Raw genomic sequence first — 461,373 nt, 5'->3', positions numbered from 1 at the left:
CCGGGGTTTATGTTGCCCACGCCGGGGTTGAAGAATGTGCTTCCGTTTTATAAGTATGTGAACTGGATCTTCCCGGTGAGCCGTAAACTCTTTCCAAAATATTTCTGCACCCTGGCAGAGGTGGGGCAGGCGATGATCCATACGGTGACGGTGGGCACTGAGAAGAAGATATTGGAGGTGCCTGATATTGTTGCGCTGGCGCACGCGTAGAGGGAATGCAGTTTAAACCGCAGAGACGCAAAGGCGCAAAGTTAAACGCAAAGCTAACTTTGCGTCTTTCTTTGCGCCTCTGCGGTGCAAATGTATTTTACTTCTTCTCCGGCGCGTCCCACGCCGGCCTGGAGATGCCATTCAAATCCCACACGACTTTACCATCGCGCAGCGTAAGCTCACAATCAAATTTCTGCGTACCCTGGAATTTGGCCCCACTGGAATCGATGAATCCATATTTTCCCGTCAACACACTAAATACCGCCACATCGGCGCCGGCACCGGCCGTGAGGTGACCGAGGTCATCGCGGTGGATCACTTGTGCGGGAGCCCAGGTAGAGGCTTTGATAACTTGTTGCAGGGGCATGCCCATGCTGAGAAACTTGGACATCACGTTCAGTTGGTCCTTCATGCCGGCGTTCATGCTGCCGGTGTGCAGGTCGGTGCTGATGGTGTTGGGATAGAAGCCGCTCTTCAATGCGGGTATGGCTTGCACGAAGGTGAAACTTCCGCCGCCATGGCCCACGTCGAACACAATGCCATTGCGTTGGGCTTCCACTACGAAGGGGAGTATTTTTCCATCGGGGCCCACGATCGGCTGGCGTCCGGCCAAGCGCGCAAAAGTATGCGTGAAGATGTCGCCGGGGCGGAGGTGTTTCGTGAAGAGTTCCTGGATACTCAGGTTGGGGATGTGTCCGCCGAAGTCCACGATCACGGGCACGTTGGCGCTCTTGCCGGCTTCTACGGCGCGATCCACCGGATCCCACTCGGCACCGGTGTAGTGCGCGACCTTAATGCCGACGATCTCGCGGTGTTGTTTCACCACCATGGCTGTCAGCTTGGCGTCCATGTCGTTGAGGTTTTGTTCGTAGGGGCCACCGCGCATGCCTTCGCCCACAATGTTGAGGAAGGAAAGCACGCGGGTCTTCGAATGGGCGATGACGTTTGCCTTAAAGGTGTCGAATGTTTTCCACCCGGCACCGCCGCAATCCACCACCGTGGTCACACCGGCCCGAAAAGTAAAACCATCCGGAGGAAGCGCTTCGAATCCGTCGCCCAGGTAATGATTTTCCTGGGTGCCGAAGAAGTTGTGCGAGTGAATATCGATAACACCGGGCGTGACGTACATGCCCTTGGCGTCGACCACCTGCGCCGCTTTCTTGGCGTCGATGTTCTTGGCAACCAGGGCGATCTTGTCGTCCTTGATGGCCACGTCCATGATGTCGTCGATATTGTTCTTCGGATCAATGACATGCCCGCCTTTGATCAATAGGGTATAGTCTTGTGCCTGCGCCGATAAGACCAAACAAAGCACGGTTAAAAGGGATAGAATATATTTTCGATGCATGTCGGTTTGATGTTTAGGTTCGTAGTAATAAAACTTCCTCCGGAGGATAAGATTAGATATAGGCGATGCAGTCAATTTCCACCAGCGAGTCGCCGGGAACACCACCGTATACGGCCACCGTTGTGCGCACCGGGGGTTTGTCGCCAAAGCGGCCTTTGTAGGCTTCGTTCATGGCTTTGTAGTCGTTGAGGTCGTGGAGGAATACGCTGCACTTCAGCACTTTCTTCATGGACGATCCGGCGGCGATAAGCTCTTTCTCCAATTCGTCCAACACGTGTTTGGTGTGGGCAGTGATGTCGCCTTCGAAGTGGGCGCCTTTGCCGGCGATGAATACCAGGTTGTTGAACTTGGTGGAACCAGAGAAGAGCGGTACGTCCTGGTCGTCTTTCACCACGTTGAACACTTCTTTTTCCGGTGTTGCGTCAGCTTTGGCTGAGGCGATGCCTAATCCGACAAGGCCGGCTGCGGAAGCAAACAATTTTTTGAGGGTCGATCTTCTTTGTTCTTTCATTTTGGGTATTGTTTAAGGTTAAATTAAAACTATCTGAAACTATTTCTTCGGAAGCTTTTTACGAACGGCAGTCACCTCGTCGGTTTCTACGGCGCTGGCCTTGTTGCCAAAATTCTGGCGGATGTAGGTCAGCGTCTTGGCCACGTCTTCGTCGCTGAGGAAGCTGTGCTGGGGCATGGCGTTGACAAAGGTTTCGCCATTCACTTCAAGGTTGCCTTCCATGCCATTCAGTACGATGCCAATCAGCCGTTTTTTATCACCGTTCACCCACTCGGTGTTGATCAGCGGCGGGAATCTTCCGGAGGCTCCCTTGCCGTTCTTCTGGTGACACGTGGCGCAATAGGTCTCGTAGATTTTTTGGCCGCCCACAGCCTTTCCTTTGTCGAGGTTGTCGTTGACCGGGTCCGGATTTCGGATGTTGGAGGCTGATTTGCGTTTCTCCATATCCGCCAGGTCTTCGGTGCCAAACTTGTCTTTGTCGCCTTTGTACAGGATGCGCCAGATCTTTCCTTTCTCCGTATCGGAAATATACAACGAGCCGTCGGGACCTTCGGCAATGCCCATGGGACGATAGACCGCGTCGCTCACATCCACCACCGGGTCAACGCCGGCAAAGCCATCGGCAAACACTTCCCACTGACCGGTCGGTTTGTTGTCTTTGAACGGAACAAACACGATGATGTAGCCCGACTGCGGATAAGGCGCGCGATTGGTAGAGCCGTGAAACGCAATGAACGCGCCTTGTTTATACCGTTCGGGATATTGATTGCCTTTGTAAAAATACAAATCGTTGGGCGCCCAGTGTCCGGGAAAACCCATGAGTGGTTTTTGGAATTGGTCGCAGCGCCCGATCGAGTCGCCGTTGCCGCCATATTCGGGGGACAGTACTTTCTTTTCTTTCAATTGATCATAATAGCAATACGGCCATCCGAAGTCAGCACCCTCGGTCACTTTCAGGAACTCTTCTGCCGGCAACACGGCGCTTTGCCAGGGTGAGTAGAGGTTGGGCCAGAGTCTCAACAAATCGTCGCGGCCGTGCATGACGAGGTAGAGATTGTCGTCCATCGGGTTCCATTCCATGGCCACAACGCTGCGGATACCGGTCGCGAACTTGATGCCGTCTTTTTGTGTCTGGCGCGGTTTGTTCTCATCAAAGCGCCACACGCCGCCGTGCAGATCCAGTTGCGGGCATGGGTCCTGACCGGGATTTTGTGGTGTCCGGTTCATGATCTGGCAGGAGTTGGAGGGCGCACCAAAGGGCACATAGATATGGCCGTTGTTGTCGAAGCAAATGGGTTTGGCGATGTGTTCGTGCGAGCCGTGTTCATGATCGTCGATCACAATGGTTTCGATGGAGTCTTCGGGGACCATCTTACCGGGCGTCAATTTGTAGCGATACACGGTGAGTTCGGAACTGAGATAGAGATAACCCTTGTGGACGCGCATGGCCGTGCCATACGTCCTTTCTTTTTCATAGCTCCCAAACTCTTTGATGCTGTCGGCTTTGCCGTCGCCGTTGGTGTCGCGCAAGACGACGTTGCGGGCATCGGGTTTGGAGAAGCGCGACTTCACATAGATGTCGCCGTTGTCATTCACGGCGAGTTGGCGGGCACGGCCTCTTAAGCTATCGACCACCACCACAGCCTCGAAGCCACGGGGGAGAAAGAGGCCTCCGTTGTCGGGGTCGCCGGGGGGAAGTTTGTCTTTGCAGCGTGTGAGTGTGAAGACGAGAAACAAGAAAAGGATCACGTTGAAAGGCCGGCTGCGGGTTAACGTCAGGATCATGCAGGATGGGGGGTTTGGTCTGGGATGGCTATTCAAATAAGAGGGTTCCAAATCGGTCGTATTCATGAAAGTTGGAGCCTTTCACCATGCTGGTGTGGCGCCAGGCGTAGTAAGTGGCTCCGTTGTCGTAGTCGATGCGATAGAGGTTCGCGCGCCAACGGTCGCCGGGTTTGGGGGTGCCGCTCACGAGCGGGCCCAATAACCGGAAGGGAATGAAAATCTCGGCCGTCCAGCTTTTGACGGACGCGCTGGTTTTTTTCTCACCGCCTTGAGCGCTGGTGGCGTGTTGAGTTTTGCGCTCGTCGGCATAATGCCAGGGCTGCCATCCCATGGCGCGTCCTTTGAAATTGGGGACCAGGATGGGCAACTCATAGTTCATGGGCGAGAGCTCGTATTCAAAATAAACCGGCATGCTTTGATCGGGCCAGAGGAACACCTCCACCACATCTTCCTTCCACAAACCGACAAAGTCTTCTGTGAGCGTGGTGGTGAGTTTTTGATCTTCACAGACAAAAAGAAAATACACGCCTTTATCGGAATACAACACCTTGGCCCGTGTGGGCATGGATTTGCCGGAGGGTGATTCTTGCACGGTAACGGGTATCCACGCCGCGCCGGCCCATGCGGGCGCGGTGCCTTCACCGTTGACCTTGAAATCGGCAGTCTTCTTCACCACGATCGTTGCCGAATCGGCGACGGGGCGAAAGGCGAAGACAACACGATGACAACCGACAAGCAATACAAAAAGGAGAAGCCTGTTCATCATAGTGTGCCGTCGTTCGCTAGGCGGAAGCTTTTGATAATTCTTCCTTGAGACGCGTGGCCACGATCTTTTCCTGGCCGGGCTTCAGCATGAACACCGTCACGTTGATGGCATTCTCGCCGGCATTGCCCACTTCGATCGAAGGGGAGCCGGCGCGCAAAGCGTCCTTCAGCTCTTTGTCGGTGGTCTTCACTTTCTCTTTATCCCATGCGATGCGCAGGGTAGGGGTATGGTTGCCCAGGGGCGGAACATGGATTTCAGTGGTCACCCCGTTGAGCGGCTTCACGGCGTTTTGGACGACGGCGATCGCCGTTTCCCATTCTTTCCATTCTTTGTCGTGGTCGGCGTTCACATATTTTTCCAGGGCCACATACATGCCGAGGATCTCTTCTTTATTTACTTTCATACCGCGCCCGATAGTCGAGCCGCGGGGAGCCATGTGCAGGCGGGCTGCAGCGATCAGGTCTTTCTTGCCCATCAGGATGCCGGCGCTTTGAGGACCGCGCATGGCCTTGCCACCGGAGACGACCACGAAGTCGAAGCCCATGTCGTTGAAGCGCCACAGGTTGCTCACGGGTGGAACGTCGGCAGCGATGTCGATAGAGGTAGGGACACCATACTTCTTTCCGAGGGCCACCCATTCTTCGTGCTGAATCTTGCCTTTGTCGGCTTCGATGTTCAGGAAGTGCATAACGGCGGTGCGTTCGTTCACGGCCTTGGCCACGTCTTCGGCGGTCTCTACTTGTATGATCTTACAACCCGTGTTGGTCAAGGCTTGGTTGTATCCAATGTCATGTGCCTTCTGGCAGATCACTTCCGATTTCATGCCGGTGTATTCCAGGTGGGGAAGTTGCGGCACTTTCTTTTGGTCCATACCGGTGAGGATACCCGCCAATCCCAGCGTCATTCCCGAGAAGGCTCCCGAGGTGACGACAGCGGCTTCGGAATGGACCAGTTTGGCGATGCGTTCGCCCACTTTGTCCTGCACTTCGTCCAGCATGCAGAAGTCTTTGGCGGTGCCCGTGATGGTGTCCAGCACTTCGTCGTGCATGAGCGAGCCGGTCATAAAGGTGAGGGTGCCCGCGGCGTTGATGAAGGTGCGAATGCCAAGCTCTTTATAAAGATCGCGCTTGGGAGCCTGCTTGGGTGTGCCGGCAACCGTGAGCGTGGGAAGGGACGTGGCAGCAAACAGCCCGCCAAGCAGGGGAAAGCCGGAAAGGCGTTGGATGAGTTGTCTACGATTTAACATATAGGTTTAGTGGTTAGGACTTGTCAAGAACGAAAACGACAGAATCGTACTGTCACGACGAATATAAATATTCTGCTGTGGAATTGTCCCACATTACTGTGCCGAATCGCCCGAATATTTTTTGTGCGGTAGGAAAACAATTTCCAATCGATTTAAAGAAATGTGCACACGCACACACCGAACGCTGGTAAGGAATCCTGTATCGACAAAAGTCGAAGCACAAGGATATAAAGTGCAGGCCGAAATCTCCTGCGCCTCTGCTGTCTTTCTTCGCTTGCCGAAGCTTTGCGGAAGGCGAGACGGTTAAATGTATTTCTCACACATGCACACGCACAAAGAGAACGGTACCAAATTTCTACTGCGCATTCATCCCTTTAAAAAAAAATTATTCTCCCCGCTATTTGAATTCGTGCGAAACATGAATAATGTTATATCCGAAATTCAATCCCTACATATGAAAAGATCTTCCCGTCTCGCGCACCTGCTTTTAGTGAGCCTCTTCGTGCTCATCACACAAACCACCTTTGCCCAAAAGGCAAGAGTGCTCATCAACCACCTCGGCTACGAAGCCACCGGCCCGAAACACGCCGTCATACAAGGCCAAGCCTCCGACGAGGTGACTGCCTTTTCTATAAAAGACTACACCACCAACACCCCGGTCTTTTCCGGCAACGCTACCAAGACCGGCCCTGTGAAAAAATGGAAGGACTGGCACTTCTGGACCATCGACTTCGACGGCGTGACAAAAGAAGGTACCTACATCATTGAGTGTGCCACCAACAGCGGCGCCATCCAATCCTTTCCGTTTGTCATCCAGAAAGACCTGTTGGAACGGAACACCCTGTCGAACGTCGTGTATTATTTCAAAGGCCAACGCGCTTCAGGCTTGCTCGACAAAGCCGATCGCAACGTGAAACTGGAAGACACCGAAACGCATGTCGACGCACATGGCGGCTGGTATGATGCTACCGGCGATTATGGCAAGCACTTGTCGCACCTTTCCTTCTCAACCTACTTCAACCCACAGCAGATCTCACTCTCCGTGTGGAGCCTTTTCAGAACCTATGCCCTCATGGATGCCCGCAACGATGTAGCGTTCAAACAATACAAGCGCAAGACCCTGGACGAAGCCATGTTTGGCGCCGATTACCTGGTGCGGGTCAAAAACCCGAACGGGTCTTTCTATCGCTCGGTGTCGGGCCCCGGTCCGGAGAAGAAGCCGGAAGACCGCAAGATCGGCAAAGACCACAAAGGCTACGCCATCAAAACCATCGAAACAAAAGACAAGACCAACTACGGCAACATCGAGAGTGTTCAGAACCAGGCAACCTATGAAGTGAGCTATCGCGCGGGTGCCGGTGTATCGATTGCCGCGCTCGCCATGGCCAGCACGTACCCGGTTTCGGGCGATTTTACCTCGGCCGACTATTTGAAGGCAGCAGAGGACGCGTTTGCTTTTCTGGAGAAGAACAACGTGGCGTATACAAACGACGGCAAAGAGAACATCCTGGACGACTATTGTGCCTTGATGGCCGCCACAGAACTTTATAAGGTCACCAAGAAACCCGTCTATAAACAAACGGCCGACAAACGCGCCAAAAACCTGATGGACCGTCTCACCACCACGGGCACCTATAAAAACTATTGGCGCGCCGACGATGGCGTTCGCCCGTTCTTTCACGCCGCCGACGCAGGACTGCCTGTGGTATCGCTCTTAAACTATCTTCCTGTCGCCGATGACGCAGCAAAGAAAAGGGTGTTGGAAACGGTGCGGAAGTCACTCGCGTTCGAATTGGAAGTGACCCGCGAGATCAACAACCCTTTTGGCTATGCACGACAACTCGTACAAAACAAGGACGGCGTAAAGCGTACTACTTTTTTCTTTCCACATGATACCGAAGCAGCGCCCTGGTGGCAAGGTGAAAATGCGCGCCTTGGATCGCTTGCCACAGCAGCCCGTCTGGCAGCACCCTACTTTAAGGACGATGCCGTTTTCCACAATCAACTACAGACCTACGCCTGGAATCAACTCAATTGGATTCTCGGATTAAATCCATATGATGCCAGCATGCTGCAGGGAACCGGGCGCAACAACATTGCGTATATGTTCTTCGGGACGTATCAATACACGAATGCGCCGGGTGGTATTTGCAATGGTATCACCGGGGGCTTTGAGGATGAGGATGGGATTGATTATGATTTGAGCTATCTGAAGACCGGGAAGGATGATGATTGGCGTTGGGCGGAGCAGTGGTTGCCGCATGCGGCGTGGTATTTGGTGAGTACGGCGGTGCGGTAGTGGGGGAAGGATGTTATTAGCTGGTGTTGGGAATGATGGGTGAAGCTGATGTTGTTGGAGAAGAACTCCAACAACGGCGGAGGGATGTTATTGGCTGGTGTTGGGAATGATGGGCGAAGCTGATGTTGTTGGAGAAGAACTCCAACAACGGCGAAGGGATGTTATTGGCGGTGTTGGGAATGATGGATGAAGCTGATGTTGTTGGAGAAGGACTCCAACAATGGCGTGGGATGTAAAATATAAAATCATGGAAGATATAAAAATTGCTACAGCTCAGTTTGAGAACCGGAGTGGGGATAAGGATTATAATTTGGATGTGATCGACCGGTTGTGTGCGAAGGCGGTGGGGCAGGGGGCGCGGATGGTGGCGTTTCATGAGTGCTCGGTGACCGGCTATACGTTTGCCCGGCATTTGTCGCGGCAGCAGATGTTGGATCTGGCTGAGTATATACCGCAGGGGCCTTCGATAGAACGGCTTCGGGCGATTGCGCGGAAATATGATATTGCCGTGCTGGCAGGTCTGTTTGAAAAGGATGAGGATGACCAACTGCACAAGGCATATGTGTGTGTGGACAAGAATGGGTTGGTGGCCAAGCATTGGAAGCTACATCCTTTTATCAATCCCAATTTATTGCCCGGTGAAGCCTACACGGTGTTTGAATGGGGAGGATGGAAATTTGGTGTGCTCATTTGTTATGACAACAACATTGTCGAGAACGTGAGGGCCACCACATTGCTGGGGGCGCAGGCGATCTTCATGCCCCACGTCACCATGTGCACACCCTCGACGCGCCCCGGCGCTGGCTTTGTCGACCCAGCCCTCTGGAGGAATCGCGAAAAAGATCCCACGTCACTGCGCTTGGAGTTCGATGGCATGAAGGGCAGAGGCTGGCTCATGAAATGGCTCCCGGCACGCGCCTACGACAACGCTGTCTACGCCGTGTTTGCCAACCCCATCGGCATGGACGACGACCAGCTAAAGAACGGCTGCTCCATGATCCTCGACCCCTTTGGCGACATCCTCACCGAATGCAGAACGTTAGGCGATGACGTCGTGACAGCAACGTTAACCCCAGAGAAACTTACACAAGCCGGCGGCTATCGGTATATCCAGGCTCGCCGCCCTGATCTTTATCGCGACATCATCGGAAAGGAGCACACACCCTTGCAGCGCGTAGTGTGGCTGAAGCCGGAAAAGAAGTAGAACAGGGAAGTACTTCGCACGTTCGACAAAAGCACGTCGTTCCGCAGGCACGCACTTGCTCTGGCTTCGCACGATTTCAAGGAACCCCGTGGAAGGCTCACTAGATCTGTGCTGCATTTGAAGCGGGCGTGGCGCACTCGGTGTTTGCCGGCTTTCTTTTTACGGAAGTACTTCGCACGTTCGACAAAGCACGTCGTTCCGCAGGCACACACTTCCTCTGGCTTCACGCGTTTTCAAGGAACCCCGTGGAAAGCTCACTGGATCCGTGCCGCATTTGAAGCGGGCGGGGCGCATTCGGTGTTGGCCGGATTTCGTTTTATTCTGTGCGAAGCTTATCCAGTTTCACTGCATTCGAAACTCGGGATGTCTTGAACTGCGGGCGTAGGTTTTTAGAAAATTTGTGCCTGCGACATGACGTGCGGTTCGGCGCACATTGGATGTGCGGTGCTGCATTTGAAGCGGGCGTAGTGGATTCGGTGTTTGCCAGGTTTCGTTTTATTCTGTGCGAAACTTATCCGCGTTCATCGCATTCGAAACTTGGGATGTCTTGAACTGCGGGCGTAGTTTTTTAAAAAACTTGTGCCTGCGACATGACGCGGTCCTTGCCGTCTTCGACATGACAGCGTCCTTGCCGCCTGCACATCAGGCCTTGTCCTTTAAAGCATGCTCCAAATAAATCCTAAAAGAAGTACCGATATCCCGCGAACTCTCCACGGTAATTCTGCCCGACATCTTTTCCACCTGGAGTTTTGCGAGATACAGACTTAGTCCCTTTCCGGAAGCATGCGGGTGAAAACGTTGAAAAGGTTTGAATAATCTTTCGTGATAGCGCTTCATGTTAATGCCCAGTCCATTGTCGCGCACTTCGATCACGGCACAGCCGTTTTCGGGATATGAACTTAACCAGATCTCCGGCGGGCGGTCGGGCGATCGGTATTGAATGGCATTGGAGATGAGGGTCTGCAGGATGTAGTTGACCCGGGCCTGCACGGCAAAGACCGTGGGCATGCGACTGAAGTCTTTGCGTATAGTCACTCCGTGCTCGCGGATGTGGTCGTCCAGCAATGCCAGGATCTGGTGGGTTTCGGTTTCGAGGCTCACATCTTCGCGCACGTGAAATTTGTTCTGCCGTTCGTCCACAATGCGGTTCAGGTCGCGGATGATGTGGTCGAGGTTCAGGACGGATTTCTCCATGTGGTCCAGCAACTCCCGTGTGTCCAGGTCGCCGGTGTTCAATTTTTGCAGTTCCAGGAGACCCAGCATGCTGGCCACGGGGCCGCGAAGATTGTGGGAGATGGTGTAGGAGTATTGCATCAGCTCCTGGTTGTAGCGCGCCAGTTCTTCGGTGATATCGGTCAGGTCGTTGTCTTTTTTGTCGAGCAGTTGACTGAGGATATAGCGCTTGCTTTCCAGTTGCTCGTTTTGGGCTTCGGCCTGGCGTTTGGCGGTGTTCAGTTTTTCGATCAGCTCCTCATTCCTCCGCTCGTAGGTCTCCATCATCCTTTTCAGAAAACCGACGCCGATCACCACAAAAAAATAAAGGCAGAAGTAGATCACGTTCGTAAAATAATAATCGGGTTCGGGATGACCGAGCTGATAGTAACCTACGCCAAAGAGGTTGTGTATGGGATCGAAGAAGAACAGGCCCAGAAAGCCGATCAGCATATTGATGATCAGGTGGCGGCGCTCACGAAAATGGAAGACCACAAAGGGAATAATGGCCATGACCAACATCGCGGCCCGTGGTTGATAGAACAGGCTCATGGCTTCTTCACCACCGGGGGTGAGTTTGCGCAGGAGGGTCATGGTCAATGCGCCGATGACGGCGTTGAGCGTGAGCAGGTGCCGGCTCAAGGTATAGTGTCCCGCTTTGTTGATCCAGGGGAGAAAGGCATTGAACAAGGTCATAAAGATCAGCACCAGGAACCCCGGCTCGAACGGATGGGTCGCGACGGTAGCGGCCGTGAGCAGTCCCGCGATGGCCGCCAGGATAAAGGCCATGCCGTTGGTGTTGATGATGGTCCGGTTCTTCCAATGCGGGAAGCGGGGTGAGGTGCCGTACCAAGCGATGTTCTTAAAGAAGGTGAGTGGTGACATGGTTACCGCGTTACTTCAAACGTTCGGCATCCTTCCGGATCCGATCCTTGGGCATTTCTAATCAAAAATAACTGAAAAAACGCTGGCGTTTGCATGCCGCCCGCAGGGAAGTTGGCGCAGCATCCTAAACCAACGCACCGCGCAGAAACACAAAACCAGGAAGCGACGTACGCCGCCCCCTGGCCTAGGATAAAATACAACAACGGTTGGCTGGTTTTTACTTCGTGAAGGCAAAGGTAAAATGACCGCTCAATCCGTCCGTTCTCCCCCCGGTGGGAGGAGCGACGGTGAAATCGAGCGACAAGTGTTTTTCGTCTACGGTGAAGGTCATGGTCTTGCCCGAATCGAATTGCAACTCGGTCTGGGCGTCGTTGAATTTCCATTGACCCGTCACTTCCGTAAAGGCATAACCGCCATTGGAAATAACAAACGTACCCGCAAAACCATTCGCTTCCTTCTTGGTGAACAGGATGGCAAAGCCGGCATAGCTGTCGGACAGGTCACCGTCGGTGCTGTTGGTCACCGTGGGATGCGTCCACGCCGTGGAGGTCAGGGCGTTCACGTTTTTTTCAAAAGCACTTTCCGGGTCGTCACTGTGGCAGGCGGCGAGCATCGCCACCAGCAACAGGGGAAACATTGTACGTAAGATCTTCTTCATGTTCGTTAAGGGTTAGGGGACCTTTAACCCGAGCCGGCGCCTGAGCAGCGCCGGCCGAGTAGGTGGGGTTTAGGCTCCCGGTTTGGTTTAATCTTTGATGAGCTTCACAACGCCATGTTTGTCTTTGGCCGTCACGCGCAGCAAGTAGAATCCTTTTTGCAGCGACGATACATCCAGTAACAAGCCTTCGGCAGTGGCTTCAGTCTGTTTCAGTAGGAATAGTTTTCCACTTGCGTCCATCAACTCCAGCACCAGGTTGCCGTGCCATTCGCTGCTCAGCAGTACATGGGCGGTGTGTTGTACAGGGTTGGGATACACCTTCAGACCTTGGTCAAGAGGTCGCTCTGTGCCCAGGATGTTGTTCACCGTCACGGTGAGCGTGTCTTTCAACACGGCGCCGTTGCTGTCGGTGATGGCGAAGGCGAGCTTGGTTTCGCCAACGGCCATGGGCTTCACAATGAATTTGTCGTCAGCGGCAAACACGTTGGCAATGGCCTCGTCGCCGGTCGATACGGTGAAGGTGAGCGCATCGCCATCCGGATCGGCAAAGAAGGTGGCCAGGCTTTGTTCGTCAAACGAACCTTTGCCATTGTAGCTCAGGTCGTGCGTGGTGCCTGCAAACTTCGGTGCGCGGTTGGTATTGTCAACCATCACGTTGACGGCCACCGTGCGGCTGGCACCAAATTCGTCTTTCGCTTCGAATACAAATTCATGCGTGCCGGCGTCGGTGTAGTCCGGTTTGTATTGAAGGGTCAATACATTGTCGGTAACCGAATACGTCAGCCTGGGATAGGTAGCCGCGGCCGTCACTGTAAACGTGTTGTCTTCCGGATCCTTCACCGTCAGGGTCATGTCCAGTGTCTCCATTTCTGCAACAGACTTCATCACGGTGGGCAAGCCGGTAAAGAGCGGCGCCTGGTTCAGGTGCAGTTGCAGGGGAATGGTGACCACGGATTTGTAGGGATCGTTGGAACGTACCACGAGGTCTGCCTTCTGATCACCTTCCACCGCGGGGGCTCCGATAAACTTCAGGTTCACGGAGTGGCTATCGTCTGCTGTCAGCGTGCCCGACGTTTCGTTTTCAATGAATACCCAGGCCGATGACTCGTAGTTGGCTTCGGCTGCGCGCACAACCCATCCAAAGTCATGGAAGTCGGCATACGGATAGGTTTGAAGGTCGGCCCAAACGCCTTCACTCAAAAACATAAAACGGTTTTCCGACAGCTCCGAATTCTTCACAAAGCCTTGCGGGTGTTGCAGTTCCATGGGGAAGGTCAGGAGCACATAAAAATCTTCGTTCGGAAGGATCCGCTGTGCTTTGTCCAGGGCAATGGTGATCCATTGGCCTCCGCCCGGAGGCGGCGCGTTGAAGGTGGCGTTCATTTTCAGCAATGAAACCGCATTCACCACGGTCGTGCCACCGGCCCGGATCTCGACCTCGATCGTGCCCGTCGTCAGTTCCGTGGGACGGAAATAGGTTTGCACGTGCGTGAGGTTGAAGCCCTTGTCGCCGCCGTTAAAGCGGGTCGACGAGGTGAATTCCTCAGCGCCGCTAAACCCGAGATAGCCATCGGCTTTCTCCGCTTCCTCAAATTGGAAAACGCGATTGAAGTCGGTCGCATCCAGCGGTGCAACCTCCAATGGCGCGCTCTCCGTCGACAATACTGCCGCCTTTGCACGCAGCACGATGGCTTCGCTGCTGGCGGTTGTCACGGTTTGAGGGGCGCGTTTGTAGTCGATGCTCAGTTCATATTTCAGATCAGACTCTCCGGCGGGGTTGCCAAGCGTGACGGTGCGTTCTGCTGTTTCAGTGGGCAGGTTGAACGATACTTTCACGGGCGCTTTGTCGACATCGAGTACAGGTGGTTTGACCACGGTTCCCGTCACCGGAATTTTATAAGAATCGGTTTCCGTAGTGATCACCACGTTGTCGGTGAGGGTTGCCACGCTGCCATCGGGAGCGATGTCAACGCGCATGTGCACGGTTTGCTCGGGCAGTATGGCGGGCAGAGCACCGAGCCATTCCACCGGGGTCCACTCGGGGCCCCACATGCCGTTCACGAGCACTTCCAAGGCCATGGTGCCGTCGCCGCTTTCCATGACAAGGCTGTTCAGGTTTAGGCTGGCCGTGCCGGTGTTGCTGACGGTGAACTCTTTTTGATAGCCCATCGGTCCGGTTGAACCGTCGTCGTAGGGGATTGTGTAGGCCATCACTTCTCCGAAGTCGATCACCTCATCCGCGGTGAACGTGGCTTGTCCCAGCACGGTAAGGGTCACCGGCTTGTCCAGGCTTTCGCGGTTGGGCGCGTTGGAGTTGATGTGCAGGGAAGTCTTGTATTCGCCGGCAAACAAATTGGTGGCGTCCAGTGTCAGCGTGCCGTTCAACGTTTTGCCGGCAGGGAGCGTGCGCTTCGTGGCGGGGCTCAACACATAGGCCAGGCCTTCTTCGGGGATCTCCAGGTTGTGATAACCCGAGATCTGTACGCCCTCGGTGCCGGTTTTGTTCTCCACCCCAATCGAAGCGAATTGCGATACCATCTCGGGCATACCGGTGTTGTGGTATTGATATTTGATGCTTCCGTTCTTGTAAAGAATAGCTTGCACGGAAACGGGATCACCCATGCCAAAGGCGTTGGTCATGCGCTCGTAGGAGATGATGATTTTATCATCGTAGACCTTATAGAAAATGCCCGACGTTTCCGGGTTGTAGTAGGTGTCAAATCCACCCGGTACCCAGAGGGGAGCAATCACATTGTTCGGCGCGTCGGCCGTGGGCAGGCTTTGCGACCAGAAGGCATTCGGTTGGCCGGCATCAAAGCTGATCACACCGTTCAGACCGATGTATACCGATGTATAATCTTCGCCGTAAAATTTAAACGTCCATCCCAGATCGACTTTGGTCCAGTACTTCGAATCATCTTCCGAATTATAAGCAGCATCTAAGTCGACGGTCTCACCTTTGCCGACCAGGTCAACCCATTGGTACGCGGGTCCTGCCTCGTCTTTCGAGCTTTTCCACGTATAGGTGTTGTCGGGGATGGTGGTGGACGTCACGGCAACTTCAGCGATGTTGGTGATGGCCCATTCCGAGCCGCTCACGGCCACTTCGAGATCCGCCGCACCGGTGTTCTTGATGCTGAAGGGGAGGGCTTTTGTTTGGCCGTGATCCAACGTTTCGTTTACCGCCGTAAGGTCTACCGTGATCGCAGGCGCTGCCACAACGCTGCCGCTAATGCTTATCGTGCTCTTGCTGCCGTCGGCATAGGTGATGATGACCTTGTCCGTTAGCGAGCTTCGGAGTGTTCCCGTGGGGATGTTCACTTGATAGATCGCAGCATGTTTTGGCGTCAGGGTCATGGCCGAGGGGCCGGTCAGCGTGAACCGCCCGAGTTGAACAACCGCGCTGGTAATTTGCAGGTTGGCCGTGCCCTCGTTGCGCACCACAAACTGTTCCGACCGGATAGCGCCCTTGAAGACGTTGCCAAAAGCAATCGATGTGGTCGATACCACGGGTTTCGCATGGCCTCCCGAGGTGATGTTCAGTTTCACATTGGCCGTGACGGCGCCATTGAACGGATCATTGTTGACGAAGGTGATGTTCTTGTCGATAACCCCTTCATATAAGTCTTTCGTATCCAACGTCAGGACCACGTCTTCCGATTGACCGGGCATGATGATGCCCGAGCCATTTTCCACACTGGAAATAATGCTCGGCCCCGGATAATCCAATCCGAACGCCATGCCGTCCTGCCAGGGGAAGGGGTGTTCCCAATCGACAAACAAAATGCCGTCCTCTTTGGCACGGTCCTCAACCAGCACGGCAGCAGCAAGCATATAATTGGGATCATCGTTCACATCGTTGTAATACATCCGGATGTTACCGTTGTCAAACAACACGATCTGGAACGTCAGGGGATCAAACATCTCGCCTTCGTTCACGTGATCATATTGCACCACCAGGCGATCGGCTTGTTTTTGGTAAAATACTTTTCCGCTGTTCAGGTATTGGAAGTGTAAGCCGGTTGCGCAGATCATGGCGATGGGGCCATAGGAATCGTGCAGGCGTGGCGTATTCACTACCGGCACCGTGTTGTCCAGCGTGATCATCCCCATGGGGGTGATGTACACTTTGTTGGTCTTCTCGGCATAGAACGGGAAATCGAAATCCAGTCCCACTTCGTAATGATGGTTTCCTGCTTTTTTGAAATAGGATGTGATGTCTGTACCGGTACCCGAAATATCGGTCCAGGCATACGCAATAGGATTCGGATCGTTCACACTATTGTGCTTCGCATAGCCGTAGGTGTGATAGGCCTCGGGCCAGTCTGCACTCACGCCTTTGCTATCAAATCCTGGAATAAAATATTTCAATGCGAACTTGCCGGTGTTCTCCACGTTCACGGTGGCCTTCGCTTGGTTGCCAAGGACCAGGTTGTCGATGGTCTGGGTAACAGGAGTGATCTTGATCTTGCTCGCCTCCGTGCCCACACCAAACAACACGACGGTATAGGTGTAGTCACCCGAGGTCAGGTTAAGCGTGGCATTGACGTTGCCCGGCCCTGTCGGCGTAAAGCGTATCAACAAATCCACTTGATCACGCGCAGCAATCTGCCACGGCGCGCCGCCCACGATCTCGAACTGCGGATCGGACAACGTTGCCGTCGGTCCTTCGAGGTTGCCATAGCCGGCGTTGCTGATGGTCAGCGTCATTTCTTTTGCCTTACCATAGAACACACTTCCAAAATCCAACAAGTCGGTCGACTGCAGCACGGGCGCTTGTCCTGTAACCGTGAGGTCAACCGGGATGCGCAGCTCTTTTGTTTTGCTGTCGTTGGATTGGAGAATGAGGTTGGCGGCATAGCTGCCGTTCATCAGGTGCGATCCGTCGGCGGTCAACAACACGTCGGAAGAAGTGTGACCTTCCAATTCGCCCTCGGCGGGTTCAAGCGTCAGGTATTTGCCAAGATCTTCGCTATACGACGTAGCCACCGTGGCCCATACATAACGGTCGTCATGAAGGGTCTGGGGCAGTGATGCCCAGGTGGTGCCCAGGTCAAACGAGATCAGGCAATTGGCAGCGTAGGAGGTGTTCTGAGCCTCAGCCAAACCCAACGGGTAGAGAATGCCCGACGGTACATGGAACACGATCCAGAACGTTTCGCCTTTCTCGAAGAAGAGCTGCTCCGTGAGTTGGATCACCTGGTTGTCGTCATACTCCGATTGGGGCATGTTGTATTCCTGTGCCAGCACCAGGTTCTTTTTTGTAGGAGACTCACCTTTGTAGATCTCTACGATGATGGGACCATTTTTGGGATTTTGCCGCAGCCACATTTGCGCGTGGGTCAGGTTGAACCCGGCATCGTCCATCACCTGGAATTTTGTCGCCGACGAATTGGTCAGCGTGGTGTCGGTCTCACCGATCATGTAGATGGGCCAGTTCCAGCCGTAGCTGATCTCGGCGCCGTCAAAGGCCATCGTCGACACTTTGTTCTGGTGAGCCGATGCGGAGCGCGCACTGCGACGAACCAGCGTGGCCGTGCTCGCGGCTTTTACTTTCGAGACCACGGGATAATTCAAACCGGTGGCCAGGAAGGTCGTGTTATGTTCCTTGTTGCGCGTGATACCCGACCAACGCAGAAAACCTTCGCCGTTGTTTAAAAGCTGTAGCTGATGCGTTGCCGACGTGCCATTGCTGGCGTCGATGGAAAGGCTGATCGCTTTGCTGTCGTCGTCAACAGCGATGACGGGTCCGTCGTTGGTGGTGCTGGTCGCGACGTTGGAAAGCACGGAAGCGTTGCCCCACCGGTCGATGGCCACCACGCTAAAGTAATACGTTGTGAGACCGGACAAATCGGTGACCTCTAGCGTCACCGTTTCGCCCACAGCATGTTTGCTGGGCAACGATACCTTGTCGGCCTGGCTTAGGTTGCCTCCCATGAATGGGCTGGTTTGATAGTAGACGGTAAAGCTCACCGGCCGCCCGTCATCTTCGTCTGCGGGGACTGACCACGAAAGATTGGCCGATTCCTGCGCCATCGAAGTGATCTTCAAATCGGCAATGGCTGCGGGAGCGATCTTGGCGTCGTTTTGGATGATCAGCTTGGCATCCGTAAGACCCGCGCCAAGCAAGCCGGCGAAATCGGGGTTGTAGCTGTCGATGTCGACTACACCGGTCACGATCTTGTTGCGCAGTTCTTCAGGCGTCATCTGGTGCGTGCGGTTGGCCAGCGCCAGGGCGGCGATACCCGACACGTGCGGGCAAGCCATCGAGGTGCCTTGCAGGTAGCCGACCTTGTTGTTGGGCAGCGTGCTCAACACACCGCTCGTTCCACCGAGATCGGTATTACCACCCGTTGAGGTGACATCTGTCCATGTGCCATAGTTGGAATAATAAGCACGCTTAAAATCGGGACCGATCGAATTCACGGCCAACACGCTGGGGTGATAGGCCGGGTAAAAAGGTTGATCCGTATTGCTGTTGCCCGAAGCAAAGATCACAATGCCACCCTTCATTGGGCTGCCTGGATAATTGCCGGCTTCCGCGATAAAATAATCAATGGCATCAAGCACCGACTGATCGTAGGAGTCGGGACTGGTATAGCCCCAGCTGTTTTGCGAGATCACCGCGCCGTTGGCAGCCGCATATACATAAGAGCTCTCAAAGCTGCCGCCACCTAATGTCTGTAGTGACATCACCAGCGCACCGTCTTTATTTCCCGTTCCACCGGCCACACCGGAGACCGCGAAGCCGTTGTTGTTCACTGCCGCGATCGTACCGGCCACGTGAGTGCCGTGCAACTGCGCATCGATCTGTCCGGTGTTGTTGTCGAAGTTCCAGCCGTGGATGTCGTCGATGTAGCCGTTGCCATCGTCGTCCACGTTGGGTGCGCCGTTGGCTTCAGCTGTGTTGGTCCAGACGTTGTCCGCCAAGTCTTTGTGCGCAATGTCGACACCCTGGTCGTGAATGGATACGATCACGTCGCGTTTGCCGGCCGTGACCTTCCACGCTTCAAACAGGTTCACATCGCAACCCACGCTATACCCGCCCTGGCCGGTGTTGTGATAGTGCCACTGCGAGGGCAGGTAGGGGTCGTTGAAAGGCATGGCGTCCATGGGCGACACGGGGTTGCCTTTGGCTTCCTGCACCTGGAAAGGGCTCACCACTTTTTGATGATCCACTTCCGCCAGCGCGATGCCGCTCACTTTTTTGTAGACGGCTACGGCGTCCTTGGGATTCGATTTTTCGTCGATCTCCACCACATACCACAGGTCTAGTCCGTGTTTGTGCAGCTTCGATTCGATCTTTGCATTGTAGGGAAACAACCGGTACATATTTTTTGCGCCGGTGCGTTGCGCCGCGACGTCAAGGGGTTGAATGCCTGTGCTCAGGGTGGTGCCGGGCCGCAGACGCGACTGGCTCAGGGTGGCGGCCATCTCGGGAGTGAGCTTGACCTTCACCATGCCCTGACGGACACTCTGCTGGTACACCTGCGACCACCCTGCGGTGGTACAGAACAGGAGCATTCCCAACAGGAGAATCCTTCTCTTCATGGTTCGTAAATAATCTGTCATAGGTTTAGGTTAGGAGTTTAGGTTAATGAGCTTAGGGTAATGAGGTTTAGGTATAAGGTTTAGGTTAATGAGTTCTATCGTTTCTTTTTGTCGCCTCCCGTGAGCCGGTCCATAGCTTTCATGATTTTCGTGAGGGCGTCCTGCTGTAGCTTGCGTTGTTTGATGAGGTTATGGATCTTCTCATCGTCAGAGCCCTGGGTGGCGCGAAGGGGCTCTTCGGGGATTTTGGTCTTGCTCCGCTTGGTCATCGGTCCGGTGGCGTTGGTTTAGGTAGGAGCAAGTACGAATAACGGTTTGAAAAGAAAATGAAGACCCGTTGCTACAAAATCACTACAACAGGGCTTTTTTCATCCTAACAAAATCACTACAACATCGAAATCAGGGGAATTTTGAGGGTCCGGTGGACATCGGGAATTTTACCCGGCCTTGTCGATCTGCGACAGGAAGGTCACCAGGTTGTGTTCGGTGCCGGTCAGATTTAGTTTTTTGCGCAACCGCGTGCGGGCCACGTCAATGGATTTGGCGTTCTGGTGGGTGATGGCCGAAATCTCCTTTGTGGTCATGTTCAGCTTTAAAAAAGCGCAGAGGCGCACTTCGTGGGGGCTGAGGTCGGGGAATTTTTCGTGCAGGCTTTTGTAGAAATGCTCGTGCACTTGCTGGAAACGGACTTCAAACTCCTGCCACAGTTCAGGTTGCAGGTTCGACTGCAGGTCGAGCACTACCTTTTGCAAGGGCCCCTGCAATTCCGGGCCCACCTGCTGCTTGATGTCCAGCACCTTTTCCGAAATGGTGTTGATCAACTCATTCTTGTTGAGCAGGTACATGATGTTCGTGGCCAGTTCCTTGTCCTTTAGCACCAGGTCATTCTGCAGGTTGATCTTTTCCAGCTTCAGGTGCGCCTGCTCCAGTTCCGAGCGTCGCGTTTTATTGCGTTGCAACACAAACAGCAGCGACACGATGACCAGCGACAACACCAGCACCGCAGCGCCCGACCAAAAGTAAAGCTCCTTCTCTTTCTGTTGTGCCTGCAGTTGACTTTGCTTGCGGTCGAACTCGAACTGCATTTCCAACTGCGCGATCTTGCGCGTGCTTTGCTCGTTGAAGAGGCTGTCGCTCATGCGATGACTCAACTCCAAGGCCTCCAATGCTTCCTTGTGACGGTTCTGGTCCTTATACAATCCATAGAGCAGTCCCGACGCAGAGCTCACCGTCTGCCATGCCGAAATGCGTTGGCCAATGGCGATGGCGTCTTTCAGATAGCGTTCGGCAACGGCATCGTCGTTCATGTGGTCGAGATAAAAATTTCCCAGGTTGTGGCTGGAGCGTGCCATGCCCAGCAGGTCGTGGTTTGCTTTTCGAACCTCCAGAGCCTCGTTGTAGCGTTGAAAGGCGAGCGCATTGTTGCCTTGATCGCGTGCCTCCGTGCCCTGGTTGTTCAACACGTCGGCCATGATCTCATAGTCTTTCATTTCCCGGCTCAACGCCAGGGCTTCGGCATAATAGCGCGTGGCCTTTTCATATTCCCGGGTCTCGTCGTAGACGATGCCGATGTTGTTGAGCAGGTTTGCTTTGCGCAGCATCCGCTTGCTGTCGTGGGTTGCGTTCATGGCGGCGAAATGATCCAACGCCTGCAGGTAGTATTTCAAGGCTTTGGCGTGGTCGCGCTGATAATAATAAATGCTGCCGGTGTTGCCATAGGCCACCGCCTGCCAGTAGCGATCGCCCATTTTTTCAGCGAGCTGTATCACGGATTGATAGACCTCCAGTGCCCGCGAGTAGTTTCCGAGGTGTAGAAACGTCTTCGCCTGCGAGGAATAGGCGCTGGCCAGGGAGGAGTCGGAGTTTAGTTTTTTGGCGAGTTGGATCGATTCGTCGGCGTATTCCAGGGCTTGGAGGGGATCGGTGTTATAGAGTCTGTCGGCCAGGGCGATCGTGATCCTCAGGCGCTCTTCGGGGTTGGTGGTGTTTTGCAAAGCATTGCGCAGGCTGTCTGTGGGGGAGGTGGCCCAGGCGGAGGTTGCCATCCAGAACAAGAAAAAGACACAAGCCGGGCGCACCATTGCGGGTCAACATTTGGATTAGGAGGTTCAATTTGCGAAAATATTTTAAACCGCAAAGATGGAAAGGGCGCAAAGTTTAAAGGCAAATTCATTTTGTGCAGGGACAACGCCGGCCCTCCGGCCAGTGGGATTGGGCTGACGCGACCGGCCAAAAGCTTGCGGATAGAAACAATTTGGTTACTATCTTTGAATAACCATGTGATGCGGGGATCGTAGGGAAAGACGACATGGCAATGGCACACGCCAGCCTAACCCAGCGCTGCGATATGTATAAAGACCAGGAGATAACCGTTACTATTTTTCCCTTCGAGAGCCTGACCAAAGCCGACGGCCAGGATATTTTCTGCAAGACATTCTACACCGATTTGCTCACCGAACTCTCGCGCTTTCGCCAGTTCGGGATCGTCGGCGGGGAGTCGGGCCAGGCCCCGGGCGATCATTCGGATTATGCCATCAAGGGATCTTTCCGTTTTCAGGCCGACACCTTGCGCATCAATGCACAACTGCTCAACAACACCACCGGGCAGGTGGTCTGGGCCGAGCGCTATGAAGGTGACCAGGATTCCATCGTGGCCCTCGAGGAAGATGTGTTGACGGCGATCGTGTCCACCCTTCAAATGCAATTGAACACCGACGTCCTGGCGCGCATCCGCAAGAAGGATCCGCTTCAACTCTCGGCCTATGAGCATTGGCTCATGGGCATGGAGGAAATAAAAAAAGGGACCGTGGAAGCCGACGGCTATGCCCGGCAGCACTTTGAACACGCCATCGCCATCGATCCGCTCTACTCACTGGCCTATTCCGGCATGTCGCTCACCTATTTTAACGAATGGAGCTGCCAGTTGTGGGACCGCTGGGACATGTCGCACAAAGGCGCTTATGACTGGGCGCAGAAAGCCATCGAACTGGATGAACAAAATTATGTGGCCGCCCTCGTGCTGGGAAGGGTGCACCTTTACGAAGGCGAATATGAAACCGCCGAACACTATCTGCGCCGCGCCCTCCGCCTCAACGGCAACGACGCCGACACGCTGATCCAAATTGCTTCCTGTCTTGTTTTTTTAGGCCATGCCGATGAGGCCGCCAGCCTGTTCGACAAAGTCATCCAACGAAACCCTTTGTATGCCGAACTTCACCGCCACGTACACGCCCACATCGCATTAGAACAAGGCGACTTCCAGCGGTGCATTGCCCTGGGATCGACCCAGAAGGCGCCGTGGGTGGACTTTCCGAACATGATGGCCGCAGCTTACTACGCTGTCGGCGATCTCGAAAAAATGCACCAGAGCTGGCAAGCCTTCCTTAGCGAATTTCAAAAGAAAATAGTTCACGGCGCCGAGGTCGATCCGCAACAGGCGTTGCAATGGGTCATCAACGTGAATCCCTATAAAGGCCGCTCGCGCATGGAGCCGTTCTGGAAATTTATCAGTGGGAGCGAGGTGTCCTTTTCTTCGCGGGTGTTCCAGAAAGTAGTGCCCACCGTTCTCAAAAATAGCTTTTTTGAAGAGCATGGTCTTTGGCAAATCACCTATGAGGGACACACCATTCGCCTGGCCGCGGCAAAGGGATTCCAGGACCTGGCCACGATGCTGAAGCACCCGGGAAAAGAATTTCATTGCACGGCCCTCATGGGAAGCGGATTCGCCACAACCCCCGAGTTCGTGTTCGACGAAAAGGCGCGCCGGTCGTATCAGCAACGTATCCAGGAACTGCAGGAAGAGATCAGCCTTTCCGAAAATAATAACGATCACGAGCAACGCGCCAGGCTAAGCCGCGAGTATGAACACCTGGTCGAGCACTTGTCGGCATCGATCGGCATCAAAGGACGCATACGGAAAAGTCATGATTCCATAGAGAAGGCCCGCTCGGCCGTTACCTGGCGTATCCGCAATGCGATACAGAAGATCGCGGGCGCTCATCCGGCCCTGGGTAAACACCTGTCACGCTCGATCAGAACAGGTCTATTCTGTCGCTACACCCCGGAAAAGGAAGTGCCGTGGACGTTTTCCGGAAAATAAATTCAAGTTTTTTTCGTGTCCTCCCAATGTAAGTTCAAAACTTACGCCCTCCAGTTGTAAAAATAAAAGTCATTATGCCAACCCCCCTCGAAATTTTACTGGACCCCGTTTCCCTGATGCTGTTGTCTATGTATGCCGCCCTCATGATCTGGGAAGCGGTTTTCCCCGGAAGAAAGCTTCCGCATGTGAAATATTGGAAGCTGCGGGGAATCGTCGTCTTTATTTGCTTCTTCTATTTCACCACCTACCTGCCGATGTTCATCACTCCCTACCTGGAACCCTTTAGATTTTTTGATCTCACCGGCTTGGGGGCTGTTGTGGGCGGAGTTGTGGGGGTGCTCCTCTATGAGTTCGGCGTTTTTGTTTGGCACTATTCCCTGCACCGATCCGACTTTCTGTGGAAGACCTTCCACCAAATGCATCACAGCGCCGAACGGCTCGATACCTATGGTGCCTTTTATTTCAGCCCGTTCGACATGATGGGCTGGGCTGTCCTGGGCAGTATATGCTTCGGCCTCGTGGCGGGCCTTTCTGCGCAGGCCACCACGGTCATGGTACTGGGCACAAATTTCCTCGGCATCTTCCAGCACGCCAATATCAAAACACCTCAATGGCTGGGCTATATCGTTCAACGACCCGAGAGCCACAGCTATCATCATGCGCGTGGCATTCATCGCTCCAATTACTCGGACCTTCCCTTGTTCGACATCATTTTTGGTACGTTTAAAAATCCCAAAGACTTCGAAATGGAAGTGGGATTCTATCACGGCGCCTCCGCCCGCATCTGGGACATGCTGCGGTCGAAAGATGTGACGCAGCCCGAATAAGATTTCGACGGCCGCCTAAGCTTCAGCGGAGGGCGGTGAGTAGATTTAGAGACGACGCCATCAATGCTCACAAAAAAAAAGAGGCGGTCCTTTTAAGACTGCCTCTTTTTTTATCGAAGAATGAAGATCATCGTCAGCTACCTTCCTCATCACTCCGCACGACATGGAAGATCCGGTAGGCATCGATGTTAAACATCTCATTGGAATTATTGCGTTCGGCCCTTTTGGTTTCTTCTGAAATGATATACTTGTCGTTATAATAGAATTCTTGTGACTCACCATTCACCGTAGAGGCCTTTTTCTTGAAACCGGCTTTGGCAAGTTTACTTGCGAACTCGCTTCTTCCCACCGCCATCATGTTGTACTCCTCCACGTAGGCCAACTCGCTGTTGTCTTCAAAAAGCTTTATGGCGATCTTCAGTTTTTCGTTCGAGAAGAAATAGCCGCTTTCCTCTCCGGTCCATTCATAGTTGATGGAGTTCAAATAGCTGACCATGGAGTCCTTCGGCACATTGCCTTCCAGGATGGCGATGAGGTGGCCGATCGTGAGGGTGTCGGAAGGGACATTTACATACGCTTTCAAGTCCTTCACATCCGTCACCACCTTGGCCAATGCCGGATGCTTTTTGGAGTAGACCACATCCACAATGGCGCCTTCATAAAGATCGTTGAAGTCGGATCCGCTCACGCTTTCTTCAAATTTGTGCTGGCGGTCGAGACTATCCGCGTAGATCACGTTGATGCTATACGTGGTGTTGCTTTTAAACCGTCGTGTGGTCGTGGTGGCTTTGCCGCCCACGATCTTGCCCTTGGTGAGCCGGCCATAGGCCGCCAACTCATCATCCTTTCGCGACGATTGGTGAAAGACCAGCACGAACACGAGCACAAAGGCAGGCAACACAGCAAAGGGCGAAAGTTTGCGCAAGGGCGGAACCTCTTCGCCGGGTTCAGGTTTCGACGTCAGATCATAGATCGATTGGAAATCGCCAAGGGCCAGAAACAAGGCCCCGAAAAACAAGAAGCCTGCCGCAAAGCTGTAAAACATGTCGTGACGTTCGTAAACATCAACGGGGATGAGCGCATAGAACGTTACGGGAATGAGAACGCTCAACGCTGTAAAAATGATCCTGCCTAAGCTCATTGTCTGGAAGGGTTAAGACTGACACTGGAACCGTATATATGGAAATCGAATTTTACAGAATCGGCTTTTGCTGTTTTGAAGTTCACGTTGGCCGATAGCGTGGGCTCTTCGCCGGTATACGTTCCGGTGAGAACAATATACTCTCTCGCCTTCACTTCCTTGGGAAAAGCGATATCATCCAGGAAGGCAACGTTTGTCGACTGGACATCGATCCCTTCGTAGACCCCGGCTTCGCCGATGTTTTGCACGACCGCAAGAAACTTTCCCTCCTGATAAGCAGAGCTCACGGTTTTGAGTACCGGGTTGGGGAATTCGTGCATTTCGCTGAGCACGGCCTTCCCCTTACCGGGAATGATTTCGAAACCGTCAGCATTATATTCATTGTCTGTGTACAGGGTTTTCAACAAGTCGGCCTTCTTCACCCGCACCGTGTCGGAACGATGTAAGGTGTCGCTGGAAAACATTTCAAGCAGTCTCAAATCAAAGTTGTCGTATTTGAAGTTCTGGTCGTTCCGGAATAAAAAAAGAATAGAGTTCTGATCGCTGCTAACCACTTTAAGATAAAAAGGACTGTTGCTGGCCTTATCCAGCATGTCGTAATATTGAAACGGACGTGGCGAAGCGATGGCTTTGGCGAGGCCTTCATTTTTGTCGGCCATGTAGCGTTCCTGGCTTTTGCCTCGCTGGTAGCTATTGACCTTTTCGGAGATCGAAAAGATGATTCCTCCGGCAAGGATTATAAAGAATAGCGCGAACGTATACCACGGCGTCTTCTCCTGGAAGGGCAACGCATTCAAAACGTTCTCCAGCTCCGTCGTTGGTTTGTATAAGTTGCTGTCGCCGGGTTTTCGGAGTGCCCATATTTTGCCGATCCCGAAAAAGGGGATCCAGAAAAGATGAAAATACCGCTGGCGGCGTTCGATGGTGAATTGCTTGTCAAGTTCGGGAGGCAGACCCAACTGCGAAGGCTTGCAAGCATTGAGTAAAAAAGAGTTGTGGCCAAAAACGATCATGTGATTTTAGATTAAAGCGAAGCAAAAATAGCCGACCGCAATGGGCGCCTTCCGGCAAAATAGCGCATAGACATGCGGTTGTAAGATTTGAGAAAAAAATGTGAAATGTGTATAGGTTTTGGGTGGATAGTGACCGCAGGAAATGACAAAAACCTGAAAAAAGCGTTTCAAACACCGGTGAAGTGTCACCGGCTCCAGCGTTGGACTTCCAGGTATTCTAACAAAAATGGATGGATAAGAGTGAGAAATGCCCAACGATAGAGAAATGCCCGAAATTGATGTTTATACAACTGTCGTCAGGCAAAAAATCATTTCCATGCGGCCTTTGAAATCAAACGGGTTTGTGACGCTATAGCACATCCCTGTTTTCCGGCATTTTGTTGGGCGTCATGAAACCACTACTTTGGTCAAATAAACAGGCTTAGCATTCCGTGACCACCATTTTGCGAGTGATAACACTCGTTTTTTTGACCCTCTGTATCTCCACAGGATATTCACAAACCATCTACCACCACAATGTCTTTTGGGGGAGGATTGCGCTGGGGGATAAGATCACTGACCGCCTGAGGACCGAACTATGGTTCCAACACCGCAGCCAGAGCGCGGATGAGTCGTCCAACATCTTTCAGGCGCCACAGTACAATAGCTACTGGCTTTGGTTCAACTATCACGTCAGCGACAACCTGAAAGTGTCCCTCTCGCCCTTCGGCTATTTCGAGACCTACACGCTCTACACCAAGCCCTCCGATTTGGAGCGCCCGCCAGTAAAAGAGTTTCGCTACACGGTGCGCCTCGAACACGAACAGAAATTCCGCTTCTTCAACTACAGCAACCGCTACTCCATGGAGTACCGCGTACGCGACCTCACCAACACCGGCGACTACGAGCCCAACTGGCGCTTCCGCTACATGGCGCGGCTCGAAAAACCCATCAAAGCCGCCTGGCTCAAAGGCAAAAACCTGAGCCTCATTGTCTACGATGAAGTGATGCTGCAATTTGGCAAGGCCGTGCGCCACAATCCCAATGTCTTTGATCAAAACCGGCTCTATGCAGGGTTCAGCTACGGGATCGCCAAAAACATTAAGGTCACGCCGGCTTACCTGTTCGTGATCCAACAACGCAACTCCGGCACCGAATTCGACTATGTCAACACTTTGTTTGTCGTGCTCGCTTTCGATAATTTGTTTAGCCAATTCAGAAAGCAGGAGCAGCATCCGAAACCGCCGCAAGGTTAAAGTAAAAGGGCGCAATTTGATCGGTTGTGCTTGCGACACGCGAAGTACTTAGGCGCGTTCTGCAAAAGCACGTCGTTCCGCAGGCACAAGTTTCCTCGATCTTCGCACTTAACCAAGGAACCCCGCGGATGGCTCGTTGAATCTGTGTGGTGATGCATTTGAATGGGGGGCGCCGCATTCGGTGTTTGCCGGGTTTCGTTTTAGTTCGTGCGTCCGTTATCCAGTTTCAGTGCTTTCGAAACTCGGGATGTCTTGAACCGCTGGCGTAGGTTTTTAAAAAACTTGTGCCTGCGACATGACGAAGGACTTCCGCACATTTTGTAAAAAGCTCGTCGTTACGCAGCGAAAATACTCCCCCCACATCTTTGTTGGTTGCTCCTGCGGCTGATGGTAGCCCTGATAGGGTATCCTGTATTTCTTACGGATTTGGTTGACCCTGGTTATGACTTTTCAAATCTGGATTTTCCGTTTACGCCCCAATTTTGTCCGTTTCGGTTAGTCTTCACTTCCGGCCCATACGCAAAGCGCTCAACTTTGCCCCGGTAAGCAGTTAGTGGCTTGCTAAAAATGACGCTAACGACAGTATCACATACCCAATTAAACTCATCATGAAAAAACTCATCATCTTTTCTTTTGTCTTGGTCTCTTCCTCCAATTGTTTTAGTCAAAGTTTCACCAAGGATCTTTTCAAGCGGTTGAGCTTCGGGGTCAAGGCCGGAGTAAACTACAGTAATTTTGCAAACGCCGATTTTGAAACCGACGGCTTGGTAGGATTCCATGCAGGTGGTTTGGTCAACTTCAAATTGAACGAGCGTCTGTCCATTGAAGAGGAGTTCCTATTTTCCTTGCAAGGCGCAAAACTGAAAGGAGTGCTGAATGACACGGAAAGTATAAAACTGTATTACATGACCGTTCCCATACTTTTAAAGTATCGCACCAACTCAGGCATCTACTTCGAAGCGGGTCCGCAGGTAAGCGCGCTCATGAAAGAAGACCTTGATAAATCACTAGTAGACGGTCAGTTTGCAAAGAAACTGGACTTCGGCGTAACGGCTGGATTAGGCTTTCAAGCAAAGAACGGCTTGGGCATCGGTGCAAGATACGTGGCCGGTCTGTCGGATGTAGGCGACTTTCAATCGTCGATTGTGAAAAATGATTTCCGGAACAGCACGGTGCAGGCGAGCGTATTTTATGTATTCTGATACCCGCATATTGCATTTGTTGTCACGAAAAAAATCTCACGTTCTATAGCGAGTCCCGGCGTGTAACCGGGACTTTCTTTTTTTTTTTTTTGACCGGTCTTTGTATCCCGATCAACCTTCCAGAATCTTCATGAAATAGGGGGAGTCGTTCCACTTGATCCGTTTGTATTTGTGATTTTCTTTCAAGGCTTCCGGCAGACATTTCCAGATCACCTCGCTCATTTTTTCCAGCAAGAGCTTGCGCGTAAACGAATCACTCACCACCAGGCTGATCTCCCGGACGGGCACAGGCTCTTTGAAGGTCTTGCAAAAACCTTCCTGCAATTCGTGCCTCACCGACAACCACGGCACAATGGCAAAACCCAACGAGGCACGGACCAGGTTCTTCAAGGTCTCGATCGAATTGATCTCATACAGCGACTGCTCTTGTACTTTCTTCTTTCCCCGGCTGCAGATGTCGAGCAGCTGTGCATTGAAACAATATTCTTCCTGCAAGAGCAGCAACTCCAATTTGTCTTGTTCACGCAGGTGATAATTTTTCTCTTTAAGCCCCGGATGGTGTGGGTAGAGATAGGCCACAAATGGCTCCTGGAACAAAGGAAATTCCTTGAGGTTGGGATTGCCCGTAGGAGTGGACATGATCGCCACATCAACCCGGCCGGTCTCCAGGCTTTGCATGAGCTCGTAGGTGGAGGCCTCCCGGATCGCAAACTTCATTTTGGGCATGGCCCGCTCCAGTTGGCGGATAAAGAGCGGCACAAGATAAGGCGACAGGGTCGGGATGATGCCCACGTTCAGCGTTCCCTGCAGGTCGTTCTTTTTGTTGACGATCAGGTTCTGAATGCTGTCGATCTCCCGCAGCACCTTCTTTGCCTTCTCGATGATCTCTTCCCCTGTGGGCGTAGGGGTGAGGGGCACGCGAGACCGGTCGAAGATCTTTACCCCGATTTCGGTTTCGAGATTCTTCAACTGGATGGTCAACCCAGGCTGGCTCACGGCACACAATTCGGCCGCCCGCGCAAAGTGCCGTTCCTGGTCCAAAGTAACAATGTATCGAAGCTGCTGCAGCGTCATGGATTATAAATTTTATTTATGATGACGTAAAATTATTAATTTGATTTATCATGCGCAAGCCGCCACCTTTGAGCCATCAACGACGTAAAACATCACAAAACAAAACTAAAATCCTTATGAAATTTACACGCAAAGCTCAAGCACAATGGCAAGGTACTGGCAAAGACGGTCTTGGAAGCCTGACCACCGATAGCACCGTATTGAACAAAACACAATACTCCTACAAGACCCGATTCGAGAATGGTGCAGGCACAAATCCAGAAGAACTGATCGGAGCAGCCCACGCCGGCTGTTTCACCATGCAGCTGAGCTTCCTCCTGGACGCCGCGGGCTACAAGGCCACGCAACTGGATACTGAAGCGCAGGTTGTATTTGAAGATGGAAGCATCACCCAGATCAATTTAAAACTGACAGGGAAGGTGGACAAGATCGATGCCGCTACTTTTGAAGAAATCGCACAAAATGCAAAACGCATTTGCCCGATCTCCAAAGCGCTGAATGCGATGATCACATTGTCGATCGAATTGAAATAACGAATAAAGTACCCGGAAAGAAGCTGCTTTCGAATAGGAAGCGGCTTTTTTTGTTGTGATGGGGCTACGACCGGGGGCTATCGCCGGAGAGCCATTTCAGGAAGTGCGGAGTCTTCTCTTTGCTGACGGTGACGCTTTCCTTCAGCGGGACCGACACGTTCACCCAAAGCTTTCGTCCCAAGTGATTGGACACATCGACAATCGCCTCACGGTTGACCAGGATCTGGCGGTTGGCGCGGTAGAAATTCTTTCCGGCGATCTTCTCCAATTCTTCCAGGGTTTTGCCGGGGAAGTAGACCTTGCGGTCGAACGTGACCAGGTGAACCACATCGCCCTCCAGGTAAAATACGGCGGTGTCCTGGAGTTTGATGGGAAGGATCTTTTCTTTGTAGTGCACCAGGATCGCGGATGTGTTTTCCATTCCCCGTGTTTCGAACAACTTCATGATCTTCTCCAGCGGCAACGACTCCTGGCGCGGGGTCGATTTTGTTATCCTGTAAAATTTCTCCAACGCTGCACCAACCGATGATGACGTGAAGGGCTTCAATAGGTAATCGATGCCATTCGCTCCAAAGGCAGTCAGGGCATGCTCATCATAGGCCGTGCAAAAGATAACCGGCACGTTGATTTTCGTGGCCTTAAAGATCTCAAAGCTCAGCCCATCGCCCAACTGAATGTCACTGAAGATCAGGTCGGGCGCTTCATGCTTTTGGAAATATTGAACGGCGTCCTTTACCGACAGCAGTTTTGCTGAGATCGCAATGCTCGTGTCGAACTGCTGGATGGTCTCCGCAAGATCATCCGCGGTGAGTCGCTCGTCCTCTATGATTACTACCTTCATCGTCTAATAATTTTATCGTTACCGCAAAACAAGTTTCGGTTTGCGTAATGTGAATTTCGTCTCCGCTCAACAGCCGGTAGCGTTCCGCAAGATTAGGTAAGCCCTGTCCCGTAGACGGCTCTTTAAAATGCCGGGATTGAAGATTGTTGATGACTTTGATGTAGCCGCCTTCAACGACGATCTGGATGTTCAGCGGCGACTCTTCCGTCAGGTCATTGTGTTTGATGGCATTTTCCAGTAGAGCCTGCAACGAAAAATGAGGAACATATTTTTGCCGGGTGATCTCCAGCGGTACGTCGGCCTGGTAGGTCAGCGCCTTGCCAAAACGCACGCGCTGCATTTCTATGTAATCCCAGCAAAGCTGAAGCTCGTCCTCGAGCCTGACGATCCGGGCGGCGGGGTTGGAAAGGGATGCTCTTAAGAAGTTGGCCAAATGCACCAGGTAGGTTTCTCCTTGCCTGACATCCTGTTTATACAGGGTTTTAACCGTGTTCAGCACATTAAAAAGAAAATGAGGATGGATCTGTTGTTTCAATACCTGGTTCGCCGTCTCGCTGATGATGGCCTTTAATTCCAGATTCTCAAATTCCGACTGGATCTTGGCCTGTTGCAGGAAATTGTAATGGTAGAGCAGGATGATGAAGGTATTCATCAACCAACTGGAGAGAACAATGATGGCCATAAAGGAACGATCTGTCCAATGAAGCCGGTGATCGCTGGCAACGGGTTCAAAGAGGATCCAGATAAACAGATAAATAAATGGGCTAAGGGCATAGGACAACAGGTAGCGTAATTTCCTTTGCTTTCTGGTCAGCGTGATATAGGTATCGTGAGACGGCTTGAAACCCAAAACATAAATGTCGCCGATGCCGATCACCAGCATAATGACGGCCCCCATCACCGAAACGAACACGGCGCGAACGATATCCACCTTGGCAATGAGCAGGAAAATAAAACACACCGAGCAGATCACCCCCGTGGCCAGGAGATTTATCCGGATCAAACTTTTAAACGTCGGCTGATGTCCCATCTTTCCCTAATTGAATCACTGTCGCGCCGTTGAAAGATACCCCTTTTTCCAGGTCATACCAATCCCAGCGAAGCTTCAAAAGTGCCAGCAAACGATGACGAACAAAAAGACTTTATTCCCCAAACGGACAAATTCGCGGTTGAAACATTTTTGCTATCATTGCTGAAGTATACCAGGGCGAAGAAAATGGATCGTCGCGGGTTTCTGGATTATTTCAACGATGCAGGATTTTTTAAAAGAGTATTGATATATGAAAGCTTTGTTGATTTTTGGAATTTTAAGCCTTGCGGCATTTTCTTGTAACAAGCGAGGAAACCCACCGTTCGAAGAGACCCCCGAGGTTGATGCCAAATTGAAAAAGTACATACTGGATGGATTACGCAGGTATAATTCAGTAGAACCCCCCACAGACATTGGTATTTGGATAAGACCTGTATCCGTTGTGAGAAATAACAATGCAGTCTATAATTTCGGTGAAGTAAGCACACATTCCTCCAGAAGAAATTTATTTCTGTATGATGGGGGTGATATCGAAATACTGTCAGAAGAAGGTCAAATAGATGCCCTGAATAAGTTCTTTAACGAAAATGATTTTTTACCGGGTGAACGAAGTGACTGTTTGCGGCAAATCATAGAAATTGTGAATGAAGATACTAGCGTCACATTTTAAATTGAGTGAATTTGACAAAGTTTTCATCTCAGAAGCTAACGGCCCTATTGCTGTTGGAGGCTCTTTGTATTTTTTTGTTTAGATATCATCAACCCCAATGTGAACCCTGTATGGCGGGTACGGATTGCCCACCCTGTCTTTCATCCATCCAGATTGTAATAGCCGTCGTCGGAGGCGTCGGATTAATACTCTTGGTAGTGCTGGTAGCTTTAAAGGATAAACAATGAAGGTCAACAACCGCCTACCGCCAACCGCCGTTGTTGGTGTTCTTCACCAACAACCTTTTCGGCAATGCCACCCTCAATGCGTGCTCCCTTGCTGATATTTCGCCAACGACAATGCATTCCCCTCGTTGCTTGTTGGTGAAGAACACCAACAAGGGCGGCGGCCATCGTCGGAGGCGTCGGATTAATATTCTTGGTGGTGCTGGTAGCTTTAAAGAGTAAACAATAGAAGGTCAACCACCGCCGTTGTTGGTGTTTCACCAACAACATTTTGAACAACTCGCCGCCGTTGTCGGTGTTCTTCACCAACAACCTTTTCGGCTACGCCCTCACTTAATGTGTGCGCTCTTCCTGGTATTTCATCAACAATTCATCTCCTGCATCACTGAATTCATTCATCATAAACAAGGGACCATGACGTCGAATAGTTAAAGGCGTCACAATTCTGCCCTTTTACTTTTCAATGTTGAATTCTTTGGCTACATTAAATACGGCATTCGGCCAATCTGCATAGTGAACGTTCTGGTGCAAACAAACAGGGAGAAGAAATCTTGTGCCTGTCGTTGAGTGAAATGGGTTATCGGTCATCAGCAAGATCTATAGTTAAAGTCTTCGTCCTTGTGTCTATGTGTTGCTGCGGTGAGGCTCCGGCAGCGGAGCAATCCCTTTGGCATAGACAACTTTCAATTCTGCAACACAGGAATTGATACTGGTAAGTGCTCTTATGAACTACAAAACCTTACTGAAAGTGGAAGCCCTCCACTTCAGTTTCAAGGAAAGCGCGACAACGTTAGAAAAAATGCCTGATACAACAACTGCCCCCACCGATGCTTCCAACCCGGAATCCATCGCCTACATCATCAAACAATTGAACCCGAACTGGACCGACATCGACCAGGCGTTTTTATGGCCGCCCGATCTGTTCCTGGTTTGTGCCTTCATTCTGAAAAAGACAGGTGCCTACCGCATCATCGCCAGCAGCTATGCTTGCACCGACTATGAACGGCGATTCGGAAAGGCGTGTAAGCAATGGCTGGTAGCCATTCAAACCAGCATCACTACCGCTAAGGATATCGAGCTTCCCGCCGAGATTGCCGACTTCCGGACAGACCTGAAGGCATGCTGCGGCAGGGTGAAGTTCAATGAGCTGAAGGCGCTGACTTCGGATGGAGCAAAAGAATTAACCGAAAAATTGATCCTTGGATTGGCCTTGGCCGACCAGGCCTCTGCCGGCTTTGGCTTGCCCGGCATAAAAAAGCCGGAAACCAGCTTGGTCTATTTCATCGCCAACCTGTTGTTGGTTACCCAGGGATCGCTCACCTGCATTCCCAAGTTCGGCGGAGTAGTGGTTCCCAAAATGCGGACACCCCAAACCGGACTCACCATCCGTTCGCTCTCGCTCTACCTGGCTTACCTCGACACCGAAGTGGAGATCATGTGGCGCTCCGTGCCCTGGGTGAACATCGACCAGAATACCTTGAACGTGCTCTGCGTGCCTTGGCCAAGGGAAATCGACAACCACGATTTCCAAAGCCAGCCCGATACCTTCGAGACCTTGCGATACTTCGGCTACGATGGCAAAAAGCGGCAGGAGGAAGGCTTCCAATCGCTGTTGCAGATGTTGAAAAAAGTGAACACCGAACGGGGCAACGTGCATGTGCTGGTTTTCCCGGAATTGTCGCTGGAATACGACCAATACCAGTTGCTCCTCAAAATGTTAAAGGATGAATTCGAGCGAAAGAATTCCGACTGCGATGGCGACGGGGAAGCCGACGGTTGCCTGAGACATATGCCGATGGTGATTGGCGGCATCACGTTCGACAAGCAAGATTACAACGCGGTTGTGCTGGCGGTATATTTCTCTGGAAAGTGGTACAAGATGCTGCAAACCAAACATCACCGGTGGAAATTGACACGGAGTCAACTGATCCAATACGAATTGACCGGGAGCTTTACCGTGGAGCGCGAATGGGCCGAGCGGATTGCCATCGGGCAACGACGCTTGTCGTTTTTTTCACCAAACCCCTGGCTCACGCTTTGCCCCTTGATCTGCGAAGACCTGGCGCAGCTTGAACCCGTGTCGGAGGTGATCCGTGGTGTGGGACCGTCGTTGCTCATCGGTTTGCTTATGGACGGCCCGCAGATCATCGGCCGGTGGCCCGCCCGTTATGCCAGCGTGTTTGCCGACGACCCCGGCACCGCCGTGCTCACCCTCACGTCGATGGGCATGCTGCAAAGGAGTGTCCGTGCCGTTGTGAAAGATAAGAATACCACCAGCGTGGCCTTGTGGAAAGATCAATTGAACGGCTACAAGACCATCGACATCGTCGACAACCAAAAAGGCAGCACCGCGCTACTGTCGATATCGGCCTCCTACGCAGAAGAATTTTCGGCCGACGGCCGCAGCGATCATGGATCCGCACCCGTCTTCAAACTAGACAATGTATTTTACCCGGACGACGTCGTGCCAACCAAAAAGACAAACGACCACGGAACCCTCGACCCCATGTGGGTGGGCGACTGGAACGACTTGCGCGAGCTCACCAGTATCTCATTTGCACTGGATGCACTCATCACGTCCTATGGCGAACATTGGGACCTGATCGTGTTCCTTGCCAACCCCGACGAAGATAAAAAACCTTGGGGCACCAGTCAGTACAGTCCGCTATTGGACCTGGTCGTCAAATCGCACCTTCGCCCCGAAGAAGCTGGCATCAATCCCTCCGAGGAGGAGAAGGAAAAGAACGACCCCGACGAAACACCCAAGAAAAAAACGGGCATCACCGATTCCTTGCGCTGGGCTGTAGACGAGTTCAACTCGTGGAAAGCATTGCTGGCGGAATGGAAAATAAAAGCCGACGAGAAATTCAAAGACGGGGCAAAGCTCTCGGTCGAGGACAAAATTCAATTCAAGGTCGATTATTGGGAAGCATTGCGCGCCAAGGCGTTGGAAGACCTCACGGAAAAGCGCGGCGTGATCTCATCGACTTTTAAATCGATGAAATATGCCCAAAAGGACGAACTGAGAATCCGCCGGGCCGTCCCCCTGGCATTGATCATATCGCTGCACAACCGGATCGACAGCTACCGTGCAAAATACAAACGCCGCAACCACCTGATGCGACAGCTGTTTGAAAGGGTAGAGGAAAATGTTAATGAATTCTCTGCTTTTGGATGAGTGGTGATTGCCGGACGCCGGGTGCCGTTGTTGGCCGCCGTTGTTGGCCGCCGTTGTTGGTGTTCTTCACCAACAACATTTTTCGACAACGTCTCCCTCAATGGGTGTTTCTTGCTGATATTCCCCAACGATAATGCATTCCCTCTCGTTGCCTGTTGGTGAAGAACACCAACAAAGGCCGTGGTGATTGACTGTATTAAAATCTTCTGTTGGTACTGTCCGCCATATTTTTGATCTTGGGCAGTCTGAAGACTGATAGATAAATGAGAAATTTAGCATTATCGATATCCATTCTTATTCTCGCTTGCTGCAGCCGAACCGGAGGCGCAGCGTGGAAAGGCGGAAAAATAACTGAGCCTGGAACCTACGAGCTTGAGGATGAGAGCTTAAAGATCGAGGTGTATTTAGAAAGAAACTTTGTGAGATACAAGGCATACGACAACGAGGGGAGAACCGTCATTTCTTATGGATATAACATGAGTACGGTTCAAAGGTGGGCCTTCTATCTTGATGAACAAAGGAACTTTTGGGTTTTTAGCAGCGACATCGGCCATTCGGTTTGGAAGAAGGGAACGGCAAGTTCATATTTCCATGATGACATTGACCATGTGCTAACTCGTAGAGAGGTTCCTAAATCTGTGTACGATAATTGCAAAGAGTTTTTTCGGGACTAGGCACAGCTTCCGCCTGCCGCCGTTGTTGGTGTTCTTCACCAACAACATTTTGGCAACGTCTTCCTGAATATGTGCCCTTGGGGTAGCGAAGTGATGTGGGTAACAACTCCGTAAAATGAAAGATGAAATAGATTTTTTTAGAACGATTCGATCTAATATAGAAAACCATGGGAATCATGTGACTTTAGTGGCGGGTGGCCAGACACCAAGGTTTGCGTATACAATTGGATGTAGTGAAAGGTTTGGTGCCGAGCTTATCTTGGCCGGCGGGGAATTTTATTCCAAGAATGAAGTAACGGCGATAATCAAGCGAATGGTTGACGTGCTTAGAAATGGCGCGGAATGGCAAACCTTAAGCTTAAGCGTGGAGTCACTGGGCTCATTTTCACTTTCAATAACTCACGAGTCCTGGAGTAAAATAATGGCCTTGGGTGTGTTTGATTTTTATAAACAAGATGGAATTAAAGTCTTGCAAATTTTGCCGGATGAAGAGCATCATACACTTGATATTCCCGACATGTCAACACCATTTGACGCTGCCTCACAACCGGTTTGGCAATGGCTGGTCCGCGAATGGAATTACGCAGTACCTCGCAACGCTACCGTAGTGACCGACTTGAGCGTTCTGTTTGGTGAGAAGGCTACTGAAGTAATGCGATGGGATGAGGACGGTTGGGAAATATTTTCGGACGACCCCTCGAATATGGCAAAAGAAAATATGCGTGCATTGCCCTTGGCCATACTCATTGGAATTGATAAATCTCTGGAACCCGCAGTTTACCTGGAAGTTGGTAGGGGGTTTTACAGAGACCGTGTTGACCTTACTTGGAAAGATTGGGTGTGAACACTGTGGAGAATTTTGGAGTTGGGGAACACGGAAAGGCGAAAATACCTTATCACTTCGTGTTATTCCGCTCGATCTCCCGCAAGTTCTCCATCTTCTTATTTCGCAAGAACCCATTGATGTCCTCGAAGTGTTCCTTGATGCGCTTGTTGCCAAATTCGAACACCTTGGTAGCGAGGCCGTCCAGGAAATCACGATCGTGAGATACTAAAATGAGCGTGCCGTCGAAGGCAATAAGCGCTTCCTTCAGGATGTCTTTGGTCTTTATATCCAAGTGGTTGGTAGGCTCATCCAAGATCAACAGGTTCACCGGCTGCAACAACAATTTGATCATCGCTAAGCGTGTACGTTCCCCACCGGAGAGCACTTTCACCTTCTTCTCGATCGTCTCCCCTCCAAACATGAAAGCCCCCAAAATGTCTTTAATTTTCGAGCGCACATCGCCCTGCGCAATCTGGTCAATCGTATCAAAAACCGTAATATCTTCCTCCAGCAAAGCAGCCTGGTTTTGCGCGAAGTAGCCGATCATACTGTTATGCCCCAGTTGCATCTTTCCATCAAAATCAATTTCCCCCATAATGGCCTTCACCAGCGTAGACTTCCCCTCGCCGTTCTTTCCCACCAGCGCCACGCGTTCGCCGCGTGCGATGGTCACGTTGGCGTCGTTGAACACCACGTGGTCGCCATATTTCTTGGTCATGCCCTCAATGATCACGGGATAGTTTCCGGAGCGGGGGGCAGGGGGGAACTTCAGGTTCAATGCCGAGCTGTCCACTTCGTCCACTTCCACGATCTCGATTTTCTCGAGCATCTTCACGCGCGACTGCACTTGTAGCGTTTTGGAATAGGTGCCCTTGAACCGGTCGATAAATTGCTGGATGTCGGCAATTTGTTTGGCCTGGTCGTCAAATTGTTTTTGTTGTTGCTCGCGACGTTCCTTGCGCAGTTGCAGGTAGTGCGTGTAGTTGGTCTTGTAGTCGTAGATGCGGCCCATCGTCACTTCGATGGTGCGGTTGGTCAGGTTGTCGACAAAGGTTTTGTCGTGACTGATCACGATCACGGCCTTGGCGTTGTTGATCAAAAACTCTTCCAGCCACTGGATCGACTCGATGTCCATGTGGTTGGTGGGCTCATCCAGCAGGATGAGGTCTGGCTTTTGAAGCAGGATTTTCGCCAGCTCGATGCGCATCCGCCAGCCGCCGCTAAACTCGCTGGTGGGGCGTTCAAAATCCGAGCGGAGAAAGCCCAGACCGAGCAGGGTCTTTTCCACTTCGGCGTCGAAGTTGATCTCTTCGATGGAATAGTATTTTTCGCTCAGCTCCGATACCTGTTCGATGATTTTCGAATATTCGTCCGACTCATAATCCGTGCGCGTTTCGAGCTGCAGGTTCAGGTCGTCCATGGTTTTTTTCATGTCCAGGATCTTCGAGAAGGCTTTGGAGGCTTCCTGGAAAACCGTGTCTTTGTCCTCCGTCAGCAGGTGCTGGGGGAGGTAGGCGATGATGGCGTCTTTGGGGGCCGATACTTTGCCCCGCGTGGGTTTGTTCACGCCGGCGATGATCTTGAGCAGCGTGGATTTGCCCGCGCCGTTCTTGCCCATGAGGGCAATGCGATCGTTTTCGTTGATGTTAAAGGTGATGTTGCTAAAAAGGGCTGAACCGTTAAACTCTACACTGACCGCGTCAACTGAAATCATGATTTTGAAATAAGGGGGCAAATATATTATTAAATTGCCATCCCTTAAAATTGGGCGCCCGTGATATGATCCCCTTTTTGCTCATCATCGCCTTTATCATTGTGTTTTCCATCTTTTATAGCGGCCAACACCGCAAGAAAAAGGCGACCGGCGATTTTCCCCCATCCTGGAGGTTGGTTTTGGATGAGAAGGTGGGGTTTTACCGCAACCTGTCGGACGACGAAAAAAAGCGGTTCGAAAACGATGTCATGCGCTTCCTGGTCAACGTCCGCGTCACCGGCATTGAGACCACCGTCGACATCACCGACAAACTCCTGGTGGCCAGCAGCGCCGCCATCCCCGTGTTCGGCTTCCCGGAGTGGGACTACACGTTTTTGGACGAGGTGCTGCTCTACCCCGGCCACTTCGACCGTGACTATGACATCGGCAGCAAGGACGAGGCCATCCTGGGCATGGTGGGCAGTGGCAACCTGCAGGGCAAAATGATCCTGTCCAAGCCGGCCTTGCACGAGGGCTTCAGCAACAAGTCGGACAAACACAACGTGGGCATCCACGAATTCATCCACCTGCTCGACAAGGAAGACGGCAGCATCGATGGCATTCCCACCATCCTCAACAACAAAGCCTATGCGCGGCCGTGGCTGGACCTCATCCATGCTTCCATCAAAGATATTCTGAAAGGCAAGAGCGACATCGACGTCTATGGCGCCACCAACGAGAGCGAGTTCCTGGCCGTGGTGGGCGAGTATTTCTTCGAGCGGCCCGAGCTGTTAAAAAAGAATCATCCCGACCTCTACGCACTGCTCGCACAAGCCTTCCACCAGGACATGGCCGCAAAGCGTGACGTGCCCGCAAAAGCTACCATCGAACGCAACGATCCGTGTCCATGTGGAAAAGGGGAGAAGTTTAAAAAATGTTGTGGCGCATAACCGGAATCATCCAAAATAGTATCCCAGAATTAAGCCCTAGAAACGCAGATGACATTCTTAAAAGTATCCGGTCTTCGCATCCAAAAAGAAGAAGGCTTTGTGTTGAACGACATCAGCTTTTCGCAGGCGAGACTTCAAAAGATTGCCATCGCCGGCGAAACGGGCTCCGGAAAAAGCTCGCTCCTCAAAGCCATCGCCGGCCTGAACCAACCCGACGAAGGCGAAGTGTTGTTTAAAGGTGAGCGCGTGTTGGGGGCTGGCGAGAAGCTTGTGCCCGGTCATCCTGCTATTGGTTATTTGTCACAGCATTTCGAGTTGCCCAAGTCGTTGCGCATCGAACAGGTGTTGCAGTATGCCAACAAGATCCCGGACACCGTGGCCCACACGTTGTATGACGTTTGCGAGATCACCCATGTTCTTTCGCGCAAAACCGATCATCTGTCGGGCGGCGAACGACAGCGTGTCGCTCTCGCAAAGCTGCTCATCGGCTCACCGCAGTTGTTGTTGCTGGACGAGCCTTTTACGAACCTCGACATGGTGCACAAGAACATCCTGAAGTCGGTCATCGACGACATTGGCCACCGCCTCAACATCACCTGCATGCTGGTGTCGCACGACCCGGCCGACACGCTGCCGTGGGCCGACGAGATCATCATCATGAAAGACGGGCAGATCGTTCAAAAAGATTCTCCCCAAAACATCTACCGCCAGCCGGTGAACGCCTATGCCGCCGGCCTCTTCGGCACCTTCAATCTGCTGACACCATCCCAATCCGGCCGATTGTCGGGTAGCGCGAGGGATACCTCCCCATCGATCGCCCGTCCGGAAGACTTTTCCCTTTCCCGGACGGACAAGAAGGGTTGGCCCGGCGAAATCAAAACCATCCGTTTTTTTGGAAGCCACCGCGAGATCGTCGTGGCCCTCGCGGAAAATACCCTGACCGTGAAGGCGGCGGCGAATAGCGATTTTCGACGCGGCGAAAAGGTCTTTATCGTTCCCGCTCAACCCACCAAGGACTAGACTCCGATTCAAACCCCAAAAGCTGGCATTCCACAAGAAAATTCCTGGACCCGGAATGCTTGCCCTGCCTCGAAAATGGATAAATTCCTGGCTTGCATACCTTTGCTCTTTATGACGGATTCGAAGCAGGGAAAGATAAGTTTTAAACAAGCGATGTATCTGGCGCTGACGGTGCTGTGCATTTATTATCCCATTACAATTTCTGTCAGCATCCCCTTGGAACATTGGCGGGAAGGCATTCCTGGAAATTGGAACAATGTGCAATTCCTGGTGTTCCCCGCCGTGGTGAACTTTGTATTTTATGCTGTGCTCATCCTGGCCATTGATCGCATTATTGACGCCACCGAAAAGATCATCGGACCGGGCATACTTGAACTGCGGTTCAAAACCATTGCTTTGTCCATTGTCGTCGCCGTGGTGGCCGTGGTATTGTCACAACTTCTCTTCAAACTCAATGTCAGGTTCTGGTCCATGCTGGTGGAGTCGATGAACCAGAAGGAACTTCACCGGCTTGGCGGGCCGCCTCAGTTTAGATGGTGGAATGCCTTGAGGCGAACGAATACCGGGCTAACGATTGTGATTTCCATTTCCATTTTTTACCTGATCCTGAATCGTAAGTCGCATTTCAGGATGCGTCAGATGGAGATCCAGGCCGAGCAACTGATGAAGGAGAATGCCCTGGCGCAATTTGAGGCGTTGAAGAACCAGGTTAGCCCGCACTTTCTTTTCAACAGCCTGAGCATCTTATCTTCGCTCGTGCATGTGGATGCGAACCTTTCCGAAAAATTCATCGATCAGCTTTCCAAAGCCTATCGTTATATTCTTGAGCAGAAGGACAACGAAACCGTTACGCTAAAAACAGAGTTGGACTTCCTTAGCGCTTACGCGTTCCTGTTGAAGATCAGGTTCGAGAATAAGTTTGAGGTGAAGGTCTCCGTAACTGACCAGGAGGCAGAAAGGTATCGGATCGCGCCATTGACCTTGCAACTTCTGATCGAGAATGCGGTTAAGCATAATCGTATGTCGGAGAAAGAACCTTTGATGGTCACGATTTTGATTAAGGGGGATTACCTGGTTGTAGCAAACCCGGTCAGGCCCAGAGATGAGTTTGAAAGGGCCACATCGACAGGGATCGGTTTGGCAAATATTAAAAGTCGGTATCAGCTTCTTACCAAAAGTCCCGTGCAAACCGGGCAGGATGGGGAGTTGTTCACGGTAAAAATTCCGCTGCTATGAATGTCGTAGTGATCGAAGATGAGCGATTGACCGCCCAACGCCTGATTTCGTTGATAAGAAAGTACGATGCTTCCATCCATGTGCTGGCTCAAATTGCCTCCGTGGCGGATGCCATTTCCTGGTTCCAAACCAACCCGGCCGCTGCCGTTGATCTTGCCTTCATGGACATTCACCTGGAAGATGGCGACAGTTTTCAAATTATCAGCAAATTGAACCTGATGACCCCGATCATCTTTACAACGGCGTTCGATGACTACATGATCAGGGCTTTTAAGGTCAACAGCATCGATTACCTGTTGAAGCCGGTGAATTACGAGGAACTTGCTGCCGCGCTTGATAAATTCCGGTCTTTGCGATCCGGTAATGAACTCCAAACGAGATCAATGCAAGCAGATCTGAAGACCTTGATGAACCAGTTGAGCCAGCAAAATAATCCGCCGTTCAAGGACAGATTTATGGTAACGGTTGGGACGAAGATCCGATCGATCCAAACGGAAAGCATTGCTTATTTTTATCTGGAGGAAAAAACAGTTTTGTTGGTTACACATGACGGCACAACGCTCCCGATAGATTACAGTCTTGATAAGCTTATGCAGATCATCGACCCAAAACAATTCTTTCGGGTCAGCCGGCAATTTGTGGTGTCGCTGAAGTCGATCCAAATGGTACACACGATCTCGGCAGGAAAACTCAAGCTGGACTTGATGCCAAAAACAAAACAAGAAGTTGCTGTAAGCGGCGATCGGGTTGCAGATTTTAAGGAATGGCTGGGGAAAGATTGATCCCATTGGTCCCGATAGCTCCCGGGACGGGACGGGACGGAATCGCGTCTTGAAAAGCGGCATTCGGATCAGCCGATTGGTCGTTCAGGAAAGTCCGTTGGAATAACTGAGCTTTCATATTTAAGTTGCGTTGAGATCAAAAACGCAAAAAAGAAACTGAATATGATCGGAAGCTATATCAAAACATCGGGACGCAACGTAATGCGTAACAAGCTGTTTTCGGCCATCAATATGGTTGGCCTTGCCATCAGTATGTCCGTCGGGTTATTGCTGATCGCGTTCGTACTCGACCTGCGTTCGTACGACAGGTTCAACAAACAGGGTGCCAGGATCTATCGCATCACCAACGCAGTGACTTCCAATGGTGTTCAAAACGGAAAGTTCGGGACCACATCGATAAAGACCGGAAAACTTATCCGCGAGAAAATGACCGGCATTGAAGAAGTCGCCATTCTGCGCAGCGACTTTTCACAAGACGCGAAAGTTGGCGACAATGTTGTTCCGATCAAAGGCTTCTGGGCCGAGCCCTCGTTGTTCAGGATCTTTACCTTTCCGATGCTGGAAGGCAATCCCGCCACGGCGCTCAACGATCCTTACTCGATCGTTCTCACGGAGACCGCTGCCAGGAAACTTTTTGGCAACGAATCTGCACTCGGCAAGGCCATCAGATTCGATACCCTCGATTACCAGGTGACCGGTGTCATGAAGGATATTCCTTTCTTTTCGCATCTCAACTTCGAGGCGCTCGTGTCGTTCTCCACGGCTGAAAAAATCAATAAAGACGATCATCGTTTTGAGTCCTGGGCAAGTATGTATTCGAACTACGTGTATCTGCTTCTGCCCGAAAATGCCGATAAAGCCTCCATCCAGTCACAACTCGATGCCATGGCCCGGGAGGAGAATCGTCCCGATAGCTATCGGGACACGAAGATCCAACTTGAACTTCTTCCACTTTATGAGATCGTGGTCGGAGAGGAGCTCCATCGCCCCATGGGGCCCACGGGTCCGCACATGCCTCCCGTGGTGGTTTGGATACTTGGTGGCCTGGCGCTGGTGGTGATCTTGTCGGCATGTTTCAACTATTCCAATCTTTCGATGGCACGGGCCTTGCGTCGCTTTAAGGAAGTGGGTCTCCGCAAAGCGATCGGCGCCGGAAAAAGCCAGATCCGGCAGCAATTTCTCGCGGAGGCGATCATCATCTCCCTGGCGGCCCTGCTTCTTTCATTCCTGATCTTTCTCGTGCTGCGACCGCAGCTCATCAACATCGCTCCAGAGATGCAACGCATGGTGAAGCTGGAGCTCACGCCGGCTATGGTTGTCGCCTTTATCGTCTTTTCGATCGCCGTAGGTGTTATGGCCGGCTTTATGCCTGCGATATTCTTTTCGAAAGTCAGTGCGATCAATGCGCTCAGGAATGTGTCGTCGGTGAAAGTATTTGAACATGTAATCGTCCGGCGCGCCCTGGTGGTGATTCAGTACACTGTCACATTGATCTTTATAACCGCCACCGCGGTTGGCTATGTGCAGTATAAGAACATCCTGGCATTCGACCTGGGGTTCAAAACAGAACACATCCTGAACATTAACATGCAGGACAATAATCCCGAAGCCCTTCTCAAGGAACTAGGCGAAATGCCTGAGATCACCGGGCTCTCCCGGTCGTTGATCATCACCAGTGTGGGGAATGCCTGGGGTGGGTATATGAAATACAAAGATTCGCGCGACTCGGTGCTGGTCCTGACCAACCATGTCGACGAAAACTATTTGCCTTTGCATGAACACAAACTCGCCGCTGGAGGAAATTTCAGGTTCCGACCCACCACAGCAGACGCCGCCACGGAAGTGATCGTTAACCAGCAAGTGTTAACACGCCTGAACATCGGTGCCGGCGACCCCGGTAAAGCCATAGGGGAGGAGATCACCTTCAGTAGTTTCAATATACATGGGCGCAAGATGACCATAGTCGGCGTGATGAATGACTTTCACTATGGCAAGGTCGACAACCTCATCGAGCCGGTGGCCTTCATGTTTTGGACACCCGGCGACCGGGCCGTTGTCAATGCCAAAATACAAAGCACGGACCTGCCGGGGGCCCTGGCGAAGATCGAGTCGGCCTGGAAGAAGATTGATCGCGTTCATCCCTTTCAGGCGAAATTTTATGACGAAGCCATTGAAGAGGCTTACAGCGAATTTTCAGCGATGATCAAGATCATGGGCTTCCTTTCGCTCCTTGCCATTTCGATTGCGTCGATGGGATTGTTCGGCATGGTGGTGTTCACCACCGAGACCAGACTAAAAGAGATCAGCATCCGAAAGATCATGGGCGCCACCGCCGGCAGCCTTGTATTCTTACTGAGTCGCGATTTTCTATTGCTTCTCGCGGTGTCGGCGCTCGTTGCCCTGCCGGCGACATACGTCTTTTTTGAAAAGGTGGTGCTCACGAATTTTCCCTATCACACACCCGTGCAAATCGCCGAGTTGTCCGTTGGCTTGCTGATAGTGTTGCTCATCGCCATCCTGATGATCGGGTCGCAGACGATGAAGGCAGCAAGGAGCAATCCGGCGGAGGTCCTCAAGAGCGAATAGGAGACTGCGCATTCAAGGTTTTAACCGCAAGGACGCCCTCCGCGCCTTTGCGGTTCTGTGCATTTTTTCCCTCCGAGCCAGCACACACTCACCCACACTCTCACCCTCGCACTCCTACTGACTACTGGCTACTGGATTCTGGCTCCTGGATTCTGGCTCCTGACCTTTAAAGCCGTGGAAAATCTACACACCCCAGTCTCACTCCGGCATCCCATATCATCTTCAAAGCCCCGAATCAACAAAATACGGCCCGTTTTTACCGTTGACCGGAGAATTACAAACCGCGCATGCTTTTTGTCGCGCCGTTGTCGTTAGTTTTGCGGACCCTCTTATGAAAGAATCATTTTTTGAACTTGTTGAACGCTGCAAAGCGCTCCTGAACCGCCTTATCCAGCAATCGCTCCGCCATCAGCGGATCATTCGCTCCATACTATTTTTCTTTGCCGGCCTCTGCATCCTGGCCGTTTTGTTTGTGGCCATGGTTTGGGTTGGTGTCTTCGGCCACGTGCCCGGCCGCGACGAGTTGCGCGACATCCGTCACCAGGTGGCCACCGAAGTGTATAGCGCCGACAGTGTTTTGCTGGGCCGTTATTATCTCCAGGAACGCTCCACCGTGCCCGGCTCCGACATCCCCAAAAGACTCAAAAACGCTCTGATCGCCACCGAAGACGCACGGTTCTACCAACATTCGGGCATCGATACGCGGAGCATGTTCCGCGTATTGATCAAAGGCATTTTTTTTCAAAGTGAGTCCGCGGGAGGAGGAAGCACCCTGACGCAACAATTGGCCAAGAACCTCTATCCGCGCCAGTCGCACGTGATGTTCTCTTTGGCGGTGAACAAGATCCAGGAAATGATCATTGCCAGCAGGCTCGAGAGCGTCTATTCAAAAGAGGAGATCATCGTACTCTATCTCAACACCATTCCCTTTGGCGACAACGTCTATGGCATCAAGACTGCGGCCGAACGCTTTTACTCCACGCCGGTGAACAAACTCACCACCGACCAGGCCGCGGTGCTCATCGGGATGCTCAAAGCCACCCACACCTACAACCCGCGCTTGTTCCCTGAACGCGCCAAATTGCGGCGAGATGTCGTGTTGGCACAAATGGAGAAATACGACTACCTCACCAAGACGGAAGCCGATTCCCTGCAAGCCCTTCCGCTAAAGCTGCGCTACCAAAGGATCACCCACAACTCCGGTCTCGCGCCTTACTTCCGCGAATACCTCAAAGCTGAACTGCTGGCCTGGTGCCAGGATCATAAAAAGCCGGACGGCACACCTTATAACTTATATACCGATGGTCTGAAAATATACACCACCATCGACTCGCGCCTGCAGCGTTATGCCGAGGCCGCCATGAAGGCTCACATGAAAGTGTTGCAGACCCGGTTCGCTGGCCAGGTGGACAAGCGCAGTCTCAAAAGTGCCGCGGCATCCAAACTGAAGTCCCTTCCTCAATACATTTCCGAATCCGCCGATGGCCGTCCCGAAAAGGCGATCATGGCCGACCTGAAAAAAAGCGGCATGCGAAAGGTCTTCACCTGGGAGGGCGAACGGGAAATGAAAATGAGCGCCTACGATTCGCTGCTTCATCATCTCCAGTTTTTACAAACCGGCTTGCTGGCCACCGACCCCCGCACGGGCGCGGTGAAAGCCTGGGTGGGAGGGATCGACCACGAATTCTTTCAGTACGATCACGTTCGCGAAAGCACGCGGCGACAAGTGGGGTCAACCTTTAAGCCTGTTGTCTATGCGGCCGCCATCGAGCAGGGCGTGAGTCCTTGCGACTACACGTCGGCCCGCCGGACGGAATACACCAACATGGAGGGATGGACACCGGAAAATTCCAACTCGGAAACCTATGATCAGAAATATTCCATGGAGGGTGGTCTGGCCGGTTCGGTCAACACCGTGTCGGTGAAGCTGCTGGAAAAAGCCGGCATCCCCAATGCCATCGCCATCGCCCGCCGCATGGGAATTCACAGCGACTTGCCGGCGGTGCCGTCTATCGCGCTGGGCACGCCGTCTATTTCCATGATGGAGATGGTGGGTGCCTATAGCGTCTTTGCCAATGGGGGAAGCTACCGGAAGCCGGTCTATCTCACGACCATCACCACCAACCAGGGCAAGCGGCTCGATTCGTTTGGCAAGAACAACAAGTCCGAGCGCGCCCTGTCAAAAGAAACGGCCGAGATCATGCTGCACATGCTGAAGCGGGTGGTGAACGAAGGCACCGGCTCGGGGTTGCGTTCCAAATACGGGCTCAACAACGACCTCGCCGGCAAAACCGGCACCACGCAATCCAACGCCGACGGCTGGTTCATCGGCATCACCCCGAAACTGGTGATCGGCTGCTGGGTGGGAGCCGACGACCCGGCCATTCACTTCCGGAGCACGTCCATGGGACAGGGTTCGGCTACGGCCTTGCCCATCGTGGCCGGCATGCTGCAGCGCATGAATAAAGATCCCGAGCTCAGGGCCATCACCGGCGCGCACTTCCCGGCGCTGTCGCCCGAGTTGGCCGGTAAACTGGACTGCAGCATGTCACGTTCCGACCGCAACTTTTTCCAGCGTCTCTTCAAAACAAAAAAAGGCGTGAAGCACACCCGTTTTAAAAAATAATTTGAAAACAGAATGCCCTCCCGACTGTTTACATAAAACCCCCATTGTTGGGTGAATTCCAAAGCTTCGCGTGAGAAGATAAGGGTGCCACGCACTGGGGATCGTCTTTAGTATGCATGATTTTTATTTAGGCACTTCAATTGAAAAAAGAATGTCCCACCAAAAGCAGGAGGTTTTATGAAGGTGCATGGAAGAAATTATGAAGTCGACAACGTGACCGGACACAATCATGCAGGTCCGGCGGCCAACACGCCGGTGCGCCGGTTAACGGCCACCAGTATCATAGGCGATTCAGTTGAAAACACCAAGGGTGATCACTTGGGTCAGATCAACAACCTCATGATTAACATTATGAGTGGGAGGATCGAATATGTCGTGCTCGAATTCGGGGCCTTCCTCGGATTGGGGGGAAAATTGTTTGCCATACCGTTCGGCGAGCTGCACCTGAATGCGGACAAGGAATGTTTTGTCCTTGACCGTGACCGCGCCAGCTTCGCGGATATGCCGGGCTTTGATAAAATGCATTGGCCCGCCACGAACGATCACAGTTATTTTAACGATGTAAACAACTATTGGGGCCCTGTGATACAACCTTAGTTGATCGCCCCCAATTAATTCGTCATTGCGATGTGGAGCAGGTTCGCGCTTTTTCCGGGATAGGTTAAGGTAAGGAAAGGGCAGGGCCTTGCTCCCTCGCAATGACGTACTAATTCTATATCTTCGTGTTCTCCCTAATTCTTATTTGAGCACGAATGAAAACCCAATCCATCAAGTTCAAGGTTTCCGATAGCATCGGCGAAGTTTCGGCCATCCTGTTTCTCCCCGACAACCCGAAGGCTATCCTGGCGCTGGCCCATGGTGCCGGCGCGGGCATGACGCATGCCTTCATGGAGAAATTGTCCACTCAACTCGCCGATCGCGGCATTGGCACTTTCCGGTACAACTTTCCTTTTATGGAGAACAAGAAAAAAAGACCGGATGTGGCCGCTGTCGCGGAAAAGACGGTAGGCGCTGCGTTAGAGCGCGCGCAAAGCTTACTTCCCGCCGGGGTGCCGCTGTATGCTGCCGGTAAGTCGTTTGGAGGCCGGATGTCGGCGCGCTATTTGTCGGCCAACGACAAGGGTTTTGTGAAAGGCATAGTCTTTTATGGTTTTCCGCTTCACGCCGCCGGGGCTCCCGCAACGGAGCGGGCAGAGCACCTGGCAAGCGTAAAGATCCCCATGCTGTTTTTGCAAGGCACCAGAGACGCCCTCGCCGAAATAGGCCTCATCACGGAGGTTTGCAGCAAGCTGCCAACGGCCACGCTGGTGACTTTTGAAGGTGCCGACCATTCGTTCAAAAAAGGAAAAAAGGAATTCTTAGAAGAACTGGTGGAGGCGACGGATACTTGGCTGAAGAAAAAAGGCTAGGAATCGATTGCTGCTAACGCGAGTAATAACGGGCATCGGGCCGGAAGGCCAAAAACATTAAATCCTGCTTTTTAAGGGCAGGTGCAGGGTAGCGGCATTGTGTTTTGATTCGACAAACTCTTCGATGCTGTTGTAAAAGCGTAGTCTGTACTTGAACACGGTTTTGCTACCGATGGCTTTTTTAAATTCGCGGAGGCACTTTTTGTCCTCGATCCAATAGAGGGCCAATCCCTTTTCATGCGAGAAACCGGGCATGAACCTGAAGCCATTATGCTCCAGATTGTGCCGTACCTCGTTTTCGAAGTTTGACTTTCCTCTTAAATACACGGTGTTCCATTCCATAGTCATATCTCCTTCTGCAGGCTTTTCAGTATTTAAATGCTGCATTCTTCCGCCAGACAACACACCCTTCCGGAGAAGGCTTCTCCAGGGAAATTTTGTTTGTTTCTCGTTGTTTATCAGTAAGTTATACATAATTCGTTCTACTCTCAATACGCAAAGTTGCGGTGTTTAGTTTCGTTGTTGTGCAAACTATTTTGCGATTCTTTTGAAACCGGGAACCGGGCCATCGTTGAGAATTTTCTTTGGTTGGGAACGGTGCCATGCGTATAACTTGGAAATATTCCCTTATCTTTGCCCCAAGTTTTTATAATTATTAATAATGAAAGAAGGAACAGTAAAATTCTTTAATGAATCCAAAGGATTCGGATTCATCAAGGAAACAGCAACAGGACAAGAGTATTTTGTACACATCTCAGGACTTCTTGTCGATCAGATTCACGAAAATGATGAAGTCACTTTTGAACTCAAAGAAGGCAAAAAAGGCTTGAATGCGGTTAACGTACGTTTAGCCAATTAATAAGACATCATTCCAGTACAAAAAGCCAGGCCAACCGCCTGGCTTTTTTGTTTTTATTACTTTACCTAATTTCTGGTCCCAAAACCGCAATGAAGTCACTTGGCACACTCTTTCTGTTCTCCACCGTAATGTCTATGGCGATCGCGCAGGACTCTTCGCTTTATCGAAAGTACACCTTTACGGGCACGGCTGGGTTGACCATGCCCTACCGGATCTTGTATCCGGAAGGCTATGATCCGCTCAAAAAGTATCCCGTGGTCCTGCTGCTGCACGGCGCCGGGGAACGGGGCACGGACAACGAAAAGCAGCTTAAATGGGGGGCAAGTCTATTCCTGAAGCGGGAGAACCGGCGCACGTTTCCCTGCTTTGTGGTCGTGCCCCAATGCCCGGAAAACGACTACTGGGCCTCCGTCAAATTCCAACGTAACAAGCGTCCCTTCGACCTGGATTTCAATTATAAAGCTTACACGATCACGCACGCCCTGAAAACGGTGATGGAGCTTTTGGAGAATATGAAGGAGAACGAGGGCGTCGACAGGAAACGGGTTTATATTATCGGTCTTTCGATGGGGGGCATGGGCGCGGTGGAGGCGGTTTATCGTTATCCCCGAACCTTTGCCGGTGCCGTGTCCATTTGTGGAGGTGGAGACGTGAGGGCTTATTCAAAAGAGGCTTCGCGTGTTCCATTCTGGCTTTTCCACGGCGAGAAGGATGACGTAGTGGCCGTAGAAAACTCGAGACGGATGCGCGATCGCCTGAAAGAATTGGGTGCCGAAGTGAAATATACCGAATACCCGGATGTGGGCCATGAGAGCTGGATCAATGCATTTGCCGACACCGACCTACTGCCTTGGCTGTTTTTCCATAATCGATAGATACCTTATGACGCTACAACGCCCCGCCCATTCACCCACTCGTTCCAGATCCCTGTCCATGGGAGCATCACGAAGTGCTGGAGTACCGCTCAAAGCCTTTGTGCTTTGCGCGTTGATCATGATGACGGCTGGTTCGCTCAGTGCCCAACAAAAGGAGGGTATAAAACAAATTGATTTCACGAAGTCCACCCGTGGATACGAAGAACGCATTCGCGTCACACCCGATAGCGTGGTGGTGCGGATAGAGAATTTCAGGGCCGATGAGAAGGTACAGCAATCCGGAAGGAAGTTGGCGGCGAAAGAATGGCGTGCGTTGTTGAAGACTTTAAAAAATGTGCCCTTTCAAACTATCCCCGGTCTTCCCTCACCGGGCATGCAAAGGGCTTCCGACGCGGCGCTGCAAGGCACACTCCAGGTCACCACGACACAACAAACCTATGCGCATTCCTTTGACAATGAAGACCCCAACGCCAAACTCGTTCCTTTGTTGAAAGCCGTAAAGGCTTTAGGGTCTTCGATAAAACATCATTGACGATTCGTTACTGGGTTCCCAAAAACGAGTATCGAACACTAGCCCATCCGTTCTTCCCACCACGGTGTGTTGGGCAAATAACTATTAAGTCTGATCGCCTCACCGATGAGCGGTGTGGTCAACTTCTGTCCCAGGATGGCGGCCTGTTTTGTGGCGCGTCGTATGGGGTCGCGCCACGGGTGCACCGAAAGCGTGAACTTGCCCCAATGCACCGGCATGAGCACACGGGCCTGGAGGTCGACGGCGGCCTGCACCGTTTGTTCGGGCGCCATGTGGATGAGGGGCCACTTACGGTCGTATTGGCCACACTCCAACAGGGCGAGGTCGAAGGGGCCAAAGGTTTGACCGATCTTTTTGAACGAGTCGTCGTAGCCCGAGTCGCCGCCGAGGAAGATCTTGTGCGTAGGGGTTTGAAGAACGAATGACACCCACAGCGTCTTGTAGCGCGTGAACCCGCGACCCGAAAAATGGCGGGCGGGTGTGGCGGTGAGTTGTATGCCGGGAAAGATCGTGGCGCTGTCCCACCAGTCGAATTCCTGGATGTGGCTTTCGGTCACGCCCCAATAGGCCAGGTGGGAGCCTACACCGAGCGCGGTGTAGAATTTTTTGGTATGACGCTTTAGTTTGAGGATGCTGTTATAGTCCAGGTGATCATAGTGGTCGTGGGTGAGGATAACGGCATCGAGTTCGGGGAGATCGTCCAGTGAATAAGGCGTTTGAATGGGATATGCCTTTGTACCCGCAAATTGGACGGGCGAGGGGCGGTCGCTGAAGACGGGGTCCACCAGGATGGTTTTGCCTTCGATGCGGAGCAAGTAGGAGGAGTGTCCAAACCAGACCAGGGTGGGTTCGCCATCGGGGAGTGCCTTCAGGTCTGTGCGCACGGAGGGAAGGATCTGCGTGGGGCGGCGCTCGTCGTCGTGGAAAAAATATTCCTTGAACATCCGGAAATAGGAGATGTCGTCCGCCAGCATGGGAGTCTCCAGGATGTTCTGAAAGCCGTCGCCCTGGTATTGGGGAGATTTAAGGATGCGCTCCTGCCGTGGGCCGGAGGGTAGTTTGCCAAAGGGCTTTTGTTGCATAGCGAAAAGATAAAAATGCTAAAGACCACGACCGGTATCCCCGCTATCCGAAGATCTGTTCACCTTCACACCGGTCGTGACCTAGGCGATAAGTCGCAAAAGATACCGATAATATTTTGAGGGTATCCGGAGAAATTATCCGGGTGGTGCAACCCCGGGGTCTGTAACCCAATCCTTGGGCTAGCGTCTCAGAAAAAAATACGGAGGCCGGCTTCATTTCGACCCTGGGTCGATGAAACCTTTTCCACTTTTCAGAGTACTCCACCCAAATCCAACGGTCATGCTGAAAAATTACGTCCTGGTCACTTTCCGCAACCTGATGAAAAATCGGGTCTATTCTTTTATCAACATCGCGGGCCTTTCCATCGGCATCACCTGTAGCATCCTCATCCTCCTTTGGGTATTCGACGAACTTTCGTTCGATCGTTTCCATCCTAAGACCGACCGTTTGTTCCAGGTATGGATCAATGCCACCTTCGACGGCAGGGTCAATTCCTGGACGTCGGTGCCGCTGCCCACCTATGAAGGCATGAAGACTGGCGACAGCCACATCATCAATTCCGTCATCACCGACTGGGGTGGCGAGCACATGCTCACGGTGGGCGAAACCCGCATCGTGAAGCAGGGCTATTACGCGAGCGAAGAATTTCTGACCATGTTCGAATTTCCCCTCCTGAAAGGCGATGCCAAACAAGTACTGGCCGACGCCCATGCCATCGTGATCAGCGAAGCAACAGCCAAGGCGTTGTTCGGCGACACCGACCCCATCAACCAGGTGATTCGCGTAGACGATGAAGCCGACCTGAAAGTGACCGGCGTAGTAAAGAACGTGCCTGAGAATTCTACTTTCCAATTCGACTTCCTCTTGCCGTGGAAATACAACGAGACCCACCAATGGGTCAAAGACAATAAAAGCAACTGGGGCAACTATTCCTTCCAGGTATTTGTGGAACTCGACAAAGGCGAGAACGAGGTCCGTGTGGAAAAGGCCATCGCCGACATGCTAACCAAACACGGCCAGACGGAGGACCCCCGCGAATTTTACCTGCATCCCCTGGCGCGCTGGCGCCTGCACTCCAACTTTGAAAATGGCAAGGAGAGTGGCGGCATGATCGAATACGTGCAGATGTTCACCGTGATTGCCGTATTCATCCTGGTGATCGCCTGTATCAACTTCATGAACCTGGCCACGGCGCGTTCCGAACGGAGGGCACGCGAGGTGGGCATTCGCAAGAGTGTGGGATCAAGACAGTTCGAGATCATCTTTCAGTTTCTGGGCGAGTCGTTGTTCATTGCCTTCCTGGCGTTTGTCATTGCCGTTTTGCTGGCGGAATTGCTGTTGCCATTCTACAATGACCTGGTGGGAAAACATCTGCGCATCGCCTATGAATCGCCGCAGTTCTGGGTGTATGGCATCAGCCTGATCTTGTTCACCGGCCTGGTGTCCGGAAGCTATCCGGCGTTTTATTTGTCGTCGTTCCAGCCGGTGAAAGTGCTGAAGGGCAAAGTGCAGGTGGGCAAGGGCGCCGGCACGCCGCGCATGGTGTTGGTCGTGATCCAGTTCATGTTTTCCATCTTTCTCATCATCGGCACGCTCGTCATCTATAAACAGATCCAGCACGTAAAAAGCCGCGATATCGGCTATAGCCAAAAAGGCCTGATCACCGTGGACTACACCACCGACATCGGTAAGCATTATAAGACGATCAAACAGGAACTCCTGCAGTCGGGCGCGGTGAAGGCCGTGACGAAATCCAACAGCCCCATCACCCAGATCTATTCCAACAACTTCCTGAACTGGCCCGGCGAAGCACCGGACCGCCGGGTGATCTTTGCCACCATCGCTACGGAATACGACTACGTCAAAACCATGGGGATAAAACTGCTGGAGGGTCGCGATTTCTCGGAAGACTTCAAGAGCGACACCGCCGCCATCCTCGTGAACAAAGCGGCTATGGACATCATGCAACTCAAAGATCCCATTGGCACCAAGCTCGACTTGTGGGAAAAGAAAATGGAACTGATCGGCATTGTCGACAACGTGCTGATGGGTTCTCCCGACCGGCAGATCGGCCCCATGTTCATCGTACTGCAACCGAACTGGATCAGCGCCGTATCGATCCGCCTCGACGAAACAAAAGACATCAAGGAATCGCTGGCCCGTGTGGAGGCCATCTTCAAAAAATACAATCCCGCCTATCCGTTTGAATACACTTTCGTGGATGTGGAATTCCAGAAGAAGTTCACCAACATCAACATGATCAGCCGGCTGGCGAGCCTCTTCGCCTCGTTGGCGATCATCATCACCGGGCTGGGTCTTTTTGGATTGGCCGCCTTCACGGCCGAACAGCGCACCAAGGAGATCGGCATCCGCAAGGTGTTGGGTGCCTCGGTGTCCAGCCTGGTGGGCCTCATGTCGAGAGATTTTTCTCGGTTGGTGATCGTTGCCTTTGTGGTGTCGGCGCCGTTGGCGTGGTGGTTGTTGAACAGCTACCTGGAACGGTATCAATACCGCATAGAGATACCGTGGTGGGTGTTCCCCTTCACGGGCCTGATGGCCCTGATCTTTGCCTTGCTCATCGTGAGCACCCAGGCCATGCGGGCCGCGAGAAGCAACCCGGTGAATTCTTTGCGCAACGAATAAGTCTCCCGAATAACCCTGACGGTCACAGGATCTTCTTGACGCGCCCAACGATACCGTTGTCCAGGCGCACTTTGATGCCGTGGGGGTGGGTGGGGGAGTTGGTGAGGATATCCTTTACGATACCTTCCGTCAACGCGCCGGAGCGTTGATCCTGCTTTTGTACGATGGCCACCCGTTGACCGGGTTTGATGTTGACGCGGAGGGTGCCGTTCATGGGAAGTGAATTGTGCTTCAAAAATAGCAATCTGGTTTTGATTTTGTCAATGGCGGTGTGGGCGAACCAGCTGTTGAGTGATAGCCCCGAAGCATCACTTCGAGGAGGTGTTGCGAGGTTGCGCCATGAAAGTACGTGCTCCCAGATGGCGCATCTGTGGCGCAATTAGATCGTTGGAGGGTATACCCCGTGCTAAAGCCCGGGGTTACTCAGCTGCATGCTCGGGCTTGCTGGTAACGCCAACATTTAATACCCAAGTGAGTGCGATACAGTTAGGATAGATTTGAGTGAAGTATCAAGCGCAACTGAACTGAATACCCCCGGCCTTTAGGCCGGGGGTATCAAACGAACACGAACCGGGCTTTTGCCCTGACCTCTCTCGGGCTACCTATCGACACACGGTCTGGTGCGAACGCCCCCCATCGCCCTTCGCACGGGAGCAGCTGCACACTACAACACGTCGCACCATTCCTGAACCATTCCTCCGAAATATTGCCACTGTAAAACTTAATTCCCTTATCTTACCCATTGAACGTATCGCCAACATCCTGCCGTATTCTGGGGTTGGTCCGTTCATTTTATAAAACTATAACCAAACACATTCCATGATCAACAGACGAAAATTTCTCCATCAAGCCGGTGCGCTCACTACGGGAGCGCTTCTCGGTTCCAATGCCTTGCTCAACGCCATGCCCCGGGCCAGCCGTTACAAGATCGGCCTGCAACTCTATACCCTGCGCGACCCGATGGGGCAGGATGTGAAAGGAACCCTGCGCAAAGTGTCCAGCCTGGGTTATGAGGAGGTGGAGACCTATGGCTACAACTGGGGGAAGAACCACCAGTACCTGGGCTATACGCCAAAAGAATTCAAACAGATCCTGGACGATAACCACCTGACCACGTCCAGCGGTCATTATGACCTCGATAAATTTATCTTGCCCGGCGTGACGGACGATGATTTTAAACGCTATGTGGATCAATGTATTGAAGCCGCCAGCGTGCTGAAGCAGGAGACCATCGTGTGGCCCTGGCTCGACCCGCAGTTTTATAGCATCGACGGCTTCAAGAAAGTGGCGCAGAAACTGAACGAGATCGGCGAGCGAACCAAGAAGGCGAACCTGCAGGTGGCCTACCACAACCATAATTTCGAATTCATCGATCACGACGGACAGATCGGCTACAATATTATTTTGGACGAGACCGATGCCGCGCTGGTGAAGTTGGAGATGGACTTATATTGGGTGTCGCACAGTTCGCCTTTGAAACCGCACGAGTGGTTCCAGAAATATCCCGGGCGTTTTGTGGCCTGGCACTTGAAAGACATGGACAAAGTGAATCGCGATCTTCACACGGAGATGGGCAATGGCACCATCGACTTCAAAAGCATATTGCCAGATGCGCGGCTTGCCGGCGTGAAACATGTGTTTGTGGAGCAGGGAAACAACCTGAAAGCCGACCCGTTCGAGAGCGTGGGGCAGAGCATTGCTTATGTGAAGCGGGAACTGATCAAAAACGGAACGATGTAGAAGAGGTCGCCACGAAAGGACCTTATCCCCACGGAGATGAGGTCCTTTTTTGTGTCTTATTCTTTCGCTATTTTAACTGCCTGTATGTTTTCGCTCCGTAGCGATAACGGCGGTGGCGCAAAAGAAAATGAATAAAGTTCGTAAGATACATCCTGACTTCCTTTACCTTCTGGAGTTTAAAGAACAGAAGCTAATTGATCTATTCAAGGATCTTCGCGAATACATTCTCGAGATCTACCCCGATAGCAACGAGATCCTATATCACACCCACGCATTGACAACGGTGTTCTCTATTTCAGACAAATTATCCGATGCGTTTTGTATGCTGCCCGTCTACACCAATCACGTGAACCTGGGGTTTGCTAAGGGGACGTTGATCAAGGACCCACACCAGTTGTTAACGGGTACCGGAAACCTGATACGGCATGTTCCCGTGGAGACACCGAAAGGCTACAGGAACGCGAAAATTAAAGCGCTGGTAAAATCAGCTGTCGACTTTGCCATTCAGGACATGGAGAAGCCAACGGAATCGATCGGTAAGGTGATCTCTAAAATTAAGACCACCGGTAAAGAATAGGTTTTCTCGCATAGGCACGCTTCCGGCCGTCCTGAAAAAAAAACACCGGAAAGCCCCAAGTGGTGTGGGGCGATCCGGATCACCAACTATAACAAGATCGGCGCCCTGAGATGGAAGGTAGCCTCCCAAGCTGTTGCGTCGATCTTTATTTTATGATTTCAGGTTCTTTTCACAGGTATTCAATTTATCCAAATGCGTCTTCAGGCTGGGAAGCGTTTGGTTGATCCATTCCTTTAAGGTAGTGTCTTCTGTTTTGTCGTAGGTAGACTCAAAGTCCTTGATGGTCTTCTCGTGTTTTTCGGTCATCGTCTTGCACCATTGCTTGTCGAAGTCTTTCGCGTCTTGTTTCGAGAGGTCGTTCATTTTTTCCTTGGCGTCGTCTTTTTCCTCCAGTGGGATGGAGATGCCGCGTTGGGTGGCGAAATCTTTTAACTCGGTGAGCACTTTGGTATGATCGTCCACCAGCATGGCGGCGATGGCTTGCACTTCGGTGTTGGCGGAGCGTGTCTTGGCCAGTTCGGCCATTTTGATCTCGGCATAATTTCCGGCCACGGCGTCGGCCACAAAGTCGGCGTCTTTTTCGGAAGCCTTCGTATCGAATTTTTCGTCGTTTGCTTCTTTGGCGATCTCGGTGCTGTCGGTCTTTTTAGGACCGCAGGCGGTCAGGGCGACGCCGAGCGTCAGGATGGTGAGGAATTGCAGGGTTGTATGTTTCATGGATTGTGTTTTAAGTAAAAAAATGAAATTGGTTTACACTTCGGCAAATTGATCGCGATAGCGTTTCACCAGGTCGTGCGAGCCTTTGAGCAGCGCCTTCTGGCGGGCGACCAGGCCGAGCATGGAGGGTTCGAGGTCGGTTTCGTCCATCGCGTCGTTGTAGGCGCGTTGGGCGGCGTCTTCGCCAAATTCGCAAGAGGCGAGTGTGGCGTGAGCATCTTTTCCACTGAAGGTGGCTTTAACGTCCATCCAGGTTCTGTAGATCTTGCCGGCGGTGGTGGTGTCGGAGGCGGGTGAGCCACCAAGGGAAATCACTTCGGCGGAAAGTTCTTCCACATAATCGCTGCTCTCTTCGGCCATGCGCTGGAAGAGCGTTTTCAGATCGGCTTCGGTGATCTCGGTATTGTTGGAGGCTTTTTGATAGCCGGCGATACGGTCGTTATTGATCTTGATGAGGTCGTTCAATACCTCGATCGTTTTTTCTTTGGTTTCCATAGTGTTGTCAGTATTTCGTTTTAAATGCGCTATCTGTTTGGTAACCTGAATTGTAAAAATCATGCCACGCGGCAGAAGTCTGTCTCCAGCCAGCATTAAGGGGCATTTAAGGTTGGGCAAGTACGCAGCGGTTGTGGAAAAAGATCGCGGGTTTGGGTAGGGCATTCCCTAGGGCTGGGCGTGTTTCGGTGACCGGATGGTCTTATATTCGTTGTGCGCATGATCTGGGAGGTCGGGGGGAAAACTCTTTGCTACCCAACCGGGTTATCTTAGCGCTGGTTACGCCACGCTTGTTGAAGATTGAATCCATTTTTCGAGACGTATTGCATTGCTTATGGGTATTCGCTTTTGTTTGTTTTTGATCCTATGCGCCACCGTTCATGCATACGCCCAGTTGCCGGTGGGAACGACGACCATCGTGCCCCCCCAGGACACCACCAAAAAAGAATCACCAGTCTCGGTGCCCGCCGCCAATGATCAATCGTCGTCGCCACGCAGCTATGGCAACATTGTGAAGGCCAACACCGAGACACGCAAGGGCATTTTTACCATCCACAAAACCGATAATAACTATTACTTCGAAATTCCCGACAGTTTGTTGGGGCGCGACTTGCTGATCGTCTGCCGCATTGCACAAGGTGCCGCGGGGATTCGGCCGGAATACACCGGGTATGCCGGCGACCAGGTGAACAACACCGTGATCCGCTTCGAGAAAGGACCCAGTCATAAGTTGTTCCTGCGCCGCATCACTTTCGAGGAGAACGCCGGCGACACCACCGACGCCATGTACAACGCCGTGGTGCGCTCGAACCTGCAACCCCTGGTGGCAGCCTTCGGTATCGGCGCCTATGGTCCGGGCAACCGGAGCAGTGTGATCGATGTCACGGACTACATCAACGGAGACAATGACATTTTCTTTTTTAACTCCGCCACCAAGAAGACCATGCGGGTGGGCAGCCTGCAAAGCAACACCAGCTATATCAAAGACGTGAATGCGTTTCCCCTCAACCTGGAGATCCGCACCATAAAAACATATGTGAACAACGCCACCGACAATAACTTCACACTCGAACTAAACACCTCGGTCGTGTTGCTTCCCCGGAAGCCCATGCGCAAGCGCTTCTCCGATCGCCGCATCGGCTATTTCTCCGAACGCTACACCGACTACGACGCCAACCCGCAAGGCGTCAAGGTGGTGAACTACATCAAGCGGTGGCGGCTGGAGCCCAAACCGGAAGACGTGCAGAAATACATGGATGGCCAATTGGTGGAACCCCAAAAGCCCATCATCTACTACATCGACCCGGCTACACCAAAAGTGTGGGTGCCCTATCTCATCAAAGGGGTGAACGACTGGCGGCCGGCCTTTGAGAAAGCGGGATTCAAAAATGCCATCATCGCGTTGGAGGCACCAAATGCCAAAGACAATCCCAACTGGAGCCTGGAGGATTCCCGGCACTCGGCCATTGTGTATAAGCCGTCGTCGTTTGCCAATGCGGCGGGGCCGATCATCACCGATCCGCGGAGTGGCGAGATCCTGGAAAGTCACATCAACTGGTATCACAACCTGATGTCCATCTTACAAGAGTGGTATATGATCCAGTGCGGACCCAACGATCCGCGCGCCCAGAAGATGAAGTTCGACGACGACCTCATGGGACAACTGATCCGCTCGGTGGCGTCGCACGAAGTGGGCCACTCGCTGGGGCTCACACACAATTTTGGAGCGAGTGCGTCCGTGCCCGTGGAGAAACTTCGCGACCGCGAATGGCTGGCAGCCAACGGTCACACGCCGTCGATCATGGACTATGCGCGCTTTAACTATGTGGCGCAACCCCAGGACAGCGTAGGGGAGAGAGGCCTGATCTCGCGCATTGGCGTATACGACCTGTGGGCCATCGAGTGGGGCTACCGTTGGTTTCCCCAGGCCAAGACCGCCGACGAAGAACTGCCCATCCTGAACAGTTGGGCCAACGAAAGGCTGCGCAATGACAAACTGCGCTTCGGGTCCGAATTTGCCACGGGCGATCCACGCTCCCAAACCGAAGACGTGGGCGACAACGCCATGAAGGCCGGGGAATACGGCATCCGGAATTTGCAACGCGTAGTGCCCAACCTGATCCAATGGACCTACCAGCCCCACGAAGGTTACCGGAGTTTGCAGCGCATGTACACCGCCCTGACCAATCAATTCGATTATTACCTGGGCCACGCCATGACCTACATCGGCGGCGAATACGAAACCCTGAAATCCATGGACCAACCCGGGCCAGTCTACGAGACCGTGCCCGTGGAAATGCAACGCGACGCGATGGACTTCCTGGCGCGACAGGTTTTTAAAACACCTACCTGGTTGCTGGACACGGCCATCCTCACCCGGACCGGCCAATCGCCCACCACCATCGTCAGCCGCTCGCAGGACATGGTGCTGTCGGGCTTGCTCAGCAGCTCGAACCTCTCGAAGATCGTGACCTCGCAGGCGACCTATGGCCCCCGTGCTTACCAGCTCATCGATTTCCTCGACGACCTCGACGAAGGCATGTGGACCGAGCTGACCACGTTCGAGAGCATCAGCCTCTACCGCCGCAACCTGCAGCGCTCCTATATAGACCGCCTGCTGGAGTTGGCCACGTCCACGCGCTCCGACCGGGAGTATCGCGACGTAGCCCCCATCATCATTATTAAATTGGGAGAGATCCAGCAACACATCAAAAAAGGGATGCTCAAAATCAAAGACGTCATGAGCATCTACCACCTCCGCTACATCGACAACAAAATCACCGTAGCCCTAGCCGACAAACATCGCTGATCCGTCATATTTTTTTTCTTTCCGCCTGACTGCTTGCCCGCCGCGGAAGCCTCAGCGTAGGAGGGGCACCCCGGTAAAAACATGACCGTCGGGTTATAGACTTTTAACCAAACGTTAAACTATCTTTAATTCCACCGCCGGCATGGTAGTCATCCGGAGGATTGCATTATTTTTAGGCACCAACACCATATCCCCCTCATTCCACATGGAAACCCGTCGTGATTTTCTCAAAAAAGTAGCCATGCTCTCGGCCGTCGCCGGGACATTGCCGCCGTCGATCCAAAAAGCATTCGCCATCAACCCCGCACCCGGCACGACCTACCTCGACGCCGAGCACATTGTGATCCTCATGCAGGAAAACCGCTCGTTCGACCATTGCTACGGCACCTTGCAGGGTGTGAGGGGTTTTGAAGATCCCCGCACGATCCGCCTGCCCAACGGCAACAAAGCATGGCTCCAGACCAATGCGGCCGGCGAAACGTATGCACCCTTCCGCCTCAACATAAAAGACACCAAGTCAACCTGGATGGGTTCGCTGCCCCACAGCTGGACCAACCAAGTAGATGCCCGCAACGGCGGCAAATACGACCAATGGCTGCAGGCCAAACCTTCGGGTCACAAAGAATACGCCGACATGCCCCTCACCATGGGCCATTATACGCGCGAAGACATCCCGTTCTATTATGCCTTGGCCGATGCCTTCACGGTTTGCGACCAGAACTTCTGCTCGTCGCTCACCGGCACCACCCCAAACCGGCTTTACCTCTGGACAGGCACCATCCGCGAACATGCCCAGGCCTTTGCGCGCGTACGTAACGAAGAGCTCGACTATGACGTGCCGGCCAGTTGGACTACCTTTCCCGAGCGCCTGGAAGACAACGGCATCTCGTGGAAGATCTACCAGAACGAAATCAATGTGGGCGTAGGTTTTGAAGGCGAGCAAGATGATTGGTTGGCGAATTTCAGCGACAACCCGATCGAATGGTTCACCCAATACCATGTGAAATTCCACCCCGCCTACATCAAACACCTGCCCGACGCCATTGAAAAAATTACGCACGATATCGCGGAGGCCGAAAAAAAACTAACGGGCTTGTCGGGCGACGAAGCAAAAAAACTTTCGGGACAGATCGCCGAGGGCAAGCAAATGCTGGCACGCTACCGCGAGGACCAGAAGACGCTGACACCCGAAGCCTTTGCCAAAATTCCTGAACGCGAAAAAAGCCTTCATCGCAAAGCCTTCACCACCAACGTTGGCGACCCCGACTACCACACCCTCGAGAAAGTAAAATATGCCGATGGCAACGAAGTGCGCGAGATGCAGGTTCCCAAAGGGGATGTGTTGCACCAGTTCCGTGCCGACGTAAAGAATGGCACCCTGCCCACCGTGTCGTGGCTGGTGGCACCGACGAATTTTTCGGACCACCCGGGAGCACCGTGGTATGGATCCTGGTATTTGTCGGAGTCGATCGATATCCTTACCAAGAATCCGGAAGTATGGAAGAAGACCATTTTCATTTTGTGCTATGACGAGAACGATGGCTACTATGATCACGTGCCACCGTTTGTGCCGCCACACCCGACCAAACCCAACACCGGCAAGATGTCGCCCGGCATCGACGCCGCGACCGAGTATGTGACGATGACACAGGAATTGAAACACCGGCCCGCCAACGACAGCCGCGAAAGTTCCATTGGCCTGGGATTCCGCGTGCCGCTGGTGATTGCCTCGCCCTGGAGCCGGGGAGGAGCGGTGTGCTCGCAAGTGTTCGACCACACCTCGATCCTGCAATTCCTGGAAAAATTCCTGTCGCACAAGACGGGAAAGAAAATTACCGAGACCAACATCACCGCCTGGCGCCGGGCCGTTTGCGGCGACCTGAGTTCAGTGTTCACGCCCTACAATGGAGAGAATGTCACCCTGCCACCCTTTGTGGACAAGGAATCGTTTTTGGAAGGCATTCACAAAGCACAATTCAAAGGCCTCCCCACCGGCTATCAAAAACTGAATGCCGAAGAGATTGAAAAAATAAATCAGAGCGCTGCCAGCCCCTACATGCCGCAACAAGAAAAGGGCATGCGCCTATCGCGGGCGTTACCCTACCAGCTCTATGCGCAGGGCAAGATCAGCGTCGACAAAAAAAGCTTTGGCATCACGCTGGAGTCGCGCAAAGAAAAATTCGGCGAAGCCACCGCCGGCGCCCCCTTCCATGTCTATGCCCACGGCAAAACCTATCACGTCCGCGACTACGCCGTAGCCGCCGGCAAGAGCGTGGCCGACACCTGGCCGCTAACCGACTTTGACAAGGGTCATTACCATTTCCAGGTATACGGCCCGAACGGCTTCTACAGAGTGTTCGCCGGCGACGCGCAAGACCCGGCCCTGGAGATCACCGTCGAGTATTCGAAGAAAGGGAAAGACTTTACGGGAAATGTGGACGTGATGCTGGTAAACAAAAACACAAAGAGCGCCTACACCGTCGAGATAAAAGACCTGTCCTATGCCTATGGCTCCCAAGCCAAGACGGTGGCGGCAGGAGGGAAGGCCACGGTGGTGGTCGAGCTTGAAAAGACTTACGGCTGGTATGACTTTGGTGTGATCGTGAAAGAAACACCCTCGTTTGAACGCCGCTTTGCCGGTCGTGTGGAGACGGGTGTGGATGGGTTCACGGATCCTGTTATTGGCAGATAACGAGCGAGACCCACGTCATGTCGCAGGCACAAGTTGCATAAGGACCTACTCCAGTAGTTCAAGACATCCCGAGTTTCGAATGCAGTGAACCTGGAAAAGTTTCGCACTGAATAAAACGAAACCAGGCAAACACCGAATGCGCCCCGCCCGCTTCAAATGCATCGCCACACATCTAATGTGCGCCGAACCGCACGTCATGTCGCAGGCACAAGTTTTCTAAAAACCTACGTCAGCAGTTCAAGACATCCCGGGTTTCGAATGCAGTGAACGTGGATAAGCTTCGCTCGGAATAAAACGAAACCAGGCAAACACCGAATGCGCCCCGCCCGCTTCAAATGCATCGCCACACATCCAATGTGCGCCGAACCGCACGTCATGTCGCAGGCACAAGTTTTCTAAAAACCTACGTCAGCAGTTCAAGACATCCCGAGTTTCGAATGCGGTGGACGTGGCTAAGCTTCGCACAGAATAAACGAAACCTGGCCAACACCGAATGCAGCCCGCCCCCTTCAAATGCAGCACAGATCCAGTGAGCTTTCCACGGGGTTCCTTGAAAACGTGTGAAGCCAGAGGACGTGCGTGCCTGCGGAACGACGTCCTTTGTCGAACGTGCGAAGTGCTTCCGTAAAAAAGAACTCGGCCAACACCGAATGCGCCCCGTCCGCGTCAAATGCATCACCACACAGATTCAACGCGCTATCCACGGGGTTCCTTGGTCCAGTGCGAAGATCGATGAAACTTGTGCCTGCGGAACGACGTGCTTTTTTCCGAACGTGCAGCAGTACTTCTATGGGTTGCAGACACACCATTTTGTATCTTGCGCCGGCTGTTAGTTTAATGGCAAAACCATAGTCGAATGGGTTCGAATCCCACCGCTCTACCTGGGTAGTTTATGCCTGGCTAAAACCGATTATGTCACACCGTTCGAATCGGTGTACAGCTATTTTTCTTCAATACCATAATTCCCCATCGGTTTTAGAAAACCAAAAGGTCGTGCGGGACGGTGATCTGGATCTGTTTTCAGAATTACAAAAACGCCTGCTTGCAAAACTAAAACTATTTTACATACATTTACGTAATTAATCATCAGACATGAAAGGAACAAACCTGGGAGAGTTTGAGGAACTGGTGTTGCTCACCATCGCCACGTTGGTGAACGATGCCTACAGCGTCGCCATTTGCGACGAGTTGGAGAAGCATGCGGGGCGCGCGGCGAAGCTGGGTGTGGTGCATGCTGTGTTGAACCGGTTGGAGGACAAGGGGTTTGTGAAAAGCACATTGGGCGAAGCCACCAGCACGCGGGGAGGGAAACGAAAACGCTATTACACGGTGACCAACGGCGGCAAGGCAGCGCTGATCAAAGCCAAAGAAGTGCGCGACGAACTGTGGAACCGCATCCCTGACCTGATCCTGAAAAAAGCATGAAGCCTATAAACGACACGCGGCCACCCCGTTGGGCACAACGCCTACTGCATTGGTACTGCAAGCCCGAGTTGGCCGAAGACCTGGAAGGTGACCTGAACGAGTATTTTGAACGTAACGTGGTGGCCAAAGGGCCAAGGCGGGCGCGTTGGATCTACATCGCGGATGTGTTTAAGTTTTTCAGGTTGTATACGATACGAAAACCAGAATTTGTAAACCTCTTACTGCATTGGATCATGATTGGAAGCTACGTTAAAACCTCGGGCCGCAGTTTGATGCGGCATAAGTTGTTCTCGTTCATCAACATTGCCGGTCTGGCCGTGAGCATGTCGGTGGGGTTGCTGGTGATCGCGTTGGTGACCGAGCTTTTGTCGTTCGATGATTTTCATGCGAAGAAGGATCGCATTTACAGGGTGATCACGCACGACCAGCGGCTTGGCGAGCCGGCGATGGATCTTGCAACAACCTCGCTTGTTGCGGGAAAAAAAGTGGATACTTCCCTTTCCGGTATAGAAGACTTTACGCTGGTGCGGAATGGGTTTAGCGGCGACGCCAGGATAGGCGAGTCCGTTATCCCGGTGTCCGCGGTGTGGGCCGACGAACATTTTTTTAACATCTTTTCCTTTCCGTTGCTGCAAGGCAACCCGGCCACGGCACTGAAGGAACCTTACTCCCTGGTCCTTTCAGAGAAAATGTGCAAGACTTTATTCGGCGATGTGAACGTGTTGGGAAAGTCGGTGGTGTTCGACACAACAAACTATGTGGTGACCGGCGTGGTCAAAGACGTTCCGAAAAATTCGCATCTCCGATTCGACGCGCTGGTCTCCTTTTCGTCGGCGAAAGAGCATCGGGAAGAGGGTGGCAGCTTTAATACGTGGACCAACATTTACTCCATTTGTGCCTACGTGCTTCTCCCGAAAGACTCCGACCCTGCCGCATTCCAAGCAAACCTGGATAAACTAAGTGCCGCTGAGAATGCCCGCATTGAACATCGAACGATCTCCCTGCAGTTGCAACCTTTAGAAAATATAGTGCTGGGAAAGAAACTGAGCAACCAGATCGGCCCGGTGATGCGTCCTGTGGCTTTGTATTTTTTCGAAGGACTGGCGTTCATCATCATTCTTTCGGCGGGTTTTAACTACACCAACTTGTCCATTGCCCGGTCCATGCGCCGCACGCGCGAGGTGGGGATCCGGAAAGTGATGGGAGCGTTGAAACACCAGGTAGGATGGCAATTCATTGTGGAGTCAACGATCATTGCGCTGATGGCCTTGGCGATCGCGTTGGTGTTGTTCCTGTTTCTTCGTGTACAATTTCTTTCGCTGGATAGATTTTTGTCGGACCTGGTGTCGCTGGATCTCACGTCGCGCATGGTGCTTTACTTTGTGCTGATGGCCCTTGTCGTGGGGTTTGGTTCGGGGCTGTTGCCGGCGGTGTTCTTCTCGAAGATCAATGCCATACAGGTATTGAAGGGTTCGTCTGCGTTGAAGGTATTCCGGCACGTAAACCTGCGAAAGGCGTTGATCGTTGTCCAGTATTGTTTTTCGTTGATTTTTATTACCACCACGCTGATCGGGTACAACCAGTATAAAAGCTTTCTCACCTTTGACCTGGGTTTTAACACGGCGCACATCCTGAACATACGGTTGCAACACAACAAAGAAGAATTGATAAAAAAGGAATTGGCGGAGGTGCCCGAAGTAGGAGCCATTTCGGTGTCACGGATCGTGACCAGTCTGGGCAGCCTGCAAGGGGCCGGCATGAAATACAAGGACCTCAACGACTCCATCGTCGTGTGGCTAAATTATGTAGACGAGCAATACCTGCCTTTGCATGGGCATACGTTTCTGGCAGGAAAAAATCTGAAGGCCTTGCCGGATGGTGCCGAGGAAAGCGAAGCCGTGGTGAACGAGCAACTTTTGAAACGGTTCAATATTTCGCCACAGGATCCCGCCAAAGCTTTGGGAGAAATTATTCTGATCGACGAAAAGAAGCTGGCCATTGTAGGCGTTGTAAAGGACTTTCATTACGGCACGGTGGAAAATTCGATCGAACCGATGGCCCTGCGCTACAGCGCCCACGAACCCTGGGGCTACCTCAACGTCAAGGTGACGACGAATGATTGGCCCGCCACGCGCGCCCGCATTGAAGCTGCCTGGCAAAAGGTCGACAAGGTGCATCCCCTGGATGCGAAATTTTATGACGACCAGATCGAAGAAGCCTACCGCATGTTTGCCACCATGATCAAAGTGATCGGCACCGTGGCCTTCCTGGCGGTGTGCATTGCGTCGCTGGGGTTGTTCGGTATGGTCGTGTTCACCGCCGAAACGCGTTTGAAAGAGATCAGCATCCGCAAAGTGCTGGGGGCCAGCGAGGGCCGGTTGATCTACCTGTTGAGCAAGGGGTTTCTCTTTCTGTTGCTCCTGGCGGCCGCTGTGGCGTTGCCGTTTACCTATCTGCTTTTTGACAGGGTAGTGCTGGTCAACTTTGTGTATCATCCGCCTTTGGGATATGTGGAACTGGTGATCAGCCTCGTGTCCGTCACGGTGATCGCGCTGCTCATGATCGGCTCCCAAACCCTGAAGGTGGCCCGCGCCAACCCATCCGAAGTCCTCAAAAACGAATAACCTTTGCGCCTTTCCTTGCGTCTCTGTGGTAAAATTTGAACCGCTAAGACCCTCCCTCGCTGAAGCTTCGGCGGGCAGGCAAGCAGAGATACAAAGAAATGCGCAAAGTTCTTTTTGGATCCGCTTTCGCGAACTAAATTGCCCCCATGTTGAGGCGGGCGATTTGTATGTTGATCCTGGGAAGCATGGTGTTGCACTGTGCCGGCCGGCTTGGGCTGCTCTCGCACCTGTATGAAAACCGTCACCGCATCGCTTACACGATCGGCCTGATCACCGAAGTGCCGATTGCCATGTGTAGCAGTGGGTATGACTTCGACGCAGGGCTCACGATCCTTGAAAACGACAGCGCTGAACAGCCTAGTCAACATCTGTTTGTTCAGGCCCAGGAGATCATTCTTTTCATGCCTCCGGCCACTACCCAGCCGTCATTCTCGGAGATACCTTTTACAATGAAGGCCGTCACACCCTATTCGGGCCAGCTCTACCATACTGCGAACGCAGATATTTTTCATCCGCCCTGCCGCGGGTAATCCCCTTTCTTATTTATCCCGCAACCGTCGTGGGAAAATTCTGAATGGCCGTGAACGCGAATGCTTTCACGCTACATCCCCTTTTAGTTTCTAAACAAACCGTATAGCGCTTCGCTCACGTGGCGGCATGCGCATACGAATTATATCATCCGTACACCATGAAGACAAATCATTTCATCTCTATACTCTGCCTCATTTCTCTTTTCGTAACCGCTTGCAACTCGGACGACCCGGCGCCGGGCAACGAAGAGAAAGGCACGTTGACCTTGCATTTCGACAACGTCGTTGGCGACGAGGATCTGACGTTGAACACCACTTCGTATACCAACGCGAGTGGCGAGACCTTCAAAGTAACCGCCCTACGTTATTTCATCAGCAACATCTCGCTGAAGACCGTTGCCGGGGACGTGTATACCCTTCCCCAGGATTCCAGCTATTTCCTCGTTGACGAAGCCGATGAAGAAAGCCAGGACCTCGTGCTGAAGAATATTCCCGCCGGCGACTACAACGCCGTCACGTTCACCCTGGGGGTCGACAGCTTAAAAAGCGTTGCCGACGCCAGCGCCCGGACGGGTGTCCTCGCACCCGAGGCTAACGACATGTATTGGTCCAAGAACCAAGGCTACATTTTCTTTGACCTGGAGGGTACGTCAGATGTGATATCCGGTGCCGACAAAACGTTTGCCTATCACATCGGCGGCTATGGTGGTCCCAGCGCGGCGGAAAAGACTTTCAATAACCTCAAGAAGTTCAGTCTCACGTTCGGTTCTTCTCAAGCAGAAGTGCGCACGACCATCGCCCCCGAGGCCCATTTTTATATCGACATCCAGAAGGTGTTCAACGGCAACACGAAGGTGAGCCTGGCGGAGCATCCCGACGTGATGTTCACGGACTATTCAAAAATCATTGCCGGTAACTATGCGTCGATGATTGCGTTCGGACACGTGCACAACGATCCGAAACAGAATTAAAATTAAAAAGATAACAGCGGACCGGTCACTCCCCCGGGACTGGTCCGCGCTTCATACTTTAAATAACGAGATCCATGAAAAAGAAAGGAATTCTCACCCTCGTCAGTGCGCTCTTTCTCTGCGGGGCCCAGGCCTGCTCGATCTGCGGCTGTGGTGCGGGAAATTATTATCTCGGCATTATGCCACAGTACAGCAAGAATTTCATCGGTGTGCGCTATCGTACCTACAGCTTCACCTCGCACATCGGCGAGGGCTATAATCCCTACGAGGCCACCCAAGAGACTTTTCGCAGCGCCGAGATCTGGATGCGCTTTTATGTGACGCCACGCCTGCAAATCATTTCCCTGGTCAACTATAACTTTAACCGCCAGCTCGATCATGGCGTGACCAAAGACCTCCAGGGGTTGGGCGACATTCCCATCATTGCCAACTACAACCTGGTCAACACCAACAACCGCCCGCATTCCGACGAGCGTGTGTTGAATCACAACCTCTTTGCCGGAGGGGGTGTGAAGTTGCCGACCGGCAAATATCAATTTCAGGACGACCCCACCGAAGTTGCCAACGCCAACTTCCAACTGGGCACGGGAAGCGTCGACTTCCTGTTGACAACGCTGTATACGCTTCGCTATAAGCGCCTCGGCCTGTCGGTGGATGCCACCTATAAAATGAACACCCGGAACACGAACGACTATCGCTTTGGCAATCGCATCAACGGCACCACGTCGCTCTTCTATGTGCAGCAAATCAAATCGCTTGGCCTCATGCCCAACGCAGGCGTGTATTTTGAGGACTCTGGGAAGAACCAGCAATATGGCTTGCCCATCGACATCACCGGGGGACACGCGTATTTTGCATCAGCGGGAGTGGAGACGTATTATAAGAAATTGTCCGTGGGATTTAACTACCAGTCGCCGTTCTCACAATTTCTTGCGGATGGCCATAGCAAGGCGCATGATAAGATGACGGTGCATGTGACGTTTTTGTTTTGATCGACTGCTATCCATCATTAGGGGGTTGTCCACGTGCAAAAGCATGGAGGTTATGTTCCGTGTTTAAACTGCACTCTTAAAAAGTAAAAGGTGTTTAGGGGCACTCCGTTGATTTCACCGGGGTGCCATTTTGAATAATTTTTTTTGATTTCTCTTTTTGCCAATTCGAAGAGCCTCTCTTTGTATACTTCATTTTCTTTTCGCGCCGGAATAAAGTCTGACAGGTGAAAGTTAGACACGTTTCCTTTTTTGTCAATCACAAAGCGTATGTCTATGAAAGGATGGTAAAGAGCGAACGACGGCTTGCCATCTTGGCTCTTCCATTCCTCCCGATTGTCTTGCACTGGCAATGCAATGGAAAGATAGATGCCCTCAGCGGTGTCTACTTCTTTGCCGATGCAGGTGGGCTCCTTGTCGCAATCCCACGATATGATCGTATCGTTCGCCGCGTTAATCAAAAATAGGCTGTCGGCTTTATGATGCAGTCCTATCTTGAAATCTCGTCCATACTTTTCGCGTAACAGAAAGTCCATATAATCCTTGTAACATCCATCCGTTTGGCCTTCTATGTATATGCAACTCGCTAGTTCCAGTTGATAGGTAAGTCCCTGCTTTCTACATAGCGCCGCGAGTTCCTTCTCATATCGCAAGCGAGGGCTACCCATTCCGAAATCGATCACAAAATCGATGGTATCCCTTGCACGGATTTGGGCCCTTTTAACGGCATTGCGGCAAGTCGTATCACCTGCGCGAGTGTTTAGGAGATAGTTTAGGCGTGTCTGTAACAGGAATGTATCTTCCTGGATGTATTGCTCTCGCAGCGTAGGGAGCTGGTTCAGCGGTTTTATAGAAATCTGCCCAAAGGATTTTACGCAACAGACTATCGAAATAATTAAAATGCATCCCTTCATGAGCATTCATTGCATAATGGCTATTGTCGCTTAAAGGAGGGCGGGCCCGTCATCCGATTGCTAAGTTTTCAAACGCAACCGATGATCATAAATTGTGCAAAATTGTTTTGCCCTGATTATTCATGCCGCAACGCTTTCACCGGATTCTCCAAGGCGGCCTTCAAGCTGATCACCCCAATGGTGAGCAACGTCAGACCGACCAGCAACGCGACGGGTAGCACAAACATCATCCAACTCATAGGAATGCGGAAAGAAAAAGTTTCCAGCCAGGCATGGCCGGCAAAGTAGATCACCGGCGCGGCGAGACACCAGGAGAGCAAAAGGACTTTTAGAAAATCCTGTGCAAACAAGCCGAGGATTCTCGTCGCCGATGCGCCCAATACTTTGCGGATGCCCATCTCTTTTGTGCGCTGGGCTACGGAGAAGACGGAGAGGCCCAGCAAGCCCAGGCAGGTCACTACAATGGCCAGGGCGGTGAACACGCTGAAGATGTTTTCAAATTGGCGGTCGGCGTGGTATTGGCGGTCGAAGAAGTCGTTCAGGAAGAAATAGCTGAAGGGATGGTCGGGGAACGCTTTCGCATATTGCTCGCGGATGGCTTCCACCGCGGCGGGCATGTCGGTCGATTGGAGGTTGATCGAAAAATATTTCCAGGCCGACCATTGCGGGCGCATGTATAATATCGCGGAGTAGTCTTCCTTCAACGACACCTGGTGATGGTTGGCCGTGACGCCAATGATCTCGGCGTAGCGCTCGTCCGGTCCCCAGCCGAAAACAATTTTCTCGTGGAGAGCGTCTTTCAAATTCTGCAATCCCATGCGACGCACGAATTCTTCGTTCACTACAGCGCGTATGGCTTCGTGTTTGTCCTGCCGGCGGAAGGTCATCCGTTCGTCGTCGGTGAACAGGCGTCCTTCCAGGAGTTTAATGTTGTAGGTGGAGAAGAATGTCGTGTCGATGCTCATGATGGACGATCCGAAATAGTCCTGGTCGGGAGCATTCATACGCTTCATTCCCGAAAATTCGGTGATGCGTTGGCCGGGCACGTCGGCGGAGGCTGTCAGGTTGTGAACGCCGGAGAGTTGGGCGACGCCATTTTTAAAGAACGCGACCCGGTCATCGGCGGTGGAGTCGTATACGGCCGGAGCTTCCACCACCAGCAGTTGGTCTTTGGCATAGCCCGGGTCCTGCGACTGCATGTAGGACAGCTGGCGGGAGATGGTGAACGCGCCGGCGATGAGCAACACCGACAGCGTGTATTGAAAAGCGATCATCCCCTTGCGCAGCAATGTTCCGGAGGTGGACTTGATAAACTTTCCCTTCAACACTTGTACAGGCTGAAAGGAGGAGAGGACCAACGCCGGGTAAGCCCCCACCAGCACTACCCCTGCAAAGAACATGGCCGCAATGGCAAGCAGCTGGCGTCCACTGATCAGGCCGTCGCGAAACAAGACGTCGCCCATCGGTTTGTCGACCAGTTTTTCAAATAGCGGCCAACACAGCAATACCAATGCTGCGGCCAGGAGGAGGGCGAGCAGATTGACCAGCAACGCATCCATAAAAAATTGCCACATCAACTGCATCCGGTGTGCCCCCACCACTTTTCGTAAACCCACTTCTTTGGCGCGCTCCAATGCCTTGGCCGTTGAAAGATTGATGTAGTTGATCCACGCCACCACCAGGATGAAGACGGCAAGGATGGAGAGAAAGTACACCACGCGTTGGCTGCCATTGGTTGATTGCTCATTGTCGAGCTGTGAATCGAGGTGGATGTCGGCGATGGGCTGAAGCGAGAACAGCATGCGTCTGTCGCCGGTATTGAAGTCGTTGCCGAGGTACTTTTTCTGGAGTGCCGGAAACTTGGCTTCCAGTGCTTGCGGGTTGGCGCCGGGCGTCAGCAGGATATAGTTGTAGAAGGCGGACCACCCCCACAACGTGTAGCCGTTGCCAAAACTTTTCATGAGGGTGGGGAAGGAGATGAGGATGTCGAACTGCAGGTGCGAGTTTTCGGGAATGTCTTTTAACACACCACTCACTTTGAGAACCATCTCCCGGTTCAACCTCAACTCCTTTCCTAAGGGCGGCTCGGTGCCAAAATATTTTTGTGCCATCTTTTCGGTGATGACTACCGTGTTGGGTTCGGTAAGGGCGTTGGTGGCTGTTCCCGCTTGCAGGGGAAAGGAGAACATGGTGAGAAGCGGCGCGTCGGCAAAATAAACACGCTCCTCATTGAAGGCCACGAGTTCGCCGTTGGTAGCGACACGGGAAAATTCCAGGGAATTTGCAAAATAGGAGGTGAGCGACGACGTGAACAAGGAAGTCTTCACCATCCGGGCAAAGTCAGCCACTTCCGGGAACTCGGCCTTCAACGCCGGTCCCAGGGCGGGAGCTGCCGTCGCCGAACCGCCAACACGACTGGTGCCGTTGTAGAACTGTATCGGTACCCGGTACAGCTGTCCACGTTTCTCATGGAAAGAATCATAGCTTTCTTCGAATTGCACATACTGGTAAATGAGAAAGCACGCCGCCAATCCCACGGCCAGCCCGAAAATATTGATGAGCGAAAAAATCTTGTTACGCAACAGGTTGCGCAGGGCGACGAGGAAGTAGTTTTTTAGCATAAACGGTTTACTTTACCATGACGGGATTTCGAAGCGATGAAGATAAGCAAATATGGCGTCCATAAAAAAGAGCCAGGAATCAGAAAATTGACTGACTCCTGGCTCGTGCCTTTTGACAAACATTGGCTATCTCATTTCCTGGCCCTGCGTTTTAAATGCAGGGAGGCGAGGGATCAATTCAGCCGTGTTAGGACGACGGCTTTCTTATCGAGTTCCTCATCCACAAGGGTAAGCCCGCCACCATTCCTGATCTCGGCAAAGATTCTCTTTCCATCCGAAAAACGGAGCCCAGAGAATTGGAGATTGTCGTTTTCATCCACGCTCAGGGCATACACTTCGTACTCGCCGCTGGTGAGCAGCTTGGTGTAGCTGTGGGTATTGATGTCCACTTTGTAGAGGTCTGTACCGGTGCCGATATAGTAGTAGTGCGACGAGTGGGCAAAGACGCTGCCTTCTTTCAGGTGAGGCAAGTCGATGGCCTGCACCGTGTTGGTGTCCTCAAAAAACTCCCAGCTCATGCCGCCGTGGTCTGCGTCATAAAATGTCTCCAGGAAGAGGATGGAGTTTGGTTTCTGAATGCGGTAAGCTCCTTGCGACGAGGTCGAAAACATGAGTTTCACCATGCCCGCGGCGGGATTGTTGTCGTCCGACCATACGTTTTCAACGGTCACTTCACTGTTCGCGATCGTGGCCTTATAGATCGCTGCGGCCCCGGCCTCGGATGTGCCATTGATATAAAAGTGACCATTGTTGCCCAGCCAGAAGTCGCGATAAGTCCTTCCATCCACCGTGGCATCGAAAATGCCCCCGCCAACTTTTTTTATCCTCAAAAATTTATTTATACCCGTACCGTCATTGTCATAATTGTAAAGAAGGTTGCCGGCCTTATCGATGTCAGAGAACCACGCGGTCTGACCGGAGGGCAGATAGTCGGTACGTTTGATGTTTTGGGGATCGGTGATGTCGAGTTTTTTGATTTGGTCATACATCGGGTAATAAAGGTTGCCATCGCCGTCGGCCTTGACAAAGTTCTCACCCAGTTTCCAATTCTCCATATTCAGATCATAGTCCGTGAAATCAAAAACGGCGCCATCCGATTTCCTCACAAGCAGCGAAAAATAGTTTTTGTCATTGATCACGAATTTCCCCAGCATCACCAGGTAGTCGGTGTTGAGATGGATGATCTTATCCACATCGATAGAGCCCTCGCCTTCGCTGTAGTGTACTTCCTGCAGGTCGCCGCTGGTGTCGATCTTGTAGAGGGCGTTGAATTGTTGGTCCTGGGTGCCTTTTATGCGACCCCCGGTGAGACCGTTGGTGCTGCCGTCGATCAACACGAGCGTCTGGGCGTCGGCGATATCCAGGGCCGCGCCACCGGCTCCGGTTCCTTCATCTTTACTACAGGAGAATACCAGGCTGGTCAGGAAAAGGACGGGAAATGCATGTTTCAATTTTATCATAGAGATGTTTCTGAAGGGTAACTTGGGTTTTGATCTCGGAGGGATCGGTTTTTACAGGTTTAGGATGGTTTATAATTCGAGGTAAAACTCGCAGAATGGAGCTAACGAACCCGGAAAGAGTAGGAGCGGTGCCTACAGACGTAAGGTTGTAAACCATTTTTGATTTTTATGGCCCCGGTGGACAGTGGAGACGACCGGGGAGAGGCCTGCTGGCCATGTCTTGTGCGCTATGACAGACCCACCCCCCAAGCCCGACGACCTGCCTCTTTGATGGGACCGCAACAAGCCAACTGTCCAGCAGTGTCATCAAAGTCTGGAGTGGACCATGTGGATCCGTGTGTACCACATCCCATCGATCCTGCTTGCGGTCAAAGTACGAAAATCCGTATCTTCATCTATGCAATCCAAAGAACCCACCTTAGGCAACGGCAAGATCTGCTACCTCCAAATTCCGGCCGCAGACATCAAAAAATCGGCCGACTTTTACAAAGCCGCTTTCGGCTGGAACATCCGCCACCGCACCGACGGCGTCACGGCCTTCGACGATGGCGTCGGCGAGGTGAGTGGTGCCTGGGTACTGAACCGGCCGCCATCAACCACCGTAGGTGTGCTCACCTACATCATGGTAGACGACATTCATGCCACCATTGAACTCATCCTGGCCAACGGTGGGGCCATCGTGCAACCCATTGGAGGCGACGCACCGGAGGTCACGGCACGCTTCAGCGATCCCTATGGGAATGTGTTCGGAGTGTATCAGCAAGGAGAATAAGTTTCGCCAAGGAAGATTTCATTGAGCCTGCTCAATATCCCAGTGCGGCAGGATGTTTCTCGTTATATTTTTTTAGAAAGACATAGAATTTGATGCTCCTTTTCCCCCGGTAAGCATTAAACTCTTTCAGTAGCGCCGGATCGTCCGCGATCATTTGTTCGAGTTGGGATAGCGTGGCGTTGTGGAACGAACCGTCTTTGGTGTTCAGAATAAATTTCGCAGCACTTTGCCGGACGTCGTTGGCGCGCACCATGACTCGGTTCCCTGTCAACGCCGAAGAAGAGTGAGTCTTCAGGTAGTATACCAGGCACAGCGTCCCCATGATATTGATCTGCGCAAAGGGATTTTCACTCACATCCGCCCCGACAAGAACGTTCGTTGGGAATTTGCTCCGGTTTATGAAAATGCCACGACCGTCGGAGTACCCCCAAACGTCGTCCGGACGGAGATGAAGCATAGAGTCGCTCAAGGCCACATCGATGGCATTCGCTCTAAACAATTGAATGTAAAAATCACGCTGTCGGGGTATATCCGTGATGATATCTTCCGGTAAAATCGGATCGTTTTCAATGAAGTTGTAAAAGTTGAGGTATAGCCCCGGCGTGAAAACAGGTCTTGTGTCGGTTTCTTCGATGTCGATTTCTTCAGTGTCTGTTTCTTCTATGTCGGAATATTGCCCCTTGGCGATAAACGATAGGGTAACCAACAGGACAACGATTAACGGATAACGCATAGATTTTGATTTACCCAAAGATAAAGGATATCCCATGTCGACCAAACGGCGTCCAGGCCGTCGTAGTCATCATAGGCTTACTTAAAATACCGTATAGAAACAGCGTTAAGCAGATCCTTAGTTTGATAGATCTCTTGCCCTTTGATCACCGTTTCAACTTTGCGGACATCGCTGATGTTGGTCAGCGGGTTGCCGTCGATCACAATGATGTCGGCGGCTTTGCCGGGTTCAAGGGTTCCGTAGTTTTTTTCTTTGCCGGCCACCATGGCCGATTGCAGGGTGGCGATCTTTAACACCGCGGCGTTGGGGATGCCCGCGCGAACATAGTTTTCAAGTTCCTTGTGCAATACAAATCCCGGCGTATCGTCCGTACCCGGTACGATAACCACCCCGTTGTCGTGGAGCACTTTCACCATCCTGAGCATGTTTTGAAAAGACCTGGCATAGGTGTCCTCCATGCCCGCAGGCACTTCGAGCGCTCCACCGGATTTATACTCGCGTTGCAAGTCCAGCGGCAGGCGATCGACAACCGCCGCCATGGTCGGCACGGGCTTTCCTTTGGTCGGGATGAACATCGTTTCAAAAAAACTGATGGTGGGATCGATAACCGTTTTCCTGGCCACCAGTTGTTTGATAAAAGCTTGCACCGGCGCGCTGGTCAGGTCGAGTGACGCGGCGTTTTGTGCCACCGCATGAAAGCGCACGGGGGTGCGCGTGTCCAGGTCTTTGCCCAGGAAGTTGAGGAACACCATGTTCATGTGCTGGATCTCGTCATAGCCCGCGTCGATGGCTTCGCTGGCCAGCATGTGGGCGGGAATGTGGCCGCTCACGCGCAGGCCATTCCGGTGCGCTTCCGCAGCAATGGGCTTCACCCATTCGGGTTTCAGGGAGCTGTAGAGCTTGATCTGCGTGTAGCCCATCGTCTTGTATTTCTTGACGGCAGCGATCCCTTCCTCCACGCTGTTGATCCGCGCGCCCGTGGGCCCGGCATAGGGTCCGGCACCGTCAATGAAGCCGCATAGGGCTTGTATGCGGGGGCCAAGGACCAGCCCCTCGTCAATTTGTTTCTTCTCGTCCAGCAAGCTCTCGCTGTTGCCCATGTCGCGCACGTTGGTGATACCATTGCCGAGGTGCAGCAGCCCGTCGGTACCCTGACTGTAGTGCACATGCATGTCCCAGAGGCCGGGCATCACAAATTTCCCCTGGACGTCCACCACTTGAAAACCTTGGGGCACCGTCACACTCATGCCGGGACCCACCTGGGTGATGGTGCCGTTCTCGATCAGGATGGTTGAATTAGGTTGGGCGGTACCGCTTTTGGGGTTAAACAAAGTAGCATGGGTAACGGCCAGGCCACCCGAGACTTTCCTGGCGAGCTTTGTTTTCAGGTCTTTGTAATAATTTTGTTCAACGCCTTTCTGCACGACGAGCAGTTCTTCATTAAGGCCTTCATCGCCCTTGGGAACGATGGCAAACCAATCGCTGGGAAGGGCAAAAAAATTGCGCTGGCTGTCGAGCCAGACATACTGCGGCGTGAGGCCGGTTCCCGACAGTGATACAAGGCTCATCTTCCGGCCATCTTTCAATGTATGTTCCTGCAGTGCAGTCAATTTCTCGCGGCCCGCGGGTAGTAAGTTCACGCTGTGATCGGGGGTCTGAAAAAAGTAGGCATAAGAAACGCCGCCGCGCATCTTCAAGGGGATATACACTATGTCGCCCTGTATTTTTCGCTGTTCTTTTTCCACGGGGTTTTCCCAGGCGGCTATACCGTTTTGAATGTTGAAGGTTTCGAAGATGGGTTTCTTGAAGTAGTCCACACCTTTGGCATCCATCCAGGTCATGTAGCCCCGGTCGTTCAGGCGATAGTGGATCACTGTGCTGTCGCCCCGGCCGCGGTCGTTGAATTGGAACCATTCGGTGAAGGAGCCGTCGGCATTTTTGAGATGTTTGAAATGACCGGATTTTTGTCCACCCATCAAGATGGTCCATTGCAAAGTGTCGGATTGGGCGTGCGCGTGGCAAACCAAAGAGAGGCTGAACACCACGAACAGGGTTACACATTTCATAAGCGCTGGGGTTTATACGAAAGATAAAAAGAAAGATCCAACCTCATCCTAACGGATTCTTGTGATGGGGTGGCAACTCAAACCGAATTTGTATCTTCGCTCATGCTCTACAGGGAAACATTGCCTCCACCCGCGCTTTCGGACCTGGTCCGTTATTTCTGGAGCATAGAATCCGACGATGTCCCCACGGCTCCCGTCACCTACAGGCTCTTTGCGGAAAGCGCTCCCGGCCTGGTGTTCTTTTATCACTACAATGCCGGCCTGGTGAGTGGCATCACCCACCACCACCGCGACTTCGCCATGCCCGGCAAGCTGGGCATGATGGGCGCGTTCTTATATCCCTACGCCCTCCCGTTCCTCTTCCACGAATCGCCCCAGGCCCTGACCAACACCACGGTAGCGATCGCGGACTTCCTGGGAAGCGACGGAATATCGCTAAAGGACGAGATCGCGAATGCCGCGCACCACGATGCCCGCATCGCCGCCTTGTCGCGGTACTTGCTGCGAAAACTGAAATCACGCCAACGAGAAGCCAACGGATTATTTCAATGCGTTCAGCACATCGTCCGCTACAAGGGCGCCACAGCCATCGACGCCCTGGTGAGCGACCTTGGCATTTCCGGGCGCCACTTCGATCGCAAATTCATCAGCGCCGTTGGCACGTCACCCAAAGCGTTCTCAAGACTCATCCGGTTTCACTCCTGCCTGTCGCTCCGAAAAGGTAAAGACTTCGACAACCTCACCGCGTTGGCATTGGAGGCAGGGTACTACGACCAGTCGCACTTCATCCGCGACTTCAAAGCATTCTCCGGTCTCAGTCCAAAGCAATATTTCAACCTCAACGATCGTCACGCCGCCGACAACTTTATAAAGCTGAGCGCCTGACCACTGTCTTCAGCATGTCCGGTTTGTACAATTTTCCCGCCGGTCCCCCTGTTTACTTTGCTTCCATACTAAATCACAAATCACTATGGAAAAGAAAAGAGAAACCCCCGCGCCCGCAGGCTATAGCAACGTGTGCCTTTACCTGATGGTGGAAAGCGTCGAGTCGGAAGTGCAGTTTCTGCAAGCCGTCTTCGGGGCCCGCGTCAAAGAAGAATTGAAACAAGAGAATGGTTTCGTCCAGCACGGCGAAGTGAGCCTCGGCGAAACCGTCATCATGATGGGCCGCGCCCGTCCCGAATGGCCCGCTACCCCGGGAGCCAACTACGTCTTCGTACACGAGGTAGACGCCGTCTTCCAAAGGGCCCTCGCCGCCGGAGCCACCCCCCTGATGGAACCCGCCGACCGTTTCTATGGCTACCGCGAAGGCGGCATAAAAGATCCACAGGGAAACACGTGGTGGCTCGCCCAAGTGCTTGAAGAATTGTCGGTGGAGGAGATGCAGGCGCGCATGTTGAAATCCACAAAAAAGTAGGCCGACCAAAAAACCGGGCCGAAGGCCCTCCTTCGCTGAAGCTTCGGCGGGCTAGCGCAAAGCAAACTTTGCGTTAACTTTGCTGCTCGCCCGCCGAAACCTCAGCGAAGGAGGGCACTTTGTGCCTTTCTTCGCTCGTCGAAGCCTTCGCGACGGTGAGGCGGTTAAAACCTCAAATACAAATCATGGAGCACACCCCTCAACTGAACTCCCTCATCCAACACATCCGAAAATTCGTCCCCCTAACCGACGCAGACACCAAAACCGTCTCCACCTTCATCCAACCCAAAACCATCCCCAACAAAACCATACTGTCCCGCGCCGGCGAAATCTGTCACGAAAAATACTTCGTTGCCAAAGGCTGCCTCCGCCTCTTCATCCACACCGACGAAGGCAATGAACAAATCATCCAATTCGCCATCGACAACTGGTGGATGACCGACTACATGAGCTTCGAACTGCAAAGGCCCTCTACCTTCACCATCCAGGCCGTAGAACCCTCACAACTCCTGGTCATCACCAAAACAGACCTGGAAGAACTGCTGGCAAAAGTGCCAACTTTAGAACGCTATTTCCGCCTCATCGCCGAGCGCGCCTATTCCGCATCGCTCACCCGGATTCATTTTATCTACAACCAGTCAGGGGAGGAGCGCTATGGACAATTCTGCCGCCTATTCCCTGAATTTGTTCAACGCGTCCCGCAATACATGCTTGCGTCTTATCTGGGCTTCACCCCCGAATTCCTCAGCAAGATCAGAGCAAAACGGAAGGAGTGAATCGTTCTTGAACTAGATTAAGTTATTTCTCCTACCCGCCGCCGTTACTTTGTGTCAACAAAAAACAACAAAGTCACGCTTATGGAACCTAGAAAAAAATTCCAGGATGTCGATCCCGATGCGCTCAAAGCTATGCTCGCCCTGGAAAAGTACCTCAGCACCACGCAGTTATCAGTGCGTCACAAGGATCTCATCAAGATCCGCACATCCCAGCTCAACGGCTGTTCGTATTGCATCGACAAACACACCGAGGAAGCCCGCGCCAACGGCGAAACCGAACGACGCCTCTATAACATCACCTCCTGGAATGAAACCCCTTTCTTCACCGAAGACGAACAAGCCATCCTCGCCCTCACCGAACAAGTAACGTTCATCACGAACCGCGTATCGGATGAAGTCTACAACCGCGCGGTGAAATTGCTGGGAGAAAAATATGTGACGCAAGCCATGATGGCGATCGTCACGATGAATGCTTGGAATAGGATTGGGGTGACGACCAATTTGTGGCCGAGTTGAGGAAGGCAGTGGGGGTGGGGCGCATTGGGGTGCTGGTTCGTTTATGTGATGGGTCAAAAAAACTTGTTGGTGGGACACCAACAAGTTGGGTGTGGGGAAAATTAATGATGTGGAGCATCATTTTGTAGCCGGTAGCCCTGATGCTGTGCGTCATAGCAAGGTGAGCGGGTCACCGGAGGTGAGGAATGCATGGTGTGGGGCGCGTTGTGGTGCTGGTTCGTTTGTGTGTTGGGTCAAAAAAACTTGTTGGTGGGGACACCAACAAGTTGGGTGTGGGGAAACTTTAATGATGTGGAGCATCATTTGGGGCCAGTAGCCCTGATGCTGTGCGTCATAGCAAGGTGAGGTTGTTGCGACTTTGTGTGAAAGGGGGATGACGGAGGACAAGGAATTCGCGAGGTTGATGCTCATCACCACAAGTTTGGACTCACCGCTCGAAATGAGGGGTGCATCATGAAGTCCCAAAACGCCCACTTGTTGGTGTCCCACCAACAAGTTTTTTTAACCCGCCACACAAAAGAAATGAGCACCCCAACGCGCCAACGCGCCAAGGGTGCTCATCACATTCCAGTTTCACCATCACAAAAATGAACCCCAACACACCATCCAAACTCCTGGCTCCTGATTTATATCACTACATTCACAATCCTCCCCGGCACCACAATCACTTTCTTCGGTGCCTTCCCTTCGGTCCATTTCTGCACCACCTCCGAAGCGATCACCAGCTTCTCGATATCATCCTTCGGCATATCCAGTGCAAAGTTCATCTTCACGCGCACTTTGCCATTGATGGAGATCGGGTACTCAAAAGAGCTCTCCGTTAAATATTCTTCGTTGTATTGCGGGAAACTTGCATAAAGGATCGATTCTTTGTGTCCCAGCTTTTCCCACAATTCATCCGCAATGTGCGGGGCGAAGGGGGCCAGGGTGATCAGCAGGGGTTCGAGGATCGCGCGTTTGTTGCTCTTCATGCTGCTTAGTTCGTTGCTGCAGATCATGAACTCGCTCACGGAGGTGTTGAACGAGAAATGCTCGATATCATAGGCAATCTTCTTCAAGGTCTTATGCAAGACTTTCAACTCCTCGCGCGATGGCTCTGCATCACTCACGTTGATGTTGCCCTGGTTGTCGTGGAACAGGTTCCAGAAGCGGCGCAGGAATTTGAACACGCCGTCGATGCCATTGGTGTTCCAGGGCTTGGACAGTTCCAGGGGGCCGAGGAACATTTCGTACATACGCAGCGTGTCGGCGCCATAGCTTTCCACCATGTCGTCGGGGTTCACCACGTTGTAGTAGCGCTTCGACATCTTGTCGACTTCCGACCCGCAGATGTATTTGCCATCTTCCAGGATCAGCTCGATGTTTTTCAGGTCGTCTCTCCAGTTTCGGAATTTTTCCACATCCAGCACATCGCCATCCACGAAGGTGATGTCCACGTGCAAGGGGGTTACTTCGTATTGTTTTCTCAGGTTATACGACACAAACTTATTCGTGCCATTGATCCGGTAGGCCAGTTTGGAAATACCTTGAATATGACCTTGGTTGATCAGCTTCTTAAACGGCTCCTCCGGCGACACATAGCCCAGGTCTTTCATCACCTTGCACCAGAAGCGTGAGTACAACAGGTGGCCGGTAGCGTGTTCCGAGCCGCCGATATACAGGTCGACGTCTTTCCAATAATTGAGCGCTTCCTTGCTGGCGAAGACCTTGTCGTTCTTCGGGTCCATGTAGCGGAACCAGTACCAGCTCGACCCAGCCCAGCCGGGCATGGTGGTCAGTTCGTAGGGATGGCCTTTGTAGTTCCAGCCTTTGGCGCGGCCCAGGGGAGGCTCGCCGGTTTCGGTGGGCTTGTAGGCGTCGATCTCCGGCAGGGTCACGGGCAGATCTTTTTCGTCCACCAGTTTGGGGATGCCTTTGTCGAAATACACGGGGAAGGGCTCCCCCCAATAACGCTGACGGCCAAAGATGGCGTCGCGCATGCGGTAGTTCACTTTGCGTGTACCGATGCCCAAGGTCTCCACATGTTGCAGCGCCTTTTCAATGGCGTCCTGCCACGGCAAGCCGTTCAGCGAGCCGGAATTTATCATCTTGCCCGACTTGGGTTCGAAGTTGTCTTTGGTGATATCGCTCGTAGGGCCTTCCAGCACGTCGACGACGGGAAGGTTGAAGTGTTTTGCAAACGCATAGTCGCGTGTGTCGCTGCTGGGCACGGCCATCACGGCGCCGGTGCCATAACCGGCCAGCACGTAGTCGGCGATCCACACGGGCACCTTCTCGTGGTTGAACGGGTTGATGACATACGCTCCGGTGAACGCGCCGCTGATGCGTTTCACTTCGCTCATGCGCTCGCGCTCGCTTCGGTTCTTGGCCACCTCCACATAGTGGGTCACTTCTTCGCGCTGGGCGGGGGTGGTGATCTTGTCCACCAATTCGTGTTCGGGGGCAATGACCATGAAGGTCACACCATAGATCGTGTCGATGCGCGTGGTGAACACGCGGATGGAATCGTCGCCGGAGGCCAGCTTGAAATCCAGTTCACAACCCACCGACTTGCCGATCCAGTTGCGTTGCATTTCCTTGATCGGCTCGGGCCAATCGATCGTGTCCAGGCCGGTCAGCAACCTTTCGGCGTAGGCCGAAATGCGCATGTTCCACTGCAGCATCTTGATGCGTTCCACCGGGTAGCCGCCGCGTTCGCTCACGCCGTCTTTCACTTCGTCGTTCGACAACACGGTGCCCAGGGCAGCGCACCAGTTCACCATGGTTTCGGCCAGGTAGGCGATGCGGTATTTTTGGAGGAAGTTCTCCTTTTCAATTTCGTTGAACGCCGTCCATTGCGCGGCGGTGATCGTTGGCGTTTCATCATCGCAGACGGCGACAATGTTCTTGTTGCCGTGCTTCTCCAGTTCAGCCACGAGCTCCGTCATGGGACGGGCCTTGCCCACCTTGTTGTTCGCGGTCCGGTCATACCAGGCGTTGAACAACTGCATGAAGATCCACTGTGTCCATTTGTAGTAGGAGGGGTCGCTGGTCACCACTTTGCGGTCCCAGTCAAAGGCGAAGCCGATCTTGCTGAGCTGCGCCACGTAGGTGGCCATATTCTTTTCCGTGGTCACCCGCGGATGCTGGCCGGTCTGGATGGCATATTGCTCGGCGGGAAGCCCGAAGGCGTCGAAGCCCATGGGGTGGAGCACGTTAAAGCCCTTCAGGCGTTTGTAGCGCGTCACGATATCGGAGGCGATGTAGCCCAGCGGGTGCCCCACGTGCAGCCCCGCCCCGGAGGGATAGGGAAACATGTCCAGCACGTAGTATTTTGGCTTATCTGAGTGATTATCAGTTTTGTAGACGCCATTTTGCTGCCACTTCATCCGCCACTTTTCCTCTATGCGCTTGATCTCGTCTTTGCTGTATTCGGCCATCAGGTTATCGTTAAAGGCCCAAAAATAAGGATTCTGGCAAAAAGATGGTGTCGGAGGGCGTAAATGAGCGGGGAAACTTTGATGATTTTGAGCTGGAATCGCGGCGCCTCACCCTACCTTCGTTCGGTTAATTCGACCTTCCTGCCATCTAAATCCTGAACAATCGCTACATACCCCCACTCCGTAACCGCGGGTTCAGACACGATCGTGATGCCCCGCGATTTGAGATCTGCGATCAATACATCCAGCCGTTCGACCACAAGCCCTAAACGGGTTGTGTGATCTGGCTTCGTCACATTCTTTGACAGCGGATATATTTCGAGCGTCGGACCATCCGTAATACTCGCATAGTGGTGAGGGCCATTGCCGTGTTGGTGATAGTCGAACTGCATTCCCAACGTTGTGTAGAATTCGGCTAGTCCCTCCAGGTTATTGGTTTTGATGACAATTAAATTGAGTGAGGTCATGTCTTGTGATATTCTCCAAAGCTAAGAAGAAAGAGATACCGGGAGGGTTGCAAATGACTTGGAAACTTTGAAACGGCGTGTTGACCGCTAAGACTTCGTCGTAAATTTCTTATCATTGCGGTCCGAATAGAGACTGTAACCGCTGTTGTATGATGATCAGCTGCCAAATGCCCAAATTCACCATTTTGGTGATTGCCTTGTTATTTTTCGCTACCCCCTCATGGGCTCAAAAACAAGCCAATATCTTTTCCCTTTCAAACTACGAGCTTGACTTTGCCACGGGCACGCCTGTGCTGAATAGCGGCTTAGGATTGATCTCTACACGGAGCAAGGGCATGATTTGTGATGAAAGTGGTGCGTTGCTTTTTTATACCGACGGCTTTTCGGTGTGGAACAAAAATCACCAGCTCATGCCCAACGGCAGTGACCTGTTGCCTGCAACGTCGGTCACCACGCTTCAAAAATCCATCGTTGTCCCCAAACCCGGCAGTGCCAGTATCTTTTATATTTTTACCACCGATCCCTACAACGGGCAAACCACTTCTGGATTGTATTATAGTGTAGTCGATATAAGTCTGGCCGGCGGCCTGGGCGATGTGGTGACGAAGGGTGTAAGGCTGATCGTAAAAACGAACGACGAATTGAGTGCGGTGCTTCATGAAAATGGCAAAGACATCTGGGTGATGACCCATCAACACAATTCAGACTTGTTCTACGCCCTGTTAGTTACCGACGCGGGACCTTCGGCCTCCGTGTTCCAGCAGCACATGGGCCCAACCATTGGCTTGTCGTTCGGGCAAATGAAGTTTTCTCCCGATGGTAAGAAGCTTGCCCTGACCTACCCAATCGACAACCGGCAGGATATGATGATCGCGGACTTTGATGCGACTACAGGTGTTCTTACAAACCAGATGTTATTTTCGTTGCAAGATATCAATGGCGGCATGATCGGGCCTGAATTTTCTAGCGACGGCACGAGGGTTTACGTGGAGGGCCCATACACGGTGTTCCAATACGACGTTTCCCTGCCCACCTACACCGATATTCAGAATTCGCGGACCGCATTGAACACCGGCACGATCTACAATGTTATGTACTCGCTTCAACTCGGACCCGACGGAAGGATCTATGCCACTAAAGGCGCGGGTGGCAGCACAGCCAATTACCTGGCGGCAATCGATAACCCCAACGCACCAGCCAAAGATGTGTTGTTCAAAGAGAAGGGCGTATACCTCAATGGCGCGAGCTGCTTTGTAGTCTTCATGCCGAGTTTGATTCAGAGTTATCTCTACAAGACGAGTTTCGTAGCAGAGGGCCACTGCCAAAACGCGCCGACAACCTTTCGCATCACCAACCTGCACCAGGTGGAATCGGCCGAATGGTCGTTTGGTAATGGCGTCACATCCAACGCCCTGCAGCCGCTACCCATTACCTACACGCAGGCGGGAAAGTATACCGTCAAGCTCACGGTGTACTATAAGGGGAAACCCACAACCATCACACAAGACATCACCATTAAGGCGCAAACACCGTTTGACCTCGGCACGGACCGAATGGTGTGCCCCGGCTATAAACTTGTAGCCGACGATGGCTTTGCGGCCTATCAATGGAGCACAACGGAAACCAGTAAAAACATCGAGATAAATACCAGTGGAAAGTACAAATTGACGGCTACAAACGCAGACGGCTGCATATCCAAAGACTCCGTTCAAATCAACGTGGCGCCGCTTCCGGCCATCAGCCTGGCCGACACGATTCCACTCGCAGGCGGATCGGTGCTGCTGGACCCCGGCACGTTCAGCCATCAGGTATGGAGCACCGGCGAATCCACACCGACCCTTACGGTTACACGAGCCGGATGGTACTCGGTACTCGTAGCGAACGATTTTGGATGCCAGGCTGCGAAAAGTCTTTACGTGGATGACGGCGTACGGCTGCCCGATACGAACTCACCATGGACGTGGCTTAATCCACTGCCCACCGGCGCGACAGGTCTTGATGTTCAATTCGTAAACGAAAAGATAGGATTTATTGTGAGCAGTGGTGCCTTGCTTCGCACGACCGATGCAGGCGAGACGTGGGAAATTTATTCCAAAAAAGTGAAGGGCCGCCGCATGGTGTTCAAAAACCAAATCGGTTATGTCGTAGGCGATGCAGGGCAGATCTACAAGTCGACTCACTTCGGTGTCGGGTGGAATGCGCTGAAGCTAACCACTACCGAGAATTTCAACAGCATCACCGTAGTAAGCGACGATACCCTTCGCATAACCAGCAACAAGACGCTTTTTGCCTCTAATGACGGCGGCAAAACGTGGCAGAGCTATCCCGTGATCAACAATGCAGACGCATACTATACCGTGGTTAACGACGCTTTCTTTACCAGCGGAAAAGTAGGCCATGCTGTCTGTACTAATGGTACGATCAAAAAAACAAAGGACGGTGGCGTCACCTGGTACGCAACACTTACTTCGAATTCGATTCCATCGGACTTTTTTCGTGTTACGTTTGCCGACGCTAACGTGGGGTACGCAACGCGTGAACATAGCGATGTCTTTAAGACAACCAATGGAGGTGAAACATGGACGAAATTAACCGCCACCCTCGACGCCGCCTACACCCTGCAATTCACCAGTCCCAAAGTTGGCTTCATTGGTGGTGATGATGGCGCCATGCATAAGACGATCGATGGCGGCGCCACCTGGCAATGGATTGGCGACGGCAGAATAGATGCCAATGATATATACGGCATTTTCTTCCTCGATCTCGACCGAGGCTTTGCAACGGGTATGCGAGGTCGGATACTGAAAACCGTTAATGGAGGAAAAAGCTGGACACCCTATGCATTAACGTATAACAAAATAACGCAGATCGACTTCACCAGTGACCAAACCGGCTATGCCATTGCCGGAGGCGATCTAATCAAAACCGTCAACAAAAAAGATTGGCAGCGCATAAACGCGCCGATCAGCGGACAACGAACGGCCCGGTTTGACTTTCTAAACGACAACCTGGGCTTTGCTTCCGTAGGCTATTACGCCAACCGCCTCATGAAAACTACCGACGGAGGTAAGTCCTGGATACAGATTTATTACAATACCTATCTGTCGGGCGATTTTTCGACAATAAAATTTACGGATGAGAACACAGGTTTTATAAGCTGGGGGGGTACCACAACCCAGAAAACCACCGACGGGGGTGTCACCTGGAGAGCAGTAGCATCCGTGGGCCTGGCCGATTTACAATTTTTAAATGCGGACGTGGGGTACGCACGTACCGCTTCCTATTATCCTTCCGGGATATACAAAACCGTCAACGGAGGAGAAACCTGGACGATCGTAAAGGGAGGGGATACTGGAATCAACGCCCTTTGTTTTGTAGACGCGCTAACGGGCTATTATGTTGGCGAGGGGAATACAGTATTCAAAACAATGAACGGAGGCACCACATGGCAAAAACTGAATACGGAATATGCCGACTATGACGATGTCCATTTTGTATCGAAGGACTACGGCTATATCCTGGATGAATATGGCTACCTGCAAGTAACAAAGGACGGAGGTACCTCCTGGGCACACATTCCCAGCAGCTACTCGCAACTGCTCGAAGTGCAGGGCACGGACATTTATATTGCCGGCGAATACGGTGCTATCCTCACGTCGACCATAAGCTACGACGACGCACTACATCTTGACGACGTGTCAGTAACAGACGTGACGTTGTCCGGAGCAACGATACATTCAAAAATATTGTCCTACATGTCACTGCCACAGACCACCGTTACGCTACAGGTTGGCCGCGCGGCGGGCCTCTACGACCACACCTACAGCCTGGGACAGTATGCCGGTGTTCTGAATCAACCCCTTATCTACAACCTGCAGGACTTGGACCCCGATACGCGCTACTACTGCCGCATCACCGTCAGTGACGGCACCCGATCGATGTCCACATCGGAAACATCGTTTAGGACGTCAACCGTCACGGCCGTGGAGGAGACAGTGCAACATTTTGTATCGCTCTATCCCAATCCTGCATCGGGAACGGTCACCGTCAATGTAAGTGGTGCGTCTACGCCATTTGCGTATCAGGTATGTAGTGTAGTGGGACAACCGGTGCTCCAGGGCACGGCCACAAGCACGGTGTCCATAGATTTGTCCTCACTCAAGCCGGGATTATACTTGGTAACCGTTAGTCACCGCGGTGAAAAATCGGTTACCCGAATGGTAAAGCGGTAAAATCCCGAGAACAAACTACTAAAAGAATGGAGGCTCTCTCGTCAAAAGATGGCTTCGGCGGCCGCGTTAGTATGTGTGATCGTTAATCTGCCCAATCACATTGTCCAATTTGATCACCGTCGCCCTCAACATCTCGATGATCTCCTGCGATTGGATGCCGATCGCACTCTCATGGCTCATCAGTTGAACAAGGCCGAGTATCGTCGCTACGGGGCCTCTCAATTCGTGGCTGTTCTTAAATGAAATGATCTCCATTTTGCTCAGTTCTTCGGCGAGACGTCGTCGCAACTCGACGATCTCGGTAATATCAACCGCCGTGTTCAGGACTGTCTTTGCTTTTTGGTTCTCATCAATTTCCAGGACCGACAGCCGCACGATCGCATGAAGATAATCGCCATCCTTTTTCCGGATCCTGATCCTGCATTCTTTAAACAGCGCCAAAGGGTTTTCGACCAAAGAAGCATACGTCTTCAGCTGTGTTATTCGGTCTTCCGGATGGATTATTTTTTCAAACAGGTCATGACTCAAGGCCATGTATTCTTCCTGCGTGTAACCAATATGATCCTTCACCCAACTGCTGGTGCAAATCAATTCCCGCGTGGAGATATCGATAATGTTGATACTGATCGGGGCTACCTTCAATAGCTTTTCCAGCGCAAGATCCTTTTTAAATTCCATGACCGGGTGGGGGATGACCAGACAAAAAATGATTTAAACTAAGATAGCAGAAAAAAATCAGGATTGCAGGCGTCGAGAGAAGCAATTGGGGGAGGGGTCATTTTGATTTTATCATACACACCATCTCCTCATCCGACTTATACCATTCCACACACGGCGCGCCCATGGCCACGCGCGGGTCTTTCATCAGCGCATCGAACACATCTTTGATCGAATCGGTCTTACTCATCCAGTCGTAGACAGTGGCCGCGAGATATTCACCCTTTTCGATGGTAAGACCCATTTCACAATTGTACTTTTTTGACTCCCTCTGAAATTTCTCCGCCGCCATCGTGTAGTAGATCACGTCTTCGCCCTCCATCCAACTCACACCATAATAGGGCCGCTCAAGACCCTCGGGAAGCATCTCAATCAACGCATCGAAACTTTCTTTGATCCCCATCGGGAATGTGTGAACTCTATTGCCAAACAGGTGAAGGTCTTTTGGGAGAACAAATTTTTCCATGGTCGTACGATTTAGTTTTTACAAACGTAGCGACCTGCAATAAAAGAGGGCGAGGGTGATTGCGTCAATAGGCCAGGCTGAAAGCGACAATAAATCATCCCGTGAACGAACCAGAAAAGTGAGCTATCATTGCCTTTGCTAAAGCCCCCAAAGCCACTCTGCCTTTAAACTCCGAAGGAGTTCCCGAGCATAGCCCCCGGTGAAACCGGGGGTCAGCGTGTCAAGACATTTCAACCCTGAAAAGGTTACCTGACGCAACGACCACCCCTTGAATGAATCGTATCTTTAAATTATCGTGGGCACCAAATTGATGAGGACTTGGCGGCCCCCTCGGAAACCTCGGGCGGGCTATCCACTACAAGTCCGGCCACGCGCAAGTCCCACGCACTTCGGGCTTTCCGTTTCTATCCCTGGCCGGTCCCCGTTTAACGCGAGGGTTAGAGAATATGATTTGAACACGGAAAGGGAAGCCTGGATGGCAACAAATTTGCTATACTTGAAAGTAGATCAAGCCCCAAACCAGCGGCCGATATACCCATATTTTGACAGCAGCATGAAATACGTTTCATTATTTTTTATTACAGTAGTCGGGCTGGCTTGCGTACGTTGTGATAAGACCAGGAACAAGTCTCACGACAAATACTTATACCCGCAAGACCCAAAGCTTTCAAAATCAAACGGTGACCCCATCGACTCGTTAACACATTTTCTTCCGTCAGAAATAAAGTATGGGGACAGCGCGATCGAAACAAGGCTCGATAGTTTCCGGCTAAATTGGTACTCCTCTCAATTGTATCCCTCCAAGGAAAAGATACTATATAACTATTATCACGGGCAAAGCATTTACAGATTTACCTGGCTAAGGTCATTTCACGAGCCGGTTATTATTACGCTATCAAAAGAAGGTGACAGCGTTTGGTTAACGGTTAAAAAATTGGACAGACAACCGGACTTTATAAAAACGGTATATATAGCGAAATTTATGAAGACCGACTCGGTTGTGCAGCCCGATAGGCATGCGAGTCTTATCAAAAATGATAAGATGGAATTAACGTCAACAGACTGGAGAAACTTTGAAGAGCTTCTGATTAGCTGTGGCTACTGGAAGATGACGCCATATGACATCAGGAAACTTGGATTCGATGGCTCGCAATGGATCATTGAAGCGTCTTTCGAGGACAAATATTGGATGGTGGACCGGTGGAGCCCAAAAGGCTGCTTCAAAGAGTGTGGAGAATATTTAATAAAATTGAGCGGGCTTCAGGAGGACATTTATTGAGTGCCTACTATAACGCCCTCGGAAACCTCGGACGGCCCGCCCGTCACCGAACGTATGACTAACTCTCAGTTGAATGTACCGTGGGTACGTTCGGTCGGGCTATCCACTCCAAGTCCGATTCCGAGGGGCCCACGCACTTCGGGCTTTCCGTTTCTATCCCTGGCCGGGCAATGTTAATGTGTGATTATGAATTTTATAGAGTTTGCAAAAAAAAAGCAACTGGAGGAACATGGACATTCCACCAGTTGCTGATCATGCGTCACGCCACGAAGGATGCAGGCGCAGTGATTTTTTTAGATCATCTAAAGTTGCTCCCAGACCTTAATCAACAATAATCAATTGATGAACGCTTTTTGCGCTGCCTTTCTCGATCACCAATAGGTATACCCCCGAAGGCATAGCCGATATGTCGAACGTGTCGGCATAAGATCCCGAGCCTTTTGCGCCATTGGACAGATTCCTCACCGCCTTACCGGTGACATCGGTCAGGTAGATCTGTACATTGCCCGCAAATTCGTTCTCGTAGCTCACCGTTATATCCTTCGATGACGGGTTAGGATATATAGTTACCGCATCCTCTTTCAACAGCTCCTTCTCCGGCATGACGGCTTGCTTCGAGGTTTCGGTCGCGGCGACATGAAAGACTTTCGAAGATACGCGTTCGCCATTATTTACCGACGCGTATGCCGTATACTGGCCGGGTTTTAGCCCCGTGGCGTCAAATCGCTTGGTGCTTGAATTCAGCTCAAAGTTTTCGCCGGTTAGCCTCCAGGTATAACTTACGCCGCTCAACGTATCTTCGTAGTTGATGATATTTAAAGCGACGTCGTTGTCCTTCTTCAGAACCTCGATGTCTGGCAGGGGAGCAAAGCGCAATGCCGGCGTTTCAGTATCGGCAAGCATGCGTAAACTGGACGTGCAACTATTGTTCGCTTGTATTTTTGCCTTGAAAACAGATCCTGAAGCGGCTTTAAACCCTGGACGAAGTGTTATGGATGTCCCGGCAATGAAGTTGACCTCTGCACCGGAGGCGACAACGAAATCTGCCTGGTCTATTAATTTGTTCCAGGTTGGCGGTGTTACATTATTCCCGCTAAGAATCGTGGCGGAGGCTTTGAAGTCGCGTTTACGACCTGACACTATCGTTTTGTTCTGTAAATATTTGTTGTCTGGCATTATTTCCATGGTGGCTACTCCGTCGAAATTTGAAGTTCTTGGTATGACGTGCTTGGTATTACCAGGATTACTATAAATATCGTCGAATGGGGTTTGATTTAGTCTTACCAATTCGGCCTTTGCCCGGCTCACATTTTGATTATCGAAATAGTACAACCCATTTGTGCCGTTGATCAGAGCATCGTTTAGGGCGATAGAACTCACGGAGGGAACAAAATCAAACCGATCTCTGGTGATATAACCATCGACAGCTTTGGGGACGTTGGCAGACTGGTAGCCTCCGGGCGCAATGTCCCAGGGGTGTTGATCGAAGGTAAATGTACCCTCTTTATCCGTCGTTCTTCCTTTAGGAAGACAGGCAAGTGGGCCTGAGAACCAGATCTCAAGATCCGAAACTTTCGCAGTCGTATTTACGGGGGAAACCCAGATGTCGAAATAGAATTCAATGGCGCCGCACTGGCTTCCAATATGCGCATCAACAAACTGGTCTCCAATATTGACCGGAATGGCAGGTGAATCACTGGTGGTCTGCTGTGCACCATGATTACTTCCATTGATTAACGCAACATTTCGCGATTCTACCGGAAAGCCCGTGGTGTTCAAAAAGCTTTGAAAGCTCACGTACGCCGGGTTTGGCCCACCCGGGGCAAGATAGTGGCGAATAAGCATTTCCATAGCAGCCGGTGAATTATTGGCCTGAACGAGCGTGTTGAGATCATCGACCGTATAGGGGTCGCACCACTTGCAATCCTCTTCATCGAATATCTCTGACGGTAAGCCCCCTGCGCCAAAGGAAAATAAGTTGGTTAAATCCGTTAAAAGATCTGTGATTTCGACAAATTCTATGTCTGCAGCATCGGCGGCAAATTTTTGCATACCCAAGGGAATGTTGGCCCCTTTGTGTGGCGAATCAAAGGATACATATAAGCCTACTTCATGATCGATGTGCGCCGCGTCCATTTGCGCCAACGCGATGCGCGTAACAAGGCCACCCATACTTTCGCCCACGACAACATTTTCATAGTTGCCCGACTTTAATGAATTAATGTCGTTCAGAAGGGCCTTCAACACTTGAGCATTGTCTTCAATATAGGTGTTATTGTTTGCGAACTTTAGCAAAACAATGTCGTATCCGGCATTCATTAAATCTTCTGAAAGATTATTAAAATAAAGATTGTACATAGACGTAAAATCACTCGATCCCCCAAGCGGATTAAAACCTTCCACGATGATGACCGGGCGGTCCAGCACGCCATCACAGCCATTGTAAATTTCGTAGTAGCCATTGGGAACAGTCCGTGATCCCGCGCCGCCACCGCTGGTCACGGTGCCGGTCGTCGTGGCCCGTGGCTGCTCTAAACCCGTTACCTCGACTTTGCTATACGACAGTTGGGTTCCACTGTTTAGCAAAAGTTTGAAACGGATGCTATGCTCGCCGATGTTCTTATACTTGACTTTGACCACCTGTTCACTCAAGGCATAGCGCCGGTATCCCAAGCCGTCGCCAAAATCAATTTCCAGGCCCAGCGGCTTTTCCTTGCTGTTGCTGAAATATAGTTTTGGACTTAAGACGAAATTTGCCTCGCCGACTTTTACGGTGCCTTTCAAATTGGACACCGCCAGTAGCGTATGTCTCGCATAAGGGGCGTTTGCCTTTAGCTTGTTGCGCCCCATATCGTAATAACTAGAGATCAGTTCAGGGTCCAGATATTCACCCTCGATGTTGATAATCCCAATAGGTATCTGATCATGCGGGTAGGTGGTCAGCAACTTTTTTAAATCGGGTAATATGGATTTGCTGGCCGTTTCCGAAAGCTGCAGAGAACGATAGAGCTGCTTCCAGTCAAATGGACTGCTGATCACGAAGTCGTCTGGATTTTGATTGTCCATCGTTGACCTGATCATCCGGTCGGTCGAAATAAATCCCTTGTTCAGAATAAAGCCCGTCTTGCTGTATTGCGGATCAAACATGGCATTGTAAGGGGCCAGATCCTTGTAGGAAGTTTGCGCGTAGCCCGGAAGAAGGCAACCAACAAACAATAGCAAACCTAATCCAATCCCAGCCCTGGAGAGCCGAAAGGAATGGTTGCTGATGTTGCTTCGGTTTTCAACATGACGTGTGGCGACAAACCTTCCCGAGAGGCCGAGGCGCGTCGAAAAAAAATTCTGTAAAATTTGCATAATGGTTATGGAGTTAACGATGATTCACAACTAGGTTACGGAGGAATTACAAATAGCATTTCAAGTATACGTAATTTTTTATTTTGTTTGTGATTAAGTTTTTAAGAACAAAAAATAGTACCACCACAACGGTCGGGCGAGGGGTTTTCGTGGTATGTTGTGATCCCGACGCTCGGTCATCATCGCGCCCCTGGCTTCTCTTGACAATCAAAATCTTAAGGTAGTGGGTTAGGATCCAGGCTATTGGAGACGTAGCGGCCAAAAGACCAAATGCTTCCGGCAGCCTTCAAAAAATACACGCTGTCAAGTCGCGCCTTCAATAAAAACACCCGGCCATTTTCAGGAACCCATCGTCCGATCCTGCTGCTCTTCAAAGGCTTACACTAGTTAGGTCCGCAGAAACTATACACAAAATATTACAAGCAAAGTTCATCGGCACACCTGGACAGTCCATCGGCATACCGTCTTGGCGAAGGTGCACAACCCGTTTGCAAGAGCGGAAAACGAAACCCTGAATTTAGTTCCCATCCCAGACCGTCTTTTCCAGCCATACCTTACGTCGTTCCCGCGACACGGACCCAAGTTTTTTTTGTAAACCAGCATCTAAATCCAGCCATTCAGCGTTATACAGCCATTATCCGCTTGTGTTGGAGCCCAAGTGATAATGCCCTTAAATACTCAATTGCCTATGAATTGGCTTAGAAACGCCTTGAATCGCATCTTCCCACCCAAACCCGAGCTGATCCCGCAACCGGTGCGCGTACGTGCCTAGAGCCGTCACCGATTTTGTGACAGTTCAATCAATCACCAAAAAATGACAGGACGGATGACGCAGTTGGAGCAGAGCGATGTGAGTGTGTGGCAAGACATGTTTACATCCATCATTGAAGATGCAGATGCAAATATCTTATTGATCGATGAAGAGTTCAAGGTCATCAGCCTGAACTCCGGTTTCTATTGGATTTTCTTGGAGACCTATGGCATCGAACTCAAAAAAGGAAGCTCGCTGCTCAACGCCATGGAGCCCAAAAATCCACGGCTCACCCACGAGTGGAAAGAGCGCTGCATGATCGCCCTCAGCGGCACCCCCATCAAAGTAGAAGACATCTTCGAGATCGACGGCCGCAGCTACTACTGGGAGATCCATTTCAAATCCAGCGCCCGTCCCGACGGCTCGCAAGTCATTTCTGTTTTCAGTCGCGACATCACCGTTCGCAAAGCCTATCAACGCAAGATCATCGGCAACGAAGCCAACCTGCGGTCTATCCTCAATACCATCGAAGACAGCATTTGGCTGATCAACGCCGACTACGAGCTGATCGATTTTAATAAAGAGTTCTTTAGAAAATATAAAATGGCCTTCGGCGTTAAGTTGCTGAAGGGCGCCAACATACTGACCTTGCTCCCCGAAACCATGCCGGACCTGCGCGAAACGTGGCGGCTACGCTACGAGAGCGGGTTGAAGGGAAGACCGGGAAAATACTATGATACCTACCCGGTCGACGACAAGGAGTGGAGGACCTACGAAATTAAAACATACCCGATCGTGGAGAATGGAGAAGTAACAGGACTGACGGTATTTGCCAGGGACATCACGAACCAAACGCGTGCCGAGGACCTCTTGAAAAAACAGAACGAGGAACTGATCAAGATCAATTCCGAACTCGACCGCTTTGTCTACAGTGCTTCGCACGACCTGCGTGCGCCGCTCATGTCGGTGAAGGGCTTGCTCAACATGATCAAGCGCGACCCCGACAAAGCCAACACCGAACAATACCTCGCCCTGATCGAGCGCAGCGTGAACAAGCTCGACCATTTCATATCCGACATCATCCACTACTCGCGCAACTCGCGCATGGAGATCATGCCCAAGCGCATCGACTTCCACGAGCTGCTGGAAGAGTCCATCGAATCCCTAAAATTCATGGAAGGCGCCGAGCAAGTGAAAAGCATCAAAAACATCCAGGTGATGGCCCCGTTCTATTCCGACTACAGCCGCCTCCTGATGATCTTCAACAACATCATCGCCAACGCCGTCCGCTACCGCCACACCGGCCGCGGCAACTCCTTCCTGAAGATCGACATCATCGCCAACGAAGAAACCGCCCTCATCCGCTTCACCGACAACGGCGTGGGTATAGCAGAGGAATACGTCGACAAGATCTTCAAAATGTTCTTTCGCGCCAACGCCGACAGCAAAGGCTCGGGACTGGGCCTGTACATTGTGAAAGGGGCACTGGAGAAATTGAATGGCACGATACAAGTGCAGTCACGATTGGGGGAGGGGACGGAATTTACCATCGAGATCCCGAATGTCAGGGTTTCCGATTTGGGAGCGAACAGTTAGGAGCCAGAATCCAGAAGCCAGGAGCCAGAATCCAAATTCGGAATTCAGTAGTCAGTAGTCAGTATCCGCATTCAGTAAGTCATATCAATACTCAAGAGCTAAGGCTGGTCATTTTCATTTGACGCGCGAATAAGTGGGGCACACCCCCCACTCCGCACCCAGGCCTCACACCCACACTTCCTTCAGCATGTTCCACCAGGGCCTAAGCCTATCTTTGGCCTGGCATGGGTATGCGCGGATAGGGTTAAGCCCTGGTGGAACATGCGGGGCCCCCCGCGGCCCCGGAGCGGGGCTATGAAATGCCAAAGAGCGTGTGCACCACGCCATACTATCCCACCAAACGTTCAGCCAAGGTTCGGCGCACGCCCAGCTTAAGAAAAGATCAATGCCACCAAATTAACTCCCCATCAGGTTTTGAAATATTTACAATTCTGATCAATTTGGTCGTTGAAACATCCTTAAGGAGTGCACCAGGCATCGCCAGTACACAGATGTTGTGAGCAATGTTTATGACAAATAACACCAACGAATGCGATTATCATTGTCAATCTTGCTGGCTTTTATTTTAAACCACGGAACTTCCCAGCAACTGAATGTTAGCTATTGGACCTTCACCGAGGAAAATCAATCCATACACTACGTGACTTTTATCGATAAGGAGCATTGTCAATTGACATTTCCAGCCGGACATATGTTTCCTCCAAGGGAAGACTTTGACATGACCTACAAACGAAGTGGTGACACGATTATGTTTTCAGAGATTAAACGAAGGGGCGATTATGACTTGACTCACAAAGTAAGTGGCGACACGATTGTGTTTGCGAGGACTGGCCGGGATACGGCTAATTTTGCAGTAAGACTATTTTGTAATGCACGCTTTATTCTAAAGTCAGACAAGACCATGTATGACCTTGTTTCCGGCTACACCTACGTCGATAAAAAATCAATTAACTACAAATACACCGTTTACGCGATCGACGGGAAAATATTCAAACAAAGAACCACAAAGACGAGTTGGTTTAGTTCAATGAATATAAGAGACTACTGGAGGAGCCGCAGACTTAAAAGAAAAGTAAAACAAATCGATCCGGACAAATGTGCCATAAACATTGTGAGGGGTAAGGCTGCATACGACAAGTACGGACTCATTGGAATGAACGGGGTGATTGAAATCGAGCGTAAAGAGGTGCAATGAAAAACACGGCGGTAATTATCCTGGTGATCGTCTTCGGGCAGACCATTCAAGTCTCGGGGCAAACGATCAGTCACGCATCAGACGCTTGTGAATTAAAGTACGACAGCGCGCTGAGCAGATCGTATTATGTAACTGCAGATAGGATGCCGGACTTTAAGGGTGGTCCAAAAGCCCTAATAAAAGCAATAAACAAAAACTTGAAATGGCCTGGAGGACGCTGTGACATGGAGGGGACAGTCTTCGTGACCTGTATCATTGAAGCAAATGGAAAACTGACAAACAAAAGAATTTTAAAGGGACTTCTCGACGATAAATACTGTAACGCAGACAAGGAAGCCTTAAAAGTAATTGATCACTTAACGACCTGGACGCCTGGACAATGTGAAGGCAAAAATGTACCCGTTCAGTACGTAGTTCCCGTACGATTTAGATTCTAAACTGACGCCAACTATAAACATATAAACCCCGATGGATAAAATAATGACATTTGTCTTCGTATTTCTGGCAACCGCCAGCTTCGGCCAAAAGAAGCAAAAAGTTGATTTAGATTGGAAGATTGCGAAAGAGGAGAAACTCTCTTACTTGACCGTCATGAGCGACATAGACACCTCTTCCATAGAACTGAATTTTGGTGGTTTATTTAAATCATTTTCAGACAGCACGGGCAAAGGCATGTCCCAGGCAAAGGATTTTTTTAAAAAACTTAATGCTGCATTCAAAGGCGTGAATGTGGTTACAACATTAACGAACAAAGGAGGAGGTGTTATTGATATCGTAGCGGTTGCTAAACGGGATAAGAATGAATTTCAATCGGACACTACAGACAGCAAGCAAAACAGGATGATAAAAATGATGCAAGCCATGGGTCAGGGCGTTTTGCTCCGGGGTTCGGTTTATGAAACGGGGGGAATACACAGTTTCTGGACAAAGACCAATCAAAAGAATTTGATCTCAATATTTTTTGAGCTACCGACCAAGCCTGTTCAGGTGGGCGATACTTGGAAACTGGATGTTAATTTAATCTCCAACGATGAAAATTTTGACTGTGACAGCTCTTATAATCTCAATAAAGTAACCTTGGTGGAGATCAAGAAAATTCAAGGAGAGAATATAGCGGTTCTGAAATATGATATCGTACAGTACGTAAAAGGAAATTTTTCTATGTCGAAGTTGGGCAACGGGGGTGAGCAAACAGAAACAATGATGAAGTTAACACATCAAGCGCTTGCGGAGTTCTCCATTGACAAGGGGCGTTGGATTTCTTACGACGGCATTATGACGTTAGTAGCCTCGGGGGTCATGACGGCGAATAAGAAAACAAAATTCACGTTGATTAAAGTGTAATTGCAGTAATCAACAAGAGTTGTTTGTGAGCCAACCGTTAAATCAAGACACTTAACCAGGATAGATCACCATGACGTTAAAAGTTTGGACCATTAGCATTATTCTTTTGTCAATGGGGACCATTTCCTATGGACAAAAAAGCTCCGACAGAGTAAGCAATGAAATTTGCAAATGTCTCGAAATAAAGATCCCAATCATGGCTGAAAATGTTCATGTGAAGGACTCCATAAATGCTTGCCTTGGACAGGGCATGGCAACCGACATGGAGGGGTTAAGAAAAGAGTATAAAATGAAGGATGAAGGGATCACGGTAGAACAAATCGTAGCCATTCGAGATAGGCTTTGGAAAAAATTGGAAAAGCGTTGTGAAAAATTCAAGGAGATTCTGAATTTGTAGTTTGGTTTTTAAATAATGTAAAGATGAAGTCTTCTGGAAATTCAAAGAACCATAGCTTTGTCCCGCTCAAGCCGGCTACTGAGATATGAGAAGCACGCCATTTGTTTTAATCATTTCTGTCATCCTTTTCTGTGGATTCTCCAGCGCGCGCCGGCAAATCCAACAAATTGATCCGATTTCAGAATCAGTAGCCTTATTAAAGAAATATATCGCAGATAGCAAAAATGAAATGGTGAGTGTCAGAATAATCAATCAACACAATGGGACATACACGATTGCATCAACGCTGTGGGTGGGAACCGATAGTATAAGAGTACTTTCCTATATCATTGATATGACCGATGGAAAAAGCGACAAGATCCTCAATTTTTCAAAACAAGTTTTTTTATGGCAACTTGATAGAGCTTCTCACCCAATGAACTCGCCGGTATACGGCGGTCATCACCAAACCATCTCAATACAAAAGGGAGAGCAAGAGGCTGTATTTCGTACACTTTATGGACGGGCCCTTATGGACCTTTTGGAGGATGGGAAGTGAATAAACATCTGACCAATGCGCATAATTCATTGCCGAGGAGTTGAGTATTTGTAGGTTTAATTTACTAGCATAGCGCATAGCGTCGAATAAAACTTTGGCACACATGAATGGACAAAAAATCAAAGAACTATTTCCGTTGGGACTTATAGTAGCCGCGCTGATCTACACGGCAATGATTGTTTTGACGACTAATGTAATTTTGACACGTCAACATAGGATGGCCTATGGGCTGACAGCGATCGTCTTAGTAACCTATTTTCTGAATAAGCGGATTTCAAATATAATTCTCGGGGTGACGTTAGTGTTGGGGCTGCTAAACATCGTCGCCTTCACGCCAACAATTATGATCATCGGCGGCGGATTTAAGTTTGCGGCGCTGGACGCGGAGGTAATGTTGGGAATACAGCTATTTTCACTGTTGGTGTTCGTTGCATTTGTTTATGCGCACCGACGGGATTTTTCGGCATGGATAAATAAGGATGGACTATAAGTCACATGGATAAAGAAAGCGCCCCGTAATGATGGATGGATTTTCTAACGCGGTTACAATAAACGCCTCACCGGCCGAAGTATGGTCTGCTCTTACTGTGCCCGAACGAATGACAAAATGGATGGGGGATCCGGAGATGGGATTAGAGGTGCATGCCAGTTGGGGGATCGAAACACCGGTCCTTATTCGAGGATTTCATCACACAAAATTCGAGAATAAAGGCATTGTTCTTAAATATGAGAAGGAAAGAAGATTGAGCTATAGCCATTTGAGTTCAGTTTCCAGGCTTCCGGATAAGCAAGAAAACTACTCCATACTTGAATTTATCTTAACTCCGATTGAGAATCATACCCGATTGAACCTGACCATCGAAAACTTTCCGACTGACACCATTCGAAAGCATTTGGAATTCTATTGGAAAACGACGATGCTAACAATAAAGGAAAATGTGGAAAACGGCGGCGATGGCCGCCAACGAAGTGATAGTTAATCGCGGTAGCTTGGCATTCACCATTCTATTTAAGCGTTAGGATTGTACTAATGACACACTATGATGAAGCACTCTAAAACGGCATTCCTCTTATTTCTTGCTTTGTACCCATTGGTATCGTTTTGCCAGGACAATGAGCCAATTTTAAAAATCGGGCAAAAGATGTCAATACATTCCGAGGTCTTGAATGAGACCCGGGACGTATGGATATACCTGCCGCCCAACTATTCGGATAAATATTTTCAAGCGCAGCAATTTCCAGTGTTGTATGTCCTGGACGGCGACTTGAATTTCCATTCCTTGAGTGGACTCATTCAAATTTTAGGTTCCGGGATAAACCAGACATTTGTGGTACCTGAAATGATCATAGTGGCCATACCGAATACAAATCGCGTTAGGGAGCTCAATCCAACGCATTCAACAAAGGGAGTGGACGGTAAAGACTATGATTTTTTTCAGCCGAGTGGCGGCACGGATAACTTTTTGAAATTTATAACCAGCGAACTTGCCCCAAAAATTGAATCGACCTTTAGAACTTTTCCTTACCGGATCTTAATAGGTCACTCTTTCGGTGGACTTGCGGTCCTTCACGCCCTTTGCACCATACCGCAGGCTTTTAATGCCTATGTAGCGATCGACCCGAGTTTGTGGTGGGACAACCAATTGTTGCTTAAACAGAGACGTGACTATTTTAATACCGCAAATTTGAAGGGAAGGTCTTTGTACCTGGCGCAGGCGAATTCACTTAGGAGCTGGGATTCGAGTAACCCTCATTTTGAAGCCATAAAGGAATTCGCGACGTTTCTTGAGACACGAAATAAATCAGGCTTGCGATGGAAGTATAAATTCTACCCCGACGATGACCACTCATCGGTTGCGCTCATTAGCGAGTACGATGCCCTTAGATTTATTTTCGAGAAATACAGGGCCGACTATAGCACGATCTCCACGGCTGACCAGGTAAAATCACAATACCAGCAACTATCCCAAGAGTTGGGCGTTACGTTTTTGCCGCCTGAAAGGATAACCCAATTTTTGGGCAGCATATATCTGTCGCTTGGAAAATATGACGTGGCGCAAGGGTTCTTTCAAATGAATTTGGACAACTACCCGAACAGCTCTAGTGCGTTCGCGAATATGGGACAGTACTGGAAAAGTAGGGGAGATAAGAAGAAAGCCCTGGGATATTACGAGAAGTCTGTGAAAATATTTCCAGAAAACGAGGATTCGGTAAGTAATATTGAGAATTTGAAGAAGGATCTTGGCGGCGTGAAGTAGTCCATACGGGCGACGATTGATATGAACAAACTCCTGACACTGATAATCTTAGTTGCCATTTCGTGTTTACTCGCCGGGCTCTATGGAATACTTCACGACCAATTGACCTACACGATTTCCCCGGAATACTATACAAAATTCAAGTTTTACCAATTTGGTCTCATGGACCTGGGGAGCGAGGCGATCTTTCCAAATCCAAGAATAGAAGTCGCGGCAGTGGGACTGCGGGCAACCTGGTGGATGGGGATACCGATTGGAGCAGTCCTCGGACTTGTTGGACTAATCCACAGAGACTGGCGGACAATGCTTAAGGTGACGCTCAAAGCGTTTCTTATTACCGTTCTAATTGCCTTTGCCACCGGGCTTATCGGACTCGCCTATGGGCATATTTACCTGGCGAGCAAGCCAAGGGCAGAATTTGCAAATTGGTACCTACCCGACAACTTGGTAGATTTTGCAAGCTTCATCCAAGTTGGCTCCATGCACAATTTTAGCTATTTGGGCGGGCTGAACGGACTTATTGGCGGACTTGTTTACACGATTGTGCAATGGAGAACTGAAACAAATAAGAATAGAAGGGAAGACAATAAAGACCTTTGTAACTCCAGACCGGTAAATATTTTGATAATGAGACTAACAAACGTGATAATCATGTTCGTTACTATGGGTTCGCAGCAATGTTATGCCCAGCGAAGCTATGACTCTATCCTTTCCGTAAGACTCGCAGAGATAAAGGGTCAGCAAGCATTTGATAATGGCATTGTTCTTTATGATGAAGATTCCGGCTATGGGTCGACTTTTCCGCTCTGGGACGAGGCGATGGCGTTCTATCAAGACGATATGGTAGTCTTCAAAGGGAGAACTTACCGGGCGCTTCAAGACAGCAAAGGAAAGAGACCGTCAACTTCACCTCAACTATGGCAATTGGACAAAGAGCCTATGCCATATCTTTTCTTAAGAGATACGGCCAGGATAGAGGACCTTAGATCGTTGCTGAAATCGAATCATCCTTACATTCGAACGTATGCTTTGGGAGCGCTCGCCTATCGCAAAGCGGGCGGTCTGTTTCAGGTTGTTGTCGATAATTTAAAAGACACTACCAGGATGATGCAGATGACGAGCGATTTTGGATACGAGGTTTGTCCCGCCGACCTGATGTTGGAGTACACGATCAAGGAATTCAACAACGCTCAAAAGGATACTCTTAAAAAATTGATTTTGACCAAGTACACGCATTTGAATGTACTGGAAGAGATCTTAATTTTTCATAAGCCAGTGTTAGAAGACTATTCGTTGATCAAGTCAATGGTACGCAATGGTCTTAAAGATAAATTCGGACTTATCGCATTGTCCGCCTATTGCAAACCGGAGGACATTGAATTTATAAGAACTGGATTTGAGCTTGATCGCTTTAATGTTCACTATGGCGGCTATAAGGTCTTTTTCAAAGCCATTGAGAATTTCCCCGACAAAGCTTTCAAACAAGATTTAATCGCCTGTGCGTCGCGTGAAATGCAAGGCGATATTTGGATTGATGAATATTATGTTCGTGCACTGGCAAGCTACAAGGACCAGGAATGTCTTGCCGTTTTGAAAGAGCTTTCAAAGAAAGAAAATGGTGTCAGGATGGAAAATCTAGCGACAATATATAGATCCCTTAGAAGGCACTATTCTCCCCTATACGATTCGCTAATAAAAGAAATAAAAAATGAGATTGCGGAAAAAGATTTACTCGAAAGCAGGTTAAACTACATTGAGGAGAGTCCTTGGAACTACGAATGACTGCAATAGAGGAATTTGAATGCCCACCTTACGAAGAATTTGTGAAGCGCATGAGCTTGGTGGGAAAGTTGCCAATTTTTGTGGAATCGAAACAGAATGGATGTGCTGAATGAAATCATCCGCCTGGCAACGAAACTACCCCTTCGGCCTTGAACTCCTGATCTTCTGCCCCGGATACTTCTTAGGTTTATACATCTTGTGGTTCCCCTTCAAACTCTTAGCCCGCTCCACATCACCCTTCTCAAAATCAAGATACCTCGAAATCCCAAACGTCAGCTGCGCAAACATATCGCGTCGGGCGCCTGGCAGATCGTATAGGGTAGAGTTGGTGTTAAGCTTAGCAAGGTAAGCATCGGTCCGCGGATCAAATAACCCATAGTTCACCCGGAAATCAAACGACACCCGCCAGTGATCCGACACATCCCAGTCGGAGCGGAACCCTGCGGCAACAAAGACCTGCATGGGGCGGTAGTCCTGTTTGGAATTGATCACATAGTTGTCCACCGCCGGCACTTTCACGCCGTCATACTGCACTTCATAGTCCGGGGGTAGGATAGGGTACACGTTGGGCGAGAAGGTGAGTTTGGTGGCGCTGTGGGAAACCTCATCTTTTCCATCCAGCAGATACGATGCACTGATCGAGGCCACCGCGCTGAACTTGAAGAACGACAAATTGAGCATGTGCACTTTGATCGTCGCGGGAATGTTCAGATACTTCAGGTTGATCTTGCGAAGACCATCCTGCCCGCCTACGGTGTTGATAACATAATAATTTTGCCCGATGTTGATCAGCCCCGGGCTCACCATAAAGCCGAAGCGTTCATAGTCCATTCCGAAATTGACGCCGATGGGAGCGAACTTTAATTCGTAGCGGCCTTTGTATCGCGGATCGTTGTTGATACCCTGGTCGTTGCTAAAGGCGACGGAAGTGCCGGTGAAAACACCCAGGGACATGGAGTATTGTTGCGCCCACACGGACAGACTGCTGAAAACCAATAGACTAACGATACAAAACTTGCTCATTATGGGCCGCTGGTGATTAAAAAATGTCCTTAAAGTAAGCATTTAGGCTTTAATTGCGGCTAATCCAGCCGTTCATTGGTTTTTTGAGCTGTTAATTCGGCGTTAAAATTCTTTAAATTTTGCATTACTTCGCAACTGTTATTTTGCCTGACGAGACTGCATGAAAATACCCGCCCAGAATTTCTTTGCCGGCTATCGCTGGCGGACCAACCTGTACACCGCGCTAGCCCTTCGCCTGTTATTGGTCATGTTCCTGCTCAGCGTTTGCCGGGTGTTCTTTTACTTATTCAATATAAATTTCTTTCCCGACATGACCATCGCGAATTTCGTGCGGCTCATGGCGGGCGGCCTGCGTTTTGACCTGGTCACGGCGCTCTATCTCAACCTCCTGTTCATCCTGCTCATGATCCTCCCGGTCGATTGGCGTTTCAACCGCTATTATCAGCAGACCCTGAAATACATCTTCTTCGTCACCAATGGCGTGGCCCTGGCCATGAACGTAGCCGACTTCATCTACTACCGCTTCACCTTGCGCCGCACCACCGCCGATGTGTTTCGCCAATTCGACAACGAGACCAACCTCGCCGGATTGTGGATGCGCTTTGTTATCGACTATTGGTACGCCACGCTGTTCCTGGTGGCGTTGCTGGCGGTGATGGTGTGCCTCTATAACACCGTGAAGATCACCGGCCCTCAACTGAAGAACCGGGTCGCTTATTATACGCTGGGCGGCCTCGCCATACCCTTGATCGCTTTGGGTGTGGTCGGCGGCATTCGCGGCGGTTTTGGTGAAAGCACGCGCCCCATCACGCTGAGCAATGCGGGTGAATATGTGAAAGACCCCCGCGACATCAGCATCGTACTCAACACGCCGTTTGCACTCCTGCGAACGCTGGGCAAAACCAAGCTCGTGCCCCTGCACTATTTTTCGGATCATGAATTAGCAGACCTCTACACACCCGTACATCACCCGCACGACACTGCAGCCTTTCGTCCCGACAACGTGGTGGTGATCATCCTGGAAAGTTTCTCCAAGGAATTCTTCGGCTTCTTCAACAAAGATAAGGAAGGGGGGCATGGGGGGTACACTCCGTTCCTCGACTCGCTTATCCAACACAGCCGCACCTACGAATATTCCTTTGCCAACGGCCGCAAGTCCATCGACGGGTTGCCGTCGGTGGTGGCCAGCATACCTTCGCTGGGCGTGCCGTATTTTCTTTCGCCCTATTCGGGGAACCGGATCAACAGCCTGGCGTCGCTGCTAAAGGAGAAGCAATATCACACCGCCTTCTTTCACGGGGCGCCCAATGGATCCATGGGCTTTCAGGCCTTCATGAACATCGCCGGTGTGGAAGAATATTATGGAAAGACCGAATACAACAACGACGCCGATTACGACGGCATCTGGGGCATCTGGGACGACAAATTCCTGGAGTTCTATGCCGACAAGATGAATGAGTTCCAACAGCCGTTCATGTCGTCTTTGTTCACCGTGTCGTCGCATCACCCGTTCAAGGTCCCGGAGGAATACGAAGGTGTTTTCAAGGGCGGGCCGATGGTGATCCACAAATGCATCCAGTACACCGACTTTGCGTTGAAGAAATTCTTCCGGAAGGCGTCGGCCATGCCGTGGTACAAGAACACCCTCTTTGTCATCACCGCCGATCACACCTCATCCGAAATCGAATTTCCCGACGGCCGCACCGACCTGGGCTTCTACAAGATCCCCGTCATCTTTTTCAAACCCGACAACTCGCTGGCCGGCTATGACCAACAGCATATCGTTCAACAGATCGACATCATGCCCACGGTGTTGGGCTACCTGCACTATGATCAACCTTATGTAGCCTTCGGACGCGATGCCTTCCACGACAGTGAAGAGCCTTTTTCGTTCAACTATAAAGACAACGTCTACCAGCTCGTGGAGGGTGATCACCTGTTACAATACGACGGCAACAAGTCTGTGGGACTTTTCAATTTCAAAACGGATAAAATGCTGAAGACGAACCAGCTGGATCAGAAGCTTCCCGTACAGGATTCCCTGGAAACAAAAATGAAGGCCATTCTGCAACAGTACAATAACCGCATGATCGGCGATAGCCTCACGGTGAAAGCTTCGCCCATTTCAAAGCGATAGTATTTTGTAGACCGGTTGGATCAGGCCAGGTTGTGATAGACGTTTTGCACGTCGTCGTCGGCTTCCAGGGCTTCCACGCATTTGAGTACTTCGTCCTGTTGGTCTTCGGGTAGTTCTTTGGTGGTGGTGGGCACGTATTGGAGCTCAGAGCTTTTGGCTTCCAGGCCTTTGGATTCGAGGAATTTAGCCATGTGGCCAAACTCAGTGAATTTGGTGTAGACAATCGTGTCTTCATCCCCGCGCTCGATGTCCTCGGCGCCGGCGTCGATGAGGTCGAGTTCGTATTCGTCGAGGTTGAGTTTGGAGGGTTCGAACTTGAAAACGCCTTTGCGTTCGAACATGAAGGCTACCGATCCGGAATTGCCCATGGCGCCCCCGTTCTTGCTGAAGGCGAGGCGTATGTTGGCCACCGTGCGGGTGGGATTATCCGTGGCACATTCCACGACAATGGGCACACCGTGTGGTGCATAGCCCTCGTATACTACTTCCTGAAAATCCTTTTCCTCTTTTGAAGAAGCCCGGCGGATGGCTGCATCCACGCGGTCCTTAGGCATGTTCACACCCCGCGCGTTTTGAATACACATCCGCAGCTTGGGATTGTTCTCGGGCAAGGGCCCCCCATGTTTCACGGCGATGGCGATGTCTTTACCGATGCGCGAAAAAGCTTTGGCCATCCGGTCAAAGCGTGCGAACATCTTATGTTTTCGTTTTTCAAATACGCGGCCCATGGTTATTCGTTTTTTGAGTGTGGCAAAATTAGAGGAGATCGCGAATTAGGCAAGCCGCGTGGAAAGAGTTCTGTGAATTTATAGGTGTTCCGTGATTTCAGGCCACCGAAAACCACTAGGCGACCGCATCCCCAAAGCCCGTTCGGGCAGCTGTTCCGACGCAACGTTGTGAAGGTTTTATTGCAAGGAAAATTCCAATATTTAGCACATATCCTACATTATCAGCCACTTGCCCATGCCTAATCCTCCAAATAAAGGGCTGCAAGGCTAAAATGCTGTTTTTTAGTGCGGTAATGGCCAAAATAGAAAGTTACCTTTAAAGTTTCGGCAGCATACAGTTCAGAAATTTCTTTATTTTTGTCGGTCTACAGTTTGCGAATATGCGTTTTCGACGCCAAATCTTACTTTCTCTACTATTTTGTGCCCTAACCGGGCTCAACTACGGCCAAATCGTTCCGGTAATTACAGGTCAAAACCCTGACCCTGTGCCGGTTGATGAAGACCAACCCCTCGTTATCGACCTCGCCAACCTGGTGGTGGACGACGCCGACAATATTTACCCGGATGATTTCTCGCTGACCGTAAATGCGGGTACCAACTACTCCGTCAGCGGCACCACGATCACACCGGATCTCAATTTTAGCGGTCCTTTGCCTGTGAGCGTGGAGGTGAACGACGGGGCCAACGAAAGTGCTCCCTTCAACCTGAACGTGGTGGTGAATGCCGTGAACGATCCACCCACCATCACCGGGCAGACCCCGGATCCTGTGCCGGTAAACGAAGACCAGCCCCTCAGCATCGACCTCACCAACCTGGTGGTGGCAGACCCCGACAATACGTATCCGACTGATTTCTCATTGATCGTAAACGCCGGTTCCAACTACTCCGTCAATGGTACCACGATCACTCCCCAACTTAATTTTAGCGGCCCCTTGCCCGTGAGTGTGGAAGTGAACGACGGGACCAACGAAAGTGCTCCCTTCAACCTCAACGTGGTGGTGAACGCCGTGAACGATCCCCCCGACATCACCGGCCAAAATGTGATCAACACGGCGGAAGAAACGCCGGTGACCGTCCAGATCAGCGACCTCACCATTTCCGACCCTGATAATGTTCCCGCCGATTTCTCGGTCATCATCTCACCTGGTAGCGACTACACGGCCAGTGGCGATGTTGTTACACCAAATCTGAATTTTACCGGGATGCTCACCGTAAACATTCAAGTGAGCGACGGCGTCAACGTCAGCACCTCGTATCCCTTGAAGATCAACGTGACCCCTGTCAACGATACTCCAGTCATCACGGGCCAGAATCCGGTCTCCACCTTGGAGAATATTCCGTTCACCGTAGCCACGACGGACCTGATCATATCCGACCCCGACGATTCCTATCCTGCCGGCTTCACCACTTCCGTGCTGCCCGGAGCCAACTATCTTGCGGTGGGTAATCTCGTCACGCCGGCGCTTGGCTTTTCCGGAACCCTGATCGTAAAGGTCCAGGTAAGCGACGGTACTGCGTCCAGCAATGTCTTCGACCTGAATGTGACGGTCGGACCGGTCAACGATCCACCCGTGATCATCGGGCAGAACGCTGTCTCCATGTTGGAAGACCAGACCCGCACCATGGTGGTGACCGACGTACTCATCCTGGACCTGGACGATACCTATCCCGGCGGCTTCACCCTCACGGTGCTTCCCGGAACAAATTATGCCTTCGCAGGTAACGTCGTGACGCCCGCATTGAATTTCAACGGTCCCCTTACGGTAAATGTAAAAGTAAATGACGGTGATGCAGATAGCAGTCCTTTTGGTGTAGCGGTCACGGTGACGCCCGTGAACGACCCGCCGAGCATTACGGGACAAAACACGGTAACGATCAACGAAAGTCAAGCCAGGACGATCCAGTTTTCGGACTTGTTGGTAAGTGACGTAGACAATTCATACCCGACTGGCTTCACGTTGTCGGTAGCGGCCGGTGCAAACTATGCGGTGGCCGGTAACACGATAACGCCAAACGCTGGATTCTCCGGCACCCTTTCTGTGAACGTCAGCGTCAGCGATGGCGCCGCCGGCAGCGGGACGTTCCCGTTGCAGGTGAACGTTGTGCCGGTGAATGATCCCCCGGTCATTTCCGGTCAGAATGTGGTTTCCATGGCGGAAGATCAAAGCCGGCTCATCCAGGTAACGGACGTGCTCATCACCGATCCGGACGACACATATCCCGGCGGATTTACGCTCACCGTGTTGCCCGGCACCAACTATACTGCTTCCGGGAACACCATCACACCGGTCTTGAATTTTAACGGTACCCTTACCGTCAATGTGAAGGTAAACGACGGCGATGCGGATAGCCCTACGTTTGGTTTGTCCGTTACGGTTACACCGGTAAACGATGCTCCAGTCATCACGGGTCAGGTGGCCGTGTCAACGGCCGAGGATACACCGAAGCTCATCGCGTTGGCCAATGTTACGGTATCCGATCCCGACAACACAACGTTTACCCTGGTGGTCGAAGCGGGCACCAGTTATACTTTTTCCGGCAACACCATCACGCCGGCATTGAATTTTAACGGGACCCTTTCGGTGAATGTACATGTGAGTGACGGTACGGCGGTTAGCGCATCATTTCCGCTGCAGGTAACAGTCACCCCGGTGAACGATGTGCCCGTCATCAACGGCCAGGCAACCCTTTCCACACCGGAGGAAACGGCCTACACGATCCCCATCACAGCCCTGGCGGTGACCGACCCTGACAACGCTTTCCCTACAGGCTTTACGATGACGGTAGGAGCGGGGGCCAACTATACCTTGTCGGGCGCTACCGTGACGCCCGCCGCGAATTTTACCGGCATTCTGACCATAAATGTGCTGGTGAACGATGGCACCGCCAACAGCGCCGTGTTCCCGCTGAAGATCACGGTCACCCCCGTCAACGACCCTCCGGTCATCACGGCGCAGTCGCCGCTGACGGTGGCCGAAGACGGCTCCATTACCCTGCAACTGTCGCAATTCACCGTGACCGACATCGACAACACGACCGGCTTTTCACTCAGTGTAGGATCGGGATCAAACTATACCGTATCCGGCCTGACGGTTACTCCCGCAACAAATTATAACGGCCCCCTGACCGTACCCGTCACCGTGAGCGACGGAACAAGTTCCAGTGCCGTCTTCAATGCCAGCATCACCGTGACACCGGTAAATGATGCGCCACAGATCACGGGTCAGGTGCCGTTGACCATCGCGGAAGTCCAACCCATACCGCTCACACTCTCGCAGCTGACAGTGCTGGACCCCGACAACACCTATCCCAACGACTTCACGCTCTTCGTACTGGCGGGAGCAAATTATTCCGTTTCCGGAAATGTGGTGACACCGGCACCCAACTTCAGCGGTACGTTGCTGGTGAAAGTGTTTGTAAGCGACGGCACGGCAAACAGTCCGTTCTACAATTTGCAGATCTCGGTGAACGCAACGAACGATCCGCCGGTGATCACCGGACAGCAGGCCTTGGCAGTCAATGAAGACAATCCCATCACCATCGTGCTGGCCAACGTCACGGTGACCGACCCGGACAATACCACGGCGGATATGACGCTGACCGTATTGGCGGGAACAGGCTACACATTTTCCGGGAATACAGTGACGCCGTCGCTGAACTTCAATGGAACGCTTACGGTCAAAGTCAAAGTGAACGATGGCACGGTGGACAGTGCGCCGTTCAACCTGCAGGTGACCGTGAACCCTGTCAACGATCCGCCCGTGATCAACAGCCAGGGAACACTTTCCACGAACGAAGACACCCCGCTGACGCTGGTGGTGGCAAACTTCAACATCTCAGATCCCGATAATGCGTCAGGCTTTATTCTTTCGGTTGGGGCTGGCACTAACTATACGCTCTCGGGAACAAATCAAATCTCGCCGGCATCGAACTTCAACGGTGTGCTGACGGTGCCGGTAACCGTGAGCGATGGGACATCATCCAGTGGCACCTTCAACGCGTCCGTAACCGTGAAACCCGTGAACGACCCACCGACCATCACCGGGCAGGTGCCTTTGTTTACGATAGAGGACACGCCCCTGATCCTGGACTTTTCAAACCTGACGGTTAGCGATGTAGACAATACCTATCCCACCGGCTTTACGATGATCGTCACGGCGGGTGCCAATTATACGGTATCGGCGGGCCCGAAGATCACGCCGTCGTTGGATTTCAATGGTGTATTGACGGTGAATATACAAGTGTCGGATGGCGCTGCGACCAGCGCTGTTTTTCCGTTGAAGATCACCGTCACCGACGATGCGGACGCGCCGACCATCACCGGCCAAAACCCGGTGACCATAGCCGAAGATGCCACACGCGTGATTGCCTTCACGGACCTCAAAGTGACGGACGCCGACAGCAACTATCCCGACGACTTTAAACTCACCGTGCTGGCTGGCACCAACTACACAGCGGCACCGGATAATACCATAACCCCTGCGGCAAATTTCTCAGGAAACTTGGCGGTCAACGTGCGGGTGAACGACGGCACAGCCAACAGCAACGTCTTCCCGCTGCAGGTGACCGTGACCCCCGTCAACGATCCACCAAGCTTCGATCCGCTCAACAACATCACCATCACCGAAGACGCGGCGACACAGACCTTCACCATCCAAAACATATCCGCCGGTCCGCTCGAAGCCAGCCAGCAACTTTCGTTGACGGTGGTCTCTGACAATACAGCCCTGATCCCTCAACCCACCTTCACCTACAACGGAACAGCCACCACGGCAACCGTTGCGTTCAAACCACTGCCCGATGCTTTCGGTGTGGCCACCATCACGGTGAAGATACTGGACACAGGTTTTGCGGAGCATTCAACCACCTTCACCATCACCGTCAACCCGGTGAACGATGCACCAACGCTCAACCCGATCGCCTACGGGCCCATTTTGGAAGATGCCGATCTTCAGCTCATTCCGCTCGCAGGTATTTCAACGGGGGGAGGAGAGGACCAGGTGCTGACCGTTACGGCATCTACCAACAAACCCGAATTGTTCGAGATCCTGGAAGTAGTGTACACCAGTCCGCAAGCCACGGGGACGTTGAAGGTAAAAACAAAAGCCAACGCCAATGGCACGGCGCAATTCACGGTTCGTGTGCAAGACGATGGCCCGGGCACACCGGCGCCGAACGTCAACTTTGTCACGCAAGTCTTTAATCTCGCCATCACCCCCGTGAATGACCTGCCGGTGTTCACCTCACAACCCATTGTGCTGACCGAGGCCGGCAAGCCTTACGAATACATCGTGGAAGTGACCGACGTCGAGGGTGACGCCATCACGCTCACGGCACCCACCAAACCGTCGTGGGTCACGTTTACGTTGTTGGGAAATGGCAAAGCAAGACTGGCAGGCACGCCGCCGCTGACCGCCTCCGGCCCGGTGGACATCAAACTGCAGGCTAAGGATGGGTCGGCAACACTGGTGGACCAGGCCTACAAACTCGTAGTGAATTCGCGCCCGGTGCTAAAACCGTTTGCCGTGAGCACCCCGGAGGATACGCCCTATCCCTTCACGATCGCCCAGTTTGCCGCCGCCTATTCGGATGCCGACGGCAATCCCATTGTCGAGATTCAGATCACCCAACTTCCCCAGCGCGGCCGCCTGACCGTGAACAACGCACCGGTCGCGCAAGGCGACAAGATCTCAGCCGGTTTGTTGTCGACCCTGAAATACTTACCCCAACAAGACTCCACGGGAGCCGACACGCTGCGGTGGATGGCGAGCGATGGATTTCTCTATAGTCTTGCCGATACGCATGTGGCAATTGACGTAAAACCGGAGAACGATCCACCGGTCATCACCTTCATAGAATCGGATACCCTGAAGTACGAACTAGGCACCGAGGTGCCCGTAGCCTTCTCACCCCAATTCGACGCCTACGATCCCGATAAAGACGACCTCACAGGAGCAGAAATTGGATTCCGCCAGGAGAACTACCGGTTGCTGAACGAAATGCTCCTCTTCACCAACACCACCAACATCAAAGGCACCTTCAATCCAAACTCCGGCGTGCTGAGCCTCACAGGCAAAGCAACCGCCAGGGAATACAGGGACGCCATACGCTCCGTCAAATACAACTATATCAATGCGGTGGACATTATCCTGGATTCGCGTACCGTATACGTCACATTGACCGATGGCAAGAGCTTTAGCGAAACGAAGGACCGCGTCATTACCTTGATCTACAACTTCCGGGACCTGGACATTCCAACGGCCTTCACACCCAACGGCGACCAGGCCAACGAAACCTGGGTCATCTCTTCGGCCAACGGCACGGACCAATACCAGGATGCCGAGGTAAGCGTATACAACAAAAGAGGCACATTGCTGTTTCGTACACAGGGGTTCGACACGCATTGGAATGGAACATACAACGGCGAGGTATTGCCGGTGGACACCTACTTCTATACCATAGACTTGAAATTCAACAAGGTTCGCTATAAGGGGACCGTAACCATTTTACGCTAAGAAGAAATGGGAAGATTTTTACCGATCGTGCTTTTGTGTCTCACGATTTCCACGGCGAGGGCGCAGTACGTGCCCAACAGCAACCAGGGATTTCAGTTCATGTCCATGTTCAACCCGGCCTTTGCGGGCGTGGAGGGATACCAGGACCTGAAGCTGGGCTATCGCTATCAATGGGCCGGCTTTGGAAAAAATGCGCCGAAGTTTATTAACCTCGCCTATACGGTGCGCATCAAAGAACCGTTGGACCTGAACATGAACTCGACCCGCACGGGAACCGTCGATCCGCAGAAAAAGAACGAAGAGGTACCCGGCATCAAGAAGAGCATTCAGGCCCTGGGCATAAACGTGTTCAACGAAAACATCGGCGTCATGAAACGGCTTGGCGGTGGCATCACATATGCGTTTCACTACCCGGTAGGGAAAAAGGCCATGCTGTCTACCGGCCTCAGCGTGCTCATCGACAACACGAAGATCGACGTCAGTAAATTATACCTGGGCATAAACGCACAACCCGATCAGTTTTACCAGGACTTGGTGGCCAACGGCGCGAACCACACCAATCTCAATGTACGAGCAGGCATCATGGTATATGGGCCGCGCTACTATTTTGGGGTGTCATACTTGCCGCTGGTGAATTCTGTCCTCAAAACCTCGGAGGCAGCGTTTAGCGATCAGTTCTATAAAGGCTCGGCGCAAGCCGGCGTGTCCTTTCCCGTCAGCCCGGCCGTCGACATCAAGCCGAGTGTGTTGGTGTTGATGCAGGAAGACAATAAGTTTCTGATCGACTACAATGTGAAAGTATACCTGGAGCAGAAACTGTGGTTTGGTGTCACCTATCGCGATATAAAGAGCATTGTGGGCACCGTTGGGTTCAACCTGAATGAAAAGCTCGGCGCTTCGTATTCCTATGAAGTATCGTCCGGAGGCATGCAGCAGTTCAGCAGCGGAAGCCACGAACTGGTGATCGCCCTGCGGTTGAACAACACCAAGCGCCTCAGCCAGCAAATTTGGTGATTCAACCTGCGACCCTGGGGTTTTAAGGTGGAACACGTATATTTACGCCCCGTATGATAAAAGATAAAGTGTGGCTGTCTTCTCCTCACATGGGAGAAGCCGAAGCCAGGTTTGTAACAGAGGCCTTTGAGACCAATTGGGTCTCGCCCGTTGGTCCCCATATCCCAGCATTTGAAGAGGCCCTGGCCAAGTATAACAACATCCCCCACTGCGCAGCCCTCAGTTCCGGCACGGCGGCCATCCACCTGGCCCTGATCCTGCTCGATGTAAAACCCGGAGACGAGGTAATCTGCTCAAGCTTTACTTTTTCAGGATCTTGTAATCCCATTGCGTATCAGGGTGCTACACCCGTGTTTGTGGATTCCGAGACGTCGACCTGGAACATGGACCCGGCGTTGCTCGAGGAAGCCATCGCCGATCGTCGTCGCAAGACCGGCAGAAAACCCAAGGCTATCATCGCTGTGCACCTCTATGGCACTCCAGCCCGTATTGAAGATATTATGACCGTGGCCCGCCGCCACGAGATTCCCGTGATCGAGGACGCAGCCGAGGCTCTGGGAGCCACCTATAAAGGCAAGCGCCTGGGCACGTTTGGCGACTTCGGGATCTATTCGTTCAACGGGAATAAGATCATCACGACATCGGGTGGTGGCGCGTTAGTGTCGGAAAACGAAGCCTGGATAAAAAAGGCCCGGTTCCTGTCCACACAGGCGCGTGATCCTGCACCGCACTATCAACACAGCGAGATCGGCTACAACTATCGCCTCAGCAACATTTGTGCAGGCATTGGCCGGGGCCAAATGATGGTCCTGGATGAACGCGTGCGCCAACGGAGAGCAAATTTTGAATACTATACCCGCGAGCTTGGGTCTATTCCCGGCTTGTATTTTCTGCCAGAGCCGGAACACAGTTTCAGCAACCGCTGGCTCACCACGATGCTGATCGACCCGGCGGGTACCCATGGCGTTACCCGCGAAGACATTCGCCTGGCGTTGGAAGCCGCAAACATCGAAAGCCGTCCGCTGTGGAAGCCGATGCACGCGCAACCGGTGTTCAAAGATGCACCATCCTATGTCAACGGCGTGTCCGACAGACTTTTCGATCAGGGACTGTGCTTGCCTTCGGGATCCAATTTGCCCGTAGCCGACCGAAGCCTGGTGGTGGAGATCATAAAAAAGGTATTACAGAAAGCGTAGACCGGGCGTCTAGTCAAGAGGGTTGACCGCCATCGCATCGCCTGAAGCGTCTTTGGGTGGCATGGGCTCCACATCCTCTATGGCAACAGCATCCGCAAGCCTGAATTCGCCGATACGCGTGCGGCAAAGTGCCGAAAGGTAGGCGCCTACGTGCAGGGCATCACCAAAATCGCGGGCCATGCTGCGAATGTACGTGCCTTTGGTACACACAATCCTAAAATGAACTTCGGGTAATTGCATGCCCGTGATCTCAAATTCCCGGATCTCTATTTCTCGGGGTGTCAGTTCGATGGATTTCCCCGCGCGGGCAAATTCATACGCTCTTTTTCCGCCGACGCGGATAGCAGAATGTTGAGGAGGCAATTGTTGTAACACACCGGTCAGCGAGTGCGCGGCGGCCTGGATCATTTCGGGGGTGATGCCGCGGATGTCTTTTTGTTCCGACACTTCCGTCTCCAGGTCGTAGGAGGGCGTGGTTTGCCCGATGATGAAGGTGCCGGTGTATTCCTTCTCCTGTCCCATGAATTCTTCGATGCGCTTGGTCATTTTGCCCACGCAAATGATGAGCAATCCCGTGGCCAGTGGATCCAGCGTACCGGCGTGCCCGATCTTTTTGATTTTAAGCTTATAGCGCAGCTTGTTCACCACGTCGAACGAGGTCCACTTCAGGGGCTTGTTCACCAGCAGGATGCGACCCGGATCGGCAGCTTGCGCGTCCATGATCAAACGACGGTAAGACCAACCCCGAGGTAATACAGGATCAGGATGAGCGCGCCCGCCGCAATGCGATAGTATCCAAAGAGCTTGAAGCCGTGGCGCGTCAGGAAAGTGACGAACGATTTGATGGCCAGGATCGCTACCAGAAAGGCCACAATGTTGCCCACGGCCAGCAGGGTGATCTCATGCGAGCCAAATGTTCCGCCGCCTATATAGAACTTGAGAATTTTGTACCCGGTAGCAGCAAACATCGTGGGCACCGCAAGAAAGAATGAGAACTCTGCCGCCGATTTCTTATTCAATTTTTGAGCTAAACCACCGATGATGGTGGCTGCCGAGCGCGAGACACCGGGTACCAGGGAAATGATTTGAAAGAATCCGATTTTCCAAGCCGTGGGAAAGGTGATCTCCCGGTCGGGTGCATTTTCGCTTTCACGGAATATGTTGTCGACAAAAAGAAAGAAGACACCGCCTGCGACGAGCATATAACCTACCACGTCTACGCGTTCCAATAGCGCGTCGATATAGTCATTGAGCAGCAATCCCAAGACGCCAGCAGGAATAAAGGCCACGAGCAACTTGAAATAAAAAGGTAGCAGTTCTTTGAGGGTCTTTCCCTTCGGAAAGAATCTCCTCCAATACAAAACGAGAACCGACAGAATGGCGCCGAGCTGGATGGCTACCGTAAACATCTTGGTGAACGGATCGGTGGCAATACCCATCAGCGAAGAGCCGATGATCATGTGGCCTGTTGAAGAAATCGGTAAAAATTCTGTAAGCCCTTCAATGATGGCCAGCAGGATGGCGTGAAAAATGGTCATAGCAGCGACGGGTTGTAGGGTTGCCGTTTAGTTTAGTATGGGCGAGGGGCCTGCGAAAACTATTTGGTGGGCCTGTGAAGAATGGCCCAAATCTCGAGGGCAAACCCGCCCATCACAATGATGGGTCCCAGCGTGAGGCCCAGGAAGCCAAAGCCGTGTTGTTGTTTGTCGATGCTCATGACGATAAATCCGATGACCAGCGCAAGCACACCGGCGATCATGAGTTGATAATTCTTTTTTCCAAAGGGAAGTTTGCTTTCCATGAGTGGTTTCAGTTTTTCAGTATAGTTGGTCCAAAGACATTCTCAGGTAACGACGGATCGAGAAGAACGTGCTGCACACGGCTACGATCATGCCCAGCACCAGCAGAAAGCCCAGCAGGGTGAGAAATGAATTTTGACTGTGAAGAATAGACAAATCGGCGATCTTGGATTGCGCATAGTTGGACAAGCTCCACAACAGCGCGGCAGCAATCAATCCGGAAAGCATGCCATAGCCGGCCGCCCGCACGAGAAAGGGGCGAAGGATGAACCATTTCTTGGCACCCACCAATTGCATACTGCGGATGAGAAAGCGCTGCGAAAATAAAGCAATGCGCAAGGTGTTGTTGATCAGCAAGACCACGGTGACCAGCAAAACGGCAATGAGCCCGATCAGGATCAACCCGATCTTGGTCACATTGCTGTTCACGGAGTCGATCAGGGCCTCCACATAGAACACCTGGAACACGCCGTTCATTTTTTTGATGTCGCTCTTGATCTTCTCCATTTCCGTGAGCGAGTGATAGTTGCGGTCGATGCTCACCAGGTAGGCATCGCGGAGGGGATTCTCGCCGATGAATTTCACGAAGTCCTCGCCCGTTTCGGCAATGAATTTCTTGGCGGCCTCGTCCTTGGAAACGTATTCCACACCGCGGCCGTGTGCTTTGTCCACGTAGGATTGCGACAGGAGCTTATTTTCGATCTGGAGGCGCTGGGTCTCCGTGAGGTTGGATTTCAGATAGACTTGCATGCGGATGTTCTGGCGGATCTGGTCTTCCAGTTCCTGCGAGTACATGACGAGGATTCCAAAAACGCCGGTCACGAGCAGGGCCAGCGTGATGCTGATCACCACGCCCACGGCGGGGTAGCCTCCCAATTTCTTTTTGTGTTTCGTTTTCTCCATGCGAATGGGCAAAGGTAGAAGAAAATCCCGAATCAACCGAGGCTGCGGAAGCGGTTAACGGGCGGGCCGGATGAACGGGCTTTTGGGCATGTGAACTGAAAATAAAAAGCCCCGCGCGGGGCGGGGCTTTGGGATTGGAGAGGGTCTAAAATTAGTTAATGACCTCTCGAAGCATTGAGTCGTTTCACCAGGGCCGGATCTTTGATCGGCGTGAGTGATCTGACTTTATCGTTTTCGTCGTTCAGCAGGTAGTAGTTGTCTTTGTAGTAGAGGAACATCGTCCGCTTGTTGTCGGCGAAGAACTCCATGATCTCATAGAGGTTCTTTTCAATTCCGTAAAGGAACAACTTGCCTTCCTTGAACTGGTAGTGAAAGTGGTATTTCTTGTTGGTGACATCCGTTTCGGCCACGATCGTAGAACGTGTGGAGGTGCGGGGCGATTCGTCCGCGGTAGCGGTGGAAGCACTGCTGTTTTCGGTTTCAGCACTGGGATCGTATGCCTCGATGGTATTGCGTTCGGTCGTTTTCTCTTCTGCTTTATCCGTGGCTGTTTTCGGGGCTACGGGTTCCGTCTTGTTCGAGGCGTTGGAGTTGGACTGGGTTTCTGCCGGTACCTGGACGGCCTCCGCTTGGGGCGCCGGTTCTACTGCAGTAACGTCCTGTTTTATCTCCGTGGTGGGCGAGGTGGCCGGTACGGCCTTGGCATCGTCCTGGTTGAGGTAGAAGTACAGACCACTGCCTGCTACACCGGCAGCAGCTGCCCAGAGGCCGATGCGGCCCAGCAGCGAGGGCTGGGTGGGTAGGGTGGAAACCGGCACATTCTTCAACAGCTGCTTCAACTCTGCGGCGCGTGCCTTGCGTAGACCACCGGCAATCTGCTCCTGAACGGTCAGCGCCTGCTGCAACTCGGCGTTGTTGGCGAGCTGCTGTTCAAAGGCGGCTTTCTCTTGCGCGTTCAGGCGGTTGCCCACGTAGTGATCCAGCGTTTCAAAATCTTTTTCTGATACCATAAGTCCTAATCTAAAAAGTCATGCTCCGTATACTGGGCTTTGACAAGGTCATCTAATTTCTTTTTACACTTATACTTTTTTGTCTTCGCGGTGTCGGTGTTGGCGAAGCCAAGTTTGTCTGCGATATCCTGCATCGACATCTCCTCAAAGTAGTAGAACATCAACACCTTCTTGCAGGTTTCGCCCAATTGGTCAATGCACTTGGCAATGATCTTCTCACGTTCGGCCGTATCTGTATCCAACGTAACAGAGCCGTCTTTTTCTTCATTGGAGAGGCGTTTTTTTCGATCGAGCTCTTTTCTCCACAGGTTCTGACAGATGCTGTAGATGTAGGTGCTCATTTTCGAGGTCAACACCAGGTTGCCCGAGGTTGCTTTTTGCCAGAACACCACCAGGGCGTCCTGGTATATGTCGCGGGCTTCCTCCTCCGTGCCGCTGTTGGAGATGACTAGCTTGGTCATCATCCGGTAATATTTCTGATACAGGAACTCGAGAGCCTTCTCATCGCCTTTGCAAATGCGCTCAAAGATCTCTTTCTCGTTCATGTTGGAGTTCGACCTGAATACCATGTTTTAGCGGCTTAGTAACCCTTCTTATGCTGTAATTTTTACCGAATTGGCTGACTTTTTGCTTTTCAGGACGCCTTCTCCCACGTTTGGGTTCGAAAAAACGGCCCCCAGTATCCTCTGATCTTCAGGTTTTTACCCTCCAGCCATAGTTTACACCGGTAAACTTTTCCATCCTCAGGGTCCAAAACGGTCCCTTCTGAAAACTCCTCGCCATGACGCTCCAAGTCCAGGAGGATCTCCATGCCGATGACCTTTTTGCGAAACCGGGGGTCTTCCTCGTCACATTTGTCGCACACAGGATCAGGGTCGCTCTCCGAAAAGAGCCTCACGATCTTCCCGTAGAACTTGCCCCCGCGTTCAAAGATATCTACTACCGACTTGGCTTCCCCTGTATTTTCATCGATGGTTTTCCACTTTCCTACAATAGACTGTGCCTGGCTTGAAAAAGCAACCAGCATCAATGGTAAGATCATTTTCATGCTAAAAAATAGTAATAACCCAGCACTAAATAAAATGACGCCCCCCTTCAAAGGGGACCAGGGGGGTAAAAAAAAGCCCCGGCATTACCGGGGCTCTTCGATCAATGGTTTTCTTTGGAGCTTAGGGAGCTACCGTGGTCACTTTCTCCACCACAGGCTTTGTCTCCACGGCTTTCGCTGCTGCGTGATCGTGGTGCGAAATATGGGGTGCAATGATCAGCGCGACGATCGAGGTCAGCTTGATCAGAATGTTCATCGAAGGACCGGAGGTATCCTTGAAAGGATCGCCCACCGTGTCGCCCGTTACAGACGCTTTGTGGGGCTCGGATTTTTTGTAATAAACCTGACCGTTGATCTCCACGCCTTTCTCAAAAGATTTCTTGGCATTGTCCCATGCGCCACCGGCGTTGGATTGGAACATACCCATCAGCACGCCGGAAACCGTTACGCCGGCCAACACACCACCCAGTACTTCGGGACCAAAGGTGAAACCCACGATCACGGGCACCAGCAGGGCAATAGCGCCGGGAGCGATCATTTCGCGGATGGAGGCTTTGGTGGAGATAGCCACGCACTTTTCATACTCAGGCTTGGATTTGTATTCCATGATGCCCGGAATTTCGCGGAATTGTCTCCGCACTTCATTCACCATGTCCATCGCTGCACGACCTACGGCCGCAATTGCCAGCGAAGAAAAGATGAACGGGATCATGCCGCCGATGAACAGGCCGGCCAATACGGGAGCTTTGTAAATGTCAATAGCGGTGATGCCGGAGATGCCCACGAAGGCGGCGAACAATGCCAATGAAGTCAAGGCAGCAGAAGCGATGGCAAAACCTTTTCCGGTGGCAGCGGTCGTGTTACCAACAGCATCCAGGTTATCGGTGCGGTGACGTACTTCTTCAGGAAGCTGGCTCATTTCGGCGATACCACCGGCGTTGTCGGCGATGGGACCGAAGGCGTCGATGGCCAACTGCATGGCGGTGGTTGCCATCATGCCGGCGGCGGCGATGGATACACCATACAAGCCTGCAAATTCAAAAGAGACAATGATACCTGCGGCCAACACAATGATCGGCAACACGGTCGATTCCATGCCCACGGAAAGACCGCCGATGATGTTGGTGGCATGGCCGGTTCCGGATTGACGGATAATAGAGAGCACAGGGCGCTTGCCCATGGCCGTATAATATTCAGTGATAAGGCTCATCAATGTTCCCACCACGAGACCGACGATAATGGCCATGAACACATCGTTGGATGTGAACGCGGTGCCGCGGTGAACAAGGGTTTCAGGGAGCAGGTAGTGTACAGCAAAATAAGAAGCGATGGCCGTCATAATAATAGAGGACCAGTTGCCGATGTTCAAGGCGTTTTGCACGCTATCGGTTTCTTGTTTGATACGGACAAACCACGTGGCTACAATGGAGAAGATGAGGCCGAGACCGGCGATCATCATGGGCAACAGGATGGGAGAGAGGCCGCCGAACTTATCGGCCGAGGCATCGATCTCCTGACCCAACACCATGGTGGCGAGGATGGTGGCCACATAGGAACCGAACAAGTCGGCCCCCATACCGGCTACGTCCCCCACGTTGTCACCTACGTTGTCGGCGATGGTGGCGGGGTTGCGAACGTCGTCTTCGGGGATGCCGGCTTCTACTTTGCCCACGAGGTCAGCACCAACGTCGGCAGCTTTTGTATAGATCCCGCCGCCTACCCGGGCGAACAAGGCGATAGACTCAGCGCCCAGCGAGAAGCCTGCGAGCACTTCGATCGCGCGTTTCATTTCAATGCCGTTGATGGCAGCGCCTTCAGGTACGAAGATCTGGAAGAGAACAATGAACAAGCTTCCTAAACCAAGGATGGCCAATCCGGCTACTCCGATACCCATCACCGAACCACCGGTGAACGATACTTTCAAGGCTTGTGCCAGGCTGGTGCGGGCGGCTTGTGTAGTGCGCACGTTGGCTTTGGTGGCGATCTTCATGCCAATGTATCCCGCGAAGGCGGAAAGCACGGCACCGAGCAGGAACGAAACGGCAATCAGCGGCGAGGAGTCTGCTACCAACGTTCCGGACCATCCCAAAAGAATGGCGGCGATAACGGCAAAGTAACCCAGGATCTTCCACTCGGCCCGCAGAAAGGCCATGGCACCATCGGCGATGTAGCCAGCCAATTCCTGCATGGTGGCAGTTCCGGGATCTTGTTTTTTGACCCAGGCGGACTTAATGGCCATAACGATGAGCCCAACAACTCCAAAGGCCGGGATAAGATATAGAATACTGTTCATGGTTATAATTTAGGATGTAGTTTACTTCGTAAAAATCAAGCGGTTAGGCGCCATGACATTTTTAAAGAACCGCAAATATAGGAGAAGGACGCAAACCCGCAAAAGTCCCGTACCCGATGCGGTATCTTAATCAAAAAAAGTACAGGCACACACGATCACACGCCAAACATCTGTCGCAAGGCCAGCCACAGGTTCTTCTTTTTAACATCGTCGAGCGCGGGCAAGGCGTCGCCGGCTACAACGGAAACACCGTCCTGGGATAGGTGCTTATAGAGGTCGGGTGATGCTTTGAAGCGGGCACCCAGCGCGATCACTTTCGTGGGCGCATAGGCCGAGATGTCGGCCAGGGTGAACTCCGGGCGGGTGATGATGCGCACCGACGCCAGGGAGAGCCGCAGGGCACCGATCATTTTGGTGAGCACGGTCTTGTCGGGTTCGGAAATGCTTTCCCAGGGCTGGTTTAGGATGAACAGCACGGGACTGGGCAGGCTGTATAGCTCCTCCTGGTAAAGACTTTCGAGGGAAGACGATGGGGTGGTCATGATTCGCTGATATCAAAAATGGACTTGAGTTCTTTGGCTTCCGATGGTTTCATTCTGCCGGAAAGAATGAGGCGCAGCTGCCGGCGGCGAAGCGCTCCATCATATAAAGCGCGCTCCTCGTCATTTTCGGGCTCCACTTCGGGAACGTCTCTCGTTTTTCCCTGGGGATCGAGGGCCACAAAGGTGAAGTAGGCCGCGTTGCTCTCGAACTTGTGGGCGTTGGGAACATCTTCGGCCTCCACGTCGATGCGCACCTCCATGGAGGAGTTGAAGGCCCGCGTCACTTTCGCCTTCAGGGTGACCACGTTGCCCAACCGGATAGGGTGTTTGAACGAGATGTTGTCCACCGATGCGGTGACCACCGTGCTGTTGGAGTGCTTCTGCGCGGAAATGGCCGACACAATGTCCATCCAGTGCATGAGCCTTCCACCCATCAGGTTGTTCAGGGTATTGGTATCGTTGGGCAAAACAAGCTCCGTCATGCTGACAAAGGACTCACGGGGAAATTTTTTCTTTCGGGACATGGATCAGGATAAGCAATGAAACAAAACCGGACGGAAGCAGTCGTGATGAACAAACTTTGGGGTCTGAACAGGCTTGGCGTGTCTCGAAATTTCATTTCAAACGTTGCCAACGCACTACTAACCGTTAGTTCGTGCAAAAATCATAAAAAATACTTTGCAATCAAGTGGATCATTTCATTATTTCGGTGCGTCAAAAAAATGCAAGCGACTTTCACCATACCTTTCAGCGGCTCCTTTATCACAAAGGCTGCTCCGGCTTGCCCTTCCATCATCACCATTTCTACCATTACCATCATTACGGGGTGACCCGTACGTGATCCCATACCCCAGCCATGCCGATTAGTGTCCACCTCCAGGAGTTGGATGAACTGGTCACCCTAGTAGTCTAGTTGAAATCATCATCTCAAACCATAATTTTTACATGAAGGTCCTGAAATTCGGTGGCTCATCGGTTGCCACTCCTGCCCGGATACAGTCGGTTATCGAAATCGTAAAACCTCTCCTCACGGGCGACATTGCCATTGTGTTCTCGGCATTTGGCGGCGTCACCGATGGGCTCATTCAAGTGAGCCACCTCGCCCTGCAAGGCAACCTGGAATACAAGACCAAGCTGGCCGAGTTGGAGAAGCGACACCTCGAAGCGGTGCGCGAACTCATCAACATCCAGCGCCAAAGCGGCATCCTCGCCCAGGTCAAGTTTATGATGAACGAGTTGGAAGACGTGCTGCATGGCGTATACCTCGTGAAAGAGCGTACACCGCGCACGTTAGACTACGTGATGAGCTTTGGCGAACGCCTTTCTGCCTACATCATTGCCGAAGCGTTCAAAGACCGCGGCCATGCCGCCGAGTTCCTCGATGCCCGCAAAGTGATCCGCACGGACGGCCACTTCGGCTATGCCAAGGTTGACTTTGTTACGACCAACAAGCTGATCGCTGAATACTTCAAACACCACCAGGACGTCCAGATCATCACCGGCTTTGTGGCCACCTCCGAAAGCGGCGAGACCACGACCCTGGGCCGCAGCGGCTCCGACTACACCGCCGCCATCTTCGCCGGCGCCCTGCACGCCACCGACCTGGAAATATGGACCGACGTCGATGGCATGATGACCGCCGATCCGCGCAAGGTAAAGAAAGCCTTCACCGTGCCACAGATGAGCTACGAGGAGGCTATGGAGCTTTCGCACTTCGGTGCTAAGGTGATCTTCCCGGCCACCATGCAACCCGCCATGGTGAACAAGATCCCCATCTGGATCAAGAACACCTTCAACCCCACCTTCGAAGGCACCGTGATCCACGCGGAATCGAAGAATGGTAAAATGATCAAAGGCATCTCGTCGATGAACGGGGTGAGCCTGCTCAGTTTGCAGGGAAGCGGACTGTTGGGTGTGGTGGGCGCCTCCATGCGCTTGTTCGCCACACTGGCCCGCGAGAACGTGAACGTGATCCTCATCAGCCAGGCCTCGTCGGAGCACTCGATCTGCTTTGCCGTTGAAAATGAATATGCTCACCGCGCCAAGGCGGCCATCGAAAAAGAATTTCAATACGAGATCCGCAACGAAGAAATCGACGAGATCCCGGTGGAGACCGATCTGTCGATCGTCGCCGTTGTGGGCGATGGCATGAAGCACAGCCCGGGCACCAGCGGACGTATGTTCAGTGCGTTGGGGAAAAACGGCGTGAACGTGGTGGCCATCGCACAAGGATCGTCCGAGCGCAACATCTCGGCCGTGATCCCTCAAGTGGACGCTGCAAAAGCGCTGAATGCTTTGCACGAAGCATTTTTCCTGTCCGATCGCAAACTCTTGAATGTATACCTGGTAGGCACCGGGCTGATCGGTAAAGCCTTGCTGGCGATGATCAACGAACAATTTGCCAAGCTGGCCAAAGAGAACCGGCTGGAAGTGAACGTGGTCGCTGTGGCCAACAGCCGCAAGATGCTTTTCGAAGAAGATGGCCTCACGCTGACCACCGCCGTTGACCGGCTGGTGAAAGAAGGCGAAGACATGAGCATGCAGGCGTTCTATGACAAGATGCTTTCGCTGAATTTGCCCAACAGCATTTTTGTGGACTGCACGTCGAGCCCGGATGTGACCGCTTTTTATGAAGCCATCCTGTCGGCAAACGTCTCCATCGTGACACCGAATAAAAAAGCGAACTCCTCTTCCATGGAAGAATACCAGAAGTTGAAGGCGACGGCGTTTCAACGCGGTGCGAAGTTCCTTTACGAAACCAATGTTGGCGCGGGATTGCCCGTGATCAACACCATGAACGACTTGTTGTTGAGCGGCGACAAAGTATTGCGCATAGAGGCTGTGCTGAGCGGAACGCTGAACTATATCTTCAGCTCCTTTGAGGAGGGAACAAAATTCAGCGACGTGGTGAAAGAAGCAAAAGCCAAAGGCTATACCGAACCCGATCCGCGCGACGACCTCAACGGCATGGACGTGGCCCGCAAGATCCTTATCCTCTCCCGCGAAACCGGCCTGAGCATGGAACTGGGCGACATCAAAGTGGAAAACCTCGTGCCCGAATCGTGCCAGGGAGATATCTCCATCGACGAGTTCATGAAACGCCTGGAAAAACACGACGCTGAATTTGAGGCGCTGCGCAAGAAAGCAGCCGACAAGAATCAGAAGTTGCGCTACATGGCCGTGCTGGACAACGGTGTGGTGAAGATTCAACTGGGATCCGTAGAAGGCAAGCATCCGTTCTACTCCCTGTCGGGCAGCGACAACATCATCTTGCTCACCACGGAGCGCTACCACGACCGCCCCATGGTGATCCGCGGTCCCGGTGCCGGTGCGGAGGTGACGGCGGCAGGAGTTTTTGCGGATGTGATCCGCATTGGTCACTATGCCAAATAGCGATCGCCATACAAACCAGATACAAACTTTAAGACCCCATCGATCAACCCATGAAATCCATAAAAGCATTAGCCCCCGCCACCGTGGCCAACGTATCGTGCGGGTTCGACATTTTCGGTTTTGCCGTTGAAGCGCCCGCCGATGAAGTGATCATCACGCTCACGTCAACACCGGGAGTGGTCATTAAACAGATCACCGGCGATGGGGGAAGACTTCCCCTGCACGCCAGCAGCAACACGGCGGGAGTGGCTGTGGAAGCCTTCCTGGAGTCGATTGGCAGCGAACAAGGCGCGGAGATCGTGTTGCACAAGAAGTTGCCCCTGGGCAGCGGCATGGGCTCCAGCGCGGCGAGTTCCGCGGCAGCGTTGGTGGCCATCAACCACCTGTATGACAACCCGCTTTCGCGAGAGCAACTGTTGCCCTTTGCCATGGAAGCCGAACGCATCGCCTGTGGCTCGGCCCACGCCGACAACGTGGCGCCTTCACTACTAGGCGGCTTTGTGTTGATCCGTGGCTATGCTCCCCTCGACGTGGCCAAGATCCCCACACCACCCAACCTCTACTGCACGCTGGTACATCCCCACCTGGAGTTGAAGACCGAAGATTCACGAAGAGTATTGAAAGCCTCCATTCCCATGAAGGATGCCATCACGCAGTGGGGCAACATTGCCGGCCTGGTGGTGGGCCTGATGAAACCCGACTATGGACTGATCATGCGCTCCCTGCACGACGTGGTGGCCGAGCCGATTCGCGCAGCACTCATCCCAGGCTTTGAGAATATCAAGGCCGAGTCGTTGAGAAACGGCGCGCTGGGTTGCGGCATCTCCGGCTCCGGGCCGACGATCTTTTCGCTGAGCACAGAGTACAGCATCGCCGAACGCGTGGGCAAAGCCTTGCAACAACAATTCGAGTCCATGAAACTGAAGAGCGACGTCTTCGTATCCAAGATCAACGATGCGGGAGCCCGCGTTGTCGCCTAGAAAAGAATAGTATCCCTTCGAATGGAGACATTCGTAAACATTAAAAAACAGGAATGAAATTTTACAGCACCAATAACCCCTCCCTCAAAGTAGACCTCCGCCAGGCCGTCACACAAGGTCTTGCACCCGACAACGGACTGTATATGCCCGAGCGTATCCCCGTGTTGCCAAAAGCATTCTTTGATGCCCTTCCGGGAATCTCCTTTGAAGACATGGCCTTCACCGTGGCACAAGCCATCATCGGTGACGATATTCCGAAAGAGGAATTGCAACGCATCATAAAACATACGCTGCAGTTTGATGCACCCGTGGTGAAAGTAGAGGAGGGGGTTTATTCGCTGGAGTTGTTTCATGGTCCCACGCTAGCTTTCAAAGACTTTGGCGCGCGGTTTATGTCCCAGTTGCTGGGCTATTTTGCAAAACAGCAACACCAGGAGATTGTGATCCTGGCCGCAACTTCAGGCGATACGGGTAGTGCCGTGGCCAACGGCTTTCTGGGCGTGCCGGGAACGCGCGTGGTGGTCTTATATCCGTCTGGCAAAGTGAGCGAGATCCAGGAAAAGCAGTTCACCACCCTGGAACAGAACATCACGGCCCTGGAAGTAGAGGGCACGTTCGACGATTGCCAACATCTGGTGAAGCAGGCGTTTTTGGATGCCGATCTGAAAAAGAAATTCTTTCTCACCTCGGCCAACTCCATCAACATCGCGCGACTGATCCCACAGTCGTTCTATTACTTCTATTCCTTTGCCAAGGTGCAGGCGTTGAAAAAACCGGTGGTCTATTCCATCCCCAGCGGAAACTTCGGCAACATCACCGGCGGATTGCTCGCGCAGCGTATGGGCCTGCCGATACACCGCTTCATCGCCGCGACCAACAGCAACGACGTGGTCCCTGAATATTTGAAGACCCAAACGTTTCGTCCCCGCCCGTCGCAGCAAACCATCAGCAACGCCATGGACGTGGGCAACCCCAGCAACTTTGTGCGGATGCTGGAGTTGTTCGGAAAGAACTTCGAAGCCCTTTCCAAAGACATTCGCGGCTATGCTTTTAGCGACGAAGAAACACAGCAGGCCATGCGTGCAGTCTTCGCGGGCCAGGGTTACATCATGGACCCTCACGGCGCGATCGGCTATCTGGGGTTAAAGAAATACGTACAGGAAACCAAAGAAGATGTGACGGGCATTTTCCTGGAAACAGCACACCCGGCAAAATTCAAGGAAGTGGTGGAGGACACTTTAGGTCGAACTATCGAGATCCCACCGGCATTGCAAAAGTTCATGCAAGGAAAAAAGAAGACGATTCCGGCAACGAAGGAGTTTGCAGCGTTCAAGGATTTTCTTTTAACGAAGTTTTAGCAAATGGATTTTTTTTTGAAGGAGTAGTTGAGCTAGGTCCCTTCCATTCGCTGCGTCCAAATGCGACACGCTCAAATGCGTCACCAAGCCCGTAGGGCTTCCCGATCATAACCCCGGGTGCAACCAGGGGTAGACGCAAAACGTGAATCAACCCCGTAGGGGTTCTCTTTTGGGGTGCGCATCATGGCGTCGATGAACAATCCCTTTATTGAAGCGCTTTGGTATAGGAAAGGGGGGAGCCTAAAAAGGTAACCCCGCTGGGGTTAATTAGGAATTGTTCGCTGCCCCGGGTTGCACCCGGGGTTATGATGGGAAAGCCCTACGGGCTTGGGGACGTTATTAAAATTTGCGCCGTCCTAAACAAGTTAGCGCTTTTGTGTTCGTCCTGCTGTAGGTTTAACAGATAGCGGATTGTCTTTTTACTCCATCGTTCAACTACTCCTTACGCTTCTTCAAGGGCTCGACTTATTATTCTCTATCAGCCAGCCGTGCTGCCTTTTTTACATCGCTGACACCGTACTCACATATTTATCGCGCGCTTGCTTATTTCTTAACACATCTTCATTTCTCTTTCCATCCCTGCTCACCGAGCAGTGGAACGAATGCAAAATTGGCGTACTCTTCTTTGATCAGCTTGCCATTTTTTTTCTGAATGCGGAGCATCACTTGCTTTTCGCGATCCCCTACGGGAATGACCAGGATGCCGTCTTCGGCGAGTTGTTCGGTCAGGGCGGTGGGCACAACGGGTGCGCCAGCGGTCACGATGATCTTGTTGAACGGTGCTTTTTGAGGAAGGCCTTTTGAACCATCGCCATAAAAGAAATAAGGTTTGTAGCCGAGCGAGGGGAGCATCTCGCGGACGGTGTCGTAGAGCTTCCGGTTGTATTCGATGGTGTATACTTTGGCTTTCAATTCCAGCAAAACGCAAGCCTGGTAACCCGACCCTGTGCCGATCTCCAGCACCTTGTCGCCGGGCTTGATGTCGAGCTTTTCGGTTTGAAAGGCGACGGTGTAGGGTTGTGAAATGGTCTGGCCTTCACCGATCGGAAAAGCCTTGTCCTGGTAGGCGTGATCGAGCAGTGCATTCTCAAAAAAAACGTGTCTCGGAACCCGGTTTATGGCCGCCAAAACCGCCTCATCTTTGATGCCTTTTTCGGCCAGTTTTTTCACCAGTTTTTGACGCAATCCCCGCTGCCTGTAATTGTCTTCGTACATACTTTCTCAAAAAAAATCAGATTGTGGATGGATTGTGGATAACAATTCAAACCACTGTAAATCAATAAATTAACTAAAAAAAGACGCATTTCCGAAATGAAGAAATGTCATGGTCCTTCAAATTTGGCCCCGCAAAAAAGCCATTTTTTCAGGGTTCACAAAGTTTCAGAAATTCTTTAGGAAAAGTCGAACTTATGCCCTTACTTTAAAGTTCTCTCCACACAGTGAAAAAGCTTTTTGCCATAGCGTTCACATGTGTTTTATCTGCACCATACAGTAGTTGTGTTAACCGCACAAACTACTGTACGGGCAGAATAAAAAATCCCCAAAATCAATACCCGATCAAGATAAAAGGAGCCCAATAATACGGGGACTCAAATTTGCCTGTTTTCAGCAAATCCAACTTCGCCTGTTGCAGGTTTTGGCTGAAGTTTGTGCCCGGATGTTCCAGCAAGGTCTTGTAGAAATCCTGCATCAGTTCGGCCGTCGATTCATCGGCCACGCTCCAAAACGAGACCATGATATTTTTTGCACCCGCATACACGAGTGCCCTCGATAATCCGATCACGCCTTCACCTTTTGAAATTTTTCCAAGCCCGGTCTGGCAAGCCGAGAGCGTCACCAGGTTGGCGTTCAATTGCAGGTTGTAGATTTCTCCCGTAAACAAATTGCCATCCTCGGTGCCAGTGGCCGAGCGCAGGAAGATGCGCGAAAGTTCCGGGTTGTTTTCGTCCACTATCCCGTGGGTTGCGAAATGCAGGTAGCTGTAACTTTTCAGGGCGTCGGACTTGGCTACTTTTTCATCGGCCTGGTCGCGTGTGCAGACGGCGCTTCTGAAGTTGCGTGCGCCAAATAATTTTGAGATCGCATTCACTTCCGACTCCGTTCCGGGAAGTTCGGCCAGGTGATCCTGCGGATTGAAGGTGACCGGCGCGCATAAAAAGATGGAAGCTTCCGTCGGTGGCTTCATCGCCGCTTTCTGTAAGATCAGCGAAGCCGAAAATTCATACCGCACCGCGTAGCGCTTTAACAGGTAGGGGAGCGTGGCATACGTATCGGTCGTTTTAATTTTCGTGGTCACCAAGGTTTCGAAGGGAATGATGCCTAGCCGGCCCGTGGGAAGCACAACGAGGTCGGTGATGCTGGAGGGAATGTGCGGCGGAATGAGCAGGGAGGACAACGCATGTGCTGCGGTCTTGTAGGTTTCGATCTCGTTAAAGAATAAACTGTTGCGCAGCCCGGTAATGTACTTGTCAAATTCTTTGGGCACCGCATGATCCACAATGCTGAAGTGCTTTTGGGTGACCAGGAAAATGTAGAGGTGATGATTCTTGTCGTCCGTAAAATAGCTGAGGATGGCCGTGTGGGCGTCCATACGCGATTGCAACTCGGTGATGGAGGGCGACGCGGTGTTGAATTTCAAGTTGTAATACTCCGGGAATTTTGTCTCGAGCTGCTTCGTGAATGCCTCGTAGCTTCGGTTCAGATTGAACGCCGTTTCGCGCAGGTAACGCTCTTCCGATTCGGTCGGCTTCTGAGCCAATTGCTGGGCCGTGAGGGCGATCGCCGACTTCAGGCTTTTCTCTTCCTCCAGCAGCGCTTCCGGGATGCCAGCAAATGACTTGGCGTTCACATCCGAGATGGCCTCCAGCAACACGGCCGACTTGCTCTTCTCTGCAAAATAGAACGACAGGGCCTGCCATTTCTTTTTGTGCAGGGCGATCACGCTGGTCTCCTGGGCAATGCGAACCCCGGCGGCATAGATATCATTTGCCACGGCCCCCAGGGCGATCTTGTCGTTCTCGTTGGCGATCTGTTGCCGCAGACGGTCGATGAGGGAGTCGGCCCGCTGGAGGGTTTTTACGGCCAGCTCCATCTCGGCAAGCTTTAGTGTCTTTCCATAGTAGCGTGCTTCCAGGGCCTGGGCTTTGTCGATGAGGGAATACAGCAGCGTGTTGCCGTTGTAGAAATCTTTCAGCGGCGGGTTTTGGTTGAGGTCGTTGTTTTCGAAGCCGCGCACGTTCGCCTGCATGGCCTGCTGGTAGTCGGCGAGCGCTTCGTCGAACTTGCCATCGGTCAGTTTCAGACTACCCATGGCGTTGAGTACGGAGGCGCGTTCGGGGTGTTTCTTGCCATAGCTGCTCTCGTACATGGCCAGCGCGCGATCGTAGTAACCTTGTGCCGCTTTGCGGTCGCCCATCTTCAAATAGGTTTCGCCGAGGCTGAACAGCACAAACGCTTTGGTGGGGTGGGGTTGGGGATAGATCTTCTCCCAGGTCTTCAGTGCCGACTCCAGGTTGTTCACGGCGTCGCCATACAATTCCATCTGCCGGTAGACGAAACCCGTGTTCGTGTTGGTGAGGGCGATCTTGGGATGGTCCTTGCCGTGCAGCTTCTGGTAAATGGTCAATGCCTTTTCGTAATAGGTTAAGGCTTTGTCGGGATCGGTAATGCTGTAGATCAACCCGAGGTCATTGTAAGAGGCAGCGATCCACTCGTTGTCTTCGCGCAGGTAACTTTGGCGGATGGCCAACGCGCGGGCCAGGTGTTCTTCGGCCTGGGTGTATTTGCCGGTGGTGCGATACAGGTTGCCCAAATGCGATAAAGCGAGGGCAGCGTCGAGACTGTTTTCTTTGTGATCTTTCTCAAAGTCCTGTAACGCATTTTGAAGGGCCTCTAGCGAGAGATCGTTTCGGCCCTGGTACAGGTACAATAAACCGTAGTTCGTTTGTGTAATGGCCTGCTGATAGGCCGACGCGGGTTGCGCGGCCAGGAACTTCAATTGTTTTTCTGCTTCCGCGAATTTTCCGCCACGGATCAGCGCCTCCGCCTTCTTGTTTTCCAGGATGGAGCGTTCCTCTGCCGTGCGCGCGACTTTTAAATTGGCTTCGATCACCGGCAGCGCCTGGTCATAGCGCGAATCAAAGAAAAGCGAATCGATGGTTTTTAGTTTCTGAGCCACGGCAAGCGACCCGGTGCCCAGAAAGACAAGCAACAATAGATATTTTCTCATGGCGATCAGAAGCGATAGTAGTAGCCGAACGTAGTCACAAGCTCACGCGTGAGACCGTCTCCCCGGTATTCGCGGTTAACGATCTTATGGGCTACCAACGCCTTGATGCCCGAGCGCACATTGAAACTGTAGCCCACCGTGCCGGTGGCAGACAAGGCCAATCCCATGCCGCCGTCGGGGCGGACGCGCTGGCCGGTGGCGTCGGTGAACTCGTCGTGATAGATCCTGTAGATGGGCAGCATGCCCACCGTGAAGTTCAGTCTTGAGAACCGGAAGCTTCGCTCAATGCGGAGCATTACGTCGGTGCCACGGCGCAATTCCTTGGCCGGCGAATATTCATGTACGTAGGCCAATTCATCGGGGGAACTGTCGGGGTTCCAGTTGGACCAGAGGAACTGGTTGCCATTGCGGTTGAACGGGATCTGGACCCCGGTGGCAAAGAGCCATTTCCGGCTGATGAGGGAAATGCCCGTGATGAAGTCGTAGGTGCCCAAACTGGTTTGGTAGTACATGGGCAAGGGATTGCCTTCTTCGTCGTGCTTGTTGGAATTGTTTGTGGGAAGCTTGCCTCCAACGGAAAAGTTGATGTCATACTTTTCGGAAGAGAAGATGTTGCGCGTCAGGCAAAGGGAGATGTCGCCCATGCCCTGCGTGGTGGCCAGCCGGCCCTTCACGGCCTGGTAGGGAAGCTTCACCTGGAAGGAGGTCTTGGTGTTGAGGCTGAAATTGAGATCGGCTGTGGCCACGTAAACGATCGGCGTGAGCGTGGTGGTGCCCCGGTAGAAGCTGATCTCCATGGAACGCAGCTTCAACGCGATCTTTTTGCTGTAGGGCTGATCGGGCTTCATGGCCCCCATGGTGCAAAAGCCCGCATCGCTACAGCCTTGCGACCATGCGCTGGATAGAAAAAAGAAAACAAAGAGGGGGGTCAGCGATCGGGTAAACAGCCTGGACATGAGACAAGAATTACGATACAACGAAGGTAGACTAAAAAAAAGAAAACCCGGCATGTGCGACACGCCGGGTTTTCTTTGTCTGGCGACAGAAATATGGTTACATGCCCAGCGACTGGTTTTCGATCGAAGAAAGCTCCAACACTTTTTCGTATTCGGCGGCCGAAAGATCGTTGTAGAAATAGTGAACAGGATCCACCTGGACACCTTTGATGAAAACTTCGTAGTGCAAGTGCGGCGCCGTGGAGAGGCCCGTGTTACCCACAAAACCGATGAGGTCGCCACGCTTTACGCTTTGCCCCAGGTGCACTTTGAAATCGTGCATGTGCGCATACCGTGTCCGGTAGCCAAAGCCGTGGTCGATTTCCACCATCTTGCCATAGCCGCTAAATTTCACTTCGGCCACCGCCACGGTGCCATCGGCAGTCGCATAAATGGGCGTACCGATCGAAGCGGCAAAGTCGATACCGGTGTGCATTTTCTTTACTTTGTAGATGGGGTGCGTACGCCATCCGAAACCGGAAGCGATCGCGACGAGTTGCTTGTTCGAGATGGGCTGGATGGCGGGGATGGCGGCGTACAGTTTTTCCTTCTTCTCGGCCAACAACACCACTTCGTCTTGTGACTTGGATTCAATATAGATCTTGCGGCGGAGCTGGTCCACTTTCTCGTTCAGGCTGAGGACGATCTCTTTGCGTGAAAAGTCTTTTTCCTTCAACTCGGCATAACGATCCACACCCCCAACGCCGGCATGGCGGATGGATTTTTCGATGGGCTCGGCGCCCAACACCACGCGGTAAATGTTATCGTCGCGGTGTTCCACGTTCTCGAGAATGGAGCTGAGCGACTCTACTTCCTTGGTCATTTTGTCGTAATAGAATTCGAGCTCCTTCACTTCGTTCTGGAGGATGAGTTCTTTGGGAGATTCGAAGTAGTTGCTGTAGAGAATGAGCAGACCTACGGCCATGGCAACGGTGAGGGAGAGAAGTCCCAAGGCATTTAAAACAACATCGCTGGTGCGGGTCTTCACCCGCTCGTATTTGCACGTTTCCGTGTCGTAGTAGTATTTGATGCGTGCCATAAAGTCGTAATTTAATTACTGGGGTCTAAATACCCTAATTATCTGATCATTACACTCGATGAATGGTCCCTCCAGCAGGTCGATGCAATACGGTATCGCCGGAAAGACGGCCTCCAGGCATTGCCGGATGGCTTTTGGCTTCCCTGGCAAATTTACAATTAAAGTTCGGTTCCTGATGCCGGCGGTCTGGCGCGAAAGAATAGCCGTTGGCACGTATGTAAGACTTTTTGCTCGCATCAGCTCCCCAAATCCAGGCATAAGCTTGTTGCAGACCGCTTCCGTGGCCTCGGGTGTCACGTCGCGAAGGGCTGGACCGGTTCCACCGGATGTAATAATGAGACAGCATCCTTTCACATCGGCCATTTCGATGAGGGTTTGCTCGATAAGATCCTGTTCGTCAGGCACAACGGCGTATTCTTTTTCCCAGGGACTGGTCAGGTATTCGGTGAGGGTTTCGACGATGGCTTTGCCGGGGATGTCTTCGTAGATGCCTTGGCTGGCGCGGTCCGAGACGTTAATGATGCCGATGCGGGCGATGGAGTTGGGTTTCATGGGGGGGTAAAATACATATAAGCCCGGGATTATTTAGCGTCCAGGTTATATTCGAGATAGCACAGTCCCCGAGGCGGGAGACTGTGCATGGCTGCGCCTATTCGGGTTTATGTAGGATGTTTTCGGAGCGGCCTTTTTTGAAGACCTGGCGTCCTTTGTTCACGCCTTTGCGGATTTCTTTTTGGGCTTCTTCGGGGAGGGTGAGGATGTGTTGGCATTCTTCGCTGCAGCATTGGTTGTATTTTTCTGCGCAGGCTTTGCATTGGATGAAGAGGAGGTGGCAGCCGTCGTTTTTACAGTTGACGTGGTCGTCGCAGGGTTGGCCGCATTGGTGGCAGAGGGCGATGATGTCGTCGGTGATGCGTTCGCCGAGGCGCTCGTCGAAGACGAAGTTCTTGCCGATGAATTTGTTTTCGATGCCTTCCTGCTTTACTTGGCGGGCGTATTCGATGATGCCGCCGTTGAGCTGGAAAATGTTCTTGAATCCCTGGTGTTTCATCCAGGCGCTGGCCTTCTCGCAGCGGATGCCGCCGGTGCAATACATGAGCAGGTTCTTGTCTTTCTGTTCTCTCATGAGGTCTTCCACCAGTTGCAATTCCTCGCGAAACGTGTCGACGTCGGGGAGGATGGCGTTTTTGAAATGGCCGACTTCACTTTCGTAATGGTTGCGCATGTCGACGATGATCGTGTTGGGGTCCTCGGCCAGTGCGTTGAACTCTTTGGCATTGACGTGGACACCGGTCTTGGAGGCGTCGAAGGTGCTGTCGTCGAGGCCGTCGGCTACGATCTTTTTGCGGACGAGGATCTTGAGTTTGAAGAACGACTTGCCGTCATCTTGTACGGCGATGTTAAGGCGGATGTTGTTCAGGAATGAGATGCTGTAGAGATAGGCGCGGAACGTTTCTGTTTTTTCCTCGGGAACGCTGATCTGGGCATTGATGCCTTCGGTGGCCACGTAGATCCTGCCGAGCACTTCCATGGCTTCCAGGCCCAGGTAGAGCTGGTCGCGAAAGACGGCGGGGTCGGTGATGTGGTGGTATTTATAGAAAGAGATGGTGACCCGTTTTTGGGTCTCGGCGCGCATTTTCTCCTTGAGGACGCGGCCGTTTACGCGGTTATACAATGCCATGATGCGATTAATTGCAGGTTAATCGGCGGCAAAGGTAACGCTTCTCCGTCAAAGCGGAAAATGCGGTTTTACTCGGCGTTTTTGGGCTTGAGTTGTCCGCGGAGTAATTGGTTGTACTCCACGCAAGTGAGCAACCCATGCTCGTCGCAGTAGGCACACGTCTTATAGGTGTTGCCAAAGGCGGCCTTTTTCACCACCACGTGTTCGCCCTTGCAAACGGGGCAAATAACTTTCCCCCCGGGCCCACAATCGATGTCATAGTTCGTGGACAGAATGTTGCCCACTACTTTCGGGTCTTGCGTTTTTTGTTTGACATACTCGACTTCCGCCTTTTTCTGCCATTGCACGGCTTCCTGGGAATACTGGCCGTTGGTGCCTTTCAGTTGAATGTATTTGTTCAGCCAGTCGATGCTCTGTTTGTACTTGCCAAGGAAGAACGAATTCTTTCCAAAGAAGAAGGTGAGGTCGGAGGGCACACTCTTGATGTGGTCGAGCACGTATTGGAATTTGACGTCGGCTGTGACGTAGTCGCCGTTGTCCATGAAATAGACGCCGCTGTCGAGTTCGCGCAGGAGCTGGGTCTTTTTCAGTTGCTCTTGCTGCATCAGGTATTCGTCCACTTTGCTCTGTGCGAAACTGGTCTGGTAGGCGAGGGCGGTTAGAAGGAGTAGGAGGAGGTAACGCATCAGGTAAATCTTTCTTTTGGCAAATCGAGCCACTCCAATGCGGCCCGGTAAAAAATGTCTTCGGTTATTCCGGGGTCAAGTTTCATTTCTTCTATGAACTTTCCAATTTCCAGGTCACCTAAAGGGAAAGGATAGTCCGAGCCCAGGGTGATCCGTTTGGAGCCTTGCAGTTTCAGCACGTATTCGAGCATGAGCGGGTCGTGCGTCACGCTGTCGACCCAGAATTTGCCCAGGTAGTTTTTCGGGGGCACGTTGTTGTCGATGGCCACCAGGTCGGGACGGCAATCGAAGCCGTGTTGGATCCGCCCCAGGGTGGACAAAAACGAGCCGCCGGCATGTGCAAAATTAACGCGCAGCTTTGGGAGTCTTTCAAAAATTCCGCCAAAGATCATGGAGCAAATGGCCCGCGAGGTTTCGGCGGGCATGCCCACCAGCCAGGGCAGCCAATAGCGCTGGATGTTCTTTTCGCCCATGATGTTCCAGGGGTGGATCAGCAAGGCCATACCGAGTTTTTCGCAGGCTTCGAAGATGGGAAAGAAACGTTCTTCATTCAGGTTGAGGTCGTTAATGTTGGAACCGATCTGCACGCCGCTCAAGCCGATGCCTTTGCTGCGCTCCAGTTCCTGGATGGCCAGTTCGGTGTCCTGCATAGGGATGGTGGCCAGGCCCAAATAGTTTTTGGGATGTTTCACTATTAATTCGGCCAGGTGGTCGTTCAGGAAGCGCGAGATCTCCAGACCGTCGAATGGCTTGGCCCAATAGGAGAACATGACCGGGATGGTGCAGACCACCTGCACCTGGGTGTGAAACTTCTCATACTCGCGGATGCGCAGTTCCGGATTCCAGGCGTTCTCTTTGATTTCCCGGAAAAATTGGTTGCCCCGCATCATTTTGGCAAAGCCGCGTTTGTGGTGCTGCACGTAGATGAAATCGCCGTAGCCAAACTTGTCACTCCAGTTCGGTAGTTTCTTCGGAAGGATGTGCGTGTGACTGTCGATCTTCAGCATGGAAAGGTTAATGAATTTCGAAATATCGAAGAATTTTGACTGTAGTCAAATGGGAAAGAATGCGCGTCGCGATCCGGCGCACCTGGGTTGAACTGGGTTGGTCGAGAAGATTATGCAGGGTTGGACTTGGTTGGATGCTCCCGTACTGGGATGAAACCCCTGCTCAAAGGGTGCCTTCTTTCTCGAATTGGGTTTTTCAGCGAAGGCGGGTGTGCCGTTCTTTCCTCCCTTAAAAAAGTCGTGGCCACTCAAAAAACCTCACCAGCATAGGCAAGGAGGCATATTTCTTTTGGTTAAAGATTACTTTTTGATTTGATAATGGGCCGTGGTCTTTTCGCTGGCATCAATTTTCGTTATCGCATAAGCATACGAATAAGAACCCCTATTCCATGAACCCACTCCTGATTGTCTTTTGCGCGATGCTTACCTACGGTGTATTCATCATTATCGCTTACAAACTAAGCAAGATCCTTTTTCCAAAACCGAAAGGTGATGAGAATCCCTTCGAACGCTCTAACTCCCGGTAAGCTGGCGCGTACGGACCGGCGCTCGCGAACTGATGCGCCGGATAAAAGAAACTGACCAAGCCTCGTCTTCATCGGCGGGGCTTTTTTTGTTTGCGGATGTGTGTAAGGTTTTGAGCAATTCTGAAAGATAAATCAACAATCTGTGGAAATTTTTCCCGCGCGCTACCTCCTGTAATTTTTCTTTGATCGTTTGTAAGTTATTGTGTGTAAGTAATTTATAAAAACAAGGACCGCCTTGGCATCATTATTTGTATTCTCCTCCGCAAGAAAGTATTGAACAAACGCATTATTGCTATGAAACTGATAGATCAAAACGGAATCACCCTCAATACCACCATGAAAGTAGTGGGCGCGTTCCTGCTGGGAACAGCCATTGGCACGGCCACCGGCTTGCTGGTCGCCCCCAGCAGCGGAAGCGCTACCCGCAAACAGTTGAAGAAAAAAACAAAGAAATACAGCCAGGAAGCTCTCGACATGGCCACCGACTACCTGGACAGCCTGCGTAAAGGCTATAATAAAAAAATAGAGCGCTATGCCGGCAACGGCAAGACGGCCATCGATTCTTTGAAAGAAAACATCAAGCTCTAAGTTCGTACGCTCCCAATCTGCACTCTCTTATGAAGCGACTGTTAAAGAATGCTTTTCAGCCATCCCTGTCCAGCGCAATAGCCGCACAGCCGGCCACGCAGGTCAGTGTCAATGCAAAAAAGGATGAAGAACTGGAACGTCGTGTCGGGAAGAGCCGGCAAGAGATCATTGATTTGATGAAGATACTACGAACCTTTTAATGATCGGAGACTATGAAAACATTACTAAGAATTGCTGCCGGTCTGTTATTGACCTATGCTTTGCTTACCCTCGCCTAGGTGGTGGTGGACCTGCAAGACCTGTAAACGATTTTAAATACTCTCTCTTGTAAAAGAAACTCGGAGGGAACGTGGGAAAGGTATACGAAAATATCTTTCAAGCATGTGAAGAAGCGCGGTGTGCAAGGTAGAGCAATCTGCTTTCAAGCATCCAACAAAAATTTTCCCTTCGGTTACGAGCCGTCATCTCCGCCTTGATGACGGCTCTTTTTTTTGTGGTGTTTTCTTATGTGTTGTTGATTCGGGAGGGAGGATATTGTTGAATGGGCGCGTCATGACTTGGTGTGGTTTTGTGGTTTGGGGTCGGAAATACTTGTTGGTGGGACACCAACAAGTGGGTGTGGGGTGACGTCGTGATGGGGGTGTGGTTTTGTGATTTGTGGCCGATTGGGGTGGGTTTGATGATGGCCTTTTTATATGAGCGCTACCCACTCGATTTTTGTTTGGCGGGTTTTGCCGCCAAGTACGTATCCATGACGAATGTTGTCTCTATCAAGGTCGGCGCGCGGGGGAATTGGGACGGTGGCTATCGGAGCGTCTATGATCTGTTGATTCGTGCTGGGATGGATTTGAGTTTGGGTCGTGGTACTACAGTCTTTGCACGTTTCGTTTCGGGATGTCTTGGATTTCTGGCGTAGGTTTTAGAAAGCTTGTGCCCGCGACGTGACGAATCTTATCCAAAAACGCTTGCAAAAATAAAATATAAGATGATCGCCAGGATCAGCACTCCATACATAATGAGATCGACCCGCACATATGGTTTATACTCCCGGTAAAGTTCTCTTAACTTTCGAAACATTAAATTTTTGGGTGATTTTGTGACAAGATTGTAATTAATGCGCCTCAAAAGTAACTATTTGTGCGCATATCCGTCAGAAGAGGTGCTGCTTCGGGGACGATCCAATTTATTTTCTTTTCCGATAGGGGTAAGGAAGGGGTCGGTTGTCTGAAACACAAAACCAACCCAATTACCCAATGATCAGAAGTTTTAGTTTAAGTTTTGCCGTTTTCTTTCTCATCAGCGTTGTGGCCCTCGGCCAGGAAAAAGTTACCCTCAATGGTTATGTACGCGATGTCTCTAATGGTGAGGAACTTATCGGTGTTACGGTCTACATCCCGAAAATGAGCGCAGGCACCGTGACCAACCCTTACGGTTTTTATTCCCTGACCCTTCCCAAAGGTACCTACGAAATTCAATTCAGCTATGTGGGCTATGCCGTCCAAACCGTCACCGTCGATCTGCAGGGTGATGTGGAACGCAATGTGGACATGTTGAGCGAGACCACCGTGATGCAGGAGGTCACCGTCACCGACAAGCGTGTGGACGAGAATGTGGTGTCGTTGCAAATGAGCAAGAACACGCTGGACATGAACCGCGTGCGCAAATTGCCCGCCCTGTTTGGCGAAGTAGACATTATCAAAAACATCCAGATGTTGCCCGGTGTGATCACCGCCGGCGAAGGTACCTCGAGCTTTTATGTGCGCGGTGGTAGCGCCGACCAGAACCTGATCCTGATCGATGAAGCGCCGATCTATGACCCTTCGCACTTGTTCGGCTTGTTCTCGGTTTTCAACGCCGATGTTATTAAAGACTCCGAACTCTATAAAGGCGGGATCCCCGCGCGCTTTGGCGGACGCCTTTCGTCCATCCTCGAAGTGCGCACCAAAGACGGTAACAACAAGAAACTGGGTGTGACGGGCGGCATCGGCACCATGGCCAGCCGGATCATGGTAGAGGGACCGTTGGTGAAGGACAAAGCTTCGTTCATCGTCTCGGCCCGACGCTCGTATGTTGACTTGTTCCTCAGGGCGGCCAACAACGACAATCTCGTACATTTTTACGACGTGAACGCCAAGGTGAACTGGAAGGGCAATAACAACAACCGCTTTTTCGCCGCCTTCTATAGTGGACGCGACGTGTTCAATTTTGGCAATCAATTTGGTTTTGCGTGGGGCAACCGTACGGCTACCTTTCGCTGGAACCACTTGTTCAATGAACGTTTGTTTTCCAACACTTCCATCATTGTCAGCAACTTCGATTACAAACTGGAGTTGAAAGATCCCGTGCAGGGCTTCAAGTGGACATCGAACCTGGAGGAACTGAGTGTTAAGAACGACCTTTCTTATTTTATCAACACCAACAACGACCTCACGTTTGGGTACCACATCACCGGTAGAAGATTTTCGCCGGGCAGGATCGCGCCCAACACCGAAGGCTCTATGTTCGAAGAGGTCAACCTTCAGAAAATGTATGCCCTCGACCACGGCATTTACATCAGCAACCAACAACGCCTGACCGACCGCATTACGCTGGATTATGGTCTGCGTTTATCCATCTTCCAAAACCTGGGAGCGACGGACATCTATGAGTATACCGATCCCCAGGACAACTCCCGGCCCGTACGCACCGATACCCTACACTACGGTGCCTGGCAGAATATCAAGACCTATGTGAACCTGGAGCCTCGTGCCGCTGCGCGCTATATGCTCGGCGAAGGCCAATCGGTGAAAGTGTCTTATAATAGAATGGTGCAGAACACCCACCTCATCGCAGCGGGTACAGTGCCGGTGCCTTTCAATACATGGAATCCCAGCAGCCCTTACCTCAAACCGCAGCTTGCCGACCAGGTGGCAGCGGGATACTTCCGGAACTTTAAAGACAACATGTTAGAGTTTTCCGCGGAAGCGTATTACAAAAGCATGAAGGACGTGACCGACTTTGCCGACAACGCCGACATCTTCTTCAACCAGGATCTCTCCACCGAATTCCGCCAGGGCAAATCCTATTCGTATGGCTTAGAGTTGTTGCTGAACAAAAAGGAGGGCAGGCTGACCGGATCGGTAGGCTACACGTGGTCGAAAACCATGCGCAAGATCCCCGGCGTCAACCAAGGCCAGGAATTTCCCGCCAACTATGACCGCCGCAATGTGGTGAACATCCAGGCCGCCTACGACTACAGTGCCCGTTGGACGTTCGGAGCCACCTTTAGCTATAGCACCGGCCGCCCCATCACGCTGGCGGAAGGAAAGTACCAATTCCAGAGCTACAACCCCGACATTGTTACCAGTCGGAACGGCTATCGGTTGCCCGCCTTCCATCGTCTTGACCTGTCGGCCACCTATTCGCCCAGAAAGAACGAAGGTCGACGGTTCAAGGGTACCTGGGTGTTTGCTGTGTACAATGCTTACAACCGCCAGAATCCGTTCACCATCTACACCCGCGTGACCAAGAACAAAGACGGCGACACCATCGGCGATGGCTATACCAAAGAAGCCCGCATGATCTACCTGTTTCCTATTCTTCCTTCGGTTACCTACAACATCAAATTTTAGACTTCGTCCTATGAAAAATATATTTTTTGTACTCCTTTTTGCCATCGTGTTTGTCTCGTGCGACAGACCCATCCATCTTAACCTGAACGAAAGCCAGTCGCGCGTCATCATTGAAGGACAAGTGACCAACCGGGCGGGATACCAATATGTGAAGCTTTCGCGTTCGGTTGACTTCTATCAGACCGGTGCCCTTCCGAAAATCACCAATGCCACCGTTTCGGTAAAAGACAGCGACGGCAACGAGGTGATGTTCATTCACAACCCCAACAACAAAGCCGATAGCGTCGGCTACTATCTGCCGCAAACACCTTTTATGGGTGTGATCGGAAAGGACTACCACCTGCGGGTGGATGTGGATGGCGAAATCTACGAGGCCGACGATCACCTGTACCCCGTCACTTCCGTGGATTCGCTGGCCTACCGGATCGACGATGACGAGAAGGACGATCCCAAGACCTACAACAAATTCTACGAGGTGCTCATCTATGCCAAGGAGCCCCACCCCAGCAAGGATTACTATCTCTTCAAATTCTATCGCAACGATTCGCTGAAGTTGTATAACGACACCGACATCTACTACACCGACGACGAAGCCCTGGGTGAAAGCATCAACGGCATATCCACCCCCATCTTCTACGCGCCTGGCGACAAGGCCACCATCGAGGCCTACAGCCTGAGCCGCACGGGGTATGTTTTCTATGACGATCTTCAAAAGCTCCTCAACAACGACGGCGGGATGTTCAACCAACCCCCGGCCAACTCGCGCACCAACCTCAGCAACGGTGCCTTAGGGTTCTTCCAGGCCAGTGCCATAAACTCCGCCTCGATTGTCGTGGAAGAGTAGGCGTTCGTCTCATTTCAGATAAGGTAGAAAGCTTCATCCCGTTAAAGGGGGTGGAGCTTTCTTATTTTGCGTCAAAGCGTTATTGTAGTAATTTGGGCGCAGGGTTATGCGAAAGCTTAACGAAACCTTAAAGAGCTTGGTGCGCGGTGTGAGGTCCTTCGCAGTAAGTTGTAAAAACAAGAACCGATGAAGAGAATTCTGCTTTCCCTTTTTATAGCGTGTGGCTGCGGCCAACTTTATGGGCAATACACAACGCCCCCCGCGGTACTGGAGACCAACCCCACCAGCATCAAATGGCGGCAGGTGAACACGGCACATTTCCGGGTGCTGTACCCCATAGGTTTTGACGAGCAAGCGCAGCGGGTGGCCAACACGCTGGAGCGCATACATGAACCGGAGGCGAAAAGCATGGGTTCTTCGCCGCGCAAGATCTCCATTGTGTTGCAAAACCAATCGTCGGTCTCCAATGGCTTCGTGACCATCCTGCCACGACATTCGGAATTCTTTACGCTGCCACCCCAGGACTACAATTTTCTGGGCACCAACGACTGGCTCAACCTGTTGATGTCGCACGAATACCGGCACGTGGTTCAGTATCAGCATGCCACCCGTGGCTTCAACCGGGCCATGTATTATTTATTTGGCAACACCACGTTGGCCGCCTGGGCACAGCTAGCGGCGCCCCAATGGTTTTGGGAGGGCGATGCCGTGGCGACGGAAACAGCCTTTACGCACAGCGGCCGGGGACGCATTCCCAACTTCGGGCTGGTGTTCAAGACCAACCTGATGGAGGGACGCACCTTCAACTATCACAAGCAATACCTGCGATCGTATAAGAACAATATCCCGAACCACTATGTGCTGGGCTATCACATGATCAGCTATCTGCGGCGCCGCACGAACGACCCTGACATTTGGGGGAAGATCACGGGACGCTCGTGGAATGTTCCGTTCATTCCGTTTGCCTTCTCGAATGCCATCCACAACAAGAGCGGCATGTACGTGACGAAGCTTTACCGCGAAATGGCTACCGATCTGAAAAAGGAGTGGCAGCAACAGATCGACCAGCTTCAGCTCACGCCCTTCGAGAAAATAAATCCCCGGACATCCCAGGCTTATACCGACTTTCTTTATCCGCAAGCGGCAGGCGACGATGGCGTCATCGCTATGAAGCGGGGCATCGGCAACATTGAAGAGTTTGTGTTGCTGAAGGACGGTCACGAGGAACGCATTTTTGTGCCGGGCTTCATCAATGATGCCGGTATGTTATCGGCGGCCCATGGCAAGATCGTTTGGAGTGAATATGGCTATGATCCCCGCTGGGGCGTACGGAACTATTCGCTTATAAAAATTTATGACCGCGCCATCGGCCAGCGCCGCGTGCTCGCGGGACAGCACGAACGCCTGAGTGGGGCGGCGATTTCGCCGGATGGTCAAACCGTGGTGGCGATACGCTCCGATAACGACTATAAAAATTCCATCGTGCTTCTTGATGTGGCGTCGGGCCGCGTCATGAAAACCCTGGACAATCCCGAGAACTATTTCTTCGCCATGCCGCGGTGGTCGGCCGATGGCCGAAGCATTGTGGTCTTGAAAAATACAGCTGCGGGGAAGACCATCTCCCTGATCGACCCCGCGAGCGGCACCGGCACCGACCTGTTGCCCATGAGCCGCGAAAATGTGGGCTCGCCCGTGATGCAAGGCAAGTATGTGTTGTTCAACTCGCCCGTGAGCGGCATCGACAATATCTATGCGCTCGACATCGAAACGAAAATGCGCTACCAGGTAACGTCCAGCAAGTACGCGGCGTATAACCCTTCCGTTTCGGCGGATGGAAAGACACTGTATTACAGCGATCAAAACCGCGATGGATTGGATGTGGTGAAAGCACCGTTCGATCCGGCTTCATGGAAACCGTACAGCATGCAGGCACCACCCGCCGTGAAGCCGCTGTACCAGGCATTGGCCGACCAGGAGCATCATGGCGGATTGCTGGACACCATCCCGCAGACACAGCTCCCTGTAAAAAAGTATTCCAAACTGAAAGGCATCATCAACCCCTATAGCTGGGGACCGTTTGTGACCAACAACCTGGCCCAGATCAATGCGGGCATTGTGTCGAGCGATATCCTGAGCACGACGTCGATCAATGTAGGATACCTCTACGACATCAATGAAAAGACGTCGTACTGGAATACGGGTGTGAGCTATCAGGGGTTGTATCCGATCATCGATGTGAATGCTACGACAGGAAGCCGCAAGGAGGAAAAGACGGACTTTAATAATAAGCAGAAGTTTACATGGAATGAAACCGGGGCAGAGGTGGGGCTGCGCTTGCCGTTCCTGCTCACCCGCTCCAAATACAGTCGCACGTTGACTGTGGGCAATGCCGCCGGCTTTACCAAGACCACGAACTTTGTCAACACCGTATCGCGCGACAACACCATTGTCTATCAAGGTCCCAACCGCATCACCCCTGTGTCTGACTCGTTGGTTTTCCTGTACAAGGACCAGTTGAATAACGGAACGATGTATTACAACCGGTTCAACCTTTCGTTTACCAATGTCCTGAAACGCAGCCAGCGCGATTTTCTTTACCGGTGGGGGCAGACGCTCGATGTCGATTGGTATAGCACGCCTTTCGGCGGAGATTTTTATGGAAACCTGTTTGCCGTGCGGTCCACTTTATATTTCCCTGGTCTGGCTAAGCACCATTTCTTATACGGACGCGTGGGGTATCAAAAGAGTTACCAGAGCATCGAAACCGACGTTTACGCCTTTCGCAACCGCATTCCGCGCCCTCGCGGCTACAGCTACCCCAACGACGAAACCTTTGGGGCGGCGTCCGTTAACTATGCTTTGCCGTTGTGGTATCCCGACATTGCCTTCGGGCCTTTGCTGAACATTCAACGGATCAAGGCCAATTTCTTCTATGACTTTGGCCAGGGACAGGGCCGACAATACTATTATAAACCCAACAGTAACATTGTGTATTACAGCACCACCGACGCTACCTACCAGTCCGTGGGCGTCGAGACAACGTTTGATTTCAACATTATGCGCTTCTTGCCCAAGTTCGAGGCCGGGTTCCGCACCACCTACCGCACCGCCAACAAGTTCGAAAACAGCGGTGTGCTGGTTGAATTTTTGATCGGGAATATCGGTTTCTAATAGTTGAAAATCGATGTTTTAGTGTCTATTTTTGGACCTTTCAAAAGGCAGAACCTTTTTAGACGAATTTTTTAAAAATCTACAATCGACAATGGCAGAAATCATACGAATGCCGAAAATGAGCGATACCATGACGGAAGGAGTGGTCGCCAAATGGCATAAGAAAGTGGGAGATACCGTAAAATCCGGAGAGTTGATGGCCGAGATCGAGACCGACAAGGCTACGATGGACTATGAATCCTTCAATTCGGGCACGGTACTCTATCTGGGTGTGCAAGAAGGACAAGCGGTGAAAGTGAACGACGTGCTGGCCATTGTTGGCAATAAAGGAGAAGATTATTCCGCCTTGCTGGCCGGCGCCGCCAACGCTGCTGCTTCCGGTGGCAAGACCGAGGCTCCCGCCGCGGCTGCAACGGCACCCGCTGCTACAGCAACCGCCACAGCCATAGACACTTCCGGCATCAAAGCCGAGATCGTGTTCATGCCCAAGATGAGCGACACCATGACCGAAGGCGTCATCGCCGCCTGGCACAAGAAAGTGGGCGACAGCGTAAAAACGGGCGAGCTCCTGGCCGAAGTCGAGACCGACAAGGCTACCATGGAGTACGAATCCTACAATACAGGAACCTTGCTGTACATTGGCGCAGAAGCCGGTAAGGCAGTGGCCGTCAACGGCGTACTGGCAGTGATCGGTGAAAAAGACGCCGACTGGAAGACATTGTTGAAAGCCAACGAAGGCAAAGGTGCTGGTGCAGGTGCTCCTGCTGCCGCGCAAGCCGAAAAGAAGGCAGAACCCGCCGCACAAACGGCCGATGTTACCGCCGACCATTCGTCCAACGGCCGCGTAAAAGCATCGCCGCTGGCCAAGAAACTGGCAAAAGATAAAGGAATCGACATTGGCAAAATAGAAGGCTCCGGCGACCACGGCCGCATCACGAAACGCGACGTAGAAAACTATAAGCCTGCCGCCGCACCGGCCACTACCGGCGCTCCTGCTAAAAACGGCCAGGCTGCTGCCGCTCCCGTTGTTCTGCCCCAAGTGGTTGGACAAGAGAGCTTTGAGGACGTGCCGGTATCGCAAATGCGCAAAGCCATTGCCCGCCGCCTCGCCGAGAGCAAGTTCAGCGCCCCGCACTTCTATGTCACCATGGAAATCAACATGGACAAGGCCGTGGAAGCGCGCAAGAGCATCAACGAGATCAGCCCTGTGAAAATATCATTCAACGACATGGTGATCAAGGCTGTAGCCGCTGCGTTGCGTCAACATCCCGACGTGAACGTGAGCTGGTTGGGCGACAAAATGCGCAAGAACCGCCACATCCACATCGGCGTAGCCGTGGCTGTGAAAGACGGCTTGCTCGTACCGGTTGTGCGCTTTGCCGACAACAAGTCCCTGTCGCACATTGCTGTGGAAGTGAAAGAATTGGCTCAAAAAGCCCATGATAAGAAACTTCAGCCTTCCGAATGGGAGGGAAGCACGTTCACCGTTTCCAACCTGGGTATGTTTGGCGTGGAAGACTTCACGGCCATCATCAACCCGCCCGACGCCTGCATCCTGGCGATCGGTGGCATCAAGGAAACCCCGATCGTGAAGAACGGCCAGATCGTGCCGGGCAACGTGATGAAGGTGACATTGTCGTGCGATCACCGCGCTGTAGACGGAGCTGTGGGAGCTGCCTTCCTCAAGACCTTCAAAGGCCTGTTGGAAGACCCCGTTAGAATTCTTATTTAAGGCATCGTATAAAAAATTTATCACCACCCCCGGAGTTAAATCCGGGGGCTTTTTGTTTCTACCGGAATGGAAAAAATGCACGCCACCACCATCATCGCCGTTCTGCACAACGGACAAGTCGCCATCGGCGGCGACGGACAGGCCACCATGGGTAACACCATCGCCAAGAGCAATGTCAAGAAGATACGCCGCCTGCAAGACGGCAAGATCCTCGCGGGTTTTGCCGGCTCCACCGCCGATGCCTTCACGCTCATCGAGCGTTTTGAAGAAAAGCTGAGCGCCTTCGGTGGCAACATGAAGCGTGCGGCGATCGAGCTTGCCAAAGACTGGCGCACCGATCGCTTCCTGCGCCGTCTCGAAGCCATGCTCATCACGGCAAGCAAAGACGAGATCCTTATCCTTTCGGGTACGGGTGATGTGTTGGAGCCAGATAACCAGGTGGCCGCTATTGGTTCGGGTTCGATGTATGCACAATCGGCCGCATTGGCCTTGAGGAAGCATGCGCCGCATCTGAGCGCCGAGGAGATCGTGCGCGAGAGTCTGAACATTGCCGCCGATATCTGTATTTATACCAATCACAACTTGGTGATCGAAAAGTTGTAAGGAGAGCGCCGTACACCCCGTATTGATCAGGCTTTGAACAGTTGCTATCTTTAATAAAAAAGATATGATCAACGGCGCTCACATTATCATCTACAGCAAAGACCCCGAAGCTGACAAGCTCTTCTTTAAAGAACTCGGTTTTCCCCAGGTCGACGTAGGCCATGGCTGGCTCATTTTCGGATTGCCACCGGCAGAGGTGGCGGTTCATCCAGCCGATAACAACAATGTTCACGAATTCTACCTGATGGTGGATGACATCGAAGCGTTTGTGCAGCAGATGAAAGGGAAGAACGTGCCTTGTGGTGGGGTTAGTGATCAAGGGTGGGGGTTGCTTGTGGAGTTGAGTTTGCCGGGAGGGGGCAAGTTGGGGGTTTATCAGCCGCGGCATGCGCGGCCGGAGCAGATGAAGGTTATAAAGGGGTGATGGGTAACGGAGAGATGTTGTTGGTGAAATGACGGGAATAAGCAGTGGGGGAACTCTAATAGTGGAGGAGGAGGCTGAAAAAATTTTGGTTATGAAAACACCAACAACGGCGGGGAAGGGCACATAGAATGCGGCTGGTATGGGGGAGTGCATCATCAGTTGGGAACGGGTTGTGTGGAGGGTTGGGGGAGGGGGCGTATCGTTGAAAGGGTGATGGTAGCTGAAAAATGTTGTTGGTGAAATGACGGGAATAAGCAGTGGGGGAACTCTAAGAAATGGAGGAGGTGGTTGAAAAGTTTTTGGTTATGAAAACACCAACAACGGCGTGGGCCCACATTTTTAGGTCCGGGAAAATTTAGATGGTTGGTGCTTCGATTTATGTGCAGCTGGAATACACTTGTTTGCCATGATGATTTTTCATTTTTATGTTGTTGTCGTATTTGAGCCGTATAACTTAAGAGCGTCACCACCGTTGTTGGTGTCCACCGATAACATGCGATGAGGGATTAGCCAGATGTTTGGGGCCATCAAGCGAGATCACATCCCAGGGCAAGCTTCTGTTCGTCGTGGAGATTTTTACTGTTTATTGCATTGTTATGTACCACTCGTATCAAGAGGACGTCGCCTCCGTTGTTGGTGTCCCACCAACAACAGTATTCGGTGTGGGGTTGATCAAATGTGTGGTGGCAATCAAGGGGCTCACATCCTAGGCAACCAGGATCTATTCTTCGAAAGCGTTATCAATCGCCTTTAAAATCGCGTCACAAGATGCCTCGATCTCTTCGGTGGTGATCGTTAACGGTGGAGCTAAGCGGAAGCTGTAGGGGTGACTCAGGAACCAGTAACAAATGATCCCCAACTTCTTCGCCTCTTCCACGATGCGCGACACAAGTTCGGCGGATTCAAAATCGATGGCGAACATCAGGCCGATGCGGCGGATTTCCTTGATGGCAGGGTGGCGCAACAGGGACTCGAATTTCTTTCCCTTTTCCTCTACGGTATCCAGTAGTTTTTCGTCCTCGATCACCTGTAGGGTGGCCAGGGCTGAGGCGCAGCATACGGGGTTGCCGCCAAAGGTGGTGATGTGGCCCAGCATGGGGTTGTGGGTGAGGGTTTGCATGAGCTTCTTGTCGGCGATGAAGGCTCCGATGGGGAGTCCGCCGCCAAAGGCTTTGGCGGTGGTGAGGATGTCGGGGACGATGCCGAAATGTTCGAAGGCAAACAGGCGTCCCGTGCGGCCCATGCCACATTGGATCTCGTCGAGGATGAGCAGGGCGCCGGTGTCGGTGCAGCGCTTTCGCAGGGCTTGCAGGTAGGCCTGGGATGGAATCCGGACGCCGGCATCGCCCTGGATGGTCTCCACGATCACTGCCGCCGTGCGGTCGGTGATGGCAGCCAGGTCGTCCATCACGTTGAAATGGATAAAGCGCACGTCGGGCAACAGGGGGCGGAAGGCTTGTTTCTTGATCTCATTGCCCGACACGCTCATGGAGCCGTGGGTGCTGCCGTGATAGGACTTGCGGAAGGAGACGATCTCTGTGCGGCCTGTATAGCGTTTGGCCAGCTTCAGGGCACCTTCGTTGGCCTCGGTGCCGGAATTTACAAAGTAGCAGCAGTTCAGACTTTCGGGGAGCAGGCTCACCAGCTTGGCGGCCAGCTGGTTTGGGGTGGACTGAATGAACTCGCCGTAGACCATCACGTGGAGGTGCTTGTCCACCTGGTCCTTGATGGCCTTGACCACGGCGGGGTGGCGGTGACCGATGTTGCTCACGCCGATGCCGGAGATGAGGTCGGTATAGCGCTTGCCATCGGGGGCGTACAGGTAGATGCCTTCGGCTTTTTCGACGGCAATGAGATAGGGCGCCTCGGTGGTCTGGGCGAGATGGTTGAGGAAGATGTCCTGGCTAAAGTCCATCCTCAAAACTAGGAAGAAAGGCGGAGGGGGTAAAACAAAAAAGTCCCACCGGGGTGGGACTAAGAAACTAATTAACTAACTCTCACAAATGAACAAAATCTTGTGTGTATTCAACTTCGACCAGGAGAACCTACTGCCCTTCAGCAGGCTTACCGCTGGCCGGAGTTGAGATACAGCGGGGTGAGTCTTGCGACCCATTATCTTTAAAGATATACCGTGTCGTGGTTAACCTAACCTGCTTATACCACTACCGACACCGAAACGAGGAAGCCGATAACGACTACCAGCGCGAGTACCAGTACTTGTCTTAACCGGGCAGAAAGTCTTGCGTTGGCAACCTCTCTGTAGTCGATGTTTCTCATGTAAGCCATATGCAGGTTGGTCTGATGTGGATTCAAAAGTCGCAAGGATTGACGTGGACTGCTGCAGAAATTCAACTGAAATCCTACATCGGTAGCATAAAAGTAAGGGATACTTTAAATACAACGGTGGCGGCGGGTGGCAGGGGAGTTACGGGGGGTCAGGGCTTATTGTGTTGATTATACGCATCCACCAGCGTAATGAAATCCTTTATGATATCATTGGGCACGGTGACCGAAAGCTGGTACTGTTCTATTTTCCATCCTTGTTTGGTCTTCCGGAGCACCCCAGACCCGCGACAGACACCCATCCAAGTTGTTAAAAGTTCCGAAAACCATGCAGTTTTTTCATCAGATGTTACATGGAGGTCGCGGTCGTAGGGTTTGAAGTCCCAGGCCTTGCCTTTGTCGAAGTAGGGCTTGGCGAAGGCTTCGAACTGTTCTTTGGTCCAGCGTTCCTTGGGGTCGGTGCCGATGTATACGCCGTGGTCGGCGATGCTCTCAAAGAAAACGGCTGCATTGGCCTTGCTGGCGGCTTCATGCCAGCGGTCGATGAACTGGTGCAAATCCTTTTCGGTCTCCTGGGCAAGGAGGTTCACGGAGGTGAGCAGGAGGAGGCAAAGGGATATACTTTTCAAGATGCGATAAGCATTAAAGGTTCGTAAAAGAAGCAGCGGCCGTTCAACTGAACGGTGTTCAAAATCCATCCAAAACCAGGCAGGGAGGTCGTTTACCCCTCGTACACCTTCAGGAAATCCATGACCTCCTGGCGCACGTTGCGCACGCCCGACTCGTCGTAGGGCTCGGTGGCGATGGACTTAAATAGCTCGCTCACCACGTTGGCTTTGAAGCCCAGCTCTTCGGCATAGATGGTGGCCACTTCCAGCTCCACGTCTTCCACCACTTCGTCGAGGTAGATCATGTAGACCAGGTGATAGATGGCCTCCAGTTTTTCGACTTTGTCGCCGATGGAGTTGAACTTGAGGTTGGAGATGTCCACGTCGGCCTGTTTGAGGTCTTCGGGGTTCAGGTGCAGTTGGAAGCCCCACTTCAGGAGGCATCGCAGGAACCGGGTTTCGATCTTTTCATCGCCCAGGAAGAGCGCCAAGATATTAAAATAGCTTCTTTTGACGGAAACCAGGTGTTCGGTGTTCTTCATAACGGAAGGGGTCATTTTTTCAAACTCCGCGCGCGGTGTCATTGTAGTAATTTCGGCAAAAATACAGGATGAAACTCAAATAACAGTTATTTATTATAGAACACGACGGGCACCGGATTGTTGACATTTTTCCCGGTCCCAAGCCCCGATTTCTCCGTTTAGCAGTTCCCTTCCTCAACCTAAACCAACGGCTTTGCCCAACCCCCCGGCCGCTACCGGCAGTATTTACGCCGGAGGACTTCCGCCTCGGCAACACCCAACGACCGGGCCTGCGCCAGGTCGGTACACACCCGGTCGAAGTCTTTTAGCTGCACTGCCGCCAGGGCCCTGATGGCATAGGGATTGCCCAGTCCGGGCCGCAGCGTTATGGCCAGGTCGCAGTCCTGGATCGCTTCTTCATAGTTCTTCAACACCATGTTGGTGCGGGCCCGGTTCAGGAAGATATGAAAGTAGATGTCGGGCACTTCCGTGGGGTCCATCGTCAAGGGGTAGGAAGGGCCATAGACCTCGGTGAGGTTTTCGCTGAACAACTTCTTACCCAGCGTGAAATAGTGCAGCGCCTCGTTGGGGTCTTCCAGCTTTTCCAGGTAGAGCGACCCGATCTCGTAGACCAACTGCAGGTTCCGGGGATCCTGGTTGTGGAGGTGCTTCATGGCCAGCAGCGACTCCTTGTAGTTCCCCAGGTAGAATTCGCATATGGAAATTTGGCGGAGGGTCTCGGTCCGCACGGGATCTTCGTGCTTTTTCAGCACCAGGTATTGGGCTACGGCGTCGGAGAATTCCTGGTTGGCAAATCGCTCGTCGGCCATCACTTTCAGGGCGGTTATGAGGCTGTCCTGGGCATAACGGAAGCGGTATTCCAGGGGATCTTGTTCGCCCAGGGTTTGGATGAGCGCGAAGGCATCATCGAACCGGCCGGAGGCAAACAGGGTGTCGACCTGGCGGAGCGACCGGCTGGTGGCAAGGTTGTGTTCGTAGCGGCGCTCTTCCATCATGTAGTTTGCCGTGTGCAGCAAGGCAAAACAGAAACCGGCGATGACGATGAAGACCAGGAAGGCCAGGGCCTGGATCTTGAAATATTCCTTGTCGATGACGTAGTACTTGCGCTGGGCTTGTTGCCACCGATAGTATTTGCGTTTGTTTTCCTCGCGCCGGTAATCCGCCCGTTGCTGCTCGTCGAAGGCGTAGTTCAGCAGCGCATCGTAGCGCGATTTTTTCAGCGGGTCGGAGAGCGTGTGATAGGCTTCGTTGATCTCTTTGAACTTCTCTTCGGCCACGCGGCTGCCGGGGTTGTGGTCGGGATGGTAGGTCATGGCCAGCCGCTTATAGGCAGCCCGGATTTGCGCGGCATCCGCGGCTTGGGTGAGTCCTAGTATTTGGTAGTAGTTGTTCACCAGAGGTCGACGTTCCCTGTTATAAACGAATTTCAGGATAAAAATTCTTCACCCGGGCCTTCCTTTATTTTCCATCCCACCGGAGCCCATGGTGCGATGGCCAAAGAAAAAGGCCACCCTTTTTCGGGGCGGCCTTTTACCTGTATTTGACAATCGGTCTTAAACTTTAGAAAGTTCAGAAACGAGGTCGATCAGTTTGTTGGAATAACCCCACTCGTTGTCGTACCACGATACCACTTTCACAAAGCGATCGTTCAGGGCGATACCGGCTTTGGCGTCGAAGATCGAGGTGCGGGCGTCGCCGAGGAAGTCCTGCGATACCACATCGTCTTCGGTGTAGCCGAGGATGCCTTTCAGTTCGCCTTCGGAGGCGTCTTTCATTGCCTTTTTGATGTCTTCGTAAGAAGCGGCTTTATCCAGTCTCACGACCAGGTCGACTACCGATACGTCGGCCACGGGAACGCGGAACGACATGCCGGTGAGTTTGCCCTTCAGTTCGGGGATCACCAGGGATACTGCCTTGGCTGCGCCGGTAGAGGAGGGGATAATGTTTTGGTATGCACCGCGGCCACCTCTCCAGTCTTTCATAGAAGGGCTGTCGACGGTCTTTTGGGTAGCCGTCACGGCGTGTACGGTGGTCATGAGGCCTTCGGCGATACCGAACTTGTCGTTCAATACTTTTGCAATGGGGGCCAGACAGTTGGTCGTGCAGGAAGCATTGGAAACAATGGTATGCTGGGCGGTAAGTTTCTTGTGGTTTACACCCATCACGAAGGTGGGGGTGTCATCTTTTGCAGGAGCTGAGAAAACAACTTTCTTGGCGCCGGCGGTGATGTGTTTTTGGCCGTCGGCCTGGGTGAGGAACAATCCAGTGGATTCTATAACGATTTCGGCGCCTACTTCAGACCATTTGAGGTTGGCGGGATCTTTCTCTGCCGTCACACGGATCTTCTTTCCGTTCACGATCAGGTTACCGTCTTTTACTTCTACGGTACCGTCGAATTTGCCATGCGTGGAGTCATACTTCAGCATGTACGCCATGTACTCCGGATCCACAATGTCATTGATGCCAACGATCTCAATGTCCTTGCGATTGACGGCTGCCCTGAACGCGAGGCGGCCAATGCGCCCGAATCCGTTAATTCCTACTTTAGTCATTTTATTGTCTGGTTTAAATTTCGAGATCAAAAATAAATTACCTGAACACTAAAACCAACGAAATAAAATACGGTTTTAGAAAAATTTTATCGCACAGGTTTGCAAATCAACATCGTCAATCTATATTTGCACCCTCTTAACGGCAACGCCGGGAGAAACACACAGACCGAGAGGTCAATTCACACTCAGAACACAAAACCCAAACGGTCCGTTCGTCTAGGGGTTAGGACACCAGATTTTCATTCTGGTAACACGGGTTCGATTCCCGTACGGACTACAATTATAAAGCCCGAACTCGATTGAGTTCGGGCTTTTTTATGTTTTTACTTTTTTGAGCTCCAACGCCTGTTGTTGATATTCAATTTAAGATAATGGAAATGCCCGCATGACGATCATTGAATTTAACGGGAGGTGTCAACGGATGCGTGGTATGAAATGGGTCCCACCGTGCCACCTTATTTAGGAGGATTTCGGAGTGGATTGGAATTTCTGAACGCGGCATTCAAAAGTGCAGAGACCGCATTGAGGAATGAATTTTTTGAAGGCAATGAATCGGCCCTGGCACAAAACAAGACCTTTCATATAAGCCTCTCGTTGTTGAGGGTCTTTTTGTTTGGTAACAGGGGTCAATCAAACGGTTTGCATGTATCCCATCCGTGATCGCTCAATTTGCTTCTGAAAAAAAAATATCGGATTGCCTTTCGCCGTAAAGCGATATCGCTGAATGCTTGGGAAAAATGATCTTGCGGTTACGCATTTTTTTGTATTTTCGAAAATCAAAATTTTTATGTTAACGAAACTTTGCAAAGCCGGCGGACTCTCCCGATTGAAGAGATCGTTACCCGAGACATGATTACCTATCTGAAATGAAACCATTCTATTCTTTCCGCAGACCATGGACCCTGTCGTGGCTGCTGTTGCTTTGCCTGTCGGCTTGTATGTTCGACCGTGGCGACGATAATTTCGTTCAGGTCGATCCGACGCCTCACGAGGAAAATATCGGCGACATACTTTATTCGTTTTATGCCGGTGCTTATTATCCGCTGGTCGATACGCTCTGGCTCACGGACCACGAATATCTTTACATCAAGTTCAGCAACGGCAAAGTCAAGAGTTTTGAAATACGCATCGACGGCATTTCTTCGCCCTATGACGGAAGTAGCCGGCCGATCACCTCGGATAACCTGGCGGGCGGGCCACATGCGCTTGAGATCACCGCTACGGTAGGGTCGGGCACCACGAGCCTGGCGGATCAGTCCGGCCTAGAAACGTTTAAACATAGTTACCATTATGTGCTGATGATTGGAAAGAAGAATTTTCAACCCCAAATCACCAGCATCAGGCAAGCGGATGGAACCATTAAGCTAAGCTGGAACAAATATCCCTATGGAGATTTCCAGGCTTACAAGATCCGAAAAGCCGATGGCCGTGCTGATCTCTTCAGCCCCTATCGTGAACTGACCGTGACCGACCAAAATCAAACCACTCTCGAAGACCACACGTATGTGGGGGGGTGGATTGGTTATACATTGGTTGTCGACCAGGGTGGCAAATTTCTTCCCTCGGGCGAACAACTCTCCCAGTTCCCATACCAACCGCGAATGCGTCTTTCGGCCGAAAACAATAGTCTCCAATTATCGTGGGACCAGGCGCCGTACTATAAGAACATCAAGTTCATGAGTGCGTCGCGGGGAACCGAGCAACTGGCGGCAAACATTGACAAGGACAAACTCTCCATCGACCTGGGTGAAACTGCCCCCGTTTTTGGAGAAGTTGCTGATTATTCGCTGGTGTTGTATGCCGATGTAGAAGATCCCGGTAAAATCCCGGAAGATAAAATTTCCATCACTACCCAACTCACCGTGGGAGCTCCCGTGCCCACGTTTAAAGACGTAGTATACAACGAGGCTAACGATGTTTATTACTTTGTGAATTTGCAATTTTACCACAATGATTTTCCCGATGGAATCTACAAGTTGGACAAGGATCTTAACATCATCGACAGCACGACAGCCTATAGCGCGTACTACGACGACGATGCCCGCCTCATGCAGTCGCCCGATGGGATCCACCTGTATGCTGTCCGGGAGTACCTGATCACAGAAATCGATCAAAGCAACCTTACTTTTCCGAAGTACGGTGGACCCGCCGGTGGTTTCCAGCTCGATGGCATGGCGGCGAGCAACAACAACCTCTTTGTCTACACGACCAACGGCTCGAACGCCAATGTAAACATCCTGGACTTTGCCACCGGGCAGGACGTAGCCAGCGTTCCATCGGCCGGCCCTGCACACATTTCGCCTGACGGGCAATATTTTATAACGGGTGCTAAACTCTATCACGCCAACGGCGGTTCCTACGCATTGAAATCGACATTGCCCTACGCGAACGTGCGCTATGTTCATTTCCTCGCGCATGAGCAAAAGCTTTTGATCAGTACCGATGCGCAGGTGATCGTATACGACTATGCCGGCGACACCGAACTGACACGGTATGCTTATTCTACGGGGCAAAATGAAGAACCAGGCTTCAACGAACACACGCTGGAATACACCAGCGCCAAAACGTCCTTCGAACTGCTGAGCATTCGGGACGGGTCCATCCGGTCGGTGCCCATTCGGCGCAGGTATGCCTACCCCAAATACTATGCGGAAGGGAATTACCTTTTCACTTCGCTTCAAACCGGCTTCGCCTTAAAGCTTCACTGATCATGAAATCCCTGGTGTTATTTTTCTTGCTTTGCCTGTCTTTTTGGTCAACAGCCCAGTCGCGTCTTTATGGATCGGTTATTGCCGGCACCTACCAGATGGGCGACATGAAGGCACTGCAGCGGGACATCCGCGACGGATACATCCGCGAGGGTATTCCTGTAAAATCGGTGACCAGTTTTTCCGCTTCGCTTCAAGGCGAATTGGGATACGAAATTCGGCTGCGTAAAATCACGCTGGGTGGTTTTGTTAATTACGCGATGACAGAAGGGAGAATTGCGTACGCCGACTATTCCGGTGCGATGGCGGCCACACAACAACTAAAGCGCGTCGCCCTCGGTGTAAAATTCATGCGGGATCTAGGGCATCACCTACACTTATATGGCAAGTTAGGAGTCTGCAAAACGTTTTTGGATATCAAGTCAGAAACCAACTTCTCCACCGGTCATTCGTATGGGAACGGCTACAGCTTCGATGCCGTGGGTGCCACTTTCGAACCTGGCGTTGAGTGGGAGCACGATGTGAAGCGCTTCACCTTTTTTGCACAAGCGGGTTACGAGATAAATGTCAATGGCAAAACCAAATATGACGACAACATTTATCTTGAGAATAGTAATAATGAAGCTATTCACGTAAACTGGAGCGGTGTGCGCGTGGCTATCGGGACGGCATTTTGGCTTCGGAAAAGAGACTGATCTCCGCCAGTAATGCAGTTGAATTTGAAACGCCAGTTTGTTGTGAGGTGATGGACTTCGCACCGCTCACGACATCCTCTCACATGAAAATGGGTATTTACAAAGCACAGCCGTTTCTCTATATTCGTATCGTCAGACTCTAGGAACCCCGAAAAAGTTTTGGCTCCCGTCTTCCGGCTATGCTTGGAATCGTATCGAAAGTATTCCCGTACCGGGTAGTGATGTGTTGAATACTTATAAACCCTCTCTCGATATGAAACCCAAATCCATCCTCTTCCTGTTGATGCTGGCCATACTGGCTGTGGCATGCAACAAGTCTCCAACCATCACCCTGGATACCCCCAGTAGCAGTCCAGGCGACATGGTTACGTTGCGCGTGGCAAATGGTGTCTTTCCGAAAACGCCCACCGTAAAAATTGCCGGGGAAAGTGCTGTTGTGATAAGCGCTTCCGACACCATCGTCTCGATTATCGTTCCGGCGGTAGCGCCACAATCCACAGCGATCAGCGTAGACGTCGGGGGCAAGTCCGTCAGCGCCACCTTCGAGGTGCAGGCACCGGATGCGGAGCGTTTGTGGTTTACGTTGAAAGGCAACGCCGTGACGTATACGGAGCGACAGCCAAGCCGCGAAGATTTTGTTCGCGACAAGAGCCACACGATGAACAAGTTGTTGGTGGAATTTCTCAACACGAAGGGTGAGGTTATTGCCCTTGTCTATATGGATCATCCCGGCGTGCTGGAGGTGCCGTCGCCCGACGGCAAGGGCTTCAGTATGGTGGAACGCAAAGATGAAGTGCCGTTCAGCGTCAACATTCCTGTGCTCACCGATCTGGCCAAGGTACGTGTGTCGGCGATCACCCCGGCTACCAAGGGCAAGGCCACACTGATGACCGAGCTGGCCATTCCCGCTAAGTAGCACGTTATTTTCAATCACCTAAAAAGCAGAATCTTATGAAAACCCTCTTTCTTCTTTGCGTCAGCTTGCTGTGCATGGTCCAAGCATACGCCACGGTCAATGTACAGACCAACGCCGACGGCACGCATGCTACGGCGGTGTTGGTGAACGGTTCCACCACGCGGAAATATGATATCGTATTTGTGGGCGACGGCTTCACCTCGTCGGCAGCCGACCAGGATAAGTTTAACAATGCCGTTCTTTCGGCGGTGGATGCGCTTCGGCACAAAGTGCCGTATTCAACCCAAATTTGTTCTTTTAACGTGTGGCGTGTCAATGTTATTTCGGCCGAGGCGGGCATCGATCATCCCCTCACCGGCGTGTCCAAGAACACAGAACTCAACTGCACGTTTGGCGACAATGTGGGTGCGCCCGAGCGCGTTATTTACTCCACCACACCGGCACGCGTTACGGAAGCCGCTAACTACGCGCCTGCCTTTGATGCCATCTATGTGCTGGTGAACGACGCGCAATACGGTGGTGCCGCCGGAGACATTGTATACACTTCGCTAAACACCAGCATGCAGGAGGTGATCGTGCACGAACTGGGTCACTTCGTTGGTCATCTCGCCGATGAATACACTTGTTACTTCTGCGACGGTCGTGTCGAACCGGCCTATGCTGGTCCGGAGCCCTGGCAGGTGAACCTCACCATCAATACCAATCGCGCCACCCTCAAATGGGGAAGTTTTGTGGCTGCCACTACACCGCTTCCGACTACGGTCGACACTCCTCCGGGTGTAGTGGGCGCATGGGCGGGTGGTGGCTATTCGCCAACGGGCATCTATCGTCCGCAAGCCAATTGCCTGATGAGGGCTCTGAATTTTGAGCTTTGCGCTGTGTGCAACGACGCCCTCAATGGCATCCTTCAACCCAAATGCACGGCCTGCGAACGCGATCCGAATAGCCTGGCTTGCGCGCTTACGAAGATTCGAAAACGCCTCTACGTTTACAAAGCAAAAATCTTCCGCATTCCTGAATGCTGCTTCTGTCCGCTCGACATCGACCCGCGACGACAAGTGGAGATCGTCCTGTCGGTGAATAGTAAGAATTATAAAGTGCAAGTCCTGACTGCCGATGGCAAGGAGGTTCGTGCCGAGGTGCGCGACACCGATCGCGGTGCCGCCATCAGCTTCGAGGAGAACACCAAGGATGCCTACTTCTTACAAATAACCCCCACCACCAGTTTGAAAGAAGCTGCACCGATTGATGTCGCCATCACTCGCAACGGGCAGGCTGTGGCGCTATAGGATTTAAGATAGACCATTATCCTTCGGACTGACTAAAGGCATAAAATTTGAAAGGTTACAGCAAGAAGTTGAAGCAGCCGCTTCAACTTCTTTTTATGAGACAGTTCGGTCCAGTCCAATCCAGCATCAGCGTATAGCAATCGTCAATCCTTTGCTCCAGTCTTTCCATTCATTATTGTAGTAGAGATACGCTGAGTTGGCGGCGCCGGTGTAGTGTCCTGCCACTTCGGCTTTCAGATCAAGTGCAATGGAGTGAACAGCCGATGGCCCCAGTTCCCGGTAGTAAAATGCGATGCGGTCTCCGATGATCTCATAAAAGTCAAACACACCTTTTTCTTGTAGTGCTTTCAACTGCCAGGGTTGTGCACTGAGGCCGCCGGGGATGCCCACCACCGCCATGGTCATGGGAAGGCCGTCGTGTGTTTTGTTGGTTAGCGTCACATTCATTCGCACGGTCTCATTCACGCGCACGGCCGTTTGAAGCAGGGAGGTCTTGATGCTTATTTTGCACAGGTCGCTGGACATGGGCGTTTTCGAGCTCCATTGTAATTGAAGGTGAAACGGGATTGGGTGTTTGGTCTTGGCAAAGGCAACGCGGATGGATTGTGGGCCATCGCCGGTCAGGTTATCCGCGAAATGATTAAGCGTGAGTTTCTCCTGTGTGCCCTTTTGATAGGTCAGGAGGCCGCCGGGTTGGTTGTTTACCGTCAGTTGGATCTCACCGCCTTCTTGTGGGGTGCGCATTACGCGGGCATACGCGGTGAGGGCCTGTAGGCATACGGTGGTGGCTTGGGTTGAGCCGAAGCCGCCGTAGCTGCGATGTTGAAGAATGTTTTGAATACAGGCTGCCATCATACTATGGTGCGCATAGCCTTCCCGGGCCAGCGCCTGCACCCAGAAACCCAGGGTCTCCTGTAAGAGTGATTCTCCCCAGCTATACGTAATGGAACAGTTTGGAGAAAGAGAAGCTAGACCGCGTGTATGCGCCACTTCCAGGAAGTAGTTCACAAAGCGGTGATAATCATCCAACGCTCCCAGCGTGAAGGCTGCATTGGCGATGAGCGCCATGCGATAGGGATCTTTACTTTTCCAAGCCTCGTCGCGCGCGGTTTCATATTCCTTCTGAATGTCGGTAGAGCCGGTAAGGGCGAGCGCATACATGATGTAGGCATTGTTCACTGCCGCAGGAGCGGCGGAAAATCCATACTTGCCCCGGTTTTGTTTGAACCCGCCGTGGCTATCGCGGCGGGACAACAGCCAGTCGCGGGTGCGTTTCAGCATCGCGTCGTCCACTTGGGGGTACACTTTTTTCATCTCATAAAATTCAACAAGGCCATATGCCGATAGCGCCTCGTGTGCCGGTGGGTGGCCAAACCACTCAAAGCCGCCGCCGGCAATTTCGTAGGCCGCGAGTTGTTTGTATCCGTCTTTTATCAGATCCAACGCGCGCGTGTTCACTGCCGGATCGATCGTCCCCGACTCCCGCATAAACTGCAGGGCAAGGATATTGGGAAAGGTGCTCGACGACACCTGCTCAAAGCAACCGTGCGGTTCCATCAAAATGGATTCGGCGCCGTGAAAGAGATCGCTGATCACGTCGGGGAAAGCGGCGAATTTTGCCTGGAGTGACCCTTGTTCTATATCGTGAACAGAAAAATGGACCAGCGTATCCAATGTCTTCGCACCAACGTCAAGCTGTACCGGAAAACCTACCGGGTGAACCTGCACGATCTGCCGGATCTCGTCGTGTCTGCCGTTGCTGGTGAGGCGGATCGCGATGGGGTAGCGCCCGGTTTTGGCTTTTGGAAGAAGGGTCACGACTACCGTCTCTGTGGTGGAGGCCCCAACGTTCACGGGCAGCATTCGTGTTGACGTCATCAATTCATCGGGTAGGTCGAGGGTTAGCTCTCCGGCCAATATTTTAGGGGTGGTATTTTTGATGCGCACTTGAATTCTGAGCGTGTCCTCATACCCGATAAATTCCGGCAACTTGGCATCGAGTGAAAAGGGTAATTGGGTGAAATAGGTTTCTTCTTTTCGCCCCAATAAGCCGCGACCGGAAATTCCTTCGGCCGTGATGCGGAAACTGCTCACCGCATCGGTGTTGTAAAACGAAACGGTGGCCTCGCCTTTTTCGTCCGTTACGATGGAAGGGTTCCAATATACGGTGGTGCGAAAATCCTGGCGCTCCTCAATCTGGTCCCTCTTGGAATAGGTGGGGGCATAGAATTCGCGCGTGGCCGTAAAGGCCCGGGGTTGCACCATCACGTGCGAAAACCGCGCGCGGCGTTTCCGCTGCGAATAACTCCCGAAGTAGAGCCGCGAGCGCGTGTTGATCACGATCGCGCCGTTCGATGCCCGGCTGCCATAAAGCGCAGAAGCCTCTGGCGAAAGGAGCACGGTGATGCTCTCCACATCGTCGGGACTCACCAGGCCACTGGTTGAGAAATTGCTGTTGAGACTGTTGGACACCGGCACGCCGTCGATCACAAAGAGGGGCTCGTTCCCAGCCAAATAGGAACCGACGCCTCTCAATCGCATGTTGGACGAAGCCCCTGTATTTCCATTTTGGTGAGTGATCGCAATACCCGGAGCCCGGCACAGCAGTGCTGCTTCAAGGTTTACGGCCGGAACGAAAGGAACCCAGTCGTTTGTCCGCATCACGGAAACGAACCCGGTAAGATCCCTTCGCTCGGAAGCAGCATATCCCACCACCACCACTTCATTCAGCGATTGCACGTCTTCCTGCATACGAAGATCCAACCCAATTCCTTTTCCAACCTGAAGCGACGGTACTACGGCGGGCATACGATTATCTTGCACCGTCTCGCTTCGTGTAGGTTCGTATAGAACAGAATCGCTGCCGATGAGCTGGTAAGATGCACGGGCACCTGTAATTTCTTTCTGCAAGATGATGTGGCTGGTGCTGCTGGTGAGCAAGAGCATCGGCGTGGTAGCATCGGTATTTTTGAATAAGAAATTGCCGTCAGCCTTGGCCCGGACCTTGATGATGCGTCGTTTGTTGTTGAGTTCTATCAGGGTGACTTCATCGTCGATGCCCCGGCCCTTTTCATCGGCTACTTGCCCAAAGAGGAGGCCTTCCTTTTCGGGTGTATAGGCAAGCGTCTTTTCAGTAGCCAGATCGTGCCAGTGGAATCTTCGCCAGCCTTGTGTCATCAGCAGGTAGTCCAACGCCTGAGAGGCTTTTGGTTCTTCTTTGTTGAAATAGAAAGATGGCTCCTGAATTTCGCCTTTCACCTCCGAGGAGAGCAGGAACCAGGAGAGCATATTGTCCTGCTTATCGTTGGCCAGTGAGATGAGTTGATCATCGGCCACGGCCAGCGACAGTTTTGCCGGAATAGGATGGCCTTTGTCGTCGGACGTTTCGATGTGGAGGGAAACTTTTTCGCGGGGTTGATATTGTTTCTTGTCGGGCGTCAGCTTCAAGGACAATTGCCGGTCGGGATTGACGAACGCCAGGCGCTCACATTGCTCCAATCCCTGCGCATCAAACACCGTGAACACGGCCACGCCGGCAGGAAACAATTTTGTGTTCACCCGGATGGCGTTGCTCCCTTTTTGAAACGAGATCTTTTCGGCGTGGTAGATCTCGCCTTGTAGTTGTCCCACCAGGTAGCCCGTGGTGGCGAGAGGAGCCGTGATCTCAAAGGCGATCTCCGATTGATCCTGAGCACCCTTATGCAGTGCGAAACCATCCGGCCGCGCTGTTGGAAGCGGTGTTGTTGCGACAATACCCGCCGGCGTTTTCAGTACCGCGTGATATCGCCTTCCGGACTTCGGATGAAAGGTAAACGCCCCCATGCCCATGTGATAGCTCTCAAAACTGCAGACAAACCGGTCGTGCTCATCGCGGATCTCCCCGGCGACATCGGCACCTTTTCCAAATTCGTTCACGGCTTTAAACGCCACAGTGTTGGTTATGCCATCGAGAAGATCACCACCTTCCGGGAAGAATTGCAGTGTGATGTGATTCAGCACGATGGGAACGGCCCGTGAAATGGACTCTTCCACACCGTTGTCGGCGACGATCGCTTGCAGCAAGCCGTCGGAAGTTTTTAGGTCTGTGGGCAGGGTGAAGGTAAGGGTAGCCGTACCTTGTTCGCTGGCCCTCAATTCCGAAGAAAAGACTTGCTCGCCGGAAAGCGCGACGGTGTACTTTAGGGTTGCGGCGACAGTTTCGTTCTTAAGATTTTTTGCAGTGAGCTTTGCCTTCACCACATCACCGGGGCCATAGGCTTCTTTTTCGAAATCGAGTTTTAGCAGCAGGCGTGGGGTGATCACGGTTTGGACCTGGATCTTTTTGCGAAAGACATTTTCAGCGCCACCATTTTTCATCCACTGCGTATAGGCTTTGATGGTATACAGTCCGCCGGATGCGTTGTCGGTGAGTTTGAAATCACCCCGGGTGGTCCCGTCCTTCACAAACAAATCCAGGCGCGAAGCCACATTGCCGCGGGGATCGATCAGTTCGACATACACCACATCGCTGATCTTGGTTGGCGTGTTATGGCGGGCTTCCAGCACAAAGGCATTGAACCAAATGTCTTCCCCCGGCTTATAGAAGGGTTTGTCAAATTGGAGATACACCTTTTCGTCCGGATAGCGTTCGTTGAAGCGCTGCAGGGTGGCTTTCAATTTTTCGAGAAACGGAACGCTGTCGGAAGCCTGTAGGATAATGCCGGCGAGCAGGGTGAAGGCGATATAAAGAAGACGTTTCATAGGTTAGAATTTTAAGGTGATCAAAGCACTGAAGCTGCGGGTGGCCGGGGTGTTGAAAAGGTCGAGGCCAGCGCCGGTACTATAGCCGAATAATGTCGACGACGGATCAACGCCTTTATAGGGGGTGATCAACAATAGGTTTCTTGCCGTCAGCGCAAAGTTCATTTCCTTGACGAACCTGCGCGTCCGCGAGCGTAAAGTGGAATAGGATAGGGTTACTTCATTCAACCGAAGCCAGGAGGTCTTTTGAATGTAGTCTTCGCCCACGCCAGCCCAACCCTGACGCACCCAGCGATTGGATTCCACGGGTTGATTCGGGTTAGCAAAATCGACGGGTTTTGTGTTGGTGTGACCATTCTCATCCACGCCTTCGAAGACAAACTGGCTGATGTTTCGCTGGTCGGCGGTGGTGGCCGATCGTCCCAGGTAGTCCAGCATGCGGGCGGTACCGTTCCACGCGTCGCCGCCTTTTTTATAATCCACCAAAATGGAAACGGTGATGCGCTGCCAGTTCACGTGTGCACCCATGCTCGACACCCAGTCGGGAATAGGATTGCCGATCATTTTGAGGGAAGGGTCGATCACGGGATAGCCATCGCTATCGATAACCCGTTGCCCGTTTTCGTTTCGCAAATAAGTAGTTCCATAGATCGCTCCAACCGGTTTGCCCGCCGCCAGCACGGAAGCCACAGATTCAAAGCCCGCCAGCGGAACAAATGCATCCGGAGTATTCAAGGTCTCGGCTACGGTGCGATACGAGCTCCATCGCAGATTGATACCCCATCCCAGTTTGTCTGACGAATACACCGACCTGTTGTAGCTTAGGGATGCCGTTGTACCCGTGTTTCGAATGGAGGCTACATTCTGAAGCGAAAATTGTCCCTGTCCCCACTGGGGTGCGATGAAGTTGCTGGTGAGATTATTGAAATAGGCAAAGTCAAAATTAAAGTTATTGAACATGATCAGCGAAAGCCCTGTCTCCAGCTTTCGATCGGTCTCCGGGAGTAGCCCCGACCGGAAGAAGAGTTCGGTGGACTCGAAAAACCGGTTGTAAGTTTGCAGCGACTGTCGCGTGGACAGATAAGACCAATTGTTGTACACCAAGGGCGCTTCATGCAAGCTGCGCGAAACGGAGAAATAGGGCTCGAGCTTATCGATGGGGTCCATATACAACCGCGAAGCCAGATTTGCACTTACCGCTGCCATCGGAAATAGATTGGTGTAAAGTTTGGAGTTGACCGTAGAGGAGAAGTAGTTCCTTTCCGAAAGCTTGATCAGCAAAAAGTCTTCAAAGCGATATTGGCCACCCACCGAAGTTTCATGCACCGTCCGCGAGAGCGATCGTTGAAGCCGCGCGCTACGGGTGGCCTCTTCAAAGTCCAGGTCCGGAGTGTTGAAGTCGAATCCGTCTTCGCGGTGGAGCGTGCGTTGCGTATAGTGGAGCTGATACGAAGCCGAGAACTTGAACGCTTCGTTAGGACTCGTGTATTCCGGGGACACGAAGCCTTTGGCCACGGTCTCATCATCGTCACGGTGGGTAAGTCTTCCGGAGGGGTAGCCAGCATAGTCGACCGGAAATCCGTGCACGATCGTGTTCCCTTGCTTTTCAAAACTGGCATTGCCCGTGAGCTTGACCTTGCGGATGACGGTGCTTTGCAGGGTTAGGGTGGAGAAGAAGCGGTTTTGTTGTTCGTGATCGGGCAAGGTGCTGAGGAGTCCATATGGATTGTCGACTGCGCCGGGTGCATGTGTGCGGGGGCTTCCGTCGGCAAGCTTGTAAGCTTCGGGGGCGTGTAATGCTGATGGGCCAAGTCCATTAGTGTTGTCGAACGTTGCCGGTGTGCGATAGATCGAACCTACGATGGTGGCCAGGTTGGCGCCGCGATTCATCAGCGTGCCGGCAGAATGATTATAGGTGAGCATCCCGTCGATCGTGGTGTGCGAAGTGAGGCGAAAACGTTTTAGCGCCACCGAGATGTTTTGACGTTTGTAGTCGGTGTTTGGGATCACACCCGATCGCGTCCGGTTCTCCAGGTCCAGCGAAAGCATCCCTTTTTTTAATGCGGGGATCATCAGCAAAAGCTCGGCCGACGTGGTCATGCCCGTGCGAAAAATACGGGAAGGATCATAGGCCTGTGCGGCATTTCCATTCCCCGTTCCGGCGGCGACCAAACGACCCTGGCGATCGAAGGGGTAGCTGCTGCCATCAAACTCCAGGGTTCGCACCAATGGTCCCCAGCTAAAGATCTCTTGCTGGTCGGGACCTCTCCAGGTCGTTTGTCCATTTACGGGCCGGCCCTGTGCAAAGGTGGTTTGCAGGGAAGGGAGCTTGTTCACGCGCTCCAGGCCAACGGACAACGTAAAACGTCCGCTGGCTACATCGTTGGTGCCTTGTGGCTCGAAGGTTGCGATCGAATATTTCTTTCCGGTCAGCCGGATGGATTTGATCTGGTCGGGTGGGATAGACCCACGGTTGGAATAGGATGGAGTTTCATCGGTGAGCACGGCCACGCCGGGTTCCTGGGTCTGGGTGGAGTCTTTAAGGGAAAAGGATGGGCCTGTTGTTTTCCTTTGCGGGGGAATGCGCGGTGAGGTGGTGCTGAGATTGTCGGCCGTAACGACCACTTCGCTGGTTCGCATGCCGACAAATGAAAACAACAGGGTGGCGCCGACCGGTACATCGATCGTGTAGTATCCTTCGGCGTCGGTTGTGGTGCCCGTATCGGTTCCTTTGATGACGACATTGACACCGGGCAGTGGATTGTCACCCGAATCGAGCAGCCTTCCGGACACGGTGCGCATTTGTGCGTTTGCGTGACCGGCGTAGCCTAGGAAGAAGAGAAATGTTAAAAGTCGGAATGTAGAGATTCGCGTCATGCTACTTTTTTGGTTCAGGTAGCATTAGGATGCGGGGGTGATGCGCTTTCCATAGAGGATCGCTTGATTTTTTTTTGAAGGGCAGGAGCGCTTCAAAACGGTGCTTCAAAACCGGCGATGTAAGGAGGGCTTTTGGGCTGGTTTAGGTTGGTTTGGGTCGGACTATGTGGCTTCGGTCCTCGGTGTCTGCCGGGGTTCGTTTCAGTTCGTTCGAAGCCTATCCAGATTCATTGCGCTCGAAATTCGGGATGTCTTGAATTTCTGGCGTGCGTTTTTAGGTAGCGCGTGCCTGGGACATGACGTCGTTGGGGGATGTTTCTCAATATGAGGGCTGTTACACCCTCAAGAACACATTCTTGCGATATAAGAAATACAAGAATACCCACTCCATGGCGAGATAGCAGATCACATACACCAGCGCGTTCCAGGGTTCTCCTGCGAGTTGTAGCAACCAGCCAAAGATCGACTTCGTCGTGTAGTCCCAGTTAATGAAATCTCCTGACATGTAGATGAGGATGGAGTTCATGCCGATGATGGTGAAGAAGAAGGCCCATTTTTTTATTCCTTTCACATCGATGATGTAGTAGAAGAGCGACAGCAGGATCAGGCTCAATCCACCGACGTGCAGCACGAATGAGCTGGACCACAGATTCTTGTTGATGGGGAACACCAGGTTCCAGACCTGCGCAAGAATGAGAGAAACCAATCCCATGATCAGCATCTGGAGTGCCTTTCGCGTCGCGGTTTGCGTGCCGTATTTTAAGAGATTGCCGGTGAAGATCCCCAGCAGCGCCGTACTGATGGCGGGGATGGTGGAGACCAGGCCTTCGGGGTCGTGGATGCCTTTGTAGAGGCGGCCGGGCATGAGGAGGCGGTCGAGGTAGGAGGCGAAGTTTCCTTCCATGGTGAGATCGCCGGCGGCAAATCCGGGGGCTGCGTTGAAGAGCAGAAGCAGCCAGTAGCCTATGAGCAGCGACCAAAACCAGATGATCTGTCCGCGTTGTTTGGTGTAGAGGAAGATGATGTTGGCAAACATGTAGGCGAGACCGATGCGTCCCAGCACGCTGCCGAAACGGATCTCGGCGATGGGTTTAAGTTCCAGCCCGTTGTTGTGAATGACGCCGAGCACGACGAGGATCAATCCTCGTTTGATGACCTTGAGCAACAGTTGCTCGCGCGTCTTGCCCTTCTCCAGTTCCTTGGCCATGGAGTAGGGGGTGGCTACGCCGGCAAGGAAGAGGAAGAGTGGGAAGATGAGGTCATAGATTCTGAACCCATGCCAATCGGGATGGGTGAATTGATGAGCAATGGCTTCCATCGCCGGTGAGCCGGTGATCTTGGCAAGGGCGTGAAAGATCTCTTCGCCGCCGATGATCCAGAACATGTCGAAGCCCCGGAGGGCGTCGAGGGAATACAGGCGTTGGGTTGGGGTGATGGAAGCCATGCTACGGGGTCGGGTTTTTATTTGGAGAGGTCTTTGATCCGGATGTTTTTGAATTTTACGACGGTGCCGTGGCCCAGAAAGGCAATGTGACCTTTGTGGCTGTTCAAGCCCGGATGGTCCTTGTGATCGAGGGTACCGTTCTTGGAGGCTTTTTTCACGTCGCCTTCCACGATCACTGTGCCGTTGAGGGTCACTTTGATGTTGTCGCCTTTCACCTGCACTTCTTCATAGTTCCATTCGCCCAGGGGTTTCAGGAACTCGCGCTTCGCCGGTATTATGCCGTAGACGGAGCCGTGATATTGGTAAACTTCCAGTTTGGAATATACCGGTGCCGTGTTGTCGAGGATCTGGATCTCTTTTCCAACGTAAGCCACATCGCCTTCTAACGGGGCGTGTATACCCAGTCCGTTGTTGGCGCCGGGAGTGAGCTGGAACTCAAAGCGGAAGATGAAGTCGCTGTATTCTTTTTCGGTGTTCAGGTTGCCGTGGCTTTCGTTTGTGGGATAGATGGCGATGGTGTTGTCTTCCACGACATAATCCGTTTTGTTGCCCACCCATCCGTCGAGGTCTTTGCCGTTGAAGAGGACGTTATAGCCTTGTGCTTTTTCTTCCGGTGTAAGTTGATACGGCTTCGAGTTGAGTTCTTTCACATAGAGATTGCGGAAGGCCAGTTCGGTGCCGTGCGCTTGCAGTTCGATGGCTTCTTCGGCGAAGATGGGGAGTGTGCGATCCCAGTAATTTTCCATGACCACATTGTCGACTACCAGCACGCCGTTGAGGTGCACCGTTACGCGGTCGCCGATCATTTTGATGTGGAACGTGTTCCATTCACCAATCGGGTTGTCGGCCACTACAAGGGGTGTGCTTCTTTCCTTTTGATTGTTGTACAGGCCACCGGAACCCACCTGCGCGCCGACGTCGATGCGGGCCAGGTCCCAGATCTGTATTTGCGGAGAGCCGCGGAGATAGATTCCGCTGTCGCCGTTTTTGGAGATCTTCCAGTCGACGAGCATTTCAAAATCGCCATAGGGGCGTGCGGTGCAGAGGTTGGCGCCGTCGCCTTGGAAGTAGATGCAGCCGTCTTTCACGCTCCAGTTGTTTTTCACTTTGGCGTTGGCTTCCGCCTGTTTTTTGGCGAGCACTTCCTTGGTCATTTTAGAACGTGCGATCGGATTCTCTACCAGGCCTTGCCAGCCGGAGAGATCCTTGCCATTGAAGATCGACTCATATCCTTTTGTGTAAGGCATCTTTTCCATGTAGGTGCGTATGTCGATGCGTTCGTATTGACTGTCGGCGCCCGTGAGTTTGTCCAACATGTGTTGCAGGGTGTTGCGTACTTCAACACCGGTGAGACCGGGTTTGGCATCGGACGTGGGCAGCGCAATCTGCATGGCCGAGCGGCTGGCCGCACTGCTGAGGTTGGCATCGTCGATGTATTGGGATACGAACATGAGCGACAAAAATGTTCTCACGCGACCGGCAGCTTCAATGACGTTGCTTTGTTCGTCCTTGTTGGCGGCCAGGGGCATGACCTCGCGCAGCAGGAGCAGCTTCTCATCGTCGGGCCAGGTAGAGGCGGCCACTTGTGAAATGAACGCGTCGAATGCGGCAGCGTGATATTTCTTTAAGCTTTCGTCTTTGCGAATGGCAAGCAAGGTTCTGGCGGCATCGTTGTTCTGCCAGTGGGTGAGCGCTTCAAAGGCAACTTCCTTTTCTTTTCCTTCGCCTTTATAGAAAGACGCGACGACTTTTTCCAAGGCACCGCTGTCTTTTACGTAGGGAAGAACGGGAAGCAACTTGGTTTTTTCTTTTGCGTAGGCGGCGTCCAACAGGGCGACGGAATTGGTGTCCAGGCCAGAAGCGAGCGCAGACTGAATGGCCTTTATCTCATTCTCGTTTTCGGTTGCCGCGAGCATGGTGAGCAATGCCGGCGTGTTGCTGCCAGCCGAAACGGCGGGGAGTGCCTCGAACGCAGCGCTTTTCACAGCGGCATCATTGGAGGCGGTGAGTTTGGCGACCACATCAAATTGATCGGTGGCGCGTCGGGCTCCCAACATCTGAACGAGGGCAACTTTGTTCTTCGGTTGGGCGGTTTCTATTTTCTGAGCGATCAGTGCACCGTTTTCCTTGCCGGCCAATTGGAGCGTCGCTGCTTTTGCTGCAGCGAGTTCTGTGTCATCCGTTGAACGGAGCAAGTAGTCCAACAGGGCGGCGACATACTTTTTGTCTTTGCTCGCGGCAATCTCCGCCGCGGCTGTCATGCGGGTTTGCTGTTCTTTGGACGAAAGGGCGGGCAATACGGTGCTTTCGATAAAACCTGCATTGCGATTTGCTTTCGACAACATCGCCAGGATATCGGCCTGTGCCGCACCCGTTGCTTTTTTATATTCCTTTGTCCAGCTCTTCAAGGCTTCGGGACGATTGGCAGAAAGTACGGCGACCTTCAGTACCTCTTTTTGATATTCGCTATCAAACAGGCTGCGGTCTTTGATGAGGACCTTTACGGAGCCATCGGGATCGGCCAACGTGAGGCCTTTCAAGGCGGCGAGTCTGAAGTGTTGTTGGTCAGGTGCCGGGGTGTTCTCCAACATGGTGTTGCTGATCTCCTTTGCCAGTGTGGCGTTCCCGTTCACCGTGATTTGGTGTAGGTACTCTACCAGCGCCACGGTGGCTTCGGTAGGATCGTTCTTGAACCCCACTTTTTTTGCTTCTGCCAGCAGGAGGTTTGATGACGTGGCATCGGCCAGCAAGGCGAGGGCCCACAATGCTTGTTTCTTCACCTGCGGATCATTGCTGGCGGCCAGCGTAGTGATGGATGACAGGGCAGGTTTATACTTAAAGGTGCCGAGGGACTTGATCAGTTTTATCTGCGTCTCTGCCGGCTGACTAGCCACGGCGTTGGCAATGGCCTTCCGCGCATCGTCCGTGTCGATAGAAACCAAAGCGGAGACCGCCTGGTTGAAGAGGTCTTTGTCGGAGATGTAGGGCGCCAGCACAGTCACAGCGGCATTGGAGCCGATCAGCTTCAGGTTGTCAATGAAATAGGCTTTCACTTCCACGTCGCTAGTCTTTCCCAGCGCTGCCAGGTAGGCGCGTTCAATTTGTGCCTTGTCCTCTTTGGAGGTGGCATAGTGGGTGAGGAGGGACACGCCATAGCGATAGGGTATGCCCGCGGCGTTGCCATTGGGCTGAACCCCTTCGGTGAGGGCCGCGATGCCGGGGTCGCCAAAGCCTATGATTTCCTTGTAGAGGCGGAGGGCCTGGGGATTGTCGGTGGCGGGCAGCAGGGCCAGTACGTCCGCTACTTTTGTTTTCATCAAACGCTGGTCCTGGGCCCAAAGCACTTGGGGAATGAGCAGGGACAGGAACAGGGCGATGCGTATGAAGGTAGTTGGTTTCATTTTTTCGATAGGTTCTTTACGTAATGACTAGATTTTCCAGGCGCCGCGCATGGGCTGATGGATCAGGCGGTTTGCCGCCTCATCGTTGATGAACTCCTGTTTCACCGGGTCGAAGTCCAGGGACCGGCCCAATTGCAGGGCGATCTTGCCCATGTTCACGATGGTGGCAGAGCGGTGGCCGTTCAATTCGTTGAGGGCGAATTTCTTGCGGGTCTTCACGGCATCCGAAAACAGGCCTACCTGGGGTTCGGGATCGGGCAAGGTGTCGATCACTTTGAGGATGTTGGGAATGTCTGACCGGAAGCCACGGTAGATCTTTCCTTTGGGGCCTTCGATGTAGGGCACGGAGGTGTCTTTGTTTTCGCCGTCGAGGATGATCTTGCAACCGTCGGCATAGGTAAACTCGATCCTTCTCCAGGTTCCCACGGCGTCGTCGTGTTGCTGGGGCGCGTCCACGTCCACGCGGATGGGGCTGGTGTTGTCTTTGCCGAGGAAGTATTGCACGGGGTCGATGTAGTGTTGTCCCATGTCGCCGAGTCCACCGCCGTCGTAGTCCCAGTAGCCTCTAAAGGTGCTGTGCACGCGGTGGGGGTTGTAGGGTTTGTATTGTGCAGGACCCAGCCACATATCGTAGTCCAGTTCCTGGGGCACGGGTGTGGGTTCGAGGTTGGTTTTACCGACCCAATAGAATTTCCAGTTGAACCCGGTCACGCCGCTGATGGTCACTTTGAGGGGCCAGCCCAGAATGCCGCTGTCCACGGCCTTTTTCAGGGGTTTCACTTCGGTGCCGAGGCCATAGAAGTTGTCTTTGAAACGGAACCACGTGTTGAGCCTGAACATGCGGCCGTATTGCTCCATGGCTTCCACCACGCGTTTTCCTTCGCCGATGGTCCGGGTCATGGGTTTCTCGCACCACACGTCCTTGCCAGCCTGGGCCGCCATCACCGACATGAGGCCGTGCCAATGGGGCGGGGTGGCAATGTGGACCACGTCGATATCGGGTTGGGCGATCAGTTCTCTGAAATCGGAATAGCCTCGCACATTTCCGCCGGCCAGGGCAATGCCCTCCTTCAAATGGATTTTATCCACATCGCACATGGCGATCACTTTTGTGCCTTCATAGGGAATGTGGCCACGTCCCATGCCGCCCACACCGATGATGCCTTTGGTGAGGGTGTCGCTGGGGGCGATAAAACCTTTGCCCAGTACATGGCGGGGCACGATGGCAAAAGCACCCAGGGCCAGGGCCGATTTCTTCAGGAAGTCTCTGCGGGAGCTTTCTTTTAAGCTGACGTTCTTCTTTTTCATTTCTTGGTATAGGTTAGGTGCCTCTGTTGAGACATTCTTGTAAGACTTGGTATGCAATAAGTATATTAATCGAGTTTTTTAAAAACATTTTTTGGGTCAATGGATGAAATTGGACCCTATTATTTTGGTGTGCGGGAGGCACACGGAAAAACCTAACGGTCAGCAGGAAAAGAGCCCTTCGCGTGGTCCGGAAAATATTCGCAAAGTGCGTAGGGGAATGCGCGATGTGGGTACGTCGCTGATGAGGCATGTGCGATAGGAGCATTTGCTGTAAGTTTGACCTAAAATGAAGATCGGTTGTGCGTGCTTCTGCTTAGATTCCAGAAATCAAACAATGTTTAATGGTGAAATTCAAATGGACTGTTATCTGCCTCGTGCTGTGTACGATAAGTTGTTCGAGCCCCCAAAGCAAGTTTGAGTTTTTAAGTCAGCAGGATTCAGTTTTGTTCTCTTTCCAGGGGCATCAGGTGGAGTCAATAAAAGACACTTCCTATTCAATAGGTCAAGGGCCTGATTCGACGGCGAGGACTAAGGCTATAGATCTTTATATCGATGAGAATATTGCGAGCGAATTGTCAAAGGTCAGGGGCGAATTTTTTGGGGGCACCTTTTTGATAACCCTTGCCGATGGCCGGAGTGTAGCGGTGAGAATACGGGATGTTTTTATGTCAGATGCATGGCTGTGCCCGTCGATTAGTGCGGAGCGGAATAGACTTTTTATGCCGGAGCCAGGGGGGCCGTTAAAGATTAGCTGGTTCGATCTGCCGGAGAGTAAATACGATTCCGAATGCCGGGAGCGAGTACAGCAAATGCGAGAGGTCTTTCAAAGTATTAAAACAGAGGTTGGAAATCGTTAGCGGTGAACCTGCAGCTATACCCAGCCTTCGCGCGGTCCGGAAAATATTCGCAACGTGCGTAGGGGAATGCGCGATGTGATATCGGCTTGTTGATGAAGTGCCGTGGCAAGAATCGGGGCGTTGGCATCGTAGTTTGGAGCCGATCGACCATTTGACAGAGCCCTCTATAAGGTATCCACCCATTGCGCGGTTCGGATAAGTTTGTTAGTTTGGTTTCTCAAAATCAATGGCTAGCCGAAAACGTTGGGCATAATTTAAAAAAACAGAAATGTTGAATTGGTTCATAATACCGAAAAAGATCCCAATCAAAAGAGAAGAGGACTATCACACACATTACATTGGAAAGACGAGTGACGGCCGGCAGTTTTTTGGTTACGAGACATTTGTTTTTCCGAAAGGAGTACCCGTTTCGGATGACTGGACAAAAGTCAGACGAGAGTATGCTGTTTTGTACATCTTTGATAAAGACGGGAATTACCTTACAACAACGCATTGGTTTGCAGGGACGACTTCTGAAACGAACGACTCCTTAATCCGGAAGAAACTTGAGGAGTTGATAAGCGAACTGGGAGATGTGACTTATACCGACATCATCGTCAGGCCTTTCAAGACGATCATTGACGGACACGTTTTTGGACACGTGCCAAACAGGCTGTTTAGAACCGTGGACTTAGAACCCAGTTCGACGATTTCCTTTCGTTGGCCATGGGACGGTGAATATGACACCTAAAAAACTGCGCTCGACATGGATTTTGATTTTTCAAAGCGATCCGAAGAAGTAATACTTCACGCACATAAAGAAGCCATAAGGGCAGAATCCGCCGAGGTCACTCCTGGGCATTTATTCCTAGGCATTGTCAAGATAGATGATCAAACGAGAAAGGCCTTGCTTAACGTTGGGATGGATATCGAGGACATGGTCAGTACCCTTACAAAGAACCACCATGAACGAGGAGGGCATAAAGAGGGCAAAACCATAAGACTTTCAAAGTCATCTGAAAAGATTATGAAAATTGCGCCTTTAGAAGCAAAGCTATTAAAACAGGAGTTGGTGGAGCCTCACCATATGCTACTTTCGATTTTAAGGGACCCTTCGAATTTAGTGTACCAGGAATTTGAAAAGCAAAACATGATAGAGGGCACAAGAAAAGAAATCGAACACCAGGTTAGTTCAGGCTTTTTAAAAGCAAAAAAAGGATTCTTTACAAAATGGTTCTGATATAAGAAACGGCCCAGCTACCCTCATAAAGCTCCCGCAAAAGTGATTGCTGCCTCCCACTGCGCCGAAATGAGGCCGATCTAATGTTTCCTTAATGTTAAGTCCCTGTTTCCGGTTTAATGATTTAGCAACACCAATTATCAATCGCCCCTCAATTTTTTTGAGACCTTTGTATCGTAGATTCTGAAAAGATGAAAGCATTCTTGTTCGCCCTGATCATCTTCGTTGCCGTAGACGCCAGTGTGCTGAACGCAGATTTTAAGCAGCGTGCCGAAGAGGATGAGATCGAATTTTCAGATGTGGCACTGGAAATGTCACACGAGGTCTCTGTCCAGATGGCGAAAAGACCTTGGGCACGGACGATGCGCATCAACACCGGCAAGGTTTGTCAACCGAAGTTAAACGACCAGCATACTGAGCTTTGGAGTTACACCACGACGCCGGCCGAGGTAGCCGTGAACTCCGATGCGTAAGATTCACATGATCTGAATTCCTGCACGTTCCTGCAGACGACTTTATAAAAGCTTATTGTTCTAGTTCAAATACGTCTTCTATGAAAACGATACTATCGATTTGTTTATTTTTATCCATTCCTTTCCTGATCCACGCCCAGGTGACCACCAGTTCGGTCAGCGGCAAGATCACCGACGCCAAGGGCGACGATCTTCCGGGAGCAACGATTCAGCTGGTGTACAAGCCCACCAACACGGTGTATGGCGTAGCCACCAACGTTGACGGACGCTATGCGCTGCGCAACCTGAACCCGGGCGGACCCTATGAAGCCACCGTTACTTTTGTAGGCTATCAGGTAGAAAAACTTTCGGACATCACCCTTAAACTTGGCGAAACCCTGAAGCTTGACTTTCAATTGAAAGAAGAGTCCACCCAGTTACAGGAAGTTCAGGTGATTGCCGGAAACATCCTGGACCTCAACAAAACCGGCGCCAGCAATAGTGTGAGCAAAGAACAGATCCAATCGCTGCCTACGCTGAGCCGCAGCTTTTCGGATTTTACACGCCTCACACCCCAGGCCAGCAACAACTCATTTGCCGGCACGAACTTCCGCTACAACAACATCACCCTCGACGGCGCCATCAACAACGACGCCATCGGCTTTAGCCCTTCATTAGGCGGCGTGAGCGGCACGGCCAACCAGCCCGGCAGCAGCACGCGTACCAATTCGTTCAGCCTCGACGCCATCCAGGAAGTGCAAGTGCAATTGGCTCCCTATGATGTTACGCTCGGTAACTTCACGGGTGGAAGCATCAACGCCGTATCGCGCAGCGGTAGCAACAACGTGACGGGCTCCGTGTACGGCTTTGGAAGAAATTCGGCCATCACCGGAAAATACAAAGGTTCCGATAAATTGGGCGACGGCTCTATCAGCAGTGCCTATCACGATTACCAGACCGGTTTCCGCGTTGGATTTCCGTTGGTGAAAGACAAATTGTTTTGGTTTACGAACGAAGAAATCACCCGCAGCCAGATTCCGTTGTTCTTCCCCGCCGGTGCACCCAACTATTTCATGACCACGGACATTGCTAACCAGATCGTCAATAAACTGAACACGCTTCCGGTTTCGACTTACAATCCTACCGGTGGCTACGATCCCGGCGCAACGCAGGACTATAACATCTATTCCAAAAGCGTAAAATTCTTCAACCGCCTCGACTGGATCATCAACAAGAACCACTCACTGGCCATCCGCAACAACTCGGTTATTTCCGAAGCCAGCAACCTGGAGCGTTCTACGACCGAATTTCAATTTGGTAACTACGACTTCGTTCAGAAGAACCACAACATCAGCACCGTGGCCGAATTGAAAAGCCGCTTTGGCAACGCCACCAGCAACAGCTTGATCCTGGGCTACACCGACATCACCGACAGCCGCAATCCAAACGGTTCACTTTTCCCTCAGATTCAAATCAACGGCATTGGCAGCGGCCACGCCCTGATTGGAACAAACCGCGAAGCCGCCGTCTTCAACATGCATCAGAAGACCTTTGAAGTGACGGACAACTTCCGTTGGTTCACCGGCAATCACTCGTTCACGTTCGGAACGCACAATGAATTTTATAAGATCGACTATACGTTCATCAACTCCTACAACGGACGGTTCGACTACGCCAGCTTAGCCGACTTCCTGGCCGACAAACCTTCGCGGATGCGCGCCATCTACAACCCCGGCGACAACAGCCTGGCAAACAACCTGGCCAACTCTCCGGCGAAATTCAATATCTCGCTGAACAGCCTTTATGTGCAAGATGAACTGGCCGTGAATTCTAAATTGGTGTTGACCTACGGACTGCGTGCCGACATGACGGTGATGCCCAGCACACCTCCGGCCGATTCGCACGCCCTTTTCCCCAATCCTCCCGCCAATTATGGAACAACCTATACCTACGACCATCCGGTGGCTTCAAACACCAATAAGTTCTTCGGACAGGTATATGTGTCACCCCGTGTAGGCTTTAACTATGATGTGAAAGGTGACAAATCGCTGGTGCTGCGTGGCGGTAGCGGATTGTTCACTGGCCGTATACCCTTCGCCTGGTTGGGTTATGCATACGTGAACGATGGCAAAACTTACGCCGCCATGGATTTGAACCCTCCGAAAGCCGGCACACCGATCCCTACAGATCCCACCCAATTCAAAAACTTTGCGGCGGCCAATGGCTCGGCAAACCGGAACGAGTTGGACCTCATCGACAAGAATTTCCAAATGCCCAGAATGTGGAGAAGCAACCTGGCGGTGGACTTTGTGTTGGGCGATGGTTATAAGCTGACCCTCGAAGGCCTCTACACCAAAACCATCAAGGATGTGCAGATCAAACAGATCAACCTGAAAGACTCTGTATATTATGCTGCGACGGATGTGGGTCAGCAACAGCCCCTGTATTTGTCGGGTGGCGCTACGGGCAACCGGGTTAGCAATGCTTTCTCCAGCGTGTACCTGATCACGAACACGAACAAAGGCTCCCGCTATTCACTGACCGCCCAACTCTCGAAACAATATGCCTTCGGCCTGGGCTTTATGGCAGCGTATACGTACGGACAGTCGAAAGACATCCTGAACGGTATCCGCAATTCGCCTGAATCGGGATGGCAGTTGAACCAGGCGTTGAATCCCAACAACCCTGCGTTGACCTATTCCAACTTTGATATCCGTCACCGGATCGTGGCTACGGTGCAATACAGAAAAGCCTGGAATGAAAAATTGACTTCCTACATCTCGTTGATCTCGACCAATCAATCCGGCTCGCCGTTCACCTGGGTGAACACGGCCAACAGCAACCTGACCCGCTCGGGTCAACAGATCGACCTGATGTTCATTCCTGCTTCCGCAGACCAGATCAACCTGGTGGACAGAAAGAACGCCGATGGTACGACCACGACGGCCGCGCAACAATATGCCGACCTTGCCGACTTTATCAACAAAGATCCTTACCTGAGCAAACACAAAGGAGAATTCACCGAACGCAACGCGGCGCGCACACCCTGGAACAACCTGTTGGATCTTCGCCTCATGCAAGACATCAACCTCAAGGTAGGAGAGAAGACACACACCCTGCAGATCACCTTTGACGTGATCAACTTCTCCAACATGCTCAACAAGAGCTGGGGAACGGTGTACTTCACGCCCAACACGCAGAACTCTTCTGTCGACATGGGACTTCGCGTGACCCGCGCCAACAACTCCACTGCGCAACCTACTTATACTTTTACACGGCCCACGTCATCGTATTCGATCGACCAGTTCAGCTCGCGCTGGCAAGGACAATTGGGCGTGCGATACAGCTTCTAGAGAGACCCACTGTTTAAAATCAAAACCCATCGTCATGTTGTTTGTGACGATGGGTTTTTGCTTTCTGCGGAAGGTGAAGGGTCATTTCTTCTTTTTCTGTGCTTCTGTTTTTTGAGACATGGCCGCCGCTCGTCTTTCCTCCTTGATCTCATCGAGAACGCCTTCTAAGATCGTTGTCGGGTTGAAACTGGGCGGGATCGAGCGTAGTGGATATTCTTTGAAGGTGGCGGCAAATTTGAAGACGTCGTCCATTACGCCGTAGATCGCCCCAACCTGGTTAATAAGCCAATCCCAATAGGTGTTCGATGTGATGTCGGCTCGCTCGTAGGGATCCTGAAAGAGGTTATAGACCTTCTGGAGACGAAGTTTTGTGAAGGGCTCTGCCCACAACCCCATGGTGCCCTGCAGGCGTTGTTCTGCGAAAACGTATTTGTAATCGCCTTCCCGCATGGCGACCAGCAGGCCATCATCATCGGCATAGAAGAAGTTATTGCGAGCGCTCTTCACGGAAGACGTGCCGACGGTGCCGCTCACGGTTTTGAGAAACGTGGATTGATCGAACCCGTCGAGGTGCACTTTGTAGGTCTTGCCGTTGGCCACATAGCCTTTCAGACATTTATTAATGATGTCCGGCTCGCCGGCGATGGCGCAGAGGGTGGGGATCCAATCGTTGTGACTCATCAGTTCGTCGGTTACCGTACCGGGTTTGACCACGCCAGGCCAGCGCACGAGGCAGGGCACGCGGAAGGCGCCTTCCCAGTTTGTATTCTTTTCACTGCGGAAAGCCGTCATGGCGCCGTCGGGCCACGTGTTCATGTGCGGGCCGTTGTCGGATGAGTAGACGACGAGCGTGTTGTTGGCGATTCCCATGTCGTCCAGTGCTTTGAGTAATGTGCCGATGGTTTCATCGTGCTCGATCATGCCGTCGACGTATTCGCTGTCGCCGTGTTTGTATCGTCCGCGGTGTTCGGCGCGTACGTGGGTGCGCATGTGCATGCGTGTGGCGTTGAACCAGCAGAAGAAGGGTTTATTAGCCGAGTGCATCCGCTTCATAAAATCGATGGCCGCCGCCGACGTTTCATCGTCGATGGTTTCCATGCGCTTCTTGGTGAGTGGGCCGCTGTCCTCGATGGTTTGTTTGCCGATCTTGCCAAAGCGTGCATCGGGGATGGCGGGATCGTCGCGGTCTGTGGCCTTGCATTTTAAGACGCCACGCGGACCATACTTGGCCAAGTAGGCGGGGTCTTTCGGATAGTCTGGCAGTTCGGGTTCCTCTTCGGCGTTGAGGTGATAGAGGTTGCCAAAGAATTCGTCAAAGCCGTTTACGGTGGGCAGGCTTTCGTTGCGATCGCCCACATGGTTCTTCCCAAATTGACCGGTAGCATAGCCGAGTTGTTTGAGAAGACCCCCGACGGAGGGATCCAACTGGCTCATGCCCATGGGGGCCCCCGGAAAACCCACCTTGGTGAGACCCGTGCGAAGGCCATGCTGCCCCGTGAGAAATGCGGCGCGGCCGGCTGTGCAGCTTTGCTCGCCATAGTAGTGCAGAAAACGAATACCCTCGTTGCCGATGCGATCGATGTTCGGCGTGGTATAGCCCATCAGGCCGTCGCTGTAGGCACTGATGTTGCTGATGCCGATGTCATCACCCCACAGGATGAGGATGTTCGGCTTTTGCTGCGCCTGTGAAACAGACGCCGTGAGGCTCACGACGATGGTGAGCAGTGAAAATAGTTTTGTGCTGTACGATACTTTCATGATGATAGGGGTTACGTTGTACAGTGGTTTTGAAATCCGGTAGCGTGACGCCTAAAGGCCTCTCATCACCGTTGGCTAGTTACACTTCGGTTGTCTTAAATGATAGTTAAACACCGTTAAACACCGTGAAGGGCTAACGATGTACGGAGTGCTCATTTTTTTCTCAGCGGCACGTCGCCGGTCAGCGTAATGCGCCACGTGTGATTGATGCGTTGCCGGCCGGGCTCGTTCTCGGGCGCATTCCACATGACAGAAACATGTAGCCGGTCTCTATGCGCCACAGCCGGTCTTTGTCGAGGGCATAGATGAGCCCGGCATAGATCCGGTTTTGGTCAAAGATCTTTTCGTCGCGTTCTTCCGAGTAGACCCGCAGGTGCACCTCTTCATAAACGGCCAACCCAACCCTTGGCCTGATATACCACTGGCTGCGCAACATGTAGCGGAACGTGGTTTCAAACTTGTAGGAGTCATAGCCGTCCTCGGCAGGGTCATTTTTTCTGGCCAACCAGCGCTCTTCCAACCGGAACCGGTGAACCCACAAATGTTCTTTGTTCTTTAATGATGCACGACGGATCATATACTGTTGCCAGATTCGCGAATCGGGCCAGGAGTAGGGCAGGGCTACCGCGTCATAGGGATAGTTGTATTGCCAGGCGACGCCCCCCGTAATGCGGTTGCCATTTTTCAAATAGTAGGTTCCCCCGAGACGCAAGAAGAGACTTTGTGGATCCTTTAGAAAATTGACGCGCTTCACATATCCTTCTGCAAACAATCCCCAGCGACTGTCTTCCCGGAAGGGCATGAATACCTCGAACCCAGGCCAGACGCAAAAATTTTGAGGCACATCCTCCTGGGCCACGGCCTGGAAGGTCGCCGTGATGCTGGTGGCTATGACGATCATGCGAAGCATATGCGTTTGCGTACATCTTTTCTTGTTGCTCATCCCTCGTTCACGGATAGCGTCTGGTCTGCCGGTTTTCCAATCTTGCTCATGACCGGTATGAGATCGCTAGGGTTTTGGAAAAACTTCTTTCCAGTCATTTTTGATGCTGATGATGCGCCAGTGATTTTTGTTAGCCGCTTTGAGCGAGGCGGAGTCCGGCTCGCTATATTCAAATTCACGGGCGCCATCGTCGTGGTTCACCAGCAATTGAAGTGAAGGATATTTGCCGGCCTGGCTAAACGCCAACATGGCAATGTCGCCCTTACCACCTTCGTTGCCACAGGCCAATACCGGATGTTTCCCGATGGCCAGCTGGATGCCTACCGGCTTCCCTTCTTTGTCGTTGAAATGATTCAGTGCGGGTTCGCGGTAGATCTTGCGTGAACTGTCGGCGTAAACATATTTGAACGAAGTGCCGATGATCTGTTCCGGTGGGATGCCATAGAAATCCCGCGCCATGCTCCGCACCAGTTCGACCGTGCCGCCGGTGCAGATATAAATTTTGAATCCGTGTACGCGCAGGAAATCCAACAGCTCCAACTGTGGCAGATAGCGGATCTGTTTTAAAGGCACATTTTTCCCGGGGTAGGTGGCCGACGCGAAAAATGTTTTGGAACTGGCCTCGAATTCATCTTCGCTCATTCCGGTATGGGTGGCACCGACGGCTGCGATGAGCGCCTTGTCGCCACCCTTGGCAAAAAAGGCTTTGTCGCCTTCCACCATGGCCTTGAAGGGTTGCTTCTTTGCCAGCGCAGGTTGTTTGGCCACCATTTGTTTGGCTTGATAGAAAGCAAAAAGCTCCTGCACATAGGGTCGCTCCGCCCACAAGGTGCCGTCGTTGTCGAAGGTGGCGATCCGATCCTCGGCGGGGATGTAATCGACGGAAGAGTCTTTCGTCACCCGGTTCACATAGTCGATAATGGCGCGCTTCACTTCCCCGTCGTTCCAGGAGGGAAGCGGATCGGTATCCACTATGGCGGCCACATCCGTCTTTTCACCATCGGCCTTACGACAGGATGTTGCGACCGAGAGCAGGAGGATGACGACGAGTAGATTTCTTTTCATACGCTTTGCGTTTTAGAAATTAGAGTCCACCAAATTCGAAAGGCTGCCATCGTCAGAATTGTCACCCACTTTGCTCTGTGACGGCGGACCTGCTTATTTCACCTCTTCCAGGTCCCCCGGTTTCCATTGCCCATCGAAGGCGGATTGTTCGGGACCGTATATGCGGAAGTATATAAACCATCCCTTGCCGGGAATGGTCTTGATCCATTGGCCTTCTTTGCCGGCGGGAGCGCTGGGTCCGAAGAACAGGTCGACCGATGTTGCGCCCTCTATAATGTCTTTGAGTTCAAACATGGAACGAAGGGCGGCCTTTCCCTGATCGGTTTGCACCTGGCTCCGCGTTTCGGCGTCGTATACGGTTACAGACCAGAATAATTTTCCGGGTACGGGGTTGGGCACGGTGAGCCTATACGTTTTTGCACCGTCTACATAGGCACCGGTGTTGTCGCGCAGTCCGAGCCAGTACAACGAGCCAGCGCCGGCGTTGCGCCGGAACATGGCGGGCGAAGCGCCGATGGCCTGGAAGAACCATTTGTCGCGTGCATAGGTGTCGGCATAGTTGGCGGCGTTGAAGTCGCCGTCTTCAAAACGCAACGCTGCCCATTCCCACTGGCGATCGGTCCACACGATGCGGTCGGGCCGGCGGTCGGCCATGGATTCCACTCGCATTTGCGCGTTGGCGATCTTCGCTGCCTTCTCCAGGATTCCTTTCATGCGCGCATCCGGAGCGAAAGGCTTGCCTTTCTCGATGCCTAGCGCAGCGAGATCGCCGTAGTGGTCGGCATAACCTAAGTAGGCCGGTTCCTTCTCAACCACCTCGGCAAGCGCTTGCCAGTATTGAAAATTTCCTTCCCAGGCCAGCGGCGTTGTGTCTTGCGGACCGGGGGTCAGGTCTGCCCATGTTGGCGCTGTCCACCCTGCGGTCGCGTACAGCGGATGCACCTTCACGGTTTTGAGGCGTTCTATTGCAGCGGCCACGTCTCCGTTCACAGGCAGCGACCGGGCACCGACAAGCATGCGGTAGGAAGTAGCATGCCAGACGTGATAGCCCGTTGGAATTTTGTCTTTGTATCCCGGTGGCAGCAACAAGTGTTTACCTCCCTTCCCTGCGTCCGGTCCTGGAATTCCCATGTCAGCAACCCATCGCTGGTTCAGGTCCATCGCCACGCAGATCAATGGGCCTGCCGGCATCTCTACAACCATTGGGCCGTTGCTGAGGTCGAGCAACAGCGGCGCATACGGTGTGTCGGAGTTGAGGGTATAGCCGATGTGTTTCGGTTGTGTATCGAGCGTACCAAACGCCTTGTTGGGAAGCACACCGATCTTCGCATTGCCCTTGAACATCGCGGCACCTGAAACCGTCGGATAAAAGATCCGGTAGGCGGATATGGCGCGGTTCAGATCGATGGCGTCATAGGCCTTTTCTATCGTTTGAGCTGTGGGATAGCCTCCTTTAAATTCATAATCGGTTGCATCCGCTGCTGAAGGCGTCTTGGTCGAGTCTGCGTTGCCAGTTTCGCCGGAAGGCGATTTAGTACAAGCCGTCAACATGACGAGCGATGCGACCATCAGAAACTTATTTTTCATAGTATAGGGATTCCTTTTGTTTCATTTTCTTGTGGGCTGGCCCGTAACCCTCCGCTGTTTTTCATTTCAACTCAACCGTCACCTTCTCCACCGTTCCGGTGAACGCGAAGGGAAGCTTGTAGCTGAAATCCACAGCCGAGCCCACATCCATTCCGACATCCAACCCTTCGCCGATCGAGAACTGAACAGGCACTGTTTTTTCCAGCCGCCCTTCGCCGATTTTTTTGCCGTTGGCCGTCAGCGTGATCTTTCCCCCTTTGCCTTGTCCGCCACCGTCATACGCAAAGTCCACCACCAGTTTTACTTTGCCTTTGGGCAATACTTCTTTCGATGTGAACGGGTAGCGTTGGATAGCCAGGTAGTTATAGACAAAAGTTACTTTGCCGTTGACGAGGTACAGACCATAGCCCCCTTCCAACCCGCCGTGTGTCACCACCATGCCGCTGGCATTTTTTTCGGGCACGACAATATCAGCGGTGATGGTCCACGATTTGTTGATCATGTTGGGGGAGGCTGCGTCGGGTAGGCCGATCGTGCCCGCGTAATAGGTCATCATCTTTCGGTGGCCCATCAGACTGGGGCGTCCCATCAGCTCGGCGTTGAACCGGGGGTTTGCTCCACGCCAATCCAGCGGCAACACGTTGTAGCGAGCGGCCTCGACCCACCAGAGGTCTTGCAGCTGGCGGAGCTTTTCAGGATTTTGCGCAGCCAGGTCGTTCGCCTGGGTGAAATCTTCGTCGATATGGTAGAGTTCCCATTTCTGTTTGTCGGGATCGAACTTGTCGCGCACGGGCTGCCACGGCGGAAAGGAGATCGCGGAGGCCATCCAGCCGTCGGCATACAAGCCACGGTTCACACCCAGTTCAAAATATTGCGTCTTGCGATGGCCTTCGGCTTTGGCATCGGTGAATGTGTCGAGGAAGCTGGTGCCTTCTATCGGCTTTTGCGGGATGCCATTCAACACCGTGGGTTGTGTAATACCGCAGGCTTCGTAGATGGTGGGCGTAATGTCGATAGTGTGAATGAACTGGCTTCGCAGACCGCCGTGTTCTTTGATCTTGGCGGGCCACGAGATGATCAGGGGATTGCGTGTACCACCGAAGTGGCTGGCCACTTGTTTGGTCCATTGGAACGGCGTGTTCATAGCGTGTGCCCATGCGCTGGGAAAGTGATTGAAATGTTTTGGGCCACCCAGTTCGTCAATTACTTTCAGGTTGTCCTGCCATTTTTCCGGGAAGCCGTTAAAGAAAATATTTTCATTGAGCGAACCTTCCAGGCCGCCTTCCGCACTGGCGCCGTTGTCGCCGGCAATGTAGATGATGAGCGTGTTGTCGGCGTCGGGCAATTGCTTCACGGCATCCACGATGCGTCCCATCTCATAATCGCAGTGCGCGCCAAAGGCGGCGAACACTTCCATCATGTGGGCATACAATCGCTTTTGATCCGCATTCAGCGACTCCCACGCGGGCAGACCTTCGGAGCGCACGGTGAGCTTTGCGTCTTGCGGCACCACGCCGAGTTTCTTCTGCCGCGCAAAGGTTTCTTCGCGATACACATCCCAGCCACCATCAAATTTGCCCTTGAATTTATCGATCCACGCTTTCGGCGCATGGTGGGGTGCGTGCGTGGCGCCAGGGGCCACATAGAGGAAGAACGGTTTGTCAGGCGCAATGCTCTTCATCTCGTGCATCCAGCGGATGGCGTGATCGGCCAGGTCGGTCGTCAGGTGATATTGTGGGTCTTTCGACGCGGGAACCAGGTTGTGATTTTCAAACAGCACGGGATTCCAGTGGTTCATGTCGCCGGCGTTGAAGCCATAGAAGTAGTCGAATCCCAGGCCGCTGGGCCATCGGTCGAAGGGGCCGGCGGCGCTGGTTTCCCACGTGGGCGTGTTGTGGTTCTTGCCGATCCACGCCGTCATGTAGCCGTTCTGACGGAGTACTTCGGCCACCGTGCCGGCATTCTTTGGCATGATGCACGTGTAGCCGTCATAGCCCGAAGCCGCCTCCGTAATGCCGGCAAACGAAACGGAGTGGTGGTTGCGACCGGTGATGAGCGCAGCGCGTGTGGGCGAGCAAAGCGCGGTGGTGTGAAAGCGATTGTAGCGCAAACCATCGGCGGCTAGTTTATCCATAGTAGGCGAAGGCACGCCGCCGCCGAACGTGCTGAACTGTCCGAAGCCCGTGTCGTCGATGAGGATCAGCAACACGTTGGGCGCTCCCTTTGGTGCTGCCACGGGTTGGGGAAACTGCGGGGGATCGGATTCCAGGTAGGTGCGGCCAATGCTGCCGGGAAAATGAAAATCAGGCCGCGGCAGAATGGCCGGCGTGCTGTTTTTTTCCTGCGCCATCGTGGCAAGTCCGAGGCTTCCGCCAAAGAAAATCACAAGGGTCAATGCGATGCTTTTGGTTTTCATAGTTCAGTGAAATAAGAGGGCGTATTGGCTTCAGATTTGGGTCGTCGTGAAGCGTGGGGATATAATAATGCTGAAGGTTGAGCGCCTTGATGTTGGCCAGTGGATGGTTGGCCTTTTTTTGCATCCTCTTCAGAGGGGTAAATTTTCATATTGCTTGGATTGGGTCGTCGCAAAAGCGCAAAGCGGCCGTTATTCGGCATGCCCTTTTGCGCTTTGGGTGAAATCATCTCTGCTCAGGGATCGGGTGTTTTTTTGCAATTGGCTGTTTTTATTTTTTGATCAACGTGCCATCGACGTTATACATCAGTTTTTTTCCGTTGGTCAGGTATACCTCATAATAATTTTTCTTCTTACCGTGATCCGTGATCTTGTAGTGCTTGTCTTTTTTGAGCGGGATGCCTCTGTAGGGCCCGTTTTCATAGGCGGTCATGATCGCCTTGGGCAACGCCACGTTCTTTTCTTCCTTGCGCGACATCAGTAGTTTTCCATTCGCATCGTAGAGCGCATGATAGTAGGAATCCTTTCCGCGCATTTCTACGCTGTAGTGATTTATTTTCTCGCCCTTCGAGAAGTTCTGTTCTTCCGTTATTTGCCAGTCTTTAGACAGCATGGTGTCGCCCACGGCATAATACTGGAAGGGACTGGCACCGGGGAAATCTATTTCTGCCTGCTTCACGACCGGGCCAGGCGCGTCCGTCTTCGAAATTTTCACGGCGTCCATTTCTTTCAAAACTTTTTCCTGCGCATACGAACCCAGGATGCATAGCGCAGCCAAACATGTTACGATGAGCTTTTTCATAGGATTGTTTTTAGAGGATAAAAATGTATAGGGTTATGTGTCATGGTTATTTTCTTTTGGTCACTACCGGAACCACGAGCTGCCAAACACGATGTAATACGCCCACTGCTCCGGCCCGCGCGCGAGGTCCATACCACAGCGCAATTTGAATTTTCGGGCGATGAGATAACGAAATCCGGCGCCGCCGCTCGTCTCCCAATCGGCTTCGCCAAAGGCGCTCCAGGTGTCGTAGGCCTTGCCGGTGCCAACAAATCCCACAACGCTCCAGCGCCGCACGAAATCCCATCGCCATTCGGTCTCCACCAGCGAAAAGATGTTGCCCTGGTAGCGGGCCATGGGTATGCCCCGCAAGTCGATGAAGGGCAGCAAGTAGAAGGGCGGCTCGTTAAAAACTTCCTGCATCTCCCAACGGAACCCGCCGATCAGGTTTTTCAGTACCGGGTAGTAGTAGTTTACATAACTGGTGAGCTTCACATAGTCGTAGTCGCTGCCAAAAGCATGGTCAGACCATCCCACGCTGGTGCGCCAGCGCAGACCTTTGTTGGGTGTCAGAATATTGTCGCGGTTGTCGTATTCGATCACCGCGCTGGGCATGCTCACGATGCTGGTCACTTCTTTGTCGGTCACAAACGCAGGAAGTGATTCGGAGTCGGTCTTCAGTTTGGTGTGAAGCAGCATATACTGCAGCCCGGCGCTCCAGTTGGTTCCCCGGATGCCCTTGAGCAGGTAGCCCATAAAGGGGAAGCTCTTCAGGTTGAAACGGAATTGTTGTTCGGTGTTGTTGAGGGTGCGATAGAACGAAAGGTTCACGTTGGCAAAACCGCCGGCGATGCGGTATTTACTTCGCGCCTTCAACCAGGTGCCAGACTGGAAGGCAAGCAGACCCCAGGTCTTGTTCAGGGTGTAAAATGCCGCGCCACCGGTCATGTCGGGCGCCGTCGGTGTTATTTTGATGCGCGTAGCCAGCGTGTCCACCAGGGGTGGGCGCTTTTTCAAAAACACCGGTGCAACGCCCAGCCCAAACCCACCTAGTGCCGGCTCGGTGACGATGATGGGCACGGGCACAAAGCCGCGCATTTTGATGAGAAACTCGCTAAAGTCCAACGCCCCGTCTAAAGAGTCGCGAAATACGTTCATGTCGAATTTCTTTGACTGTGATTGGCCACGCACGGCAATAAAGAAGCAGCAGATCAACATGACAAACGTATAAGGCGATTTCATTTCGAGGGGATCGTTTGAAAAAAAAGAAAGGTCGGAGCGGAGAGCGGTAACTCCAGGTCCCGCTTCCGCCCCTCCCTACCTTAACTACTATGAAAAAAAAGAGAGGGTCCTTTATTTCATGAGAAGTCAAAGGCCAACCCGATGTTCAATGACAGATAGGATTGTGTACGTGCGCAACGCATGGGGTATGCCCGACACAACGCCATGGTGTTCTGGAGACATAGTTACCATGACAGGGTCAGAAAAGATAGTTAAACACGGTGTTACACCGTTAAACTAAGGAATGGGTTGACCGTTAACGGCGGGGGTGAGGTTCGGAAAAGGGGAGACCAAGAGGAGTCAACAAAAAATAAAAGGCACGAGCAACATGAGTGTCATACCGAAAACACCCGTCGCCTGATGTTGGATCAGCTTCTTTAATCCTTCGCGTACCTGGAGTGCGAAGGTGTGAGGGGTGAAGAGGGAATTTAGCCGGTCAAGATCCAGCAGTTGTTCGGTAAGCAATTCCTGGCGCTCCAGCGACAACACGTCGAAGGCCATGCTGTAGTTTTCCAGGTAGGCATAGGATGCAGCTCTCAGGAGGGAGATCTTTTCACTGGTGACCTCGATCCGTTCGATCCAGAAAATGGCGTCCTGGTAGTGTTCACGGTTAAACGCGTAGTAGCCGAACGCCAGCACCTGCCACCAGGGTAAATACGGATCACGCGCGAAGGCTTCGTCCAGCACCTCTTTGCCCCGATCGTAAAAGCCACAGTAGATCAGGGTTGCCCCCATGTAGGCCTTGTAGTCGTTGGACTTCGGGTTGATGCGGATGCCCTGCTCCAAGAGCTGCGCGGCGTCTTTAAAGTGGTTCCGCATCAATTGGTTAATGGCCAAGGCCTTGTAGGCTTCCTGGCATAGCGGGTCGCGCTTGAGCGACAGTTGTCCATAGGCAAGGCCATCGTCCAGCCCTCTTTCAAAGCCCATGTTGACCAGGGCCTTCTCGCCGGAACACACCTGGCTGAGGTAGGCGTAGGCCAAGGCGTTGTTGGGGTCATTCCTGACAATGTCGCCATAGGCTTGCTTGGCCCGTTGAAGCGTGGGGAGATCAAAGTTTTTTATGAGGTGGAAGTGCCAGTAATGCAGGGGATATGCCGTCCGTTCTTCGGGCCGCGCATTGTCGATCTTATTCACATAGAAATTGGAGATGACCCCGTACAGTCCCATGATCTCGGCCAGCACCTGGTTCACGATCTCTTCCTGGAACTCCCAATAGCTTTCGAATGAAATATGCCGCTCGAAGGTCTGCGCCCACACCTGCTCCTGCGTGGCGAAATGGGTCAGGTGTACCCAGGCGCGGATGCGTCCGGTCACCCACTGAACACTTCCCGTAAGGACGAAGTCGCGCGTGTTGGAAGGTTGCTCACGGTCGGGCGTGATCACTCTTACATTTCTGAAATGGGTGAGCTCCGCGCTCATGTATTCGGTCAGTCCCCGGGCAAAGAACTGGACTTCTTTTTGAGAGGTGATGTTTTTGAAAGGGAGCACCTCGATGGTGGGCTTTTCCAGGAGGGTGATCACGGGTGTTGCCGGTGGCGATGCGATCTCTGTGTCGAGGGCATTGCCGGTGAACTCTTCCTGGCTTTGATCCGTCAGGACCATCATGTCCTTGTCGGACTTGAACGTGAAGAGGGGGGTATAACTTCCCTTGGGTATGTCGATGATGATGGGGTCGTTCTGGCCGAGCTCATAGTAATACTCCTTGAGGGCGCGCCTCAGCCGGCCAGCATGGATGCGGACGATCGAGTCGATCTGCGGGTTGAAGTCAGCATCCTTCTTCAGCGCCTGGACACCGATGGTGTATTCCTTCAGGCTGTCACTCCGGCCGGCGAGTGTTTCCGACACCACGAAATTCAAGAACTGCGTGAGAACGCTCGAGTTCATGATGGGTGCGGAATTGAGTATTCTTCGAAGTTGAATGGATACTTCTTCTCTTAACATCGGGGGTCATGTTTTACAGTAAAATACGGTTATTCACTTATAGTTCACATCGGAAGCGTCTACATTCGTCCTCGCACTTCGAATATATCAGCTCAGTGAATGTACATATTTCTTGTTAAAAAGATTATGAACGAAGAGATTATTTACATGCTCGATCGCTTTCCCAAGCATCGAAAAATAATTTTGAAGACCTATAATACGAACGACGACTTCAAGAGCTTGTGTCAGGATTTCTACTTCAGCGCAAGGACACTCGAGCACTATAAGAATGATATGATCAAAAATCTGAAAGGAGAATTAGAGTATCAACGCGTTTTCGCTGACTTGGAGAAAGAGATCGTTGGATACTTGAATTCGGACGATAATAAGAGAACAAGGCTTGAAGGGTAATCCAATGATACTATAGTGGTGGTTCATCGATACTATAGGGTAATCCATCGGTACTACAATGGTAATCCATCGATACTACAATGGTAATTCATCAATACTACAATGGTTATGAAAGCCATCCGAATGTCCAAGTCGAAATCGGTAACGCAAAGCGAGTCGCCCATAGCGATCATCAGGGCGTGACTACCGTTTTTCAGGGAGGGGTGCGTCTCGATCAAAACGCCATATACCAGAGATTTTCTTGACCCGTATGAGCAGTTCATCAAGGCGAACTGAGCTTTATCAAGAGGAACAAGCAACAACGAGGATCTAACACAAGGTGCGTATGAAAGCAACAAAAATCGTGGCCATCTCCATCGGAGTGGTGGCGTTGGCGGCAACGGTGGCCTTTATGAAACCACGCCCGGTGAAAGATACCCGTGTTGTCACACCGGATCAAAGCGGCATGGTGCTGATCCCGGGTGGCGTGTTCATGATGGGCACCGATGATGCCGAGAGTTACGACCACGAGCGTCCTGCACACATGGTTCAGGTCGATAGGTTTTGGATGGACAAGACGGAAGTGACCAACCGTCAATTCAAGAAGTTTGTAGACGCCACCGTCTACATCACGCTGGCCGAGCGCCACCCCTCGTGGGAGGAACTCCGCAAGCAACTCCCTCCCGGCACCCCCGCACCGCCCGACAGCGTGCTCGTCCCCGGATCGCTGGTGTTCCATGCTCCAACCCAACCCGTCATGCTGAACGACTACACCCAATGGTGGCAATGGAGGGAAGGCGTGAGCTGGCAACACCCCGAAGGTCCCGGCAGCAACCTGGAAGGCCGGTGGGACCATCCGGTCGTTCATATTGCTTATCCCGATGCACTGGCCTATGCCCAATACTATGGCAAGCGCCTCCCCACAGAAGCCGAATGGGAGTTTGCCTCGCGCGGGGGAAAGAACGATCGCTACAGTTGGGGCGAAGAAGTATCGCCACAAGGGAAATTTATGGCGAACACCTTTCAAGGCAGCTTCCCCGTGCGCAACCTCAAAGAGGATGGCTTCGAAACCACATCGCCCGTGGGTTCTTTTCCTCCCAACGGCTATGGACTGTTCGACATGATCGGCAACGTGTGGGAATGGACCGGCGACTGGTATGATGCCACGTATTTCCAAACACTGGCCAAGAGCCGTCTCACCCTAAACCCCCACGGTCCGGCTAAGCCTTTCGACCCGCAAGATCCGTATGGGCTGAAGCGCGTCACCAAAGGAGGATCGTTCTTGTGTGCATCAAACTATTGCGTCAACTACCGCCCGAGCGCACGGCAAGCTACCGCCTTTGACAGCGGGCAATCGCATATTGGTTTTCGTTGTGTGAAAGATGTGGAGTGACAGAATCCCTTATAGTACAGCAAAAAGATTTCTGTCGAAAATTGGATTCTTAAACGTCATAACGTAATATTGCGTTATAACGATATGGGGATCACGAAATCAGAACTATTCAAGAAGCGTCAGAACAGGCTTGCCGTTCTGGCCAAGGCGTTTGACCATCCCGCCCGCGTAGCCATACTGGAACATTTGTTGAGCAATCAAACCTGTATTTGCAACGACCTGGTCGATGTTCTGCCGCTTTCACAATCCACCATCAATCAACATCTCAAAGAATTGAAACAGATCGGGATCATCAAAGGCGAGATCGAAGGCCCCAAGGTGAACTACTGCATCGACGAAAACGTGTGGGAGGAAGCCCGGGACATCTTCATAAACATGTTCTCCAAATTTGTGAAGAAGAACGATTGTTGTTGATTTTTTTTGACTAGCGCTACCGTAATATTACAATAATACAATAACTATGTCAGCGATTCGAACCGCCACACTACTTTCTCCCTTGCAAGGAACTATCCAACAACTCACACGGGAATTCGAACAGATCCCGGCAGAGCGAAAAAAGATCCTTGACCAACTTACAGCTTTTGTTCAAGACAAGATTGACGCAGGCGAGAAGGCGTATCTCAACTTTATTTGTACACACAATTCACGGAGAAGTCACCTGTCTCAAATATGGGCGCAGACCGCTGCACATGCCTATGGTGTGCCGAATGTGATTTGTTTTTCGGGCGGTACGGAGGCAACGGCCTTTAATCCCAGGGCGGTAAAGGCCATGCAGGACGCCGGATTTTCGATCAGCAAATTTGCCAATGGCGAGAACCCGGTGTATGATGTGAAATTCGCTCCCGACGCGCCCGGCATCCGGGCTTTCTCAAAAAAATACGATGACCCTTTCAATCAAAGCAACGATTTCGCGGCCGTGATGGCGTGCTCACATGCCGATGAAAATTGTCCCCTCGTGCAGGGCGCCACAACAAGAATCGCGCTTACCTATGACGATCCGAAAAACTTTGATGGAACACCTCAGGAAGCAGCCAAATATGCCGAAAGGGTCCACGAAATCGGGCGCGAGATATTATATGCGTTTTCGCGAATAAAAGTATAGCCAAGACGCCATGAGCAACAAAAAGCAACTCGGATTCCTGGACCGCTATCTGACGTCCTGGATTTTTCTGGCGATGGCCGTAGGTGTCGCCCTGGGCAACTTGCTTCCGGTAGAGCAACTCATGGCGCACTTCCAGGTGGGCACAACGAACGTACTCATTGCTGGGGGACTTATCGTGATGATGTACCCGCCACTGGCCAAGGTTCGCTATGAACATCTGGGCAAGGTGTTCAGTAACGTCAGGGTGATCAGCCTTTCGCTGGTGTTGAACTGGATCGTAGGTCCCTTACTGATGTTCACGCTCGCCGTCATTTTTCTGCGCGACAAACCGGAGTATATGGTAGGCCTCATCCTCATCGGCCTCGCCCGTTGCATCGCCATGGTGTTGGTTTGGAATGACCTGGCCAAAGGTGATAAAGAGTATGCCGCAGGGCTGGTAGCACTCAACAGCATTTTTCAGGTGTTATTCTATAGCGCATTTGCCTGGTTGTTCATCACCGTGCTGCCACCTTATTTTGGTGTGGATGGTTCGGTGGTGAACGTGAGCATGCGCGACGTCGCGGAGAGTGTGTTTCTCTACCTGGGTGTGCCGTTCATCGCGGGTTTTCTTACGCGCTACGCTTTTAAAAAGAAAAAAGGGGAGGCCTGGTATGTGGAACATGTAGTGCCCAAGATCAGTCCACTGACCTTGATAGCCCTGCTCTTCACCATCGTCATCATGTTCAGCTTCAAAGGCAAGATGATCGTCAGTATCCCGTTAGACGTGGTCCGGATCGCGATACCGCTGATGATTTATTTTATCATCATCTTCGTGCTAAGTTTTATTTTGTCGAAGCGATTGGGCGCCAACTACGAGGAGAACGCGTCAGTGTCGTTCACGGCCACCGGCAATAATTTTGAACTGGCCATCGCCGTAGCAGTTGGCGTCTTTGGGATCAATTCAGGACAAGCATTTGCCGGGGTCATCGGTCCCCTCATTGAAGTGCCGGCGTTGATCTTGCTGGTGAACCTGGCCTTCTGGTTTAGAAGAAGATTGTATAAAACAGCCGTGTAAAAATGGACAATGCTGTTATAAAAACAAATCCTATGGAAGCACCGGCAACAATACTCTGGACGGAGACCCAAACGGCGTTAAAAGCCTTCATCTACCGCAGGGTGAGAGATAAAGCTGTAGCCGAGGACATCCTTCAAGATGTTTTCTTAAAAATGTACACCCGCATGGATCAGCTAAACGATGCCGAGAAAATTACAGCGTGGCTGTATCAGATCACGCGGAACACCATCACCGACTATTTTCGAAGTCAAAACAAATCCGTCACCTTGCTCGACCTGGATTGGGAAAGCGACCGCACCAATCTGAACGATTGCGTCTATTCGTGTTTGAAAGAGATGCTGTCGACGCTTCCTGCCAAATACCGCCAGGCCATCGAGCTCACCGAACACGACAATCTCTCACAACTGCAATTGGCCGAAAGGCTTAATATTTCTTATTCCGGCGCCAAATCACGCGTTCAACGCGCGCGACAAATGTTAAAGCGCAAAATGGACGAGCAATATACCATCAAGCTCGATGCTTATGGAAACGTAACGGTTTGCGAGAATCGTGGTCCGTGCCATTGTTGATGGGCGTAAGATGACAAAGGAGGCTGTCCCAAAGGGCAGCCTCTTTTGGTTTAGCAGCATCCGCTGTTCAGGCCGCCGCAGCAGTCATCGCCACAGCAAGCGCCGGGATCAAGTTGATTTTCCATACGTTTATTTGTTTTAGTTTGATAAGATGAGTGAACTCACTCGCCTTTATTGACGCGTACCGTCCGGAAAAGACGCAAGATTTTTTTTTGCGTCTTTTTGAAGGCCTCGCCGTCTCTATATCAAAAACGCAAACATGAAAACAGTCTATTCATTTCTCTTACTCGTTCTGCTGCCCGCGGTAGTCACCGCACAAAAAGGTATTCACCGGGAGTTGACGCCCATTCGGGGCCATTACAAACAGTTGCTGCAGTTTAGCCCCAAAGCCCGGTCGTTGCAAGAACCCATGGACAAGGAAAAATTCATAACCGACCAGGAAACCGTAAAACAGAGGATGAACCTCACGCCGCAATACCTGACCGGTGTCAAGGTTGATGATTTCAAATTACCGGATGCACCGGTCAACAGCTCCGAACAAACGCGGGCGGAGATCAACTATCTGCTGGCCCTTCAAAAGTACAGGACCAAAGAAGACATACGGGCGAGTCTCTACATGGCCGATGTCTATTATAGCCACCGCGTTCAACCAGGCGATTCGTCCTATGCCCGCTATCGCCGGAACCTCTTTCACATTGGCCGCTCCATCGGTTCATGGTTCAATCCGGAAAGCCTGCCCGTCACGGCCGATTTCATGGCGAAAGTATGGCGCGATGCGAGCTACTTCATCTGGTCGCTCAAATTCAAATACGCCCGCATTCGCCCTTATGTTATCGATCACGATTTGAAAAATCTGCAGGACACGGACTGGGCGGCCTATCCCAGCGGCCACGCGGCAAACTCCTACATCAATGCTTATATCTATCAGGAACTAGCGCCTGAGTTCACCGACGTATTTGTGAAGGATGCCTACGACATGGCTCACTCCCGCGAGATCTTGGGCGTTCATTACCCAAGCGATTCGGAAGCATCGAGGATCTTCGCCCGGCAGTTTGTCAATATGCTGTTTCAGAACAAAGCTTTTCTGCAGGACTTTGAAAAAGTAAAACAGGAATGGGCTGCAAAGGCAAAGGAAGATTTTAGGAAATGATTGTGGCGGTCCTGAGGGCAGCCTTCGAACACCATTCGAACAGGACCATAACAACGATACGGAAGAAGAGCAGGGAATGACTGAACGTGGAGGAAATCGACGTATCCTGTCTGGAACGTTTGGTCCGATTGGGAGTTAATGATACAAAAAAAATACAATGACGATCTAAACGTGGTGTCCTTGGGTTGTCTGTTATTAGACACTGGTAACCATTTTGAAATTTCAAGCTTATTTGTATATTCGATATTGCTTTAATTCTTTTATCTAATCGTTTGGCTTGTTATGATGAAAACACACCCTGCCCGACCGTTGTCACGGATCGTGCCTTTCCCTTTCTTTATCAATTCAGATTCGCGATTTTGTCTATTGCTGATCACCATTTTCGCGATGGTAGTGGTCACCCGCGATGTATATGGCCAATCAAATCCCATTCAGTTTGCCATGGAAAAAAATTACCTGGACAACATGGAAGGTGTGACCGATGAAACGCACATCGCCGTTTGGGGAAAGGAGGATACGGAGATCACAAGATTTGTCCTGGTGAACCGGGCTACGCAGCATGTGACCAAGTATCGCGTTTCGAGCGTGCGCTTTCGGTTTGCGGGGATGATCTCCACACCGGAGGATATTAAGTTTTACATCGAAACCAAATTGCCTCAGGGAGAGCCTCGCATCGAACTACTCCAGTTTGTAAAGAAAGGGGAGTACTTTCAGCAAAAGGTCCTCGACCGCGAAAACTATATTGCCAGTTTCGCACAAGATGGAAAATTTTACCGGGTGGCTGTGGACAAGAAAAAGGATGCGCTAAGAGTCGTAGCCACCAATGGCACGGATGCCGACAAGGTGATGATGTTTCCCATCAGCAACGATAAGCTGGAGAAAATACTGCGAAAAGAAGATTTTGAATTTGTCCCCAGGGGGCAGGCAGTTTCTTTTGAAAACGGCCGGAGCGGCAACAAGATCTATGTCCGGGGAGACATCATTTACCTGATCTCTGATGGCCCCGAGGACAACAGCTCCGGAGCTCTGGCGGTCATGTCACTCGACACGAATACGGGCAAGGCGGACCTGCGAACCATTCCGTGGTTGAACGGCGATAAACGGGAGATAAAATCAGGCTCGGCGTTCACCCCGCCTCCGCAGCATGCAGGTCCCATCACGGTCATGGTGAATGCCGCCAAGATGAAGCACAATAGCTTTTTGCTGGATGACCAATTATTCGTTTTTTGTTTCGACAACGAGGCCATCGCACTCTCTATTCACGACATTAAAACAGGAGAACAAACAAAATTGCTTCACTATCCTAAAGGAACGCCGGTTGCTTTTAAGAGTTCCGACCTGATGCAAGGCAATGAAAGTTTGGAAACGGAATGGTCGAATGCCCGCAATGAAGCAGATCGTGCAACGAAGGTCTTGAGGGCCTTGAACAATAATGGGCAGCCTTTCATCCTGGTGGAACCTTCGGACACCTATTATCGATTGATCGTGGGGAGCAAGGTGTTCTCTCGCTATGGCGGTGGCTCGATCATGTCGCCAGGGTCAACCATGTCCACACCCGGAGGTACAATTTCTACCCCTGGGCATATGATGCCCGGTGGGAGTGGCTACACAGTAGATTACAACTATTTTTACGGGTACCTGACGAGTTCTGATTTAAGTGCGGCACCACAATTCTTAGATAACCACGGACCAGTAGATGCGTTGAATAGGAGATTTGCCAAAGTAAGCAAAGAAATCAAGGCGGGGAAAAGTGGGGTTATCTATGATGGTGCCGGGGTGTTGCTAGTCTATATCGTGAAGAAGACCAAAGAAATGGTGATCGAAAAAGTATAGTCCATGAACATTGAGAAAGAGCAAAAAAGCGATGCCTTTCGTTACTATTCCCTGAAATATTTTTTCATGGTTCTTTTTGTTCTGGGTGCCGGTGGTTTTACAAAGGATGCCCTGAATAAGGGCCACTACACCCTGGAGGATTTTGTCCGGGATGGCACCGTGCTCGCGGTCTTGCTTTGGCTACACCATATCTATTCCCCGAGTGTTTGCCAGGCCGAAATTACAAAAGAGGGGATCTGGCTGACAACAAAGAAGTACATCAAATGGGAAGACGTTGATTTTGTCAACCGCCTGGGGAACATCTTTGGGATAAAAGGAAGTACCTACGTGATAAAAATCAAAAGCAAGTGGCGGTATTACCTTTTTCCCGCGAGCCTTTCATGGCCTGATGCACTTTTTAACCCGGTAGAGCATAGCCATTTTGATCAGCTGATTCGCTTAATGAAGAAGAAGCACGGAATTTAGGCCCAGTCATCACCCCAGGAACAAATAGCTTTTCACCCGGCGTATGTCAGGCAGGCGAGTTCAACTACTTCCATGGCTATCGCGACGGCCATACCTTGATGACGAAGCTGAAGTTAAAAAGATGAAAACGCATGGCCCTATAGATGCCTTCAACACACAAAGTAAGACGATCCGCCTCGAGAAGAAAACCGGTGGAGTGGGGATCATCTATGGACGCGACAATGTTTTCCTGACATACGTCGACAAGAAGACGCGAATGGGTGGTGATTGAAATATCCAGTGAAGATAGCGACGGCTACCTTCAAAACCGGTAGCGCAACGTCAATCCCCGATAAGACGCGCCCGCGTTAAAATTCAAAGTGAGCGCCCTTAGTTTCTCCGAATATTTTTTGTGGTTATGCGCCCCCACGATCCACAAGGGAATGCCCGCGCCCAGGCTGGCGGCACCGAGCACATAGACGACAAGCCCGTTCTCAAACTTTTGATCATCACCCAAAAGATTATCCGCCATGGTCACCAACCCGGCAACAAACATCCCGCTTCCGGCGATGGTCAACAGCGTGCCGACGGTGCGCATGTCGTGATACTTTTGGATTTTTATGACGTAGGTCGTGCTGTCGTTTCTATACTGGGCCTGGGACGCAACCGTGACGAGCACCATCAGGAAGAGGGCGATGAAAAGTTTCATGGCGTTGGGGGTTTATAAGGATGAATATCCCGATTTCCAGTGTCATTCATCATTACAAACCATTCAAAAAATAACACGATTTGTGCAGGATGATGAATTAGAATATGTATCTGCTCTAGCACGAGGATACTCATATATATAACTGAACCAAGCACCATTAAAAGTTTTTGTCGATTGAAATTTTGGTCAGTCCAGTAGCAGGGGATACTGATAAGCCTGGAGGGGCCTCCTGATTCCAAAAGAGGAGAACAAGGGTGAAGCCGTTCGTTTTGACGCTTCGCCAGCGGCTATGGATAGCCTGGGGTGTGATGGAATTTATTACTATGCGATTTTCTCAAAGCCTTTTCGGACTGTGATTGATCGCGACTACAACGATGGTCAGTATGCGAAGTATTACATGGTGATCGTGCTCGAGGGGAAAATATATCCATTGGCAACAAAGAGTGCAAAATATAGAAGACTATTTCTCAAGAGAAAGAAGTCTCTTTTGACAGAGAAGTTGGGAGAACACCGGGTGGCAAAGCTAACGCCATCCATTTTGAGTGGTTATAGGCGAATGGAGTAAGCCGGTCAGATTTACCACCGTGTGAGCAGGCAAATTATAAGGAGAGACGACCTGTCGCTCTCCTTATAATTTCTAATCAATTGAATATCGGTATATATCCATTGCGCTGCTCCGGAATGAATTTTGATTTTAAGAAATGGATATGACGTGTTGCAATCCTCTACGGTAGGTGGGAGTGAACCCCGGAATACGGGATGAGTCAAAATATTTTATGATTGGTCATCGTTGTGTGTTCGAGTATGTTTGAATGTCCTTCTATCCGCGCTTTCTTCCGAAATGATATCCCACTTGAAAAAAATACCGGTAACCAAACGACCACTTACTTGACTTGCCGCTGGCTGACACAGTGTTGTCTTCGAGCAGGTCTTTGAGGAATGGGAATTTGTCGGCCAGGGCTTGCAGGATCTCCTGGTGGTGCTCGCTGAGATCGTCGGCGCTGAAGTTGCCACCGAGGTTAAGATCGGCGGAGTAGTAGGAGGTGGAAGGACCGATAAAAGCGAAGTCTATCGACCAGCGATCGTTGATGATGAACTGGTAGCCCAGTTGAACGCCGATGTTGAGAACGTTGAACTTGGTGTCGAGAATGGCTTGTGAGATGGAGCCGTCGGCGTTGGTCACCTCAACGTTCCGGTTGTTGGCGAATCGATGGTAGGTCACATAGGGGCCGAGGTAGACACCGTGGGGTGCCGCATATTTATTTTCCTTGGCCAGGTAGAACCTGTATTCACCGCCCAGTACAAATCCGCTGCGTTTGTTGTCGTCGGTCACGTGGACGTTGGCGCCCAGGTCCACCAGGGTGGGGAAGGTGTGGTAGCCGGCGGTGAAGGCCATGCTTTGATGGGTTTTGAGTACGCGCTCGTAGGAGAACACCAGGGACTTTGAATAGAGCAGTTGCGAGGTGAGGTCCAGTTTCACGGTGTTGCTGCGCGACGCGGGGTAGGTTTGGCCATAGGATAAGGTGCTTGCCAGCACCAGCCCTATGAAAGCTGTGGATCGGAAGAACATAACAGAAGGGTCTTAATGTGCGAGGAATATAAAAAATCGATCGAAAATGTTTTAGACGCCTCCGTCCGCAGGCGCACAAGATTGCCCGCCAACGGCCTCGGGGGCTTCCAAAAGCGGCTATATGGCGACACCAAACCAGTTTTTAAAATTGGCTTGAATTTAGCCTCAGCCCCAGCGACTATGATTAGAAATTACCTCACCATTGCCCTGCGCACGCTCCAGCGAAACGGCGCTTACTCGTTCATCAACATCGCCGGCCTGGCGGTGGGCATCGCGGCGTCCATCCTGATCCTGCTGTGGGTGCAGGATGAGCTCACGTTCAATCACTACTTTTCCAACTACCGGGATATCTATCAGATCAAACAAAACGCGACGACCGACAACGGTGTGATGACCAAGCCATACACGCCGCTGCCCTTGCGCGAAGCGTTGGCCCAGGATACGCGCATCAAACGCTCGGTGCTCACGGTGGGGCAAAGTGCGTTGCTGACCGTGGGTGAAAAGAAGCTCAACAAACGAGGCCTCGATGCCGGTGAGAGCTTCCTGGAAATGTTTCGTTTCCAATTGCTGCAAGGCGATGCCGCCACCGCGCTTCGCGAGCCGCACTCCATCGTGTTGACTCAATCGACGGCCACCGCTCTGTTCGGTGACGAAGACGCGCTTGGCAAGATCGTGCTGGTCAAGATTGCCAACAACGAGCCCATGAAAGTGACGGCCATCCTGGCCGACCCACCCGAAAACATTTCCTTCTCTTTCGATTACCTGCTGCCCTTCGTGTATTTCGAAGCCACGGCCGACTGGATCAAATATGCCCGTGACAATTGGAACAACAACGCCTTCGAGACCTATGTGGAGCTGCAGCCGGGAGCCGACCGGGCGGGCGTGGACCGCTTCCTGCACGATGTGGTAGGCAAGCACAACACCGAGTCGCGCGAGGTTTCACTGTTCCTTCACCCGATGAGTCACTGGCGCCTCTATAACAACTTTGAAAATGGAAAAGAAAACGGCGGCCTCATCGATTATGTGCTGTTGTTTTCGGGCATCGCCGCTTTTATCCTGGTGATCGCCTGTATCAATTTCATGAACCTGGCCACGGCCCGCTCCGAACACCGGGCGCGGGAGGTGGGCATCCGCAAAAGCGTTGGCTCCAGCCGAAACCAACTCGTGATGCAATTCATTGGGGAGTCGCTGCTCATCTCGGCGCTGGCATTCTTCTTTTCCATCGTGTTGGTGGAACTGGCGCGACCGTTTTACAATGTCCTGATCGATAAGCACCTGGTCATCGATTATACCTCACCCCAGATCTGGCTGTTTGGCCTCTCACTCATCCTCTTCACCGGGTTGTTGGCCGGAAGCTATCCGGCGTTCTACTTGTCGTCGTTCCGCCCCGCGCAGATCCTGAAAGGGAAAGTGCGAACCGGCAGGGCCGGCCGCATGCCGCGCAAAGTGATGGTGACGCTGCAATTTGCCTTCTCTATTTTGCTGACGGTGGGCACCGTGGTGATCTATAAACAAGTCGAATATCTGAAGCATCGCGAAGTGGGCTATGACCGTGAGAACCTGATGCTGATCTGGTCGACAACCGACATTGAAAAGAATTTCTCTTCGCTGAAACAAGAGCTCGTCAACACCGGCGCCGCGGTGTCGGTGACCAAGTCAAACAGCCCGATCACAAACATCTTTGCGTCCAGCCCCATCGAAAAATGGACGGGAATGCGGGCGGGCCAGCGCGTGGAAGCCACGAACATTGCCACCCAATATGACTACACCAAAACAATGGGCATCCGCATGCTCGAGGGCCGCGACTTCTCCGAGGATTTCAAAAGCGACACCACGGCCATCATCCTCAACAAGGCCGCCGTGCGTGCCATGGATTTGAAAGATCCCGTCGGCGACCGGATTCAAATGTGGGGACAAACCTGGACCATCATCGGTGTGATGGACGACGTGCTGATGGGCTCCGGCTCGCGCAACATCGACCCGCTGGTGATGACGATGGACCCGACCTGGTCCAGCACGATCACCGTGCGTGTACCCAAAAGCGACGACTTAGAAGCTTCCATCATCCGCATCAGCAACGTCTTCAAAAAATACAGTCCCGACTATCCCTTCGAGTATCGCTTTGCCGATGACGAGTTCCAACGGAAATTCTCCAGCATCAACATGATCGGGCGGCTCACCAGCGCGTTTGCCCTGCTGGCAATGTTCATCACGGGATTGGGTCTGTTCGGCATGGCCGCTTTCACCGCGGAACAACGCACCAAAGAGATCGGCATCCGCAAAGTGTTGGGCGCCAGCGTCACGGGACTAGTGCTGCTGTTGACAAAAGATTTTTCGCGCATGGTGATCGTCGCCTTTATTTTTTCGGCGCCCCTGGCCGGCTGGGCGGCGCAGCAATTTTTGGAGCAATACCAGGTAAGAATAGACATGCCGTTGTGGGTATTCCCCGTGTCGGGATTGATGTTGCTGGGGGTAACGGCCCTGATCGTGAGCACCCAGGCCATCCGCGCGTCGCTGCGCAACCCGGTGAAGGCGCTGAGAAGCGAATAGTTTCCATGGAGCCGGGCCGCTGAAAAAATCGCGGTCTTTGCATGGAGATGCGTTGACTTTGCCTGATCTTTCCGGCCGGTTTAATTTCATGGTCATGGCATTTCTATCATCCCGGTCAACCTGGGCTTCCCTTTTCCTGACGTTCATTATTTTTCATTGCTGCGGCCAAACCCGCACCGTTCCCTTTCGCGATGCCAACATCGCCTACGAGGGACGGATAGCCTATAAGGACCAGGCCGCCGAGCTCATCTGGTCCGGCACATCGGCCACCCTCTGGTTCAAGGGCACCATGCTGTCGGCCATTCTGAAAGATGTGGACACCGCCAACTACTACAACGCCATCATCGACGACACCACGATTGTGAAAATAAACCCGGACACGACAAAGCGGAGCCATGTGCTGGCCTCGGGTCTGAGCAAAGGAAACCACAAGGTTCAGCTTTTTAAGCGCACGGAATGGGACAAAGGCAAGACCTTGTTCTTCGGCTTTGAGGTGGAAGACAGCGCGACGGTGCTGCCACCTCAACCTAAACCAAAACGAAAGATCGAGTTCTACGGCAACTCCATCACCTGTGGCTATGGCGTGGAAGACACGCGGGGCAAAGATTCGCGCGACGGTTATTTCGAGAACAACTACATCACCTATGCCGCGCTCACGGCGCGCCACTTCAACGCGCAATATTCCTGCATCGGCAAAAGCGGCATCGGGATCATGGTCAGCTGGTTTCCGCTCATCATGCCCGAAATGTACGACCGCCTCGATCCAACCGACTCGTTGTCCAAATGGGACTTCGCTCAATACACGCCCGATGTCGTGGTCATCGATTTATTCCAAAATGATTCCTGGATCATTAATCTGCCGGACAACGCACAATTCCGTGCCCGCTTTGGAACGAAGGCCCCCGATGAGAAATTTATTGTGGCTGCCTATAAGGACTTCGTGTCCTCCATCCGCAAAAAATATCCACGCGCCCAAATCATCTGCTCCCTCGGCAACATGGACGCCACGCGGGAAGGATCTCCCTGGCCCGGCTATGTTCAAAAGGCGATCGCCGGATTGAAAGATAAAAAGATCCGCACCTGCTTTTTCCCATACAAAAACACGGGTGGTCATCCGCGGGAGTCCGAACAAAAAGCAGTGGCCGAGAGCCTTATCGCTTTCATCGAACAACATATCAAGTGGTGAAAATGATCTCTACACCGGCATCATCTTCGTAAACCAGGGATAACATAAGTGATCCGGAGCGATCCCGTCGCGCAAAAGTCCTATCCCATTCCAACCTAATCCTCAAAAACGGTGTCTCTATAAAAGCCGCAGTTGTGGGTGAGCAGGGGAGGTGAGCGGCGATTGGTCTTCACATCCTAATCCTTATGGCGATGAAAACAGCAACACGCGTGTTAATGGCTGCCCTGATCTTCGCGTCAGGTTGCTACCCGGAGCCACCCTTTGCACCGGACTTTCCCGTGGGAGAAGTCGAGGGGTACAAACCCATCTATGGCACAGACGACCAGGTGAATCTGGCATTTGTCGGAGCACGGCCGTTGGTTCACCCCGGAAAAATCTATGTGGTGTCAACGTATCTGCTCATCAACGAAAAGTACCAGGGCATCCACGTCTTCGACAATAGCGACCCGTCGCATCCCAGGGCCTTGGGATTTCTGCAACTCGCGGGCAATACCGAGATGGCCGTACGAAACAATGTGCTCTACGCCGACCATCTGACCGACCTGGTGGCACTCGATGTATCGGACTGGAATAACATCCATGAGCTCAGTCGCCTCAAGCAAGAGCACTGGGCGCAACAAGTCCCTCCGCGCGAGGGAAGGTACTTTGAATGTCCCGACAGCAACCAGGGGATCGTGATCGGGTGGGAGATGACCACGTTGAACAATCCTAAATGTTTCCGCTGATGAAAACGCGCATCCTGTTCATCGTTGCTATGGCTGTCGTGTGCCTCGCCGCCTTTTCCTGCCAGGATTCGGATGGAACAACGACCGATGGTCTTACTGGCAAAGGCGGATCGTTGGCGCGCTTCGCTGTTACGGCAACGCATCTTTATGCTGTGGAAGACGACGCACTGAAAGTGTATCAACTCATGGGCAATGGCGCCCTGGAAAAAATAAATGAAGTCCAACTCAGTCCCGGCGTGGAAACCATTTTCGTCCGCGAGCATTGGCTCTACCTGGGGACCGTGGATGCGATGATCACCTACGACATAGCCACTCCGGCCAGCCCGTTGTTTGTATCGTCCTATTCACACTTTGTCTCTTGCGACCCCGTGGTGGTTCAGGATACCCTGGCGTTTGTGACCCTGCGCACCTACAGTTGCCGTCCTGCAAGTGTCAATCACCTGGAGATCATCAACATCAAAGACCCACAACAACCGATTATGTTGACGAGCTATAGCCTCAACTCACCCTACGGTTTAGCTGTGGACGGTGACTTGTTATTTGTCTGCGAAGGCGAGTCGGGTCTCACCGTGCTGAATGTAAAAGATCCGATGAACGTTAAACTGGTCAAACGCTATGCAGAAGACAATGCCTATGATGTGATCCCCAACGATGGTACGCTGATCCTGACGGGGAAAGACGGCGTCGCACAGTATGATTACACCGACCCCGATGCTATTAAAAAGTTAAGCCTCATCCCGGTAGCGCCATGAAAAAACGGAACGGGATCGTTTCCCTGGTGGGTATGCTATTGTGCCTGAACCTGGTTGGTGTGGCGCAGCAAAGCTACCGCATAGAGCAACCTAAACTGGCGATAAAATGGAGCCCGCTCCACCTGATCTATTTTTACCCATCGTTCCAGGTGGCACTGGAACACAAACTCACGCAGCACATCAACCTGCAATATGATCTGGGTTGGATCTTGAATTACCCATCGTCCGGCACGGAGGAATTCAGCAACAAGGGCGGCTACCGCGGCATTGCCGAGCTGCGCTACTACCTGCCATCGCCGGCGAAGATCCCATTTTATATCGCAGGTGAATATTACTATAGCCGCGTAACGTTCGACCGCTCGGAAGTGATCGGCTTCGACTGTGTCTCGGGCAACTGTGATTATTTTCAATACACGACCTACAAAGTCGTGCACCACAACCAGGGGGTGGGCCTAAAATATGGGTTGCTGCTTTTTCCGGGATGGAACAAAAACCGTTCATTCTTTTTCGACATCAACGTCGGGGCGGCCTATCGCAGCATTCTTTACACCGATGTTGGCAAACCCAATGCCCCGAATAGTCAAGCGTTCAGCAACAATTCCGACGACATCTTTGCGCCGACGGAGGCAGACCATGGAGAATTCCGGTTGATCGTCGGTGTCCGCCTGGGCTACAGGATCTTTTGATCGGTTTGACTTGGGTGGGGGTATCGCTCATCCTAAACCGAGGGTGCAACATCCAAAAAAATTAACATACATTTTAAAATCCCAGGTTGCCGTTATTTTTCGCGCTGAAATTAAAAAGTATCTTTGGTTTGTAACGCTTGACTATGGATGCTTTATCGCTGCAGGCTTCGGCCCGTTCGGAATCAAAGGCTGTTCCGCCTTATCTCTATGTAACCGTACTATCGTCGCTCAGCATAATGGTGGGCCTGATCTGGGACATCTCCTGGCATCTCAGCATTGGGAGGGATGGTTTGTTTTCGGCGCCGCACCTGGCCATCTATCTCGGAGGCGTAACGGCCGGCCTGTTCTCGGGCTACCGGGTATTACGACTGACATTTGCGGGCAGTGCCCTGGAACGGGCAGGCAGCGTAAAATTCTGGGGCATTTTTTATGGCTCGCTCGGCAACCTGTTTTGCATCTGGGGTGCACTGGCCATGCTGACCTCCGCGCCCTTTGACGACTGGTGGCACAACACCTACGGCCTGGACGTCACCATCCTTTCGCCGCCCCATACCGTTTTGCTTTTGGGAATGATCACCATACAGCTAGGCGCCATCGTCAGCGTGGTGGCTTACCAAAACCTCGGCGGGGCTACCATGACGACGGACACACAAAACCGCTTCACGTGGCTCTTTGGTTTTTCCTCCGGATTTATGGTCGCCATGTTATACACCATGGCCTCCGAATACCTGAGCCGTCACGATATGCACGGCGTGCTTTTTTATGAAGTCGCGTCACTCATTTTCCCGCTATTCCTCGTGGCCTTTTCAGTGGCTTCACATTCAAGGTGGGGCGCCACACAGGCGGCAACCGTCTATTCCGTATTGATGCTGGTGATGCTGTGGATCCTACCCTTGTTCCCCGCAACCCCGCGACTCGGACCCGTGTTGAATCCCATCACGACGTTCCAGCCGTTTGATTTCCCCTTGTTGCTGGTGATTCCGGCGCTGGCCATCGATTTCATTATCCATCGGCCATCCCTGTCCAACGCCTGGTTAAGGTCGGTCGTTTGCAGCCTGGCGTTCGTGGTTTTGCTGCTGGCCGTGCAGTGGCCTTTCGCCAACGTGCTCATGGCCTCGAAGGGACATTGGTTCTTCGGCACCTCGAAATGGTATTTTGGCTCTGACGCCAACTGGGAATACCGCTATGCCTTTGGCCCCTGGATGATCTCCTCGGGGCTCGACCTGGTGAAAGGACTGGCTATCGCTTTCGTGCTGGGCGTGCTTACGTCGCGCGTGGGACTGGCGTGGGGCTCATGGCTAAAACGCATTGTGCGATGATGGCGCGCGGTGGACGGAAATTATTCCGCGTACTTATCGCAGCCTGTCTGGGGCTTTGCATTCCCTTGGCAGGGTGGTCGCACGTCGGTAGCCCGGGCGTTAGCTTTGAAGGCAGCGCAGGAACGTATTCGCTGATGGCCCTCATCAATCCTCCGGAAGTGATTCCCGGCACGGCCACCGTAGACATCTTTACACATGCCACCGGCGTCACGTCCGTATGGGCCAAGCCCGTGTACTGGTTTGCCGGCGCAAAGGGCACACCCCAGGCCGACGAAATGAAACCCGTACCTGGAGAGCCCGGCCATTACCGCGGCATCATCTGGCTCATGGATGTGGGCACGTCCGGTATAGAAGTGGAAGTGCGGGGCACAGCCGAAACGGGCCGGGTGATCATCCCGGTGATGGCTGTATCGACGACGCAAAAAGTGATGGACGCTAAATTGGGGTGGTCGCTGCTGGCCCTTGCCATCCTTTTGGTGGTGCTCATGGTCACCATCATCAGCGCGAGCGTGAGCGACGGGTTGGTGAAACCCGGACTTGATCAGGCCAAGGCCATCCAGCGAAAGCGCATCATCGGCGCTGTGTCGGCTTCCGTGTTGATGGTGCTTTTGCTTTGGGGAGGAAGGTCGTGGTGGAACGGTTGGGCCGAATCCTATCAACGCTTCATGTTCAAACCTTTCCGGGCCACCACGTCGATCGTCCCGGAAGGAAATGGAAGGCAACTGGTTTTTGCCGTCGACACGACTAAACTGACCAACCTGACCTTCACGCGCAACATCAGCTACATCATCCCCGATCACGGCAAGTTGATGCACCTCTTCCTCGTCCGCGCCAACACGCTGGATGCATTTGCACACCTGCACCCCATACGAAAAGACTCCGTCACCTTTGTGACCCCCATGCCGCCGCTGCCCGCGGGAAAATACTTTGTCTTCGCGGACGTGACGCGCCTCAGCGGCTTTTCCGAAACCATCCCCGACACGCTCACCATTCCCGGGCAATATGCCACCAACGTCGCGATGTCACCCGACACCAGCCGGCGGGATCACGACGACACCTATTTTTTCACAAACCCCATCGCCGCAACAAAAGCAACGACACAGCTACCGGCCGATGTGATCATTTGCGGAACGCCCGGCGTACGCACGCCCTTGCCCGACGGGGCCACGGTGACCTGGGAACACAATCCATCCGAACCCCTGGTAGCTCAAAATTTGTATTCGCTCAAATTCAATGTGCAGGACGAAACCGGGAAGCCCGCAGTGCTCCAACCTTACCTGGGCATGATGGGTCACGCCGTCGTGATGAAGGATGACGGCAGTGTGTACATCCACCTGCATCCCGTGGGCAGCTATTCCATGGCCTCCCAGCAAACCATGCTGAATCGCTTTGCCACCAACGAGGGCCCTGTGGATGTTAAGAAACTGCCGCGGTCGCGGGTCTTTATGGATAGCGTAAACCGTGAACTGACACGCCTTGAAAATATGACGGAGGCCGAACGCAACCAGTATTATGGAGCAAACATGGACCACACGATGCGCGATCCGGAACACACCATGGTCTCGTTTCCCTATGCCTTTCCGTCGCCCGGTCGTTATCGCATTTGGATACAACTGAAACGGAACGACCGGATCGTGAATGCTGCATTTGATGCAGAGGTGGAGTAGGAGGTAGAATTTTTTGAAAGGATCCTGTCGACATTTCTCCACACTCCGGACCATGGTGATGGTTTCAAACTGAGGAAATTTTTCCCACCATCTGTGAAATAAAAAAACATCCTTCCCGGGGATGGAATCGAACGAGAGCTACGACGCTTTCCGGGCGCTTTGCATTTTTGTGATGGAAGACAACATCTCCGGCACAATATTTTCCTTCTGAAGAATGCAAAATGAAATGCATGGGATCATTCGAGGAAATACTTTCGAGAGAAGGCAAGAATACGGTACAGACCTATCTCATTGCCGCCGGGATCATTGTTTTAGGCTTGCTGCTCATTCGCATCTTCAAGCGGGTCATCATGACCAAGGTGGAGCAGATGGTGGCGAAGAGCCCATCCAAGACCGACGACCAGGTGGTGGCCGGCATTGAAAAATTTGTGTTGCCGATCCTCAGCTTCCTGGTCATTTACTGGGGCATCAACAGCCTGGAGTTGTCCGTAAAAGCGAGCCGCGTAGTAGAGGTCGCCACGGGTGTGGTCATCATGGTTTTTGTGCTGCGGTTTATCTCCACCACCATCAGGATCATTCTTATCAACCATATCCGAAAACAGGAAAACGGGGAGACGAAAGTGTTGCAGGTAGGAGGGTTGATGATCATCATCAACCTGGTGGTGTGGATCCTGGGTGGGGTGTTCCTCATCCAAAACCTGGGCTATGACGTTTCCACCATTCTCACCGGTGTGGGCATTGGCGGCATTGCCGTGGCCCTGGCCGCGCAAAACATCATTGGCGACCTGTTCAACTATTTTGTGATCTTTTTCGACAAGCCCTTCGAAGTAGGCGACGCCATCAACGTGGACGACAAGAACGGCACCATCGAATACATCGGTGTGAAGACCACGCGTCTTCGCAGCCTTACCGGCGAACAGATCATCATCTCTAACAGTGACCTCACCAAGTCGCGCGTGCACAACTACAAACGCCAGGAAAACCGCCGCGTGCAATTCACCGTCACAGTGGTATACGACACCACGACCAGCCAGCTCGAAAAAATCCCCACCCTCATCAAGTCCATTATCGAAAGCGCCAAGGATGTTCGTTTTGACCGTGCCCACCTGGCACGACTCACGGACTATGGCGTTGTGTTCGAAGTGATCTACTACGTCACCGTGGCCGACTACCTGCGTTACATGGACATCCAACAATACATCAACCTAAAGCTGCTCCAAACCTTCGAACGGGAAGACATCCATTTCCTCATCCGCGAAGACTGGCAGGCCGCCAAACAAAGGCACGAAACTCCCACCCCCCAAACGATCGACAACTAAGGGTATCTGAATTTTTTTGCGCCAACTTTGCGCTTGCCCGCTGAAGCTTCAGCGAAGGCGGGTCTTTGCGGTTAAGCCTTTTTCCTCGTACGTTAGCAGAAAAAAAGCAATGGTCGCCACCATCATCCACGTCCAGGTAAAACCCGAATTCCGCCAAACCTTCATCGAAGCCACGCGCCAAAACCACGAACGATCCATCCAGGAGCCCGGCAACCTACGCTTCGATATTTTACAAGACGCCCAGGATCCGAACAAATTCGTATTCTACGAAGCCTACGCCACCGAGCAAGCTGCCGCTGCCCACAAAGAGACGGCCCACTACCAGAAATGGCGCGACACTGTAGCCGATTGGATGGCCAAACCACGCGAAGGCGTGAAGCACAACTTGCTCTACCCAGTCTCCGCATAATGGAAGTCATGAAAGCATTCGGATTAGCCGCCACACCCCATGTACATTTTGGCGCCGGCATGATCTCGGTTGCCCCGGGCGTGCTGGAAACCTATGGAAAGAAGATCGTGCTGGTTACGGGCGCGCATTCCTTTCTATCGTCCACGCCAGGCCAGACCTTGCTGGATCAACTGCGACAGGAGCATTTCAACGTCGAGATCTGTAAGATCCCGGGTGAACCTTCGCCGGCGGTGATCGACAGCGCGGTGACAAAATTTTCAGACTTTAGACCACACGCGGTCCTGGCCATCGGCGGTGGCAGTGTGCTGGATGCCGGCAAAGCCATTGCGGCGATGCTGGTCTTGGATGAGCCCGTCGCTCCCTATTTGGAAGGTGTAGGAACAAAATCCCACCCCGGCACCACACTTCCCTTTGTGGCCGTTCCAACCACTGCAGGAACGGGGAGTGAAGCAACAAAGAACGCGGTGTTGTCGGAGACGGGAGCGCGGGGTTTTAAAAAGTCACTGCGGCATAACAAGTTCGTACCCAAAGTGGCGATACTCGATCCGGCGCTCACCGTTCATTGTCCTCCCGCCATCACGGCGGCCAGCGGCATGGATGCGTTCACGCAATTGCTGGAATCCTATCTCTCCACGGCAGCTAATCCTGTGACCGATGCGCTGGCCCTGGAGGGATTAAAACGCATCTCCGGTGCTTTGCCCAAGGCTTATCGTGAAGGCACAAATCTGGAAGCCCGTGCCGATATGATGTTGGCTGCCTATCTCTCGGGCATCACGCTCGCCAACGCGGGGCTCGGTCTCGTGCATGGCTTTGCTTCTGCGGTAGGCGGATACTTTAAGATCTCACACGGGGTGATTTGCAGCGCACTCATGACGGCGGCAAACCGGGTGACCGTTCGTAAACTGCGCGCGACGCAAGCCAATGAACTGGCGCTGGTAAAGTATGCTACAGTTGGTAAGTTATTCTCGGCGCTTCCCGGAAAAACGAGCGATTATTATATCGACTTTCTTCTTGATCTTATGGCCAGTTGGAGCGCTGAAATGGCCATCCCAGCCTTGTCTCAAAGCGGCGTTACGCCTCAAGACTTTCCTAAAATCCTGGCGGCTTCGGATAACAAAAACAATCCGATCGTATTGAACGCTGAGGAGATGACGGACGTCTTGCAGTTGAGTTAGGCTGTGGAGATTGATTTGTTGCAAGGTCATTGACCCGATTTTTAATGGTGTGTGGGCATAGGGAACCTCGTTGGGGTTGTCTGTGCTGTTTGATCCGTACCCCCGGTTTCACCGGGGGCTATGGTAGGGAAGCCCTTTGGGCTTTGAGAAAACTTTCCAGTCGGGGAGTCCTGGGCTTTTGATGAAAACTTTTCAGTCGGGGAGCTTTTTTGGGCTTTTGGTGAACCTTTCGGTCGGGAGCCCTTTTGGTTTTTTGGTGAAACTTTTTCTGTGGGATGGCGTATTTATGAAAGTACTTTTATAATTTTGTGAAACTACTTTCATAATAAGTATGACCGACAAGATCACACAACTCGGGTATCTCGCGTGTGCCACGCGGTTCCGGCGAATCAGTGAGAAGCTGCATATTGATGGCGACAAGATCTATAGTGACAGCGACTTGAATTTCAAGGCCAGTTGGTTTTCGGTTTACTACATCCTGGCCACATCCGAAGCGCCACGTACGGTGCTTGAGATTGCAGGGGAGATCGGTGTTTCTCATATCACCGTAAAAAACATCGTGCGCGAGTTGGAGGAGCAGGAGCTTGTCAAAGTAAAGTCGCATCCTACGGATAAACGATCCAAGCAAATCCAGCTCTCTGCGAAGGGGAAAAACTTGCTTCCCAAACTGCAAAAGATCTGGAGTTCATTTGGTGCGACGTTGAAACATCTCCTGGATGCTGGTCACCCCGATTTCCCTAACATTCTCAGCCGGATCGAAGCGGGTCTGTCGGCGAATCCCATCCATGAAAGATTAAAGCACTTGCATACGCTTCCGGATATTCGCGTGGTGGACTATAGGCCCTCTCTCAAAAAATACTTCTACGAACTGGCGGCGCCCTGGCTGCTGGAAGTGCTAAAAGGAAAACTGGAAGAAGAGGACAAGATCACTCTCCAGCATCCAGACAAAGCCTACCTGGATGCAGGCGGTTTTGTGTTCTATGCGTTGCATGACAAAAAAGTAGTGGGTGTGGTCGCGCTGAAAAGACTTGACGAAAACACGTTTGAGTTTGCGAAACTGTTTGTGGATCGCACGATCCGCAAAGCCGGCATTGCCACGCGGCTCATCGAACGCTGCATATCGCGGTGTAAGGAGAACTATGCCACGCAGCTATGGTTGCAGACGACGATGGCGATGCCGGAAGCGCATGCGTTGTATTACAAACTCGGCTTTACGGATCGCGCGGCTCCCAAGCAGATGGCTGTGCTCAAACGCACCGAGAAAATCATGGTCTTGGATCTGTAACACTTTTTCCTCGCGGGCTACAGTTCTTCCCGGGGCGCAAGCTTTCTGTCATCGAGGTCTTCTTGCATTTTTTTTGACTTTGCATCCTTCCGTCGGTCCGGATTTTCATTCTGTTTTCTATGACGGGTAGGATCCATCACTTGGGGTGGGGTGGGCGTATTCACGTTGTGCGCGGGCTTATTTTTTTGCGACGTTTTCATAATGGTAACTATTTGGTACGCCTGTCATACCCGAAAATTCATGCCGCCCGGTACGACCGAAAATAAAGCACTTTGCGAAGAGATTGGTCAATGACAGCTGAGGCATTATGCCTCAATGGGGCAGGAATTTCTACAAATAAATAAGGGCCTCTGATCGGGCAGGTTATCCGTGATCCGAAATTTGCCTTCCTTTGAGATGGGATGGTGTTTTGTGCATGCTTACTCAACAGACACCTTCTTATAGAAAACGCCTGTTGAAGTTTCAATTCGGAGCAGGATCATTCCGGGGTGCGTATGGAAGCTCACGTGGTAGTTGTCTTCCGCCTCATCGTGTGAATAAACCGCGGCGATTTTTGTTCCGGTCACCGTCCAGAGGTCGATGCTTTTTACGTCGTGAAGGTGTTCAATCGTAACAGCGTCGCGCGATGGGTTCGGATACAGGGTGAAGTCGCGATCGGTTTCACCGGGAACAGCGGTCACGTCATTCCACAACGATTTCAGTGTTTCGATCTCGTAGGGGGCGAGGGCTTTGTTGTAGATGCGTATTTCGTCGAGTGTGCCCTTTAAAAAATAGGCGGCTTCATCCACAGCTTTCCGGCCGAAGGTGATCGCTTTTGTCGTGGTCGACATCAGGCCGGATGCCGCGGAAAAAGTATCCAGGACTCCGTCGCTATACAGCTCCATGGAGTAGGGGGTATACACGACGGTGAAGTGATAAAAATGGTCCAGCTCCAATGGAAATGAGCTGTCCAGGTCTTTTGTGCCGGAAGTTGACTTCACTGTCCAGCGCAATTTTTTTGTGGGGGTGACCGAGACCTTCCATCGCTCTTCCCAACTGCCGTGTGATAGGATAAATGATTCTTCTGTTACGGCGTCGAGCTTTACCCAGAAGGAAAGTGTTATCTCGTTTTGAAAGTTGAGGCTTGTCGAATTGTCGACATAGATAATATCACTCCCAGAGGAAAATTTATAAGCCCTGTCCGGCTCGCCCCGTGCGTCTGCTGTTTGCTGGGTGCCTTCCTTGTGCGCGTCGCGATCATTGCCGCTGTAGTCTTTCACATCACCGTCCAGAGGATAATAGGCAAAGGGAGCTGTCGTGCCGTCACTCAATTTCTTGACCAGGACTTGTTGTTGCCCCGTTGCCTTCAGATGATCTTCATTGGTAACTTCACAGGTAATCGTATACAACCCTTCAGTTTGCGGAACGCTCCACCGGATCAGCGAATCGTTTTGATTTACAAGCGCACCAGCGGTAAAGGTCCAGGCATATTGCAACGGGCCTCCGTGGCTATTGCTGGCCTGGCAGATGATGGAGGACTCAGACCCGGCCGTAAACCATTTCTTGTCTGCCGTAAAACCGGCAATGATCGGTGGGCCTGGAATTCTTTCCACTACCGTGAGACTGATACTGTCTTTTGCAGAAGCCGTACCGGAATTAATTTCAAGTAAAAGCTTATACGTTCCTTCCGCCGCCGGGACGCTCCAATGAAAAACCTCCGATGAAGACGACTCGGCTAAAGCATCGTTAACGTACCACTTATACGTAACGGCTCCCGTCGCATTTTCTGCTGCGCTGTAGACATCTACTTGCTGATTGAATTCCACGAGTGCATCTTTTGTCGCAAGGGATTTGATGCGAAGCTTGCCCGTAAAATCATAACCATGGTGATAGTCCACTACGTCGTTGCCGAGGTAGAGCTTTCCATTCTTTGCCACGGTTGTTGCGTTTTGAGGAAGATAGACCAGGAGCATGGCTTCACCGGCAGGCAGGGTGATGGAGGTGTTTCCAGTGACCCCGGTTTTTAAAATGGTCTCTGAAATAGCATTGTAGAGGTCATACGTTTGAGCGCCGAGGGGAAGTGTTATCGCCTTCGGGACGGCGTACGGATTGTAGGCAAGGAAAGAAGGGAATTTGTTCTGACCAAAGAAATCTGTTTTGTTGACGTCGAGCAATAAAATGCCGTCTACATCTGTCGGGTCAACGACAGCCGCAAGATATCCTACGCTGGACGAGCTGTACAGGCTTAGGTTGGTCTCTGCCCATCCGCCATTTTTAGCATCGCCTGTGGCATATAATTTTTTGCCGTCTTTATTTTCTTTCAAGGCTTCATAGGCAATAACGGACTGCGGATCGTGCAGCGAACTCCAGGCGAAGTCATCCTGGCTGGTTTGTGGCAGGTATTGAGAATAAAACAAACGACTGGCATTTGCCAGATTGAGCGTCCACTTGGCTATGGCGCGCGCAAAACGTTTGTCGTATTTCACCAGGGGCACGAGCGCTGCTGCTTGCTGGAATCCGTTCATGACAAAGGCATAGTCATCGCCTCCGTCGTTGGCCTCCCCAATAAGCCCGGAAACATCGGCGCCATTCCAGGTGCCGACAATGGTTCCCCAGCCTCTTAGCGGACCGCGATTAAAACTCCAGTTGAGCATTTTTTCTACGTCGTAGGCTGTCCCCGTTTCGGCATTCATTTTTGCAGCCATAAAGGTTCCATAGGGCAGCTGAAGCTCATACGACGGATTGGTGGTGAGCGATGATAAAAACTCCAGCGCCATTTGGGCGCCGTCTAAATATTTTTTGTTGCCGGTCTTGCCATACGCGTGATACAGAAGCCAGGCAATGGTTCCCGCCGACTCGGGTTCGATGACACCGTTGCCGTTCGGTGTCATGGTGAGCAGATTGAATCCGCGGTAGTTCATTTGAGGAACGGTCCACGGTGTGGTGGTGCCGCCCATGGTTTTCACAGCATCGAGCCAGCGGTCGGCGATCGTGGTGAACTGTTCATTAAAGTCGGTGAGGGTGGGATATTGTGAATACAACTGGTAGAAATAAACATTCGGCATGACATCGTACCACCAATCGCTGCCGCTGGTCGTAGCGTAGCCGTTGAGGTATACATTTTGCCCGTTTGTTTTATTGAAAAAATCTTTTGCTTTGATGGCCCAGTTGATCCCATTCTGATTTGACTTGTCAATTCCTACGAGCGTCGCTCCGACAATGGAAGGAATGATGTTGATCGCTTCAGCTGGGTTGCCGGGAGAGCCTACATAGGTGTCGAGAAGGATCGGTTGCAGCGCTGGGTAATTCGTGCCGTTTGCTTTCAGGCTGATCAAGGGGAGGAAGTCACCCGTGGCGCCTGTGGAGAAAATAAATTCATCATATTTTTTCGCTACGTCTTTCCAGTCGCGCATCAGGTAGGGTGAAGGAAGGTCAGGCATCTGCTGAACACGGGCAATATCGATTTGCCCCGGCTGTGCGTAGGCGTTGATCAGTGTGATCCCCAGCAAACCTGACCAAATTATTCTTCTGACACACGCCTTTATCATTTTCAATTCTGTTAAAGTTCTTTTTGGAACTTGTATTTCTCTGTATCCTTCGTCTGATTGGAATTAAAAAAGGAACAGTAAAATTTTTACTGTTCCTTTTTTGTCAATAGTGGATTACGGTTTTTCGGAAGCGTAGATGCTGGCTACTTGTGAAGCCGTGAGCACAGATTTGTAAATTCTGATGTCATCGAGCGAGCCGTGGAAAAATCCGCCCCATGCCAGGGGGATAATGTGATCGTTGTCAAAGTTAGTATCGGTGGCGGCGTACTTATCCGTCGGGAAATCCTGACCGAATACCAGGTTATAGGGCGCGCCGGAGATTGAGCGGGCGTCGCCAGGGGTATCGTTCCATGCTAACACCAATTCTCCATCGACATAGAAGATCATATTGCCATCACCAAAGGTGGCAATGAGATGATGCCATTCGTTGATGGGCAGATCCTGTTGGGAATCGCGGTCGTAGGTGCCGCCATCGGGTTTACCAATGCTCAGGAAGGGACGGTTCGCTTCTTGCAATTCAAATTTGTAACCGATCCAGGATTGTAAACCAATAAAACGATTGCCGGGTTTAATTTCGTTGGCCTTCACCCAAATGGAAATGGAGATTTTTGTCGGATTGAGCGAGCTGTTATAAGGCACTTCAATGTTCGCTCCCTTGTCAAAAAAGAGCGCTTTGTTTGCTGTACCAAACCGATCGGTCGTCCACGTCGGAACACCAGCGCCCCAGGCAGTAGCGCCCGTTTTGAACGTGCCATCAAAATTGTTGGCTGATTCGTCGTTCGCCGTAGTTCCGGTGCCTTCGTCAAATCTCCAGCGGCCCACTAAATTGGCCAGGTCAATAGGCTGTACGATTTTAGCCTGGAAGGCTGCCAGTGCAGCTTGCAAATTGGCTAGTGCACTGTTCACTTTGGGTTGTTCAGCTTTTGTGTCGGCTACCACCGCTTTAGCGGCATCGACAGCAGCCTGGAGTGTAGCTTTGGAGCCCACCTGAAACTGGCCTTCGAGTGTTCCCTCTTCTGCATTGAGAAGGGCCTGTTCTGTGGCCGTGATGGCTGCACTCAGAGCAGTCTTGTCTCCTTCTACGGGATCGTCATTACTGGAACATGAGGCAATAAACATTGCCGAAAGCAGTGTTATCCCCAAGAGCATTAATTTTACTGGTTTCATTTTCATAGAGTTTAAGTGTTAAAATTTAAAAATCGACTTGTTTGGACTGGGCTATTGATTAATGGCAGGATTCGTATCGAGTTCAGACTGTGGTATGAGGAAGTATCTGTGCTTGTCGTATGAAAAACCGGTTCCTTCCAACGCCGCTTCGGCGGTGACTTTGCCATAGCGCATCAGGTCGAAGAAGCGATGAAACTCAAAACCGAGCTCGACCCTTCGCTCGTGGCGGATGGCCGTACGAACATTTTGCTGGCCGGTGTTGGTCACATCTGGCAGGAGGTCGGTGGGAATTGCGCCCGCGCCGGGAAGATCCATATCGTATACGTAGCTTTCCCGCGCACGCTTGCGCACGGCGTTCAGAGGCGTTAAAGCTTCATCGGTGCGATTCAATTCATTGAGCGCTTCGGCTTTGATCAAGAGGATGTCGGCATAGCGCATGTAGACGTAGTTCAGCGCACCATCGTTGTTGACCGGGCCCTTGCTCAAGGGCTGGATATGTTTTTTCTGCAGGTACCCGGTAGGGGACCACGTCGGATCGTAAGCTTCGCCGTTCACCCAAGACTGGCCCTCTCTGCCCACGGTGTAGTCAAGCCTCGGATCGACAACCGATTCGTCCGTGACTTCAAACTCATCGATGAAATTTTCCACCGGCACATTCACCACGTATCCGTTGTAGACTACCGGGCTAAAATATTGATTGAGGTAACTGCCCAGCAGCGGCGATTGTCCGGCGAGATGTTGGATCTCAAAAATAGATTCGACGTTGTTTTGTGTAGAGTCGATAAAATTGTTTTTATACACTGGCACCAGGGCGTACATGCCGATCGCATCGACCTCTGCTGTGGCGTTCAGGGCTTCGGTCCATTTTTCCTGGTAGAGATAAGCCTTCGCCAGCATGCCCCAGGCTGCACCTTTCGTGGCCCTTCCGATGTCTGCACCGGTGTAAGAATCGCTCAGTACGGCGGCGGCTTCGGTCAGGTCTTTTTCGATTTGTTCATAGACGGCGCTGACCGCTACTTTGGGTTTGTAAAGCTCGCTGTCGTTGATGGGGGGGTTAAGCTTTAAGGGTATTTCGCCATAGATATTGACGAGACTAAAATAGAAGTACGCGCGCAGGAACTTTGCCTCACCCATCAAACGATCGCGCAGCGTAACGTCCATATCGATCGCACTGCCGTAGTACAGCAGGTAGTTGGCACGGGAGATGCCTTCATAATAGCGCTTCCACATTTTGTCGAGGATGCCATTGTTGCGGGAGTAGTTAAAGTCGTCTATGTATTGGATGTCGATCAGGTCGCCCGGCTTGCCACCGCGTACAGCGTCGTCGGATGCTACATCGCCAAATACCCACAGGGCATTATCCGTTGTCGTGAAGGAAGCGACGTTGTAAACGCCCGTCAGCGCCAGGATGGCTTGTGATTCTGTTTTATAGAACGTGGCGTTCGAGTAGGTGCCCTGAAGGTCTTCTTTTAGAAAATCGGAGCAGGCGCTGGCCGCGAGAATGAGGATGGTCAGGAAGAGTATGTTGATTTTTTTCATGGCCGTCGTTTTTAGAAAGTGATACTGAGACCGAGGTTGAATGATTTCGCAGAGGGATAGGTACCCCAGTCCAACCCGGAGGCGCGGTCACCGTCAGCCAGTGCATTGTTGCTTACCGTCATCTCCGGATCGAGCCCCGGGTACTTTGTGAAGGTGAGCAGGTTTGTTCCGGAGAAGTAGATTCGTACGAACGTGAATCCATAATTCTTCAGCAGCGATGCAGGAAGCGTATAGCCGATCTGCAAATTTTTCAGACGCGTATAGGATCCACTTTCCAGGAACCGTTGGGAGTACACAATATTGTTATTACCCGATGCATCCCAGGAGGCACGGGGGAATTCGTTCGAGGTGCCCGGGCCTGTCCAGCGATTTTGGTAATATCGTTCTGTGACGTTGAAGGGGCGATAGAATCCTTCAATGTCACGATTCAGGACCGAGAATATTTTTTGGCCGTACGCTCCCTGGAAGAAGACAGAAAGATCCCAGTTCTTATATCCCAGGTTGATGGTGAGTCCGCCCGTTACTTTGGGAATGGCGCTGCCGAGGTGTTTCCGGTCGTGATCGGCATCGATGACGCCGTCCTGGTTCTGATCTTTGTACTTGACGTCTCCGGGCTTCACGCCACTCACCGGCAAAGCGTGGGTGAAGACATCGGTCGCATCCTGGAAGATGCCTTCGGTTTCATAGAGATAGAACGACCCGATGGGATGACCTTTTTCGGTGAGCGTTAGATAATCGGAACCGTATGCTCCACCTCGGAACGGAGCGCTTACTTCTAACACTTCGTTGTGCAGTGTGGCGGCATTACCACTGATGGTATACCGGAAATCTCCAGCTGTGTTTGAATAGCTGACGGCCAGTTCCACACCGCGGTTCAAGACTTTGCCATCGTTCACCCACGGCGCGCTGGCGGTTCCCGAAGACGACGGCAAGGGCCGTCTCACCAGCAAGTCGGTTGTTATTTTGTGGAAGTAATCGAGCGAGGCGGTAAACTTTCCATTGAGGATGGCGATGTCGGCACCGACGTTCAGCTGATTGCTGTTTTCCCAGTGTACACGGCTGTTGCCAAGATCAGACACCGCATAGCCCACACCTTTCGCGGCGCCGAACGGATAATTGTAACCCGTATTGATCTGGTCAGTGAAGGCATAGTTGCCGATCTCCTGGTTTCCGATTGAACCGTAGCCCGCGCGAAGTTTGAGCAGATCGATCAATTCGTTGTCGACGAGGAAGGATTCTTTGTCGAGTCGCCAGCCCACAGATCCGGCATAAAAATTCCCCCAGCGATTGTCCGGTCCAAACCGGGAAGAGCCATCTCTTCGAAGGGTGACCGAGGCCAGGTATTTATCACTGTAGTCATAATCCACTTTTCCGAAAAATGACAACAGGGCATTGCCTGTTTTGGACTCTGCTGTCTCTACAAGACCCAATCCTTTGCCGAGGTATACGAGGTTCGATTCCTGGTCCGGAAAATTCTTTTGACTGGTGTTGAGTGAATAGTTATCTGCTTTGATGGATTCCGTGCCGAGCAGGAAGGTGAAATGATGATGGTCAAAGCTTTTGGTGTAGGAAAGAAAATTGCTGAACGTGACGGTTTGGAATCGTCCGTCTGTAACGTCGAGCCGGTTTATGTTGTTGATCCGGTTGTTGGTTCCCCAGGTGCGATCGAACCGCCGCTGGTTTTGGCTGGTGAAGTCGATGCCGACATTCGACGTGAGCTTGAGCCCCTCGAGCGGTTCAATGGCAACGAAGAATTTTCCAAACAACCGGTTACTCAATAATTTGTTGTTGTTGTAGGCCAGCATGCCCACGGGATTGTAGCCATCACCAAACAGGTCATACCGCTGTGGCAGGTCTTCGAAATTGCCCTGGGCGTCGTAGACGGGAATGGCCGGTGTGCGGAAGAAAGCATAGCGAACCACACTTCCGCCGTTACCACCGGCGCCATCGCCCGAACTGCCGACGAGATCGGTGGTTGCTTTCGAGAGGTTCAAGTTCACGCCAGCCTTTAGCCATTTTTTAATTTGCGAATCGACATTCACGCGGCCTGTCACGCGGGTATAGTCACTGCTCTTGAGGATGCCCTGTTGTCCGAAATAATTGCCTGAAACAAAATATCGGGTCTTGCTGTCGCCACCGGAAACGGAAATGCTATGCGTTTGCAGAATGGCGTCTTGCCGCATGATCTCGTCGACGTAGTTTACATCGGGAAGCGTGGCGAGCATGTCGTCGGTGATCAGCTTGCGGAAAAAGAGAGGGTTGGTTTTTGTCGCGTTGTCGGCATTGGCCGCTTCGTTATAAATCTCGGCATACTGCGCCGTGTTGGCCATCTTGATCAGACGGCTTGGCCGCTGAACACCCACCTGGCTGTTGAACTGGATTTTCGGAGCGCTGGTGGTTCCGGATTTTGTCGTGACGATCACCACGCCGTTGGCTGCACGGGCACCGTAAACCGCCGTAGCACTGGCATCTTTCAGAACGCTGATGTTGTCAACATCCTGCATGGATACCGACGTAATATCAAGTGTCGGAACACCATCCACAATATAAAGCGGACTGTTACCACTGTTGATCGAACCAACACCACGTATCCGGATAGATACGCCTTCGCCCGGCGCACCCGTGTTTTGGGAGACGACCACGCCAGGAGCACGTCCCTGCAAGGCCTGGTCGATGGAAGCGACCGGTACTTTATTAAGCGTCTCTGCGCTCACCGTGTTGACGGCCCCGGTGATCTTTTGCTTTTCCTGTGCGGTGTAGCCGGTCACAACGACTTCCGTCAGCAGCTTTGAGTCTTCTGCGAGTATCACCGAAATGTTTTTCTGACCACCCACCGATATTTCCTGACTGATATATCCGATCAGTGAGAAGATCAGCGTGGGGTCGTTGAGGCCTGCCGGGATCTGGATGTTGAAAACTCCGTTGGGGTCAGTGATCGCGCCCGACGTGGTGTTCTTAATGACCACATTCACACCGGGGAGCGCTTCTTGCGATTGTCCTTTGACCGTCCCCGTCACGATCGTCTGTGCCGAAGCCGCAGCAATCGTTGCCAGGGAAAATAAAAAGAGATGTATATATTTTTTCATAGGCTTGAACTTTATCGGGCTAGTGTTGGGATGTAGGCGACGATCTTGGAGCCGATCGTATATTTTCCATCCTGGATCGTCATTTTACTTCCGGAAGGCAATACCACGATCAGGCGCGCGGTCTTGGAGGGGATCTCGAAACAGTTTTCCTCGGCGACGTCTTTGCTGACATACTCATGGGTGAGGGCATCGTAGAGGTCCACTTTTTCCTTGCCGCTATTATAAAAGCAGACCGACTTCAGCGTGTCGTACGGGTTGTAGTATAAATACGTTGGTAAAGAATTTTTCTGATAGAAGTCTGTAGCATTGCAGTTAAGCTGCAGTATTTTTTCGACGTTTGTTTTTTTAACGATCGCACCGAAGATGCCAACCTGGGCGGAACTGTACAAACTGAACATGGACGTCTCCGGCTGACCCTTCACCCATTGCGGACCATCGCCAAGGGCAACAGGACTGATTCCTTTTAACGATGCTTTTTTATAGACATAGTCCTCTTTGCGGAGGCCTTCATAGGCAATGACATTTTTGGTGATCTCCTTTTTCTCCGGGAGCCATTGGTGTTGATCGTCGATGTCGTAGGGATAAAATAACCGGGCGGCGTTACTGACATTCAGCATCCATTTGCCGATGGCTTCGGCATACCGGCTGTCGTATTTCGCCAGCGGCACCAACGGCCAGGCCATATCAAACGAGTTCATCAGGAACGCATAGCCGCCACCATCAGTGATGCTGCCTTGCAAACCATAGACATCGTAGTCGTTCCACCGTTCAGCAATGACCCCCCAGCCCGTTCTGCCATCTTTGGCCTTACAGCCCTCGAAGGTCCAGTCCAGGATCTTTTTGACGGGATAGTCTGTGCCATATTCCGCATTCAGTCGCGCGGCCACCAAGGCTCCAAACGGCATCAGCACTTCATAGAACCTGCTTTCTTTCTGGTTCACAAAAGCATTCATCGCCGACTTGGCACCACGCAGGTAACGCTCGTCGCCGAATTTTTCATAGGCACAGAGGAGCACGTAAGCATGTCCGGCGGCAACATCCTGCTGGTGGGGAATGTTGTTGGATACGCCTTTCATCTGGCGGTAGTCGAAGTAGGAGTAGTCGTAATTTCCGTTCAGCACAGAGTCGGCCTTGAAGAATTGTTCGGCAATGATGTGTTGAAGACTATCGGCTTGCGACACGTTGGGGAACAGTTCGCACACCCCGTAGTATAAAACATTCGGGAACACATCATACCACCAGTCGCGACCATATCCACCGCCCAACAAAGCCACCGCAGGATTGGTATTATTCATCATAATGTTCCAGCCGGTCGCAGAGTTGAAATAACCCTGCGTCATTTTTACATAGTTGAATCCATTCTGATTCGTCTTATCAATTCCCACCAAGCCGGCACCTAAAACGGAACCCATCGAGCATAAGGCTTCGTGAAATTCTTTGTTAGCAGCTTGCCGCGAATCGCCAATGACAGTGAACATGCCAAACGTGTTTTGCGACATGTTTCGCTTGGCACTGTCGACCCAGATGAAGGGAAGATATTCTCCCTTTAACTGGAGGTTGAATACATATTGATCAAAATGGTGCGCCTTTTCATACCAGTCGGTCATCTTATATGGGGAAGGCTGATCAGGCATTAAGGCGATGCGATCAATGACAATTTGTTTCACTTTTTCGGGCTTCGAAGCACATGAAACGATGAGGGTCAAAACGAGTAAGATGCAGGATATGCGAAGCAGGGATGGAGCCAAATATTTTTTATGCGCCGGTATTCCACGCATCTCAACCCATCGCTCAAGTATCGTCTTCGTATTTCGCGCCTTCTTAAATAAGATCATGATTTCTGTAGTTTATAAGATTCCCTAACAATATGTCTCGCCAACGGTATGGAAGCCAGCTGAACAACGGCGATCACGATCAGTGAATATTTTAGAGCAAAACTTTCGGAGATGTAGGTGGCAAAAGCGATAAAAAGCCCCAGCCCAAGGAACCTGCCGATGTAAAGCCCGAACTCGTGGTTGAAGATGTAGGTGAACTTGTTCCGTTTTTCGATTTTTGAAACAACATCGATCACCTGCATCTGGATCGGGAAGTAGGCAATGTCGTGCAACGGTTGGAACAACACTTTGCAAAGCACAAACACCATCACGCCAAACGCCGAGAACAATATGCCATTGACCAGCGTCCCCAATAAAAAGATGGCCAGCCCGGCAGAGAAAATGTAAATGCGATGTTCGGGCTTTGTGGTGCGACCCAACAGATATAACATCAAGGCAGTCACCACGCCACTAACACCCTGAACCAAACCCAGTGAGCCTTCATTGCCTACCATGCGCATGATTAGGATGGCAGGGGCGGTGACCAGGTAGCCTTGCGCCAAACCTTTCAGACCAGCCAGCCCCAGCATTTTCTTCCACAGTGAATGGAATTTGATGTACAAGAATTTTTTCTCCTCCGGATTTTTGAATTTTTCCTTGTGGATCACCACACTGGAAAGTATCGTAAGCAGGAAGACAACGATCGTAACGATCTGATAACCGCTATGCATGTTCCCGCCAAACCATCCGCGCGAATCCGCGGTAGACAGAAATGCACCGACAATCACAGGCACTAAGATGAATGTGATGGTATAGAAGAAGGTCTCCAACCCGTAATAGTAGTTCCGGTTATAATCATTGGTTGTATTCAGCGCCAGCAGATCCCGGTTAGACCAAAAGAAACCAAAGGAACATCCCATGAGTATGCCAGCGATTCCTACGCCCGCTACTGAAAGATTCTGGAGGCTCATCATGACCAGCATGGACAACCCGCTCAGCAACATCCCGAAACTATACAGGGTTGAAATTTTTATGCGGCTTAGTAAAAAGCCATTCAACAAAAATGTGATCGGAATGCCCGTATATACCGTCAGTTGGTACACGGCCACAATTTTCGGGTCATTCGAGCTTCGCATAATATAGGCCCCCACAAAGATCTCGATGACCGGAAGCACAAAGGCATAAATCATATTGGTCACCAGCAACACGCGCATCTCCCGGGGCTTGTTCAGGAAATATTGATATTCTTCCGACGGCTTTTTTAATAAGGCTGTTATGGTCATGTCTTCAGTTGGCTAAAAGCGTTTGGAGTATAGACTGGATGGACAGTTCGGCGCCGCAGATCACTTCATCACTGGCGCCGTAGTAGAGGTGGATCGTATCATCATTTACCAGGTGGCCATTAGTAAAGATCACGTTGCCAAAGAACCCCGTGAGCTCATATTCCTCCGTGGGTTCCATCAGTGGAAATTCACTTCGGGCCAATACTTTGGAAGGATCGTTCAGGTCGAGCAACAACGCGCCAAGGCAATACCGGTGGTTGGCATCCGCGCCATGATAGATCTCCAACCAGCCTTCGGATGTTTTGATAGGCGCTGCGCCCGCCCCAACGCGTGCACTGTCCCACGTATTTTTGCGCGTGGTGGCAATGCATTTATGATTTCCCCAATGGATCAGGTCGGGCGACTCCGACAGCCAGATATAGTTTCCACCTAATTGAGGGCTGCTGGGGCGATGCAGCGCGTAATACTTCTCGTTGATCTTCTCTTCAAAGATGGCGCAGTCCTTATTATGTGGTGGAAAGATCATGCCCCGGCGATCGTAGCTTTTCCAATCTTTTGTCTGGATCAGCCCAACGCCCACGCCAAGCGCCGACACCATGGTATACGTGAGATTAAAGAGGCCATCAATCTCCGTTACACGGCAATCCTCGATGCCATACGTTTCCAGCTTATCTTTCCCGAAAATGGGATGATAGTGCTCCGGTTGTTGAAATACTTTTCCATCCGCGCTGCAAACCAGCCGGAGGTGGGAGAGGGTAGTGAGGTAATCTTTTCCGCGGTAGCAGACTACCCGTGGATCCGAGCCATCCAGATCGGGATCGTCCTTTTTAAAGTGGAGAATCTCTATTTCACCGTCCTCATTATATATAGGAATGCTGATGTGACCGGCCTGCTGCACGGGACGCTCGGCCACACGAAGCAGCAACCAAGTCATGTTATTGAACCGGAACACTCCCGGATTGAGAAGGCATTCAATGACCATCCCGTCCCGGCTGGGCTTCAAATCCGCCGGTTTAAGGAGGGGATTCTGTTTGAATCTTTTGGCAATATCGGTCACCAGGGCAGGCTTCATGGTTTGGGCTGCAAACGAAAGAGCACTCGATTGCATGGCACAATGTGACCAAAATCGGCCCGTTACCTGTCCGCCCGCTTTTTTATTAAGTTCTCCCGGTTATAAACCTGGCAAAATGAGAACCGGCTGGACACAAATGCACCCGGGTGGACAAATAAATGGAGTTTGCTAGCGACGGAATCTCTAGGTTTGTAATAGGCCAAGCGGATGGCCGGGTATCATGTTTGGAGTTCTGCTCTTCACGGCACTAACGAATCTGATCCAGGGCGATAGTGCTTCGCCCTGGCCCTTTCAGCATGTCGATAAACGGGCAAAACTCTCCAACAGCGCCATCACCTCGGTCTACATGGATCAATATGACTATGTATGGCTGGGCACCTGGGATGGACTGAACCGCTACGACGGCAGCTCTATTAAAGTATACAAGCCCGATCCTTTCCTGAAAGGGACCATCAGCAACAACATTATCCGCAATTTCCTCGAAGACGGGAAAGGAAACCTATGGATCGTGACCCACCAGGGCATTAATAAGTACAACCGCACAACGGATTCATTTCAAACCTACCTCGACAGCCTGAACGATATTCCATTCCTGGAATATAATATAAGAGCCTGCATCGGTGCCGACTCCGCGGTGTGGACCAGCCTGATCGGCAGGGGCATCAGCCGTTATGCCGCGGAAAGGAACACTTTCGTTCCGGTGAATTTTGAAGGGGTCGATGCGTCGTGGCTAACGTCGGTGATCAACCTGGGCCAGCATGAAGGACTGATGTACCTGCTGGGCAACGACGGCAAACTGGTGTGCACCGTCAACAACCGTTTGGTGTTCAGCAAACAGCTTGCAAACCGGAAGCCGATCGCTTTCCATGCTTTCCTTCGTCTCGGGAAGCGTTATATGCTGGCAGTCGCCACCACGGATGGACAACTTCTCTTATATGATCTGGCCGATGCCGAAAAAGGACCGGATCATATTGAACTGGGCGCCGTCACGGTTTCTTCGCTTTCAGAGAATCTTGATCACACCGCCCTTTGGCTGGGCACCGAGGCCGGCGATATTTTCAAAATAACAGAAGCTGTTGGAGGACTCACGGTCCGGCCCATGAATTCGTATTTTCCAGCCTTTTCAAAAGCGCACATAAAGATCCTCACCATCACGGAAACCAAACAGGATATTGTTTGGGTCGGCACCGACGGCGATGGCGTTTATAAATTCCTGACGCGCGCAAAAACATTCTATGCCATCCCGAAAGGCCAGCCGGAAGTCGGTCAGCTTTCGCATAGCATCATCCGCTCGGTCTATGAGGATAATACCGGCACACTTTACATCGGTACGCGCGGCGGCGGATTGAACATCATCAATCCCGGCAATTCCAAGACAAAGATCGTTAACACCGCGAATGGTCTGAGCAACAATGCGGTGCTCGCCATCAACAAAGATCACGAAGGAAATATCTGGGTAGGGCTCGACGGCGAAGGCATCGACATGATCGAAGCAGGCACGCATAAAATATTTCACTTCCCGCAAGATTTTGAAAACGACAATGAGCTTTCGTTCAGTTCGGTCTACGCCATCTGCGTGGATGCGTTCAACGACATCTGGCTCGGCACCAGCGGGTATGGTATCATCCACCTGAAGGTGGTCAAAACACCCCGTGGCTATCGGCTGCAGGACTACGATCAGTTGTCACACCCGGACAAAGCACGGTCAACCGGGATCAAGAGTAATATCGTTTACGCGATCGTCGAAGAAAAACCAAACACCCTCTGGTTTGGTACGCGCGGGGGAGGAGTTTACCGGTACAATGCGTTGACCCGGAAAATAGAAGAGCACATTCAGGCAGACCCTCGAGACAAAAACAGACTCAGCAACAACGACGTGCTGAGCCTGTACCTGGACCAGCAAGAGCAACTATGGATCGGCACCAGTGGCGGACTGAACCGGCTGTTCCTTCAAAGCAGACCCTATCGGCTGGAACATTTTTCGCAACACGAAGGACTTCCCAACAACACGATCCACGGCATCCTCGAAGATCCGAAAGGCAACATCTGGCTTTCGACGAACCACGGCCTGGTCATGTATGATGCCATAAAAAACACGTTCAAGAATTTTGACACGAACGATGGCTTGCAGAACAACGAGTTTACCGACGGCGCTGCGTTTCGCTCCAGGACCTCTGAAAAACTTTTTTTTGGTGGCATCGAAGGATTGGATGTTGTCTATCCGACCAAGATCAATACGCAAAATTATTTTCCACGGCTGAGTGTCACAGAATTCCAGGTGCGGAATGCCATGATCACACCCGGCGACGACAGCCAGATCCTTACACAGAACATCGACCGCACGGAAAATGTAACGCTGAAGTACGATCAGAACTTTATCAGCTTTTTCTTCACGACGCTGGACTACTGGAATAAACAGAAAAGTGAGTATGCTTATTTCCTCGAGAACTTTGATAAAGACTGGAACTACATCGGGCAACAACAAGCGGTCACGCTGACCAACATTCCACCCGGCCACTACAAACTGAGCATCAATTATACAAACGAAAACGGCGATTGGGCCCCGCTCCCCAAGACCATCAACATCGTGGTAACGCCGCCGTTCTGGAAAACCTATTGGGCGTATGCATTCTATGTCTTTCTGACCATTGCCCTTCAGGTCGGTATCATCCTGTTTATTCGGCGCAGAGCCCGTGCGAAGAAGGCCCTGACCATCGAAAAATTTAAGGCCGTGCAGCTAAAAGAATTGAACGACTACAAGCTCCAGTTTTTTACCAACGTCGCCCACGAATTCCGCACACCCTTAACGTTGATCCTTGGCCCGGTGGCTTCCCTGCTCCATAAAAACAAGGATGCCGGCGAGCAGCAACAGTTGAAGACGGTTTACAGTAACTCGCTCCGGCTCCAGAAATTAATCGATGAACTGATACAGTTCCGTAAAATAGAAAGCGGCAAAGATTTGCTCACCCTCTCCACGATCGACCTGGTGCCTTTTACACAGGAGATCGTAGAGTCCTTCCAGCAGCATGCGGTCGACTATGAAGTACACCTGGAGTTTTACCCTGAACCGGAGTCATTGCCGGCGCTGGTCGACTATAAAAAGATGGAGAAGATCCTGATCAACCTGATCTCCAACGGCATCAAATACAATACGAAAGGAGGGATGATCAGTGTGTCACTGAAGGAATCGCAAGGCAAAGCGATGTTCACCATACGCGATGAAGGCGTGGGCATTGCCGAGGAGAACCGGAACAAGATCTTCGAGAGCTTCTATCACAATCCGGAGGAAGTACTCGATCAAAATGGTTTTGCGAAGAGCACCGGCATCGGGCTTTCACTGACCAAAAGCATGGTGCAAATACACCGTGGGGAAATTCAAGTGGATAGCAAGATCGGAAAGGGAAGCACCTTCACGGTATTGATCCCGGTCACCCGTGAATACTACGGCGATCTCCCCGAAGAGAATGCCATGATCCTGCCTTCCTCAAACCTGGTGGAAAAAGTGTCGCTTGAATTTGACACCAACTATTACCTGACCGGTCAATCCGAGGAGACTCTGAACACCGCTGCAGGCCCACATCCCTACTCGCTGTTGGTGGTGGATGACAATGCCAATATCATTTCGTTGCTCGAGCATATCCTTTCCGACAAATACAGGATCTATAAAGCCCGCAATGGCAAAAAGGCCCTGGAGATCCTGGAGGAAGAGCGAATCGACCTGGTGATCAGCGACGTCATCATGCCCGACATGGATGGCCTTACCTTGTGTAAAAAAATAAAGGAAGATATAGAGAGCAGTCACATCCCCGTGATCCTGCTCACGGCGAAAGGAGAGATCGAAAACAGGATCGAAGGACTCCAGGTGGGCGCGGACTCTTACATCCCCAAACCCTTTCACCCTGAACATCTTTTTATCCGGATCGAGAAGCTCATCGAACGCATGGAACTGATCCGCAAGAAATTCAAAAACCTGGACGACCTGGAGCTCACCCATCTCTCCACGGGCATTGGCGAAAAGGACGACGACTTCTTTTCCAAAATAACCGCATGCATCCAGCTCCACCTGAGCGAACCCGAATTCAACGCCGACACCATCGCCGAATACGTCAACATGAGCAAGGCTTCCCTCTACAAAAAAGTGAAGACCATCACCGGTATGACGCCGCACGGCCTGATAAAACAATTCCGCCTGAAGAAAGCGGCCGACTTGCTGCGAAACACCAGCCTGAGTGTTTCTGAAGTGATCTATGAAACCGGGTTTAATAGCCGCTCGTATTTTTACAAATCCTTCAACGAAATGTTCCATTGTCATCCGAAGGATTTTGAGAGAGCTAAGGGAGCCTAAAGGCGAGTGAATTCTGCAATGATCTTGCGGTACATTTCAAACGCCGGTTTAGGGGAATAGTCATCGCGCAGAATGCCGAATCGATAGAAAAGATCCTGTACGTTACTATCGGCATCACGAAGCGCAAAGAGTTCGTAATGTGTGATGTGAAAGATTTTTCGGTGACGATATAGAATACGAATGATTTTTTCCAATTGCTCCGCCTGGCGTTGCTCCGTGCGATCTATGCCGGTTGGCCAGCCGTTTTCAGTAATATGCAAAGGGATAGTGGCACGAATGCCGGCTTGTCCAATGTCAGCCCGGAACATCGTAACAAGTCCGGTGATGGGACCTTCCAGATCGTCCCCGGCGATGGGTCTGAACACATCCGGGAAAAAGTCCAGGCCTACATAGTCGAGAGCATCATAAAACGCGGGGGAGGCCAGCGAGGCAATCTCAAGCCAGAATGTTTTTTTGGGATTGAAGTCGGGTGTGGCATTAAAGCCGACGACCGTCCGCAAGCAGAGCGCCCTTATTTCTTCCTTGGCAACAACGATGCCTTCCACCAATGCCTTACGTGAATGTTTAAAATAGCCATCCAGCGAAGGAAGGTTGGCGTTGGCTTCTTCCGTGACCTGGAGCTTGGCCAATCGCTTGCCATACGTTCGAATGGTGTCGCGGATAAATGCTTTCCAGCCGGTCATATCTTCCTCATCGCTTTGAAAACAGAGCACCACGTCGAGCAGCCGGTTGTCATTCGCATATTGTTCGGGTTGGGATGGCGTGGAATAAACTGCTCCTTGTCTTGATTTATAGGGAATGTAAGCGCGCACAAGAAAGGAGGGAGCGTCTCCTTGAAGGATGCGTAGGGCGTGCTCGATAGCCTGGGATGAATCGGTAGGGCCGGTCGTGAGCCCGGAGTCCGTCCCGCTCATGCCCCCGGGGTAAATCCCGAACGTGAATGGATCGTGGGGAAGGGGTTTCATAATAAATTGTATTTTGGTTATAGATCACTTAAAAGTATTTCTAAAATGTAATAAATAGAACCAAAATGATATTTATTTTGTAAATTATACCCAAAATGCAGTATATGAAGCCACTGGTAGAACTCGTTTCGGAATGGTCTAGGTTTGAAGAACACCATCCCAGCCCAACCCTGGAGGCCTTTGCCGGCTATCTGGTAGCCCGGGGTAAGGCGAATGAAGGAGGCAAAAAGGGAAAAGAAAAGCAGGGTCAATTGGCACGCATCATCGGCCGGCTCGCCAGTGCCTACGCGCTCTATCATCGCGCCGCCATGGTGGACATGCACTTGCCCACGCCCGATAGTTTCTATTATCTCAACAGTTTGAACCAATTGGGAGAAGTGAAAAAGATGGTGCTGATCCAATACCACTTTGCGGAAACCACGACCGGCATGCTGGCCATCAACACCCTCATCGCCGAAGGCTTTATAAAAGAACGGGCCGACCCCGACGACGGCCGCGCCAAGCTGGTGAAGCTTACTGAAAAGGGAACCCGCAAACTTCAGGCATGCATGCGCCAGGCCGTCAAAGTAAACGACATGATCTTCAGCGGCCTGCCCGACGAGACCATCGACTTGTGTTGCCAGTTGTTGTCGCCCCAGGAGAAAAAGCATTCCCAGTTGGCGGTGCAGTTAAAAAGCGAACCGTTCGACGCCATGCATGCCGCGATCATGAAGGAGGCAAAGCCGTCGTGAAATAGAAAGAGGAGACGAACCTAAGAGGGTTCCACAGGGGGTAGAATTTCGCAAGCCCGATCCAAAAAGATCGCCTGGTGTGGATTGATCATCTCCTTGGCTTTGTCGTACGACATCCATTCGGCGCGGTCCACCTCCGGAACGTCTTTGTATTTTCCTGATCGTGGCGGCCACTCCAGGGAGAACGTGTTGGAAACAATACCGTTGGCCGGATCCCATGCGCCGGTGAACAACCAAACATGCATGGTCTTGCCACTTTTTAATTTTGTGGATTTCAAAGAGTAAAACGGCGGGGTTGGCGTGATGCCCGTCTCCTCAACAAATTCGCGTTGGGCGGCGAGGAGCAGGTCTTCCGCGTCGTCGGGCATGCCCTTGGGAATGCTCCAGGCCCCTTCGTCCTTGCGCGCAAAAAAAGGTCCTCCCGGATGGACCAGGAAAAATTCAAGCGCGCTCGACGCGTTCCGGCACATGAGCATTCCGGCAGTGACCTGAGACATGGCGGTGTTATTTATCGCAAGTTGAATAAATTTGCAGCCATAAAAAAGAGGACGGCTTTTGCAGCGCGCCCTCTTTACATGAAAACGGGACAAGAGATTATTTCAGACCGTACAGCTCAACATGGGCCTTGTCGGCCTGGCTGTTCGGCAGGGTCTTGTAGGTGAAGACCACCTTTTTGATCTCCTGGTTGGGACTCTTCAGGTCGATGACGCGTGTTTCGGAGTTGGGTTTCATCTCGTTCTTCACGTCGAAATCTTCCTTATCGCCAGACTCATAGATGACCTCTATATTGGCAATGTTGATGGGCGCGTCGGTCACTTTCAGGAGAATGGATTTGAATTTATCCTTACCCATCACAGCGATGGATTCGTTCTCCATTTTAAAGTCGGCCTTCACTTCCCCGATCTTGTGCCATCCGGGCTTGTTGCTGAACATGATGGCGGGCTCCTGTGCCAGGGCTGCCATAAAAGTGATGCAAAGCAAGCACAATAAAATTGATACCTTTTTCATAAGTTGTTTTTGAGTTAGTTCTGTCTGTCTATACCCAAAAGGCATACCATGAGCAAGGCGTGGCTGGGGCGCTGGAATCGCGGTTTCTATGGAATAAATTTGTGAATGATTTCTACAAGCTGGTATAGACGAGCATTTTTTTCCACAGCGGGATCAGGGAACTTGGTTTAACTACTTTCCCGCCGTATAAGCCATCTTCATGAACTTCTTCACTTCGGCGTTGAGATCTTCCTTGCTGGAAAGACGCAAGTGGTGGTTGAACTGTGAAGTGCCGGGGACCTGGGCAATTTTCTGAAAACACAGATTATCTTCATACGGCTTATCGAACGGAAAGACCACGTCCACAAAATCCCGCCCAAGGCGAATGACATAAGCGATCCTCGTTTTCGCCGCCAGGCCGATCATGGATTTGGTTGGATGCAGCGTGACGGGACCGATCTTTTGATATTGCTCCACAAAATGCCGGAACAACGATAGCGTGTGCTCGGACTTGTTGTGCAGGAAATCGTCCAGCACCTTGTCGCCACAAGAATGGGTTTGGTTGGTGTTCACAAAAGTTTGCTGGCAAAGGGGACACGTCCACATACGATCGCTGTTGACTTACCCCTTGAATGCGGTGATGATCAGGAACAGCCCGGCGGCGATGCCCACCAGCATGTCCAATCGACCCATGAAAAAGAAAAAGCTATAGTGTGATTTTTTTCCCGATCGGATCAGCAGCAGCGTGAACGTGCAAAAGAAAATGATCCCGAAAATCAACTTGTAGTAGACCATAGGAAAGGAGCTTGATCTCCTGAAGGTAGGAAAATCCGCCGGTTTCTCCCAGCAAAAAAAAGAACAATCCCACGGAATGGGTGGCCGAGAACGGCGCCATTTCGCGGGATCGTTTTAGCAACCGCTCAGGCTGCCTTTTGGACGGGAAAGATCCCAAAGTTGAGCAACTCCGTGTGACGGACCACAGAGATATCGACCATACTCAAAATGTCCTTTTTCGTAAGCTCCTTAAAAAGCTCCTGCAGGGAGTTCATCGGCTTGCCGTTAAACGAGGTGATGATGTCGCCCTCCTTCACCTGCGACAAAGCCGCGGGCGAGTTGGGCTCGATGCTTACCACGAACAAGCCCTTTTGATTGGGCAAATGAAAATGACGCAACACTTTCGGCGTGATGTTGACCTCTTGCAACATGAAGCCGAGATAGGCCTTGAAGACCTTGCCGTTCTTGATGATCTGACGGGCCACTTCCTTCGCCGTGTTGATGTCGACCGAGAAACTCAACCCTTGCGCGCCGGTGATGATGGCGGTGTTCACGCCCACCACTTCGCCGTCGGTGTTGATGAGCGGACCGCCGGAGTTGCCGGGATTGAGGGCGGCATCGGATTGGATCACATTGTCCACCAGCATACCCGATTGCGAGCGCAACGTTCGCCCCAAAGCACCCACTACTCCCGTGGTGACGGTGTGCTGATAGCCATAGGGATTTCCAATCGCGATCACCAACTGCCCGATCTGCAGTTGCTGGGCATCGCCAAGGGCCGCCACGGAATAGCCGTCGCTGTAAATTTTTAAAATGGCCAGGTCGGTATCGGGGTCCTGGCCGATAACAATGGCTTCGATCTCGTTCTCGTTGAGGAGCGACACCATGATCTTCTCCGCACCCTGCACGACATGGTGGTTCGTAAAGACGAACCCGTCCGACGAAAAGATAAATCCGGAACCGGAACCTGCAGGCCTTAACTTGCCTTGAACCGTTTTGAAGACATCGATCTTGACCACGGCGTTCTTGGCGATGTTCACCGCCGAGATGATCGTTTGTGAAAAAGCATCCATAGGAAGAATTTTCGGTTCTTCCCTCAAAATAAAGTCCAGCACAAACCAAAGGTAGATTTGGCTGCTTATTGAATCCCGGGAGAGCCAAAATGACAGAATACAGACGCAGGTCGTTTTTTGACTGACAAATTTCTGGACCTTGGAACAAAATGAGTGTTCCGGAGCCAGTAGTCAGTAGCCTGGCGCTTCAGACAAATTAACCGCCGACAAGTTTCCTGGCCTCCAATAAGATTTGCACTTCGGCGAACATGACCGACAGGTCATCCAATTCCTGGTCGCTGTACACCAGGAAAAGATTGCTGTGGGGACTGGAATAAATGTGATGCCGTCCATGCGGGAAGGCATGGAAATTTTCGAGGGAATGGCGGTAGGAGAGCACCCACTCGAAGAAACGAAGCATGGCATCTTCATCGAACACCAGCAATACGGTTTTGAAGGCCACATTGTATTCGAGGCAACATGGACAACGGCTCACAAAGCCATGGGCGGATTCGGCAAGGATCTCACGGTCTGATTCGCTATGCATAGGAAAAAGATTTAAAAAATAGAGAGGATCTTTTGTGCTTAATAACTATTTCGTGGTCATCTGGAAATTGCGCGTACCGTCCGGTTGATAAATAAAACGGAACGTGAAGTAGCGGGCCAACGGGCGTGTAGCCAGGTCAGCAAATTCAGCGGTAGTCGTGGAAGGATTGCCTTTGTAGTAGCTGATGATCTCCAGCTTGGCATATTTGCCATCGGCGGTCTTCACCACGATGATCTTGCCGGCGATGGGCAGAATAGCATGGTTAGGTACGCTGGTGGTGCCGGTGTAGGTATACCAACCGTTGCTGCCGGTGATCGCTTTCGCTGCTGCCGCATCGGAAACAAAACCGCCTTCAGGTGCCTCTGTGAGTTCGTCGAAGATGCCGCTCACAATTTGTCCCTGTGCCTGACCGGGGCCGCTGACGCCGCCATTGAGAATGAGGGTGGTGCCGCGGAAGCCGATATCCCATTGCGTGGAAACGCTGTCCGTGTTCGCCACGACGGCGTTGTTCTTGAAACTGAAGAGTGTGAATTTTGTGGTGCTTTCCGAGTTGAGATCTTTCACTTCGCTGGCGGTGAGTTTCACGGGTTCTTTGTCATCGTCGTCGCTGCACGCGGCGATGGCGAGAGATGCAAAGAAAAGGAATGCTACTTGGAGTTTTGTTTTGTAGTTCATTTGTGTATAGGTATTAGAGTTTAAAATTTTACTGATTTGATTTGCCCTTTGCCGAAAACGTAAAGGCGACACTGGCCCACAAAAGCCTCCCGGGCACGGAAGGAATGTATTGTGGGTCGGTATAGTTGAACAGGTTATCGCATCCCGTCTGCAAACGGAGCGATTTGCGAAAGGTCTTGGCCACGGAAACATTCACGGTGACGTAGCCTTTCACATATTCGCTGGCGTCGTCGAGGATGGTGTTGTTGTTCATATCGGCAAACCCATAGCGGCCGCGATAGATCGCCCGGAGCGTAGCGCTCCAACCGCTCGCATTGTGATTGTAAAAAGCCTTGGCGTTCACCATATGCCGCGAGCGATTGAAAAGACCGCCATACTCACTCGGCTTCACGCGGCGTGTGATGTTGGTCTCAGGATCGCGCGCATAGACATCGAGGGCCTTCAGTGCATCGACCACCGACTTGTCTTTAGCCACCAGGTATTGATACCCCAGCGAAAACGTCATGGCCTCCGTCAACGTGTGGACACCATCCAGCTCAAGCCCTTGCGTGTACACTTTGGCCAGGTTGTAATAGCTGTACACAAATTGGCCATTGGTTTTGCGCGCTACGGGCTTGGTGTCGATGATGTCTTTGATGTCATTCCGGAAAGCGTTTATGGTGACAGAAGTCTTTTTATAGGGCTGCAACTTGAACCCTAGATTATAAGCGTGCGACGACTCTGCTTTGATCTCGCCAAAAGAGGCGGGGTCAGCGAGCATCTGGTCGATCTGTCCCTGCGCCTGGAGTTGGGTAATGCCGGCAACGAGCTCCTGCGAGCCCAGCACCGTATAGCCCACCGTGGAGTTGGTAAAGTTTAGGTAAAGCTGGCGGAAGTCCGGCGCCTTAAAGCCCATCCCAAACGATCCGCGCACGCCAAGCCAACGATTCACCTCATATTGCGCCGAAAGCTTTGGGCTAAACTGCGACCCATATGCGCTGTGGTGGTCGAACCGCCCGCCGATCAACAGGTTCAGCTTTGTGAGAGGCTGCCACTCGTATTGAGCATACGCGTAGTCGGTCTGATATTTCATCCTGGCATCATACCGCGTCGCCTCGACACTTTCCCAAATGCGCCCAACCCCCAGCGTCATCACGTTTTTGGAATTGAAGAAATACTCACCCTGCACTTCCGGACGCGTAAACGTTTGGTCAAAGAACGTGTCGTCATACACCACACCGTCGGATTGGTAGTTCAGCGTTGACGTAGTGCTGTACTTTGAACTGTTGAAGCGAAGGGTGGTCTTGAACTTGTCGGACACGTTGACATAAACCACCGGATTGAAGTTCCAATCCTTGACGTCACCTTTACCATCCAGCAATACGGGTGTTCCGGCGGTGCCGATATCGGTGATGCTCGTCTGCGCCTCCGTAAAATACCGGCCCGAAAGCGACAACCGCACCCGCTTCGAAAATTCATACCCGGCGCGCAACCGATACGTGTAGTTGGTGAACGGGCTCACTGTTTTTCCCTGCGTTTCCGGCGACAGATCATAGCCGTCCGTGCTGTAGCGGTTGGCAAATCCATACAAACCCAGTTTTTTGGTTTGATAATTCAGTGACCCCGAAAAGTCGGCCGTTTGGTTACTGCCATAGCGCGCCGAGAACATCCCGTTGGTTCCGGATGGACGATCGGTGATGATGTTGATCACACCCGCCAGCGCTTCGGAGCCATACAGGCTCGAGCTGGGACCTTTCATGATCTCCACTTGGCGGATGTTGCCCACAGCAATGCGATTCAACTCCAGCGTCCCGGACGTGCGCCCGATCAACGGTTCCCCATCAATGAGGATGAGCGTGTACTCCGGCGTGAACCCTTGCATCTGTATACCGGTCCCATGGTCACTCACAATGGCAAGCCCGGTTTGTTCGGCCAGCACGTCGTTGAGCCTTAACGACCCCATGTTCTTGATCTGCTGCTGGGGAATCACCGTCACCGGCACCGGCAAGTCCGACAATGCGCGCTCGCTGCGGGTTGCTGTAACGACCACCGCGTCGAGCTCGCGTGAGGCGAGCGAGTCCTGGGCCAGCGCATCTGTTTTTCCCAGCAAAGCCATAACCACCAGGCCGTAGGCAACCTGCAGCCGCTTTTGAAAAACGGAATGCAAAAATGTTGGGGGCGTAGAGAAGATCGTCATGACATTACAAGGCCGGTAGTTCATGGACGAGCGCTCTCCACTCTGACTTTTCCGGAATACCCGGTTTGCGCAAGCCAAAGAATTGGGTGATGAGATTTTTTTCTTTATCGAAAAGCTCCACGGAGGTCACGTCGCCTTCGGTCGTAGGTTTGCGAACCACCCAAGCGGTGTGCACCAGGTCCATGCGCATGTGCATGTTGAAGTCGGGATCGAGCACGTTGAGCCATTGCTCCGCGCCGGTGTGCCCGCGGTCGAGCAGGCGTATGGTCCTTACTTTCCCTTGGTGGATTTGCAGATTGCCGCGGTTGCCGGCGAAGATCATAATCGGAAGCTTGCTGACGGAGGCGTTGTCCAGAATTTGCTTCGGCGTCACTTTGGCATTTACCTGGAACGTGAACCGCCCGCTGGCCAACTCCAACGCCCGATAGCGACTCACCTGGTGGCGGCGCAGCAAACCAAAGAAGTCGTGAGTATCTTTCAGTTCGCTCCACTCGTTCAAAAACGCGTCGGCATCGGTGGGACCGTTGTGGACATCGAGAGCATAAGGTTCTACATCGAGCTCGCGGCTTTGATCTTCTGCCCGGAATTCGTCCACTAATTTTTCATAGGCGGCCTCGTCGCTTTTTTCCTGGAGATAGATCTTTGTCACGGCCTCGCCGGATCTATCAAAGATCTGGATGCTTTTCAGCACACGATCCGATTTCTCTTCTGTCGCCGCAAAGGCAAAATGCCAGCCTGAAAAAAACACCCTCGTTTCAATGGGACCGATCACGGTCGCCATCGCGCGCGTATCTTCGCCCATCACGTTCACGTCCTGGAAGGGACCTTTGTGTTCCAGGATGCAGGCGTTGTTGCGTGTGAGCGACATCACTTTACCCAGGGTTTTAAAACGGTTCAACAGCTCGGGCCAGGGACCTTGCAGACGTGTCACACCATCGTGTAATTTTGTGGCCAGCAATTCGGCTTCGCTGACACCGAGTTCCTTTGCCGCTTCGCGAATGCGAATGCCGGGCTTTGCGCTTTGAACACCTTTCCAGGCTTCGCTCAGGGTGAATGATCTGCTTTCAATGATCGTGCTCATGTGGTTATGGAGTTAAGAGTTTGTTATAGACTTGATTTTATTTTTCGATGACCAGGGAAGGGGATGGTGCGAAGACTTCCCGCTCGGGAATGATGTAGGGACAGTTGTTGCACGGATCGCGGTATACGTTTACGCGACAGCAAAACGTTTCCTCGATGATTGATTTTGTAAAAACATCGTGTGCTGAGCCGGAAGCCACAAGCTTTCCGTCCCGGAGAAAGTAAAGATGATCGGCAAACAACACCGCCTGGTTCAGGTCGTGCACAATGGCCATGACGCCGATGTTGCGCTCGCATACTTTTTTAGCAAGGCTGAAGATGTGTTGCTGTTGTGCGATGTCGAGACTGCTGGTAGGCTCGTCCAACAACATATAGCGCGGATACAGCGTCTCCTCCCAAACCTGCACCAGCACCCGGGCCAACTGCACCCGCTGCTTTTCGCCACCCGACAACGTGAGATAGCTCCGCTCGCGAAACACATCCGTTCCCGTGAGAGCCATGACTTCATCCACGATCGCCTCATTTTCTTTTCTCGACGACCGGTAGCCATGTCGCCCCAGCGCTACGATCTGCTCCACCGTAAAAGCAAACTGCACGGTCGTACTTTGTGGCAACACCGCCCGGACGAACGAAAGCTCGCGTGGCGAATAGGCCTTGGCAGACTTGCCATTGATCACAATGTCACCGTGATAGCCCGCGTACTCCAAGGCCATCGTCTTCAACAATGTGCTCTTGCCCGCGCCATTGGGCCCCACCACGGCGGTGAATTGCCCTGGAGCAATCGCGAGGCTGACATCGTGCAAAAGAATTTTTTCGCGGACGCGATACGAAAGATGAGAAGCCTGGTACATTATAGTTCGTGTTTGCGTTTAGCGTTCATCAACAACCCGATAAAAAACGGTGCGCCGACAAGCGCCGTCACCACGCCGATGGGCAACTCGGAAGGACTCACCACGGTGCGGGCGATCACATCAGCCAAAACCAGCAATAAGGCTCCACCCAAAACGGAGGCGGGCAGCACCAGACGATTATCGGAATGGAAAGAAACACGGATCACGTGCGGCACCACCAACCCTACAAATCCGATAATGCCCGAAAGCGACACGCTGATGCCCACGGCCAGTGCTGCAAAAATGATGATGCGCCGCTTCGTGCTTTCAACATTCACGCCCGTGTGATAGGCTTCGGCTTCCCCTAATGAAAACAGGTTCAGCGAAGGCGCAAAGAACAGCAAGCCGGCACACGCCGTGACCAGGAGGGGAGCTGCGAAGGTTAACTTGTCCCAGGTGGCTCCGCCCAGATCGCCCAAGGTCCAGAAGGTGAATGTGCGCAGCTGATTTTCATCGGCATAAAAAATAGCAAGCCCGATCACCGCCCCGGCCAGCGCATTGAGCGCCACACCGGTCAGAATAAGGATCGCGATGTTTGTCTTCCCCATTTGACTGCTCAACTTCAGCACGATGAACGTAGCCAGCATGCCGCCACCAAACGCCACCAGTTGCAAAAGCGAATGATACAACCATCCATTCACCGGCAACGGCAAGGCGCTGCCAAAAACGATCACCATCACTACCGCCGAAGCCGAACCACCGGAAACCCCGATGAGGCTGGGCTCAACAAGCGGATTCCTGAACAGGGCTTGCAAAGCCGAGCCACTCACACCCAGCGATGCGCCGATCAGAACGGTCATGATGATGCGCGGAAGCCGGATAGACGACAACACAATTTCATGCATGCCCTCCACCGTCACACTTCGAAAAAGCCCCAGCTTCTGAAGCAGGATGACGGCAACATCCTTCACGGGAATTGAAACAGCACCAACCGACAAGGAGAACAACGTTGCCGTGATCAGGCAGAAGCTCAGTCCCGTCAGGATTAGGGTGGTCCGGTAGTCGCGCGTGGCGAGTATAAGATTCATCACGGCTTATTTCGAACGCAACTCAGGATGCAACAACACAACGATCTCTTTTATCGCCTCGCCTACACGCGGACCGAAATTGGTGAGCTTCAGGCTTTCAACGGCCACGATCTGCCGTTTCATCCCCGCCGTGGTCTGCGCCACACCAGGCACTTTCAGCATGCCATCAACGCCGCCGATACTTTCCAATCCCATAGACACCATGAGAAGATAGTCTGGGTTGGCCGCGATCAGCGACTCTGTATTTAAAGGTTTGTAACCGTCGATGTCCGCCACAGCGCTGGTGGCTCCTACATAAGATAGAATGTTGCCAAACGTATTTTTGCCTGCCATGCTCACCGTCGCCGTGCCGCGGTTGTAGATACAGATCACTTTCGGATGGGAAGTCGTCTTCTTTAAGAGCGCATTGGCTTCCGCCAGGTCGCTGTCGATTTTAGCGATGAGCTTTTTTCCTTCGGCTTCCCGTTTCAGCGCCGCGGCAATTTGCGTGATGAATTTTTTGGTATCGCCGATCTCGGGTTTGCGATCAATGATCAACAGCTTGATGCCACTCGCCCCCAGTTGCTCAAGGACAGCGTCTTCCACATAATCCTTCTCTGCGATAATAAGGGTAGGCTTCAGGCTAATAATTCCCTCCGCATTGATACCCCCGCGGTAACCTATGGAGGGTAGCTGCTGGATGTGAGCAGGGTAGAGGCTGGTGCGGTCGGAGGCGATGATCTTATCACAGTCGCCGAGAGCGCATACCGTCTCCGTGAGCGCGCTGCCGGCGGTAATGATCCGTTCTTGCGCGACGGCGATGAAGGAAATGAGAAGCAGGATTAGGGTGAGAACAGTATTTATAGAGCGACTAGAATGCGTTTTCATATTTTGTTTAGATTGATTCTAAACAAATGTAGATATTGACCTATCCCTGCGTCAATCGCTTGTTGGAGTCAATTTTTGAGGAACAAAATGAGTAGTTCGGCCCCCGTTGTCGTACTCCGGATAGGGTAGTCGCTCAGCCCTGACGTACCCTTATCTGGGGATTTATGGATCTTGCCAAGGTGATAGAAGCGCGCATCGTTACACATCGGAAATGAACGATGGTCTTATCCGTCCGCTGAGGCCCTTTTATCCCTTGAAACCCACTCCATTAACGCTGAGTTAACAGGGAGGAAGTAATCGCGCGGGCACTAAATTATTTTTTTGGTGTGTCCCAACGTTTTCCCCCGATCGTGCGTCTAACGTGTGGGCTGATCAACAAATAGATTGGCTGTGCTGCATTGCACTTGATGGATAAAGAGGAAAACGATAAATTTGGCTGTAATTTAAAATTATGAAAACGTTACTTGTGAATTTTCTTTGTCTGCTGATGTTGACGGCGATGTTTCTCGGTGCCTGTAATTCTAACGAAGTGGATCCTGTAACCACGGATGCCGTAACGCGGGATTCCGTTCCGGATATAGATGAATTTGTGGACGTAGACGACTCATTGAACCTCACCGTCATAGACTTTGACACGCAGCGGCCAGTGGCCGACATGCAAGTCTTTTTAACCACCGTCCATTTTGGCAATGGGACGGTTACGTTCTCAGATGTTACCCCTCTTGGAATATCCGACAAGTGTGGCCGTGTAAGCGGGCCAGCACCCCGAGCGCTGGCTTGGTCTACCGCACACGGCTACATAGACTCAACGCATTTTGTGTTGCTTTTTAGGGGAATTACGTATGGTGATTTTTATGACGCTGTGGAGATTGGGGAATCCAATAAGGAAATCATGGCCAAACGACCTTTAGTGTATAATTTCAAGACAACGGTCGATAGGTCTGTGCCGAGCGTGCGGCTTGATTGGACGACTCGCGCCACCCCATGGGGAACCTATAGCGCCAATGGTGGCGTTCAGCCCAACTATTACACGATTCCATGGGGGAAGAAAATTCACGTTTGGCGACAGACAATGAACAGTACGGCCTGGATGAAGGAAATTTTCAGTGTGGACTTCGTGGATGGCCGCAACGAAACGTTTACAGACCTTACGGCGAGCCCCGACAGCACATACCTTTATATCGTTTCTCCATATAACGATGCGGGCACCTCGCTGGGAGCGCCGGAGGTGACCATCGACATGAAGACCAGCACCGGTACCACAACGTGGTTGCCCCGTGCCAGCACCTGTAACTAATTAGCACAGTTTGATAGGTGCGGGGAGTCATCCAGGAGATTCATAAAAAAAACAGCCACGGACTCGTGGCTGTTTTTTTATGAGGTCAACCCCAATATCATCGTCTCCTATGCCTTCTTCAACAACAACTTCGCACTATAAAGATCCACAGCCGCTTGCAGGAACGCATTGAGCTTGGGCCAGTCCGCGGCAGCATAATAATTCTCTGCATAATGTTTCCGGATCTTTATCGTCACCGTCTTTCCATCGCTGGTGGCGGTTGATACAAATCCGCCAGCGGCGCTCTCTGTCTTTTTATTGAAATTCTCCAGGCCTTCAACCGTATAGCCCGCCGGTATGGTGAACGCAATGGTGTGGTCGAACGACCGGGCAAAGTCCTGGTAAATGTTGCGTGTGCGGTTCTTTTGATCATCCTTGATCTGCGTTTGCTTTTCGATGAGCCTGCCCAATTCCACAATGATATTGGGACCGGCCCGCTTGGTGAGGTTCTCCGCCGTAAACTCGTCCGTGTACTCCACCGACGGGTTCGCGTGCCACATGCCCGAACTCTTCACCGTGAGATTCTTGTAGTCCGACACTTTGATTTCCATTTCTTCTTCCAGCTCTTCCTTCATGCGGGTGTCGCGCGCGGTATAGTCCTGGGTGACACGTTGTCCGAATTTCGTTTTCTCTTCGTTATATTCTTTGATCAGGCCGTGCAAAAGGCGCGACCGCTCCACTTGGTATTTTGGCTGATCGTATTCTTTTAAATAATCGAAATCCGTCACCACGAGGTACTGGTGATACGTTTTGCTGTAGCCTTTAGCCGACACGTTTCGCTTGATCTGAAGTTTGGTGTTATCGCTTGCATCAAGAGCGGCCGTGATGTTGGTGAGCGTTGCATTCTGATCATCTTTGCTCACACGGATCGTGTTGCCCTTGGATGAATAGACAGAAAAGGCATCCGTGCCCTCAAGACTATAAGGGATCTCATCCGGCAACCGGAAGGGCGTGGGCCGGGCAATATACATGACCGGATCCGTGTCGATGCGGACCACAAAGTCGCAAGATCCCAACGATACCAGTTCCTCGAATGGTCCGTACGAACGGGCGGGGGCCAACAGCACGGTGTGTGGAATTTTATATTTCTTGCAGAAATGGTCTACCAGGAAGAAGAATTTGTCTGGCGGATTGTTCGAATTCAAAGGTTCACCTTGCTTGATTTCGAACAAGGCCTCCTTATAAATCGGATTGCGTACGAGGTAAAAGAACTCTTCGATCAATTTTTTGACGTCTTTTTCCTTTTTGAAGTTCACGTCCATGTAATCGACGATCACCCCGATGTCGGTAGGGTAGGTGCTGAAATAGTTCAGGTATTCCTTGGCGGTCTTGGTCACATCGGGTTTCATGTCTTCCTTTCTGACCCGGTAGCGAATGTGGGGTGCGCTGCGATAGGGATAATCCCACAAGATCTGGGGAGCCTTTTCACGCATTTCATCCTGAAGTGTATAGATGACGTCGTTGTCTTTTACTACTTTCTTGAATCCGGGCGCGCCATTATACGACGTGCTGTAGAGCTCCATCTGGTGTGGGACCATAAAGGTGATGGTTTGTTTTACCACGGGGTACTTGGCCTCCATCAAATCTTCGTCGCCAAAGTCGGGCATCGCCAGGCCTTCGGTTTTCAGGGCGATGAAGTAGTCTATAATGTCGCCTTCTGCCAGGTTGGGAATGGGGATCTTGAGATCGTCGCCGCTCCCGGCGTCGGCCTTCACGGCGTCCTTCAAGTCCACTTCTTTTTGGCTGCCATCGGGTTTGATCACCTTGATGCCCAGGATGCGATAGGAAGAAGCGCGGCCGAATAAGTTGGTGGTGATCGATTTGTTGTCGAACGAGATATCAGAGAAGTCGCCCACGGCGGCTTTGTCCTGCAGCTTGATGCGGAAATGGATGTTGAGCGTCTCCACATAATAGCGCTGTGCTCCAATGCCCACCTTCGTGGCAAAGTCGCATATGTACTCCCGGTGATAGGCCAGCAACACGGCCGATTCGTTTTTCCATTTTTCAGGCACCTGTGTGGCATTAAATTCAGCTGGCGCCTGACCCCAGATTTTCTGCTTCACTTTTTTCTCTACTTCAGACTGTGCCTGAGCTGCGACGATGATCAAAAACGGGACGATACATGCTAACAGAACTTTCTTCATGTCTATTTTTTTAAGATAATCTGACTATCATAAGCTTCTACCAGTTGACGGATGGCGGCATTCCACCGGTCGAACGATTTCTTTTTAATGACCCCCTCGGGCACAACCACTTCTTTGGTGTAAACCACCTTGTCGTTTGTTTTTGAATATTGGATGTTGAACGAAAATTCAGGGTCGTTGATGGTCACGTTCTTAGGTAGACTGGTCACCGCATAACCCTGGGGTACGCTCAATTCCACGACGGTCTTATTGTGGATTTTTTCACCAAAGTCGATGTCGCTTTGGCGTGTTGCCTTCACGGCCCAGTTTTTGAAACTTTTGGACGGGTCGATGTCGATGTAATACTCGTTGTTGAATGAGCTCACGGCGCCATTGTACGTGACATCACATTGCAGCGCCAGCGGACCGCTCCGTTCTTCGAGGTTGGGGAGCTTTAGATTGGTATTTTTTATGTTGTTGTTGCCCCGCGAAATGAAGTCGGTCATAAAGGCGTCACGCCGGTCCGTCTTGGTGTAATGATAGCTGTAAAGAAAATTCTTTTTGGCTTCTCCCTTCAACTCAATGGCATAGCTGCCCACCAGGTTGTCGCCATTCAACGAGGCCTTTAGCGTCCGGATGTCGGCGTCGCGATTTTTGTCGCTGGCCGTCACGTTGTCGGCGATAAATGTTGCTCCGTTCTCGATCATCACCGGGCGGCTTTGGATGCGTTCGGCATTCTCTCCGAAAGGCATGTATTTTTCGGTGGCATCGAGAAAATATTTCTTGCCGTTCAGCATCACCGTACAGATCATGTGATTGTTTACGGCGAGCGATGGAATAGAGTGGTCGTATAAAATGCGTTTCGTGCCGATCCAGGTGAGCCGCGCGTCATAGCCCGCAGTCTTCAGCATCTCCTTGGTGAGATTGGCCATGCCCTTGCAATCGCCATACCGTTTCTCGAACACACTCTGGGCCTCATCGGGCTTGAAGGCCGCCAGCCCATCTTCAAAAGCGATGTACCGGATGTTGTCCTGCACCCAATAATAGATGGCTTTGATCTTTTCTTCGTCGGTGCTCTTGTCTTTGATGAGCTGCATCACCGTAGCCTTGTACACCTCCGGTTTAGGCTGGAGCTTTTGTGCCAGGCTGGCGTACCATTGGTAAAGATCCTGTGGCGAGGTGAGCACGTTGGTCTTTTGCGAGGACGTGCCGACCGACTTCACCAATACCAGGAGGTGCGGATGATTGTACTGAAGCCCGCGGTCGAACGATTCGCTTTGCATACCGGGCATCTCTTTGGTGGTGTATTCCACGATGCGATTGCCATCGGCCACGCGTTCGGTTTTGGTGATGGGAAAATCGTCGAGATTGAATCCGCGGATCTCCACCTCCATGTCTTGCGGCAGTGTGAAGGAAATTGTCTTTTCCAACACGGGATATTTTTCCTGGAAGAAGACCGTTGTCAGGTATTTGGCATCGTTTAGTTTTTTGACACTGGTCACGTCCCAGACTTCACCCACTTCTTTGAGCTTGAGCTCTTGCATGCAGAATTTGCTGTCGTCAAAAAACAACCCTTCGCTGGTGTAGGTGCCACACACTTTGTTGGCGTCTGTCAGTCGCTGTTTGAGACTGCTTTCGGCCGTGAACGTCTCCACCTGCGAATTGCCGTCGTATACTTCCGACTCGTGGATCGCCTGGTTATAGCGCAGCGACAACAGTTTTTCCGAACGCGTCACCTTCACTTTCGCGCCCACGCGTGAATCCTTTGTCAGTACATAAGCAACATTGGCGCGGAGAACGGCCGCCGCTTCTTCAGGATATTTTGCTTGCAGCGTCTTGGCTTGTTGGGAAAAATCCTGGCCATGCAAAACGCCTGCTGTTAAAAGCAGGGCAACAAACAGGGGGTTATTCATAGGATAGGTTAAAGGGCCTTGGCAGAATAAACGTGTGACACAATCGTGTTCAAAAAATTTCAACAAAGATACAGGAAGGTGTATTTTTTCAAAAGGCCCATGGCACTGAGCGTCTCTCAAAGGGATTTGAACGCCCCGATCAGCAGGTTAACTTGGATTTTTTTTGATGTAAGCTGAATTTCTCAACCATGTCCAACATGAAAAATGAGGGGTGAAAATCGCCCCAAGGTGGCCCTGGAAAGGGGCCGACATGGGCAGGATCCATCAATTTTCAGGTTTTTGCTTCTAAAGGGTCTATCGCACTCCAACTGACCCGAAATAAAAGGCTACAGATTGGGCATAACTTACATCCGTAAGAAGTGCTATTGGTCTGATGCACAGGAAGCCAGCAGAATTAGCCCATGCTTATGCCGGAAAATCCAGTGGGTACCCTGGGCAGGGGGAAATTGCGAGGTCCTATGGAAACGTGTATTATTGCAAGCTAGAAACTAACGATGGCTATCATAAACCGTTTCGGCCCTGACCGATACTCCCTTTTTAAGATCCTTGCTTCAGTTATTGCGCTCCTTTTGTTTCAAGGCTGCTATGAGCCCAAAGGAAATTTCTTTGTGCCGGTTTCAAAGCCGCCGCCGGAGGGTATTGAAGTGAACCTGGCTGACGTGGACGACATTCTCTATGTTTACAAGCCTACTTCTTTTTCATACGCCACCAAACAAGGCGACTATACGCTCGTGAAGATCGAAGGCCTGCTCGACGGCACGTCGCTTTTTGATCCGGACAATCCAACGAAGATCGTCCTGGATCCAAAAAAATTCCAAGAAGGAAATCACGTTCTAAAGATTGAAGCCACCTTCCTCAGTTATTCTGGAACGCTGGCTTCACAAATCGGCCAGGAATATGAAACCCTCTCAAAAGAATACAACCTGGTCATCGATCTGACGGCCCCGCAGCCAGTGAAAATCAAAAAGTTCACCGTGAAAGACGGGACCTTTTACGTGACGTGGGAGGCACCGGAGAAAAAAAACTTCACGCACTACAAGGTCAGGCGCTATTCGAAATACGGAGATCAGTGGTCGGAGTATCAGAACACTTCGCTGGTGAACAACGATGTGTTGGTTTTCAAGGATTCATTGTATTTCGGATCGGACATTAAATATCAGATCGACCTGGTGGGCTACACTTTCGATGTTGCAGGAATTCCGTCAGACACCATAGTTAAGCCAACGATCATGACAATCAAACAGACCGGTGACAATACCCGTGAGCTTACCTGGACGAAATCACCTTTATATTCAAACATCGCTAATATCTTGGTCACCAAGGACTGGAGTAACATTTATACAACCTATCCCAACGAGGCCGGCGCAATCTCCCTGCAGCTTCCCTTTGGCGAGACTCCGACCTATTCCGCCTACACTACTTCTCCCTATGGCGAACAGCAGGGCAATTTTTTCTCCACGATGGTTTACGTTGGTAGACGGCTCGAATTCAAAGGACTAGGTGAAACCCTGGTGAAGACACCCGAGTGGTTTGGGAGTCAGGAAATCTTGATCAATTTCGATCGCAACACCCCTAAGGAAGTGTATTTCGTCAATTCCCAGACCCTGACCATTGAACGGAAAATTGATCTATCAGGGTATTTAACCAACAAGGGCAGCGGAGGAACCGGTTATGGCACCACCCCCGATGGGAGTAAATTCTACCTGTTCGTGAACGAAAACATCTATCAGTTCGATAAGGATTTTAATCTCATCAAAACCATCAGCATTCCTGAAATGACGCCATCGGTCTTTGCTTATCAGATAAGAGTCTCCAACCCGGGCGTCGCGGTGTTAGACACGCGGTTGCACGGGGCTGTGGTCGTCAACCTGGAAACCGGCGAGATCATTCAAAACAACATTCCTGACTACGCCTACAACATGGGTCTTTCCCCCGACGGAAAATATTATATTCAGAAAGGCGATGTCTACGCTATAACGGGCAACACGCCAAGCTATGTCGCCACCATCCCCGACGCGGCAAACGCACGTGTGCTGTCTTTCAAACCGAATGATCCCCAGGTGCTCATTGCCTATGGTGACGGAACCGTCGGACGGTATGATCTCCCATCCCAATCCCTGGTAACCCGCTTCGATCTCCCGGACTATCGCGTAACAAATTTTTCCTACGATCCCATCACAGGTTTATGCGGCGGTTACCATGGAACGTATCCCGATATCGAATACTTTGTTTTTGATGTGGACACCAAAGCCATCCAGCGCACATTTAAAGTGACAGGGGATTATTATCAACTCTATAACAACACCGTTTACGCCAGCAACGGCCTTGCCTTTCCCCTATGAAAAAATACGTTTTTCGGATATCTATTATTTTTTTTGGAATCCCCTTCGCTGCGCATGCGCAGAATTTGCAGATGGGGGGAGGGGCCACCTTCGGAACCTTTAAAATGCAAGCGCTGAAAGATTTCTTGAAACCATCATCCGGTTTCTATCTACCCGCTAAAGTGGTCGACAATTTTCCGTCAAACATCGGGTACAACATCTGGGCGAGCATGAATGTGATTCCGTCGTTTTCAACAGGACTGATTGTGGGGTTGAACTCTACCGGTGGTCGCGCCGCCTATAGTGACTACACAGGTTCATATACAAACGATATTCTGGTGCGCGGCATCTCAGTGGCCTCAACAAATCGATACCAGGTATACGAAACCCATCACGTTAAATTCTTTGCTGGACTTGATGCTGGTGTGATCTTCAATCGAATGGAAGTGAAGACCAACATCGTTGCCGAGCCCGCGTTTGTAGGCACGTTGGAGCGGAAGGCTAAGTCGACAAATGTGATGTTCAGCCCCGGCATTTCGGCCAGCCGGTCCTTTCACGGTTTTTTTGTCAATGCAAAGGTGCTCTATGAGTTCAATTCTGCGGGCGACCTTCAATGGACCAACTCCGTGGAAATTATGAACAGCACAAAGGCGGGTGAAACGGTGATGAACGTCAATGCGCCGGTCACGGTTCGGTGGGATGGCATCCGGTTGGGACTGGCTGTGGGGTATAATTTTAATCGAGATGGTGATGAAAAATAGAATGTTCCTGTTGTTTTGTGGCGCATGGCTTTTGCTGTGGTTCGCGGGATGCAGCGATGAACCGTCAGCAACAGAAGTTAACCTTGTTCGAATTACATATGTTTCGCAGGAGAGCGAATTCCTTTTTGCAGGGCGTCCGGTGAGACTCGGAGTGCAAAGTTTTTATCAAAGCTCGAGCAACATCAGCTGCGAATGGCATTTCGGCGACGGGGAATCCAGCAACGAATCCTATCCGACCCACACCTACACCTTCCCGGGTACCTACCGAATAACCGTGATCGCCGACCTGGGCAAAAAGTTCTCCCGCGACACACTCATCACCATCCTTCCCCCGCCAAAAGTTTTTGGTGCAAAGACGTCCAAAGAGACAGGGATTTTTTTGTATCAGGACAAAAGCCATTACTACCGCGTGCTCTATACCTCCGAAGGCACGGGCGCCCCACGTTTCGGACTGATGGCACTGACTCCTGAATTGGATTCGGTATATGCTAAACTACTTCCTTTTCAATGGGAACAGCGACAGTGGACTGTTCCACCGATGGTCAATACCCAGGAAAATTTGGTGGTGTTGAATAATCAGTTTTGGAGATTTGACCTCACGGCCAACCTGCTCGCGACGCAAACCATTCAAAGACATGATGTGGCACCACGGCTAACAGAAAACGCAGGTGAATACGATCTCACCAGCACCAACTACAACGCATCGCTGGTATTCATCGACCACCTTAATTCACAGGGTGAATTAACAGACCACCAGCAATACGATGTGAGCAAATCGGGCTATGACTATGCCGGTGTGACGTTTAAGGGAACGGACCAATTGTTGCTGCACTATAAAAAACCTGGGACTTTGAATACGCTATCCACTACTTTAGTCAGCAAAAGGAAATTGAATGGCGAGGTCTTGTTTGAAAAAGAGTATACACTTTCCGCCGTCTTCGATATTATTCCGCTTACGTCAGGCTATGTATACTCAGCCGAGGCGTATTTCGATTTCAACGGAAGCCCCACAGGCCCCGAAGCGTGGCACGTATCCACACGGGTAGACGAGAAAGGCGAAGTATTGTGGCAGGTCGACAATGCCGCCATGCAAGGCAGGGGTTATGGGATCGGCTATGGACCACCGCTCCAGGTATTGGAGATAGATGGGTTCACCTATATTTTTCAGGAAAACATGATCGGCACGAAGGTGGATCCCGACGGCAAAGTCGTTTGGTCGCGTTTCTTCGGATCGACGCGGTACGATATTTTCAATATGGCGATCGTGAACAATAAAAACAACCTTGTTCTGCTGGGATCACAAGACGGAGACCACTCCGACTTGATGCTCATGGAAATTGATCAGAATGGAAATCTGGTCAGCCATCCCTAGAGCGGTCGCGCTTTTTGCCCCGCACTGTAGTAAGTAACAACGTTGCTGAGGCGCGAAATCCTTGCAACTGGTCCCGGCACAAAGCGTCCCCGGCCCCACAACGTAGGAAATGCTATCAGTGGTCGCCACGGCTACAGTTTCGGCCGTTCTTTCTTCATTCTTCTGAACATGACAACGCTCGCATCCTTCTCGATTCGTCCAAGATAGGTGATAATAGAAATTTTGTGTGAAACCGTGGTGTGTCGCTTTATCTTACTTTTGATATTCTGATGACCTGTTGTAACGACTTCGTTCTCAATTCTAAAATCTGTACACCCGCAGGCAAGACAGAAAGATCCAGTATAAGCATTCCATTGGAAACCACCGGATTCTGGATGGAGTATAGCGGCTGGCCAAGTATGGAGAATACCGTTACGGAAAAAGTTCTTCCTATTTTTTGATCGGGTTTTACGGTAATACGATCTTCATAGGGTATTGGAAATACTTCCAGATTTTGATAGGCTCCTTGCTCAGCAGCCAAAACGATACAGTGTGAAACGTCCGGCACCGGCTTCGGTAAAATGACCGTTGAGGCCGGAGTGGATGAATTCAAGGTGACGGTGGCGGATGGCCAGCAGCCGGACATAAAGTACTTGGTAGGATTTAGTGAGTAATGGTAAACATGATTGCCATTCGGATCAACATCGGTATCGATAAAAGATCCTGCCTCGTCGTCGGCGGTGTAGGGTTGATCATAAATGGTGATCAATCCATGCTGGTCGCCATCAACACTCCTGTTAATGGCCAGTTGTCCTCCGGCCATAACACCAGGGTAAGGAAGATAAATAAGAGGGCTTGAATTATGCAATTTCCAGTCGAGTTTGATAAAGGACTTCGTATCGTCTGTGGATACTTTTAATTCGTAAAAAAAAGGCATGGAAACTTCATATTCCTGAACACCTGCGAAGGCCGGAACAGGTGCGGAGAATTGCCCGTAGACGCAATGATCAAAAACCAGCAGAAACGTGGAGTCCCATTTGTCGGCATGAACAGTAAAATGGGCCATTTCAAGAGGAGCGGTAGCCGTAAGGTTGCCGCAGTCGTCCGTCACGCCTAATGACAATAATGGCTCCAGTTTCGGGGGGTAGTCATTGCCAATGTGACCTGTAGTAACGGTAACCCCATAGCCCGGGATGGGAGCGCGGGTCTCTTTGTCAATGATGTGTACCCTTATGGGAACATCCGTTGCCAGACAATACAACGGGGTAGCCAACAGTAAGATCAAGGAGATGCGGATGAAAAGGCTTTGAAAGTTCATAGAATGAGGCTAAACGATAGTAAGAGGCATAAAATTAACACGATTCATTTTTGCGTGAAACCGCGGTGTGTTGCTTTATCTTACTTTTGATATTCTGACGACTTGCCGTGAAGTTTTCGTTCTCAATTCCAGGATTTGTAAGCCTGCTGGTAAAACGGAGAGATCCAATATAAGCTCCCCAGACTGGGAAAGTGTGGGATTTTGGATGGAGTATAGTTGCTGGCCCAGCACGGAGGATACAGTCAACGAAAAAGCTCGTCCAATTTTTTCATCGGGTTTTACCGTGATGCGATCTTCATAGGGGATTGGAAATACGTCCAGGTTTTGGTAGATGTCTTTTTCGGCAGCCAAGACAACGCAGTGGGAAACGTCTGGCACGGGCGTTGGCAAAATTGTTGTCGAAGCCGGGGTCGCAGAATTCAACGTCAGGCTTATGGTCTCCCAGGTGCTGCTGCATCCCGGTAAGCTTCGATAGTCTTTCGTGGGATTTATTCCGTAAACATAAACATGATTACCCACGGGATTAACATCTGTATCCACAAACGATCCGGTTTCGTCCGCAGTGTAGGTCCATGTGTAAACGAAGTCAGCAGCCGGGCTGCCGTCAACGCTCCGGGTGATGTGCAATTGTTCCCCTTTAATGAAGTCCGTGTACCCGGAAGCGACATAAACAGGTATCGTTGAATTGTGAGCTTTCCAGTCAAGTTTGATAAACGACTTGCTGTCATCCGTAGATACTTTTAATTCATAAACAAAGGGCTTGGAAACTTCATATGCCTGGACTGGCCCGAAGGCGGGAACTTCCTTGTAAAATTGTCCGTAGGCACAATGTTCAAAAAGAAGTATGAATGTGGAATCAACGGGCATGCCATGAACAGCAAAATTGGCTTTATCAAGTGGTGCGGTAGCGGTCAGGTTGCCGCAATCGTCAGTCAGGCCGAGCGTTGCAATGGGTTTGATGGCCGCGGTGGCATTGCCGAAATAAGCAGTAGTAAGGCTCACCTTATAGCCCTGAATAGGAGCGCCACTCTCTTTGTCGGTGATGTGTATCTTTATGGGAACGTCTGTTGCCTGACAATACAACGGTGTAGCCAATAGTAAAATAAGGAAGATGCGGATGAAAAGACTTTGATAGATCATAGCATGAGAGCTAAACGATAGTAGAAGTGATAAAATTAATGCGATTCATTCAATTTCCAATCCACAAAAAAAGGAGGTCACGTTGAGTTTCTGTTTGAATTGCACGCTTACCCACACAAACGTAAACAGATGCTTATCGGTTGATCCGTGTGGATCTAAAACGTCGCGAATGGAGGCAAATGGAACTTGCGTTTTTAACCTTAGTCAGAAAAACTTAATGCTAATTTAATTTCAAAGGAATCGCTGGCGGCACAAAAACAAAAAAGACAGCCCAAATTTCTTGGTAACTGTCTGATTTTCAAGTGGGCCCAGCTGGGAACGATCCAGCGACCCCCTGATTATGAGTCAGGTGCTCTAACCAGCTGAGCTATGGGCCCCTTTCCATACCGGCCGTCATTTTGGCGGTTTGAAAAAGTGCTGCAATGTTACATATTTGAAGTTGAATACACAAAACTGAAAACCGTGCAGCGCGATCCTTCCATCAAAAATCTCATCTTCGACCTCGGCGGCGTCATCCTCGATCTCTCCATCGACCACACCCTCCAAGCTTTCACCAAACTCTCGGGTATGGACAAACAAAAGGTGACCGACCTGTTCCATTCTTCAAAAGGATTTGAAGTCTATGAAATGGGCATGATGAACGATGAGGATTTCCGGTCGTTTGTCCGGACCGTCTATGGCGTCACGGCTTCCGACGAAGAGATCGACACGTGCTGGCTGGCCATGTTGCGGGGCATCCCCGTGCGAAAGCTGGAACTTTTGGAACGGTTGAAAAATTCTTACCGCGTTTTCCTGTTGAGCAATACCAACAACATCCACTTGGTGCACATCAACAAGAACATGCTCACCAACAGCACGTCGCTCGACCAATTCTTTCACCGTGCCTACTATTCGCACGTCATGAAAAAGCGCAAGCCCAACGCCGACATCTTCCAGCAAGTACTGGACGAGAATGGCCTGGTGGCCGAAGAAACCCTCTTCCTCGACGACAATCTGCCCAACCTCGAAGGCGCCCGCGCCCTGGGCATCAAAACCCTGCACGTGTCCCATCCCGATATCATCCTCGACTATTTCCATGAGCAATAGAAAGAGAGGGATCATCCAGGCGGTACTATTCATTACGACAGTCATCACCACCACGCTTGCCGGAGCCGAGAACACATTTGAGAAATCCATGTTCCTGGGCAACCTGACCTGGGAAGGTTTTCTTTCCGGTTTTCAATTCTCCATTCCTTTTTTGTTGATCCTCACGGTGCACGAATTTGGTCACTACTTCACGGCCATGTATCACAAGGTGAAAGCGACCTTGCCTTTTTATATCCCGGTGCCACCCTTGCCGTTATTCAACATCGGCACGTTGGGTGCGGTGATCCGGCAGCAACGCGCGGCTTCCACAAGACAGAGTTTTGATATTGGCATAGCCGGACCGTTGGCGGGCTTTGTCATGGCCATGATCGTCCTTTTTTATGGATTCACGCACTTGCCCGACCCGGAATATATCTTTCAGATCCATCCCGAATTCAAAGCCTATGGTTCGAATTATGCAGAAAAAGTATATCAGCCGGGCGATGATTTAGCGGCTATTTTGGTAGGCGATAATCTGATTTTCAAATTCTTCAAAACCTACGTGGCCGATCCCGCGCGAATTCCCGATCCGCACGAGTTTATGCATTACCCCGTGCTGGTTGCTGGCTACCTGGCCTTATTCTTTACCTTTCTTAATTTGTTGCCCATTGGTCAGCTCGATGGTGGGCACGTAGTCTACGGGTTGTTCGGCTACAAAAAACACAGGATCATTGCTACCGTATTTTTTATTGGCTTTACTTTTTATGCTGGCCTGGGGGTGTTCAGCCCCACCAATTTTCCGACGCAGGATTTGAGCGTTTCCGTGCCCTGGATCCTGGTGGCCATAGGGTTTGCCTACTTCACATTCCTGGGACTAGGGTTGTCCAAACGCGACACGCTTATGTATGCGCTGCTCATGATCGCCGTACTGTTTGTCCTGGGGCGGCTGAAGCCGACATGGCAGGGGTATTCTGGCTTCTTGCCATTCGCATTTTTCCTGGGACGATTTGTGGGCATACGGCATCCGCCTTCGGACATCGAGGAGCCGTTGGACGGCAAGCGCGTGTTGTTGGGATGGATCGCCTTGATCATCTTCCTCCTTTGCTTCTCGCCGGTGCCGTTCGACATCGTCACCGTAAAGAAAGTACAGGCCGTCCTCAGTTCACCAGTCGGTTCTTTCTCCACTTGCTTTGCTGGCCTTCCGATAGGTTAGCCGCCGGCGCCACAGCTTTTTCCTGCTGCTGCAGCATCACCGCCAACGCGGCTGCTAGCTGCTCTTCTTCCGCGACGGCGTCTTGCTGAAGGACCGCCGGTTTGAAATAGTTCTCTACAAAGCGCGTGTCAAAATTGCCGCTGCGAAAAGCTTCGTGTTGCATCACGAAAAGACAAAAGCCCAGCGTTGTCTCCAGACCGGTGATGTCGTATTCGCGGATGGCGCGGATCATTTTCTCGATGGCGTTTTCGCGCGTGTCCGCATAGCAGATCAGCTTGGCGATCATGGGGTCGTAGTAGAACGGAATGTCCATGCCCTGTTCAAAACCATCGTCCACGCGGATGCCGATGCCTTGGGGGCGATTGTAGGTTTGCAGACGGCCGATGTCGGGGAGGAAATTGTTGGCCGGGTCTTCGGCGTAGACGCGTATTTCTACGGCATGGCCGTTCATGGTCAAATCCTCTTGTTTGAAGGGAAGGCTTTCGCCCTCGGCTACTTTGATCTGCAACTTTACCAGGTCCAGGCCCGTGATCATTTCCGTGACGGGGTGCTCCACTTGCAGGCGCGTGTTCATTTCCAGGAAGTAGAAATTGAGATTCTCGTCGAGAATGAACTCCACGGTGCCGGCGCCATAATAGCCGCCGGCTTTGGCCACGTTGATGGCCGCTTCACCCATCAGTTTTCGTTTCTCCGGCGTAAGCACCGACGAAGGCGCCTCTTCCACCACCTTTTGATGGCGCCGTTGGATGGAGCACTCGCGTTCGAACAGGTGCACCACGTTTCCTTGCTGGTCGCCAAACACCTGGAATTCGATGTGACGGGGTTTGGTGATATATTTCTCAATGAACACCGAGCCGTCGCCAAAGGCGGACTTGGCTTCGCTGGTGGCGCGTTCCATTTGCTCGTCGAATTCGCTTTCTTTTTCCACCACGCGCATGCCTTTGCCACCGCCACCGGCGCTGGCTTTGATGAGGATGGGGTAGCCCACTTCGGCGGCGATCTTTTTCGCTTTGCCGATATCGGAGATGGGCTCCGCCGTTCCGGGCACGAGCGGTACGTTGAATTTGGCCACGGCGGCTTTTGCGGCAAGTTTGCTGCCCATCAGTTCGATGGCTTTTGCCGAAGGACCGATAAAGATGATGCCCGAGTCTTCGGCCAGTTGGGCAAAGTCTTCGTTCTCCGAAAGAAATCCGTAGCCAGGGTGGATGGCATCGGCACCGGTTTGTTTTGCGGCCGCAATGATCTTGTCCATGCGCAGATACGACTCCGAAGAGGGGGGAGGGCCGATGAACACGGACTCGTCGGCGTAGCGCACGTGCAGTGCCGCACGATCGGCTTCGCTATAGACGGCCACGGTTTTTATGCCCAGCTCGCGGGCGCTGCGCATCACGCGCAAAGCGATCTCGCCACGGTTGGCGATGAGGATCTTTTTAATTTTCGGCATGATCAAAAAGTCAAAATGAACACGGTTGTCATCGATTTCGTCGGCACATTTCCCCGACCCATCTCAAATGTATCAAATACCCGAAATCGCACGGCACGAAGTTCTTAAAATTGCCTTCACGTTTTTGTTTTTTTTTGTGCTTAACCCCGGTTGAGTTTTTATTTCGGCATGACATCACCGTAAATGTAAGTTTAATGATGTTTTTTAACCGTAGGGCATTAAGTACAAGGCTGTTATTTAGGTTTTTTCGTTATTTTTGGCGCAATTTTAATTCAATCAAGACGCAATGGTAGATTTATTTGAAAAGCTCAGAATGGAGGCCGGACCCCTGGCCAAGTATTCACACCTTCCGGATGACTATTTTTTCTTCCCCAAGTTGGAAGGCGAGATCGGTCCCCGCATGATGTTCAACGGCAGAGAAGTATTGAATTGGAGTTTGAATAACTACCTCGGGTTGGCCAACCATCCCGAAGTGAGAAAAGCCGATGCGGATTCAGCCGCGCAATACGGCATGGGCCTTCCCATGGGTGCGCGCATGATGTCGGGCAACTCGGTGCACCACCTGGAGCTCGAGCGCCAGTTGGCGGAGTTTGTGAAGAAAGAAGACGTGATGTTGCTCAACTTCGGCTATCAGGGCGTAGTGTCTATCATCGACGCGCTGGTGGATCGCAAAGACGTGATCGTTTACGACGCAGAATCACATGCTTGTATCATCGACGGCGTTCGCCTGCACATGGGCAAGCGTTTTGTCTATTCCCACAACGATATGGACAGCCTGGAGAAACAACTCCAGCGCGCCACCAAGCTGGCCGACGAAACCGGCGGCGGCATCCTGGTCATCACCGAAGGCGTTTTCGGGATGTCGGGTAAACAAGGCGACCTCAAGGGCGTAGTGGCCCTGAAGAAGAAATACAATTTCAGATTGTTTGTCGACGATGCACACGGCTTTGGCACGATGGGCAAGACCGGCGCAGGCACAGCCGAAGAACAAGGCGTACAGGATGAAGTAGATCTGTACTTCTCCACGTTCGCAAAATCGATGGCCAGCATTGGTGCCTTTGTGGCCGGCGACAAGAAGATCCTCAAGTACTTGCGCTACAGCGTACGTTCGCAGATCTACGCGAAAAGCCTTCCCATGCCACTGGTGATCGGTGCCATGAAACGCCTGGAATTGCTAAAGAAAAACCCCGAATTGAAGGATAATCTCTGGAAGATCGTAAACGCTATGCAGGACGGTCTGAAGGCCCGTGGCTTCAATATCGGCACCACGACATCGCCCGTTACTCCCGTGCTTTTCAAAGGCGGCGTAGGCGAGGCTGCCAACATGTCGATGGATCTGCGCGAAAACTTCAACATTTTCTGTTCGGTGGTGATCTATCCTGTTGTCCCTAAGGATGTTATCATGTTCCGCATCATCCCGACCGCCGTTCACACGCTGTCCGACGTAGAGATGACTTTGAGCGCCTTCTCCAAGCTCAAAGAGAAGCTCGACAACGGGTTTTACAAGGAAGAAGTGCTGGTGTCGGTGACCAAGGGAATGTAAAAAAAACCGCTTTTTGAGTGGGTTTAAAAGGTTTTTTTCTAAATTGGCAGTAAGAAACTAATTTTTAATCCTAAAACTCTAATAAAATGCAAAAGTTTGAAGAGCTCAAGAATCTCATTGCTTCGCTTGAAGGAGATGCTGACAAATTCTATAATAAAGGCAACAGCGCCGCTGGCACCCGTGTAAGAAAGGGTATGCAAGATCTGAAAAACCTTGCGCAAGCTATTCGTTCTGAGGTTCAGGATATAAAGAATAAAGCATAAGCCCCCAGCTATCCATCCGCCGGAAACAACAAAATATAAAGGGATAACTTGAAGAAAGTTATCCCTTATTTTTTGGGCGCTTTTTGATGAGAATCTATTTCTTGATGTCGGCCATCAACCGCTCGATCTTTGTTTTCAGGCCTTCGGAAGGGCCCGCCAGCGGAAGACGCACATAGGGCGCAATGATCCCCATTTTCGACAGCACGTATTTAATGCCCACCGGATTGGCTTCCTCGTACATCGGGCCATTGATTTCCAGCAATTTCGCCTGCTCCAGGGCGCCTTTCGGAAAATTTCCGGCAAAGGCATGCTCCTTGATCTTCCTGAAGATCTGCGGATAGGCGTTCGCCAAAACGGAGATAACACCTTTGCCGCCGAGGGCGTAGAGGGGCAGGGCCCACATATCATCCCCCGAAAGGAGCAGGAAATCCTTGGGCATTTCCTTCGCGATCTTCAGGAATTGCTCCATGCTGCCACAGGCGTCTTTTATGCCGATGATGTTCTTATGTGCTGCCAACCGCAAAGTGGTCTCTGCGGTCACATTAGAGCCCGTACGGCCCGGCACGTTGTAGAGGACCACCGGAATGGGGCTGGCTTCGGCCACGGCCTTGTAGTGCCTGTAAATGCCTTCCTGGGAGGGCTTGCTATAATAGGGGCTCACCGACAGGATGGCCGTCACACCGCGCAGGTCTGCGGCCTTGATCTCGTCGATGACATGGGCCGTGTTGTTGCCCCCGATGCCATAGACAATGGGAAGGCCCTTGGGATTATTATCCTTTACGAACTGGAGCACCTTGGCCTTTTCCTCGTCCGAACAGGTAACGGACTCGCCTGTGGTGCCCATCACCACATAGTAGTCGACACCCTTGGCGGTGTGCTGGAGGAGTTTTTTTAAGGCCTTGTAGTCTACTGCTAAGGTCTCCGTAAACGGCGTGACCAATGCCACGCCTGTTCCGTAAAGTTTTTTCATTTTTGGCTTATTTTATTTGGGTTGTGTACTTGTGCATGCTGTCGATCATGTCGCGAAGGCTGCTCTTGGATTCGATCATGAATTCGAAATACGGGAGGCCGTCATCCCAGGCGCATCCCACGCGGCACTTGGCCTGGCTGCGGGCCAGGATGTTGAGCACCAGCGGATTGGGCGTGATGTCGAGATAATATAAAAAGTCGAAAGGGATCTCTGCAAAGTTAATGGCGTCCGGCGAGGTGATGTCGCCCAAAAAGGAGAGGTCCTTTTCGGAGAAGAAGTTGAATTTGAATTCGTAGTTGTCCTTGTTGTTGGGCAAAAATTCCAGCACCTCCACCTGTTTGCCGTCGTGTTCAAATTTTCGGATCAGCTCTTTTACGGTTTCGTGTTTCGGTTTGTCCTCTACGCTGAAAATGATGCCGATCTTTTCCGCTTTTTTATACGATACGGTGCTCCGGACTGCCTTATTGTTCTTCAGCAACCGGTCCGTCCTCATTTTTAGAAAATTCAGCTTTATCAAGAGTTCTAGCGTTATTTATCCCTTCATCAATTTTTCAAAATCCTGTTCGGAAATAATCGTTACACCGAGTTTTTCCGCCTTTTCGCGTTTTGAAGGCCCCATATTATCACCTGCCAGCAAATAATCCAACTTTCCGGAAACAGAAGACAACACGCGACCCCCATTCTTGAGGATGATGTCCTGTAATTCTTCCCGTTCGTACTTCTCAAAAACGCCCGAGATCACGAACGACTTGTTTCCGAGCACATCGCTTTCTTTTTCCGGTTCCTTGGCCGTGCTTTCAAAATGGAGCCCAGCGGCCTGGAGGCGTGCGATCTCGCGCTGACTTGGCGGGTTGCGGAAGAAATCAAAAACCGTTTGGGCGATTTTTTCACCGATCTCCGGGGCGGCCAGCAATTCCTCTTTAGTGGCGGCGGCTACTTTTTCGATGGTCTTGAAATAGCGCGCCAGCTTCTCGGCCACGGTCTTGCCCACATAGCGGATGCCGATGGCAAACAGTACACTCTCAAACGGCACTTCGCGCGATTTGTCGATACCGGCCAATAGATTTTGCGCCGATTTTTCCTTGAAGCCCTCCAGCCGGAGCAAGTCTTCCTTCTTCAGGTCGTAGAGATCGGCTGGGCTTTTGACAAGCCCGAGCACATAGAGTTGCTCGATCGTTTTTTCACCCAGCGAATCGATGTCCATAGCTTTGCGCTGGATGAAATGTTCGATGCGTCCCCTGATCTGGGGTGGACAGCCGTCGAGGTTGGGGCAATAGAAGGCGGCTTCGCCTTCCACGCGCACGAGTTTGGTGCCACACTCGGGGCATTTATCGATATAGACCACGGGCGAACTTCCCTTGGGGCGTTTCTCAAGTTCCACGCCGGTGACCTTCGGAATGATCTCGCCACCCTTCTCAACAAAAACATAATCACCGATGCGAAGGTCCAACCGGGCGATCTCATTGGCATTGTGCAACGACGCGCGCTTCACGGTGGTGCCGGCCAGGAAAACAGGCTCGAGTTCGGCAACAGGGGTCACGGCCCCCGTACGACCCACCTGGTAGGTGATGCCGTTCAGCCGCGTGCTGATGCTCTGGGCTTTATATTTATATGCGATGGCCCACCGGGGACTTTTCGCGGTGAAGCCCAGTTGGCGTTGTTGTTCGAGGCTGTTCACTTTGATCACCACACCATCGGTCTCCAGCGGCAACTCCTGCCTTTTGTTTTCCCAATGCTGGATGTAGTCGAGGACCTCCTGGATATTCTTGCATTTCTTGTAGGTAGGCGATACGTTGAAGCGCCACGACTCGAGTTTGTGGATACTTTCTTCGTGGGTCTTCAGTCCGGTTTCGTCGCCCAGCAGATAGTAGGCAAAGCAATCCAGTTTCCGTCGCGCCACTTCGGCGGAATTTTGCATTTTTAGTGTGCCCGAAGTGGTGTTGCGGGCGTTGGCATATTTTTCTTCGCCAATGTCTTCGCGCTCCTTGTTCAATTGCTGGAAGACATGCTTAGGCATGAACACTTCGCCGCGCACTTCAAACGTGGGAGGAACGTTTTTGCCTTTTGCTTTCAAGGGAATGTTGCGGACAGTCATCACGTTGGCCGTCACATCGTCGCCACGAACACCATCGCCGCGGGTGACGCCGCGGGTGAGCATGCCGTTCTCGTAGGTGAGGCTGATGGACACGCCATCGAATTTGAGTTCACAGAAATATTCGTAGGGCTCGCCATCCAACGCTTTGGCGATGCGCCCGTCGAAGTCCTCCAGCTCTTCCTGGCTGTAGGTGTTGCCCAGTGAGAGCATGGGGTACTTGTGGTAGACCGTAGCAAACTCCTTGGTGACGGTGCCGCCCACCCGTTGCGTGGGGGAGTGGGAATCCTTGAATTGGGGAAATTCTTCCTCCAGCGCGATCAGTTTCTCCAGGAGCTTGTCGAACTCCAGGTCGCTGATCTCGGTGCGGTTCTGTTGATAGTAAAGATCGTTGTGATGGTTGATCTTTTCCGTGAGTTTTTCGATCTCTGCTTTTGCCTGTTCGGGTTTCATAGGTTGCGTAAACACTCGGCCATAAAGCTAGAAAAATTTAGTGTTTAATGTCCCATGCGGGCGTCATCAACGCGCGTGATCAGGCAATTACTTTTGTGTGGGATCTTCGTAGGCTTTCAATCCTTCCTGGATGTCGATGGTATTGTTCTTGATCTCCACATCGGCCATGCGTTGTGAGGGATCGATCTGGACAAAGGCGATGTCGTCTGCTTTGTGCGCCACCTTCACGGTATAGGTGGGATTCACCCAGGGCCACGCCTCCAGGTCGGTGCGTGGAATGGTTTTGTCTTCTACGGGTTTGTTGCCCAGCGTTTCGTTGAGGGGGACATAGAACATTTCTTTAGAGCCATCCTTGTAGGTCACCAACAGGTCTACCGGCATGGGGAACTCGCCGATCCGTTCCAAGGTCACATACGTGCTGCCCTCCTGGTCCACAACACTTTGAATGCCGTAGTCGATCTTCTTCGTGGTGAACACCCAATAGCGCAAATACCACCCCAACTGCAATCCTGAAACTTTCTCCATCACCCGGATGAAATCGTTTGGTTCGGGATGTTTGAATTTCCAGGTGTTGTAGTATTGGCGCATGCCTTTGTAGAAATTTTCTTCGCCGATGATATACTTCAACTGGTGAAGAAAGATGGTGCCCATGGAATAGGCCGCTGTGCCATAGGCGGCGTTGGTGTTGTAGTGATCGGAATGCTGGCTGATGGGCTCTTGCAGGCCGCGTTTGATGAGTGCGAAATAGCTGGTGTAGCTTCCCTGGTGTGCCTCGGCCACTGGCGTGTTGAAGAGCGCGGCCTTGGATTCGTGGCTGGCAAAATCGGTATAGCCTTCATCCATCCAGGCATAAAGCGATTCGTTGGAGGCGAGCACGCCCTGGAACCAACTGTGCGACACCTCGTGCGACATGACGCCTTCCAGCGCGGCAAAGGTTCCTTCACCCATGATCAACGTGCACATGGGATACTCCATGCCGCCGTCGCCACCCTGGATGATGGAGTAGGTTTCGTAGGGGTATTTGCCAAAGGTCTTGTTCATGAACTCGAAATGCTTCACGGCATAGGGCTCCATCTTGGCCCAGTTCTCGGTCGTTTTTTCACCTTTTTGATAAAAGAAGTGCAATTCGGGCCCGTTGGGCACCTGGGCTTTGTCGTGGGTGTAGTCGGGGTCTGCCGCGAAGGCAAAGTCGATCACGTTCTTGGCCACGAAGTTCCAGGTGAGCTCTCCTTCGGGTCGCTTCACGGCGGTGCCCGCTTTTTCATAGTTGTAGCCGATCTTGTCCGCATTCATCAGTTTGCCGGTGGCGGCCACCACAAAGGAGGGATCGAGGGTGATCTTCACATCGAAATCGCCCCACACGCCATGAAATTCGCGGGCCACATAGGGATAGGCATGCCAGCCGCGGTAGTCGTACTCGGCCATTTTAGGATACCATTGGGTCATGGAATAGGCAATGCCCTCCTTGTTGTCGTGGCCGGAGCGCCGGATTTGGATGGGCACTTGCGAGTCGAACTTCATGTCGAACACGGTCTTGGCATTGGGAAGGATCGGTTTGGCAAGGGTCACTTCCAGGATGGTGCCGTTCACGAGATAGCCCACATCTTTGCCGTCTTGCTTCAGGCTTTGGATGTGCTGGTAGCCGATCTCATTCTCTTTCAGATAAAAGATGCGGTCTTTCACGCGGGGATCGGGATCCGGATAGTTGCGCGAGCGTACATCCATCATGCTGCCCGGCTGGAACGCGTTGAAGTACAGGTGGTAATAGACTTTGTTGAGCGTGTCTTTGGAGTTGTTATAGTACACCAGCTTTTGCGTGCCGGTGACCTTGTGCGTCTTCACATCCAGCCGCACGTCCATGGTGTATTCCACGCGCTGCTGCCAGCGGTAATCCTGTGCTGAAATGGGGTGGATGATGATGAAAAAGAAGAAAATAAGAAAGACACTCGCAAATTTTAACATTCCGCACACGTTTGAATAACGTGCGCAAAATATTGAAAACCCGGTAGCTTACAAAGGGAATTTATTCTTCCTGAACCCCTTAAAAAAGTAGGTGAGGCTGCCGGAAAGAAACGAGCTTTCCGAAAGCGTGAGGGGCTCGCCGGGCAATGCCTTCGGGATGTTGTAGGTGTAGGTAAACGCAAACCCCCAATTCTTAAAACCCACCGAGAGCGGAATGCTGATGGCATAGTTCATGACGCCAAACACATTGGTGGTGGTCTGCACCAGGCTGTAGGTAGTGCCGTATTGTCTGAAATTTTGAATCGCCTCCCGCAAGGACCTGGGCGCCACATAGTCGAGCGTGGTCAGGGTTTCGTTTCCAAACAAAGCGAAAAACGAGGGCGAGATGGCAATGCGATCGATCCCCTTGAGATTTTTCTTTTCCAGGATAACGCTCACCCCCGGCATGATGCGGTGCACGTGCGCATCGCCAAAGTAGTAGGAGTAATTCACGCTGAGCAACACGGGCTTGAACTCGAGCATGGGCGTGACAGAGAGTGTGTTCTTGTAGGGAATATAGGCGTCGTCGCTGGGCGTATTGTAGAAATAGCGGTCGTATTCGCCCATCACGGAAAATCGCTTCGAGAAGCTGTGCATATAGCCGGCCGAGGCGATGGTGAGGTAATAGGAAGGCACAAAGTCCTTGCTCCAAAATCCGGACACGTCCGCGAACAATCCTGACTTGTGATAGTAGGAGACCCCCGGTGCCAACCCGAAATTTTCGATCCCCAACGTGCGGCCTGCTGAAAGCACGTTGCTGTTGTATCCCATGCGCACGGCAAATTGCGACCGGATCGGTTCGCCATAGGTGAGCAGGCTGTCGATGAGGTTGAAGATGGTGAGCGAATCTTCAAAGGTCAACGCATCGTCTACACCCGATAGTAAAAGGGAGTCTGCTTCCTGGGCAAGCAATGAAGCCCCGGATGCAGACAACAGAATAGTGAAGAGCCATCTTCTACACCAATGCATGTCCTGCGCGTGTTAGATCAGATTAGTTGTTTCGTTGCTGGAGGCGTTGTTGTTGCTGATCGCGCAGGTTTTGTCGTCTTTCCTGTTGCATTTGCCGTCGCTGGATCTGGTCGAGGATCATTTGCCGGAACCTTCGCTCGGCGTCGGGCAAGGTGCGCAGCTTTTGGGCCGAGATCACTTTGAGCAAGCGGCCGGAGTAATCTTTTTCCAGGTCCAGCTCCTGTTGTTTTATTTTGAACTGGGCATCCAGGGCGGCCTGGCTGTTTTGTTCCTGGTTTTGGTCAGGAGAAGGGTTCTGTTTGGCCTGCTTCAATTGCTGGCGCAGCGCTTTGCGGCGTTCGGCAAACTCGCGGTAGATGGGCCAGAACTTCTCGGCTTCCTGTGGCGTGAGCTGGAGTTGGTCGGTAATGTAGGCCACCCGTGCGGCTTGTATTTTATCGCGGGCCTTGGTGTCGGTTACGGGGGGGATATCCTCGTCCTGTGCCCAGGCGGGCAGCAGGATAATGGTCAATAAGATTCCTAGAATCGCCTTCATCTCGTATAACTTTAATCAATATCGTCTAAAATGGTGTCGAGGTCGTCGGCGCTGATGTTCAGGCCGTAGACGTCGTTTTCAATTTCGCTGGCGTCCGTGCCATCGAGGTGCACCTGCTCCAGCAACTCGTCGGTGGTCAGGTCTGTATCGTTCAGGTACGCCACCAGTTCTTCGGTTTGAACGGAGGCCAGCAGGCCTTCAGGGGAACGGTCGGTGGCAGGGCGGTTGAACCAAAAAATGGCCACGGCCAGGAGGATCACGGCGGGCAGGGCGTAGCGCAGCCCATAGACCCAGGCCGGGCGGCTGAACGCGCCGGGGTTGCTCACCCGCGACTGGATCATGCCGGGCAGCTTCTCGAAGTATCCCTCAGGGACGTCGAAAACCTCTTTTTTCGGAATATCTTCAAGCTTTTTCATGATCGGGGGTTTGACATCTTAATCTCTTAAAAGTTTAATCATTCTGATAAATAATCTTCAATTTTCTTCACCGCGTGGTGATAGCTCGCCTTGAGCGCGCCCACCGTGGTGTCGGTGATCTCGCTGATCTGTTCGTAGGACATGTCGTCGAAGTATTTCATGTTGAACACCAGCCGTTGTTTGTCCGGCAGTTTCAAGAGGGCTTTTTGCAATTTCAGCTGGATCTCGTCGCCGGTCAGGGTGGAGTTGCTGTCCAGCTTGGCGGTGAGCTCGCCTTCCACATCGCCAATGGGTAAAAAGAAGCGGCGTTTTTTGCGTTGGAGGAAGGTGAGGCACTCGTTGGTGGCAATGCGATAGATCCAGGTGTAGAGCTGGGCATCTTCGCGAAAGCTGTCGATGTGTTTGTGGATCTTGATGAACACCTCCTGGGTGATGTCATCCGCGTCGTCGTGGTCGATCACCATTTTGCGGACATGCCAATATACCCGTCTCTGGTATTCGCGCACGAGCAAGTTGAACCCATAGTTACGGGTTTCCGAATTTCGCAGTTTGAGTAACAGTTCTTTGTCTTCCAAGGAGGAAAGGCATCAATTGGAGCTTAGACTCAGGCGCGGTTGTAAGGTTTAAAAATAAGGGTTAATTCTTTTCAAACCCGTTTCAGGGATCGAATTTCTTTCGTTCCAGGCTTTTGATCGTTCGAAAGGATCTAAGGCTTGTAGGCTGTCAGCATATCGGCCAGGCACTCGAACGTTTCCTTGGCATGGGTGGGGAAGTTGGCAAACCGGAGTTGCGTTTTCTTCGCGGCTCCATAGCCGTCGCCGGGCTGCATGCCTTTTTCCAGGAGCATCCGCGTGATGCGCTCGGTGTGCTCGCCGGTGTCGGCCACGATCACCGTTTTCGATTGAAACGCTTTATCCTTCACCAAAGGGCCGATCGCCGTATGCTCAGACAGGGCCTGATACAACACGACCGCTTTGTATTCCGTCTCCTTGCGGATGGCGTGGATACCCCGGCGGTTCATGTCTTCCACCACTTTGCCCAGCAGGTATATGCCCAGCACGTTCGGTGTCTCGGGCGTTTGATATTTCAGGTAGTGCGTATGCAGGCTTGGGATGGTGTGATAAGAACCGATGGACACGCCTTTGGAGAGCAACTGCTCAGCCTTGGCCACACACGCGTCGTTGACCACCCAAACGCCAAGTCCGGCGGGAAGACCGAATCCTTTCTGAACGGAAAAGAAAACAGAATCCAGCAACGAAAAATCGAACTCCGGAAAAGGCAGTGACGACACAGCATCCACGGCGAGCAACGCGTGGGGATGGTTGGCTCTCACGGTGCGGATAAAATCCACGGGCAGCATCACACCGGTGCTGGTCTCGTTGTGTGTGAGCGCGATCAACTCGGTGCCCTCGGGCGCCTTGAAATGGGCATCGAAGCCCTGTCCCTGTGCGGCCTCGAGTTTGCCGGGCTTCCGGTTCAGCTGCTGCGACACTTCGAAAAAGCGTTTCGAGAACGCACCATTCACCAGGTGGAAAGATTTTTCTTCCACCAGGTTTTGGATGATCCGTTCCCAGATCTCGGTGGCCGAACCCGTGAAATACAAATGATAGCCCGACGGTATTCCCAACAAAGCCCGTAAGCCTTCCACTGTGGATTGATAAATGCTCTCAAACTTTTTTGTGCGGTGCGACAGCGACGGAATGCCTTCGCGGAAAGCGGTGCGCACGTGATCTTCTACCGTGAAGTAGAGTTGGGATGGGCCAGGGGTGAAATTTATAGTCGGGTTCATCATGCGGCAACAAAACTAAAAAAGATATTGATACGGTCTGCATCGGCAGGGCGCAATCGATGACCCCGCAGACCGGAAAAGCATACACAAAAATTCTTCCGGATCAAGGTTGGCGCAAAAGCATGTTTTTTCTAAGTTGCACCCAATCCCACTCGGGTTTGGGACACGTTTGCTGAACCTAACATTATAAACAATACCGAGTGAAGCTTTCGTCCAAAATCAGGCTTCATCCGCCAATTGGCGGACCTCGCCCAAAAAGCAGGTTAACAGAAGAAGGTTGCGGATGCCGGCAGCTCAAAACTTGTCTTTAGGGGGTTCAGAAACACCTCCCCAAACCCAGTGGGCTTTTTATTTCCCTCCTAAAAGCCAAAACGCCCAACGAAAGCCTGACGACTTTCCATTGAGCGTTTTCTGTATTTATCTTCCCTGAGCTTTAGCTAAGCCGATGCGGTTAATTGATGCGTTAATTGATGCGTTAATTAATACAGCACCCGGAACTTAATCGTGTGATCAATTTCTCTCAACTCCTTGATCACATCCTTATCGTACTGCTTATTGATATCCGTGATCACATACCCGATCGTCTCATTCGTCTTCAAATATTGTCCCACGATGTTGATGCCATGGTTGGCCAAAATGTGGTTGATCTTCGCCAGGATCCCAGGCACGTTCTCATGAATGTGAATCAACCGGTGTGCATTCTCCAACAAAGGCAACGTCAGGTTCGGGAAGGTCACGCTGTTTGACGTGCTGCCGGTGTTGATATAGTCCATGATCTTACCGGGCACGAAATTGCCGATGTTCTCCTGCGCTTCCGAGGTGCTGCCACCAATGTGTGGCGTCAGGATGGTGTTGGGGAGTCCGCGCAGTTCCGATTGAAACTCTTCATCGTTGCTCACGGGCTCATAGGGAAAAACATCGATCGCGCAGCCGGCCACTTTGCCGCTCAACACGTTCTCGCGCAACGCCTGGATGTCGACGATGTGTCCGCGGCTGAGGTTGATAAAGATGACCCCCTTCTTCATGAGGGCAAATTCCTTTGCACCGATCAGGTTGAGGTTGGACTCGCGGCCGTCGACGTGTAACGACAGGACATCCGCCTGCTCCAATACTTCCTTCATCGACTTACACTTGATGGCGTTGCCCAGCGACAGTCTCTCTTCTGTGTCATAATATAGCACCTTCATTCCCAGCGATTCGGCAATGACCGAAAGCTGCGTGCCGATATTGCCATAGCCGATAAGACCTAATTTTTTGCCACGCACTTCAAAGCTTCCCTTTGCCGATTTGTCCCACGCGCCTTTATGCATTTTCGTGGATTTGTCCACGATGTTGCGCATGAGCATGATCATCTCGGCTACGGCCAGTTCCACTACGGAGCGGGTGTTGCTGAACGGTGCGTTGAAAACGGCGATGCCTTTTTTGGTCGCGGTCTTCAGATCGATCTGGTTGGTGCCGATACAGAAGGCGCCGATCACCATCAGGCGGTTGGCGTGTTCCAGTACGCGTGCCGTTACCTGGGTCTTCGAGCGGATGCCCAATACGGAAACGTTCTTGATCTTTTCGATCAATTCGTCTTCCGTCAGCGCGGCATGGTAGGTCTCTACGTTGAAGCCTTCCGACTTCAGCAGTTCGATCGCTACCGGGTGTACATTCTCCAACAAGAGCACGTTGATACGGTTCTTGGGATAAGAAATGGCCGTGTTGAGCTTGTTGAGGTACAAGAACTCATCGAGGCTGGGGGTGATGTGGTCTGCCTGTTTCAATACGTTTTCCCTTTCTACGTTTTCCGTGAAGGCGTAAAACTTATTGGCCAGCCCGGAGTGTTTAATTTCGTAATCTGTGTATCCGTCACCAATAACGTATACATCGCCGGGCAGGTTCAATCTTTTTAATTGTTCCACTTTGCCGTTGTTGGCCGACAACGGGTTGTCTGTATCAAAGCCGATCACACGGCCTTCGCTGTCGAAGCGGAATTCGTTGGCCAGGATGTTCTCCGGCTTGATGCCAAATTCGGTCACGATGGGTTCGATGAACTCACGGAAACCGTTTGAAATGATATAAATGTTGTCGGCGTAATTCAGAAAAAATTCGCGGTTACGCTTGAACGATTCGGAGACTTTGTCTTTCAGCAGGGCGATGAGAGGACCGAGGTGGTGCTGGGAAGGGGCCAGCAGGTTCAGGCGTTTCTCCAGCGATTCGCGGAAGGAGATGGAGCCGTTCATGCCTTGGTTGGTGATGGAAACGATCTGGTCCTTGCGATGGTCGCGGTCGGGGTGGTCTTTCAGTGAAATGTCGGCCAGTACATCGAAGGCTTCTACTTTGGTAAAGGTGCTGTCGAAATCGATTACAAAGTACTTGTTCAGTTTCATGGGTTGGTTGTAAACCGCAAATGTAATTTGGATTTATGACTTACGATTTACCCGGCGCAATTATTTGTTGCCTAACGAATGCTAGTGGAAATCCTTGCTTTTCAGATACTTTGAGGGTGTTTTTCGCTAATTCAGGAAAAGTATCGCATGCCGTCTGGACGGGCTAGCACAGACATCCAAACCCTGCGTCAAAACACCACGCCAGTTCTGTGGTATGCGCGACTTCTCAAGGTGTTCAGGACTAAAGCCCTTGTTGATTTATATGCCGTCCCCCAGGGCATTAGGCAGGGGTTATCGGGCTTTAGCGGTGTCTTCTCCTGCACGTTCCATCAACCACCATCGTAGCTTCTGCATGTCAAGCAGGCTGTCAGCTTGGTCATTCCTGGCGAAACGAGGTCATCAGTTCCTTGTCCTAAGGCTGGGGTTATTCAGATTGCCATTTGCTTGGCTTCAAGGGAAATTAAGAGCAAGTAAAGTGACGGAGAAGTCATGTCAGGAATTTGACGGAGTTCGTCATCGCAGGCTTTCTCGTTGAAAACGAAAGACAAAGCTGATAGACTTTTTTAAAACGCGCTTCTTAAAACAACATAGTTGTCACAAAGCAAGATGCATCACCACGGCTGAGGTAGGGCACACGTGTGAAAATTCGGAGGAGGCATTTAATTCTTTGGGGACTTCTTCGCGCGGGATGACATTAAATCCCTTTCGTTGAAAAAAGCCGTGCGCATTTTCCGTCAACAAGAAAATGCCTTTCAGCTTTCTCTTGCGTGCCTGCTCGATGAGGTGTTCGGTGATGGTGGTACCCAACGCTTTGCCGCGAATGCCAAGCTTCACGGAAAGGGAACGCAGCAGTGCATAATCGCCATACACTTCCAGACCACCGGTGCCTACCATGGAATCGTCTTCCATGTAGCCCACCAGCATGTCGCGCTTGAAATCCAGGTCGTCGGCAGGCAGGCTGGAGGAGCGCAGCAGGTTGCGGAAAACATCAAAGCTTTCGGCATTGTCGATGATTTTCAGGTTCGGTTCCATACGCTAAAGGTAAAAGATTTCTCCACGGATTTTCCCCGGACATCGAAATTCTTGACTGAATTTTTTTGAGACGTCGTGACCCACGAAAATAAAAAATGGCCTGCATAACCTCTTCAATTTTGATGACGGTTGTGCAGGCCAAAAGGTTTTATCGCATCATCAAAATGCGCGTGGCGGCTTCCACTTCTTTTGTATAGCGTTCGATGGCTTTCGCCGTAGCTTCGATCTGTTCCTGGGCTTCCGTCCAGGCGCGTTGTTCGATGCCTTCGCGAATACCGGGCAACGTCTTCACGCCATAGCCGGTGTAAAACCCGGGGGCGTAGATCGTATGACGATACCATCCTCTTCTGGGCAATCCCGCATCGGCCATCAGTTTCTGTTCGGCGCGATACAAGGTTTCATTCAGCGTGGTGAGATTGGTGTTCGGCACCGTATTGCCTGCGCGCAAGTCGGCATACAATGTGGAGGCTTTTTCCAGCGCTGTCAACGCATTTTGAAGGCTTGAGAAATTTAAGAAAGGCACAGCATCTTTCGGCGTAGGGGGGACGTACTTGATGAGCGGATCGGCTGCCTGCACAAACACGTTGTCCTTGATCATCTGGTTCTCTACTTCAGTGGATTCGCGCAGGTTGTCCAACAGCGTCATCACTTCGGTGAGATAGCCATTCACGGTTTTCGAAAAGGCTTTGAAATCAAACGGCAGCACTTCGGCGTTGGCCAGGCGCAGGGTTGCGCGGCCGGCGGTTTTGGCGAGCGCGATGCCATAGGCAAACTTGGGGTCCTTGAAGCGGACATACATGTCGTAGGAGTCGTAGATCGAGTGATATTCACCACCATCGTCTTCGCCGCCATAGCCGAGGTTTAGCGATGGTATGCCCAAATGTTGAAAGAAGGGGCTGTAGTCAGATCCCGAGCCCAGCGCGCTTAGCGTCAGCACTTTTTTATCGAGGATGTCTTTTCTGGCTTTTGCGCCCAAGGCCATCGTGGCCCGGTAGGCGCGCGCCCTGTCACGGACGGGGATGCCGGTTTGCGGGTCGGTTACGTCGCGCGACACTTCATCCATCAGCGTCTCCAGCGTATGCGATCCACCCGCATCCAGGAATCCTCTTCCATTTCCGTCGGAGTTGATGTAGGCAACCACTTTTTGTTGCAGTTCCGTGGCGTGATGCTCCACCCATTCCGTTGATCCGATCAGCGAAGGTTCTTCACCGTCCCAGGCGCAGTACACGAGTGTGCGTTTCGGTCGGAAGCCGGTCTTCACCAACTCGCTCACCGCGCGGGCCTCTTCCATCAGGGCCACCATGCCGCTGATGGGATCGTTGGCACCATTTACCCACGCGTCGTGGTGATTGCCTCTGACCACCCATTCATCGGGAAGTTCGGTGCCCTTCAGTTTGGCAATCACGTTGTGGCAGTCTACAAGTTTCCAGTCGAATTCGAGTTTCAGGTGCACTTTTGCCGCTCCGGGTCCGACGTGATAGGTGAACGGCAATGCGCCGCGCCATTTCTCCGGTGCCACGGGTCCACCAAGTGCGGCTAACAAAGGTTGGGCGTCGGCATAAGAGATGGGCTGAACGGGGATCTTCAGAAGATTGGCAGCGTCTTTGCGATCGAGGCGCTTGGCGTCTTCCGTAGCGCCAATGCCGGGTGTCAGCGGATCGCCGGGGTAGATGGGCATATCCGAGACGGACCCGCGCTGCACACCGTGCTGTGGCCGATAGGGGCCTTTGGGGTAGACATCGCCCTGGTGATAGCCATCGCCTTCCGGGTCGGAATAGATCAGGCAACCGATGGCGCCGTGTTCCTGCGCCACCTTCGGCTTAATGCCCCTCCAAGACCCGCCATATTTGGCGATCACGATCTTGCCCTTCACGTCGATGCCCATACGTTCCAATTGGTCATAGTCGTCGGGGACGCCGTAGTTCACAAAGACCAGTTCGGCCGTCACGTCGCCGTCGGCGGACCAGGCGTTATAGGTGGGAAGCTGTTCTTTTGTTTGGCCGCTGGTGGCGTCCTCTTTCAGCGCGGGTTCGGCCAGGCGGGCGGTGAACTTGGTTGGACCAACCAATTCCAACTGCCGCACTTTGGGGGTGGGGAAGAGCACTTTGTAGGTTTCGATCTGTGCGTCGTAGCCCCAGCTTTTGAAGAGGTCGCGCATGAATTCGGCGTTTTGTTTTCCATAGGCCGATCCCAGGTGGTGCGGCCGGCCGGCGAGTCGTTTCATCCACACATCGAGGTTCGCGGGCTGCAGGTAGCTATCGAATTTCTTTTCGAGTTCCAGCTGCTGGTCGCCGGAAGTTTTCGTATAGCCCGATAGTGTTTTTTGTTGCGCGAAAGCGGCTGTGATGGAGAGCGTGAAAAATAGCAGTAGGATTTTTCTCATAGGTTAATGTTTTCAGACGAGAAATATACTGAAAGCGGTTTTGTGAACCCAGGGTTTTATACAAATGGTCGGGATAATCGCCCATAGCAAAACATTTTTCAAAAAGAATGCTCTCTAAAGCGGACTGCTGACATAGGATTGTCACCCGGCGGCATAGTTTTGATAGCAAGTTCTTTTGAACCAAAAAAACGATGAAATCGAATGCAAAACCCGGAGCACAGGCGAGTCACACAGGACTTGCTGCGGCGCTCCTCATCATTTTCAATCTATCATTCACGCCAACCCAGGCACAAAACTCCCATGCGATGACCGAATCAAAAACACTTTATGGTTTCTCCGGAAGCTTCAAGACCAAACCCGGCAAAGGACCTGAACTGATCGCCATTCTCCTCCAGGCTGCCGAAGATGTTCAGACCGCAAAGGGCTGTCACCTGTATATCATTTCACAAGACGAAAAAGACCCCGACACCGTCCACGTGTTCGAGACGTGGGACAGCCGTGAGGATCACGACAATTCCTTAAAGTTGGAAGACAGCAAAGATCTCATTGCACAAGCCATGCCGTTGCTGGACGGCAAACCACAAGGCATGAGCCTCAAAGTTTTTGGCGGCGCCGGATTGAAGTGAGTTTTCGTTGGGAAAGATTAATAATTTCTTATAACTTGAACAGCTGATTTTACCATGGTTATTGCCACCTTTATAAAATATCTTATCGTTGTGTTGGGTTGGGCGGCAACTTTCTGGTACCTGTTGCAGGGCTTGCAAAACAAAGGTCATAGATCTTATCTCAAGGCGATTCTCATTTTCATGGGAACAGGTGCAGCGTTGGTGATCTACTCCATCGTAGAATTCTATATCCTCCTTCACTCCTAAAGGTGAGGCTTGATAGACTGTCTTGATGGAGAAATAATCATTAAAGACATGCGTCCCGGCGGGTAAGGAGCCACAGCGGGGATGTTTCGATTGGCTGAATTTCGGTTCATCGGGAATGAAGCCATGATTTTATCCGGACCTATGGACCTCGCATATTCTCAAGGAACGCACACAAATATTATGAAAAGTGAGCGATAAGAGATTCCTTGCGGGGCCTTTGTAAAGTACCTCTTATGACCCTCGATCTTGTCTCCCGGCGTGTGCTGTTGTGCCTGTGTCTGTGCACAGGTATGCTGCCAGTGCTGGCGCAGAACACGATTCTGTCCAGCGGCAACTGGGATGACCCCATGATCTGGTCGGGCGCCAATATCGCCGATGTCGTGAGCGAAGACGTTGTATTTAGTGTTTCATCGGGCATCACCGCGATTGTGCCGATGGCCACCGCTTACACCGTAGGCAATGTGGACTTGCAATCGAACACCATTGAAATTCAAGGTACGCTTGATATCGGCCAAATGGGAAACCCAAAGAGTGTCACGGCCGCCGACAACGCCTCTTTGAAAATGACATCTTCCGTCCTCAGTGCGTTGACGATCTGGGGAAATGTAAATGCGGCTGCGTCATTTTCACTTTGGTCGGTTTCGCAGATCATTGTAAAAGGAGATGTCAATATGGGCGACAACGGCACCATCCTCATCACCGGGGGAAAAAGCATTATAATTGAGGGTAATCTCGTTGCCGGCACCGGTGCCTTTGCCAATATTGCCGACGGTTCGACACTGGAAGTTCTTGGAGATATTACGGTTGGAACGGGGTCATCCAGACGCTCCAGCACCGCGGTCATCAAAGCGAAGTCATGCTCCGGCCCCCCGGAATTTTGTGGTGGTGTGATCCTGCCCATTCGTCTTCTCGAGTTCAATGCCGATGTGGCGGGCGATGAAGTGCTGGTGAGATGGTCCACAGCAACCGAGATCAACGTCGACTACATCGAGGTTCAACGCTCTGAGGATGGTCATACCTTCGCCAACATCGGCAAGGTCAAGGCGTTTGGTAACAGCAACACCATCAAAAACTATTCCCTGACCGACGATGCGCCGGTGATCGGAAACTTATACTACCGGCTGCATTCCGTTGACTTCGATGGCAAGGAAGAATTTTCACGCGTCGTCGCCGTGCGTTACTTGTCCTCCAATGCTGTGCAAATATTTCCCAACCCCACGGACCATCAGTTGAACATCCAACTCAACTTTATTCCCGCCGAACAAACCACGCACGTGCTCACCGATCTCTACGGCAGAACCATCGCGCAATTCACCACGCGACTGCAACGCGAAACCCTACAGGTGCCCGACATCAAACCCGGCGTATACTTCCTGAAAACCAAAAGCGGAAAAGACATATTCTTAAACCGCGTCGTTTTCACGGAGAGACCGTGATTTTTTTGAATCAATTCAGTATCGAAGGTTTCGTTGAAATCATATATGGAGAATACTCCCGCTGATTATTACTGCATTTTTTTGTTCGCACCAAAATCCGTTGTATGTAAGAAGCCGCACCAGGACGCATTCTTTTTCTTGTGAGCCTGAAAATCACATCCCATAAACAAATTTAGACGGTATTGCCTAGCGATCTTCATCGCTAGCGCATTGGTGCCGTATGTTTTTCTTACATGAAAAAAGTACTGCAAATACGTTGCAGTGGGGTGGAATTTCTTTGCGGGGAAACTTAAATAAACTCATTATGATTCTCCGTTTCACTTTCACACGACTCCTCTTGTGCATCGGTTTCTATGCCTGCGTTTCTTCCGCTTCGGGGCAGGTACAAACCAAGATTTTGTCCACAGGCTGGTGGCATATCCCAGGCACTTGGCAAGGCGGCAATGTTGCTGACCTCATCACAGAGGATGTGACCTTCAACGCGGCTTCAGGGATCACGGCTACCACGTCTCTATTCTTTCCCTACACTATTGGGAATGTTGACTTGCAGTCGAATACCATTATTGCGCAAGACGTCTTGAACATTGGGCAAGCGGGCACGCCAAAAAATGTCACGGCTGTGGGCGGCAGCTTGAACTCCTCCCTGGGGGTCATCACGGTTTGGGGAGATGTTAACGCTACCGGCGGCTTTACCTTTGTGTCGAACAAGAAAATCGTCATAAAAGGAAATGTTAATTTGGGCGACAACGCCCGTTTCAATATCGGCAACAATGCCACCATTGTGATCGAAGGAAACCTGACCGCCGGCCAGAACACGATCGCCAATTTCGCCGCCACCGCCACGATGATCGTTACCGGCGACATCGTGGTGAGCACCGGTTCATCCAGCAATGCGCCGGCGGGTGCCATGAAATCGCGAACATGCACCGGACCAGTCGCGTTTTGCGGCAATGTGGTATTGCCGGTACAGTTGTTTCAATTCAAAGCCGCTGTTGCCGGCGATGCCGTGCTGGTGAAATGGACCACGGCCACGGAGATCAACGTCGACTATTTCACCGTCCAACGCTCGGTTGACGGGCGGATGTTCACCGACATTGGCGCGGTCAAAGCCTTTGGCAACAGCACCGTCCTGAGAAACTATTCACTGACCGACCCAAACCCATTGATTGGAAATGTCTATTACCGGTTGCATGCTGTGGACTTTGATGAACAGGAAGACTTTTCGAATGTTGTTGCCGTCCGCTACCTGTCTTCGAAGGCGATCGACGTATATCCCAATCCATCAGCAGGCGACGTGACCATACGTCTCAATTTTAATCCCGGCGAAGAAACTACGCACACCCTCGTGGATTCCTTTGGTAGAACGATAGCACACCTCACGATGCACACGTCACTGGGAACGTTCGACATACGGAACGTCAAACCGGGTGTATATTTTCTGAAGACCAAGACCGGTGATGAGGTTTTGTTAAACCGGATCGTCTTCACGGAACGCAGGTAATGAATCTCAAGGGCAAGCAGCGAGATGTGTAGCCTATTAGAACGGAAAGCCAATCCCCACGTTATAGATAACGGGCTCCCGATATCCATAGAAAGTACCATCGGCGGCCTCTTTCGCATAGGGTTTCCAGAAGCGGATTTTGTCTAATACAAAACGATCACCCTGGTCGCGGGCGGGATCGTACACTTTCATTCCGACGTCGAAACGGAGAATGAGGAACGTAAAGTCAAAACGCAAACCGAAACCAGTGCCCACGCCGATTTCCTTGTAAAACCGGTCGATGCTGAACTGCGAGCTGCGATCCTGGGTAATATTTCCCTCGGCGTCCACCACGTTCGAAGGCCGGAAGTTCCAGACGTTGCCGGCGTCGATAAAGACCGCACCATTCACAAACCCGAATAATTTTTGACGCAGCTCGATGCTGGCCTCCATCAGAATTTCCGAGGGCTTTTCAATGCTGTAGTCATAAAGTCCATCGCCCTTCGGATTGGTGCTCTCGGGAGGTTTGGCCGAACCGGGACCGAGTCTTCGCGGGCGCCAGGCCCGGAGACTGTTGCTACCTCCGGCGAAGAAGAATTTTTCATAGGGCAAACTCTCGTTATCGGAATAGGAGTAGGCAAACCCCGAATTGAGGCGATAAGCAAGAATGGTGTTTTTGTTCAGCGGGTCAGTCTTGCGAACATCGATGCTGAGCCGGATGTATTTAAAATATTCCAGCTTGAGATCGCTGATGAATTTCGGGTCGATAAAGTTCCAGATGGTACCCCCGCTTTCCAATTGTGTGCGGATGTACCACGAATCTCGCTCCTTGTTGCCGTAGTTGTTCAGGTTCCAGGTGATGCCGAAGATAATACTGTTCACAAACGACGGACGGAAAGAGTTGGTCAGCGCATTGTTTCCCAAAAGGTGCTGCTTCTGCAGGAGTTCCCGGAAACTGGGCGACAGGTTGGCGGTGTCGATCACACCAAGGTTGAGGGGGATCAGCGAATAGAGCCGCTTCCGATTCGCGCTTTGCCACGTATAGGTACCGTTGACAGAGATCACGGTGCGCCGGTATTCCGGGCGGTCCGTATAAGCATATCCTGCCGTGAATTTGGTCTTCGGGTTGTACTGGGCAAACTTATAGCGCTGGCGTTCCTTGAAAGGCCAGATAAATTGGGGAAAGGTGAGCGAGGCGTTGAGACCGGCCTCTGTGCTTTTATAAACGTTCTCGCTACTGGTCGCCGAAGCCACCCCTTCAAAACCGAAACGCCCGTTCAGGTCGAAAGTTTCCATGCCGTGGAAAACGTTGCGCTTTTTAAAGGAGATGTTATAAAACGGGCCGGGGAAACCTTGAGTCACGCTCATACCGGCTTCGTTGGTCCATTCGTAGCGCGACATTGGGCTGGCAAAGATGTTGGCAATAAACCTTCCGCCCGCGGTGTCATAGTTGATGTTCACAAACTTGAACGCTTCCACGTTGGCCAGCTGTTGCTGGGTTCGAAGCGTTTTGGTACGGCTGTAGTCTTCGCCGGGCTGCAGGAACACCCGCTGGCTGAGGATCTTCAGATTGTATTGGTTCTTGAAATACTTGTACTGAATGTCGCGATAGGAGCGGGTCTGTCGTTGCTGGTTTGGGATGCTCGTTCCAACATCGGTGGTGAAGGTCACCTCGTCGATGGTGAATTTCTTGTGATAGCCGCGCTTGGCGGGATCTTTAATGGAGATGACCACGGCGATCTTCCGCTCCGGTGTGTGGAACGTGGTGTCGATCTCGAAGTCGATGTATTGGCGGTTGAAGTCGTAGTAGCCGTAGTCCTTCATGAGCAGGTCCAGGCGTTCGCGTTCCTTAGTGAAGTTGTCCTGGTCGTAGCGCGTGTTCTTGACGATAAAACTGGCGCGGGCATTGTCGTTCACAATGTGCAGCAGGGCGGTGTCGGCCACGTCATAGAAGATAGAATCAACAAAGTAAGGTTGCCCGGGATCGACTTTGTAGTTCACCGTCACGAGTTTGCCGGTGTTGCCCACATGCTCGGTGACCTTGTTCTTAAAATAGCCCTTGCCAAAAAGATATTCCTGGAAGCGCTCGCGGGTCATGGCCGCCTTGGCACTGTCGAACACGGAGATGGGCTCGCCCCATTGCATCCAGACGTTGCCGTTCTCGATGAAGCCGTTGAGCTTGTCGACCTTCTTTAGTTTTTTGAACTGATAGTTGTTGATCTTGCGCTGCGACGTGGTGGAGGCGATCTTGTCGTCGTACTTCTTTTCAACCGCTTCTTTCTTGCGGATGTACTTCTCCTGGTTATAGCGGCGTTCGCCGAAATAGTAGATGCTCACCAGGGGCGTGACCGGGGTCCCGAGGATCTTACGGTTGGGCCGTTGGATATATAAATTCCGGAGGTTTTCCTGGTTGATGGTGCCCGGCGCCTGGATCGTTTGGCGGAACAGCAGTTTTTCGTTTTCTTTCAGGTGCTTTATGCCCAAGCATCCTGAAAGGGACGCGGAAAGCCAGAGCATCAAGACTATATATTTGAACTTCGATGTCGTCAAGGGGTGGAAAATGCTATCAAAAGCTAAAATCAAGTTTGTTAAATCTTTGCAAATAAAGAAATACCGCAAACAGGAACAATGTTTTCTGGTGGAAGGAGCAAAGAGTGTGCGCGAATTGTTGGCCTCCGATTTCGAGGTGACACTGCTGTTGGGCACGGAAGAATTTCTTTCCGGCCACCGGCCCACCGCCCGCATGGAGGTGATCGAGGTGAAGCCCTCGGAGCTGGAAGGCTTGGGCGAATTTCAAACGAATGATGCCGCCCTGGCCGTGGCCCGGCAAAAGCCCAACCAGCCCTTCTCCCTGGCTGCCAACGAATTTGCCCTGGTCCTGGACGATCTGCGCGACCCCGGCAACCTGGGCACCATCATCCGCACCGCCGATTGGTATGGCATCGCCAAGATCATCGCTTCCGAAGAAACCGCCGATGTTTATGGTCCCAAAGTGATCAGCGCCACCATGGGTTCCTTCACCCGCGTCTCGGTCTTCTACACCGATCTGGCTGCCTATTTGAACAACACGTCACACCGCGTCTTTGGTACCTTCCTGGATGGCAAGGATGTGCACACGGTCGACTTCGGAGTGGGGGGGCTCATCGTGATTGGCAACGAATCAAAAGGTATTGCCCCACCGTTGGAGCCTTTCATCACAGACAAGATCACCATTCCCCGCTATGGACTGGCGGAGTCACTAAATGCAGGGATTGCCACGGCCATAGTGTGCGACAACCTTCGCAGACCTCGCGCACTTCACTAAACCCGTGAACATTCAGGCCGGGACTTTCTTTCAGAAGACATTTTTTGTTAACACTTTCATCACATCGTTCTTATAGTTCCGACCGATGGGAATGGTGTGTTTGCCGATCTCCACGCCAACCGCCGAATAGGCGTCGATCTTATCGATGTTGATAATGAACGAGCGGTGGATGCGAAGGAACTGGTTACGGGGCAAACTTTCCTCGAGGTAGCCGATCTTTTGCTGGGTGATGATCTCCTTGTCGGCCGTTTTCACTTTGACGTAATCCTTGATGCTTTCAATATAGAGTACATCGGCCATCCGCGTCTTGATCATTTTCTTATCCACTTTGAAATAGACATGATCGTCGGTGAGGGTGTCTGTTTTGGGTATGACCGGGAGCGCGGTGGGTTGGTGCATGAATTTTGCCACGGCTTTCAGAAACCGGTCGAAGGGGATAGGCTTCAGCAGGTAATCCACCACTTCCAACTCAAACCCTTCGATGGCGTAGTCGCGATAGGCCGTGGTGAAGATCACCCGGGGTGGGTCTTTCAGGGTTCGCAGGAACTCGATCCCCGAAAGTTTCGGCATCTGGATGTCCAGGAAGATGAGGTCCACCGTGTTTTGTTGCAGGAACGCAAAGGCGGCAATGGCGTTTCGAAATGTGCCGGCCAGCTCCAATTGTTCCACTTTGGCCACATACGATTCGATGATCTCTATGGCCAGGGGCTCGTCGTCTACTATAATGCATTTCACGGGCATAGGATTCGGGTTTATTGCTGAATCGTGAGAATGACCAGGAAAGTTTCCTCGCCATTGATAATTTTCAGATCATGAAGCCCCGGATAAAGCAGGTCCAGCCTCCGGCGGACATTCTGGATGCCGATGCCGGGCTTGCGTGCCACACCGTTCAGGGACGCCTTGTTGTTCTCCACTTTGATGACGGTGACCGTCGGCTGAATGTCGACACTGATCTTCACCCACGCGTGTTGCAACTCCTCGCTTGCGCCGTGTTTAAAACTGTTCTCCACGAACGGCAACAAAATGAGCGGCGCGATCTTGCGGTCGTTCAATTCGCCGTTCACCCGCACGTCGATATCCAGTTTGTCGCCGTGCCGCATTTGTTCAATGTGGATGTAGTTGTGAATGAACTTGAGTTCTTTGCTGAGCAGCACGTGTTCGCTGGTGCACTCATACAGCATGTAGTTGATCAACTCCGAAAGTTTCAACACGGTATCGGGCGCCTTGTCCGATTTTTTCAACGTCAGTGCATAAAGATTATTGAGCGTGTTGAACAGGAAATGCGGATGGATCTGTGTCTTCAAAAATTTCAACTCCGCTTCCAGTTTCTCCTTCGTCAGAATTTGCTGTGCCTGTTGGTTGGCATACCAATATTTTAGCAGCTTGATGGCCACGGCAAAAAATGTGACCGGGTAGATCGACGCCACCATCTTCACGATCTTGGCAAAATAAAAGAACGGATCGTTGAGCGCTTCCGGGTAATAATATGGATAGTCAAAGTTGAACGCGACATACCGCTGAACGATCCCTGCGAGGAAAGAAGAGCCGACAAGCCAGATAAAGAACATCCCGTATTTTCCCGGCAGCAAATAACGCGGCAGCAGGAAGTACAATGTGAAATAGGTGAAGATGATCTTTACCGGCAGATACTCCAGTTCTTCAATAAAATTCTGTTTGTACGTATCGGCAAAGCTACCGTACAACACAGCGTAAAAGACCACATGACAAACCCAGAATAAGAGGTGTTGTAAAATGCGGTTCTGCAGCAGCCAATCGAGTCTCCGTTTTAGCAAGGCGTTTGCTTTAAAAGTATGATCAAATCACGGTCATCCGGACAGTGGATTGCGTGGGTAAAAATACGGGAAACAAAGGGGATGTACTTCCGGGGTGCCCCGAGGGCCGTCTCTCCCGGACCAACTTCGCTCATCGCCCCCTGAATGACTCAGTACCCATCGGCGGTGTCGTCGCCGCGGGGGTCCGCGCCGCCTTCGAGTTTACCATTGGGGAGTACCAGGATGGCATCTACACGGCCGATTCCGCCACGCCCCCGGAAAAAGTGGCCCATCTTTACCAAGGTAAGACTGTCGTCCGAAAGCATGGCATTGCGTTCGATCGAGATGGTGTCGGGGAGCCATTGACTGTGGAACCGCTTGGCGGCCACGGCTTCCTGCATGGTCATGCGATGGTCGAGCACGTCGACAATGATTTGAAAGACTGAGGTGATGATCGTTGTGCCACCGGGTGTGCCGACGACCATGAAAAGTTTTCCATCTTTTTCAACGATAGTGGGTGTCATGGAGCTAAGCATGCGTTTGCCAGGCTCGATCTTGTTGGCTTCGCCGCCGATGGCACCATACATGTTGGGCACGCCCGGTTTGATGCTGAAGTCGTCCATCTCATCGTTGAGCAGAAAGCCTGCACCGCCGACCACCACTTTAGAGCCATAGCTGTCGTTGAGCGTGGTCGTTACCGACACCGCATTGCCCTGTGCATCGACGATGGAAAGGTGCGTGGTCTGCTCGGATTCTACCGTAGCGATCATGCCTTCTTTTATTTTGCCGCTGGGTGTGGCATGTTCGGGATCGTAGTCGCGCATGCGCTGATCGATGTAGAGTTTGTCGGTAAGCCGGCCCACAGGCACGTTGTAGAAATCCGGGTCGCCCAGGTATACGGAGCGATCCGCATAGGCACGTCGTTCTGCTTCGGTCATCAGGTGGATCGTCTTAGCCGTGTTATGCCCCCAGTCGTTGATGGGGTAGGGCTCCACCGATTTGAGGAGTTGCAACAATGCCACCCCACCGCTGGACGGCGGTGGCATAGAGATGATCTTGTAGTCTTTATACGTCCCCGTGAGGGGCGTGCGCCAGATGGCCTTGTAGCCTTTCAGGTCGTCGTGTGTGATGAGGCCGCCACCGCGTTTCATTTCGGCCACGATGCTGTCGGCCGTGGGGCCTTCATAGAAACCGGCTGCGCCAAGGTCGCGGATGCGTTCCAGGGTGTGGCCCAGGTCCGTGAGGACCAGGCTGTCGCCAGCCTGCCAGTTGTCCTTCAGAAAAAACAAAGGAGGTCTGGAGTTGTTTTCCTTTAAGTCCTGTTGGATGGAGTTCAGACCGTGCGCTTCTTTTGGGGTGAGGACAAACCCATTCAACGCAAGAGCAATCGCAGGTTCGACCAGTTCTTTCCAGGGGAGCTTGCCGTATTTGGCATGCGCGGCGATGAGACCGGCAACCGTTCCAGGCACGCCGTGCGAGCGGTGTCCTTTCGAGCTAAGGCCATTGATGATGTTGCCACTCTCGTCCAGGTACATGGTGGTGGCTGCCGAGCCGGGCGCCATTTCGCGATAGTCGAGTGCAGCCAACGCGCCGTCGTGTTCGCGTAGCAACAAGAAGCCGCCACCGCCCAGGTTGCCGGCAGCAGGGTAGACCACGGCCAGCGCAAGTTGGGTAGCAATGGCGGCGTCAACGGCATGGCCGCCCTTGCGCAAAATAGCGGTGCCGATTTGGGCCGCCAAAGGGTGAGCACAGACCACCATAGCGGAGTCGGTGACGCGTCCGTTTATGCTTTCCTTTCGAGTTGCCGGATTACAGGCAACCAGTGTTATGGCAAGTAAAAGCGGAAATACGCGATTCATCATTGGGGCTATTGGTTTAGTCGTTATAAAAGTATTAATTCCAGAGAAACTTTATAAAAAACTTATTAAGCATAGTACATGAGCCTGCGAAAAGAAAAGGCCGCTCGATTGAAGGTGCACGTGCTTGACCACACCTTGAGATTAATAGGCAGAAAATCATTTGACGATTTGTATGTGGAAGATATTTGTGCGAAGGTGAAGATCTCAAAAGTTACCTTGTTCAAATACTTCCCTCAAAAGGAAGATATCCTCTTATACTATTTCCGCGTTTGGTGCCTCACCCGTTCAGTGGAGCTGGCCCAGAAACCCAAGGAAGGCTTGGTAGGGATCTATTACCTATTTGATAAACTGAGTGAAGGCTGCGAAGAACACCCCGGTCTTTGGCTGAGCCTGATGGGATACCTGTCGGATTTCAAACGCCCACCCAAACCCTTTCCCGTGAAGCCGGAAGAAAAGAAGCTGCTTTTCCCGGAGATCACCAATATCACTTCCGTCGAGATCATGTCGACCGACCAGATGTTTGAGAAATTTACGCTGGAGGCCATTTTCCGGAAGGAGATCACCAAATTTATTCACACCCGCGAGATCACCAATCTCATCATGTCTGTATTCATCGGGGGCATCGTAATGGCGCACCTGGGGCAGCAGAGTCCGCTAAAGCCGTTTTTTCGGAAGAATGTGGACCTTTTGATGAAGGGAATTGCGTGATTTTTAACTCCTCGCCACTTTAACGAAGCCGGCGGTTCTCCGAAGCCTTAACGGTGAGGGCTTTGCCCGCCGAAGCTTTAGCGATTAGGGGGCTTTGCCCGCCGAAGCTTTAGCGAAGGAGGGCTAACTTTTCATTCTAATGGTTTTGGTGCGCTTGGTATGGCGGTCCTTTTTACGGTCGTACCAACGGTGGTGATATTTGGGCTTTACCACGGAAGTGGTTGATCCGGACTTGGGGCTGCAGGCAGACATACAAAGGGTGAGTGTGACGAAAAAAAGTAGGAATAGTCTTCTCATGGATTCCAAATCGCCTAAAAATACCACTTTTTGCATTACGGGTGCGATAACTCTTTTGAGAAACGGTTCATTAATTTTTGCCGTATAACTACCTTTGATATAACCTACTATTGATCGTATGAAACAGATCTTGTCTAGTCTGTGTGTTTTCATATGGGCCGTCACCCTGTGCCAGGCCCAGGACTCCAAAGAATTTGATGCCGGGGTGGCCCAATTCCGCAACAAGGAATACCAGGAGGTGATCGACAAATTTTCCGCCCTGCTCGCAAAGCCTTCCCACGATAAACGCTTCGACGAGGACCTCTATTTCTATCGCGGCCAATCTTATTTCCACGTCGACAAATACAGTGAGTCGCTGAGCGACCTGGACCACTGCCTCACGCTCAACCCCTATAATAAAGGCGTAATTTACTGGTATAAAGCCCGCTGCTCCGATAAACTCGGCAAGAAAACAGAGGCCATATCCCTCTACAAAGACGCCCTCGACGCTGCCCAAAACAACAAAAAGACCACCGCCCGCATCCTGGCCGACCGAGCCCAATTCCTGGCCCGCAACGGCGACAAGGCAGGCGCCGACCAGGACCTGGCCCAGGCCAAGCTGCTGGATCCTTCCAACCCCGAAGTGGCCGGCACCACGCTGGCCAGTACCCCCGCATCATCCCGTAACGCTGGCGAGGACCGCAAAACGCAGGTGATCGTGAAGAACAATGCGCAAAACAAAAAGACAGAGACACCCGCGGTAAAAGGCCAGCAGCAAGCCGCGCAGCCTGTCTCACAGCCGGCGACCCAGCCCTATCAGCCCGCGGCCAATGCGGAAGTAGTGTCGGCCATCGCGGCCACGTATAAAGATGAAAAACGCTATGCGCTGGTGATCGGCAACAGCAACTATAACAAAGACATCGGCATCCTCAAGAACCCCGTGAACGACGCCACCGATGTGGCGACTGAATTGAGACGGTCAAATTTTGAGGTGCAACTGCTGACCAACGCCACCTACGTGCAATTGCGCGAGGCGATGCGCAAGTTTCATGAAAAGCTCACCAACGGACCGCGCGATCAAACGGTAGGCTTGTTCTACTACGCCGGCCATGGCGTGCAATACCAGGACGAGAACTACCTGGTGCCAATCGACGCCGATGTGAAATTTGAGGACGACATCGCCCGCATGTGTTTCCCTGTGCAACGCATGGTGCTGGCCAACATGGAGCGCTCCAACTCGCGCATGAACATCGTGATCCTGGATGCCTGTCGCAACAACCCGTTCCCCGCCACTTCGCGATCCATTGGCTCGGGCCTGGGCGAAATGAAGCGGGCCCGTGGCTCGTTCATAGCCTACGCCACGGCGCCAGGCTCCGTGGCCTCCGATGGCGACGGCCGCAACGGCCTCTACACGCAGGAGCTTCTGAAAGCCCTGAAGAAACCGAGCCTCACCATCGAGCAAGTGTTTAAGGACGTGCGCATGAATGTGCTCCGCCTGTCGGGCGACAAGCAGTACACGTGGGACAGTTCGAATATCATTGGAGAATTTTATTTCAAGCTGCAATAAGCCGGAGTTGTAGGAGCCCGCGGGCGTATAGCAGTGCGCGTATATAGTTTGCTTTAATCAAAACCCCCTCTGTATGAATCATGCAAGTAGATTCGTGTGCACATGCCTTTTGGCAGGATGCGCGCTTTCTCTTTCGGCCCAGGATGAAGGTGCCATTGTAAAACGTGAACGGATCGACAAAAGCAAAGGTATCTTTCTCAATTTCGGCCCCTCTTTCACCCTGGGGAAAAACATCGGTGATTACAGCACAGGGTTCAACGTCGAGCTGGGTTTTCTGAAAAGATTGAACCGCGTCCTCTCCGTCGGCCCCTCGGTTTCCTATCAAAGTTTTATGTACGATCCGGAGGTGACCACAGCAAAAAGCGGTGATGCCTACATTGGTAACGGCGACCCTAACGGATGGCGCACCAAGTACGCATTTCCTTCGCTTTCATACGACTACGGCTACGTGCTCAACCTGGAAGGCGGCGACCTCAGCCTTACGTCGCTATCGGTGAATGTGAAATTGAATTTCATCCCGGTGAAGGACAACACAAAGATCTCAGCCTATGGTTTTGTGAAACCCTTTGTCAGTATATCCTCGCGCAAAGCGGTGCATGGTTCCGATAAACGTTATACCTATGAGATCTACGAAGACAATCAAAACACCGCAAGCACGGCGGACGATATCCTGTACTACAATCTTGGCGACAACACCTGGTACCCCGATGGGTACAACAGCAAATGGGGACCGGAAAATTATGATGCTTTGAAATCGGAAACGAAAGTAACCGGTGGCGTCTTTATCGGCCCGGGGATAGAGGTGATGCCCACCAAGTCGTTTTCGTTTTTTTTGCAGGCTGCGTTTGGCTATACGTTTCCGGTGTCGTTTGTCAGTACACAATCGTATGCCAAAACGACCACAGCTTACGGGGACGAAAAATTCCCAATGGTCAACAAAGGATTTCCGTCGATCAACGTACAGCTCGGGGCCTCTTATAATTTCTGAGATCGAAGGATACGTGAAATGTGACGCGCGATGAAAACCGGGAGACTCACCATCATTTTATTTCTAACGCTGGGGCTGATGCACCCTGCTTCGGCCCAATTCAAGCTCTACGAGAAAGGCCACGACAGCTACACGTCAGGCCAATATGCCGACGCCATCAAGAATTTTTCGGAATACCTTGGCAAGTCCACCCGCGACAAGTCGATGGATGGCGAGGTGTATTACCTGCGCGCGCTTTCTTACTATAAGACCAACGATTTCAAAAACGCCATCGCCGATTTTGAGGAGGCTGTTTTGCTCGACCATCCCAATAAAGGCAACATCTATTGGTTTGTGGCCAAAAGCTGCGACAAGACCGGCGACACCAAAGAGGCCGTGGGTGCCTACACGAGTGCGCTCCGCGAGTTGGATGCCAATGCCGAAACGAAAGCGAAGTTGCTCTACGAACGCAGCCAGATGTACACCAAGCTTGGGCAAATTCCGTTGGCCATTGCCGATCTCAGGAGCGGGGCCGCCCTGCAACCCAACAACGCCGACATCCGGCGCGACCTGGAGAAACTGGACAAGCAAAGTGTTGCGGGCCGGAACACCGCGGAGGGTGGAGTAGCCGCCAATCAAACGACCAATACCGCGGGGGTGAAGAAAGACGCTGGGGTTAAAAAGGACGAGTCTGTAAAAAAAGAACCCGTGGTGGCGAAAAAGGACGAAGCCGCACTACCCCCTGTCACACCCCAGGTGACCCAGGAAAAAGTGGTGGTGCCACCCCCGGTAGTGGCAACACCCTCGATCGCCGATTTTTACAAAGATGAAAAACGGTATGCGCTCGTGATCGGCAACGGCAATTATCCCAAGAGCATCGGCGTTTTGAAAAATCCCGTGAACGACGCAACCGATTTCGCCAAGGAGCTGCAGAACTCCAACTTCGAGGTGCAATTACTCACCAATGCCACCTATGGACAAATGCGTGCCGCCATGCTCCGGTTCAAAGAGAAGGTAGACGCCGGCGACCGCGACAAAACCGTGTCGTTGTTCTACTATGCCGGTCACGGTCTGCAGCGCGACGACGAAAACTACCTGGTGCCCATCGATGCCATGATAGAGTTCGAGGACGATATCGCCCGCTATTGCTTTCCCGTCCAGCGCATGGTCCTGACCAACATGGAACGCTCCAACTCCCGGATGAACATCGTGATCCTGGATGCTTGCCGCAACAACCCATTTCCCGCCTTGAGCCGCTCGCTGGGGGAGCAGGGCCTCATGGAGATGCGGCGCGCCCGCGGGTCGTTCATCGCCTATGCCACCGCCCCGGGGTCCATCGCCTCGGACGGGCCAGGCCGCAATGGACTGTATACCCAGGAACTGCTTAAAGCCATGCGCAAACCCGGGCTAACCATCGAGCAGGTTTTCAAGGAAGTGCGTCAAAGTGTGCTCCGGCTTTCGGCCAACAAACAGAACACGTGGGATAGCTCTAACATTATCGGCGAATTCTATTTTAAATTCCCCGAGACGCGATAAGCCGTTCATGGATTTTTTGCAAAGCCACAAAAAATGGTCTTACCTTTACACTAATCCTACCGGGAGATGGCGATCCGGGTATTTTTGAACCCCCTCGGCATAAATAGCTTTAACGCATATGAAAACATTCGAAACACTTTCCCAGGCCATCAACGCCTTGAAAGGGGCGGGGTATGTCAATGATTTCAACCTTCACCCGGAGTGGATCGAATGTGCACCCCTGAATGTCAAGTTCCGGCCCGAAGAGTTTCATGTCGATGAAGTACATCGCTTCGAAGGCATGACCAACCCCGACGACAGCGCCGTGCTGTATGCGGTCTCGTCCACTTCCGGGGCAAAAGGGCTGCTGGTGGATGCCTATGGCGTATATGCGGAGTCCATTAGCGCCGATATGATAAAGAAGTTGCAGATTGATCGTGGGACCTATCAATAGGCCTAGAAAACGAAAAACGGTAGCCTTGCGACTACCGCTTTCTCTGGGCCTTAATAATTCAGAGCGAATCAGAACAACGGTTTACTTTAATGCGTTATATAGAAGGTGCAGTGAATCATCACATGCTGTACATCTAACCGCGTCGGTTGAAAAAGGTTATATTTTTTAAACAAAGTTCCCAAAAACTTTTGGTAGCGGAAAACAAACCCTTTTAGCGGTGCGTCAAAACAATTTCGAATTCAAATCATGATGGAAGACATAGTATTGGATCTAAACAAAAAATTCTCGCTAGAGGAATACGCCCAGTTGAAACGTTCGCAAACCACGGTGTATAAAAATAATCTGAAGCAAACCCTCGGCAACCTCAAAGGCCGCCACACGATCAAAGTCCTCGACGACGACTACCTTTTCTCGCTGGCTGCCTCCCGGGCAAACTACTCGATGATGCAGATGGTCAATGAATACCGGGAACTCATCTTCAAGCAAAACAACACCAAAGACGACCAGAAGCAAACCTCGTTGCTCCAACAAAAGAAGCTCGAGCTGCGTCGTAAAATGCTGGAAGCCTTGTTTGGCGCCTATGTTCTTTTCTACGGCGTCGATAAAAGCACCATCGCTTTGAATCCCGAGATCCTCAACGCCATCATCGGCGGCTAGGGTTAAGGGATTTTGGTTAGGAACGCGTCGATGTATTCCGCGATCTCTCCATGAAATTCCTCCAGGGCAAAATGCCCCGTGTTCAACAAATGGACCTCGGCGTCAGGAAGGTCGCGTAAGTAGGCCAGTGCTCCCTTTTCGGTAAAGAACTGATCATTCTTTCCCCACGCAATCAGCGCCGGTGGCCGGTGTTCCCGGAGATATTGATGCCAGGCCGGGTATTGTTTGAGATTGTTCCGGTAGTCGTATAACAAATCCAATTGGATCGCGTCATTTCCCGGACGGTCCAGGAAATACTGATCATGAAGATACGCATCCGGGCTGATCTTTGACGGATCTTCCACCCCATCAAAATATTGAAACTTCGTTCCATCCAACGTGAGGGCGCCACGCATCGCATTTTCAGTTTCCTCATTCCGGTTGGCCCAAAAACGTTTGCCATCATCGATCGCCGGCCCCAGGCCTTCTTCATAGGCATTGCCATTTTGAAGGATCAGGGCGCGGATCAGTTCCGGCCGCCGCACGGCGATGCGATAGCCCACGGGAGCACCGTAGTCCTGCATATACAGAGCAAAGCGGGTAAGCTTCAATGCATCGATAAATTTCTCCATGACTACCGACAGATTGTCGAACGTATAGGCAAAGCGTTCGCGGGCCGGCATGTCGCTGTTGCCAAAGCCGGGGTAGTCAGGGGCGATGATGTGATAGCGATCGCCCAGGTCGCGGATCAGGTCGCGATACATGTGCGAGGACGAAGGAAAGCCATGCAACAATAGAAGGGTAGGGAGGTTGGGATCTCCGGCTTCGCGGTAAAAAACGGAGATTCCGTCAATGACAATGGTTTTATAATGAAGGGTTGACATAATTTATGAGGGATAGGAAAGCGCCCTGGAACAACCCAAGGCGCTTTGGGTAGAACAAAAAATACAGGTCTTAATATGCTGCGGTGAACCGCTGGCGAACGAACCGGTTGTTCTCCAACTCGTCGACGATGGCCACGCTGAGATCTTCCACCGAAAGCCGGCTCTCGCCCTTGGCGTCGAACACAGGCTGGTTAGTGTTGGTACGGTATTTTCCCGTGCGGCCGTCTTTGATGCCAGGGTGCATCAGGATGGCCGGACTCAGGAAGGTCCAGTCCAGTTGGTCTTCTTTTTTGAGGATGTTCAGATAATCGCGGGCGGCCTGGGCGCCGGCTTTGTATTCGGCAGGAAATTCAGGAGTATCCACTAGTTGCACACCGGGCGCCACTTCGAGGCTACCCGCCCCACCAACTGTCAGCAGACGCTTCACGCCCGATTTTTTCACGCCCCGTTGAATGGCTTGTGAGCCCTCGAGGAACTCGTTGTAAATGTTCGGATTTCCCCATCCCGGATTGTAAGCCCCGACCACGGCGTCGTGACCTTTTACAAGGGCGGCTACTTCCTCGTCGCGGAGGATATCACCTTTTTTTAGGGTGAGGTGGGGATGCACCGTAGTGATTTTTTCGGGATGACGCACAATGGCCGTCACCGTGTGCCCGCGCTGCAGGGCCTCTGTCAACACGTGTGAGCCAACAAATCCGGAAGCGCCGATCAATGCAATTTTCATAAAGTTGAGTTTTAGTTGTGGATTTTTGTTTATTGTAATAATTATTGTTACAGTTTTGTTCAAAAAAAATTCAGGCAAATTTCCGGGCAAAATCGGCCAGGGTTGTCTTCCCGAGCTTTTTTACGACCACGTCCTCCGCGTCGGCATAGAGGGCGTCGAGGTGTTTGTTGATCTGTTTGCCCACCACGCACGAAGGGTTGGGCGAGTTTTTGGCCGTCCCCAGCAGTGGAGCTTGCCGCACGGCCTGGTAAACATCCGAGAGGCGGATCTGGCGGGCGGGTTTGGCCAGCGCATAACCACCGGCTTTTCCTTCCTTGCTTTCTACCAACCCATGCTTTTTCAGGTTGCTGATCTCCTTGCGCACCAGCACCGGGTTGATGTTGATGCTGCCGGCGATATAGTCCGATGTCAAAAGCTCGTCCGAAAGCATCTCCAGCAGGGTCAGGATGTGGAGGGAGATCGAAAAGCGGCCGTTGGTCATACTGTAATGTTATTTATTACAGTACAAGGTAAGGGTTTATTTGGTTCCAGAAGTTGAAATATTTTTTTTAAGCAAGTCAGGATTAGCAATCTTAGCGTGTTGGGGCGGATAGCATCCGATGCCAGGTAGTAGGGTTCAGTTGCTTCTATGAAACCAGTTTGGCTTCGTGAGGAGGTAGGCAGTATATTTAAAAAAATATACTGATAATCAGTTGGTTGATGACCTGTCACCTGCTGTTTTTTGGGGAATTGATAAATTTAGCCCATTTTTAATGCAGATAGGTAATGCCAAGTCATAGGGCTGAATCACAAATTCAGCCCTTTTTTTATGCAATTTTTTTTAGATGAAAGCGGGGACCTTGGGTGGACTTTCGCATGTTGAACGACTCAAACCTCCTTCAATTGCTCCACGATCTGTTCGCAGATCCGATGGGTGAGCAGGAAATCAGGGGGAGGTGCTTGATGCGATGTGCCGGATCTTAGGGCCTGTAAAAAATGATCAACAGCATGGTCAAAGCCGCGTTTTCGTAATGTAGGTTCCCAATCGTCGCGCACCAGCCGTGTTTCGTTCCGGTCGCGATAGAGGGTGACATCGGTTAAATTAACCACAACCCGTTTCTCCTCGGGACTAGCGACCTCCAACCGTTCTTCCACCGTGCCGCTGTCGCGGTTCATGATCCCGATCGCCGTAGTGCCATCAGCAGCAACGAACTGCACAACGACGTGATACAAAAGCTCGTCTTTCTTTTTGCCGTTGACGATCATTTTCTCAATCGAATGAGGAAACAAAAAGAGCAGCGTATCGACAACGTGGATAAAGTCATCAAAAACAAATGTACGGACCTCTCCAGGCAAAGCACTCCGGTTCTTTTGCAGGACGATGAGGTTTGGATGCTGGAGCATGCTGGCATATTGATACGCCGGCGCAAACCTCCGGTTGAACCCGACATGAAGCTGTAGCTTGTTCCTTCGCGCTAACCCGATCAGTTTTTCCGCGGAAGCGTAATGGTACGTAAGCGGTTTGTCAACATAAACATGAATGTTATGCGACAAGAGCTGCTCCACAATAGCCTCATGCGCTGATGTAGCCGTATGCACGAAGACACCCGTAACACCGGTTTGAATGAGCGATTCCACCGAACGATGCAAATGACTGAGCCGGTATTGCGCACCGATCTGCAGGAGCCGTACTTCATCCCGCGTGCAGAGGTGAACCTCAACGTCGCGGGTGCAGATCACCGGCAGATAGGCCTTTAGCGCAATGTCCCCCAGCCCGATAATTCCTATTTTTAACATGGCTACTGTGTACGCTGTTTGGATAACCGTGCATAGAGCAGTTTCGCCTTGTCGATCCGCAAGGCATTTTCCTGTTCCATTTCCGCGGGATGAAGAGATGCTTTATTCAAGGCAATGAACCGTTGATTCAGCTCCCCGGAGCGATCGATCATACTTTTTAATTTTTTCAGAACCTCCGGAAGATCGTTTTGACTGAAGGCCGCCGTGTTCACTTGCTTCTCGATGCGCTGGTAGTCCAGGTACAACACCCGGATGTCGGCCATGAGCCGGTAGTGCTCAAATTCGTCTTTGTTTTTTGATGGCTGAAGTTCGCGAAGCCAGCGGGCTGCTGTCGAGGCACTGTCCAGCACGTTTTGGATCGACAGGGTCGTTGGTGCCTGCACGTCGCCTTGTTGTATTTCGTAGGGCGCCGTTCGTAGCGCCTTCCAAAATTGAAGGGACTGCTCTTTGGTGAAACCATAGGTCTCGCTTCCGTATTTTTGAACGAACGCAGTAATATCCAGGGGAGCCGTTGATTTCAGACTTTCGGCGTACGCGGCCAGCAATATCGAGAAACCCGTGAGTGGGTAAACGTGGCGGATGGCATAGAGGTCGATGATATCGTTGCTGCTCTCAAAAACCGATGAATAGATGCCGGAAGTCGACCAGGAGGTCATCACCATTCCCGTGTATCCTAATTTCCGGGCTGCCGGAACAAAGTCGCGGATGTTCTTAAAATGTTTTTCCCATTGCGTCAAAAAGTAATTGTCGGGATGACTGCGCAGGGAAGGGGAGCCCCAGATCTCAAAACCACTCTCCATCAGCTTTTGATGGTCGCCGAAACGGTTCATGTCCCATCCGTAGTTCCAATCGATAAACAACGTCTGTGGGGGCAACGACTTTAAAGCCTCGGGATATTTCAACGCGATGTCGGCCCAAAGCACCGGGCGTTTCCCCAACCGGATCACCAACTCCGCCAGCATCTTGATGTGATCGATATAGAGCTTGGATTTTCCTTCCTTCTCGGCCTTCAAGCGGCATTGATCGCAATGCCCCAGCAAATAGGTTTCGTCGCCGCCGATATGAAAATACTTGGAGGGATGTGTGGCAACAAGTTCGGTAAACAGGTCGTTGAACAGCTCGCGGTTCAAATCCTCCTTTAGTGGGCAAACCTGCGAATAGTCTTTCTGATCTTCGCGCAGGTCTTTGTAGCGTGGGTTACGCAAAATGTACTCCACGTGACCAAAGCTTTGCTGCAGGGGGATCACGTCGATCCCGAGGCCCTGACAATAGCGTATAAAACCCGTAACTTCTTCCTTACTATAGGCATACCGGTTGGCGATCATCGGATGCTTCTCGAAAGGATACGTGCCTTCCCATTCCATGACCAATGTGTTGATGCCGCTGCGACTCAGCCGTAAGGCCAAATCACGCAACGCCTGAGGGGTCATTACCTGGATGCGCAGATCCAGGTGAAAACCCTTTACGACAAAGTCATTGCTCTTGGTCTGCTGGGCAGATCCGTGCGAGATACACACGAGGAGAAGAAAGGCGGATAAAATTTTTCTCATGATCAAAAGGTTTTTTACATACCGCGATGACGCGCGCGCACGATCAGCTTCCGGCGAATGTAATAATTTGCAAAACAAAATCAGCGAAGGATTACGTAAACGCGAGCGACTGAAACACCGGAGAATGAAAGAAGGTTGCGGTGTGTGCGTGTGCTTCTCCGGGACGGCTAGTAGGGACTTTTTTTGTCCGACTGGCTGCGGTCCACCAGATACCGGATAGCCTCTTCCTGTGTTTCGAAAGGTTGAAAGGTTCTTCCGAACAGGATGTTGTATCCCTGCAGAATGATCCGCTTGGTCGTCGATAGCCCGACGAACGCGACCTTCTCCAACAAAGGCATCACCGCGCCAGACTCTTTCTCGGCATGTCGCATAAACGTGGGGGTAACGTAGGTGCGGTCGTTGAAGATGGCCATGGCCAGCACCGGTTCGGAACGGGTCTGGATCAATTCCCTGAACTTCGTGGCGAGTTGCATCATCTGAGCCTCATTACATCCCGTATAGTCGACCACGAGAATCTCATCAGCATCCTGGCGAAGGGTGTAAATGTGGGGCATGGGAGTTAGGCGAAATCGTGCGAAAGATAACGACTATCTGTCAGCAGCAAAATGTTCGTGTTGTCTCTGTCGGGTAGCTTAACAAACGTATATTTTAAATGGGTGTGGCACCTTCATGCCGCGGCCAAATTGAGCTACCCTATTGGCAATCAGTACAATACGGCTTCTTGACTCAGGATAACCGGGTTAAACTTTTTTGATCGGTCTGTCATCTTAAAGGCTCAAGGATATCAACTAATCACACAGATATGTTTAAGAACTACTTTACGATTGGCTGGCGAAACATTATCAGAACCAAAGGATATTCATTTATTAACATCTGTGGGCTCGCCATCGGCATGACCGTTGCCATCCTGATTGGCCTATGGGTTTTTGATGAATTGAATTATAACAAGTCATTCAAAAACCATGATCGCCTGGGGCAGCTTTATCATCATGTAACGTTCGGAGAAGAGATCCTGACCATCAATGATGTTCCCGCGCCGATCGGTGAGGCATTAAAAAACAACTACGCCGAGTTTGAAGACGCCGCCATGGCCTCCTGGCCGCGAGAACATATTGTTGCCTATAATAATGAAACAAAATTGTCAAAAACAGGTCTTTTTGTTGAGCCTCAGTTTGTCAGCATGTTTTCCATTCAGATGACGGACGGCACCGCCGCGTTAACCGATATTCACTCCATCCTCCTATCCAGAACACTGGCAGCTTCTTTGTTTGATGACTCGCCCGTTGGTAAAATGATAAAGTTCGATAATCGCGATCTGCTTGTGGTCACGGGTGTATTCGAAGATTTTCCAACGAACTCTGAATTCGCAGATATAAAAATGCTGTTGCCCTTGGGATATTACTTCACGATCAGTGACACGAATCGGAAGGCCTTGAACAACTGGGAAAGCTATGCATTTCAGTGTTTCGTGCTCTTAAAAAATGAGACGCTGTTCGATCAGGTTGAACCCAAAATAAAACATGTCCTCTATGAAAAAGCTTCGAACGACGGGAAATCTATCAAACCCCAGGGAATTATATTTCCCATGAAAAAATGGCATCTCTATGGCGTATTTAAGGATGGCATTAACGTGGGTGGCCAAATCAAGTTTGTATGGATGTTTGGCATCATCGGAATTTTTGTTCTGCTATTGGCCTGCATAAATTTCACAAACCTCAGCACCGCCCGAAGCGAAAAACGCTCGAAAGAAGTTGGGGTCCGGAAAGTAATGGGCTCTGCACGCAACCAGTTGGTGGCCCAGTTCCTGAGCGAGTCGCTCTTGATGGTAACGATTAGTTTTTTATGGGCACTGGCCATGGCGGCCTTTTCACTGCCGTGGTTCAATACATTGGCGGACAAAAAAATGGCTATCCCGTGGAGGGATCCAAATTTCATTTTAATATCCCTGGCGTTCATCATGATCACCGGTTTTCTTGCAGGAAGCTACCCGGCATTGTATCTATCTTCTTTCAGCCCCGTCAAGGTTCTGAAAGGCACGTTTAAAACAAGCCGTTTTGCTGCTTTGCCGCGAAAGGTCATGGTGATATTCCAGTTCACCACGTCCATTGTGCTCATCATTAGTACGATGGTTGTGTTTCTTCAAATTCAACATGCAAAAGACCGGCCGGTTGGCTTCGACCGGAAAGGTATTCTCCATATTGCCATCCGCACCGACGAACTGGCAAAGGCAAACTACAACTCCCTGCGCAACGAATTCCTTTCGTCGGGCGCCGTTGAAAATATGGCCATGTCCGATTTCCCCATCACGGGTGGGATGGCTGCCGTTGCATCCTTAACCTGGGAAGTAAAAGACCCGGCCTTACGACCCTTGGTGGCCCTGAACAGTTGCAGTCACGACTTTCCAAAAACAAATGGTTTCCAATTCGTTGAGGGCCGTGACTTTTCACGCGAATTCAGTGCGGATTCTTCTGCGGTGATCATAAATGAAATGGCGGCAAAACTCATCTCAGCGAAAAATGTCATTGGCAAAAAGCTGTCCTTTAATGGACGCGAAAGAGAGATCATCGGTGTCATAAAAGACCAGATACGTTGGACTCCTTTTACAAAGCAATCACCACATGTATACTTTGTCAGTTATGCAAGCAGCGCCTATATAACGATCCGCTTGAATGCCCAGGTTGGGACGCATGAAGCCTTGCAAAAGATCGAGTCGGTCATAAAGAAGTTCGATGCGGGAGCTCTCTTTGAATACAAATTTCAGGATGAAGATTACGCGCGCCTGTTCAACAGCGAGGAACGCATTGGCAAGTTGGCCACCGTATTTGCTATTCTCACAATTTTTATCAGCTGCCTGGGCATTTTTGGATTAGCCACCTTTGCCGCCAGCCAACGCACCAAAGAAATAGGCATTCGTAAAGTGTTGGGGGCATCCGTATTCAACTTGTGGAGAATGCTTTCCGCCGATTTTATGCGTCTTGTTGGGGTGGCCATTTTATTGGGTGCACCGCTAGCCTACTATTTAGCCACCCAATGGCTGGAGCAATATGAATATCGTGTGGAAATATCATGGCTAATTTTTGTTGTAACGAGCATCCTTGTTGTATTAATAACGTTATTCACGGTGAGTTATCAGACGCTCAAAGCGGCGTTGGCCAATCCAATGAATAGCTTGAGAACGGAATAAGCAGGAAATAACGATTCAAGGAACGCATAAGCCATACCCCCGGATCACCATGGAAAATAAAAAAATACCGACGCCCTACGAATGGGCTGGAGGTGTCGGAGTCTTTGAAAAACTGACCGAAGTGTTTTATGTCAAAGTCTTAAAAGACGACCTGCTCGAAAAAGTTTTTAGACACATGTCGCCCGAGCACTCCAAACACGTGGCCCACTTTATCGCCGAAGTTCTCAAGGGACCGAAATTCTACAGCGAAGAAATCGGCGACGACGCCTTGAAGCACATGGTGGGCAAGCACATCGGAAAGATGCTGACGGAGCCGCAGCGCAAAAAATGGATGCAATTGCTCCTGGAAAGTGCGGATGAAATTGGATTACCCGACGATCCCGAGTTCAGGTCGACATTTGTCGCCCACCTGGAGTGGGGGACCCGCATCGCCATAAGCAATTCACAGCTCTCGGAGAACCCCGTCACGAAAGAAGATCATATTCCGGAATGGGGGTGGGGTGAGGTCAAAGGACCTTATGAAATTGTTGGATCGTTGTTTCGAAAGAAAGAGCAATAATGCCCTTTGCTGTTTGCCCGCCGAAGCTTGAGCGAAGGACGGCGGTTAAATTTGAATAGCCACCTACAATTTGATTTTGGCATATTGCCATAAAAGATGTCGCAAACCTTCCTTGAAAAGCGCAGCAAGAGCATCGATTAATCACTTATTAACTTCTTATTAATTGCACGGACATACCTTTAAGGTCACGAGTTGATTTTTATGCTATCGTAACCTTAAAATTGGAACAGATGAAACAAATCGTTAGGAAGGAAGGGGTGGTTCGATGCCAGCACCTGGTTGGATTGGCTTTGATCACCATGGTCTTTATTTCCGCTGTATCAAACTCTGTACGAAGATCCTATTACTTTGATGAAAAAGGCATCTCCAGGGAAGTCCTCGAAAATTACCTCGACAAATCCATCACCATGGCGTTTTTCCTCGTGCCCGAAAAACCCGAAGGCAAACGGGTCTATCCCTATCACGACGATGACCTGCGCATGATCCAAAACATCGGCGCCAAATTTATAGGCCGCGCCATCTACCGCTGGGGAGAAGAAAGTCTCTTGAATGATCCAAACTTCTGGAAGAAGGCGCGCACCATCATTGACACCCTGCACCACACCGATCCCGAGATCATTTTCCAAGGGTGCCTGTTCGAAATCATAACCGAAGATGTGGATCATGTGAAAATACCGTCCTGGGTTTTTAAAGATCATCAGTTGCCCGTCGTCGAGCGTAATTTTTCATATCGATCCATGCTCAACACAGCTGGAAAAGGCGTCGACCATTGGAGAAAGGGGAGTAGCGTACCCGACATCAGCCGCCCGGAAACCCAACTGTGGTTCTACTACCTGGCCGCATCCTACATCAACATCGGCTGCGAGGCTTTTCACCTGGGACAAGTGGAACTGATGGGCATGAACGACCCGGACCGGAAGGCCTGGGCCACCCTGCTGTCGGACATCCGGCGCTATGCAGCGAAACACGCCCGCCGGCATTGGGTGTTGCTCGATGCCCACGTGCCGAAAGGCGATATGATCAAGGATGGTGTCAGCCTCATCGATTTTAATTCCTTTCCGCTACGGATAAAAGCCATCCCGGAAAAACCGTACGAAGGAAAACTGGAAGCCGGTCACCTGGATGCGCTCTACAACAAAAGTAAAGGATGCCTTTCGCCGAGCGGATGGCAAACCAAAAGCCTGCCTTACCTGGTTGAATTCGACAATTTTGGAAGAAGCGACAAAACCAACGTAGCCGATACTGCCTCACACTTTATCTGGGGATGGGATGAGATCTCCTGGTTCTCTTTGCAGCCCGAAGCCGATAGAAATCAATGGCTGAAGTATGCCCATCAATGGATCAAAAAGAATGATCCCAATGGCCACCTGGAGATGCCGGGGTGCCGGATGCTTTCTTGTCCGAACGAGACATTCGGTAGCTATCGGGCGAATCAGAAAAGCAAATCATGCCCGGTGGGCTATTCACAAGAGGAAACGATCAAGGCCCTTTGGGCGTCGGATTAGGATGGAGTGATCCGCTCGTTGGGGATAAACACTCGTCCCGGAAATGAACATGAGCGACGCAACATCGAACAAGACAGCGCCCTGAATACACGGATTTTGTCGTTTCACGGGCTGGCACGATATTCAAACAAGGACCGGTAACTGATTCCATCCAAAACCTATGTTCAAAGCTATCTTCTCCACTGCCTTGCGCCACCTTGCCAAAAACAAAGTGCCGGCATTCCTCAACGTGACGGGCCTCACCATCGGCCTGGCCACCTGCCTGGTCATCGCCATCTGGGCCGAACGAGAACTGACCTTCGATAATTTCCATCCGAACGCCAACGCCAAGTTTCGCATCTGGAATCGCTTTAAGAGTGAAGCCGAAACCTTCTCCCAGGCACCCTCGGGAGTGGCCTTGGGGGCACACCTGCCCAAAGAAATTGCCGACATCGCCAGCGCCTGCCGCGTGTTCCGGGCCAACTTTAAAATCCGCTACAACACAGAAGTACACTTCGAACAACAGGGCATTTTTGCCGACTCCACCTTCTTCTCATTCTTCAATTTTCCCATCATCGGCGGCTCGACGCACCAACTCCTGCGCACACCCGACCAGGTGGTGTTTACGCGCTCGAAGGCCATTGCCTATTTCGGAAGTGTTGAAAATGCCCTCGACAAGACCGTGCTGATGGACGACGAGCCCTACACGGTGGCGGCCGTCGCCGAAGATCCCCCGGTCAACTCGCACATTCAGTTCGACTTCGTGGTTCCCTATGTGACCATGCATGCCTATGCCCTCAAGAACTGGAAAAACGATATCGACAACCAGTGGGTAGGAGGATGGCCCCACACCTACATCGAGATCCACGATCCGTCGAAGTGGAAGACCGTAGAGAGCAAGGTCAATGAAGTGGTGGCCGAACATTCAAAAAAGGACTGGGCCGACAACAAAATGTCTTACCAATATTTTCTCCAACCCATCCAGGACATCCACCTCCGTTCCCACCATCGCTACGACTCCGCCAACAACGGCGACATGATGACCGTGCGCGTCTTCATTGCCGTGGCCATCCTCGTGTTGCTGCTCGCCTGTTTCAACTATATTAACCTCACCACCGCCACGTCGGTGAACCGCGCGAAAGAGATCTCGCTGCGCAAGGTGGCCGGGGCAAGCAAAGCAAACCTGATGCGCCAGTTCTTTCTCGAAACGTTTGTCACCACGCTGCTGGCCGTCGTGCTGGGTGTCGCGTTGGCACAGGTGGTGTTGCCGTACTTTTCGTGGTGGATGGGGCAACCGTATCACTTGCCATTTGATGCCACCAACCTGTTGGCATTGGGCGCTTTTGTGCTGATCGTCACGTTGCTGTCGGGCATCTATCCGGCCATTGTGCTGTCGTCGTTCCAACCCATGGCGGCCCTGCGCGGTAAATTTTTTAGCAGCCAAGGAGGGCAAACGTTCCGCAAGGCACTGGTCATCGTGCAGTTCGTCATCTCCACCGTGCTACTCATTTCTATCCTCACCGTGAACCGCCAAATGCAATTTATCGCCAGCACGCCCCTGGGCTATGAAGGCCATGGCGTGATCACCGTCGACTTCAACGGTGACGATGCCGTGAAAAAGAAATATCAGACCCTGCGCGATGCCCTGCTCTCCGTCCCCTACATCGAGCAAACCAGCCTGCACAACGCCACCGTAGTAGGAGGACTCGGCAACGGATGGATCAACACCCGCGACAACAACGACAAAGAAGTGACCACGAGCATCTACCAAATGAGCGTAGACCCCGACTACTTCGATACCTACAAAATGAACTTCATAGCCGGCCGCGCCTTCCAACGCGCCACAGCCGACTCATCAAAAGCCGTCATCGTCAATGAAGCCGCCGTGCGAAACCTCGGCTGGGGCACACCCGAAAACGCCCTCGGCAAACCTTTTGGTGGTGGCGATAACATCCGCTACGTCATCGGCGTGGTCCGGGACTTCCACTTCGAAGACCTCCACATGTCTGTCCAACCCCTGCTCATGGGCTACGCCAAGAGCGGCAGCAGCATGTCCCTCCGCGTGAAGACAGCCAACATTCAAGACGCCATAAAACACCTCCAAACCGTGTGGACCATGCTTGTCGCGGACGTGCCGCTCCACTACGCGTTTGTTGACGATTCGCTTGAACAACAATATGCCACCGAACGCAAGATGCAAACCGTGTTCTATGTTTTTGCCAGCCTGTCGTTTTTCATTGCTTGCCTCGGGCTGTTTGGTCTCTCCACCTTCATGATCCGCCAACGCCTGCAAGAGATCAGCATCCGCAAAGTGCTGGGCGCACCGGTGGCCGGAATTGTGGTGTTGCTTACAAAGGATTTTTCAAAGCTCGTGCTGGTGTCGGTGCTGATTGCCGGGCCGGTAGGGTGGATGTTGATGAGGGAGTGGTTGGAGACGTTTACGTATCACACGGATGTGGGGTGGATTGTGCTGGGCATAGCGCTAGTGGTGCCGTTGTTGATTTCGGTGCTGACGATAAGTGCGCAGGCGATCAAGGCGGCGTTGGTGAATCCGGCGAAGATTTTGAGGGCGGAGTAAAAAATCGGGATGGGGTTGCCACTGCAGATTTCACCAAAATTATGCTGCTTGGTTACGTTCACAGGCTCGGTGAGGTCAAAGAACTTAGCTCGATTTGGATATTTCGTAGCCCCACATTAAAAGTGATTCTGTTATTTGTGACAACTCATTTCCCTCCTGGCTTGTGTACAAAGAATTTGGACATTGAGTTATAAGGCAGAAGAGAGCAAGAAATTTAGAAAATTTCAAGACTCATTCGCTCCCTCAAATGCGATCATCCTTTTGAATTTGGTGCATTGCATGAAACGCGTGAACCTCCAGCTATTTTAAAATAAATTCATAAGCGGGTGTTGTCGCCAATACTCGTTCCCCGCTTTCAAGGGATAGATAAAATTTTAAAGAAACTGCTCCGGCAGTCGTTGAGACTTCCAATTCTTCGAGCGGAATGAACAGCCTAAAGTTACTAAATCTGGATTGCGCGTACCGCGGGGTGAATTCGCTGCCGGTAACAACATTTCCTTGCTTGGAGTCAAATTTGCCATCCTGGTCATCCTTTATTGGGGAACCATCTTCGTATTGGAAATTTGCGAAGATTTTGCAGGTTGCTCCTTGCAAACGATTTATTTCGAATGTCGCATAGATCATGATTCCATTTCTCCCTTTCCATTGAAAAGCATAGTTTGGTGTACAGCCCAATATTCGTCCGCCTTCTAAACTGGCCCACAATGAAGGACTAGTAAAAGGCACATCTATTTCGCCATTTAATGGAGTTGTATCGTTGGGATCATTATATTCATTGGTTTCGGGGCGATGGGCGGGGGCTGGGGGCACTTCCAGTAATTGAGATTGATTTACTGGAACCCAAGCCGCAGAATTACATTTTTCTCCAACTTTAACAGTATGATTGCATTTACATACTTTCTTAACACCATCAGCTGTTATGACGTTGCCTATGTTTAAATAGTGCGTACTTCCGTCCTTTACAAATGGACATTGACCATATGCTATTTGTGCTAATGAGAAACAGGCAACGATTAATAAGGTTTTCATAATTTTTGTCAAGTTAAGATGTTAAGATGGCCCTATACAAAAGCCAACACTAGAACCAAAAACTGCAAATAGGACTTCGATCTGATCAGTTGGATTTTTGAAAGGCCTTTGGCGTTTGTCAGACAACGCACGAACTCCTAGTGGTCGCGTGGCATTATCTGAATTATAGGCTGAGCCTTGACCGTCTCCCGGCTAATAGGATCGGGCACATAAAACTGAGCCCCGGCGCCCGCAAAAGTCAAAATGGAATCCGGCCAGGGTGGCCCGCTTAAGATGCCGTTCTTATCTATCAAGTCGTTGTGGCGTACGCACGCATAGAAGGAGATCCCGACGGCTGAGAAAAGCCGACGCCTACGACGAAGCGCCATGGTATTATCATAGGTCCCTGTGCCCCAAGGAGGATCGATCTCAGGGTTGACGTCCCTTGAATCGCGCAGCCGGAGGTAGTCACCCTTTAGGCCTCCAAGTGCTTCTAGAAAATCCACGCCGTCGTAGACATGAATCTCACTGATATGGCAGTGGGTCGTGTCTACCAGCAAGGTGATACTTTCAAGTTGGGGTGACCTTGCGCCGAAGGTTGCGTGCGTACTGGGGATGGAGATGTGGCACCAAGTGCCAAGCTCAACGTCGGCATAAACCAGGGGCAAGTCGTCAACCTGGCGGCCGACTGGAGCCTTGAACCGCAAAACCGTTCCCCAGCCCACAACGGTAGAGCTGGCGATTGCTCCGAGCGATTCGATGTGAAGTGATGTGCCATGAGCGAAGACTGAATATTGCATAATATGTCCCTCCTTAACTGTAGCCGCGATGGACTTGGCGGAAGCTTAATGGATAGTCCGTCAGAGCCATGCATGTATTAATGACTTTCAAATAATCACATGATCGGGATTCCAGGTGGGCTATGCGATCATTCACATCCTCTGAAGAAGATTTCGCGGCGGATGGGATCAGGAGGGGCAAGGAACCTTCTTAACCAATTTAAATAATCAGTGGATCATTGTCAACAATGGAGTTGACGATCGCTCTTTAAGTTCGGTCGGTCTGTGAGGCGCATGCCTATGAAATACCTGAAAGTCTTCGGTTGACTGCGAAGCCGCGGATTTAAAGGAAAAGTGCAGGCTCGACCGGCCCTTGTGTACTGGAGTTCAAGCCACTTTCATGACCCTGATTGTGGCTTTGTCAAGCGCATTCAAAGTGACTCAAAACGGACCTTTTTGAAAAATAGTGCAATAAAAAAGGCCTCTGGGGTCTACCAGAGGCCTTTTTCAAGGTGACTTCTCACTTAAGCGGTCCGGACGGGACTCGAACCCGCGACCTCCTGCGTGACAGGCAGGCATTCTAACCAGCTGAACTACCGGACCAATTTGTTGTTTTTGTGTGGGTGTGTCCTTTAAGGGAGTGCAAAGATAGCTTTGGGTTTCTTTTCTCCAAAATTTCGACGAAAAATTTTAAAGGAAGTTGATCCAAAGATTTTGTCCCCAAGACCCCGCCCGGCAAGATCGGTCATGGTTTTACCCCGAAAAAGAGCCTCAACCCTGCCCCGTTCAAGTGCTCTCAGCAGGGTAGAAGGGAGGTCAAGTGAATGTCACAACGGTAGCGTTAGGGGCCGGAGCCAACGAACCGAAGCAGTATGAACTGGCAATCCGTGCCAACGATTTCTCTTTATTTTCCAAAAATCTTCACCCGACCTGTGTTTAGAGATCATCAATTGTATGTTATGTCTCTTCGTTGTAGGATAATATTTTGATAATACGATTTTGTTTTCGTTGTCTGAAATTCGCAGGACTTTCGCGAATGGGATGGAACAGGTCCCCCGAACGGTGGCGTGTCATGGCGCTTTCAAACCCTGTTCTGCCCGTAAATCGCTATGGATCAAGAACTCAAAACGGTAAGACGCAAGCTGAACAATGCCCTGGAACCGGTGAAGGTCATGATGATGCACCAGAAGCGGAAGATGGTGCGGGAAGAGTGGCTTTCGTTCGTGGAGCGCACGAAGACCAGCGTGGTCAATCACCCCTATGAATACATCAACAACGAGTTGGGTTCGGAGAACGACCTGGTGCCGTTGGTGACCAAGATCTTCGACGACTTTTTGTCGGAGAACCCCTAGGGCTACGGTACGAATCGGGTAGAAGCCTTCTGCCGAAAATCGCCATATTTTTTACATCCGGTTTGCCCGGTGCTGCCAAAATTGTTCCTACATTTCCGCGATACTCCAGACGCTTGAATGAACCGGATTCTCATTGTTCTTCTCCTCTTCATCACCCACTTCTCACTGGCCCAACACACGGCATCACCTTATGTCGTGCTCGTTTCCTTCGACGGGTTTCGCTACGACTACGTAAGCCGTTTTCACCCTCCGAATTTTGAGAAGTTTATCCGCGAAGGCACCGCCGCCGAGGGGATGATCCCGTCTTTCCCCAGCAAGACCTTTCCCAATCACTATACCCTGGTCACAGGCCTCTACCCGGGGCATCATGGCCTGGTAGACAACCAGTTCTACGATCCCGAGCTCAAGATCAAATACTCCATCAGCAACAAGACCGTCGTGCAAAACCCGGCCTTCTATGGCGGCACCCCGCTGTGGATCCTGGCCAAACGCCAGGGGGTGCGATCGGCGTCGTGCTTCTGGGTGGGCTCGGAGACCGACATTCAAGGCGAAAAGCCCGACTATTATCTCAACTACGACGAGAAGTTTTCCAACGACAAACGCGTTCAGCAAACCCTCGAATGGCTCAAGCTCCCCGAACAGGAGCGCCCCCATTTCATCACCCTCTATTTCTCTCTCGTCGACACGGAAGGCCACGACACCGGCCCCAATTCCGAAGCCCTGAAACGCACCGTGCTGAAAGCCGATAGCCTCCTGGGCACCCTCATGCGCGGCATCGATGAAACGAAACTCCCGGTCGACATGGTCATCGTCTCCGACCACGGCATGGTAGAGCTCAAAGAAGAGGAACCCACCTATGTCACCCTCGGCAAGTTGTTCAACATCAGCGACAAGTCCGTGGTCATCGCCAACGGTGGCACCCAGGCCCACCTGTACACCTCCAAGCCCGACTCGCTCTATGACGTGTTGAAAAAACAAGAGGAAAACTACAAGATCTATAAACGCCAGATGCTCCCGAAGTCATGGCACTATGATCATCCCCGCGCCGGCGACCTGTTGCTCGTGGTGGACCCCGGCCACTACATCCGCGTGGCGCGCGACCCCAGCCAGAAATGGAATCCTTATTTTGGAGTGCATGGGTTCGATCCGTCGGTGGTCAAGGAAATGCGGGGGATCTTTTATGCCCGCGGGCCGCATATTAAGAGGGGGAAGACCATTGCGCCGTTTGAGAACATTCATGTATATCCATTCATTGCGAAGTTGCTGGAATTGAAAGTCACGTCGCTTATTGATGGGAAGGAAGAGGTGTTGAAGGAAGTCATCAGGAAATAGACCTGTAGACGAGCCTGTCGGTACTTCGTCATGTCGCAGGCACAAGTTGTTTAAAAACCTACGCCAGTAGTTCAAGACATCCCGAATTTCGAGAGCACTGAGCCTGGATAACCTCCGCACGGGTTGAAACGAACACCGGCAAACACCGATAGCCGCTCGCCTACTTCATCACCACACAGATCCAACGTGCCATCCACGGGATTCCTTGGGCCACATGCGAAGCTCGAGGACGTGCGTGCCTGCGGAATGACGTGCTTTTCAGAACGCGCGGCAGTCCTTCGTCATGTCGCAGGCACGCGTTTTTTAAAACCTACGCCAGTAATCCAAGACATCCCGAATTTCGAGAGCACTGAAAGTGGATAACCTGCACACGAGCTAAAACGAACACTGGCAAACACCGATAGTTGCGCGCCCACTTTATCACCACACAGATCCAACGTGCCATCCACGGGATTCCTTGGGCCACATGCGAAGCTCGAGGACGTGCGTGCCTGCGGAATGACGTGCTTCTCAGAACGCGTGGCAGTCCTTCGTCATGTCGCAGGCACGCGTTTTTTAAAAACCTACGCTAGTAATCCAAGACATCCCGAATTTCGAGAGCACTGAAAGTGGATAACCTGCACACGAGCTAAAACGAACACTGGCAAACACCGATAGTTGCGCGACCACTTCATCACCACACAGATCCAACGTGCCATCCACGGGGTTCCTTGGGCCACACGCGAAGATCGAGGCAATGCGTGCCTGCGGAATGACGTGCTTGTCGGAAAGCCGGTAGTACTGCCCAATACTAAAGACTATATCAATGACAGCACTTCACCATCTTTCGGGATGGCGCATCGTTTCGTGAGGTTCTTTTCTTCCAGGATCCTTCGCAGGTCGGTGCGTTTCAAGAGACAGTGATTCACAGTATCCATATGAACGGCAATCACTTTTGCCGAGGGGAGGGCGCCGCATACGGTGGCTACATCGTCGCCACTCATCGTGATCGGGCCACCTTGGAGAAACTGTGCAGCACCGGCGTTGACAACAATGAAATCCGGGGCGTGTTTCTTCAAAGCATCGGCTACTTCATCACACCAAATGGTGTCGCCGGCGACGTAGAGGCGATGACCGTTTTGTTCGATCACAAAGCCGGATACCTTTCCCATCTTTTGGCCAATCTCCCCAGTGCCGTGTTGGCCGCCGGTGCGATGGATCTTGAGTCCTTTGAATTCGATGGTGTCTTCCACAGGCAGGAGATTGGTGAAGCCTGCGGTGGTCAGCGCGTCTTTATCGGATGGCTGGCAGATGAGGGAAATGTCTTTGGCAAGGAGTTCTTTGGCGCGAGCGTCCCAGTGATCGCGGTGAGTGTGGGTGACGATTACGGCGTCGATTTTTGCCAATTTGTCTTTTAGTGATGCTTCGTTGATCGGGAGGTCCACCATGGGGATGCGATTGGTGGTAGCGGCGTTGGCTACCGGGTCCATGGCGTCCTTGGGGCTGAGCATGGGATCGATGAGGAGCGTTACGCCATCGGCTTCCAGCAGGAAGGTGGCGTGTCGGAGGAAGTGAATTTTCATAGGAGATTTCTTGGCCCATGCCCGGGAGGGTATCGTGAGGATACCGGAAAGGGCAGAGGCACTTTGTAGAAAGGTTCGTCTGTTCATAGTGATAAAACTAGGAATTTAAACTCGCGAACGTGACGCCGGGTTTCGTTGACTGCGGCGATGTTGGATGGAATTTTTTGGTGGTCGATAGAATTCCGTAGCGATGTTGTCTACGGTGTAATGCATGAGGGAATCAGAGCGGGTGTTTGTTTTTCCGTGTAGCGATGCCGAATGGGTTGTTGGTGAAGAACACCAACAACGGCGTTGCATCAGACAGGAAGGACAGAGCGGCTGTCTTTACTGTCAACACGGTGAATGCTGAATGAAGGTTGTTGGTGGGACACCAACAACCGTGATGGGTTTTACTTTTTACGCTTCAACACCTTTTCAACGGCGGCTACGATGTTCTCGGGGCCAAGGCCGTATTTTTTGAGGAGTTGGGTGGGGGTTCCGCTTTCGCCGAAGGAGTCGTTCACGGCTACCATTTCGAGCGGCGTTGGGTTAGTGCGGGCCAGGACTTGGGCGATGGCGTCGCCGAGGCCGCCGTTCATTTGGTGCTCTTCGCACGTGACGACGCAGCGTGTTTTTTCTACAGAGGCCAGCACGGCTTCAACATCAAGGGGCTTGATGGTGTGAATATTGATCAGTTCTACGCTGATGCCTTTGGCGGCCAGTACGGCTTCGGCTTCGATGGCGTTCCACACGAGGTGGCCGCAAGCGAAGATGGTCACGTCCTTGCCTTCGATCATCTTGTCGGCTTTGCCGATGATGAAGGGGCGGTCGGTGGTGAAAATGGGCCAGCTGGGGCGGCCAAAGCGCAGGTAGGTCGGGCCTACGTGGTTGCCCAGGGCAATCGTGGCGGCCTTGGTTTGAGCATAATCGCAGGGTACGATCACGGTCATGCCGGGCAGCATTTTCATCATGCCGATGTCTTCCAGGATCTGGTGGGTGGCTCCGTCCTCACCGAGGGTCAAACCCGCGTGGGAGGCGCAAATCTTAACATTTTTACCTGAGTAAGCGATTGATTGGCGGATTTGGTCGTATACGCGGCCGGTCGAAAAGTTCGCAAACGTGCCGGTGAAGGGGATCTTTCCGCTGATGCTCATGCCGGCGGCGAGGCCCATCATGTTGGCCTCCGCGATGCCTACCTGGTAGAATCTTTCGGGGAAATCTTTCTTGAACGCATCCATCTTCAGCGAGCCGGTCAGGTCGGCGCAGAGGGCAACGACTTTGTTGTTGTTTTGTCCCAATTCATGCAGGCCCACGCCAAAGCCGGAGCGGGTATCTTTCTTTTCGGTGAAGGTGAACTTGGTCATGCGGTAGGAATGCGTTTAAAAGTAAATCAATGGGTTTAAAGCTCTCAGTTGAGCGTTGCGAAAGTCGCAAAAGTTTTGGACTCTTCCCATAGGCTTTTTCACAAATAATCACCCTAAAGCAAGGGCGTCAGCAACCGGCAAACCGACTCCGTGACGCGGCGGACGATGTGGCGGGTTCCCCAGATGTGATAGTTCAGTTCGCGCGAATACTGGAGGTCGTCCTCGAAGGCGTCGTCCAGCGCCTTGCACAACGCCTCGTCATAGGCCAGCGCTGCCAGTTCGAAGTTGATGTAGAAACTGCGGGTGTCCATGTTCACCGTTCCCACGATGGCCAGTTGGTGATCGACGGTGATGCTCTTGGCATGGATGAATCCTCTTTCGTAGAGAAACACTCTCACGCCGGCCCGCAGCAGGGGCGTCAGGTAGGAGAAGGAGGCATGCTGCACGATGTAGGAGTCCGTTTTGCCCGGCAGCATCAACTCCACTTCCACGCCGTTGCCCACGGCCATGAGCAGGGCGGTGGTGAGTTGGTCGGAAGGGATGAAGTAGGGCGTGGTGATGCGGATGATCTTGGATGCCCGGTTAATGGCGGTCAGGATGGCTTCCATGCAATACGGTCGTGGCGAGTCGGGGCCGCTCGCGATCAGCGTGGCGGGGGAGCGGCCTTTGGCGGGGCCGGTGTTCTCGAAGTAGGGCGGCTTCAAGTCGAAGTTCTTCTTCGCCGTGAAGTGCCAGCTCAACAAAAATTGGAACTGCAGCAGGTTCACCATGGGGCCTTCCACCTTGAGATGCGTATCGCGCCAGAAGAGTTTGTATTTCCCATTGTTCAGGTAACGGTCGTCCATGTTGATCCCCCCGACAAAGCCGACCTTACCATCCACCACAATGATCTTTCGGTGGTTCCGGTAGTTGGCCTGGGCGGCGAAGGGGAACGTGACGGGCATGAACCGGTACACATCGATGCCGGCGCGTTTCAGGCGGCGCACCATGCGCTTGTTGTTCTTGGAACCCATGTCGTCGATGACCAGGCGAACCTCCACACCTTGCTTGGCTTTGCGCATGAGGATGTCCACCACTTTTCGCCCGACGTCGTCGTAGGTGAAGATGTAGTATTCGATGTGGATGTGATGCTCGGCTTCTTCCAGCGCGGCATATACGCTGGGGAATTTTTGTTCGCCATTGATGAGCAGTTCGAAGTGATTGTTTTCGGTGAGCACGGTCTGGTGCAGGTTGAAGACCAATCGTGAGGCGGCAACGAGGCCTCCGAATTTTTCTTCCGCGCGTTCAAACCTTCTTTCAAATTCGTGCAGGTTGGTATTCCAGAATCGCTCCATCAACGGCATGGCACCGGCGCCTTTCAGGTTGAAGATGCGTTGCTTTCGCAGGTCCCTGCCAAAGAAATAATACACGACCAATCCCAGGCCCGGCAGGAAGACCAGCAACATGATGTAGGCCACGGACTTGATGGGGTTTCGATTGTCCAGCAGAATGGAAATGATCACGCCGATGTAGGCCAGGAGTAGGGGCAGCCAATACCAGCTCTTTAGCAGGCCGAAGGTCCACTCCCAAAGTTCAATTACAGGGCTCATCACGGGGTGAAGATAACGGCATTTCAACAAGGAATGCCAGCATCTTGTTAATGATTTGTTAAACACCGGCCTTTGCCTTCCGGGTCATCAACCCCGACCGCGCCCGTTGCGTAAAAAGGTTTAAACATTCGTTTCCATCATGGCCAAAGAAGGCGTTCAACAAGCATCTCAAACCAACCGCAAACTGTGGTGGTGGTTCATCGTCGCACTGATCATCGCCGTGTTGCCCTGGCTGGTGTTGGGCGCACTGGACTAACACGAACGCCTCACTTGAACACGTTCACGGACACCGTCTCCCCGGAACGTACACCGAATTTTTTAAATCCCGTATACTTGCTTCCCGTGGTCTGCTTCACCCGGAAAACGATCTTGTATTGCCCCGGCAACAGCGTCAGCGAAAACTGTGGCTTGAGTTCGTTGAGGTTGCATACCCACTGCTGTGTTCCGTCATCGGCCAAGGTATAGAGGCTGCCGTAGCCGGTAGCCGTAGTGTTAAAGTTCACCACGCCCGGCGCGGGCACCAGGATGTTCTCCGTCTTGTTGGGTTGAATGTCGATGGTAAAGATGCGGCGTGGCAACGTGAGGGTTTCCACTTCATATTTTCCCGTGAGGTAGCGGAAGGTCTCGTTGCTTTGTTGCGTGTTGATGATCTCGACCTTGCCCTTTTCGCGCACGATGGATTGCAGGCTGTTGTCTCTCCGGCCTTCTTGTTTGATGAGCAGGTTTCCCTGCGGCGCGGGGATGCGGATCACGTTGTGTTTGCCGGGTTCGAGCGCAATGCCCCGCTTCACCACGGCCGGGATCGTATTCACCACCAGGTCATAGTCCACGATGGGATCGATCTGCACGGTGTCGGGCCGGCCTTGCCGGTCGAGATAGTGCACAAAGTCAAACATGGGCGAGCCGGTTTGAGCGTTCACAAACGATACGTTCACGTTGGTCTCCAGCGGCTTGCCACTGGCGTCCAGCAGCTCGATGCTCACGGTGGTCTTGGCAAAGCTCGTTTCGATGGCTTCGTTCAGAACATTGCTGAATTTTCCCGGCGTGTCGGCATCGATGTAGCGACCGGCGCACTCCAGCGTTTTCTCGGAGCGCAGCCCCAACCCGATGATATACGGTCTCAGAAATACACCCCGTTTTTGCATGGCCCGCGACATCGCGCACAAGTCACCACCACACGACTCGATGCCGTCGGTGATCAGAATCACGATGTTGCGATAGCCGGGTCCTGCGGGAAAATCGTTGGCCGATTGCTCCAGCGAGTAGGTGATGGGGGTGACGCCTTTCGGCTTGATCTCTTTGAGTTTGTCGATGATGAGCGAAGCGCTCTTTGAGCTGAACGGGACTTCGAGCCACGTGTCTTTGCAATTCTTTATTTCCTGCGGCGAACGGTGGCCATACACGCGCAAGGCCAGCTCCAGTTTCGTGTTCTTCCCCAGCGAATCCACGATGTGTGTGAGGATGGATTTGGCTACACTCCAGCGGGTTTGGTTGGGGCGTTCCCATTGGTCCAGCATGCTTCCGGAGGCGTCGAGCAGGAAAAGGATGCGGGTTTTGTCGGGGAGCTTCTGCACCACCTTGGTTTGGGCGAAGGCGCCTTGCGAAAGGGCGAACAGGAGCATCAGCAGTGAAACGCGGAGCAACGATGGGGGGAACTTCAATTCCATGCGGTTAAGGTAAGGATATGCCGTGAGGGTTGGTTGGGGTGGTCGTAAAAGTATAACGCCTCTGCGCCTTGGGTTATTTTACCGCAGAGGCGCAGAGGCGCAAAGGAGACGCAACGTTTGTTTAGTAGTCGCCGAGGGTTTGTTCGAGTTGGGCGAGGGCTTTGGCGAGTTCTTCATCGTTGGGGGCTACGCCGTGCCATTTGTGGGAGCCAACCATGTAGTCTACACCGAAGCCCATTTCGGTCTTCATGAGGTTGAGGACGGGCTTGCCTTTTTTGGCTTGGGTCTTGGCATACTCCAGGGTCTTCACGATCTCTTCCATGTTGTTGCCGTTGCTGTCGATCACTTCCCAGCCAAACGCTTCCCACTTGGCCTTGAGGTCCAGCAAGTTGAGGATCTTATTCACAGGGCCGTCGATTTGCTGGCCATTGTAGTCGATGGAGGCGATGACGTTGTCCATTTTGTTGTGGGCTGCATACATGGCAGCTTCCCATACCTGGCCTTCCTGCAATTCGCCGTCGCCCATGAGGACGAAAACGAAGCGGTCGTCGTTGCTCAGTTTCTTGGCTTGGGCTGCACCCAGGGCTACAGAGAGTCCCTGTCCCAGGGAGCCTGACGCGATGCGGATGCCGGGCAAATGTTCATGGGTAGCGGGGTGGCCTTGCAACCTGGAATCCAGCTTGCGGAAGGTGGCCAGCTCTTTTATGTCGAAGTAGCCGGAGCGGGCCAGGGTGGAGTACCACACCGGCGATATGTGGCCGTTGGAGAGGAAGAAAAGGTCCTCACCGTTGCCGGCCATGTTGAATTTGGGATCGTGTTTCAGGATGTGAAAATACAAGGCCACGAAGAAATCGGTGCAGCCCAACGAACCGCCGGGGTGACCTGACTGGCAGGCGTGCACCATGCGAACAATATCTCTGCGGACCTGGGAAGCAATTTTTTTCAGTTGTGGGATGTCGGCTTGGCTCATGGGTTTTTCACATGTTTTGGCTGCGAATATACCGCACGCGATAACCCCCACCAAATGGCAGAAGAAGAATACTTTGTAAATTTTGGCCGTCTGTTTTGAGGCCATTATAATCACGCCGATGTTCGCGAACACAAGCGATGACTTGTCGCAAAACGAGGGGGATCAGTGATTTACGGATGGCAAAAGTTAAAGGGAAACGTTTCCCTTATTTCTTCTTGGCTGCTGTCTTCTTAGCCGGCGAAGCCTTCTTCGCAGCAACAACTTTCTTTGCGGGAGCAGCCTTCTTTGTCGCAGCTTTTTTGGCCGGGGCGGCGGAGGCGCCGTTGGTTTTCAGGATCTGGCTGGTGTGATTTTTTGTGTCGACCTTTTCGATGAGGTCTTCGATGACGCCGGCCTCGTTGATGATGAACGTGACGCGGGCGGTGCCCATATACTTGCGGCCATACATGGATTTCTCGACCCAGGTGCCATAAGCATCGTGCACGGTCTTCTCGGGATCGGCCAACAGACGGAAGGGGAGTTTTTCCTTGGCGATAAATTTCTGGTGCATCTTTTCGGTGTCGGTGCTCACGCCCAGCACCTCATAGCCTCGCTTCAACAACACGTTGTAGTTGTCGCGCAGGTCGCAGGCTTCCGCCGTGCAGCCGGGGGTCATGTCTTTGGGATAGAAATAGAGCACCAGTTTTTTGCCCTTGAAGTCCGAAAGTTTTACGTCTTTGCCATCCTGGTCTTTTGCCGAGAAGGCGGGGGCTTTGTCACCGATTTTTAGGGTCATAGGGTTTAGAGGATTTTGTGTCTGTAGGTAGAGGTGTTTCCGGCGTTGTCCGTTACCTGCAGCTCCAGCATCCCCTTCAACGGCACCTTGTTGTCAAGGCGTTCCGACCAGATGGTCGACGATTTGGCGTCGTAGTCCATCAACAGCCATTGACCATTGATGTAGGCTTCAAATTTATCGATCCCCGAAAGGGTGTCCTTGATCTTGAAGCGCGCGCCCTGGCCATTGACCGACACCACCCGGATGGATGGAGGCTCTATATCTTTCAAAATGGTGAATTCACCAAACTCGCGGGTGCTAAAATTCATGCGACCATTCACCCACTCGCCTCCCAGGTAAGTATAGGATTTTCCGGCGGTGCGATACACTCCGACATTTTTCTGGTCGGGGTACACGCGTTGTGTTTTTAGCGACACGTTGATGCTCTTGTTCAGAGGCACGGTGCGCGTGCCGATGGTGAACAGCTCCTGATCGCCGGGTTCTTTTGAATAGTCCGTGTTCAAATAGAGAGTGTCATACAGGGCGTTCAGCGGAAATTCGATGTCGAACAGGTCGCCATAGTATTTGTACTCCGTCGCCGAAGGAATGGTCGCGTTGATCTTTGGTGCGATCATTTTCTGACACACGCCAATGGAGTCGGGGAGGCCCTTGCGCAGGTCGAACAGGTAGACCGCGCGGTTGGCATTGAAATAGGCCGGCTCGAGTTCCTGCAGGTTGCCCTTCGTATACACGCTGGCTTTGTTGCCCGATGCAGCACAAGGCTGGGCCACCACCAGCATGGTGTTTTCCGTAATGTCGTAAGCCAACTCGGTAGAGGGGTAGCTCTCGAGCGAAATCACATTTTTGGTAAGAGGCGATGGCCTCAAGCGGAAGTTCACCTTGCTGGCGTTTCCGTCGCTGTCTTTCATGCGAATAACAATGTTGGATTCTTTTAATGAATCCACTTTGATCATGCCGCGTCCGGGCGAGGCTCCATAATACTGGAGATCGTTGCCATCATCAATATAGAGTTTGTAGAAACGCGTGCCTTTGTTGCGCATGGTCTTGAAGTCCATGAGCGTATAGATGGCCCGTGGCTCGGCCACGTTCACCTTGTCGATGGCCTGGCTGAAAACGAGCTGGCTGTCGACACTCATTTCGATATAATTCACGCCGCCAAAGAACGGGCTTTGGTTGGCCAGTTTGTCTTTGGCTACCAGTTCCACGCCGATGTTGCCATGGGCCAGGATGGGCGAGGTGATCACGTAGTTGTTGCCCACGCGCTGTGCATAAAACTCAAAACGGCCAAAGCGGTCGTTGATGCGGGAGTTGATGTCGAGGGTGCGCAGGGCGATCTTTTCAGCGGAGGGCGGAAACTTGTCCACCAGTTCGGCAAACCCGGCCACCTTCAAGGGGTCGACGGCAAAATTCTGTGGATCGCGGATGTCGAAATGCAAGTGCGGGCCGCTGGAGCCTCCGGAGTTTCCGGAGAGGGCGATGGTGTCGCCTTGTCTCACGCGGAATTGGTCCTCCGTAAAGGTGAGGTCGATCTCGCCGGTCTTTTGGGTGTACTGTTCCTTCCGAACATGCTCGGCCACGGGACCCAGGAATTTGTCCAGGTGGGCATAGAGGGTGGTGTAGCCGTCGGGGTGGGTGATATAGATCACGTTGCCATAGCCCGTCGAGGTCACGGCGATGCGCGAAATGTAGCCACTTTTCGAGGCCCGCACGGGCAGGCCGATCCGGTTGTCGGTGCGGATGTCGATGCCCGAGTGGAAGTGGGTGGTCCGCAATTCACCCATCGTGCCGGCCAGGGAGCCGGGTTGACCCGGGTAAATGGGATAGAGGTACCGCTCTCCGTCGGCCGGGAATTTTTCCACCGGCTTGCTAAATTGGGCAGAGGCAAAAAATGGGGTGGTCGCTAAAAGTATTGCAGCGACGCTACCTGACTTCAAATTCCAAAAGTTTTTCATCTTCCATGTAAGCTGATAACACATTCCCAACCTTGACAGGGCCAACACCTTTTGGCGTGCCCGTAAAAATCAAATCGCCAGTCCGCAGCGTAAAAAATCTGGATAAGTACGAAATTATATAATCAAAACTAAAAAGCATAAGACTTGTGTTCCCTTGTTGCTTTATTTCTCCGTCCACCTTCAAACTGAAGTTGATGTTCTTCAGGTCTTTGAACTCGGCGATGGGCTTGAAGCTGTTCCCCAACGGCGCGGACCCGTTAAAGCCCTTGGCGATATCCCACGGCAAGCCTTTCTCTTTTGCCTTCTGCTGCAAATCCCGTGCTGTGAAATCGATTCCGAGGCCAATGGCATCGTAGTATTTTTGGGCAAATTTCTCCTCAATGTTCTTGCCTTCTTTACTCACCCGTAGCACTAATTCCACTTCGTGGTGGATGTCCTTTGAAAAGTCGGGATAGTAAAAGGGCGCATTGTCGCGCAAGATGGCGGTGTCGGGTTTGGTAAAGATAACGGGCTCGTCGGGCCTTTCATTGTTCAATTCCTTGATGTGCTCTGCATAATTTCTGCCGATGGCGAAGATTCTCATGGGTTACGATTTTGGTTAAGGCTGGGTTGTCAATCTGGGCTTTGCGCGTTTCGTGTGATGGCATGATGTGTGTACAAACTACTCCGCTCACCGGGCGAAAATGAACTGGATTCCAGCAAATCTATGAAACAATCCTCGCCCGGATTTGTATTTTTACCCAAAAATAAGTCATATGCTAAAGAAGCTATTCATCTTTTCTATTACCGGTTTGGTTATTTATGCCTGCGCCTCCGTAGCGGTGACAGGACGCAAGCAACTTAGCCTCGTTTCCAATGCGGAAGTTATCCCGATGTCGCAGCAACAGTATGCCGAAGTGATCAAGAAAGGACCTCTCTCCACCAACCAGGAACAGACCCAAATGGTCAAAAAGGTCGGTGCTAAAATAGAAAAAGCCGTAGAAGAGTACATGGCCAGTAAAGGCCTCTCCTCCGAACTTTCGGGCTTTGCCTGGGAATTTAACCTCATCGACGACCCCAAGACCGTGAACGCCTGGTGTATGCCCGGTGGCAAGGTGGCCTTCTACACCGGCATCATGCCGGTTTGCAAAGACGAAACCGGTGTCGCCATTGTAATGGGTCACGAAGTGGCCCATGCGATTGCCAACCACGGCCGCGAACGGATGAGCCAGCAGATGGTCGCCCAATATGGCCTGGCCACGCTCGGTGAGTTGATTGGACAAAACCCCACGGCCGGCCAGAACCTGCTGATGCAGGCCGTTGGCGCCGGCACCAACCTGGGGATCTTGAAGTATAGCCGCGACCAGGAATCCGAAGCCGACCACATCGGCCTCATCTTCATGACCATGGCCGGCTACGATCCGAACCAGGCCCCTGTTTTCTGGGAACGCATGGCCTCCATGAGCGGTGGTTCCGAACCCATGGAATTCCTCTCCACTCACCCCTCGCATGCCACCCGCATCCAGGATCTGAAGGGCTGGATTCCCGAAGCACTGACCTACAAGAAGAAATAGAAACCGTTCCGTCATGACCCTTTCGTTAAGGAGATCAATGATGCCAAGGTTAGGAGTGTTAGTCCTCCTGACCCTGGCATTTTTTTATAGCGCAGCCCAAACCGACGATGACGCCGTCCGCGAGATCAACGAGCATCGTCAAAAACAAGAAAAGGAATTCCGCGACCCCGATGCCTCACCCCTGGAGAAACGCGACCGGAAACATTTCAAAGGACTGAAATATTACCCCATCGATCTCAGCTATCGCGTGAAGGCCACCTTCGTGCGAACCGAGAACCCTGTGCTCTTCAAAATGCAAACCACCACCACGCGCCAGCCCGAATACCTGAAGTATGGCGAGGTGCATTTTGTGCTGCAGGGAAAAGATTATGTTTTGGAAGTATACCAGAATCCGGTGCTGTCGCAGCGCGAGGAGTTTGCCGATTACCTGTTCATCCCCTTCACGGACGATACCAACGGAGAAGAGACCTACGACGTAGGCCGGTATATCGATTTCAAAATACCAAAAGCAGAGGAAGTGATCGTGGACTTCAATTTATGCTACAATCCTTCGTGTAGCTACAGCCCCAGGTTTTCGTGTCCCATTCCGCCGGCCGCCAATAATCTGCCGGTGGAGGTGAGAGCAGGAGAGAAGCGATTCAAAGAAACGTCACACTAAATTATTTCCGGAAGCCGCGCAGCTTGATCTCGGTGAGTTTGCGCTTGGTATCGAGTGGGAAATCGCCATTCATCATCCACTCGTAGTAGGGCGGCTCGATCTTGAACACTTCGGTGACCACCTTGTTTTTGTGCTTGCCGAAATTGAAGATCTCTTCCCCTTTTTGATTAAAGATCATGCGGCCCGCCAGGTCGACCATGCCCGTGGAGGTGATCTTATGAAGCGTCTCGATGTCGTTTTTGATTTCGCCAATCTTACGGTTGAGACCGTCGGTCACTTCCTGGCCTTCATAGCGTTCCACCTGGGCTAGCAGCACTTCCATGGTGGCCTGGGTGTCGGCCTCGGCGGTGTGGGAGTTTTCGATTTCTTTATTTACATAAAAACGGTATGCCGCGGCGAGCGTCCGTTTCTCCATGAGGTGAAAGATCTTCTGGGCGTCGATGATCTTCTTGCGGTGATAGTCGAACTCGATGTCGTTGCGCAGGAACTCCTCTACCAGCATGGGCACATCAAACTTCAGGATGTTGAAGCCTGCCAGGTCGGCGCCGTCGAAGAAGCGGGCATAGTCCTTGGCCACTTCTTTGAACGTGGGTTTGTCTTTCACATCTTCCTCGCGCAGGCCGTGAATGGCCGAAGTTTCGGCTGGAATGGGAATGCCGGGATTGAGCACGTTCGACTTGTGGATCGCTTCGCCATTGGGCATCAACTTGATGACGGCAATTTCGATGATGCGGTCCTGGGTGATGTTGATGCCGGTGGTTTCGAGGTCAAAAAAGCAAAGCGGATTCCGTAAGTTGAGTTTCATGAGGGGCGATAAAGAAGTAAAAAATGGGTCTCCGTTTTTTCAGGATACCTGGAGTTTTTCGGCCAGTGCAGGGATGTCCAGTCCGCCGAATTGGCCGGAGCTCATGAACAGCAGGTTCTTGTTCTTCCAGGATTGCTGGAGCAGGAAATTCTCCAACGCCGTCTTGTCCTGAAAAACCAAAAGGCCCGGGGCGGCAAACGCCTTGCGGATGTCATCTTCCGTGAGGACCTCCATTCCCTTGTCTTTCATTTTCGCGGGGTTGAAGTATACGATCTGCTGTTGGGCAGCCTTCATGCTGTCTTTGTATTGGGGAATGAATTTCTTGTTGAGACTGCTAAACGTATGAAGCTCAAACACAGCAACTAAATCACGCGAAGGCGCAATTTCCTTTAAGGCTTTCACCGTAGCTTTGACCTTGGAGGGTGCATGTGCAAAATCTTTGTACACCGACGTGGAGGGATACTCTTTCATCTTCTGCAATCTGCCGGCGGCGCCTTCAAAACTGGTGATCGCTTCCAGGAACTGCTCGGGAGTGATGCCGATCTTCTTCAAGATCTCCTTAGCCCCGCTGATGTTCTGGTAGTTATGACTTCCAAATATTTTGATGGGGTAACGTTCCTTGCCGTTGGTGAGGAAGAATTGCCCGTTGTTGTCGGAGGTGTGCGGATGATTTTTGTAGCTGAGCTCCAACGTGTCGGCGCGTTCTTTCTTGCCGATCATGAGTGCCATGGAATCTTGCTCACAATAGATGAGGATGCCGCCTTTGGGTGTTGCGTCGGCAAAGAGATCAAACTGTTTTACATATTCTTCCTCGTTGGGAAACACGTTGTAGTGATCCCACGCGATGCCGCTGATGAGGCCGATATGATGTTGATAGCGAATGAATTTCGGTGTGGGGTCTAACGCAGAGGATAAGTACTCGTCGCCTTCGATCACGATGATGGGTGCATCCGAAAGCTTCACGGTGTTCTCGATGCCTTTCACCTTGGCCCCCAGCACGTAATCAAATTTATGTTTAAAATAGTGGAGCACGTGGATCACAATGGCCGTGATGGTGGTCTTTCCATGGCTGCCCGCGATCACGATCCGCTGTTTGTTCTTGGAGTGCTCATAGATATACTCCGGGAAAGAGAAGATGCGAAGCCCCAGTTGCTGCGCTTTTAAGAGCTCGGGGTTGTCCACTTTGGCGTGCATACCGAGGATGACGGCATCCAAGGCGGGGGTGATTTTATCAGGGTTCCAGCCCTCTGTATCAGGCAGTAAGCCGTGTTGTGCTAATGTACTACGTGAAGGATCAACGATCTCATCATCCGAACCGCTCACTTCATGCCCGCCTTGTTTCAGCGCAATGGCAAGATTGTGCATAACGCTTCCGCCAATGGCGATGAAATGAATCTTTTGCTTCTTTTGCTGCATCGAAAAAAAATTCCGGTTAAAGTAAGCAAAAATGTTTGGGGTTTGAAAGTCCTCACTATCTGTTCGCTGCTTCACATTGGCTTCACACAACAATCTTTCCGATAAAGTGTCGTTTGGAATTTATTAACATTTACCTTGTTGGTGAATTGTGTATAAGTTGTGGGCAGACTGATTCGTAATGATTGTACGTTTGTCGCCTTTACAAAGAAAACACGTACAACAACCACTGTATGGAGCAAGGAAGATCAACGTCACTGAGGGTCGGTAACAAGTCGAACAAACTCATTCCCAGAGAGATCTCGGAAGGGTTGGGCAAGTTACCCCCTCAGGCACTTGATCTTGAAGAGACGGTGTTGGGTGCGCTCATGCTGGAGAAGAATGCGTTGAACGCCGTGGTGGAATTTTTGAAGCCCGAACATTTCTACAGCGAGACCCACAAGGAAATCTATTCCGCCATCGTCGAACTCTTCAAGTCTTCCGATCCCGTCGATATGCGTACCGTGGTGAACCAACTGCGCAAGTCCGGCAAGATCGAGCTGGTTGGGGGTGCTTACTATATTGCGGAGCTTACGTCCAAAGTGAGCTCGGCAGCCAACATCGAGTATCACGCGCGCGTCATCATGGAGATGGCCATCAAGCGCGAACTCATCCAGGTGTCGTCGCAGATCCAGCACGATGCCTATGAGGACACGACCGATGTGTTCGAGCTGCTCGACAAAACCGAACAATCCATTTTCCAGATCTCCGATTCCAACCTGCGCAAGAACTACGACAACATGCGCAACCTCATGACGCGGGCGATCCAGGAACTTCAATCCCTGAAAGAACACAAAGACGGCCTCACCGGCGTGCCCAGCGGCTTTACCGCCCTTGACCGCATGACGTCAGGCTGGCAGAAATCAGACTTGGTCATCATCGCCGCCCGCCCCGGTATGGGTAAGACCGCCTTCGTGGTGTCGGCGCTTCGCAATGCCGCGGTGGAATTCAAAGTTCCCGTGGCCATCTTCTCGTTGGAAATGGCGTCTATCCAGTTAGTTAACCGGATGATCTCGGCGGAAGCCGAACTGGAAGGCGAAAAAATAAAACGCGGTACCCTGGCCGATCACGAGTGGACGCAATTGGTCCACAAAACAAACAAGCTGGCCACCGCCCCGATCTTTATCGACGACACACCCGCACTTTCCGTGTTGGAACTTCGCGCCAAATGCCGTCGCTTGAAAGCGGAGAACAACATCCAGATCATCGTGATCGACTACCTGCAGCTGATGCGGGGCGATCAAGGTGGTAACCGCGAACAAGAGATCGCTTCCATCTCGCGGGCACTGAAAGGTATCGCCAAGGAATTGAGCGTCCCCGTGCTGGCCCTCTCGCAGTTAAGCCGGGGTGTGGAAACCCGTGGTGGCGACAAACGGCCTCAACTTTCCGACTTGCGCGAATCGGGTTCCATCGAGCAGGACGCCGATATCGTTATGTTCTTGTACCGTCCTGAATATTATAAGATCACCGTCGACGAAGAAGGCCTGCCCACACAAGGCATGGGCGAAGTGATCATTGCCAAACACCGGAACGGATCGGTGGGCAGTGTGAAGCTGAAGTTCATTGGCAAGTACACCAAGTTTGGCGACCTCGACGCACCGATGTCATCCTACGACAACCCCTTCTCGGGCATGATCACCCGCGAAAGCCGCCTCAACACCTTCAACCCCGACAGCGAACCCCCGTCGTTACCGCCTATGCGCGACGACGACGAGACGCCGTTCTAGGACCGCTGAATTTTTCGTTCAATCTACGATTCCGACAAGCAACGCCCTGTTTCGTACGGCGCTTCTCCTTACCTTTGGCTGTTGATCAATCGCATGAACATGCAAAAGTTTTGGTTTGGCTTGGCCGTGGCCTTCGGTGTGATGGCCTGCTCCAGTGATGAGGACCCGGTGGATTGTGAAAAATCCGGTCTCTTCCTAAGCCTGGGCACCGTGGTGAATGCCACCCAATGCGGCGTGGCCGATGGCAGTCTGAAAGTGTTTGGCAGTGGGGGCAAGGAACCCTACCAGTTTTCCCTCAAAAACGGTCCCACCCAGGACAACGGCCAGTTCAACAACTTACCCCCCGGCATCTACACCATCGTCCTGACCGACGCCAACCGTTGCAGCACGACCCTCGACAATGTTTATATAAAAGCAAAGGACTTTACGTTCACGGCCGAGATCACCGACGACAATTCGTGCCTGGGAAGCAACGGTGCCGTTACGCTACAAGTGTCCAGCGGAAACCCGCCTTACCTGTTTGCTATCGGGACGGGCGATTTTACAGAGAACAATACGTTTAGCAATCTGCCGGAAGGCTATCAAACCATTATGGTGAAGGACAATGAGGGGTGTGTTGTAAATTTGGGGGTGACCATTCCCCGCGGATTCAGCGGCACGAGTTGGGAGAACGACATCAAGCCCATCATCGAAACCAAATGTGCGCTGAGCGGATGCCACAACGGTTCGCGTCCCGACCTCCGCGTTTTTGCCAACGCCAAAACCTACGCCAAAAGCATGAAGTCGAAAACCCAGGACCGCAGCATGCCCGCCGAAGGATCGCTCACCGACGCCCAAATCCAACTCATCGCCTGCTGGGTAGACGACGGGGCGCTGGCCAACTGATTCTTACTCGATATCGAAAAGCAAATCCTGGTGTGCCGCGTGTAACTCGCGAAGGGCTTTCAGGTCGCTATGACGCCGGGCTTGTTCAATGCCCGCCATAAACGTTTTCAACGCCTGGTCGCGGTTTCCCAGATCCTGGTAGGCCCTTCCCAAATGATAGTAGGTTGGAATGTATTCCGGATGCTCCTTGGTGAGCCGGGTAAACAACTCAATCGCTTTTTGACCGTCGATCTTTTGCTGTTCGAGGGCGAGCGCATAAAGGTTAAAGGGATCGGTTGGATCTTCCTGGTAGAACTGCTGAAGTTGGTCGATGCGCGAGGACGACATAACGTGGGTTTTGAGGATTGCTAAAATCGAAAAACCGGTACTTTCGAAAACTGCAAAAAAGCCATAAAGCTCACATCCATCAGAAAAAAAGGAAATGACTGCATTTACCGGCCTGCGCTAAATCAACACGAAGCACCCCCTCATGGTTTCCGCGCTCGGCGAATATTTCCTCCAAAAAAAGATCCCGACAAAAGCTGACTGCAATACCCTGAGTAACATCATTTTCTCGCAAGACGAGGAGGTGGAGAGACCTGGAAATAAGCATGCCCGTCTATTGCATCCGCGGCAAAATGTTCTGTTACCTCTGCTGGACACAAAAAATATAAAATAACCGTATATCGGTATCGTTGAAGGCGCCCGCATCCACCATCCAGGATTGCTCCAGAAAAACGCGCCCGCATGAAAATCCTTCTCATCGCCAACAGAGACATCTCCATAGGCAAACTCCGCACCGCCTTCCGAGAAATGCTAGCCTTTTACAAATAGTCCCAAGCCGCAAGGCCTTTTTTGCTCACCCAAAGGGAGGGGCTTGCCCGCCGAAGCTTTAGCGAAGGAGAGCGGTTCAAAATGATTTTTTACTTCGTCACTTTCAAAGTACCCTGCATTATCATAGCATGCCCCGGATAGGTACACAGATAAGTGTACACCCCAGGCTTCGCCGGCACCGTAAAATAAATTGTCTCCGAAGTTCCGGGCTGGATTAGGTTGGTATGAAACAACACCTTCGCCGAGTTAGGGATGTAGCTCATTTGCGACCCCTTCAACCCTAAGTTGAACGCCTGATCACCCACTTCCTTCGCCGACCCCGGCTCCACAATCACCAGGTTGTGCGTCATGTCATCATTGTTGCTGAAAACGAGCTTTATTTTACTGCCCGCTTTCGCCTGCAACTCCGTAATATCAAATTTCAACCCTGGCTTGGTGCCGATGGCAATCACCTGGTCAGGTTGTTTCCAATCTGCCGGCATCTTCAACTGGCGTTTGGCCGTAGCTTTGGCCGGCGTCACAGCTTTGGTAGCGGCGGTAGCGGTGGTCTTTTCAGGCATAGCCATAGCGTGGTGGGCATGCACCATCTGGCTTTCCGTAAGCACAACTTTTTCGCCTGCTGGAATAGCATTCAAAGTATAATATGCCGTGTTGTGCAACAACGGCAAGCCGTTTTCACCCGTGAAGTCCGTCAGCTTCACCTCGTGGATGTAACCCTCGCGCAAGTTGTCGAGCACAACGCGCACTTTCTTGCCATCTTCGGAAACAATGATGCCTTTCAGCGTGCACTTTTCATTGTTGATGATCTCGCTACCGTATTGATGGTGATAGTGATACGTGAATCCATTGAATTCATAATGCGCCGCATCTTTAGCCACTGCCTTGTTCACCGGCGACGTGAATTCAAGCTCGAAGCCGTCGGGCCGTGCCTGCACCGTTTTTATTTCAAAAGGCACTTTTCCCGTCCAGACCAGGCGTTGCAAAGCGTAAAGCTCTGGACCGGTACTGCTCCAACCACGGCTGGTCATCCCCCCAAAAACAGATCCGTCCAACCCAAACCGGAGGCGGATGAGGCCCGATGCAAAACCCTCGCGGAAAGGATAGCAGGCACCTTGATATTTGCCGTTCACTTTTTCCAACGTCATGCGCATGATCTTGGAGTGCCCCTGGTCGCTCACAAAATATTGCCCCGCAAAGGGGCCGAACGCACCCTGGGTAGTGTCTTCCAGGATGTCGGCAGTAGAAATTCCCATTAAAGTATGGGGGAACCAAACGGCAGGCAACTTCAACTCTTTGATGATTTTTGCTGCTTCGAACATGGGCTGCCCATTGTCAACTTTGGCGAGCTCTTCGCGCGTGAGTTTCACGGGCGATTCGGGTTCTTTTGTCCATCGCAGACCACCCGCGTTTCCCGCAAAGTCGCCCTTCTCCAGGTGGGTCACCCGGCCGGAGCCAACCCAGTCGCCTTGATTTTCGGCATAGAAAATATCGTTGGAAGAATTGACTATGATGCCGGCAGGGGAGCGGAGGCCCGTAGCGATGGGTTCCATAGTGCCGTCTTTCTTGATCTTCAACAACCATCCATGCCATTTCGCAAGACCTTCGCCATAGCCGATCCAGGCCACGTTGAGAGTGACAAACATGTCCCCGTTTTTGTCGAAGACAGGGCCATAGGCATATTCGTGATAGTTGCCGCTGAGATCAAATTTATAGAGCGTTTCAAAGAGGTCCGCGCGACCATCGTTGTCCGTATCGGTGATGCGGGTGAGTTCTCCGCGTTGTGTGCAGTAGAAAGCGCCGTCGCGATAGTTCAATCCTAGCGTCTCGTGCATGCCCGAGGCAAAACGCGAATAGCGGGGTTCGCCTTCATAGGGATTTTCGATCATCCAGATCTCACCCCGCCGCGTGCTCACGGCCACACGGCCGTCGGGTAACACAGCCAGACCGCCAACTTCCAATTTTACATTTTCGGGGATGGAAATGGTCTTCAGAGCATAGTAGTCTTCTTCGGCCTGGGGGCGTGTGGCTTGGGCGTTGCTTCCGGATGTAAGAAAGATCAGGGAGAGAAAGAATAAGCCTGCAAATATTTTCATAGGGGAGTAGTCGTTGTGTGATGGATTGGAATGGGATTTTTCTTGAAGCATTACCATATCAGGCTATAGGTTAAAGAAGTTGACAGGGGTGCACCCCATTCCAATACCAATTCTTTTTTATTGCCATTGACGCGGATCGATGGTTTTGTTTTTCCCATCGCCGGAACGCGAACGTAATACGCTTCGTCGATCACATAAAGATTGTCGGAGACTTCCCGGATCTGACTTCCTTCTGCAAACCGCACGATGGCAGTCTGGCCTTGCGGAAACTGGCTCACGGTCAGCGTGCGCGCGAGACCCTGGCCGTTGATGTCGGGTTGAAACGAGTCTTCGAAAGTGATGCTGCCATATTGATATTTGAATTTGGGATACCGCTTTTCGTCGAGGCGGTAGCCTTTATAGATCAGGTCTTTGCGGTCGTTCAGCGTATCGGGGAGCGCGGCTTTGTTGTCGGCAACCAGGGCAAGCGGACATTTTCCACTCAACACCACGGGGGCTCCCATCGGGGAGGCTACTTGTGGCTCGCCGCGTTCATACCACATCTCGGTCACGTTCAGGAAATCGCCACGCCAGCATTGCAAGAGTGCGGCCTGGTCCAGGTTGTAGGCATAGTGAACGCCGGCCAGGTCGCCAACGGAGATGACGTGGGTTTTCTTTTTTCCTTTATAATACATGAAAGAGCGGATCAACTCCGGCTCCAATCCTGCGCTCACGCTAATAAGCGGTGTCGGCGGTATGGCGGGCAGTGAGCTTTGCAGGTGAAGAGGCTGGGGGCGTGCGTTGGTCTTTCCGATGAAGACACCCACCCCGGCAGGTCCCCAGGCAGAACCTTTCACATAGGTCAGCACAAGGGTATGTTTGCCCACGTCCAGGGTTCGGGTGGCCTTTGCATCGGCAAACCATTCTTCCTCGGCCGCAATCACTTCGCCATCGAGGGTCAACTTGGCCTTGCCTACTTTCTGCAGGATAAATTGGTATTCTGATTTCTCTTTGATGTCGAGCGTTCCGGTGAACACGAGGCCGAGTTTGTTGGGATTGTCGGCCAGCTTCGCGTCGATGGCTTCGGCCGTTCCTTTCCGTACGAGCGCGTCGGGTGTGAGGGTATAGTCCTGGAAGTTGCCTTCGTAATATTCGTACTGCACATTGCTCAACTTGATATTGAAATCATCCAGCAACGCATATTGAATGTTGCGAAACGCTACCGGTCCGTGGTCGCCCTGGATCATCAGTGGGCCTTTCGCCACCTCGTCCTGGAAAGCGGCAGCGCGCGTGGGGCCGGTGACGATGATGTTCTCGTGGATGACGATACCATTCAACACCACTTTCACAAAGCGGGCAGGAGCGATCTTCTTTTTCTTTTCATCGAAACGCGGACGATTGAATTCTATCTCGAGATGTTGCCACAGACCGGGTGCCAGGCTGGCATTGGTGCGGGCAGGGTGGCCTTCGTAGCCTTTTTTTCCTTCCGGGCGGGCTTCGTCCCAGCGTTCATAGATGCTTCCGCAATCCTGCACGTGGGGAATTTTCACACCCCAACTGTCCATGAGTTGAATTTCGTAGCGGCCCAGCAGGTAGATCCCGGAATTGGAGCCTTTGGGCATCATAAAGTCGAGCGACAGATAGATATCACCGTGTTCGAAAGCCGTGAACAGGTTGGTCTCGGGTTTGAAACGCGCTTTTTCGTCGAAGTCGTTCAGGAGTATTCCGGTGCCTTTCTGTGATTTTAGTGCCGGGCTGTCGAAGCTTCCGGAAACATCGCCCACGATCTGCCAATTTTTGGTGGGCGTTTTAAATCCCGACAGATCATTGAGGGGGAGGGGCGTAAGTTTGTAAAACTGAGTTTGTGCCGACGCCATCTCCAGCAACACGAGAAGCAGCAAGGGCGTGAGGAAAATTCTTTTCAGCATGGGAGTGTGGGTGTTTTGGTCGTAGGGTTAAATGGGAACCAAAGATATTTCAAAAAGTCATTTTGACCATAAGCGAGTGATAATTTTTAGTCCTGGTTTTTACGGTTGGCGAACACTTCGGGAAGTTACCTAACCCGCTCGGTATCAGGACGCTAATCGGTTATCGTTTTTGCGAAGGCCAGAATTGATGACCAGCGGTTTATTCTTTCCACTTTTTTGCCGTCTTTAGCACCCGTTACCTATTCCGCTATGAGGCATGTTACCTGCAGTCACTGCAACCGGACGGATGTTCCCGTCAATGAATCCCTGCATATTGATGATGTTGTTTATTGTCACAATTGCGTCAACACCACGTTCACCGAAGACCAACTGAAAGGCAGGACGGTGGTCAACGAATTTGATCCTACCGTATGTTCCAACTGTAGCAAGGATTTTGGAGATACCACGCTGGAGAAGGTGGCTCAATATCCCATGTGCCCGGAATGTACAAAAGCCATTCACGAGAAATCCTTTCCTACCTGGGTGAAGGCATTTTTTATCGGCATCCTTGTCGTGGTGGTTTTCTCTGCCGTCTACAACTGGCGGTTTGTGGAAGGCTATAAAGAAATTCAGGCCGGAGGAAAGGCTATGGGTGTGGGTGATTATAAAGCGGCGCTGGCGAGTTTCGAGGCCGCGGCACGGCACGTTCCCGAGCAAAAGGATTTTGAACCCCTGGTTCACTTCTGCCGTGGCGTCACGTTTCTACAGGACGACCATTCGGCAGAAGCGCTTCCGGAACTGGAGGCTTGTCTTGAGTTTATGCCGGCTGACTATAATGTCTCTATGCTAATCACCCAGGCACAGATCGGTGCCGCGTTCGACACAAAAGATTATGGTCTCTTCTTGCAGCATACCAAAAGCTTCCTGCAGAACGACACCACGCAGGCCATGTCGTGGGCCGGTGTTGCTTCGGCCTATGCTTGTCTTTATGCGACCTCCAAAGTCGACTCCCTGAAGGATCGGTACATCGCCTATCGAACCAAAGCGCTCGCCATCGCCGACAGTGCGAATCAAAACGAACTCGCGGTCTATATCAATCGCCTGGATCATCGCATCGAGACCGGTGACATCATCACGGCAAAACAGTTCTCAGAGAAATTCCCAAACGGTTGGGCTAAAAATTAATCGCTATGTTTTTCATTCCCGGTCAACTCATTTCCCTCGCCACGTTCCCAGGTGTTATCGTGCATGAATTTGCACACATGTTCTTTTGCAGGCTCAGAAAAGTAGCCGTGCTGGATGTCTGCTATTTCCGCGTAGGGAATCCTGCCGGGTATGTGATCCATGAGAAGACCAGCGATTTCCTCACCACCTTCCTGGTTTCGATGGGTCCGTTCTTTGTGAACACCGTTCTCTGCCTGCTCATTTGCTTGCCGGCCTATTTGCCCATCAAATACTTCAACATCGATCACCCGCTCTCGTTCGCGCTCATGTGGCTGGGAGTTTCCATTGGCATGAATGCCATTCCGTCCAACCAGGACGCGCAAAATGTTTGGGAGGAAGCCAAGGTGCACGCCAAGTCGGGTAATGTGCTGGCGATCCTTTCCTTTCCCATCGTGGTGGTGATCTACATTTTTAATGCGCTGCGCGTGGTGTGGGCCGACCTGTTCTATGGCATTGCCATCGGCGTGGGAATTCCCTCCCTCATATTAGGTTAACTTTGCAATGGTCAAGGCATTTCGCGTGCCGGAACCGGTGTTGCGCTAGGCACTGAGCGTTAATATCACTACATTCGCTAAACATCAACGGCGACATGAAATTTGCATCGTTCCTTTTTGCGCTTTTCCTTTTTGTGCAGGAAGAAGCGCCCTACAAACCCAAGGAGGAATTTGAGATCAAACTCAATTTCGAGTTCCGCACGCGCCCGTTGCCCGATCCGAACACGGTCGACATGGAACAAACCCACAAGGAACTGACCCGGGCCCAAGCCTCGGGGCCGCTGCCATATTTATTCCTGAATGTGCGTGCGCTGACCTTGAAACCGGGCGAAGTGCGCGTACGCGTGGTAAAGAATGACGAAAAGATCATGCTCACCCGTAAAGTCGACACCTCCACCGTATTAAAGCTGGAATTGGGCTATACCGACGACATCAAAGACCGGGTGAGCCCCTATGAATACACCCTTCTTTTCCAGGACGACGACAAGAAGAGTCTGAGCCGTATCGTGGTCCGCTTTGAAGAAGACGGCACCTACCTGGTGAACGGCGAAAAGCGCGGGAAGATCTGAAACGGTTCTTCGTCATATCCATCCTGTCATTCGTCGGATTTTGACCGCTCATTGTGCGGCCGGCTGAAGGTTACATAAATCCCTGCACGCCGAATCGATTTTTCTCTGTTAATTCGCATCATCCACCAACAGTCACTCGCATGAGGAGGTTTCTTTATTGCCTTTTTGTTATCCCCGCAATAACCTTTGCCCAACAACAGTCCACAAAGGATGCCGCGCACATCAAAGCCGAACTCAAAAAACTGAACGTGCTGGGCTCCGTGCTTTACGTAGCCGCCCATCCCGACGACGAAAACACACGCATCATCACCTATATGGCCAACGACCGCCAGGTGGAGACCGCCTACCTGTCCATGACCCGTGGCGATGGTGGCCAAAACCTGATCGGCCCCGAAATTCGCGACCTGCTGGGGCTCATCCGCACGCAGGAATTGCTGGCGGCCCGGCGCATCGACGGTGGTCACCAGTTCTTTACGCGCGCCAACGACTTTGGCTTCTCCAAGTCGGCCACCGAAACCTTCGCCATCTGGAATAAAGATGAAGTGCTTTCCGACGTGGTGAAAGTGTTTCGCCAATATCAACCCGATGTGATCATCACCCGCTTTCCGCCCGACGAACGTGCCGGCCATGGTCATCACACGGCCTCGGCCATCCTCGCACAGGAAGCCTTTGACGCTGCCGCCCGGACCGACATGTTTCAGGGGCAGCTCACCGAATACGGCACCTGGCAGGTGAAACGTCTCTACACCAACACCGGACGCTGGTGGAATACAAGTATTAATGAAAACACCCCGGGCATTGTCACGCTGAATGTCGGCGGCTTTAGCCCGGTGTTGGGAGAGTCCTATTCCGAGATCGCGGCAGTGAGCAGGAGCCAGCACAAGAGCCAGGGCTTCGGTTCGAAAGGCATGCGCGGCCAGCAACAGGAATTCCTCGAGTACATGAAAGGGGAGCGGGCGGAGAAAGACATTTTCGAAGGTGTGAACACCACGTGGAGCCGGCTGAAAGGCGGCGAAAAGATACAACCGCTTGTGGATGCCGTCATCAAAAATTTTGATATCGAGAAACCCTACGCCAGCATCCCGGGGTTGCTGCAGATCCGCCAGGCCATCACGGCGTTGCAGCCCGGCGTGTGGCGGCAGCGAAAGCTGGCAGAAGTAGAGCAGCTCATCGTGGATTGCGCCGGTCTGTTCATCGAGGTGACGGCCGATCAATATTGGGTGGCGCCCGGCCAGCACGTTGCGACGAGCTTTGAACTGGTGAACCGTTCACCCGTTTCCATAACCCTGTCGGCCATCAAAAGCCCCGGGCTGGGGGTCGATTCCACCCTAAACCAGCCGTTGGGAAACAATGCGTCGGTCGTGTTCAAGCGCAACAACGCAGTGGCCACCGGCACGGGGTATAGCGATCCCTATTGGTTGCAAAAGGAGCACACCGTCGGGTTGTTCACCGTGAGCAATCCCGCCCTGATCGGCAAACCGGAAAACGATCCGGCGATAAACTTTGCTTTTCACCTCACGGTCGAGGGCCAGCCGCTGATCGTAACCAAGCCGCTCCAATATAAATGGACCGATCCCGTAAAGGGAGAACTGAGCCGCCCGTTTGAAATTGTACCCCCCGTGTTTGTAAACCTCACCGACAACGTGCTCGTGTTTAGCGACGAACAGCCGCGCGACGTTCGGGTAAAGATCAAATCGGCAAGCGAGAAGCCGCTCGCTGGAAACGTAAAATTGCAACTTCCCGACGGGTGGCGTGCCGAGCCGGCCATGATCGCCTTTACACTGGCCTCGCGTGGCGAAGAGGATGAAAAAACGTTCACGGTATATCCGTCGCGCAATGAAATCACCTCTACACTGAAAGCCGTGACGGAAGTCGACGGCAAAGTCTATGACCAGGCGCTGCAGACGATAAACTATGATCATATTCCAACCCAAACCTTGTTGCCCAAGGCCCAGGCCAAGTTGGTGCGTATCAACTTGAAAAAAGAAGGCCACACCATCGCCTACATTCGCGGTGCGGGCGACGATGTGCCGGCGGGCTTGCGCACGATGGGTTACAATGTGTGGGAAATGAAGAACGAAGAGATCACGGCCGAAAACTTGAAGCGGGCAGATGCCGTGGTGCTGGGGGTTCGCATCCTGAACACCAATACACGGGCACCGTTCTTCATGCCGGCATTGCTCGACTATGTGAAACAAGGCGGCACGCTGGTGGTGCAATACAACGTGAACAACGAGTTGGAAACCGAGAAGTTCGCGCCTTACCCCATCACGCTTTCGCGCGACCGCGTGACGGAAGAAGACGCCACCGTACGCTTCCTCAAACCGGAACATCCCGTGCTGAACACGCCTAATAAAATAACAGACCGCGACTTCGAGGGCTGGGTGCAGGAGCGAGGCCTTTACTTTCCCAACAAGTGGGACGAGAAATTCGAAGCGATCTTGTCCATGAACGACAAGAACGAGACACCGAAAGACGCCAGCCTGTTGGTGGCGCCCTATGGTGAAGGATATTATGTCTACACCGGTTTGTCTTTCTTCCGCGAGCTTCCCGAAGGCGTGGCGGGTGCGTACAAACTTTTTGCCAACCTGGTGTCTATGGGCAAACCGAAAAAAGCCGAAAGCCCGAAGGTAAAGACGAAAACCCGGTCGACCACAAAAGCAAAATAAGCGGCTCACTTTTGAAGTCCTTACACTAAAAACATTTTCCACAAACCGATACACCACCATGCAGCCTGAAGAGAAGCCTCCCGTTTTCAACTCTTGGCGCCAATGGTATTGGCTGGTGATGGGTGCACTGGCTGTTCAGATGATATTGTATTATTGGTTAACCCGATTGTTCGCATGAATTATCTCGACTGGGTTGTACTGGGAGGAACGGTGGCCTTCATCGTGCTCTATGGTGTTTGGCGCACGCGCGGTGCCAAGACCATGGAGGGTTATCTGAAAGGGGATAATGCCATGAAGTGGTGGATGATCGGCGTGTCCATCATGGCCACGCAAGCCAGTGCCGTCACGTTCCTCTCCACGCCAGGTCAGGCGATCGAGGACGGCATGCGCTTCCTGCAATTTTATTTTGGATTGCCGCTGGCCATGGTCATCATTTCCGTGACCATGGTGCCCATCTATTATCGGCTGAAAGTATTCACTGCCTATGAATACCTCGAGACCCGTTTCGATTTAAAGACGCGTTGGCTGGCCGCCATATTGTTCCTTTTGTTGCGCGGGCTTTCGGCGGGGATCACCTTGTTTGCGCCGTCGCTCATCCTGTCGACCCTTATGGGATGGCCTGTTCCTATCACAACGCTGCTCATCGGCTCGCTGGTGGTGATCTATGTGGTCACGGGCGGTTCCAAAGCCGTCAGCCTCACGCAGCGTCAACAGATGACGGTGATCATGAGCGGGATGATCCTGGCCGGGATATTGGCCTTCAACTTGTTGCCCGACAATGTCTCCTTTGGCGACTCGGTGAAGATTGCCGGCAAGATGGGAAAGCTCAATCTCGTGGATCTGCGCTTCAGCCTGTCGGACCGCTACAACATCTGGTCGGGTCTTATCGCCGGCACGTTTCTCTTTCTTTCATATTTCGGGACGGATCAATCGCAGGTGGCGCGCTACCTGGGCGGAGTTTCGGTGGCCGAGAGCCGGCTGGGATTGCTCTTCAACGGGTTGTTGAAGATCCCTATGCAATTCATCATTCTCTTTATCGGGGTGATGGTGTATGTGTTTTACCTGTTCACCCAGCCCCCTGTATTTCACAACGGTGTATTGAAAGACCGGGCCATGAAAACGGAACAGGGCGCCACTTTACAATCGCTGGAAAGCGAATACAACTCGCTCTACGCCCAGAAGCGTGAAGCCGTGGATAAATTGGTGAATGCCATCCATGAAGGCGACGAAAGCGCTGTCAATGCTTCGCGCGACCAGGTGAAGGAATGGCAAGGCAAAGAGGTCGAGATTCGCGACTCGGTGAAGGCCACCATTGCCCGGGCCATCCCCCGCGCCAAAACACAGGACCGCGACTATATCTTTCTCAACTTTGTGCTCAGCAGCCTGCCACACGGTATTATCGGGTTGCTGATGGCGGTGATGTTCTCGGCGGCGATGTCGTCGATGGCAGGGGAGTTGAGTGCACTGGCGACGACCACGTGTATGGATATTTACAAGCGCTCGAACCGCGTGGAGAAAGCGCCGGAGCATTATTTGAAAGCATCGCGGTGGTTCACGGTGTTGTGGGCGGTGTTGGCGATGATCTTCGCCATGCTGGCGACCTTTGCCGAAAACCTGATCCAGTTTGTGAACATTGTAGGGTCGCTTTTTTATGGCACCATATTGGGGATCTTCCTGGCGGCGTTCTATGTGAAGCGCGTACAAGGGCACGCTGTTTTTTGGGCGGCGATCGTGGCTGAGGGAATTGTTTTATATTGCTATGCGGCGACAGACATCGCATACCTGCTCTATAATCTGATCGGTTGTGCCGTCGTCATCGGGTTGTCGATCCTGTTGCAGGTGGTGATGCCCGCGACACCGGCCTTGAAGAAATAGCACAGCGTCAGGCGTCTAAGCCCGATGATCATCAACATGTTTCAATTTTCATTTTGATTAAACATAAACAACCATGAAGAGAACATTCCTTTTTCTTATGCTCTGCGGTTGCTCGCTGGTGATGCGGGCGCAAACGGCCGACGAGAAAGCTGTGGCTGCCGCCGTGGAAACGCTGCGCAAGGCCATGGTCGACGCCGACAAAGCAGGCCTGGAGAAGATCACCGCCGACGCTTTGAGCTATGGCCATTCCAGCGGCAAGGTGGAAAACAAAGCCGCCTTCGTAGAGGCGATCGTGACGGGCAAGTCGGACTTTAAATCGATCGAGCTCGCCGATCAGACCATCACCATTTCAGAGAACCTCGCGCTGGTGCGTCATAAACTGACCGGCGAGACCAACAACGACGGTCAGCCTGGGACGGTCAACCTGGGGGTGTTACTGGTGTGGCAAAAACAGAAGGGGCAGTGGAAGCTGATCGGTCGGCAGGCCTTTAAACTGTAGGTTTAACTCGCCTTTGCTAAAGCTATGGCCCTCCTTTGCTGAGGCCAACAAAAGGCGTTTTCTGTACTTCCAGGGCGCAAAATAAAATCACACCGGCACACAAATACTAATAATATTAGTTTGTATATTTGATCCATTAACTAACGTATTTAGTTATGGAGAAGCTTCCACAAGACATCACGCGCCAGTTTCAGGAGGTCCATATGGAGCGGACCTGGAAGGTCCTGGAGCAAAAATTTTCCTTCAACCTGCGCGCGTGGAAAGCAGACTTCAACCACTATTGTCAGAGCCAGGCGCGTGGCATTTCCGAGCGACAGGCGTTCGCGGAGTTTGGCAAAAAGAAGATCGAGCCCTTGCTGAACCTCATCCTGAAACGCGAGCAGTACCATCCCACGTGGACCAACCTCATGCGCTGGATCCTCAAGAACAAATGAACCCTATGGAAGATATCAAACACACCCGCTGGACCGACGACACGATTGCCGAACTCATCCTCAAAGTACGAAACGACCTCCTGAAAGATTTTCTCGACGATCGTTTCCTGAAAACCTATGTGAACGAACAGTTCAAGATCAAAGAATTATCGCACATCTGCGTTGAATTTATCCGCAAGGACCTGAAGGAACTTCTTCAAACGCCCGTGGACATGAATCACTACCGGTCGCTCATCACCCACATCCGGGAAACCGACACGGCCTCCCTCTCGGAAGGCAACGAGCAGTTGTTCTATGCCGACGTGGAGAAAGTGTTGAAGCGGCACATCTATGAATGAACCCGATCGCCCGGCACCACATCGACAGACCGGGCGACGGCCATGCACATGAACAACCAACCTGAACCGGCTACTTTTACTTTTTGCAACTTTCCGGCTTCCTCATTTTGAGATATTCAGTTTTTCATTATTTTTGAAATGAACACTTAAATCACATAGCCATGTCTAAATCACAAGATGCTAAAAAGGAAACCAAAAAGCAGCCTACTAAGACGCTGAAAGAAAAACGTGCCGAGAAGAAGGCAAAGAAAGAAGCGCGCAGCAAGTAAGTAATGTCTTAACCTGAACCAGGTCTAGCTTCTCCAATGTGTGGGAGAAATAAAAAACCATCCTGAGCGATCAGGATGGTTTTATTTTTTTAAGGGAACGCGTTGTTATTTGAGCGACTTCATCAGCTCTTCATTCATTTTCTGGTAGTCTTTGTTGCCAGCTTTTTTAGAAGCTTCCAACGAAGCCGTAGACGTGGTCATAGCACCGGCCTTGTCGCCCAATGCTTTTTGGATGCGGGCTTTCTGGTACAGGATGTAGAAGGCAGGGTCGGCTGCTGCTGCTTTGTTCACCCACTCCAGGGCTTGCTTCAGGTCTTTACCATTTTCCAGGTAGTAGACAGCGGCGGAGAAATAGTTACCGGGATCAACCTGGGTGTTTTCTTTGATCGACTCCATCACTTTGGCGTCGAAGTCAACCGTGATGCCGAATTTCACGGAAGTGTTTTCCCAAGCCAATTGAACCTTGGCATTTTTAGAGTCGTCGCTGATGTCGCCGATGTTGATGGTGAACGTCTCCACCTTTTCGGTGAGCTTTTCGGATTTCACTTTGAAGTTAGCAGCTTCATTGGCTTTGTTATACTCGGCTGTGTTTCCTCCAAGGGAAAGGTCTTTGTATAAAGAGACCGTCCACTCGGTAGCGCCGGGCCAGCTGAAGATGAGGTATTCACCTGCAGGAACGGCAACGCCTTCTACTTTCACATCGTCGCTAAAAGAGATCCTGGTGCCGTTGTTGGCGCCGGTTCTCCAGATCTGTCCGTAGGGCAGGAGCACGCTGGGATCCGAACCGAAGATCTTTCTGCCTTTCACGCGCGGACGGGAATAGTCGACCTTCACCTTGGTGAGTCCGACGGTGGCAGACACCGATCCGGCAGGGCTGGCGGAGGGCGTAAGCACCTGGGCATAGGTAATCAGGCTAAAACATGCCAGGGCAACGATCATTAGAGTTTTTTTCATGAGCTGTTTGATTTTTGGTGGTATAAAAAGGTTAGTTGTTTAAATTTTGGCGGTCAAATTTAGCCAATCTTTTCACATCCCGATCAGTCTCCGTATGAAGCTACCAGAAAGCTTTTATCAACAGACCAACGTCGTCAAAGTCGCCCGTCAACTGCTGGGCAAAGGTTTGTATACCCGGATCGACGGCGAGGTCACGGGCGGCATCATCGTGGAAACGGAGGCCTATTCCTGGAAGGAGCGGGGCAGCCATGCCTATGGTCCCCAGGGTGCCAAAAGGACGCCACGCAATGCCATCATGTTCGACAAGGGCGGTCACACCTATGTCTACCTGATCTATGGCATGCACTACCTCTTCAACGTCGTCACCAACCGGCCCGACGTTGCCGACGCCGTGCTGATCCGGGCGATCGAACCCCTGGAAGGCGTGGAGATCATGAAGGCACGCCGGGGTAAATTGACCAACCCATTTCATCTTACCTCCGGTCCCGGCAAACTGACCAAAGCATTGGGCATTGACAGAAAGTGGAATGGAAAGTCTTTGCTGGATAACGAAGTTTGGATTGAAGACTTCGGCCGAAAGACCCCCTCGAAGAATATTGAAGCCAGCCCTCGCATCGGCATCGACTATGCCGGCGAAGACGCGAAACTTCCCTGGCGTTTTACACTGAAAGGAAACCGCTGGGTAAGCAAATAGGTTGGAATATATGGATGGTAGGGGGTGATCCAGGTGGGTCTGTATATATTTGCAGCCTTTTGTTTTGAAACATTCATGAGAGCAATCTTTGTTATCGGGTTCTATAGCATCCTCCAAACCCTTTCCGCACAGCCATTAACGCGTCAGTCGCTCCAGTTGGTGAACACACCAAAAGACGAGCTTAATCCCGTCGTCAGTCCCGACGGCAGGAGCCTTTATATTACGGTGGCCGGTCATTCTGCCAACAGCGGTGGAATAAAGGACCCGGGCGATATCTGGGTGTCGGTACTCACGGAAACCGGGCAATGGTCGGCACCCGTTCACGCCGGTCCGGTCCTGAACGACAAGGGCTACAATGCCGTCGCCGGGTTCTCTGCCGATGGAAGCCAACTCTTCCTGGTCAATCACTACGATCCCTCCGGCAATGTTTCGCGAACGCAAGGCATCGCCGTTTCGCGTAACAACGGCAACGGCTGGTCCAGACCGGAGAACATCACCATTCCTTATTTTCAGAACAAGTCTGATATCCTGGCGGGATTTATTTCGCCCGATCAATCGGTCTTTGTCTATTCCGCCGAGACCTATGGCACCCGTGGTGTGGAAGACCTGTACGTGACGTTGCGCGGCGCCGATGGCAAATGGTCGGAGCCCCGGAACCTGGGCAGCACCATCAACACCCAACTCCAGGAACTGAGCCCCTCGCTGAGCGCCGACGGCAAGACCCTCTATTTCGCCAGCAACGGCCGCAAAGGCTATGGCAGCTTTGACATCTATTCCAGTAGCCGTCTCGATGACACCTGGACGGCGTGGACCACGCCGGTGAACCTGGGCTCGCCTTTCAATACAGAAGGCCGCGAAGAGTACTTTCGCAACTACGACAAGTCAGGATTCTCCATCTACACCAGCACGCACAACAGCGACGGCTACGCCAACATAGAACTTTTCATTTCCAACGATCCCATCCACCGGGATAGTGCGGTCGTTGCCTCTGTCCGCAACACACCCGATACGGTGACCAAGATCGTGGCCCTCAACCGTTCCTTCAACGAAGATCAGCGCATCCGCATCCACGGCAAAGTGACCAGCTCCAAAACCGGGGAAAGCCTGCAGGCGAGTGTACTTTTCTCTTCGCCTGAACAATCGGAAACCGTACAGGCCACCGTGGGCAACGGCTACGCTATCCTCATTCCATCCACCCGCGAATACAGCATCACCATCGAAGCCCCCGGCTACATCAGCACCATGGAAAAGCTGAATGTGAACACCTACGAAATGAAGGAGCTGGAGATGAATTTTAAACTGCAGCCTGTGGCCATGGGCGTGACGGTGAACCTGAAAGACATTCTTTTCGAACAAGGCACCACCAACCTGCTCGCGCAATCGTACCCGGAAATGGACCTGGTCGTTTCCTTCTTGAAGACCAATCCAAAAGTAAAAATAGAACTGGCCGGCCACACGGATAACCGGGGCATCCCGGCACAAAACGTGAAACTCTCACAGGCCCGCGTCGATAAAGTGCGCGCCTATCTCATCTCGAAAGGAGTGGAAAGCAAACGCATCACAGGTAAAGGCTATGGCGGCACCAAGCCCATCGCCAGCAATGACACCGAAGAAACCCGGCAGTTCAACCGGCGGGTGGAATTCATTATCCGGAAATTTTAAGGTCTCGCTTTCGGCGACCGTGTCTTCATGCTCCCTCCGGCGCGAGCCGTGTCACGGTGGGCGGCTGGGTTGTGGGGAGCACAATGATGAACCGGGCACCCTGTCCTTCCCCGCTCTCGACGGTGATCGTTCCCTGGTGCTTTTCAACAATGGTGGCGGAAATGGCCAGGCCCAGTCCCGTGCCTTTGCCCACTTCCTTGGTCGTGAAAAATGGATCGAAGATCAGGTGTTGCAGTTCGCTGGGAATGCCCGGTCCGGTATCGGCGATTTCTACCCGCACCTTTCGCTCGCCAGGGAGTTGTTGTGTGGTCACCGTGATCGTCCCCTTTTCGCGGATGGCCTGGATGGCGTTCATGATCATGTTCATGAACACCTGGTTGATCTCGCCGATGTTGCACTCCACCAGCGGTAGTTGGGGATCATAGACGCGCACCACTTCAATGCGGCCCTTGACCTCGCTTTGGGTCATGATGAGCGTGGCGTCCAGTTGTTCGTTCAGATTCACCCGGCTAAAAGCCTTTTGTCCTTCGTGCGAAAAAGTCCGCAGGCTCTTCACGATATGGACTGTGCGTTCCACGCCCGTCCTGATCAGCGTGGTCAGGTCCTGGATATCGTCCAGCGTGTCGTCGAATCCAAGGTTCTCTTTCAGGGCCGTGATCAACGTTCTTTTTTCCGGAGGTAAGTGTGGGGCGGCGCTTTCATAGCGCTGTAAAACGGTGACGAGGATCTTCGTTTGCTGGATCAATCCTTCCACACCGTTTGAAATGAAATTTACAGGGTTGTTGATCTCGTGCGCCACGCCAGCAGTGAGTTGACCCAGTGACGCCATTTTCTCGGAGTGGATCAGCATGGCCTGTGTGTATTTCAGATCGTGCAGCGATTGCTTCAGCTGGTTGTGTTGCGATTCGATCTCTTCGTTTTGTGACATGATCTCCTCGTTCTGCGCGGCGATCTCCTGGTTCTTGCTATGGAGGACCTGGTTGTTTTTCCGGTTGATCTTGTTGGCGCGGACCAACACCAGGGCCAGCAAAAAAACAAACAGCAACACTGCGCTCACCATGATCAACGTGATGCCTCGTGTGCGCAAGTCTGCTTTTTGAAGCAGTTCGTTGTTTACCAGGATGGCGTGCTCTTTATCTTTTTCTGCGGTTTGATGTTGGATGATAACGTCGGTGATCTCGTTGGAGGTGGCTATGGAGTACAGCGAGTCTTTCCTGGCATGATAGGTCTTCAGGTAGTTCAGTGCCACATCGGGGTGTCCCATGGCCTTGTGCGCTTCGTACAGTCCTTTGAGGGCGGTCATCTCGTCATCGACATAATGTGTTGTTTTGCTGATCGCCAGCGCTTTTCCAAAAGCATTCAGGCTCTGTGTGTGATGCTTGCGCTGTCGTTGCCATTCGCCCACAGAATTGTAGTAGATCGCCTGTTCTTGCGACGACTCGAACTGGTCGAGGTGGCGTGATAATGTGTCCAGGATCACGGCAGCACTGTCGGGCATGCGTGACCACAGGTACACGCGTGCCATGTTGTTGAGGGAAGGGGTGGAGAGCGAGATGGTTTTATTTTCCAGCGGAAGTGCCAGGGCCAGACGTGCATATCTTCCAGCTTCCTCCTGGTCATTCAACCGCAGCGACGTCTGACTTAAAAGAATATAGAGTTCCGACAGCACAGCGTAGGCCTCCTTCGGATTGTTGTTTTTCGACACGTCGATGGCCTGCCGGAAATAGAAGATGGCTTGCGGATAGTTGCCCAGCTTCATATACGTTTTGCCCAGGGCTTCCCAGGTGCTCATCAGCATCGTGACGCGGTTCAGTTCCTGGAACAACTGGATGGCATTCATCTGCAGCGTGATGGCCTTGGCAAATTTTCCCTGGGCCACATACAGTTCGGCAAGGTCGATGTAGGCGTTGGCCATGCCGATCTTGTAGCCGCGCTTTTCCGTGTCGGCGATCAGACCCTCGTAGAGCCGAACAGCTTTTTCGGCGTGACCTTCCAAAACATAAACACTGGCCAGGTAGAATTGGCACGCCATATAAAAATGGCGGCTGCGGGCGATCTTGAATTGCACCATGGCTTGCTCCAACTGATCGATGGCCGGTGCCGTGTGGCGCTCCAGCTCATTCAATCTGCCCAGGCTGAGCAAACACGTGCCCAGCGAAAAAGCACCTGCATGATAATGCCGGGCATAGGCCAGGTTGTCGTTCATCAATTGCCTGGCCCTGGAAAATTCGTGGCGTTGAGAGTAGTAAATCGCCCGATCATCATTCCATTGGATCGTGTAAAAAACTTTCTCCATGGGATCGGAAATTTTTGACGCGTGCTGCAATCCCCACTGGATATAGTTGCCGGGTTCTTTCACCTTGCCCATCCGCAGGGAGGTGATGAAGAGTCCGTTCAGGCTCAGGTGAATGCCTTTGGTGAACTGCAAAGCCAGGGCCTTGGGATACTGTTCCTGAAACACTGCATTGGCTTCGGCCAGGCGCCCACGCCAGTAAAGCCCAAATCCTTTGATGACCTGTGCCAGCAACACGCCTTCGGGATAGTGGATGTTGTTTGAGACACTATCGGCCCGGTCCGCATAGCGATCGAGCTTGTCCAGGTCGGAGTGGATGTTTTCCTCGGCGATGGCGTTGAAGGCATCGGCCAACGGCCTGCCACGAAGGCGCGGCACTACAGCCTCCAGACTGTCTTCGACCGACATGAACTGCGCCGGGCTCGACAACGCCATCGCGAAAAAAAAGACAACGAGGAAAATCCTTTTCATACAGACAGAAGATATACTTATAACTTCGGATCGATGCACGACCGCGTCACTCAACTATTGATCACTATCGTCGCCCGCGGTTGCGGGAAACGTGTTCTTGCTCATTGCAACGATGCCTATGCCGCCCGTTGCGGTCTGCGTTTCGGGCAGGGTTACGATGAAACATGTGCCGTGTCCCTCTTCACTTTGCACCTGGATCTGGCCATGGTGTTTTTCCACAATCGAAGCCGAGATGGTCAGTCCCAGGCCAGTGCCTTTGCCCACTTCCTTGGTGGTGAAGAAGGGATCGAAAATGTGGTATTTCACGTCGGCGGGGATGCCCCGGCCCGTGTCGGCAATTTCCACCCGTACGTGTTTCTCCCGCGCATCCCAGCGTGTGGCGATGGCCAGCGTCCCTTTGTCTTCGATCGCCTGGATGCCGTTCAGGATGATGTTCATGAACACCTGGTTGATCTCGCCAATGTTGCACTCCACGAGCGGCAACGCCGGGTCAAAACGCTTGACCACTTCGATACGCCCGCGCATTTCACTTTGGGTCATGGCGAGCGTAGCGTCAAGCTGCTCGTTAAGGTTCGCGTGGCTGAAGGCTTTCTGCCCTTCGTGCGAAAAGACGCGCAGGCTTTTCACAATGTGCGTAGTGCGCTCCACGCCGGTGCCGATGAGCCTTTTGAGGTTCTGAATGTCGTCCAGCGTATCCTCGAAGCCCAATTCGTTTTTCAAGGCGACAATTGCCTGTTGTTCAATCTCCGGAAGGGCAGGGGCCGCGTCGTCATATTGTTTCAATAACGTGATGATGACATCGATTTGCTGCGTCAACTCATCCACGCCGCTGGAGATGAAATTCACAGGGTTGTTGATCTCGTGGGCCACGCCGGCCGTGAGTTGTCCCAACGACGCCATTTTTTCGGAGTGAATGAGCATCGCCTGTGTGTATTTGAGGTCCTGCAGCGACTGCTTCAATTTTTCGTGCTGCGCCTCGATCGCTTCGGTTTGCGAGGAGATCTCCTCGTTCTGCAAAGCTATCTCCTGGTTTTTTTCGGCCAGGGACTGGTTATGTTTCTTGTTTACAAGATTGGTGCGGATCAATCCGATCGCCAGCAGGGCCGTCAGCGCCAACACCACGCTGATCAGGACCAAGGTAATGCCCTGCGTGCGGAAATTGGCCTCCTGAACAATCTGTTCGCTTCGCAAAAGCGCATTCAGCCTTTCTTTTTCCGCGGTCTGATATTTTATGAGGATGTCTGTGATCTCGTTGGACGCGGTCATGGAATAGACCGAGTCTTTCAGCGCGTAATAGCTTTCCAGTTGGGCGAGGGCTTCCCCGGGATGTCGCGTCTCCGCCTGCACATCCGACAACCCCTTCAGGGCCAGCAGTTGCTCATCGGCATAGTGGGCTGCTTTGCTCAGCGCCAGCGCTTTGCCGAATGCCGCCAGGCTTTGCGCATAGGATTTCCGTTGTCTGTTCAACTCCCCAAGCGAATTGAAGTAGACGGTCTGTTCGCGGTTGGATTGAATGACATCAAGATGATTTGTGATCGTGACCAGCGTCCGGGCGGCGCTGTCGGGCTCTTGAAGCGATAGAAAGACCCGGGCCAGGTTGTTCAGTGCCGGGACGGCGAGCGCAAAGTCTTCGTGCGCTGTGGGTGAATACAGAGCTTTGCGGGCGTAATAGTTTGCGTCGTCGCGCTCATCCATTCGAAGCGACGCCTGGCTGAGTAGGATGTATAGATCGGAGAGAACGCGGCGCGATTCCCCCTCCGGCACATTGCTTTCCGACAACTGGATCGCTTGTTTGAAATGTGTAATGGCCTGTGGAAAGTTGCCGAGCTTCACATAGGTTTTTCCAAGTCCCTCCCTTAGGATCATCATTTCGTTCACCCGGTTCAGTTCGGTGTATAGCGCTAAGGATTCCAGTTGCAAGGCGATGGCTTTCGCAAATTTGCCTTGATTAGCATACAATTGCGCCAATTCAAAATCGAGGTCGGCGATGCCGATCCGGTAACCTCGTTGTTTGGCCCGGGTCAGGAGATCCTCAAAGATCAGCATGGCCTTCGCCGTCTCGCCGGCCTGGGCATACATCGTCGCCTGGATCATGATGCAGGATAGGTAACTATGGCGGTCGCGCACAACACGGAAATATTCACGGGCCTGCTCCAGGTGGGCGATGGATTCGCGGGTGAGATCTTCGCGCGATTCCAAATCGCCCATCGTCTTCAGGATCATCCCCATGATGCGAGGGCTTCCCGGGTGCCGCAGCGCAAAAGCCATGTTCGCGCGCAGGACCTCGTGGGCCTTTGGGAATTCGTGCAGGATGATGTAGTAGTAGGCGAGCTTGTTGTTCGCCTCGGTGATGTAAAAATTTCTTTCGACCGAATCCGGTATGGTTTTCACGAAAGTCAATAAAGACTCCACACATTGATGTGCCTTTTCGATCTCCCCGAGGCGCAGCGACGTAATGAACACACCTTCCTGTCCCATATAGATGCCGCGCGTAAATTTCAGGGCAACCGACCGGTCGAATTCGCGTTGAAAGGCCTCGCGGGCTTGGGCCAGGTGACCACGCCAATAGAGGCTGTAACCTTTTATGATGCGGGCCATGGCTTCCCCTTCGGGATAGCCAATACGTTGTGCCAGGCTGTCGGCGGCGTTGGCATAGCGGTCGAGCTTTTCAAGATCGGAGTGAATGTTCTCTTCGGCGATGGCGCTCACGGCGTCTACAAGTTCGCGGCCTTGCAGGTGGGGCAACAGCACTTCGAGACTGTCTTCCACGGAAACAAACTGTGCCCGGCAAGCCGACAGCGTGAAAACAAAAGCCAGGACCGAAAAGAAGTACTTGCCCATAGAGGGTATAAGCATAGATTGTTTATAAGATAAGGAAAAAAAGCGCGAGCGCCCAACGCCGCCGGAATCAAGAGAAGCCATTTTGAAATGACGAAGCAAAAAAAATACCTCACCCGATTGACGGGTGAGGTATCTATTTTTACCTGATCCTAGAATTTACTTTTTCTTATTCCTGCGTTCCTCTTCCGCTTTGCGCCGGGCTTCTTCACTGGACTTCATTGCTTCCTCCAGCTTGCTCATGAACTTGGATTTCTTGCCGCCCCCCGTAGCATTTTTCTTTTTATTTTCTTCCATGATCGCCCGGATCTTGCCTTCGTCGACAAACCGTTTGATGATGGCCTGCTGGGCGAACGTCACCAGGTTGGAAATGAAATAATAGAACGTGAGGCCGGCGGAGAACGAGTTCAATACAAACAGGAAGACCAGCGGCATGATGTAGGACATGGATTTCATCGGTCCCTGAACGGACGAGATCTGGTTGTTTTGCCAGGTGTAGATCAAGGTCGAAGCCGTCATCAACAGCGTGAAAAGGCTGAGGTGATTGCCCAGGAAAGGCACCACAAACGGAAGATGGATCAACGAATCGTAGGTCGAAAGATCTTCCGCCCACAGCAAAGGCTGCTGACGCAACTCGATGCTGGCCGGGAACAGATAGAACATGGCAAAGATCAACGGCATCTGCAACAACACAGGGATACAACCGCTGATGGGATTGACACCCACTTGTGAATACAGTTTCATTTGCTCCTGCTGCACCTTGGTCATGTCGTCACCCACGCGCTCCTTGATCTCGTCGAGTTCGGGCTTCAGCACTTTCATCTTGGCCATGCTGAGGTAGGACTTATACGACAGCGGGAACAATACCAGCTTGAGCAACAGCACAAGGATGATGATGATGAGCCCGTAGTTGGAGATGATGCCCGTGAGGAAATGGAACACCGGGAAGATGACAAACTTGTTGATCCAATATACCGGGGGCCAGCCCAGGTACACGTTCTTGCGGAAACCTTCCGTCACGTTGCCGATCTTCTTGTAGTCGTTGGGGCCGAAGTAAAATTTGAAATCCGCTTTGCCGGCGGTCAACTGGCTCTTGGGGATCTGAAGGTCGATGTTGGCATACTTCACCACGGAACTGTCGCCATTGTCGATGGAGGTTTCTACGTTGCCTCCGACAAAAGCCGTCTTCGCGATGATCGAGGACAAAAAGAACTTCTCCTTCACCGCCACCCACTTCAGTGGTTTGGCAATGGCTTCCGACTCCTTGTCTTTCGAGCGCGGTTTCAGTTCATTGTAGCTGTCATCGGCATAGTAGGTGATCGTCGTATTGATGCGGGTATCGGTCAGATCTTTTTCAATGGGGCGCACGGTGCTTTTCCATTGCAGCAACAGATTCTCGCCGGCGAGTTGCTCGCCCAGTCCTTCGGTGCGCAGCTTGTATCCGATCTCATAGCCTTGTGCCGGAATGCTGTAGACCTGCTCGATCTTTGCGCCGTTGGCCAGGGCAACCGTATAGACCACTTCGGTGCTGTCGGCGTTCTTGCGTTGGCTGAGGGTGTAGTATAAGCCGTAAAGATCAAGGTCCTTTCCCTGATAAATGGTCTTCAGCTTGAAGGTCGATGCGTCGGGCGTCATCAGCTTCAGGGCTTGCTGGCTGTAGGTTTTGAATTTCTTCAGCTCCACTTCGCGGATGAGACCGCCTTTGTTGCTGAAGGTTATTTTCAGGTCTTCGTTTTCCAGCAGGGTAGTGGTCTCTTCACCTTTCATGGCGGTGGAAAGATCGCCGTAGGTGGCGGCCAGCACGCTGTCGGGAAGGGCTTCAACGCGTCTTACCGTATCCGCCTTTGCTTCGGTGCGGACCGTGGGCTCCACGTTCTGGGCCACGGGTTTGGGCGTGGGAGAGAACCAATAAAAGTAAACCAGCAACAACGCTGCGATCAAAGTAATGCCAATGGCGGAATTTCTATCCATTTCTACGTTCGTGTTTCAATTTTCAAGATAACAGACCTTAGCGCCCTCTCTTTGCGTCTTGTGTCTTCGCGGGATCCAGAGATGTTCGCAAAGGCGCAAGGGAAGAGACGAGAAGGGTCAGGCTTTTATTTTCTTATGCTCAAGGGCAGCTTCTACAAACTTGACAAACAGGGGATGAGGGTTCAGCACCGTGCTTTTCAGCTCGGGGTGATATTGAACGCCCACATACCAGGGATGGTCTTTTAATTCAACCACTTCCACCAGGTTCGATTCGGGGTTCACGCCCACTGCTTTGAGGCCGGCATGTTCCATTTGGTCGAGGTATTTGTTGTTGAACTCATAGCGGTGGCGGTGGCGTTCGTGGATCAGGCTCTCGCCGTAGGCGGCATAGGCTTTTGTTCCCTTTTTGAGCTTGCAATCATACGATCCCAGGCGCATGGTGCCGCCTTTGATGGTGATCTTTTTCTGCTCCTCCATCATGTCGATCACCGGATTCTTGGTCTTGGGGTTCAGCTCCGTAGAGCTGGCTTCCAGGCCCAGCACATTGCGGGCAAACTCCACCACGGCGCATTGCATGCCCAGGCAGATCCCAAAGAACGGTACTTTGTTCTCCCGGACATAGCGGATGGTCTCGATCTTGCCCTCCAGACCGCGCTCGCCAAAACCGGGCGCGACGAGCACGCCATCCAGGTTTTTCAGGATATGGTCCACGGATTCCTTCGTCACTTCTTCGGACGAGATCCATTTCACGTTCACTTTACAATCGTTCTCTGCCCCGGCGTGTACAAACGCCTCGGCAATGGACTTATAGGCATCGGGCAAGGACACATATTTACCCACAAGCCCCACGTTTACTTCGTTAACGGGGTTTTTGAGCTTGCCCAGGAAGTTCTTCCATTGCTCCAGCACGGGCTCCTCTTTAGAGGTTGCTTTCAGTTTAGCCAAAACACGCTCGTCCAGCTTCTCTTTGCGCATCAGGATCGGCACATCATAGATGGTGTCGGCGTCCATGGCTTCGATAACGGAATTGAGGTGTACGTTACAGAAAAGGGCCATTTTCTTGCGAATGTCCATCGGCAAGGGCATTTCTGTGCGGCAAACCAGTATATCGGGTTGGATCCCAGCTTCAAGCAATTCCTTCACGGAATGCTGTGTGGGCTTGGTTTTCAGTTCTTTAGCAGCCTTCAGGTAGGGGATAAGCGTGAGGTGGATCACCATGGAGCTGTTGGGTCCAAGTTCCCATTTCACCTGGCGTACGGCTTCAATAAAAGGAAGCGATTCGATGTCGCCCACGCAGCCGCCGATCTCGGTGATAATGAAATCGTATTCACCACTTTCGCCCAACAGGAAGATGTTGCGCTTGATCTCGTCGGTGATGTGGGGGATTACCTGGACGGTTTTGCCGAGGTATTCGCCTTTGCGCTCCTTAGTAATAACGTTGTTATAGATCCGGCCCGTGGTCACGTTGTTGGCCTGGGAGGTGCGCACGTTGAGGAAACGTTCGTAGTGGCCCAGGTCAAGGTCGGTTTCGGCCCCGTCGTCGGTCACGTAGCACTCGCCGTGTTCGTAGGGGTTGAGGGTGCCGGGGTCGATGTTTAGGTAGGGGTCGAATTTCTGGATGGTGACTTTAAAACCGCGCGCCTGGAGCAATTGGGCCAGGGAGGCGGCGATAATGCCCTTTCCGAGGGAGGATGTAACGCCTCCGGTAACAAAGATATACTTGGCAGTGGTTGACATAGATCTGAAAAAGGCGTAAAAAATCGGGGGCAAAGGTAGGGGTAACGGTTCAAACTACAAGGGATTATTCCGAAGGTTTTCCCGAATCCGCGAGGGAATTCATCGCCTGTATCGGGAGCCTGCCGGATTGCCGATGGGTCCGGGCGCGGGTTTGCCAAAAGTTACTACATTTGCTTTTTGTCTGCACCGATGACGTTGGGTGGAGTATGTGAGCGGGCTTGGTGTGGACGCTTCGCAGGGTTGACGGATGAGCGCCATTTTTTTATCGTGCCATAGCGACCGGCAACGACCGGCCTGTTCGTCCAGGCCGCGATCAACAGAAGCAAATTAGAGAGGACACTTTTTAACCTGGTTGGGTTACTTTGATTTTTTAATACGGATACAGGGTTGTCTATAGTTTAGGAAAAAGGTAAGTCTTTGGCTTAATCGGCAATACCTGTTAATTCGCAGTTTTTAAACGCATTTGCGTATGCCTAAACTTCTACGTCGACCATTTTTTTGGCTTGTTTTCATTATCTCCGCACTCAATCTGTTTTCTTTTGAGGCGTTTTCGCAAGGCTGTAACGGTTTGGACCATACAGGTATCTTCACTGGCTCTATTGCTAACCGCGATAACGGTACGACATGTGCCAACAGTCCCATTACTCCCGGTCTGATTGAAATTGATATTAATAACGTCGACGATTCCGGCGGCGCATCGCTCATACAGTATGAAATAAATTGGGATGACGGATCAGCACCCCAAAGAGTAAACGCTGCAATGATCTCTACCGGTCGGTATTTCGCGTCTGCCACGCACTTTTTCCCCCCCAACGGAGGTCAGGTAAAATGCGAGTACCGCCCAGATGTTCGTCTCGTGGTCGACAATGCAGTTTGCGCCGCTAACCTGGGAACACCGCCGCGCTTTGTTCGTTGGAACACCGACGATGAGAACACGGGAAGACTTTCGCTGTTGGAAACACTTACCAATGTAAACGAGTACTTGGTTTGCGCCGGCGTTGAGACAAACGTTACCTTCACTGATCGCTCGATCCTCAACTGCGTCCCACCCGATCTCGTACTCGGTCCGAACGACAAACAGCGCTGGAGACAATTTATCTATGGCACCGGCGCTTCCAACATCACAGGTGCTGTTAAGATCGGGGGTACGCCGCGCACATTTCCCTTTAACGGGACCGTAGATGCCTCCCCAGTTTCGGTCACAAATTCTGGATTCCCGACGGCAACCACGCAGATCATTACCGTACCGGCAACGGCACAGGTGGGCGAAATCTTCGAGATCACGATGAATTACTGGAATACCTGTAATCCATATAACGTCAGACCCCCTGTCATAGAAACCGCACGGATTAGGATCGTGGACCAACCGCCGCCACCAACAGGAACAGATCAAACGGTTTGTAACGGAACTACCCCTAGCAATTTTAACGTATTAGGCGTACCTGCCGGAAACTTAGTCACCTGGTATCGCAACGTGCCAGGAAGCCCGGACGCGCCCGGTACACCAATCTCGACCGGTACGTCCACTTCGCTTCCGGTATCCTCCGTACCCGGCTATACCAATAATACAACCGCGGGCAATTATATCGTCTGGGCGACCTACAGACCCAATGTAGCCAATGCACTGAACTGCGAAAGCCCGGCTGTAAAACTGACAAAAACCATTCGTGAGGCGATCACCGTTCCGAACCCGACAACGGCACCACCCGCGCAGATTTGTAACGGCAATTCATTTAACGTGGTCATGCCCGCCCCGGCGACAACTACCTTTGGTGGCACCACGGAGTATGTATTTACCGGCGACACCGGTGTCACCCCCAGTGGGACCACGGCCACCTCAACGACCTTTAACGTAGCCGTCGCGTTTGCGCCTGGCCAACTCTATGTCGACCGCAACGTGAGGGTTAGTCGCCGCTATACTTCAAATCCGAACTGTACAACAGACCGGGATTTTACGGTTCGTGTCTTTAATCAAACCGTGCCCGGTACCCTGAGTGGTGTGCCCAATGCGTGCGAGGGGACCTCGGTGGGCCCCCTGACCTTATCAGGTTATGTGGGTACGATCGATCACTGGGAGGTCGAGATCAATGGAGGTGGATTCAACACATACACAGGCCCCGCATCGGGTAGTTCGATTACGCCGGGCGTCTTAACGGCCGGAACCTATGCCTACAGAGCAGTGGTTGACAACGGTCCTTGTGCCACGGTGAACAGCAACACACAAACGGTGGTCATAACCCCGAACCCGACACCTCCGACGGCAGGAGCAGACCAGGCATTTTGCGGATCGCTCACTTCCTTGCCACTGACGGCTACACTGACAGCGGGAACAGGTACCTGGAGTTACAAATCAAGCGTGCCGGCAGGAAGGCCGGCCCCTGGATATACAACAAACGCCAACGATCCCAATACAGCCCTTACCATCGGAAGCCCTACGCTTGCCGGGGAGTATACGATGGTGTGGACGGTCGTGACCGGGTCATGTACGTTCACCGATGAAGTTATCATTGACTTTGGTGCAAACCCGACTCCGATTGCCGCCATGCCAGCTATCAGCGCGTGCGGCGAAACGGCAACCTTGGCAGCCCCCGTACCGACGATCGGTACAGGCGTCTGGACCGTCACCGGCGGTTCCGCTGCTGCCCTCACGATCGTGGATCCCACATCACCGACCACGGATGTAACCCTCAATGGCCCTGCCTTTGCCTACGGTGCCTATGTACTCGAATGGAGAGTGACCAGCGGTAACTGTCCCGCAGCTTTTAACTCGGTGACGGTAACGTACTATCAAAAACCCCAGGTAGCGGCGCCCGATGTCAATAACGTATGTCTTTTGCCCGGTGCAGCCGTCATCACGCCCATCACCATCGCGGGAACATATGGTGGAGGCTCCAATGGAGGAACGTTTTCAGTAGTCACGGGCAATGGATCGATTGTGACCATCATCTCGGGCGGTGGCAATTTATCGGCCACCTACAATGCCAACAATGCCGATTACCTGGCAGGCACCCCGCTAAAGATGAAGGCTACAGCCATTCCGCAACCAGGAAGCACCTGTGCCGCGGCCGACCAGGACTTTACGATCAACGTCGACCGGAAGCCAGTGGCCGATGCAGGACCATCGCCGCTCAATGTTTGCGAGACCAGCGTTCAGATGAGTGCCCAAAATCCGGCGCCCTTTGGCGCTACGGGTAAGTGGACCGTTGTGTCAGGGAGCGCAACCATCTCGGACGACACGGATCCCAATGCCACCATTGGTAACCTGCCGGCCCCGGGCAACTCAGTAACGGTGCGCTGGACCCTCACCAGCGCCGGAGGCAACTTGTGTACCGATTTTGACGATGTAGTTATCAACCGCATCACCGCACCGAGCGCCTCGAACCTGACTCCACTGCTTTGTGAGGTGGCTCCTGCTGGAGCACCCGTCACCACCACGGTGCTGCTCACCGACTATGAAAGTGCCATCACCGCCGTTCCTGCTGCCAACCGCACGATACAGTGGTATGAGGATGGACCTCCGCCTTTGGGAACATTGGTGGCCGATCCTACAGTTCCTTTCATGAATGTGCCTGATGGCAAAGTGTATATTGCCCGCATTAAAGAAACCGCGACAGGATGTACCAGCGATGGAAGTGTTAGTATAAACATTCGGCCGCTGCCCAGCGCACAAGATGCTACCGTGGCCCTTTGTGAGGACACACCTGGCTCCAACACAACCAGCAACGTCGATCTGATCGGAGACCCGCGCTTCAAAAACGCAGTGACTACTCCGGGTAACGCGATAGCCTGGTTCAATACATTGCCCGATGCCCAAAACAATGTCAATCCCATTGTGGCGCCTATCGCTTCCGTGGTAGGAAGCAAGGACGTATATGCGCGTGTTACTTACATGACGTTGCCCAGTTGCCCTACCATTGTGAAACTCACCCTGCAGGTTAACTTGCTCCCTAACGACCAGGCCATCATTGGAGACCCCACGGTGTGCATGGGTGCTTCCGGGCAACCTGTGAATACTTTACCGGTTCAAACCTACCAGGTGACGAGTGTACCTGGAGCTAAATACTACTGGACGGTCCCTACGGGCCCCGGTCAATTTATTGTTTTTGCCGGTGGTACGGTCAATGACTTTTATGTGCTGCTCCAATTCCCTTACACGGCCACACCTACGGCTGCCGATATAAAAGTGAGGATTGAATTGAACGGCTGTAGCACATCGGATGTGCCGCTCACCATCCTAAGGTCGCCTCAACCCGTGGCGCCAATCATCACAGGAGACCCTGTGGTTTGCGAAAACGACAATTCCATACCATATCATGTTTCGTTGCCCAACCCGGCATCCAACTATAACTGGGAGATCCGCAGGCAATCCGACAACTCGATCGGAGGGGCCTTTGTGAGCAGCGGTCAGACCTTCCCCGACATCTTTGTCGAGTTTTCAAACGAAGACGTGGTGATTGCCGTGACGGAGGTGAACAACGTGTGCGTGAGCCCTGAGGGCACCTATAACGTTCAGGTCAACAAAAGGCCCATTATGGCCGACAATGATCAGGCCGTATGTAGCGACACACCAACGAATATCGTCTTTGCAAAATCAACCGGACCGGGCCCCGTAAGCCCTGTCGATATCGACAAATACACCATCAACGATGCTATTTACTCGGCCGGCCTCGGGTATATAACGCCCAATGCACCGGAGACTTTCCCGCAGACCAACCTGGCGGCCGATTTTATACAAAATCACGTATTCGAAAACTTGTCGGCTTCGCCGCTGCCGGTGAGCTATACCGTAACGCCCATCAGTGAAGTGACCACCGTTTTCCCCATGCCCATCGGACCGATTACGAAAGAATGCCCGGGTACGCCCCAAATCATCACGGTGACGGTTCGTCCGCAGCCTCAGTTGAGCCCTGGTCTCGACAAGATGATCTGTAGTGACGAACCTACCGGCATCACGCTGATCTCGCGGGCCAACACGTTCCCTGCAGACCGGTTTATCATCAACAGCATCATCGTGCCTCCTGGGGTAGCGCCGACGTCGGCTATACCGGTGGCCGATGGGACCACGCTATATCTTGATGACGTCATTCACGACAACACCTGGGTCAACACGACAGGCGTAAATCAGGACGTCAAATACGTGATCCTTCCGTACAGCTCTTCGCTGGGTTGTGCCGGTAGTCCGGCAACGACGGTCACCGTGACGATCTACCCCCGTTCGGATGTCGACCCTGTGGTGGTGCCCAATTTGTGTAATGGCGATCCTTTGAATGTTGCGTTCACCTCGCCCAACAACTCCGACGCAAACTTTTTGTGGCTGGTGAAGAGCTACGATCCCAACATCAACATCGGCAGCCCGGCAGCAGGCCTGGGCAACATCTCCAACATGATCCTGACGAACACCTCGTCGACCTTGGATGGTGTGGTGACCTTTGAAGTCCGCGCGAAAAATCCTTCCACAGAAGAAGGCGCTGGCGGATGTACCAATCCTCCTCAGACCTTTACCGTAACCGTACTGAAATCGCCGGTGGCCAATGGCCAGATTTTGACGGTTTGCTCCGACGTTCCGGGTGGCACAACCTATACGGCCGATCTCACGGCCCTGGAAATCAGCGTCACGCCCGATGCCGGCACACCCACGACAGCCATCACCTGGTATACTTCCGATCCACGCCTGGGCCCGGCCGCTGCGATACCAGCAGCCAACTTGCCCGCCTATGTGGTAACGAACGGCGTACCCTTGTTCGTGGAAGTGGTGTATACGCCCACCGGCTGTAAAAAAGTGGTGACGGTCACGCACACGGTGAACCCGAGCATGTCCATCAACAAGACCATCACAGATCTCAAGTGTAATGGCGACAATACCGGTGAGATCACCATAACCGTAACCAACGGTACGCCCGTCTATTCTTATCGCATCGACGGAGGTCCGTTTATCAACGCCGGTACGACCTTCTACACCTTCTCCGCGCTAGCTGCGGGTGGACATTCAGTAGAGGTGCAAGATTCAAAGGGCTGTACCTTGTCGGACGTGATCACGGTCGTTGAACCGGTGGCCCTGACGTCGGTCTTGAATATTGATCAGCAAATCACCTGCTTCCTGGGCAAGGATGGTATCATCAGTACCGCCGCAGCCGGAGGAACAGCGCCTTACTCACAATACCTGTTGTTGCAAACGAACACCACCGACCCCAATAACGACGGCATCTTTGATAACCTTGGCGTAGGTTCCTACAACGTGCGCGTGACCGATGCTCACAATTGTACGACAACGTCCAACCCCGTCACGCTGGTGCAGCCTACCCAGGTAGAGATCAACAGCATGGCTTCCGCCGTGGATGCCAACGGCTTTAACCTGAGCTGCCACGACTACCCTGATGGAGAGATCGCTACCACCTTTTCAGGCGGTAATTCTCCCCAGGACTACACGCTGACCTTAACCAAGTCCAGCGATCCGGCAAACCCCATCATCGCCAACACGACCACGAACGGTCATACCTTCCTGAACCTACTCGATGGCAACTACACCATGATCGTCAAAGACGTGAAAGGTTGCCCGTCGCTTCCGGCTTCGGCTATCATTGGCAATCCCCCTGTGTTCAACCCCGGCTTCATCGGCAGCGATCAGGCCATTTGTATTGGACAGGATCCGGTGGCGATCATCGAACAAGCGCCGCCTTCCGGTGGCGTGCTGAATTACAAGTTCAGATGGCAGATGTCGTTCACAAACAACGATGCCGATTTCTTTGACATTCTTCCGGCGGAGACGGGACCTACCTATGATCCCCCGGCCATCACGCAAACAACCTACTACAGAAGATTGGTGGAAAGCGTGTCCACGCGCACGGGTGTATCCTGCGATGTCAAAGGCAAGGACAACATCGTGAAGGTGACCGTGAACCCGCTGCCGGAAGTACTTTTCTCCGGTGCGTCTCAACTTTGCGAAGGGTTGACGCTGGTGCTGAACATCCAGCTTAATGTGGGCCGTGCACCTATTGAATATGACTACTCGGCCGGATCAGACACCTACGTCAATCTTGCCGGAACCGCCAGCACAAACATCGAGATCCCCAACTTCTCGCAGACGCAGACCTACAAGCTGCTCCGCGTGAAAGATGCCAACGGCTGCGTGGCCACAGACGTTCCTCAGACCGTGACCACGAACGTGATCAAGATCAACTCCGACTTCCAGGTACTGGCTCCCGACGCACAGTGCTCGGGTGGAACGTTCACCTTCCAGTGGTTCGTGGAACCGGATGTGACCTATACATGGGACTACACCGACGGATCGCAGGATGTATTTCTCCCCGGCTCCATTGGGTTGGGCACACAAACCGTTTCCCACGTTTTCACAGCGGGGTCGACACAGAACAACACCATCTATCCCGTGAAGCTGACCGCCAGCAATCCCGGTAGCGGATGTAGCGACAAATTCAGCACGAACCCTATTAAGGTTTTCCCCAGAGTGTCGCTCAACATCACCCCCGGCGACCCGATCCTCTGTAGCGGCGAAAGCATTCGCTTCAAAGATCAGTCGGAAGGAGTGGACATTGGTCATTGGTATTATCACGAGATCGGAAAGACCGACCGCCTGGACGAACGCACCGGTCCACTGCCCGATGTTACCTTTGTGATGACCAACAACACGACGACCAATCCTATTGTATACGAAGTGGTTTACGAAGCCAACAACAACGAGGGATGCGGCGATGTATACAAGAAAGAAGTAAAAGTATATCGCGGCGTCACCGCCGCCATCGGCAACGTTCCGGATCCCCCGTCACCTTTTGTTGGCGGAGTGTCAACGGTGCAGTTCATCAACAACTCGACGCCTGTCGATCCCACCCAGTTTGAATACACCTGGGACTTCGACGACATCAAGGCCACACCCCCCAGCGCCAACGGAGCAGGACCCTTCACCGTGGACTACTTCTCGCCTGGAGTGAAGAACGTCATCCTCAAAGCCGTCAACATCGACGCCCGCGACATCGACAACAAGCAGTGCGTGAGCGCTGTCAGCAAGCCGATCAACATCGAGCTGCCACTCTTGAAAGCGGCCTTCAAGGCCACACCGCTTGCGGCTTGTTTCCCGGTGGACATCACGGTCGAAAACCTGTCGCCCGGAGCGGATACGTTCTATTGGGAATTGTATGATCAGAATGGCCTCGTCACCACATCGAACCTGCGCGAGCCCGTCTTCCGCATCCTGAAACCCGGCAAGTATGACATCTACCTTACGGCCAGTTTCCTGGCGACGGGACAGACCGACTTTGCCAACCAGAAAGGCATAGAAGTATACGATGTGCCCTCGGCGCTCTTCCAACTGAGACCGAATCCCCTCTACGTGCCCGACACGGAAATGCAGACCTTCAACCAGTCGCTGCGCGCAAGCCAGTATGAGTGGGATTTTAACGACGGCGACAAATCGAACGAGTTCCAACCCCGTCACTTATACAAACTGGAAGGCAAATACATCGTCACCCTCACCGCCGGTTATGACAACGGCAACAAGGACGTTGACGGCGACGGCGTGCTGGACGGAAACATTGTTTGCTACGACACAGCACAACAAGAAGTGACCGCCCTCGATGGAGGCTTCATCAAGCTGCCCAACGCCTTCACGCCAAACCCCAACGGGTCCACGGGAGGCGTCCCCGGCAACGGAACGTTTAACGACGTGTTCCTGCCCATCACCCGCGGTGTACAAGAATTTGCCATGCAGATCTTCGACCGGTGGGGCAACCTCATCTTCGAAAGCAAGGATAAGAACATCGGCTGGGATGGCTACGACAAGAACGGAAGGCTCATGCCAGCGGGAGTGTATGTCTACAAACTCGTCTTACGGCTCTCCGATGGTCAGCGGACCACCAAGCTCGGCGACGTGACATTGATACGGTAAACCAGTGATACCCTGGGATGCAAAGCGATCCCAGGGTATACATTTTTTGATTTTGAAATTTTGTAACGAGGAATTTTGATTAACCGGGAATGAAAAAACTTTTACTCATCGCTTTTGTCTTTATAGGGCTCGCGGCGTCGGCACAGGATCCGCAATTTTCGCAATACTACCAGGCACCGCTTTATCTTAACCCCGGCTTCACCGGCATCACACCCCAGCAACGCATCGTGCTGAACCACCGGATCCAATGGCCCAGCCTGCCCCAGGCTTTCCAGACCTCCGCTTTCTCGTACGACATTTTTGTTAACGAACTCCGCAGCGGCTTTGGCCTGCTCGTCACCACCGACAAAATGGGTTCCGCCGGCTGGCGCACCACAACGGCTAGCCTATTGTATTCCTACAAGATCAAACTCACCGAAAAGATCGTCTTCTCACCCGGCCTCTCCTTCGGCTACGGCACCAACGGCCTCGACCGCTCCAAACTCCGCCTCGGCGACGGTCTGGAATACGACGGAATCTCCCTGGACCCCGACGTGAACAAACTGGGCCGCCAAAGTTATTTTGACTTCGGCTCCGGCTTCCTGCTCTATTCAAAGAGTCTCTGGCTCGGCGCTTCTTTCGCACACATGAACCGGCCCAACTTGTCCGTCCTCAACGACGTGAGCCGCCTCGGCATGAAAACCGCCATCCACGGCGGCATCCGTCTCGACCTCAGTGGCGGCCTGAGCAACCGTGGCCGCGCCTCTTACCTTACGCCGTCCTTCATCTACCGCATGCAGGGCAACACCTTCACCCAACTCGACCTCGGCCTGAACTACCACGTAGACCCCATCTCCGTCGGCGTCTGGTACCGCGGCAAGCCATTCCAAAAAACGGTGATCAACAGTATCACTCAAGATGCCCTCATCCTCTATCTTGGCCTGTACTTCAAGAGCCTCACCATCGGCTACAGCTACGACTTCACCATCTCCGAAATGCAAACCGCCTCTGGTGGTGCACACGAAATCTCCATTGTGTATGAGTTCAATTCGAAGCCTTCGAATAAGAGTGTGAAGAAGAAGTATAAGCTGATTCCTTGTCCGACGTTTAATAGTAAGGAAGGGTTCTGGAATTAGAAGGCTAGCTGTCTCTGAGGCTATCCGCCTGTTGTTAGCCCCCGAGTTCAGGGATTCATTGCGCGTTTGAGTAGTATCCACATACCTTACTCGCAATCGCCGAGGCATTGGCGATATAAAAATACCGACCGGATGATTTCTTAACTTTTTCCCAAACAGCGAAACGGATGAACGCGCTCAGCAATGTAAATTTCAAGCAGGGGATAGTAGACTATAATACTTTTGATATTGATTTCTCAAAACCCATGCATGAGCAAATTTGGGAGCTTAATGAGGACTTAGTCCAAGTAATTTACTTACACGGGACGGATACCCATGTTCTTGACGTTGGCTGGTATCCTGGAAGTGAGTCTGACGGAAATGCAGGATTCAAAATTTTCGTGATCAAAAATCAACGTTGGGAGACCCCCATTTTTTCAAAATCTGCCAGAAATGAATCGGATTTTTTTTCCGTTTTGAACGAAGCAATAGAAATCGCCTCCGTTTCTGCTAGCGCCTAAAGGGGAGATGGTTTCAAAATCTGGCCAAAGAAGAATAGTTTCCTTTTCATTCTTGCCTACAAATTAAATTTCAATTAAGAAAATGATCTCATTAGAAGCAGCAAAGAAAATTGTTTCAGGATATTTAGATAGTGGTCGCAATGATGACTATTCTTTGATTTTAATTGAGGATCTGATCAGAGAAGAAGAATTTGGATGGGTTTTTTTTCTATAATTCAAAAGAATTTTTAATTGACAAAGACCCAGCTTATCAATTATCAGGAAATTCACCGCTAATTGTTGATAAATATTCTGGTAAGATATTTATTACCGGTACAGCCCATAGTATAGAATACTATATTGAAAGATATAAAAGGGATAATAATTCATTAACTGAAGTGGATATTAATTAACCCTCAAGTTCCCTGCCGGCTTTAAAGGCACAGAGTTGCTAACGGCAAAGCTGGAGCGTCAAAAGGCTGCCGAAAAACAGCGGCTCGATTGGCTGTCAAAACTGACTAGCTCAGGGTAGGGAAGACCCTCAGCATACTCCTCCAAATGTGCCCAATAGTAGCCTCCCTGAATTAGACGATTCATCTCAACTATTTCCATCTGTCCATCATCCTACCACTGGATGATCAAAATCAACCCATTTCCACCCCCTCGAAATTACTGGAAATGCTTTGTAACTTTCTCCAACTCTCAAAGTACCCTCTCTATGCTGCGCAACTACCTAAAAACCGCCTTCAGAAGCCTGCTTAAGAATAAGGGCTTCTCCATCATCAACATCCTCGGCCTGGCTATTGGCATCGCCTCCTTTGTGCTGATTGCCCTCTACGTGCGTCACGAGCTGAGCTACGACAGGTTCAACCAAAAGGCTGATCGCATCTTCCGGATCGTCGAAAACCTGCGGACGGAGAATGAGATGCTATTCCAGTCCACCAGTTCGCCCCCGATGGGCCCTGCGTTGGCCAGCCAGATGCCGGAAGTGGATAAGTTTGTCCGGATGCAGGATTGGAGCTTCCTGGTGCGTAAGGGCGACGTGTCGGTCTTTGAAGAGGGTTGCCTGCTCTCGGATTCAACGGTATTTGATATTTTCTCCTTTCCGCTGCTGGAGGGCAACCCCAAAAAAGCGCTCACCGAACCTTACAGCATCGTGTTGACGACGTCCACAGCGAAGAAATATTTCGGTGACGAGCCTCCCGTGGGCAAAACATTGAACATGAACGGGGAGGAATATAAAGTCACTGGCCTGGTCGCGGATGTTCCCGAAAACTCACACATCCGGTTCAATATGTTGGTCTCTTTCCGAACCTGGAGCGACCAGGTGAATCAGCCCATAAATAATATGTGGTTCTGGAACGGCTTTCATACTTACCTGTTGCTCAAAGAAGGAGAGGGGCAGGTGGAAAAGCTCAGGGCAAAAATGCCCGACTTCATCACTCGGAACATGGAGAAAGGCGGCATGTATTACGAGGACCTTCCCTTGCAGCCGCTGACGTCGATTTATTTGGAAACGCCGCGGTCGTGGGAAAATGGAAAACGTGGAAGTCAGAATAATATTTACACGTTGTCAATCATTGCGGGCTTTATCCTGTTGATCGCCTGTTTCAACTACATCAACCTCGCCACGGCACGTGCCTCGCGGCGGTTGAAAGAAGTTGGACTTCGCAAGGTGCTTGGCGCGCAACGCCGTGCGCTGGTCTATCAGTTCCTCGGCGAATCGATCATTGTGAGCTTCCTGGCAACCGCCTTTGGCTTCGTTCTCGCCGCCCTTGTTTTACCGGTATTCAATACGTTGGTCGAAACACCTTTGGTTTTCAGTCTGTTTCCAGGCTCGTTGACCACGTGGGGTGGGTTTTGGGTGATCGCGATTGTGCTGGGGTTGCTCTCCGGTGTGTATCCGGCGTTGGTGATCTCGGGCTTTCAGCCGCTGCAGATCTTCCGTGGCGCGCCACAATCTATCTTCGGTCACAACGGACTCCGGAAGATGCTGGTGTCCGTCCAGTTTGTTATTTCCATTGTGCTGCTCGCCGGCACGCTGATCGTATTCGAGCAACTCGACCTGCTGCGGAGCCGCGACCTGGGTTTTGTAAAAGAAGCAACCTTGTTAATTCGCAACAATGGCGACCGTTCGATGGTAGACCGTTGGGAAACCGTGAAAGGAGAGTTGCTGAAAGTGCCGGGGGTGTTGTCGGCGGCGGCGTGCAGCACCGTGCCGGGCGAGCCCTCCAATAATCTCTATGCCACCATCGAGATGGAAGATGGCAAGTTATCGCCCTCCAACATCAACACCAATTTCATTGACAGCGATTTTCTTCCCGCCTACGGCATTGAGATCATCGCCGGTCGCAATTTCATAAAGGGCTCCCGTGCCGACGACACGACCGCGTTCATCATCAACGAAACGGCCGTAAAAGATTTCGGCTGGAAACCCGAACAGGCCCTCGGAAAGAAGGTCGATCAAAACGGAAAGCAAGGTACGATCATTGGCGTGGTGAAGGACTACCATTACCAGTCGCTACATCACAAGGTGGCACCGTTGATCATGCAAGAAAACAAATGGGCCTATTCCACGCTCTCGTTAAAGATCAAGTCAGACAATATGCAGGCCACCATCAAGTCGATCGGCATCAAATGGAAGGACCTCACCAACAATTTACCCTACCGCTATTCCTTCCTAGACGATGACTACGACCGCCTCTACAAAGCCGACGCCCAACTCGGACAGGTCGCCGGCATCTTCGCCGGCCTGGCCATCGCTGTAGGCTGCCTCGGCCTCCTGGGCCTGACCTCATTCTCCGTCGAGCGCAGAGTAAAAGAGATCGGCATCCGCAAAGTACTGGGCGCCACCCTGGGCAACATCATCCTCATCATCTCCAAAGAATTTGTCGGCTTGATTCTCCTGTCTTTCGTCGTCGCCATCCCCATCACCTGGTACCTGATCACGCGCTGGCTAGACAACTTCACCGACAAGGTCACCATCGGCCCCGTCAATTTCCTTGTCGCCGGCCTATCCGTCCTGACCCTCGCCTGGCTCACCATCAGCTACCTATCCTTCAAAGCCGCCAACTCAAATCCGACCAAGGCACTAAGAAACGAATAGGCACAACCACCCGTCCGCCCGCCGCGCCGCCGCCCTTGTTGGTGTTCTTCACCAACAAGGACAGCTGCAACAAGTCATTGCTATGACCATGCATTCCAGCACGCCACATCAACAATCTCCAGCCATCGACAACAACACTCTAAATCCTTACTCGAGTTACTAAGGTCCGCGACCACGCTTGTTGGTGTCCCCACCAACAAGTTTCAGCGGCCAGACTCACTACCAATACCCACCAGTCGCCGCGTTCACCACCACGATACACCATCACCACATTAATCCCAACGCTAACAGAATAGTAAAACACCGATAAAGTAAAAATCACAACCCATACCGTGTTTTTAGATTACCGCCGCCCTTGTTGGTGTTCTTCACCAACAAGGATAGCTGCCACAAGGTATTACTATGATCATCATACCCCCACGCCACATCAACAATTCCCACCCATCGACAACAACACCCTAAATCCTTACCCGAGCTACAAACGTCCGCGACCACGCTTGTTGGTGTCCCACCAACAAGTTTCAGCGGCCCGGGTCACTGCTAACGCCTGCCAGTCGCCGCGTTCACCACCACCACGATACACCATCATATTAATCCCAATCCCAACGCTAACAGAATAGTAAAACACCGATAAAGTAAAAATCACAACCCATACCGTGTTTTTAGATTACTTTTACAACAACCTACTTGTGAAGCCATGACACGGTCGTTTCTCTTCATAACACTCTATATCACCGCGCAAACCCTACTCGCGCAACCACTCCCCAAACCCGTACTCTTACCCAATGGCTGGAAACTCACCCCAGCCGGAACATCCTTTCCGCTCGGCGATTTGCCTTTGAACATGGTGGTCAGCCCATCATCAAAATATCTAGCCGTGACCAACAACGGTCAGGGCATTCAAAGCATTGAACTCATCGACCTGCAAAAACAAAAGAAGATCGATTCGGTAGTGGTATCAAGATCCTGGTATGGTCTGGCCTTCTCTGCCGACGAAAAATATCTCTTTGCTTCCGGAGGCCACGACAACCTGATCCTCCAATTCGCCTTGCAAAAAGACAAGCTCATACTAACCGACACGCTGAAACTTGGCAAACCCTGGCCCGAGAAAATCGGCCCGGCAGGCATCGAAGTGGACGATAAAAGACAACGCCTTTATGTTGTGACCCGGGAAGATCAAAAATTATATGTGATCGACCTGAAAACAAAAAAGATCCTGAACATACTCGGGCTGGGAGCAGAGGCCTACGCCTGCAAACTAAGCCGCGACAAAAAAGAACTCTACATCTCCTGCTGGGGATGCGACAAGCTCCTCACGCTGGACCTTGAAAAAAACATCTGGAAGAATCCCATCACGGTAGGCGACAACCCCAACGAACTTTTACTCACCCCGGATGGCAAGTATCTGTATGTCTGCAACGCCAACGACAACAGCGTTTCGGTGATCGACAACAAATCCAAAAAAGTGATCGAAACCCTCGACGCCGCGCTCTTCCCGGATTCTCCCAGCGGATCCACCACCAACAGCCTGGCCTATGACCCCTCCGAAAAAAAGCTCTACATCGCCAACGCCGACAACAATTGTCTTGCCGTGTTCGATGTGTCGAAGCCCGGGAGAAGTTCGGCGATGGGTTTTATTCCAACGGGATGGTATCCAACCTGTGTGAGGTTGGTCAATAAAAAATTATGGGTTTCCAATGGCAAAGGGTTCGAGTCGAAAGCCAATCCGTTTGGTCCGTCGCCCGTGCGAAAGAAAGAAGATGTGATTCACCACGGTGGCATCACGAAGGAGGGAAGCGATGTGCAGTACATCGGCTCGTTGTTAAAGGGCACGATGAGCATCATTGATATCCCTTCCGCGAAAATATTGCAAGAATACACCGGTAAAGTCTATAGCAATTCACCGTATTCGCAATACCGGCGCGACACGGTCAACCTGCCGGCGCCCATCAAAACCGGCAAAGAATCGCCCGTCAAGTATGTCTTTTATGTGATTAAGGAAAACCGGACCTACGACCAGGTGCTGGCCGATGTGAAAGGAGGGAATGGCGACACAACGCTGTTGCTATTCGGAAGAAAATACACCCCCAACCAACATGCCCTGGTAGAGTCTTTCGTGCTCCTCGACAATTTTTATGTCAACGCCGAGGTCAGTGCCGACGGACACAGCTGGAGCATGGGTGCCTATGCCACCGACTATCTCGAAAAGACGTGGCCCTCCAGCTACAGCGGGCGCGGTGGAACCTATGGCGGCGAAGGCGAGCGCGAGATCGCCAACAACAAAAACGGATTTATCTGGAACAACTGTTCGCGCTACGGGATCTCGTACCGAACCTATGGCGAGTTCATGGAACACGAACGCCCCACGATCCCCATACTGGCCGGCCACAACTGCCCAACCTATCCCAGCTATAGTCTGGAAATCCGCGACACATCACGATTCTACGTCTGGAAAAAAGATTTCTTGTCATTGCTGAACAACAACAAACTTCCACAGTTCAACACTGTGCGTTTTGGAAACGACCACACCGAAGGCGTCCGCCTGGGCCGGCCCTCGCCGTATGCCCACGTGGCCGACAACGACCTTGCCGTGGGCATGTTCATAGAGACGCTCGCACAAAGCCCCATCTGGAACGAGACGGTTGTCTTTATCGTGGAAGATGATGCACAAAACGGCGCCGATCACGTAGACGCCCACCGCAGCACGGCCTACATTGCGGGAGGCTATATCAAAAGAAACGTGGTCGATCACACGCTCTATACAACGGCATCCATGCTAAGGACAATGGAATTGCTCCTGGGCATGGAGCCCATGACCCAATACGATGCCGCCGCCACCCCGATGTGGTCTTGTTTCAATTCGAATCCTGCTCCCTCTTCTTTCCACGCTATTATGCCCAAAGTAAGTTTGGATGAGAAGAACGTAGCCATCAACCAATGGCAGAAAAAGTCCGAACAATTTTCCTTCGCCAAAGAAGACTCAAACAACGACATCGAATTCAACCAGGTACTTTGGCATGGGTTGAAAGGGGAGACCCCATTCCCGGGTCCCAAGCGGGCCGCATTTGTCATCCCGCTGGCAGACGGCGATGACGATTGACTGCGATCCTGGCGCCATCAACAAAGTTGTGCGGCCGTTACTTGAATATATAATGGGGATATAAGACATTAGTGTCTTACCAAACGTTATAGGCATTTTAGAACGACAGACCGTGGACAAAAAAGCAAAAGATATACTATTTAAAACTTACTGGACATCCGCTGGCTGGATAAGTGGCGGAAACTGGAAAACAGAAAAGGCAGACCTTGAATATGCAAAAGAGAAAGGCCTGATGTTTGACCCGTTGACAATTTCAAAATCAGAACTTGTTACAAGGCTTGAGGAAATTGTTAAAAGTATTTCATTTAAAAAAATCACGGACGCTTTTCTTTGTGGTTTGACAAATAAGCGGCTTGATTGGCGCTCCGGACTGGCTAGTTATGCCAATGCAAATAGACTATTAAAAGAGGAAAATAGTATTGACTATCACTATGGATATGGGGTGAATGAAGACCTTAATGTGCTAAACTTTGAAAGAATCAAATGGGGTGGAGTTAGACACTGGAACGGTTTGGCCATTCAGAAACGGGCGAGACGCCTAGTAAATTGCGTGACCGGTTAAAAGATGTATTTAAAGGTTCAAAGAACGAGAGACACGCAATTATGGGGATTTTGGGTTGTGCAGACATCATAAAACCTTTAAGTCATGACCGCAAAGAACCTGGGACACACGACTGGACATTTGTTCTGCATTGGCGAGGAGCAGACAAATACGACAAAGAAAACGTTAGAAAATACTTCGGCGCATATGGTATTAAATGAAAGAAAAAACGCGCAATAACTGCGGTTTGTCTATAGTTGCTTATGAAGAAAGTTAAATGTCATAAATGTGGACAATACCACGACTGGGATGCAGTTGAGGTTGTTTTCAAATATCCTAAAAAGTATTTTGATATTTCCGAAGACGAAAGATCGCATCGCGTTAAAACGAATGATGAAATTTGCATTATTGATGGCAGCGCTTACTATTTAAGAGGCCTTTTGCCTTTCGTGACAACCGTGGACCATAAAAAAAAATACTGCTGGGGAGTTTGGATAAGAGTGAATGAGGAAACTTATAAAGTAATTTATGACAATTGGGATTTAGAAGATCAAAGTCACCTGACCGGACTAAAAGGATATCTGGCAAATGAGATCGCATTTTATAAAGACACCCTGGACAAGGATGTCAAAATTGTTTTAACGGGGAATGAAACTCGACCAGAGTTCTATTTCACAATGGACAAAAGATTGATGAAGATTCAATCCAATAAACTTGATGAGAGCGACCTGATAGATATTTATCACTATCATTTTAAGAATTAGTAGTAAAACAACCCTTGAGATTTCTCCCCGGCAAAGCCACGCCGATACCCCGCCTTTGTTGGTGTTCTTCACCAACAAAGATAGCGGCCACAAGTCATTACTATGGCCACCATGCCTTTGTCAATTATAATTTTGGTCAAATTCCACAATCCATTCAATACCGTATTTGTCTCTAAAACAACCAAAATACGAGCCCCACGGACTATCACCAATAGGCCCTTCTATTTGTCCTCCTACTGAAAGCCCATTAAATAATTTGTCTGCTTCTTCTTTACTTTCTGCACTGATTACAATTTTACTTCTGTTCTCATTTTCGTTTGTTTTTCCCATACTTTCAGGAACATCATTTGCCATCAACATATTACTTTTGCCGATAGGCAAAGCAATGTGCATAATTTTATTTTCTTCTTTTTTCGCAACCCTGAATTCAGAGCTTGCGAGGTCTTTGAAACGGACGACCTTTGCAAACTCTCCACCAAATACTGATTTGTAAAAGGTAAATGCTTCTTCAGCATTTCCGTTGAAGTTAATGTGAGGATTGATAAGTGCCATAGTTTTTAATTTTTAAGTGGTTTTTTATTTCTTATTCCAATGAACATGATTACCGTTGCTTTGATAAAGTTGCCAACAGATTTTCCAAATTGAGCATTGACATTTTATATCCTTCGGTGAAGCCCATTTCAATCATCTTCTCCATACGGGCAAGAGATTCATTATAAATAGTAATACGCACGATTGTCTTTCCGTTCTGTTCGCTAAACGTGTAATCCCATTCAGAACCCGGTAATTCAGGGTTTTCATCTTTGTCTGCAAAAGCATTGAACATTTTGAAATTGGTTTTTGGGCTAATGGAAATGTATTTCTGAATGGCCCAACGCTCTTGTCCTTCGGGGCTTACCATCGCATAAAATCTTCGCCCACCCACCTTGAAGTCCATAAATTTTGTTTTTGATATCCAAGGTTTCGGTGCTACCCATTGGTCAAGGATTTCCGCTTTGGTAAAAGCATCCCATACCAGCGATAGGTCAGCATCAAATTCTCTCGTTATGAATACCGTTTTCGCGGCTTTGTCGAAGGTAAAATCAAATAGCAGGTTCATGGTTTCTTGTTTTTAATGGTGTACAATACGTCATCGAGTCGTTTGAAACTTTCTTCCATGATCTTCCGGAACTGGTCAAGCCAGGTATCGATCTCTTTCATTTTATCGATTTTCAGTTCGTAGAAGATCTCCCTGCCTTCTTGCCTTGGAACCAAGAGGTCGCATTCGGATAGGATGCGCAAGTGTTTGGATATGGATTGCCTTTTGATGTCAAAATGCTCCGCAATGGCATTGGGAGTCATGGCCTGCACGGCGACCAGGACAAGGATGGCTCGCCGGGTGGGGTCTGCAATGGCTTGAAAAATATCGCGTCTCATGAATTGTAATTATGAAGCCGTTCGGCTGCAAATATATGTGAAGCCGAACGGCTTCACAATTTTTTTAAAGAAAAAAATATAGGGAGGGGTGTGAAATTTGTCGACGCTGGTGATCAAAATGCAGCGATCCGCCTTTAATCCCGCACCGGAATAACGGTAAAGTATGAAACCCTGGCGGAGCTTGAACTCCGCAAACAATTTAAATCCAAATGATTAATGAGACGGAGCTGGAATATAAAAAGCACTCAAAATCAACCCTATAAGATTATGAGTCTGCACAGGAATCGAACCCGTATCGCGTTCCCACACCTTTCAACCAACCAGCTAAAAAGAATTCCGCACCGATCGTCCCACCACGCTGACTATTACCCACCGTTCCCTAACTTTGACCAAAACATTTCTTCGACAATGAACCTGGCCACCTCCCTTGATCACCCCGTCTTCCGCCGCATCGGCGCTGTAGCCGACCGGTTAGGTCTGGATACTTACGTGGTGGGGGGCTATGTCCGCGACCTAATCCTGAAGCGACCCAGCAAGGACATCGACTTCGTCTGCATCGGCAGCGGCATCGCCCTGGCCCAGGAAGTAGCCAAGGCGCTTGGCCCGGATGTGCACGTGGCCATCTATAAAAACTTTGGCACCGCCCAGATCCGGTTCGACAACATGGACCTGGAGTTTGTAGGTGCCCGCAAGGAATCCTACCGCGCCGAATCCCGCAAACCCATCGTGGAAGACGGCACTCTCGACGACGATCAGAAGCGCCGCGACTTCACCATGAACGCCCTGGCCGTGAGCCTGAACCAGCGCAATTTTGGCGAGCTCATCGACCCCTTCGGCGGCCAGGAAGATATGCGCAAAAAAAGCATCCGCACCCCGCTCGACCCGGAGATCACCTTCTCCGACGACCCGCTCCGCATGATGCGCGCCATCCGCTTTGCCTCCCAATTGAACTATGACATCGAGGCCGACACCTTCCAGGCCCTCACCACCCAGGCGGCCCGCCTCAAGATCGTGTCGCAGGAGCGCATCACGGACGAACTTAACAAGATCATTCTGAGCCCGATACCCTCATATGGCTTCAAGCTGCTCTTTCACAGTGGATTGCTCAACCAGTTCTTCCCCGAACTCGTAGCGCTTCACGGCGTGGAGTACGTGGGAAACCGCGCCCACAAAGACAATTTCTTTCACACCCTACAGGTGCTGGACAACGTCGCCAAAGAATCCAACGACCTCTGGCTGCGTTGGGCGGCCATCCTGCACGACATCGCCAAGCCGGCCACCAAACGCTATGACAAGGACCACGGCTGGACCTTTCACGGGCACGAAGACCGCGGCGCCCGCATGACCCCGGGCATCTTCAAACGCCTCAAGCTGCCCATGAACGAGCACATGCTGTTTGTCCAGAACCTCGTGCGTCTCCACCTGCGGCCCATCCCGCTGGCCAAGGAGGTGACCGACAGCGCCATCCGACGTCTGCTCTTCGACGCGGGTAACGACATCGACGCGCTGATGACCCTGTGCCGGGCCGACATCACCTCCAAGAACATGGAAAAGGTGGGGAGGTTCCTGAAGAACTTCGACCTCGTGGAGCAGAAGATCGCCGAGGTGGAGCAGAAAGACAACATCCGCAATTTCCAACCTCCTGTGACCGGCGACATGATCATGGCCATGTATAACCTGCCCCCCGGCCGCATCATCGGCGACATCAAGGAGCAGATCAAGGAGGCCATCCTGGAGGGCGACATCCGCAACGACAAGGAGGAAGCCCTGACCCTGCTGCACCGGATCGCCGCCGAAAAGGGGCTGGTGAGAAACGCAGATCCCTTACCCAATCCGGAATAACCACCCGTTTTCTGGCCTTCCATGCAACCATTTCTCTTTACCTTGGTCTTTAGAAAACTAAAAGACCGTCTTTTGTTTTGGACCAACCGGGAGTAAACATTCACCACGACCTGATCGAGCGTTGCAAGGCGGGCGACAGCGTGGCGCAGCATAGCCTTTATAAGCTGTATGCCAAGGCCATGTACAATGTTGGCTACCGCATCACACGAAGCGAGGAGGAGGCCGAGGACGTGCTCCAGGAGGCTTTCATCAATGCCTTCCGCAACCTCGACAGCTATCGCGGCGACGCCACGTTTGGCGCCTGGCTGAAACGCATCGTGGTGAACAAGGCCATCAACGCGCTGCACAAGAAGAAGCACGAGGCCATCCCCGACGACGAACAGTGGGATGTCGCCGAGGAGGAGTCACCCGCCGACTATGGGAACGAACTCACGGTTGACCGGGTGAAACGGAGCATTGAGCAACTGCCCGATGGCTACCGATCCGTGCTCTCGCTATATTTGTTGGAAGGCTACGACCACCAGGAGATCGCCGAGATCATGGGCATCACGGAGTCGACTTCAAAGTCGCAGCTCAACCGCGCGAAAAGTAAGTTAAGACAATTATTAACCCAGGTTCACCTGAGATAACCCCCGACATTGGGGACGGACACGAGAACGAAAACGAGCACGCATATGAAAGATCAATTGGAAGATTTTGTACACCGGAACCGCGCTGCCTTCGACGACAAGGAGCCGTCTGAACGGGTGTGGAAAAACATCCATGCCGCCACGCAGCAAGGTCCACGAACGACAGTTTGGAACTCGCTCATGCTCTGGCGCGCCGCGGCCGTGGTGTTCATGGCGCTGTCGGGCTACCTGTTATACCAGAAAACAACCGCTAAGCCCGCGGTCTCCGAAGTGGCGGCCAACGAATTCAGGGATGTCGAGCGTTTCTACTTCAACCTGATCTCTGAAAAAGTACAGCTCATCGACGAGTTTCAAAAGAATGAAGGGCTGAACGGGTTCACACAAGATTTTCAACAGCTCGAGGCGATGTATAGTGTGTTGAAGGAAGAGATGAAAGCCCACCCCAGCCAGAAGGTGAAAGACGCGCTCGTGCTCAATCTCCTCATCCGCATCGATCTCTTGAACCAGCAGTTGCACGCGCTGGAAAAGAAAGAAGACGAATCGTATAAGGATAAGAAAGAAAAGAAGGAAGAATCCGTATAGAAGGAAATATTCTGTGGTTGACTAAACTTTCGCTTTAAGGAAAATTTAAGAAGGAATTTACACAACGGTATAAATGCAAAAAAGCCCAGCGTCTCTGGGCTTTTTTGTTACCTAAACCTAAACCTATGAGAAGAATTACTCTACTCAAGAATACTAACGCTACTCATGGCTGTAGGTTTCACGGATCGGAAAAAAATTTATTCTTTTTTCAATTTGTCTTTAAACACCTTCTTAAACTTTTCAACCTTGGGTGTGATAACATACGAGCAGTAGGGAGCGTTACCATTCAGGTTGTAGTAGTTCTGGTGATAGTCTTCGGCTTTGTAGAACACACTGAAAGGCGTGATCTCTGTGACGATAGGCCGATCGTATATTTGCTCCTGGATAAGTTTTGCCTTATAAGATTCTGCCAATCGCTTTTGTTCATCGTTGTGATAGAAGATCACCGAGCGATACTGGGGTCCCTCGTCGTTGCCCTGACGGTTTAGGGTGGTCGGGTCGTGTGTCTTCCAAAAGACTTCCAGCAACTCGTCGTAGCTCACCTTTTTCGGGTCGTAGGTAAGTTGGATCACTTCGGCGTGACCGGTCAGGCCGCTGCACACTTCTTTATAGGTCGGGTTCTTCACCTTGCCCCCCGAATAACCGGATTCAACTTTTTCGACACCTTCTACGTTTTGGAAAATAGCTTCGGTACACCAGAAACAGCCTGTGCCGAAAGTGGCAAGCTCCAGGCCCTCTGTTTGGATAGGATTTGTCATTGTCTTCTTAGCGTTTTTGTTTTTTTGACCACAAGAAACCCCTGCGAACAAGGCTACAAAGGCCAGTGAAATGAAAATGGATCGCATATTTTATAGGATTTGTTTACTTAACCTAGATACGAATAAAATAGTTTACCCGGTTCTCCCGAAGTGTCGGGCAGGCTACATTTCCCTCGATTAAAAGACCGCTGCCCGTTCACGCATAACCCAAACGGGGTTGCCAAAGGGGGTAATCCCGCGTTCAAACATCCGCCCCAAGCCGCATTTCCTTATCCGCCGAAAGGCGTAGTCAAAAAAGAAGCCCGGTCGTAACGGCCGGGCTAACACATTCATATTTCGTCTCCGCTGCGATCAATAGCTTTGGTAAAAGTTCCTCACAGACGGGATCAGTTGATTGTAGATCGGTTTGGTGAACTCCAGGAACAGGTCTTGCGGGCCCGGAGGTTGGAGTTCCTTCTGCCGGCAGATGCGCAGTTGTTCGTCACTCAGGGCGCGTTCGTCGCCGTTGAAGCGTGCCCACTGGCTCACCCACACATATTCGCCGGGGAACTTGCGGTGTGTGAGCACACCGTTGGTTTTGGCGTCGACCACGATCATGCTCAGCAAGCCGTTGGAGCTAAGCTCTTTGCGATAGGTGGTGAGCTTTGCTTTCACGGTGTTGTAGACGGGAACCATTTTGCCGTTCACTTTGGTCTCGCCCACCTTCACGCTGTCGCGGCTCACGGTCTCTTCTTTTTCCTTCATCAACGTATTGCCTACTGAAAAGTCATCGAACTGGATGCGGATGATCTGGTCGGCATAAGGAAGCTGGGCAACTTTCGCTTCTTCGGGGGTATAGAATTTTATGAAGCTTTGTTGGGTGTAATTGTTGTGCAGAAATTCTTCCACTTTGTCCTGGAAGAAACCGCCGCTCAGGTTATAGCGCGCCGGCACGGGAATTTGTTCGATGATCACCTTCAGCGTGGCTTCAAACATGGCCTTGTCCAGGTATTCGACCACGTCTTTGTAGCCGGGCACAAATGCTTGTGCATCCGAAAAATTGAAGTAGGCTTTTTTGGCTTCGTTGCGTTCGCCTTTCATCAGGGCTTCGATGCCGGCATTGTAGCTTTCATCCGCGGCCTTTTCTTTTAGCGGGCCGATCTCGGCATAGTGGTTTTTGGGATTGGGCACCGCCTTCTTACAACCCGGACATTGCCGCACAGCCTCGTACAAATTGTTGACCTGGTCGTAAGACTGAATGGCATTTTTCCACTTGAAGGCCGAGTTGGAAGCAATCTGGTTGTTGGCTTCGGTCTCGAAATATTCCACCGCGAGGGGATAGGCATTCTTCAGCGTTTCCAGTGACTTCGAATGATCGGGGTTTTGCCGCAAGCGCTGCACGGCCTTCATGACCGCGCCGTAGTAGTCGCCACGCTCATAGGCCTGTTTACCGGAACTGCATGCTAGAAGGATAATGGAAAAGAGGATGAGTAGGCGTCCTGGTTTCATGGGGGTGATCGTGTGTTGTATTTGAGTGTCGAAAGTTAAACAGTATACGGCGAAAAGTAAATGACGATGGACCGTCAAACCGGGTTTAGGTAGGTGCTTCTGTTAGAAAAAGTTACATGTGTCCAACTCATCCCCATTTTAAGGATTTCAGGCCGACTGGATCACATCATCCCTGTCGTCCACGAACCGGACGCAAAAGGCGGCAATAAACAGGAATACCCCCGCCATCACAATGCTGTAGATGGCCTGTGAATGATAGACGTATTTTACCAGCGGACCGCCCGCCAGGCTGGTGACGATCTGAGGACAGGTGATGAAGAAATTGAACACGCCCATATAGATGCCCATTTTATGCGAAGGCAGCGCCCCGGCCAGGATGGCATAGGGCATCGCCAGGATGCTAGCCCACGCAATGCCCACGCCGATCATAGGAAAGATCAGCATCACGGGGTCGGACACGAAATAGATCGAGATGAGTCCAATCCCGCCGGCACACAGCGATAGCGCATAAGCGGTTTTACGGCCAAGTTTAAAAGCAACATACGGCAGCACCAACGCATACAGCGCCGACACCCCATTGTAGATCCCAAAAAGTCCGCTCACCCAATTGCCCGCATCTTGTGACGCAGGCGAGGTATTGTCGCCACCCGCCAACCCGTAGACGTGCGTAGAGACGGCCGACGTGGTGAAGACCCACATGGAAAACAGCGCCGACCACGAAAAGAACTGGACCAGGCCAAGCTGCCTCATGGTCTTTGGCATGTCTGCAAAGTCGCTGATGATCTGGCTGAGTCCCTTGTGACCGGTCTTGTTTTCGTAGTATTTAGTGTGGTCATCCGATGGATATTCCTTCGTGGTGATGACGGTCCACAAAATGGCGATCAGAAAAACGGCGGCGCCGACATAAAATGAAAGCGTAAGATTAAAGGGCACTTCGCCCGGAGCGCTGGCGGTTTTTGTCACGTGAAAGAACTCGGCAAAAACGTAGGGCAACCACGAGCCGATCACGGCACCTAAGCCAATGAGACAGGTCTGAACGGAAAAGCCCAGCGTCCGCTGATCCGAGGGCAACAGGTCGGCCACCAAGGCGCGGAACGGCTCCATAGCTACGTTAAAGGAAGCGTCCATGATCATGAGGATGCCGGCGCCCACATAGAGGGGTGGCAGCAGGCTCACGAGCCAGTTGGCGTTTGGCATAAAGATCAAAGCACAGGAGGCCAACAGGGCGCCCACCAGGAAGTATGGCCGGCGTCTTCCCAACCTTGTCCAGGTGTGATCGCTGTAGTGGCCGATGATGGGCTGAATGATCATGCCCGTGAGCGGGGCGGCCAGCCAAAACCAGGACAAGTGTTCCACCTCTGCACCAAAGATCCCCAGGATACGCGACGCATTTCCGTTTTGAAGTGCAAACCCGAACTGGATGCCAAAAAATCCGAAGCTCATGTTCCAGATTTGCGCGCGGGTGAGGCGGGGTTTTTCCGTTAGGGTAGCAGTGGCGGTTTGCACGGTTAAGGTTGCTCAGTGGCGAATGGTGATTCGTTAAAAGTGAGCAAAACGCGCGAAATTCCCAAGAGCAATCGTTAACATTACCACTGCAACACGATGGCGCCGTGGCGATAATCCAATTCCACGCGGTGCACATCCTCGTAAGGCGCCGGCTCCGGGTCGTAGATGGGATCAAATTTTTCAAGCGCGGCAAAGAACGTATTCGTCTCGTGGCGGAATGCTTTGTGCTCGCCGTTCACCTGGACATGCAACACGCTCTGGTCGAGCCCGTGAACCACCACCGCCAGGTGCTTCACCGGCGACGTAAACATGCCTTCCACTTCTTCGAAGGTGATCTGCTTTTGACGATCGTTGTAGATAATCCAGCGTTTCGAAAATTCCCCCTGCTGGTAGGCAAACGTGCCGCCGTCGTCAGTGTAGTAGCAAAAACGCGAATCGCCTCCGGTGTACACGTGCACGATCAGCGTATCCGTGGCTTCGTTGGTATGCGATCGAACCGGCTGCATCGGAATTATGGCGCCAGCCTTCACATACACGGGCAGCCTATGCGCAGGACATTCCACGATCACTTCCGTGTTGCCCGCAAACGGCTTGCCGTCATAGAGCGAATACCATTTGCCTTCGGGGAAATAGACCTTCACAAAGTCGCGCGTGCTTTCTACGGGCGCCACCAACAGGTTCGGCCCAAAGAGGTACTGGTTGTAAAACTGTCCGTCGTAGATCTTGAAGTCGTGTGTGTAGTCCAGCGCGAGCGCGCGTTGCACGGGCATGCCGGTCTCGGTGGCTTCGTGGAACAACGAATAAATATAGGGGAGGAGCTGATAGCGGAACTTGATGTAGTTGCGCGAGATCTGTTCCACCTCTTCTCCATAGGCCCACGGCTCGGAGTCGCGGCTGTTGATCATGGAATGGCCGCGGAAGAAAGGGGAGAAGGAGCCGATGGAGATCCAACGGGCATAGAGCTTGGTATTGGCATCGCCCACAAAGCCTCCCACATCATAGCCGGCGAACGCAACACCGCCCAGGCCCAGGTTGGAGACCATGCGTGCGCCCAGGATCATGTGTTCGTCATAGGCAACGTTGTCGCCGGTCCAAAGGGCGCCATAGCGTTGCACGCCGCTGAAGCCGGAGCGCGTCAGGTTGAAGGGGCGTTTGCCTTTCAGCAGCGCCTTGGTGCCTTCGTAGGTGCTGCGGGCCATCAGGAAGCCGTAGAGGTTGCGGCCACGGCGCATGGTGGCCTTGTTGCCATCAAAATCCATTTCTATGTTTTCGGGGAGCATGTGTCCCCAGGTGGCGATCTCGTTCATGTCGTTCCAGAAACCTTCCAACCCCATGGCTATGTAGGCCTGGAATTGTTCCTGCCACCATTGGCGTGTTTTGGGATTGCTGAAGTCGGGGAAATGACACCAGCCGGGCCACACCTGCCCGCTGTAGTTGGTGCCGTCGGGATAGCGAATGAACACGTCCTCTTTCACCCCTGAATCATAGGTGTCATAGCCTTCTTCCACCTTGATGCCCGGGTCGCACATCACCACCACATGAAAGCCGAGGGCCTTGAGTTGTTCCAGCATTTTCTGGGGTTCTGGGAAATCCTTTTTGCTCCAGGTAAAGATCTTGTACTGCTCCATGTAGTGAATGTCGAGCACGATCACATCTGCAGGCATGTCTTTGTCGCGGAAGGTTTGTGCCAGGGTGAGCACTTCCTTGTCGGGATAATAACTATAGCGGCACTGCTGGAAGCCGATGCTCCACAGGGGAGGCATCTCCATTCGCCCGGTCAAGTGCGTATAGTGCTTCACAATGCCGGCCACCGAAATGTCGTATATGAAATAGTAGTTCATCTCCCCGCCGTCGGCGGCAAAGCTGGAGAAGCGGTTGTTGGAGGCGCCAAAGTTGAAGAACGATTTGTGGGAGTTGTCAAAGAAGATGCCGTAGCTGAGGTGGTGGTGCACGCCGATGTAAAACGGAATGGTGGCGTACAGCGGGTCGGCGCCCGTGGAGAAGGCAAAACTGTCGGTGTTCCAGTTGGTGTAGCCCTGGCCGCGCCGGTCCAGCGGTCCGGTCTTTTCTCCGAGGCCGATGAAGCGCTCGCCTTCCTGGAGTTTTTTATAGGTCGTCACCTGCTCGCCGGTCCAGCTGGTGCCAAAGGCCGGGTCGTCTTCGTTGATCGTTTTGCCGTCGGGGGTGAGAAACCGGAAGCGAACCGGACTCTTGGTGATCTCGACCGATAGGGCAGGCGTGGTCACGAGCACAACGCCGTCTTTCTCAGTCACCCGGTGACTCTCTTTCTCCGGCGAGGCCGTAACGGCATAGGAAAAGTCTTCAAAAGCGTCTCCCACTCGGGCGACGCTCAGCCGGATGATGTTGGCATTGTACACCAGCAAGCGAAAACTGCCCTGATCCGTTTCCCCGTGTAGGCCTCCCGTGATGGAGGTCCATTTTTTCAGGGTGCCCAGGGATTGGCTGAGAGAGGATTTGAGAAGGTTTGCCATAGATGGAGTGGTCGTTACGATCTAAGTAAAGATAAAAAAGAAAAGAGCCCCGGCAGGACAAGAAACGATTCCGGTAAATAAAAAAAATACGCAGCGTGGGAGCGCTGCGTAGGGTGATGTTGCTGATGAATGCAATTTATTTCTTTGGCTTGCCTTTTTTCAGAGAGGAATCGCGTACGATAAGACGCGTTTTCAACACTTTGGTTTCGGGTGCCGGGTCTTCGTTGTCCTTGGACTTGAATTCGATCTGGCGGATGAGCAGCTTGGCCGCTTCCTGGCCCATTTCGAAACCGGGTTGATCCACGGAGGTCAACGGCGGTTCGAGCAAAGAGCTGAAGAACCAGTTGCTGAAGCCTACCACGGCGATGTCCTGGGGAATTTTGAGGCCGGCTTCCTTGATGGCCTGCATGGCGCCCATGGCGGCCGGGTCGTTGGTGGCGAAGATGGCGTCGGGGCGGTTTGGCATTTTGAGGAGTTGTTCAGCCGCGATCTTTCCTTCTTCTATCGTGCCGAGCGGGCAGGAGACGATGAGGTCCTTCTGCACGGGCATTTTGTTGTCGTTGAGGGCCTGGATATAGCCTTCGAGGCGTTGTTTGGTGATGCCCAGGTTCGGGGGGCCTTCGAGGTGGGCGATGCGGGTGCAGCCCTGGTCGATGAGGTGTTGGGTGGCCTCTTTGGCGCCGCTCAAATCGTCCACAATAACTGTACTCGAGTTCGCATTCTCATATACACGGTCAAAAAACACCATCGGAACGCCTTTGGCGAGAATGCTTTCAATGTGTTCGAAGCTGCTGGTCTCGCGCGAGACGGAGATGAGCATGCCGTCTACACGGCTATTAAAGAGGGCTTTGATGTCGGTCTTTTCGCGTTGGAGCGATTCGTTCGACTGGGTGATGATCACGTTGTAGCCGGCGCTGTAGGCGACGTCTTCGATGCCGCTGATGACTGTGGAGAAGAAGAAGTGCACCAGTTCGGGGATGATCACGCCCAGGGTATTGGTCTTGCTTTGGCGCAAGCTGAGGGCGACGATGTTGGGTTGGTAGTTTAGTTTCTCTGCCAGTTCGTTGACCGCCTTCTTGGTTTGGGGGCTGATGTCGGGGTGATCTTTCAGCGCGCGGGAAACGGTAGAGGGAGAGATGCCCAGTTCGCGGGCGATGTCTTTAATAGTTACCTGATTGTACTTCATACTGCAAGTTTAAAAATACTTGGGTACAATCACCGCAAATCGTTGCGCAATTTTTCGAGAATCTCCGCAAACGATTGTGGTCAGTTTGACTATAAGGGGATTGCAGGTGCGGTTTTGGGGATTCCGTGTGTCGTGTAAACCGCCCCTCCGTTGTACTAAAAATTGAGTATTCTATTTTTCGTAATCGATTGCGGTTTCGATTCCGATAAAAATACTATCGTTTTTTGGATCAATTCTGATGTACTTTCTACTACATTACGATGTGGTTTTATGAGGATTTGTACCCCTCAAAACCTCGAAACGTATTTCTAACCCAAACAAAAACCGTATGACAAAATTTTATCTGTGCGTAAGCAGGTATTTGGCGGTCATGCTTGTGCTGGTCACCTCGGTGGCCTGGTCGCAAAGCAAGACCGTGACAGGAAAAGTGACCTCCACGGAAGACGGCAGTTCGTTGCCTGGAGTGAACGTTGTTGAAAAAGGGACCAGTAACGGTACGATCACCAATACCGACGGCGATTTCTCTATTACCGTCGGCAGCAATGCAACTTTGGTGTTTTCGTTCGTTGGCTTCAAAGCCCAGGAGATTCCGGTAGGTGCTCAGTCTACCGTGAATGTAGCGATCGAACCTGATGTGACTGCACTTTCTGAAGTGGTGGTTATCGGTTACGGTCAGATCGAGAAGAAAGACGCGACGGGTGCTCTTGTATCCTTGAAGCCTGCTGATTTTAACGGTGGGGTTATTTCGTCTCCCGAACAATTGATCCAAGGTCGCGCGGCCGGTGTGCAGATCACATCCGCCAGTGGTGAACCCGGTTCCGGCGTGAACATTCGTATCCGCGGAAGCTCTTCGGTACGTGCCGGTAACAATCCACTCTTCGTTATCGACGGTGTGCCGCTTGCTGGCGATGATATTTCGGCCGGCGGGGGTGCTTCCAGTTCAGGCTTGGGTATGAGCGCAGCCCGTAACCCACTCAATTTTCTTAACCCCAACGACATTGCCAGCATCGACGTGTTAAAAGATGCTTCGGCCACTGCGATCTACGGTTCACGGGGTGCCAACGGCGTGGTCTTGATCACCACCAAATCAGGGTCGGGTGGAAAAGGCACGTTGGATTATTCTTATAACGTTAGCGTTGGAAAGATCACGAAGAAATATGATCTCCTGAGCCGCGATCAATACCTTTCTGCATGGTCGGCCTACAATGGTGGTGCGTCTCCGTCTGCCATCGATGGCGGTGCGAACACAGACTGGCAGAACGAAGTACTGAGAACAGCCGTGACTCATCAACATAATCTTTCCTATGGTCAAGGCGATAAAAGCAGCAACTACAGATTCTCTGTGGGCTACATGGACCAACAGGGTATTGTAAAGATCTCCGGTCTGAAGCGCTATTCCGCCCGGTTCAACGGCACGAAGAGTTTCATCAACGACAAACTGAAAATTTCAACACAATTGACTGCTGCCAACACGCAGGACAGCGGCGCGCCCATTACCGATAACTCCGGTTTTGAAGGCGACTTGCTCGGTTCCATGTTGAAATCAAATCCCACACTGCCCGTGCGCAAGCCGGATGGAAGCTATAACCAGGTTTCGACAAACGAGCCCAACCCGGCAGCTATCCTGGGAATGACTCGCGACAAGACCAACACGATGCGTATTTTGGGTAACGTTGCCGCCGAATTGGAGATCGTTAAAAATCTCAAGTTCAAGACCGTCGTAGGTTTCGACAAGTCGCTGTCGATGCGCAGACAAGCCATGTCCAAGGACCTGTTGGTATCGGGTATCTCCGGCAACGGCCGCTTGTATGTAAGCGACATCGACATCAGCAACAATCTTTGGGAAAACTATTTTACCTATGACAAGAAATTCGGTACCACGTCTTTGAATGCCGTGGTAGGTTATTCCTATCAGTCGTTCTCGAAGGCCACCAACCTCTCGCAGTATACCCATTTCAGAACAGGCGACTTGGATCAAATGATCAACAACATGGCGTCTGTGGATGAGCAATTCCCCGATCCGAACAAGATCGACGGAACGAAACCCGCCGCGTTGGCCATCAACTCCTCATTGACCAAAGATGAACTCCAGTCTTTCTACGGACGTGTAAACTTTGGTATCAAGGAGAAGTATCTCTTTACGGCTACGTTGCGCGCCGATGGTTCGACAAAATTCGGTCCATCCAACCGATACGGCTACTTCCCTTCGGCGGCCTTCAAATGGAGAGTGATCGAGGAAGGCTTCGTTCCTGAGATGTTCTCTGACCTGAGCGCCCGCGTAGGATACGGCGTAACTGGTAACCAGGAAATTCCGCACAACCTTTATCAAGGTCGTCAGCGTTATTCTGACTGGACGCTCAATACCTCGAACTCCCTTGGTGGTGGCGGCTATAACTACGTTTCATTCCCCAATCCGGACTTGAAATGGGAAACTACTTCGCAAGTGAACGTTGGTGTTGACTTTGGTTTCTTCAATAACCGGATCACCGGTTCGTTGGACTACTACAATAAAAACACCAGTGATTTGCTGATCCAGAAACCATTCGCACAACCGTTCCCTTCTGCCGATGCGTTCTTGTGGCTTAACGCTCCCGCCCACGTGATCAACCGCGGCTTGGAAATCAGCTTGACTGGAAACGTGATTGCTAATACAGACTTTACATGGACTTTGATTGTCAACGCGGCCTTCAACCACAACGAGGTGAAGGATTTCAACAGTACGATCGATACCGGTGTGATCAACGGCCAGGGGTTGTCGGGTGCGTTTGCACAACGGATCGCCCAAGGACAGCCTTTATTCGCATGGTTCGTCCGCGATTTCGCCGGCTATGACGAAAACGGTATCGCCAAATACAACGGTGGTGATGTTCAGAAATTTGTTGGAAAATCGGCTATCCCAAAAGCCAATGCCGGCTTGACCAGCAACTTCAAATACAAAAAATTTGATCTGAGCATCTTCTTCAATGGTCAATTTGGTCACTACCTCTACAACAACACCGCAAACGCCTTCTTTACTGCTGGTGCATTAGCCGCGGGTAGAAATACAACCACAGACGTTCCTGGAAATGGCGAAAGCAGAGCAAACTCTCCTGACGTTTCGACACGATTCCTGGAAAAGGGCTCGTTTGTGAGACTGCAAAATGTTACATTCGGGTATAACATCCCTGTAGCGAACACCTTCATTTCTTCGTTACGGGTGTTTGTGACCGGCCAAAACCTGTTTGTAATCACCGATTACTCAGGTCAGGATCCTGAAGTGAATACCAACAAGTCACTGAACGGAATACCTTCTTTGAACATCGATTATACATCGTATCCAAGAGCGAGAACTTTTACTTTCGGTGTTAATGCATCATTTTAATTAGCCAAGCATTATGAAGAAACATATTTTTTCAAAACCAATTTTTGCTGGAGTTTTTAGTATCACGCTTGTATTTTCAGCTTGTACCGATTTGAAAAACAACGAGCTTGACTCCACTGTCGCTGAATCGACCGGTGGTGTTCTCACGGTTAACCCGACGACCACCTTGGCCGGTATCTATAGTTCTGATATGGGTGCATTCACCGATCAGGCCAACATCTACTCGCTCTTTGAACACACGTCCGATGAGTTGATCCCGCCCACACGCGGTACCGACTGGGGAGATAATGGTGTTTGGCGCCAACTGTATCAGCACACCTGGGACCCTACGCACTCGTACATTCTGAACACCTGGAATCAAATTCACAACCGGATTTTCAAATGCACGCAGATCCTGGGATCGTCTCCTTCCGCTGACGAGGCCACGCATGCTAAATTCCTCCGCGGCTTTTTCATGTGGTATGCGATGGACCTTTTTGGTCAGGTACCTTACCGCGAAGTTACCGAAGGTGCTGACGTCAATCCGAAAGTGTTGAGCCGTTCGGAAGCCTTCGATCACATCGTGCAAGATTTGACCGAGGCCATTGCCGGATTGCCCACCACGGGACCCATTGCAACCAACAGCAAAGGCACCCGTGCTGCCGCCAACGCCATGTTGGCCCGCTTGTTCCTCAACAAAGCGGTTTACAAGGGTGAAAATGCCGCCGGACCTTACACATTCGATAAGGCCGACATGGACAAAGTAGTGCAGTACTGCGATGCGGTAACGGCCGACGGCTATTCGCTGGAGCCCGAATACTTCAAAAACTTTAGCGTTTCGGCATCGAAAGAGATCATTTTCACGAGCGCTGCCGGCACACCGGAAAACCGATATCGGATGACTTTGCACTACGATAACCACCCCGACGGGTGGAACGGTTTTGCAACCCTAGCCGATTTCTATGGAACGTTCGATCCGGCAGATAAACGCAGAGGAAGCTATCCTACACCGGATGGAACAGAATTCTCCGGTATCGCCCGCGGTTTCCTGGTGGGTCAACAGTACAATGACAAAAACGAGCAGGTTATTAATTCGCGCAATAAAAAGCCGTTGGCCTTTACGCCCGAAGTGCCGCTCCTTGGCGCAGCGACCGAACAAGGGATCCGTGTTATCAAATATCACCCGGCAGACAAAGGACAGTACATCCTGCTCCGCTATGCCGATGTGTTCCTGATGAAAGCCGAGGCCATTATGCGCGGCGGCACAGGCGACAAGACGGCGCTCGAGTTGGTGAACGAATTGAGAACCTTGCGGGGTGCACCGGCATTGGGCGCGCTCACCGAGGCGGACATGCTGGCCGAAAGAGGTAGGGAACTTTACTGGGAAGGTATCCGTCGCGTTGACCTGATCCGCTTCAGTTCATTTGGCAAAACCTGGCAGGACAAAGACAACACGGAGGACTATCGCGTGCTGTTCCCCGTTCCTCAACAGGCTGTTGACTCCAACCCGAACCTGACCCAAAACCCCGGCTACAGTGGGGCGAAATAATTGAAGTAAGCCTTTGAAAAGATCAGAAGGCAAGTATTCACTTACTTGCCTTCTTTTTTTTACTTTTCCGTTTGATAATACGCTGAAATACAAAATGCGGAAATTTTACCTATTCACGTTACTGGCATTGTGGGCTTGTGGTCCGGAGAAAAAAGAAGAGTCCCGGAATGAAAACACCCTTTTCAGACGGCTTACGGCCGAGGAAACGGGCATTCATTTTGAAAACACCCTCACGGTTCAGGAAGACCTCGACGTTTTTCGCTACCGCAACTTCTACAACGGAGGAGGTGTGGGCATCGGCGATTTCAATAACGACGGGCTACCGGACGTTTACCTCACCTCGAACATGGGAGAGAACAAATTGTACCTCAACAAAGGCAACCTCAAATTTGAAGACATTACCAAAAAGGCAGGCGTGGCCGGCACCAAGGCATGGGCGACAGGGGTGAGCATTGCGGATGTGAACGGTGATGGTTTGCTCGACATCTATGTGAGCAACTCCGGCGATGTAGCGGGTGGCAACCGCGGCAACGAGCTTTTTATTAACAACGGTGATCTTACATTCACCGACAAGGCAGAAGAGTACGGCCTGGCCGACAAAGGCTTCACCACCCACGCGGCGTTCTTTGACTACGACAAAGACGGCGATCTGGATTGCTACATTCTCAACAACTCCTTCCGCCCGGTGTCCACACTGGGGTATCGCAACCTGCGCGACCAGCGCGACGAACTGGGTGGCCATAAACTCTATCGCAACGACAACGGCAAGTTCACCGACGTGAGCGCGCAGGCCGGCATCTACGGCAGCGTGATCGGCTTTGGTTTGGGGGTGACGGTGGGAGATGTCAATCTCGACAACTGGCCCGATCTCTATATTTCCAACGATTTCTACGAGCGCGACTACCTCTACATCAACCAGCATGACGGCACCTTCTCCGAGGAGCTCGAAAAATACATGGGGCACCTCAGCATGTTTTCTATGGGGGCCGACCTGGCGGACATCAACAATGATGGTTGCCCGGACATCTTTTCTACCGACATGCTCCCTGAGGAAGATTATCGGTTGAAAACACTGGTGGCCTTCGAGACGTACGACGTCTATCAATTGCGTCTCAAGAATGGCTATTATCACCAGTTTATGCGCAACATGCTGCAGCTGAACAACAGCGACGGCACGTTTAGCGAGATCGGCCAACTGGCCGGTGTGTCGGCTACGGATTGGAGCTGGGGGGCGTTGATCTCCGACTTTAACAATGACGCGCACAAAGAGATCTTTGTCTGCAACGGCACTTACAAGGACCTGATCAACCAGGATTTTGTGGAGTTCCTGGGCAGCAGTGAGAACATGCGGTCGGCCATCGAAGGCAAAAAGGTAGACTTCAAGGAATTTGTCGATAAGATGCCCTCGCAAAAAATGAGCAACTACATGCTCGTTCCCACAAAAGAGTTTGAATTCAAAAATGAATCGAAGGCGTGGGGTCTGGACGAGCCGGGATTTTCCAACGGCGCCGCCTATGGCGACCTCGACAACGACGGCGATCTCGACCTGGTCGTGAACAACGTGAACCAGGAGCTTTTCTTTTTCCAGAACCGCGCCGACACGCTGCTGAAGAATACTTCGCTGCGGTTGGCCTTCAAAGGTTTTGAAAAAAACACGTTCGGGCTAGGGGCGAAGGTACACGCTTATGTAAAAGGCGACGTGCTTTACTATGAGAACATGCCGATTCGCGGTTTTCAATCCAGCATGGACTATACGATGGTGATCGGTACGGGCAACCGTGCGACCGTCGACAGCCTCGTGGTGGAGTGGCCGGATGACAAGATAGAGGTGTTGAAAAACGTGCCGACCAATCAAAAGCTGGAGATCGATCACGCGAAAGCGAAAGCGGTTAAGCCGCAGGCATCCAAACCTGAGCGCGCGCTGTTTTCGGAGGTAACAAATGGTGACGCCGTTTCGCACGTGGAAAATGATTTCAATGAGTTCGACCGGGATCGTTTATTGTACCACATGGTGTCGACGGAAGGCCCGGCGTTTGCCAAGGCCGATCTGAACAACGATCATTTGGATGACTTCTTCCTTGGTGGTTCTGCGGGACATGGGGGCGCGTTGTACATGCAACAGGCGTCTGGGAAATTCAGCAAGCTTCAACCCGAACTATTTCTTGCCGATTCGCTGGCCGACGATATCGATGCGGTGTTCTTCGATTTTGATGGCGACAAAGATCTGGACCTGTATGTTGTTACCGGGGGTTCGGAACGCGCATCGCTGGGCATTCCCTTGTTGGACAGAATGTATGAAAACAAAGGCCTGAAAAACGGCCGGCCCGAATTCGTAAAGACCGAAAAGAAAATGCCCGCCATCTACCAGGCCGGAAGTTGCGTCCGCCCTGCAGACATCGATCACGATGGCGACCTGGACTTGTTTGTAGGCACGCGCATGTTGCCTTCCTACTATGGTTTGCCTTGTGATCAATTTATTTTGCTAAACGATGGGAAAGGAAATTTCACCGACGCCACGGCCACCCTGGCCCCGGAGCTGAAGCACGCCGGCATGGTGACGGCTGCCGAATGGTTTGACTATGATCATGACGCATTCCCTGACCTGATGATCATCGGCGACTGGATGCCCGTCACGCTCTATAAAAACGACGGCAAAAAACTGACCCGTGTGGAAAACATCCCCGGCCTCGAGAAAACCGACGGCTGGTGGAACAGCATCACGGCATCGGATCTGGATGGCGACGGCGACACCGACTTCGTGCTGGGGAACCTCGGCCGCAATTCTAAATTCAAACCAACCGTCGATCATCCCATTTCGCTTTACGTGAACGACTTCGATCAGAACGGTTCCATCGAACCCATTTTTACATTCATGAAAGACGGCGAAGAGTATCCCACAGCCTTGCGCCAGGACATGATCAAACAGATGAGCAGCCTCAAGAAGAAGTTTGTCTATTACCGGGACTACGCACAAAAATCTATCGCCGACATTTTCGATCCGGCCTTGCTGGCGAAAGCGACAAAACTTAATTTCTATGAACCCAACACGCTGGTGCTGATAAACGAAGGCCCCAAAGGATTTGTGCGCAAGACACTGCCCGTGGAAGCCCAGTTCTCGCCCGTGTTTGCCATCGACGTGGCCGATGTGAACCACGACAACAAACCCGACCTCGTGCTGGGCGGCAACCTGTTTTCGGTGAAACCCGAAGTAGGCCGCTACGACGCGTTGCATGGGTTGGTTTTGGTTGGAGATGGAACGGGAAATTTCGCCCCGCTGAAGTCGCAGCAGTCGGGTATTAAACTGGAAGGGCAAGTACGACACATTGCACGTCTCAAAACCAAAGCGGGTGAGGTGGTGGCGTTTGTCCGGAACAACGATTCAATAAAATTCTATAAAGCAACGAAGTGATGTTGAAGATACGTTTACGTTATATTTTTTCGGTCATCGTATTGGTATTCGGCTTATCTGCATGTTCGGATAAAAAGGGGGGAACTGGAGGGGGGTTCAGATTTGTCCCGTCCTCGGAATCCGGGATCACCTTTCGCAATGTGTTGAAGGAAAGTGTTGAGTTCAATATTTTCAACTACATGTATTTCTACAATGGGGGAGGCGTAGCGGTAGGGGATGTGAATGGCGATGGATTGGTCGATATGTTTTTCACCTCTAACCAGGACCCCGACAAACTCTACCTCAACCAGGGCGACCTCAAGTTCAAGGACGTGACCGATGCAGCCGGGGTGGCCGGTTTCAACGGCTGGACTACCGGCGTGACCATGGCCGATGTGAACAATGACGGCCGCCTGGATATCTATGTGGGTTATTTGGGGGACTATCTCATTTTCAAAGGCAAGAACCAGCTCTTCATCAACGAAGGCAATGACGCGAACGGCGTGCCGAAATTTACGGACCGCGCTATGGAGTACGGCCTGGACCTCGTGGGATTTGCCACACAGGCATCCTTCTTCGACTATGATCGCGATGGTGACCTCGACATGTTCATGCTCAACCATTCCCTCCACGAAAACGGGACCTTTGGCATGTCCAAAAACCTGCGCTTTCAATCGCACCCGCTCGCCGGCGACAAGCTCATGCGCAACGATGAAGGGCATTTCATCGACGTCACAAAAGGTTCGGGCATTCTCGACAACGCCATTGGCTATGGACTTGGAGTGGTGGTGAGCGACATCAACCTCGACGGCTGGCCGGACGTTTATGTGGGCAACGATTTTCACGAGAACGACTATCTCTACATCAACCAAAAGAACGGCACGTTTGCCGAGGTGCTGGACAAGAGTATGAACCACACCAGCCGCTACACGATGGGTGTCGATTTTGCGGATTTCAATAACGACGCTTTCCCTGACCTGGCAGCGATGGACATGCTTCCGGAAGATCCCTTCATCCTCAAAGCTTCCGCCGCCGAAGATGCTTATGATCTGTTCGACTTTAAGCTGCGCTATGGCTACAACTATCAATACACCCGCAACGCGCTTCAGCTCAACAACCAGGATGGAACATTTAGCGAAATAGCGCTCTACGCCGGCGTCTCCGCTACCGACTGGAGCTGGTCAACTTTGTTTGCTGACTTTGATCTCGACGGGAAGAAAGACATCTTCATTTCCAACGGCATCCTGCGCCGTTCCAACGACCTCGATTATATAAACTTCATCACCACCGATTCCATACAAGAGGGCATCAAGTACAAGATGGACGAGAAGCATCTGAAGCTCATCGAAAAAATGCCAAAGATCAAGCTGGCCAACTACCTCTACCACAACAACGGCGATTCCACCTTCACCAACAAAGCGCCGGAATGGGGCCTTGACAAGATTTCCTATTCTCATGGAGCAGCCTATGCCGACCTGGACAACGACGGCGACCTGGACCTGGTGACCAACAACGTGGAAGATGAAGCCTTCGTGATGGAGAATCTCTTCCGCAATAAAAACCAGGAGCCTCAGACGAGCCACTTCCTGGGTGTGAAACTAAAAGGCCCATCAGGGAACCTCTATGGCCTAGGCACGAAGGTATTCCTATACAACGGTGGTAAAGTACAAGTTCAGGAATGCACGCCCGTGCGCGGCTATCAAAGCGCGGTGGACACACGCCTTATTTTTGGGACCGGCACCGACAAAACCATCGACTCCCTGGTGGTGGTCTGGCCCAACGACACCTACGAAGTGCTAAAACAAGTTGCCGTCGATCAGCAACTGGAACTGGATCAGGCAAAGAGCAGCGGAAAATTTGACTATGATCGTTTCCACCGGGCAAAGCCGATCTTCGAAGAGACCACGGCGACGCTCGGCATAAACTTTACGCACCGCGAAAACAAATTTGTGGAGTTTACACGCGAAGCCCTGCTGCCCCACATGCTCTCGGCGGAAGGTCCCCACGCAGCCGTCGGGGACGTGAACAACGACGGGTTGGATGACGTGTTTGTAGGGGGCGCAAAGTGGCAGACGTCGCGTTTATTTGTGCAAAACAAAAATGGGAAGTTCACCGATTCTTTTCAGCGGTCTTTTGAGCGGGACAGCATCCAGGAAAATGTCGACGCGGCATTTGCCGATGTGGATGGCGACGGCGATAAAGACCTGATCGTGATCACAGGGGGAAATGAATTTACCGGAAACTCCGTTCATCGCCAGCCCAAGCTGTATGCCAATGATGGCAAAGGAAATTTCACGTCCGCCAAAGGCCTCCCCGAAATGATGATCACGGGCTCGTCGGTGAGTGTGAACGATTTCGACAAGGACGGCGACCTGGATCTCTTCATCGCCGTGCGCACCATTCCCTACAAGTATGGTGAGGAACCGAAAAACTACCTATTGCAGAACGATGGCAAAGGCAATTTTACCGACGTTACAAAAAGCGCTGCGCCGGTGTTGGAGCAATTCGGATTTATCAAGCAATCCGTTTGGGCCGACATCGACAACGACAAAGACGACGACCTGATCCTGGCGGCGGAATGGAAACCCATCACCATCCTGGTGAACACCGCCGGTAAACTAACACCGCTCGCCCTGGAAGGCTCAGGCCTGGAGAAAACCAACGGCTGGTGGAGCCACATCGAACTGGCGGACTTCGACCAAGATGGCGATCTGGACCTCGTGGCCGGCAACCTGGGTCTCAACTCGACCTTGAAAGCATCGCTGGCTGAGCCGGTGAAGATGTATTACTCGGATTTCGACAACAACGGCAGCTTCGAGCAGGTGCTCACCCACTTCACTCAGGGAAAAGAATATCCTTACTACACCCGTGACGAGATGGTGAAACAAATGCCGATCCTCAAAAAGAAATTTCTCTCGGCCAATAAATTTGCTGCCGCCACATTCAAAGATGTATTTGATGAAGAGACCCTGAAAAAAGCAAAGGTCTTTCAAGCGTATGCATTTGAAAGCGCCTACATCGAAAACAAGGGCAACGGCAAATTCGAAGTGCGGCCGTTGCCGCCAGTGGCGCAATTTTCTACGGTGAACGCCATGATCATCGAAGACTTCAATCGCGACGGCCACACCGATGTGTTTGTCGCGGGTAATTTCTATCCCATCAACATCCAGATGGGCCGCTACGATGCCAGCTATGGCACGTTGCTGGTGGGGGACGGCAAAGGGCATTTCAAGGCCATGGCCAATAAGGATTCGGGTGCTTGCTTGAAGGGGGAAATCCGGGACCTGAAGCCGGTCACGCTGGCCGGGCGCGTGCATTATATGGGGTTCCGCAACAACGCTTCGGTGGTGTCTTTTGCGCTAAAGAAATGACGGAAAGGTTGTCGGCACCGGGTCTTTTTTTTATTGCCGTCATCTGATACCTTTGAAGAGAATCATACCTGTGACCCATGAAGACTTTGCTGTGGAAAGGTTTATGCCTGTCCGTTTTACTTTTTTCCTGTTCGAAGAACAACGCCGACTGGAAAACGCAAGCCCAGAACCCTGAATTTTTACACCGCTCCGTCAAGCAAGTCACCGACGTTATCGTACACGACATCTTTTCGCCGCCGGTGGCGTCGCGCATCTACACCTACATGAGCGTGGCCGCCTATGAAGCGGCCATTCACCAGGATAAAAAATACGCCAGCTTTGCAGGCCAATTACACGGCCTCACGGAGGTGCCGCAACCGCAAGCCGGCCAGGAATATTGTTTTCCCCTGGCGTCGGTGCAGGCCATGCTGAAGGTTGGTCGCGCCCTGGTTTTTTCGGAAGATAAAATGGATGTGTTCTATAACAAGATCATGCAGGAGTTCAAAGACACCGGCATGCCCGACGACGTCTATGAGCGGTCCCTTGCCTATGGTACCGAAGTGGCCGAGCACATCATCAAATGGTCTTCGAAAGACAACTACAAACAAAGCCGCTCGTTCCCCAAATACTCTATCCAGGAGGACCCCGGCACCTGGAAGCCGACACCACCGGCTTATATGGATGCGGTGGAGCCGCACTGGAGCAAGATCAGGACCTTTGCCATAGATTCCGCGTCGCAATTCAGACCCGCGTCACACACCATATTTTCGGTCGATAAGAAAAGTCAGTTCTACAAGGAAGCCATGGAAGTCCATGACATGGGCGTGAACCTCACCCCGGAGCAACGTCAGATCGCATCCTTCTGGGATTGCAATCCCTTTGTGATGAACGTGAAAGGGCACGTCATGTTTGCCACCAAAAAGATCTCCCCCGGTGGCCATTGGATGAACATCACACACGTGGCCTGCCTGGGTGCCAAAGCAGATTTTGCGCAGTCGGCCGAGGCCTATGCGCGCGTGGCCATCTCGTTGGTGGATGGATTTATTTCGTGCTGGGATGAGAAATACAGAAGCACGCTGGTACGTCCCGAGACCTATATCAACCAATACATCGACGAGGAGTGGGTGCCCCTGTTGCAAACACCGCCGTTCCCGGAACACACCAGCGGCCACAGCGTGATCTCCGGTGCATCGGCCGTGGCGCTCACCAAATTGTTTGGCGACAACTTTGCCTTTACCGACTCCACGGAAATTGAATTTGGTTTATCCGTCCGCAGCTTCAAGTCATTTGAAGCCGCCTGCAGCGAGGCCGCCATCAGCCGCATGTACGGCGGCATTCACTACCGGCCCGCCTGCGAAAATGGGCTAAAGCAAGGCCACCAGGTAGGCGAATTCATCGCCCAAAAAATCAAAACCCGCAAAGCAGACCTCGCCCAAAAGCAATAACAACACCACCGCTAGGCGCACAAAGACCTTTTGCTTCTTGCTTGCGCGCTTCGCCCGCCGTAGCATTAGCGAAGGAGGGAACCTTCAGCAAAGAGCTTCTTAACGTTTTTCTTTGCTCGCTGAAACTTCGCGAAGGTGATACCGCTTAAAGATTTCTTAACACACCCATTCCAACCTCCCCAGGGGTTCCGGTGTCAAATAAGAAAACAAAACGATACCTCCATGAAGACCACCCGCATTTTCCTTTTCGCTCTCGCCGCCCTCACGCTCGGCGCTTGCCACGATAAAGACGCTAAAGACGGCAGAGACCTGCCCACGCTCTCAGATTCCTATTTCAGTTTTGGAAGCTTCTATGGTATGTGCCAGGGTGACGATTGCGTTAGATTTTTTCTTATTCGCAATGGCAAACTCTACCTGGATAAAAAACACCAATACCCCACGAATGGCACCTTACACGAGGGAGATTATGAAGCCTTGAGCGACGAAAAATATCAATTGGTAAAAGATCTCGCCACCAAAATTCCCGAGGAACTTCTCTCGGAATCGTCGATCACCCTCGGCTGCCCGGATTGCGCCGACGGTGGGGGCACCTACATCGAAATAAATACAGCCGACGGCAAACGGTTCTGGTACATCGACAACAACAACCGCGAGACACCGGAATATCTCCACGAATTTATCGGGGAAGTCAACGAAAAGATCAACATGCTGCGCTAGCGCTAACAGGTTTTTCAATTTCAACTATTCACGTTTTTTCTTCACGCACGGAAGATCTGGTAACCTTTGGGGCATCCGGAAATCGCCACGGCTGATTTTCCGGATGACGTAACATCCTGACGGACAAATCTGTCCCTCGCTACTGGCAGTACCCCACTGCAAAAGGAAACGGCGCCCCGCATTTTGGTTTTAATATTTAGCGCGAATTCACCTTCCTCCCAATGCCCGCATGCGCCGCAACGCCCGGCAAATTAATAAAACCACTTCCTGAAAAATCCTGCCCCATTCCTTATCTTCGTCAACTTGAAAACCAATGCATTTCGCTTGTACGAACGATAATAGAAATGCTGCGTACCCATGACTGAACCAAACCCATTCTTATGAATGTCTACCTCGCTGAGTTTTTCGGCACCATGATCATCATTCTGCTCGGCGAAGGCGCTGTGGCCGGAGCTGTTTTAAAAGGCACAAAATCCGAGAACGACGGATGGCTCACCATCGTGGTGGCCTGGGGTCTGGCCGTAACGTTGGCCGTCTATGCCGTCGGCCGCATCAGCATGGCCCATCTCAATCCAGCCATCACGCTGGCGCTGTTTCTCATGGGTGACTTTCCGAAAGAGCAAGTGGCCGGCTACATCATCGCGCAGTTTGCCGGTGCTTTTGTTGGGGCCATATTGGTATGGCTGGCATTCCTGCCCCACTGGGGACGAACCGACAGCGCCGCCAAGAAACTTGCCGTGTTCTGCACCGCACCCGCCATACGCTCGACACCCGCCAATCTCCTGAGCGAGATCCTCGCCACGTTTGTGCTGGTGCTGGCTCTTCTTTTCATCGGGGCCAACGAGTTTGCCGAAGGACTTAACCCGCTCATCGTGGGTGGCCTCATCATCTCCATCGGTCTTAGTTTAGGAGGGACTACCGGGTTTGCCATCAACCCCGCCCGCGATCTTGCGCCACGGCTGGCCCATTTTATATTGCCCATCCCCGGCAAAGGTTCATCCGATTGGTCCTATAGCTGGATCCCCGTCATCGGGCCGATAATCGGGGGCATCCTCGGGGCATGGTGCTTCAAAGCATTGTTTGTTTAACACCTTCTCTCCATGAAATATATCATTGCGCTCGATCAGGGAACGACCAGTTCGCGGGCCGTGCTCTTCGACGAACGGGCCGACATCAAAGGCATTGTGCAAATGGAATTCCGCCAGATCTTCCCACAGCCCGGCTGGGTGGAGCACGATCCAGGCGAGATCCTGAACACGCAAAGGCTGGTGTTGGAGAAACTGGTCCAGAAACATGGCCTCGACCCCCGCGACATTGCGGCCATCGGCATCACCAACCAACGCGAAACCACCTTGTTGTGGGACCGCCATACAGGCGAACCGTTGTACAACGCCATCGTCTGGCAGGACAAACGCACGGCACCCATTTGCGAAGAACTAAAAAAGAAAGGTCTCGATAGCTACGTACGTCAACACACGGGGCTGGTGATCGATTCCTACTTCTCTGCCACAAAGATCAAATGGATCCTCGACACCGTGCCCGGCGCGCGGGAACGTGCCCGCAAAGGGGATGTGGCCTTTGGAACGGTAGATACCTGGTTGCTCTGGAACCTCACCAACCGCCAGGTGCACGCCACGGACTATTCCAACGCCTCGCGCACCATGCTCTTCGACATCAACACCCTGACATGGGATAAAAAGCTGTTGGCCGAACTCGACATTCCCGAAGCCATCCTTCCGGAGGTGAAACCGTCGTCATTTCATTTTGGAAACTGGACCTACCAGGGCGTAGACATTCCCCTGGCGGGTATTGCCGGCGACCAACAGGCGGCCCTGTTTGGGCAGGCGTGTTTTGAACCGGCCATGGCCAAGAACACCTACGGCACCGGTTGCTTCATGCTGATGAACACCGGCACGAGAATCCAGCTCTCCAAAAACGGGCTCATCACCACCATCGCCTGGGGGCTGGGCGGCAAAGTAGAATATGCGTTGGAGGGCAGCGTCTTTATCGCCGGGGCCGCCGTGCAGTGGCTGCGCGACAGCCTTCACCTGATAGACCAAAGCAAAGACACAGAGTATTTCGCCACGAAGGCCCTGGGATCCAACGAGGTGTATGTCGTTCCCGCCTTCGCGGGATTGGGTGCGCCCTATTGGGACATGTATGCCCGCGGTGCCATCTTTGGCCTCACCCGCGACACGGGCAAGGACCACATCATCAAGGCCACCCTGGAGTCGATGGCCTACCAGACCAAAGACATCCTGAACGCCATGGAGGAAGACGCCGGCCTGGCGCTGGCCAGTTTGAAAGTGGACGGCGGGGCCTGTGCCAACAACGTGCTCATGCAGTTCCAGGCCGATATATTGGGCACCCCTGTCGAGCGGCCGGAGATCATCGAATCTACGGCACTTGGCGCAGCTTACCTGGCGGGAATCGAGGTGGGCTTGTGGAAAAAGGAAAGCATTGTGTCCAACCGAAAGATCCAGAAACGTTTCGAGCCCGCGATGGACGAGACCACGCGCGCCAAGCTGTACAAAGGCTGGCGCAAGGCTGTGGAGCGCACAAAAGGCTGGGAAGATTAAGGCTTAAACAAAAGAAACATTCATGACCCCGTTCTCTTATCACGACCGTCCTGTCCTCGTCAAGCAACTCACCGGCGATCCGTTCGACATCCTCATCATCGGTGGGGGCATCACCGGCGCGGGCATTGCCCTGGATGCGGCCTCGCGTGGCCTGAGGGCTGCGTTGGTGGAGAAGGTGGACTTTGCCTATGGCACCAGCAGCCGCTCAACCAAACTCATCCACGGCGGGTTGCGCTACCTGAAGCAGCTCGAATTTGGATTGGTGAAGGAGGTGGGCAGCGAACGGGCGGTGGTACACAACCTGGCGCCTCACCTGGTGGTGCCGGAGAAAATGTTGTTGCCGCTGTCCGAGAAAAAAGGGCTCGGCTATTGGCTCACGTCCATCGGCCTGAAGGTGTACGACCTGCTGGCCGGGGTGAAGGCAGAAGACCGGCGCAGAATGCTCACCAAAGCCCAGACCTTGCGCTATGAGCCGCTGCTAAAGAAAGACGACATCAAAGGCGGCGCGATCTACGCCGAATACAGGACCGACGATGCGCGCCTCACCATGGAGATCATCAAAACCGCCGTCAACCATGGGGCGGTGATCTTGAACTATGTCCGGGTGACGGATTTTATCTACACGAACGAGCAAGTCTCGGGGGTGAAAGTGAAGGATGGATTGTCGGGGGAAACATTTTCCATCCAGGCCAAAGCGGTGGTCAGCGCTACGGGACCGTGGGTGGATGAGTTGCGGGAGATCAACAAATCCAAAACCGGAAAACGCCTGCACCTGACCAAGGGCGTCCACATCGTATTGCCCCATCACAAGCTGCCCGTGAAGCAGGCCATCTACTTCGACGTGGACGACGGACGGATGATCTTTGCCATTCCACGGGGGAGGATCACCTACGTGGGAACGACCGACACCAACTACGAAGGCGACAAAGACCACGTGACCGCCACGCCGGACGACGCCACCTACCTCGTCCAAGGCGTAAACACCACTTTTCCATCGGTAGGCCTATCGGTCGCCGATATTGAATCCAGTTGGGCCGGGTTGAGGCCATTGATCCATGAGGATGGGAAATCGGCTTCCGAGCTTTCGCGGAAAGACGAGATTTTCGAGTCACCGACGGGCCTCATTTCCATCGCGGGGGGTAAACTTACGGGCTACCGGAAAATGGCCGAGCGGGTGGTGAACCTGGTCATCAAAAATTACTTTGAAGAACGAAAGCTCAAACCTTGCCAGACCCAGACGCTCCGGTTGTCGGAACACAGTTTCTCGGGTGTCCGCCAGGTACGCGATTTTGTGCGCGAGCTGCAACGCAAACTTGCCCCACATCAATTGCCGCCACACACCGCCGCCTACCTGGTGGAGAACTATGGCCAGCAAGCCGAGACGATCTTCAAACGTTTTGAGACGCAGGCCGCCAGCCAGGCGGCAGACCTGGCGCTGTTGAAAGCGGAATTGTGGCATTGCCTGCATTTCGAGATGGTGTGCACCTTAAGCGATTTCCTCATCCGCCGCACGGGCCTCACGTATTTCGACCTCGGGCGCGTGCTCCAATGGAAGGAAACCATCGCCCGCGAATGCCAGGTCTACTTCAAGTGGGACGACATCCTCCTGGCTGAGCAGTTGGATCAACTCGACGAATTCATCGCATCGCTAAAAAGCTTTCGCTAACCCAAAACACGACGAAAAGTTCATCTTAAATTTAAGATCTGCCCGGCGATAGTTTTTCCGATTAGACTCTTAAATTACGGTGGAATAACGATTGTAATCGGGTTGTATGACGAAGACCAGCACGCGCATTGGAGATGAGCATAGTCTCTGGGGAATAGATATGGGGGGCACCAAGATCGAAGGTGTCATTCTGAAATCAGCAAAAGATCCGGAGGTGCTCTATCGCGACCGTCTGCCCACGGAATCCGACAAGGGCTATGACCACATGCTGGGTCAGGTCAAGAGACTGATCGACAAAATGAAGGCCGACGCCAACTTCACGCCCGCCCGCATCGGCTTTGGCACCCCGGGCACCCTCGATCCCAAACGGGGGGTGATGAAGAATTGCAACACCACGGCCATGAACGGCCGTCCCATGAAAACCGATCTCGAAAAGCTGCTGGGCCTCCCCATCGAAATGGCCAATGATGCCGATTGCTTTGCGTTGGCCGAAGCCCGCTATGGCGTGGTGAAGGAACAGTTTCCCAACGCCCGCGTGGTGTTCGGGGTGATCATGGGTACCGGCGTGGGCGGTGGCATTGTGATCGACGGCAAACCCATTATCGGTCTGCAGGGCATCGCCGGCGAATGGGGCCACAACTTCCTGGACGAGTCGGGTGGTCCGTGCTACTGCGGCAAGACCGGCTGTGTGGAGAAAGTGATCGCAGGGCCTGCCCTTGAAAAATATTATTTCGACGAAACCGGTAACAAAAAGCCCCTCAAAGACATTGTAGCCCTGGCAGAATCGAAAGTGGACCCCACGGCGCAAAAGACGATGCTGCGGCTGGTGGAGTTTTATGGAAAAGCCCTTAGCGTGATCGTGAACATACTCGACCCCGACGTGATCGTCATTGGCGGGGGAGTGGGCAACATCGATTTGCTGTATGACCGGGGGTTGGATGCACTCCGGAAATACGTTTTCAACAATGCGCTCGACACGCCGGTAGTCCGCCCGTTGCTGGGCGACAGTGCGGGGGTGATCGGAGCAGCTTTCCTGGTGAGTTAACTACTTGACAAATATGAAACGAATCGCCGTGCTTGGCCCCATACCCCGCGATCACATCGTGACGCACCAGGGCGACCTTATTCAGAAGTGGGGGTGCGTCACGCATCCCGTCATTGCCCTTTCAACCTTAGCCGGCGACAAGATCGAGATCATCCCCGTGTGCCACGTGCGCCAGGTCGACCTCGACAATGTGAAGGAGGTCTTCGGTGGCTATGAAGGCATCAACACCAAACACCTCACGACGAAGAACGACCAGGGTGACATCATCAGCCTGAGGTTCCTCGACATGAACAACCGCATCGAGCGGCAAACGGGCTTCATGGATCCCATCGTCCCGGCCGATGTGAAGAGTCTGCTCAACTGCAAGGTGTTTGTGTTCATCCCCATCAGCGACTACGAGGTTTCGCTCGATACGTTGAAATTCCTAAAAGAAAACAGCAAAGGCACCATCATCTTTGACGCCCACGGCCCCACCACGGCCTGCCTGTTCAACGGCGAACGTCAGCGCAAATTCTGGATCGACCGCGATCATTGGTTGCCCTATATCGACGTGCTAAAAATGAACCTCGAAGAAGCGCACGCCTCCTGGTTCAAGAAAGAATATGAGACCAGCGACTATTTTGTCGAAAGCGATGAAGTGGATCGCGATGAACTTGGAAAGTTTGCCGCGCATTGCCTGAACATGGGCGTGAAATGCGTGTACATCACCGTCGATTCCCGCGGCTGCCTGACCTACTACAAAGAGAAAGGAAAGATCGTGGAGCACATGGTCCCTGCCGTGCCCGTAGACAACGTGGTGGACACCACCGGCTGTGGCGACTCCTTTGCCGGCGGCGTGGGCTTCGGGTTGTTGCAAAAGCCCACCGACTATGTGGGCGCGGCCCGCTATGGCAACGCCCTCGGCGCCCTGCGCACACAGGGGAAAACCTTTGCCGTATTTAAGTCGCTGGAAGACACCAATAAACTCATCCGGGAAACGTATTTTTAGAACCTCATTTTCACACCTCATACGATCTATTTAACTGACCCTTTTGATTTTGACTAAGGCTTGCATTTTTGACCTCGATGGTGTTATCGTAGATACAGCGCACTATCATTTCCTGGCCTGGAAACGACTGGCCGATGAACTCGGTATACGGTTTACAGTAGAAGACAACGAACGGCTGAAAGGTGTCAGCCGCATGCAGTCCATGGACATCTTGCTCAGCCTGGGCAACGTATCGCTGAGTCAACACGATAAAGAAACCCTGGCCAATAAAAAGAACACCTGGTTTGTGGATTATGTCGAACGCATGATGCCCGAAGAGATCTATCCCGGCGTGAAGGCGTTGCTTGAACAACTTCGCAAGCAAGGCGTTAAGACCGGGCTGGCGTCGAGCAGTAAAAATGCGAGAACCGTTATTCAACGCCTGCACATCGAGTCCTACTTCGATGTGGTGGTGGATGGAACAATGATTGTTCATTCGAAACCCGACCCCGAAATCTTTTTGCTGGCCGCCAGCAGACTCGGTGTAGACTCAAAGGATTGCGTGGTGTTCGAAGATGCCGAGGCCGGTGTGGAAGCCGCCCTGGCCGCGGGCATGAAGTGTGTGGGCGTGGGATCGCCCGCGCAACTGGGCAAGGCCCAGCGCGTGATTGAAAAGACCGGACAGTTCAAGCCGGCAGAATTGGAACAACTCTAAGAGGAACGGAAGAGCCCTCAGTAAACATTTTATACGACATTAATACCGGTTTAGCTTATGAAGGAGTATCTCAAGCACCACGAATGGCAAATCATTGAAGAAGGTCTCGACCCGCATTACAATAAAATATCGGAAAGCGTATTCAGCATCGGCAATGGCCACATGGGCCAGCGCGCCAATTTTGAAGAAGACTACTCCGGCGAAACCCTGCGCGGAAGCTACGTGGCCGGCGTTTACTATCCGGACAAAACCCGCGTAGGCTGGTGGAAGAACGGCTATCCCGAATACTTCGCCAAAGTATTGAACGCCCCCAACTGGATCGGTATCCGCGTCACCATCGACAACCAGAAACTCGACCTGGCCAAGTGCAAGGTAGAAGACTTTAAACGCGTGCTCGACATGAAGGTGGGGTTGTTGTCGCGCAGCTTTGCCGCAACATTGCCCGATGGCAAAAAGGTGCGCGTGGAATCCAAGCGCTTTTGCAGCATGGCCCACGGCGAGATCGGCGCCATCCGCTATGCCATCACCCCGCTGAATTTCTCGGCAAAGGCCACGCTCTCGATCTATGTCGATGCCGACGTGGTGAACAAAGACTCCAACTACGATGAAAAATTCTGGGAAGAGGTCTACAAAGAAGCCGCCGAAGGAAAGGCCATCGTGACCGCCCAGACCAAGAAAACATTTTTCCACGTCACCACCGGCATGAAGTATGTCATTCTGCAGGACGGCAAGAAAGCGTCGTTCGACCGGGTGAACGTGGAGTTGCGTGAAAAATATGCCGGCAACGTGATCCAACTGGATTTGCACGAAGGCAAGGAGTTGGTCATCTATAAATACGCCGCCATTCTCTCCTCCGAGAATCATGCGAAAGACAAGATGGTAGCGGCTTGTGAGCAGGTACTCACCGAGGCCACCACCAAAGGCTTCGACGCCCTGCTGGAAGCCCACAGCAAAGTGTGGGCCCATAAATGGGACGAGTGCGACATCACTATCGAAGGCGATATCGCTGCGCAACAAGGCATCCGCTTCAATATTTTTCAATTGACCCAAACCTACACCGGCGACGACGAGCGCCTCAACATCGGCCCAAAAGGGTTTACGGGCGAGAAATATGGCGGAAGCACGTACTGGGATACCGAAGCGTACTGCCTGCCTTTTTATCTCGGCACAGCCGAACAAAACGTAGCCCGCAACCTGCTGGTCTATCGCCACAAACACCTGCAACGCGCCATCGAGAATGCCGGCAAACTCGGCTTCAACAAGGGAGCGGCTTTGTATCCCATGGTGACCATGAACGGGGAGGAATGTCACAACGAGTGGGAGATCACCTTCGAGGAGATCCACCGCAACGGCGCCATCGCGTTTGCTATTTTTGACTACATCCGCTACACGGGCGACGAAGCCTATCTGGCGGAGTTTGGCCTGGACGTGCTCATTGGCATCTCGCGTTTCTGGTCGCAGCGCATCACCTGGTCGTCGGACAAAAACAAGTTTGTGATGTTGGGTGTTACCGGGCCAAACGAATACGAGAACAACGTCAACAACAACTGGTACACCAATACCATCGCCACCTGGACCTTACAGTACACGATCGATTCTTTGGAGCAAGTGAAAAAGGCACAAGGCGAGCGCTACACGGTGATCACAAAGGCCAACAACTTTGACGAAGCCGAGACCACGCGTTGGAAAGAGATCATTTCAAAAATGCATTATCCCGCGGACGAGAAGCGCGGCGTGTTCCTGCAACAGGACGGCTTTCTCGACAAGGAGCTGCTGCGCGTGAGCGACCTGAAACCAGAAGACCGCCCCATCAACCAGAAGTGGTCGTGGGATCGCATTCTGCGTTCGTGTTTCATCAAACAAGCCGACGTGCTGCAAGGGATCTTCCTGTTCGAAGAGCGCTACGACATTGAGACCATCCGCAAGAATTTCGATTTCTACGAACCCATGACCGTGCACGAGTCATCGCTGTCGCCCTGCGTACACGTGATCCTTGCCTCGCGGTTGGGCTATAAAGAACGCGCCTACGAATTCTATCTGCGCACCTCGCGCCTCGACCTCGACGACTACAACAACGACACCGAAGATGGCTGTCACATCACTTCGATGGCGGGCACGTGGATGAGTGTGGTGAAGGGGTTTGGGGGGATGACGGTGAAAGACGGCATGCTGCATTTTAATCCGTTCACGCCAGACCAATGGAAGTCGTATTCGTTCCGGTTGGAATTCAGAGAGCGTGTCATCAAGATCAAGATCTCGAAAGATAGCGTGGAGACCATCCTGGAATCCGGGTCGCCGTTGGAGATATGTCTTCATGGCAAGCCGGTGATGCTGAAACGCTAGAGAGATAGTTTGAACTTTGCTAAAATTTCCGGCGCGGCTTTGTGCCGGAAATTTTTTTATTCAATATCGTTTATGGAAACTGCAATACCCACTCCGGCATCGTGGTCAACCGCCACTAAAATTCTCTTCCGATTTTTCTTTGTCTATCTCCTGTGCTATGTGCCGGCCTCCTGGTGGGTCGAGTTTTCGTCCTTCTCACCCTGGAACGCTATCGTGCTCTTTACGGGGCATCATGTTTTCAACATCGACATCACCGTGATGCCCAATGGCAGCGGCGACACCACCTGGAACTTTGTGCAGTTGGTTGTGATTGGATCGATTTCGCTGCTGGCCACGGTGGTGTGGACATGGATCGATCGAAAACGTGCCAACTATGACACGCTGTTGTTTTGGTTTTTGATCTTCTTGCGCTATTTCCTGGCTTACATGATGCTCGTCTACGGCCTGGCCAAGGTCTTCAAAACACAGTTCCCATTCCTGTCGCTGGAACGATTGGCGACACCCCTGGGACAATTTTCGCCGATGGGTCTTTTGTGGGCTTTCATGGGCTATTCCAAGACCTACAATTTGTTTACGGGCGGCGCCGAGATATTGGCGGGTAGCTTGCTTTTCTTTCGACGGACCACCTTGCTGGGGGCATTGATCAGTATTGCGATCATGATCAACATTCTGATGTTGAACTTCAGCTACGACGTCCCCGTGAAACTGTTCTCTGCGCACCTCCTGGTCGTCGCCGTCGTGATCGTTGCGCCTCAACTGAAAAGGTTGATCTCATTTTTTATTTTGAACCAGGCCATAGCACCTGAAAATATCCGGCCAGCGATCGCCCATCCCAAAGCCAGGGTGTTCTATGGCATCGGGAAAGCCATCATCATTCTGGTAATTGTCGAACAATTGGTTGTTTCTGGTTTGAAAAGAGAAGCGGAGGTAGCTGCATTTTTCCCGGAGCGCTTTGATACCTATGAGATCGTAGAGCACAAGACCAATGGTGTGGTCGTGCCCGAAGAAGATAAAACACGCCGCTGGCAAAAACTTTATGTTCTGACCAAAGACAAATGCAGCCTCCAGTACATGGACGGGGCCGCCATCCGGTGGAACTTCGCCGCCGACACCGTTGCGCACACCATGAGCCTCATCAGCCTCGATTCCGGAACGGCCTACCATTTTCAATATGCCATCGCCAACGACAGCCTCTACAGGTTAAAGGGAAAACTAGACGAGGATTCCATCCATATTGCTATGCGCAAGAATTCCGACGAATTTCTTTTAATAAATCGCGGATTCCATTGGATTAACGAGTATCCATTTAATCGTTGAATAAAGGAATAGAGCGATGATGATTTTTTGCATCGGGCAATTGGGGGACCGTCTGATGCGTTCATAAACGGTAAAGTTGCCCTTCTAACGACCGAAAATATTTGTAGATTGCGATAATTGTCTAGTTGGTTTATGGCTATGTTTTTGTCACTGGCGCCATTTCGTGCGTTTCTTTTGTCTATTGCCTGCCTTGTTTTGATCGAGGCTCAGGCGCAACTGGACCAATCGTTCAAGCCGCTTCCTGTATACGACGGAAAAGACCTTTGGCTCGTCAAGAGCCTGAAGCAACAGTTGAAAGAGGAATTGTATTACCTCGAACCGAAGATCGAAGGCATGTCGCGCCGTTACGAATCCAATACCGGGCACCTCATCAGAATGGTCAAGGGAGGGAGGATCATAGAAGATAAGACCCTGCAAAAATTCGTCGACGATATCTTTCATGACCTGGTCGAGCACTCGAAACTTCGTGTCACGCCAAAGCGCGTGCTCATCGCGAAATTGCCGGAGGTCAATGCCATGTGTGTCGGGGAGGGCACCTTTGTGGTGACCACTGGTCTCCTGGGGCGGATCAACAACGAAAGTCAACTGGCCTTCACGTTGGCGCACGAGATTGCCCACTACGAGCTCGGGCACGTGAGAGAACGGATCCGCAAAGAAGCCAGTGAAAAGATCTCAAAAAAGGTAAAAAAGGGTCTGGTCAACGTGCTGAAAACGGACGTGGAGAAAAGCGACTTAGACACACTCCGGAACATGATGTACCAGCTTTCGCACTTCGAACGAAAGCACGAAAGGGCCGCCGACTCGCTCGGATTGATCATCCTGCAAAGGGCGGGCTTCAACACACGCGAAAGCATCGGTCTGCTTTCGATATTGGATTCGGTCGATTACACAAAAAAGAAGCTCGGGTATGCCTTGTTCAACCCATTTCAATTTGCGAAATATCCCTTCCAGGAACATTGGCTGGACGCACGGCCCAGCATGTATACCAAGCGCCCAGCGTACGTGGCCATTTTTGCAATTGACTCCATCAAGACTCACCCTGAAATTTCCAAGCGAATCGAATGGCTAGGGGCCTCTTTGGTCGACAACCACCTAGGTCTCAATAAGCGACCCGATGAAGAGGTACAGCAGCTCATTGCGCAGTGCCAATTCGAGGACTTAGACTTGCAGGTTGAATTCCATCGGCTGGACTATGCCCTGCTGATGGCCCTGCAATTGAAAGCCGATTACCCCGCCAATCAATATCTGGTGTCGACCATCGCTAAAATATTGATCGATCTTTCCGAGGACAAAGACGTGTATCAGGATCGAAAACGAGACTTGCCGGATTTTATCGGGGGCTATGGGGATGAGTTAAAGTTCGTCAATACATTTCTGCACAACCTGAAAGAGGACGAGATGCTCGAAATTGCATTCAACTTTTTGAACAGTCAGGGCAACTTCAATGCCGATAACCCTGAGCATTACTACCTGCTTTGGCGGGTTTGTGAATTAACCAATCGGAAAACGGTGCAGTTACGCGTCGAAAAGAGCTTTGAGGAACGCTTCGGCAAAGAGGGTCATTTCGATAGAGAAGAATACAGGAAATATTACATCGATATCATGAAAACGTTTTTACGACCGGGCGGGTAAAAACACCTCGGCCATCATGCATCGCGCACTCCCCCCGCCATTGCGCTCGATCGTATCGAGACTGGAATGAAGAATAGCGTTGTATTGTTCAATCGCTTCCACCTGCTCAGAAGTCAAGGCTTTATAGGCCTGCGACGACATGATCAGGAATGTATCGCCATTCGCATTGTTCACCTGGAGCATATTGCCTGCGAAATGATTCATCTGATCCAGCGTGATGGCGATGATCGCTTTGTTTGTTTTGGCGATGCAGGCGACTGTCGCCTTTCGTTCTGCGGCATCGGCGATGGAATTGAGGCAGATGATGACGTAGCGATCGGCCACGCACATCATCACGTTGGTGTGATAGATGGGGAAGCCGTTGGCGTCGGTAGCGGTAAAGGCTTGGGCCGTATACCCCAGGCGCGCGCAAAAATCATTCAACACCTTTGCATCGGTTCGCTGCGACAAACAGGCATAGGCAATTTTGTTCTCCCGGTCCAACACCATGCTTCCCGTGCCTTCCAAAAAGACGTTGCTGTTTTCGTAAGCAGAAAGGTCAATGCGATGCTTTATGCTGAAATGTTTTTCCAGTGTCTCCAGCACATGGGGCTTCCGCTCCTGGCGGCGATTGGCGGCATACATCGGGTAGAGCACAATGCTCCCATCGTCGTGAAAGGAGATCCAGTTGTTGGGGAAAATAGAATCGGGTGTGTGCGGCGCGGCCGTATCGTTCACCACCGTCACATCCACGCCTTTTTTTCGAAGCAGGGTCACAAAGTTATCGAACTCTTTCAGGGCGAGCTCCTGCGCATTGGTGTCTTTCGTGGATTGGAACGCATTGTTCACGGCCGTCTGCGCATTAAAAGCAAACTGCACGGGGCGGATCATCAATAAGTGGGAAGTCGTTTGACGGCTCATCTTCAAAGAAGGTTAGTTGATTTCATCCCGCAGCAAGGGCAGGCTCATACAATGAAAACCTCCACGCGCCCGCGACAGTTCCGCCGAAGGCATCAGGATCACTGTATCTTTCAGATCTTCCACACGCACTTTGCCGGCCTCCAGGTCGTTCAGCAGGTCGTGTACGTGAACCACGTTAAAGCCTTGCGCCGTAAAGGCTTCGGTGGTCTTGTCGTTTCGATCATATCCCAGTACAACGCCTTCTTTCAAAACCAACACGTTGCACGAATCCGTCCATTGTTCGCGAACATCATAGGGGAATTCGCTGTTGCCGGAATAAATGAATGCCGTCTTCTCCGGGCTCTTCAGGTCCACTTCGCTGATGTTGATCAGCAAGTCTTCCAGCGTCTCGAAATAGACGGGGCGTTCCAGGTCGTGGCGGTTGAACTGCACGATCTTGATCGGGTCGTCTTTTTTCTTGCTTTCCAAAATGCGTTCAACCGGGTCGGCATCTTCTTTCTTGATGCTCTTCCGCGAGAAGTTGCCCAGCATCACCCACATGTTTCGTTTCACCTGGGTGAACACGGTGTCGATGTGCATGTAGTCGCGCTTTTTGGGAATGCGCACCACCGTCACTTTGTCCACCAGTTTGCGTTCGAACATGAGGTTCACCACCTGGTGGGCGGCCTCTACCGTGGTGCGTTCGCTCACGCCCACCAGCAAATGGTTTGTGCTCACCATCATCACGTCGCCACCCTCCAGGGTCACTTTCTTGTCATCGCTTTCTTTGGGCATCAGGAAGTGGTGCGACGTGTCTTCGATCTCGATGATCTTGTTTTCGAAGGAGGCAAACAGCGGGTGGTTGAAGAAAATATATTTGGTAAGCAACGCTTCCCGTGTCCTGGCTTTTTTTGCCGGGCGGTTCAACAGGATGTGATCGTTGACCACCACGCCGATGTCGCGCGTAAATATAAAATTGGGGATGGGGGCGAAGAGCATGCGACCGTCCAGCAGCGTGCCGCTGATAAGCACTTTGGAAAGCTCCACATGATCCAGGGCAAAGAGTTTGCTTTGCGTTTCGTAGGAGCAGAACTCAATGGCGCATACCGACGCCACCAGTTTCAATTTGATGGTGTTGTCTTTCAGGATGTCGGCCAGGAGCCATTGCAGCTCGATCACTTTTTCGGAGCGGTGAAAGCCGTCGTCGTCGGGCTTGTAGAAATTCCGGTTGTTTTCGGGGGCATCGATTTGCTTGAGCTTGCCGGCGATCTTTTCGGGGTCGAGGAAGTAGAGCAGGATGCGCGTGTAGTAGTCGTATTCTTTTTTGCGGATGGTGTCCAGGTGCACGATGTCTTCAAACAACCAGTCCTGTGCTTTGGAGGGCACCACTTTCCCCAAACTGCTATCGGGACTATGCACCAAAAGCTTTCTCAGGGTTCCAATCTCGGAGGTGACGTGCATTGATTTTTTGGCCATAAAACGAATAAAGGCCCCAAGGAACAAACGCCATTTTTAATTTACAAATCCCCCCGCCACTTTCCCCAGCAATGTGGGTTTAAACCGTTTAAACCTTGATTAATTTTCCCTGCAATAAAAAGCCAGCCGAACCTTGTATGCGGTAATGATACAATCCTGCATTCAACCGCCGGGTGTCGAGCTCAAGGCGTCCCCCTTCCGGCGCGAGGGTTTCGTTCACCGACACGGCTGCACCCTGATCATTCAACAGCTCCACCCTCAGGCTATGTTGCGATGGAGGGAGGTTATCGATGATGATGCTTTTCTCAAAAGGGTTGGGGTAGATGTTCACGCCATACTGTTCATCGGCAATGCCCGTCACCGGATCGTTGCCACTGTCGCCTTCATCGGTATCGGAATGTACGAGCGTGGCATCCTGCAAGATCAACTGCACCCAGAGCGAATACATGAGCCCCGAAGGATGCAACCCATCCGGCGCTACAAGGTCAGGGTCCACCAGCCCCCTTCGGGATATTTCCGTGATGTTAAAATAGGGCACACCCAGCTTTTGCGCGATGGACTTATTCACGGCATTGAAGGCATCGATCCCCACACTGATCGTCGCCTGCTTGTCTTTCCCAAAAGGCGTATACCCATAGTCGGGAATAGAAACCACAAACACGTGCGACTTCTTCCCACCCGCCAACCGGATGGCCGTATTCAACAATTCTTCAAACTCCGGCGCATAGCTCTCCACCGTTTTTCCCTGGTAATAATTATTCACCCCGATCAGCAACGACACCAGCGTGTAGTCGGCCGTAAGCTTCGCGGCCGCGATGGCTTCTTTCAGATTGTCGGTGCGCCACCCGGTGGTGGCAATGATCTTCGGCTCCAGACAATCCAACCCCTTCAGCGTAATGGCGTCGATCAACTGGACGGGCCAGCGTTCACTGACCGGCACACTCTCGCCAATGGTATATGAATCGCCCAGGGCGAGAAATTTTACCTTTTCCGTAATGATCAGTTTCTGAGCCATAGCCGTCGAAGAAAGCAGCAGCAATATCACAATAAGTTTACGCATACTCAATGAAGCCCTCGGTGAGGATTTAATGGAATGTACGTAAAAAAGAAAGAGGATGGTTTTTGGCCATCCTCTGAATTTCTTAGATCACTATAGCTTACGCTGTTGCAGGGGCTTGCGCTTTTTTTCGACCGCGCATGTAGATCACCAATCCGGTAAACGCAACCACCAGAACAATGGGGATTACCAGGGTGGTACGGATAACTTCCGGTCCGGCCACCAACTGCGCATTGGCAAAGGCCGTTGCCTCTGTACTTCCTGCGGCGGCAGCCTGATATGCTTTGAGATCTGCACCAGAAGGAAGATTCTTGGAAATAATGTTATCATAAACACCGCCCATAAATGCCGTGTAAACCGAAACGGCAAACATACCGGCGCCCCCCATCAGGTTCATTCCCACGGCACCTGATTTCGGGATATTTTCGGAGACAAAGCCCAGCATGGTGGGCCAAAAATAACAAACCCCAATTCCAAAAAGCAATGCTGCAACGAGCAACATGTTTCCATTTACAGTACTCATCATGTAAAGTCCTAGTGCTGCCAAGGTGGCCGATGCCAACAATACACCTGCCGGCGAAAACCGGTGAACGATTGGCTCTGCAAAACCACGGCCGATCACCATGATGCCGGTAGTAATAGTAAGGAGCAACAGGGAATTACTCGTTGCCTTCGAAAGCAGCAAGCCTACCCATTGGTTGGTGAATAATTCGGTGATGGCCGTTCCAAACATACAGATGAACATGAAGATGAAGAGAGGAGTGAGGACCGCCTTATACATGTCGCCCGTGGAAACACCCGACGCTACGCGTTCGGTAACGGGGAAATCCAGTTTCAGGAAAAGGTAGCCATACGCCAGGGTAGGGAGAAACATGGTCGCCACTTGCACTTGCCATCCTAATCCCATCTTGTCGAACAGCATAACGATAAGCGTACCGATCACGATACCGCCGGGAAACCAGAGGTGGAAGTGATTCAATTTTGTGGTCTTGTTTTCGGAGTAAATGGTAGCGACCAGCGGATTACAAGCCGCTTCAACGGTTCCGTTGGCAATACCGATCAAAAGGGTGGAGATAAACAGGGACCAGTAGCCGTTCGCAAATACCGTGAGACCAATGCCCAGAAGGTGAAACAGGAAGGCAATGACGAGCAGGCGTTTCATGCCAATGATATCGACAACGAAACCGCCAATAACAACGGCAAGCGGGAATCCCCAAAAAGCAGTTGCGGCGATCGTTCCCAGTTGCTGGGCATTAAGACTGAACTCTATCCCGAGTCTGTTTAAAATACCGGCCCGTATCCCGAAAGAAAGCGATGTCACCAACAGCGACATGCAACTTGCCCAAAACAGGCTGGTGCGGTTAATATTCTTCTGTTCCATGATGAATTAAAAGGTTTAAGGTTATAGTCTAAGTGATGCGTTAAGATGCAGTTAAAAATCCTCCCTTGCAAGAGTGCAACGGATTGCAATCTACGAGAATTGGGGAAAACTTATAGTCCTTATGACTATGGGTGGGGCAAGTTTTTTTCAGGAGCCAGAATCCAGGAAGCCAATAGGGAATGCAGGAGTGGGGGTGAGTGTGGTGTGAGGACGAACAGACATTATGACCATAATTTTTTCTCTCACAGCGAGTTATAGGTCTCATGGAATTGTTCAGGCCTGATGCCCGATCAACGACAGATGTATTTTGCACTTCTCATGGCTACTGACTACTGACTACTGATTCCAACCCAAAGCCCGATCCCCTTCAGTCGCCGCCGATGTCCCAACCATCGCCGGCTGCATTTTACATTTCTCCTGGCTCCTGGATTCTGGCTCCTGACTCCTGACTCCTGAACCCTCACAACTCAAACATAAATCCCTTCTCCTTCAGGTGATTGTAGGTTCTCTTATCAAACTTATAAAGCCCTGCCGCGCGATGCGATACATCCGTCTGCTTCTCCTTACACGGCTCCAGCAGATTCATCCGCATCAGCTTGCGCCGGAAATTGGGTTTGTCCAGTTTTTTGTCCAGAATGGCTTCGTAAAGCTCTTGCAATTGTAGTAGAGTGAATTTCTTGGGGAGAAGATTAAACCCGATGGGTTCATGTCTTACTTTATGTTTAAGGTAGGCCAACCCTTCGTTGAGGATCATCTTGTGGTCATAAGGCATTTCCGGCACTTCGCTGATCTTGAACCATTGCGCATCGGCCGCGGTGAAACCGGCATGCAAGGTGTAGTTCTCGGGCTTTACCAGCGCATAGTAGGCGATGGTGATTACGCGCTTGGTGGGGTAGCGGTGCACGTCACCAAAGGCGCGCAATTGCTCCAGGTAGATGTTGGATACGCCGGTGAGGTCGTTCAGGATGCGCGTGGCGGCGCCGTCGGTGCTTTCGTTGTATTTGATCCAGCCGCCGGGAAGCGCCCATTTCCCTTTGCTGATGCCTTCGCCGTGTTGGACGAGCAGGATGTCGAGCTCACTTTTTTTAAAGCCAAAGATCAGGCAGTCAATGGACAGGGCGTCGATAATGGTATCGGGAAAGGGTAGGGTCGTCATGCGCTGTTAAGGTATAAAAATTATTTTACGGATACTTGTAGTCAAATGTACTATAAGTTATATATTTACCGCACTTTCAAACGATTGTAATTTTACAAATTATGAAGAAATACCTTTTGGGGTATGACCTGGGCAGTTCCTCCATCAAAGCGTCGCTGATCGATGCGGCCACCGGGCAATCCGTTGCCTCGGCACAATCGCCGGCCGAAGAAATGCCCATGTTGGCCGTACATGCCGGCTGGGCGGAGCAGGATCCCGAAATGTGGTGGGAACATGCACAGAAAAGCCTCCAGGCTTGCTTAAAAAAATCCGGCGCCTCTGGGGCGGACATTGCCGCCATCGGTATTTCGTATCAAATGCACGGCCTGGTCTGCGTAGACAAAGATCAAAAGGTGCTTCGCCCTTCCATCATCTGGTGCGATAGCCGTGCCGTTGACATCGGTCGCAGCGCCTTTCAAAGCCTGGGTGCAGACTATTCCTTAAAGCATTTGTTGAACTCCCCCGGGAACTTCACCGCCTCCAAACTCAAATGGGTAAAAGATAACGAACCCGCCGTCTTCGAACGCATCCACAAAGTGATGCTCCCGGGCGACTACCTCGCCATGAAACTCACCGGCGACATCGTCACCACGGCTTCCGGTCTGTCCGAAGGCATGTTTTGGGATTATGCCGCGGGAACACCGTCGGAGAAATTGCTCTCCCTCTACGGCATCCCCGCGTCGATGCTGGCCACGCAAGTGCCCACCTTTTCCATCCACGGCAAAGTGACCAAGGTCATGGCGCAGCAGCTCAGCTTGAAGGAAGGGACTCCGGTGAGCTATCGTGCTGGTGATCAGCCAAATAATGCCTTCTCCTTAAATGTTTTAAACGCCGGCGAAACGGCTGCCACGGCCGGAACATCCGGGGTCATTTACAGCGTCACCGATAAAAACGCCTACGATCCCAAGTCGCGGGTCAACACGTTCATTCACGTAAACGACAATAAACCCGTGAAAAGCAACGGGGTATTGTTGTGCATCAACGGTACGGGTATCCTCAACAGCTGGCTGCGCAAACAAGCCCGCGGGAATGGGTCGCTCTATGAATATGATCAGATCAACAAAATAGCAGCCGAGGCACCCATCGGTGCCGACGGTCTTTCGGTTCTCCCGTTTGGCAACGGCGCCGAGCGCGTATTGGAAGACAAGAACCTCGATGCCTCGTTCCATGGCCTGAACTTCAACCGTCACGGCCAATCGCACGTGTTTCGTGCCGCACAGGAGGGCATTGTGTTTGCCCTCAAGTATGGCTTTGATGTTTTACAGGGCATGGGCTTGAACACAAAAGTGATCCGCGCCGGTCATGCCAACATGTTTTTAAGTCCGCTGTTCCGCGAAACCTTTGTCAACACCATCGGTGCACCGCTGGAGCTATACGACACCGACGGTGCGAAAGGCGCCGCGCTCGGGGCAGGAGTGGGGGCCGGCGTGTTTGGCTCTTTTGAAGAAGCCTTCCGTGGCTTGAAGATCATCCGCACGGAACAACCTTCGCCGGCTTTGATGGGCCAGTATAAAAATGCCTATCAAACCTGGCTGACCCATCTGCAAAAAGCGATCGCATAAAAATTTTTCAACTGGAATATCCCAACGCTAAATACAATTACATGAAACTTACACTCGGAGACAAAGAATACTTCAAGGGCATCGGCCCGATAAAGTATGAAGGCAAGGAATCGGACAACCCTCTGGCGTTTAAATTCTATGACGCCAAGCGCAAAGTAGGCAAGAAGACCATGGAAGAACACTTCCGTTTTGCGATCGCCTACTGGCACACCTTCTGCGGCACCGGCGGCGACCCGTTCGGCCCCGGCACCAAAAACTTCGCCTGGAACCAAAGCAGCGATGCCATGCAACGCGCCTACGATAAAATGGACGCCGCCTTCGAATTCATCACCAAGATCGGCGCTCCGTTCTATTGCTTTCATGACTATGATCTGGTAGACGAAGCCCCCACGCTGGCCGAATCCGAGGAACGCATTCAAAAGATCGTTGACTACGCCAAGAAAAAACAAAAAGCGTCGGGCGTGAAATTGCTTTGGGGAACGGCTAACCTGTTCTCACACCCGCGCTACATGAACGGCGCGTCCACCAACCCCGACTTCAATGTGGTATGTTGGGCCGGCGCACAAGTGAAGAACGCCCTCGATGCCACCATCGAATTGAGCGGATCGAACTATGTGTTCTGGGGCGGTCGCGAAGGCTACATGTCGTTGCTGAACACCGACATGAAACGCGAACAGGAACACCTGGCGCGCTTCCTCCATGCATCGAAAGACTATGCCCGCGCACAAGGCTTCAAAGGCACGTTCCTCATCGAACCCAAGCCGATGGAACCCACCAAACACCAATACGATTTTGACGCCGCCACCTGTCTCGCTTTCCTCCGCGAATTCGAGTTGATGGACGACTTCAAACTCAACATCGAAGTGAACCACGCCACGCTGGCACAACACACCTTCGATCACGAACTCCAGGTAGCGGCCAACGCCGGCGTACTCGGAAGCATCGACGCCAACCGCGGTGACAACCAAAATGGCTGGGACACCGACCAGTTCCCCAACAGCCTTTATGAGCTGACCGAAGCCATGCTCGTGATCCTGCAAGCCGGCGGCTTCAAGAACGGCGGCGTGAACTTCGACGCCAAGACCCGCAGAAACTCCACCGACAAGGCCGATGTTTTCTATGCCCACATTGGCGGCATGGACTCTTTTGCCCGCGGCCTTATCACCGCCCAGGCCATCCTCGACAACGGCGAATACACCAACCTGCGCAAAGCCCGCTATGCGTCTTTCGACGCCGGAAAAGGCAAATCGTTTGAGCAAGGCAAGGTGGGATTGGAAGAGTTGAGAAAACTTGCCCTCAAGAACGGCGAACCCGAACAGATCAGTGGCAAACAGGAATACTATGAGAACTTGTTGAACAAGTTCGTTTAGTGTTGTAACCGATAAAATACGCTAAAGGTCATTCAGCGCGCAACGCGTTTGAATGACCTTTGTTTTTGATGGCTGCGCCGCGCCAATGCATTTTGTTCTGTACCTTGCCGCAAAGTTATCGACCTATGAAAACACTTCTTTCCCTGTTCCTCACGGCTTGTTCCATCGTCCTCTTCGCACAGGGCAACACGTCATATGGCAATTTTAAATTGGCCGACCAGGAGATCCTCTATCAAAAAGTATTTGCCCAGGATTCCATCACGGCCGCCAAGCTCACCGAATTCTACAAAGCCCAACCCTTCGTAGCCAACCTCCAAACCACCGCCGACGAAGTAACCTTCGACATGAACGACATCATCGTTGACTATAAGAAATTCCAATTCACCCAAGTGGCCACCCCGCCGATCATTCAGACCGGTAAGTACAGCGGCAAAGTTACCGTGGGCGTAAAAGACGGAAAATACCGCGTCACCGTCCGCTCCATCCAACTCACCGGCGACATTGGCTACAAAAAGATCACCGCCAAAGACAACCTCACCAACTACGCCGCCAAAAACAACGGCACCATCATGAACCAGGAATGGTGCAAGCCGAACACCCTGGGTCTTCTCGACAAATCGTTCACGGACAAGTTGCAGTACGTGGAGAAAGGAAAGAAGAAAGACGGTGATGACTGGTAATGAGAATCAGGCAAAAAACTTACCTCCCTTTTTAACTCCGAAGGAGTTTCCTACCATAGCCCCCGGTGAAACCGGGGGTAGCGATTCATGGCGTTTTAACCCCGGAGGGGTTACCTGTAGCTGCGGGTCCTACTATGAATAAACCTGCGGCTCTTCATACTGTTGTCCATTTAATGATGCATCGACGGCCCCCTCGGAAACCTCGGGCCGGGCTATCCACTACAAGTCCGACCACGCACAGGCCCACGCACTCCGGGCTTTCCGTTTCTATCCCTGGCCGGGTAGCCGTCAAACATTCTCCTAACCATCATTGCCTTCGCAAGGGAACATTCCTGACTCTGAAGAAGTCGCATTTCATTTAATTTCTGAAAATGAAATGCGTCGTGATGTTATGAGACAGCCATTAATTTCAGAAAGGGAAAGAGTACGTTTCACATTTTGAATACATATCGAATTGATATTACGGCCCCGAAGGGTAACCCCTCCGGGGTTGAATGCTGCCGTTTTCGTTACCCCGGGTTTCACCCGGGTCTATGATCGGAAATCCCTACGGGATTTAAATCCATTGAGGCGGGCTGAATGTTATTGGGAATCGGTGGTGGATGGCGTCGGCCATCAAAACTTGAATCAATCCGCGAACATCGATTTCACGATCGTCTATTGCGGCTCGCCTGAATATTACGGCATGTGCAGTTTATGAGGATCCCGGCTTTAGCCTACGTCAAGAAAGGAAAGACGTGCGACGTGTCACAGGAAAATTCAGATGAATCTTCGCACTAACGGTCACGAGCCTCGCCTTTGAATCAGATGTGACGCTGCGTGATGCGGCGTGTTAACTCGTGGGGAATGCATTGGCCGCGGCCTGACTACGTGATCCAATGCAACGTCTTCGGCTCCACCGGGTTCACGAAAGGGGTTTTGTTCTGCTGCGACAGATCCCATTGGCGTTTCAGTTCGTGATACCAGCGCGCTTGCAAGTCGGGTTCGCCGAGGAGCATTAGGGTGGGCTTTGATTTCAGGCCTTCGCTGAGTTTTCCGAAAACGCCCAGGTCCTGGTGAATGAACTGCTTGCCCAATTGGCGCAGCGGCCACCAGACATATTTCACAAAGCCGATGGTCGTGTAAAAGATGTGATTGAGTTCGGTCTCGTTCTCGTTGATGGGGGTGAGGCAGGTGATCGAAACGATCTCGTCCTTGCCCACCTGGATATGCTCTGTACGAATGCCGGGTAATTGAAAGTTGATCTCCGTTGATCGGCTCCCCCCCAGGATCGAGTATCCTTTTGAATTCGACGACGGCGTGTGCCGCGTCATCTTGAAACCCAGGTCGACGGGCTCGAATTTCTTTTCCTTCAGCTTCAACTTCTTGGATGAACGCCAGTACCAGGATTGGTGCACAAACGTCACGTGCGCGGGGTCGATGAGTCCGATCACGGAGTGGTCGATGTCGGCGGGCATGGTCACTTTCTCCACGAAGAGAAAATCCTTTCCCTGGGGCACAAGCAAGTCGGGGATCCTTTCTTCGGCGCCGCCCAGTTGTGTTTTGTTCTGGGGCATGTAGATCCAGACGGTGCCGTTGATCTCGCGGCAGGGATATTTGAAGACCTTGATCTTGCTGGTGTCGAATTTATCGTCGGCCAGGGCGGGGATGCCGGTGCAGGTGCCGGTGTTGTCGAACTTCCAGCCGTGGTAGCAGCATTGGAGGGTTTTGCCATCGTACCATCCCTTGGAGAGTGGCACACCGCGGTGGGGACAATTGTCGCGTAGGGCGAAGGGGATGTTGTTCTCGTCTCTTCCAAAGACCACGCGTTCTCCGAGGATTTCCTTTGCCACGAGTTTGCCTTGCTTCAGAAATGAACCATGCATGGCGAAATACCAGAGATTTTTGAGAAAGAGCGATTCAGTCATGAAAAAAAGTTAGGCAATGGTGTCAAAGAAAGGATTTAACAACTAGTTTGCCAAACCCAACCTATGAATAAATCATTAGAAAATATATGGGCCGTCAACCCAACCCGCAATCGATTTCTGTAAATTTTATGCTTTATTTTTAGACATTTAATCCCTTACTTGAACCAAAACATTCTAACCTAATGAAAAGAAAATTACGCATGGGCATGGTAGGTGGCGGACTTACCTCTTTTATTGGCCCCGTTCATCGTAAAGCCGCCGGTATCGATGGAGAAATTGAATTGGTATGCGGTGCTTTCAGCGTGGTCCCCGGCGAGTCGAAACAGACCGGCGAAGCGCTTTATCTCAACCCGAAACGGGTCTATGAAACCTACCAGGAGATGTTCGAGATCGAGAAGAACATGCCTCCCGACCAACGCATCGACTTTGTGTCGGTTGTAACTCCCAACCACGTGCACTTCGGCCCCTCGAAGATGGCCCTGGAAAGCGGCTTCCACGTGATCGTTGAAAAACCCATCGCTTTCTCCCTCGAAGAAGCAAAGACCTTACAAAAAGTAGTTGCAAAAACAGGCCTCATCCTCGGCCTCACCCATACCTACACCGGCTATCCCCTGGTGAAAGAAGCCCGCAACATGGTTTCTTCTGGCAAGCTGGGCAAGATCAGAAAAGTATTTGTTGAATATCCCCAAGGTTGGCTCTCCACCTTGTTGGAAGGCACCGGCAACATGCAGGCGTCGTGGAGAACCGACCCCAAGCAATCGGGCATGGGCGGTGCGATCGGCGACATCGGCACGCACGCTGCGAACCTGGCCGAATACATCACCGGCTCCAACATCACCGAAGTATGCGCCATGTTGAATGCCGTCGTGAAAGGCCGCAAGCTGGACGACGACGCTTCCATGTTGATAAAATTTGATAACGGTGCCACCGGTGTGCTCATGGCCACCCAGGTTGCCGCAGGCGAAGAAAACAACCTCAACATCCGCGTTTACGGTGAAAAGGGCGGCCTGGAATGGAAACAGGAAGACCCCAACACCATGATCGTGAAATGGCTGGACCGCCCCAAGGAGATCATCCGTGCCGGCCAGAAATATCTGTCCGACGATGCAAAGGCCTTCACCCGCACGCCGGCAGGTCACCCCGAAGGCTACCTCGAAGCTTTCGCCAACATCTACCGCGCCTTTGGCCGTGCCGTGCGCGACTATAAGCCAGGCAAGAAGATCAACGCAGCCAAATACGACTTCCCCGATGTGGAAGACGGCGTACGCGGCATGAACTTCGTGCAAACGGCTGTGAAGTCCGGCAACTCCACCCGCAAGTGGACCAAGCTGAAATAACGGTAATGATGTTTAACCCAATGTCTCCAGCGATTTAATGAAAACGATAAAAGGACCGGCCATTTTTCTGGCGCAGTTCATGGGCGATCAGGCTCCATTCGACAATCTGAAAACGATTTGCAAGTGGGTAGCTTCCCTCGGTTATAAAGGCGTGCAGATCCCCACCTGGGACAGCCGCTGCATCGACCTCCAGAAAGCTGCCGAGAGCAAGGACTATTGCGATGAGATCAAAGGCATCGTAGAATCCTGTGGCCTGCAGATCACCGAACTTTCCACACACTTGCAGGGCCAATTGGTGGCCGTACACCCTGCCTACAACGACATGTTCGACGGCTTTGCGCCGAAGGCGTTGCACGGCAAACCCGCCGAGCGCACCGCCTGGGCCGTAGAGCAGTTGAAGTATGCCGCCAAGGCCAGCAAAAACCTCGGCCTCAATGCGCACGCCTCTTTTTCGGGCGCCCTCATGTGGCACACGGTTTATCCCTGGCCCCAGCGTCCCGCAGGACTTGTAGACGACGGCTTCAAGGAACTGGCCAAACGTTGGCTTCCCATTCTGAACGCCTTCGATAAGGCTGGTGTGGATGTTTGCTATGAACTCCACCCGGGCGAAGACCTGCACGATGGCATCACCTTCGAACGCTTCTACGAGGCTACCGGAAAGCATGCGCGTTGCAACATCTTGTATGACCCCAGCCATTTTGTGCTGCAGCAATTGGATTACTTGCAATTCATTGATTTCTACCACACCTTCATCAAGATGTTCCACGTGAAGGATGCCGAGTTCAACCCCACGGGAAAGAGCGGTGTCTATGGAGGCTACCAGGACTGGGTGAACCGCCCGGGACGTTTCCGCTCGCTGGGCGATGGACAGGTGGATTTCAAAACGATATTCTCCAAGCTCACGCAATACGACTACGCCGGCTGGGCTGTGCTGGAGTGGGAGTGTGCCATCAAGCACCCCGAACAGGGCGCTGCCGAAGGTGCACCGTTCATCCAGAACCACATCATCCGTGTCACGGAAAGAGCATTCGACGACTTTGCTGCGACCGGCAAAGACGCCAAATTCAATAAGAAAGTGTTGGGTATTTAGACCCGGGAAGATTTACTGACAGACTATTTAAATTTTTTAATTCGAACAACACATGAAAAAAGCATTTTTAGTACTCGCGCTGGTAGGTGTAGCAACATGGTCCCTGACATCGTGCGGCGGATCCAAGAAAGAAGCGGCCACGGAAGAAACCGAAGAAGGCTACGACGACAAGGATGTGGCTGCAGAAGCTGCCGAGCCCAAAGCCGAATCGGCCGATGATCTGATCAAACAAGGTCAGGCCCTGGTAGACGCCAGCGACTGCAAAACCTGCCATCACCCCACCAACAAGATCGTAGGACCTTCCCACACCGACGTGGCTAAGAAATACGAATTCACCAAAGCCAACGTCGGCATGCTGGCCGACAAGATCCGCAACGGCGGCAGCGGCAACTGGGGAGAAATACCCATGTCGCCTCACCCTGATTTGTCGAAGGGCGACGCCGAGAAGATGGCCATGTACGTCCTCTCGCTCGATGGCGAAAAACCGAAAGATTAACACATTCATAAAACCGTCAGTGCCCACAGGGACTGACGGTTTTCATTTCTTTGAAAAACGTTCTACAACCACAACCACTATCATGAAAAAAATCTACTCGACGTCGCTGCTCTGGTGTGCCCTGATTTGTTTAGTCTCTACCGTGAACGCGCAAAACAACACCTTGACGGCACAGGAAAAGAAAGACGGATGGAAACTCCTTTTCGATGGAAAGACCACAGCCGGCTGGCATAACTACAACAAGAAAGGCATCGGCGCAGGCTGGAAAGTAGCCGATGGCGCGCTGTACCTCGACGCCTCCACCAAGGAAGGCCGCGGCGACATCGTGACCGACAAAACCTACCAGGACTATGAACTTGTCCTGGAGTGGAAGATCGACTCCTGCGGCAACAGCGGCCTCATGTTCAACGTGGTGGAAGACCCCGCCTCGAGCGCACCCTACCACAGCGGCCCCGAAATGCAAATCCTCGACAACGACTGTCACCCCGACGGCAAAATACACAAACACCGCACCGGCGACCTGTACGACCTCATCGCATCGTCGTCGGAACCGGTAAAACACGGCGACTGGAACCAGTTCCGCATTGTTTCAAAAAATGCACACATGGAATTCTATGTCAATGGCGTGAAGGTGGTGGAGTTCACCATGCACACCCCGGAGTGGGACCAATTGGTGGCCGGCAGCAAGTTCAAGGCCTGGCCCGTGTTTGGTAAATCGGTGAAAGGCAGCATTGCCCTGCAGGACCATGGCAACAAAGTTTGGTTCCGCAACCTCAAGATCCGCGAACTGAAGTAACATCTCAAACAACATATTAAGGCCAGCGACAACCGGAGAGACCCACGTTCTGTCTATGCGCCGAAACCTATACCCTTTTATGACAATGCATAAACTGAATTCATTTCTATCGATCGTGGTACTGTTTTGCCTCATCCTCTCCTGTGGCGAAAAGACGGTACCGGGCGTGCTGGTCTTTTCGAAAACAAAAGGCTACCGTCACGAATCGATCGATACCGCTAAACTGGTGTTGATGGCGCTGGGCAAGACCAATGGTTTTGCGGTTGACACCACCGAAGATGCATCCCTTTTTAATGAAGAAAACCTCAAACGTTACCGGGCCGTCATCTTCCTCAGCACAACACAAGATGTGCTCGATCCCGTGCAACAGGCCGACTTCAAACGCTTCATCGAAGCGGGTGGGGGCTATGTGGGGATCCACGCTGCCGCGGACACCGAATACGAGTGGCCCTGGTATGGCAAACTGGTGGGTGCCTATTTCAAAAGCCACCCTAAACAACAGGAGGCCATGTTCCGCAAGGTCACACCGTTTGGCCCTCACCCCAACACGCTCCCCAACGAATGGAAGCGCTGGGACGAACTCTACAACTACAAACATTTCTCGCCCGACATCAACGTGATCTACACGCTGGACGAAAGCACCTATGAAGGGGGCGAGAATGGCGATAACCATCCCATCGCCTGGTATCACGACTTTGAAGGCGGCCGCTCGTTCTACACCGGCATGGGCCACACCAAACAGAGCTATGCTGACTCCCTGTTCCAGGATCACCTGCTCACGGGCATACACTATGCGATAGGCGATAAGCCCCTGGACTACTCCAAGGCAAAAACCATCCGCGCCGTGGAAGAAAACCGCTTCAAGAAAACCGTCCTGGATTTCAACCTCGACGAGCCCACGGAAATGACCGTGCTGCCCGATGGCAAGATCATCTTCATCGAACGCAAAGGTGAAGTGATGCTGTACACCCCGGCCGACGGAAAGATCAAAGAGGTGAACAAGTTCAACGTCTGGACCAAATCGGAAGACGGCATGATCGGCCTGGCCGCCGACCCCAACTTTGCCAAAAATCATTGGATCTACATTTTCTACTCGCATCCCGACAAATCCGTGAACGTGCTTTCGCGTTTTGTTTTCCAGGATGACAAAGTGGACATGGCCTCCGAAAAACAATTGCTGGAAGTAGGCACGCAACGCGAAACCTGCTGTCACACCGGCGGCTCACTGATGTTCGATCCCCACGGAAACCTCTTCATTTCTACGGGCGACAACAGCAGCCCCTTCGAATCGGACGGCTTCAGTCCTTCCGACGAGCGTGCTGGACGTGCTCCGTTTGATGCGCAGAAATCTTCGGCCAACACCAACGACCTCCGCGGCAAGATCCTTCGCATCCACCCGGAAGACGATGGCACCTACACCATTCCCGAAGGAAACCTCTTTGCAAAAGGCGTGGAAAAAACCCGTCCCGAGATCTATGTGATGGGATGCCGCAACCCATATCGCATTTCCATGGATAGCAAAACCGGTTTCCTCTATTGGGGAGAAGTAGGCCCCGATGCCGGCAAGGACGATTCGCTCCGTGGACCGCGGGGTTATGATGAATTGAACCAGGCAAAAAAGGCCGGCTTCTTTGGATGGCCTTATTTTGTGGGCAACAATTTCCCCTATGCGAAGTATGACTTCGCAGCAAAGAAAGTAGGAGTGAAGTGGAATCCGGAGTCACCTATAAACGAGTCGCCCAACAACACGGGTAAGCGCGAGCTGCCGGCCGTGAGCCCTCCCTTTATCTGGTATCCTTATGTGAAGTCCGACGACTTTCCCATGTTGAAGGAAGGTGGCCGCAACGCGATGGCGGGACCGGTTTACTACAGCGAAAACTACAAAGGCGTGCCCACAGCATTTCCCAACTACTTCGACGGCAAGCTGCTCATGTACGACTGGATCCGCAACTGGATGTTCCTCGTGTCGATGAACGACCAGGGTGCCATCATGGACATGGAGCCGTTCATGCCCAACACCAAATTCAACAACATCATCGACATGTCCTACGGCCCCGACGGCAAACTGTACATGATCGAATATGGCACCGCCTGGTTCAAACAAAACCTGGATGCCCGCCTGGTGCGCATCGACTATAACGGTGGCAACCGGCCGCCGGTGGCCATGCTGAGCGCCGACAAGCTCTCGACCGGTTTCCCCGCGACCGTGAAGCTTTCTGCTGAAGGCACAAACGATCCGGATGGCGACAAGATCACCTACCAATTGGAAGCCGAAGGGAAGACCTTGACCTCTGCCGATGGCAAGTTCACCGTCGACTTCAAGAACCCCGGCGTTCAAAACGTAAAGCTCACCGTGAAGGACGACAAAGGCGGCGAGGCCGATGCCCAATTGAAGCTGACGATCGGCAACGAACCACCCGTGGTGACCGCTGAGATCGTCTCCGGAAACAAATCGTTCTACTTCCCGGGCACACCGGTCAAATACACCGTGAGCGTAAGCGACAAGGAAGACGGCTCCACCACCGACGGCAAGATCAAACCCGAAGACGTGACCGTGACCTTCGACTACCTGAAAGGATTTGACATGACGGCCATCGCGCAAGGCCACCAAATGCCAACCGCCGAGTTGCCGGGCAAAGTCCTCATCGAGAAGAGTGACTGCAAGTCGTGTCACATCATCGACCAGAAATCGGCCGGCCCCAGCTACAAGATGGTGGCGGAGAAATACAAGGGCGATGAAAAAGCAGTAGGCCTTTTGGCAGCCAAAGTGATCAAAGGCGGTGCCGGCGTATGGGGCACCACCGAGATGGCCGCCCACCCGCAAGTGAGCGTGGACGATGCCAAGAAAATGGTGGAATACGTCCTGTCGCTCAGCGAATCGAAAGTGGTGAAGAAACTCCCGCTTTCCGGCTCGGCCACCCCGGGCAAAGAGGAAGACGGCGCTTACATTTTGACGGCAACCTACTTTGACAAGGGGGCGGATAAAGTGCCGGCCCTGGCAGGTACCACCGCCATTGCGTTGCGCAGCCCCGTGTTGGGCGCTGAGCAGATGGACGACCTGAACATCGTGAGCAAGGTGAAAAGCGATAGGGGCACAGCCCTGCAGAATGTGCTGAACAACGCGCACGGAGCCTTCAAAAACGTGGACCTCACCGGCGTGAAGAAAGCCACATTGCTCACCTTCATCATGGCCGGGCAGAACACCGGTGGCGACATCGAGATCCACCTCGACAAGCCCGATGGTCAACTGTTGGGCAAAGCCACGGTGACGGCCCCCGCATTGGTGAAAACCCCGGTGAAGCTGGCGCCGGTGAGCGGCAACCACGATCTTTACATCGTGTTCAAACGTCCGAAGGGAGACAAACCCATGTTCTATTTTGGAGGTGTCGCGCTGGACAACAAGTGAAACCTAGACTAACCTAACTATACCTACAACCATGAAAAGAAGAGAATTTGTGCAAACTGCATCGTTCGCTGCGGTCGGTTTGCTTTCCCTGCCTTCGTTCCTGGCGGCCGGCAAGGCCACCAAGAACATCGGTCTGCAACTCTATACCTTGCGTGATGTCATCGGACAAGATCCGAAAGGCGTGTTGACGAAAGTGGCTGCCTATGGCTACAAGGACCTGGAAGCCTACAGCTACAAAGACGGCAAGATCTTCGGCATGGACTATGCCGAGTTCAACAAATTCGTGAACGGCCTGGGCATGCGCGTAACCAGTGGTCACTATGGCCTCGACCAGATCAAGGGCGACACCTGGCAGAAAGCCGTGGACGACGCTAAGAAGAACGGCCAGGAGTTCATGGTCATGCCCTATATCAAGGAACCCGATCGCCAAACGATCGACGCCTACAAAACCATCTGCGCAGACCTGAACAAGGCTGGCGAGGTGTGTACCAATGCCGGCTTGCGCTTCCAGTATCACAACCACGCTTTCGAATTCCAGCCCATCGAAGGACAGGTGCCCTACGATGTGATGCTCAAAGAACTCGATCCCAAAAAAGTGGGCATGGAGCTCGATCTGTTCTGGACGATCAATGCAGGTCAGGATCCGCTGGCGCTTTTTGCCAAACATCCCGGGCTCTTCGAACAATGGCATGTGAAAGACATGACCAAAACCGATCGCAATAAAAACGCCAACGTCGGCACCGGCTCCATCGACTTCAAGCTCATCTTCGCCCAGGCCAAACAGGCCGGTCTGAAACGGTGGTATGTCGAGCACGATACCTTCCCGGGCACATCCTCGCTCGAAAGCGCCGAGGCCGATGCGAAATATCTGAAGACCATTATTTGATTTTTGTTTTTTGTTTTGTTTTGTTTACAGGTGAATACAAGGTGTCGGGCACATGTCCGACACCTTGCTTTTACAGGTACCGTAAAATTTTTCATCCATGCGCATTTTGAATTTTTTGTTGGCCATCATGTTTGTGGTCTTTGCTTTTCTGCAACTCAACGATCCCGACCCCGTGATCTGGATCCTCATCTACGGCGCCATGGCCGTGTTGAGTGTCATGGCTATTTTTGAATTCTATCCCGTCAAATTTATCATCGGCCTCGGCATCGTGTACATCGCCTATTCCGTAGTCTATATCCCGGGCGTGATGGAGTGGCTGCGACAAGACGACCGGTCGGCGCTGTTTGACGACGTGGCAAAAATGGAGCACCTCTACATCGAGGAATCGCGCGAGTTCCTGGGGCTCATGATCTGTGTGGCCGTGTTGATCTTTTACTGGATGCGCGCCAAAAAATTCTCCAAACGATAAATACCTTCACCGGAAGCGGGAACAAACGATTTCCGGTAAGACAGCATACAAAGCTGTCTTTTCTTTTTTATATTCAAACCTATGAGACGACTCCTTTTTTGCCTGTTCGCATCGTCAATTTTTATGGGCTGTTCATCGCCCCCCAAAGAAAAAATCCCACCGCTTGTCACTATGGAAAGATCATCGGGTAAGATTGTCATCTATCAAATGATGACGAGGCTGTTTGGAAACAAGAAGACCGTAAACAAGCCCTATGGCACGCGCGACGAGAATGGCGTGGGCAAGTTCAACGACATCAACGAAGCCGCCCTGAAATCGCTCCGGGAAATGGGGATCACCCACGTCTGGTACACCGGTGTGCTGGAACATGCCGTGCTCACCGACTACACGCCGTTTAATATCCCGCTGGACGATGCCGATGTGGTGAAAGGCCGCGCCGGTTCGCCCTATGCCATCAAAGATTACTACGACGTGGACCCCGACCTCGCCATGAGCGTGCCCAACCGTCGCGAGGAGTTTGACCGACTGCTGGAGCGCACCCACAAAGCCGGTCTCAAAGCTATCATCGATTTTGTGCCCAACCACGTGGCACGCCAATATCACAGCGACGCAAAACCTGCTGGCGTAAAAGACCTGGGCGAGACCGACAACAAGAACGTGACGTTCGACGCAAACAATAATTTCTATTACCTCCCGGGACAATCGTTCCAGGTGCCAAAAGAATATCATGCGCTGGGACCCGACAACGTCTTCCCCACCAAGGATGGCAAGTTCGAAGAAACACCCGCCAAAGCCACGGGCAACGACGTGTTCTCCGCCACGCCAAACATCCACGACTGGTTCGAGACCGTGAAGCTCAACTATGGCGTTGACCTGCAGGCAAAGCAAACCCATTTCGATCCCATTCCCGACACCTGGATCAAAATGAAAGACATCCTGGTGTTCTGGGCCCAGAAAAATGTGGACGGCTTTCGCTGCGACATGGCCGAGATGGTGCCGGTGGAATTCTGGGGATGGGTCATTCCCCAGGTGAGGGTGGTCAACCCCGACATCGTGTTCATTGCCGAGATCTATAATCCACAGCAGTATCACAACTACATCGAGAACGGAAAATTCAATTACCTCTACGACAAGGTGCAACTCTACGACACCCTGCGCCTCATCGTGCAGGGCAAGGCGGCCACGTCGGCGATCCATCCCATACAACAACACTTGTCGTCCGTCAGCGACAACATGTTGCATTTCGTGGAGAACCACGACGAGCAGCGTGTGGCATCGCCGTTCTTTGCCGGCGATCCCTGGCGTGCCGTACCGGCCATGGTGGTGAGCGCCACCATCGATCGCGGACCGGTCATGATCTACTTTGGCCAGGAAGTGGGAGAGCCCGGCGCCGGTTCGGCAGGGTTTCAGGCCAACGACGGACGGACGACGATCTTCGACTATTGGGGCGTGCCCGAACATCAGAAGTGGATGAATGAAGGCAAGTTCAACGGCGACTCGCTCAGCATGGAACAAAAACAACTCCGCCAGTTTTATGCCGACGTATTGTCGCTCGCGGGAAAAAACATCGCCCTCACACAAGGAGAATATCTGGACATCACAGCCCATAACCTCCAGGCTGGAAATTTCCCGGCCAACACCAGTGCCTATCTGCGCTATTCCGGAGAAGAACGACTGTTGATTGTCACCACGTTCAATGCTGCCGATCAGCTGATCAAAGTTCAACTTCCCCCGGCGGCCGTGAGCGCCCTGGGACTGGACCCCGCCGGCAGCTACATTGCCCGCGATTTGCTGTGGCGCGAAGCAGAGGTAGGTTTTAACAAAGATTTCACCTTCGAATTGAAATGTAAACCTTATAGTTCCTATATTTTTAAGATCAAATAAAACTGCATGCCCACACGCCTCACATGCACGGTCGCATCCCTGCTGGTTTCGATTGCATTTCTCTCTTGCCAGCAACAAGTCAGGAATGCGGCGGTGTGGCCCTATGGCGTAAAGTATGAAGTGTTTGTGCTCTCCTTTGCCGATGGCAACGGCGATGGGAAAGGCGACATCAAAGGACTGGCGTCCAAATTGGGCTACCTGCAGGAGTTAGGCGTGAACGGCATCTGGCTGATGCCCATCATGAATTCGCCATCGTATCACAAGTACGATGTAACGGACTACAAAAGCATCCATCCCGACTACGGCACCGTGGAGGAATTTAAAACGTTTGTGGCCGAAGCGCATCGCCGCAACATCCGCGTGGTGATCGACCTCATCCTAAACCATACCGGGGCGGAGCACCCGTGGTTTAAAAGCGCGGCGGCAGACCAGAACAGTCCCTATCGCGACTACTATGTGTGGGCCAAGCGTGACTCCATCCGAAATCAAATCGCCAAGAAAGCCACGTCGTTCGATTCGGACAACCTCACACAATGGCACGCCGTGAACGGCGACACCTTGTCGGAACAATATTACGGCTATTTCTGGGGCGGCATGCCCGACCTCAATTTCGACAATCCCAAAGTAAAGGAGGAGTTCAACGCCATCGGCAAATTCTGGCTCAGCGACATGAACGTGGACGGCTTTCGCCTGGATGCGGCACGTCATATTTTTCCGGCCGATAGGGCAGCCGATAATCACGCCTTCTGGGAGGAGTTCCGCGCCAACATGATGAAAATTAAACCGGATGTCTACCTGGTGGGAGAGGTGTGGTCCACCGCGCCCGAAGTGGCGCCCTATCTGAAAGGGCTGCCGTCGCTCTTCAATTTTGACATGGGCTATAAAATTACCGATGTCGTGAATGCCGGCAGAGACACCATCGGACTGATCAAAAAATACAAAGACATCCTCGATTACTATCACCAAGTAAATCCGGAATATATCGACGCTACGTTCCTGAAAAATCATGACCAAAACCGCATCCTGAGTGACCTGAGTGGAAGCAAGAACAAAATGCGTGTAGCCGCCGGGATATTGCTCACCCTGCCCGGCACGCCCTATTTGTATTATGGCGAAGAGATCGGCATGCTGGGCAGGAAACCCGATGCCAACATTCGCGAACCGTTCCTTTGGGACATCACCAACACCGGCGGCCCACAAACGTCATGGGAAAAACCGGTATATTCCACGGTGGAAACCGTCATCCCAGCCCGCCAACAACAAAGTGACCCGGGTTCGATGCTGGCTTTTTACAAAAGTCTGATCTACTTCAGAAATGCTAGCCCGGTCATGACGTATGGTGCGCTGGAAGAATCGGGCATAAACGTGAACGAGGTGGTAGGATATAAAAGAACGTATAAAGATGAATCGCTGCTGGTACTGAACAACATCTCGGATGTGGAAGTGACCCTGAACCTCACCGAACAAAACAATGCCTTTAAGGCGCTGGCGTTTGACAGCAGCAAGAAAGCAAAACTACAAGCCGGTGAACTTACCTTGCCGGCATACTCAACCGTGATATTGAAACCCTGAACGAAGCATGATCCCAATAGAAGGAAAATCGCGAGTCATCATTGAAAATGTGCAACCCCAGGTTGACGGCGGATTGTATCCCGCCAAGCGAACGATCGGGGAACGCGTAGACGTCACCGCCGACATCTTCGGCGATGGCCACGACCACCTCCGCGCCCACCTGCTCTACCGAAAAGAGGGCGCCCCGCAATGGAGCCACGTGGAGATGACGCCCTCCTACAACGACAACTGGTATGGGGCGTTTACGGTGACGGAAAAAGGCACCTACGAATTCACGCTCATGGCGTGGGTCGATCACTTCGACACCTGGTATGACGGCTTCAAAAAGAAAGCCGCCGCCAAAGTGGATGTGCACCTCGAATTGCGCGAAGGCGTTCAGTACATCAAAACCGTCGGCGGCGACAAGCAAGAACGTCTGAAAGAAGCCATCCGCATCCTGGAAGGTGATTATAACGCGGCGTTGCACTATGTGCAGAGCCCAGCGTTTGGTGAACTGGTGCACAGCCACCCCCTCATCACGCATGCAACCACCTATGCAAAAGCGTTGAGCGTGGTGGTGGAACACAAGAAAGCAAATTTCTCGTCGTGGTACGAGTTGTTCCCGCGTTCTGCATCGCTTCAGGGCAAGCATGGCACCTTTTTGGACGTGATCAAATTGCTACCACGCATTTCTGCGATGGGCTTTGATGTGCTGTATTTGCCCCCCATCCATCCCATCGGCAAAATGAACCGGAAAGGGAAGAACAACAACGTGCGGGCGGAAGCTGGCGAGCCCGGATCACCCTGGGCCATCGGCAGCGACGAAGGCGGACACAAAGCCATCCACCCCGAGTTGGGCACGCTGGCGGATTACAAGAAGCTGATTGCCGAAGCCCGCAAATTAAACATCGATATCGCCCTCGACCTTGCCTTTCAATGCGCCCCGGATCACCCTTATGTGAAGGAACACCCCGAGTGGTTCAAACAGCGGCCCGACGGCTCGATCCAATACGCCGAGAATCCACCCAAAAAATACCAGGACATTTATCCCTTCAACTTCGAAACCGATGACTGGCAGGGGTTGTGGTTCGAATTGAAATCCGTCATCACATTTTGGATCGACCAGGGCGTGAAGATCTTCCGGGTGGATAACCCGCACACAAAGCCCATCCCATTCTGGCAATGGGCCATTGCCGAAGTGAACAAGGAATACGAGGACGTCATCTTCCTGGCGGAAGCCTTCACGAAACCCAAGGTGATGGCGTCGCTGGGAAAGATCGGCTATACGCAATCGTACACGTACTTCACGTGGAGGGTGTATAAGTCGGAGATCGTGGAATATATGAACGAGCTGGTCTTCGGTCCCTCGCGAAATTACTTCCGCCCCAATTTCTGGCCCAACACACCGGACATCCTGCCATTCCACCTGCAACATCAAGGCGAAAACATCTTCATCATCCGTCTTGCTTTAGCCGCGACGTTGTCGTCGAACTATGGCATTTACGGGCCGGCTTACGAATTCTACGACAATGTTCCCATGCAGGGAAAAGAAGAGTACTATAACTCGGAAAAATACGAGGTGAAACGACACGATTGGAAACGCGCCAATCGCATGATCGACATCATTGCCATGATCAACAAAGCAAGACACGAGCACGCCGCGTTGCAGTCGACGTGGAATATGCAATTTTGTGCCATCGAGAACAGCAATCTGCTGGCCTACATCAAGGCAACAGACGATCTGACGAGCGTCATTTTGATGATCGTAAACCTCGATCCCGGTGGACGCCAATCGGGTTTTGTGCAATTGCCCAAAGACCGGTTGAAATTGGGAGACCACATCAATGTGAAAGTGCACGACCTCATCACCGACGAACAATACACCTGGACACAAGAATGGAATTACGTGGAGCTGGACCCCTACAAGATGCCATTCCATTTATTTAAAGTCGAGATACACGAATCATACTTGTAAGGCCATGAGCACACCTCTCAAACAAAACGATCCCCTCTGGTTCAAAGATGCCATCATCTACGAGCTCTCCGTGCGGGCGTTCTTCGACAGCAACGCCGACGGCATTGGCGACTTTCAGGGCATCATCCAACGGCTCGACTACCTGGAGGACCTGGGCATCAACACCATCTGGCTGCTGCCTTTCTATCCTTCGCCGCTCAAGGACGATGGCTTCGATGTGATCGACCATTGCGACGTCCATCCGGACTATGGCACGTTGTCGGACTTCAAACAGTTTTTGAAAGAAGCCCATCGCCGGGGGATCCGCGTGATCACGGAATTGATCCTGAATCACACCTCCGACCAGCATCCCTGGTTCAAACGTTCACGCAAGGCCAAAGCGAATTCGCGCTACCGCGATCTGTATGTGTGGAACGATACGCCGGATAAATACAAAGAAGCCCGCGTCATGTTCAGCTCCGAAGAATCCACCAACTGGACGTGGGATCCCGAGGCGAGAGCGTACTACTGGCACCGTTTCTACCGACACCAACCCGAGCTGAATTTCGAAAATCCCGAAGTGCAGTTGGAGATGATCAAGATCGTCGACTTCTGGATGAAGATCGGCGTGGATGGCTTCCGGTTGCCCTCCGTGCCCTTCCTTTTTGAAGAGGACGGCACCAGCTGCGAGAACCTGCCGCAAACACACGTATTCCTGAAACGCCTGCGGGCGCACATCGATAAGCATTACAAGAACCGCATACTCGTTGCCGAGGCCAACCTGTGGCCCGAAGATGCCGCCACCTATTTTGGCGACAACGACGAGTGCCACATGAACTTCCACTACCCGCTGATGCCGCGCATGTTCCTGGCCCTGCGCACGGAAGACAGCTATCCCATCGTCGACATCATCGAACAAACCCCGGCGACGCCCACCGCCAGTCAGTGGGCATTGTTCCTGCGGAATCACGATGAGATGGGCCTCGAAATGGTGACGGAAGAAGAAAAAGATTACCTCTTCAAAGCCTACGCCAACGACGCCAACACAAAATTCAACGCCGGCATTCGCCGGAGATTGGCTCCCTTGCTGAACAATGACCGCCGCAAATCCGAACTGCTTCATGCCATTTTGTTCTCGCTCCCTGGCACACCGGTGCTGTATTACGGCGATGAGATCGGCATGGGCGACAACGTTTACCTCGGCGACCGCTTTGGCGTGCGCACGCCCATGCAGTGGAACATGAACCTCAACGCGGGTTTCTCCACGGCAAACCCGCAGCGGCTTTATCTTCCCATCATTACCGACCCGGCCTATCGCCACGAGTCGGTGAATGTGGAGGCGCAGGAAGAGAACCCGTCGTCGTTCCTGTGGTGGATGAAGAACATCATGGCCATGCGCAAGCGCTTGCATATTTTCGGAAGAGGGGAGATGAAATTTATCGAGAGTTCCAATGCAAAAGTGCTTTCCTTTGTGAGAACCCTCGACAAACACCGCATCATCGTGGTGGCCAACCTGTCGCAATTCTCGCAAGCGGCCACCCTAAACCTGGGTGAATACAAAGGCTGCGACATCACGGAGGTGTTCAGCCAGAACCGGTTCATGAGTGTGGACGAAGGCAATTATCCTATCACCATCGGCCCGTACGGATATTTCTGGTTCCAGGTGGACACCGCGGAGAAAAAAGAAAAATCGGAAGCCAGCGGCGAATTGCCCTTGTTGAAAACTGATGTGTCGTGGGAGAAGCTTTTCGACAACTACGACGAAGTGCGCGTGCTGGAGCGAAACATCCTGCCACCGTTCATGAAGAAATGCCGTTGGTTTGGAGGCAAGGCCAAAGTGGTGAGCAAGGTGAGCATCAACAAGACCATTGCGCTGAAGGTGGAAGGCGACGCCCACTTCCTCGTGGTGGTAGAGGTGCATTATGTGCAACGCCTGCCCGAATTCTATTTCCTCCCCCTGACATTCCTGCCTTCCGACAGCATCCTGGAACGCGTGGAATACACCGTGCAGAGCGTGGTATGCCGCGCCGAAATCCAAGGCAAAGCCGGCTTCATCATGGACAGCAGCTACGACAAAGTGTTCCGCGACTTCCTGTTCACCAGCATGGCAAAAGAAACCCGCGTCCGCGACGACGAAGGGGGAACCTTGGAATTCAATTCCAGTGTGTTTGCCAAGATCGACGTCAACAAAGAAGTTGACTCGAAAGTCTTGAAATCCGATCAGAGCAATACGGCCGTCATTTATAACGAACAGTACTTCTTCAAATTCTACCGCAAGTTGGAGAAGGAGATAAACCCCGAGTTGGAGATCGTGAGATTCCTTTCTGAACACACCACCTTCCAAAACTCCCCGCGCTACGCCGGTAGCATCGAATATCACGACAGCGACGACAACGTCATCGTGTTTGGATTGCTGCAGGAAAAAGTAGAGAACCAGGGCGAAGCCTGGACGATGTCGGTAGACTCCGTAGGAAGATTCTACGAACGCGTGCTGGCCGGGGCAAAATCCATCAAGCTGCCCAAGCTGGTGAACCGCTCATCCATAAAATTTGAAGAGGCGCCGGAAGTGATCCAGGAATTTATCGGGCGTGGCTTCTACGAACGCATGGTGCGGCTCGGGCAACGCACGGCTGAAATGCACCTGGCGCTGGCATCCGACAATTCCAACCCGGCCTTTATTCCCGAGACCTTCACACCCAACTATCAACGCTCGCTATATTCTTCGCTGCGAAAACTAGTGCGCGACCGGTTCAACCTCCTGGAGAGCAGCCTTTCGAAACTGAACCCCGAAGTGCAGGAGTTTGCCAAGCGGGTGCTGGTGCTGGAAGACAAGATCCTGGAATGTTTCAGCGAAGTCTATCAAACCAAGATCAAGGCCATCAAGACCCGCATTCATGGCGATTTCCACATGGGGCAAGTGCTCTTTACCGGAAAGGACTTTGTGATCATCGATTTTGAAGGCGAGCCCGGTTTTTCATTCAGCGAAAGACGGCTGAAGAAAAATCCGCTCAAGGATGTGGCCGGCATGATGCGTTCGATACACTACGCCGCCTTTGGCAAGATCCTGCTAAACGAAAACTATCGCGACCGCGACCTGGAATTCCTGGAATCATGGGCCGAACAGTGGCAACACTACGTGGGCCGGTTCTACCTGGGGGCCTACATGGAGCGCATGGGCATGGGAACCGCGTTGACGCAGGAAGATGACATACTTATTCGTACCTTCCTGTTGGAGAAGGCCATTTACGAGCTCGGCTATGAACTGAACGGCCGGCCCGACTGGACCATCATCCCGCTCCGTGGCATTTATTATCACATGAAGCGCTACCAGGAAGAGAAAGACGAACGAAAGAAAAAGTGATCACGAAACGCTTACTATCCACGACACCATCATGGCAAAAAAAACGGTAACACCCTCTACCACAACTCTACCGGCAAGCTTTTCACTGCTCACCGACTTCGACGTGCACCTGTTTAAAACCGGAAAGCACTACAAGCTATATGAAAAGCTTGGCTCCCACTTTGTGAACAACGAAGGGCAGGAGGGAACCTACTTTGCCGTGTGGGCGCCCAACGCATCGGCCATTTCCATTATTGGCAATTTTAACCAGTGGAACAAAGGCAAGCATATTCTGCATTCGCGCTGGGATGAGTCGGGCATTTGGGAAGGCTTTTTTGCCGACGTCAAACACGGCGAAGCCTACAAATATGCTATTCATTCAAACACCGGCGAATACCTCGAAAAGTCCGATCCGTTTGCCACCTTCTGCGAGATGCCGCCCAAAACGGCCAGCATCGTGTGGACGCCAAAGTTTGAGTGGAAGGATGAAGCTTGGATGAACGAACGCAAAAGCCAGGCAGGCAAACCAAAAGCATATTCGGTGTATGAAGTCCACTATGGCTCGTGGCGCCGCAAGCTTGAAGAAGGCACACCTTCCTTAACATACCCGGAAATGGCGCATGTGTTGGTCGACTATGTGAAGGAAATGAACTTCACCCACGTGGAATTCCTGCCCTTGATGGAGCACCCCTTCTATGGATCGTGGGGCTACCAGCTCACCGGATATTTTGCTCCCACCAGCCGCTATGGCAGCCCCGAAGATTTCATGTACCTCATCGATAGTTTCCATCGCGCCGGCATTGGCGTGATCCTCGACTGGGTGCCCTCACATTTTCCCGGCGACGCCCACGGTCTTTTCAAATTCGATGGCACGTTCCTCTATGAGCACGCCGATCCACGCAAAGGATTTCACCCCGATTGGAAAAGCTACATCTTCAACTACGGCCGCAATGAAGTGCGTTCATTCCTCATCAGCAACGCCGTGTATTGGCTCGATAAATTCCACATCGACGGTCTGCGTGTAGATGCCGTTGCATCGATGTTGTATTTGGATTACTCGCGGAAAGCAGGAGAGTGGATCCCCAACGTGTATGGCGGCAACGAGAATATTGAAGCCATCACGTTCCTGAAAGAAATGAATGAAGTCGTGTATGGCACGTTCCCGGATGCGATCACGATTGCAGAAGAATCCACGTCGTGGACCGGCGTATCGCGACCGACCTATCTCGGCGGTTTGGGCTTTGGACAGAAATGGATGATGGGCTGGATGCACGATACGCTTCAGTATTTCAAACAGGATTCCATCCATCGAAAATATCATCAGAACGAGATCACGTTCAGCGTCATGTATGCCTTCACGGAAAACTTTATGTTGCCGTTGTCGCACGACGAAGTGGTGCATGGAAAGGGCTCACTGCTGGGAAGAATGCCTGGCGATGAGTGGCGTAAGTTTGCCAACCTCCGGCTCATGTTCACGTACATGTTCATGCACCCCGGTTCCAAATTGCTGTTTATGGGAGGAGAATTCGGACAATCGGCCGAGTGGAACCACGAGAAGAGTCTCGATTGGCACCTGCTGGACTACGACGTGCACAAAGGCGTTCAGCGACTGGTCCGCGACCTCAATCGATTTTATAAGACAGAACCGGCCTTATATCAATATCAATTCGAACAAAAAGGATTCTCCTGGATCGATTACGACGACCGCGAAAACAGCGTGATCGCTTTCCAGCGCCAGGGCGACGGCAAGGAAAACCTGCTGATTGTCGTCTGTAATTTCACGCCCGAGACGAGACGTCACTATCGCATCGGTGTACCTTTTAGGGGCAGTTGGAAAGAAATTTTCAACTCCGATGCCCACCAGTATGCCGGCAGTGGTGTTTTGAACGAAGGGCTGCTGCTCACCTCACCTGTAAAATATCATGGTAGGGATTACTCGATTTCATTAACTTTACCCCCGCTGGGGATTTCTGTCTTACGCTTGGAAAAGGAGATCAGCGAATTTGACCTGAGTGACATGGGAACCTGACGGCACGAGTCATACCTAATTTGAATTTGTTTGGAAAAGTATATATGCATTCACGGGCATTTCTATCAGCCACCCCGCGAAAATGCCTGGCTTGAGGTGATTGAGGTACAAGACTCCGCTCACCCGTATCACGACTGGAACGAACGGATCACGGCCGAATGCTATGCGCCCAACACCGCCTCGCGCATTCTCAACGAGAAGGCCGTCATCAAAAACATCATCAACAATTACTCACGCATCAGTTTCAACTATGGCCCCACGCTGTTGTCGTGGATGGAGACCAGCGACCCGGAAACGTATGCGGCCATCATCGATGCCGATCGCGAAAGCGCTAAGCACTTCGGCGGCCACGGTTCCGCCATGGCACAGGTCTACAATCACATGATCCTGCCGCTGGCCAACAGACGCGATAAAGAAACACAGATCATCTGGGGCATCCGCGATTTTGAATACCGATTCAAGCGCAAACCCGAAGGCATGTGGCTCGCCGAAACCGCCGTCGACGTCGAGTCCCTGGAGTTGCTGGCGAAACACGATATCAAATTTACCGTGCTGGCACCACGCCAGGCCAAAGCCATTCGCAAAATAAAAGACACCGAATGGAGCTCCGTTGACACCAGCACGCTCGACACGCGCAGACCATACACTTGCAACCTGCCCTCCGGCAGAAGCATCGTCTTGTATTTCTACGACGGCGACATCGCCCAAGGCGTGGCCTTTAACGGACTGCTCAACGACGGCAAGAAATTCGCACACCGGCTGCTGGACGGCTTCGACAAAGAGGCCACCGAACCCCAGCTGGTACACATCGCCACCGACGGCGAAACCTATGGCCACCACCACAAACACGGCGACATGGCCCTGGCGTATTGCCTGGATTACATCGAACGGCACAAGCAATCCAACCTCACCAACTACGCGGAGTTCCTCGCCAAATTTCCGCCCACCTACGAGGCCGAAATACACGAGAACAGCTCCTGGAGTTGCGTCCACGGCATCGAACGCTGGCGCAACAACTGCGGATGCAACTCGGGGACACCCGACTGGCACCAACGCTGGCGCAAGCCCCTCCGCGAAACATTGGATTGGCTCCGCGACGAGCTCGCCAAAGTATATGAAGACGAGGCTTCCAAAATCCTGAAAGATCCCTGGAAGGCCCGCGAAGACTACGTCGACGTCATCCTGAACCGGACCGACGAGACGATCGAGAAATTCTTAAAAGAACATGCCATCCGCGAGGTAGAACACAACCGCGTGTTCCGCATGATGGAAGTGCAACGCAACGCCATGCTCATGTACACCAGCTGTGGCTGGTTCTTCGACGAGATCTCGGGCATCGAGACCACGCAGATCATGCAATACGCCTGCCGCGCTATGCAGCTCGTGAGCCAGATCGTTGAGGTGAACCTGGAGATCGAGTTTCTCAACCGCATGCAACTGGCACCGAGCAACCTCACCGCCCTGGAGCACGGGGCCGAGGTCTATCGCAAGTATGTGCTGCCCTCCAAGACCAACCTGCAGCGCGTGGGCATGCACTATGCCGTGGCATCGATCTTTGAAGAAGACCCGGAATCTTTCCCGGTATTCAACTATACCACCCAAAACGACGTCTTCATCCGCAAGGAAGCCGGCGAGCAAAAACTGGTGTTGGGCATCACGAAAGTGCGCTCGAATGTGACGCGGTCGGAAAAGAAATTTGCTTTCGCCGTAATTTACATGGGCCAGCACAACATCATCGGCAACATCTCCATCGACATGGAAGAAGAGAAGTTTGCCAGCATGCAGGTCCGCATGGTGGACGCGTTTGAAGAAGCGCGACTGGGCGACATCATCGGGTTGATGCAAACCTATTTCGGCCCGGAGAAATACACCATCTGGCAACTGTTCCAGGACGAGAAACGCAAGGTGTTCAACCTGATCACCTACCAAAGCATGCGCGATCTCGAGAACTCCCTGCGACGCATCTACAACCGCGACTATCCTTTGGTGATGGCGCTGGCCAACAACGATGCCCCGATCCCCAATGCCTATCGCACCACATTCGAATACATCCTGAATGCCGACTTGATCCGAAGCTTCGAATCCGAACGCATCAATATTCGCCAGGTGGAACGCATCATGAACGAACTGGTGCTGTGGAAGCTCAACGTTGAGGATACCGGAAAACTCGAGCGCCTGGTAGGGGAAAGCGTATTCAAAGAAGTGAAACGCATCAGCGCCGAAGCCGACAACCACAAGCGCGTGGAAAAGCTTAACCGCTTGTTCCCGTTACTGCGCAAGTTCAATATCAATCCGAACCTCTATAAAAGCCAGAACCTCTATTTCGAGATCTCGGTCAGAAACCGCGCACACGACGGGCACTCGGCAGAGTGGATCAAACAATTCAATCTATTGGGTGAAAACCTCAGCGTGAAACTGGAATAACCAGGCGCGACGCAGCCTCCGCTAGACAATAAAAAAACCTGTTCGTCTTTTTGAAGATGAACAGGCTATAGGTTGGTGGAAGTTTTGTTGGTGAAGAACACCAACAAAGGCAGTGGCCTTGCTAGGCGATAGCCTCTTCCGTCAGGTGTGTGTTGTGAGCATTGTCCAGGTAGTTCCACACCAGGCTGCTGGCGCCGATGATAGGAGCGGCCTGATTTTGAAGACCTGAAGGCAACACTTTTACTTTTCCTCTGAACAATGGCATCAGGTTGGCCTCCATGTGCTTGATGGTAGGCTTGAAGATGAGGTCGCCGGCCAGGGACAAACCGCCAAACAGGAAGATCGCTTCAGGATCAGTGTGAACGACAGTCTCGGCCAGTTTCATGCCAAGGATACGGCCGGTGTATTCATAAGCCGCCAAGGCAACCACGTCACCGCGCACAGCGGCCTCCGTGATCATCTTCGTGGTCAGGTTATCAAAGCTGATGCCGCGCAATTCGCTGGGCTCCAGGTGATCGGCAAGAAGTTTATAAACGGTGCGCTTGATACCGGTAGCCGATACGTAGGTTTCCAAACATCCGCGTTTACCGCAGTTGCAGAAACGGCCGGCGGGATTCACCGATGTGTGACCCACTTCGCCGGCAATGCCATGCTTTCCGTTCAACAGTTGGCCATTGGCTACAAAGCCGCTACCCAAACCGGTTCCCAAAGTGATCACGACGAAGTCGCGCATGCCTTTGGCTGCACCATACACCATTTCGCCCACAGCCGCAGCGTTGGCGTCGTTGGTGATGATGGCGGGAAGATCGAACTCTTCACGAAACATGTCGGCCAGGGGAATAATACCTTTCCACGGCAGGTTGGTGGCGCGTTCGATGGTGCCCTTGTAGTAATTACCATTTGCTGCACCCACGCCAACACCCAATACTTTATGCTCGCCAGGGATCGCGGCGATCTCTTTGCGGAGCGCTTCGGAAAGTCCCTTGAAATAGTCTTTGAATTCTTGGTATCCCGTAGTGGAGATACTGCCATGGGAAATCACATTTCCTGATCTGTCCACAATGCCATACTTCGTGTTGGTTCCCCCGATATCGATGCCGATGGTTAGCTCTCTCATAATGCCGGTTTTAAACGTGATGAATTATATAGAAAGAATTTTAGCAATGCGAAGCGACTCAGCGTCGATCTCGTGGATCTTCGACATGATATCGTCAAATTTGTTGTAAACGATCTTCCGGTCGCGTACGCCCACCATCACATCGCTCTTGCCTTGGAGCAGGCCTTCTACTGCGCCCACGCCCATGTGAGACGCCAGCACGCGGTCGAAGTAAGTAGGTGCACCGCCGCGCTGAAGGTGTCCCAGCACAGTGACCTTTATATCAAAATACGACGAACGTTCTTTTACCAGTTTTGCCAAAGCATGGGCGTCTCCGATTTTCGAGCCCTCTGCTACAACAACCAGATTTGATTTTTTATTCGTTTTACCACCCTCTTCCAGAAGTTCCCAAAGGTCGTCAAACGAAGTTTCTTCTTCGGGGATGATCACCGCCGCTGCACCCCCGGCAATACCGCTGTTGATGGCGATGTAGCCGGAGTGACGACCCATCACTTCGATAAAGAACAATCGGTTGTGGGAGAGGGCCGTATCGCGGATCCGGTCGATGGCCTCTACCGCCGTGTTGGTAGCCGTGTCATAGCCGATGGTATAGTCGGTGCCGGCAAGGTCGTTATCGATCGTGCCCGGGATACAGATCGAGGGCACCCCGAATTCTTCGTAGAACTTGTGAAGCCCCGTAAACGTACCGTCACCACCAATGGCGATCAACGCGTCTATACCTTGCTTTTTGATATTGTCGTATGCTTTCTTTCTGCCTTCCGGAGTTCTGAACTCCTTGCTGCGGGCCGATTTCAGGACCGTGCCCCCGCGTTGAAGAATATTACCCACCGAGCGGGCATCCAATTTGATCACATCACCCTCGATCATCCCCTCATAGCCCCGCATGATGCCGAGACTGGTCTTGTCATAATACGTGCATGCCCTAACGACGGCACGGATGGCTGCATTCATCCCAGGAGCATCGCCACCTGATGTGAACACTCCAATTTTCGAAATTTTATTCTCCATTCAGATTCAAAATCCAACAAAAATAATGGACATAGTTTAGTTTGCAATCAAGAATTTACTCAAACAGACTTCAATCGTTTGAATTCGTTAATTAGGCCATTCGTAGAAGAGTCGTGCGAAGTGATTTCTTCTTTCGAGGTGAGTTCAGGGAGGATCTTCTTGGCCAGCACCTTACCCAGCTCCACGCCCCACTGATCGAAGCTGAACACATTCCAGATCACACCCTGGGTAAAGATCTTGTGCTCGTACATGGCGATCAGGCTTCCCAGCGTCCGTGGCGTAAGCTCCCGGAACAGGATGGAATTGGTTGGACGATTACCTTCAAACACGCGGAATGGTGCGTGCAGAGCGATTTCGTCCTTACTCATGCCATTGGCGGCCAATTCGGCCTGCACCTCTTCGAGGGTCTTTCCTTTCATGAGCGCCTCGGTCTGCGCAAAGAAGTTCGACAACAGTTTGTCGTGGTGATCGCCAATCGGGTTGTGGCTGATGGCCGGAGCAATAAAGTCACAGGGAATGACCTTCGTACCTTGGTGAATAAGCTGGTAGAAAGCGTGTTGCCCGTTTGTCCCAGGCTCGCCCCAAATGATGGGACCGGTCTGATAGGTAACCGGCTTGCCTTCGCGGTCGGTTGACTTGCCGTTGCTCTCCATATTGCCTTGTTGAAAATAAGCGGCAAACCGGTGCAGGTATTGATCGTAGGGGAGGATGGCTTCCGATGCCGCCCCAAAGAAATTGTTGTGCCAGATGCCCAACAGCGCCAGGATCACAGGAATATTCTTGTCGAAAGGTTCGTCCTTAAAGTGATTGTCCATGGCGTGCGCGCCATCCAAAAGCTGCTCGAAGTTCTCAAAACCGATCGTACAGATAATAGACAACCCGATCGACGACCACAAAGAATAGCGGCCACCAACCCAATCCCAGAACACGAACATGTTCTCGGGTGCAATACCAAACTTGGTCACCTCTTTTTCATTGGTGGACACGGCCACAAAATGCTTGGCCACCTCGCCTTTACCTCCGGTCTTTTCAAGGAACCAACCGCGCGCCGATTCGGCATTGGTCATGGTTTCCTGGGTGGTAAAGGTTTTGGAAGCGATGATGAAAAGGGTGGTTTCTGGATTTAATTTTTTTACCGTTTCCGCGATGTGTGTACCGTCTACGTTGGATACGAAATGCGGCGTGATATTTTTCCAATACGGACGCAACGCTTCCGTCACCATATACGGGCCCAGATCCGATCCGCCGATGCCGATGTTCACAATGTCCGTGATGGCTTTTCCGGAATAGCCTTTCCAGGAACCGTCCAGGACTTTGCCGGAGAACGTCTTCATTTGCTTCAACACGCGGTTCACTTCCGGCATCACATCTTCGCCATCCACCACGATCGGGCTATTGGAACGGTTGCGCAGCGCGGTGTGTAAAACCGAGCGGCCTTCGGTCTGATTGATCTTTTCGCCGCGAAACATGGCGTTGATGGCGTCTTTCAGCTCCACTTCATCGGCCAGGGCGATGAGATCTTTCAGGGTCTCGTCGATGACGAGGTTCTTCGAATAATCCACCAGGATGTCCTCAAAGCGGGCGTGAAGGGTCTCGAACCGGTGTGGGTCTTCTGCAAACAGTTCGCGCATGTGCGACGCTTGCAGGGTCATGAACTGGATCTCCAGTTTTTGCCAGGCTTCGGTGGTGGTCGGGTTATGTTTGGGTAGCATAGGCTAGGGTTTTCTTAAAAGTATGCGAAGTTAAAAGGATTTTTGAGCTTACTTCTTGAACTTGCTCACCAGCATGGCCAGCTTTTCTTCCATGCTCAACTCTTTCTCCTTTTCTTTTGGACGGGATCCGCCGTTGCCGCCGCGGTCGGGGCCAGGACCCGATTTCTTTCCTTTCGGCGCATTGCCTTTCGGCGACGCGGCCTTGGGAGTCGGTTCAGGTTGGCCGAACGGATCGCTCTTCATGGACAACCCGACACGCTTGCGGGGCACATCCACTTCCACTACCGTCACCATCACCTTTTGCTGTACCGTGACCACCTCTTTGGGGTCTTTCACAAACTTGTCGGCCAGGTGGCTGATGTGAACCAGGCCGTCCTGGTGAACGCCCACGTCGACAAAGGCGCCAAAGGCGGTCACGTTCGTGACAATGCCCGGCAGGCGCATGCCCAGTTTCAGGTCGCCAATGGAGTTGACGCCGTCGGTAAAGCTGAATACCTCAAATTCCTTCCGCGGGTCGCGTCCGGGCTTTTCAAGCTCTTTTATAATGTCGTTCAGGGTGGGGAGCCCCACTTTTTCCGACACGTACTTCTGGAGGTCCAGTTGTTTGCGCAGGGCGGCGCTGGTCATGAGGTCTTTCACACCACAGCCCAGGTCGGTGGCCATTTGCTGCACCAGGGCATAGCGTTCGGGGTGTACAGAGCTGGCGTCGAGGGGGTTTTCGGCTTGCTGGATGCGTAAGAAACCAGCCGCTTGTTCATAGGCCTTCTCGCCCAAGCGAGCCACTTTCATCAACGACTCGCGGTCTTTGAACGGCCCGTTCTGGTTGCGATATTCCACGATGTTCTTAGCCAATGCAGGGCTCAAACCCGACACGTAGGAGAGGAGCTCCTTGCTGGCGGTGTTCACTTCCACGCCGACCGAGTTCACGCAACTCATCACCGTGTCGTCCAGGCCGTGTTTCAGTTTGGTCTGATCCACGTCGTGCTGGTATTGGCCTACGCCGATCGATTTGGCGTCGATCTTTACCAATTCCGCCAACGGGTCCATTAGACGCCGTCCGATAGATACTGCGCCGCGAACGGTCACATCTTTGTCGGGGAATTCTTCGCGGGCCACATCCGAAGCCGAATACACGGAGGCTCCGCTTTCGTTGACCATCACAATGACAATCTTGTTGTTAAGCCCGATGGCTTTCACAAACGCTTCCGTTTCCCGTCCGGCCGTACCGTTGCCGATAGACACGGCTTCGATCTCATATTTGTCGCAGAGCGATTTGATGAGGGCTGCGCTTCTTGCCGTTTCGCGTTGAGGTTCGTGCGGGTAGATCACATCGTGATGCAAAAGTTTTCCTTGCCGGTCCAGGCACACGACTTTACAGCCTGTGCGGAAACCCGGGTCGAGGGCCAGCACGTTTTTCTGACCCAGTGGGGCGGCCAGCAAAAGCTCTTTCAGGTTGTCGGCAAAAACTTTGATGGCTTCTTCGTCGGCTTTCATCTTTGATTCCATGCGGATCTCTGTTTCCAGCGACGGGCGAAGCAGGCGTTTATAGCTGTCCTTAATGGCCAGTTTCATTTGTTCGCCGGCAGCATTGTCGCTCTTCACAAATTGACGCTCGATGGAGCCGATAGCCATTTCTTCGGGAGGAAAAATGTCGAGGGCGAGGATGCCTTCTTTCTCGCCGCGGCGCATGGCCAGTAGCCGGTGCGATGGCGTTTGCGCGATGGGTTCTTTCCACTCAAAGTAATCCTTGTATTTCTGGCCTTCTCCTTCTTTGCCTTTCAGCACTTTAGCATCCAGTGTGCCTTCGCTCCAGAACAATTCGCGTACACGTTTGCGCGTGTCGGGATTTTCACTGACCCATTCGGCAATGATGTCGCGGGCGCCTTCTAAAGCTTCCTGTAAATTGGCGACACCCTTTTCGCTATCAATGAACGACTTGGCAAATTCTTCCGGATCGAACTTTTCTTGTTCCAGTATTTTTTGTGCCAACGGTTCCAGGCCTTTTTCCTTGGCCACACTGGCACGCGTCTTTCGTTTTGGTTTGAACGGCAAATAAATGTCTTCGAGCTCGGCCAATGTCTCGGCCGCTACAATGGACTGCATCAACTCAACGGTGAGTTTACCTTGTTTCTCGATCGAGCTGATGATCGCTTCACGGCGTTTGTCGAGTTCATCGAGTTGCTCCAGGCGGTCGCGGATGTTGGCGATCATCACTTCATCCATACTATCGGTCATTTCCTTCCGGTAGCGGGCAATGAATGGGATGGTCGATCCTTCCTGCAGCAGCGTGGCAACGGCTTTCACAGTTTTGATTTGCAGGGAGAACTCCTTGGCAATTTGTTCTACCCAACGGGCGATATTTTCTTGGTCCATAATTTTAATGACAGGGTGGCAAAAATAGAATAAGGTTTAGAACCTGCAATACCGTATTTTTAGAATGAAGTTTAAAATAGATATGAGTACGAAAACCGTCGCCCTGATCGCGCACGATAACCGGAAGCGGGAACTCGTGGAATGGGCGCAATTGAACAAAGCAAGCATGCAAAAGTGCAAGGTGTTTGCCACAGGCACAACTGGAAAATTACTAAAATCAGACGTTGGCCTGGAGGTCACTTCCCTCCAAAGCGGGCCGCTCGGTGGCGACCAACAGATCGGCGCGCTCATCGCCGAAGGCCGCATCGACATGTTAATCTTTTTTTGGGATCCCCTCGAGCCATTGCCTCACGATCAGGACATTAAAGCCCTGCTCAGACTCGCCGTGGTCTGGAACATCCCCGTCGCCTGCAACCGCTCCACCGCCGACTTCCTCTTCGCCTCACCCTTGCTTTTTGGCGACTACGAGCGCACCCGCCCCGATTTCACCGACTACCAAAACCGGAAGCTCTAGCCACAGAATTTCGCATCTTAGTTGGGAAAATTGAATACAACTTGTAAGTTTGCGCTCCCAAATTTTGGGAATAAAGAAAATATGGCGCGGTAGCTCAGTTGGTTAGAGCACAGGATTCATAACCCTGAGGTCGGGGGTTCAAATCTCCCCCGCGCTACGACAGAAAGCTCGCACGAAACGGCGGGCTTTTTTTATGATATTATCTAGGTAGAGCACAGGATTCATATCCGCCTAGGCGGACGGGGGTTCAAATCTCCACCGCGCTACAATAGAAGCTCGCAAGACGGCGGGCTTTTTTTATGATATTATCTAGGTAGAGCACAGGATTTCATATCCGCCTAGGCGGACGGGGGTTCAAATCTCACCCGCGCTACGATAGAAAGCTCGCACGAAACGGCGGGCTTTTTTTATGATATTATCTAGGTGAGCACAGGATTCATATCCGCCCAGGCGCACGGGGTTCAAATCTCACCCGCGCTGCAAAAGCAGAAGATCTCCCTGAAAGCGTAAAAAGGGCGAAATTTCAAGCAATTTCAGTCTTTTTGTTCCAGAACGTCCCGTGATGCTTTAATTATCCTGGAATTCCTTTGAATCCTCCATTTCAAACTCCAGAATCGCACATAACCTTATGCAAACTCAAACCGTGTCCACTAGCGAATGTGGCCTTAAATGTGTTTGAGTTTAAAACGTAACCCCATAACCCCACCCGCCGAATCGGTCGCTCCCCAATTTCTTATCTTGCTAAAATCAGGCTGAATCTCTATATTCATTCATGAAATGAGAGAGCCCATCTGCTCATCATGCTCACTTAATAAAAGTGAGATGGTGAAATCGATGGGCTTTTTCCATATGTCTAAACCAACTTCAGAGACTTATGGAAAGTTATTGCAAAATATTCTTACAGAACCCTTTAGCAGGCTTGATCTTCCGGATCACCAGAGCCATCAACAGAACTTTGCAAAGCGTGCCGCCCCCAGGCGCCCATGTATATCGACGAAATCTGCCCACTATATTCAAGTGTACCAAAAGAGTGTATCCCTTGCGGGGTACGATGCTTACAGTTCTAAAAATATAGGGGCAGTCTTCGCTCGAGATTTTTCCGAATGTGTTAACAAAATTTAAAAAACATGACCCCTCTCATCTCCACCTGCTGTCGTCGGTTGCTCTGCAGCCTGCTCCTGTTGATCCCGCTGTCGGGATATGCTCAACTCAAGCCAAAACCAACGTTGGACTACTATCTTCGATGGTGCTATCCGGTTGTTGAATTAATACCCGTCGAGATTCCGCCGATCAAAATACCGGTGGGATGCGAAGTGGTGGATTGCTGTCCGGGTTGCCCGGGACCTCCCATCGACTGGCGGATAAATGTATTGGGTGAACTTCCGGTAAATGTTCTGCTGAACGCCGCCAATGTGCCGGGCGACATCATGGAGAAGTTGGAAATGAAGGGCGTGGAAAAAAAAGAGAACATGCTGCGTCTATCGAAGGGCGAATCCATGATCCGGGGCTTTCCAAAGGATACTGGCAAACGGCCCGCTGTGCTGTCGCTGCAACTGGAGCTTGACAAAGGCGCGCTCGAAAAGATGTCGGCCATGCAGGGCGATAAAGCTGACGGCAAGACAGGCGATGCACCCGAAGTGTCTATCGAAATACAAGTCGATCAATATAGCGGCGACTATCGCGTGAACCAATTCCGGGCGCTTTACACCATTACCTGGCGGTGCCGTTGGTACCCTCCATTGGGAACGAACGACAAGATTGACATTGACGCCAACGTTTCAAACGACAATGCCATCGTGCTGGTGGACGCCCGCGACGCCAGCTCCACGTGTCTTGACGATGCCGTGTTTCGCGGCAGCGACATCGTGGGCGTCGGAAACCTCCTTACGAACGCGCCTTGCCAAAGCGAGGTGTCGATCTTTTCGGACGACAATGCAATGGAGTTCCACGAAAATGTAACGACCTGGACCAATGCCGCGGGTGATGTACATCATGCCCCGCTGCAGCCCATCATTGTCGCACCCGTGTCCGTTTGGATCGCCCAACCCGGTGGCCTGACGCGCGCGCAAAACGACATCAACCGGGCAAACCAGTTGTACAACGTGATGAACTCGGGCGTAATTTTTAACCCCACCTTCACAGACGTATCGGCCAACACCCAGGCAACCGCCCTGATCACGACCGGATTCGGCTGTTCCGGCACGGAGATCACAAACCTGACAGGCAGCACATTTTTCACCGCGAACCGCCTCAATGTGTACTACGCCAACGGCATACTAGCCGGCAGCAACCGCGGCTTCAACTGCAACGCCAATCAGAACATCAGCTTTATTGGCACCTCGGCCGACAACGAATCGACGGCGCATGAGATCGGGCATGCCTTCTCACTGGGACATTCCAACAGCGTTTCGGGTATCCCCACCACCAACCTCATGATCACGGGAGGCACAGGACGAAACAGCATCACGATCGGCCAGGCCTTCCGGATAAACCTCAACCCGGGTTCGCGCCTGAACGCCAATGGCACGCGAACCGGCGGCACACGAACCTGCGCCGATGGCACAACATCTATCACATGCCCTGCGCTTAGTTTTGACGTTACACCTCGTTAATCCCCGTACGTATGAAATCAACACTTTATTTTCTCATGTTTATGCTTCTGACCGGGCTAACGTTTTGCACGACCGAAAAGGCCACCGTCAAACTGTCGCCCCAGCAAGCCGACAACATCCGCGTAGCCATTATGAATTGGATGGAATGCGAAGAGTGCAACGCCGGTGAACTCGATACGCTGGTGCGTCATGGCAACCAGGTCGTGGGAAGCCTGGATGCTATTCTCGCCGACGGACCTTCGTCCGCGCGCCGCGAAACATACGAGTCGCACCTTCGCGATGTGTATCGCGAAATGGTTGAATATCAAAAGTCTCATCCCCAAGACAAAACCGCTGGCTCCGAAGATGACTACGTGAACACCTATATGCAAAACTATCTGGCCCTCTATCAGACGCGTGCGGCCACCGCCCTTTCGGCAATTGGTGGTAAAGATGCACGTGCAGCGTTGGAGAAAGCCGAAAAGCGGGAGCTTCGCCCCGATGTGAAAGCGGTTGTTCAAGAGTCGCTCAAGAAGATCAAAAATTAAGGAAAGGCAAGGCGCCAAACCAAGTCGCTCGTCTTCTTTACGCATTCAGGTCCCGTTGCTCACGGGTTGGGTTCATATCCGTCACGAACTGCCGGCGGTTCAACGGCCCCAGGGAAGACGGCTCTCGAAACAGGGAGCCGTTTTTTTTAATACCCATTTCGCCCCTCACGACAGGCCTTTTGCGTCAATAGCCCCTTATACACCCCAAAATTGCGTTTGCCATACTAAATAAATTGGCCTAAATTCAATCGCACGAAAGAATTACAATGGCGACCCTCAGCATGTCCAATAAAAAGTTGTTCACGGCGGATTACGAAATCCACGCCTCGATCAAGATGCTGTATCCCTACATTCAAACGGCAAGCGGTTTGTCGGAATGGTTTGCCGACGATGTCACCATCAACAACGAAGACAAGTCCTTTACTTTCTTCTGGGACAACGAAGCGCACAAAGCCAAGCTCGCTGCCTTTCGCACCAACCACTTCGCCCGCTTCGAATTTCTCCCCGAGAACAAAGACGACGAAAAAGATCCTTCCTACTTCGAGTTGCGCCTCGAATTCAACGACCTCACCCAATCCGTTTACATCAAGATCTTCGACTACTCCGACTTCGACGACCAGAAAGAGCTGAACGACCTCTGGCATGGGTTGGTGGAAACCCTCCGGAAAACCGTGGGCGGTTGAAGGAGGGGTGTAATTTTTTTTATTTTATAATGATGGGTTAAAAGGTTGGCCTTATTTTTGACCCTTGTTTCGCGCACAAGCCGTACCCATGAAAAAGATAGACAAACTCGTGTTAGATGCCTTCCTGGGACCGTTCCTCATTACCTTCCTCGTTGTCGTTTTTATTCTGCTGAACATCAACATGCTGAAATATTTCGACGACATCATTGGCAAGGGCCTCGACGGCCTGGTGCTGGGACAGTTGTTTTTCTACTTCGCCGTGTTCACCGTCCCCACCGCCATGCCGTTGGCCGTGCTGCTGTCGTCGCTCATCGCGTTTGGAAACCTGGGGGAACATTTTGAATTGTCGGCCATCAAGAGCGCCGGGATTTCCCTGGTGCGGGCGTTGCGACCGATCTTTTTCTTTGTGCTGTTGCTCACGGTCCTGGCTTTCTATATCAATAACAACCTCGTGCCCAAGGCAGCCTTGGAAGCCTACAGCCTGCTCTATGATATCAAACAAAAGAAGCCGGCACTCGAGTTGCGCGAGGGTGTGTTCTATCATGGCATCGACAACATCAGCATCAAGGTAAACCACAAGTTTCCCAAAGACGACAAGGCGCTCAAGGAAGTGATTGTCTATGATCACCGGAAGAACGACGGCAACAAAGAGGTGATGATCGCCGACAGCGGCCGCATGTACACCATCCTGGGCGAACGCTACTTGAAGTTCGAGTTGTTCAACGGCTACCGCTATACGGAAGGCACCAGCAACGAGCGCGAAATGACAGGCCAACGCAATGCCAACCCACAAGCCCTGAGCCGCAGCAAGTTCGCTAAATCACAAGTAGTGTTCGACCTTTCATCGTTCGCCCTCCAGTCCACCGACAAAAAGTGGTTCCAGGGCAACCGCATCATGCGCAACATGTCGGAGCTGTCGTCGGACATCGACTCCATCAATGTTGAAGTGCTGAACCAGCAGCTGAATTACTACCAAAACAAACAGGCCTTTTTCACCTTCTACCAACGGCACGATTCCCTGACGATGCCCCCGGAAATACAGGCCTATAAAATCTACCGCGATTCCATCAACCGCATCCCGTACATGAACAAGATCAGCCCGGTGGCCACAACACCCGGCGACACCGTGAAGAAAAAGACCGGCAGCGATTCATTGAATGCCGAAAAAGAGCGGGCGGAGCGCATGAAGATCAAGAATGAGAAACGAAGACTGCTGCTTTCGGCGCGCAAGAAAAAATTAGGCGAGAAGACCCCGCCCCACGGACCGGTACGGACCGCGAGGAAGGTCGCCGTTAATTTTGATTCGGCTTCACTGGCCCGCATCGACAGCGTGTTCAACATGCCCATCGGCCGTGACGTGATCCAGGGAGCCACCAACATGGCGCGCCAGGTAAAGAGCCAGATCATGAACGCCAATGCCAGCGTAGAGAACTATGAAAAAGACCTGAAAGAATTTGATATACAGTGGAATAAGATCCCCTCGAGCTCGTTTGCCTGCATTGCCATGTTCCTCATTGGGGCACCTCTGGGGGCCATCATCAAGCGTGGGGGGCTGGGGGTGCCGTTCCTGGTGTCGATCTTCTTCTTCATCGTTTTCTATGTGCTGAGCATGCAAGGCGAGAAGCTGGCCAAGCAGGGGACGGTGAGCGTCGCCGTGGGGGTTTGGCTGTCGGATTTCGTGCTGCTGGTGGTGGGAGCCCTGTTTCTGCGGCAAGCCCGGGCGGATGCCCGGTTGTTTGAGGCTGATTTCTATCTAGTTGCTATCGACAAGCTGAAGCGATGGTTTGCCCGAAAGCGGCAACTGCGTGCGCAGCAGGCGTAGGGGAGAAGTCGAATATTTCAACAAAATGTTGCAAAATTGGGCCGTTTTGGCTTACCTTTGCCCCCTGAAATAAAGGAAAAAAAACATTTTTTGAAATGTATCTGACTACAGCAATTAAACAAGACCTGTTCGCGAAACACGGCTTTGCGAAGAAAAAAGAAGAAAC

Annotated in this window: 342 protein-coding genes, 4 tRNA genes and 1 pseudogene (2 of these 347 only partly in view); 186 read left to right on the top strand and 161 right to left on the bottom strand. The window is 52.0% G+C overall.

Going from position 1 to position 461,373, the window contains the following annotated elements; translation table 11 throughout:
- Positions 1–210 carry the end of an NAD-dependent epimerase/dehydratase family protein gene (locus BUB30_RS04250; RefSeq protein ID WP_073131373.1) on the top strand. It extends 456 nt beyond the left edge of the window, so only the last 210 of its 666 coding nucleotides appear in the window; its start codon lies off the left edge, out of view; the stop codon is at positions 208–210.
- A 97-nt stretch (positions 211–307) separates the two neighbouring features.
- Here BUB30_RS04250 and BUB30_RS04245 read toward each other — a convergent pair whose 3' ends face one another.
- Genes BUB30_RS04245 through BUB30_RS04225 form a run of 5 tightly spaced genes read right to left on the bottom strand, consistent with a single transcriptional unit; the run spans position 308 to position 5,866 of the window.
- A complete protein-coding gene (locus tag BUB30_RS04245) occupies positions 308–1,558 on the bottom strand; it encodes an amidohydrolase/deacetylase family metallohydrolase (RefSeq protein WP_073131370.1) in 1,251 nt (416 codons plus the stop codon).
- 52 nt (positions 1,559–1,610) lie between these two features.
- On the bottom strand, positions 1,611–2,069 hold the full coding sequence (locus BUB30_RS04240) for a RidA family protein (RefSeq protein ID WP_073131368.1): 459 nt from the start codon (positions 2,067–2,069) through the stop codon (positions 1,611–1,613).
- A gap of 39 nt (positions 2,070–2,108) precedes the next feature.
- Entirely contained in the window at positions 2,109–3,854 is a 1,746-nt protein-coding gene (locus tag BUB30_RS04235) for a PQQ-dependent sugar dehydrogenase (protein ID WP_084137892.1), read from the bottom strand.
- Between the two features lie 28 nt (positions 3,855–3,882).
- The gene (locus BUB30_RS04230) at positions 3,883–4,620 is read right to left on the bottom strand and encodes a carbohydrate-binding family 9-like protein (protein ID WP_073131366.1); all 738 of its coding nucleotides are present in this window, start codon (positions 4,618–4,620) and stop codon (positions 3,883–3,885) included.
- Between the two features lie 16 nt (positions 4,621–4,636).
- A complete protein-coding gene (locus BUB30_RS04225) occupies positions 4,637–5,866 on the bottom strand; it encodes an aminotransferase class V-fold PLP-dependent enzyme (protein ID WP_073131364.1) in 1,230 nt (409 codons plus the stop codon).
- Positions 5,867–6,320: 454 nt separating this feature from the next.
- Between BUB30_RS04225 and BUB30_RS04220 the strand changes: the two genes are divergently transcribed.
- Together BUB30_RS04220 and BUB30_RS04215 are read left to right on the top strand one after the other, a co-directional pair.
- Positions 6,321–8,165: a glycoside hydrolase family 9 protein gene (locus BUB30_RS04220; protein WP_073134775.1), complete on the top strand. Its 1,845-nt coding sequence runs from the start codon at positions 6,321–6,323 to the stop codon at positions 8,163–8,165.
- Between the two features lie 247 nt (positions 8,166–8,412).
- On the top strand, positions 8,413–9,369 hold the full coding sequence (locus tag BUB30_RS04215) for a nitrilase family protein (protein WP_073134773.1): 957 nt from the start codon (positions 8,413–8,415) through the stop codon (positions 9,367–9,369).
- A gap of 642 nt (positions 9,370–10,011) precedes the next feature.
- Here BUB30_RS04215 and BUB30_RS04210 read toward each other — a convergent pair.
- From BUB30_RS04210 to BUB30_RS04195, 5 genes are all read right to left on the bottom strand, one after another.
- Positions 10,012–11,466 carry a sensor histidine kinase gene (locus BUB30_RS04210; protein WP_073131363.1) on the bottom strand — a complete coding sequence of 485 codons (1,455 nt, stop codon included), beginning with the start codon at positions 11,464–11,466 and terminating at the stop codon, positions 10,012–10,014.
- A gap of 217 nt (positions 11,467–11,683) precedes the next feature.
- The gene (locus tag BUB30_RS04205) at positions 11,684–12,124 is read right to left on the bottom strand and encodes a hypothetical protein (protein ID WP_143164757.1); all 441 of its coding nucleotides are present in this window, start codon (positions 12,122–12,124) and stop codon (positions 11,684–11,686) included.
- Positions 12,125–12,211: 87 nt separating this feature from the next.
- Entirely contained in the window at positions 12,212–19,675 is a 7,464-nt protein-coding gene (locus BUB30_RS04200) for a S8 family serine peptidase (protein WP_178377020.1), read from the bottom strand.
- A 95-nt stretch (positions 19,676–19,770) separates the two neighbouring features.
- Entirely contained in the window at positions 19,771–19,944 is a 174-nt protein-coding gene (locus BUB30_RS35055) for a hypothetical protein (RefSeq protein ID WP_178377019.1), read from the bottom strand.
- A 168-nt stretch (positions 19,945–20,112) separates the two neighbouring features.
- Entirely contained in the window at positions 20,113–21,720 is a 1,608-nt protein-coding gene (locus BUB30_RS04195; protein WP_178377018.1) for a tetratricopeptide repeat protein, read from the bottom strand.
- A 302-nt stretch (positions 21,721–22,022) separates the two neighbouring features.
- On the opposite strand from BUB30_RS04195, the gene BUB30_RS04190 reads away from it, so the two are divergent.
- Both BUB30_RS04190 and BUB30_RS04185 read left to right on the top strand, forming a co-directional pair.
- The gene (locus tag BUB30_RS04190) at positions 22,023–23,774 is read left to right on the top strand and encodes a tetratricopeptide repeat protein (RefSeq protein WP_073131355.1); all 1,752 of its coding nucleotides are present in this window, start codon (positions 22,023–22,025) and stop codon (positions 23,772–23,774) included.
- Between the two features lie 74 nt (positions 23,775–23,848).
- Positions 23,849–24,601 carry a sterol desaturase family protein gene (locus BUB30_RS04185; RefSeq protein ID WP_073131354.1) on the top strand — a complete coding sequence of 251 codons (753 nt, stop codon included), beginning with the start codon at positions 23,849–23,851 and terminating at the stop codon, positions 24,599–24,601.
- A 133-nt stretch (positions 24,602–24,734) separates the two neighbouring features.
- On the opposite strand, the gene BUB30_RS04180 is transcribed toward BUB30_RS04185, so the two are convergent.
- On the bottom strand, positions 24,735–25,742 hold the full coding sequence (locus BUB30_RS04180; RefSeq protein WP_073131351.1) for a hypothetical protein: 1,008 nt from the start codon (positions 25,740–25,742) through the stop codon (positions 24,735–24,737).
- A complete protein-coding gene (locus BUB30_RS04175) occupies positions 25,739–26,755 on the bottom strand; it encodes a hypothetical protein (protein ID WP_073131349.1) in 1,017 nt (338 codons plus the stop codon). The genes BUB30_RS04180 and BUB30_RS04175 overlap by 4 nt, the downstream gene beginning before the upstream one ends.
- Positions 26,756–27,222: 467 nt before the next feature.
- Here BUB30_RS04175 and BUB30_RS04170 point away from each other — a divergent pair, with 467 nt between their 5' ends.
- Positions 27,223–27,990 carry a DUF2490 domain-containing protein gene (locus BUB30_RS04170; RefSeq protein WP_178377017.1) on the top strand — a complete coding sequence of 256 codons (768 nt, stop codon included), beginning with the start codon at positions 27,223–27,225 and terminating at the stop codon, positions 27,988–27,990.
- A gap of 440 nt (positions 27,991–28,430) precedes the next feature.
- On the opposite strand, the gene BUB30_RS35565 is transcribed toward BUB30_RS04170, so the two are convergent.
- On the bottom strand, positions 28,431–28,769 hold the full coding sequence (locus BUB30_RS35565) for a hypothetical protein (protein ID WP_245804097.1): 339 nt from the start codon (positions 28,767–28,769) through the stop codon (positions 28,431–28,433).
- On the opposite strand from BUB30_RS35565, the gene BUB30_RS04165 reads away from it, so the two are divergent.
- Positions 28,686–29,192 carry a porin family protein gene (locus BUB30_RS04165; protein WP_245804088.1) on the top strand — a complete coding sequence of 169 codons (507 nt, stop codon included), beginning with the start codon at positions 28,686–28,688 and terminating at the stop codon, positions 29,190–29,192. The genes BUB30_RS35565 and BUB30_RS04165 overlap by 84 nt on opposite strands.
- Positions 29,193–29,303: 111 nt before the next feature.
- Here the strand turns inward: BUB30_RS04165 and BUB30_RS04160 are convergent, their stop codons facing one another.
- Positions 29,304–30,266 (bottom strand): LysR family transcriptional regulator, encoded by a 963-nt coding sequence (locus BUB30_RS04160; RefSeq protein WP_073131341.1) that lies wholly within the window; start codon positions 30,264–30,266, stop codon positions 29,304–29,306.
- A gap of 116 nt (positions 30,267–30,382) precedes the next feature.
- On the opposite strand from BUB30_RS04160, the gene BUB30_RS04155 reads away from it, so the two are divergent.
- Positions 30,383–30,799 (top strand): OsmC family protein, encoded by a 417-nt coding sequence (locus tag BUB30_RS04155; protein ID WP_073131339.1) that lies wholly within the window; start codon positions 30,383–30,385, stop codon positions 30,797–30,799.
- Between the two features lie 64 nt (positions 30,800–30,863).
- On the opposite strand, the gene BUB30_RS04150 is transcribed toward BUB30_RS04155, so the two are convergent.
- Positions 30,864–31,640, bottom strand: a complete 777-nt coding sequence (locus BUB30_RS04150; protein WP_073131336.1) for a LytR/AlgR family response regulator transcription factor — start codon at positions 31,638–31,640, stop codon at positions 30,864–30,866.
- A complete protein-coding gene (locus BUB30_RS04145; RefSeq protein WP_178377016.1) occupies positions 31,597–32,643 on the bottom strand; it encodes a sensor histidine kinase in 1,047 nt (348 codons plus the stop codon). Before BUB30_RS04145 ends, BUB30_RS04150 begins: the two co-directional genes overlap by 44 nt.
- 277 nt (positions 32,644–32,920) lie before the next feature.
- Here BUB30_RS04145 and BUB30_RS04140 point away from each other — a divergent pair, with 277 nt between their 5' ends.
- Positions 32,921–33,340: a hypothetical protein gene (locus tag BUB30_RS04140; RefSeq protein ID WP_073131323.1), complete on the top strand. Its 420-nt coding sequence runs from the start codon at positions 32,921–32,923 to the stop codon at positions 33,338–33,340.
- Between the two features lie 230 nt (positions 33,341–33,570).
- Here BUB30_RS04140 and BUB30_RS04135 read toward each other — a convergent pair whose 3' ends face one another.
- The gene (locus BUB30_RS04135; protein WP_143164756.1) at positions 33,571–33,870 is read right to left on the bottom strand and encodes a hypothetical protein; all 300 of its coding nucleotides are present in this window, start codon (positions 33,868–33,870) and stop codon (positions 33,571–33,573) included.
- A 418-nt stretch (positions 33,871–34,288) separates the two neighbouring features.
- Here BUB30_RS04135 and BUB30_RS04130 point away from each other — a divergent pair, with 418 nt between their 5' ends.
- The 3 genes from BUB30_RS04130 to BUB30_RS04120 all read left to right on the top strand — a co-directional run bounded on the left by BUB30_RS04130 (position 34,289) and on the right by BUB30_RS04120 (position 38,260).
- Positions 34,289–36,742: a hypothetical protein gene (locus BUB30_RS04130; RefSeq protein WP_073131319.1), complete on the top strand. Its 2,454-nt coding sequence runs from the start codon at positions 34,289–34,291 to the stop codon at positions 36,740–36,742.
- Positions 36,743–37,005: 263 nt separating this feature from the next.
- Positions 37,006–37,416, top strand: coding sequence for a hypothetical protein (locus tag BUB30_RS04125; protein WP_073131317.1), 411 nt, complete (start codon positions 37,006–37,008; stop codon positions 37,414–37,416).
- Between the two features lie 115 nt (positions 37,417–37,531).
- Complete coding sequence (locus BUB30_RS04120; RefSeq protein WP_073131314.1) at positions 37,532–38,260, top strand: DUF4262 domain-containing protein; 729 nt, start codon at positions 37,532–37,534, stop codon at positions 38,258–38,260.
- Between the two features lie 52 nt (positions 38,261–38,312).
- On the opposite strand, the gene BUB30_RS04115 is transcribed toward BUB30_RS04120, so the two are convergent.
- Positions 38,313–39,956, bottom strand: a complete 1,644-nt coding sequence (locus BUB30_RS04115) for an ABC-F family ATP-binding cassette domain-containing protein (protein WP_073134771.1) — start codon at positions 39,954–39,956, stop codon at positions 38,313–38,315.
- Between the two features lie 65 nt (positions 39,957–40,021).
- Here BUB30_RS04115 and BUB30_RS04110 point away from each other — a divergent pair, with 65 nt between their 5' ends.
- The 8 genes from BUB30_RS04110 (at position 40,022) to BUB30_RS04075 (ending at position 50,544) form a co-directional block, all read left to right on the top strand.
- Positions 40,022–40,885 (top strand): M90 family metallopeptidase, encoded by an 864-nt coding sequence (locus tag BUB30_RS04110; RefSeq protein ID WP_073131312.1) that lies wholly within the window; start codon positions 40,022–40,024, stop codon positions 40,883–40,885.
- A 48-nt stretch (positions 40,886–40,933) separates the two neighbouring features.
- A complete protein-coding gene (locus tag BUB30_RS04105) occupies positions 40,934–41,905 on the top strand; it encodes an ABC transporter ATP-binding protein (RefSeq protein ID WP_073131310.1) in 972 nt (323 codons plus the stop codon).
- A 111-nt stretch (positions 41,906–42,016) separates the two neighbouring features.
- Positions 42,017–43,141: a sensor histidine kinase gene (locus BUB30_RS04100; RefSeq protein ID WP_073131308.1), complete on the top strand. Its 1,125-nt coding sequence runs from the start codon at positions 42,017–42,019 to the stop codon at positions 43,139–43,141.
- The gene (locus tag BUB30_RS04095; RefSeq protein WP_073131306.1) at positions 43,138–43,923 is read left to right on the top strand and encodes a LytR/AlgR family response regulator transcription factor; all 786 of its coding nucleotides are present in this window, start codon (positions 43,138–43,140) and stop codon (positions 43,921–43,923) included. The genes BUB30_RS04100 and BUB30_RS04095 overlap by 4 nt, the downstream gene beginning before the upstream one ends.
- Positions 43,924–44,085: 162 nt before the next feature.
- Positions 44,086–46,509 (top strand): ABC transporter permease, encoded by a 2,424-nt coding sequence (locus BUB30_RS04090; protein ID WP_073131304.1) that lies wholly within the window; start codon positions 44,086–44,088, stop codon positions 46,507–46,509.
- Between the two features lie 331 nt (positions 46,510–46,840).
- Positions 46,841–49,135, top strand: coding sequence for a penicillin-binding protein 1A (locus tag BUB30_RS04085; protein ID WP_073131302.1), 2,295 nt, complete (start codon positions 46,841–46,843; stop codon positions 49,133–49,135).
- A gap of 177 nt (positions 49,136–49,312) precedes the next feature.
- A complete protein-coding gene (locus tag BUB30_RS04080; RefSeq protein ID WP_073131300.1) occupies positions 49,313–49,732 on the top strand; it encodes a PRC-barrel domain-containing protein in 420 nt (139 codons plus the stop codon).
- Between the two features lie 155 nt (positions 49,733–49,887).
- Entirely contained in the window at positions 49,888–50,544 is a 657-nt protein-coding gene (locus tag BUB30_RS04075) for an alpha/beta hydrolase family protein (RefSeq protein ID WP_073131297.1), read from the top strand.
- Between the two features lie 57 nt (positions 50,545–50,601).
- Here the strand turns inward: BUB30_RS04075 and BUB30_RS04070 are convergent, their stop codons facing one another.
- Positions 50,602–51,018 (bottom strand): hypothetical protein, encoded by a 417-nt coding sequence (locus tag BUB30_RS04070; RefSeq protein ID WP_073131295.1) that lies wholly within the window; start codon positions 51,016–51,018, stop codon positions 50,602–50,604.
- Positions 51,019–51,205: 187 nt separating this feature from the next.
- On the opposite strand from BUB30_RS04070, the gene BUB30_RS04065 reads away from it, so the two are divergent.
- The 3 genes from BUB30_RS04065 to BUB30_RS04055 all read left to right on the top strand — a co-directional run bounded on the left by BUB30_RS04065 (position 51,206) and on the right by BUB30_RS04055 (position 52,810).
- Entirely contained in the window at positions 51,206–51,403 is a 198-nt protein-coding gene (locus BUB30_RS04065) for a cold-shock protein (protein WP_073131293.1), read from the top strand.
- Between the two features lie 89 nt (positions 51,404–51,492).
- A complete protein-coding gene (locus BUB30_RS04060; protein ID WP_073131291.1) occupies positions 51,493–52,278 on the top strand; it encodes a carboxylesterase family protein in 786 nt (261 codons plus the stop codon).
- A gap of 58 nt (positions 52,279–52,336) precedes the next feature.
- On the top strand, positions 52,337–52,810 hold the full coding sequence (locus tag BUB30_RS04055) for a hypothetical protein (RefSeq protein ID WP_143164755.1): 474 nt from the start codon (positions 52,337–52,339) through the stop codon (positions 52,808–52,810).
- 38 nt (positions 52,811–52,848) lie between these two features.
- Here BUB30_RS04055 and BUB30_RS04050 read toward each other — a convergent pair whose 3' ends face one another.
- Complete coding sequence (locus tag BUB30_RS04050; protein WP_073131287.1) at positions 52,849–53,892, bottom strand: MBL fold metallo-hydrolase; 1,044 nt, start codon at positions 53,890–53,892, stop codon at positions 52,849–52,851.
- A 280-nt stretch (positions 53,893–54,172) separates the two neighbouring features.
- On the opposite strand from BUB30_RS04050, the gene BUB30_RS04045 reads away from it, so the two are divergent.
- Positions 54,173–56,536, top strand: a complete 2,364-nt coding sequence (locus BUB30_RS04045; RefSeq protein WP_073131285.1) for an ABC transporter permease — start codon at positions 54,173–54,175, stop codon at positions 56,534–56,536.
- A 22-nt stretch (positions 56,537–56,558) separates the two neighbouring features.
- Here BUB30_RS04045 and BUB30_RS04040 read toward each other — a convergent pair whose 3' ends face one another.
- Complete coding sequence (locus BUB30_RS04040) at positions 56,559–56,750, bottom strand: YwbE family protein (protein WP_073131283.1); 192 nt, start codon at positions 56,748–56,750, stop codon at positions 56,559–56,561.
- 605 nt (positions 56,751–57,355) lie between these two features.
- On the opposite strand from BUB30_RS04040, the gene BUB30_RS04035 reads away from it, so the two are divergent.
- Both BUB30_RS04035 and BUB30_RS04030 read left to right on the top strand, forming a co-directional pair.
- On the top strand, positions 57,356–58,276 hold the full coding sequence (locus tag BUB30_RS04035) for a sugar phosphate isomerase/epimerase family protein (RefSeq protein WP_073131281.1): 921 nt from the start codon (positions 57,356–57,358) through the stop codon (positions 58,274–58,276).
- Positions 58,277–58,403: 127 nt separating this feature from the next.
- Positions 58,404–58,853 (top strand): DUF1801 domain-containing protein, encoded by a 450-nt coding sequence (locus BUB30_RS04030; protein WP_073134769.1) that lies wholly within the window; start codon positions 58,404–58,406, stop codon positions 58,851–58,853.
- Between the two features lie 150 nt (positions 58,854–59,003).
- Here BUB30_RS04030 and BUB30_RS04025 read toward each other — a convergent pair whose 3' ends face one another.
- Positions 59,004–59,570 (bottom strand): DUF4142 domain-containing protein, encoded by a 567-nt coding sequence (locus tag BUB30_RS04025; RefSeq protein ID WP_073131278.1) that lies wholly within the window; start codon positions 59,568–59,570, stop codon positions 59,004–59,006.
- 33 nt (positions 59,571–59,603) lie between these two features.
- Positions 59,604–60,065, bottom strand: a complete 462-nt coding sequence (locus tag BUB30_RS04020; RefSeq protein ID WP_073131275.1) for a ferritin-like domain-containing protein — start codon at positions 60,063–60,065, stop codon at positions 59,604–59,606.
- 352 nt (positions 60,066–60,417) lie between these two features.
- On the opposite strand from BUB30_RS04020, the gene BUB30_RS04015 reads away from it, so the two are divergent.
- The 7 genes from BUB30_RS04015 to BUB30_RS03980 all read left to right on the top strand — a co-directional run bounded on the left by BUB30_RS04015 (position 60,418) and on the right by BUB30_RS03980 (position 72,108).
- The gene (locus tag BUB30_RS04015) at positions 60,418–62,874 is read left to right on the top strand and encodes a zinc-dependent metalloprotease (RefSeq protein ID WP_178377015.1); all 2,457 of its coding nucleotides are present in this window, start codon (positions 60,418–60,420) and stop codon (positions 62,872–62,874) included.
- Between the two features lie 205 nt (positions 62,875–63,079).
- Positions 63,080–65,566: a phosphocholine-specific phospholipase C gene (locus tag BUB30_RS04010; RefSeq protein WP_073131270.1), complete on the top strand. Its 2,487-nt coding sequence runs from the start codon at positions 63,080–63,082 to the stop codon at positions 65,564–65,566.
- A 1,092-nt stretch (positions 65,567–66,658) separates the two neighbouring features.
- Complete coding sequence (locus tag BUB30_RS04000; protein ID WP_073131266.1) at positions 66,659–66,991, top strand: PadR family transcriptional regulator; 333 nt, start codon at positions 66,659–66,661, stop codon at positions 66,989–66,991.
- On the top strand, positions 66,988–69,615 hold the full coding sequence (locus BUB30_RS03995) for an ABC transporter permease (protein WP_221408662.1): 2,628 nt from the start codon (positions 66,988–66,990) through the stop codon (positions 69,613–69,615). The genes BUB30_RS04000 and BUB30_RS03995 overlap by 4 nt, the downstream gene beginning before the upstream one ends.
- Positions 69,616–69,761: 146 nt before the next feature.
- Entirely contained in the window at positions 69,762–70,145 is a 384-nt protein-coding gene (locus tag BUB30_RS03990) for a hypothetical protein (protein WP_143164754.1), read from the top strand.
- A 158-nt stretch (positions 70,146–70,303) separates the two neighbouring features.
- Positions 70,304–71,116 carry an MbnP family protein gene (locus BUB30_RS03985; RefSeq protein ID WP_073134765.1) on the top strand — a complete coding sequence of 271 codons (813 nt, stop codon included), beginning with the start codon at positions 70,304–70,306 and terminating at the stop codon, positions 71,114–71,116.
- A 74-nt stretch (positions 71,117–71,190) separates the two neighbouring features.
- Positions 71,191–72,108, top strand: coding sequence for a hypothetical protein (locus tag BUB30_RS03980; protein WP_073131262.1), 918 nt, complete (start codon positions 71,191–71,193; stop codon positions 72,106–72,108).
- A 50-nt stretch (positions 72,109–72,158) separates the two neighbouring features.
- On the opposite strand, the gene BUB30_RS35050 is transcribed toward BUB30_RS03980, so the two are convergent.
- The 3 genes from BUB30_RS35050 to BUB30_RS03965 all read right to left on the bottom strand — a co-directional run bounded on the left by BUB30_RS35050 (position 72,159) and on the right by BUB30_RS03965 (position 77,100).
- Positions 72,159–72,641: a hypothetical protein gene (locus BUB30_RS35050; RefSeq protein WP_178377014.1), complete on the bottom strand. Its 483-nt coding sequence runs from the start codon at positions 72,639–72,641 to the stop codon at positions 72,159–72,161.
- Between the two features lie 494 nt (positions 72,642–73,135).
- Positions 73,136–75,640, bottom strand: a complete 2,505-nt coding sequence (locus tag BUB30_RS03970) for an ABC transporter permease (RefSeq protein ID WP_073131258.1) — start codon at positions 75,638–75,640, stop codon at positions 73,136–73,138.
- 173 nt (positions 75,641–75,813) lie between these two features.
- Positions 75,814–77,100 (bottom strand): hypothetical protein, encoded by a 1,287-nt coding sequence (locus BUB30_RS03965; protein ID WP_073131256.1) that lies wholly within the window; start codon positions 77,098–77,100, stop codon positions 75,814–75,816.
- Between the two features lie 397 nt (positions 77,101–77,497).
- Between BUB30_RS03965 and BUB30_RS03960 the strand changes: the two genes are divergently transcribed.
- Positions 77,498–77,872 carry a VOC family protein gene (locus BUB30_RS03960; protein WP_073131254.1) on the top strand — a complete coding sequence of 125 codons (375 nt, stop codon included), beginning with the start codon at positions 77,498–77,500 and terminating at the stop codon, positions 77,870–77,872.
- A gap of 31 nt (positions 77,873–77,903) precedes the next feature.
- On the opposite strand, the gene BUB30_RS03955 is transcribed toward BUB30_RS03960, so the two are convergent.
- Both BUB30_RS03955 and BUB30_RS03950 read right to left on the bottom strand, forming a co-directional pair.
- Positions 77,904–78,605, bottom strand: coding sequence for a hypothetical protein (locus BUB30_RS03955; RefSeq protein WP_073131252.1), 702 nt, complete (start codon positions 78,603–78,605; stop codon positions 77,904–77,906).
- A 77-nt stretch (positions 78,606–78,682) separates the two neighbouring features.
- Positions 78,683–80,671 (bottom strand): amidohydrolase family protein, encoded by a 1,989-nt coding sequence (locus BUB30_RS03950; RefSeq protein WP_073131250.1) that lies wholly within the window; start codon positions 80,669–80,671, stop codon positions 78,683–78,685.
- Positions 80,672–80,740: 69 nt separating this feature from the next.
- Between BUB30_RS03950 and BUB30_RS03945 the strand changes: the two genes are divergently transcribed.
- The 4 genes from BUB30_RS03945 to BUB30_RS03930 all read left to right on the top strand — a co-directional run bounded on the left by BUB30_RS03945 (position 80,741) and on the right by BUB30_RS03930 (position 83,380).
- On the top strand, positions 80,741–81,556 hold the full coding sequence (locus BUB30_RS03945; RefSeq protein ID WP_178377013.1) for a helix-turn-helix domain-containing protein: 816 nt from the start codon (positions 80,741–80,743) through the stop codon (positions 81,554–81,556).
- An 85-nt stretch (positions 81,557–81,641) separates the two neighbouring features.
- Entirely contained in the window at positions 81,642–82,088 is a 447-nt protein-coding gene (locus BUB30_RS03940; RefSeq protein ID WP_073131246.1) for a VOC family protein, read from the top strand.
- A gap of 185 nt (positions 82,089–82,273) precedes the next feature.
- A complete protein-coding gene (locus BUB30_RS03935) occupies positions 82,274–82,864 on the top strand; it encodes a Crp/Fnr family transcriptional regulator (RefSeq protein ID WP_073131244.1) in 591 nt (196 codons plus the stop codon).
- A gap of 81 nt (positions 82,865–82,945) precedes the next feature.
- Positions 82,946–83,380 (top strand): carboxymuconolactone decarboxylase family protein, encoded by a 435-nt coding sequence (locus tag BUB30_RS03930; protein WP_073131242.1) that lies wholly within the window; start codon positions 82,946–82,948, stop codon positions 83,378–83,380.
- Between the two features lie 626 nt (positions 83,381–84,006).
- Here BUB30_RS03930 and leuS read toward each other — a convergent pair.
- Both leuS and BUB30_RS03920 read right to left on the bottom strand, forming a co-directional pair.
- Positions 84,007–86,799 (bottom strand): leucine--tRNA ligase, encoded by a 2,793-nt coding sequence (gene leuS, locus BUB30_RS03925; protein WP_073131240.1) that lies wholly within the window; start codon positions 86,797–86,799, stop codon positions 84,007–84,009.
- Between the two features lie 113 nt (positions 86,800–86,912).
- On the bottom strand, positions 86,913–87,266 hold the full coding sequence (locus BUB30_RS03920; protein WP_073131238.1) for a VOC family protein: 354 nt from the start codon (positions 87,264–87,266) through the stop codon (positions 86,913–86,915).
- Between the two features lie 149 nt (positions 87,267–87,415).
- Between BUB30_RS03920 and BUB30_RS03915 the strand changes: the two genes are divergently transcribed.
- Complete coding sequence (locus BUB30_RS03915) at positions 87,416–91,498, top strand: YCF48-related protein (RefSeq protein WP_073131236.1); 4,083 nt, start codon at positions 87,416–87,418, stop codon at positions 91,496–91,498.
- A 66-nt stretch (positions 91,499–91,564) separates the two neighbouring features.
- Here the strand turns inward: BUB30_RS03915 and BUB30_RS03910 are convergent, their stop codons facing one another.
- Both BUB30_RS03910 and BUB30_RS03905 read right to left on the bottom strand, forming a co-directional pair.
- On the bottom strand, positions 91,565–92,176 hold the full coding sequence (locus tag BUB30_RS03910) for a PAS domain-containing protein (protein ID WP_073131234.1): 612 nt from the start codon (positions 92,174–92,176) through the stop codon (positions 91,565–91,567).
- A 97-nt stretch (positions 92,177–92,273) separates the two neighbouring features.
- Positions 92,274–92,681 (bottom strand): hypothetical protein, encoded by a 408-nt coding sequence (locus BUB30_RS03905; protein WP_073131232.1) that lies wholly within the window; start codon positions 92,679–92,681, stop codon positions 92,274–92,276.
- A 1,042-nt stretch (positions 92,682–93,723) separates the two neighbouring features.
- Here BUB30_RS03905 and BUB30_RS34775 point away from each other — a divergent pair.
- Positions 93,724–93,960 (top strand): hypothetical protein, encoded by a 237-nt coding sequence (locus tag BUB30_RS34775; protein ID WP_143164752.1) that lies wholly within the window; start codon positions 93,724–93,726, stop codon positions 93,958–93,960.
- Positions 93,961–94,281: 321 nt separating this feature from the next.
- Here BUB30_RS34775 and BUB30_RS03895 read toward each other — a convergent pair whose 3' ends face one another.
- Positions 94,282–97,317, bottom strand: a complete 3,036-nt coding sequence (locus BUB30_RS03895; RefSeq protein ID WP_073131228.1) for a T9SS type A sorting domain-containing protein — start codon at positions 97,315–97,317, stop codon at positions 94,282–94,284.
- Between the two features lie 814 nt (positions 97,318–98,131).
- Between BUB30_RS03895 and BUB30_RS03890 the strand changes: the two genes are divergently transcribed.
- The 10 genes from BUB30_RS03890 to BUB30_RS35040 all read left to right on the top strand — a co-directional run bounded on the left by BUB30_RS03890 (position 98,132) and on the right by BUB30_RS35040 (position 107,178).
- Complete coding sequence (locus tag BUB30_RS03890) at positions 98,132–99,664, top strand: PAS domain-containing sensor histidine kinase (protein WP_073131226.1); 1,533 nt, start codon at positions 98,132–98,134, stop codon at positions 99,662–99,664.
- A gap of 529 nt (positions 99,665–100,193) precedes the next feature.
- Entirely contained in the window at positions 100,194–100,859 is a 666-nt protein-coding gene (locus BUB30_RS03885; RefSeq protein WP_073131224.1) for a hypothetical protein, read from the top strand.
- A complete protein-coding gene (locus tag BUB30_RS03880) occupies positions 100,856–101,296 on the top strand; it encodes a TonB family protein (protein WP_073131222.1) in 441 nt (146 codons plus the stop codon). Before BUB30_RS03885 ends, BUB30_RS03880 begins: the two co-directional genes overlap by 4 nt.
- A 31-nt stretch (positions 101,297–101,327) precedes the next feature.
- The gene (locus tag BUB30_RS03875) at positions 101,328–102,203 is read left to right on the top strand and encodes a hypothetical protein (protein ID WP_073131220.1); all 876 of its coding nucleotides are present in this window, start codon (positions 101,328–101,330) and stop codon (positions 102,201–102,203) included.
- Between the two features lie 70 nt (positions 102,204–102,273).
- The gene (locus tag BUB30_RS35415; protein ID WP_143164751.1) at positions 102,274–102,600 is read left to right on the top strand and encodes a hypothetical protein; all 327 of its coding nucleotides are present in this window, start codon (positions 102,274–102,276) and stop codon (positions 102,598–102,600) included.
- Positions 102,601–102,685: 85 nt separating this feature from the next.
- Positions 102,686–103,138: a hypothetical protein gene (locus BUB30_RS03865; protein WP_073131216.1), complete on the top strand. Its 453-nt coding sequence runs from the start codon at positions 102,686–102,688 to the stop codon at positions 103,136–103,138.
- Positions 103,139–103,241: 103 nt separating this feature from the next.
- Positions 103,242–103,628: a hypothetical protein gene (locus BUB30_RS03860; RefSeq protein WP_073131214.1), complete on the top strand. Its 387-nt coding sequence runs from the start codon at positions 103,242–103,244 to the stop codon at positions 103,626–103,628.
- A gap of 28 nt (positions 103,629–103,656) precedes the next feature.
- The gene (locus BUB30_RS03855; protein ID WP_073131212.1) at positions 103,657–104,118 is read left to right on the top strand and encodes an SRPBCC family protein; all 462 of its coding nucleotides are present in this window, start codon (positions 103,657–103,659) and stop codon (positions 104,116–104,118) included.
- A gap of 60 nt (positions 104,119–104,178) precedes the next feature.
- Positions 104,179–105,396 carry an alpha/beta hydrolase-fold protein gene (locus BUB30_RS03850; RefSeq protein ID WP_073131210.1) on the top strand — a complete coding sequence of 406 codons (1,218 nt, stop codon included), beginning with the start codon at positions 104,179–104,181 and terminating at the stop codon, positions 105,394–105,396.
- A gap of 21 nt (positions 105,397–105,417) precedes the next feature.
- Positions 105,418–107,178: a hypothetical protein gene (locus BUB30_RS35040; protein ID WP_073131208.1), complete on the top strand. Its 1,761-nt coding sequence runs from the start codon at positions 105,418–105,420 to the stop codon at positions 107,176–107,178.
- Positions 107,179–107,313: 135 nt separating this feature from the next.
- Here the strand turns inward: BUB30_RS35040 and BUB30_RS03840 are convergent, their stop codons facing one another.
- A complete protein-coding gene (locus BUB30_RS03840) occupies positions 107,314–108,201 on the bottom strand; it encodes an outer membrane beta-barrel protein (RefSeq protein ID WP_178377011.1) in 888 nt (295 codons plus the stop codon).
- A 160-nt stretch (positions 108,202–108,361) separates the two neighbouring features.
- Between BUB30_RS03840 and BUB30_RS03835 the strand changes: the two genes are divergently transcribed.
- Entirely contained in the window at positions 108,362–110,338 is a 1,977-nt protein-coding gene (locus tag BUB30_RS03835) for an LTA synthase family protein (protein WP_073131204.1), read from the top strand.
- Between the two features lie 20 nt (positions 110,339–110,358).
- Here the strand turns inward: BUB30_RS03835 and BUB30_RS03830 are convergent, their stop codons facing one another.
- On the bottom strand, positions 110,359–111,066 hold the full coding sequence (locus BUB30_RS03830; RefSeq protein WP_073131202.1) for a YebC/PmpR family DNA-binding transcriptional regulator: 708 nt from the start codon (positions 111,064–111,066) through the stop codon (positions 110,359–110,361).
- Between the two features lie 485 nt (positions 111,067–111,551).
- Here BUB30_RS03830 and BUB30_RS03825 point away from each other — a divergent pair, with 485 nt between their 5' ends.
- Genes BUB30_RS03825 through BUB30_RS03815 form a run of 3 tightly spaced genes read left to right on the top strand, consistent with a single transcriptional unit; the run spans position 111,552 to position 119,791 of the window.
- Positions 111,552–117,581: a T9SS type B sorting domain-containing protein gene (locus tag BUB30_RS03825; RefSeq protein WP_073131200.1), complete on the top strand. Its 6,030-nt coding sequence runs from the start codon at positions 111,552–111,554 to the stop codon at positions 117,579–117,581.
- A 6-nt stretch (positions 117,582–117,587) separates the two neighbouring features.
- On the top strand, positions 117,588–118,595 hold the full coding sequence (locus BUB30_RS03820; RefSeq protein ID WP_073131198.1) for a PorP/SprF family type IX secretion system membrane protein: 1,008 nt from the start codon (positions 117,588–117,590) through the stop codon (positions 118,593–118,595).
- 53 nt (positions 118,596–118,648) lie between these two features.
- The gene (locus BUB30_RS03815) at positions 118,649–119,791 is read left to right on the top strand and encodes a DegT/DnrJ/EryC1/StrS family aminotransferase (RefSeq protein WP_073131196.1); all 1,143 of its coding nucleotides are present in this window, start codon (positions 118,649–118,651) and stop codon (positions 119,789–119,791) included.
- 9 nt (positions 119,792–119,800) lie between these two features.
- On the opposite strand, the gene truB is transcribed toward BUB30_RS03815, so the two are convergent.
- From truB to BUB30_RS03765, 10 genes are all read right to left on the bottom strand, one after another.
- A complete protein-coding gene (gene truB / locus BUB30_RS03810) occupies positions 119,801–120,511 on the bottom strand; it encodes a tRNA pseudouridine(55) synthase TruB (protein WP_073131194.1) in 711 nt (236 codons plus the stop codon).
- 2 nt (positions 120,512–120,513) lie between these two features.
- Positions 120,514–121,329 carry an undecaprenyl-diphosphate phosphatase gene (locus BUB30_RS03805; protein WP_073131192.1) on the bottom strand — a complete coding sequence of 272 codons (816 nt, stop codon included), beginning with the start codon at positions 121,327–121,329 and terminating at the stop codon, positions 120,514–120,516.
- A gap of 59 nt (positions 121,330–121,388) precedes the next feature.
- Positions 121,389–121,592, bottom strand: a complete 204-nt coding sequence (locus tag BUB30_RS03800; protein ID WP_073131190.1) for a DUF3098 domain-containing protein — start codon at positions 121,590–121,592, stop codon at positions 121,389–121,391.
- Positions 121,593–121,608: 16 nt separating this feature from the next.
- Positions 121,609–122,493 (bottom strand): cell division protein FtsX, encoded by an 885-nt coding sequence (locus tag BUB30_RS03795; protein WP_073131188.1) that lies wholly within the window; start codon positions 122,491–122,493, stop codon positions 121,609–121,611.
- 155 nt (positions 122,494–122,648) lie between these two features.
- Complete coding sequence (locus tag BUB30_RS03790; protein WP_073131187.1) at positions 122,649–123,503, bottom strand: RodZ family helix-turn-helix domain-containing protein; 855 nt, start codon at positions 123,501–123,503, stop codon at positions 122,649–122,651.
- A 5-nt stretch (positions 123,504–123,508) separates the two neighbouring features.
- On the bottom strand, positions 123,509–124,072 hold the full coding sequence (locus BUB30_RS03785; protein WP_317044190.1) for an RNA polymerase sigma factor: 564 nt from the start codon (positions 124,070–124,072) through the stop codon (positions 123,509–123,511).
- 65 nt (positions 124,073–124,137) lie between these two features.
- The gene (locus BUB30_RS03780; protein WP_073131185.1) at positions 124,138–124,551 is read right to left on the bottom strand and encodes a DUF2147 domain-containing protein; all 414 of its coding nucleotides are present in this window, start codon (positions 124,549–124,551) and stop codon (positions 124,138–124,140) included.
- Positions 124,552–124,672: 121 nt separating this feature from the next.
- Complete coding sequence (locus BUB30_RS03775; RefSeq protein WP_073131183.1) at positions 124,673–126,844, bottom strand: sodium-translocating pyrophosphatase; 2,172 nt, start codon at positions 126,842–126,844, stop codon at positions 124,673–124,675.
- 155 nt (positions 126,845–126,999) lie between these two features.
- Positions 127,000–127,386, bottom strand: a complete 387-nt coding sequence (locus tag BUB30_RS03770; protein WP_073131181.1) for a hypothetical protein — start codon at positions 127,384–127,386, stop codon at positions 127,000–127,002.
- Positions 127,383–127,910, bottom strand: coding sequence for an acyl-CoA thioesterase (locus tag BUB30_RS03765; RefSeq protein WP_073131180.1), 528 nt, complete (start codon positions 127,908–127,910; stop codon positions 127,383–127,385). The genes BUB30_RS03770 and BUB30_RS03765 overlap by 4 nt, the downstream gene beginning before the upstream one ends.
- Positions 127,911–128,331: 421 nt before the next feature.
- Between BUB30_RS03765 and thrA the strand changes: the two genes are divergently transcribed.
- Genes thrA through thrC form a run of 3 tightly spaced genes read left to right on the top strand, consistent with a single transcriptional unit; the run spans position 128,332 to position 133,117 of the window.
- The gene (gene thrA, locus BUB30_RS03755; RefSeq protein ID WP_073131176.1) at positions 128,332–130,779 is read left to right on the top strand and encodes a bifunctional aspartate kinase/homoserine dehydrogenase I; all 2,448 of its coding nucleotides are present in this window, start codon (positions 128,332–128,334) and stop codon (positions 130,777–130,779) included.
- 50 nt (positions 130,780–130,829) lie between these two features.
- Positions 130,830–131,759 (top strand): homoserine kinase, encoded by a 930-nt coding sequence (locus tag BUB30_RS03750; protein ID WP_073131175.1) that lies wholly within the window; start codon positions 130,830–130,832, stop codon positions 131,757–131,759.
- Positions 131,760–131,812: 53 nt separating this feature from the next.
- Positions 131,813–133,117, top strand: a complete 1,305-nt coding sequence (gene thrC / locus BUB30_RS03745) for a threonine synthase (protein ID WP_073131173.1) — start codon at positions 131,813–131,815, stop codon at positions 133,115–133,117.
- A gap of 561 nt (positions 133,118–133,678) precedes the next feature.
- Here thrC and BUB30_RS03740 read toward each other — a convergent pair.
- From BUB30_RS03740 to BUB30_RS03705, 8 genes are all read right to left on the bottom strand, one after another.
- On the bottom strand, positions 133,679–134,332 hold the full coding sequence (locus tag BUB30_RS03740; protein WP_073131171.1) for a protein-L-isoaspartate(D-aspartate) O-methyltransferase: 654 nt from the start codon (positions 134,330–134,332) through the stop codon (positions 133,679–133,681).
- Between the two features lie 331 nt (positions 134,333–134,663).
- A complete protein-coding gene (locus BUB30_RS03735) occupies positions 134,664–137,345 on the bottom strand; it encodes a CHAT domain-containing tetratricopeptide repeat protein (RefSeq protein WP_073131170.1) in 2,682 nt (893 codons plus the stop codon).
- A 5-nt stretch (positions 137,346–137,350) separates the two neighbouring features.
- The gene (locus tag BUB30_RS03730) at positions 137,351–138,301 is read right to left on the bottom strand and encodes a hypothetical protein (RefSeq protein ID WP_073131168.1); all 951 of its coding nucleotides are present in this window, start codon (positions 138,299–138,301) and stop codon (positions 137,351–137,353) included.
- Between the two features lie 97 nt (positions 138,302–138,398).
- Positions 138,399–139,379 (bottom strand): M23 family metallopeptidase, encoded by a 981-nt coding sequence (locus tag BUB30_RS03725; RefSeq protein WP_073131166.1) that lies wholly within the window; start codon positions 139,377–139,379, stop codon positions 138,399–138,401.
- A gap of 15 nt (positions 139,380–139,394) precedes the next feature.
- On the bottom strand, positions 139,395–139,931 hold the full coding sequence (gene mog, locus BUB30_RS03720; protein WP_073131165.1) for a molybdopterin adenylyltransferase: 537 nt from the start codon (positions 139,929–139,931) through the stop codon (positions 139,395–139,397).
- Positions 139,932–140,028: 97 nt separating this feature from the next.
- Positions 140,029–141,060, bottom strand: a complete 1,032-nt coding sequence (trhO, locus tag BUB30_RS03715) for an oxygen-dependent tRNA uridine(34) hydroxylase TrhO (RefSeq protein WP_073131163.1) — start codon at positions 141,058–141,060, stop codon at positions 140,029–140,031.
- 68 nt (positions 141,061–141,128) lie between these two features.
- Complete coding sequence (locus tag BUB30_RS03710) at positions 141,129–141,746, bottom strand: thioredoxin domain-containing protein (protein WP_073131161.1); 618 nt, start codon at positions 141,744–141,746, stop codon at positions 141,129–141,131.
- Positions 141,746–142,753, bottom strand: coding sequence for an amidohydrolase family protein (locus tag BUB30_RS03705; protein ID WP_143164750.1), 1,008 nt, complete (start codon positions 142,751–142,753; stop codon positions 141,746–141,748). Before BUB30_RS03705 ends, BUB30_RS03710 begins: the two co-directional genes overlap by 1 nt.
- Positions 142,754–143,574: 821 nt before the next feature.
- On the opposite strand from BUB30_RS03705, the gene BUB30_RS03700 reads away from it, so the two are divergent.
- The 8 genes from BUB30_RS03700 (at position 143,575) to BUB30_RS03665 (ending at position 154,253) form a co-directional block, all read left to right on the top strand.
- Complete coding sequence (locus tag BUB30_RS03700; protein ID WP_073134754.1) at positions 143,575–143,868, top strand: YtxH domain-containing protein; 294 nt, start codon at positions 143,575–143,577, stop codon at positions 143,866–143,868.
- 29 nt (positions 143,869–143,897) lie between these two features.
- Positions 143,898–144,068, top strand: coding sequence for a hypothetical protein (locus BUB30_RS35030; protein WP_178377009.1), 171 nt, complete (start codon positions 143,898–143,900; stop codon positions 144,066–144,068).
- A gap of 1,053 nt (positions 144,069–145,121) precedes the next feature.
- Positions 145,122–147,479: a TonB-dependent receptor gene (locus BUB30_RS03690; protein ID WP_073134753.1), complete on the top strand. Its 2,358-nt coding sequence runs from the start codon at positions 145,122–145,124 to the stop codon at positions 147,477–147,479.
- 10 nt (positions 147,480–147,489) lie between these two features.
- Complete coding sequence (locus BUB30_RS03685; protein ID WP_073131157.1) at positions 147,490–148,323, top strand: DUF4249 family protein; 834 nt, start codon at positions 147,490–147,492, stop codon at positions 148,321–148,323.
- Positions 148,324–148,509: 186 nt separating this feature from the next.
- On the top strand, positions 148,510–151,494 hold the full coding sequence (locus BUB30_RS03680; protein WP_073131155.1) for a PD40 domain-containing protein: 2,985 nt from the start codon (positions 148,510–148,512) through the stop codon (positions 151,492–151,494).
- A 91-nt stretch (positions 151,495–151,585) separates the two neighbouring features.
- Positions 151,586–153,226 (top strand): pyruvate dehydrogenase complex dihydrolipoamide acetyltransferase, encoded by a 1,641-nt coding sequence (locus BUB30_RS03675; RefSeq protein WP_073131153.1) that lies wholly within the window; start codon positions 151,586–151,588, stop codon positions 153,224–153,226.
- 66 nt (positions 153,227–153,292) lie between these two features.
- Positions 153,293–153,829 carry an ATP-dependent protease subunit HslV gene (hslV, locus tag BUB30_RS03670; protein ID WP_073131151.1) on the top strand — a complete coding sequence of 179 codons (537 nt, stop codon included), beginning with the start codon at positions 153,293–153,295 and terminating at the stop codon, positions 153,827–153,829.
- A gap of 64 nt (positions 153,830–153,893) precedes the next feature.
- On the top strand, positions 153,894–154,253 hold the full coding sequence (locus BUB30_RS03665) for a VOC family protein (protein ID WP_073131150.1): 360 nt from the start codon (positions 153,894–153,896) through the stop codon (positions 154,251–154,253).
- 721 nt (positions 154,254–154,974) lie between these two features.
- On the opposite strand, the gene BUB30_RS03660 is transcribed toward BUB30_RS03665, so the two are convergent.
- The 6 genes from BUB30_RS03660 to gap all read right to left on the bottom strand — a co-directional run bounded on the left by BUB30_RS03660 (position 154,975) and on the right by gap (position 160,238).
- Complete coding sequence (locus BUB30_RS03660) at positions 154,975–156,168, bottom strand: aspartate aminotransferase family protein (protein ID WP_073131148.1); 1,194 nt, start codon at positions 156,166–156,168, stop codon at positions 154,975–154,977.
- 239 nt (positions 156,169–156,407) lie between these two features.
- Positions 156,408–156,530: a hypothetical protein gene (locus tag BUB30_RS35750; protein ID WP_262485784.1), complete on the bottom strand. Its 123-nt coding sequence runs from the start codon at positions 156,528–156,530 to the stop codon at positions 156,408–156,410.
- Positions 156,531–156,688: 158 nt separating this feature from the next.
- A complete protein-coding gene (locus BUB30_RS03655; protein WP_073134752.1) occupies positions 156,689–157,165 on the bottom strand; it encodes a nuclear transport factor 2 family protein in 477 nt (158 codons plus the stop codon).
- A gap of 92 nt (positions 157,166–157,257) precedes the next feature.
- On the bottom strand, positions 157,258–157,686 hold the full coding sequence (locus tag BUB30_RS03650; RefSeq protein ID WP_143164749.1) for a hypothetical protein: 429 nt from the start codon (positions 157,684–157,686) through the stop codon (positions 157,258–157,260).
- 212 nt (positions 157,687–157,898) lie between these two features.
- Complete coding sequence (locus BUB30_RS35870) at positions 157,899–159,080, bottom strand: DnaJ domain-containing protein (RefSeq protein ID WP_073131144.1); 1,182 nt, start codon at positions 159,078–159,080, stop codon at positions 157,899–157,901.
- 159 nt (positions 159,081–159,239) lie between these two features.
- A complete protein-coding gene (gene gap, locus BUB30_RS03640) occupies positions 159,240–160,238 on the bottom strand; it encodes a type I glyceraldehyde-3-phosphate dehydrogenase (RefSeq protein WP_073131143.1) in 999 nt (332 codons plus the stop codon).
- Between the two features lie 205 nt (positions 160,239–160,443).
- Here gap and BUB30_RS03635 point away from each other — a divergent pair.
- From BUB30_RS03635 to BUB30_RS03610, 5 genes are all read left to right on the top strand, one after another.
- A tRNA-Glu gene (locus BUB30_RS03635) sits at positions 160,444–160,515 on the top strand.
- A gap of 589 nt (positions 160,516–161,104) precedes the next feature.
- The gene (locus tag BUB30_RS03625; RefSeq protein WP_143164748.1) at positions 161,105–162,946 is read left to right on the top strand and encodes a YncE family protein; all 1,842 of its coding nucleotides are present in this window, start codon (positions 161,105–161,107) and stop codon (positions 162,944–162,946) included.
- 2 nt (positions 162,947–162,948) lie between these two features.
- Positions 162,949–163,641 carry a hypothetical protein gene (locus BUB30_RS03620; protein ID WP_073131137.1) on the top strand — a complete coding sequence of 231 codons (693 nt, stop codon included), beginning with the start codon at positions 162,949–162,951 and terminating at the stop codon, positions 163,639–163,641.
- A gap of 253 nt (positions 163,642–163,894) precedes the next feature.
- Positions 163,895–164,557 (top strand): IPT/TIG domain-containing protein, encoded by a 663-nt coding sequence (locus tag BUB30_RS03615; RefSeq protein ID WP_073131135.1) that lies wholly within the window; start codon positions 163,895–163,897, stop codon positions 164,555–164,557.
- 35 nt (positions 164,558–164,592) lie between these two features.
- Positions 164,593–165,846: a M64 family metallopeptidase gene (locus BUB30_RS03610; RefSeq protein ID WP_073131133.1), complete on the top strand. Its 1,254-nt coding sequence runs from the start codon at positions 164,593–164,595 to the stop codon at positions 165,844–165,846.
- 126 nt (positions 165,847–165,972) lie between these two features.
- Here BUB30_RS03610 and BUB30_RS03605 read toward each other — a convergent pair whose 3' ends face one another.
- The 5 genes from BUB30_RS03605 to BUB30_RS03585 form a co-directional block, all read right to left on the bottom strand.
- Positions 165,973–170,586, bottom strand: a complete 4,614-nt coding sequence (locus BUB30_RS03605) for an MG2 domain-containing protein (protein ID WP_073131131.1) — start codon at positions 170,584–170,586, stop codon at positions 165,973–165,975.
- A 3-nt stretch (positions 170,587–170,589) separates the two neighbouring features.
- The gene (locus tag BUB30_RS03600; RefSeq protein WP_084137883.1) at positions 170,590–173,463 is read right to left on the bottom strand and encodes a carboxypeptidase-like regulatory domain-containing protein; all 2,874 of its coding nucleotides are present in this window, start codon (positions 173,461–173,463) and stop codon (positions 170,590–170,592) included.
- Between the two features lie 334 nt (positions 173,464–173,797).
- Positions 173,798–174,907: an acyltransferase family protein gene (locus BUB30_RS03595; protein ID WP_073131128.1), complete on the bottom strand. Its 1,110-nt coding sequence runs from the start codon at positions 174,905–174,907 to the stop codon at positions 173,798–173,800.
- A 17-nt stretch (positions 174,908–174,924) separates the two neighbouring features.
- Positions 174,925–178,308 carry a DUF1080 domain-containing protein gene (locus tag BUB30_RS35555; protein ID WP_073131127.1) on the bottom strand — a complete coding sequence of 1,128 codons (3,384 nt, stop codon included), beginning with the start codon at positions 178,306–178,308 and terminating at the stop codon, positions 174,925–174,927.
- A 27-nt stretch (positions 178,309–178,335) separates the two neighbouring features.
- Entirely contained in the window at positions 178,336–179,616 is a 1,281-nt protein-coding gene (locus BUB30_RS03585) for a Gfo/Idh/MocA family oxidoreductase (RefSeq protein WP_073131126.1), read from the bottom strand.
- Positions 179,617–180,741: 1,125 nt separating this feature from the next.
- Between BUB30_RS03585 and BUB30_RS03575 the strand changes: the two genes are divergently transcribed.
- From BUB30_RS03575 to BUB30_RS03560, 4 genes are all read left to right on the top strand, one after another.
- Complete coding sequence (locus BUB30_RS03575) at positions 180,742–181,203, top strand: hypothetical protein (protein ID WP_073131124.1); 462 nt, start codon at positions 180,742–180,744, stop codon at positions 181,201–181,203.
- Positions 181,204–181,218: 15 nt separating this feature from the next.
- The gene (locus BUB30_RS03570; protein ID WP_073131122.1) at positions 181,219–181,692 is read left to right on the top strand and encodes a Clp protease N-terminal domain-containing protein; all 474 of its coding nucleotides are present in this window, start codon (positions 181,219–181,221) and stop codon (positions 181,690–181,692) included.
- A 191-nt stretch (positions 181,693–181,883) separates the two neighbouring features.
- Positions 181,884–182,165 carry a hypothetical protein gene (locus BUB30_RS03565; protein WP_073131120.1) on the top strand — a complete coding sequence of 94 codons (282 nt, stop codon included), beginning with the start codon at positions 181,884–181,886 and terminating at the stop codon, positions 182,163–182,165.
- An 80-nt stretch (positions 182,166–182,245) separates the two neighbouring features.
- Positions 182,246–185,497: a TonB-dependent receptor gene (locus BUB30_RS03560; RefSeq protein ID WP_073131118.1), complete on the top strand. Its 3,252-nt coding sequence runs from the start codon at positions 182,246–182,248 to the stop codon at positions 185,495–185,497.
- Between the two features lie 81 nt (positions 185,498–185,578).
- On the opposite strand, the gene BUB30_RS03555 is transcribed toward BUB30_RS03560, so the two are convergent.
- The 8 genes from BUB30_RS03555 to BUB30_RS03520 form a co-directional block, all read right to left on the bottom strand.
- Entirely contained in the window at positions 185,579–187,255 is a 1,677-nt protein-coding gene (locus BUB30_RS03555) for an arylsulfatase (protein WP_084137882.1), read from the bottom strand.
- Between the two features lie 181 nt (positions 187,256–187,436).
- Positions 187,437–188,156: a DUF2490 domain-containing protein gene (locus tag BUB30_RS03550; RefSeq protein ID WP_073131116.1), complete on the bottom strand. Its 720-nt coding sequence runs from the start codon at positions 188,154–188,156 to the stop codon at positions 187,437–187,439.
- Between the two features lie 108 nt (positions 188,157–188,264).
- A complete protein-coding gene (locus BUB30_RS03545; RefSeq protein ID WP_073131115.1) occupies positions 188,265–189,263 on the bottom strand; it encodes an HAD family hydrolase in 999 nt (332 codons plus the stop codon).
- 93 nt (positions 189,264–189,356) lie between these two features.
- Entirely contained in the window at positions 189,357–190,850 is a 1,494-nt protein-coding gene (locus BUB30_RS03540; RefSeq protein ID WP_073131114.1) for a DUF1254 domain-containing protein, read from the bottom strand.
- Positions 190,851–190,911: 61 nt separating this feature from the next.
- The gene (locus BUB30_RS03535) at positions 190,912–193,266 is read right to left on the bottom strand and encodes an arylsulfatase (RefSeq protein WP_073131112.1); all 2,355 of its coding nucleotides are present in this window, start codon (positions 193,264–193,266) and stop codon (positions 190,912–190,914) included.
- Between the two features lie 268 nt (positions 193,267–193,534).
- A complete protein-coding gene (locus BUB30_RS03530; protein WP_073131110.1) occupies positions 193,535–194,065 on the bottom strand; it encodes a PepSY-like domain-containing protein in 531 nt (176 codons plus the stop codon).
- A 63-nt stretch (positions 194,066–194,128) separates the two neighbouring features.
- Positions 194,129–195,286, bottom strand: coding sequence for a BamA/TamA family outer membrane protein (locus tag BUB30_RS03525; RefSeq protein ID WP_073131108.1), 1,158 nt, complete (start codon positions 195,284–195,286; stop codon positions 194,129–194,131).
- 339 nt (positions 195,287–195,625) lie between these two features.
- Complete coding sequence (locus tag BUB30_RS03520; RefSeq protein ID WP_143164747.1) at positions 195,626–197,266, bottom strand: hypothetical protein; 1,641 nt, start codon at positions 197,264–197,266, stop codon at positions 195,626–195,628.
- Between the two features lie 126 nt (positions 197,267–197,392).
- On the opposite strand from BUB30_RS03520, the gene BUB30_RS03515 reads away from it, so the two are divergent.
- The 10 genes from BUB30_RS03515 to BUB30_RS35025 all read left to right on the top strand — a co-directional run bounded on the left by BUB30_RS03515 (position 197,393) and on the right by BUB30_RS35025 (position 205,472).
- On the top strand, positions 197,393–197,656 hold the full coding sequence (locus BUB30_RS03515; protein ID WP_143164746.1) for a hypothetical protein: 264 nt from the start codon (positions 197,393–197,395) through the stop codon (positions 197,654–197,656).
- A gap of 325 nt (positions 197,657–197,981) precedes the next feature.
- Entirely contained in the window at positions 197,982–199,028 is a 1,047-nt protein-coding gene (locus BUB30_RS03505) for a formylglycine-generating enzyme family protein (protein ID WP_073131102.1), read from the top strand.
- 84 nt (positions 199,029–199,112) lie between these two features.
- Positions 199,113–199,442 carry an ArsR/SmtB family transcription factor gene (locus tag BUB30_RS03500; RefSeq protein ID WP_073131100.1) on the top strand — a complete coding sequence of 110 codons (330 nt, stop codon included), beginning with the start codon at positions 199,113–199,115 and terminating at the stop codon, positions 199,440–199,442.
- 46 nt (positions 199,443–199,488) lie between these two features.
- On the top strand, positions 199,489–200,130 hold the full coding sequence (locus BUB30_RS03495) for a low molecular weight phosphatase family protein (RefSeq protein ID WP_073131098.1): 642 nt from the start codon (positions 199,489–199,491) through the stop codon (positions 200,128–200,130).
- A gap of 10 nt (positions 200,131–200,140) precedes the next feature.
- Positions 200,141–201,184, top strand: coding sequence for an ACR3 family arsenite efflux transporter (arsB, locus tag BUB30_RS03490; RefSeq protein ID WP_073131097.1), 1,044 nt, complete (start codon positions 200,141–200,143; stop codon positions 201,182–201,184).
- Positions 201,185–201,216: 32 nt separating this feature from the next.
- Entirely contained in the window at positions 201,217–201,753 is a 537-nt protein-coding gene (sigZ, locus tag BUB30_RS03485) for an RNA polymerase sigma factor SigZ (protein WP_073134750.1), read from the top strand.
- Positions 201,754–202,012: 259 nt separating this feature from the next.
- Positions 202,013–202,903: a phosphatase PAP2 family protein gene (locus BUB30_RS03480; protein WP_073131095.1), complete on the top strand. Its 891-nt coding sequence runs from the start codon at positions 202,013–202,015 to the stop codon at positions 202,901–202,903.
- A 282-nt stretch (positions 202,904–203,185) separates the two neighbouring features.
- On the top strand, positions 203,186–204,736 hold the full coding sequence (locus BUB30_RS03475; RefSeq protein WP_143164745.1) for a hypothetical protein: 1,551 nt from the start codon (positions 203,186–203,188) through the stop codon (positions 204,734–204,736).
- 3 nt (positions 204,737–204,739) lie between these two features.
- Positions 204,740–205,201: a hypothetical protein gene (locus BUB30_RS03470; protein WP_073131091.1), complete on the top strand. Its 462-nt coding sequence runs from the start codon at positions 204,740–204,742 to the stop codon at positions 205,199–205,201.
- 121 nt (positions 205,202–205,322) lie between these two features.
- Complete coding sequence (locus BUB30_RS35025; protein WP_178377008.1) at positions 205,323–205,472, top strand: hypothetical protein; 150 nt, start codon at positions 205,323–205,325, stop codon at positions 205,470–205,472.
- A gap of 30 nt (positions 205,473–205,502) precedes the next feature.
- Here BUB30_RS35025 and BUB30_RS03465 read toward each other — a convergent pair whose 3' ends face one another.
- Positions 205,503–205,889, bottom strand: coding sequence for a hypothetical protein (locus BUB30_RS03465; protein ID WP_073131089.1), 387 nt, complete (start codon positions 205,887–205,889; stop codon positions 205,503–205,505).
- An 820-nt stretch (positions 205,890–206,709) separates the two neighbouring features.
- Positions 206,710–207,459: a DUF3575 domain-containing protein gene (locus BUB30_RS03455; protein ID WP_073131084.1), complete on the bottom strand. Its 750-nt coding sequence runs from the start codon at positions 207,457–207,459 to the stop codon at positions 206,710–206,712.
- A gap of 180 nt (positions 207,460–207,639) precedes the next feature.
- Between BUB30_RS03455 and BUB30_RS03450 the strand changes: the two genes are divergently transcribed.
- From BUB30_RS03450 to BUB30_RS03400, 11 genes are all read left to right on the top strand, one after another.
- Positions 207,640–210,009, top strand: coding sequence for an ABC transporter permease (locus BUB30_RS03450; protein ID WP_073131082.1), 2,370 nt, complete (start codon positions 207,640–207,642; stop codon positions 210,007–210,009).
- 94 nt (positions 210,010–210,103) lie between these two features.
- The gene (locus BUB30_RS03445) at positions 210,104–211,195 is read left to right on the top strand and encodes an SGNH/GDSL hydrolase family protein (protein ID WP_073134748.1); all 1,092 of its coding nucleotides are present in this window, start codon (positions 210,104–210,106) and stop codon (positions 211,193–211,195) included.
- 191 nt (positions 211,196–211,386) lie between these two features.
- Complete coding sequence (locus tag BUB30_RS03440; RefSeq protein ID WP_143164744.1) at positions 211,387–211,920, top strand: LVIVD repeat-containing protein; 534 nt, start codon at positions 211,387–211,389, stop codon at positions 211,918–211,920.
- On the top strand, positions 211,920–212,672 hold the full coding sequence (locus tag BUB30_RS03435) for an LVIVD repeat-containing protein (protein WP_073131078.1): 753 nt from the start codon (positions 211,920–211,922) through the stop codon (positions 212,670–212,672). Before BUB30_RS03440 ends, BUB30_RS03435 begins: the two co-directional genes overlap by 1 nt.
- Complete coding sequence (locus BUB30_RS03430) at positions 212,669–213,358, top strand: hypothetical protein (protein ID WP_073131076.1); 690 nt, start codon at positions 212,669–212,671, stop codon at positions 213,356–213,358. Before BUB30_RS03435 ends, BUB30_RS03430 begins: the two co-directional genes overlap by 4 nt.
- A gap of 143 nt (positions 213,359–213,501) precedes the next feature.
- Positions 213,502–214,677 carry a hypothetical protein gene (locus BUB30_RS03425; RefSeq protein WP_073131074.1) on the top strand — a complete coding sequence of 392 codons (1,176 nt, stop codon included), beginning with the start codon at positions 213,502–213,504 and terminating at the stop codon, positions 214,675–214,677.
- Positions 214,674–216,344: a hypothetical protein gene (locus BUB30_RS03420; RefSeq protein WP_143164743.1), complete on the top strand. Its 1,671-nt coding sequence runs from the start codon at positions 214,674–214,676 to the stop codon at positions 216,342–216,344. Before BUB30_RS03425 ends, BUB30_RS03420 begins: the two co-directional genes overlap by 4 nt.
- A gap of 230 nt (positions 216,345–216,574) precedes the next feature.
- Positions 216,575–217,663 (top strand): mechanosensitive ion channel family protein, encoded by a 1,089-nt coding sequence (locus BUB30_RS03415; protein WP_073131072.1) that lies wholly within the window; start codon positions 216,575–216,577, stop codon positions 217,661–217,663.
- Positions 217,664–217,772: 109 nt separating this feature from the next.
- Positions 217,773–218,072 carry an antibiotic biosynthesis monooxygenase gene (locus tag BUB30_RS03410; protein ID WP_073131070.1) on the top strand — a complete coding sequence of 100 codons (300 nt, stop codon included), beginning with the start codon at positions 217,773–217,775 and terminating at the stop codon, positions 218,070–218,072.
- Between the two features lie 8 nt (positions 218,073–218,080).
- Positions 218,081–219,247: an iron-containing alcohol dehydrogenase gene (locus BUB30_RS03405; protein WP_073134745.1), complete on the top strand. Its 1,167-nt coding sequence runs from the start codon at positions 218,081–218,083 to the stop codon at positions 219,245–219,247.
- 331 nt (positions 219,248–219,578) lie between these two features.
- Positions 219,579–220,532 carry a bifunctional helix-turn-helix transcriptional regulator/GNAT family N-acetyltransferase gene (locus BUB30_RS03400; protein ID WP_073131068.1) on the top strand — a complete coding sequence of 318 codons (954 nt, stop codon included), beginning with the start codon at positions 219,579–219,581 and terminating at the stop codon, positions 220,530–220,532.
- A 17-nt stretch (positions 220,533–220,549) separates the two neighbouring features.
- Here BUB30_RS03400 and BUB30_RS35405 read toward each other — a convergent pair whose 3' ends face one another.
- From BUB30_RS35405 to BUB30_RS03360, 8 genes are all read right to left on the bottom strand, one after another.
- Positions 220,550–220,732, bottom strand: a complete 183-nt coding sequence (locus BUB30_RS35405; RefSeq protein WP_073131066.1) for a hypothetical protein — start codon at positions 220,730–220,732, stop codon at positions 220,550–220,552.
- A gap of 219 nt (positions 220,733–220,951) precedes the next feature.
- Entirely contained in the window at positions 220,952–224,059 is a 3,108-nt protein-coding gene (locus BUB30_RS03390; protein ID WP_084137876.1) for a LamG-like jellyroll fold domain-containing protein, read from the bottom strand.
- 114 nt (positions 224,060–224,173) lie between these two features.
- Entirely contained in the window at positions 224,174–225,226 is a 1,053-nt protein-coding gene (locus BUB30_RS03385; protein WP_178377007.1) for a LamG domain-containing protein, read from the bottom strand.
- Positions 225,227–225,277: 51 nt separating this feature from the next.
- Positions 225,278–226,765, bottom strand: a complete 1,488-nt coding sequence (locus tag BUB30_RS03380; RefSeq protein ID WP_073131061.1) for a RagB/SusD family nutrient uptake outer membrane protein — start codon at positions 226,763–226,765, stop codon at positions 225,278–225,280.
- Positions 226,766–226,776: 11 nt separating this feature from the next.
- The gene (locus BUB30_RS03375; RefSeq protein WP_073131059.1) at positions 226,777–229,851 is read right to left on the bottom strand and encodes a SusC/RagA family TonB-linked outer membrane protein; all 3,075 of its coding nucleotides are present in this window, start codon (positions 229,849–229,851) and stop codon (positions 226,777–226,779) included.
- An 11-nt stretch (positions 229,852–229,862) separates the two neighbouring features.
- Positions 229,863–231,686 (bottom strand): hypothetical protein, encoded by a 1,824-nt coding sequence (locus BUB30_RS03370; protein ID WP_221408661.1) that lies wholly within the window; start codon positions 231,684–231,686, stop codon positions 229,863–229,865.
- Positions 231,683–232,948, bottom strand: a complete 1,266-nt coding sequence (locus BUB30_RS03365) for an MFS transporter (RefSeq protein ID WP_073131057.1) — start codon at positions 232,946–232,948, stop codon at positions 231,683–231,685. The genes BUB30_RS03370 and BUB30_RS03365 overlap by 4 nt, the downstream gene beginning before the upstream one ends.
- A gap of 4 nt (positions 232,949–232,952) precedes the next feature.
- The gene (locus tag BUB30_RS03360; RefSeq protein WP_073134741.1) at positions 232,953–234,020 is read right to left on the bottom strand and encodes a glycoside hydrolase family 130 protein; all 1,068 of its coding nucleotides are present in this window, start codon (positions 234,018–234,020) and stop codon (positions 232,953–232,955) included.
- Between the two features lie 220 nt (positions 234,021–234,240).
- On the opposite strand from BUB30_RS03360, the gene BUB30_RS03355 reads away from it, so the two are divergent.
- Positions 234,241–238,365, top strand: coding sequence for a hybrid sensor histidine kinase/response regulator (locus BUB30_RS03355; protein ID WP_073131055.1), 4,125 nt, complete (start codon positions 234,241–234,243; stop codon positions 238,363–238,365).
- Here BUB30_RS03355 and BUB30_RS03350 read toward each other — a convergent pair.
- Positions 238,362–239,330, bottom strand: coding sequence for a hypothetical protein (locus BUB30_RS03350; protein WP_073131053.1), 969 nt, complete (start codon positions 239,328–239,330; stop codon positions 238,362–238,364). The two genes, BUB30_RS03355 and BUB30_RS03350, sit on opposite strands and share 4 nt — an antisense overlap.
- Before the next feature lie 104 nt (positions 239,331–239,434).
- Here BUB30_RS03350 and BUB30_RS03345 point away from each other — a divergent pair, with 104 nt between their 5' ends.
- Entirely contained in the window at positions 239,435–240,061 is a 627-nt protein-coding gene (locus tag BUB30_RS03345; RefSeq protein WP_073131051.1) for a MarR family winged helix-turn-helix transcriptional regulator, read from the top strand.
- A 20-nt stretch (positions 240,062–240,081) separates the two neighbouring features.
- Here BUB30_RS03345 and BUB30_RS03340 read toward each other — a convergent pair whose 3' ends face one another.
- From BUB30_RS03340 to BUB30_RS03290, 12 genes are all read right to left on the bottom strand, one after another.
- Positions 240,082–240,558, bottom strand: a complete 477-nt coding sequence (locus tag BUB30_RS03340) for an NUDIX hydrolase (protein ID WP_073131049.1) — start codon at positions 240,556–240,558, stop codon at positions 240,082–240,084.
- Between the two features lie 97 nt (positions 240,559–240,655).
- Positions 240,656–241,069: a hypothetical protein gene (locus BUB30_RS03335; RefSeq protein WP_143164742.1), complete on the bottom strand. Its 414-nt coding sequence runs from the start codon at positions 241,067–241,069 to the stop codon at positions 240,656–240,658.
- A 171-nt stretch (positions 241,070–241,240) separates the two neighbouring features.
- Positions 241,241–241,654, bottom strand: coding sequence for a DUF5655 domain-containing protein (locus BUB30_RS03330; RefSeq protein ID WP_221408660.1), 414 nt, complete (start codon positions 241,652–241,654; stop codon positions 241,241–241,243).
- Between the two features lie 15 nt (positions 241,655–241,669).
- A complete protein-coding gene (locus BUB30_RS35020; RefSeq protein ID WP_178377006.1) occupies positions 241,670–241,843 on the bottom strand; it encodes a hypothetical protein in 174 nt (57 codons plus the stop codon).
- 125 nt (positions 241,844–241,968) lie between these two features.
- Positions 241,969–242,895, bottom strand: a complete 927-nt coding sequence (locus BUB30_RS03325) for a S1C family serine protease (protein ID WP_073131043.1) — start codon at positions 242,893–242,895, stop codon at positions 241,969–241,971.
- 196 nt (positions 242,896–243,091) lie between these two features.
- Entirely contained in the window at positions 243,092–243,421 is a 330-nt protein-coding gene (locus BUB30_RS03320; protein ID WP_073131041.1) for a DUF6686 family protein, read from the bottom strand.
- Positions 243,422–243,466: 45 nt separating this feature from the next.
- On the bottom strand, positions 243,467–244,096 hold the full coding sequence (locus BUB30_RS03315) for an HmuY family protein (RefSeq protein ID WP_073131039.1): 630 nt from the start codon (positions 244,094–244,096) through the stop codon (positions 243,467–243,469).
- Positions 244,097–244,124: 28 nt separating this feature from the next.
- Positions 244,125–246,272: a TonB-dependent receptor plug domain-containing protein gene (locus BUB30_RS03310; RefSeq protein ID WP_245804028.1), complete on the bottom strand. Its 2,148-nt coding sequence runs from the start codon at positions 246,270–246,272 to the stop codon at positions 244,125–244,127.
- A 4-nt stretch (positions 246,273–246,276) separates the two neighbouring features.
- On the bottom strand, positions 246,277–247,353 hold the full coding sequence (locus tag BUB30_RS03305) for a hemin-degrading factor (protein WP_073131037.1): 1,077 nt from the start codon (positions 247,351–247,353) through the stop codon (positions 246,277–246,279).
- 37 nt (positions 247,354–247,390) lie between these two features.
- A complete protein-coding gene (locus BUB30_RS03300; RefSeq protein WP_073131035.1) occupies positions 247,391–248,203 on the bottom strand; it encodes a heme ABC transporter ATP-binding protein in 813 nt (270 codons plus the stop codon).
- A complete protein-coding gene (locus BUB30_RS03295; protein ID WP_073131033.1) occupies positions 248,203–249,270 on the bottom strand; it encodes a FecCD family ABC transporter permease in 1,068 nt (355 codons plus the stop codon). The genes BUB30_RS03300 and BUB30_RS03295 overlap by 1 nt, the downstream gene beginning before the upstream one ends.
- Positions 249,271–249,276: 6 nt before the next feature.
- Entirely contained in the window at positions 249,277–250,137 is an 861-nt protein-coding gene (locus BUB30_RS03290) for a heme/hemin ABC transporter substrate-binding protein (RefSeq protein WP_073131031.1), read from the bottom strand.
- Positions 250,138–250,588: 451 nt separating this feature from the next.
- On the opposite strand from BUB30_RS03290, the gene BUB30_RS03285 reads away from it, so the two are divergent.
- Positions 250,589–251,434, top strand: a complete 846-nt coding sequence (locus tag BUB30_RS03285; RefSeq protein WP_073131029.1) for a hypothetical protein — start codon at positions 250,589–250,591, stop codon at positions 251,432–251,434.
- Positions 251,435–251,541: 107 nt separating this feature from the next.
- Here BUB30_RS03285 and BUB30_RS03280 read toward each other — a convergent pair whose 3' ends face one another.
- Together BUB30_RS03280 and BUB30_RS03275 are read right to left on the bottom strand one after the other, a co-directional pair.
- A complete protein-coding gene (locus BUB30_RS03280) occupies positions 251,542–253,617 on the bottom strand; it encodes a DUF3857 domain-containing protein (protein WP_073131026.1) in 2,076 nt (691 codons plus the stop codon).
- A 2-nt stretch (positions 253,618–253,619) separates the two neighbouring features.
- Positions 253,620–255,509 (bottom strand): transglutaminase domain-containing protein, encoded by a 1,890-nt coding sequence (locus tag BUB30_RS03275; protein ID WP_073131025.1) that lies wholly within the window; start codon positions 255,507–255,509, stop codon positions 253,620–253,622.
- A 494-nt stretch (positions 255,510–256,003) separates the two neighbouring features.
- Between BUB30_RS03275 and BUB30_RS03270 the strand changes: the two genes are divergently transcribed.
- From BUB30_RS03270 to BUB30_RS03260, 3 genes are read left to right on the top strand one after another with little or no spacing between them, the layout of a single operon-like run.
- Positions 256,004–257,851, top strand: a complete 1,848-nt coding sequence (locus BUB30_RS03270; RefSeq protein ID WP_073131023.1) for a fibronectin type III domain-containing protein — start codon at positions 256,004–256,006, stop codon at positions 257,849–257,851.
- Positions 257,848–258,591: a hypothetical protein gene (locus BUB30_RS03265; RefSeq protein WP_073131021.1), complete on the top strand. Its 744-nt coding sequence runs from the start codon at positions 257,848–257,850 to the stop codon at positions 258,589–258,591. Before BUB30_RS03270 ends, BUB30_RS03265 begins: the two co-directional genes overlap by 4 nt.
- Positions 258,581–259,963, top strand: a complete 1,383-nt coding sequence (locus tag BUB30_RS03260) for a PKD domain-containing protein (RefSeq protein WP_178377005.1) — start codon at positions 258,581–258,583, stop codon at positions 259,961–259,963. The genes BUB30_RS03265 and BUB30_RS03260 overlap by 11 nt, the downstream gene beginning before the upstream one ends.
- Positions 259,964–260,210: 247 nt before the next feature.
- On the opposite strand, the gene BUB30_RS03255 is transcribed toward BUB30_RS03260, so the two are convergent.
- From BUB30_RS03255 to BUB30_RS03245, 3 genes are all read right to left on the bottom strand, one after another.
- Positions 260,211–261,260 carry a T9SS type A sorting domain-containing protein gene (locus tag BUB30_RS03255; RefSeq protein ID WP_073131017.1) on the bottom strand — a complete coding sequence of 350 codons (1,050 nt, stop codon included), beginning with the start codon at positions 261,258–261,260 and terminating at the stop codon, positions 260,211–260,213.
- A 75-nt stretch (positions 261,261–261,335) separates the two neighbouring features.
- Positions 261,336–262,400, bottom strand: coding sequence for a T9SS type A sorting domain-containing protein (locus tag BUB30_RS03250; protein WP_073131015.1), 1,065 nt, complete (start codon positions 262,398–262,400; stop codon positions 261,336–261,338).
- Positions 262,401–262,703: 303 nt separating this feature from the next.
- Positions 262,704–262,777, bottom strand: a tRNA-Ile gene (locus tag BUB30_RS03245).
- Here BUB30_RS03245 and BUB30_RS03240 point away from each other — a divergent pair.
- Together BUB30_RS03240 and BUB30_RS03235 are read left to right on the top strand one after the other, a co-directional pair.
- A complete protein-coding gene (locus BUB30_RS03240; protein ID WP_084137872.1) occupies positions 262,770–263,486 on the top strand; it encodes an HAD family hydrolase in 717 nt (238 codons plus the stop codon). The two genes, BUB30_RS03245 and BUB30_RS03240, sit on opposite strands and share 8 nt — an antisense overlap.
- The gene (locus BUB30_RS03235; protein ID WP_073131013.1) at positions 263,476–264,678 is read left to right on the top strand and encodes a site-2 protease family protein; all 1,203 of its coding nucleotides are present in this window, start codon (positions 263,476–263,478) and stop codon (positions 264,676–264,678) included. The genes BUB30_RS03240 and BUB30_RS03235 overlap by 11 nt, the downstream gene beginning before the upstream one ends.
- Here BUB30_RS03235 and accC read toward each other — a convergent pair.
- On the bottom strand, positions 264,623–266,122 hold the full coding sequence (accC, locus tag BUB30_RS03230) for an acetyl-CoA carboxylase biotin carboxylase subunit (RefSeq protein WP_073131011.1): 1,500 nt from the start codon (positions 266,120–266,122) through the stop codon (positions 264,623–264,625). The genes BUB30_RS03235 and accC overlap by 56 nt on opposite strands.
- 286 nt (positions 266,123–266,408) lie before the next feature.
- On the opposite strand from accC, the gene BUB30_RS03225 reads away from it, so the two are divergent.
- Positions 266,409–267,665: an aminotransferase class I/II-fold pyridoxal phosphate-dependent enzyme gene (locus BUB30_RS03225; RefSeq protein WP_073131009.1), complete on the top strand. Its 1,257-nt coding sequence runs from the start codon at positions 266,409–266,411 to the stop codon at positions 267,663–267,665.
- An 86-nt stretch (positions 267,666–267,751) separates the two neighbouring features.
- Entirely contained in the window at positions 267,752–267,928 is a 177-nt protein-coding gene (locus tag BUB30_RS03220; protein WP_073131007.1) for a histone H1, read from the top strand.
- A 94-nt stretch (positions 267,929–268,022) separates the two neighbouring features.
- On the opposite strand, the gene dapA is transcribed toward BUB30_RS03220, so the two are convergent.
- From dapA to BUB30_RS03160, 12 genes are all read right to left on the bottom strand, one after another.
- The gene (gene dapA, locus BUB30_RS03215) at positions 268,023–268,898 is read right to left on the bottom strand and encodes a 4-hydroxy-tetrahydrodipicolinate synthase (protein ID WP_073131005.1); all 876 of its coding nucleotides are present in this window, start codon (positions 268,896–268,898) and stop codon (positions 268,023–268,025) included.
- A gap of 7 nt (positions 268,899–268,905) precedes the next feature.
- Positions 268,906–269,415 (bottom strand): DUF6913 domain-containing protein, encoded by a 510-nt coding sequence (locus BUB30_RS03210; RefSeq protein ID WP_394333992.1) that lies wholly within the window; start codon positions 269,413–269,415, stop codon positions 268,906–268,908.
- 15 nt (positions 269,416–269,430) lie between these two features.
- A complete protein-coding gene (ligA, locus tag BUB30_RS03205; protein ID WP_073131002.1) occupies positions 269,431–271,443 on the bottom strand; it encodes an NAD-dependent DNA ligase LigA in 2,013 nt (670 codons plus the stop codon).
- Positions 271,444–271,530: 87 nt separating this feature from the next.
- Positions 271,531–273,405 (bottom strand): M1 family metallopeptidase, encoded by a 1,875-nt coding sequence (locus BUB30_RS03200; protein WP_073131001.1) that lies wholly within the window; start codon positions 273,403–273,405, stop codon positions 271,531–271,533.
- A gap of 48 nt (positions 273,406–273,453) precedes the next feature.
- Entirely contained in the window at positions 273,454–274,413 is a 960-nt protein-coding gene (locus BUB30_RS03195; protein ID WP_143164741.1) for a hypothetical protein, read from the bottom strand.
- 22 nt (positions 274,414–274,435) lie between these two features.
- The gene (locus BUB30_RS03190; protein ID WP_073130997.1) at positions 274,436–274,948 is read right to left on the bottom strand and encodes a hypothetical protein; all 513 of its coding nucleotides are present in this window, start codon (positions 274,946–274,948) and stop codon (positions 274,436–274,438) included.
- An 11-nt stretch (positions 274,949–274,959) separates the two neighbouring features.
- Positions 274,960–275,364, bottom strand: a complete 405-nt coding sequence (locus tag BUB30_RS03185) for a hypothetical protein (protein WP_073130995.1) — start codon at positions 275,362–275,364, stop codon at positions 274,960–274,962.
- Positions 275,365–275,402: 38 nt separating this feature from the next.
- On the bottom strand, positions 275,403–275,939 hold the full coding sequence (locus tag BUB30_RS03180; RefSeq protein WP_073130993.1) for an RNA polymerase sigma factor: 537 nt from the start codon (positions 275,937–275,939) through the stop codon (positions 275,403–275,405).
- Between the two features lie 131 nt (positions 275,940–276,070).
- The gene (locus BUB30_RS03175) at positions 276,071–277,156 is read right to left on the bottom strand and encodes an aminotransferase class V-fold PLP-dependent enzyme (RefSeq protein WP_245804027.1); all 1,086 of its coding nucleotides are present in this window, start codon (positions 277,154–277,156) and stop codon (positions 276,071–276,073) included.
- Between the two features lie 476 nt (positions 277,157–277,632).
- Positions 277,633–279,525: a phosphoglycerate dehydrogenase gene (serA, locus tag BUB30_RS03170; protein ID WP_073130991.1), complete on the bottom strand. Its 1,893-nt coding sequence runs from the start codon at positions 279,523–279,525 to the stop codon at positions 277,633–277,635.
- Positions 279,526–280,119: 594 nt separating this feature from the next.
- Positions 280,120–280,557: an arsenic resistance N-acetyltransferase ArsN2 gene (gene arsN2 / locus BUB30_RS03165; RefSeq protein ID WP_073130989.1), complete on the bottom strand. Its 438-nt coding sequence runs from the start codon at positions 280,555–280,557 to the stop codon at positions 280,120–280,122.
- Positions 280,558–280,705: 148 nt separating this feature from the next.
- A complete protein-coding gene (locus tag BUB30_RS03160) occupies positions 280,706–282,940 on the bottom strand; it encodes a transferrin receptor-like dimerization domain-containing protein (RefSeq protein WP_073130987.1) in 2,235 nt (744 codons plus the stop codon).
- Between the two features lie 191 nt (positions 282,941–283,131).
- Between BUB30_RS03160 and BUB30_RS03155 the strand changes: the two genes are divergently transcribed.
- The 4 genes from BUB30_RS03155 (at position 283,132) to BUB30_RS03135 (ending at position 286,749) form a co-directional block, all read left to right on the top strand.
- Positions 283,132–283,566, top strand: coding sequence for a putative quinol monooxygenase (locus BUB30_RS03155; RefSeq protein WP_245804026.1), 435 nt, complete (start codon positions 283,132–283,134; stop codon positions 283,564–283,566).
- Positions 283,567–283,620: 54 nt separating this feature from the next.
- The gene (locus BUB30_RS03150; protein WP_073130985.1) at positions 283,621–283,812 is read left to right on the top strand and encodes a hypothetical protein; all 192 of its coding nucleotides are present in this window, start codon (positions 283,621–283,623) and stop codon (positions 283,810–283,812) included.
- Between the two features lie 233 nt (positions 283,813–284,045).
- Positions 284,046–285,248: a T9SS type A sorting domain-containing protein gene (locus BUB30_RS03145; RefSeq protein ID WP_084137871.1), complete on the top strand. Its 1,203-nt coding sequence runs from the start codon at positions 284,046–284,048 to the stop codon at positions 285,246–285,248.
- A gap of 304 nt (positions 285,249–285,552) precedes the next feature.
- Positions 285,553–286,749, top strand: a complete 1,197-nt coding sequence (locus tag BUB30_RS03135) for a T9SS type A sorting domain-containing protein (RefSeq protein ID WP_073130979.1) — start codon at positions 285,553–285,555, stop codon at positions 286,747–286,749.
- 36 nt (positions 286,750–286,785) lie between these two features.
- On the opposite strand, the gene tamL is transcribed toward BUB30_RS03135, so the two are convergent.
- Complete coding sequence (tamL, locus tag BUB30_RS03130) at positions 286,786–289,245, bottom strand: translocation and assembly module lipoprotein TamL (RefSeq protein ID WP_084137869.1); 2,460 nt, start codon at positions 289,243–289,245, stop codon at positions 286,786–286,788.
- A 43-nt stretch (positions 289,246–289,288) separates the two neighbouring features.
- On the opposite strand from tamL, the gene BUB30_RS03125 reads away from it, so the two are divergent.
- The gene (locus tag BUB30_RS03125; RefSeq protein WP_073130976.1) at positions 289,289–290,032 is read left to right on the top strand and encodes a TrmH family RNA methyltransferase; all 744 of its coding nucleotides are present in this window, start codon (positions 289,289–289,291) and stop codon (positions 290,030–290,032) included.
- A gap of 30 nt (positions 290,033–290,062) precedes the next feature.
- Here the strand turns inward: BUB30_RS03125 and BUB30_RS03120 are convergent, their stop codons facing one another.
- From BUB30_RS03120 to ggt, 3 genes are all read right to left on the bottom strand, one after another.
- Complete coding sequence (locus BUB30_RS03120) at positions 290,063–290,773, bottom strand: LytR/AlgR family response regulator transcription factor (protein ID WP_073130974.1); 711 nt, start codon at positions 290,771–290,773, stop codon at positions 290,063–290,065.
- 11 nt (positions 290,774–290,784) lie between these two features.
- Positions 290,785–291,825, bottom strand: coding sequence for a sensor histidine kinase (locus tag BUB30_RS03115; RefSeq protein WP_073130972.1), 1,041 nt, complete (start codon positions 291,823–291,825; stop codon positions 290,785–290,787).
- A 149-nt stretch (positions 291,826–291,974) separates the two neighbouring features.
- Positions 291,975–293,666, bottom strand: coding sequence for a gamma-glutamyltransferase (gene ggt, locus BUB30_RS03110; protein ID WP_073130971.1), 1,692 nt, complete (start codon positions 293,664–293,666; stop codon positions 291,975–291,977).
- A gap of 75 nt (positions 293,667–293,741) precedes the next feature.
- Between ggt and BUB30_RS03105 the strand changes: the two genes are divergently transcribed.
- From BUB30_RS03105 to BUB30_RS03080, 6 genes are all read left to right on the top strand, one after another.
- Complete coding sequence (locus BUB30_RS03105) at positions 293,742–294,371, top strand: TetR/AcrR family transcriptional regulator (RefSeq protein WP_073130969.1); 630 nt, start codon at positions 293,742–293,744, stop codon at positions 294,369–294,371.
- A 415-nt stretch (positions 294,372–294,786) separates the two neighbouring features.
- Entirely contained in the window at positions 294,787–296,214 is a 1,428-nt protein-coding gene (locus BUB30_RS03100) for a caspase family protein (protein WP_073130967.1), read from the top strand.
- Positions 296,215–296,287: 73 nt separating this feature from the next.
- Positions 296,288–297,202 carry a hypothetical protein gene (locus BUB30_RS03095; protein ID WP_073130965.1) on the top strand — a complete coding sequence of 305 codons (915 nt, stop codon included), beginning with the start codon at positions 296,288–296,290 and terminating at the stop codon, positions 297,200–297,202.
- Between the two features lie 30 nt (positions 297,203–297,232).
- Positions 297,233–298,717: a caspase family protein gene (locus BUB30_RS03090; protein ID WP_073130963.1), complete on the top strand. Its 1,485-nt coding sequence runs from the start codon at positions 297,233–297,235 to the stop codon at positions 298,715–298,717.
- Positions 298,718–298,835: 118 nt separating this feature from the next.
- Positions 298,836–299,150, top strand: a complete 315-nt coding sequence (locus BUB30_RS03085) for a phosphoribosylpyrophosphate synthetase (protein ID WP_073130962.1) — start codon at positions 298,836–298,838, stop codon at positions 299,148–299,150.
- 246 nt (positions 299,151–299,396) lie between these two features.
- A complete protein-coding gene (locus BUB30_RS03080) occupies positions 299,397–299,807 on the top strand; it encodes a hypothetical protein (protein ID WP_073130960.1) in 411 nt (136 codons plus the stop codon).
- A 2-nt stretch (positions 299,808–299,809) separates the two neighbouring features.
- Here the strand turns inward: BUB30_RS03080 and BUB30_RS03075 are convergent, their stop codons facing one another.
- The 6 genes from BUB30_RS03075 to BUB30_RS03050 form a co-directional block, all read right to left on the bottom strand.
- Positions 299,810–300,670, bottom strand: coding sequence for an alpha/beta fold hydrolase (locus BUB30_RS03075; RefSeq protein WP_073130958.1), 861 nt, complete (start codon positions 300,668–300,670; stop codon positions 299,810–299,812).
- A 70-nt stretch (positions 300,671–300,740) separates the two neighbouring features.
- Entirely contained in the window at positions 300,741–301,394 is a 654-nt protein-coding gene (locus BUB30_RS03070; protein ID WP_073130956.1) for an NAD(P)-dependent oxidoreductase, read from the bottom strand.
- Between the two features lie 70 nt (positions 301,395–301,464).
- A complete protein-coding gene (locus BUB30_RS03065; RefSeq protein WP_073130954.1) occupies positions 301,465–301,875 on the bottom strand; it encodes an RrF2 family transcriptional regulator in 411 nt (136 codons plus the stop codon).
- Between the two features lie 386 nt (positions 301,876–302,261).
- The gene (locus tag BUB30_RS03060) at positions 302,262–303,170 is read right to left on the bottom strand and encodes a Gfo/Idh/MocA family protein (protein ID WP_073130953.1); all 909 of its coding nucleotides are present in this window, start codon (positions 303,168–303,170) and stop codon (positions 302,262–302,264) included.
- Positions 303,171–303,172: 2 nt separating this feature from the next.
- A complete protein-coding gene (locus BUB30_RS03055) occupies positions 303,173–304,720 on the bottom strand; it encodes a family 20 glycosylhydrolase (RefSeq protein ID WP_073130951.1) in 1,548 nt (515 codons plus the stop codon).
- Positions 304,721–304,887: 167 nt separating this feature from the next.
- Entirely contained in the window at positions 304,888–305,274 is a 387-nt protein-coding gene (locus BUB30_RS03050) for a hypothetical protein (RefSeq protein ID WP_073130950.1), read from the bottom strand.
- A 248-nt stretch (positions 305,275–305,522) separates the two neighbouring features.
- Between BUB30_RS03050 and BUB30_RS03045 the strand changes: the two genes are divergently transcribed.
- The 4 genes from BUB30_RS03045 to BUB30_RS03030 all read left to right on the top strand — a co-directional run bounded on the left by BUB30_RS03045 (position 305,523) and on the right by BUB30_RS03030 (position 312,525).
- Positions 305,523–307,904, top strand: coding sequence for an ABC transporter permease (locus tag BUB30_RS03045; RefSeq protein WP_073130948.1), 2,382 nt, complete (start codon positions 305,523–305,525; stop codon positions 307,902–307,904).
- Between the two features lie 49 nt (positions 307,905–307,953).
- A complete protein-coding gene (locus BUB30_RS03040; RefSeq protein WP_073130946.1) occupies positions 307,954–308,463 on the top strand; it encodes a group II truncated hemoglobin in 510 nt (169 codons plus the stop codon).
- Between the two features lie 230 nt (positions 308,464–308,693).
- Positions 308,694–309,968, top strand: a complete 1,275-nt coding sequence (locus BUB30_RS03035; protein ID WP_221408659.1) for a hypothetical protein — start codon at positions 308,694–308,696, stop codon at positions 309,966–309,968.
- 160 nt (positions 309,969–310,128) lie between these two features.
- On the top strand, positions 310,129–312,525 hold the full coding sequence (locus tag BUB30_RS03030) for an ABC transporter permease (protein ID WP_073130944.1): 2,397 nt from the start codon (positions 310,129–310,131) through the stop codon (positions 312,523–312,525).
- A 300-nt stretch (positions 312,526–312,825) separates the two neighbouring features.
- Here BUB30_RS03030 and BUB30_RS34770 read toward each other — a convergent pair whose 3' ends face one another.
- Both BUB30_RS34770 and BUB30_RS03015 read right to left on the bottom strand, forming a co-directional pair.
- Entirely contained in the window at positions 312,826–313,554 is a 729-nt protein-coding gene (locus BUB30_RS34770; RefSeq protein WP_143164740.1) for a hypothetical protein, read from the bottom strand.
- A 1,287-nt stretch (positions 313,555–314,841) separates the two neighbouring features.
- Positions 314,842–314,915 (bottom strand) — tRNA-Asp (locus BUB30_RS03015).
- A 506-nt stretch (positions 314,916–315,421) separates the two neighbouring features.
- Between BUB30_RS03015 and BUB30_RS03010 the strand changes: the two genes are divergently transcribed.
- The gene (locus tag BUB30_RS03010) at positions 315,422–315,664 is read left to right on the top strand and encodes a hypothetical protein (RefSeq protein ID WP_073130938.1); all 243 of its coding nucleotides are present in this window, start codon (positions 315,422–315,424) and stop codon (positions 315,662–315,664) included.
- A gap of 117 nt (positions 315,665–315,781) precedes the next feature.
- Complete coding sequence (locus BUB30_RS03005; RefSeq protein WP_073130936.1) at positions 315,782–316,996, top strand: alkaline phosphatase family protein; 1,215 nt, start codon at positions 315,782–315,784, stop codon at positions 316,994–316,996.
- A gap of 797 nt (positions 316,997–317,793) precedes the next feature.
- Here BUB30_RS03005 and BUB30_RS03000 read toward each other — a convergent pair.
- The 8 genes and pseudogenes from BUB30_RS03000 to BUB30_RS02965 form a co-directional block, all read right to left on the bottom strand.
- Complete coding sequence (locus BUB30_RS03000) at positions 317,794–318,645, bottom strand: MBL fold metallo-hydrolase (protein WP_221408658.1); 852 nt, start codon at positions 318,643–318,645, stop codon at positions 317,794–317,796.
- Positions 318,646–318,947: 302 nt separating this feature from the next.
- Positions 318,948–319,901, bottom strand: coding sequence for a transketolase family protein (locus BUB30_RS02995; RefSeq protein WP_073130934.1), 954 nt, complete (start codon positions 319,899–319,901; stop codon positions 318,948–318,950).
- A 113-nt stretch (positions 319,902–320,014) separates the two neighbouring features.
- Positions 320,015–321,490: a cardiolipin synthase gene (gene cls / locus BUB30_RS02990; protein WP_073130933.1), complete on the bottom strand. Its 1,476-nt coding sequence runs from the start codon at positions 321,488–321,490 to the stop codon at positions 320,015–320,017.
- A 266-nt stretch (positions 321,491–321,756) separates the two neighbouring features.
- Entirely contained in the window at positions 321,757–323,157 is a 1,401-nt protein-coding gene (locus tag BUB30_RS02985; RefSeq protein WP_073130932.1) for a vWA domain-containing protein, read from the bottom strand.
- 121 nt (positions 323,158–323,278) lie between these two features.
- Entirely contained in the window at positions 323,279–324,127 is an 849-nt protein-coding gene (locus tag BUB30_RS02980) for a transketolase (protein ID WP_073134687.1), read from the bottom strand.
- Positions 324,128–324,455: 328 nt separating this feature from the next.
- Positions 324,456–324,902: pseudogene (bcp, locus tag BUB30_RS02975) on the bottom strand (thioredoxin-dependent thiol peroxidase); the annotation flags it as partial.
- A gap of 5 nt (positions 324,903–324,907) precedes the next feature.
- Complete coding sequence (locus BUB30_RS02970) at positions 324,908–326,836, bottom strand: M23 family metallopeptidase (protein WP_073134685.1); 1,929 nt, start codon at positions 326,834–326,836, stop codon at positions 324,908–324,910.
- The gene (locus BUB30_RS02965) at positions 326,823–327,437 is read right to left on the bottom strand and encodes a fumarylacetoacetate hydrolase family protein (RefSeq protein WP_073130930.1); all 615 of its coding nucleotides are present in this window, start codon (positions 327,435–327,437) and stop codon (positions 326,823–326,825) included. Before BUB30_RS02965 ends, BUB30_RS02970 begins: the two co-directional genes overlap by 14 nt.
- A gap of 172 nt (positions 327,438–327,609) precedes the next feature.
- On the opposite strand from BUB30_RS02965, the gene BUB30_RS02960 reads away from it, so the two are divergent.
- Positions 327,610–328,407: a M48 family metallopeptidase gene (locus BUB30_RS02960; RefSeq protein WP_073130928.1), complete on the top strand. Its 798-nt coding sequence runs from the start codon at positions 327,610–327,612 to the stop codon at positions 328,405–328,407.
- A gap of 13 nt (positions 328,408–328,420) precedes the next feature.
- Positions 328,421–329,065, top strand: a complete 645-nt coding sequence (locus BUB30_RS02955; protein WP_084137866.1) for a DUF1684 domain-containing protein — start codon at positions 328,421–328,423, stop codon at positions 329,063–329,065.
- Position 329,066: 1 nt separating this feature from the next.
- On the opposite strand, the gene BUB30_RS02950 is transcribed toward BUB30_RS02955, so the two are convergent.
- Positions 329,067–329,870 carry a 3'-5' exonuclease gene (locus BUB30_RS02950; protein ID WP_073130927.1) on the bottom strand — a complete coding sequence of 268 codons (804 nt, stop codon included), beginning with the start codon at positions 329,868–329,870 and terminating at the stop codon, positions 329,067–329,069.
- 39 nt (positions 329,871–329,909) lie between these two features.
- Entirely contained in the window at positions 329,910–331,286 is a 1,377-nt protein-coding gene (locus BUB30_RS02945) for a UDP-N-acetylmuramate--L-alanine ligase (protein ID WP_073130925.1), read from the bottom strand.
- A gap of 230 nt (positions 331,287–331,516) precedes the next feature.
- On the opposite strand from BUB30_RS02945, the gene dnaB reads away from it, so the two are divergent.
- Complete coding sequence (gene dnaB, locus BUB30_RS02940) at positions 331,517–333,049, top strand: replicative DNA helicase (protein WP_073130923.1); 1,533 nt, start codon at positions 331,517–331,519, stop codon at positions 333,047–333,049.
- A gap of 99 nt (positions 333,050–333,148) precedes the next feature.
- Positions 333,149–333,934, top strand: a complete 786-nt coding sequence (locus tag BUB30_RS02935) for a SprB repeat-containing protein (RefSeq protein ID WP_178377004.1) — start codon at positions 333,149–333,151, stop codon at positions 333,932–333,934.
- A 3-nt stretch (positions 333,935–333,937) separates the two neighbouring features.
- Here BUB30_RS02935 and BUB30_RS02930 read toward each other — a convergent pair whose 3' ends face one another.
- From BUB30_RS02930 to BUB30_RS02915, 3 genes are all read right to left on the bottom strand, one after another.
- Positions 333,938–334,261: a tetratricopeptide repeat protein gene (locus BUB30_RS02930; RefSeq protein ID WP_073130919.1), complete on the bottom strand. Its 324-nt coding sequence runs from the start codon at positions 334,259–334,261 to the stop codon at positions 333,938–333,940.
- A 575-nt stretch (positions 334,262–334,836) separates the two neighbouring features.
- The gene (locus tag BUB30_RS02920; RefSeq protein WP_073134681.1) at positions 334,837–336,840 is read right to left on the bottom strand and encodes an auracyanin family protein; all 2,004 of its coding nucleotides are present in this window, start codon (positions 336,838–336,840) and stop codon (positions 334,837–334,839) included.
- Positions 336,841–336,890: 50 nt separating this feature from the next.
- Positions 336,891–338,747: a 3-keto-disaccharide hydrolase gene (locus BUB30_RS02915; RefSeq protein WP_073130916.1), complete on the bottom strand. Its 1,857-nt coding sequence runs from the start codon at positions 338,745–338,747 to the stop codon at positions 336,891–336,893.
- Between the two features lie 249 nt (positions 338,748–338,996).
- Here BUB30_RS02915 and BUB30_RS02910 point away from each other — a divergent pair, with 249 nt between their 5' ends.
- The 8 genes from BUB30_RS02910 to BUB30_RS02875 all read left to right on the top strand — a co-directional run bounded on the left by BUB30_RS02910 (position 338,997) and on the right by BUB30_RS02875 (position 346,828).
- Complete coding sequence (locus BUB30_RS02910) at positions 338,997–339,911, top strand: hypothetical protein (protein WP_073130914.1); 915 nt, start codon at positions 338,997–338,999, stop codon at positions 339,909–339,911.
- 5 nt (positions 339,912–339,916) lie between these two features.
- Positions 339,917–340,444: a metalloprotease family protein gene (locus BUB30_RS02905; protein WP_073130912.1), complete on the top strand. Its 528-nt coding sequence runs from the start codon at positions 339,917–339,919 to the stop codon at positions 340,442–340,444.
- Positions 340,445–340,539: 95 nt separating this feature from the next.
- The gene (locus BUB30_RS02900) at positions 340,540–341,013 is read left to right on the top strand and encodes a hypothetical protein (protein WP_073130910.1); all 474 of its coding nucleotides are present in this window, start codon (positions 340,540–340,542) and stop codon (positions 341,011–341,013) included.
- A gap of 140 nt (positions 341,014–341,153) precedes the next feature.
- Complete coding sequence (locus tag BUB30_RS02895) at positions 341,154–343,682, top strand: PIG-L family deacetylase (RefSeq protein ID WP_084137865.1); 2,529 nt, start codon at positions 341,154–341,156, stop codon at positions 343,680–343,682.
- A gap of 174 nt (positions 343,683–343,856) precedes the next feature.
- Positions 343,857–345,557, top strand: coding sequence for a sodium:solute symporter family protein (locus tag BUB30_RS02890; RefSeq protein WP_073130908.1), 1,701 nt, complete (start codon positions 343,857–343,859; stop codon positions 345,555–345,557).
- A 73-nt stretch (positions 345,558–345,630) separates the two neighbouring features.
- Positions 345,631–346,056, top strand: a complete 426-nt coding sequence (locus tag BUB30_RS02885; RefSeq protein ID WP_073130906.1) for a nuclear transport factor 2 family protein — start codon at positions 345,631–345,633, stop codon at positions 346,054–346,056.
- Positions 346,057–346,211: 155 nt separating this feature from the next.
- Complete coding sequence (locus BUB30_RS02880) at positions 346,212–346,490, top strand: hypothetical protein (RefSeq protein WP_073130904.1); 279 nt, start codon at positions 346,212–346,214, stop codon at positions 346,488–346,490.
- A 5-nt stretch (positions 346,491–346,495) separates the two neighbouring features.
- On the top strand, positions 346,496–346,828 hold the full coding sequence (locus tag BUB30_RS02875) for a hypothetical protein (RefSeq protein ID WP_143164739.1): 333 nt from the start codon (positions 346,496–346,498) through the stop codon (positions 346,826–346,828).
- A gap of 374 nt (positions 346,829–347,202) precedes the next feature.
- Here BUB30_RS02875 and BUB30_RS02870 read toward each other — a convergent pair whose 3' ends face one another.
- On the bottom strand, positions 347,203–348,051 hold the full coding sequence (locus BUB30_RS02870; protein ID WP_073130900.1) for a DUF2911 domain-containing protein: 849 nt from the start codon (positions 348,049–348,051) through the stop codon (positions 347,203–347,205).
- A 94-nt stretch (positions 348,052–348,145) separates the two neighbouring features.
- On the opposite strand from BUB30_RS02870, the gene BUB30_RS02865 reads away from it, so the two are divergent.
- A complete protein-coding gene (locus BUB30_RS02865; RefSeq protein WP_073130898.1) occupies positions 348,146–348,745 on the top strand; it encodes a DNA-3-methyladenine glycosylase in 600 nt (199 codons plus the stop codon).
- Between the two features lie 75 nt (positions 348,746–348,820).
- Positions 348,821–350,407 carry an OmpA family protein gene (locus BUB30_RS02860; RefSeq protein ID WP_073130896.1) on the top strand — a complete coding sequence of 529 codons (1,587 nt, stop codon included), beginning with the start codon at positions 348,821–348,823 and terminating at the stop codon, positions 350,405–350,407.
- Between the two features lie 25 nt (positions 350,408–350,432).
- Here BUB30_RS02860 and BUB30_RS02855 read toward each other — a convergent pair whose 3' ends face one another.
- From BUB30_RS02855 to BUB30_RS02840, 4 genes are all read right to left on the bottom strand, one after another.
- Positions 350,433–353,171 (bottom strand): ATP-binding protein, encoded by a 2,739-nt coding sequence (locus tag BUB30_RS02855; protein WP_073130894.1) that lies wholly within the window; start codon positions 353,169–353,171, stop codon positions 350,433–350,435.
- Between the two features lie 54 nt (positions 353,172–353,225).
- On the bottom strand, positions 353,226–356,027 hold the full coding sequence (locus BUB30_RS02850; protein ID WP_178377003.1) for an ATP-binding protein: 2,802 nt from the start codon (positions 356,025–356,027) through the stop codon (positions 353,226–353,228).
- Positions 356,028–356,168: 141 nt separating this feature from the next.
- Complete coding sequence (gene yidC, locus BUB30_RS02845) at positions 356,169–357,980, bottom strand: membrane protein insertase YidC (RefSeq protein ID WP_073130890.1); 1,812 nt, start codon at positions 357,978–357,980, stop codon at positions 356,169–356,171.
- A gap of 117 nt (positions 357,981–358,097) precedes the next feature.
- Positions 358,098–359,717, bottom strand: a complete 1,620-nt coding sequence (locus BUB30_RS02840; RefSeq protein ID WP_073130889.1) for a CTP synthase — start codon at positions 359,715–359,717, stop codon at positions 358,098–358,100.
- Positions 359,718–360,477: 760 nt separating this feature from the next.
- On the opposite strand from BUB30_RS02840, the gene BUB30_RS02835 reads away from it, so the two are divergent.
- The 9 genes from BUB30_RS02835 to BUB30_RS02805 all read left to right on the top strand — a co-directional run bounded on the left by BUB30_RS02835 (position 360,478) and on the right by BUB30_RS02805 (position 377,718).
- Complete coding sequence (locus BUB30_RS02835) at positions 360,478–368,613, top strand: PKD domain-containing protein (protein ID WP_178377002.1); 8,136 nt, start codon at positions 360,478–360,480, stop codon at positions 368,611–368,613.
- Positions 368,614–368,702: 89 nt separating this feature from the next.
- Positions 368,703–369,728 (top strand): PorP/SprF family type IX secretion system membrane protein, encoded by a 1,026-nt coding sequence (locus tag BUB30_RS02830; protein ID WP_073130885.1) that lies wholly within the window; start codon positions 368,703–368,705, stop codon positions 369,726–369,728.
- A gap of 167 nt (positions 369,729–369,895) precedes the next feature.
- The gene (locus BUB30_RS02825; protein WP_073130883.1) at positions 369,896–370,228 is read left to right on the top strand and encodes a hypothetical protein; all 333 of its coding nucleotides are present in this window, start codon (positions 369,896–369,898) and stop codon (positions 370,226–370,228) included.
- Positions 370,229–370,310: 82 nt separating this feature from the next.
- Positions 370,311–370,442, top strand: a complete 132-nt coding sequence (locus BUB30_RS35745) for a hypothetical protein (RefSeq protein WP_262485783.1) — start codon at positions 370,311–370,313, stop codon at positions 370,440–370,442.
- Entirely contained in the window at positions 370,420–370,620 is a 201-nt protein-coding gene (locus tag BUB30_RS35915) for a YrhB domain-containing protein (protein ID WP_394333991.1), read from the top strand. The genes BUB30_RS35745 and BUB30_RS35915 overlap by 23 nt, the downstream gene beginning before the upstream one ends.
- 305 nt (positions 370,621–370,925) lie before the next feature.
- Entirely contained in the window at positions 370,926–373,313 is a 2,388-nt protein-coding gene (locus BUB30_RS02820) for an ABC transporter permease (RefSeq protein WP_073130881.1), read from the top strand.
- A 697-nt stretch (positions 373,314–374,010) separates the two neighbouring features.
- Positions 374,011–376,413, top strand: coding sequence for a bifunctional YncE family protein/alkaline phosphatase family protein (locus tag BUB30_RS02815; protein WP_073130880.1), 2,403 nt, complete (start codon positions 374,011–374,013; stop codon positions 376,411–376,413).
- A 112-nt stretch (positions 376,414–376,525) separates the two neighbouring features.
- Entirely contained in the window at positions 376,526–376,975 is a 450-nt protein-coding gene (locus tag BUB30_RS02810; RefSeq protein ID WP_073130876.1) for a hypothetical protein, read from the top strand.
- 242 nt (positions 376,976–377,217) lie between these two features.
- The gene (locus tag BUB30_RS02805; protein WP_073130874.1) at positions 377,218–377,718 is read left to right on the top strand and encodes a DUF2199 domain-containing protein; all 501 of its coding nucleotides are present in this window, start codon (positions 377,218–377,220) and stop codon (positions 377,716–377,718) included.
- A 120-nt stretch (positions 377,719–377,838) separates the two neighbouring features.
- Here BUB30_RS02805 and BUB30_RS02800 read toward each other — a convergent pair whose 3' ends face one another.
- From BUB30_RS02800 to BUB30_RS02790, 3 genes are read right to left on the bottom strand one after another with little or no spacing between them, the layout of a single operon-like run.
- Positions 377,839–378,270: a VOC family protein gene (locus BUB30_RS02800; protein ID WP_073130873.1), complete on the bottom strand. Its 432-nt coding sequence runs from the start codon at positions 378,268–378,270 to the stop codon at positions 377,839–377,841.
- Between the two features lie 49 nt (positions 378,271–378,319).
- On the bottom strand, positions 378,320–378,817 hold the full coding sequence (locus BUB30_RS02795; RefSeq protein ID WP_073130871.1) for an SRPBCC family protein: 498 nt from the start codon (positions 378,815–378,817) through the stop codon (positions 378,320–378,322).
- Positions 378,814–379,134, bottom strand: a complete 321-nt coding sequence (locus BUB30_RS02790) for an ArsR/SmtB family transcription factor (protein WP_073130869.1) — start codon at positions 379,132–379,134, stop codon at positions 378,814–378,816. Before BUB30_RS02790 ends, BUB30_RS02795 begins: the two co-directional genes overlap by 4 nt.
- A 408-nt stretch (positions 379,135–379,542) precedes the next feature.
- Between BUB30_RS02790 and BUB30_RS02780 the strand changes: the two genes are divergently transcribed.
- The 3 genes from BUB30_RS02780 to BUB30_RS02770 all read left to right on the top strand — a co-directional run bounded on the left by BUB30_RS02780 (position 379,543) and on the right by BUB30_RS02770 (position 382,187).
- Complete coding sequence (locus BUB30_RS02780) at positions 379,543–380,976, top strand: CCA tRNA nucleotidyltransferase (RefSeq protein WP_073130864.1); 1,434 nt, start codon at positions 379,543–379,545, stop codon at positions 380,974–380,976.
- Positions 380,977–381,053: 77 nt separating this feature from the next.
- A complete protein-coding gene (locus tag BUB30_RS02775) occupies positions 381,054–381,605 on the top strand; it encodes an RNA polymerase sigma factor (RefSeq protein WP_073130862.1) in 552 nt (183 codons plus the stop codon).
- A 45-nt stretch (positions 381,606–381,650) separates the two neighbouring features.
- Complete coding sequence (locus BUB30_RS02770; RefSeq protein ID WP_073130860.1) at positions 381,651–382,187, top strand: hypothetical protein; 537 nt, start codon at positions 381,651–381,653, stop codon at positions 382,185–382,187.
- A 197-nt stretch (positions 382,188–382,384) separates the two neighbouring features.
- Here BUB30_RS02770 and msrA read toward each other — a convergent pair whose 3' ends face one another.
- From msrA to BUB30_RS02745, 5 genes are all read right to left on the bottom strand, one after another.
- Positions 382,385–382,945, bottom strand: coding sequence for a peptide-methionine (S)-S-oxide reductase MsrA (gene msrA / locus BUB30_RS02765; RefSeq protein WP_073134677.1), 561 nt, complete (start codon positions 382,943–382,945; stop codon positions 382,385–382,387).
- A 351-nt stretch (positions 382,946–383,296) separates the two neighbouring features.
- Positions 383,297–384,433 carry a hypothetical protein gene (locus BUB30_RS02760; RefSeq protein WP_073130858.1) on the bottom strand — a complete coding sequence of 379 codons (1,137 nt, stop codon included), beginning with the start codon at positions 384,431–384,433 and terminating at the stop codon, positions 383,297–383,299.
- Between the two features lie 147 nt (positions 384,434–384,580).
- On the bottom strand, positions 384,581–385,939 hold the full coding sequence (locus BUB30_RS02755) for an MFS transporter (protein ID WP_245804025.1): 1,359 nt from the start codon (positions 385,937–385,939) through the stop codon (positions 384,581–384,583).
- 80 nt (positions 385,940–386,019) lie between these two features.
- Complete coding sequence (locus BUB30_RS02750; RefSeq protein ID WP_073130857.1) at positions 386,020–388,431, bottom strand: glycoside hydrolase family 31 protein; 2,412 nt, start codon at positions 388,429–388,431, stop codon at positions 386,020–386,022.
- Positions 388,432–388,567: 136 nt separating this feature from the next.
- Entirely contained in the window at positions 388,568–389,617 is a 1,050-nt protein-coding gene (locus BUB30_RS02745) for a LacI family DNA-binding transcriptional regulator (protein ID WP_073130855.1), read from the bottom strand.
- A 328-nt stretch (positions 389,618–389,945) separates the two neighbouring features.
- Between BUB30_RS02745 and BUB30_RS02740 the strand changes: the two genes are divergently transcribed.
- The 15 genes from BUB30_RS02740 (at position 389,946) to BUB30_RS02670 (ending at position 415,670) form a co-directional block, all read left to right on the top strand.
- The gene (locus BUB30_RS02740) at positions 389,946–392,978 is read left to right on the top strand and encodes a SusC/RagA family TonB-linked outer membrane protein (RefSeq protein WP_073130853.1); all 3,033 of its coding nucleotides are present in this window, start codon (positions 389,946–389,948) and stop codon (positions 392,976–392,978) included.
- Between the two features lie 91 nt (positions 392,979–393,069).
- Complete coding sequence (locus BUB30_RS02735; RefSeq protein ID WP_245804024.1) at positions 393,070–394,506, top strand: RagB/SusD family nutrient uptake outer membrane protein; 1,437 nt, start codon at positions 393,070–393,072, stop codon at positions 394,504–394,506.
- Positions 394,507–394,600: 94 nt separating this feature from the next.
- Positions 394,601–397,915 carry a VCBS repeat-containing protein gene (locus tag BUB30_RS02730; RefSeq protein WP_073130848.1) on the top strand — a complete coding sequence of 1,105 codons (3,315 nt, stop codon included), beginning with the start codon at positions 394,601–394,603 and terminating at the stop codon, positions 397,913–397,915.
- 140 nt (positions 397,916–398,055) lie between these two features.
- Entirely contained in the window at positions 398,056–401,265 is a 3,210-nt protein-coding gene (locus BUB30_RS02725; protein WP_245804023.1) for a VCBS repeat-containing protein, read from the top strand.
- Between the two features lie 77 nt (positions 401,266–401,342).
- On the top strand, positions 401,343–402,689 hold the full coding sequence (locus BUB30_RS02720; protein ID WP_073130844.1) for a vanadium-dependent haloperoxidase: 1,347 nt from the start codon (positions 401,343–401,345) through the stop codon (positions 402,687–402,689).
- A 222-nt stretch (positions 402,690–402,911) separates the two neighbouring features.
- Complete coding sequence (locus BUB30_RS02715) at positions 402,912–403,406, top strand: hypothetical protein (protein WP_073130841.1); 495 nt, start codon at positions 402,912–402,914, stop codon at positions 403,404–403,406.
- Positions 403,407–403,786: 380 nt separating this feature from the next.
- Entirely contained in the window at positions 403,787–404,494 is a 708-nt protein-coding gene (locus BUB30_RS02710; RefSeq protein ID WP_073130839.1) for an MIP/aquaporin family protein, read from the top strand.
- Positions 404,495–404,506: 12 nt separating this feature from the next.
- Positions 404,507–405,985: a glycerol kinase GlpK gene (glpK, locus tag BUB30_RS02705; RefSeq protein ID WP_073130837.1), complete on the top strand. Its 1,479-nt coding sequence runs from the start codon at positions 404,507–404,509 to the stop codon at positions 405,983–405,985.
- Positions 405,986–406,007: 22 nt separating this feature from the next.
- Positions 406,008–407,651, top strand: coding sequence for a glycerol-3-phosphate dehydrogenase/oxidase (locus BUB30_RS02700; RefSeq protein ID WP_073130836.1), 1,644 nt, complete (start codon positions 406,008–406,010; stop codon positions 407,649–407,651).
- Positions 407,652–407,757: 106 nt separating this feature from the next.
- Positions 407,758–408,696: an ROK family protein gene (locus tag BUB30_RS02695; RefSeq protein ID WP_073130834.1), complete on the top strand. Its 939-nt coding sequence runs from the start codon at positions 407,758–407,760 to the stop codon at positions 408,694–408,696.
- Between the two features lie 13 nt (positions 408,697–408,709).
- Complete coding sequence (locus BUB30_RS02690; RefSeq protein ID WP_073130833.1) at positions 408,710–409,684, top strand: carbohydrate kinase family protein; 975 nt, start codon at positions 408,710–408,712, stop codon at positions 409,682–409,684.
- 43 nt (positions 409,685–409,727) lie between these two features.
- Positions 409,728–410,378 (top strand): beta-phosphoglucomutase, encoded by a 651-nt coding sequence (gene pgmB, locus BUB30_RS02685; protein WP_221408657.1) that lies wholly within the window; start codon positions 409,728–409,730, stop codon positions 410,376–410,378.
- A gap of 57 nt (positions 410,379–410,435) precedes the next feature.
- Entirely contained in the window at positions 410,436–412,721 is a 2,286-nt protein-coding gene (locus BUB30_RS02680) for a glycoside hydrolase family 65 protein (protein ID WP_073130831.1), read from the top strand.
- Positions 412,722–412,793: 72 nt separating this feature from the next.
- Complete coding sequence (locus BUB30_RS02675) at positions 412,794–414,038, top strand: hypothetical protein (RefSeq protein ID WP_073130830.1); 1,245 nt, start codon at positions 412,794–412,796, stop codon at positions 414,036–414,038.
- 132 nt (positions 414,039–414,170) lie between these two features.
- A complete protein-coding gene (locus BUB30_RS02670) occupies positions 414,171–415,670 on the top strand; it encodes a M48 family metallopeptidase (RefSeq protein WP_073130827.1) in 1,500 nt (499 codons plus the stop codon).
- Here the strand turns inward: BUB30_RS02670 and ctlX are convergent.
- The 5 genes from ctlX to BUB30_RS02645 all read right to left on the bottom strand — a co-directional run bounded on the left by ctlX (position 415,653) and on the right by BUB30_RS02645 (position 421,619).
- The gene (gene ctlX / locus BUB30_RS02665) at positions 415,653–416,570 is read right to left on the bottom strand and encodes a citrulline utilization hydrolase CtlX (RefSeq protein ID WP_073130826.1); all 918 of its coding nucleotides are present in this window, start codon (positions 416,568–416,570) and stop codon (positions 415,653–415,655) included. The genes BUB30_RS02670 and ctlX overlap by 18 nt on opposite strands.
- Positions 416,571–416,582: 12 nt before the next feature.
- The gene (locus BUB30_RS02660; protein ID WP_073130824.1) at positions 416,583–418,025 is read right to left on the bottom strand and encodes an arginine deiminase family protein; all 1,443 of its coding nucleotides are present in this window, start codon (positions 418,023–418,025) and stop codon (positions 416,583–416,585) included.
- Between the two features lie 88 nt (positions 418,026–418,113).
- On the bottom strand, positions 418,114–419,085 hold the full coding sequence (locus BUB30_RS02655) for a GDSL-type esterase/lipase family protein (RefSeq protein ID WP_073130821.1): 972 nt from the start codon (positions 419,083–419,085) through the stop codon (positions 418,114–418,116).
- A 97-nt stretch (positions 419,086–419,182) separates the two neighbouring features.
- The gene (locus tag BUB30_RS02650; RefSeq protein ID WP_073130818.1) at positions 419,183–420,463 is read right to left on the bottom strand and encodes an MFS transporter; all 1,281 of its coding nucleotides are present in this window, start codon (positions 420,461–420,463) and stop codon (positions 419,183–419,185) included.
- Between the two features lie 460 nt (positions 420,464–420,923).
- Complete coding sequence (locus BUB30_RS02645; RefSeq protein WP_073130817.1) at positions 420,924–421,619, bottom strand: NUDIX hydrolase; 696 nt, start codon at positions 421,617–421,619, stop codon at positions 420,924–420,926.
- A 101-nt stretch (positions 421,620–421,720) separates the two neighbouring features.
- On the opposite strand from BUB30_RS02645, the gene BUB30_RS02640 reads away from it, so the two are divergent.
- The 3 genes from BUB30_RS02640 to BUB30_RS02630 all read left to right on the top strand — a co-directional run bounded on the left by BUB30_RS02640 (position 421,721) and on the right by BUB30_RS02630 (position 425,270).
- Positions 421,721–423,220, top strand: coding sequence for a xylulokinase (locus BUB30_RS02640; protein WP_073130815.1), 1,500 nt, complete (start codon positions 421,721–421,723; stop codon positions 423,218–423,220).
- 41 nt (positions 423,221–423,261) lie between these two features.
- Positions 423,262–424,590: a xylose isomerase gene (xylA, locus tag BUB30_RS02635; RefSeq protein ID WP_073130812.1), complete on the top strand. Its 1,329-nt coding sequence runs from the start codon at positions 423,262–423,264 to the stop codon at positions 424,588–424,590.
- 125 nt (positions 424,591–424,715) lie between these two features.
- The gene (locus BUB30_RS02630; RefSeq protein ID WP_073130810.1) at positions 424,716–425,270 is read left to right on the top strand and encodes a hypothetical protein; all 555 of its coding nucleotides are present in this window, start codon (positions 424,716–424,718) and stop codon (positions 425,268–425,270) included.
- A gap of 866 nt (positions 425,271–426,136) precedes the next feature.
- On the opposite strand, the gene BUB30_RS02625 is transcribed toward BUB30_RS02630, so the two are convergent.
- Complete coding sequence (locus tag BUB30_RS02625; protein ID WP_073130808.1) at positions 426,137–427,177, bottom strand: aromatic ring-hydroxylating oxygenase subunit alpha; 1,041 nt, start codon at positions 427,175–427,177, stop codon at positions 426,137–426,139.
- Between the two features lie 182 nt (positions 427,178–427,359).
- Here BUB30_RS02625 and BUB30_RS02620 point away from each other — a divergent pair, with 182 nt between their 5' ends.
- From BUB30_RS02620 to BUB30_RS02560, 13 genes are all read left to right on the top strand, one after another.
- Entirely contained in the window at positions 427,360–428,514 is a 1,155-nt protein-coding gene (locus BUB30_RS02620; protein ID WP_073130807.1) for a Gfo/Idh/MocA family protein, read from the top strand.
- A gap of 37 nt (positions 428,515–428,551) precedes the next feature.
- A complete protein-coding gene (locus BUB30_RS02615) occupies positions 428,552–429,604 on the top strand; it encodes a sugar phosphate isomerase/epimerase family protein (protein ID WP_073130805.1) in 1,053 nt (350 codons plus the stop codon).
- A gap of 52 nt (positions 429,605–429,656) precedes the next feature.
- On the top strand, positions 429,657–430,100 hold the full coding sequence (locus BUB30_RS02610) for a c-type cytochrome (RefSeq protein WP_073130803.1): 444 nt from the start codon (positions 429,657–429,659) through the stop codon (positions 430,098–430,100).
- An 82-nt stretch (positions 430,101–430,182) separates the two neighbouring features.
- Positions 430,183–430,896, top strand: coding sequence for a 3-keto-disaccharide hydrolase (locus tag BUB30_RS02605; RefSeq protein ID WP_073130801.1), 714 nt, complete (start codon positions 430,183–430,185; stop codon positions 430,894–430,896).
- Between the two features lie 79 nt (positions 430,897–430,975).
- Positions 430,976–434,302 (top strand): ThuA domain-containing protein, encoded by a 3,327-nt coding sequence (locus BUB30_RS02600; protein WP_178377001.1) that lies wholly within the window; start codon positions 430,976–430,978, stop codon positions 434,300–434,302.
- A 31-nt stretch (positions 434,303–434,333) separates the two neighbouring features.
- The gene (locus BUB30_RS02595) at positions 434,334–435,188 is read left to right on the top strand and encodes a sugar phosphate isomerase/epimerase family protein (RefSeq protein ID WP_073130797.1); all 855 of its coding nucleotides are present in this window, start codon (positions 434,334–434,336) and stop codon (positions 435,186–435,188) included.
- Between the two features lie 97 nt (positions 435,189–435,285).
- Positions 435,286–435,657, top strand: coding sequence for a transmembrane 220 family protein (locus BUB30_RS02590; RefSeq protein ID WP_073130795.1), 372 nt, complete (start codon positions 435,286–435,288; stop codon positions 435,655–435,657).
- 171 nt (positions 435,658–435,828) lie between these two features.
- A complete protein-coding gene (locus BUB30_RS02585; RefSeq protein ID WP_245804022.1) occupies positions 435,829–437,541 on the top strand; it encodes an alpha-amylase family protein in 1,713 nt (570 codons plus the stop codon).
- Between the two features lie 6 nt (positions 437,542–437,547).
- Positions 437,548–439,113 (top strand): alpha-amylase family glycosyl hydrolase, encoded by a 1,566-nt coding sequence (locus tag BUB30_RS02580; protein ID WP_073130791.1) that lies wholly within the window; start codon positions 437,548–437,550, stop codon positions 439,111–439,113.
- 7 nt (positions 439,114–439,120) lie between these two features.
- Entirely contained in the window at positions 439,121–441,067 is a 1,947-nt protein-coding gene (locus BUB30_RS02575; RefSeq protein ID WP_073130789.1) for an alpha-1,4-glucan--maltose-1-phosphate maltosyltransferase, read from the top strand.
- Between the two features lie 4 nt (positions 441,068–441,071).
- Complete coding sequence (treS, locus tag BUB30_RS02570) at positions 441,072–444,407, top strand: maltose alpha-D-glucosyltransferase (RefSeq protein ID WP_073130787.1); 3,336 nt, start codon at positions 441,072–441,074, stop codon at positions 444,405–444,407.
- A gap of 31 nt (positions 444,408–444,438) precedes the next feature.
- Complete coding sequence (glgB, locus tag BUB30_RS02565) at positions 444,439–446,415, top strand: 1,4-alpha-glucan branching protein GlgB (protein WP_073130785.1); 1,977 nt, start codon at positions 444,439–444,441, stop codon at positions 446,413–446,415.
- A 30-nt stretch (positions 446,416–446,445) separates the two neighbouring features.
- Positions 446,446–448,839 carry a DUF3536 domain-containing protein gene (locus BUB30_RS02560; protein ID WP_073130783.1) on the top strand — a complete coding sequence of 798 codons (2,394 nt, stop codon included), beginning with the start codon at positions 446,446–446,448 and terminating at the stop codon, positions 448,837–448,839.
- A gap of 121 nt (positions 448,840–448,960) precedes the next feature.
- On the opposite strand, the gene BUB30_RS02555 is transcribed toward BUB30_RS02560, so the two are convergent.
- Genes BUB30_RS02555 through BUB30_RS02540 form a run of 4 tightly spaced genes read right to left on the bottom strand, consistent with a single transcriptional unit; the run spans position 448,961 to position 455,049 of the window.
- The gene (locus BUB30_RS02555) at positions 448,961–449,956 is read right to left on the bottom strand and encodes an ROK family protein (RefSeq protein WP_073130781.1); all 996 of its coding nucleotides are present in this window, start codon (positions 449,954–449,956) and stop codon (positions 448,961–448,963) included.
- A gap of 24 nt (positions 449,957–449,980) precedes the next feature.
- Positions 449,981–450,964 (bottom strand): 6-phosphofructokinase, encoded by a 984-nt coding sequence (pfkA, locus tag BUB30_RS02550; protein ID WP_073130779.1) that lies wholly within the window; start codon positions 450,962–450,964, stop codon positions 449,981–449,983.
- A gap of 59 nt (positions 450,965–451,023) precedes the next feature.
- On the bottom strand, positions 451,024–452,676 hold the full coding sequence (pgi, locus tag BUB30_RS02545) for a glucose-6-phosphate isomerase (RefSeq protein ID WP_073130777.1): 1,653 nt from the start codon (positions 452,674–452,676) through the stop codon (positions 451,024–451,026).
- Positions 452,677–452,724: 48 nt separating this feature from the next.
- Positions 452,725–455,049: a Tex family protein gene (locus tag BUB30_RS02540; protein ID WP_073130775.1), complete on the bottom strand. Its 2,325-nt coding sequence runs from the start codon at positions 455,047–455,049 to the stop codon at positions 452,725–452,727.
- A gap of 82 nt (positions 455,050–455,131) precedes the next feature.
- Here BUB30_RS02540 and BUB30_RS02535 point away from each other — a divergent pair, with 82 nt between their 5' ends.
- The 7 genes from BUB30_RS02535 to rpsO form a co-directional block, all read left to right on the top strand.
- Entirely contained in the window at positions 455,132–455,563 is a 432-nt protein-coding gene (locus BUB30_RS02535) for a methylglyoxal synthase (protein WP_245804021.1), read from the top strand.
- 83 nt (positions 455,564–455,646) lie between these two features.
- Positions 455,647–455,720, top strand: a tRNA-Met gene (locus tag BUB30_RS02530).
- A gap of 970 nt (positions 455,721–456,690) precedes the next feature.
- Positions 456,691–458,175 carry a zinc metalloprotease gene (locus BUB30_RS02525; protein WP_073130771.1) on the top strand — a complete coding sequence of 495 codons (1,485 nt, stop codon included), beginning with the start codon at positions 456,691–456,693 and terminating at the stop codon, positions 458,173–458,175.
- An 11-nt stretch (positions 458,176–458,186) separates the two neighbouring features.
- Entirely contained in the window at positions 458,187–458,702 is a 516-nt protein-coding gene (locus BUB30_RS02520; protein WP_073130769.1) for a hypothetical protein, read from the top strand.
- 281 nt (positions 458,703–458,983) lie between these two features.
- Complete coding sequence (locus tag BUB30_RS02515; RefSeq protein ID WP_073134672.1) at positions 458,984–459,385, top strand: START-like domain-containing protein; 402 nt, start codon at positions 458,984–458,986, stop codon at positions 459,383–459,385.
- Positions 459,386–459,473: 88 nt separating this feature from the next.
- The gene (locus BUB30_RS02510) at positions 459,474–461,207 is read left to right on the top strand and encodes an LptF/LptG family permease (RefSeq protein WP_073130767.1); all 1,734 of its coding nucleotides are present in this window, start codon (positions 459,474–459,476) and stop codon (positions 461,205–461,207) included.
- A 95-nt stretch (positions 461,208–461,302) separates the two neighbouring features.
- Positions 461,303–461,373: the 5' end (the start) of a 30S ribosomal protein S15 gene (gene rpsO / locus BUB30_RS02505; protein WP_073130765.1), read on the top strand. 205 nt of this gene lie beyond the right edge of the window; only the first 71 of its 276 coding nucleotides appear in the window; its start codon is at positions 461,303–461,305; its stop codon lies off the right edge, out of view.

The organism is Chryseolinea serpens, from assembly GCF_900129725.1.
Lineage (GTDB): Bacteria > Bacteroidota > Bacteroidia > Cytophagales > Cyclobacteriaceae > Chryseolinea > Chryseolinea serpens.
The sequence above is the reverse complement of the archived record's forward strand: the minus strand, read 5'-3'. Positions and strand labels throughout refer to the sequence as shown.

Coding starts and splice junctions, on each gene's coding strand:
- BUB30_RS04245 (WP_073131370.1), bottom strand. CDS start 1,558: ATGCATCGAAAATATATTCTATCCCTTTTAACCGTGCTTTGTTTGGTC.
- BUB30_RS04240 (WP_073131368.1), bottom strand. CDS start 2,069: ATGAAAGAACAAAGAAGATCGACCCTCAAAAAATTGTTTGCTTCCGCA.
- BUB30_RS04235 (WP_084137892.1), bottom strand. CDS start 3,854: ATGATCCTGACGTTAACCCGCAGCCGGCCTTTCAACGTGATCCTTTTC.
- BUB30_RS04230 (WP_073131366.1), bottom strand. CDS start 4,620: ATGATGAACAGGCTTCTCCTTTTTGTATTGCTTGTCGGTTGTCATCGT.
- BUB30_RS04225 (WP_073131364.1), bottom strand. CDS start 5,866: ATGTTAAATCGTAGACAACTCATCCAACGCCTTTCCGGCTTTCCCCTG.
- BUB30_RS04220 (WP_073134775.1), top strand. CDS start 6,321: ATGAAAAGATCTTCCCGTCTCGCGCACCTGCTTTTAGTGAGCCTCTTC.
- BUB30_RS04215 (WP_073134773.1), top strand. CDS start 8,413: ATGGAAGATATAAAAATTGCTACAGCTCAGTTTGAGAACCGGAGTGGG.
- BUB30_RS04210 (WP_073131363.1), bottom strand. CDS start 11,466: ATGTCACCACTCACCTTCTTTAAGAACATCGCTTGGTACGGCACCTCA.
- BUB30_RS04205 (WP_143164757.1), bottom strand. CDS start 12,124: ATGAAGAAGATCTTACGTACAATGTTTCCCCTGTTGCTGGTGGCGATG.
- BUB30_RS04200 (WP_178377020.1), bottom strand. CDS start 19,675: ATGAAGAGAAGGATTCTCCTGTTGGGAATGCTCCTGTTCTGTACCACC.
- BUB30_RS35055 (WP_178377019.1), bottom strand. CDS start 19,944: ATGACCAAGCGGAGCAAGACCAAAATCCCCGAAGAGCCCCTTCGCGCC.
- BUB30_RS04195 (WP_178377018.1), bottom strand. CDS start 21,720: ATGGCAACCTCCGCCTGGGCCACCTCCCCCACAGACAGCCTGCGCAAT.
- BUB30_RS04190 (WP_073131355.1), top strand. CDS start 22,023: ATGTATAAAGACCAGGAGATAACCGTTACTATTTTTCCCTTCGAGAGC.
- BUB30_RS04185 (WP_073131354.1), top strand. CDS start 23,849: ATGCCAACCCCCCTCGAAATTTTACTGGACCCCGTTTCCCTGATGCTG.
- BUB30_RS04180 (WP_073131351.1), bottom strand. CDS start 25,742: ATGAGCTTAGGCAGGATCATTTTTACAGCGTTGAGCGTTCTCATTCCC.
- BUB30_RS04175 (WP_073131349.1), bottom strand. CDS start 26,755: ATGATCGTTTTTGGCCACAACTCTTTTTTACTCAATGCTTGCAAGCCT.
- BUB30_RS35565 (WP_245804097.1), bottom strand. CDS start 28,769: ATGGAATCCTACCAAGCCGTCGGTTTCAAAATCGGCGTTTGCAAAATT.
- BUB30_RS04160 (WP_073131341.1), bottom strand. CDS start 30,266: ATGACGCTGCAGCAGCTTCGATACATTGTTACTTTGGACCAGGAACGG.
- BUB30_RS04155 (WP_073131339.1), top strand. CDS start 30,383: ATGAAATTTACACGCAAAGCTCAAGCACAATGGCAAGGTACTGGCAAA.
- BUB30_RS04150 (WP_073131336.1), bottom strand. CDS start 31,640: ATGAAGGTAGTAATCATAGAGGACGAGCGACTCACCGCGGATGATCTT.
- BUB30_RS04140 (WP_073131323.1), top strand. CDS start 32,921: ATGAAAGCTTTGTTGATTTTTGGAATTTTAAGCCTTGCGGCATTTTCT.
- BUB30_RS04130 (WP_073131319.1), top strand. CDS start 34,289: ATGAACTACAAAACCTTACTGAAAGTGGAAGCCCTCCACTTCAGTTTC.
- BUB30_RS04125 (WP_073131317.1), top strand. CDS start 37,006: ATGAGAAATTTAGCATTATCGATATCCATTCTTATTCTCGCTTGCTGC.
- BUB30_RS04120 (WP_073131314.1), top strand. CDS start 37,532: ATGAAAGATGAAATAGATTTTTTTAGAACGATTCGATCTAATATAGAA.
- BUB30_RS04115 (WP_073134771.1), bottom strand. CDS start 39,956: ATGATTTCAGTTGACGCGGTCAGTGTAGAGTTTAACGGTTCAGCCCTT.
- BUB30_RS04110 (WP_073131312.1), top strand. CDS start 40,022: ATGATCCCCTTTTTGCTCATCATCGCCTTTATCATTGTGTTTTCCATC.
- BUB30_RS04105 (WP_073131310.1), top strand. CDS start 40,934: ATGACATTCTTAAAAGTATCCGGTCTTCGCATCCAAAAAGAAGAAGGC.
- BUB30_RS04100 (WP_073131308.1), top strand. CDS start 42,017: ATGACGGATTCGAAGCAGGGAAAGATAAGTTTTAAACAAGCGATGTAT.
- BUB30_RS04095 (WP_073131306.1), top strand. CDS start 43,138: ATGAATGTCGTAGTGATCGAAGATGAGCGATTGACCGCCCAACGCCTG.
- BUB30_RS04090 (WP_073131304.1), top strand. CDS start 44,086: ATGATCGGAAGCTATATCAAAACATCGGGACGCAACGTAATGCGTAAC.
- BUB30_RS04085 (WP_073131302.1), top strand. CDS start 46,841: ATGAAAGAATCATTTTTTGAACTTGTTGAACGCTGCAAAGCGCTCCTG.
- BUB30_RS04080 (WP_073131300.1), top strand. CDS start 49,313: ATGAAGGTGCATGGAAGAAATTATGAAGTCGACAACGTGACCGGACAC.
- BUB30_RS04075 (WP_073131297.1), top strand. CDS start 49,888: ATGAAAACCCAATCCATCAAGTTCAAGGTTTCCGATAGCATCGGCGAA.
- BUB30_RS04070 (WP_073131295.1), bottom strand. CDS start 51,018: ATGTATAACTTACTGATAAACAACGAGAAACAAACAAAATTTCCCTGG.
- BUB30_RS04065 (WP_073131293.1), top strand. CDS start 51,206: ATGAAAGAAGGAACAGTAAAATTCTTTAATGAATCCAAAGGATTCGGA.
- BUB30_RS04060 (WP_073131291.1), top strand. CDS start 51,493: ATGAAGTCACTTGGCACACTCTTTCTGTTCTCCACCGTAATGTCTATG.
- BUB30_RS04055 (WP_143164755.1), top strand. CDS start 52,337: ATGGGAGCATCACGAAGTGCTGGAGTACCGCTCAAAGCCTTTGTGCTT.
- BUB30_RS04050 (WP_073131287.1), bottom strand. CDS start 53,892: ATGCAACAAAAGCCCTTTGGCAAACTACCCTCCGGCCCACGGCAGGAG.
- BUB30_RS04045 (WP_073131285.1), top strand. CDS start 54,173: ATGCTGAAAAATTACGTCCTGGTCACTTTCCGCAACCTGATGAAAAAT.
- BUB30_RS04040 (WP_073131283.1), bottom strand. CDS start 56,750: ATGAACGGCACCCTCCGCGTCAACATCAAACCCGGTCAACGGGTGGCC.
- BUB30_RS04035 (WP_073131281.1), top strand. CDS start 57,356: ATGATCAACAGACGAAAATTTCTCCATCAAGCCGGTGCGCTCACTACG.
- BUB30_RS04030 (WP_073134769.1), top strand. CDS start 58,404: ATGAATAAAGTTCGTAAGATACATCCTGACTTCCTTTACCTTCTGGAG.
- BUB30_RS04025 (WP_073131278.1), bottom strand. CDS start 59,570: ATGAAACATACAACCCTGCAATTCCTCACCATCCTGACGCTCGGCGTC.
- BUB30_RS04020 (WP_073131275.1), bottom strand. CDS start 60,065: ATGGAAACCAAAGAAAAAACGATCGAGGTATTGAACGACCTCATCAAG.
- BUB30_RS04010 (WP_073131270.1), top strand. CDS start 63,080: ATGGAAACCCGTCGTGATTTTCTCAAAAAAGTAGCCATGCTCTCGGCC.
- BUB30_RS04000 (WP_073131266.1), top strand. CDS start 66,659: ATGAAAGGAACAAACCTGGGAGAGTTTGAGGAACTGGTGTTGCTCACC.
- BUB30_RS03995 (WP_221408662.1), top strand. CDS start 66,988: ATGAAGCCTATAAACGACACGCGGCCACCCCGTTGGGCACAACGCCTA.
- BUB30_RS03990 (WP_143164754.1), top strand. CDS start 69,762: ATGTTGAGGCGGGCGATTTGTATGTTGATCCTGGGAAGCATGGTGTTG.
- BUB30_RS03985 (WP_073134765.1), top strand. CDS start 70,304: ATGAAGACAAATCATTTCATCTCTATACTCTGCCTCATTTCTCTTTTC.
- BUB30_RS03980 (WP_073131262.1), top strand. CDS start 71,191: ATGAAAAAGAAAGGAATTCTCACCCTCGTCAGTGCGCTCTTTCTCTGC.
- BUB30_RS35050 (WP_178377014.1), bottom strand. CDS start 72,641: ATGGACTTTCTGTTACGCGAAAAGTATGGACGAGATTTCAAGATAGGA.
- BUB30_RS03970 (WP_073131258.1), bottom strand. CDS start 75,640: ATGCTAAAAAACTACTTCCTCGTCGCCCTGCGCAACCTGTTGCGTAAC.
- BUB30_RS03965 (WP_073131256.1), bottom strand. CDS start 77,100: ATGATAAAATTGAAACATGCATTTCCCGTCCTTTTCCTGACCAGCCTG.
- BUB30_RS03960 (WP_073131254.1), top strand. CDS start 77,498: ATGCAATCCAAAGAACCCACCTTAGGCAACGGCAAGATCTGCTACCTC.
- BUB30_RS03955 (WP_073131252.1), bottom strand. CDS start 78,605: ATGCGTTATCCGTTAATCGTTGTCCTGTTGGTTACCCTATCGTTTATC.
- BUB30_RS03950 (WP_073131250.1), bottom strand. CDS start 80,671: ATGAAATGTGTAACCCTGTTCGTGGTGTTCAGCCTCTCTTTGGTTTGC.
- BUB30_RS03940 (WP_073131246.1), top strand. CDS start 81,642: ATGGAAAAGAAAAGAGAAACCCCCGCGCCCGCAGGCTATAGCAACGTG.
- BUB30_RS03935 (WP_073131244.1), top strand. CDS start 82,274: ATGGAGCACACCCCTCAACTGAACTCCCTCATCCAACACATCCGAAAA.
- BUB30_RS03930 (WP_073131242.1), top strand. CDS start 82,946: ATGGAACCTAGAAAAAAATTCCAGGATGTCGATCCCGATGCGCTCAAA.
- leuS (WP_073131240.1), bottom strand. CDS start 86,799: ATGGCCGAATACAGCAAAGACGAGATCAAGCGCATAGAGGAAAAGTGG.
- BUB30_RS03920 (WP_073131238.1), bottom strand. CDS start 87,266: ATGACCTCACTCAATTTAATTGTCATCAAAACCAATAACCTGGAGGGA.
- BUB30_RS03915 (WP_073131236.1), top strand. CDS start 87,416: ATGATGATCAGCTGCCAAATGCCCAAATTCACCATTTTGGTGATTGCC.
- BUB30_RS03910 (WP_073131234.1), bottom strand. CDS start 92,176: ATGGAATTTAAAAAGGATCTTGCGCTGGAAAAGCTATTGAAGGTAGCC.
- BUB30_RS03905 (WP_073131232.1), bottom strand. CDS start 92,681: ATGGAAAAATTTGTTCTCCCAAAAGACCTTCACCTGTTTGGCAATAGA.
- BUB30_RS34775 (WP_143164752.1), top strand. CDS start 93,724: ATGGAATTAACGTCAACAGACTGGAGAAACTTTGAAGAGCTTCTGATT.
- BUB30_RS03895 (WP_073131228.1), bottom strand. CDS start 97,317: ATGCAAATTTTACAGAATTTTTTTTCGACGCGCCTCGGCCTCTCGGGA.
- BUB30_RS03890 (WP_073131226.1), top strand. CDS start 98,132: ATGACAGGACGGATGACGCAGTTGGAGCAGAGCGATGTGAGTGTGTGG.
- BUB30_RS03885 (WP_073131224.1), top strand. CDS start 100,194: ATGCGATTATCATTGTCAATCTTGCTGGCTTTTATTTTAAACCACGGA.
- BUB30_RS03880 (WP_073131222.1), top strand. CDS start 100,856: ATGAAAAACACGGCGGTAATTATCCTGGTGATCGTCTTCGGGCAGACC.
- BUB30_RS03875 (WP_073131220.1), top strand. CDS start 101,328: ATGGATAAAATAATGACATTTGTCTTCGTATTTCTGGCAACCGCCAGC.
- BUB30_RS35415 (WP_143164751.1), top strand. CDS start 102,274: ATGACGTTAAAAGTTTGGACCATTAGCATTATTCTTTTGTCAATGGGG.
- BUB30_RS03865 (WP_073131216.1), top strand. CDS start 102,686: ATGAGAAGCACGCCATTTGTTTTAATCATTTCTGTCATCCTTTTCTGT.
- BUB30_RS03860 (WP_073131214.1), top strand. CDS start 103,242: ATGAATGGACAAAAAATCAAAGAACTATTTCCGTTGGGACTTATAGTA.
- BUB30_RS03855 (WP_073131212.1), top strand. CDS start 103,657: ATGATGGATGGATTTTCTAACGCGGTTACAATAAACGCCTCACCGGCC.
- BUB30_RS03850 (WP_073131210.1), top strand. CDS start 104,179: ATGATGAAGCACTCTAAAACGGCATTCCTCTTATTTCTTGCTTTGTAC.
- BUB30_RS35040 (WP_073131208.1), top strand. CDS start 105,418: ATGAACAAACTCCTGACACTGATAATCTTAGTTGCCATTTCGTGTTTA.
- BUB30_RS03840 (WP_178377011.1), bottom strand. CDS start 108,201: ATGAGCAAGTTTTGTATCGTTAGTCTATTGGTTTTCAGCAGTCTGTCC.
- BUB30_RS03835 (WP_073131204.1), top strand. CDS start 108,362: ATGAAAATACCCGCCCAGAATTTCTTTGCCGGCTATCGCTGGCGGACC.
- BUB30_RS03830 (WP_073131202.1), bottom strand. CDS start 111,066: ATGGGCCGCGTATTTGAAAAACGAAAACATAAGATGTTCGCACGCTTT.
- BUB30_RS03820 (WP_073131198.1), top strand. CDS start 117,588: ATGGGAAGATTTTTACCGATCGTGCTTTTGTGTCTCACGATTTCCACG.
- BUB30_RS03815 (WP_073131196.1), top strand. CDS start 118,649: ATGATAAAAGATAAAGTGTGGCTGTCTTCTCCTCACATGGGAGAAGCC.
- truB (WP_073131194.1), bottom strand. CDS start 120,511: ATGGACGCGCAAGCTGCCGATCCGGGTCGCATCCTGCTGGTGAACAAG.
- BUB30_RS03805 (WP_073131192.1), bottom strand. CDS start 121,329: ATGACCATTTTTCACGCCATCCTGCTGGCCATCATTGAAGGGCTTACA.
- BUB30_RS03800 (WP_073131190.1), bottom strand. CDS start 121,592: ATGGAAAGCAAACTTCCCTTTGGAAAAAAGAATTATCAACTCATGATC.
- BUB30_RS03795 (WP_073131188.1), bottom strand. CDS start 122,493: ATGGAGAAAACGAAACACAAAAAGAAATTGGGAGGCTACCCCGCCGTG.
- BUB30_RS03790 (WP_073131187.1), bottom strand. CDS start 123,503: ATGGTATCAGAAAAAGATTTTGAAACGCTGGATCACTACGTGGGCAAC.
- BUB30_RS03785 (WP_317044190.1), bottom strand. CDS start 124,072: ATGGTATTCAGGTCGAACTCCAACATGAACGAGAAAGAGATCTTTGAG.
- BUB30_RS03780 (WP_073131185.1), bottom strand. CDS start 124,551: ATGAAAATGATCTTACCATTGATGCTGGTTGCTTTTTCAAGCCAGGCA.
- BUB30_RS03775 (WP_073131183.1), bottom strand. CDS start 126,844: ATGAACAGTATTCTATATCTTATCCCGGCCTTTGGAGTTGTTGGGCTC.
- BUB30_RS03770 (WP_073131181.1), bottom strand. CDS start 127,386: ATGACCACCCCATCGTCTTCCCTCGAAAGTCTTTACCAGGAGGAGCTA.
- BUB30_RS03765 (WP_073131180.1), bottom strand. CDS start 127,910: ATGTCCCGAAAGAAAAAATTTCCCCGTGAGTCCTTTGTCAGCATGACG.
- thrA (WP_073131176.1), top strand. CDS start 128,332: ATGAAGGTCCTGAAATTCGGTGGCTCATCGGTTGCCACTCCTGCCCGG.
- BUB30_RS03750 (WP_073131175.1), top strand. CDS start 130,830: ATGAAATCCATAAAAGCATTAGCCCCCGCCACCGTGGCCAACGTATCG.
- thrC (WP_073131173.1), top strand. CDS start 131,813: ATGAAATTTTACAGCACCAATAACCCCTCCCTCAAAGTAGACCTCCGC.
- BUB30_RS03740 (WP_073131171.1), bottom strand. CDS start 134,332: ATGTACGAAGACAATTACAGGCAGCGGGGATTGCGTCAAAAACTGGTG.
- BUB30_RS03735 (WP_073131170.1), bottom strand. CDS start 137,345: ATGAGAAAATATCTATTGTTGCTTGTCTTTCTGGGCACCGGGTCGCTT.
- BUB30_RS03730 (WP_073131168.1), bottom strand. CDS start 138,301: ATGTCCAGGCTGTTTACCCGATCGCTGACCCCCCTCTTTGTTTTCTTT.
- BUB30_RS03725 (WP_073131166.1), bottom strand. CDS start 139,379: ATGGCACGCATCAAATACTACTACGACACGGAAACGTGCAAATACGAG.
- mog (WP_073131165.1), bottom strand. CDS start 139,931: ATGAAACCCAACTCCATCGCCCGCATCGGCATCATTAACGTCTCGGAC.
- trhO (WP_073131163.1), bottom strand. CDS start 141,060: ATGGCATTGTATAACCGCGTAAACGGCCGCGTCCTCAAGGAGAAAATG.
- BUB30_RS03710 (WP_073131161.1), bottom strand. CDS start 141,746: ATGCGTTACCTCCTCCTACTCCTTCTAACCGCCCTCGCCTACCAGACC.
- BUB30_RS03705 (WP_143164750.1), bottom strand. CDS start 142,753: ATGCTGAAGATCGACAGTCACACGCACATCCTTCCGAAGAAACTACCG.
- BUB30_RS03700 (WP_073134754.1), top strand. CDS start 143,575: ATGAAACTGATAGATCAAAACGGAATCACCCTCAATACCACCATGAAA.
- BUB30_RS35030 (WP_178377009.1), top strand. CDS start 143,898: ATGAAGCGACTGTTAAAGAATGCTTTTCAGCCATCCCTGTCCAGCGCA.
- BUB30_RS03690 (WP_073134753.1), top strand. CDS start 145,122: ATGATCAGAAGTTTTAGTTTAAGTTTTGCCGTTTTCTTTCTCATCAGC.
- BUB30_RS03685 (WP_073131157.1), top strand. CDS start 147,490: ATGAAAAATATATTTTTTGTACTCCTTTTTGCCATCGTGTTTGTCTCG.
- BUB30_RS03680 (WP_073131155.1), top strand. CDS start 148,510: ATGAAGAGAATTCTGCTTTCCCTTTTTATAGCGTGTGGCTGCGGCCAA.
- BUB30_RS03675 (WP_073131153.1), top strand. CDS start 151,586: ATGGCAGAAATCATACGAATGCCGAAAATGAGCGATACCATGACGGAA.
- hslV (WP_073131151.1), top strand. CDS start 153,293: ATGGAAAAAATGCACGCCACCACCATCATCGCCGTTCTGCACAACGGA.
- BUB30_RS03665 (WP_073131150.1), top strand. CDS start 153,894: ATGATCAACGGCGCTCACATTATCATCTACAGCAAAGACCCCGAAGCT.
- BUB30_RS03660 (WP_073131148.1), bottom strand. CDS start 156,168: ATGGACTTTAGCCAGGACATCTTCCTCAACCATCTCGCCCAGACCACC.
- BUB30_RS35750 (WP_262485784.1), bottom strand. CDS start 156,530: ATGAGAAACATCGACTACAGAGAGGTTGCCAACGCAAGACTTTCTGCC.
- BUB30_RS03650 (WP_143164749.1), bottom strand. CDS start 157,686: ATGAAGAACACCGAACACCTGGTTTCCGTCAAAAGAAGCTATTTTAAT.
- gap (WP_073131143.1), bottom strand. CDS start 160,238: ATGACTAAAGTAGGAATTAACGGATTCGGGCGCATTGGCCGCCTCGCG.
- BUB30_RS03625 (WP_143164748.1), top strand. CDS start 161,105: ATGAAACCATTCTATTCTTTCCGCAGACCATGGACCCTGTCGTGGCTG.
- BUB30_RS03620 (WP_073131137.1), top strand. CDS start 162,949: ATGAAATCCCTGGTGTTATTTTTCTTGCTTTGCCTGTCTTTTTGGTCA.
- BUB30_RS03615 (WP_073131135.1), top strand. CDS start 163,895: ATGAAACCCAAATCCATCCTCTTCCTGTTGATGCTGGCCATACTGGCT.
- BUB30_RS03610 (WP_073131133.1), top strand. CDS start 164,593: ATGAAAACCCTCTTTCTTCTTTGCGTCAGCTTGCTGTGCATGGTCCAA.
- BUB30_RS03605 (WP_073131131.1), bottom strand. CDS start 170,586: ATGAAACGTCTTCTTTATATCGCCTTCACCCTGCTCGCCGGCATTATC.
- BUB30_RS03600 (WP_084137883.1), bottom strand. CDS start 173,463: ATGACGCGAATCTCTACATTCCGACTTTTAACATTTCTCTTCTTCCTA.
- BUB30_RS03595 (WP_073131128.1), bottom strand. CDS start 174,907: ATGGCTTCCATCACCCCAACCCAACGCCTGTATTCCCTCGACGCCCTC.
- BUB30_RS35555 (WP_073131127.1), bottom strand. CDS start 178,308: ATGAAACCAACTACCTTCATACGCATCGCCCTGTTCCTGTCCCTGCTC.
- BUB30_RS03585 (WP_073131126.1), bottom strand. CDS start 179,616: ATGAAAAAGAAGAACGTCAGCTTAAAAGAAAGCTCCCGCAGAGACTTC.
- BUB30_RS03575 (WP_073131124.1), top strand. CDS start 180,742: ATGTTGAATTGGTTCATAATACCGAAAAAGATCCCAATCAAAAGAGAA.
- BUB30_RS03570 (WP_073131122.1), top strand. CDS start 181,219: ATGGATTTTGATTTTTCAAAGCGATCCGAAGAAGTAATACTTCACGCA.
- BUB30_RS03565 (WP_073131120.1), top strand. CDS start 181,884: ATGAAAGCATTCTTGTTCGCCCTGATCATCTTCGTTGCCGTAGACGCC.
- BUB30_RS03560 (WP_073131118.1), top strand. CDS start 182,246: ATGAAAACGATACTATCGATTTGTTTATTTTTATCCATTCCTTTCCTG.
- BUB30_RS03555 (WP_084137882.1), bottom strand. CDS start 187,255: ATGAAAGTATCGTACAGCACAAAACTATTTTCACTGCTCACCATCGTC.
- BUB30_RS03550 (WP_073131116.1), bottom strand. CDS start 188,156: ATGATCGTCATAGCCACCAGCATCACGGCGACCTTCCAGGCCGTGGCC.
- BUB30_RS03545 (WP_073131115.1), bottom strand. CDS start 189,263: ATGAAAAGAAATCTACTCGTCGTCATCCTCCTGCTCTCGGTCGCAACA.
- BUB30_RS03540 (WP_073131114.1), bottom strand. CDS start 190,850: ATGAAAAATAAGTTTCTGATGGTCGCATCGCTCGTCATGTTGACGGCT.
- BUB30_RS03535 (WP_073131112.1), bottom strand. CDS start 193,266: ATGAAAACCAAAAGCATCGCATTGACCCTTGTGATTTTCTTTGGCGGA.
- BUB30_RS03530 (WP_073131110.1), bottom strand. CDS start 194,065: ATGAAAAAGCTCATCGTAACATGTTTGGCTGCGCTATGCATCCTGGGT.
- BUB30_RS03525 (WP_073131108.1), bottom strand. CDS start 195,286: ATGAAATCGCCTTATACGTTTGTCATGTTGATCTGCTGCTTCTTTATT.
- BUB30_RS03520 (WP_143164747.1), bottom strand. CDS start 197,266: ATGTTAAGAGAAGAAGTATCCATTCAACTTCGAAGAATACTCAATTCC.
- BUB30_RS03515 (WP_143164746.1), top strand. CDS start 197,393: ATGAACGAAGAGATTATTTACATGCTCGATCGCTTTCCCAAGCATCGA.
- BUB30_RS03505 (WP_073131102.1), top strand. CDS start 197,982: ATGAAAGCAACAAAAATCGTGGCCATCTCCATCGGAGTGGTGGCGTTG.
- BUB30_RS03500 (WP_073131100.1), top strand. CDS start 199,113: ATGGGGATCACGAAATCAGAACTATTCAAGAAGCGTCAGAACAGGCTT.
- BUB30_RS03495 (WP_073131098.1), top strand. CDS start 199,489: ATGTCAGCGATTCGAACCGCCACACTACTTTCTCCCTTGCAAGGAACT.
- arsB (WP_073131097.1), top strand. CDS start 200,141: ATGAGCAACAAAAAGCAACTCGGATTCCTGGACCGCTATCTGACGTCC.
- sigZ (WP_073134750.1), top strand. CDS start 201,217: ATGGAAGCACCGGCAACAATACTCTGGACGGAGACCCAAACGGCGTTA.
- BUB30_RS03480 (WP_073131095.1), top strand. CDS start 202,013: ATGAAAACAGTCTATTCATTTCTCTTACTCGTTCTGCTGCCCGCGGTA.
- BUB30_RS03475 (WP_143164745.1), top strand. CDS start 203,186: ATGATGAAAACACACCCTGCCCGACCGTTGTCACGGATCGTGCCTTTC.
- BUB30_RS03470 (WP_073131091.1), top strand. CDS start 204,740: ATGAACATTGAGAAAGAGCAAAAAAGCGATGCCTTTCGTTACTATTCC.
- BUB30_RS35025 (WP_178377008.1), top strand. CDS start 205,323: ATGAAAACGCATGGCCCTATAGATGCCTTCAACACACAAAGTAAGACG.
- BUB30_RS03465 (WP_073131089.1), bottom strand. CDS start 205,889: ATGAAACTTTTCATCGCCCTCTTCCTGATGGTGCTCGTCACGGTTGCG.
- BUB30_RS03455 (WP_073131084.1), bottom strand. CDS start 207,459: ATGTTCTTCCGATCCACAGCTTTCATAGGGCTGGTGCTGGCAAGCACC.
- BUB30_RS03450 (WP_073131082.1), top strand. CDS start 207,640: ATGATTAGAAATTACCTCACCATTGCCCTGCGCACGCTCCAGCGAAAC.
- BUB30_RS03445 (WP_073134748.1), top strand. CDS start 210,104: ATGGCATTTCTATCATCCCGGTCAACCTGGGCTTCCCTTTTCCTGACG.
- BUB30_RS03440 (WP_143164744.1), top strand. CDS start 211,387: ATGAAAACAGCAACACGCGTGTTAATGGCTGCCCTGATCTTCGCGTCA.
- BUB30_RS03435 (WP_073131078.1), top strand. CDS start 211,920: ATGAAAACGCGCATCCTGTTCATCGTTGCTATGGCTGTCGTGTGCCTC.
- BUB30_RS03430 (WP_073131076.1), top strand. CDS start 212,669: ATGAAAAAACGGAACGGGATCGTTTCCCTGGTGGGTATGCTATTGTGC.
- BUB30_RS03425 (WP_073131074.1), top strand. CDS start 213,502: ATGGATGCTTTATCGCTGCAGGCTTCGGCCCGTTCGGAATCAAAGGCT.
- BUB30_RS03420 (WP_143164743.1), top strand. CDS start 214,674: ATGATGGCGCGCGGTGGACGGAAATTATTCCGCGTACTTATCGCAGCC.
- BUB30_RS03415 (WP_073131072.1), top strand. CDS start 216,575: ATGGGATCATTCGAGGAAATACTTTCGAGAGAAGGCAAGAATACGGTA.
- BUB30_RS03410 (WP_073131070.1), top strand. CDS start 217,773: ATGGTCGCCACCATCATCCACGTCCAGGTAAAACCCGAATTCCGCCAA.
- BUB30_RS03405 (WP_073134745.1), top strand. CDS start 218,081: ATGAAAGCATTCGGATTAGCCGCCACACCCCATGTACATTTTGGCGCC.
- BUB30_RS03400 (WP_073131068.1), top strand. CDS start 219,579: ATGACCGACAAGATCACACAACTCGGGTATCTCGCGTGTGCCACGCGG.
- BUB30_RS35405 (WP_073131066.1), bottom strand. CDS start 220,732: ATGAAAACGTCGCAAAAAAATAAGCCCGCGCACAACGTGAATACGCCC.
- BUB30_RS03390 (WP_084137876.1), bottom strand. CDS start 224,059: ATGATAAAGGCGTGTGTCAGAAGAATAATTTGGTCAGGTTTGCTGGGG.
- BUB30_RS03385 (WP_178377007.1), bottom strand. CDS start 225,226: ATGAAACCAGTAAAATTAATGCTCTTGGGGATAACACTGCTTTCGGCA.
- BUB30_RS03380 (WP_073131061.1), bottom strand. CDS start 226,765: ATGAAAAAAATCAACATACTCTTCCTGACCATCCTCATTCTCGCGGCC.
- BUB30_RS03375 (WP_073131059.1), bottom strand. CDS start 229,851: ATGAAAAAATATATACATCTCTTTTTATTTTCCCTGGCAACGATTGCT.
- BUB30_RS03370 (WP_221408661.1), bottom strand. CDS start 231,686: ATGATCTTATTTAAGAAGGCGCGAAATACGAAGACGATACTTGAGCGA.
- BUB30_RS03365 (WP_073131057.1), bottom strand. CDS start 232,948: ATGACCATAACAGCCTTATTAAAAAAGCCGTCGGAAGAATATCAATAT.
- BUB30_RS03360 (WP_073134741.1), bottom strand. CDS start 234,020: ATGAAGCCTGCCCTGGTGACCGATATTGCCAAAAGATTCAAACAGAAT.
- BUB30_RS03355 (WP_073131055.1), top strand. CDS start 234,241: ATGTTTGGAGTTCTGCTCTTCACGGCACTAACGAATCTGATCCAGGGC.
- BUB30_RS03350 (WP_073131053.1), bottom strand. CDS start 239,330: ATGAAACCCCTTCCCCACGATCCATTCACGTTCGGGATTTACCCCGGG.
- BUB30_RS03345 (WP_073131051.1), top strand. CDS start 239,435: ATGAAGCCACTGGTAGAACTCGTTTCGGAATGGTCTAGGTTTGAAGAA.
- BUB30_RS03340 (WP_073131049.1), bottom strand. CDS start 240,558: ATGTCTCAGGTCACTGCCGGAATGCTCATGTGCCGGAACGCGTCGAGC.
- BUB30_RS03335 (WP_143164742.1), bottom strand. CDS start 241,069: ATGAAAAAGGTATCAATTTTATTGTGCTTGCTTTGCATCACTTTTATG.
- BUB30_RS03330 (WP_221408660.1), bottom strand. CDS start 241,654: ATGTGGACGTGTCCCCTTTGCCAGCAAACTTTTGTGAACACCAACCAA.
- BUB30_RS35020 (WP_178377006.1), bottom strand. CDS start 241,843: ATGGTCTACTACAAGTTGATTTTCGGGATCATTTTCTTTTGCACGTTC.
- BUB30_RS03325 (WP_073131043.1), bottom strand. CDS start 242,895: ATGGATGCTTTTTCACAAACGATCATCTCGGCGGTGAACATCGCCAAG.
- BUB30_RS03320 (WP_073131041.1), bottom strand. CDS start 243,421: ATGCATAGCGAATCAGACCGTGAGATCCTTGCCGAATCCGCCCATGGC.
- BUB30_RS03315 (WP_073131039.1), bottom strand. CDS start 244,096: ATGAACTACAAAACAAAACTCCAAGTAGCATTCCTTTTCTTTGCATCT.
- BUB30_RS03310 (WP_245804028.1), bottom strand. CDS start 246,272: ATGACGATCTTCTCTACGCCCCCAACATTTTTGCATTCCGTTTTTCAA.
- BUB30_RS03305 (WP_073131037.1), bottom strand. CDS start 247,353: ATGAGCACGATCATTGAAAGCAGATCATTCACCCTGAGCGAAGCCTGG.
- BUB30_RS03300 (WP_073131035.1), bottom strand. CDS start 248,203: ATGTACCAGGCTTCTCATCTTTCGTATCGCGTCCGCGAAAAAATTCTT.
- BUB30_RS03295 (WP_073131033.1), bottom strand. CDS start 249,270: ATGAATCTTATACTCGCCACGCGCGACTACCGGACCACCCTAATCCTG.
- BUB30_RS03290 (WP_073131031.1), bottom strand. CDS start 250,137: ATGAAAACGCATTCTAGTCGCTCTATAAATACTGTTCTCACCCTAATC.
- BUB30_RS03285 (WP_073131029.1), top strand. CDS start 250,589: ATGAAAACGTTACTTGTGAATTTTCTTTGTCTGCTGATGTTGACGGCG.
- BUB30_RS03280 (WP_073131026.1), bottom strand. CDS start 253,617: ATGAAGAAAGTTCTGTTAGCATGTATCGTCCCGTTTTTGATCATCGTC.
- BUB30_RS03275 (WP_073131025.1), bottom strand. CDS start 255,509: ATGAATAACCCCCTGTTTGTTGCCCTGCTTTTAACAGCAGGCGTTTTG.
- BUB30_RS03270 (WP_073131023.1), top strand. CDS start 256,004: ATGGCTATCATAAACCGTTTCGGCCCTGACCGATACTCCCTTTTTAAG.
- BUB30_RS03265 (WP_073131021.1), top strand. CDS start 257,848: ATGAAAAAATACGTTTTTCGGATATCTATTATTTTTTTTGGAATCCCC.
- BUB30_RS03260 (WP_178377005.1), top strand. CDS start 258,581: ATGAAAAATAGAATGTTCCTGTTGTTTTGTGGCGCATGGCTTTTGCTG.
- BUB30_RS03255 (WP_073131017.1), bottom strand. CDS start 261,260: ATGAACTTTCAAAGCCTTTTCATCCGCATCTCCTTGATCTTACTGTTG.
- BUB30_RS03250 (WP_073131015.1), bottom strand. CDS start 262,400: ATGATCTATCAAAGTCTTTTCATCCGCATCTTCCTTATTTTACTATTG.
- BUB30_RS03240 (WP_084137872.1), top strand. CDS start 262,770: ATGGGCCCCTTTCCATACCGGCCGTCATTTTGGCGGTTTGAAAAAGTG.
- BUB30_RS03235 (WP_073131013.1), top strand. CDS start 263,476: ATGAGCAATAGAAAGAGAGGGATCATCCAGGCGGTACTATTCATTACG.
- accC (WP_073131011.1), bottom strand. CDS start 266,122: ATGCCGAAAATTAAAAAGATCCTCATCGCCAACCGTGGCGAGATCGCT.
- BUB30_RS03225 (WP_073131009.1), top strand. CDS start 266,409: ATGGTAGATTTATTTGAAAAGCTCAGAATGGAGGCCGGACCCCTGGCC.
- BUB30_RS03220 (WP_073131007.1), top strand. CDS start 267,752: ATGCAAAAGTTTGAAGAGCTCAAGAATCTCATTGCTTCGCTTGAAGGA.
- dapA (WP_073131005.1), bottom strand. CDS start 268,898: ATGAAAAAACTTTACGGAACAGGCGTGGCATTGGTCACGCCGTTTACG.
- ligA (WP_073131002.1), bottom strand. CDS start 271,443: ATGAAACCCGAACAGGCAAAAGCAGAGATCGAAAAACTCACGGAAAAG.
- BUB30_RS03200 (WP_073131001.1), bottom strand. CDS start 273,405: ATGTTAAAATTTGCGAGTGTCTTTCTTATTTTCTTCTTTTTCATCATC.
- BUB30_RS03195 (WP_143164741.1), bottom strand. CDS start 274,413: ATGCATTGGTGTAGAAGATGGCTCTTCACTATTCTGTTGTCTGCATCC.
- BUB30_RS03190 (WP_073130997.1), bottom strand. CDS start 274,948: ATGAAGGCGATTCTAGGAATCTTATTGACCATTATCCTGCTGCCCGCC.
- BUB30_RS03185 (WP_073130995.1), bottom strand. CDS start 275,364: ATGAAAAAGCTTGAAGATATTCCGAAAAAAGAGGTTTTCGACGTCCCT.
- BUB30_RS03175 (WP_245804027.1), bottom strand. CDS start 277,156: ATGATGAACCCGACTATAAATTTCACCCCTGGCCCATCCCAACTCTAC.
- serA (WP_073130991.1), bottom strand. CDS start 279,525: ATGAAACTGAACAAGTACTTTGTAATCGATTTCGACAGCACCTTTACC.
- arsN2 (WP_073130989.1), bottom strand. CDS start 280,557: ATGGAACCGAACCTGAAAATCATCGACAATGCCGAAAGCTTTGATGTT.
- BUB30_RS03160 (WP_073130987.1), bottom strand. CDS start 282,940: ATGAGAAAAATCCTACTGCTATTTTTCACGCTCTCCATCACAGCCGCT.
- BUB30_RS03155 (WP_245804026.1), top strand. CDS start 283,132: ATGAAATCGAATGCAAAACCCGGAGCACAGGCGAGTCACACAGGACTT.
- BUB30_RS03150 (WP_073130985.1), top strand. CDS start 283,621: ATGGTTATTGCCACCTTTATAAAATATCTTATCGTTGTGTTGGGTTGG.
- BUB30_RS03145 (WP_084137871.1), top strand. CDS start 284,046: ATGACCCTCGATCTTGTCTCCCGGCGTGTGCTGTTGTGCCTGTGTCTG.
- BUB30_RS03135 (WP_073130979.1), top strand. CDS start 285,553: ATGATTCTCCGTTTCACTTTCACACGACTCCTCTTGTGCATCGGTTTC.
- tamL (WP_084137869.1), bottom strand. CDS start 289,245: ATGCTCTGGCTTTCCGCGTCCCTTTCAGGATGCTTGGGCATAAAGCAC.
- BUB30_RS03125 (WP_073130976.1), top strand. CDS start 289,289: ATGCTATCAAAAGCTAAAATCAAGTTTGTTAAATCTTTGCAAATAAAG.
- BUB30_RS03120 (WP_073130974.1), bottom strand. CDS start 290,773: ATGCCCGTGAAATGCATTATAGTAGACGACGAGCCCCTGGCCATAGAG.
- ggt (WP_073130971.1), bottom strand. CDS start 293,666: ATGATGAATCGCGTATTTCCGCTTTTACTTGCCATAACACTGGTTGCC.
- BUB30_RS03105 (WP_073130969.1), top strand. CDS start 293,742: ATGAGCCTGCGAAAAGAAAAGGCCGCTCGATTGAAGGTGCACGTGCTT.
- BUB30_RS03100 (WP_073130967.1), top strand. CDS start 294,787: ATGAAACAGATCTTGTCTAGTCTGTGTGTTTTCATATGGGCCGTCACC.
- BUB30_RS03095 (WP_073130965.1), top strand. CDS start 296,288: ATGAATCATGCAAGTAGATTCGTGTGCACATGCCTTTTGGCAGGATGC.
- BUB30_RS03090 (WP_073130963.1), top strand. CDS start 297,233: ATGAAAACCGGGAGACTCACCATCATTTTATTTCTAACGCTGGGGCTG.
- BUB30_RS03085 (WP_073130962.1), top strand. CDS start 298,836: ATGAAAACATTCGAAACACTTTCCCAGGCCATCAACGCCTTGAAAGGG.
- BUB30_RS03080 (WP_073130960.1), top strand. CDS start 299,397: ATGATGGAAGACATAGTATTGGATCTAAACAAAAAATTCTCGCTAGAG.
- BUB30_RS03075 (WP_073130958.1), bottom strand. CDS start 300,670: ATGTCAACCCTTCATTATAAAACCATTGTCATTGACGGAATCTCCGTT.
- BUB30_RS03070 (WP_073130956.1), bottom strand. CDS start 301,394: ATGAAAATTGCATTGATCGGCGCTTCCGGATTTGTTGGCTCACACGTG.
- BUB30_RS03065 (WP_073130954.1), bottom strand. CDS start 301,875: ATGACCAACGGCCGCTTTTCGATCTCCCTCCACATCCTGACCCTGCTG.
- BUB30_RS03060 (WP_073130953.1), bottom strand. CDS start 303,170: ATGTTAAAAATAGGAATTATCGGGCTGGGGGACATTGCGCTAAAGGCC.
- BUB30_RS03055 (WP_073130951.1), bottom strand. CDS start 304,720: ATGAGAAAAATTTTATCCGCCTTTCTTCTCCTCGTGTGTATCTCGCAC.
- BUB30_RS03050 (WP_073130950.1), bottom strand. CDS start 305,274: ATGCCCCACATTTACACCCTTCGCCAGGATGCTGATGAGATTCTCGTG.
- BUB30_RS03045 (WP_073130948.1), top strand. CDS start 305,523: ATGTTTAAGAACTACTTTACGATTGGCTGGCGAAACATTATCAGAACC.
- BUB30_RS03040 (WP_073130946.1), top strand. CDS start 307,954: ATGGAAAATAAAAAAATACCGACGCCCTACGAATGGGCTGGAGGTGTC.
- BUB30_RS03035 (WP_221408659.1), top strand. CDS start 308,694: ATGAAACAAATCGTTAGGAAGGAAGGGGTGGTTCGATGCCAGCACCTG.
- BUB30_RS03030 (WP_073130944.1), top strand. CDS start 310,129: ATGTTCAAAGCTATCTTCTCCACTGCCTTGCGCCACCTTGCCAAAAAC.
- BUB30_RS34770 (WP_143164740.1), bottom strand. CDS start 313,554: ATGAAAACCTTATTAATCGTTGCCTGTTTCTCATTAGCACAAATAGCA.
- BUB30_RS03010 (WP_073130938.1), top strand. CDS start 315,422: ATGGATCAAGAACTCAAAACGGTAAGACGCAAGCTGAACAATGCCCTG.
- BUB30_RS03005 (WP_073130936.1), top strand. CDS start 315,782: ATGAACCGGATTCTCATTGTTCTTCTCCTCTTCATCACCCACTTCTCA.
- BUB30_RS03000 (WP_221408658.1), bottom strand. CDS start 318,645: ATGAACAGACGAACCTTTCTACAAAGTGCCTCTGCCCTTTCCGGTATC.
- BUB30_RS02995 (WP_073130934.1), bottom strand. CDS start 319,901: ATGACCAAGTTCACCTTCACCGAAAAGAAAGATACCCGCTCCGGCTTT.
- cls (WP_073130933.1), bottom strand. CDS start 321,490: ATGAGCCCTGTAATTGAACTTTGGGAGTGGACCTTCGGCCTGCTAAAG.
- BUB30_RS02985 (WP_073130932.1), bottom strand. CDS start 323,157: ATGGAATTGAAGTTCCCCCCATCGTTGCTCCGCGTTTCACTGCTGATG.
- BUB30_RS02980 (WP_073134687.1), bottom strand. CDS start 324,127: ATGAGCCAAGCCGACATCCCACAACTGAAAAAAATTGCTTCCCAGGTC.
- BUB30_RS02965 (WP_073130930.1), bottom strand. CDS start 327,437: ATGAGAATCTTCGCCATCGGCAGAAATTATGCAGAGCACATCAAGGAA.
- BUB30_RS02960 (WP_073130928.1), top strand. CDS start 327,610: ATGCTAAAGAAGCTATTCATCTTTTCTATTACCGGTTTGGTTATTTAT.
- BUB30_RS02955 (WP_084137866.1), top strand. CDS start 328,421: ATGACCCTTTCGTTAAGGAGATCAATGATGCCAAGGTTAGGAGTGTTA.
- BUB30_RS02950 (WP_073130927.1), bottom strand. CDS start 329,870: ATGAAACTCAACTTACGGAATCCGCTTTGCTTTTTTGACCTCGAAACC.
- BUB30_RS02945 (WP_073130925.1), bottom strand. CDS start 331,286: ATGCAGCAAAAGAAGCAAAAGATTCATTTCATCGCCATTGGCGGAAGC.
- dnaB (WP_073130923.1), top strand. CDS start 331,517: ATGGAGCAAGGAAGATCAACGTCACTGAGGGTCGGTAACAAGTCGAAC.
- BUB30_RS02935 (WP_178377004.1), top strand. CDS start 333,149: ATGCAAAAGTTTTGGTTTGGCTTGGCCGTGGCCTTCGGTGTGATGGCC.
- BUB30_RS02930 (WP_073130919.1), bottom strand. CDS start 334,261: ATGTCGTCCTCGCGCATCGACCAACTTCAGCAGTTCTACCAGGAAGAT.
- BUB30_RS02920 (WP_073134681.1), bottom strand. CDS start 336,840: ATGAAAATATTTGCAGGCTTATTCTTTCTCTCCCTGATCTTTCTTACA.
- BUB30_RS02915 (WP_073130916.1), bottom strand. CDS start 338,747: ATGCTGAAAAGAATTTTCCTCACGCCCTTGCTGCTTCTCGTGTTGCTG.
- BUB30_RS02910 (WP_073130914.1), top strand. CDS start 338,997: ATGAGGCATGTTACCTGCAGTCACTGCAACCGGACGGATGTTCCCGTC.
- BUB30_RS02905 (WP_073130912.1), top strand. CDS start 339,917: ATGTTTTTCATTCCCGGTCAACTCATTTCCCTCGCCACGTTCCCAGGT.
- BUB30_RS02900 (WP_073130910.1), top strand. CDS start 340,540: ATGAAATTTGCATCGTTCCTTTTTGCGCTTTTCCTTTTTGTGCAGGAA.
- BUB30_RS02895 (WP_084137865.1), top strand. CDS start 341,154: ATGAGGAGGTTTCTTTATTGCCTTTTTGTTATCCCCGCAATAACCTTT.
- BUB30_RS02890 (WP_073130908.1), top strand. CDS start 343,857: ATGAATTATCTCGACTGGGTTGTACTGGGAGGAACGGTGGCCTTCATC.
- BUB30_RS02885 (WP_073130906.1), top strand. CDS start 345,631: ATGAAGAGAACATTCCTTTTTCTTATGCTCTGCGGTTGCTCGCTGGTG.
- BUB30_RS02880 (WP_073130904.1), top strand. CDS start 346,212: ATGGAGAAGCTTCCACAAGACATCACGCGCCAGTTTCAGGAGGTCCAT.
- BUB30_RS02875 (WP_143164739.1), top strand. CDS start 346,496: ATGGAAGATATCAAACACACCCGCTGGACCGACGACACGATTGCCGAA.
- BUB30_RS02870 (WP_073130900.1), bottom strand. CDS start 348,051: ATGAAAAAAACTCTAATGATCGTTGCCCTGGCATGTTTTAGCCTGATT.
- BUB30_RS02865 (WP_073130898.1), top strand. CDS start 348,146: ATGAAGCTACCAGAAAGCTTTTATCAACAGACCAACGTCGTCAAAGTC.
- BUB30_RS02860 (WP_073130896.1), top strand. CDS start 348,821: ATGAGAGCAATCTTTGTTATCGGGTTCTATAGCATCCTCCAAACCCTT.
- BUB30_RS02855 (WP_073130894.1), bottom strand. CDS start 353,171: ATGAAAAGGATTTTCCTCGTTGTCTTTTTTTTCGCGATGGCGTTGTCG.
- BUB30_RS02850 (WP_178377003.1), bottom strand. CDS start 356,027: ATGCTTATACCCTCTATGGGCAAGTACTTCTTTTCGGTCCTGGCTTTT.
- yidC (WP_073130890.1), bottom strand. CDS start 357,980: ATGGATAGAAATTCCGCCATTGGCATTACTTTGATCGCAGCGTTGTTG.
- BUB30_RS02840 (WP_073130889.1), bottom strand. CDS start 359,717: ATGTCAACCACTGCCAAGTATATCTTTGTTACCGGAGGCGTTACATCC.
- BUB30_RS02835 (WP_178377002.1), top strand. CDS start 360,478: ATGATCTCTACCGGTCGGTATTTCGCGTCTGCCACGCACTTTTTCCCC.
- BUB30_RS02830 (WP_073130885.1), top strand. CDS start 368,703: ATGAAAAAACTTTTACTCATCGCTTTTGTCTTTATAGGGCTCGCGGCG.
- BUB30_RS02825 (WP_073130883.1), top strand. CDS start 369,896: ATGAACGCGCTCAGCAATGTAAATTTCAAGCAGGGGATAGTAGACTAT.
- BUB30_RS35745 (WP_262485783.1), top strand. CDS start 370,311: ATGATCTCATTAGAAGCAGCAAAGAAAATTGTTTCAGGATATTTAGAT.
- BUB30_RS02820 (WP_073130881.1), top strand. CDS start 370,926: ATGCTGCGCAACTACCTAAAAACCGCCTTCAGAAGCCTGCTTAAGAAT.
- BUB30_RS02815 (WP_073130880.1), top strand. CDS start 374,011: ATGACACGGTCGTTTCTCTTCATAACACTCTATATCACCGCGCAAACC.
- BUB30_RS02805 (WP_073130874.1), top strand. CDS start 377,218: ATGAAGAAAGTTAAATGTCATAAATGTGGACAATACCACGACTGGGAT.
- BUB30_RS02800 (WP_073130873.1), bottom strand. CDS start 378,270: ATGGCACTTATCAATCCTCACATTAACTTCAACGGAAATGCTGAAGAA.
- BUB30_RS02795 (WP_073130871.1), bottom strand. CDS start 378,817: ATGAACCTGCTATTTGATTTTACCTTCGACAAAGCCGCGAAAACGGTA.
- BUB30_RS02790 (WP_073130869.1), bottom strand. CDS start 379,134: ATGAGACGCGATATTTTTCAAGCCATTGCAGACCCCACCCGGCGAGCC.
- BUB30_RS02780 (WP_073130864.1), top strand. CDS start 379,543: ATGAACCTGGCCACCTCCCTTGATCACCCCGTCTTCCGCCGCATCGGC.
- BUB30_RS02770 (WP_073130860.1), top strand. CDS start 381,651: ATGAAAGATCAATTGGAAGATTTTGTACACCGGAACCGCGCTGCCTTC.
- msrA (WP_073134677.1), bottom strand. CDS start 382,945: ATGACAAATCCTATCCAAACAGAGGGCCTGGAGCTTGCCACTTTCGGC.
- BUB30_RS02760 (WP_073130858.1), bottom strand. CDS start 384,433: ATGAAACCAGGACGCCTACTCATCCTCTTTTCCATTATCCTTCTAGCA.
- BUB30_RS02750 (WP_073130857.1), bottom strand. CDS start 388,431: ATGGCAAACCTTCTCAAATCCTCTCTCAGCCAATCCCTGGGCACCCTG.
- BUB30_RS02745 (WP_073130855.1), bottom strand. CDS start 389,617: ATGAAGTACAATCAGGTAACTATTAAAGACATCGCCCGCGAACTGGGC.
- BUB30_RS02740 (WP_073130853.1), top strand. CDS start 389,946: ATGACAAAATTTTATCTGTGCGTAAGCAGGTATTTGGCGGTCATGCTT.
- BUB30_RS02730 (WP_073130848.1), top strand. CDS start 394,601: ATGCGGAAATTTTACCTATTCACGTTACTGGCATTGTGGGCTTGTGGT.
- BUB30_RS02720 (WP_073130844.1), top strand. CDS start 401,343: ATGAAGACTTTGCTGTGGAAAGGTTTATGCCTGTCCGTTTTACTTTTT.
- BUB30_RS02715 (WP_073130841.1), top strand. CDS start 402,912: ATGAAGACCACCCGCATTTTCCTTTTCGCTCTCGCCGCCCTCACGCTC.
- BUB30_RS02710 (WP_073130839.1), top strand. CDS start 403,787: ATGAATGTCTACCTCGCTGAGTTTTTCGGCACCATGATCATCATTCTG.
- glpK (WP_073130837.1), top strand. CDS start 404,507: ATGAAATATATCATTGCGCTCGATCAGGGAACGACCAGTTCGCGGGCC.
- BUB30_RS02700 (WP_073130836.1), top strand. CDS start 406,008: ATGACCCCGTTCTCTTATCACGACCGTCCTGTCCTCGTCAAGCAACTC.
- BUB30_RS02695 (WP_073130834.1), top strand. CDS start 407,758: ATGACGAAGACCAGCACGCGCATTGGAGATGAGCATAGTCTCTGGGGA.
- BUB30_RS02690 (WP_073130833.1), top strand. CDS start 408,710: ATGAAACGAATCGCCGTGCTTGGCCCCATACCCCGCGATCACATCGTG.
- BUB30_RS02680 (WP_073130831.1), top strand. CDS start 410,436: ATGAAGGAGTATCTCAAGCACCACGAATGGCAAATCATTGAAGAAGGT.
- BUB30_RS02675 (WP_073130830.1), top strand. CDS start 412,794: ATGGAAACTGCAATACCCACTCCGGCATCGTGGTCAACCGCCACTAAA.
- BUB30_RS02670 (WP_073130827.1), top strand. CDS start 414,171: ATGGCTATGTTTTTGTCACTGGCGCCATTTCGTGCGTTTCTTTTGTCT.
- ctlX (WP_073130826.1), bottom strand. CDS start 416,570: ATGAGCCGTCAAACGACTTCCCACTTATTGATGATCCGCCCCGTGCAG.
- BUB30_RS02660 (WP_073130824.1), bottom strand. CDS start 418,025: ATGGCCAAAAAATCAATGCACGTCACCTCCGAGATTGGAACCCTGAGA.
- BUB30_RS02655 (WP_073130821.1), bottom strand. CDS start 419,085: ATGCGTAAACTTATTGTGATATTGCTGCTGCTTTCTTCGACGGCTATG.
- BUB30_RS02650 (WP_073130818.1), bottom strand. CDS start 420,463: ATGGAACAGAAGAATATTAACCGCACCAGCCTGTTTTGGGCAAGTTGC.
- BUB30_RS02645 (WP_073130817.1), bottom strand. CDS start 421,619: ATGACGACCCTACCCTTTCCCGATACCATTATCGACGCCCTGTCCATT.
- BUB30_RS02640 (WP_073130815.1), top strand. CDS start 421,721: ATGAAGAAATACCTTTTGGGGTATGACCTGGGCAGTTCCTCCATCAAA.
- xylA (WP_073130812.1), top strand. CDS start 423,262: ATGAAACTTACACTCGGAGACAAAGAATACTTCAAGGGCATCGGCCCG.
- BUB30_RS02630 (WP_073130810.1), top strand. CDS start 424,716: ATGAAAACACTTCTTTCCCTGTTCCTCACGGCTTGTTCCATCGTCCTC.
- BUB30_RS02625 (WP_073130808.1), bottom strand. CDS start 427,177: ATGACTGAATCGCTCTTTCTCAAAAATCTCTGGTATTTCGCCATGCAT.
- BUB30_RS02620 (WP_073130807.1), top strand. CDS start 427,360: ATGAAAAGAAAATTACGCATGGGCATGGTAGGTGGCGGACTTACCTCT.
- BUB30_RS02615 (WP_073130805.1), top strand. CDS start 428,552: ATGAAAACGATAAAAGGACCGGCCATTTTTCTGGCGCAGTTCATGGGC.
- BUB30_RS02610 (WP_073130803.1), top strand. CDS start 429,657: ATGAAAAAAGCATTTTTAGTACTCGCGCTGGTAGGTGTAGCAACATGG.
- BUB30_RS02605 (WP_073130801.1), top strand. CDS start 430,183: ATGAAAAAAATCTACTCGACGTCGCTGCTCTGGTGTGCCCTGATTTGT.
- BUB30_RS02600 (WP_178377001.1), top strand. CDS start 430,976: ATGACAATGCATAAACTGAATTCATTTCTATCGATCGTGGTACTGTTT.
- BUB30_RS02595 (WP_073130797.1), top strand. CDS start 434,334: ATGAAAAGAAGAGAATTTGTGCAAACTGCATCGTTCGCTGCGGTCGGT.
- BUB30_RS02590 (WP_073130795.1), top strand. CDS start 435,286: ATGCGCATTTTGAATTTTTTGTTGGCCATCATGTTTGTGGTCTTTGCT.
- BUB30_RS02585 (WP_245804022.1), top strand. CDS start 435,829: ATGGAAAGATCATCGGGTAAGATTGTCATCTATCAAATGATGACGAGG.
- BUB30_RS02580 (WP_073130791.1), top strand. CDS start 437,548: ATGCCCACACGCCTCACATGCACGGTCGCATCCCTGCTGGTTTCGATT.
- BUB30_RS02575 (WP_073130789.1), top strand. CDS start 439,121: ATGATCCCAATAGAAGGAAAATCGCGAGTCATCATTGAAAATGTGCAA.
- treS (WP_073130787.1), top strand. CDS start 441,072: ATGAGCACACCTCTCAAACAAAACGATCCCCTCTGGTTCAAAGATGCC.
- glgB (WP_073130785.1), top strand. CDS start 444,439: ATGGCAAAAAAAACGGTAACACCCTCTACCACAACTCTACCGGCAAGC.
- BUB30_RS02555 (WP_073130781.1), bottom strand. CDS start 449,956: ATGAGAGAGCTAACCATCGGCATCGATATCGGGGGAACCAACACGAAG.
- pfkA (WP_073130779.1), bottom strand. CDS start 450,964: ATGGAGAATAAAATTTCGAAAATTGGAGTGTTCACATCAGGTGGCGAT.
- pgi (WP_073130777.1), bottom strand. CDS start 452,676: ATGCTACCCAAACATAACCCGACCACCACCGAAGCCTGGCAAAAACTG.
- BUB30_RS02540 (WP_073130775.1), bottom strand. CDS start 455,049: ATGGACCAAGAAAATATCGCCCGTTGGGTAGAACAAATTGCCAAGGAG.
- BUB30_RS02535 (WP_245804021.1), top strand. CDS start 455,132: ATGAGTACGAAAACCGTCGCCCTGATCGCGCACGATAACCGGAAGCGG.
- BUB30_RS02525 (WP_073130771.1), top strand. CDS start 456,691: ATGACCCCTCTCATCTCCACCTGCTGTCGTCGGTTGCTCTGCAGCCTG.
- BUB30_RS02520 (WP_073130769.1), top strand. CDS start 458,187: ATGAAATCAACACTTTATTTTCTCATGTTTATGCTTCTGACCGGGCTA.
- BUB30_RS02515 (WP_073134672.1), top strand. CDS start 458,984: ATGTCCAATAAAAAGTTGTTCACGGCGGATTACGAAATCCACGCCTCG.
- BUB30_RS02510 (WP_073130767.1), top strand. CDS start 459,474: ATGAAAAAGATAGACAAACTCGTGTTAGATGCCTTCCTGGGACCGTTC.